Source organism: Streptomyces sp. NBC_00210, assembly GCF_045160975.1.
GTDB lineage: Bacteria > Actinomycetota > Actinomycetes > Streptomycetales > Streptomycetaceae > Streptomyces.
The window spans coordinates 3,399,264-3,854,621 of the sequence record NZ_CP108120.1 but is presented as its reverse complement, the minus strand read 5'-3'; the positions used below and the strand labels follow the sequence as shown (position 1 = coordinate 3,854,621).

The following is a 455,358-nucleotide window of genomic DNA, read 5'->3' as shown; positions in this document are numbered from 1 at the left end:
CGAGCGTCTGCAGGGGAAGGCACTCGACTCGCCGGTGGCCACGGCCGCGAGGGACCTCCTGGACGATGCCGAGAAGCCCGTCGTCGGCGAAGACCGGCGCACCGGAGAGACCGGCGAGCGGCGATGTACCGTCAGCGGGCTCGCTCGCGGGAGGCCGGTCGAACTCGAACACCATGGTGCGCCGGATGAGGCCGGCCATGGGGAGGATCGTCCCGGTGTACTGATCGAGGTCCAGCTTGCGGCCGCCGTCGTACCGCTGGATGTGGGGGAAGCCGATGATCTCGCAATGCGTCAGTGGCCGGTCGGTGGCCAGGGTGCTCATACGGGGCAGCTGCGTGAGTGCTTCCGGCTTTCGCGTGATGTGCAGCAATGCTGCATCGAGGCCCTCGTCGGACCAGACCAGCCGGCAGAGCAGTTCGCCGGAGCTGCCGGGGACAGCCACATGGGCGGTGTCGGCGGCGCCGACGACATGCGCGCACGTGAGCACTGTGCTGCGGCCGATCAGTACGCCGCTGCCCTGGTGGTGGGACAGGACCGCGACGACGCTCCGGAACGGCGCCGGGGATGACGAGCGGGCCATCAGCCAGCGGGTCCGGCGCCGAAGTCTTCGGTGCTGCCGAGGTCTTCGTTGCTCACCTTCCAGGGCTGGCCGGTGGTCGCGTTCCGCGGCTTGAGTGCGAAGGCGATCTTGTGGGTGTGGCCCGTTGTACGGCCGGCGTCCGCGCCCGCCTCCACCACCCACGCCTTGACCTTCGTGCCGCCCTTGATCTCCTTGCGGAGCTCGATCGTGAACTCCATCTGGATGTCGCCCACTTCGAAGACCACGGGCTGACCGGTGGCCCGTGTGGCCGCGTCGAGTAACTGGTCCCGTACCGACTGGATCGCGTCGGCGAGCTCAATGTCCGTCATGGCCCGGACCGTACCTTCCGTACGGTCCGGGCCATGTCGTTTCAGCAGAACTTCGGCTTCTGCCAGGAGCATTCGAGGTCGGACGGAAGCTCATGGGTGCGCGCCGTCTTCGGCGGCACGGCGGCGATCGTGCCCGCCCCCGTGTCCGACTTCGCCAGCGTGACCACGATCGCGTCCTCGATGCTCTTCACCGAGGAGGCGAGGTAGTTGTTGAGGACGACGCTGTAGACGAGCTCACGGCCGGCCGCATCCTTCACGTAACCGGAAAGCGCCGACGCGCCCGTCAAGGAGCCCGTCTTGCCACGGGCGTTGAGCGCGGCAGGCGTCGCGCACATACGGGAGCGGAGCGTGCCGCCGATGGCGCGGTCCGGGTTGCAGGCCACCGGGAGGGATGCGTACCAGTCGGCGTACCAGGGGGCGTCCCGAACCGATAGAAGCAGGGTGGCGAGCTGCTGGGCCGGGAAGAGGTTCATCCGGGTCAGGCCCGAGCCGTCGAGCTGGCGGATCGTGGAGGTCTGCACGCCCTCCTGTTTCAGATAGCCGCCGATCGCCGTCAGGCCCGCGTCCCAGGTGCCGCGGCCGGCCTTCTCGTAACCGATCGTCTTGGTGAGCGCCTCGGCGTGCATGTTGTTGGACAGCTTCATGAACGGGAGCATCAACTCCCGCAGCGGCATGGAGCTGTGCGAGGCGAGGAGCTTCGCGTCCGGCGGGGTGGGGCGGCCGAGGCGGGGGTGGCCGGTGATGCGTATGCCGTGCTGGGCGAGGGCGTCGGAGAAGACCGCGGCGGCGTAGCCGGTGGGCTCCCACACGGTTACCCACTCCTTGGTGGCGCTCGCGCCGACCGGGATGTTTCCGCTGACGGTGATCGTGTTGGTGCCGTGCTGCCGCTCGACGGAGAGGGTGTCGGGCAGGCCCTTGTCGACCGTGGTGCCGCGGTTGTCGATGCGTACGTAGTCGGTGGCCGGGGTGAGCTTCACCTGCGGTTTGTCGCCGGGTGCGGCGCCGGGAAGGGCCTCGACGATGACCGTGCCGGAGTCGTAGTCGGTGTCGGGCGCGACGGTCAGCGGTGAGATCTGCGCGGAGTAGTACGAGGACTCGTCGTCCGCGGCCCAGGAGCGGCCGAGGCGCTGGGTGTCGAAGCGGGTGTCGTCGGCGACGAGGCGGCCGGTGACGCGCTTGACGCCCGAGGCGGCGAGGTCGGCGGCCAGCTGGTCGTAGTCCTTGGCGAGGGTTGTCGGGTCGCCGCTGCCGCGCAGATACAGGTCGCCGCGGAGGGTGGAGCCATGCCGGCGGCCGTCGGTCAGGACGTCGGTGCGGTAGCGGTAGTCGGGCCCGAGTAACGCCATCGCGGCGGTGGAGGTGGCGAGTTTGGTGTTGGAGGCGGGCATCAGCCGGTCGGTGCCGTCGTGCTGGTAGAGCTGCTCCCCGGTGGCGGCGTCGGCGATGACCACGCTCGCCGCTCCGCCGTCCAGCCGGGCATCGGTGAGGATCTTGTCGATGGCGCCCTTGAGGCCGGTGTCGGAGGGTCCGGCCCCGGCGGGCGCGCTCCAGGTGAGTGTGCAGGCGAGCCCGATGGCGACGGGCCAGATCCAGCCGTGGCGCTTCACACGGCGCTTCGAGCGAATCACGGGTCTACTCATGGCACAGGAGCATCCCGGACGAGAGTGCGTGCGGGAAGAACGCGTCGAGGGCTGTGCGGCGCCTCAGCCGTGGCGGGTGGTGGCCTTCCGCCGCCCTCAGGAGGAGGCCGGGAGAAGCGCCGCGGGCAGTTGGCCGCCCCTTGAATCCGTGACAAGGCGCACAGGACAATTCGGACCTACTACCCGGAATAGTCGCAGCGATCAGCCTCGATCCGGCACCTTCGGGTCGCCGGCGGGTGGGATCTTCTGCCCTCTCGTGCCCGATGGCTGGGGATCCATGCCGGATGTCCCATTCGCTCGGTTCGGATGTGGGGCTAAACCTCTTCGCTTCGGTCGATTCTCAACCGTTTTGTCCGATTTCGGGAAGGGTCTGGAGGGGCGTCAAGAGTCGAATTCCTGGCGCGCTGTCTACGGCCTATGGTCGTAGATGGGCGGTTTGAGACAGCGCGGGGACTCGGGTTACCAAGGGATGGCCAGCCCGGCGCAGACGTGCCGGGTCCCTTTATGCCCGGAGGTTTCCCGATGACGCAGCGCGCTACGTCCCACCATCCCCGCCGGTCCGCTCTCCGTACCCGTGCCGCCGTGCTGGCTGCCGGTCTGGGGGCGTCCATGGCGCTCGGAGCCGGGGCCGCGTTCGCCGCTGGGACCACCACGACCACTGCCGTGGTTGCCGCTCCGGTGAACACCTCCAGTGCCGTCGCCGCGCAGGCCGTGGCGCAGGCCAAGGCCGCCGCCGCTGCCCAGCACGCCGCTGCCGTCAAGCACGCTGCCGCCGTCGCGCACGCAGCTGCGGTCAAGCAGGCAGCCGCCAAGCAGGCCGCCGCGAAGAAGGCCGCGGCTGCCGCCGTCAAGAAGGCCGCTGCGAAGAAGGCCGCCGCGAAGAAGGTCGGCTGGTCCCAGCCGGTCGCCAAGTACACGCTGAGCGCCACCTACGGCAAGGCGGGCAACATGTGGTCGCACGCCCACTCCGGCCAGGACTTCGCGGTGCCGATCGGCACCAAGGTCGTGGCCACGCACGGCGGCACCGTCGTGAAGGCCGGCCCGAACGGCGGCGGTGACGGCCCCGCGTACGGCAACGCCATCGTGATCAAGCACGCCAACGGCAAGTACTCGCAGTATGCGCACCTTTCGCGCATCGACGTGCACATAGGCCAGACGGTGAAGACCGGACAGAAGATCGCCCTCTCCGGCAACACCGGCAACTCCAGCGGTCCGCACGTGCACTTCGAGATCCGTACGACCCCGAACTACGGCTCCGCCGTCGACCCCGTCGCCTTCCTGCGCTCCGTGGGCGTCACGGTCTGACGTCCGACGGGTCTGACAGGTCCCACGGGTCGGACGGGTCACACGGGTCCGGCGGGTCTGACATCCGACGCTGAAAGGCGCCCTCAGGGCGTGACGTGGTGGGCCTGGGTGACCAGGCCCATCGCCACTTCCAGGACGGCCTTGCGCTTTTCCTCCGGGTCGGCCGCGACGTCCTTGAGCACGAACATTCCGGCGTGCATCGTGAAGAGCGCGCTGACGCAGCGGACCTGGTCCTCCAGGGCTGCTTCCGGCTCCTTGACGAGGTCGAGCATCACCAGCATCCGGTCCCTGAAGGTCTCGCCGATGCTCAGGTCGCGCACGGTGGCCTGGTTCTCCTGCATGAAGCGGAAGAGCGGGGCCGAGACCGTCAGCGCCTCGCTGTAGCGGCGGAGGATCTCCTGCTTCGTCTCCAGGGTGCGCGGCTGCGTCTGCCCCCACTCGATCAGTTCGTCGATCGGCCTGGTCAGGTCCTGGAAGAGGCTGATCAGGATGTCTTCCTTGGTCTTGAAGTGGTAGTACAGCGCGGCCTTGGTGACGTCCAGCCGTTCGGCGATCTCGCGCAGCGACGTCTTCTCGTAACCCTGCTCGGCGAAGAGTTCCAGGGCGACGTCCTGAATGCGCTGACGGGTGTTGCCTCTGGCCATGGGGCACTCCTGAGAAAAACTTACTTGACGCCCGGCTAGTGGCGGGCTACCTTCCCCAGTGTAGTCAACTAGCCGGGCGGCAAGTAAGTGTCGGGGAGTGGGAAACGATGGCCGGTATAGCGAAAGACCAGAAAGAGGCGACGGCGGGGGACGAGCCGCCGCAGCCTCGCAGTGTGCGGGTCGTGATCCTCGCGCTCATGATCGCCATGCTGCTCGCCATGCTCGACAACATGATCGTCGGCACCGCGATGCCGACCATCGTCGGCGAGCTGGGCGGCCTGGAGCATCTGTCGTGGGTGGTCACCGCGTACACCCTGGCCACCGCCGCCTCCACCCCGATCTGGGGCAAGCTCGGCGACATGTACGGCCGCAAGGGCACCTTCCTCACCTCGATCGTGATCTTCCTGATCGGTTCGGTGCTGAGCGGCATGGCCCAGGACATGGGGCAGCTGATCGGCTTCCGCGCCATCCAGGGACTGGGCGCCGGCGGCCTGATGGTCGGCGTGATGGCGATCATCGGCGATCTGGTCCCGCCCCGGGAGCGCGGCAAGTACCAGGGGATGATGGCCGCGGTCATGGCCGTCGCGATGATCGGCGGGCCGCTGGCCGGCGGCACCATCACCGACCACCTCGGCTGGCGCTGGAGCTTCTACATCAACCTGCCGCTGGGCGCCGTCGCGCTCGCCATGGTCACCGCGGTGCTCCACCTGCCGAAGAAGGAGCGTACGAAGGCGCGCATCGACTATCTGGGTGCGGCGCTGCTGACCGTGGGCATCACGTCGATCGTGCTGGTGACCACCTGGGGCGGTACGGAGTACGCCTGGGACTCCGCTGTGATCATGGAGCTGATCGCGATCGGCGTGGCCGCGCTCACCGGCTTCTTCTTCGTCGAGACCAAGGCCGCCGAGCCGATCATGCCGCTGCACATCTTCCGCAGCCGCAACTTCACGCTGATGTCGGTGATCGGCTTCCTGGCGGGCTTCGTGATGTTCGGCGCGGTGCTCTTCCTGCCGCTGTTCCAGCAGTCCGTCCAGGGCGCTTCGGCGACCAACTCCGGTCTGCTTCTGCTGCCCATGCTGCTGTCGATGCTCGTCGTCTCGATGTTCGCGGGCCGGGTCACCACCAGCACCGGCAAGTACCGGCTCTTCCCGATCATCGGCGCCGCACTGATGACGGCCGGCCTGTTCCTGCTCTCGACGATGGACACCGAGACCTCCCGGCTGACCTCCGGCCTCTATATGGCGGTGCTCGGCGCGGGCATGGGCTTCCTGATGCAGATCACCATGCTGGTCGCGCAGAACAGCGTCGAGCTGAAGGACATGGGCGTCGCCTCCTCAGGGGCCACCCTCTTCCGTACGCTCGGCAGCTCCTTCGGCGTCGCGATCATGGGTGCGCTGTTCACCGGCCGGGTGCAGGACGAGATGGCTGCGAGGGGTGGCGCGGGGATCACCCAGCGCTCTGCGCAGCTGGACGCCGCGAGCCTGGCCAAGCTGCCGGACCCGGTCCGTGAGGCGTACGAGTTCGCGGTGGCGTCCGGGACGCACGCGGCCTTCCTGCTGGGGGCGGCGGTCGCGGTGATCGGCTTCGTGGCGGCGTTCTTCGTCAAGGAGGTGCCGCTGCGGGGAGCGGGCCCGAAGGAGGCGGCGGCCGACGACGAGTCTGCGGGCAAGCCTGTGGACAAGGTGGCCGAGACCGTCTGACCTCGGCAAAGGCCCCGGACAAAGGCCCCGGGACAAAGCCCCGGCTGACGGCCCTCGGTGTGCACCCCGTGTGCACACCGGGGGCCGTTGTCAGTGGTGCGTGCCGGCATCGCGTATGCGTCCACAAGGGCTGCCGCTAGCCGGGAAGCGGCATCATCGGGAAGCTGCCCGTGTTGGTCGGCGCGTGCTCGGGCAGCCACAGCACCCCGATCGCGCCGCCGGACTCGCCCAGCGGCGTCGTGCCCTCCGGCGCCGCGTTGCGAAAGGTGAGCCGGGCACCGAGAACCCGCGCCTGGCCGGCCGCGATCGTCAGGCCCAGGCCGTGGCCTGTGCCCGCGCGGTCGCTCGCGCCCGTACGGAAGCGGCTCGGGCCCTCCCGCAGCAGCGCCTCGGGGAAGCCGGGGCCGTGGTCGCGCACCCGCACCACCCGGCCCTCGACCGTGACCTCGAACGGCGCCTTGCCGTACTTGGCGGCGTTGGTGAGCAGATTGAGCAGGATGCGCTCCAGCCGCCGTGGATCGGTGCTGACCCACGACTCGTGCACGACCCGGATACGGACATCGGGGTTCAGGGCCGAGATGCGGCGGTTGACGAACTCACCGAGCGCGATCTCCTGGAGCTCGGCCCGCTCCGACGCGCTGTCGAGCCTGGCCACCTCCAGCACGTCCTCGACCAGCGTCCGCAGGGCCTGGGCCCGGTCCCGTACCAACTCGCTGGGGCGGCCGGGCGGCAGCAGCTCGGCGGCCGTGAGCAGGCCGGTGACGGGGGTGCGCAGCTCGTGCGCGATGTCGGCGGTGACGCGGCGCTCGGCCTCGATGCGTTCGTTCAACGCGTCGGTGAGCGCGTCGACGGCGCGGGCCAGTTCGTCGGTCTCGTCGCGTACGACACCGCCGATGGCGTCCCTGACCCGTACCTCCGTATTGCCCTGCGCGACATTGCCGGCCGCCGCCGCCGCCTTGCGCAGCCGGCGCGAGAGCTGTCCGCCGATCAGCACACCGAGCGCGCAGCCGCCGAACACCACCGAGACGGAGCCGATGATCAGAGCCCGGTCGAGGTCCTTCATGACGGTGGCGCTGCGCCCGGCGAACTGGGTGTGCAGGGAGAGCACGTCGCCGTTGGAGAGCGGGACGGCGGCCCAGATCTCGGGCGGGCCGTGGTGGCCGTCCTGCACATAGCTGCCGCGCCGCTTCTCGTGCATCAGCTTCTGCAGCGGCCTGGGCAGCGTGCGGTCGTTGAGCTTGGTGTTGAACCGCGGGTCCTTGTTCTTGGACGTCTCGTACCAGCGCTGGGCGAGCAGCACCCGGTCCATCTGGACGTCGCGGGCGTTGTCCAGCATCGAGACGCGGGCGGCGTTGTGTACGACAAGGCTCAGCGCCATCGCGATGAGCGCGCCGACCAGCGCGATCGCGATGCTGATCTTCCAGCGGACTCCGGTACGCAGTACGAAGCGCTTCATGCTTTGAGCTTGTAACCGAAGCCGCGGACCGTTTCGATCCGGTCCTGTCCGATCTTGGTGCGCAGGCGCTGGACATGGACGTCCACGACCCTGGTGTCGCCGCCCCAGCCGTAGTCCCAGACCCGCTCGAGCAGTTTGTCGCGGGAGAGCACCGTGCCGGGCGCGGAGGAGAACTCCAGCAGCAGCCGCATCTCGGTCGGTGTCAGCGCCACCGGCTCGCCCGCCTTGCGCACCTCCATGCCCTCCGTGTCGATCTCCAGATCGCCGAAGGAAAGCAGCGCGCCCTGCGCGTCCTCGCCCGCCGTGTCCTCGCCGCCGGCCGTGCCGCCCGCGTGGCCGAAGCGGCGCAGCACCGCGCGGATACGGGCAACCAGCACCGCGCTGTCGAAGGGCTTGGTGACGTAGTCGTCGGCGCCGGCCTCCAGGCCGAGCACCACGTCGATCGAGTCGGCGCGGGCCGACAGCATGATCACCGGCACGGTCGACTCGTCCCGGATGCGGCGGCACAGGCTCACCCCGTCCAGGCCCGGCACCATCACATCGAGCAGCGCGATGTCCGGCCGGTCCGCGCGGAAGGCCTCCAGGCCCTGCAGCCCGTCGGGCATTGCCGTGACCACGAAGCCGTCGCGCTCCAGCGTCAGCTGGGTGGCCTCGCGGATGACGTCGTCGTCCTCGACGAACAGGACATGAGTGTCGGCCATCCCCCTGCTCTCAGTTCTCGTTCTTCGTGGGCGGTTCCGTGGCGACTACTTCGCCATCCCCGACCGCTCTGTTGAATTCATTGCGCACCCAGTGCAGCTGTACGAACTTCCCGCTCGACCAGTGGTACGTGGTCACTTCCTCGCCGGACGGCCCGGAGGAGTCGCCGTTCGTGTACACCTGCTTGGTCACCACCAGGTCTCCCCGGTCGATCGCGGAGTAGACCGTGGGCTCTTCGGCGGCGTAGACATTCTCGTACTTCGCGCCGTTCTCGCGATACACGTACGTGCCCATGCCAACAGCGTCGCCGCACGTCATCACATTGACGACGACATCGGGCGAGGCCCCGCCGGTGAGGTTGCCGTACGACGTGTCCACCGGGTAGGTGTCCCGGCCGCAGGGCTTGAGGTCGGCCTTGACTCGTTCGCTGACCTTCGGGTCGCTCTTGATCAGCTCCACCGCGTTGACGGACTTGGCGAACTGGGCCCCGCCGTTGGAGGAGGGCACGGCCGAGGGGGTGGCCTTGGCGACGGAGTGCGCCGCGCCCTCGTCCTGCACCCCGGTGCCGCCCGAGGAGCAGGCGACGGTGAACAGGCCGACGGCGGCGAGGCCGGCCACCGCCGCACCGCTCGCCGCCAGACTGCTGTTGCCCGCTCTGCCTTTCAGGCCGCGCACCGCTCCTGCCCCCGTTCTCCCCCGTTGCCCTGCTGGCGCGGGAGGTGCCCGCTGCGTTCACGATCCTGCCGCACCTCCCCGCGCTCCAGGGCGCGGAAGTCCAGGTCCCGGCTCTCCAGCTCCTGGCGGAGCCGGGCCAGCGCCCGGTGCAGCGTGCTCTTCACCGTACCCGCAGACATCCCCAGCGCGGCAGCGGTCTCCTCGGTGCTCATCTGCTCCCAGTGCCGCAGCACCACGACGCTGCGCTGCTTGGGCGCCAGTACCTTCAGTACGTCCATCAGCAGGGCGCGGTCCGCGCGCTGTTCGCTGCCGTCCTCGACGCTCGCGTCGGGCAGCTGCTCGGTCGGCACCTCTTCGAGCTTGCGGGCGCGCCACCACTCCGTACGCGTGTTGATCATCACGCGGCGGAGGTAGGCGTCGGCCAGCGACTTGTCCGCAATGCCGTCCCAGCGGCCGTAGGTGCGGACCAGAGCGGTCTGGAGCAGGTCCTGCGCGTCGATCGGGTCGGGGACGAGGCGGCGGGCGCTGCGCAGCAGTGCCTCCTGCCGGTTGCGTACGTACTCTTCGAACTCGAGCACCTCGCCGTGCGCCATTCCAACCGCCTCCGTCCCCGTTGAATCCCCGTGACAAGCACATGCCGTTTGCCTTACGTCGCAAGAAGCTACGGAGGTGTTGTCACGGGCCTGTGCGGAGCAGCCGTCGGAGGGCGCACGGCCATCCATCGGTTGTGTAACAGCGAATGTTTCAGGTCGGGTTCGGGTGGGAAACGGCACCCGGGCCTCCCCGGGGCCGGGTGCGCAATCAGCGGTGCGGCAGGCGGTAGACGCCGTTCTCCAGTGGCTCCACGAGGCCGTCGGCGACCAGTCCGTCCAGTGCCCGCGCCCGCTGTACGGGCTCGTGCCAGACCGCGTCCAGCGCCGACTGCGGGACCGGCACGACGGCCTCGCGCAGTACGGCGAGGAGCTTGCCGCGCACCTGGCGGTCCGTACCCGCGTAGGTCTGGCCCCGGCGTGCGGGGCCTTCGTACGCGGGCTTGCCCGCCAGCCGCCACGCGCACCGCGACGAGATCGGGCAGCGCGCGCAGTCCTCGTTCTTCGCGGTGCACACCAGCGCGCCAAGCTCCATGGAGGCCGCCGCCCAGCGGGCCGCGGTCGCCTGGTCGTCGGGCAGCAGCGCGCGGGCCAGCTTGCGCTCGGCGGCAGTCGTGGCGGTCGGCGGGTACTGGATGCCGCTCGCGGCGCGGGCGAACACCCGGCGGACATTGGTGTCGAGGACGGCATGTCGCTGTCCGTACGCGAACGAGGCGACCGCGGCCGCCGTGTACTCGCCGATGCCGGGCAGCGCGAGCAACTGCGCGTGCTCGCTGGGCACATCGCCGCCGTGCCGCTCCGTTATCGCCTGCGCGGCCCCGTGCAGCCGCAGCGCACGGCGCGGATAGCCGAGCCGGCCCCAGGAGCGGACGGCCTCGCCGGGCGCGTCCGCCGCCAGATCGGCGGGGCGTGGCCAGCGGGCCAGCCACTGCTCGTAGACCGGGAGCACCCGGCTGACGGGGGTCTGCTGCAGCATGAACTCGCTGACCATCACACCCCAGGCGCCGGCCTCGGGGCGGCGCCAGGGAAGATCGCGGGCGTGCTCGTCGAACCAGGCGATGACAGGGGCGTGGAAGGACGCCGCGTCGGCCTGGGCGGGGACGGTGGCGGTGGCGGGGTCTGCGGAGATGTCAGTCATGGCACTGACGATCCTGGCATGTCCGGGCGGGCGGACGGTGCATACGCTCCGGGGCCGCCGCGCCGTCGATACGGTCGGCAGTATGGTCCCCGGCCGGGCGGGGGCGAGCATGGCCGCGGACCGCCGTCGGGCGACGCGGAAGAGGCGCCCCCGGAGAGCCCCGGGGAGCGTCCCGAGGTGTGCACCGAGGAGCGCGTCGAAGGGCAGGAGCCCGGGCGGGAGTTGTACGCACAAACCCGCCGAAAGCGGGGCCACGGGCCGCGCCCGTGATGATGATCCGCAGAACTCGCGAAGTCGGGCGGCGGGTGGGACAGGAGTTGGCCCCGATCTCTCGTACAGTTTGCGCCGTGGGATCTCTGCGCAATCCGATCGGGCCGCTCCCCTCCTCCATCTACTGGCGACGGAGGGCAGTCGCGCTGTCACTGATCGCGCTGCTCGCGGTGCTGATCGCATGGGCGCTCAGTACCAGTGGCGGCAACGCCGGCAAGGGCGACGACAGCGCCAACGGTGCTACTCCCGCGCCCTCCATCACCCCCGGACCCTCGCAGTCCGGTCCCGCGATCAGTGAACAGCCGGGCGGGCGCGACGAGTCGGGGGACTCCGGCACCGGCGACGGCGGCACGGACGAGGGCGGTACGGGCACAGGATCCGACGGCGGCGCGGGCGGTGAAGCGGGCGCCGGCGGCGGCAACGGAGCGGGCGGCGCGGGCAGTGGCGGCGCGGGCGGGCAGCAGGTCCCGGCCTCCTCGAAACTCCCCGACTGCGCCCCGGGCGCACTGAAGTTGACCCTGCGCAGCGCCAAGGTCGCGTACGCGCCGGGAGAGAAGCCCACGTTCCAGCTGGTCGCCTCCAACTCGTCGGGGACCACCTGCAAGGCGGACTTCGGTCCCCGGGCGGCGGTGCTGACGGTCAAGGACGACAAGGACGACAAGGTGTGGTCGTCGAAGGACTGTCCGCGGGCGGCCGGCAGCCTGCTGTTGAGGGTCCCGGCGGGAGCGACGATCACGCACTCGGTGGAGTGGGACCGCAAGCAGAGCGCACCGCAGTGCGCGACGCCGCCGGCGGGGTTGGCGGGGGCGGGCACGTATCTGGTGGAGGCGGAGTATCCGGGGGTGACGGTGCTTCCGGCGTCGTTCCGCCTGGAGAAGGACTAGCGGTAGCCGGGGCCGGCGGTGGCTGCTCTGTCCTCAATCCCCGGACGGGCTTGATTTCTCGGGCAACCGGAATCACACGTAGCGTTCGAGGATCGAGGACTCAGCGAGACGCGACAGGCCCTCGCGCACGCTGCGCGCCCGCGCCTCGCCCACGCCGTCGACCGTCTGCAGATCGTCCACGCTCGCCGCGAGCAGCTTCTGCAGCCCGCCGAAGTGCTCGACAAGCCGCTCGATGATCGCGCCGGGCAGTCGCGGCACCTTCGCCAGCAGCCGGTAACCCCGCGGCGAGACCGCCGAGTCCAGCGTTTCCGGAGAGCCGCTGTACCCCAATGCCCTTGCCACTATGGGCAGTTCGAGAAGCTCGGCGTGCGTGAGGTCGTTCAGCTCGGTGAGCGCCTCGTCGACCGTGCGGGACCGCTTCGCGGTCGGCTCCGGCACATAGTCGCGTACGACCAGTTCGCGCTCGGGTTCCACGCCCGCGATCAATTCGTCCAGCTGAAGCGCCAGAAGGCGGCCGTCGGTGCCCAACTCCACCACATACTCGGCGATCTCCGTGGCGATCCGGCGCACCATCTCCAGGCGCTGCGCCACGGCCGTGACGTCCCGGACCGTCACCAGATCCTCGATCTCCAGCGCGGACAGCGTGCCCGCGACCTCGTCGAGGCGGAGCTTGTACCGCTCCAGGGTGGCGAGCGCCTGGTTGGCGCGGGAGAGGATCGCGGCCGACTCCTCGAGGACCCGGCGCTCCCCGTCGACGTACAGCGCGATCAGACGCATCGACTGCGACACGGAGACGACCGGGAAGCCGCACTGCCGGGAGACCCGGTCCGCCGTGCGGTGGCGGGTGCCCGTCTCCTCGGTGGGGATGGAGGCGTCCGGAACCAGCTGTACACCGGCCCGGTGGATCTTGCCGATGTCCTTGTCGAGGATGAGTGCGCCGTCGAGTTTGCACAGTTCGCGCAGCCGGGTCGCGGTGAATTCCACATCCAGCACAAAACCGCCGGTACACATGGATTCAACCGTTTTGTCCATACCGAGGACGAGAAGGCCTCCGGTGTTGCCGCGGAGGATCCGCTCCAGGCCGTCGCGCAGGGCGGTGCCGGGAGCGACCGCGCTCAGGGCGGCGCGGATCAGCGCTTCGTTGCCGGAGCCTCCGCCGGACTTTCCGGGTGCTGATGCCCCGTCCTTGGCTGCCACTGCACTCCTCCGGCTCGTACGGATGGGCGAGACCAGGGCAAAGTCTACCGGCGCGTGTCGTCGTCCCGGGTGGCCTCCGCACGCTCTTTGCGCGGGGCCGTTACAGAGGCTCCGTCGGAAGGTCTCTGCCGCCCGCGCGGGAGCACCCTCAGCGCGTCCCCCATGTCGGCTACTTCCGTCACCTTCATGCCGGCTGGGATCTTGCCCGGATCGGACGGCACGAGGGCGTGCGTGAAGCCGAGACGGTGTGCCTCGGCGAGTCTGCGCTGGACGCCCGTGACCCTTCTGACCTCGCCCGCAAGTCCCACCTCGCCGATCGCGACCAGGTTCTTGGGCAGTGGGGTGTCGCTGGCGGCGGAGGCCAGCGCGAGCGCGATCGCCAGGTCCGCGGCGGGCTCGGAGAGCTTCACTCCGCCCACCGTCGCGCTGTAGATGTCGCGCTTTCCGAGCGCGGTGATCCGGCCGCGCTGCTCCAGCACCGCGAGCATCATCGAGACCCGGGAGGTCTCCAGACCCGAGGTTGTGCGCCGGGGCGAGGGGATCTGCGAGTCGACGGTCAGCGCCTGCACCTCGGCGACGAGGGGGCGGCGCCCTTCGAGGGTGACCGTCAGACAGGTGCCCGGAACCGGGGCGTCCCGGCGGGTGAGGAAGAGCCCCGAGGGGTCGGCGAGCCCGGTGATGCCCTCGTCGTGCAGCTCGAAGCAGCCGACCTCGTCCGTCGCGCCGTAGCGGTTCTTGACGCCTCGTACGAGACGCAGGCGCGCATGCCGGTCGCCTTCGAAGGACAGCACCACGTCCACCAGATGCTCAAGGAGTCGCGGTCCGGCGATTGCGCCGTCCTTGGTGACATGGCCGACCAGGAGCGTGGACATCCCGCGCTCCTTGGAGGCGCGGATCAGCGCGCCGGCGACCTCGCGGACCTGCGCCATGCCGCCGGGTGCGCCGTCGATCTCGGGGGATGCGACGGTCTGTACGGAGTCGAGGATCAGCAGGGACGGCTTGACCGCGTCCAAGTGGCCGAGGACCGCGGAGAGATCGGTCTCGGCGGCGAGATAGAGATGGTCGTGCAGGGCGTTGATCCGGTCGGCGCGCAGCCGCACCTGGCTCGCGGACTCCTCGCCGGTCACATACAGCGTGCGGTGCTCGTCGCTTGCGGCCTTCGCCGCGACGTCGAGCAGCAGCGTGGACTTGCCGACGCCCGGCTCGCCCGCGAGCAGCACGACGGCGCCCGGCACCAGACCGCCGCCGAGGACCCGGTCGAGCTCGTCCACGCCGGTGGAGCGTGCGGTGGCCTGCCGTCCGTCGACCTGGCCGATGGGAACGGCGGCGGTGGAGACGCGGCCGGCGGCCGTGGTGCGGACCGCGGGTGCGCCGTACTCCTCGACCGTGCCCCAGGCCTGGCATTCGGGGCAGCGGCCGAGCCACTTGGCGGTCGTCCAGCCGCATTCGGTGCAACGGTAGGACGGCCGGTCCTTCGCGGATTTCGTACGGGCAGCCATGCGCAAACCGTAGCGGGGACCACTGACAACGCGGTCGCCGCGGGCTGCTTCACCACGTCCCCGCGGGCCGATTCCACTTCCCCAGGCCGGGTAACTCATCGGCGCCCGACTGGGCGGTAGGGATGGAATTAACGATTCCTGTCCCCCTTCGAGCGAACTGTTCACCCGTAAGGATTAAAAGTGTTCAAGGGGTACGAAGGGGGTGTGCTTATGAGCCTACGGTCGCCGGGTGACGAGCAGCAGGCTTGAGCCACCCACGCACACCACCGGCGCACACCGCACACACCGGCGCACGCCCCGTCCGTCCGCAGGGCTGTCTCCCGCACGTTACGAGCCGTACCTCGACGGCCTGTTCACCTACTGCCTCGCCGTGCTCTGCGACCACGACGCGGCGACCGCGCTACTCGGTGACGTACTCGCCATCGCCGAGCGCCAGTACGGGCGTTGCCCGTCCGGCGAGGCCGAGCGGAAGGCCTGGCTGTACGCGCTCGCCCGGTGGGCCTGTCTGCGGCGGCTGACCGAACAGCGGCGCAAGTCGCAGGGGGCGCACACCGGGCGCCCCGCGCGGCCCGCCGAATCGGCCGAGGCCCCGCGCGTCCCCGAGGACGTCGTCGAGCGCCGCCGCGGTGAACTGGCGCTGCTGGCCTGGCCGGAGGCGGCGGGCACCACACCCGAACAGCGCGAGGCGCTTGAACTCGCCGTCCGGCACGGGCTGGGGACGGGCGAGGTCGCCTCCGTCCTCGGCCTCGACCCGCTCGCCGCGCGTGAGCTGCTGGCCGCGGCGGCCTGCGAGGTCGAGCGCACCCGGGCCGCGCTCGCCGTCGTCGAGAGCGGCAACTGTCCGGCCGTCGCCCGGCTCACCGGCGACCACCGGGTGCTGCTCTCCGCCGCGTTGCGCCAGGAACTCGTCCGGCATGTCGACGACTGCCCGCGCTGCCGCCGCATCGCCGAGCGCGCGGGGGCGGGCGGCCCGTGGCCGGGGTCGGCCGTCACCCCGGCCGCGCTGCCGCTCGTCGAAGCCCCGCGGGCAGCCGTGTACGGGGCGATGGAGCAGGTTCCCCGGGCGCGGGCGGGCGCGCCGCGCTTCGGCCGCGACGGCTTTCCGCTGGACCCGAAGGACCACGCGGCCCGCCGCGGCCGGCTGAGGGCGCGCGCGCTGACCACCACGGTCGTGGCCACCGTCGTCGCGGCGCCGGTGCTGGCGCTGTGGGCGGCATACCGGGGCGCACCGCTGACGGGGGAGGGGCACGACGGGGCCTCGGTCATCGCCAGCGAGGCGGACGGGCCGCGCGGGATGCACGGCGAGCCGTACGACTACTACGAGAACGCGGGCAATGCGCAGGCGGAACCGGACTCGCGGTTCACGGCCGGCTCGCGCTCGCCGGACGTCTCGGTCGAAGTCATCAGCGTCGGCACGTCCACGCCGTCGTCCCGCGCCGGCCGCGCGAGCGGCCCGGGCCGCCTCACGGTCGAGGCGCAGCCGTCCGGCGACACGACGCGGATCACGCTGACGGCTTCGGGAGGCTCGTCGGTGAGGTGGTCGGCGTGGACCGACGCGGCGTGGCTGTACATGAGCCACACCTCAGGGACGCTGCGGCCCGGCGAATCGGTGACGATCTACGTGACCGTGGACCGTGCGCGGGAGCCGGCCGGGGCCTGGAGCGCGCGGGTGGGGGTGGACCCGTCGGGAGCGGTGGTCGAGATCGACGGCTTCGGCGCGACCCCGTCGGACCCGGCACCCACCCCGTCGGATCCCACGCCGACCCCGACAGAGCCGTCTCCGGAGCCGACGCCGACCCCGTCGGACCCGACTCCGACAGACCCCACGCCGACCCCGTCGGACCCGCCTCCGTCGGACCCGCCCCCGACCTCGTCGGAGGACGGGTCGTCGCCCCCGCCTTCCCAGTCGGGCTGAGCCTCAGTGATTCAGGCTCAGTCCGAGGGGTTCGACGGGTCCGCCGGGTGCGGCGCCACCAGTGGAAGCTGCGACGACAGGCGGGCCTCGCACAGGTCCGCCAGGACGTCGTACGCCTTCTTGCCCATCAGTTCCGTCAGCTCCGGGCGGTACGTCACATACACCGGCTCTCCCGCCCCGTGCGCCGACGTCGCCGATGTGCACCACCAGTGGAGGTCGTGGCCGCCCGGGCCCCAGCCCCGCCGGTCGTACTCGCCGATCGACACCTGGAGCACGCGCGTGTCGTCCGGGCGGTCGATCCAGTCGTAGGTCCGGCGGATCGGCAGCTGCCAGCAGACGTCCGGCTTGGTCTCCAGCGGCTCGCGGCCCTCACGCAGGGCGAGGATGTGCAGCGAGCAGCCCGCGCCCGCCGGGAAGCCCGGGCGGTTCTGGAAGATGCACGAGCCCTCCCACCGCCGCGTCTGGCGTTCGCCGTCGTCGTCGAGCTGGACCCAGCCGCCCTCCGTCCCCTCGTCGTGGAACTGCCACAGCTCCGGAGTGAGCCGCGCAACATGCTCCGCGACCCGCTGCTCGTCGTCCTCGTCGGAGAAGTGCGCACCCAGCGTGCAGCACCCGTCGTCCGCCCGGCCCGCCTGGATGCCCTGGCAGCCGCTGCCGAAGATGCAGCTCCAGCGCGAGGTCAGCCAGGTCAGATCGCAGCGGAAGACCTGTTCGTCGTCGGCGGGGTCCGGGAACTCGACCCACGCACGCGCGAAATCGAGCCCCTTCTCGTCGCGCTCGTCGCGTCTGGGCTCGTCACGCTGCTTCGAGGGCTTGGCTTTGCCCGGCTTCGCCTTTTTCGTCTTTGGCACAGGCCCAGCGTATGCGCGTAACGGCAGTAGCGTTCGCTCCATGAGACTCGGAGTCCTCGACGTCGGTTCGAACACGGTGCACCTGCTGGTGGTGGACGCCCACCCTGGAGCCCGTCCGCTGCCGGCCCATTCGTACAAGGCGGAGCTGCGGCTCGCCGAGCTGCTCGACGACGACGGGGCGATCGGTCCCGCCGGTGTCGAGCGGCTCGTCGAGACGATCGAGGGCGCGGTGCAGGCCGCGGAGGACCAGGGCTGCGAGCAGGTGCTGCCGTTCGCGACCTCGGCCGTCCGCGAGGCCACCAATGCCGACACGGTGCTGGCCAGGATCAAGGCCGAGGCCGGGGTCGATCTGCAGGTCCTGACCGGCGACGAGGAGGCCCGGCTCACGTTCCTCGCGGCCCGCCGCTGGTTCGGCTGGTCGGCCGGCAAGCTGCTGGTCCTGGACATCGGCGGCGGCTCGCTGGAGATCGCGTACGGGATCGACGAGGAGCCGGACAAAGCCGTGTCGCTGCCGCTCGGCGCGGGCCGGCTGACCGCCGCGATGCTGCCGGGTGACCCGCCCGACCCGCAGGACGTGAGGGCGCTGCGCCGCCATGTGCGCGCCGAAATCGCCCGTGTGGTCGGTGAGTTCAACCGGCTCGGACGGCCGGACCACGTCGTGGCGACGTCCAAGACCTTCAGGCAGTTGGCGCGTATTGCGGGGGCGGCCCGCTCCACCGAGGGGCTGTACGTGCAGCGTGAACTGAGTCGTAAATCACTGCAGGAGTGGGTGCCGAAACTCAGCTCCATGACGGTCGAGCAGCGCAAAGAGCTCCCGGGCGTGTCCGAGGGCCGTGCCCGCCAGCTGCTGGCAGGAGCCCTGGTCGCGGAGGGTGCGATGGATCTGTTCGGGGTCCAGGCGGCCGAAATCTGCCCCTGGGCGCTGCGCGAGGGCGTCATTCTGCGGCGCCTGGACCACCTCCCGACCTCCTAGCGCGGGCCCGTACCCTGTCTCCCGTGGCAGAACCGGCAGAACCAGTGGTGCGCATCCCGGATGCGAAGGTTGTCCTGTCGACGGCTTCCGTCTATCCGGAGTCCACGGCGACGGCCTTCGAGATTGCCGCGCGCCTGGGGTACGACGGCGTCGAAGTCATGGTCTGGACCGATCCCGTAAGCCAGGACATCGAGGCCCTGCGCCGTCTCTCGGACTACCACGAGGTACCGATACACGCCGTCCACGCGCCCTGTCTGCTGATCACCCAGCGGGTCTGGTCCACCGACCCCTGGGTCAAGCTCCAGCGCGCGCAGGCGGCGGCGGAGAAGCTGGGGGCGTCGACGGTCGTCGTGCACCCTCCCTTCCGCTGGCAGCGGCAGTACGCCCGGGACTTCGTCACCGGAATCTGGCGGATGGCGCACGAGACGGACGTCCGTTTCGCCGTCGAGAACATGTACCCCTGGCGCTACCGGGACCGCGAGATGCTTGCGTACGCACCCGACTGGGACGTCACCAAAGAGGACTACCGGCACTTCACGATCGACCTCTCGCACACCGCGACCTCCCGGACCGACACCCTGGCGATGGTCGACCGGATGGGAGACCGGCTCGGCCATGTGCATCTCGCCGACGGCAAGGGGTCGGCGAAGGACGAGCACCTGGTTCCGGGCCGCGGCAACCAGCCCTGCGCCGAGCTGCTGGAGCGCCTCGCCCGTAGCGGCTTCGACGGCCATGTCGTGATCGAGGTCAACACCCGGCGCGCGATGTCGGCCGCCGAACGCGAAGCCGACCTCGCCGAGGCCCTCGCCTTCACCCGGCTGCACCTGGCCTCGGCAGCCCGCATCTCATGACGGGCACGTCACCGAAGCGGCGCGGCCGCCCGGCCCGTACGGAGTCGGACAGCGGCCCCGGCGCCCGCGAGCGCATCCTCGCTGCCGCCCGTACGGAGTTCGCCGAGCGCGGCTACGACAAGACGACCGTCCGCGGCATCGCCCGGGCCGCGGGCGTCGACCCGGCCCTCGTGCACCACTACTTCGGTACGAAGGACGAGGTGTTCGCAGCCGCCATCGAGGTCTCCTTCGAGCCGGCCCTGGTCATCCCGGTGATCCTGGGCCAGGGCGCGGAGGGTATCGGCGAGCGGCTCGCCCGCTACTTCATCGGGGTGTGGGAGAACCCGGTCAGCCGGGCGCCCATGCTGGCGATCATCCGTTCGGCGCTCACCCACGACGCGGCGGCGAAGGTGCTGCGGAGCTTTGTGCTGCGGCGTCTTCTCGAGCGGATCGCGGGCGATCTCGATGTGCCGGACCCGAAATTCCGGGCGGAGCTTGCGGCCTCGCACATGATCGGCATTGTGATCCTGCGGTATGTGATTCAGGTGGAGCCGCTGGCCTCGGCGGACCCGGAGACGATCGTGGCGATGGTGGCCCCTACGTTGCAGCGGTATCTGACCGAAGCGTGAGGCCCACGCGTGAGAGCCCAAGCGCGAATGACCGAAGCGTGAGCCGGGCGTCCCGTATAACGGACAGGGTGTCCAGATCTTGGAGCCTCGGCGTACGCTCGAATGAGTCCTATCCGTCTGAAGGAGCGAGCGACGATGCCCGAGCTGAGGTCCCGCACTGTCACCCACGGCCGCAATATGGCGGGCGCCCGCGCCCTTATGCGGGCGTCGGGCGTAGCCAGTGCGGATATCGGCAAGCCGATCATCGCCGTCGCCAACTCCTTCACGGAGTTCGTGCCCGGGCACACCCACCTCGCCCCGGTCGGCCGGATCGTGTCCGACGCGATCCTGGCGGCGGGCGCCGTGCCCCGTGAGTTCAACACGATCGCCGTCGACGACGGCATCGCGATGGGCCACGCCGGCATGCTCTACAGCCTGCCCTCCCGCGACCTGATCGCAGACTCCGTCGAGTACATGGTCGAGGCGCACTGCGCGGACGCGCTGATCTGCATCTCCAACTGCGACAAGATCACTCCGGGCATGCTGATGGCCGCGCTGCGCCTCAACATCCCGGTCGTGTTCGTCTCCGGCGGCCCCATGGAGGCCGGTCAGGCCACGCTCGTCGACGGTACGGTCCGCAAGCTCGACCTGATCAACGCCATCGTGGACGCGGTCAACGAGAACGTCTCGGACGAGGACGTGCTGCGTATCGAGGAGAACGCCTGCCCGACCTGCGGTTCCTGTTCCGGCATGTTCACGGCGAACTCCATGAACTGCCTGACCGAGGCGATCGGCCTCTCGCTGCCGGGCAACGGTTCCGTCCTCGCCACCCACACCGCGCGCAAGGCGCTGTACGAGAACGCCGCCCGCACGGTCGTCGACATCACCCGGCGCTACTACGAGCAGGACGACGATTCCGTCCTGCCGCGCAATATCGCCACCCGCGCGGCCTTCGACAACGCCATGGCCCTCGACATCGCCATGGGCGGCTCGACCAACACGATCCTGCACCTGCTGGCCGCCGCCCAGGAGGCCGGGCTCGACTACGACCTCAAGGACATCGACGCGGTCTCGCGCCGGGTGCCGTGCCTGGCCAAGGTCGCGCCGAACGTCGCCCCGGGCGGCACGTACTACATGGAGGACGTGCACCGGGCGGGCGGCATCCCCGCCATCCTCGGCGAGCTCTACCGCGCCGGACTCCTCAACGAGGACGTCCACACGGTCCACTCGCCGGGCATCAAGGAATGGCTGGAGGCGTGGGACGTGCGCGGCGGCTCGCCCTCGGACGAGGCCGTCGAGCTGTGGCACGCGGCCCCCGGCTGTGTCCGCTCCGCAACCGCCTTCTCGCAGTCCGAGCGCTGGGAGTCGCTGGACACCGACGCCGCTGGCGGCTGCATCCGCGACGCGGCGCACGCGTACTCCAAGGACGGCGGCCTCGCCGTCCTCAAGGGCAATCTCGCCGTGGACGGCTGTGTGGTGAAGACCGCCGGCGTCGACGAGTCGATCTGGACCTTCGAGGGCCCGGCCGTCGTCTGCGAGTCGCAGGACGAGGCCGTCGACAAGATCCTGCGCAAGCAGATCAAGGAGGGCGACGTCGTCGTCATCCGCTACGAGGGCCCCAAGGGCGGCCCCGGCATGCAGGAGATGCTGTACCCGACGTCCTTCCTGAAGGGCCGAGGGCTCGGCAAGGCCTGCGCGCTGGTCACGGACGGCCGCTTCTCCGGCGGCACCTCGGGCCTGTCGATCGGCCACGCCTCGCCGGAGGCGGCCTCGGGCGGCACCATCGCGCTGGTCGAGGACGGCGACCGCATCCATATCGACATCCCGAACCGCACGATCGAACTGCTGGTGTCCGAGGAGGACTTGGCTGCCCGGCGTGAGGCGCTGGGTGGCGTCTACGCGCCGAAGAACCGCGAACGGAAGGTCTCGGCGGCGCTGCGGGCGTACGCCGCGATGGCGACGAGCGCGGACAAGGGCGCGGTGCGGGACGTGTCCCAGCTCGGCTGACCGTTTTCCAGCCCGTCCGGCGATTGAGGACATGCGGCCGAAGGCCGCATACGGGGTCCGGGGCGGAGCCCCGGCCATGGGAAGGGGCGCGGCGGGGAAAAGTCTCCCCGCCGCTCACCACCGCGCCGGATCCTCCGCGTTGAGCGCGAACACCGACCCGTCCGGCGCCGTCCCGTACACCTCGCCCCCCGTCGCGAGAGGCGTGGGCAGCATGGACGCGAACGTGTAACGCCCGTCGTCCATACGCGGTTTCGTCTGGCCGACCAGAACACCGCGCAACGCGTCCACCGCCAGCAGCCGCCCGTCCCCGGCCGTCACGTACACCGCGTGCGCATCGGCGGCCGGGCGCGAGAGGTGGGTCACCGAGGTCTCGAGTCGCCACAGCTGCGCGGGTTTGGACCCGCCGGTGTCGAGGGCGAGCAGCGCGCCGCCCGATCCGCTGAGATAGACGGTGTTCCCGGCCACCGTCGCCTGCGCCTGGTCGAGGGGTGTGGGCAGTGCGACACGGCGGACGGTACGCGCGCGGCCCGTGGTGTCGAGCCGTACGACGGCGTCCGTGAAGCCGTCGCTGTTGGCGGCGAGCAGATACAGCGCACCGCCCACTCGCTGTACCGGACTCAGCGCCCCCTTCACCCGCTTCTGCCACAGCAGCTCGCCGTTCGCCGGATCGACCGCGCTGACCAGCGTCGACGTACCGTCCGGCGAAGGCGTTGCGGCGAGTGCCGGCCCTTCGGCGCCCGGGGACGAGACCCACTGGGCGCCGCGTCCGCCCCGCTGCCGGGTCCAGCGTTCCTTGCCCGTCGCCGCGTCGACGGCCCGTACCCGACCGCTCTCGGTCACCAGCAGCACCATGGAGCCGGCGTGCCGGACCGAGGAGTACGGGGAGATGTCGAGGTCCCAGCGCACCGTGCCCGATTCCGGGTCGAGCGCTTCGAGACGGTGTCCGCCGGGCGCGACCACGTGCAGCAGTCCTCCGGCGAGCACCGGAGTCATGCCTTCGTCGGTCTGCGTCGTGGTGGTGCCCGCCGGCGTGGACCAGAGGGTCTTGCCGTTGTCCGGGTTCAGCCGGGCCGCCTTGATCCCCGGGGCCGCGCAGTAGAGCCCGGAGCCTCCCGCCGCGCAGACCGGTGTCCTGTTCTCCCCGTCCCCGTCGCGCAGGGACACGCTCCAGGGGCTGAAGCCGTGCGCGGCGCGGGGCGCGCCGGGTGCGGAGCCCGTGGTGTCGCCGTCCACCACGGCTCGTACGACGACGATCCCGGCCGTGACCAGCACGACGAGCGCCGCGCCTGCCGCCACCCACCGCAGCTTGCGGCTCAGCCGGAGCCGGGGGCGTGCGGTGAGCCGGCGGAGCGCGTTCTCGCGGGGGTCCGGGGGCCGCTGCGCCGGTATGTATGCCTGGGTGTCGCACGAGGACGAGGGCGAGGAGCTGCGCAGCGCGATCATCAGCTCGTACGGCGTCGGCCTTTCCGCCGGATCCTTCGCCAGGCAGCGCCGGAACAGCGGCACAAGATCCTTCGGTACCCCCGCCAAGTCCGGTTCGTTGTGCACCACTTGGTAGGCCACTATGTACGGGCTGTCCGAGTCGAAGGGGCCGCGCCCGGTCGCCGCGTGCACCAGCACGGCGCCCATGGCGAACACGTCGGCGGCAGGCCCGACTTCGCGCGGGCGCTGGAACTGCTCGGGTGCCATGAACGGCGGCGTACCGATCAGCTTGCCCGTCTCCGTACGCAGATCGCTGTCCGCGGGACGGGAGATGCCGAAGTCGATGACCTTGGGCCCGTCGGGCGCGAGAAGCACATTGCTGGGCTTGAGATCGCGGTGCACCACGCCGGCGCGGTGGATGTCGCGCAGCGCCTCGGCCAGTCCCGCGCCCGCCTTGCGCAGCTCGTCCGCGCTCAACGGCCCATTCCGCTTCACGCGCTCGGCGAGCGTCGGGCCCTCGATGAACAGCGTGGCCATCCAGGGCCGTTCGGCCTCCGGGTCGGCATCGACGACGGGCGCGGTGAAGGCGCCGCTGACCCTGCGGGCGGCCGCGACCTCCTGCCGGAAACGGGCTCTGAACTCGGGATCCGAGGCATGCTCGGCATGGATGACCTTGACCGCGAGGCGCAACTCCGATGCGGAGCTGGCCAGATGGACGACACCCATTCCGCCTGTGCCCAGGCATGACTCAAGGCGGTACTGCCCGGCATATTCCGGATGCTCCGCTTCCGGGAACCGCCCGGTGCTGCGCAGCGGTGGCATCTTCCACCCCCGTGTTGTTCGTGCGCACGCGCGACGCACGGAGCCTAGTCGATGATGCGTGCGATGCAGGTGTGGCTTGCTAGCCTGCGCGGCGTACGGAAGAGACCGTACGGATCAAGACACCGTAACGGAAACAAGTCACAGTGGCGGGGGAGAAGTTCCATGGCTGTTGAAGAAGTGCAGAGCGAGTCCGAGAGCTTTGGCGAGACCTACGAGGAGACCACGGCCAAGCGCTATCCGGTCGCACCGGGTGTGGCGCTGAACGTGCGCAGCGGTCCCGGCACCAACTACCGGCTGATCAAGGTGCTCCCGATCGGCGCCCGGGTGCCGATCAACTGCCAGAAGCCGGGGGAGTGGGTCAGCGGCCCGTACGGCACCTCCAACATCTGGGACAACATCGCCAACGGGCAGTTCGTTGCGGACGCGTATGTGAACACCGGAAGCGATGGCTATGTGACCATCCGCTGCTCCTGAGGGGGCGGCGGTCTCGCCCCGGGGATAATCGACCTTGTGAGCGAGCAGAGTGAGCAGAGCGAGATGCACGCCGGCGGCGGCCCGCAGCCCGAGCCGATCCGTTTCTTCGGCACGACCTGGGTCGGCCGTGACGGGGGCTACGGGCTGCGCCGCGCCGGTGCTGCCGTCGGCTCGCTCGCGGCCGCCGTCGCGGGCTGCCTCGTACTGCGCTTCGCCTACCAGGGCCTGGCGGTGGCGGACGTCGGCGGCTTCGTCAACACGCTGGTCGTGGTCATGTTCGCGATCTGCAGCGCTGTCGCCTTCCGTAAGACCTGGGAGGGCTTCACCCGCCGCGGCACCGGCCCGGTCGGCGATGACTCGCTGCGCAGCCTCAAGTTGATCGGCTTCGTCGGCCTGCTCCTCGCGTACTTCTTCCGCTCGCTGACCGAGGCGCCGGGCGAGAAGCTGCACCGTGCGGAGTACGAGACGGCCCGCGCGCAGTACGAGAAGCGCCGCGGCGCGCGCACCGGCAACCCCGCGGCCCGCAAGGCGAAGAGCGGTGGGCCGAAGAGCGGTGGGCCGAAGGGCGGTGCGTCCAACGGTGGTGGGTCCAACGGTGGTGGGTCGAAGGCCGGTGGGTCGAACGGTGGCCGGGCAAAGAGCGGCAAGTCCCGGCGTAAGTAGCGGCATTCCGGTGAGGATGGTGCGCATGACGGATCATGCACTGCGCGCGCTTTCCTTCGACGCGGTCGCCGCCCAGTACGACGCAGCACGTCCCGGCTACCCGCCCGCCCTCTTCGACGCCGTCGAGGAGCTGACCGGCCGCGCGCTCAGCGGCTCGCGCGTCATAGATGTCGGCGCGGGCACCGGCATAGCGACCCGCCTGCTCCGCGAGCGCGGCGCGCAGGTCACCGCCGTGGAGCCGGGCGTCAAAATGGCTGCCCAACTGCGCAGCACCCTGCCGGACATACCGCTGGTGCGGGGCCTCGGTGACGCACTGCCGCTGGCCGACGGCTGCGCCGACCTCGTCACATACGCCCAGTCCTGGCACTGGACCGACCCGGCGCGCTCCGTCCCGGAGGCACTGCGGGTGCTGCGGCCGGGCGGTGCGCTCGCCCTGTGGTGGAACGTCTCGGACCCCGCTGTGCCATGGATCGCCGCGCAGGACGAACGCCTCCGCCGCGAGCTGACGTACGGGGCGCACGGCGCCGGGGGTCGCGCCCGGCGGCTGCCGGACGGGCTGGAGTCCGTCGAACGCCGGGTGAACTGGACCCGGCGGGTCCCGCTCGACACCCACCTCGCCAACCTCGGCAGCCACTCGATCTTCCTGGTGCTCGGTGAGGAGGCCACGGCCAGCTTCCTGGCTCAGGAGCGGGCCGAACTGCTTGCTCTCTTCCCGGACGGCGTTGTCGAGGAGGCGTACGCCGTGGAGCTGACTGTCACCGTCCGCGCGCCCGGCACCTCCACGTTTTAGGGCACAGGGCGGGAGAGGAGACCGGGCGCCGCCGTCACCCCCGCCCGCGGGAGAACCGTCCCACCAGCCCCACCACGGCAACCACCATCGCGCCCCGCCACAGCCCGTCCCACACGCTGCCGAAGATCCCCTGCGTCGTGAGCGCCTGGCGCACCACCACATCCGCCGCCACCATCAGCGCGCCCGGCACCGCCGCGACCCGCCATGGGTGGGCCGCGGCCCAGCGCCGTATCCGGCGGTCGTCGCCGCTTCCCGCGCCCGGCCTGTCGCCGAGCACCGCGCCCGCCCCGCCGACCATGAAGAACAGCATCAGCGCGACCGACAGCGCCCCCGCGAGCACGCCGAGTCCGATGCCGTCGCCGATCGTCCCCAGTGCGAGCGCGACACCTCCGCCAAGACCACCGACTGCCGCCGCGGCGCGCCAGGGTCCGAGTGTCGCCGACGCGACGGCGAGCCGCCGCCGCTCGGCCTTCGAGATCTCACTGTTGTGACTCATATGTCCACAGTCCGCCGCCCTTCCCCCGGTACGCCATGGGGGATGCCCCTGATCCGCCCCCCATCTCTTGACGCCGCGCCGCCCCCGGTCGCACTATTCATCACATGATGAATTCTTCTGGGATTGCCGTCCTGGCCCGCGGCCTCACCGTCGTACGAGGAGACCGCACCGTCATCCGCGGCATCGACTTCACCGTCCCGCCCGGCCGTATCACCGGCCTCCTCGGCCCCTCCGGCTGCGGCAAGTCCACCCTGATGCGCGCGATCGTCGGCACACAGGCCCAGGTCACCGGAACCCTCGAGATCCTCGGCAAACCGGCGGGCGACCGCGCACTCCGCTCCCGTATCGGCTACGTCACCCAGGCCCCGTCCGTCTACGACGACCTGACGGTCCGCCAGAACCTCGACTACTTCGCCGCCGTCCTGCTGCCCGGCCGCAACCACCGCGAAGCCCGCCGCGAACACGTCACCCGCGCCATCACCGACGTCGACCTCGCCCCGCACGCCGACGACCTCGCCGGCCGCCTCTCCGGAGGGCAGCGCAGCCGCGTCTCTCTCGCCGTCGCCCTGCTCGGCACACCCGAACTGCTCGTACTCGACGAACCGACCGTCGGCCTCGACCCCGTCCTGCGCCGCGACCTGTGGGATCTCTTCCACCGCATCGCCGACGAGCGCGGCACGACGATCCTCGTCTCCTCGCACGTCATGGACGAGGCCGAACGCTGCCACCGCCTGCTGCTGATGCGGGAGGGCGAGATCCTCGCCGAGGACAGCCCGGACGATCTGCGCTTCCGCACCCGCTCGGAAACGGTCGAGGCCGCCTTCCTCCACCTGGTCGACGAGGCCAACGCCCGGCACACGACGGTCGCCGCCGCGCCCAAGCCCCTTCAGGAGAACGCCCGATGAGCACCTCACGCACCCTCGCCACCGCCGCCCGCGTCCTGCGCCAGCTGCGCCACGACCCGCGCTCCATCGCCCTGATGGTCCTCGTGCCGTGCGTGATGCTCTTCCTGCTGCGATACGTGTTCGACGGCAGCCCCCGGACCTTCGACTCCATCGGTGCCTCGCTGCTCGGCATCTTCCCGCTGATCACGATGTTCCTGGTGGCGTCCATCGCCACCCTGCGCGAACGCACCTCAGGCACCCTGGAACGCCTCCTCGCCATGCCCCTCGGCAAGGGCGATCTCATCGCCGGCTACGCCCTGGCCTTCGGACTCGTCGCCGTCGTCCAGTCCCTCCTCGCCACCGGCCTCGCGCTCTGGGCCCTGGGCCTCGACGTCATCGGCTCGCCCTGGCTGCTGCTGCTCGTCGCACTCCTCGACGCCCTGCTCGGCACGGCACTCGGCCTCTTCGTCTCGGCCTTCGCCGCCTCCGAGTTCCAGGCGGTCCAGTTCATGCCGGCCGTGATCTTCCCGCAGCTGCTGCTCTGCGGTCTGTTCACCGCGCGCGAGCAGATGCAGCCCGTCCTGGAGGCGATCTCGAACGTCCTGCCCATGTCGTACGCCGTCGACGCCATGACCCAGGTCCTGCGCCACGCGGACGCCACCGCCGACTTCACCCGCGACGTCCTGATCGTGACGGCCTGCGCGATCCTCGTACTGACCCTCGGAGCGGCAACCCTGCGCCGCCGCACCGCCTGAGTCCAGGCCCTAGTTCGGGACGATCGTGTCTCCGGCCCGGAGCTGGTCGTAGACCCACTTGGCGTCCGCGGAACCCACGGAGATGACGTGCGAGGAGTAGTTCGCGTCCTTGCCCGTCTGGGCGATGTACACGGGGGAGCCGCCCGCCCTGGTCAGCTCCACCACCCACTTCGCCTCGAAGTCGTACTTGCCCCCCGGGAACTCATCGGCGGGGAGCCTGCGGGTGGGGTCCTTCGCCGCGACGGTGAGTCGGATCAGGGACGTGTCCTTCATCCACACGTTGATCGAGCGCGCCCGCCCGCCGCGCCCCCTGACCGTCAACACCATGTTCGCCGTATCGAGGCTGGCAACCGGCAACGCCGACGGCGTCGGCACGGAAGGGCTCGGCGTCGACGCGGCAGGCGGCTGGTCGGCCCCACGCGCTCCCATCACCTGCGGAACCCCGAACGCGACCCCCGCGATCAACGCCACCGCCCCAGCCGTCGCTCCGGCCACCCGTCGTCGTCGCCCCCGCGCCCGGCCGCGGCGCCGGATCTGATCGCCCGACAGGGACGGCGCCACCGCCGCGTCCGCAGCCAGCACCCGCAGCGCCGAGTCGAGTTCGTCCCGTTCCCGACCGGCCTCAGACATGGCTGTCCTCCCTCTCGTCGGCGGACTCCCCGGGGGACAACAACTTCGCGAGCGCGGCCCGCCCACGCGACAGCCGTGCCTTGACCGTACCGGCGGGGGAACCCGTCTCCGCGGCGATCTGCTCAATGCTCAGGTCGCACAGATGGTGCAGCACGACGGCCCTCCGCTGCGCTTCCGGCAGCTGCCGAAGCGCCTCGACGAGCATCGTGTGCTCAGGCCCCGGCCCCGGCGTACGGTCCGCCGGCGGATGGTGCCGTACGAGCTCCAGCCAACGCTTCGCCCGCCGCCAGCGGCTCACCGCGAGCCGCATCGCGACCGTACGGATCCACGCCTCCGGAGCCGCCTCCGCCAGGAAGGAGGCACGGCGGTCCCAGGCCCGTACGAACGCCTCCTGAACCACGTCCTGAGCCTCGCCGTGATCACCCGTCAACGCGTACAACTGCCCCACCAGCCGCGGGAACGAGGTCGCGTAGAAGGCATCGAACTCCTCCTCCGTCACGAGCGGTAGGACAGCGCCCACGCCCCGTCGGTTCCCCGGAATTTCTCTTCGTCACCGCTGCAACCCTCCCCCTCCTCCCATGCGTACAGAAGCCGAACCAGCACAGCTGAACATCAGCTGACCCAGGGGGAGGAATCCATGCGAGGACACATCGGCGCGGCCGCACTCGGCCTGATCTGCGCACTGTCGCTCACCGGCTGCTCGGACGCGGGCCTGACATCCGACGCCGCCGCAGCGCCCAAGCCACCGGGCGCCGGCAGTCCGGCCTCCGCTCCCGCAACACCCCGGCCCACGACCACCCCGCCCTCAGCCGCCACCCTCGGTCACCTGGCCGACGCCTCCATCAACATCACCGACGGCGGGCACGTCGGCGTCGGCATGCCGATCTCCGTGACCTTCAAGCGCCCGATACCCACCTCCGAGCGCGCCGACGTGGAACGCCGGCTGGAAGTCACCGCCGACCCCGGCGTGACCGGCGCCTGGGCCTGGATCAAGGACCGCAACCGCCACGACGGCCAGCGCGTCGACTTCCGCCCCCGCACCTACTGGAAGCCGGGCACCAAGGTCAGCGTGACGGCCGGCCCCTCCATCGCCCGCTCATTCACCGTCGCCCGCTCCCTCGTCGCGACGGTCGACGTGCGCACCCACAAAATGACCGTGGTCAAGGACGGCGCGGCCACGCAGGCCATTCCGATCACCGCGGGCCGCCCCGGCCTCGACACCTGGAACGGCACGATGGTGGTCTCCGACAAGCAGCGCCGCGTCTATATGGACTCCCGCACCGTCAACATCGCCGACGCCTACCAGGGCTGGTACAGCTACGCGGTCCACCTCACCACCTCCGGCACCTACCTCCACGAGAACGACAGGGCCAACACCTACGCCGGCCGCGACAACGTCACCCACGGCTGCATCGGCCTCGCCTCCGACGGCACGGCCCGCCGCTTCTACGAGCAGATCATCCCGGGCGACGTCATCCGCGTGATCAACTCCAAGGACCAGGTCGCCCCCGGCAACGGCTACGGCGACTGGAACCTCTCCTGGTCCGAATGGCGCTCCCGCAGCGCCCTCTAGACCCGCGAGGAGGGCGCGACGGATCGTGGCGGAGCCGGTCACGGCGTCCACGGTGCGGGCGGGCACTCACCCGTACCGCCACGCGGACGCCCCGGCACCGCCACGCCCCCGGTGCGAGGATGACGACACGTATCCCCACCGGCGAGGTGAACAGAGCCATGACCCAGACAGTCGCAGTCCTCGGTACGGGCAAGATCGGCGAGGCCCTTCTCAGCGGCATGATCCGCGCCGGCTGGCGCCCCGCCGACCTGCTGGTCACCACCCGTCGCACCGATCGCGCCGACGAACTCCGCACCCGCTACGGCGTCGAGCCCGTCACCAACGCCGAGGCCGCCAAGCGGGCCGACACCCTCATCCTGGCCGTCAAGCCCCAGGACATGGGCAAGCTCCTCGACGAGCTCGCCCCGCACATCGCCGCTGACCGCCTCGTCATCAGTGCCGCGGCCGGTATCCCCACCTCCTTCATCGAAGAGCGCCTCGCCGCGGGCACCCCCGTCGTCCGTGTCATGCCCAACACCCCCGTACTCGTCGACGAGGGCATGTCCGTGATCTCGGCCGGCAGCCATGCGACCGCCGACCACCTCGCCCACGCCGAAGAGATCTTCGGCGGCGTCGGCAAGACCCTCCGCGTCCCCGAGTCCCAGCAGGACGCGGCCACCGCCCTGTCCGGCTCCGGTCCGGCGTACTTCTACTTCCTCGTCGAGGCCATGACCGACGCGGGCATCCTCCTCGGTCTGCCGCGCGCCCAGGCCCACGACCTCATCGTTCAGGCCGCCATCGGTGCTGCCGTCATGCTCCGCGACAGCGGCGAACACCCCGTAAAGCTCCGTGAGGCCGTCACCTCCCCCGCCGGCACCACCATCAGCGCCATCCGCGAACTCGAGAACCACGGTGTACGCGCCGCCTTGATCGCCGCCCTCGAAGCGGCCCGCGACCGCAGCCGCGAACTCGCCTCCGGCAACAGCTGACACCCGCCGCTCCACCGCCGAGGCGCCACAGCGGTGGGGCGAGCCGTCCTCCGTCGTTACCCGGGCAGCAGCCCGATCGCCCGATAGGCGGCATCCACCGTCGGCCTGGCCATCCCTCTGGCCCGCTCGGCCCCCTTCCTCAGCACCTCATCGACATGGTCCTGATCCGCCGCCAGCTCGGCGTGCCGCTCCCTGACCGGCCGCAGCAGCTCCACCACCGCCTCGGCCGTATCCCTCTTCAAGGCCCCGTACGACTCATATGCACCGGCCAGGTCGATCGGGTTCCCACCCTCGCAAGCCGCCAGCACTTCGAGCAGATTCGCGACCCCGGGCCTGCCTTCCCGGTCGTACTCGACCTCACGCCCGCTGTCCGTGACCGCCCGCATGATCTTCTTGCGCACCACGTCCGCGTCATCGAGCAGATAGACGATCCCGGCCCCGGACTCGTGCGACTTGCCCATCTTCGACGTCGGGTCCTGCAGATCCATGACCCGGGCCGCCACCTGCGGATGCGTCGCCTTCGGCACGGTGAAGACGTGCCCGTACCGCTGGTTGAACCGCACCGCCAGATCCCGGGTCAGCTCCACGTGCTGGGTCTGGTCGTCCCCCACAGGAACCTCATCAGTCCCGTAGGCCAGGATGTCCGCGGCCATCAGCACCGGGTACGTCAGCAGCGACAGCCGCACACTCTGCCCGACCGCCCGCGCCTGCGCGCTCTTCTCCTTGTACTGGATCATGCGGCGCAGCTCGCCGTCCGTCGCCGTGCACTCCAGCAGATACGAAAGCCGCGCGTGCTCGTCCACATGACTCTGTACGAATACGGTGCACAGCTGCGGATCCAGTCCCGCCGCCAGCATCAGCGTGGCGGCCTGCCGACTGAGTCTGCGCACCCGCGCCGGATCGTGCTCCACGGTCAGCGCATGCAGATCGACCACGCTGAACAGCGCATCCGCCTGATGCTGGTCGACCTCGACCCAGCGGCGAAGCGCCCCGAGGTAGTTGCCCAGCGTCAGATGCCCCGTGGGCTTGATCCCGCTGAAGATCCGCGTCATCCCGCTCTCCGTCTCCTGATCGGAGCCGCCGCGTTCAGCGACCGGACTCCCCGAGAGAGAAACGAGAACGGCCGCCGAAGCGGCGGCCGTTGAGTGCATGCGTAGGTGCCGGCCGCCGTCAGGCGGCCCACCACTGAAGGAAGCACGTACGCGTTGTCATGCGTACGAGACTACGTGACCTGGCATCAGGTTGACAGCGGATACCGGCAACCGTAGTGTTCTCCGAGTTGTCCGACGTGAGCACCGACTTCGGCCGGTCCCCGGACAGCCATTCCGCAAGATCCACTACAAGCAAGCGGCACTCTGTCGCTCAGCTTTCTGTGCGCTTTTGTGAAATGAGGAATCCGCGTTCGAAGGAGCGCAACCCCGATTAGCGTCGGGGGCGAGGATTCCGCTAAAGTCTCACTCGTCGGAACGGCCCAACGGCCGGAATGACAACCCGAGTTCGACCGGGAATCAGGCCCGAAAGGATCTGATAGAGTCGGAATCGCCGGAAGGCCGAAAGGCCGGAAAGCAAGCCCCTTCCGACGGGGAATCGGACACGAAAGAGTCTGATAGAGTCGGAAACGCAAGACCGAAGGGAAGCGCCCGGAGGAAAGCCCGCGAGGGTGAGTACAAAGGAAGCGTCCGTTCCTTGAGAACTCAACAGCGTGCCAAAAGTCAACGCCAGATATGTTGATACCCCGGCCTGTTTCGGCAGGTTCGAGGTTCCTTTGAAAGTCCTGCCGGCCCATTGTGGCGGGTAGGCATTGACACAGCGAGGACGCTGTGAACGACCGGTCTTATTCCGACCGGCCGTTCCGCTCTTGTGGTGTTCATCCCGATTACGGGAAAACATTCATGGAGAGTTTGATCCTGGCTCAGGACGAACGCTGGCGGCGTGCTTAACACATGCAAGTCGAACGATGAAGCCCTTCGGGGTGGATTAGTGGCGAACGGGTGAGTAACACGTGGGCAATCTGCCCTTCACTCTGGGACAAGCCCTGGAAACGGGGTCTAATACCGGATACCACCTTCCGAGGCATCTCGGGGGGTTGAAAGCTCCGGCGGTGAAGGATGAGCCCGCGGCCTATCAGCTTGTTGGTGGGGTGATGGCCTACCAAGGCGACGACGGGTAGCCGGCCTGAGAGGGCGACCGGCCACACTGGGACTGAGACACGGCCCAGACTCCTACGGGAGGCAGCAGTGGGGAATATTGCACAATGGGCGAAAGCCTGATGCAGCGACGCCGCGTGAGGGATGACGGCCTTCGGGTTGTAAACCTCTTTCAGCAGGGAAGAAGCGAAAGTGACGGTACCTGCAGAAGAAGCGCCGGCTAACTACGTGCCAGCAGCCGCGGTAATACGTAGGGCGCAAGCGTTGTCCGGAATTATTGGGCGTAAAGAGCTCGTAGGCGGCTTGTCACGTCGGTTGTGAAAGCCCGGGGCTTAACCCCGGGTCTGCAGTCGATACGGGCTAGCTAGAGTGTGGTAGGGGAGATCGGAATTCCTGGTGTAGCGGTGAAATGCGCAGATATCAGGAGGAACACCGGTGGCGAAGGCGGATCTCTGGGCCATTACTGACGCTGAGGAGCGAAAGCGTGGGGAGCGAACAGGATTAGATACCCTGGTAGTCCACGCCGTAAACGTTGGGAACTAGGTGTTGGCGACATTCCACGTCGTCGGTGCCGCAGCTAACGCATTAAGTTCCCCGCCTGGGGAGTACGGCCGCAAGGCTAAAACTCAAAGGAATTGACGGGGGCCCGCACAAGCAGCGGAGCATGTGGCTTAATTCGACGCAACGCGAAGAACCTTACCAAGGCTTGACATATACCGGAAAGCATCAGAGATGGTGCCCCCCTTGTGGTCGGTATACAGGTGGTGCATGGCTGTCGTCAGCTCGTGTCGTGAGATGTTGGGTTAAGTCCCGCAACGAGCGCAACCCTTGTTCTGTGTTGCCAGCATGCCCTTCGGGGTGATGGGGACTCACAGGAGACTGCCGGGGTCAACTCGGAGGAAGGTGGGGACGACGTCAAGTCATCATGCCCCTTATGTCTTGGGCTGCACACGTGCTACAATGGCCGGTACAATGAGCTGCGATGCCGCGAGGCGGAGCGAATCTCAAAAAGCCGGTCTCAGTTCGGATTGGGGTCTGCAACTCGACCCCATGAAGTCGGAGTTGCTAGTAATCGCAGATCAGCATTGCTGCGGTGAATACGTTCCCGGGCCTTGTACACACCGCCCGTCACGTCACGAAAGTCGGTAACACCCGAAGCCGGTGGCCCAACCCGTAAGGGAGGGAGCTGTCGAAGGTGGGACTGGCGATTGGGACGAAGTCGTAACAAGGTAGCCGTACCGGAAGGTGCGGCTGGATCACCTCCTTTCTAAGGAGCACTTCTTACCGGGTCTTCGGGCCTGGTCAGGGGCCAGTACACCGGCGAGTGTCCGGTGCTGGTTGCTCATGGGTGGAACGTTGACTATTCGGCACGGTTGGTTGGGATCACTAGTACTGCTTCGGCGTGGAACGTGAGTCTTCGACTGGTCGTGCCGGGCGCGCTGTTGGGTATCTGAGGGTACGGACTGGAAAGTCTGCACCTTCGTGATGCCGGCCCCAGTGAACTCGCCCTGTAAGGGGTGGGGTGGTGGGTGGCTGGTCGTTGCTTGAGAACTGCACAGTGGACGCGAGCATCTGTGGCCAAGTTTTTAAGGGCGCACGGTGGATGCCTTGGCACCAGGAACCGATGAAGGACGTGGGAGGCCACGATAGTCCCCGGGGAGCCGTCAACCAGGCTTTGATCCGGGGGTTTCCGAATGGGGAAACCCGGCAGTCGTCATGGGCTGTCACCCGCTGCTGAACACATAGGCAGTGTGGAGGGAACGAGGGGAAGTGAAACATCTCAGTACCCTCAGGAAGAGAAAACAACCGTGATTCCGGGAGTAGTGGCGAGCGAAACCGGATGAGGCCAAACCGTATGCGTGTGATACCCGGCAGGGGTTGCGCATGCGGGGTTGTGGGATCTCTCTTTCACAGTCTGCCGGCTGTGAGACGAGTCAGAAACCGTATAGATAGGCGAAGGACATGCGAAAGGTCCGGCGTAGAGGGTAAGACCCCCGTAGCTGAAATCTATGCGGCTCGTTTGAGAGACACCCAAGTAGCACGGGGCCCGAGAAATCCCGTGTGAATCTGGCGGGACCACCCGTTAAGCCTAAATATTCCCTGGTGACCGATAGCGGATAGTACCGTGAGGGAATGGTGAAAAGTACCGCGGGAGCGGAGTGAAATAGTACCTGAAACCGTGTGCCTACAAGCCGTGGGAGCGTCGCTGTTGTTCTTCGGAACAGCAGTCGTGACTGCGTGCCTTTTGAAGAATGAGCCTGCGAGTTTGCGGTGTGTTGCGAGGTTAACCCGTGTGGGGAAGCCGTAGCGAAAGCGAGTCCGAACAGGGCGGTTTAGTAGCGCGCTCAAGACCCGAAGCGGAGTGATCTAGCCATGGGCAGGTTGAAGCGGAGGTAAGACTTCGTGGAGGACCGAACCCACCAGGGTTGAAAACCTGGGGGATGACCTGTGGTTAGGGGTGAAAGGCCAATCAAACTCCGTGATAGCTGGTTCTCCCCGAAATGCATTTAGGTGCAGCGTCGTGTGTTTCTTGCCGGAGGTAGAGCACTGGATAGGCGATGGGCCCTACCGGGTTACTGACCTTAGCCAAACTCCGAATGCCGGTAAGTGAGAGCGCGGCAGTGAGACTGTGGGGGATAAGCTCCATGGTCGAGAGGGAAACAGCCCAGAGCATCGACTAAGGCCCCTAAGCGTACGCTAAGTGGGAAAGGATGTGGAGTCGCAGAGACAACCAGGAGGTTGGCTTAGAAGCAGCCACCCTTGAAAGAGTGCGTAATAGCTCACTGGTCAAGTGATTCCGCGCCGACAATGTAGCGGGGCTCAAGCGTACCGCCGAAGTCGTGTCATTCCAGCATGAGGGCCAACGCCCGCTGGGATGGGTAGGGGAGCGTCGTGTGCCGGGTGAAGCAGCCGCGGAAGCGAGTTGTGGACGGTTCACGAGTGAGAATGCAGGCATGAGTAGCGATACACACGTGAGAAACGTGTGCGCCGATTGACTAAGGGTTCCTGGGTCAAGCTGATCTGCCCAGGGTAAGTCGGGACCTAAGGCGAGGCCGACAGGCGTAGTCGATGGACAACCGGTTGATATTCCGGTACCCGCTTTGAAACGCCCAGTATCGAGCCCATTAATGCTAAGGCCGTGAAGCCGCCCTGGAGCCTTCGGGTGAAGGGGAGTGGTGGAGCCGCCGGCCCAAGGTGGTAGTAGGTAAGCGATGGGGTGACGCAGGAAGGTAGTCCAGCCCGGGCGGTGGTTGTCCCGGGGTAAGGGTGTAGGCCGTGTGATAGGCAAATCCGTCACACATTGAGGCTGAGACCTGATGCCGAGCCGATTGTGGTGAAGTGGATGATCCTATGCTGTCGAGAAAAGCCTCTAGCGAGTTTCATGGCGGCCCGTACCCTAAACCGACTCAGGTGGTCAGGTAGAGAATACCGAGGCGTTCGGGTGAACTATGGTTAAGGAACTCGGCAAAATGCCCCCGTAACTTCGGGAGAAGGGGGGCCATCACTGGTGATCCGATTTACTCGGTGAGCTGGGGGTGGCCGCAGAGACCAGCGAGAAGCGACTGTTTACTAAAAACACAGGTCCGTGCGAAGCCGTAAGGCGATGTATACGGACTGACGCCTGCCCGGTGCTGGAACGTTAAGGGGACCGGTTAGTCACATTTCGGTGTGGCGAAGCTGAGAACTTAAGCGCCAGTAAACGGCGGTGGTAACTATAACCATCCTAAGGTAGCGAAATTCCTTGTCGGGTAAGTTCCGACCTGCACGAATGGCGTAACGACTTCTCGACTGTCTCAACCATAGGCCCGGTGAAATTGCACTACGAGTAAAGATGCTCGTTTCGCGCAGCAGGACGGAAAGACCCCGGGACCTTTACTACAGTTTGATATTGGTGTTCGGTTCGGCTTGTGTAGGATAGGTGGGAGACTGTGAAGCTTGGACGCCAGTTCAGGTGGAGTCGTCGTTGAAATACCACTCTGGTCGTGCTGGATGTCTAACCTGGGTCCGTGATCCGGATCAGGGACAGTGTCTGATGGGTAGTTTAACTGGGGCGGTTGCCTCCCAAAGGGTAACGGAGGCGCCCAAAGGTTCCCTCAGCCTGGTTGGCAATCAGGTGTTGAGTGTAAGTGCACAAGGGAGCTTGACTGTGAGACCGACGGGTCGAGCAGGGACGAAAGTCGGGACTAGTGATCCGGCGGTGGCTTGTGGAAGCGCCGTCGCTCAACGGATAAAAGGTACCCCGGGGATAACAGGCTGATCTTCCCCAAGAGTCCATATCGACGGGATGGTTTGGCACCTCGATGTCGGCTCGTCGCATCCTGGGGCTGGAGTCGGTCCCAAGGGTTGGGCTGTTCGCCCATTAAAGCGGTACGCGAGCTGGGTTTAGAACGTCGTGAGACAGTTCGGTCCCTATCCGCTGTGCGCGTAGGAGTCTTGAGAAGGGCTGTCCCTAGTACGAGAGGACCGGGACGGACGAACCTCTGGTGTGCCAGTTGTCCTGCCAAGGGCATGGCTGGTTGGCTACGTTCGGAAAGGATAACCGCTGAAAGCATCTAAGCGGGAAGCCTGCTTCGAGATGAGGACTCCCACCCCCTTTGAGGGGTTAAGGCTCCCAGTAGACGACTGGGTTGATAGGCCAGATGTGGAAGCCCTGTAAGGGGTGGAGCTGACTGGTACTAATAGGCCGAGGGCTTGTCCTCAGTTGCTCGCGTCCACTGTGTATGTTCTGAAGTAACGAACTCGCCTTTTGGCCGGCTGGAGTTCAATATTTTCATAGAGTTTCGGTGGTCATTGCGTTAGGGAAACGCCCGGTTACATTCCGAACCCGGAAGCTAAGCCTTTCAGCGCCGATGGTACTGCAGGGGGGACCCTGTGGGAGAGTAGGACGCCGCCGAACAATTATTGTGGGAAAGCCCCGCACCTTCTGGTGCGGGGCTTTTCTGCGTTGTGCGTCAGTACAGTGTTGACATGCGCATATCGAGTGAGTGCCTGGGTCAACTGTGGTGCGTGGGGCCCTCTTAGGGTGGGGGCATGCGCTATGACCTCGTCATCTTCGACAACGACGGCGTGCTCGTCGACAGCGAGCCGATCTCCAACACCATCCTCGCCGGGTATCTGACCGAGCTGGGCCACCCCACCTCGTACGAGGACTCCCTGCGGGACTACATGGGGGCGGCTGTGCATCGCATACACGACCTCGTCATGGAGCGGACGGGCAATCGGCTGCCCGACGACTTCGACGAGACCCTGCACGCTCGCGTCTTCGCCGCCTTCGAGCGGGAGTTGGCCGCCGTGGACGGAGTGACGGAGGTGCTCGGGAAGCTGGTGGCGGACTCCGTGCCGTACTGCGTCGCTTCGTCCGGGAGCCACGAGCGGATCCGGGTCGGGCATCGGAAGACCGGGCTCGATCTCTGGTTCCAGGACGGCGTCGTCTTCAGCGCGCAGGATGTGGGGCGGGGAAAGCCGGCGCCGGATCTGTTTCTGCATGCCGCCCAGCGGATGGGGGTCGCGCCCGAGCGGTGCGTCGTTGTGGAGGACAGTCCGCTGGGGGTGCAGGCGGCCCTGGCGGCCGGGATGGAGGTGTACGGGTTCACGGCGATGACGTCGGCCGAGGAACTGGGCGGTGCCAAGGGGTACTTCGGGACCATGGCGGAGTTGCCCGCGCTGCTTGCCTGATCGCTTGATGGCCACCTGTGGGATTCCCTGTGTGATCTATCTACCCATGGGTAAGGCGGCGGCCTACGCTGTCCGGCCATGACAGATGCGCGTTTGCGGCACGGGCGGGCCTCTCTGGCCTTGAGTTTCTTCGCGCAGGGGGTGGCCTTCGCGCTGCTCGTGACGCGTATTCCTGCCATCCAGGACCGGTACGGGATATCCGACGGGCTGCTGCCCGCCTTTCTGGCGGCGGTACCGGTGCTCGCCGGGGTGGGCAGCGTTGTCACCGAGAAGGTGGTCGGGCGGGTCGCGCCGAGTGCCGTACTGAGGTGGGCGCAGCCCGTTGTGATGCTGGCTCTGCTCGGGGTCGCGGCGGGCAGCGAGATGTGGCAGGTGGCGGTCGCCCTGGCCGTGTTCGGGCTGGCCGTGGGGGCGCTGGACGCGTCCATGAACATGCTTGGAGTCAGCCTGCAACGGGCGTACGGGCGCAGCATCATGCTCGGCTTTCATGCGGCGTACAGCCTGGGCGGGATCGCAGGCGCCTCGCTCGCGTGGGCCGGGGCGCACTGGCATCTGTCGCTGCTCGTGTCGTATCTGCCGGTGGTCGGCGTGCTGTTGCCGGCGGTACTGGCCGGGAGCCGGTGGTACGCGGACGGGGAGCGCGGCGAGGGAGCGGCGCAAGCGGGAACGGTGGGGGCGGCGGGGCAAGGGGTCGCCTTCAAGCTTCTGCTGCCGCTCTGCCTCGTGATGGCCTTCGCGTACATCGGGGACTCGACGGTCTCCAATTGGAGCGCGAAGTATCTACAGGACGTGCTGGGGAGCTCGGAGGAGCTCGCGACCGTTCCGTACAACGCCTACATGGTCACGACACTGCTCGGGCGGGCCGTCGGCGATTTCGGCGTGCGGCGCTTCGGTGCGGAGGCGGTCGTGCGGTGCGGGACCGTGCTTGCGGCGGCCGGGTTCGGGGTGGTGGCCGTGGCGCCAGGGGCCTGGGTGGGGATTCTCGGGTTCACGCTGCTGGGGCTCGGGCTGTGTGTGATCGTGCCGCAGACGTTCGCGGCGGCGGGGCGGCGAGCCGTGGAGAACGGTGGTCCCGGGGCGAGTGATGCGGCAGTGGCGCGGCTGAATGTCTTCAATTACGTGGGGTTTCTCATCGGTTCACCGCTCGTGGGGGCGCTCGGGGACGCGTGGAGCTATCGGTGGGCGATGGTCGTTCCCATGGTGTTGGTGCTGGTGACGTTGCGGTATGCCAGGTCGTTCGGGGCGGATCAGGCCGGATACCGTGGCGGGCATGAGCGGCCGCGGGTTGTTGATGTGGGACGAGGCGGTAACGAAGTATGACTTCGGGAACGGCCATCCGATGGATCCGGTGCGGCTTGCGCTGACCATGGGGTTGGTGCGGGCGTACGGGCTTGACCGTGTCCTCGATGTGGTGGCCGCGAAGCCGGCCGGGGATTCGACGCTCCGGCTCGTGCACCGCGAGGACTATGTGGCGGCGGTACGGGCCGCGTCGGCGGATCCGCGGGCGGCGGATCAGACGTACGGGCTGGGGACGCTGGATGATCCCGCCTTTGCCGGGATGCACGAGGCTTCTGCGCTGATCGCCGGGCAGTCGGTCGGGGCGGCGGAGGCGGTGTGGCGCGGCGAGGCGACGCATGCGGTGAACTTCGCGGGTGGGCTGCATCATGCGATGCCGGGTTCGGCCGCGGGATTCTGCATCTACAACGACGCGGCGCTGGCGATTGCGCGGCTGCTGGAGCTGGGGGCGGAGCGGGTCGCGTACGTGGACGTCGACGTGCATCACGGGGACGGGGTGCAGGCGGCGTTCTGGGACGACCCGCGCGTCCTCACTGTGTCGCTGCACGAGCATCCACAGACGCTGTTCCCGGGTACGGGGTGGGCACAGGAGACGGGTGGGCCGACGGCCGAGGGCAGTGCGGTGAATGTGGCGCTGCCGGCGGGGACGGGGGATGCGGGGTGGCTGCGGGCCTTTCACGCGGTGGTGCCGGAGCTGCTGGCGGACTTCCGGCCGCAGGTGCTGGTGACGCAGCACGGCGCAGATACGCACTTCGAGGATCCGCTGGCGCATTTGGCGGTGTCGCTGGATGCGCAGCGGTTGGTGCAGGAGTCCTGCCATGCGCTGGCCCACGAGCATGTCGAGAACGGGCGGTGGGTGGCGCTCGGTGGGGGCGGGTACGCGGTGGTGGATGTGGTGCCGCGGTCGTGGACGCACTTGGTGGGGATCGCGGGGCATGCGCCGGTGGATCCGAAGTCGGTGATTCCGTCGTCGTGGCGGGACGAGGTGTATGCGCGGACGCGGCAGCTGGCGCCGGGGCGTATGACGGACGGGCGCGAGTCGGTGTGGCGGGAGTGGGAGTCGGGGTATGACCCGGCGGACCGGGTGGACCAGGCGGTGCTGGCGACGAGGCGAGCGGTATTTCCGGTGCGGGGGTTGTTGGCGTAGTGCCGCTGCGCGGGGCGTTTCCCCTCCCCGGGGGTTCGTCCCCACCCGCCCGCCCTTGAGATGTGGGGGTACGGGTTACCCCCACGCCCCCGTCGGTCGCGGCGGCTTCGCGCCGCGGTGCCCGGCCCCGTTGGACGTGGCGGCTTCGCACCGCGGTGTGTGCCTGAAGGGCCAGTCAGCGGCGAGTCCGCGGCCGTAAAGCGGGGGGCGCAGTGCCCGGCTCGGCGGCTGCGGCGCTCCGCGCCGCAAGTGGACGCCGCGGTGCCCGGCCCCGGCGGTACGGCAGCTTCGCGCCGTCGCGCGGCGTGCTTGAAGGCCGGCCTTTGCGCTGCCCCCGTTATGGGGCGACGGCAGGCTCGCCCCGCCCCTGCCTCTCTCCATGGCGTGATTACGCCAACTGTGGGTGGTATTCCGCCTTTTGGCCCGGGATTCTTCTCCGTGCGGCAGCATCTCCACCGTGTTGAGTACCGGAGCGCTGCGTGCGCACCTCTTGGCCGCGCGGTTGGCCGGGCCCGTCGCCACCACGCGGGAGGAGAGCCTGCGCAGTTATCGGCTCTTCGCCGCCAGGGATCCCCGCGTCACCCTCGGGCTCGATCCCGAATCGGACTGGAGCGAGCGGGACTTGATCGCGTTGATGGCCGACAGGTGCGGGGTTTCGGCCGACCCCGGGCATGTGTCCGGGCCGGATGTGATTGATCCTGAAAGGACGTTGAGCGGGCTCGGTGCCTTTGCCGAGCGGCTGGGGGAGGTCGCTGCTCGGCGCGGCGTCGTGATGTTCGGGACCGGGCATCCGCACCGGCTTCTCGGGTTCTACGCAGGGCTGGCAGACGCTTTGTCGGCGGTGGGGTGCGAAGTCCTCACCCCTGCGCAGGGGCGATGTGTCGACATAACGACCCGGTTCGGCGTACGCACGTACAACCTTGAGTACGTACGAGGAGTCGCGCTGGTGCGCGAACACGGCGCACGGGGCGCCGGCAGTGTGACCGGCGCACATACCCACTCTCCGCTCCCGGTTCGGGCCGCGCTGGAGGGTGTGGCGGAGGGTGCCGGACCGCTGCCCGAGCTCGTCGTCGGGGACCACGGCTGGGTCTGCGGGGCAGGTCAGCTGGGGATTGAGGCCATCGGCCTGGCGGACACGGACGATCCCGCGCTGTTCGTCGGCGAGGCCGAGGGGCGAGTTTCCGTCGCCGTTCCGCTTGATGACGCTGTGCGGTCCGATTACTACCGACCGCTGACTCGCTATGTACTCAATCGAGCGTGTCTGTCACAGTAAACGGCCGATGGCTGCTCCTCTTCCCCACTCGCATCACCCGCCCCTAGTCTGGGGAGTGAGCGCACAGCGACGAAGAGTCACCGGAGGGGAAGCCGGTGTGCGTCATGTGCGGAAGGTACAGGTGGGTCATGGCTGCTGGCAGCGAGAGGCCTCTCAACGAGGTCAAGTTTCTTACCGTGGCGGAGGTCGCCTCGGTAATGCGAGTGTCGAAGATGACCGTGTACCGCTTGGTGCACAGTGGTCATCTGCCGGCGATCCGGGTGGGGAGGTCCTTCCGGGTTCCGGAGCAAGCGGTTCACGAGTATCTCCGCGAATCATTTGTGGGGGTGGAATCCGCATAGCCGGAGCCCCTCGGCTCCCCTCGGATTACAGGCTCGGAGCTCTGGCGGGTAGGCTAGGCCGACGTAGGTCGTGTGGGCCCAGACGCCCCGCACCAGTGAAGAGAAGTGAGCGAGGGTAGTCGTGGGCTCTGTTATCAAGAAGCGGCGCAAGCGGATGGCGAAGAAGAAGCACCGCAAGCTGCTCAAGCGCACGCGCGTTCAGCGTCGCAACAAGAAGTAGGCGAACGCTTTACGTGTCGCCGCGGCCCTCCCACCAGCACGGTGGGAGGGCCGCGGTGCGTTTTCGGCCCGGTGGCCCAGTCATTCGCTCCGTTGGTGGCTGAACACTGGCAAAAGTGCGCCGCGCGGTCATCACAGCGCAACACCGAACCGCTACGGTGACGCGTGAGGGCGGATCCGGGCGGATCTGCGGACCTCGCGTACCTATGGGAAGGCGCTGATCTTGGGGAAGGTCGTGCTCGTCACCGGAGTGGCCCGGCAGCTCGGAGGTCGTCTCGTACGGCGTATCCAGCGGGATCCCGAGGTGGACCGGGTGATCGGCGTCGATGCGGTGGCGCCCGAGCACCGGCTGGGTGGCGCCGACTTCATCCACGCGGACATCCGCCAGCCCGCTATAGGGCGGGTCCTTGCCGAGCACGCCGTCGACACGGTCGTACACATGGATGTCACCGGTACGCCCCTGGGCACCGGCGGCCGTACGACGGTGAAGGAGACCAACGTCATCGGCACCATGCAGCTGCTCGGCGCGTGCCAGAAGTCGCCGACGGTCAAGCGCCTGGTGATCAAGTCCTCCACGAGCGTGTACGGCTCCGCGCCCCGCGACCCGGCTGTCTTCACCGAGACCACCCCGCCCAAGTCACTGCCGAGCGGCGGCTTCGCGAAGGACGCGGTGGAGGTCGAGGGGTACGTACGCGGATTCGCGCGCCGACGGCCCGATGTCGCGGTGTGCGTACTGCGCTTCGCGAACATCCTCGGGCCGTGCGCGGACTCCCCGCTCGCCGAGTTCTTTTCGCTGCCGGTCATGCCGACGGTCTTCGGCTACGACCCGCGGCTGCAGTTCGTCCACGAGGACGATGTGATCGATGTGCTGCGGATCGCCCTGCACGACCCACGGCGCGGCACGCTCAACAGCGGCACCTTCAACATTGCGGGTGACGGCGTACTGCTGCTGTCGCAGTGCTCGCGGCGGCTGGGACGGCCGACGCTGCCGGTGCTGCTGCCCGCGGTCACCTGGGTCGGCTCCGCGCTGCGCACGGTCGGTATCACGGACTTCTCGCCCGAGCAGATCCGGCTGCTCACGCATGGCCGGGTGGTGAGCACGGCTCAGATGCGCGAGACACTGGGCTTCGACCCGAAGTACACGACCGCGGAGACCTTCGCGGACTTCGCCCGCAGCCGGGCGCCGGGGCTGCTGCCGCCGGACGGCCTGGCCCGGGCGGTGGACCAGGTGGCGGCGGCGGTGCCCTGTGTGGGTGGAGCGCTGACGAAAGCCACGCAGCAGCTGACTCGGACGACTCGGCTGACACAGACGACTCAGAGCGACGCCGAATAAGGAGCGCAGCCAACGATGGCGGACGCCAAGGTCATTCCGTTCGACGACGACCGTTCGCGGGCCGGTGCGCAGCGCTCCGCGCGGCGGCGCCCGGCGCAGGGCCGCCGGAAGACCGAGCCCGCGGTGGTGCGGGAGGTTCCGGTCAGCCCGCTGCCGGGCCAGCAGGGGCCCGTGAGGGCCGCTGGGACGGCCGGGCAGGAGCCCGGTGAGCTCCGGGAGGCCGCAGTCCGGAGCGGCGGCTGGGAGCGGCGTGTCGCGGGCGGTCTCGCGTTCCTGCGCCGGCGGATCACCGGTGACTACGAGGTCGACGAGTTCGGCTACGACAAGGAGCTCACCGACCAGGTCCTGATGTCGATGGTCCGGCCGCTGTACGAGAAGTACTTCCGGGTCGAGGTGAAGGGCATCGAGAACATTCCGTCGGACGGCGGGGCCCTGGTGGTGGCGAACCACTCGGGGACGCTGCCGCTGGACGGGCTGATGATGCAGGTCGCCGTGCACGACAACCATCCGGCCAACCGCCATCTGCGGCTGCTCGCCGCGGACTTGGTCTTCATGCTGCCGGTGGTCAACGAGCTGGCCCGCAAGGCCGGGCACACGCTGGCGTGCGCCGAGGACGCGGAGCGGCTGCTGCAGCGGGGCGAAGTGGTCGGGGTGATGCCGGAGGGCTTCAAGGGCATCGGCAAGCCCTTCAGCGACCGTTACAAGCTGCAGAGGTTCGGTCGCGGCGGCTTTGTGTCGACGGCGCTGCGGGCGGGGGCGCCGATCGTGCCGTGCTCGATCGTCGGGGCGGAGGAGATCTACCCGATGATCGGCAACGCGAAGACGCTGGCACGGCTGCTCGGGTTCCCGTACTTCCCGCTCACGCCCACGTTTCCCTGGCTGGGGCCGCTGGGAGCGGTGCCGCTGCCGACGAAGTGGACGATCCAGTTCGGGGAGCCGATCCCGACGGACGGGTATCCGCCGGAGGCGGCGGAGGATCCGATGCTGATGTTCAACCTGACGGACCAGGTGAGGGAGCAGATCCAGCACACGCTGTACAAGTTGCTGGTGCAGCGGCGGTCGGTGTTCTTCTGACGGTGTTCTGCTGACCGTGTTCTGCTGACGGTCTATTTCTGACTGTGTTTTCTGAGGCGTGCAGCACAAGGGCGGCCGCTCCCAGCGGGAGCGGCCGCCCTCTCGTGTGCGGAGGTACGCGGACGATGAGGACTACTCGTCGTCCTCGCTGTCGAACCCGAGGCCCGGGAGGATGCCCGGGAGCAGGGGCGGGATCGTGACATCCGGCTGGGACGGAGTGAGGCTCTTGCCGGACGCGGACGGCGAGGCACCGTCGGCCGGGGGCTCGAACAGGCCGCCCGTGTTCCCGCCCAGCAGGCCGTCGTCCGACAGGCTGCCCGAGCCGGAGGGACGCGGACTGTTGTCTCCCGGTCGGCTGTCGCCCGCGCTGGGTGACGACTGTGTCGTACTGCCGGGGTCCGAGGTGCGTGCCGAGTCCTGGGTCGACGAGCCGGGCTGCTGCGAGCCGCGGGCGCCCTTCTCGGGAGCCCGGGGCAGCAACGACTCCAGCGGGCCGACCTCTTGGTCTATGGCGTCGAAGACGGAGCTCACTTCGTCGCCGACGTCGGTCAGCTGCATGGGCAGCCGGTCGCGGAGTCCGTTCCACGCGTCGCGGTGGGAGCGGGCGAATGAATTGAGCGTCGCCATCGGCCCGAGCGAGCCGTCCCGTGCGTACGCGGCGTGCAGCAGGCGGTGACCCTCGCTGACGTCGTGCCGCATGCCGTTGAGCGTGCGCCGGACCTCGCCGAGCGACTCGTGGTCCATCGTGCCCGTGCGGCCGCGCTCCATGAGGCGGCGCGCCTCGCTCAGGCGGGTGGAGGCCTGGTCGAGGTAGAGCTCGCCGCGGTCGGAGTCGTCGTCCGCCATGCCGAGCTTGAGATCCTCCATGCCGCGCTTCAGCCCGTACAGCGAGTCACCGGGCAGTGCGTCGGAACTGGCAGCGGCCACTCCGCTGAAGGCCCCCGCGGCGACTCCGACGGTAAGACCGCCGGCCGCAAGGCCCTTCGACCAGCGCGAGCGTGGTCGCAGTTTCCGGAGTGGGGAGGCCCGATGGGCGCCGCGGCCGGACGCCCGTTGCTCGGGCAGCGTAGGGCCCGCGGACGCACCTCCCGAGGCGAACATCTCTTCCATGGCGGCCACGAGCTGTGCTCGCTGCACCACCTTGACCTCGGGGTCCATCTCCGGTTTCGGCAGCTCGCCGAGACCGTTCGCCAGAGCCAACAGCCGTCCGCGCCCGGCCTGTTCGACCGATTCCTCTGGCTGTTCGGCCGCCTGATCTTCCAGGGCCTGGGCGAAGGCGTTCGCCCGCCGGTGCGCCGAAACTTGTCCGATCACTGGCGGCACCTCCTCTCGTCATGACGATCGACTCCCCCGGGGGTCTGGAAGGTTGCACGCCCTGCACACATCCACACGATCGAGTGAGTGGCTATGGGCATGGCGTGACCACAGGGGGCCTGCATCCCGCACAACGAGCGTCGTGGCACTTGGGTTACGCGCGAAAGATGATCGGACCAGTGCGTCATCAAGCCGTCACCGATTGTGAGTTGAGGTCGGGATCGGTCGGTGGGAGGTCGGTGGGAGGTGGTGGGAGGTCGGGGATCGGTCAGCGGGCGTCGTCGGGGAGGAGCCGGGCCAGGGTGCGTACAGCCCGGTACTGGAGGGTCTTGATCGCGCCTTCGTTCTTGCCCATCACCCGGGCCGTTTCGGCGACCGAGAGGCCCTGCAGGAACCGCAGGGTCACGCACTCCTGCTGCTGGGGATTGAGCTTGCGGACGGCTTCCAGCAGTGCGGCGTTGGAGAGGGACTCCAGGACGGAGTCCTCGGGGCTGCGCTCGACCTCGTTGGCGTCGAGCATCTCGCCGGTGGTGACTTCGAGGCGGAAGCGGCTGGACTTGAAGTGGTCCGCCACGAGGTTGCGGGCGATGGTGACGAGCCAGGCGCCGAAATCGCGGCCCTGCCAGGTGAAGGTGGAGATACGGCGCAGGGCGCGCAGGAACGTCTCGCTGGTGAGGTCCTCGGCCGTCGCCTTCCCGCCCACGCGGTAGTAGATGTAGCGGTAGACGGTGTCGCTGTACTGGTCGTAGAGCCGTCCGAAGGCGTCGGCCTCGCCCGCCTGAGCGCGCTCGACCAGCTCCATCATGCGGGCGCTGTCGCTGTCGGCGGTGGGACGACGTGCGGCGGTCGAGGCACCGGAGCTGCCCCGGCTGCCTCGTCTGCCGACTTCCCGCCCGCCGCCCGACCTCCGTCCCTCAACGACGGCGCTGCGCCCCGGCACCTTCTCGATGCCGTCGGTCAGGGCGTAGCAGGGGGCGGCGGGGCCGCTTGCGGCAAGGCGGGGCGTGGCGAAGGCGGGGACGGCGTACGCGGTGGGGACGAAGCCGCGCAAGTGGTCGAGGACCGCTGCGCGCAGCGTAGCCAGGCCCGAGGCGTCAACCCCGACGTGTGAGTACACGGGACTCCCAGAGGCAGAGCTTCCATCACGTGCAGTGCGGGACCATTCACCCGTCGTGGGGACTGGTGGGGTCCGTTATGCGTCTGAGGAGAATAACGCTTCGTACAGGCAGTGCTACACCCAGTTGCTCAAATCGCCGTTTCCGTCGCTTCTCTTACGACTCGACGACGGATCAAGTGGCACATCGTGAGTGTTTATTGATCGAATCGCGTCACGATCTGTCGCAACGGGGGGTGAGTTGTGCGCGAGGTGCGGCAAGAGGACTGGCCAGCGGTGTGGCGGGGCAACACCAGTGATTGCCTTGGGGGCGCGCCGCGGCCACGGGGGTTTCTGCGGCGGCAATGCCTACGGCGCGTGCCGGCCCGCGGGCGCTGCACCGCGGCGCTCATTCAGGCCGCCCCAGCCCGGTCCCGGCCCGCGGCATGGCGTGGCTGAGGCGCGCCCGTCACCCCCGGCTCTGACCGGCGCGCGGGCGTCGCCTGCGGGTCAGCGGCGGCGCCGGTGCAGGGCGACCGCGGCTGCCGTGCCGCCCGCCAGGGCGCCGACGCCAGCTGCCGCCGGGATGCCCACCTTCGCCGCCTTGCGGCCCGTCCGGTAGTCCCGCAGCCGCCACTCGCGCTCGCGCGCGTGCTTGCGCAGCTTCGTGTCCGGGTTGATCGCGTAGGGATGCCCCACCAGCGACAGCATCGGAATGTCGTTGTGCGAGTCGCTGTACGCAGCGCACCGGGTCAGCTCCAGCCCTTCCGCCGACGCCAGCGCCCGCACGGCCTCGGCCTTCGCGGGCCCGTGCAGCGGCTCGCCCACGAGTTTGCCGGTGTACACGCCGTCGACGGACTCGGCGACGGTGCCCAGCGCGCCCGTCAGGCCGAGCCGGCGGGCGATGATCGTCGCCGTCTCCACCGGGGCGGCCGTCACCAGCCAGACCTTCTGACCTGCATCAAGGTGGGCCTGCGCGAGTGCCCGGGTGCCCGGCCAGATGCGGTCGGCCATGTACTCGTCGTAGATCTCCTCGCCGATGGACATCAGCTCGGAGACCCGGTGACCCTTCACGATCGACAACGCGGACTCTCGTACGTCCTGCATATGTTCCGGGTCCTCGACGCCGGCCAGCCGGAACCAGGTCTGCTGCCAGGCGAACCGCGCCAGTTCGCGGCGCTGGAAGAACTTCCGCTTGTACAGGCCGCGGCCGAAGTGGAAGATCGCGGCGCCCTGCATCACGGTGTTGTCGAGGTCGAAGAATGCCGCGGCCCGGACGTCCCCCGCGACGGGGAACTCCGGCACTGCAGCCGGGGCAGTGCGCTCCCGCGTCTCGAGCGCGTCGAGCGCCTCGAACTGCTGTGACGACTTTCGTGCTGCTTCCGCTGCTGCCTCGCCTGCGAGCACGCTCCGCGCGGTGGCGGAGCGTCTACGGGGCGTGAGCCATCCCAGTGCGGCCATGTCGTGAGCATAGCCAGTCCGTTCGGGACTTCCCGACACGCCGGGATGCGGTGGCGTGAACTCTCCGCGACCGCTCTGTTAAGCGGCGATCGTGAGCATGTCCGGGATGGGAGCCGTGTCCCGTACGCATGGGCGGACAGGACGGAGAATGGCTGCATGAGTCCTGTGCTGCGACGTACGAAGAAGAAGGCCGCCGAGCGCGTGGTGACGCTGATCGGGAAGCCGGGGTGTCATCTCTGTGACGACGCGCGGGTCGTGATCGAGGAGGTGTGCACCGAGACGGGCGCGTCCTTCGAGGAGAAGGACATCACGCAGGACGAGGCGCTGCACCGGGCGTACTGGGAGCAGATCCCGGTCGTCCTGGTCGACGGGGATCAGCACACCTTCTGGCGCGTGGATGCCGGGCGGCTGCGGCGAGCGCTGGGGGCGTAACCGGAAAGGCGGCTGCCTTCGCGGATGCTTTGCCAGTACTTCCCCGGCTGGCCGGGCCGACCCGGATCTGCTGACCCGGCTCTATCCGGACGCGATGTGGACAGGGCACAGTAGGCGGTCTCGGGGGCGTATACGTGAGGAGTGTGTACGGCTTTGCCCCCTTCGGCTCTTCAACGGACCGATGCGGTTCGCAGTTCCTGGAACAAGCGACCGGATTGCGTGACCCCGGTCACTTTGCACGGACAAAGCGGACACCATCTTTGTGCACGCGTTCACAAAGACATAGCCTGCATTCGACGGGGCGGTCCTTGGACGTATGGCCGCCTGCAGCCTCGCTCATCCCGCAGGAGCACCGTGGCAACTGGCCGAAATCACCGACCGGCGACCCGAAGCCGAGGAATCCCCGAGGCCACCGTCGCCAGGCTTCCGCTGTACCTGCGCGCCCTGACCGCGCTGTCCGAGCGGTCCGTGCCGACGGTCTCCTCCGAGGAACTCGCCGCCGCCGCCGGGGTCAACTCCGCGAAGCTGCGCAAGGACTTCTCGTACCTGGGCTCGTACGGCACGCGAGGTGTCGGCTACGACGTGGAATATCTCGTCTACCAGATCTCCCGCGAGCTCGGTCTCACCCAGGACTGGCCTGTCGTCATCGTCGGCATCGGTAACCTCGGCGCCGCGCTCGCCAACTACGGCGGCTTCGCCTCCCGTGGTTTCCGGGTCGCCGCGCTGATCGACGCCGACCCGGCCATGGCCGGAAAGCCGGTGGCCGGCATTCCCGTGCAGCACACCGACGAGCTCGAGAAGATCATCAGTGACAACGGAGTGTCGATCGGCGTCATCTCGACGCCCGCCGGCGCCGCGCAGCAGGTGTGCGAGCGGCTGATCGCGGCCGGTGTCACCTCCATCCTCAACTTCGCCCCCACCGTCCTCTCCGTGCCCGACGGCGTCGATGTGCGCAAGGTCGACCTCTCGATCGAGCTGCAGATCCTCGCCTTCCACGAGCAGCGGAAGGCCGGCGAGGAGGCCGAGGCCGCGGCAGGCCGGAAGGGACCGGACGGGGACATGCCCGCCGTGATGCCGGCATGAGCCTTCTGGTCGTCGGACTGAGCCACCGCAGCGCGCCGGTGAGCGTGCTGGAGCGGGCCTCGCTGTCCCCGGACGCGCAGATCAAGCTGTTGCAGGACTCGCTGGCGGCGGAGCCCGCGACCGAGGCGACGGTGCTGGCCACGTGCAACCGCATCGAGCTGTACGCGGACGTGGACAAGTTCCACGCGGGTGTCGCCGAGCTGTCCACCCTGCTCGCGCAGCACAGCGGCGTCGGTCTAGAGGAGCTCACTCCTTATCTGTACGTCCACTACGAGGACCGGGCCGTCCACCACCTCTTCTCGGTGGCCTGCGGTCTCGACTCCATGGTCGTCGGCGAGGGGCAGATCCTCGGGCAGATCAAGGACGCGCTCGCGCTGGGGCAGGAGCTGCACACCGCGGGCCGGCTGATCAACGACCTCTTCCAGCAGGCGCTGCGGGTCGGCAAGCGCGCGCACAGCGAGACCGGGATCGACCGGGCCGGGCAGTCGCTCGTCACCTTCGGTCTGGAGCAGCTCGCGGACGGCGCGGAGGTTGCGGGCTGGGCGGCGGACAAGCGGGTGCTGGTGATCGGCGCGGGTTCGATGTCCTCGCTCGCCGCGACGACGCTGGCGCGGCTGGGTGTACGTGAACTTGTCATCGCCAACCGGACCCTTGAGCGCGCGGAGCGGCTGGCCGCGGTGCTGGACGGGGCGGGCGGGGTGTCCGCGCGCGCGGTGTCGATGGCCGACCTTGCCGACGAACTGACACGTGCCGATGTGGCGGTGTCGTGCACGGGAGCGACGGGTCTTGTCCTGACCGCCGAGTCGGTCGCGACGGCGCTCGCTGAGCACACCGTCCCCGCTCCCGCGCCCCGGGCCGACCTGCGAGCCCCGGACGGCAGCCTGGTGGCCCGCCTGGCGGCGACGGCGGCACGGGACGGACGCGTACACGACCGCTCTGCGTCGGCGGGGCTGACCGACGACGACGCGGGCACTGGTCGGGGCTCCGCCCCGAACCCCGCGCCTCAGACGCCGGCGGGGCCGGCAAGCGAGAGCTGCCCCGTGGGGCTGGACGAGCTGCATGTTGATGAGCTTGCGCAGCACGGGGCGTGGGTGGACAACGCGGAGCGGAGCCTCCGGCCCACTCCCGGAGCGCGGGGGGCGCGCAGTGGAGCGGTGAGGCTGGCTCTGCTCGACCTCGCCATGCCGCGGGACATCGACGGTGCCGTCCACCGGCTCGCCGGAGTGCGGCTCGTCGACATCGAATCGCTCGCCGAGGCATCCGCCGACGCCCCGATGGCCGCCGACGTCGACCAGGTGCGCCGCATCGTCTCCGACGAGGTCGCCGCATTCGGCGCCGCCCAGCGGGCCGCGCACATCACGCCGACCGTCGTCGCGCTGCGCACCATGGCCGCCGATGTCGTCGAGGGCGAGATGGCGCGCCTCGAAGGGCGGCTGACCGGGCTCGACGAGAAGCAGCGCGCCGAGATCAACCAGACCGTGCGCCGCGTCGTCGACAAGCTCCTGCACGCGCCCACCGTGCGAGTCAAGCAGCTGGCCAGCGAGCCCGGCGGTGCCGGGTACGCCGACGCGCTGCGGACACTCTTCGACCTCGACCCGGAGACGGTCGCCTCCGTCAGCCGGGCCGACATGAATGACCCGAATCGAGGGCGAGTATGACCGAGAGGGCACTGAGGCTCGGGACCAGGCGCAGCAAGCTGGCCATGGCCCAGTCCGGGCAAGTGGCTCAGGCGGTGCGCCAGTTGACCGGGCGCCCCGTCGAGCTCGTCGAGATCACCACGTACGGGGACACCTCCCGTGAGCATCTCGCGCAGATAGGCGGCACGGGCGTCTTCGTCACCGCTCTGCGCGACGCGGTGATCGCCGGTGAAGTGGACTTCGCCGTGCACTCACTCAAGGACCTGCCCACCACTCAGCCCGACGACCTCACGCTGGCGGCCGTGCCGCTGCGCGAGGACCCCCGGGACGCGCTGGTGGCGCGCGACGGACTGACGTTCGACCGGCTGCCCGACGGCGCCCGCGTCGGTACCGGTTCGCCGCGCCGCATGGCGCAGCTCAATGCGTACGCCCGCACGCACGGCCTGCGCATAGAGACCGTACCGATCCGCGGCAACGTAGACACCCGGATCGGATATGTACGCAGCGGGGAGCTGGACGCCGTGGTGCTTGCCGCGGCCGGGCTCAGCCGCCTCAACAGGACCGACGAGGTCACCGACTTTCTGTCGGTCGACTTCGTCCTGCCCGCCCCCGGCCAGGGGGCACTGGCGATCGAGTGTGCCGCGGTCAACGCGGACCTCGCCGCCGCGCTCGCCGAGCTCGACGACCCGCACACCCGGGTCGCCGTGACCGCCGAGCGTTCCCTGCTCGCCGCCCTGGAGGCCGGCTGCTCCGCACCTGTGGGTGCGCTGGCCGACCTGCTGGCCGACGGACAGGTTGTCACCGAAATGCGCCTGCGCGGCGTCGTCGGCACGACCGACGGCTCCACGCTGGTGCAGCTGTCCACCACCGGTCCCGTACCCACGTCGCACGGCGACGCCATCGCGCTCGGTCGCGAACTCGCGTCCGAGATGCTCGCCAAGGGTGCGGCCGGTCTTATGGGGGAGCGAGCACTTTGAGCCCCACCAGTCCCACCGTCAACGCATCCTCGACGCTCTCGGCACACGGGCACGTCACCTTCCTCGGCGCCGGTCCCGGCGACCCCGGACTGCTGACACTGCGCGCCGTCGAGGCGCTCGCGGGCGCGGACGTACTGATCGCCGAGCCTGATGTGCTCGACGTCGTACGCGGCCATGCGAGAGCGAGTGTAAGCACGCCTGAACTGACGGTTGTTGACGACGCGTCAACAGCCGCCGGAATCCCCGTCCTCAGGGATGCGGCCAATCTTGTCATGGAGGCTGCGCGCAGTGGCAAGCGGGTCGTCCGTGCGGTGACCGGCGATCCCGGCCTGGACACCAACGCAGGTCAGGAGATGCTCGCGTGCGCCGCGGAGGGAATTCCCTTCGAGGTTGTGCCGGGCGTGGCGACCGCGGTCGGTGTGCCCGCGTACGCCGGTGTGCCGCTGCGTGACGCGCAGGGTGCGGACGTCCGTTTCGTGGACGCCCGCACCGCGAGCGAGCGTTGCTGGACCGAGGTCGGCGCGAGCGACGGCACGGTCGTCGTCTCGACGACGCTGGAGACGGTCGCCGCGGCCGCGGGAGAGCTGGTGGCCGCGGGCCGCAAGCCGGACACCCCGCTGACGGTCACCGTCGCCGGTACGACGACGCGCCAGCGCACCTGGACCGCGACGCTCGGCACGATCGCGCAGACGCTGAAGCAGGCGAAGGTGCTGCCGTCGCCGGACGGCCACCAGCCCGTCATAGCCGTGGTCGGTGAGCGCAGCGCCGCTGCTCAGCGCGACCAGCTCGCGTGGTTCGAGTCCAAGCCGCTGTTCGGCTGGAAGGTGCTCGTGCCGCGGACCAAGGAGCAGGCGGCGTCGCTCTCCGACCAGCTTCGTTCGTACGGCGCGGTGCCGCACGAGGTTCCGACGATCGCCGTCGAGCCGCCGCGGACGCCGCAGCAGATGGAACGCGCGGTCAAGGGCCTTGTGACCGGGCGTTACGAGTGGATCGCCTTCACCTCGGTGAACGCGGTCAAGGCCGTGCGCGAGAAGTTCGAGGAGTACGGGCTCGACGCGCGGGCCTTTGCGGGGATCAAGGTCGCGGCGGTGGGTGAGCAGACCGCGGCCGCGCTGGTGGACTTCGGTGTGAAGCCGGACCTCGTGCCGAGCGGCGAGCAGTCCGCGGCCGGTCTCCTGGAGGACTGGCCGCCGTACGACCCCGTCTTCGACCCGATAGACCGGGTCTTCCTGCCGCGGGCCGACATCGCGACCGAGACGCTGGTCGCGGGCCTCATCGAGCTCGGCTGGGAGGTCGACGACGTCACGGCCTACCGGACCGTGCGGGCGTCGCCGCCGCCGGCGGACACGCGCGAGGCGATCAAGGGCGGTGGGTTCGACGCCGTTCTGTTCACCTCGTCGTCGACGGTCCGGAACCTGGTCGGGATCGCGGGCAAGCCGCACAACGTGACCGTGATCGCGTGCATCGGCCCCGCGACCGCGAAGACGGCGGAGGAGCACGGGCTTCGGGTGGACGTCCTGTCGCCGGAGCCGTCGGTGCACAAGCTCGCGGAGGCGCTCGCGGAATTCGGCGCGCGGCGGAGGGTGGCGGCGCTGGAGGCGGGCGAGCATGTGACCCGGCCGAGCGAGCGCCGTCCCGGGGGGCGGCGGAGGCGGACGACGTAACTGGGGGCTTCGCCCCCAGACCCCCAGTCCTCAATCGCCGGACGGGCTTGATTTTCAAGCCCCTCCGGCGATTGAGGAGCAGGGTCCGGGGCGGAGCCCCGGTTACCGCCGCAGGCGACCCGCCCCCGCCGACGGGCTGTCGGTACGTGCGCTCCCCGGACGGGCGTACCGTTCCCATATGACTGCGTACGGATCCTTTCCCGGCGCGCGGCCGCGGCGGCTGCGCACGACCCCCGCGATGCGGCGCATGGTCGCCGAGACGCGGCTCCACCCCGCCGATCTGATCCTCCCCGCCTTCGTGCGGGAGGGCATCAGCGAGCCCGTGCCCATCTCCGCGATGCCCGGCGTCGTGCAGCACACCCGGGACACCCTGCGGAAGGCCGCCGTTGAGGCGCGTGAGGCCGGTGTCGCCGGGATCATGCTGTTCGGGGTGCCGGAGGACGCGAAGAAGGACGCCGCCGGGACCGCCGGCACGGACCCGGACGGGATTCTGCAGGTCGCCATCCGGGATGTGAAGGCCGAGGTCGGGGACGAGCTCGTCATCATGTCCGACCTGTGCCTGGACGAGTACACGGACCACGGCCACTGCGGCGTGCTGGACGCGGACGGCCGCGTCGACAATGACGCCACGCTGGAGCGGTACGCCGAGATGGCCCAGGTTCAGGCCGACGCCGGCGTCCATGTGGTGGGGCCCAGCGGGATGATGGACGGCCAGGTCGGCGTCATCCGCGATGCGCTGGACCAGACGAGCCACGAGGACGTCTCGATCCTCGCGTACACGGCGAAGTATTCGTCGGCCTTCTACGGGCCGTTCCGTGAGGCCGTCGGCTCCTCCCTCGAGGGCGACCGCAAGACCTACCAGCAGGACCCGGCCAACGTCCGGGAGTCCCTGCGGGAGTTGGCGCTGGACCTCGAAGAGGGCGCCGACATGGTGATGGTCAAGCCCGCCGGTCCCTACCTCGACGTGCTGGCGAAGGTCGCGGACGCGGTCGACGTGCCGGTCGCCGCTTACCAGATCAGCGGTGAGTACGCGATGATCGAAGCCGCGGCAGAGAAGGGCTCGATCGACCGGGACAAGGCGATCCTGGAGACCCTGACCGGGATCCGGCGGGCCGGTGCGCAGATGATCCTCACCTACTGGGCGACCGAGGTCGCGCGCACGCTCTGAGAGACATAAAGCGGCTGCGGACCGGGGAAGGCTCCCGGTCCGCAGCCTGTGTGGGGGGTGTCAGCAGTACAGGTTGGAGCCTGTCGGCACGCCGAGGATCTGCGTGAACCGCGTGTAGCTGTCGACACGGCTCTGCACCTGCGCCGGGTTCTTGCCGTCGCACTCCAGCGAGCCGTTGATGGAGCGGATGGTCTGGCCGAAGCCCGCCTGGTTGACCATGGCGTTGTGCGGCGTCATCGTGCCCGGCCCGTTCTGGGTGTTCCAGTACCAGAGGCCGGTCTTCCAGGCCACCGCCGCGTCGTTCTGCACAAGCCAGGGGTTGTTCAGCAGATCGATGCCGAGCGCGTCGCCCGCGGCCTTGTAGTTGAAGTTCCAGCTGAGCTGGATCGGCCCGCGGCCGTAGTACGCCGCCTGGCCCGCCGGGCAGCCGTAGGACTGGCTCCAGTCGCAGTAGTGCGGGTAGTTGGCCTGGTTCTGCTCGACGACGTAGACCAGACCGCCCGTCTCATGGCTGACGTTCGCGAGGAAGGCCGCGGCCTCCTGCTTCTTCACCGTGTCGCTGCCGGTGTTCGCGAAGCCCGGGTACGCGCTCAGTGCGGCCGTCAGCCCGCTGTACGTGTAGAACGAATTCCGGCTCGGGAACATCTGGTTGAACTGCGCCTCGCTCACGACGAAGCCCGAGGGGGACGGGTCCCCGCCGCCACCGCTACAGGTGTACGGGTCCCAGTACCAGGTGCTGATGGTCGGGTCGTAGCCCGGGTTGTCGTGCTCCGCGATGTAGTACTTGCCGTCCGTGTACTTGACAACGTTGCCAGTGCCGTACCAGGTACCGGCCGACCAGTTCGGCGCGGACGCGCAGGCGTCCGCGGTGGCGGCGGTGGCGGCGGGCATGAAGACCGCCGCCAGTCCGCTTCCTACGAGGATGGCGATCAGCAACGCCATGATGCGGTGTCGTCTCAGCACGCGATCACTCCTTAGCACGCAACGGCCGTGCCGTGGTGGGGGGTTGTGCCGCACACTCAAGCGCGCTTGACGTGATCGAGTCAAGGTATAGACCAATGCGATTCAAGGTCAGCCGAAAACTGTTCCTCCGTCAGTCCCACCAGAAGGTCCAGTGCTGCTTCCCCAGCACACCCTCCGCCGCGTACTCGCGGATCGTGTCGTACCCCTGCCGGACGTTGTCCGGGCAGAAGGCGTGGTGCTCGGCGGCGACGGCGAGCGCATCCGTCATCGTGCTGGGCGGCGCTGCGACGGACACGTCCAGGCGGTCGAAGTGGAGTGCGACGACGCGTAGTCCGAAGCGGTCCTCCCAGGAACGCAGGATGGTGGACAGCGGGCCCGTGTCGTAGTGGTTGCCCGCGGCGGTCCAGCCCAGCGCGCTGGGGATGTCCGCGCTGCGGCGTACGGGAATCAGCCCGGCCCGGGCGCCGGGCAGCCGGCCCGCCTTCATCAGCTCGCCCGCGACCCGGGCGGCCGTGACGTCAGCGTCGGCCAACCGCTCGCCGGCGGGGGCGAGGCCCGGCCACTCGGATGTGAACGGGGCGATGGTGTCCGCGTCGTCCTCGGCCTCGTTCTCTGCCATGTCGTAGTCCCACAGGGACGTCAGGACCTCTTCGACGTCGTAGTCGTCCGGGTGCGACACACGGTCGAGATCGAGGTCCCGGTCCCAGGTGAGAGAGCGGTCCTCGTCGTTGACGAGCAGCACCGGGTGCATGCTGGACGCCTCCCGGGCGGGGAGCAGGCGCGCCCAAGTGTTCAGCTGTGCAGGCTCGTTCGCGTACCAGAGGGACGGCTGGACGCGCATGGCACCGGGCGGCAGGTCCAGGCCGAGCGCGTTCGGGTTGATCACCATGCAGGCGACTTTAGGGGTCGCCACTGACAATCGGGCTCAGACCAGGGTGGCGGTGAAGTCGGCCCAGGTGGCGGGGGTGAGGGTGAGCATGGGGCCGTCGGGGTTCTTGGAGTCCCGGACGTGGACGGCGGCGGGGTGCGCGGCGACCTCGACGCAGGCGCCGCCTTCGCTGCCGCTGTACGTGGACTTGCGCCAGGCGTAGGCGACTTCGAGGCAGGCGCCGCCTTCCTCGCCGCTGTAGCTGGACTTGAACCACTCAAGTGCCGTGCTCATTGGTCTCCTAGAAGCCGGTCCAACAGGCCCTTCGTTTCCTCGGGATTGAGGGCCTGCGTTCGCAGCATCGCATACTTCTGCGCCAGGATGCTGACCTCGTCCGGGTCGGAGATCAGTTGGCTGCCGCGCTGGGTCTCCGTGTAGGCGAGGTGCTGATGGTCTGGCGTTTCCAGCAGGATGAACGGGCCGGTGAGCCCGGCATGGGTCTCGCGGCCGAGCGGCATGATCTGGATCGTGACGCCCGGGAGATCGGCACAGGTGCGGAGATTTCTCAGCATCTCCCTGTACACCGCGTCGCCACCGAGGCGGTCCCGCACGATCGCCTCCGAAAGGATGAAGCTCAAGTTCGGCGGCGTCTTGCGGCGAAGGATCTCCTGGCGTTCCAGCCGGGCCGCCACCTGGGCATCGATCTCGTCCTCGCGGAAGGCCGGGATCCTGGTGCGGAACACCGCACGGGCGTAGCTCTTCGTCTGGAGCAGACCCGGCAACACCTGGTTCTCGAACCACGAGAGCGCGATCGCCTCGGCCTCGATGTCCATGTACTGCTCCGCCCACGCCGGGATCAAATCAATCTCCGGCATGTTGTCCACCGCCGTTTCCAGCGCCCTCTTCGTATCGAGAACCCGGTCCAGCGCCTTCGCCAGGTCCGGTTTCAGAGGGCGGCGGCCCTGCTCCACCGACGCGATCGTCTCCTCGTGCACGCAGACCCGCTCGGCCAGTTCGCGCTGCGTAAGCTCCGCGAACTCCCGGAACATGGCCAACTGCGCGCCCACGAGCTTCATCGCCGACGCGTTCTTCCGCTGCCGCTTTCTGGGGTGCATACACGTCCAACTCCCCACCCGTGTCCGTACGTCACGCCCTGCGGGCCCGTACGGATTTCTTGTACGGGTTCGCGTACTGCACCACCGTAGTCACGGGGAGTGACGCTCGTCTCATGGATGACGTGATTCAACAACCCTGTCTGCGCGAGCAGTTCTACCGCCGTGAGCGGCGCTCTGTCCCCGCTGCCAGGGAGTTCGTACGAACCGTGCTGGCCGACTGGGGTCTCGGCTCACGCATCGACGACGTATTGCTCTGCGTGAGCGAGCTGACCACCAATGCCCTCGTGCACGGCGTCCCGCCGGGGCGCGGCTACCGGCTGCGGCTGTGGCTGTACGGGGACGGCCTGCTGCGCGTCGAGGTGCACGACAGCGGCGGCGGGCGGCCCGGGGTGCGGGAGCCGGACGGAGAGTCGGGGCGGGGGCTCGTGCTCGTCGACGCGCTCGCCGACAAGTGGGGGGTCGGCGGGCGCGACCCCGGAAAGATCGTGTGGTGTGAGTTCGGACAGTGGTGATCTGAGCTCGGACGGAGCACTCTGGAGAGGTACCTCTGGAGGTGATCCGCCATGCAGACGCTCGTCGGATGGCATGTGGAGATGGAATTCAAAGAGGACGGCGACCGGACCAGAGCCGCCGCCATGGTGAGGCTCAGCGACGGCACGGAAATTCGTGGTCACGGCAACGCGCAGCGTCATCACTCAGACCCGGAGCAGTTGCGGGTGGGCGAGGAGATCTCGGGCGCACGGGCGCTCATGGACATTGCGTCGCAGCTGCTGCAGAAGGCACACGTAGAGATCGACGAAGCCTCGGGCAGGACGTCGCACGCGCTGCAGTGAGGTCCAGGAAAGAGCGATCTAGTAGGTCAGCGCATCGTCCATGGTGCTCTGCCAGTAGCTGACGGCGGCCTTGTCGTCGATGTGGGTGCCCGCGGGGAGCTTCAGCTCGTCGGGCGGGGTGTTGGTCGAGCCTGATCCGTTGCGCGGGGCGAAGAAGACGCCGAGGTTCTTCGCCGTGCGGCCGTCCCCGCCGCTGCCGTCGCCGCTGGACAGGAGGATGGAGGCGTACGCGGACTCCCCGGGCGAGAGGGTCACGACCGTCTGCGGCTTGCTGTCGTCCATGATCTGGGTGACAGCCTGGGCGTCGTCGAAGCGCAGGAGCGGGGCGTGGTAGGCGTTGCACGCCTTCGAGCCCGTGTTGGTCATGGTGAGCAGCAGGTGGTTGATGGGGCGGGACACCCTGGTGACGGTGACCTTGGTGTTCGCGCCGATGCAGGCGGCGGTGACGGGGCCGCTGTCCCCTGCCTTGCCCTTCTCGCCTGCCTTGCCGTTGCCGCCTGCGTTGTCCGAGCCCTGGGGAGTGGACTTGGCGCCCGCCGAGGGCTGAGCGGTCTTGCCGCTCTTGTCCGCGGCGGGGGTCTTGGGGATGTCCGCGGGGCTGGACGGGGCGGCCGCGTCCGGCTTGCTGGGGCTGTTGTCGGACGACTGGCAGGCGTTCAGCGAGAGGGCGGCCAGCAGAGTGGTGGCGGCGATGGTGGTCTTGCGCATGGTGTTCGGTTCTCCCCGTATCGATCTGTGGTGGATCAGTAGTGGCAGATGAGGGCTGTGACGGTGGCGGTGGCCGCGATCAGTACGAGCACGGCCACGGCATCGACGAGGCCGTTGCGGATGCGTTTTCGCATTGATCAAAGACTGGGCGGCGGCGGATTCGAGCCGCAACAGCCCCTGAACCATTGGGGATGCTGGAACGCTTCCGCATACTGTGACCTGGGGGGACATCGCGTCCCTGGAACGGCGTTCCGGGACAGTCCACGGGGCTCACGAGGGGGAACACCGCAGTGGCGACGCCAGAGGCCGAGGAGTTCGCGGCCCTGCTCAGGGAACTCAAGGACCGCTCGGGACGCAGCTACGGCGTGCTGGCGGGCAAGCTCCATGTCAGTACGTCCACGCTGCACCGGTACTGCAACGGGGACGCCGTCCCCACTGATTACGCGCCCGTGGAGCGGCTTGCGCGGCTGTGTGCGGCGACGCCGGACGAGCACGTGGAGCTGCACCGGCGCTGGATCGTGGCGGACGGGGCGCGGCGCCGGGCGCGGGCCGAGGGGGCGGCGCCGGAGGCGGCCGAGGTGCCGGCCGAACCTGAGGTTCCGTCGGAGCCTGTGCCGGATGCCGGGGCCGCGCCGCGCACCCGCGACCCCAAGCGGATGCGGATCACCCTCGCCGCGGGCGCTGTTGTCGCCCTTGCCCTCCCGGCTGCGCTCGTCGCGGCCTACACAGGCAGGCCGGACCACGACAGCAAGGGGAAGTCCGGAGCCGTCGCCGGCGCGCCCACGGTCACGGTGCCGTCCCCGTCGGCGAGCACCTCGCCGAGCGGCGGCCCTTCCCCGAGCACGTCGCCGAGCGGGAGCCCGTCGGCTTCACCGTCGCCCAGTCGCGCGACGACGCCGCCGGCGACCGTCGGCGTACCGCTGCGCGTGGGCGTCAGCTCGTACAACTGGGACTCGCCCTGCGGCCAGTACTACCTTCTGGACCAGGCCCCACAAGCGGTCCCGCCGCCGCCCGCGCCGCAGGACCACCGCAGCTGGGCCCGCGCGCTGGGCGGAGTGGACGGCGGCCACATGCTGCTTCAGCTGACCGCGACGGGCAGGACCGCGGACTCGGTGGTGCTGAATGCCGTGCACCTACGGGTCGTTGAGCGCAGCGAACCCCTCGACTGGGATGCGTACTCGATGGGTGACGGCTGCGGCGGCGGCGTCACCCCGCAGACGTTCGACATCGACCTGGACGCCGCGCATCCGCTGGTGAAGCCCGTGGCGGGGCAGGACGGCGACACCGTCGTGCCCGCCAAGGACTTCCCGTACAAGGTCGCGTCCGACGATCCGCAGGTGCTCAACCTCGACCTGCACACCGAGGCACACGACGTCAGCTGGTACCTGGAGCTCGACTGGAGCAGCGGGGACCGGCGGGGGACGGTACGCGTCGACGACGGTGGGAAGCCGTTCCGTACGAGCGCGACCAAGGGACGGACCGAGTACGGGTACTGGCCGGACAGGAGCGAGTGGGTCGCGCAGTCCTCTTCCTGAGCGAGTTCCTGAGCGAGGGCGTCTGAAGGGGGCCTGTGAGGGCCCCCTTCAGACGTCAGAGACGCTCGGGGGTGCGGATGCCGAGGAGCGCCATGCCCTGGTGGAGCGTGCGCGCGGTCAGCTCGCACAGGAAGAGGCGGTTCTCGGCCACCTCCTGCGCGGGTGCCGGCTTGATGACCGGGCACTGGTCGTAGAACGTCGTGTAGAGCGACGCAAGCTGGTACAGGTACGCGGCCAGCTTGTGCGGCTCGTACGACTCGGCGACCTCCGCCAGCATCTCCCCGAACTGGTCCAGGTGCAGGGCCAGCGCCCGCTCCGCCGGGGCCAGTTCGAGCTCCGGGTGGGCCGCGGGCTTCTGGTCGCCGGCCTTGCCGAAGATCGACCGGATACGGGCGTACGCGTACTGGAGATAGACGGACGTGTCGCCGTTCAGCGAAACCATCTGGTCCAGGTCGAACTTGTAGTCGCGCACGGCGGAGGTGGACAGGTCGGCGTACTTCACGGCGCCGATGCCCACGTACCGCCCGTTCTCGATGATCTCCTGCTCGGTCAGGCCCACCTTCTCGGCCTTCTCGCGCACGACGGCCGTCGCGCGGTCGATCGCCTCGTCCAGCAGGTCCACCAGCCGTACCGTCTCGCCCTCACGGGTCTTGAACGGCTTGCCGTCCTTGCCGAGCACCGTGCCGAACGCCAGTTGCGCGGCGTGCACCTTGTCGTTCAGCCAGCCGGCCCTGCGCGCGGTCTCGAAGACCATCTTGAAGTGCAGGGACTGCCGCGCGTCCACGACGTACAGCAGGGTGTCCGCGCCCAGGTTCTGCACGCGGTCGCGGATCGCGGAGAGGTCGGTCGCCGCGTAGCCGTAGCCGCCGTCGGACTTCTTGACGATCAGCGGGGTCGGGTTGCCGTCCGGGCCCTTGACGTCGTCGAAGAAGACGCAGAGCGCGCCGTTGGAGCGGACCGCGACGCCCGACTCCTCAAGGAGGCGGCAGGTCTCGTCCAGCATGTGGTTGTAGCCGGACTCGCCCACGACGTCGGCGTCGTTGATCTCCATGTCGAGCTTCTCGAAGACCGAGTTGAAGTAGATCTTCGACTCGTCGACGAACTTCTGCCACAGGGAGACGGTCTCCGGGTCGCCCGCCTGGAGATCGACCACCCTGCGCCGCGCCCGGGTCTTGAACTCCTCGTCGGAGTCGAAGACGACACGGGCTGCCTTGTAGAGCTGGTTGAGGTTCGACATGGCCTCCTCGCCGGAGACCTCCTCGCCGCTCTTGTGGTCCAGCTCGTGCGGGTGCTCGATCAGATACTGGATGAGCATGCCGAACTGGGTGCCCCAGTCGCCGATGTGGTGCCGCCGGATGACCTGCTCGCCCGTGAACTCCAAGATCTGCACGACCGCGTCACCGATCACGGCGGACCTCAGGTGGCCGACGTGCATCTCCTTGGCGACGTTCGGCTGGGCGTAGTCGATGACCGTCGTGCCGGGGTTCTCGGCGAGCGGGACGCCCAGGCGGTCGTCCGCGGCGCGGGCGGCCAGCGTCTTCACGATCGCCTCGTCGGTGATCGTGATGTTGAGGAAGCCGGGGCCCGAGACCTCGATCTCCTTGATCACGTCATTGGCCGGGAGCGCGTCGGTGACCTTGGTCGCCAGCTCGCGCGGGTTGCCCTTCAGCTTCTTGGCGAGCGCCAGGATGCCGTTGGCCTGGAAGTCGGCCCGGTCGCTACGTCGCAGCAGGGGGTCGACGGAACCGGCCTCCGGCAGGGCTGCCGAGAGGGCGTCCGCGAGGCGCTGCTGCACGGTCGAAGCGAGGGAAGGGACCGAGGCCATGAGCTTCCGTTCCTGTTGGTGAGGGCTATATCGGTTGTCAAGTGTCCCATGGGCGAGCAGCCTCTCTCTCCAGGTTTTCTCCCCGGAAACGGGCAACCTCGGACGGCCTCGTTCCGTCTGGGAGAATGGCTTACGCCAAGCTTCGAGGATTCTCGAGAAAGAAGGACGTGCCGACCGTGGCTCAGAGCAGCACCGAGACCGACTGGGTCTCCCGCTTCGCGGACGATGTCATCGCCGAATCGGAGCGACGTGCGCCTGGGGCGAAACATTCAGTCGCCACCGCTCCGGTGGTTGTCGTCGCGTCCGGACTCTCCCCCTCCGGCCCCATCCACCTGGGCAATCTCCGTGAGGTGATGACCCCGCACCTGGTCGCGGACGAGATCCGGCGGCGTGGGTACAAGGTCCGGCACCTGATCTCCTGGGACGACTACGACCGGTACCGGAAGGTGCCGGCGGGCGTCGCGGGCGTGGACGAGTCGTGGGCCGAGCACATCGGGCGGCCGCTGACCTCGGTGCCGGCGCCCAAGGGGTCCCCGTACGCGAACTGGGCCGAGCACTTCAAGGCCGCGATGATCGAGTCGCTGGCGGAGCTGGGCGTCGAGTACGACGGCATCAGCCAGACCGAGCAGTACACCTCGGGTGTGTACCGCGAGCAGGTGCTGCACGCGATGAAGCACCGCGGGGACATCGACGCGATCCTGGCGCAGTACCGGACGAAGAAGGCTCCGGGCGGGAAGAAGTCGCAGAAGCCGGTCGACGAGGCCGAGCTGGAGGCCGCGGAGGGCTCAGGCGCGGCGGCCGAGGACGACGGCACGAGCTCGGCCGGGTACTTCCCGTACAAGCCCTACTGCGGCAACTGCAACAAGGACCTGACGACGGTCACGGCGTACGAGGACGAGACCACCGAGCTGACGTACAGCTGCACCGAGTGCGGCTTCGCGGAGACGGTCCGGCTGAGCGAGTTCAACCGCGGCAAGCTGGTCTGGAAGGTCGACTGGCCGATGCGCTGGGCGTACGAGGGCGTCATCTTCGAGCCTTCGGGTGTCGACCACTCCTCGCCCGGGTCGTCCTTCCAGGTCGGCGGGCAGATCGTCGGGATCTTCGGCGGCGAGCAGCCGATCGGTCCGATGTACGCGTTCGTCGGGATCTCCGGGATGGCGAAGATGTCGTCGTCGCGGGGTGGCGTGCCGACACCGGCCGATGCGCTGAAGATCATGGAGGCGCCGCTGCTGCGCTGGCTATACGCGCGGCGCCGCCCGAACCAGTCCTTCAAGATCGCCTTCGACCAGGAGATCCAGCGGCTGTACGACGAGTGGGACAAGCTGGAGTCCAAGGTCGCGGACGGGAGCGCGCTGCCGGCGGACGCGGCGGCGTACTCGCGGGCCGTGCGGACCGCGGCGGGTGAGCTGCCGCGTACGCCGCGGCCGCTGCCGTACCGGACGCTCGCGTCGGTCGTCGACATCACGGCCGGGCACGACGAGCAGACGATCCGGATCCTGAGCGACCTGGACCCGGCGAACCCGCTGTCCTCGCTGGACGAGGTGCGGCCGCGGCTGGACCGCGCGGAGAACTGGATCACCACGCAGGTGCCGGCCGAGGCGCGGACGGTCGTGCGCTCGGAGCCCGACACGGAGCTGCTGGGCTCGCTCGACGACGCGGGCCGGGAGTCGCTGCGGCTGCTCCTCGAGGGGCTGGACACGCATTGGTCCCTGGACGGTCTGACGACGCTGGTCTACGGCGTGCCGAAGGTGATGGCTGGCCTGGAGCCGGACGCCAAGCCGACGGCGGAGCTGAAGACGGCGCAGCGGTCGTTCTTCGCGCTGCTGTACCACCTGCTGGTGGGCAAGGACACGGGGCCGCGGCTGCCGACGCTGCTGCTGGCGGTGGGGGCGGACCGGGTCCGGAAGCTGCTGGGCGCGTAGGGCTCACGCCGGTGCCGTGGCTCCGCTTCGGACCCTGGACGCCCTTCGGGAGTGTCCTCAATCGCCGGACGGGCTTGATATGCCCGGGCAAATCAAGCCTCTCCGGCGATTGAGGAGCGGGGGTACGGGGGCGGAGCCCCAGTCCACGAAGGGGCCGCGGCCCGGCTACGCGATGTGTTCCGCCTCAAGATCCGCCTGGTAGCGGTTCTTGAACGCCGGGATCAGCCGCCGCAGCAACGCCGAGCTGCGCGGGTGCTGTACGCCATGCCCGTCGTTCAGGTGGATGTCGAGCTGATCGGCGCTGGGGAAGTCCCCGTGCTGCTCCACGTACGTCCGGAAGACCGGGTAGGCCAGCTCGGCGAATTCCTCGTCCTCCGCCGGGCCCGGCGTGCCGGGGACGTCCACCGGTTCGGGCTGGGGGACCTCGACGCGTGGGCCGGGAACCATTCCGCCGAGGGGGCGGGTGCGGCCGGGGCCCGCGGGTACGCGGACCGGGGTGGGCTCCAGGCCCTCCACGTACGTCGGGTTGAAGGCGCTCTCGTACGCCTCCTGATACGCCTCCTGCGGCACATGCGGCGCGGCGAACCAGGGGCTCTCGTGGTTGGTGACGCCGTTTACGACCTCAGCGGCGAGCCCATCCGCGACCCCGTTCTGGGCGGGCCGGGGCTGCGGCACGGGCTGCTCCGCGTACTGCTCGTACGTCTCCACGGGCCACTCCTGCCCCCGCGGCAGCTCGGGCTGCTGCTGCTGCTGCGGCGCCGGCGGCAGCAGCACCGGCTCGACGCCCGCCGCGGCCAGCCCCGCCGGGGCCGTCTCCGCGAGCGGTACGCCGTACTTCGCAAGCCGCAGCGGCATCAGCGACTCCACCGGAGCCTTGCGCCGCCACGACCGCCCGAAGCGGGCCTGGAGGCGGGCCTGGTAGATCAGCCTGTCCTGCTCGAGCTTGATGACCTGCTCGTAGCTGCGCAGTTCCCACAGCTTCATCCGGCGCCACAGCTTGAACGTGGGTATGGGGGACAGCAGCCAGCGGGTGAGGCGTACGCCCTCCATGTGCTTGTCGGCCGTGATGTCCGCGATCCGGCCGACCGCGTGCCGTGCCGCCTCGACCGAGACGACGAACAGCACCGGGATGACCGCGTGCATGCCGACGCCCAGCGGGTCGGGCCAGGACGCCGCGCCGTTGAAGGCGATCGTGGCGACCGTGAGCAGCCAGGCGGTCTGGCGCAGCAGCGGAAAGGGGATGCGCAGCCAGGTCAGCAGCAGGTCGAGGGCGAGCAGCACACAGATGCCCGCGTCGATGCCGATGGGGAAGACCAGGGAGAAGTCGCCGAAGCCCTTCCGCACGGCGAGCTCGCGTACGGCGGCGTACGACCCTGCGAAGCCGATCGCGGCGATGATCACCGCGCCCGTGACAACGAGCCCGATGAGTATTCGGTGCGTGCGTGAAAGCTGCATCGCGGCCACCCGCGATCCCCTCCCGTTATTGAATCCAGCGGGGCACAGCCTGGCACATGCTTGCGGAGCCCGTCGCTCCGGGAGCGGCGGGCTCCGTCAACAGGCTGTGAACGGAACCTACTTGCGGCCGTCCTGTGACCTGATCGCGGCCAAGGTGCCGTCTGCGCGGTGCCTGCGTGCCAGGTCCTTGCCGCCTACTTGTTGGCGACGCCGACCGAGGCCACAGCCTCCTTCGCCGCTGCCACCGCGCCCTTCATCAGGTCGGCGGAGGACGGAGAATCGGCGCCCGCGTACCCCGTGCCGTTGTAGGTGAGGGTGATCACGATGTTGTCCGTACGCGTGACGATCGTGGCGTAGGTGAAGTCCTCGCCCGTCTTCTTCAGCTCGTAGCCGATCGCTGTAGCCCCATCGCCGACGCCGCCCGCGGGCGACGTACGGACCTTCTTCGCGCCCTCGGTGGCCTGCGCCTTGGCGATCTCCTTGGCGTAGTTGTCCTCGGCGCGCTTCTCGCCGCTGACGCCGAGGGAGGCGTCGGACTCGTACCGGAGGAAGGAGATGTCGAGCCAGCGGTACTGCGAGCCCTTGACGCCGTTGTCGTCCAGGCCGTTCCAGGAGCAGCTGCCGCGGCTGGTGGTGTCGGAGGACCGGCCGGCCGTGCCCGTCTTGGCCTTCGTCTCCGGCACCAGGTTCGTGATCGTCTTCGTGGCGATCGACTTGCAGGGGTCGGGCAGCTTGGCGTACTTCGCGGGCTCGACCTTCGCCGGCTTCTGGCCGTTCTGGGAGGAGGCGGAGGAGGACGAGTCCGTGCTCGAGTTCTTGGCGCTGTCGGAGTCGGACGAGCAGCCGGCGACGACGAGCATCACCGGGACGGCTGCGCAGGCGAGAAGGCGAGTGAGTCGCGGGGCTGAACGGTGCATGGTTCCTTCAGTCGATCAGTCGATTGTCGTACGGTCTCTCCGGTCGGCCAGGCCACGGTACGCGGACTCGGCACGTCCGCGAGTGTGTCTCCGGATACGCACGCAATTGCACGGCCCGTCCGCCGGCCCCCTCAGTCGCTGAACTCCTCGGCGAGCCTGCCGGCCAGACTCTGGGCCTTTTCCTGCAGTTCCTTGCTGTCCGGGACCTCCGTCGTACGGGCGGGCTGCTCGACGTACACGATGGTCACGATCACGTTGGATGTGCGGAAGACCACGCTGACGGTGCGGCGCTGGGCGGTGGATCCGGCCCCGGCGCCGTCGAGGACATCATTGAGGAAGGCGGCGTCGCCGAGGCCGTCGAGGACGCGGGGTTCGAGCCCGGCGAGGGGGTCGGAGCCGGACGGTGTGGCGGACCCGGACGGAGTGCCCGTGGGAGGCGCCGATCCGGTCGGTGGCTTCGACTGCGAGGGCGTGGTGGAGGGCGAGGACCCCTGGCCCTTCTCAGGGCCGGTGTCGGCGGGGGCGGGCAGCGAGGCCGCGGCCTGCTTGGTGGCGAAGACCTCCTGCGCGCGGTCGTCGTCGCTGACCGCCGTGTCGTACGAGACGACGCGCTCGAAGTCCAGGGTGAGGTGATGGGAGGCGTCCGGGGAGTCGACATTCCAGCTGCAGCCGACGCGGCGGTCGGTGTCGTAGGTGACGTCGGCGGTCCCACGGAAGATCTTCTGCTGCTGGTCGTCGGGCAGCTCGGCTGCGCCTGGCAGCAGATCCTTGAGGGTGGAGCGCCCTATGGAGCCGCAGGGCTCGCGGAGTGTGCGGTACTTGCCCGGGGGTGCGGCGGCGGTCTTGGTGCCGCCGGTCTTGGAGTCGATGGCGGAGCCCTCGGTGCCGGTGTCGGCGGTGCAGCCGGCGACGAGAGCGACAAGGAGCGCCGCCAGGCCGGGTACGTACGCCTTTCGCGCCCTTCGCTGCACGGTCCCAGGCTCCCTTCGCGAGCGAAAAACGGTTGCCGCTCGATGGCGGCCGATGGACACAATGTCTATCGCACACGCAGCCGTGGATGCCGGTCCGTTGAGCCTTTTACTGACCTTGGCACCGGCTTTTGCGCTTTGAGGCTTTTGATGGTGTTTCGGGGGAATCGAGGAAGTATGTCGTACGTAGAGGTACCGGGAGCCAAGGTCCCGATCAGGATGTGGACCGACCCTTCGACGGTGGAGGGCGGTGCGATGCAGCAGCTGCAGAACGTCGCCACGCTGCCGTGGATCAAGGGCCTGGCCGTGATGCCGGACGTCCACTACGGCAAGGGCGCAACGGTCGGCTCGGTGATCGCGATGCACGGCGCGGTCTGCCCGGCGGCGGTCGGCGTCGACATCGGCTGCGGCATGTCGGCGGTGAAGACGTCGCTGACGGCGAACGATCTGCCGGGCGACCTTTCCCGCCTCCGCTCGAAGATCGAGCAGGCCATCCCGGTCGGCCGTGGGATGCACGACGATCCGGTCGACCCGGGGCTGCTGCACGGATTTCCGGCGGCGGGATGGGACGACTTCTGGAGCCAGTTCGACGGGGCGGCCGATGCGGTCAAGTTCCGTCAGGAGCGGGCGACGAAGCAGATGGGAACGCTCGGTTCCGGAAATCACTTCATCGAGTTCTGTCTCGACGAGTCGGGTTCGGTCTGGCTGATGCTGCACTCCGGGTCCCGGAACATCGGCAAGGAGCTCGCGGACTTCCACATCGGCGAGGCCCAGAAGCTGCCGCACAACCAGGGTCTGGTCGACAGGGATCTGGCGGTCTTCATCGCGGACACCCCGCAGATGGCGGCGTACCGGAACGATCTGTTCTGGGCGCAGGAGTACGCGAAGTACAACCGCGCGATCATGATGGGGCTCTTCCAGGACGTGGTCCGCAAGGAGTTCAAGAAGGCGAAGGTGACCTTCGAGCCGGTCATCTCCTGCCACCACAACTATGTGGCGGAGGAGCGGTACGAAGGCATGGACCTGCTGGTGACCCGCAAGGGAGCGATCCGGGCGGGCAGCGGGGACTTCGGCATCATCCCGGGCTCGATGGGCACCGGCTCGTACATCGTGAAGGGGCTCGGGAACGAGGCGTCCTTCAACTCGGCTTCGCACGGGGCGGGTCGGAAGATGAGCCGGAACGCGGCGAAGCGGCGTTTCTCGACGAAGGATCTGGAGGAGCAGACGCGGGGTGTGGAGTGCCGTAAGGACTCCGGCGTCGTGGATGAGATCCCGGGTGCGTACAAGCCGATCGAGAAGGTCATCGATCAGCAGAAGGACCTGGTCGAGGTGGTCGCCAAGCTGAAGCAGGTCGTCTGCGTAAAGGGCTGAACTCCAGCTCTTCAGGAACGACGGGCCCCAGACTGACGAGGTCTGGGGCCTGCGGTCTTCGGTTCAGGTCGCCGGGCGCGACCGCTTCGGCCCCTGGGGCGAGCAGCACGAGGCGAAACGTCGGCCAACCGGTTGATCTCCGAGGCGGGTCGAGGTTCCGTCCGCCGGGGGCGCTGGGACGATGCGCCCCATGGCATCCAGGGCGGGCACGGGGAATTCGACAAAGGCAGGGCTCGTCCTGCTGACGCTCGCGGCCGGGCAGTTCCTGATGGCGCTCGACAGCTCCGTCATGAACGTCTCGATCGCGACGGTGGCCGACGACGTCGGCACAACGGTGACCGGGATCCAGGGTGCGATCACCGCCTACACGCTCGTGATGGCGATGTTCATGATCCCTGGCGGCAAGGTCGGCGCGCTCATCGGCCGCAAGCGTGCGTTCATGATCGGCTGCTGCATCTACGGCTGCGGGTCCCTGACGACGGCGCTCGCCCCGAACCTTCCTGTGCTCCTGCTCGGCTGGTCCTTCCTCGAAGGCGTCGGGGCGGCGCTCATTCTGCCCGCGATCGTGGCGCTCGTCGCCGGCAACTTCGCCGTGGAACGCCGCCCCGCCGCCTACGGACTCGTCGCGGCCGCAGGAGCCGTGGCGATCGCGGTCGGGCCGATCATCGGGGGTGTCGCAACGACGTACTTCTCCTGGCGCTGGGTCTTCGCCGGTGAGGTTGTCATCGTGCTCGGCATCCTGGTGCTCGCCCGCCGTATCGCCGACGCACCGACCGGCCAACGCCACCGCCTCGATCTCGTCGGCGCCGTGCTCTCCGCCCTCGGGCTCGGGATCTTCGTCTACGGCGTACTCCGCTCGGACGAATGGGGCTGGTTCCGGCCGAAGCCCGACGCACCCTCCTGGCTGGGGATCTCGCTGGTCGTGTGGTTGATGCTTGCAGGTCTGTTGCTGATCTGGCTCTTCCTGCGCTGGGAGGCCCGTCTGGTGGAGCAGCGCAAGGAGCCCCTCGTGGACCCGGCGCTCCTGCGGAACAAGCAGCTCACCGGCGGCCTGACGATGTTCTTCTTCCAGTACCTCGTGCAGATGGGCGTGTTCTTCGTCGTACCGCTCTACCTGTCGGTCGCACTCGGCCTGTCCGCGCTCAAGACAGGCGCACGCATCCTGCCGCTCTCGCTGACACTGCTGGCCGCCGCGATCCTGATCCCGCGTCTCTTCCCGCACGTCTCGCCGCGGCGCGTGGTGCGGCTCGGGGTCCTCGCGTTGCTCGCGGGTGCGGTGGTCCTGATGGCCGCGCTCGACGCAGACGCGGGTGCGGAAATCGTCACCATCCCCCTCCTGTTGATCGGGCTCGGCATGGGCGCGCTGGCGTCCCAGCTCGGATCGGTCACGGTGTCCGCCGTACCGGACAAGCAGAGCGCGGAGGTCGGCGGCATCCAGAACGCCGTCACCAACCTCGGCGCCTCGATCGGTACGGCACTCGCCGGGTCGATCCTGATCGCCGCGCTGACGACTTCGTTCCTGACCAGCGTCGAGCAGAACGAGGCGATCCCGGCCGACGTCAAGAGCCGGGCGACCGTCGAACTCCAAAGCGGCGTGCCCTTCCTGTCGGACGCCCAGCTCAAGGACGCCCTGGACGAAGCGGGCACGAGCGAGGAGGTCACCCAGGCCGCGCTCGACGCGAACGAGGCAGCGAGGATCGACGGCCTGCGCGCCGCACTCGCCATCCTCGCTCTGACCGCCATCCTCGCGATGTTCTTCACCCAACGGATCCCGACCACCCAGCCCGGCTCGACGGAACCGTAGCGCCGGGCAATCGCCGTCAGGAGCGGCGCACCGTTCTTGTCTTGCGTCTTGCGTCTCGCGTCAGTGGTCTTCGCTTCGCGGGGCCTCCCCTGTGCCTGCCACCGCCTGCGACGGCGCTGTCCGGGTCGGTGCGGTCGGCCACTTGAACTCGATCTCCAGCTCGATCTCCCCGTTACCGACCTCGACCTCTATCTCGCTGCGAAGGTCGTCGGGGATCCGCAGGCTCAGCCTCCCGGGGCCGAGTTCCAGCTCGGCATCACCGCCGTGCCTCAGTGCGGCGCCGAGCGCCGTGAGCTGATCAGCCGCCTCAAGGCGTGACAGCGAGCGCTTCTGCTCAAACTTGAGGTCCTTCATGGATGTCTCCGATCCGGCAGAAACAGCAGATAACGCCAATTCTGACGCCATGCGCCGGATCGGACATCCTCATGGCCGGGCTCACTGACGAGCCCCGGGCCGATGACGGTCCGGGGCTCGCTATGATCCGGCCATTCGATCATTTCGAGAACACATGCTCGAAAATTGCGCACATCCTGGGGGGATTGAGTGCGTTCCTTCTCTTCGCGCGTCGTTCGTGGCGCGCTCACGGCCGTTGCCGCCGCGGGGCTTGTCGCCACCGTCGCGACCGTGCCGGCTCAGGCCTCGAGCGGGTACGACCGCTGTGCCTGGGGCAAGCTCTGCGTGTTCAGCGAGCCGCTGGGCCAGGGCGAGATGCTGGTCGTCAGCGGGGGCACGCTGAAGCTCGGGGCGTGGGACAACCGGATCAGCTCGTTCGTGAACTACACGGACTGGCCGGTGTGTTTCTACCCCGAGCCGGGGCTCGACCCGTGGGGTGCCACGCACTACTACCCGTCGCAGGTGTCCTTCGACGAGAGCGCGCGCCCCGACCTCGACAACGCGGTCAGCTCCATCGACCTGGGTCCCGAAGCGGACGATTTCTGCGGGACCGAGAGCCGGTTCGCGGTCTACCAGTGGGACAACCAGCCCAAGCCCCGGCCCGCCGGGCTGCCGGTCAGTGGCGCCTTCGGTGATGTGAACGGCGATGGGTACGCCGATCTGTTCTCCCGCAACAAGTTCGGGCAGCTGTGGACCTCCCACGTCGACGAGAGCGCGGGGAAGACCCGGCTTCTGGGGGCCGGCTGGAACTCCATGAACAAGCTGACCCGGCACGGCGACTACAGCGGGGACGCCAAGGAGGACCTGTTCGCCCGGGACAGCGCCGGGGTGCTGTGGTTCTACCCCGGCAGGGGTGACGGCGCCTTCGGTACGAGGGTGAGGATCGGCGGCGGCTGGAACACCATGCGCGACCTCGTCGCCGCAGGTGACCTGACCGGTGACGGCAAGGCCGACCTGCTCGCCGCCGACAGCGCGGGCACCTTGTGGACGTACCCGGGCAACGGCAGGGGCTCCTTCGGCGTGCGTCAGAAGGTCGGCGTCGGCTGGAAGGTCATGAATGAGCTCGTCGGCGCGGGTGACATGAACTCCGACAAGCGGGCCGACCTCGTGGCCCGCGACACCGCCGGGAAGCTGTGGTTCTACCCGGGCAACGGCAAGGGCACCTTCGGCGCCCGCAAGCTCATCGGGACCGGCGGCTGGAACGGGCTCACCGAGCTGGCCGGCCTGGGCGATGTCACCGGTGACGGGCGGCCGGACCTGGTTGCGCACGCGCCGGGCCAGAGCTCCGTCCGCGTGTACCCGGGGACAGGCGCGGCGGACGGCGGCCTGAAGGCCCCGAAGACGCTCGCCTCGGTCCAGGCCACCCACTTTGTCTTCTGACCAGTCTTCTGCATCGAAAACGGAGTTCGGTTCATGCTCGGAACCACCCTGGGCCGGCGCGCCCTCGGCACGGCTGTCGCCGTCGCCGCGTCGCTGGCCACGCTCGTCACGGCGGCCCCGAATGCGGCCGCCGTGGACAATTCCGCCCGCTGCCCCGCCGGCAAGTTCTGTGTCTTCTCGGGCGCGGGCTACACGGGCGAGATGAAGTACTTCTCGTCCTCCCAGCCCACGCTCGGCACGTGGAACGACAAGATCTCGTCGGTCGTCAACAACAGCGGACTGTGGGCGACGCTCTACCCACAGTCCAACTACGGCACCGATCCCGACTTCGTCGTCGTCGGTCCGCACAACGGCCCGGTCGACCTCGGCAACGGCTCCTTCGACAACCGCTTCGACAACAAGATCAGCTCGATGCGAGTCACCACGACCGAGTACGAGGCTTTCCAGGGCGTCCCGTGGATGGACTGGTACCAGCAGCCCGAGGCCAAGCGGCCCGCCGGGCTGCCAGCCGTCGCCCAGTTCGGCGACCTGAACAACGACGGCGGCGCCGATGTCCTGGAGCGCGCGGACGACGGCCGGCTGTGGTTCCTGTCGGGCGTCGGCGACGCCAACTGGGTCACGAAGGGGAAGCTCGTCGGCGGCGGCTGGAATGCCATGACCCAGCTGGTCCGCCACGGCGACTACAACGCCAACGGCAGGGAGGACCTCTTCGCCCGCGACAAGTCGGGGGTGCTGTGGTTCTACCCCGGCAGGGGCGACGGCACCTTCGGTACGAGGGTGAAGGTCGGCGCGGGCTGGAACACCATGCGTGAGATCAGCGCGGCCGGAGACCTGACCGGCGACGGGCGCCGGGATCTGCTCGCGCGCGACACCGCGGGGGCGCTGTGGACGTACCCGGGCAACGGCAAGGGTGCCTTCGGCGTCCGCAAGAAGGTCGGCGGCGGCTGGAACGTCATGAACCGGCTTGCCTCGCCCGGCGACCTGACCGGTGACGGCAAGGCCGACCTGCTGGCCCGCGACGGAGCGCGGGCGCTGTGGCTGTACCCCGGCAACGGCCAGGGCGCCTTCGGCACGCGCAAGAAGCTCCCGTACGCCTGGCCTGCCGACGAGCCGGTCATGGCCACCGGTGACGTGAACGGCGACGGGCTGTCCGACGTCATGCGGCCCATCAGCGGCCAGCTGTTCATCTACCACGGCAACGGGGCCGGCGGGATCAGCGGCCCGAACGCAGACATGGGCTGGGACACCGCGCCCAACGTCCGCGTCTTCTGACGCGGGCGCCGGGCGGACCGGGCTGAGCACCCCGGCGCAGCGGCGCACCAACGGCCGGATCGAGGCAGCCCTCACCGAGGTCATTCGGTGGGGGCTGCTTCTTCGTCCGAGTCAGCCCTGTCCGGGGGGCCGGTCTCAGAGCTCGCGGTGCACCTTGGAGTTGGAGGCCTGGGCGCGGGGCCGGACCACCAGGAGGTCGATGTTGACGTGGGAGGGGCGGGTGACCGCCCAGGTGATGGTGTCCGCCACATCGTCCGCGGTGAGCGGCTCTGCCACCCCCGCGTAGACCTTCGCGGCCTTTTCCTCGTCGCCGCGGAAGCGGGTCGTGGCGAACTCCTCGGTCTTGACCATGCCGGGGGCCACCTCGATCACCCGGACCGGGGTGCCGACGATCTCCAGACGGAGGGTCTCGGCGAGGACGCGGGCGCCGTGCTTGGCGGCGACGTAGCCACCGCCGCCCTCGTAGGTGGAGTGGGCCGCGGTGGAGGAGAGGACCACCACCGTGCCGTCGCCGCTCGCCGTGAGGGCCGGGAGCAGGGCCTGGGTGGTGTTGAGGGTGCCGATGACGTTGACCTCGAACATCTGACGCCAGTCGGCGGGGTCGCCGGTGGCGACGGGGTCCGCGCCGAGGGCGCCGCCGGCGTTGTTGACGAGGACGTCGCAGCGTTCCAGGGATGCGGCGAACTCGTCGACGGCCGGGCGGTCGGTGACATCGAGGGCGTACGCGGTGGCCCGGTGCCCCGCGCCGCTCAGTTCGTCGGCGAGCGCCTCGATGCGGTCCTTGCGGCGGGCGGTGAGGACAACGTGGTATCCGGCCGCGGCGAGTTGGCGTGCGGTGGCGGCGCCGATACCGCTGCTGGCTCCGGTGACGACGGCGACAGGGGTCCCAGCGGCGGTCATGTCCTGATCCTCGCGCGTGTGATCGATATACGGCCAGGATAGGCGGGCCGCCCGGCGGACGGCGCCTGGTCTCAGCGGCCCCGGGGGCCGTACATGATCAACGCCATGCCCGCCAGGCAGACCAGTGCACCGATCACGTCCCAGCGGTCCGGGCGATAGCCGTCCGCGACCATGCCCCAGGCGATGGAGCCCGCGACGAAGACTCCGCCGTACGCGGCGAGGATGCGGCCGAACTCGCCCTCCGGCTGAAGCGTTGCCACAAAGCCGTACGCGCCGAGGGCGATGACGCCCGCGCCGATCCAGATCCAGCCCCGGTGTTCCCTGAACCCCTGCCAGACGAGCCAGGCGCCGCCGATCTCGAAGAGAGCCGCGAGCAGGAAGAGGGCGGCGGAACGGACGACGAGCATGGGGCACAGCGTGCCACGCCGGACGCCCGCGACACCTACCAGGTCAGCTCTTGTCGGCCGGGCTTGCTGTTGCGTCGGAATCCGCGTTGACGTCTCGGTTCTGGATCGTTGCGGCTGCACGGTGCAGTTCGGTGAGCACCGTCCGTACGGCTCTTCGCGCGAGGCGTTCAGGACGATGGAGTACATCGATGTGGCGTCGGGCGTGTACGCCGCTGAGAGGCTTGAGGACCAGCGCGGGATGCGGACGCGTGGTCCAGCGGGGCATCAGCGCCAGGCCGCCCCCGGCAGCGACCACTTCGGCAACGACCGCGAATTCGTTGATGCGATGGGCGATTTCGAGCCGCCGGTTCGCCGCAGTCGCGATGGCGTCGATGGTGGCCATCAGGGGGAAGCCGTCGTGAACGGTGATCCAGGGCTGATCCGCGACGTCTCGCGGGGTGAGGCGTCGTTTGGCGGCCAACGGATGATCGGCCGGCATGGCGATGTCGAGCGGTTCACGCAGCAGCGTGGTGACGGTGACAGCGCGCGGCCACGGAGGCGCATGGTCCAGATGGTGAGCGAGTACGAGGTCGTAGTCGCGGGTCAGCCGGGGGAAGTGGTCTTGCGCGACGTCCTCGTCGGCGAGCGAGAGCTGCGGGCGCCCGGGGCCTGCCTGGCCCCGCAGCAGGACCGGGAAGAATGCCGAGGCCGCGCTGTGGAACGCAGCCACCGACACGCCTCCGTCCGGCTGGTCGACGAACTCGTCGATGGTGTGCCGCGCCCGGGCCAGCGCGGTCTCCACCTCGACCGCCGCGTCGGCCAGGGCCTGCCCGGCATCGGTAAGCACCAGCCGTCGTCCGTCACGTTCGGTGAGCGAGACGGGGATCGAGCGTTGCAGCAGCCGTAGCTGTTGTGAGATCGCAGAGGGAGTCATCAACAGCGCCTCGGCGGCCGCAGTGACACTTCCCAGCTCACCGAGCTCCCGCAAGATCTGCAACTGCCGTTCATTCATCTTCCCAATGTAGTGAACCTTAAGGGTTGATGAAGAAGCTCGCTCTTGGCTTCAGGGTTGAGCTGGTCCAGCGTAGGGGCGTGTTCCAAGCCCGCCGCACTGACGCAGTGCTTCTCCTTGTCGCCATCGTCTGGGGTTCCAGCTACCTGGCCGCGAAGACGGCCACGTACGCCCTCCCGGTCCTGGTAGTCCTCTTCGTGCGGTACCTGTTCTCCGCGATCGCCTGCCTCACCCTCACCCTCACCCTCGCCACCGCCCGCCGCCGGCACAGGCGCTGCACACGAGATGAGGTCCGTGTCGGGGCGCTTTTGGGAGTCACACAGGCGGCTGTCCTGGTACTGGAGACGTACGGTGTCGCGCACACCAGCGCAGCCAACGCCGGCCTGATCATCAGCCTCACCATCGTGCTCACCCCGCTGCTGGACCGCACAGCCGGCAACGGCCGGCTTCCGGCGCGCTTCTTCGTCGCCACGGGCGTGTGCCTGCTGGCCGTCGGACTGCTCATGTCCGGCAGCGGCTTCCATGCTCCTGGGATCGGCGACCTACTGATGCTCGCCGCCGCGGTGGTGCGCGCGGCACACGTCGCGCTCGTGGGACGGCTCACGAAGGGCCTCACTGTGCGGCCGCTGCAGCTCACGGCCGTCCAGACGGTTGTCGGCTCGGCGCTGTTCGCGGTGCCCGCCGCGAGCGGCCTGCCGGCGCTGAGCCGGATCGATGCCGCAGTTCTGGCCCAACTCGTCTATCTCGCCCTGTTCTGCAGTGTGTTCGCCTTCCTCGCCCAGACCTGGGCGGTACAGCACAGCTCTGCCAGCCGGGCGAGTCTGCTGCTCGGCACCGAACCGGTCTGGGCCGTCGCGATCGGCATCGGCGTTGGTGGCGAACGGTTCACCCTCCTCGCCGCCCTCGGCACGGCCCTCATGGTCGCCGGAACGTACTGGGGGCAGGCCATCGAACGCGCCCACCGCGCCGTCAGGAACGAGGAGATCCCACGCCGGACAACGGCACCTACCAGCGTCTGACCAGCCTGCTCGACACGGGCCGACTCGCCGGGGCTGACGAGAAGTCAGGAGTAATTAGGCATAAAAGGTATCTTCTGGTCATGTGTGTGACGCGCAAGACCCTGCTGGCGGTGTGCGCCGCAGTGGTGATGGCGGTTGGTCCGGGAGCGAGCGCGAACGCCGGTGACCGGACGATCGCGCCGGAGGCGGACGTGGCGCACCATGGCCATGTCTCGTTGACGAGCGGGCGGCTCGGGGTCTCGCTGGTCACCGAGAGCCATGGTCCGGCGAGCCTCGCGGACGCGACCGTGCGGCTCTCCTTCTCGGTGCCCATGGCCGCTGTCCGGGCGCTGCCCGCCGGGTGTCTGTGGGGCAGCGACCGACTGGTGCTGTGCGCGACGGGCCCGCTGCGAGCCGGTGCCGTCGGCCGCCGGGTCACGCTCGATCTGCGGACCGTCGGTACATGGGACGAGGTCGTCATGACCGTCGGAACCCAGTGGAACGGCGGCGCGACCGACCGGAACCCGGCCAACAACGAGCATCAGGTGCTCACGCCGGCCACCGGGGACCCGTACGTCTTCTGAGTGCGTCAGAGGCTTTGAGGACATCACGGCTCCTGGGTGTGTCAGGGGACGGGTGGGCCTGGGTGCGTGCGAAGGCGTTCGGCCTGGACTCCTGCGGCTGGCTCCCGCGACTGGCTCCATGTCTGGCACCTGCCGCCGGGCCGTTCAGCGTCCGCTCGCCCAGGCGATGTAGCCGTCGGGGCGGATCAGCAGCGCGCTGCTACGGTCCGTCGCCCAGTGCGCCCGTATGACGCTGCCGGGGGCGGCGGCCGGCGCCGTGGGGGCTTCGCCGGGCGGGGCGACCAGCACGAACCTGCCCTCGCGCAGCAGCTCGTAGAGCCGGCCCTCGGCGAGCTCCAGGTCGGGTGCGCGCTTGCCCGTGAGGCGGTGGGATCCGCGCGGCGCGGAGTATGAGATGCCGATCCCGGAGATCATGCCCATCGCCTTGGCGCCCGCGGGGCGGACTGTGTTCAGGAAGCGGGACGCCAGCGAGCGGGCGGCGCGCTGGAGCGGGGAGTGGGCCATGGCGAGGCGGACGATCGCGCCGCTGCTGCGCAGCACCATCGCGCCGACCCGGTGCCGCTCCGACTGGTAGCTGTCGAGCAGGGCCTCGGGGTCGGGGGCCCGGCCCTGAAGGACCGAGGCGAGCTTCCACGAGAGGTTCGCCGCGTCCTGCAGGCCGGTGTTCATGCCCTGGCCGCCCGCGGGGGAGTGGACATGCGCCGCGTCGCCCGCGAGGAAGACCCGGCCCGTCCGGTACTTGGCGACCTGGCGCTCGTCGCTGTGGAAGCGGGAGATCCAGCGCGCGTCGTGCATGCCGTGGTCGGTGCCGAGGGCGAGGCGGGCGATCTCGCGCACCTCGTCGAGGTCGACGGGCTCGCTGTCGGGGACCTGGCGCGTGCGGTTCCAGCCCATGACCCGGTACCAGCCGTCGCCGAAGGGGGCGATGAAGGCGAAGGCGTCGCCCGCGCCGTTGACCGTGAGGAGGTCTTCGGGCTCATCCGTGAGCCGCACGTCCGCGAGGACGATGGAGCGGATCACGGAGACGCCCGGGAACGGCAGGTCGAGGGACTGGCGCACGGCGCTGCGCACTCCGTCGGTGCCGACCAGATAGCGGGCGCGCAGGGTGCTGCGCGTGCCGTCGGCGTCCTGGACCTCGGCGGTGACCTCGTCGGCGGACTGGGCCAGGCCGAGCAGCTCCGTCCCGTACCGGAAGGTCACGCCGGTCGAGAGCGCGCGGCGCTCCAGCAGATGCTCCACCTCGTACTGCGGGGTGATGAGCAGATACGGGAAGCGGGAGGGCAGCCGGGACAGGTCCAGCGAGAGCCGGCCGAAGAGCCGCAGGCCGGTGATGGGCGTGCCCTTCTTGACCAGCTCGTCGGCGAGTCCGCGGGAGTCCAGCAGCTCCAGCGTGCGGGCATGCACGCCGAACGCCCGCGTCATGTTGCTCGTCTCGTGGGGGCGGCGCTCGACGACGGTGACGGACACGCCCGCGGCGGCGAGGTCGCCCGCGAGCAGCATGCCGGTGGGGCCCGCGCCCACGACGAGGACGTCGGTGATGTCGCCGGTGCGGGCGGCCTCCGCGGCGCGCCGGGCCGCGGTCGTGCCGGTCGTTCCTTCGGTGCCGGGCTTGCCGTTCATGGCTGCCTCCTGGGGTGCCAACGCTTGTTGGTCAACGCTTGTTGGCAAATGTAGAGCCGTCAGGCCTGGCATGTCAACACCTGTTGGCCTACAGTTGTTGGCATGATGACGGAAGCCCCGAGCGGTCCTCGCCGCTCCGATGTCACCCGGGCCGCGATCCTCGAAGCGGCGCGCGAGCGCTTCGCCGCGGACGGGTACGAGCGCGCCACCATCCGCGCCATCGCCCGCGACGCCGGCATCGACCCGTCGATGGTCATGCGCTACTACGGCAACAAGGAGGGGCTGTTCGCCGCCGCCTCCGAATTCGATCTGCGCCTGCCCGAGTTGGGCGCCCTGCCGGCCAAGCACATAGGCGCGGTCCTGGTCTCCCACTTCCTCGACCGGTGGGAGCAGGACGAGGTGCTGACCGCGCTGCTGCGGGCGAGCGTCACCAATGCCGCTGCCGCCGAGCGGGCCCAGGAGATCTTCAAGGGTCAGCTCGGGCCCGTCGCCGCCGCCATCTGCCCCGACCCGGCCGAGGCTCCCCGCCGCGCCGCCCTCGCCGCCTCGCAGATTCTCGGGATGGCGCTCGCTCGGTACGTGCTCCGCTTCCCACCCGCCGCCGACATGCCCAGAGAAGAGGTGATCGCCTGGCTGGCGCCCACGATTCAGCGGTATCTGACGGCGGAGGAGCCGTAGAGCATTTGCTCCGTACAATCTCTGCATGACGCAGAAGAACGCGGCCGGGCGCGAAGAACTGCCGGCCGGGCGCGATGCGCTGCCGAGAGGGCGCGGCAGGCTGATGGACGAGCTGTCCACCGCCTCGCGGCGCTACATGGCCTCGTACGCCCTGTTCAACCAGGCCCTCGCCGACCATCTGCGGCTGCACCCCACCGATCTGCAGTGCCTCAATCTGCTGGGGCTCGAACCGGGTCCTGTCACCACCGGGCGGGTCGCCGAGCTGACCGGGCTGACCACCGGGTCCGCGACGCGGCTCGTCGACCGGCTGGAGCGGGCCGGGTACGTCACGCGTGAACGCGACGCCGAGGACCGGCGGCGGGTGCTTGTGACCCTGGTGCCCGAGCGGATGGCGGAGTTCGGCGCGGTGTGGCAGAAGCTGAACGGCTCCTGGTACGCCATGTTCGACGCGTACAGCGACGAGGAGATCGCCCTCCTCACCGCCCATATGCGACGGACCGTGGAGCTCAGTGCCGCGCAGATCGAGCGCCTGCGGGGTGGCGAGCTCTGACCCGGCCGAGGGCGCGGGTCAGGCCCTGTCCGGCACGCAGCGCTGAACTATGCGGCGGCCCCGCCGAATTCCCGCACGGCCTCCTCGACGATGGCCTGCAGACGGGCGTGGTGCGCGCCCCGCCAGTACACCCGGTCGCAGGCCGTGCACTGCGCGAATACGTCGTACGAGCGCTGGGTGCCCTGCTGCAGCTGGTCCTGGACCGAGTCCTTGTCGGCCTTCGCCAGCCGGCCGTTGCATGCCGTGCAGCGGGTCCACGGCGCGAGCGCGGGTGCGAACCGCTCCAGTACGTCACGGAGCTGGTCGTCCGGCCGGTCGCTGTAGATGTACGCCCCTGCCCAGATCTCCCGTCGCCGCAGCAGCCCGCGGTCCCGGGAGAGCAGCACCCGCCGCTCCTTCGCCGAGAGGGTGGCGAGCGCGGGGTCGCCGATGTCCTCGTTCTCGTACGCGGCGTCGACGCCGAGGAGCCGCAGCCGCCGCGCCAGCGTGCCCAGGTGGACGTCGAGCAGGAAGCGGAGCGGGGCGCCGGGGACCTGCTGCGGCCGCTCGACGCCGTACACGTCGACGCTCTCGCCCGCGCTCGGGATGTGGGAGACGGCCACCTCGCGGCCGTCGACGAGCAGCCGGCCCGCCTCCGTGAGCGGGACGCCGAGCGACTCGACGACATGGCCGAGCGTCGACGATCCGTCGGTGACCAGGGCCGTACGCCCCTGCCGGCGCTCCGACGGGATGAAGAGGCGCAGCTCAGGGGCGACGCTGAGGTGGATTTCCGGTCCGTTCACGCCGCCAGCATGTCATCGGGCGGCGCGGAAGGCATCCGCGTTCTCCTCGGCCCAGTGGGCGAAGGTGCGGGCGGGGTGGCCGGTCAGTTCCTCGACGGTCGTGGTGAGGGGGGCGGGCGAACCGTCGGTCGAGGCCCAGTAGTTGAGCAGTCCGTCGGCGAAGGCGCCGGGCATGTACCCGGCAATGGACTCCTTCCAGGCCTCGCGCGTCACGGTGTTGAAGGGGAAGGGGCTGCCGACGGCGCGTTCGAGGATCGTGAGCTGCTCGGTGAACGTGAGCGATTCGGGGCCGGTCAGGTGGTACGTGCCGCCGCGCAGCCGCGGCTGGGTGAGCACCGCGAGCGCGGCTTCCGCGATGTCCCGCTCGTGGATCGGATCGCCGTAACTGCCGGGGTACGGCAGGTCGATCGCGCCCTGGGACTCCAGCGCCCAGCGCCACTGGAGCGCGTTGCCCGCGAAGGCTCCGGGCTGCAGGACGGTGCTCTCGACGGGCGAGGCGGCGAGCGCCTGCTCGACCGCGAGATGGGACGCGGCGATCGGGTTGTCCGCGGCGTCGGGGTCGAGGACGGAGCTCGACGAGAGCAGCACTATGTGCTCGACGCCCGCGGCCACGGCCTCGTCGAGGAAGGCGCCGATGTGCGACGGCTCGGCGTACAGGAACACCGAGGTGACGGAGTCGAGGGCGGCGGGGAAGGTCGCGGGATCGTCGAGCGCGCACTTCACGGCGCTGACGCCCGGGGGCAGGCTGAGCTTCTCGGGGGCGGCGGATGCGGCCCGGACATCGGCTCCGGCCTGCTGCAGGAGCGTGATGAGGGTGGAGCCGACTTTGCCGCGGCTGCCGGTGACGAGCACGGTCATGGTGAGGTTCCTTAAGGGAGTTGTGTGCGGTGCGGCTCGCAGGGCGCGGAGAGGTCGCTCCGAGGGCAGGGGCGCGCAGTCGCAACGCTCAATTAGGCGATGTTGCGCAGAATCTGCGTGACGCAGATAAATATCCGTGAAGAGGACCTGCCCGTCAAGCACATAAAGCGCGCGAGCGAGCCCGGCAAGATCCGGAAGACAGGCCCCGGGGCCCTGTCCGGCCCGATGGACCGGACAGAACCTAGCCTCGCGGGGTTGCCCGCAGGTCCAGCCGCCAGTCGTTCGACGTCGCCACGTTGCCCGGCGGGTACTCGAAGTCGCACTCGCCCATCAGCTCGAAGCCCGCCTTCCTGCACACCGCGTTCGAGGGGCCGTTCTCAGGGGGCGGGAACGCGTGCAGATAGCGGTGCTTGTGCTGCGCCCGCGCCTCCTCGACCACGGCCACCGCGCCCGCTGTCGCTATCCCCCTGCCCTGGAAGGCGGACAGGACGCCCCAGCCCATCTCGTACACCTGCTGTCCGTTCCACGGCTTCTCCCAGAAGCCGACCGTGCCGGCCGCCTCGCCCGTCTCCACCAGGACGATGCGGTACATCCGGCCCCTGCCCGTACGGTCGGAGCTCAGCTCCACATAGCGCTCGTGCCGCGTGATCAGCTGTTCTTCCGTCTCCGGGCCTCCCAGGTGCGTCATCAACTCCGGCGCGTTCGCAGCGCGCAGCAGGTCGAAGTCGTCCTCGGACCATGGCTCGATCCGTACCTCCGGTGCTTTGATCTCCATGTCACGCACTGTAAGACGCAGGTCTGACGACCGGGGGTCACGAGGATGAGCTTCACCGGTGTGTGGGCGATCGGTGCCGTCCCCGACGCCGAAGTCGCCGCCCTGCCCCGGCGCTTCGCCCACCTGGAGGGGGAGTGGACCACGCCTCCCGGCTACGCCGATGACCTGACGTGGTGGCTGAGTGGCGGCGACCGCGAGCCGTACTTCACGCCCGAACCCACGCCCGCCGCCCTCCGTTTCGCCGCCTTCGCGCGCAGTGGCGGCCCGAGCGCACCGGCCGTGACCGCGATGAAGGAGGCGAGCATGGACCTCCTCCGCACGGCCGAAGGCAGCGCTGCGTTTGTCGCCGCCGCCCGGAAGGGGGACCCCGCCACCGCCCTCTGCTACGGCCTCGGGGCGGAGGCTGCCGCCCGGCTCCCCGGCTGGTTCGGCGACTTCCTGCTGACCGCAGCCGAAGTACGGGCCGTCCTCCCGCACGCCGAGTCCGTGCTCGCCGTTCACGGGCCCCGCCGTACGGAGATCCTCACGCGGATCGACGCCTGGATGTCGGCCATGAGCGACGACCCCGGCTTCGATGCGCGCACGCTGCTGGACGGGCCGCTGCGGGTGCTGCGGTACGCCGCAGCGGGTGGAACAGGCGCGGTCGGCGTCACCGAAAGCTACTGAGGGCTACCGAGAGCTGCTGAGGGCTATCCCGGGGCCTGGCGTGCATACGCCGTCGGCGGCACGCCCACCGTCGCGGTGAAGTCCCGCACGAGATGCGCCTGATCGCTGTAGCCGAGCTCGGCGGCCAGCTCCGCCCAGTCCGGCGCACCCTCGACCGCCGGATCCTCGCCCGACTCGGCACGCTCAAGCGCCTCATGGATGCGGTAGCGCAGGATCACCCACTTGGGTCCGACGCCGACGTACGCCGCGAAGAGCCGCTGCAGCGAACGCGCCGACATTCCTTCCGCCGCCGCGAGCTCGGCGACGCGCCGGATCGTACGGTCCGTACGCACCAGGTCGACGAGCGTCATCGCCCGCAGCGCCTGTGGGTCCGCCGCGGGCTCCAGGCCCAGCAGGAAGCCGTCCAGAGCGGCCACCCGCGCGTCCTCCGCCTCCGGCCCGACGATCGCCCCCGCCGTCCGGGCATCCGCGCCCGCCAGCACGTCCCCGACCGGCACCCGCTGCCCCGTCCAGTCGGAAACCGGCCGCCGGGGCGCGAACGGCCGGAAGCCGCCGGGGCGGAACTGCACCCCGCACACCCGCCCCCGGCCCTGAAGCTTCTGTGTGAAGAGCCCCAGGCCGACGCCCGCGACCTCGCCCCACGCCGGCTCGTCGCCGTACCTCTGGAAGACCACGTTCACGGACGGATGCGGCACCACATGGGATGCGTACGGCTCCGCGAGGTCCCAGTCGATGAGCCAGTAGTGCTCGAGATACGGGCGCAGCTCGGGAGCGGGCTCCCGGCGGCGGAAATCGACCCGCGCGAAGAGCTCGCGGGCCTCGACGATTCCCCTGGTGTCGCGTCGCGGACCGACCATGACGCGGATCCTATGTCGCGTTTGTTCAAGACGCAGGATGCCTGTGACGTCCTACCGTCGAGGGATGACGAAAACCATCAGTGAGCTGCTCGACGCGGCGGCGGAGCGTGCTGTTCCGGTTGTGCGGGGCATCGCCGACGACCGGCTGGCCGACCCCACGCCGTGTGTCGAGTACGACGTACGCAGCCTGGCAGACCACCTCATCCAGGTGGTGATCAACTTCCAGAAGCTGGCCGCGAAGCAGGACTCCGACTTCGCCTCCGAGCCGCATTACATGGAGGGCGACTGGCGGGGCCGGTTCGCCGACGAGACCGCCGCACTCGTCGCGGCGTGGGCGGCTCCCGGTGCCGAGGACGGCACCACCGGGAGCATGGGCTTCCCGGCCAGGACCGTCGGCAACATGGCGCTGGGCGATCTGACCGTGCACGCCTGGGACCTGGCGCGCGCCACCGGGCAGGAGTTCACGCCGGATCCTGCCGTGGTCGACGAGATCGGGCCCGCGCTCGCACAGATGGCGCCCATGGCGCGGCAGGGCGGCGTGTTCGGCGAGCCCGTCGAGGTGGGGGACGACGCGTCTCCGTTCGACCGGGTGCTCGCCCTGACCGGCCGTGACCCGCACTGGCAGCCCAAGCGGCCCGAGTAGCCGACGTCGGACCGAGCAACCCGGGCGGCCCCGGCAACCTGAGCAACGCGGCAGCCCGGCAGCCCGAGTAGCCCGCGACGGACCGGGCGGCGGCCTCACCAAGCGGCGCTCGGCTTCACCCGGCGGGGCGCGCCACCGCGCGATCTGCGGCTCGCTCAGGCACCTGCGCCCCGCGGGAGCGCCGGCTCAGGGCCACACCAGGCAGTACGGCTGGTGCCCCGCCTCATGCAGACGATGGCTGAAATCCTGCCATTCGTGCAGCAGTTGGTACACATTGAACGCGTCGCGCGGGCCGCCCCGGTCCGGAACCGTCGACCAGATGAAGGCCGCCGCACCCACGGACTCCTCGCCGATGTCCCGCAGCGGGTCGACCACCGTCATAGGAAGCTTGACCACCGCATAGTCGGGGTGAAGAACCACCAGCTCCAGCGGCGGCACTTTGTTCAGCGGCATGCCCTGGATGCCGGTCAGCACCATGGCGGCTATCGTCTCCGGTTTGATCTTGGCGAACATCCCGCCCATGCCGAGCTCGTCGCCGCCCAATTCCTCCGGGCGCATCGAAATCGGCACCCGTGCGGCCGTGGCTCCGTCAGGCGCACCGAAATACTTGTAGGTCACCCCCACTCGGCCGCTCCTGCTTCCCAAGGGCTCGTGCGCACCCGCGTCGCCTCGCCGGTGCTTTCCACGCCGGGCAGGCTCAGGACCCAGGTCGTCGGTCCCCTCGCCCAGTCCGCCACCGCGATGCATATCTCCACCCGACCACTCGCAGCCCCCGCCGCGCAACCCGATCATCGTGACAGTGACCTCCCCCACGAACGTACTGTGAAACACCAGTCCGCAAGAACGTCGGGGCCTCTGACACCATGGATTCCGTGAGCTTTCCCAATGTCGCCCCAGTTTCGCAGACGCGAGCGGGGTGACGCCCTTTCGTAATACGAGGAGACCGCGCTCCCTGCTCACCGGTGGCCGAGATCCTCTCTCCCGGCCCCACCGAACACCCGAATCGCAGATCAGGACCAAAGTGGCGTATTCATACGAAGCCCCAGTTTCGCAGTCGCTTTTCGACCGCGCGTCCCTCGTGACGCCCGGCGGCGTCAACTCTCCCGTCCGCGCCTTCCGAGCCGTGGGTGGTACGCCCCGGTTCATGGTGTCCGGAAACGGCCCATACCTTACCGATGCGGACGGGCGCGAATATGTCGACCTTGTCTGCTCGTGGGGGCCGATGATCCTCGGGCACTCCCACCCGGCCGTCATCGAGGCGGTGCAGTCGGCGGTCGCCCGCGGCACCTCCTTCGGTACGCCCGGCGAGGGGGAAGTCACACTCGCCGAGGAGATCGTGGACCGGATCGACCCCGTCGAGCAGGTACGGCTGGTTTCCAGCGGTACCGAAGCGACGATGTCCGCGATCCGGCTGGCGCGCGGCTTCACCGGCCGGACCAAGATCGTGAAGTTCGCCGGCTGCTACCACGGCCATGTGGACGCGCTGCTCGCCGCCGCCGGCTCGGGCGTGGCGACCTTTGCGCTGCCGGACACCCCGGGAGTCACGGGCGCGCAGGCCGGGGACACCATCGTGGTGCCGTACAACGATCTGGCAGCGGTGCACGAGGCCTTCCGCGCGCACCCCGGTGAGATCGCCTGTGTGATCACCGAGGCGTCGCCGGGCAACATGGGTGTCGTACCGCCGCTGCCCGGTTTCAACGAAGGCCTCAAGGCGGCCTGTGCGAAGAACGGCGCGCTGTACATCTCCGACGAGGTCATGACCGGATTCCGTACCTCGAAGGCCGGCTGGTACGGCGTCGACGGCGTCGTACCCGATCTGATGACCTTCGGCAAGGTCATGGGCGGTGGCTTCCCCGCGGCGGCCTTCGGCGGCCGCCGGGACGTCATGGCGCACCTCGCCCCGGCCGGTCCCGTCTACCAGGCCGGCACGCTCTCCGGTAACCCGATCGCGACCGCTGCCGGTCTGGCGCAGCTGCGGCTGCTGGACGACGCCGCGTACGAGAAGGTCAACGCCGTCTCGGCCGAGATCCGGGATCTTGTGACGCAGGCGCTCGGCAAGGAGGGTGTGGCCCACCGGCTCCAGACGGCGAGCAACATGTTCTCCGTCTTCTTCACCGGCTCGGAGGTCAGGAACTACGAGGACGCGAAGAAGCAGGAGTCCTTCCGCTTCACCGCCTTCTTCCACTCGATGCTCGCCCAGGGTGTCTATCTGCCGCCCTCGGCCTTCGAGTCCTGGTTCGTCTCCACCGCCCACGACGATCGGGCGATCGAGCGGATCGCCGCCGCGCTGCCCGCCGCCGCCCGCGCGGCCGCCGAAGCGACGGAGGTGTCGGCGTGAGCGAGATCACTGTGGTCCATCTGCTGCGGCACGGCGAGGTCGAGAACCCCGACGGTGTGCTCTACGGCCGCCGGGCCGGCTATCACCTCTCCGAACTCGGTCGGCAGATGGCCGACCGGGTCGCCGAGCATCTCGCCGACCGCGACATCACCCATGTCGTCTCCTCGCCGCTGGAGCGCGCCCAGGAGACGGCGACGCCCATCGCCAAGAGCCACAGCCTCACTCTCGACACCGACGAGCGGCTGATCGAGGCGGCGAATGTCTTCGAGGGCAAGACCTTCGGCGTCGGCGACGGGGCGCTGCGCAGGCCGGCCAACTGGAGGCATCTGACCAACCCGTTCCGCCCGTCGTGGGGGGAGCCGTACGTCGATCAGGTCGTACGGATGACGGGTGCGCTGGAGGCGGCGCGGGACGCGGCCCGCGGCCACGAGGCCGTCTGCGTCAGCCATCAGCTGCCGATCTGGATCGTGCGGAGTTTCGTCGAGCGGCGCCGGCTCTGGCACGACCCGCGACGGCGGCAGTGCACTCTGGCATCGCTGACCACATTCACGTATCACGGCGACCGGATTGTTTCCGTCGGTTACAGCGAGCCCGCGCGTGATCTTGTTCCGGCGCATCTTCTCGCCGGTGCAAAGCCCGTGAAGGGCAAGGCCAAAGCATTCGGCGCATAGCGCGGCGCAGGTACGGCGCACAGTAGGGCGCGTAGTACGGCGCAATGAACGGCGCCTAGTTGGACCCGCAGTTCGGTGATCATCCGCGAGTAGTCCGTGAGCAGTTCCTCACGGACGCCCACGAAAACGAGTGCGAGTCTTTCGGAACCCCCGTCTTCCGTTTGGCATCTAAACCATTGAGGTTTGGACGGGCTCTCCCGACCCGGGAGAGCGGGGGACGGGGGACACAGATATGCGTGACATCAGCCGAAGGGGCTTGCTGGGGGCGGGACTTGGAGCCGCGGCCGCGATCTCGATCGCGGGCTGCGGCTCGTCCGGTCTGGACGTAGGCGGACATACCGGATCGGGCAAGGATGGCGACGGGGGGAAGCCGTCCCCCTCCAAGCCCGAGGGCCGGCCCATCGGTGACGGCTCCACGTCCGACACCGGAAAGCAGCCCAACCAGCCGCCGAAGCCCGTTCCGCTTGAGCCGGGCCAGACGCCCCCGCAATTCGTCGTCTTCTCCTGGGACGGTGCGGGCGAGGTCGGCAACGGTCTCTTCCCGCGCTTCCTCGAACTGGCGAAGAATCACGACGCGGCGATGACCTTCTTCCTCTCCGGGCTCTATCTGCTCCCGGAGTCGAAGAAGACGATCTACCGCCCGCCGAACAATGGCATCGGCGCGTCCGACATCGGTTATCTCACCGACGGTCACATCAAGGAGACGCTGAAGTACGTACGCCAGGCATGGCTCGACGGCCATGAGATAGGCACGCACTTCAACGGGCATTTCTGCGGCGGCTCCGGATCGGTCGGCAACTGGTCGCCCGCGGACTGGCAGAACGAGATAGACCAGGCTGTGAAGTTCGTCACCGAGTGGCGTACGAACACCGGCTGGACGGACATCGATCCGCTGCCCTTCGACTACCGCAAGGAACTCGTCGGCGCCCGCACGCCCTGTCTGCTCGGCCAGGACAAGCTGCTGCCCACGGCGAAGAAGCTCGGCTGGCGCTACGACGCGAGCTCGCCCGGCGGCCGCCAGACGTGGCCCGTCAAGCGTCAGGGCCTGTGGGATCTGCCGCTCCAGCAGATGCCGTTCCCGGGGCACTCCTTCGAGGTGCTCTCGATGGACTACAACATCCTCGCCAATCAGTCGCAGAATTCGACCAAGGGCATGCCCGAGCGCTATCCCGGCTGGAAGAAGCAGGCCGCCGAGGCCTACCTCGCCGGATTCAATCGGGCCTACGAGTCCAATCGCGCGCCCTTCTACATAGGCAACCACTTCGAGCAGTGGAACGGCGGAATCTACATGGACGCCGTCGAGGAGGCTCTCAAGGGCATGGCCGGCAAGAAGGACGTACGGCTGGTCTCGTTCCGGCAGTTCTGCGACTGGCTCGACGTCCAGGACCCGCAGGTGCTCGCCAAGCTTCGTACGCTCGAGGTCGGTCAGTCGCCGGCCGGCGGCTGGAACTCATTCTTTAAGGCAGCTTGACAAGGTGCGTTACGGGCACCCAGGGGGTCGCGGAAAGATCCCCGGAACGGCCATGCGAAACTTTTCACATGAGCCTTGGTCGTGCCCCTCACGCTGCCGTGCTGACCGCCGTGGTCGCCGCCGGCGCGCTCACCCTGTCCGCCTGCAGCGGTGACTCCAACGGCAAGTCCGGCGGTGGCGGCAACACCAACTTCGTCACCAACACCGGCGGCATCTCCACCGTCGCGAAGGGGAAGCGGACGGCTCCCTACAAGATCTCCGGCGAGACCCTCGAAGGCAACCAGCTCGACATCGCCGACCTCAAGGGCAAGGTCGTCGTGATGAACGTCTGGGGCTCCTGGTGCCCGCCCTGCCGGGCCGAGGCGCCGTATTTCTCCAAGGTCTCCAACGAGACCAAGGACAAGGGCGTGGAGTTCGTCGGGATCAATACCCGCGACCACAACAGGAGCCCGGCGCTCGCCTTCGAGAAGGACTACTCGATCACCTACCCCAGCCTGTACGACCCGGTGGGCAAACTGATCGTCAATGGCTTCCCCAGGGGCAGCCTCAATCCGCAGGCCATTCCCTCCACGATCGTGCTGGACCGTGAGGGGAAGATCGCGGCGCGCTCGCTGAAGGCGCTCGACGACAAGGAACTCCACGAGATCATCGATCCGCTGATCGCGGAGAAGTGATCTCGTGCATGTTCTCGCTGCCGCTTCCGGCATGAATGAGACGGTCTTCGGCGGGGCGCTCGTCCTCGCCCTGCCCATCGCCGTACTCGGCGGGCTCGTCTCGTTCTTCTCGCCCTGCGTGCTGCCGCTCGTACCCGGCTATCTCTCGTACGTCACCGGCGTCAGCGGCAGCGATCTGGCCGAGGCCAGACGCGGCCGGATGGTGGCGGGAGCCTCCCTCTTCGTGCTCGGCTTCACCGCCGTCTTCGTCTCCGGCGGGGCCCTCTTCGGCTACTTCGGCTCCACCCTGCAAGGACAGAAGGAGATCCTCTCCCAGATCCTCGGGGTGCTGATGGTCCTGCTGGGCGTCTTCTTCATGGGGCTGATGCCCTGGCTCACCCAGCGGGAATTCCGCATCCACAAGCGGCCGGTGACCGGCCTGGTGGGTGCCCCGCTGCTGGGCGCGCTGTTCGGCGTCGGCTGGACACCGTGCATCGGACCGACGCTCGCGTCCGTGAACGCGCTGGCCGCCGAGCAGGCGAGCGCGGGCCGGGGGGCCATACTGACCGTCGCGTACTGCATCGGTCTCGGGCTGCCCTTCGTGCTCGCGGCGGTGGCCTTCCGCAAGGCGCTCGGCGCCTTCGGCTGGGTCAAGCGCCACTACGCCTGGGTGATGCGGATCGGCGGCGTCATGATGATCGCGACCGGTCTGCTGCTGCTGACCGGCGTCTGGGACGGCCTGGTGCAGGACATGCAGGGCTGGTCCAACGGCTTCACGGTGGGGATCTGAGTTCGATGAGCAAGACAGAAGCGACAGAGCAGGAATTCGGTGCGGCCGGGTCCCAGCTCTCCACCGCTCCCCAGGAAGAGCTCATCGGCGGGCCCACGCTCGGGATCCTCGGCTGGGCCCGCTGGTTCTGGCGGCAGCTGACCTCGATGCGGGTCGCGCTGATCCTGCTCTTCATGCTCTCGCTCGGTGCGATCCCCGGCTCGCTCATCCCGCAGAACAGCGTGGACGAGCTGAAGGTGCGGACCTTCAAGGAAGCGCACCGGACGGTCTCGCCGCTCTACGACAAGCTGCAGTTCTTCGACGTCTACAGCTCGGTCTGGTTCTCGGCGATCTACATCCTGCTCTTCGTCTCCCTCATCGGGTGCATCGTGCCGCGCTCCTGGCAGTTCGTCGGGCAGCTGCGCGGCCGCCCGCCGGGCGCCCCCGGCCGGCTGACCCGGCTGCCCGCGTACACCACGTGGCGTACGGAGGCCGAGCCCGAGCAGGTGCGTGAGGCCGCGCTCGCGATGCTGAAGAAGCGCCGCTTCCGTGCCCACACCGTCGGCGACGCGGTCGCCGCCGAGAAGGGCTATCTGCGCGAGGCCGGAAACCTGCTCTTCCACATCGCGCTGATCGTGATGCTGGTCGCCTTCGCCGCGGGACAGCTCCTCAAGTCCGAGGGCGGCAAGCTGATCGTCGAGGGCGACGGCTTCTCCAACACCCTGATCCAGTACGACGACTTCAGGTCCGGATCGCTGTACAGCACGGACGACCTCGTACCGTTCAGCTTCAGCCTGGACCGGTTCACCGGCACGTACCAGAAGAGCGGGCCACAGCGCGGTACCCCGCGCACCTTCGAGGCCGACGTCACGTACTCGCAGGCAGGCGGCCCGGACAAGAAGTCCGTCATCCAGGTCAACAAGCCCCTGGTCATCGACGGCACCAAGATCTTTCTGCTGTCCCACGGCTATGCGCCCGTCGTCACGGTCCGGGACGGCAAGGGCAAGATCGTCTTCAACGGCCCGGTGCCGCTGCTGCCCATCGACAACAACGTCACCTCGACCGGGGCGATCAAGGTGATGGACGGCTACCGCGACAAGAACGGCAAGAAGGACCAGCTGGGCTTCCAGGCCTTCTTCGTCCCGACCTTCGGCGGCGTGGGCAAGGGCACGATGTTCTCGCAGTTCCCGGGGCTCGAGTTCCCGGTGCTCGCGCTCACCGGCTACCACGGCAGCCTGGGTGTGGACGCGGGTCTGCCGCAGAACGTGTACCAGCTCGACACCAGCAAGATGAAGCAGTTCAAGGACGCGCACGGCCAGATCCTCAAGGCGCGGCTGCTGCCCGGCGAGAAGATGACCCTGCCGGACGGCGCGGGCTCCATCACCTTCGAGAAGGAAGTGAAGGAGTGGGCGAGCTTCCAGATCTCGCAGCAGCCCGGCAACGGCTGGGCGCTGACCGGTGCGATCTGTGCCATCGGGGGTCTGGTCGGCTCGCTGTTCATCCAGCGCCGCCGGGTCTGGGTCAAGGCCGTACGGGGCGATGACGGCGTCACCGTCGTCGAGATGGCGGGGCTGGGGCGCAGCGAGTCCCCGAAGCTCCCCGAAGAGCTGGCCGACCTGGCCATGACTCTGCATGCAGAGGCGCCGACCGCGCCGGAACCCGAACCTGAACCCGAAGACGTACCTGCCGAAGGGGCTGAGAAGTGACTCTCGCCGCCGCTACCAACGAAAATCTGGCGCACATCAGCAATGTGCTGGTCTATTCGTCGATGGCCGTCTACACGCTGGCCTTCTTCGCACACATCGCGGAATGGGTCTTCGGCAGCCGCAGCAAGGTCGGCCGCACGGCCGCCGCGCTGACCGGCACCGCCGCCGCGGCCGCCTCGGTCAAGGTCCAGGTGAAGCAGCAGGGCGGCGGCACCGCCGTACTGGACAAGCCGAAGATCGTCACCCGCTCCGCGGCCGGCACCCGGGACGTCCCGGACGGCCCCGGCGCGGCCGGCGGCACCGAGAAGGGCGACCTGTACGGGCGGATCGCCGTCTCGCTGACCGTCCTCGCCTTCCTCGTCGAGGCGGGTGGCGTCATCGCCCGCGCGCTGTCGGTGCAGCGGGCCCCCTGGGGCAACATGTACGAGTTCTCCATCACCTTCTCCACGGTGGCGGTGGGCGCGTACCTCGGCTTCCTGCTCGCCCGGAAGAACGTCCGCTGGATGGGGCTGCTGCTGGTCACCACAGTCCTGCTGGACCTCGGCATCGCCACCACCTGGCTGTACACGGACAGCGACCAGCTGGTGCCCGCCCTCCACTCGTACTGGCTGTGGATCCACGTCTCCACCGCTATCTTCTGCGGCGCGGTCTTCTACCTGGGCGCGGTCGGCACTCTGCTCTACCTGTTCCGCGACAGCTACGAGAACAAGCTGGCGAACGGCGGCAACCCGAGCTCCTTCGCCCGGTCCGTCCTGGAGCGGCTGCCCGCGGCCGCCTCGCTCGACAAGTTCTCGTACCGCATCAACGCCGCGGTCTTCCCGCTGTGGACCTTCACGATCATCGCGGGCGCGATCTGGGCGGGTGACGCCTGGGGCCGCTACTGGGGCTGGGACCCCAAGGAGGTCTGGTCCTTCATCACCTGGGTCGCGTACGCCTGCTATCTGCACGCCCGTGCCACCGCGGGCTGGAAGGGCCGCAAGGCAGCCACCCTGGCGCTCATCGCCTTCGGCTGCTGGCTCTTCAACTACTACGGCGTGAACATCTTCGTCACCGGCAAGCACTCCTACGCCGGCGTCTGAGGTAGGCGTCTGAGGTAGCGGACGCGCCGCCCGGGAGCGACGCTGGTGCCATGAGCGACGCGATCCCGCACGGCACCAGCGAGACCCGGGACGGCGGCGTACATCTACTCCACTTCGAGCTGCGTCTGCCGCACCCGGTGATCCGGACCTGGGCGGCGGTCGCCACGCCGGAGGGCCTGCCGACCTGGCTGGCCGCCGCCGACGTCCTGGAACCGCGGATCGGCGGGGCGGTCGCGCTGCACTGGCTCAACGCCGACGCGGAGGGCCGCCACACCGTCGCCGAGGGCACCGTCACGGCGTGGGACATGGAGCGGGTCGCCGAGTACACGGTCGGCGTCCACGGCCGGATCCGTTTCCATCTGGAGCGCTGCGGCGCGGACGGCACGGCGGGCACGACGCTCCGCTTCACCAATGAGTTCCGGGGCACGGACGAGCTGCGGCTGGACAACCTGGCGGGCTGGCACCACCACTTCGAGCTGCTGGCCGCGGCGTTGGAGGGGCGGCCGATGACGGGCGCGGACTGGGACGCGTGGACGCCGGACCGGTGGGAGCAGCTGCGGTCTCAGTACGCGGCGGTGGAGTACGGCGGACATTCGGGCCCCGCCGGCGATTGAGGCGCTGGGGGTCCCCCGGAACGGGCCGGGTCAGCCCGTCGTGATCGCGTCGAGCTGGGCTCGCAGATAGGTGTGCGAGTCGATGCCCCGTACCTGCGTGCCCGGGTCGCACTCGTAGAAGTAGACCAGCGAGATCAACTCCTCGGCCGGTACGTCCGCCGGCGGCGGCAGCACCCGGTGCCGGCCCGAGCGCCAGCGGCCGTTCGTCCAGCGGGCCATCAGATCCCCGATGTTGATGGTGAAGGCGTCGGGGTCGTACGGCGCGTCCTCCCAGCCGCCCTCGTCCGTGAAGACCTGGAGTCCGCCCCTGCCCGCCTGCCGGTCCAGGACCGTGACCGTGCCGAAGTCGGTGTGCGGGCCGATGCGGAACTGGCCCGGCTGCGGCTCGCCGAGCCGCTCCCGGCTCGGGTACCAGTTCACATTGAAGCCCCAGGTCGGATGCGTGGTGTGGCGGGTGAAGAAGGTCTCAGGCTCGCCCAGCGCGACACCGAGCAGCTCGAGGAGGCGGTCCGACAGCTCCCGCATCTGCCCGAGATACGTCTCCACCAGGGCCCTGAGCCGCGGCACCTCACCCGGCCAGGTGTTGGGCAGGAACCACTCGGCGTCCACCGCCGCAACGCCGGTCGGGTCCTCGGCCGCGAAGGACAGCGACTCCTTCAGGTCCGGCGGGGTCTCGGTGCCCTCCGCATAGCCGTTGGCCTCCGCGCCCGGGCCCAGCCAGCCCCGTCCGCCGACCCGCACGGCGTACGGCTCCTTCGCCTGCGGCGACAGCCGGAAGAACTCACCGGCCGCCTCCCGGATCTCCATCCGCAGCCCCGGATCGACACTATGCCCCGTGACCAGCAGGAATCCGGCGGTCCGCAGGGCCCGGTCGACGCTTGCGCCGATCCGCGCGCGGGCTGCCGGGTCCCCGGAGAACCAGGGGCGCAGATCGATCGTGGGGATCCTGGGTCCAGCCACCTCAGTCGTCCGAGTCACCGATGTCCTCGTTCCACAGCTCGGGGTTGGCCTCGATGAAGTCACGCATCAGGCTTCTGCATTCGCCGTCGTCCAACAGCACGATCTCCACGCCGCATTCGGCCAGCCAGTCGTGCCCGCCGTGGAAGGTGACCGCCTCGCCGATCACCACCCGGGAGATGCCGAACTGCCTGACCAGACCACTGCAGTACCAGCAGGGGGAGAATGTCGTCACCATTGTCGTACCCCGGTACGTGCGCTGCCGCCCGGCCGCCCGGAAGGCCGCCGTCTCCGCGTGCATCGACGGATCACCGTCCTGCACTCGCCGGTTGTGCCCGCGCCCGAGGACGGTCCCGTCCGCCCCGTACAGCGCGGCCCCGATCGGGATCCCGCCCTCGGCGAGCCCGGCCCGCGCTTCCTCGACGGCTGTCGCCAGCCACGTCTCGTACACACCCCGAAACGTATGCCATCGGCGGTGCCGATCGGGCCATCGGCAGGACGCCCCACTGGCTCGTGGACCGCCCAGGGACCCCGCTCGTAGCGTCATGGCCATGAACACAGAGAGCAAGGGCACCCTCGAACTGACCGCGGCCATGGTCCTGTCCGGCACGCTCGGCATCTTCGTCGTCGAGTCCGGCGCGTCGGCCTTCAACGTCGTGTTCTTCCGCGTCCTCTTCGGCGCCCTGGCCCTGGGCGGCTACGTGCTGGCCCGCGGCTACTTCCGCGGCCACGGCTTCACCCCGAAGAAGCTCTCACTGGCCGCGCTCGGCGGCCTGTTCATCGTCTTCAACTGGGTGTTTCTCTTCGAGTCGTACGAGAACACGTCGATCTCGGTGGCGACGGTCGTCTATCACACGCAGCCGTTCTACGTGGTGCTGCTGGGCGCCCTGTTCTTCCGTGAGCGCCTGACCGCGGCGAAGGCGGGCTGGATCGGGCTCGCGTTCGCCGGACTGATCCTCGTCTCCGGGGTGACACCGGCCGACTTCGCCGGCGGCGGGGGCAGCTATCTGCTCGGCGTCGGCCAGGCACTCGCCGCCGCACTCCTCTACGGACTCTCGACGATCGTCACCAAGCGCATCACGGGTGTACGCCCCCACCTGATCGCCCTCGTCCAGGTACTCGTCGGTATCCCGCTGCTGCTGCCCTTCGCGGACTTCGGCGCCATGAGCGGGACCGGCGCGGACTGGGGGTGGCTGATCGGTCTCGGGCTCATCCACACGGGCCTGATGTACGTCCTGATGTACTCCGCGTACCAGAAGCTGCCCACCACGAAGATCGCCGTGCTCGCCTTCACCTACCCGGCCGTCGCGATGGTCGCCGACTGGGCGGTGTACGGACACCACATCGGCCTCGTGCAGGCACTCGGCGTCCCGCTGATCGTGCTCGCGAGCCTCAAGGTGAGCCTCGCCAAGTCGCCGCGCACGGTGGCTGGTTCGACTCCTGCTCCCGCACCAGTCGCATCGTCTCGTCGATGAACAGCCGCACATGGCGCGGCAGCCGCTTCCCCTCCCGCCACGCCACCTGCGTGGAGAGCTGGAACGACGGCTCCCAGGGCAGCGCGACGAGCGTTCCCGAGGCCAGCTCCTGGCGGACCGTCATCCGCGGCAGGAGCGCCACGCCGAGCCCGCCGGCCACACCCCGCTTGGTCGCCTCGATCGTGCCGAACTCCATGAAGGGCGGCGGAGAGCCGGTGCTCTCGCGCAGCTCCTCCTCGAAGAGATCGCGGTACGGGCAGCCCGGCTCCGTACCCACCAGCTGGACCTCCGCCAGATCGACGGTCGCGAGTTTCGCGGCCCCGGCCCCGGGCGCGCTCCTGCTCGCCGCCACGGCGAGCGCATGACCGGGCGCGCAGACCAGCACCAGCGGCTCGGCGGTCAGCACCACGGTCTCCAGGCCGGCGTGCTCCGTCTCGCGCTCCATCAGGAAGCCGATGTCGTACACGCCCTGGCGCAGCGCCTGCCGGGTCTCGTCGCCGAGCGTGGGCCGCAGCGACAGCTTCACCTGCGGATAGCGGTGGTGGAACAACTCGAGCAGCGCGGGCAGCCGGTAGGAGGTCAGCGACTCCATGGTGCCGATGTTGATCGCCCCGGCGGGCTCATCGGCGCCGGTGACGGCGGCCCGGGCCTCATCGTTCAGCTCGATGATCCGCCGGGCGTACGGCAGCAGCCGCTCGCCCGCCTCGGTGAGCCGGATCCTGCTGCCGAGCCGGTCGAAGAGCTCCGTGCCGAGCGAGGTCTCCAGCGAGCGGATCTGGCTGGTCACGCTCGACTGGGCGTACTTCAGCTCCCCGGCCGCCTGGGTGAAGCTGAGGACGGTGGCGACCTTCTCGAAGGTGACCAGCAGGCGCAGTTCCACGTCAGGACTGCTTGGGGTCGTCGCCGTTCTCGCGGCGCTTGAGCTCCTCCTCGCGGCGGCGCAGATCCGCCTCCCAGTCCTTGAGGAGCGCCTCGTCCTTCTTGTTCTCGTCCTTCAGCGACTTGAGGAAGTCGGGGTTGTCGTCGGGCGCGACCCACTCCGTGCGGTGGTTGCGGTGCCACTCGGACGGCGTGCTGCCGCCGCCGGAAGCCTTGCGCGCCCTGCCCGCCACCAGCCAGGCGATCGGGCCGATCAGCACTTCGCCGAAGAGCAGCACGATGATGACCCAGACCACCTTGGGCAGGTGCCGGACCTCCTGCTCGGGGGTGTTGAGGCAGTCGATGAAGGCGTAGATCCACAGCGCCAGGACCAGAAGGAAGGGCAGATACCGGAGCATGGTGGTGCAATCCCCCCGGGGAGCGATGGTGGGGCGCGGCGGGCCCCGGTGACCGGGCCAGGGTAGCGGGTACCGGATACTGGACAGCATGGCTTACGACGATCTTCGCTCCCTGCTCCGGGCGCTGGAGCGCGAGGGAGACCTCAAGCGCATCAAGGCCGAGGTCGATCCCTGTCTGGAGGTCGGGGAGATCGTCGACCGCGTGAACAAGGTGGGCGGACCCGCCTTGCTCTTCGAGAACGTACGCGGGTCGGCGATGCCGCTCGCGATGAACGTCTTCGGGACCGACCGCCGGCTCCTCAAGGCGCTCGGCCTGACGTCCTACTCGGAGATCAGCGACAAGATCGGCGGGCTGCTCAAGCCGGAGCTGCCGCACGGCTTCGTCGGGGTCCGCGAGGCCTTCGGGAAGCTCGGCACGATGGTTCACGTGCCGCCGAAGAAGGTGAAGAACGCGCCGGTGCAGGAGGTGGTCCTGCGCGGCGACGACGTCGATCTGTTGCAGCTGCCCGCACTGTTCACCTGGCCGGAGGACGGCGGGTCCTTCTTCAACCTGGGCCTCACGCACACCAAGCACCCGGAGACGGGGGTGCGCAATCTCGGTCTGTACCGCCTCCAGCGCCACGACCGGAACACCATCGGCATGCACTGGCAGATCCACAAGGACAGCCGCAACCACTACCAGGTGGCGGCCAAACGCGGTGAACGGCTTCCGGTCGCGATCGCCTTCGGCTGTCCGCCCGCGGTGACGTACGCATCGACCGCGCCGCTGCCCGGCGACATCGACGAATATCTCTTCGCCGGCTTCGTGCAGGGCAAGCGGATCGAGATGGTCGACTGCAAGACGGTGCCGCTCCAGGTCCCGGCGAACGCCGAAGTCGTCCTGGAGGGCTGGCTGGAGCCCGGCGAGATGCTGCCGGAGGGCCCCTTCGGGGACCACACCGGCTTCTACACACCGCAGGAGCCGTTCCCGGCGCTGACCATCGACTGCGTCACGATGCGCACGCGGCCGCTGCTCCAGTCGATCGTGGTCGGCCGGCCGCCGACGGAGGACGGGCCGCTGGGGCGGGCGACGGAGCGGTTCTTCCTGCCCCTGCTCAAGATCATCGTGCCGGACATCGTGGACTACCACCTGCCCGAGTCGGGCGGCTTCCACAACTGCGCGATCGTCTCGATCGACAAGAAGTACCCCAAGCACGCGCAGAAGGTCATGCACGCGATCTGGGGCGCGCACATGATGTCGCTGACGAAGCTGATCGTGGTCGTGGACGCGGACTGCGACGTGCACGATCTGCACGAGGTCTCGTGGCGGGCGCTCGGCAACACCGACTACGCCCGTGACCTGACCGTCGTCGAGGGCCCGGTCGACCATCTCGACCACGCCTCGTACCAGCAGTTCTGGGGCGGCAAGGCGGGCATCGACGCGACGAAGAAGCTCCCCGAGGAGGGGTACGTCCGGGACGGCGGCTGGCCGAACATGGTCGAGTCCGACCCTCAGACGGCGGCGAAGGTCGACCGCCGCTGGAAGGAGTACGGCCTGTGAGCAGCGCTGCCGCAGCGGTACCGGGACCGGGCAGGACCAAGGCGTTCCTGCGGCTCGTCATGATCGAGCACTCCGTCTTCGCGCTGCCCTTCGCGTACATCGCGGCCCTCACCGCGATGTTCCGGCTCGACCAGAACATCCACTGGGGGCGGCTGCTGCTGGTCACGCTCGCCATGGTCGGGTTGCGTACGTTCGCGATGGCCTGCAACCGGATCATCGACCGCGAGATCGACGCCCGTAACCCGCGTACCGCCGGGCGCGAGTTGGTGACCGGTGCGGTCTCGGTCCGGTCCGCGTGGACCGGCGCGCTGATCGCGGTCGTGGTCTTCCTGGGCGCGGCGGCCGCCCTGAACCCGCTCTGTCTCGCGCTCGCCCCCATCGCCGTGATCCCGATGGTGGTCTATCCGTACGGCAAGCGGTTCACGAACTTCCCGCACGCCATCCTCGGCCTCGCCCAGGCCATGGGCCCGGTCGGCGCCTGGATCGCGATCACCGGGCAGTGGTCCTGGGACGCGGTGATCCTCGGTCTCGCGGTCGGTGTCTGGATCGGCGGTTTCGACCTGATCTTCGCCTGCCAGGACGTCCAGGCGGACCGCGCGCACGGCGTGCTGTCGGTCCCGGCCCGCTTCGGCATCCCGGCGGCGCTGTACGGGGCGCGGGCCTCGCACGTCGTGACGACGGTGCTGCTGGTCTGGTACGCCCTGGCGACGGATGCGGGCGGGTTCTTCTGGACGGGCCTGGTGATCGTCTCGGTGGCCTTCTTCTACGAGCACTCCATCGTGACCCCGCACGACCTGTCCCGTCTGAACCGTGCGTTCTTCACGGTGAACGGTCTGATCGGGATCGTCCTTTTCGTGTGCGCGCTGCTCGATCTGCTGGTGCGCGGCCTCACTGTGTGACCGGCGGATAGGCTCAACGGCATGAACGACGCCAAGCGCACCCCGTGGGTGGTGGGGGTATCCGGTGCGTCCGGGACCCCCTATGCCGCCGCCGTGCTGCGTGGGCTGCTGGCCGCGGGCGAGAGCGTGGACCTGGTGATCAGCCGGGCCTCGCGGCTGACTCTGCTCGACGAGACCGGGATCGCCTTCCGCGACGCGCACTGGCGCGACGATCTGCGGGAGTGGCTGGCGCGCGGGGCCGACGGGAAACCGGGCACCTTCCGGGTGGACGTCGACGACGTACGGCACTGGGCCGCGGGGGATCTGGCCGCCGGGCCGTCCTCGGGCTCGTATCCCGTCAAGGGGATGCTGATTGTGCCCGCGTCGACGGCGTGTGTGGCCGGGGTCGCGCTCGGGCTCTCGAAGGATCTGCTGCAGCGTGCCGCGAGCGTGACGCTCAAGGAGCGTCGACGGCTTGTGGTCGCGGTGCGGGAGACCCCGCTGAACGGAGGGACCCTCAGACATCTGGTGGCGCTCGACGAAGCGGGCGCCGTGGTGCTGCCCGCCTCTCCTGCGTTCTATGCGGGGGCGACGCACATCCAGGATCTGGTGGACTTCGTCGCGGGGCGGGTGCTGGACGCGGCCGGGGTGCCGCATCAGCTGTACCGCCGTTGGGAGGGAGAGCTGGGTGGCTCTCGTACGGATTAGTCCCGATTAGCCCGGACTAGCGCTTCTTGGCGCGGCGGGCCGTGCGGTTTGAAGGATCGCCACGGAAAGTGTGAAAGATTCACAGGGTGTTGACCCTGCGCACCTTGGATTCTAAAGTAGACTTGCGAGATTGTTGAATAATGGAAGGGTCCAGACATATGGACGCGGTGGACAGGCAGCTCATCCAGGCCCTCAGGGAGAACGGCAGGGCCTCGTATGCCGAGCTCGGCCGGCTCGTCGGGCTCTCCGGGCCCTCCGTCACCGACCGCATCAACCGCCTTGAGGCGGCAGGCGTCATCACGGGTTACCGCGCCACCGTCGACGCAGCCTCGCTCGGCCTCGGCGTCACCGCCCTGATCGGCATTTCGCTCTCCGACGCCGCCGACCACGAGGATGTGGCGCGCCGGCTGAAGGACCTCGCCGAGATCGAGGACTGCTGGTTCATCGCGGGCGACGACTCGTACATGCTCAAGGTGCGGGCGAGCGACGTGGACGGTCTGGAGAAGACGATCCGCCGGCTCTCCGGCACACGGGGAGTCTCGCGGACGCGCACCACGATCGTGCTCTCCACCAAGTGGGAGAACCGGGTCGGGGATCTGCCCGAACAGGGCTGACGCGGAACGCCAATGGGGGTCCCCCGCCTGAAAAGTGCGGGGGGAAGTACGGTTGACGAAGCGCTCGGAGGTCCGGGGGGTGGCCCCCGGAAGACACAGCACGAGACATACAGGAGGCGGGCCGTACATGGACGCGGGGCTCAAGCGCGAGCTGGAGGAGAAGGTCCGGGCCGGTGAGCGGCTGAGCCGCGAGGACGGCATCGCCCTCTACGAGTCGGACGATCTGGCCTGGCTCGGCGGTCTCGCCCACGAGGTGCGCACGCGCAAGAACGGCGACGTCGTCCACTTCAACGTCAACCGCCACCTCAACATGACGAACGTGTGCACCGCGTCGTGCGCGTACTGCTCGTTCCAGCGCAAGCCGGGCGAGAAGGACGCGTACACCATGCGCATCGAGGAGGCCGTCCGCCTCGCCAAGGCGATGGAGAACGAGAACCTCACCGAGCTGCACATCGTCAACGGGCTCCACCCCAACCTGCCGTGGCGCTACTACCCGCGCTCGCTCTCCGAGCTGAAGAAGGCCCTGCCCAACGTCTCCCTGAAGGCTTTCACCGCCACCGAGATCCACCACTTCGAGACGATCTCGGGGCTCAGCGCGAGCGAGATCCTCGACGAGCTGATCGAGGCCGGTCTGGAGTCGCTGACCGGCGGCGGCGCCGAGATCTTCGACTGGGAGGTCCGGCAGCACATCGTCGACCACCGCACGCACTGGGAGGACTGGTCGCGCATCCACCGGCTCGCGCACGAGAAGGGTCTCAAGACCCCTTCCACGATGCTTTACGGCCACATCGAAGAGCCCAGGCACCGGGTCGACCACGTCCTTCGGCTGCGGGAACTCCAGGACGAGACCGGCGGCTTCCAGGTCTTCATTCCGCTGCGCTACCAGCACGACTTCGTGGACGTGAAGGACGGCAAGGTCCGTAACCGCCTTCAGGCGCGGACGACGATGGCGACCGGCGCCGAGGCGCTGAAGACCTTCGCGGTCTCCCGGCTGCTGTTCGACAACGTCCAGCACGTCAAGGTCTTCTGGGTGATGCACGGCGTGCAGACCGCCCAGCTTGCGCTGCAGCACGGCGCCGACGACATGGACGGCTCGGTCGTCGAGTACAAGATCACGCACGACGCGGACAACTACGGCACGCCGAACAAGCTGACCCGCGACGATCTGCTCGACCTGATCCGCGACGCGGGCTTCCGCCCGGTGGAGCGGAACACGCGCTACGAGATCATCCGCGAGTACCCGGGCCCGGATGCCGGCCGCCGTGAGTCGCCGCAGCCGATGCGAGTCTGACGCGCGGGGCTCCCCGAGCGCCTCGTCGTCACAAGCCCCGGCCCCAGGCCGGGGCTTCTCACGTGACGGACACCCGTTGAGGCGGTGGCGCGGTAATGGCTAGCATCCATTCATGCCCCTTACGTTTCGGCTGGACCCGTCGATCGACCGTGACCTGCGGGACGGGATCGTCGCGCTCTGGGTCGATGTGTCCAATGCCGGCGGTTCCGTCGGCTTTGTGCCGCCCGTCGATGCCGATGCCGTGCGGCCCGAGCTGGTGAAGCATCTGGCCTCGATGGCCGGAGGGCGGACCCGGCTGCTCGTGGGGTACGACGAGGAAGGCGTCGTGGCGGCCACCGCCTTCTTCACGTACAACACCCACCGGCTGATGCGGCATTGGGTCTGGCTGTACACGGTCATGGTCCACCCCCGACACCAGGGCGCGGGGTACGGCCGCGATCTGATGGCCGCGGTGGCCGAGGCCGCCCGCAGCTTCGAGGGCATCGAGGCGATACGGCTCACCTGCCGGGGCGGCACCGGCGTGGACCGCTTCTACGCCGCCTGCGGCTACAAGGAGGTCGGGCGGGTGCCCGGCGCGATCCGGGTGGCCGCGGGCGACGACCGCGACGACATCATGATGCTGCTCCCGCTGAACTGATCGCCCTGGATCGCCTGTCCGCCGCCCGGCCGCAACCCTCATCGAGGCCCTGCAGTCCGCCCCATTTGCCCGGCGTGCTTCACTGGACGGGCACGAGCTGTCGTACGAGAGAGAAGGCCCACCGTGTCCGCTGCCAAGTCGAGCGCCGCGATCCGGTACACCACCCTGCGTCTGGCCATCTTCATCGGCTGCCTCGTCGTCGTCGGCGGCCTGGTCCAGGTCGGCGTACTGCCCAAGGGACTGGGCGACTCGAACTTCGTCTGGGTCGTCCTGCTCGCGCTCGTGCTCTCCGCGCCGCTGAGTTTCGTACTGCTGCGCAAGCAGCGCGACGCGATGTCCGAGCAGCTCGCACCCAGGATCGACGAGGCGAAGGCCCGTTTTGAGGCGAACCGTTCGCAGGAGGACGGCGCCGTCCAGTAGGCGCCGCGTCCAGACGTCGCGTCAGTTGCCGCGCCTCTTTCCCGCGGGAACGGCAGAGCGCTGCGGCCGCGTCCCGACGGGCTGCCGCCGAGCGCGCTGCGCCGGCTCGGGAACCGCAGCGAGGCGCTGAGCGGCGAACTCACGGTTGGCGATGGTCTGCTTGCGAAACGCGTCGGGCACGTCGGGCAGCGCGAGAAGGCTGTCGCACGCCTGCAGCGAGCGGGGGTAGTCGCCCACCCAGTAGGCGGTGATCGAGAACTCGAACAGCAGCCCCCAGCGGTACACCCACGGCTGGATGAACAGCAGGTCGTCCGGCTGCTCCTTGCCGAGTGCGGCGCAGGCGAACGCGTGCGCGGCATGATGGCGGCCAAGTCTGCGCAGCCGCGACGCCAGTTCGTAACAGGCTTCGAGCCGCTGCGGGCGGGACTCCCAGGCGCGTGCGAAGGCGTCCATGGCGGCCGGCCAGTCGTCGGAATCGGCCTTGAGGATGCCGACCTGCAACAGCGAGTAGTACACCTCCTCGAGCCAGCCCCCCATCTGCGCGCGGCGCTCGTACAGGGCGATCGCCTCGTCGGTCCGGTGCATGTCGCGCATGGTCTGTGCCAGATAGAAGACCGTGCGGGAGTCGGCGGGGTTCCGCTCGAGTTCGGCGCTCAGCAGGCGCGCGTCGCGCTCGAACTTGTCGTGCCGTGAGCCTCCGTCGGCGAAGTCCTCGATGACGAGTGCGTCGAGATTCTGCTGGGCGCCCTGGCGGTCGGCGGTGAGGTACTCATGGGTGACGCCCTCGTAGCGCCAGGCGATGGACCCCCGGACCAGGCGCTTGATGCGGTACTCCAACGCGCCTTCGTGCCGCAGCATGTACGAGTCGGCGGTCAGCCGGGGCAGCGGGCCGTCCTGCCGGATCACGTGGTCGGCGTCGAGGAGGAGCAGATAGTCGGCCTTGCCGCGGGCGTGCCTGATGTTCAGGGTCCGGTTGTGGCCGAAATTGACCCAGGGCTCTTCGTGCAGTTCGCCCGGGATGCCGTCCAGTGCCGAACGGATCAGCTGCTGGGTACCGTCGGTCGAGCCGGTGTCGGAGATCACCCAGGTGTCCACCAAGTCCCGTACGGAGGCGAGGCATCGCTCGATGACTTTCGACTCGTTCTTGACGATCATGCACAGGCACACGGACGGCTTCACGGGCATCACCCTTTTCCGGCGGGTCGGTCCGGCGGCGACCCTATGCAGCACGCCTGTTGGCGAGGCGACGGCACGCCGATGTCCGTGCCGCGTTCGCGTCTGCGTACGCCCATTGGTGTGTCTCTCATAGGCCATTGCGTTGATAGCTCCGCGAGCCTCTCAAGACGTTGCGACCGCGAACCGATGATGCCGAGGGAAGCCCGAACTCGCTTCCGGAGCTTCACTCAAACCGGTTCAAGAAGGAGCAGTGTATGAGTCCTGAGAACAGGACCAAGTCCCCTCTGGGCCCGCTTCCGAGGCGGCGTGCCTGGGTGACCGGCGGATCGATCGCGTCGCTCGCTCTCGTGCTTTCGGGGATCGCGAGCCCCGCGATCGCCACGGCGGAGAGCGTCAAGGCGAACGCCGGAACCACCATCGCGGCCCCCGCGGGCCACGAAATGACCGTAGCCGACCGCGGTCCGAGGGGTCCGCGAGGGCCGGAGGGGCCGAAGGGTCACACGGGTCCGACGGGTCCGACCGGTCCCACGGGTCCGACGGGTCCGACGGGTCCGACGGGTCCGACCGGTCCTCCCGGTCTGGACGGCCTGGACGGTGCCACGGGTGCGACGGGCGACACCGGTCCGACGGGTCCGTGCAACGACATCGACACCTTCAACCCCCTCGTGGTTGCACCGGTCGTCACCACCCACCAGTTCAGCGCCGCGCTCATCGACGGGGTCGCGTTCGCAGGCATCCGGACGGTCCCCGGCGGTGTCTACGACTGGGAGAACATCAGCAACACGGGCGACACCTTCCCGACGGACGCCTGCGCCATCTCGGTGTCCAGCAACGGGACGCCGGGCACGGCCTCGGTCCAGGTGTCGACCGAGGGCGGAGAGGTGTGGGAGACCACCTGCGACCTGAACTTCGTGTCGCCCGGGCCTCCGCCGGTGCTGGTGCCGACCTTTGCGTGCACCGAGGTCTGGACGCAGCAGGTCACCCCGGCCCTCCTCCTCCTGTCGTCCGTTGACCAGAGCCAAGTGAAGGGCGTCATCCCGAACGCCAAGGGCAAGAAGTTCTCCTGACTCGGGTAGTGGTTCCGGCCCGGTTGCAGTACTGACCTGGTCGAGCTCGTGACGACGCGTGCTGTGCCCGTTCCGCGGGTGCAGCACGCGTCTTCGTGTGCGGCGAGTTCGGCGCATTGCGGCCGGCCCGTCCCGCGTCCCGGCCGCGTCCCGCCCGATCTGCGGTGGCCGTAGGCTTACCGCGGAGTCGGGGGTGTGGGGCGGGAGGATTTCTGAACATGGGTGCTGTGAAGGGCGCGAGGGCCAAACGGATGCCGCGCGCCGTGCGCGAGCGGCAGATGATGGACGCCGCCGTGCAGACCTTCGGGCAGCGCGGCTACCGGGCGGCCTCGATGGACGAGATAGCGGAGCTCGCAGGGGTCTCCAAGCCTCTGGTCTATCTGTACCTGAACTCCAAGGAAGAGCTCTTCACCGCGTGCATCCGGCGTGAGGCGGAGGCGCTGATCGCCGCCGTCCAGGCCGGGGTCGAGCCGGGGCTGTCGGCGGACCGTCAACTGTGGGCGGGACTTGCGGCGTTCTTCACGCACACCGCCGAGAACCCGGACGGCTGGGCGGTGTTGCACCGTCAGGCGCGTACGCACGGGGAGCCGTTCGCCGCGGAGGCGTCGGCGATGCGGGACGAGATGCTGGCATACGTGACCGTTCTGATCGGCGCCGCGGCGCGCGAGACCCACCGGGACCCCGAGCTTGCCCGCCGCGATGTGGCGGGTCTCGCGCAGGCGCTGGTGGGCGCCGCGGAGTCGCTCGCGGGGTGGGCCAACGAGACCGAGGGCCTGTCGGCGAAGGAAGCCGCGGGGACGCTGATGAACTTTGCCTGGACGGGGCTGGGGGGCCTTATGAAGGGTGAGCGCTGGTCTCCCCGTTGAGACGCTCCGACGGGGGCCGCCGGGAGCCGACGGGGGCGTCTGCCGGGGCGCGTCGGGTGAACTCAGGGTGGTCGCGCGAGTGCGGTTCGCCACAGTCGGGGTTCGGAGCGGGTCGGGCTACCGGTGCGTAGGGCATCGCACATCGCCGCCCCGAGCAGGGGCGATGCCGCTTCGACGGGGTACATGGGGTCGGGCGCCGCCCGTGGCCTGTGCCTTGCACACCAGGCGAGTCGGGTCAACGCTGGATAAACTCCTCGTTTGCCGTGCGCGGAATGGGGATTCGCAGCGCACTCCACACGACGACGGAGAGTGAGAGATGCGTACGAGCCAGCCCGGTGACCACCGGAGCAAACCCGCACCACATGTCCTGTCGGCCGGCGAACGGTGCGCTGTATGACCGTCGCCCCGGAGTCCCCGACTCTTCTCGATCCGCTGCTGGACGAAGCGCCCGCACCGGCCCTGTTCGCCGCCGGTGCCGCCGCTCCTGAGCGAACCCTGCTGGACATCCTCGACGAGACCGCCCGGCGTCACCCGGACGCAGCAGCCGTCGACGACGGCACGGCGCCGCTCAGCTACCGGGCACTGCTCGCTGAGGTCGAGGCGCTGCGACTGCGTCTCGCCGACGCCGGGATAGGCCTCGGCGACCGGGTCGGTGTGCGGGTGCCGTCCGGGACCGCCGATCTCTATGTGTCGATCCTCGCCGTGCTCGCCGCCGGTGCCGCCTACGTCCCCGTCGACGCCGAGGACCCCGACGAGCGCGCCGAGCTGGTCTTCTCCGAGGCCGCGGTCGGCGCCGTCATAGGCGCCGGGCGCCGGATCGAGGCGCTGGGCCCGGCGGGCGGGCGCCACGGCAGCCGGCCCGGACCCGACGACGACGCGTGGATCATCTTCACCTCCGGCTCCACCGGCAAGCCCAAGGGTGTCGCCGTCAGCCACCGCAGCGCCGCCGCCTTCGTCGACGCCGAGGCCCGGCTCTTCCTGGCCGGGGAGCCGCTCGGCCCCGGCGACCGCGTCCTGGCCGGGCTCTCCGTCGCCTTCGACGCCTCCTGCGAGGAGATGTGGCTGGCCTGGCGGCACGGGGCGTGCCTGGTGCCCGCTCCCCGCTCGCTCGTACGGACCGGCCTGGACCTCGGTCCCTGGCTGGTGGAGCAGCGCATCACCGTCGTGTCGACGGTTCCCACGCTCGCCGCGCTCTGGCCCGCCGAGGCGCTGGACGACGTACGCCTGCTGATATTCGGCGGCGAGGCCTGCCCGCCCGAGCTGGCCGAGCGCATGGCCGTCGAGGGGCGCGAGGTCTGGAACACCTACGGCCCCACCGAGGCCACCGTCGTCGCCTGCGCCGCGCCGCTGACCGGCGAGGGGCCGGTACGGATCGGTCTGCCGCTCGACGGCTGGGAGCTCGCCGTCGTGGACGCCCGCGGTGAGGTCGTGCCGATGGGCGAGAGCGGCGAGCTCGTCATCGGTGGCGTCGGCCTCGCCCGCTACCTGGACGCCGGCAAGGACGCCGAGAAGTACGCCCCGCTGCCCGCGCTCGGCTGGGCCCGCGCCTACCGCAGCGGCGACCTGGTCCGGGCCGAGGCGGACGGCCTGCTCTTCGTCGGCCGCGCGGACGAGCAGATCAAGCTCGGCGGCCGGCGCATCGAACTCGGTGAGATCGACGCGGCGCTGCAGGCGCTCCCGGGCGTCGCGGGGGCCGCGGCTGCGGTCCGCACGACGGGCGCGGGGCATCAGCTGCTGGTGGGCTACGTGGTGCCGAGCGGACCCGCGGCGGCTGCGGACGGCGCGGACTGCACGGACTGCATGGACGGCACGGCCTCCGGCTCCGGTGCGGCCGATGCTGTCGAGTCCGCCGCTCCCGGCGGCACGGTCGCGGGCTCGGCCGACCGTGCCCCCGGCGCCGCGGCCTCCGGCCCGGTGGCCGATGCTGTCGAGTCCGCCCCGCGCGCCGAAGACGCCGACGCCTGCGACGTGATCGGCGACGCGTTGCCCTTCGACACCGTGCCCTTCGATCACGCCGACGCCGTCGCGCGGCTCCGCAAGGAGCTGCCCGCCGCTCTCGTGCCGCTGCTCGCAGTCGTGGACACCCTTCCGACCCGTACCTCGGGCAAGGTGGACCGGGCCGCGTTGCCGTGGCCCTTGCCCAGCCTTCAGACACCGGACAAGCAGGTCGCCGAGCTCACGCCCGCCGAGGCCTGGCTCGCCGAGCAGTGGGCCGACCTCCTCGGCGCGCCGGTGAGCGGCCCCGACGCGGACTTCTTCGCGAGCGGCGGCGGCAGCCTGGCCGCAGCGCAGCTGGTGTCCCGGATCCGGGAGCGGTACGCCACCGGGTCGGTCGGCGACATCTACCAGAACCCGACCCTCGGCGCGCTCGCCCGGACACTGGAAGAGACCTCCACCTCAGGCGCGCACACCCGCGAGATACGCCCGGTGCCGCGCCGTACCGGCCTCGCGCAACTGCTGCTCCTGCTGCCGCTGTTCGGCGTGGCCGGGCTGCGCTGGGGCGTGGTCGCGGCCGCCGTCAACAACCTCATCGGCCTGCCCTGGGCGCTCGCCGTGTCCTGGTGGTGGCTCGCCCTCGGCTGGCTGCTGGTCCTCAGCCCGGCCGGCCGGATCGTGATCGCGGCGGGCGGCGCGCGGCTGCTGCTGCGCGGCCTGCGCCCCGGCACATATCCGCGCGGCGGCTCCGTCCATCTGCGGCTGTGGACCGCGGAACGCCTCGCCGACGTGAGCGGCGCGACCAGCCTCGCCGGAGCCTGGCTCACGTACTACGCACGAGCCCTCGGCGTCCGTATCGGCGAGGGCGTCGATCTGCACGCCCTGCCGCCGGTGACGGGCATGCTGCGGCTCGGCAAGGGCTGCGCGGTCGAGCCCGAGGTGGATCTGTCCGGGCACTGGCTCGACGGCGACCGGCTGCACATCGGCGACATCCGGATCGGTGCGGGTGCCACGGTCGGCGCCCGCAGCACGCTCTTCCCCGGCGCGCGGATCGGCAAGCGGGCCGAGATCGCCGCGGGGTCGGGCGTGAGTGGGACGGTCCCGGCGGGCGAGCGCTTCTCGGGTGTGCCCGCCACGCGCAAGGGCAAGGCCAACCGCAATCTCCCCGAAGGCCGCCCGCCCCGCAGACGCCGCTGGATCGGGATCTACTCGCTGACCTCACTGCTTCTGGGACTGCTGCCCGCACTCGCGGCGCTTCCGGGACTGCTGGTGATCGGCCTGTTCCTGCGCGGCCGCACCGGTTTCGGCGAGGCGCTGACGGCCGCCCTGACCGCCGTGCCGATCGCGACGGTTGTCGCCGTGGTGAGCTACGCGCTGATCGTCCTCGCCGGAGTGCGGCTGCTCAGCATCGGCCTGCGCGAGGGCTACCACCCCGTGCACGGCCGGGTGGCCTGGCAGGCATGGGCGACCGAACGGCTGATGGACATGGCCCGGGTGCACCTCTTTCCGCTGTACGCGAGCCTGTTCACGCCCGTGTGGCTGCGGGCGCTCGGTATGAAGGTCGGCCGCCGGGTCGAGGCGTCGACCGTGCTTGCGCTGCCCGCGATGACGACGGTTGGCGACGGCGCGTTCCTCGCCGACGACACGATGGTGGCGAGCTACGAACTCGGCGGCGGCTGGCTCCGTATCGCCGAGGCCCGCATCGGCAAGCGGGCCTTCCTCGGCAACTCCGGGATGACCGCCGCGGGCCGCTCCGTCCCCAAGCGCGGCCTGGTCGGCGTGCTGTCGGCCACCCCGAAGCGGGCGAAGGCGGGCAGCTCCTGGCTCGGCATGCCGCCGATGAAGCTGCCCCGGGCGGCCGAGAAGGGCGACCAGAGCCGTACGTTCGACCCGCCCAAGCGGCTGATGTGGGCGCGCGCGGCGGTCGAGCTCTGCCGGATCGTGCCGCTCATGTGCGGCGCGGCGCTCGCCGTGCTCGCGCTGGTGGCCTTCGGTCTGCTGGCCGGCCGCATCGGCGTCCTGCTCGCGGCGCTGTCCGGCGGCGGGCTCCTGCTCGCTTGCGGCCTTGCGGCCTGCGTCGTCGCGATCGCCGCCAAGTGGCTGCTGGTGGGCCGCTTCCGGGCGGTCGAGCACCCGCTCTGGTCGTCGTTCGTGTGGCGCAACGAGCTCGCGGACACCTTTGTCGAGGTGCTCGCCGTGCCGTGGCTGGTCGGTGCGATCTCCGGCACGCCGCTGATGAATCTGTGGCTGCGCGGCCTCGGCGCCCGCATCGGCCGCGGGGCCTGGTTCGATTCCTACTGGCTGCCGGAGGCCGACCTCGTCACCGTCGGCGGCGGCGCCAGTGTCAATCGGGGGTGTGTTGTGCAGACCCACCTCTTCCATGACCGGATCATGCGTATGGACAATGTCGTACTCGGAGCGGGCGCGACGCTCGGTCCGCACGGCATCGCGCTGCCCGGCGCGGTCATCGGTGACCACGCGGCGGTCGGTCCGGCGTCGCTGGTGATGCGCGGGGAGAGCGTGCCCGCGGGCACCCGCTGGCTGGGCAACCCGATCGCGGCATGGAAGCAGTGACGTACGAGAGCAACAGCGAGCAACAGCACTAAGGACGCACGAGGGTGACGGATTCGTACTTCCCGCAGCACGGCGACAGCGGCTACCGCACCACGGCGTACGACCTGGAGCTGGACTACCGTCCGCACACCGGACGGCTCTCCGGCCGGGCCAGGATCAGCGCCGTCGCCGAACGCCAGCTGTCCGGACTCGCCCTCGATCTCGGCCCGTTCAGGATCAACCGGGTCCTGGTGGACGGCGGCCGCCCGGCCCGGTACACGCACCGGGACGACAAGCTCCGGGTGCGGCCAGCCCGGCCGCTGCGGGCCGGGGCCGCGTTCACCGTCGAGGTGCGCTACACCGGCGTGCCCCGCCCCGTCCGCACCCGCGACTGGGGCGACCTCGGCTGGGAACAGCTGGAGGAGGGGGCGCTGGTGGCCTCGCAGCCGATCGGCGCGCGGTCCTGGTTCCCGTGCAACGACCGCCCCGACGACAAGGCCCGCTACCGGATCGCGGTGACCGCCCCGACCCCGTACACCGTGGTCGCCAACGGCGCCCTCACCTCCCGTACGATCAGCGCCTCCACCACCACCTGGGTGTACGAGCAGCCCGCGCCGATGGCCAGCTATCTGGCGACCGTCCAGATCGGCCCGTACGAACTGGTCGATGTCGCGCACGCGGGCAGGGTGCCGCAGCCGGCTGCCGTGCCCCGGAGCCTGCTCGATCGCTTCGAGCGCGACTTCGCCCGGCAGCCGCAGATGATGACCGCCTTCACGGACCTCTTCGGTCCCTATCCGTTCGACGACTACGCCGTCGTGGTGGTGGACGAGAAACTGGACGTGCCCGTCGAGGCGCAGGGCCTGTCGATCTTCGGCGCCAACCATGTGGACGGGCGGCGCGGCAGCGAGCGCCTGGTCGCGCACGAGCTCGCCCACCAGTGGTTCGGCAACAGCCTGACCGTCGCCGACTGGCGGGACATTTGGCTCAACGAGGGCTTCGCGAAGTACGCCGAGTGGCTCTGGTCCGAAGTCTCCGGAGGACCGTCGGCGGCCGCGATCGCGGCCAAGTCCCGGGCCCGGCTGGCCCTGATGCGCCAGGACATCCGCATCGCCGACCCCGGCCAGCGGCGGCTTTTCGACGACCGGGTCTACGAGCGCGGCGGCCTTACGCTGCACGCGCTGCGCACGGTGATCGGGCACGCGGCGTTCGTATCGCTGCTGCGTGAGTGGACGACGGCGCACCGCCACGGCTTGGTGAGGACCGAGGACTTCATCGCGCTGGCGCAGCGGCACTCGGCGCATCCGCTGGAGGGTCTGTTCAGGATGTGGCTGTACGACGAGAAGCTTCCCGCGCTGCCGCAGCCGCGCCGCTGACCGGCACGACGCGCCGCCCCGGGCGCCCGCCAAGATCGACCGGACGGGGCCTAGTCGGCGCGGGCGGCGCGCCACTCCCGTACGACCGCGTCGATGTCGAAGGGCATGATGCCCAGCGGCGGACCCGGCGGCGGGCGGCGGATCGCCGCCTCGATCTTCTCGTTGACGTCGGTGAGGATGCGGCGCACCTGGGACTCTGTGACGGCCCGGTCGACCGACTCCCGCGCGTCCTCGGCCTCCTTGCGCAGGGCGAGCGCGGGAGGCAGGACCGAGACGCCCTCGCGGTGCATCTTGCCCTTGACCCACCACAATTCGTCGTACGGGGCCGTGTCGTCGGGCAGGGGCTTTCCGAAGCCCGGCAGATCCTTGAAGTCCCCGCGCTCCGAAGCGTCCCGGATCTGCTTGTCGACCCACGATTCGAAGCTGACACCAGGGGGCTTGCGTTCGGTCACGGTCCGCTCCTCCCGTTTCGTCGTTCCATCGTAGGCGGGTACGAGGCCGGCGCAGGGCCCTCGCGGAGCGGTACCGCCGAAAAGGCAGGAGCCCCGTTCCACAGGGGACGGGGCTCCTTGGTACTGCTAAGTCGTGCGCGATCGCCGACCCTGGCTGACTAGGCCGGGGTGACGTTCTCCGCCTGCGGGCCCTTCGGGCCCTGAGTGACGTCGAAGTTCACGACCTGGTTCTCCTCGAGAGAGCGGAAACCAGACGCGTTGATCGCGGAGTAGTGGACGAAGACATCCGGGCCGCCGCCGTCCTGGGCGATGAAGCCGAAGCCCTTTTCAGCGTTGAACCACTTGACGGTTCCGGTAGCCATAAGCCCTCCTTGGGCCAAAGGGTTGCCCTGCTCCAGAACCTGCAAGAAGTCTGAAAACTACAAAAGCCTGCGGGTTACATGCTCCGCAGGCTCTGTACTGCAAGGGAAACCAAACTGCAACTTGCGTTGAGCCTAGCACGCAGCGTGGGCGCAGCGGTAGAGGGAAAGATCACGTCACCCGGACGTTTGAAGCGATCTTGTTTCTGCTGACGAATCGCCGATGAACCGCAGCTCGGAGGGGGTGCACACCGCCCGGCGCCGCCCGCAGTACGCCACAGGTCTAGCCTCACGATGTGCACAGTCTTGGAGAAGGCCCAGCAACCGACCACCCTCGTGTCCGGCCCCGTGTCGGACACATCCAGTTCCTGAACTGCATGCCCCTCTACTGGGGGCTGGCGCGTACCGGAACTCTCCTCGATCTCGAGCTGACCAAGGACACCCCGGAAAAGCTCAGCGAGCGGCTGGTGCGCGGCGAACTCGACATCGCGCCGATCACTCTTGTCGAATTCCTGCGCAATGCCGGCCAGCTCGTCGCCTTCCCCGATCTCGCGGTCGGCTGCGACGGTCCCGTGATGTCCTGCGTGATCGTCTCCCAGGTGCCGCTGGAGCACCTGGACGGGGCGCGGGTCGCGCTCGGCTCCACCTCGCGTACGTCCGTACGGCTGGCCCAGCTGCTGCTGGCCGAGCAGTACAAGGTGACGCCGGACTACTACACGTGCCCGCCCGATCTCGGCCTGATGATGCAGGAGGCGGAGGCGGCCGTGCTGATCGGGGATGCCGCGCTGCGCGCCTCGCTGCACGATGCGCCCCGGCTCGGTCTCACGGTCCACGATCTTGGGCTGATGTGGAAGGAGTGGACCGGGCTGCCCTTCGTCTTCGCGGTGTGGGCTGCGCGCAAGGAGTATCTGGCGCGCGAGCCGGCGGTCGTACGGGAGGTGCACGAGGCATTCCTCGCCTCGCGTGACCTCTCGCTCCAGGAGGTCGTCAAGGTCGCCGAGCAGGCCGCGCGCTGGGAGGCCTTCGACGCGCAGCTCCTGGAGCGCTACTTCCGCACGCTGGATTTCCGCTTCGGCCCCGAGCAGCTCGCCGGCGTACGGGAGTTCGCGCGGCGGACCGGTCCCACGACGGGGTTTCCCGCGGACGTGGCGGTCGAGCTGCTCGGCGGCCGGTAGCGACAGCCGGTAGCGACAGCGGGGGCGCGGCCGCCGGCGACGTGGCGGCCGGTGGCGCCCCGGCCCCTGTGACGGCTAGGACGAAGGTATGGGGGCCTGCATGTGCTCGCTGATCCACTGGATGGATCCGTCCTCCATGCCCTTCACATAGGTCTTGGCGTTGTGCTCGCCGTCCCGGATGAGCTGGAGGCGGGTCTTGACCGGCCCCTTGCCGTAGTCGCGGATGAAGCTCTTGACGCGCTTCACCCCCGACTCCTTGGTGCCGATCTGGAAGGCCAGATAGACGTCGTTGTCCTTGGTGTCGGGCTTGGCGGACAGCGCCTTGGCGAGCTTCTCCGGGTTGTTGGCCTGGCGCTGGGTCTCGTGGCCGGCCCAGAGCGGCGAGTCCGGGACGGTGTCCGGGCCCGAGGCGATCACGGCCTTGAACTTGTCCGGGTGCTGCAGCACGGACTTGAGGCCCACGAACGCACCGGACGAGGAGCCCATGAAGGCCCAGCCGTCGCGGGACTTGAAGGTGCGGAAGTTGGCCCTCACGAAGTCGGGGACGTCCTCGGTCATCCAGGTGCCCATCTTGGGCTGCCCCGGGATGTCGCTGCCGTCGTAGTAGTACTTGGCATCCGGGTTCAGCACCGGCATGACCACGATGAACGGCAGGCTCTTGCCCTCCTTCGACCACTTGCTGATGCTGCTCTGCAGCTTGAGGTCGGTGCCCATCCAGTAGTTCTTGGGGTAGCCGTTGCCGCCGGGGAGGGCGATCAGGACGGGGAAGCCGCTGTTCGCGTACGTGGGATCGAAGTACTCCTTCGGGGCCCAGACCCAGACCTTGCCCCGGAAGCCGGACTTCTTGCCGTCCAGCGTGGTGACGCCGATCTTGGTGCCGTCGTCGAGGCTGTTCTGGGTGGTGAAGGACGCCTTGGGGCCGGTCGGCAACAGGGTCTTGTCCGCGGCCTCCGAGGCCGCGTTGTTGCCCTTGCGGCCCCCGGATCCGCCTTGCTGCCCGGCGGGGGCCTGCGCGGTGGGGCCGTCGAAGGAGACCGGATCGCCCTCGTCCGAGCAACCCGCGACGAGCGCGACAGAGCCGAGGGCGACGGCGGCTATGAGGGCCTTGGGCAGGCGTTTCATGGGGACTCCGAGCGGTGTTTTCGGACGACCGGTGTGATTTACGCCCAGAGAGATGGCGCCGGGCCCGGTTAGGTTGGCTCCGCGGCGCCAGGAATCCTCGTGATGCCGGACACGACGCCCCTAGGCTGAAGCGCCGCAGCAGGTAGGACAATCGCCGTAGCAGGTAAGGCAATCGGGGGAGTGCAGATGCAGCCGCTGGATCCGGGCGAGCCGCAGAGCATCGGTGCGTACCGACTGCTCGGCAGGCTGGGTGCGGGCGGGATGGGCCGCGTCTATCTCGGGCGCAGCGCCGGGGGCCGTACGGTCGCGGTGAAGGTCGTCCATCCGCATTTCGCGCTGGACGAGGAGTTCCGGGCGCGGTTCCGGCGCGAGGTGGCGGCGGCGCGGCGGGTCGGCGGCCAGTGGACGGCGCCGGTGCTCGACGCGGACCCCGAGGCGACGGTGCCGTGGGTGGCCACCGGGTATGTCGCCGGTCCCGCGCTGTCCCAGGCGGTCGCCGGGCACGGTCCGCTGCCCGCGCATTCGGTACGGGTGCTGGGCGCGGGCCTCGCGGAGGCGCTGGCGGCCGTGCACGGCCTCGATCTGGTGCACCGGGATGTCAAGCCGTCCAATGTGATGCTCACGCTGGACGGCCCGCGGCTGATCGACTTCGGGATCGCCCGGGCCACCGACGGCACGGCCTCGCTCACCTCCACCGGGGTCTCGGTCGGCTCGCCCGGCTATATGTCGCCGGAGCAGATCCTCGGCAAGGGCATCACGGGCGCGGCGGACATCTTCTCGATGGGCGCGGTGCTTGCGTACGCGGCGACGGGCGAGGCCCCCTTCCCGGGCGACTCATCGGCGGCGCTGCTCTACAAGGTGGTGCACGAGGAACCCGAACTGGGTTCCCTGGAGGGCGATCTGCGGGAGCTGGTCGCGCACTGCCTGGCGAAGGATCCGGCGGCGCGGCCCGCGCCCGCGCAGATCGCCGAGAGACTGGCTCCCGGCGGCGCGGCCGCGCTGGCCGGCTCCGGCTGGCTGCCGGGCCCGCTGGTCGAAGAGGTCAGCCGGTCGGCGGTCAGGCTGCTGGACCTGGAGCCCTCGGACGCGCCGATCGCGGACGCCGTCTCGGGCCCGGTCGCCTTCAGCAGTCCGGCGATAGGCACCTTCGGCCCGCCCGTCGAACCGGTGGAACCGCCGCGGGACGCGCGGCCGCATACGGACGTGCGGCCGCATACACCGGAGCGGCCCGCGGAACAGCCGCCGGGCCGCGGCCGCCGGAAGGTGAGCTGCACCGTGACCCTGACCATCGCGGCCGCACTTGCCGCGGTCACGATCGGCGCCGGCTTCCTGCTCGACCTGTGGCCGTCGCACGGCTCGGGCGGCGAGGGGGGCGACGTGGCGGCGCGCCCGCCGGCGGCTGAAAGCACGGTGCTCAACGAGGTGCCCAAGGCCTTCGTCGGCACCTGGAAGGGCCCCTTCGACGTCGAGTTCGCCGGCAGCAAGATCGCGGCCGGGACCTTCTCGGTCGTCGTCGGCCCCGGTAAGGCGGGCGCAAAGGTGGGCACCGTCACCCAGTTCGACGCTTTTGGGAACTTCGCCTGCGAGGACAGACTCGTGCTGCGCAGCGCGACCGCGACGCAGCTTGTCGCCGACGGCACGTCCAGCGGCAAGGAGGGCAACCACTGCACGCCGGGCACGCACTCGGTGAAGCTGAAGCTCACCGGGGCCCGGCTCGAGTACACCTCCGAGGAACCGCGGGCAGGCAACCCGCGTGCGCTCCTTGACCGGGCGGACTGATCGGGCCCGCAGGTCGTGACCGGCTCGCAGGCCGTAGCAGCGGCTGGCGTAGGCTGGACCGGCCCGCAGATGCTCTGAAAAACCGCCGAAAGGTGACGCCCGGTGACCGAGAAGGCCGACCTTCAGTCCGTGCTGGACCGTGCTGCCGAGGGTGGGCGGATCACGCCCGAAGAGGCGCTGGATCTGTACCGCGACGCGCCGCTGCACGCGCTCGGCGCGGCGGCGGACGCCGTGCGGCGGCGGCGTTACGCGGGGACCGAACACATCGCGACGTACATCATCGAGCGCAACATCAACTACACCAATGTGTGCGTCACGGCCTGCAAGTTCTGCGCCTTCTACGCCCCGCCGAAGGACACCGCCAAGGGCTGGACCCGCGACCTCGACGACATCCTGCGGCGCTGCGCCGAGACCGTCGAGCTGGGCGGCACCCAGATCATGTTCCAGGGCGGGCACCACCCGGACTACGGCGTCGAGTACTACGAGGAGCACTTCGCCGCGATCAAGAAGGCGTATCCGCAGCTCGTCATCCACTCCCTCGGCGCGTCCGAGGTCGAGCACATGGCCCGGATCTCCAAGGTGTCCGTCGAGGAGGCGATCTCGCGCATTCACGCCGCCGGTCTCGACTCCTTCGCGGGCGCCGGCGCCGAGTTGCTGCCCGAGCGGCCGCGCAAGGCCATCGCCCCGCTCAAGGAATCCGGCGAGCGGTGGCTGGAGATCATGGAGACCGCGCACGGGCTGGGCGTCGAGTCGACGTCCACGATGCTGATGGGCACCGGCGAGACCAATGCCGAGCGGATCGAGCATCTGCGGATGATCCGCGACGTGCAGGACCGGACGGGCGGCTTCCGGGCCTTCATCCCGTACACGTACCAGCCCGAGAACAACCACCTCAAGGGCCAGACGCAGGCCACCCTCTTCGAGTACCTGCGCATGATCGCGATCGCCCGGCTCTTCTTCGACAACATCGCACACATCCAGGGCTCGTGGCTGACCACGGGCAAGGAGATCGGCCAGCTGACGCTGCACTACGGGGCGGACGACCTGGGCTCGATCATGCTGGAGGAGAACGTCGTCTCGTCGGCCGGTGCGAAGCACCGCTCCAACCTGATCGAGATGATCGACATGATCCGCAAGGCGGACCGGGTGCCGGCCCAGCGGACGACGACGTACGAGCACATCGTGGTGCACGAAGACCCGGCGGACGACCCGGTCGACGAGCGCGTGGCCTCGCACATCTCGTCGACGGCGATCGCGGGCGGCACGGCGCATCCCGAGCTGAAGCTGCTCGCCTCCAACTGAGGCCTCGATGCTGACACTTCACCGGGTGCGCGGAGTGCGGCTCGTTGCCGACCATCCGCGCGCCGCGGAGACCGACCTCGGGCATGCCGTTGTCGTCGAGGGCGCGCGGTTCGCCGCGATCGGGCCGTACGAGGAGCTGTTCGCGGCGTACGGAGACCGGGCCAGGGTCCGGGAGTGGGACGGGATCCTCACCCCCGGGCGGTACGAACCGGACGCGGTCGCCCTGTTGGAGTCCATGTACTGGCCCGATCCGCGGGAGGCCCACGAACTGGGCACCGAACCGCTCACCGGGGACGCTCTCGGTGCGCTCGGGATGACCGACACCCGGTGGGGCGCGAGCGCCCGGCGCGGGGTGCAGCGACTGCTGGCGGCCGGGACCACCGTGCTCGCGGGTCCCTTCACCCGCCCTGCGGTCCGCGCGGCCGTCGAGCGCTCCGGCATCCGGTACTACCCGCAAGCTCCCCCGGAGCTCCGGCCCAGGGTCCTGATCCCGTCAGGCGTCGCCGACTTCGCGGTTTTTGCGGATGACGGGCGCTGCCTGGTGACCGCCCTCGACGGACGCCTGGTGTTCCGGCGTCAATAGCGCGGCGGCCGTCCATCACTTCTGGTGACGGTACCGTCGTAACCAGGACCGCGCTCCGTACGTGCGTCCACACTCGCGTCCATGGGAGCAGTCATGGCTACAACCCGACGATTCGAGCGGGCCACCGAGGAGAACTGGATGTACCCGCCCGCCGAGGGCTGGACGTTCGACCAGGTGAAGGATCTTGATCTGCCCTTCGACTGGGTGCTCGTGGACGGAGTGGTCGTGGTTCGGGGACAGACGAAGTACTGGCACAACATTGTGCGCGACGAGGTCGCGGACCATCTGAAGCAGGCACGGACAAAGCCCTACCGGGTGGTCACCGAGCAGTGCGTGATGTACGACGAGTACACGAGGCCGAAGCCGGATGTGATCGTCTTCGACCCCACAGGCCTTGAGCTGTTCGACCTGGAATGCGTGCCGGTTCAGAAGCTCGCCCTGGTGGTCGAGGTGGTCTCACCAGGGTCCAGAACCGATGACCGCTTCACGAAGCCCGCACTTTTCTCCGATGCCCTCGTGCCCACCTACTGGCGCATCGAACGGGAGCGGGACGGTCGTCTCGGGCTGTACGAGTACCGGCTCGACACCGAGACGCGCTCGTATGCCCCGCCCCAGGCACACCGCGACCGGTTCATCACCGAGCTGCCCTTCCCCGTGGAGTTCGACCTTCAGGCCCTGCTCGACCTCTGACTGCTCCCGACGGGCACAATGGAGCCGTGACCCGAGCAACCCTGGACAAGCAGCCGCACGAAGTCGCCTCCATGTTCGACGACGTGGCGGCGAACTACGACCTCACCAATGATGTGCTCTCCCTCGGTCAGGACCGGCGGTGGCGCAAGGAGGTCGCCAAGGCTGTGGACGCGCGCCCGGCTGAGAAGATCCTGGATCTGGCCGCGGGCACCGGCACGTCCTCGCTGCCGTTCACCGCCGCCGGCGCGTACGTCGTGCCCTGCGACTTCTCGCTCGGCATGCTGCGCGAGGGCAAGAAGCGCAACCCGTGGCTGCCGCTCACCGCGGGGGACGCGACACGGCTTCCCTTCCGTGACGGGGTCTTCGACGCCGTGACGATCTCCTTCGGGCTGCGCAATGTGCAGGACACGGGCGCGGCGCTGCGCGAGCTGTACCGGGTGACCAAGCCGGGTGGGCGGGTGGTGATCTGTGAGTTCTCGCAGCCGACCTGGGCGCCGTTCCGCACGGTCTACACCGAGTACCTGATGCGGGCGCTGCCGCCGGTGGCGCGGGCGGTCTCGTCCAACCCCGACGCGTACGTCTATCTCGCCGAGTCCATCCGCGCCTGGCCCGACCAGCCCGGTCTGGCGAAGCGGCTGCAGCAGGCCGGCTGGACCAAGGTCGCCTGGCGGAATCTGTCCGGCGGGATCGTGGCACTGCACCGCGGCACCAAGCCCCAGTAAGGCCATGGAGCAGCTGGACTACCAGGCCGTCCTGGAGCAGGTCGCTCAGGACGTCGCACCGCAGATCGGCAGCGGCACGCCCGCCGCGTACATTCCGGCACTCGCCTCCGTCGACCCGAACCGCTTCGGCATGGCCATAGCTGATGTGGACGGCAAGGTGTACGGAGTCGGGGACTGGCAGCGCCCCTTCTCGATGCAGTCGATCACCAAGGTCTTCACGCTTGCGCTGGCGCTCGCCCAGGGCGGCGACAGTCTCTGGGAGCGTGTCGGCCGGGAGCCCTCCGGCAATCCCTTCAACTCGCTGGTGCAGTTGGAGTACGAGAACGGGATTCCGCGAAATCCCTTCATCAACGCGGGCGCGCTCGTCGTCACCGACTGTCTGCAGACCCTGACCGGCGACGCGAGCAGCGAACTCCTGGAATTCCTGCGGCAGGAGAGCGGCAATCCGGAGCTGGCCTTCGACGCGGAGGTCGCCGAGTCCGAATCCACCTACGGTGACCGAAATGCCGCGCTGGCCCACTTCATGGCCTCGTACGGCAATATCGCCAATCCCGTTCCCACGCTCCTCGACCACTACTTCTGGCAGTGCTCGATCGAGATGAGCTGCGCGGATCTGACCCTGGCGGCCCGCTTTCTGGCCCGCCACGGGCTCCGGGCGGACGGCTCCCGCCTGCTGACCCGCAGCGAGGCCAAGCAGATCAATGCGGTGATGCTCACCTGCGGTACGTACGACGCGGCCGGCGAGTTCGCCTACCGGGTCGGACTGCCGGGCAAGAGCGGCGTGGGCGGCGGGGTCGTGGCGGTCGTGCCGGGGCGCTGCACGCTGTGCGTCTGGAGCCCGGGCCTGGACGAGCGCGGCAACTCGGTGGCGGGCGTCGCGGCGCTGGACCGCTTCACGACGCTGACCGGCCTTTCCGTTTTCTAGGCCTGTCCGGCCGATCAGGCCGGACAGGCCTGCCAAGTCCCGCGCGGGCGTGGGCCCGCTCCCGGGCGGGACCCTGAAGTGGCGCTGCGTAGCTGCGAGTTGACGGGAACCAGCGGACGGGCAAGATGAGTCAGTTGTTTACGACTTTTGTTTACGGCTTGCTTATCCGCCCTGTTCCTGTCCCCGCTCGTCCCCCGGAGTCTCCCCATGGCCTCGTACTGCCCGCACTGCGGCAACCCATCCCCGGATGAGGCGCGCTTCTGCATGAAGTGCGGGCGCGAGCGCTTGCCCGACGCTGCCGCGGGCCCGCCACCACCGGCGCTGCCGGCCGTACCCGCATATGGGCCGGGGCCCGCACAGCCCTCGCCCGTCGGGGCCTTCTTCGGCCGCGTGTTCCGCGGCGACTGGCTGTCCTCGGCGAAGGCGGCCGCCTGGCCGAGCGGACTGCTGCTCGCGCTCGCGGTGGCGCTGGCCATCCCCTCGTACGGCCAGGACGACGACGTCGTCGTCGGCTGGAGCGACCGGCTGCGGATCGCGCTCGCGATGCTGCTGCAGGCGCTCGGCGGCAGCTTCGAGGTGAAGGCGACGGCCGGCTCCTCGCCGTTCGGCTCGGACTCGGGCTCCGGTTCCTCCGGCGGGATCTTCGGCGACGGCGGCTACCCCGGCACCTCGGGCGGCGGGAGCTCGGACGCGATCGCGCAGGGCGGGGCCTCGCTCTCCCTGGTACCACTGACGATGACCCTGCTGTGGATCGGCGCGGTGTGCATCGGCGCGCGGATGCTGCGTACGCGCGGCGCGGGGCTGGAAGCGGCGGTACGGCTCTCGTTGCTGGTCACCGGCGTGGTGCTGGTCCTCGGGCTGTTCGCGCAGCCCGAGATCGCCGGGGTCGAGGTCTCCTCGTCCCCGCTGCTCGCGGCGCTCGGTGCGCTGGGGATCTCGCTCGCGGTGAGCTGCGGGGTGCTCCAGCGCGACGACCTCGCGGCGTGGCTGGCGCAGCGGCCCGCGGCCCGGTCGGCGGTGCGGGCTCTGGGTACGTCGGTACGCGCGCTCGGCGCGGTGGTGGCGCTCTGCTCACTGGTCGGCTTCGTCGTGTACGCGAACGCCGACGACGTGGACGGCACGGCCCTGCTCATCGCGCTGCCGATCCTGCCCAACATCGGGTTCGCGGTGCTCGGGCTGAGCTGGGGCGTGCCGGTCGAGTTCGCCGTCCAGGGGCGGTTCAGCATGGTCGGCTCCAGCACGGAGCACGGCAGTTTCGGGCTCGGCGAGATCAAGGACGTGTGGGGCGGCGGGGCGGTCGCCGGGATGCTGGCGCTCGGCGCGGTCTGCGCGCTGACGCTGGGTGTCTGGGCGGCTCGCCGCTCGGCCGACCGTCGCGAACAGCTGCTGGCCGGGGGCTTCTCGCTGGGGCTCATCCTGCTGTTCATGGGCGTCAGCGGGGTCGGCGGCGACCTCGCGGGCGGGATCGAGGACTGGGGCGGCCGGGGCACGACGGAATTCGCCCCGAGTGTCCCGGACGCGCTGCTGTTCGGCCTGCTGTGGGTGGGCGCGGCGACGTTCCTGGGCCCGTACGTACTGAAACTGACGGGCGGGCAGCCGACGGCTGCTCCCGCGGTACCGCCGTACGCCCCGGGCACGCCGGTCGCGCCGTACGCGACACCTGGCGCCCAGCCCCTGGTGCCCCCGGGATTCCCGGCGGCCCCTACGGCCCCGGCGACGCCCGGCGCTCCGGCGGGCTCGGAAGTGCCGGGCGCTGCGGGGACTCCGGCCATTCCTGCGGCTCCGCCCACGCAGGTGGACCCGGCCGCTTCGGCCGCTCCCGCGACGCCAGTCGCCCCCGCAGCCCCCGCCGCCCCGGTTACCGTGACCGACCCGGCCGCTTCCGCCGGCGGCGTACCGCCGTACGCCGCCCAGACCCACGCGGCCGGTGCGTACGACCCGCACACCGTCCATCTCGCCGCCGCCGCCCCGGTGGCCCCCGCCCCCGCCCCCGCGGCCGAGCGCAAGCGCAAGGTCCTCCTCTGGACCGCCACGCTCACCGTCGCGTTCCTGATCGGAGGGGGAGCGACGGCCGGCGCGCTGATCATGCAGAAGCGCAACGACAAGCCGGGCAACACGCAGAACCAGAACCAGAACAAGCCCGCCGTCGCCTCGCCCTCCGAGTCCCCGAAGACGGACCCGCCGCCGAGCCAGGACCCGAGCTCGCAGCAGTCGGCGACCCCCTCGGCCTCGCCGACGCAGCCGACGGGCACCGGCACCCTCCCCGCGGGCTTCGTGCTGAAGCAGGACCCCGCCGGGTTCAGCGTCGGCGTCATGGACGGCTGGAGCCGCCGCCAGACTGGCAGCCAGATCTTCTACGAGGCCCCGACCGGCGGCGAATACCTCCAGATCGGCATCGTCAAGAACACGCCGACGTCCTCGTACGAGAACTTCCTCGGCCTGGAGCAGAAGCACCTGCAGACCCCGAAGACCAGGTACGAGCGCAGTCAGCTGATCCAGAACACCTATCAGGGCCGGCCGGGCGCGCTCTGGGAGTTCACCCACATCCCCGAGCCGGACGAGGGCACCCTCAAGCGGCATGTCATCGACCAGGCGTTCGTCGCCGCGGACGGCACGGAGTACGCGATCCTCGCCGCCGGCCGCGCCGAACTCTGGGACGCCAGCAAGGACGTGGTGTTCTCGACCGCGCTCAACACGTTCAGAGTGAGCTGAGCTCCAGGCGGAAGCAGTACCCCTTCCGCTGGGACTGAGGCGTTGTGAACGTCTCCGCGAGCTCCATCCCCAGCCGCCGGGTCACCGCGATGGAGCGCTCGTTGAGGGCGTCCACCATCGCCACCACCCGCTCCACCCCTGCCGCCCGCACCCGCTCCAGCGTGGTGCGGGCGGCGGCCGTCGCGTACCCCTTCCCCCACGCGGACCGCGCCAGCCGCCAGCCGATCTCGATCTCGCCGCGCGGGCCGAAGCTCTCGTGCGGCCAGGGCTGCGCCCCGGTGAAGCCGATGACCTCACCGTCCTCGTCCAGCATCGTCCACAGGCAGAAGCCGCGTTCGGCGTCGTGTCTGCGCTGCCGCGCGGTCAGCTCCTCGTAGACCGACAGCTCGGCCGACGTGCCGCCGTGGAACTCCATGACCTCCGGGTCGGCGAAGATCCGGTGCCAGGCCAGGGCGTCCTCGTCGGTGGGCACACGCAGCTGTACGGCGGGGAGCGGCCTGCTCATAGGGGGGAACCCTTCAGTTTGTGGATCAGTTCGCACCCATAGACTGCACATGTCCTGTGCCATTCGGTACGCAATATCGAGTCTTCGGGAGAACCCGCCGTGACCGAGCCCCTCTCCGAAAACACCGCCGATGTGATCGTCGTCGGGGCAGGCCCGGCCGGCTCCACGACTGCGTACTACCTGGCCAAGGCCGGACTTGACGTGCTGCTCCTGGAGAAGACCGCCTTCCCGCGCGAGAAGGTCTGCGGCGACGGCCTCACCCCGCGTGCCACCAAGCAGCTGGTCGCGATGGGCATCGACATCTCCGAAGAGGCCGGCTGGCTGCGGAACAAGGGCCTGCGGATCATCGGCGGCGGTGTGCGGCTCCAGCTGGACTGGCCGGATCTCGCCAGTTACCCGGACTACGGACTCGTCCGCAAGCGCGACGACTTCGACGAGCAGCTGGCCCGGCAGGCGCAGAAGGCGGGCGCGCGGCTGTACGAGCGCTGCAATGTGGGCGCGCCGGTCATCGACGACCGCACCGGCCGTATTACCGGCGTGCACGCCAAGCTGGGCGAGGACAAGCGTGAGGTCACCTTCCGCGCCCCGCTCGTCGTCGCCGCCGACGGCAACTCCTCCCGGATCTCCCTCGCCATGGGCCTGCACCGGCGTGAGGACCGCCCGATGGGCGTGGCGGTACGGACGTACTTCACCTCGCCCCGGCACGACGACGACTATCTGGAGTCCTGGCTGGAGCTGTGGGACCGGCGCGGCCCGGGCGAGGACCGGCTGCTGCCCGGCTACGGCTGGATCTTCGGCATGGGCGACGGCACCTCCAACGTCGGCCTCGGCGTGCTCAACACCTCCGCCTCCTTCAAGGAGCTGGACTGGCGCGAGGTGCTGAAGGCCTGGTGCGCCTCGATGCCGGAGGACTGGGGCTACACCGAGGAGAACATGACGGGCCCGATCCGTGGCGCCGCGCTCCCGATGGCCTTCAACCGCCAGCCCCACTACTCCAAGGGCCTGCTGCTGGTCGGCGATGCGGGCGGTCTGGTCAACCCGTTCAACGGCGAGGGCATCGCGTACGCCATGGAGTCCGGGCAGATCGCCGCCGACGTGATCGTCCAGGCACACGCCCGGCAGACCCCGGCCCAGCGCGAACTGGCCCTCCACCGCTACCCCAAGGTCCTCAAGGACACCTACGGCGGCTACTACACGCTCGGCCGCGCCTTCGTGAAGCTCATCGGCAACCCGAAGGTCATGAAGATCGCGACGCAGCGCGGTCTGACGCATCCCGTACTGATGAAGTTCACGCTGAAGATGCTGGCCAACCTGACCGACCCGACGGGCGGCGACGCGATGGACCGCATCATCAACGGGCTGAGCAAGGTGGCCCCGCGTTCATGACGACGGCCCCGCGTTCATGACGACGCGCCGCCGCTTCGCGCGGCGGCGTACGGTGCGGGCGTGACGGGCCTTGCGGCGATACGAAGGGGCTGACCGGGCCCTGTGAACGGACGAAGGGCCGCGGCTCCACCCCCGAGCGGGGGAGCCGCGGCCCTTCGAAGTCTGGCCTTCAAGCGTGCCCGTCAGGGCGTGGGGCGGTCAGAGGACCCGGACCGCACCGCTCGCCGGGTAGCCCGACAGATCCTGGATGACGACGCCCTTGCCGGGGTTGGCCGCGTCGAGGTACTTGCCGTCGCCGATGTAGACACCGACGTGGTACGCGCTGCCGGCGCCGCCCCAGTAGAGGATGTCGCCGACCTGGAGGTTGCTGGTGCCCACCTGGGTGCCGGCCACCGACTGGTCCTGCGAGACACGCGGCAGGTCGACGCCGACCGTCTTGAACGCGGCCTGGACGAGGCCGGAGCAGTCCCACGAGTTGGGTCCGGTGCCGCCGCTGATGTACGCGTCGCCGAGCTGCGCCTTGAGGAAGGCGACAACGGTCGCTGCGGAGCCCGTGGCGTTCGAGGTGGGGGCGGAGAGCGTGGTGCGCTCGGAGGAGCGGGAGGCGCGCTCCGTGGCCTCGGCCTCGGCGCGCTTCTTCGCCTCGGCCTTCTTCTTGGCCTCTGCCTTGCGGTCCGCCTCGGCCTTGGCCACCTTCGCGGTCTTCGCGGCCTTGGCAGCCGCGGCGTCCTCGCGGGCCTGCAGCTCGAGGTCGAGTGCGACCTGCTGCGTGGCCTCGGCGGACTGCGCGACGGCGGCCGAGAGGTCGGAGGTGAGCGTGGGCATCTCAATGGTCTCGGTCACCGGCTCGGCGTTCGCCGACCCCGTGGCGGCGGCCACCGCGATGGTGCTGAGGACGCCACCGGCAACTCCGGCTCGCAGCGCCAGCTTCGAGCTGCTGCGGCGGGGCTTCCGGTGGCTGGGTATGTGAGCGGTGTGGGACATGAGTACAACCGCTATCAGGGGCACACGGTTCCCTTCAAGAAACGTGTGTTGCGCCACAGTTACTACCGGAACCTCTGAATCCGCTCTGCTCCGGCCCTTATTGACGCCGTAACGGGCAAAACGGGCATGCATGATCACGGCCGTGATCAAGGGCTTTCCGTAAAAGGTCCGAATTGCCTGGCACTTACCATCCCTTCACTCCGTTGGCCAAGCCCGCTTTTATTGCGACTCGGAGCGAGTGGCGCAGGTCACAGAATGGTGAACGTCCGGCCGCTCGAGAGTTCGTGAACGCAGGCACGTGTCCACCTTCATCTGCCCCTGCAACCCGACCGGGTGACGCGGCGTCCACTATCACCCGTTGCGGTCCATCTCCAATTTGCCTGTACGGGCCACTCCTTGATAGAGCGCCGACCCTCCGACCAGCGGTAACGGGTCCAGATGTCACGTCTGGTGATTACTCGGGCGCTTCGCGTATGAAGATCACCGCTCATCCGACTTCATGATCGTTCGCCGGGTGGTGGAGATCACAAAGGCGTTGTCGTACCCCGTGTCGCAGATCACAGACCGGCAGGCATAGGATGCGGAGCAGTCGGGCTTGTGAACTGCCTCACATGTGCACGATCTTCGCGAGGCGGCGAGGCGGAATGCCCGGTGCGGTCCAACGGTCAAGGACGACTGGAAGGAGCGAGGAGGGTGAATGCTTACGCGCCCATCCTTGTGCTCGGCGCCCTCGGGGCAGGGTTTGCGATCTTCTCCGTGGTCATGGCCACGCTTATCGGCCCAAAGCGGTACAACAGGGCGAAACTGGAGGCGTACGAGTGCGGCATTGAGCCGACTCCGACGCCCGCCGGAGGCGGCCGCTTTCCCATCAAGTACTACCTGACGGCGATGCTCTTCATCGTCTTCGACATCGAGATCGTCTTCCTCTACCCCTGGGCGGTCACCTTCGACGCCCTGGGGCTTTTCGGGCTCGTGGAGATGCTGCTCTTCGTGCTCACCGTCTTCGTTGCCTACGCGTATGTATGGCGGCGCGGCGGCCTGGAATGGGACTGAGGGGCTGAGGGGCACCACATGGGAATCGAAGAGAAGCTGCCGAGCGGTTTCCTGCTGACCACCGTCGAACAGGCCGCGGGCTGGGTGCGCAAGTCATCCGTCTTCCCGGCGACCTTCGGTCTGGCCTGCTGCGCCATCGAAATGATGACGACCGGCGCCGGCCGCTACGACCTGGCCCGCTTCGGCATGGAGGTCTTCCGCGGCTCGCCGCGCCAGGCCGACCTGATGATCGTCGCCGGCCGGGTGAGCCAGAAGATGGCGCCCGTCCTGCGGCAGGTCTACGACCAGATGCCCAACCCCAAGTGGGTGATCTCCATGGGTGTTTGTGCCTCATCGGGTGGAATGTTCAACAATTACGCGATTGTGCAGGGCGTTGATCACATTGTGCCCGTCGATATCTATTTGCCAGGCTGCCCGCCGCGTCCGGAGATGCTGATCGACGCGATTCTCAAGCTTCACCAGAAGATCCAGACCTCCAAGCTCGGCGTGAACGCGGAGGAGGCGGCCCGCGAGGCGGAGGAAGCGGCCCTGAAGGCGCTCCCCACGATCGAGATGAAGGGGCTGCTGCGATGACGGACCAGCCGAACCCCGAGAAGGAACTCAGCGAGCAGAATCTGCCGGGGCAGCGCGGTGAGGGCGGCGAGGAGATCCGCGTCCAGCGCGGCATGTTCGGCGCCGCCAACGGAGGGGATACGTCCGGCTACGGAGGGCTTGTGCGCTCCGTACGCCTGCCGGGCCCGGCAACCCGCCCCTACGGCGGATATTTCGACGAGGTGGCCGACGAGCTCGAGGGCGCGCTGGAAGAACAGGGACTCGTCCCCGAGAACGCCATCGCGAAGACGGTCGTCGACCGCGGCGAGCTCACCTTCCACGTCGCCCGCGAGCACCTCCTCCAGGTGGCCCGCACCCTGCGCGACGACCCGGCGCTCCGCTTCGAGCTCTGTACCGGCGTCTGTGGCGTGCACTACCTGGAGGACAAGGGCCGTGAGCTGCACGCCGTCTACCACCTGCGCTCGCTCACTCACCGGCGGCTGATCCGTCTCGAGGTCTCCGCCCCGGACAGCGACCCGCACATCCCGTCCCTGGTCACGGTCTATCCGACCAACGACTGGCACGAACGCGAGACGTACGACTTCTTCGGGCTCGTCTTCGACGGCCACCCCGCCCTCACCCGGATCATGATGCCGGACGACTGGCAGGGCTTCCCGCAGCGCAAGGACTATCCGCTCGGCGGCATCGCCGTCGAGTACAAGGGCGCCCAGATCCCGGCTCCGGACCAGCGGAGGTCGTACTCGTGACCACCCCATCTGCAAGCGCACGCGAGACCACCGAGGGGACCGTATACACGGTCACCGGCGGCGACTGGGACGAGGTCGTCCGGACCGCGGCCAAGGCCGACGACGAGCGGATCGTCGTCAACATGGGCCCGCAGCACCCCTCCACGCACGGCGTGCTCCGGCTGATCCTGGAGATCGACGGTGAGACCGTCACCGAGGCCCGCTGCGGCATCGGCTATCTGCACACCGGCATCGAGAAGAACCTCGAGTACCGGACCTGGACGCAGGGCACCACCTTCGTCACGCGCATGGATTACCTCACCTCGTTCTACAACGAGACGGCGTACTGCCTGGGCGTGGAGAAGCTGCTCGGCATCACCCACCAGATCCCGGACCGGGCGAGCATCGTCCGCGTCATGCTGATGGAGCTCAACCGGCTCTCGTCCCATCTGGTGGCCATCGCCACCGGCGGCATGGAGCTCGGCGCCACCACGATCATGATCTACGGGTTCCGGGACCGCGAAATGATCCTGGACCTCTATGAGCTGATCACCGGCCTGCGGATGAACCACGCCTTCATCCGGCCCGGCGGACTCGCCCAGGATCTGCCCCCGGGCGCGGTCGACGCGGTGCGCGAGTTCGTCAAGAAGATGACCAAGAACCTGCCGGAGTACGACAAGCTCGCCACCGGCAACCCCATCTTCAAGGCCCGTATGCAGGACGTCGGCCATCTCGATCTGGCCGGCTGCATGGCACTGGGTGCGACCGGGCCGATCCTGCGCTCCGCCGGCCTCCCCCACGATCTGCGCAAGACCGACCCCTACTGTGGCTACGAGACGTACGACTTCGACGTCCCGACCGCCGACACCTGCGACGCCTACGGTCGCTTCCTCATCCGCCTGGAAGAGATGCGGCAGTCGCTGCGCATCGTCGAGCAGTGCCTGGACCGCCTTGAGCCGGGACCGGTCATGGTCGCCGACAAGAAGATCGCCTGGCCCGCGCAGCTCGCGCTCGGCCCGGACGGGCTCGGCAACTCGCTCGACCACATCAAGAAGATCATGGGCACCTCCATGGAGGCCCTGATCCACCACTTCAAGCTCGTGACCGAGGGCTTCCGGGTCCCGGCCGGGCAGGCGTACGCGGCGGTCGAGTCGCCCAAGGGCGAGCTGGGTGTCCATGTCGTCAGCGACGGCGGCACCCGCCCCTACCGGGTCCACTTCCGCGATCCGTCGTTCACCAATCTGCAGGCCATGGCGGCGATGTGCGAAGGCGGCCAGGTCGCCGACGTCATCGTCGCCGTCGCGTCCATCGACCCCGTGATGGGAGGCGTCGACCGATGACGGCCCAGTCGCCGAATCAAGAGGTGCAGCTGGGGATGCCCCAGCTCCCCGCCCCCGAATACCCGGCCGATGTGCGCGCCAGGCTGGAAGCGGACGCGAAGGAGATCATCTCCCGCTACCCCGACAGCCGGTCCGCCCTGCTGCCGCTGCTGCACCTGGTGCAGGCGGAGGAGGGGTATGTGACCCGCACCGGGGTCCGGTTCTGCGCCGAGATGCTGGAGTTGACCACCGCCGAGGTCACCGCGGTGTCCACCTTCTACTCGATGTACCGGCGCAAGCCGTCCGGCGACTACCAGGTCGGGGTCTGTACCAACACACTGTGCGCGGTGATGGGCGGCGACGCGATCTTCGAGGAGCTCAAGGAGCACTTGGGCGTCGGCAACAACGAGACGACCGAGGACGGCAAGGTCACCCTCGAACACATCGAGTGCAACGCGGCCTGCGACTTCGCTCCCGTGGTGATGGTCAACTGGGAGTTCTTCGACAACCAGACGCCCGAGTCCGCACGGCAGCTCGTCGACGACCTGCGCGCGGGACGCCAGGTCGAGCCGACCCGCGGCGCCCCGCTGTGCACGTACAAGGAGACCGCGCGGATGCTCGCGGGCTTCCCCGACGAACGCCCGGGCGCGGTCGAGGCGAGCGGCGGCGCGGGCCCCGCCTCGCTGATCGGTCTGCGCCTGGCCAAGGGCGAGACCTCGGCGGCCAGGATCGTCTCCCCGCGCAGCGAGGCCCGGCAGGACGCGCCGCAACCCGGCTCCGAGCACCTCAGTTCCCATGACGCACCGCAGCAGACATCGGACTCCGACCCGGACCACCCGGCCGGACCCGCAGCCGAGGAGGGGGAGTGATGACCTTGTCCACTGAATACGGGGGCACCTCCGGGCCGGACGCCGGGGGAGAGACGAGTCCCGAGAAGCTTCTCGCGCCCGTCCTGTCGGCCTTCTGGGACGAGGAGGAGTCCTGGACGCTGGACACCTACCGGCGGCACCAGGGGTACGAGGGGCTGCGCAAGGCGCTTGCCATGTCGCCGGACGACCTCATCGCCTACGTCAAGGACTCCGGTCTGCGCGGCCGCGGCGGCGCGGGCTTCCCCACCGGAATGAAGTGGCAGTTCATTCCGCAGGGAGATGGAAAGCCGCACTATCTGGTTGTCAACGCCGACGAGTCGGAGCCCGGGACCTGCAAGGACATCCCGCTCCTGTTCGCCAACCCGCATTCCCTCATCGAGGGGATCGTGATCGCCTGCTATGCGATCCGTTCCAATCACGCGTTCATCTATCTGCGCGGTGAAGTCGTGCCCGTACTGCGGCGGCTGCATGAAGCAGTGCGTGAGGCGTACGAAGCGGGCTTCCTCGGCAAGAACATTCTCGGCAGCGGACTCGACCTCGAGCTCACCGTGCACGCGGGCGCGGGCGCGTACATCTGCGGCGAGGAGACCGCGCTGCTGGACTCACTGGAGGGACGTCGCGGTCAGCCCCGGCTGCGTCCCCCCTTCCCCGCGGTCGCCGGTCTCTACGCGTGCCCCACTGTGGTGAACAACGTCGAGTCCATCGCCTCGGTTCCCGCGATCCTCAACCGCGGCAAGGACTGGTTCAAGTCGATGGGCAGCGAGAAGTCCCCGGGCTTCACGCTCTACTCGCTCAGCGGCCATGTCACCAACCCCGGCCAGTACGAGGCCCCGCTCGGCATCACACTGCGCCAGCTGCTCGACATGAGCGGCGGTATGCGCGCCGGGCACCGGCTCAAGTTCTGGACGCCGGGCGGCTCTTCGACCCCGATGTTCACCGACGAGCACCTCGACGTCCCGCTGGACTACGAGGGCGTGGGCGCGGCCGGTTCGATGCTCGGCACCAAGGCGCTGCAGTGCTTCGACGAGACGACCTGTGTGGTGCGGGCCGTCACGCGGTGGACCGAGTTCTACGCCCACGAGTCCTGCGGCAAGTGCACGCCCTGCCGCGAAGGCACGTACTGGCTGGTGCAGTTGCTGCGCGACATCGAGGCCGGCCGGGGCGTCATGTCCGATCTCGACAAGCTGAACGACATCGCCGACAACATCAACGGCAAGTCGTTCTGCGCGCTGGGCGACGGAGCGGCGTCCCCGATCTTCTCCTCGCTCAAGTACTTCCGCGAGGAGTACGAGCAGCACATGACCGGCAACGGCTGCCCCTTCGACCCCGCACGGTCGACCGCCTGGGCCGACAAGCACCTGGAGGTGAACGCATGACGGTGGCGCATGCGCCGAGCCCGGGCCGCGGCTTCGCCGCAGGCCGCTCCGCGGGCCCCGCACCCCACTTCGACACGCATCGCTCGGAGGTGCAGTCATGACCGTCACCACGCCTTCCCCCGCCGGAGGCGCAGGCGCGGCGGTACCGCCGGAGGATCTCGTCTCGCTGACCATCGACGGCATCGAGATCAGCGTGCCCAAGGGCACCCTGGTCATCCGGGCCGCCGAGCTGCTCGGCATCGAGATTCCGCGCTTTTGCGACCACCCTCTCCTCGACCCGGCCGGCGCCTGTCGGCAGTGCATCGTCGAGGTCGAGGGCCAGCGCAAGCCGATGGCCTCCTGCACCATCACCTGCACCGACGGCATGGTCGTCAAGTCGCAGCTCACCTCTCCTGTCGCCGAGAAGGCGCAGAAGGGCGTGATGGAGCTGCTGCTGATCAACCATCCGCTGGACTGTCCGGTCTGCGACAAGGGCGGCGAGTGCCCGCTGCAGAACCAGGCGATGTCCCACGGCGACGTCGACACCCGCTTCGACGGCCAGAAGCGCACCTACGAGAAGCCCGTGCCGATCTCCACACAGGTGCTGCTCGACCGTGAGCGCTGCGTGCTGTGCGCGCGCTGCACCCGCTTCTCCAACCAGATCGCGGGCGACCCGATGATCGAGCTGGTCGAGCGCGGCGCGCTGCAGCAGGTCGGCACTGGCGAGGGCGACCCCTTCGAGTCGTACTTCTCCGGCAACACGATCCAGATCTGCCCGGTGGGGGCGCTGACCTCGGCGGCGTACCGATTCCGCGCCCGCCCCTTCGACCTGGTCTCGTCGCACAGCGTGTGCGAGCACTGCTCCGGCGGCTGCGCGACCCGCACCGACCACCGGCGCGGCAAGGTCATGCGGCGGCTCGCGTCCAATGACCCCGAGGTCAACGAGGAGTGGATCTGCGACAAGGGGCGCTTCGGCTTCCGCTACGCGCAGCAGCCCGACCGGCTGACCACTCCGCTCGTACGCAACTCCGAAGGCGTCCTCGAACCGGCGAGCTGGCCCGAGGCGCTGGAGGCGGCGGCCGACGGGCTGCGCGCGGCCCGCGGCCGGGCCGGAGTCCTGGTGGGCGGCCGGCTCACCGTCGAGGACTCGTACGCGTACGCCAAGTTCGCCCGGGTCGCCCTCGACACCAACGACGTCGACTTCCGCGCGCGGGTGCATTCGTCCGAGGAGGCCGACTTCCTGGCCGCCAGGGTGGCGGGCCGCGGGCGTGACCTCGACGGCGCGGGCGTCACCTACACCTTGCTGGAGAACGCCCCGGCGGTGCTGCTCGCCGGGTTCGAGTCGGAGGAGGAGGCTCCCGGAGTCTTCCTGCGGCTGCGCAAGGCCAACCGCAAGCACGGGCTGCGCACCTTCGCGCTGGCCACGCACGCCACCCGCGGCCTGACGAAGGCGGGCGGCACGCTGCTGCCCGCCGCCCCCGGCACCGAGACCCAGTGGCTGGACGCGCTGGCGGCCGGCACCGGTCTGGAAGACGATGGCGCGAAGGCGGCCGAGGCGCTGCGCGCCGAGGGCGCGGTGATCGTCGTCGGCGAGCGGCTCGCGGGCGTGCCCGGCGGGCTCACCGCCGCCGTGCGGGCCGCGACTGCGACCGGCGCGCAGCTGGTGTGGATCCCGCGCCGGGCGGGCGAACGCGGTGCGATCGAGGCGGGCGCGATCCCCTCGCTGCTGCCCGGCGGCCGCCCCGCCACCGACCCGCGGGCCCGCGAGGAGACGGCGGCGGCCTGGCGCGTACGCGAACTCCCGCACCACTACGGCCGCGACACCGGCCAGATCGTCGAGGCCGCCGCGACCGGCGAGCTGGGCGCGCTGCTGGTGGCGGGCGTCGAGGTCGCGGACCTGCCCGACCCGGCACGCGCGCGTGAAGCACTCGACGCGGTCGGCTTCCTGGTCTCCCTGGAGCTGCGGCCGAGCGAGGTCACCGAGCGGGCGGACGTGGTTTTCCCGGTCGCGGCGGTCGCCGAGAAGCCTGGCACGTTCCTCAACTGGGAGGGCAGGGCGCGGCCGTTCGAGGCCGCGCTGAAGCCCCAGCAGATGACGCGCACCGTGGCGCCGACCGATGCGCGGGTGCTGCACATGCTCGCGGACGCGCTCGACGTCAGCTTCGGGCTGCCGGACCTGACGGCCGTACGCAGGGAGATGGACCGGCTGGGTACCTGGGACGGTCCGCGGGCGAGCGAGCCGCTGGAGTCGGCGCAGCCGCTGCCCCGCCCGGGCGAGGGCGAGGCGGTCCTGGCCGGCCACCGGCTGCTGCTCGACCTGGGCCTGCTCCAGCAGGGCGACGAGGCACTGGCGGGCACCCGCCATGCCACCCTCGCCCGGCTCTCCGCGGCGACGGCGGCGGAGACCGGAGTGAAGGACGGCGACGTCCTGGCCGTCACGGGACCGGCGGGCTCGGTCGAACTCCCGCTCCAGGTCACCGAGATGCCGGACCGGGTGGTGTGGCTGCCGCTGAACTCCGTCGGCGGCGGCGTCACCTCGGACACCGGCGTCGCCCCCGGACAGCTGGTCCGCATCGGCCCGGCCGCATCGCAGGCCGCCACGGACGCGGAGGTTCAGTCGTGACCGCCATCACCGACCGCCGCGCGGCGGTATCCCGGCCGGCCCCGGGCCCGGCCCTCCCCGCAACGGAGGTGCGAGCGTGACCACCCTCGCTCATATCGCCGAAGCCCAGCGGAGCGTCCTCGCCGCCGAGGATCTCTCCATGTTCGGGCGCGACCCCTGGTGGCTCGTCGTCATCAAGGCCGTGTTCTGCTTCGCCTTCCTGATGATCACCGTGCTCTTCTCCATCGTCTGGGAGCGCAAGGTCGTCGCCTGGATGCAGCTGCGCATCGGCCCCAACCGGCACGGCCCCTGGGGCATGCTCCAGTCCCTCGCGGACGGCATCAAGCTGATGCTCAAGGAAGACCTGATCGTCAAGCGCGCGGACAAGGTCGTCTATGTCCTCGCGCCCATCGTCGCCGCCGTCCCCGCCTTCATGGCGATCGCCGTGATCCCGTTCGGGCCGGCCGGCAACGAGGTCTCGATCTTCGGCCACCGCACCAGCATGCAGCTCACCGACCTGCCGATCGCGATGCTCTACATCCTCGCCGTCGCCTCCATCGGCATCTACGGCATCGTGCTCGCCGGCTGGTCGTCCGGATCGACGTACCCCCTGCTCGGCGGACTCCGCTCCTGCGCGCAGATGATCTCCTACGAGATCGCGATGGGCGCCGCCTTCGCCTCCGTCTTCCTCTACTCCGGATCGATGTCGACCTCGGCGATCGTCGAGGCGCAGGCGGACCGCTGGTACATCATCCTGCTGCCGGTCTCCTTCATCATCTACGTCATCACGATGGTGGGCGAGACCAACCGCGCCCCCTTCGACATGCCGGAGTCCGAGGGCGACCTCGTCGGCGGCTTCAACACCGAGTACAGCTCGATCAAGTTCGCGATGTTCATGCTGGCCGAGTACGTCAACATGGTCACCGTCTCCGCGGTCTCGGTCACTCTGTTCCTCGGCGGCTGGCGCGCCCCGTACCCCGTCTCCAGCTTCTGGGAGGGCGCGAACCACGGCTGGTGGCCGATGCTCTGGTTCGTCATCAAGGTCCAGCTGCTGCTGTTCTTCTTCATCTGGCTGCGCGGCACGCTGCCCCGAGTCCGCTACGACCAGCTGATGAAGCTCGGCTGGAAGGTGCTGATCCCGGTATCGGTGGTCTGGCTGATGCTGGTGGCGACCGTACGAGCGCTGCGGAACGAGAACTACGACTTCCAGCAGATCGTGCTCTACGTCGGCGGCGCCGTGATCGCGCTGCTGCTGCTCTCCTTCGTGGCCGACATCTTCCGAGGCAAGAAGGAGAAGGAAGCCGAGGCCGCCGAACCGGAGCCCGCAGCCTTCGACCCGATGGCGGGCGGATTCCCCGTACCGCCGCTGCCCGGACAGACCCTGCCGCCCGTGCCGCGCCGACGACCGCGCCACGAGCGCGCGTTGATTGTCAGTGGTGGCCCGGACACTACGAGTGACGGCCCGAGTAACGGAAAGGAGGCTGACGATGTCTGAGGGATCCGAAAGCAAGTTCCAGAATCCGGTTGCCGGCTTCGGCGTGACCTTCAAGGCCATGTTCAAGAAGCGGCTGACCGAGCAGTACCCGGAGCAGCAGAAGGTCACGGCGCCGCGCTTCCACGGCCGGCACCAGCTCAACCGGCATCCGGACGGGCTCGAGAAGTGCGTCGGGTGCGAGCTGTGCGCTTGGGCCTGTCCGGCGGACGCGATCTATGTGGAGGGCGCGGACAACACCGAGGAGGAGCGGTACTCCCCGGGCGAGCGCTACGGCCGGGTCTACCAGATCAACTACGCCCGCTGCATTCTGTGCGGGCTGTGCATCGAGGCCTGTCCGACGCGGGCGCTGACGATGACGAACGAGTTCGAACTGGCCGACAGCTCCCGCGAGAACCTGATCTATACGAAGGAACAGCTCCTCGCGGGCCTGGAAGAGGGCATGGTCGACTCGCCCCACGCGATCTACCCGGGGATGGACGAGCAGGACTACTACCGGGGCCTGGTCACCGAGGCCGCGCCCGGCACGGTCCAGCAGGTCGCCGCCTCCAAGGGGGAGAAGGGCGAGGAGGTGGACGCATGAACGCCCTCGCGGCCACTGTCACTTCGACCGGCGAAGCCGTTCAGTTCTGGGTGCTCGGCATTGTCGCGGTGCTGGGAGCGCTCGGCACGATCCTGATGAAGCGGGCCGTGCACAGCGCGCTCGCTCTCGCCGGGACCATGATCGTCCTCGCGGTCTTCTACCTCGCCAACGGTGCGTACTTCCTCGGTGTCGTCCAGATCATCGTCTACACCGGCGCCATCATGATGCTGTTCCTCTTCGTCGTCATGCTGGTCGGTGTCACCGCCGCCGACTCGCTCAAGGAGACGCTGAAGGGCCAGCGCTGGCTCGCCGCGGCCTGTGGTCTCGGCTTCGGTGTGCTGCTGATCGCCGGAATCGGCAACGCCTCGCTGAAGCACTTCAACGGCCTCGCCGCGGCCAACAGCGCGCATGGCGGAAACGTCGAGGGCCTGGCCCAACTGATCTTCACCAAGTACGTCTTCGCCTTCGAGATCACCGGCGCGCTGCTGATCACGGCAGCCGTCGGCGCGATGGTGCTCACCCACCGGGAGCGGACCGAACGCGCCAAGACCCAGCGCGAGCTGGCCGAGCTGCGCGTACGGGCGGCAAGCGCCCCCGAGCCCGAGCACCCGTCGCTGGCCGCCTACGGCTGGCGCCTGCCGACTCCGCTTCCCGCGCCCGGCGTCTTTGCCCGGCACAACGCCGTGGACATGGCCGGGCTGCTGCCCGACGGCACGCCGTCCCAGCTCACCGTCAGCAAGACGCTGCGGGATCGCGGACAGGTCCGCGAGGTGCCGAGCGAAGCGCTGAACGACCTCAAGGCGCTGGAGCAGCGCGCGGAGGAGCGGCTGCTCGGACGGGACCCGGACGAAGAGCGGGACCGGGACGAAGAGGAGGCCACACGGTGAATCCGGTCAACTACCTCTATCTCTCAGCCCTGTTGTTCACCATCGGCGCGGCCGGGGTGCTCATCCGGCGCAACGCGATCGTGCTCTTCATGTGCGTCGAACTGATGCTGAACGCCTGCAATCTCGCGTTCGTCGCGTTCTCCCGGATGCACGGCAATCTCGACGGTCAGATCATCGCCTTCTTCACGATGGTCGTCGCCGCCGCCGAGGTCGTGGTCGGGCTCGCGATCATCGTGTCAATTTTCCGCACCCGCCACTCGGCCTCGGTCGACGACGCCAGCCTGATGAAGCTGTAAGGGGTCGCTGAATCGTGGAGAACCTGATTGCGCTGCTTGTCGCGGCGCCTCTGCTCGGAGCGGCGGTCCTGCTGTGCGGCGGGCGGCGGCTCGACCGCACCGGCCACTGGCTCGGCACGCTGCTCGCGGCCGCGTCCTTCGTCATCGGCGCGGTGCTGTTCGTGAACATGCTGGGCAAGGGCACGGAGGATCGCACCCTGCACAGCACGCTGTTCAGCTGGATTTCCGTCGGGAACTTCCAGGCGGACGTCGCCTTCCAGCTGGACCAGCTGTCGATGACCTTCGTGCTGCTGATCACGGGCGTGGGCTCGCTGATCCACCTCTACTCCATCGGGTACATGGAGCACGACGAGCGGCGCCGCCGCTTCTTCGGCTATCTGAACCTCTTCCTCGCGGCGATGCTCCTGCTGGTCCTCGCCGACAACTACCTGCTGCTGTACGTCGGCTGGGAGGGCGTCGGCCTCGCCTCGTACCTGCTGATCGGCTTCTGGCAGCACAAGCCCAGTGCGGCGACGGCGGCGAAGAAGGCCTTCCTGGTCAACCGCGTCGGCGACATGGGTCTGTCGATCGCGATCATGCTGATGTTCACCACCTTCGGGACCTTCGCCTTCGGGCCGGTCCTGGCGTCGACGGGCGAGACGAGCGAGGGCAGGCTGACGGCCATCGGGCTGCTGCTGCTGCTTGCCGCCTGCGGCAAGTCGGCCCAGGTGCCGCTGCAGTCCTGGCTCGGTGACGCGATGGAGGGCCCGACCCCGGTCTCGGCCCTGATCCACGCGGCGACCATGGTGACCGCCGGCGTGTACCTGATCACCCGCTCCGGGGCGATCTTCAACGCGGCCCCGGACGCGCAGTTGGCGGTCACGGTGGTCGGCGCGGTCACGCTGATCTTCGGTGCGATCGTCGGTTGTGCGAAGGACGACATCAAGAAGGCGCTGGCCGGTTCGACGATGTCGCAGATCGGCTACATGGTGCTGGCGGCGGGCCTCGGTCCGATCGGCTATGTCTGGGCGATCATGCACCTGGTGACGCACGGCTTCTTCAAGGCCGGACTGTTCCTCGGTGCCGGTTCGGTCATGCACGGCATGAACGACGAGGTCGACATGCGCAAGTACGGCGGCCTGCGGAAGTACATGCCGATCACCTTCGTCACCTTCGGGCTCGGCTATCTGGCGATCATCGGCTTCCCGGGTCTGTCCGGCTTCTTCTCCAAGGACAAGATCATCGAGGCGGCCTTCGCCAAGGGCGGCACCGAGGGCTGGATCCTCGGCGCCACGGCCCTGCTGGGCGCCGCGATCACCGCGTTCTACATGACGCGCGTGATGCTGCTGACCTTCTTCGGTGACAAGCGCTGGCAGCCCGCCCCCGACCCGGACAAGACGCCCGGCATCGAGCCCGGCATCGAGGTGCACCCCGGTGAGCTGCCGCATCCGCACGAGTCGCCCAGCTCGATGACGATCCCCATGATCGTCCTCGCCTTCGGATCGGTCTTCGCCGGAGCGTTCTTCAGCATCGGCGACCGGTTCCTGAACTGGCTGGAGCCCGTCACCGGGCACGCGCACGGGGACTCCCCGCTCAGCGTGGCGACGATCACCGGAGCCACGATGGTGTGTCTGGTCATCGGCGTCGCGATCGCCTGGGGGATGTACGGACGCCGACCGGTGCCGGTCGTCGCTCCGCGCGGCTCGCTGCTCACCCGGGCCGCCCGCCGCGATCTCCTCCAGGACGACTTCAACCACGTCGTCCTGGTGCGCGGTGGCGAGCACCTCACCCGCTCCCTGGTCTATGTCGACCACACCCTGGTCGACGGCGTGGTCAACGGCACGGCCGCCTCGTTCGGCGGGCTCTCGGGCCGGCTGCGCAAGTTGCAGAACGGCTATGCCCGCACCTATGCGGTCTCGATGTTCGGAGGTACGGCAGTGCTGATCGCCGTGACCCTGCTGATGAGGGCGGTGTAACTGCCATGTCGTTCCCCCTGCTTACGGCGACGGCGGCGCTCCCGGCGATCGGTGCCATTGCCACCGCCGCCGTCCCGGCCGAGCGGCGTACCGCGGCCAAGTGGCTGGCGCTGCTGGTCTCGCTCGGCACGCTGGTGCTGGCCGCGGTCGCGCTCGTACGGTTCGAGCCCGGCGGCCCCCGGTATCAGCTGACCGAGTCGCACGCCTGGATCCCGGACTTCGGTGTCCGGTACGAACTGGGCGTGGACGGCATCGGGGTGACGCTGCTGGCGCTGACCGCCCTGCTGATCCCCTTTGTGATCCTCGCGGGCTGGCACGACGCCGACCCTTCGCCTGCCCCCGGCGGGGAGACCCCGTCGGAGACCAGGAGCTATCGATGGCGGCCGACTCAGGGCTTCTTCGCCCTGATCCTCTCCGTCGAGGCGATGGTGATCCTCTCCTTCGAGGCCACCGACGTCTTCCTCTTCTACATCCTCTTCGAAGCCATGCTCATCCCGATGTACTTCCTCATCGGCGGCTTCGGAGACCGGGCCCACGCGGGCAGCGACGAGAACGCCGCGGCCCAACGCTCGTACGCGGCAGTGAAGTTCCTGCTCTACAACCTGGTCGGCGGTCTGATCATGCTGGCCGCGGTCATCGGGCTCTATGTCGTCGCCGGCAGCTTCTCGCTCACCGAGATCGCCGACGCCCGCGCGTCCGGCTCGCTCGACATGGCGACCAGCACCGAACGGCTGCTGTTCCTCGGCTTCTTCTTCGCCTTCGCGATCAAGGCGCCGCTGTGGCCGCTGCACACCTGGCTGCCCAACGCCATGGGTGAGGCGACCGCCCCGGTCGCCGTGCTGATCACCGCGGTCGTCGACAAGGTTGGCACCTTCGCGATGCTGCGCTTCTGCCTCCAGCTCTTCCCGGATGCCTCGAAGTGGGCGACGCCGGTCATTCTCGTACTGGCACTGATCAGCATCGTCTACGGCGCGCTGCTCGCCGTCGGCCAGCGCGACATCAAGCGGCTGGTCGCCTACGCATCGATCTCGCACTTCGGCTTCATCATCCTGGGCATCTTCGCGATGACCTCCCAGGGGCAGTCGGGCGCGACGCTCTACATGGTCAACCACGGAATCTCGACCGCCGCGTTGATGCTGGTGGCCGGGTTCCTGATCTCCCGGCGCGGCTCGCGGCTCATCGCGGACTACGGCGGGGTGCAGAAGGTGGCGCCGGTGCTCGCAGGCACCTTCCTGGTCGGCGGTCTGGCCACGCTCTCGCTGCCGGGCCTCGCGCCCTTCGTCAGTGAATTCCTGGTCCTGGTCGGCACGTTCACGCGCTATCCGGTGGCCGGGATCGTCGCGACCTTCGGCATCGTGCTCGCCGCGCTCTACACCCTCGTTCTCTACCAGCGGACGATGACGGGCCCGGTGAAGCCCGAGGTGCAGAAGATGCCGGACCTCAGGGCTCGTGAGCTGGTGGTGGTCGCACCGCTGATCGCGCTGCTGCTCTTCCTCGGCGTCTTCCCGAAGCCGCTGACGGACATCGTGAACCCGGCGGTCGAGCACACGCTGTCCGATGTACATCAGAAGGACCCCCAGCCTGAAGTGGAGGCGGCCAAGTGAGCGCAATGGCTGTCCACAGCCTGTGGACAACGGCCGCCGAGCCGATCGACAAGATCCCTGCCCCGACCGTCGAGTACGCCCAGCTGGCACCCGCGCTGATCGTCGTGGGCGCAGCCGTCGTGGGTGTGCTGGTGGAGGCATTCGTCCCGCGCAGGGCCCGTTACTACACGCAGGTGTTCCTGACCGTGGTCGCCCTGACCGCCGCCTTCGCCGCCGTGGTCGCCCTCGCGGCCGGCGGATACGGCAGCACCAAGGCGCGTATCGCGGCGATGGGCGCCATCGCGGTCGACGGCCCGGCGCTCTTCCTGCAGGGCACGATCCTGCTGGCCTCGCTGGTCGCCGTCTTCACCTTCGCCGAGCGCCGCCTCGATCCCGCGGCACACGGCAACCGCATCGACTCGTTCGCCGCTCAGGCCGCGTCGGTGCCGGGCGGCGAAAGCGAAAAGGCCGCGGTCAAGGCCGGGTTCACCACCACCGAGGTCTTCCCGCTGGTGCTCTTCGCGATCACCGGCATGCTGGTCTTCCCGGCCGCCAACGATCTGCTGACGCTGTTCATCGCGCTGGAAGTCTTCTCGCTCCCGCTCTACCTGCTGTGCGCCGTCGCCCGCCGCAAGCGGCTGATGTCGCAGGAGGCCGCGGTGAAGTACTTCCTGCTCGGCGCGTTCTCGTCGGCGTTCCTGCTCTTCGGTATCGCGCTGCTGTACGGGTACGCGGGCTCCGTCTCGTACGCAAGGATCGCGGACGTCGTCGACGGCAGCGTGCGGACCATCGACCCGGCGCTCGCCGACACCATGGGGAACGACGCGCTGCTGCTGATCGGCGGGGCGATGATCCTGGTGGGGCTGCTCTTCAAGGTCGGCGCGGTGCCGTTCCACATGTGGACCCCGGACGTCTACCAGGGCGCGCCGACGCCGGTCACCGGCTTCATGGCGGCGGCCACGAAGGTCGCCGCGTTCGGCGCGCTGCTGCGGCTGCTGTATGTGGTGCTGCCGGGGCTGCGCTGGGACTGGCGGCCGGTGCTGTGGGCTGTCGCGATCGTCACCATGCTGGGCGGTGCGATCGTCGCGATCACGCAGACCGACATCAAGCGGCTGCTTGCGTACTCCTCGATCGCGCACGCGGGCTTCATCCTGGCGGGTGTCATCGCGACGACGCCCGCCGGCGTCTCCTCCGTCCTGTTCTATCTGGCCGCGTACTCCTTCGTGACGATCGGCGCGTTCGCGGTGGTCACGCTGGTACGGGACGCGGGCGGCGAGGCGACGCACCTGTCCAAGTGGGCGGGGCTCGGGCGCCGTTCACCACTGGTGGCGGCGGTCTTCGCGGTCTTCCTGCTGGCCTTCGCCGGTATTCCGCTGACCTCGGGCTTCGCCGGAAAGTTCGCGGTCTTCAAGGCGGCGGCGGAGGGGGGCGCGGGCGCGCTGGTCGTGGTCGGTGTGATCTCGTCGGCGATCGCCGCGTTCTTCTACATCCGGGTCATCGTGCTGATGTTCTTCAGCGAGCCGAAGGAGGGCGGCCCGACGGTCGCCGTGCCGTCGCCGCTGACGATGACGACGATCGGGGTGGGCGTGGCGGTGACGCTGGTGCTGGGTGTGGCGCCGCAGTACTTCCTGAATCTGGCGAGCCAGGCGAGCGTGTTCGTGCGCTGACCGCTCTTGCGCTCGCCGTGGTGTCTTCGACGACGCCACGGCGAGCGCTTTTTCATGCCGCCAGGAGCGCGCCGGTTGTCGCGCAGCCACGTCAAGCCGCCGAGGACCGGCCGTCCGGCGATGCATCATCAGGCCGGTGGCTGTCGTGCGCCCTGAAGGCAAAGGCCGAGGTGTCGCCGTCCAGGTCGATCGTCAACGACGCGTCCAGGGCTTTGGCCAGACGAGTCAGCAGAGGCAGGGTCGGTACGGAGTCGCCGCCCTCGATGTTGGAGATCTGCGGCTGCGTCATCTCGGCCCGCCGAGCCAGTTCAGTCTGTGACAGCCCGAGTTCGGTTCTGCGGTCGTAGACGGCTTGGCCGAGTGCGAACGCATACCCTGCCTCGATGTAAGCCGGGGACTCCTCGACCGTCTCGTCCAGGAGCTTCCTGGTCCGGCGGGTCTTCCACTGGGAGTGGTTCACGGGCTCTCCTCCTTGATCCGGTCGTAGCTGTGCTCGGCGGGACCGTGGTCCGCTTGGCACACCTTCTGGGCCTGCTGGGCACGCTCCACCTCAGCGGCCTCGCGCTGTCTGGTCTTGCGGAACACTGTCAGCAGCACGATTCGCTGGTCGGGGGCGAGCCAGTACGTGATGCGCACGGCGTTGCCGTCCATCGTGAAGCGGAGCTCGCGTACTTTGCCACCGAGATGGCGGGAGTACGGCTCACCCAGAGTGGTTGGCCCTGCCGCGAGCATGTCAGCCGCACGTTCGGCCTTGTCGTAGTGGGTGTCCGACAGCAGTTCAAGCCACTGCCGGACCTCCGGCTCGACCTCAATCTGCCAGGGTTTGCTCACAGGTAGGAGTATACAGAAATCGATATAGCGCACCTGGTCGTCCCGTCTCTCTGGCGTTGGGCATCGCCCACCGCGACCCAGTGGGGGCCCGGTCAGGGCGTGAGATCAAACTCGGCCCACACGGTTTTGCACGGCAAGGGGCCAGGGGTGACGCCCCAGCGGTCGGCGAAGGCGTCGACGAGGATGAGGCCACGTCCGGACTCGCTGTCTCCGGGCTGCCGGCTGACGGGGAGACGGTCACCACGGGTGTCGGTCACCTCGATACGGAGAATGCCCTCGGCGGCGGTGAGGGTGAGGCGGAAGTCCCGTCCGGGTACGTGGCCGTGCAGCGCGGCGTTGGCGGCGAGTTCGGCGACGACATGGGCCGCTGACTCGAACGGCAGCCCCCAGGAGCGGAGTTGCTCCGTCGCCAGCAGGCGAGCAAGACGCGCACCTCTGCGGGTGGCGGAGAGCTGCGCGCTGAACTGGCGGACGCTGGTGTCGGCTTGGGTGATTTCTGGGTTCACGTAACTCAGCGTGGCCGTGCGTGAGTAGCCTGAACAGTGATGATGCCGATGCGTACGGTGACTGTCTGACGGCTGTCCAGGGTTGTACAGGCTGTCCACCATGACTTTTTCGGAGGTGGGCTCGGATGAGCGTGGGCGGGGAACGTGCGGAGCACGCGGCGGAAGGGGCGGACGAGCCCGGCTGGGACGTCGATCCGTGGAACGACTCGGCGGCGGTGGTCGCGGCACTCGGCCACCAGCTCAAACTCTGGCGTGAGGCGGCGGGACTACGGCCGGCCGAGTTCGGGGCGGCCATCGGGTACGGCGAGAACCTCATCTACAAGGTGGAGAGCGGCAAGCGCATCCCGAGGCCGGAGTTCCTGGACAAGGCTGACGACGCACTCGGAGCGGGCGGAAAGATCGCCGCGATGAAGAAGGACATCGCGGAGGAGCGGTACCCGAAGAAGGTCCGTGACCTGGCGAAGCTGGAGGCGCAGGCAGTCGAGGTCGGGGCGTACGGCAACCATAACCTCCACGGCCTCCTCCAGACCGAGGCGTACGCGCGGGCACTCATCGAGACGTGGCGACCCGCGTATTCGGAGGACGAGGTGGAGCGCATGGTCGCCGCGCGTATGGCCCGGCGGTCGATCTTCGACCGGTCCCCAGCCCCCGCGCTCACATTCGTCCAAGAAGAGGTGACCCTCCGCCGTCCCATCGGAGGCAGAATGGTCCTGAGCAAGCAGCTCGAACGCCTGTTGGAGGTAGGACAGTTGCGGAACGTCGAGATCCAGGTGATGCCGACCGACCGTGACGACCACGCCGGAATGGGCGGTCGGATCCAGGTGCTGAAGTTCAAGGACGGTTCGGCGGTGGGCCACGACGAAGGCCAGCTCACCAGCCGTCCGGTCACCGATCCGAGGGAGCTCCGGATCCTTGAGCTGCGCTATGGGATCATCCGGGCCCAGGCTCTCACCCCGAGGGAGTCGCTGGCCTTCATCGAGAAAGCGCTGGGAGACACATGACCGACAAGCCCTTCGCTGTTGACGGCACCGGGCTGGACTGGTTCAAGAGCAGCTACAGCGACAGCAGTAACGGCAACGACTGCGTCGAGGTAGCCGCCACCCCTGGCACGGTCCACATCCGCGACTCCAAGAACACCCAGGGCCCCCAACTCGCGTTTGCCGAAGCCCAGTGGGCGACCTTCGTGACGTACACGTCCAAGCCCTGACCCCTCACCGCCTCTGAGCTTCCAGCCCACTCATGGAATTCCTCAGGTGCCTTGGGCTGCCTGGACCTTGGCGACCTGGCGGGCGATGAGTTCGGGATCGACCTTCGGCATGGTTCGCTTCCCCTTCGGAAAGCCGGACGGATAGGTGTTGCCGAGGTCGAAAGACAGGGTCACGGAGCCGCTACGGACGAGGGTGGTCGTCGCGAGGTCCTCGGTTAGTCCGTCCTCGTTCGGCATTTTCCATTTGGAGGACGTGGTGAACGTGATGGACTCGTCGCCTACGGTGTCTGACGGCCCCATTGTGATCATTGTGGTGATGGTGTCTCCGTACCGGCCTGTATGCGTGAACTGATCGCACTGCTCCAGTGAGGACCTCACCGCGTCGAAGAACTTCTCGGCTCCGGCCGCCGAGTCGCTGGACAGGCTGATATAGCCGGCAACCAATGCTGAATCCTTCTCCGAGTAGCTCACGTCCGCATACGCCGTTGAGCCGTCCGGATAACCGCGATAGATCGCGTCGGCGACCGGTTGGCAGGGCGCTGGGGTCGCGGAGACCCTCTTGATGTCCGCGAAGGCTTCCAGGGTGTTGTCCGTCCACATACTCACGTACTTGAGTGTGGCCGTCTCCTGCTCCGTGAGCCGGCTTGCGGCTAGCTCTGCCTGCGCGAGCGGGCGTGGTCCGGTCTCGGCAGTTTCCTTTGATGCGGCGGCCGCGTCGGCCGGGCGGTTCGCGGGCTGTTTCGAGCACCCAGCAACGGTGAGTGTGAGCGTGATCGCCATGAAGCCGACTGCCAGCAGCTTCCGCATGTGCCTGTACAAGACGCCCCCCAAGGGCAAAACGATGTGTGCCGCTGAACCGTACGGGGGCTTAGGGGCTGCCACCAGGGACGACCAGAGATCGTGATCTATTCGCGCCGGGGTGTGCATCGGATGACGCACAGCCCGGGGCCTCGGTGAGGTGCCGGGCCTTCGCGTGCGCGACCGACCAGCTACTCTACGGCGGCCCTGTTTCGGCGGGGCTTGATCTGGGCGAGGTCGAGGTCGACGGGGAATGGGACTGAGACTTTCATCCGGTCGTGGAAGATGCCGGTGCTTGTGTACGCGCCCGTGGTCGGCTCCAGCTCGAAGACATGGACCACAGCCCGGCCGTCCACGTGCTCCACCCGCCAGTAGTGCGGGATCTTGGCCCGTGCGTACTTGACCGGCTTGGTCTCTCGGTCACGGGTCAGGGAGTCGGTGGAGACGACTTCGATGGCCAGCACCACGGACTCGGCCGGGAATCGGGTTTGCTCCGGGTTCTGAACGACATACCCGCGCACGACGATCACATCGGGCTCGGGCCGGTTCCAGCGATCGATGTCGATGGTGAATCGCCCGACAACCTCGAGGTCCTTGGGCGCGACAGAATGCAGCTTCCGCTCGAAGAAGCCGATCGCGCGCTCATGAAAGATGGTCTGGGGAGTCGCGAAGACGAGGCTCGCGTCGATCAGTTCCGTATGCGGAGGCAGATTTGGAAGCCGGTCCAGGTCGTCGGCGGTCCAGCCGCCCAGGGGCGGGGCGGGCCAGCTGGGCTCTGGGGCTTCAGGGCTGCCGCTCATTGGTGTTCCCATAGGACGGGAGTCTCGCGTGCCTGTTCCGCGCCACCTGGGGGAGTCGAGCAGGCTCCCGCGCATGGGTGAAGGCGTCGCCCTACGTTGACGGGTCCTGTGTGTCGGCTAGCGTCGGTGACCATGGACGACATCTGGCAGTTGCTGGAATGCGTACACGCGCCCGTCTACTTCGCGCCCGAGACTGGCCCCGTCTACGCCGCCGCAGGGTCCGGGCTCAAGGGGTACTGGATGGGGTACTTTGCCTCCCGCGCCGCCGCGCTCGGTGCGGTGCCGCCGGAGGTGGTGACCGCTGCTTTCTACAATTTCGCGCCCGCTCGGGTTGCCCGGGCGATTCCGGATGCCTGGGCGCGTTGTCCGCCCGAGCAGGTGCTTGCCGCCCGGCTCGACGTGGCTGACCGGGCTCTGCGGCGGCTGCTAGGGGAGTTCGTCGACGGTCCGGAGGTTGTCGAGGCCGCCGAGCTCGGACGGCGGGCGGTCGAGGCCCTGCCGGTGGCCGGGCGGGTGCTGTTTGCCGCGCATGCCGCGTTGCCCGTGCCCGAGCAGCCCCAGCTGGGGCTGTGGTGGGCGGCCACCGCGCTGCGGGAATTCCGTGGGGACGGTCATGTTGCCGCCCTGGTGACCGCCGGGGTGGACGGCTGCGAGGCCAATGTGATCACCGTGGCGCTGGGGCTCGCCCCGCCAGAGCAGCGCCTCAACCGCGGCTGGAGCGAGGCCGAGTGGCAGGCCGCGCACGCCCGTCTCCGCGACCGTGGAGTGCTCTCGCAGGACGGCACCCTGACCGACGCGGGCAGCCTTGAGCGGGATGCCATCGAGGCCACCACCGATCGGCTTGCCCGGCCCCTCCTCGCCGGCGCGAGGCTCGCCGAGTGTCTGCGTCCGCTCGCGCGGCGGATCGTGGGGGCGGGCGGGGTGCCGTTCCCCAATGCGATGGGGCTGCCGCCGCTCAGGACGGAGTAGCCGCCCGGGCCGCGTAGGCGCGTACGTCCGCGTCGGGGTCCTGGACCGCCGTGGACAGGGCCGCGCGGGCCTCCGGGGTGGTGGAGTGGCGGAGCAGGGACAGGACCGCCGCCTTGCGGACATCGGCGTTGGCGTCGCCGAGTGCCTTGGCCAGGGCGGGTACGGCGAGGTCCGCGGCGGCCGCGCCCAGGGCCGTCGCCGCGCCCGCGCGGACCTGCCAGGACGGGGTGGCCAGCGCGGTGATCGCCGTGGTGTCGTACGGAGACGGGCAGCCCGCGACGGACAGTGCGGCGAGTGCGGCCGCGCGGACCAGGATGTCCGGGTCCTGGAGGAGGGGGGCGAGGGCTCCCGGGTCGGTCAGGCTGCGTGCCACCGCGACGCGGACCTCGCGGGCCGGGTCGGCGGTCGCCCGGGCGACGGCATCGAGGGCGTCGACCGAGACCAGGGCGCGTACGGCTGCGATACGGACCTCGATGGCCGGGTCCGAGAGCGCACCCCCGAAGCGGTCGGCGTCACCCAGCCGGAGCGCCCGCAGGACGTCCAGCGCGGTGGAGCGGACCCGGGGATCGTCGTTGTCGAGCGCCGCCAGCAGGGGAGTGCTCAACTCGGCGGTCGGCGGCAGGACTTCGACCAGCTCCTGGAGGGAGGCCGCGGCTGCGGCACGTACCGCCCCGTCCTCGTCCACCAGGGCCGTGGCGAGCGCCGGGCCCGTGCCGTCGGGGGCGGTCTCGGTGAGCGTGGCGACGGCGGCGGCCCGGACCGCCGGGTCGGCGTCGGCAAGGTAGGGGCTCAACTCCGTGAGCGACGGCTCCTCCTCGGCGAGCGCGAGGAGTTCGAGGATGCGCGGGGAGTGGGCCGCGACACGTGTGTCGACGCGTACGGGCGCGGCGATGCGGGAGCCCGTCGGCGCGATCTCGCGCGGGCCCGCTGTGGAGACCTGTTCAAGAGCGACCTCACCGAGGTGGCGGGACGGGCCGCCGGTGGGGCTGAACTCGTCGACAGGCACCAGGTAGGGCGCGACCGGGCGGGCCGTGAACTCCATTGTCCCGGCCGGCGACTTGCGCAGGTCCAGATGGTGCAGCCAGTCCTCGTCGTCGCGCTGCGGATGGTCCGTACGCTCGTGGTAGAGGCCCCAGCGGGACTCCGTACGCGCGAGTGAGGAGCGGGCGGCCATCTCGGCGCAGTCGCGGATGAAGTCGACCTCGGCGCAGCGCATCAGTTCGTGCGGGGTCTTGGCGCCCATCTCGGCGATCTCGCCGCGCATCCGCTCGAAGTGCTCGACGGCGAGGGAGAGCCGGGCGCCGGACTTGGGCGGGGCGACGTAGTCGTTGACGAAGCGGCGGAGTTTGTACTCGACCTGGGGCTGGGGCGGTCCGTCCGGGTTGCGCAGCGGCCGGTAGATCAGCTCATGGGCGGCGCGCAGCTGGTCGGCGGGCAACTCGCCCTCGTACGCCCGGTACTGGGACGCGTCCGCGCCCGCCAGATCGCCGAAGACGAAGGCGCCGATCATGTAGTTGTGCGGGACGCAGGCCAGATCACCGGCGGCGTAGAGGCCGGGCACGGTGGTGCGGGCGTGGTCGTCGACGCGGACGCCCGAGGCCGAGTGGCCGCCGCAGAGGCCGATCTCGGAGATGTGCATCTCGACGTCGTGGGTGCGGTAGTCGTGGCCCCGGTTCGCGTGGAAGGTGCCCCGGGTGGGGCGCTCGGTGGAGTGCAGGATGCCTTCCAGCGCGCCGATGGACTCCTCGGGGAGATGGCTGAGTTTGAGGAAGACGGGGCCGCGGTCGGAGGCGAGTTCGTTGGCGAACTCGGCCATCATCTGGCCCGACCAGTAGTCGGAGTCGACGAAGCGCTCGCCGTGCCGATTGACCTGGTAGCCGCCGAAGGGGTTGGCGACATAGGCGCAGGCGGGGCCGTTGTAGTCCTTGATCAGCGGGTTGATCTGGAAGCACTCGATGCCGGTGAGCTCGGCGCCGGCGTGGTAGGCCATGGCGTAGCCGTCACCGGCGTTGGTGGGGTTCTCGTAGGTGCCGTAGAGATAGCCGGAGGCGGGGAGACCGAGGCGGCCCGCGGCGCCGGTGGCGAGGATGACGGCGCCTGCGCGTACCGAAACGAACTGTCCCGTACGGGTGTTGAAGCCCGCGGCCCCGACGGCCCGGCCGTCCGCCGTGAGGACGCGGACCGGCATCACGCGGTTCTCGATCCGGATGCGCTCGCGCATCTCGCGCCGCCGCAGCCGGCGGTAGAGGACCTTCTTGACGTCCTTGCCCTCGGGCATCGGCAGGACGTACGAGCCGGAGCGGTGCACCTGGCGTACCGCGTACTCGCCGTGTTCGTCCTTCTCGAACTTCACGCCGTACGACTCGAGTCGCTGCACCATCGCGAAGCCGCGGGTCGCGGTCTGGCGGACGGTGGACTGGTCGACGATGCCGTCGTTGGCGCGGGTGATCTCGGCGACGTAGTCGTCGGGTTCGGCGCGGCCGGGGATGACGGCGTTGTTGACGCCGTCCATGCCCATGGCGAGGGCGCCGGAGTGCCGTACGTGCGCCTTTTCGAGGAGCAGGACGTTCGCGCCGTGCTCGGCCGCGGTGAGCGCGGCCATGGTGCCGGCCGTGCCGCCACCGATGACGAGGACGTCGCAGGAGAGCTCCTCGGCGTCCGCGAGTGCGGGGATGTCCATGGGGAGGGCCTCTCAGGTGCCGAGGGATTCGAGTACTTCGCGGCGCAGCGCGAGCGTCGCGGGTTCGCCGTGGGCCGCACGGTCGCGGGGGCCGGGGACGTCGAGGACGCGCCCGGTGCCGAGGAGGGCGATGCGATCGCCGAGGAAGAGCGCCTCGTCGACGTCGTGCGTGACGAAGACGACGGTCGCGCCGGTGCCGCGCAGCACGTCGACGAGCAGCTGCTGCATCCCGGCGCGGGTCTGCGCGTCGAGCGCGCCGAAGGGTTCGTCCATGAGGACGGCCCGCGGCTCTGCGGCGAGTGCCCGCGCGAGCTGGACGCGCTGGCGTTGCCCACCGGAGACGCGGTGCGGGAGGTGGGCGGCCCGGTCGGCGAGCCCGACCCGGTCCAGCCATGCCTGGGCCTTCCGGCGGCGCTCGGCGCGGCCGACTCCCCTGATGGCCAGGGGGAGTTCGACGTTGCCGCGCAGGGTGCGCCAGGGAAGGAGGGCGTCCTCCTGGAAGATCAGTGCCCGCTCGGCGCGGGGCCCGGTGATGGGCTCGCCGTCCTGAGCGACCGCGCCGTCGAGCGGGGGGAGCAGCCCGGCGAGGGTGCGCAGGAGGGTGGACTTGCCGCAGCCGGAGGGCCCGACGACGGTAAGGATCTCGCCGGGCACGACGTCCAGGTCGATCCCGTCGAGCACGGGCGCTCCGGGCCGCCCCAGCGACGCGCCGCGCAGGGTGAGCCGGGTCCCACGGAGCGGTGCGGGGGCGGGGGCGAGGGTGGTTTCGGGGGGTGTGGTCATGGGGTTACGCCTCCTCGTGGGTGCGGATGGGGGTGTGGGTGGGGGGCGCCTGCGGCGGGCTTTCCCCTACCCGCCCCTTCCCGCACTGGGGCTCCGCCCCAGACCCTGCGCCTCAATCGCCGGCGGGGCTTGATGTGCGGGCGGGGCGGGGGAAACCCTCGGGCGGCGGACCGGTGGTCCCGACTCCACCCGCGGGAGCCACCTCGTCACCCGGCGCCCCGCCAGCTCCACCGTCGTCGACGTCAGCCAGCCCAGGACGCCGATCGTCGCCATGCCCACGAACACGCCGGGGTAGTCCACCACCGTGTAGTCCTGCCAGGTGCGGTAACCCACCCCGTACTCACCGGAGATCATCTCCGCCGAGATCACGCAGATCCACGAGACGCCGATCCCCACCGAGAGACCGCCGAGGATCCCCGGCAGCGCCCCCGGCAGGACCACCGACGCCAGAATCCGCCACCGGCCGCCGCCCATCGTGAGGACGGCCTCTTCCCAGACCGGGGTCAGGGCGCGCACGGCATGCCGTGTGGAGACCATGATCGGGAAGAACGCCGCGGTGAAGGTGATGAAGACGATGCCCTGCTCGTTGCTGGGGAAGAGCAGGATCGCCACCGGTACCAGCGCGATCGCCGGGATCGGGCGGAGGACTTCGAGCACCGGCCCGAGCAGGTCCGCCGCCAGGTGGGAGCGGGCGATCGCGGTGCCGACCGCCACGCCCGCGAGCGCCGCCAGCGTGAAGCCGGTGACGATGCGGGTGAGGCTGTCGGTCAGGTCCTGCCAGTACGGGCCGCTCCCGACTCGCTCCCCGAACTCCCGCGCGACGTCGACGACCGTCGGGAACTGCTCGAACCGCAGCCACAGATTGATGTCGTAGGCGGTCAGCAGCTGCCACACCCCGAGCGCGCCCACCAGGGACAGCGCGCGCACGACGTGCCGGCCGGTCATGACACCTGCTTCAAGGCCTCGGCGTACGACACGGTCCGGGCGCCCGCGTGTCCCGTCACGTAGGCCGCAGCCGCGGACCGGGTGACGAAGGGCAGCAGCTTCGTGCCGTCGGCCACCCACACCGCCTTGTTCGCGAACCAGCGCGTGCCGGTGGTCGCGTCGGGGACGTACGCCGCGCGCACCTGGCCAGGATCCGCGGCCACCTGCCGCAGCAACTGGAGCGGGGTCGCGAAGGACTGGGTCGTGTTCTTGCCCTTCAGCCACAGCTCGCTGAGTGCGGGGGCGGGCGCGGCCGTGAGCGCCTTGGCATAGCCGTTCCCGAACGCCCGCTTCACATACTGGTCGTCGACGAAGGCGTCCACATTCACGTCGCCCACCAGCTTCGCCGACTTCAGCACCGGCACGTCCTTCTTCAACGCGTCGACCAGCTCGGGCTTGAGGGCCGGGCCGAAGGTCGCGATGCCGTGCGCGCCGTTGTAGAGGTAGACGACCTCGGCCGGGAGTCCGGTCGCCTTGGCCACCGACTCCGCGGCCGCGACGGGCTGCTTGTGCAGATACTCGGTCGCATCGGCCTGCGCGCGCAGGAAGTCTTCGAGCACCGCGGGCCGCTTCTTCGCGAAGTCCTCGCGTGCGGTGACCCCGTGGAAGGTCGGCAGGTTCAGCTCCGCCCCGTCGTACAGCGCCTGTGCCTTGCCCTGGAAGGCGAGCAGCCCGGGCCAGGCCACGAACTGCGAGAGCGCGTCCGTGCTGCCCGCCTGGAGCGCCGACGCACCCACGGCAGGCTGCTGGTTGAGCTTGCGGATGTCCTTCTCCGGGTCGATGTCCGCCCGTTGCAGCGCCCGTACGAGCGTGCCGTCCGCGGCCGATCCGACACTCGTGGAGACTTTCTTGCCGCGCAGGTCCCCCAGCGAGGACAGCTTCGAACCGGGCGCCGTGACAATGGTGTTGAGGCCGCCGCGCAGGTTGTAGCCGGTGACGGAGACGAGCCGCGTCGGCCGGTGCAGCTGCTTGCCGCGCGTGGCGTTGATCAGCAGCGGGAAGTCGCCCATCGAACCGATGTCGATCTTCCCGGCGGTCATCTGCGCGGTGATCGGCGCGCCCGTGGCGTAGTCCTGCCACTTCACCTTGTAGGTGACGCCCTCACGTTTTCCGCGGGCCGCGAGCTCCCGCTCGAAGTAGCCGAGCGACCGCAGCAGCGTGCCCGCCGTAACGGTGTTGATGGTCTTGGACTGGTAGCCGACGGTGACGGTGACGGTCGAGCCGTCGCCCGCCTCCGCGTCGCCGCCGCAGCCGGTGAGCGGTAGCAGCAGGGTGGCGGCGATGAGCACAACTGGCTTGCGTGACATGGGAGTTCGGACCTCTCGGGCTTTACCGCAGCAGATAGGGCATGTTGACCGTGACCGCGTCCGTGGGACACCGGGCCGCGCACGGGCCGCAGTACCAGCACTCGTCCACGTGCATATAGGCCTTGCCGCTGTCCGGGTTGATCGCGAGGGAGTCGAGCGGGCACATGTCGACGCAGAGGGTGCAGCCGTCGATGCACTTCGACTCGTCGATGGTCACGGGCACGTCGGCACGCTGGGGCGCAAGAGGCATGGCTGTCTCCGGGAAAGGGGTACGGGAGGTACGGGGACGGGTCAGAGGGAGCGGTGGAGCAGCCCGCTCATGGTGATGCGGTCGCCGCGGAAGCGGATGAACTCCAGATCCACGGGGCGTCCGTCGGACAGTTGCGTGAGCCGTTCGAGCATCAGCACGGCGGCGCCGCGCGGGGCTTCGAGTACGGCGGCGGAGTGCGCGTCGGCGTTGACGGCCTCGAGGGTGATCTCGGCGGTGCCCAGCGGCTGTCCGGTGAGGTTTTCGAGCAGCCGGAACACATCGGTGTGCTCCAGGTCGCAGCCGAGCAGACCGGTGCCGATGTCCATCGGGATGTAGGTGAGGTCGAGTGAGAGGGGCAGGCCGTTCAGCCGCCGCAGCCGCTCGATGTAGAGCACGTCGGTGTGCTCGGGCAGCCCCAGCCGCCGGGCCACGGGTGCAGGCGCGGTGACGGGGCCGACGGTGCGGACTTCGTTGGTGACGTCGCCGTGTTCGTGCAGGGTCTCGGCGAGGCCCTGCAGCCGGTCGAGGCCGTGCGGGTACTTCTCGGACACCACGACCGTGCCGACGCCCGGCTGGCGTTCGACGAGCCCTTCCGCACGGAGCAGATCCAGTGCCTGGCGGACGGTGTTGCGGGAGACGCGGTAGTCGTCGCCGATCGTGCCCTCCAGCGGCAGCACGCCGCCGGGGAAGCCGTCGGTGCGCACCTGGTGGCGCAGCAGGTCGGCGAGCTGCCGCGCCTGATCCGCGCGCAGCCGCCGCCGACGCGCGGCGGCGAGGGGCACGGTGTGCTCACGGGTACGTTCGGCTGGCATGCCCCGGACCATACCGACGCTGCGTCGGCGGTGGTGTTGCCAGAGTGTTGCGCCATGAAGCGGGCACCGGGACACCTCGCTGACCTGCGGTGATACGGATCAGTCGGGAAGATCTGCCACCCCTGGGGCGTCAGTCGCCACCGCCCCCGTCGCCTCCGCCCCCGTCCCCGTCGCCTCCGCCCCCTCCGTCGCCCCCGAAGCTGACACTGCTGCTGCTCGACTTCTTGTCCTGCTGTATGGCGCGGTGCACGGCGTACGGGGCCCACTGCTCCCGTACGAGAACGCGCAGTGCGCCCCGCCCCCGCCACGACTCGAATCGCGGATGGAGCACTTTGGCGATGCCGATCGCCGCGGTGAAGGCGGCCAGCAGCCGGCTGCGGCGGTCCGGGAAGCCGGCCCACACCGACTGGGCGTAGCGCCCGCGGGCCGGGGTCGAGAAGTCCTCGGCCGCCGCGGGGTACCGGCGGTACGGGAAGATGCCCAGGAAGCGATGGGTCTCCACCCGCAGCGCACCGCGTCCCACCAGGTGGTGCAGGCACAACTCCTCGACGTGCCGCCCGGCGCGCCTGACCCAGGGCCGGGCGCGTACGCCGTCGCCGAACCGGCTGGTGCCCGGGGCCGGGAGACTCGCCAGTATCTGCGCCGACAGCGGGTTCTGCGGCGGCAGTGGATTGACCACCGTCACCTTGCCACGCGACTCGGCGACCCTGCCCTGGAGCTCCAGCTCGGCGAGGGCGGCGCCGGCCAGTCCGTACTGGAGGTAACTCCTGGAGCAGTGCCGGCGGCCCGTCACGGGGTCGAGAGCGAGCAGCAGGAGCTCCTCGGGCAGGGTGAGTCCGGTCATTCCGCGGCGCTCGACGCGATCCGGCCGGTGACCTCGCCGAGGCCGACCCGTACGCCGTCCGGGCCCGGTGCCCAGGCCGTCATCGTCACCACGTCGCCGTCCTCCAGGAAGGTCCGCTTGCCCTCGGGAAGTTCGAGAGCGTCCCGTCCGTTCCAGGTGAGCTCCAGCAGCGAGCCGCGCTGGTGGACCTCGGGACCGCTGACCGTGCCGGAGCCGAAGAGGTCGCCGGTACGGAGTGAGGCGCCGTTGACCGTCATATGGGCCAGCTGCTGGGCGGCCGTCCAGTACATCGTGGCGAACGGCGGCTCGGAGACCACATGGCCGTTGATCGCCACCGTGATGCGCAGGTCGAAGCCGCCGGGCTCCTCGTCGCCGGAGTCGTCCAGGTAGGGCAGCAGCTCGAAGTCCCGCGCGGGCGGCTCGGTACGGGCCGCGTCGAGGGCCTCCAGCGGGGTCACCCACGCGGAGACGGACGTGGCGAAGGACTTGCCGAGGAACGGGCCGAGCGGCACGTACTCCCAGGCCTGGATGTCCCGGGCCGACCAGTCGTTGAGGAGCGTCACACCGAAGACATGCTCCCGGAAGTCCCCGAGGGCCACCGGGCGGCCGAGCTCGGAGGGAGTGCCGACGAGGAAGCCGACCTCGGCCTCGATGTCGAGCTTCACGGACGGGCCGAACAGGGGCGCGGGGTCGGCCGGGGTCTTGCGCTGGCCGCTGGGGCGCACCACATCGGTGCCGGAGACGACAACCGTCCCGGCCCGGCCGTGGTAACCGATGGGCAGATGCTTCCAGTTGGGGGTCAGGGCGTCCCCGTCCGGCCGGAACATCTTGCCGACGTTCGTGGCGTGGTGCTCGCTCGCGTAGAAGTCGACATAGTCGGCGACCTCGTACGGAAGGTGCAGCGTGACCGAGTCGAGCGGGTGCAGCAGCGGCTCGATGTCCGGCCGGTGGGCGGGCACGGTGACCCATGCGGTGATCGCCCGGCGCACGTCCCGCCAGGCGGTGCGGCCCGCCGCGAGGAGCGGGTTGAGGTTCGGCTGCGCCAGCAGTGCCGCGTAGGGGGAGCCGAGAGTGTGGGCGGCCGCTCCGGCGTCGAGCACATGGCTGCCGATGCGGACGCCGAGCCGCCGGCGCCCGGGCTCGTCGGCCGTGCTGAAGACGCCGTACGGGAGGTTGTGCGGGCCGAAGGGATCGCCCTCGGCCAGATCGAGCGGGCTCTGCTCGGGCATCGGTGCTTGCCTCGCTTTCCACGTGTGTGAGGCACACGTTACGTGGGTGTTGCCCCGCCTCGGCAGGTCACCCGCCCGGCCCGCTCACCCCGCCATTCTCGGGAAGCGCCGTTCCCACGTGCGGTGGAAGACGATCTCGCGGCCGTCCCTGCACACCACCTCGTCCGACGCGATGAAGTCGGCCGCGTCGCAGGTGAGTTCGGAACGCGTCTCGATCCGCACGTCCCACGCCAGCTCCGGCCGGTGCAGCCGGACGGCCCAGTCGGAGCGGGCCTGCGCGGAGTGCGGGTCGCGTTCGCGGATCGTGTACGTCTCAAGGGCCTCCTCCGTGTACTCCAGGCCGTCGGGATACACCCGCATGCCGCCGGGTCGCGGGTCGACCTCCAGGCGCCACTCGCCCTTGGCGACGTCGCGGATCACCAGACGCTCGGGCCGCTGCTCGTCGAGGGTGACGGGGGAGCTGACCCCGAGCGGCTCGGACTGCTCCGGTTCCTCGAAAAGGATCTTGTCCTCGGTCGTGCCCTGGGAACGTACGGGAAGTTCCAGGCGGGAGCCCGCCGGGTCGAGGGTGAAGCCCGCCGAGCCCGGCTGCGGCCAGATCCACGGCCAGTACGCGGAGGAGACGGCGAGCCGGATGCGGTGGCCGGGCGGGAAGGTGTGGCCGACGGCGTTCAGCTCGAAGGTCACGTCCTCACTCGCGCCGAGCGGCCAGGCGCCCGCGCGTTCGCGGCCGTGGCGGGCGGAGAGATTGAGGACACCCCGGGTGACGAGGGTGGACGATCCGTCGGGGGCGACGTCGCAGAGGCGGGCGATCGTCTGGCCGTGGGGCACGTCCAGGCGAAGCCGCAGCGTGAGGCCGGGGCGGCCCAGGAGCTCGACCGGCGCGTCGGTGACCGGGAACTCGAAGCAGGCGGAGCGGGCGTCCTCGTCGCGCTGGTCCGGCGGCAGATCGGCGTCGTTCCCGCAGGGGAGGAAGCGGCCCGCGTCCAGGCCGGTGTGCTGGGGCGAGTCGACGATCACCGGCTCGCCCGTCAGGGGGTACGACACGGTGGTGACGTGCGGCGACGGCCAGGCGGGGTCACCGACCCAGCGGCCGGGCAGCTCCTCGTACACGGTGGCGGGCGGATGCGACTCGCTGATCCAGGAGCGCAGCAACGGCTCGGACATCACGTCATTGGCGGTGTTCTTCAGGTGGTGGTCCCACCATCTGAGCGTCTCCTGGAGAAAGCCGATGGCCGGGCCCGGCCGTCGGCCCCGGTCCGGGTACTGGTGCGGCCACGGGCCGATCAGTCCCCGTACCCGATCGGGCGGCAGCTGCTCGACCAGGCGCAGCACCGTGTCCCGGTACGGGTCGTGCAGGCCGCCCACCGCGAGGACCGCCGCGTCGATCGCCGCGTAGTCCTCGCGGACGCTGCCGTGCTTCCAGTAGTCGTCGCGGATCTGGTGGGCGAGCCAGGTGTGGAGGAAGGGGGAGACCGCTTCGAGGCGCCCGAGCCACATCTGCCGCCACTGATCGCCGACGAAGAGGGGGTCCGGCGGGCGGGAGACCAAGGCGAGCAGGGTGGCGGCCCAGGCGTGCATGCCGCAGGCGAGCACGGAACCGCCCATGTAGTGCGCGTCGTTGTCGTAGCGGTCGTCCGTCGAGCAGACCGTGACGATCGCCTTCAGCGGCTCCGGGGCCAGCGCGGCGATCTGCAGTGAGTTGGTGCCGCCCCAGGAGATGCCGAACATGCCGACCCGGCCGGTGCACCAGGGCTGCGCGGCCAGCCAGTTGATCACCTCGACCCCGTCGGCGGTCTCGGTCGCGCTGTACTCGTCGCCGGGAAGGCCCTCGCTGTTGCCGTGTCCCCGCACATCGACCCGTACGGAGGCGTAGCCGTGGCCCGCGTACCAGGGGTGGCGCTGCCAGTCGCGCGGCGCGGTGCCGTCACTCAGCCGGAACGGCAGATATTCGAGCAGGGCGGGTACGGGCTCGTCGGTGAGCGGACGCCACACGCGCGCGTAGAGCCTTGCGCCATCCGGCATCGGGATCCGGATGTCCTCGTGGGAGGTCTCGTACGGGAAGTCGGTGCGGATGCGCATGGCAGGACCTCAGTTCCGACAAAGCAGCCGTTTCATGTCGTATTGGCTGATCACGAACATACCGGGGGCAGCGGGAAGGCGCCCACGGTGATCGAAAGGCGACCGGATACGCTGACTTGAGTGAATCCAGCGACACATCGACAATCCGTGTGACCGTCAGCAGACAGGAGATCCCCTCGTGACCGTCGTCGGGCCGTTCGGGCTGAGCGTGCGGGACCAGGCTCTTGAGGCCGATGTCCAGACCGGATTGGCGGCTGTCGAGGCGGGACTGCTCGAAGCCACCAAGAGCGAGGTGCCCTTCATCACGGAGGCCGCACAGCACCTGGTACGAGCCGGGGGCAAGCGCTTCCGGCCGCTGCTGGTGATGCTCGCGGCCCAGTTCGGTGATCCGTACGCGCCGGGTGTGGCGCCTTCGGCCGTGGTCGTCGAGCTCACCCATCTCGCGACGCTGTACCACGACGATGTGATGGACGAGGCCGAGGTGCGGCGCGGCGTGGACAGCGCCAACGCCCGCTGGGGCAACTCGGTGGCGGTCCTGACCGGCGACTTCCTGTTCGCGCGGGCCTCCCACATACTGGCCGACCTGGGTCCCGAGGCCGTACGCATCCAGGCGGAGGCGTTCGAGCGCCTTGTCACCGGCCAGATCCTGGAGACGGCGGGCCCACGGGACGGCCGCGACCCGGTGGAGCACTACCTCGACGTCATCGGGGGCAAGACCGGCTCGCTGATCGCGGTCTCGGGCCGGTTCGGCGCGATGATGTCGGGCGCGGACGAGGGTGTCGTGGACATCCTCACCCAGTACGGGGAGCGGCTCGGCGTCGCCTTCCAGCTCGCGGACGACGTACTCGACATCGCCTCCGACTCGCACGAGTCCGGCAAGACGCCCGGCACGGATCTGCGTGAGGGCATCCCGACGCTGCCGGTGCTGCATCTGCGCGCGCGGGCGGAGGCGCACGAGCGGCCCGAGGATCTTGAGCTCGTCGCGCTGCTCGAAGGGGATCTGACGGACGACGCCCGGCATGCCGAGGCGCTGCGGCTGCTGCGCATTCATCCCGCGCTGGAGCAGGCCAGGCGGGACACCGTGCGGTACGCGGAGGAGGCGCGGGCGATGCTGGCGCCGCTGCCCGAGTGCTATGCGAAGGCGGCGCTGGAGGAACTCTGCGACGCGGTGGTCCACCGCGCGGGTTGATGTGCGGGCTGATTCCTGAGGGCCGGGGCTGACGCGCGGGGCTGACTGGCGAGCGCCCGGGGCTGGTTGGCGGACGCCCTGCTCATGGTGGTGCGGGGCGCCACCTGGCGTGCCCGCAGGACGACCCCCCGTACGCCCCTCGTTCATCTCCCGTACACCCTTCGGGTGGACCGCCGCCCGGCGCTCTCTCGATCTGTGTCGCAGGTCACATCATTGGATTGAGTCTAACCTTCGATCCACTCCGTACCCATGCCCAGAAGCTGACGCACGGGGCGTTGGCCTCAGTACGGGGAGATAACAGAATGAAGCGGAACAAGGCCCTCCTTGTCGGTACCACCGCCGTCGCCGCAGCTGCCGGAGTGGCGCTCGCCGTCCTGCCGGCCTCGGCCGACAGCAAGAGCTCCGCCGCCGACCACGCGGGGCACGGGAACAGCGCCGGCATCGCCGTCCAGAGCGGTTCGGACCGCACCGGCTCGGACCGCGGTGCCTCCCTCTTCGTAGCGAGCCTGAACGGCGCCAACGAGGTGCCGGTGCAGGGTGGACCCGCCGTCGGTGACCGCGACGGCGCGGCGCTCGAGTTTGTGAAGGTCAAGGGAGACAAGGTGTCCGTCGCCGTGAAGTTCCGCGGCACCGACAAGCCGACCGCCCTCCACATCCACCGGGGCGCGAAGGGCACCAACGGCGGCATCAAGGTCGACTTCACCGGGCTGCTCAGCAAGGGCAAGACCAAGTCCAAGGGCTGGACCGGCGCGGTCACCGGCACCGTCAAGGTCACCGACAAGGCCGTCCTCGACGCCCTCAAGGCCGACCCGACCAGCTTCTACGCCAATCTGCACACTGCTGCCTTCCCGGGCGGCGCGGTCCGCGGCCAGTTCCACAAGGTCACCGGCTCCTTCGGCTTCGGCAAGGCCCTCGACAACTTCCAGGCCTCGGTGGTCAAGGGCAAGCAGATCTACGAGTGCAAGAAGGGTGACGACGGCACGTACTCCTTCCAGCAGCGCGACGTGCGTGCCGTCCTCGGCGGACACATCGCGCACTCCTTCGTCGCCCCCAACTCCGGTACGCCGCAGTGGATTGCGCCCGACCACAGCGCGGTCACCGGCAAGCTGATCAGCAAGACGCCCAACGGCGCCAAGAACATCGCCGAGCTGGACCTCAAGGCCACCCGGTCCGGCAAGAAGCGCGGACTGCTCGCGAACACCCAGGAGATCTTCCGGCTGAACACCGTGGGCGGTGTCGCCCCGGCCGGCAGCTGCCAGCAGGGAGCGATCGTCGGCGTCCCCTACGGGGCGGACTACGTCTTCATCCAGAAGTAACCCTTACGGCAACCGGGTTCGCGGCGCTTCCCCTACTGGTTGGGGGAGGCGCCGCGTCCTTCTGTCATCCCAGAGCAGTACGCCAAGTTGCTCCCGCGGTCTGACGCTTCTTCATGCCCGATTTGGTCAGATGGATGCAGTTGAACAGCGCCACCCTGACCAACCACGGAGGTAGGGCACACCATGGCACCGAACGACAGCGCACAGTCCACCGAAGAGGCCGAGGACCTCCCAGCGGGCCGCCGCAAGGCAGCGCGCTACATCGTCCCGGTCGCGGTGGCCGGGGTGGCGGCGGCGACCATCGGGCTCGTCCCGGCGCTCGCTGCCTCCGGTGACCCCGATCTGCCGAAGATCAGCGCGCAGGAACTCATCGCGAAGATGGCCGCGTCGGACACCCAGCAGCTCTCCGGCACGGTGAAGGTCAACACGGACCTCGGCCTGCCCTCGCTCGCCGGTCTCGGCTCTCTGGGCGGCGGCTCCTTCGCGCCCAAGGGCCAGGACGGCGAAGGCGGCTCGTCCGCGTCCCCCGACGGCAAGCTGATGGAGCTTGCCACGGGCTCGCACACGCTGCGGATCGCGGCCGACGGCCCGGACAAGCAGAAGGTGTCGATCCTTGAGGACACCGCCGAGTACAGCCTGATCCACAACGGCGACGAGGTCTGGGCGTACGACAGTGCCTCGAACGAGGCCTTCCACTCGAAGGACGGCGCACCGCGCGACGGCAAGGACCGGAAGGCCACGCCGCCGAAGGACCTGCCGAACACGCCCAAGGCGCTTGCCGACGAGGCGCTGAAGGCCGCGGACGACACCACGTCGGTGACCGTCGGCGGCACGGCCCAGGTGGCCGGCCGGGACGCCTATCAGCTGGTCATCAAGCCCAAGCAGAGCGGTTCGACGATCGGCTCCATCAAGGTGGCGGTGGACGCGAAGAACGGCGTGCCGCTGAAGTTCACGCTCACCCCGAGCAGCGGTGGCAAGGCCGCGATCGACGTCGGCTTCACCAAGGTCGACTTCTCCAGGCCGGAGGCGTCCACCTTCGACTTCACCCCGCCCAAGGGCGCGAAGGTGACCGAGGCGGATGAGCTGGAGAAGGGGCACGCCGCCAAGGGGCACGAGGGGTTCAAGAACCACAAGGGCCTTGAGGGCTTCAAGAACCACAAGGGCCTGGGGAGCGGAGAGGACGTCCAGGGCCCCCAGGACTTCCAGGGTCTGAACGTCATCGGCAAGGGCTGGACCTCCATCGCCAAGATCGAGACACCGGGCGGCAAGGGTGCCACCGCGCCCAAGGACGGCGACGTCCCGCCGGAGGCCAAGAAGTTCCTGGACGCGCTCGGCGACCAGGTCGAGGGGAAGTTCGGCTCGGGCACGGTCTTCACGACCCGCCTGGTCAACGCCCTGATGACGGACGACGGCACGGTCTACGTCGGCGCCGTGACCAAGGACGCGCTCGTGCAGGCCGCGAACGCGGCGAAGTAACGCAAGGCGCGTCTTCACTCCGCCCCACCGTACGCTCCGTACGGTGGGGCGGACCGTTGACCGACAGAAACGGGGACCGCAATGACAGCCGTCATCGAGACGCGCGGGCTCACCAAGCGTTACCGGGGCGGGCAGTTGGCCGTCGAACGGCTCGATCTGACTGTGCCGGCCGGCAGCGTCTTCGGTTTCCTCGGCCCCAATGGCTCCGGCAAGACCACCACCATCAGAATGCTGATGGGGCTCATCGAGCCGACTGCGGGCAGCGCCACGGTCCTCGGCAGTCAGATGCCCCGCGCCGTGCGGACCGTACTGCCGCAGGTGGGCGCGTTGATCGAAGGGCCCGCGCTGTACGGGTTCCTGAGCGGCCGGGACAATCTGCTGCGCTACGACAGTGCCGACCCGAGCGCCGACCCCCGCACCCGGCGCGCCCGGGTCGCCGCCGCGCTGGACCGGGTCGGGCTGACCTCGGCCGCGGGGAAGAAGGCCAAGGCGTACTCGCTCGGGATGAAGCAGCGGCTCGGTCTTGCCGCCGCGCTGCTGCAGCCGCGGAGACTGCTGGTGCTCGACGAGCCGACGAACGGCCTCGATCCGCAGGGCATGCGGGAAATCCGTTCCCTGGTACGGGAGCTGGCGGCGGACGGCACCACGGTCTTTCTCTCCTCGCACCTCCTCGACGAGATCGAGCAGGTCTGCACGCATGCGGCCGTGATGGCGCAGGGGCGGCTGCTCATCCAGGGGCCGGTCGCCGATCTCGCGGCAGGCGCGCGGGGCCGGCTGGTCGTCACCACTCCCGACGCGGGTGATGCCGCGCGCATTCTCAAGGAGCAGGGCGTGAGTGACCTGACCGTCACAGAGGACAGGGTCACCGGCGAACCACCTCCGAAGGACCTCGGGAAGGACCTCGCGGACCTCAACGCGGCACTGGTGCGGGCAGGCGTACGGGTACGCGGCTTCGGCCTTGAACGCGCCTCCCTGGAGGATGCCTTCGTGGCCCTGACCGGAGAGGGCTTCGATGTTGCAGGCTGAAGCGACGGCGCTTCCCGTACGGCGTCATTGGACGCTCGGTCTCATGCGCTCCGAGCTGACCACCACGTTCCGGCGCTGGCGCACGCTCGCCCTGCTGGGGGTGCTGGCGGCCGTCCCCGTACTGATCGGCATCGCCGTGAAGATCGAGACGAGCGACGGCGGTCCGGTCGGCAACGGTGGCGGCGGGGGCCCGGCGTTCATCACGCAGATCACCAACAACGGGCTCTTCCTGGTCTTCGCGGCACTCGCCGCGACCTTGCCCGTCTTCCTCCCGATGGCGATCGGCGTCGTCGCGGGAGACGCGATCGCGGGCGAGTCGAACTCCGGCACCCTGCGCTATCTGCTGGTCGCGCCGGCCGGACGCACCCGGCTGCTGCTCGCCAAGTACGCCGCGGCGTGTGCCTTCTGCCTGGTCGCGGCCCTGGTCGTGGCGGCCTCCGCGCTCGCGGTCGGGTCGCTGCTCTTCCCGCTCGGCGATGTCACGACGATCTCCGGCACCCGGATCTCCTTCGGGGACGGGCTGCTGCGCGCCGGTCTCGTCGCGGTGGTCGTGGCGGCGTCGCTGACCGGGATCGCGGCGCTCGGAGTATTCGTCTCGACCCTGACGGGCAGTGGCATCGCCGCGATGGCGACGACGGTCGGGCTGCTGATCACGGTGCAGATCCTGGACAGCATTCCGCAGCTGCACGGGATCCATCCGTATCTCTTCCCGCACTACTGGCTGTCCTTCTCGGACCTGCTGCGGGAGCCCGTCTACTGGGACGAGGTGCTGAAGAACCTCGGTCTGCAAGGGGTGTACGCGGCGGTGTTCGGGTCGGCGGCGTGGGCGCGTTTCACGGCGAAGGACATCACGGCCTGACCGGCTGGAAGAAGGACTTGGCGGCCGGCGTCGCCTCCGCGTCACCTGCGACATCGCCCGGCCGGGTGCCGTTGCCCAGCAGCACGCCGCCGAAGCGCATACCCATGAACTCGGCGGTGTTGCGCAGAGTGCCGATCAGCGGCTCGGCCTTGTCGGCGGTGCTCGCGAAGGAGGTGACACCCCACAGCGTGCGTCCCGCCATGCGTGCCCTGAAGTCCACGCCGGGCACCCGCAGCCAGCCCGACCAGTGGTCGAGATAGCGCTTGGTGCCGGCGGAGAGGGAGTACCAGTACAGCGGCGAGGCGATGACGAGATCGGTCGCCTCCAGGGTGGCGTCCAGCAGGGTCGCCGCGTTGCCGGTGGGTGCGGGGTAGATGCCGTCGCCCTCGTGGCGCAGGTCGTCGAACTCGGGCAGCGGCAGGTCGGCCAGGTGCAGCCAGCGCTGCTCGGCTCCGTCGGGGAGCTGCTCGGCGGCCAGCCGGGCGAGCGCCTCGGTGTTGCCGCCGGTGCGGCTGCTGCCCAGCAGGAACAGGAACTTGCGGGTCATGGCGCTCCCCCTCGTACGCGACTGCATGCGTGTGCAGTATATGCACACGCATGCAGTCTGTGGGGGGTGGCAGTCGTGCGTCTCAGAAGGTGAGCTTGAAGCTGTCGATGTAGCCGGTGTCCTGCGCTGCCTTGTCCTGGACCCGCAGCTTCCAGGCGCCGTTGGCGACCTCGGAGGAGGCGTTGACCGTGTAGGTCGCCTGGACGTTGTCCGCCGAGTCGGAGGAGCTGAACGGCTTCAGGTTGTACACAGTGCCGTCCGGGGCGACCAGGTCCACGACCAGATCGCCGCGCCAGGTGTGCTTGATGTCCACGCCGGCCTTGAGGGTGGCCGGGGCGTTGCCGGTGCGGCCGGAGACGGTGACGGTCGAGGTGACGGCCGCGCCGTTGTCCGGGATGGGGACGTCCGCCGTGGTCTCGTACACATCACCCGGCGGGGTGGTCGTCCCGGTCGAGAGCGTCCAGATCGCGTGCGCGATCGCATCGCTGTTGCGGTCGAGCGCGGTGTCGTTGATGTTCGACGTGTTGTCGCACGAGGAGTGGTAGCAGCGGTCGAATGCCTGGCCCGCCGTGCCGCCCCACTTCTGTGCCTGGGCCGCGGTCTTGGTGTAGTCGGCGCCGCTGAACAGGCCGCCGACCGGGACGCCCGCGTTCTTGAACGGCGCGTGGTCGGAGCGGCCGTCGCCCTCGGTCTCGATCTCGGTGGGGATGCTCAGGCCCGCGAAGTAGTCCTTGAACGTCTTCTCGATCGTCGGGTCGTCGTCGTACACGAAGTAACCGGGGTTCGGGGAGCCGATCATGTCGAAGTTGAGATACCCGGAGATCTTCGAACGCTCGGTGGCGGGAAGGTTGTTGACGTAGTACTTCGACCCGACCAGACCCAGCTCCTCGGCACCCCACCAGCCGAAGCGTAAGTGCTTGTCCGGCTTGAACTGGGCGCGGGAGACGGCGAGTGCGGTCTCCAGGACGGCCGCCGAGCCGGAGCCGTTGTCGTTGATCCCGGCGCCCGCGCCGACCGAGTCGAGGTGCGAGCCGGCCATCAGAATCTGGTTGGCGTCACCGCCCGGCCAGTCGGCTATCAGGTTGTAGCCGGTGGCGCCCGATGAGGTGAACTGCTGGATGGACGTGGTGAATCCGGCCGCGTCCAGCTTGGACTTCACATAGTCGAGGGAAGCCTTGTATCCGGCTCTGCCGTGTGCGCGGTTGCCGCCGTTGGCGGAGGCGATCGACTGCAGCTGGGTCAGATGGGCCTTGACGTTGGCGAGAGGTATGTCGGGGGCGGCGAGGGCGGGCGCGGGGGCCGCGCTCGCGGCGGGCGCGGCGGATGCGAGCAGCCCGGCCAGGGCTATCGCGGCAGCCGCGACGGTACGTCTGGGAACGGAGAGGTTCATGTGGGGGCTCCGGATTCCGTACGGGGACAGGACGGAACGTGCGAGACGCCCCGGGATGGCGGGTCCTGGGGCGCTGGAGCTGGTGGTGCGCGTGCGTTGGTGCGCTGGAACTTGTGGGGCGCGTGCGTGATGCGCTGTGCGTGCTGAATGTTCAGTGAGAGCTTGACTCACCGTCAAGGGCGGAAACCGGTCACGGATGTTCGCATGTCGAACGAATGCGCTGCTCGCTGGTACGTCGCGGGGCGGTGGGGTTCACGAGAACCGGGCATTCAGGGTCATACCGAAGACCCGCGGTCCGGCCGGCCGTCACTCCACGCAGAACTCGTTGCCCTCGGGGTCCGCCATCGTCGTCCAGACGCCCTCCGGCTCGTTCGCGTCGTACAGGACCCTTGCCCCCAGTGCCTCCAGTCGGGCCACCTCCGCTTCCCGCTGGTCCGCGCCGACATGCAGGTCGATGTGGAGGCGGTTCTTCGTCGTCTTGTGCTCCGGGACCTGCTGGAACAGAATCCGGCGGCCGCGACCCATGCCGCTGTCCTTGTCGTACGGGTCGTCCGGATGACGGACGGCGACGAAATCGCGCCAGGCCTCGCGGCCGTGTGATTGGACCGTCGAGTCGTCCGGCAGCTGGCCGTACCCACGCAGGCGGGCGATCAGTGCGCTGTGGTCCTCGAGCTCGTAGCCCAGGGCCGCGGCCCAGAAATCGGCCTGGGCGTGCGGGTCGGACGTATCGATGACGAGTTTCCAGTGCAGTGCCATAGTAACCAGTTATAGTAGTTACGTGAGTGAGGTCGCAAGAGGTCTGACCCTTCGCACCCCGGAGGGGCATACCTATCCATTCGACGCCGGGGCACTCTGCCTTGAGCTGCTGCCCACCGGAGGCCCTGGAGCTTTCGCGCACTACGAGGTGCTGCACGGGCCCGGTGATCTGGTGCGCTGGGCGGCGGAGAGCCGGCTGCCCGGCGGGCTCGAGCCCCAGGTCACCGGCAAGGACGTGGCTGCGGCCCGTGAGCTGCGGGATGCTCTGTGGCGGCTCACCGCCGACCGGGCGCATGGGCGTCCACTCGGCCCCGACGACCTGGCCGTGGTCAACCAAGCGGCCGCGCAGGCTCCGCCCGCGCCGCGAATCACCCCGGACGGCGGCCGCGGCTGGGTCCGGCCGGCCACCGGGACTCAACTGCTGTCCGCCGTGGCGCGCGACGCCGTCGACCTCTTCACCGGTCCGCATGCGGACCGCATCCGCGAATGCGCCTCGCACGACTGCTTCCTGCTCTTCGTCGACACCTCGCGGCCCGGGCGCCGCCGCTGGTGCGCGATGGAGCGGTGCGGCAACCGCAACAAGGTCCGGGCGCACCGCGCCCGGCACGCAGAAGGGCACTGATGATGCCTACTGAGGGTCTTCGGGCCCGGAGTCTTTTTGCCAGAGCTGTTACGGCCGTTGCCGCACGGCTCACATCGGGTCGATGAAGTCCGGCCCCTCGCCCGGTCCCGTCGGGCCGGCGGGAGGCTTGCGACGTGGCGTCGTCGGCGGGCCCGATTCCGGCTCCTCGCGGACCCGTGCCGCCTCCTGCTCCGCGATCGAGAGCCACCGCTCCCAGCGCCTGCGCATCGGCTGGATGAGGCCGCCGCCCACGCCCACGATCAGGATGCCCGCGATCGTGGCCAGCGCCGCGGTGAGCACCGGTCCGGTCACCGAGGTCGCGATCTCGGCCTGGCCGAGCGCCGCGATCACGCCGAGCGCGACGATGCAGGCCCAGGCGACCGTGGACAGGCCCCTGCCGTACGAGCTCTCGCCCAGTGCTCCCCGGACGATGTCGCGGACCGCGCGTGCGAGGGCCATGGCCACCACGACGATCACGCAGGCGACGAGCGCCTTCGGCAGCCAGGCGACCACGCTGTTGATCATGCCGCTGACCGGGTTGGGGCCGAAGACCCCGAAGCCCAGCTGAAGGGTGACCAGCAGGATCCCGTAGTAGAGGATCCTGACGAGGATCCCGGTCGCGTCGTACTGCGACCCCCTGAGCGCGTGCGCGACGCCGCTGCGCTCGGCCAGCCGCTCGAAGCCGACCCTGCGCAGCAGCCGGTCGACGACCCTGGCCGTCGGCTTCGCAAGAAGCCGGCCGATGAGCAGGATGACCAGGAAGGCGATGAACTTCGGGACGAAGGTGGCGACCGCGGTCCATGCGTCGGTGAACCCCTGACCGAAGTCGACCGAAAGGGCGAGGGGGTGCGGCATGACGCGCTCTCTCCGCTCCACGGGCCCGGCCCTAATGGCGAAAGGCCTCGACCTCCGGCGTATCACCGCCTCAGCGGTGGGGCCCTGCGCCCAGCGTCGGCGGTAGGCCGATCGAGTGGCAGAACGAGGGACGCAAACGGGGGATGGATTCGCGGTCGGGTGTCGGGCCGTCGGTTCGGCGTGCGGTGCGGGCTCCGTACGCCAGGCGTCAGGCCGTCGGTTCCGCCTGCGGTGCGGGCTCCGCGGGGACCCGGGACAGCGGCGCCGCCTTCGCCAGCCGCAGCGCCTCCGCCTTCGTACGCCGTGCCGTCCTCAGCGCGTCCCACGTCAGACACGTCAGCGCCAGCCACACCAGCGCAAAGCCCGCCCACCGCTCCGCCGGCATCGCCTCGTGGAAGTACAGGACGCCCAGCAGGAACTGGAAGACCGGCGCCAGATACTGCAGCAGCCCCAGCGTGGAGAGCGGCACCCTGATCGCCGCCGCGCCGAAGCAGACCAGCGGCACCGCCGTCACCACGCCCGTCGCGGCGAGCAGGGCAGCGTGGCCGACCCCGTGCGCGCCGAAGGTGAGCGAGCCGTCGGCGCCCAGCCAGAGCAGAAAGCCGAGCGCCGGCAGGAACTGGATCGCGGTCTCGGCGGCCAGTGACTCAAGACCGCCGATATTGACCTTCTTCTTGACCAGGCCGTACGTCGCGAAGGAGAAGGCGAGCGTCAGCGAGATCCAGGGCGGCTGCCCGTAGCCGATCGCCAGGACCAGCACCGCCGCGAGGCCGGTGCCGACCGCGACCCACTGCGCCGGGCGCAGCCGCTCCTTCAGCAGCAGTACGCCCATCGCGATGGTGACCAGGGGGTTGATGAAGTAGCCGAGCGACGCCTCGACGACATGGCCGGAGTTCACGGCCCAGATGTAGATGCCCCAGTTGACGGTGATCACGGCCGCGGCGACCGTGATCAGACCCAGCTTCCGGGGGCTGCGTATCAGCTCCCGGACCCAGCCCCACCGCCCCAGTGCAAGCAGCGCGATGCCGACGAGGGCCAGCGACCAGACCATCCGGTGGGCGAGGATCTCCGCCGCTCCGGACGGCTTCAGGAGCGGCCAGAACAGCGGGACGAGGCCCCACATTCCGTAGGCCCCGATCCCGTACAGCAACCCTGCCCGCTGTTCGCCCTCAGGCTTCATCTGCCCCTCCTGCCCTGCGCGCATCACCACGACGAAGGTACGCGGCAGGGGGCCTGGCTGTCATGCCCGTATCGCCATACGGTCATGACCCAGCTTCGGTCACACTGCGGCGAGCGCTGCCGCGACCGAGTCGGCCAGCGGAGTCGTCGGGCGGCCGGTCAGCCGCGCCAGGTCGCCCGTCGTCCGGGCCAGCAGCCCGCGGCCGACCGCCGCGTCGACGTCGACGAGGATCCCGGCGAACGGAGCGGGCACACCCGCACCCGCCGGGATCGCCGTGTGCGCCTCGGCCGGGACGTTGTTGTACGCGATCGTCCGGCCGGTCCGCCGGGACAGCTCGGCCGCGTATTCCGCGAAGGGCCAGGCGACGTCGCCGCTCAGCTCGTACGCCGCACCCAGGTGGCCGTCGCCGGTCAGTACCGCGGCCGCCGCGGCGGCATAGTCGGCGCGGGCGGCCAGCCCGGACCTCCTGACAGGAGATCCGGGCCCCGGGGCACCTCAGCGATGCATCAGCCGACGACGGTCCATGTGTCGCTGCCCGCGAGCAGCGCGGCCAGGTCGCCCTTGCCGTTCTGCTCGATGGCGGTGTCCAGCTGGTCGGCCATCATCGTGTCGTAGACCGGCCGCTCCACACTGCGCAGCACCCCGATGGGGGTGTGGTGCAGGGTGTCCGGGTCGGCCAGCCGGGAGAGCGCGAAGGCCGTGGTCGGGCTGGCGCTGTGGGCGTCGTGGACGACGATCTGCGACTCGTTCTCCGGCGTGACCGTCACGACCAAAAGATCCCCGGTCGCCGGGTCCCGTACGACACCCTTGTTGCCGTCGGCGCCGAAGCGGATCGGCTGCCCGTGCTCCAGGCGGATGACCGCCTCTTCCGCCTGCTGCTTGTCCTTCAGCACGTCGAAGGCGCCGTCGTTGAAGATATTGCAGTTCTGGTAGATCTCCACCAGCGCCGTGCCCTGGTGGGCGGAGGCCTGGCGCAGCACCTCGGTGAGGTGCTTGCGGTCGGAGTCGACGGTGCGGGCCACGAAGGAGGCCTCGGCGCCGATCGCCAGCGACACCGGGTTGAAGGGCGCGTCCAGCGAGCCCATCGGGGTCGACTTGGTGATCTTGCCGACCTCGGAGGTCGGGCTGTACTGGCCCTTGGTGAGTCCGTAGATCCTGTTGTTGAAGAGCAGGATCTTCAGGTTCACATTGCGGCGCAGCGCATGGATCAGGTGGTTTCCGCCGATGGAGAGGGCGTCGCCGTCACCGGTGACGACCCAGACCGACAGATCGCGGCGGGAGGAGGCGAGCCCGGTCGCGATGGCCGGCGCGCGGCCGTGGATGGAGTGCATCCCGTACGTGTTCATGTAGTACGGGAAGCGGGAGGAGCAGCCGATTCCGGAGACGAAGACGATGTTCTCCTTCGCCAGGCCGAGCTCGGGCATGAAGCCCTGCACGGCGGCGAGGATCGCGTAGTCACCGCAGCCCGGGCACCAGCGCACTTCCTGGTCGGACTTGAAGTCCTTCATGGACTGCTTGGCCTCGGCCTTGGGCACCAGTGAGAGCGCCTCAGTCATTGATGGCCTCCTTGAGAGCCGTGGCGAGCTGCTCCGCCTTGAACGGCATGCCGTTCACCTGGTTGTAGCTCTGCGCGTCGACCAGATATCTCGCCCGGATCAGGGTGGCGAGCTGGCCGAGGTTCATCTCGGGTACCACTACCTTCTCGTAACGCCCCAGAACCTCCCCGAGATTCCTCGGGAACGGGTTGAGGTGGCGCAGATGGGCCTGCGCGATGGGGATTCCCGCGGTGCGCAGCCTGCGTACGGCGGCGGTGATCGGCCCGTACGTAGAGCCCCAGCCGAGAACCAGCGTGGTCGCGCCGTGCGGATCGTCGACCTCGAGATCCGGGACCTCGATGCCGTCGATCTTGGCCTGGCGGATGCGGACCATGAGGTCGTGGTTGGCAGGGTCGTAGGAGATGTTGCCGCTGCCGTCCTGCTTCTCGATACCGCCGATGCGGTGCTCGAGACCGGGCGTGCCGGGCACCGCCCAGGGGCGGGCCAGCGTCTGCGGATCGCGCTTGTACGGCCAGAACACCTCGGTGCCGTCGGCCAGTTCGTGGTTGGGTCCGGTGGCGAACTGCACTCGCAGATCGGGCAGCTCGTCGATGTCCGGGATCCGCCACGGCTCGGAGCCGTTGGCCAGATAGCCGTCGCTCAGCAGCATCACCGGCGTGCGGTAGGCCAGGGCGATCCGGGCCGCCTCGATGGCGGCGTTGAAACAGTCCGCGGGCGTACGCGGCGCGACAATCGGGACCGGGGCCTCGCCGTTGCGTCCGAACATCGCCTGCAGCAGATCGGCCTGCTCGGTCTTGGTGGGCAGACCGGTCGACGGGCCACCGCGCTGGATGTCCACGATCAGCAGCGGCAGCTCCAGGGAGACCGCCAGCCCGATGGTCTCGGACTTGAGCGCCACGCCCGGGCCCGAGGTGGTGGTGACGCCGAGCGCGCCGCCGAAGGCCGCGCCGAGCGCCGCGCCGATGCCCGCGATCTCGTCCTCGGCCTGGAAGGTCCGTACACCGAAGTTCTTGTGCTTGGAGAGCTCGTGCAGGATGTCGGAGGCCGGGGTGATGGGGTAGGAGCCCAGGTAGAGGGGCAGGTCGGCCTGCTTGCTCGCGGCGATCAGCCCGTAGGAGAGGGCCAGGTTCCCGGAGATGTTGCGGTACGTGCCGGTGGGGAACGCCGCGCTCGCGGGCGCGACCTCGTAGGAGACGGCGAAGTCCTCGGTCGTCTCGCCGAAGTTCCACCCGGCCCGGAAGGCGGTGATGTTCGCCTCGGCGATCTGCGGCTTCTTGGCGAACTTGGTCCGCAGGAAGGTCTCGGTGCCCTCGGTCGGCCGGTGGTACATCCAGCTCAGGAGCCCCAGCGCGAACATGTTCTTGGAACGCTCGGCCTCCTTGCGGGAGAGTCCGAAGTCCTTGAGCGCCTCGATCGTCAGCGTCGTCAGCGGCACCGGGTGCACGTGGTAGGCGGCCAGCGAGCCGTCTTCCAGGGGAGAGGTGTCGTAGCCGACCTTGGCCATGGCGCGTTTGGCGAATTCGTCGGTGTTGACGATGATCTCGCTGCCGCGCGGCACATCGGCGATGTTCGCCTTGAGCGCGGCCGGGTTCATCGCCACCAGCACGTTCGGCGCGTCACCCGGAGTGAGGATGTCGTGGTCGGCGAAGTGCAGCTGGAAGCTGGAGACGCCGGGCAGCGTCCCGGCGGGTGCCCGGATCTCGGCGGGGAAGTTCGGCAGCGTGGAGAGGTCGTTTCCGAACGACGCGGTCTCCGAGGTGAAGCGGTCACCCGTCAGCTGCATACCGTCACCGGAGTCACCCGCGAAGCGGATGATCACCCGGTCGAGGCGGCGGATCTCCTTCTCGCCGGCGTGCGTGCGCTGCCCGCCGACGAGAGCCTCATTGGCCTCGTCGTCACTGGACTCGTCGGCCTGCTCGGCTGGGCTACTGACCTGGCTGGTCACTGAACTGGACCTCCCTCGAGGCGGCTCCTCGGGTCCGGCCGGCCTGCCGGCCGTCCCACTAGCCACCCTACGTCGCTAAGGGTGACCTTCCTTGGACCGCTCATATGCCGGACATCCGTGTACGACGCCCTGACGCCCTGATGTGCCATGTTCTCTTTTCGCCCCCGGTCCTTCTGGTAAGACGCTCTCCACTCATTCTTCGGTTCTGGGACTGCCGTCCGGCTCAACACTGAATCAATATCTGACAGAGTGTCAGTCAACTACGAGTTGAGGTAGGTCAGCACCGCCAGTACACGCCGGTGGTCCCCGTCGCTGGGGGACAGCCCGAGCTTCAGAAAGATGTTGCTGACATGCTTCTCGACCGCGCCGTCGCTCACCACTAGCTGTTTGGCGATCGCTGAATTCGTACGCCCCTCGGCCATCAGGCCGAGGACCTCCCGCTCACGCGGAGTGAGACCGGCGAGCACGTCCTGCTTGCGGCTGCGGCCGAGGAGCTGGGCCACGACCTCGGGGTCCAGGGCCGTGCCGCCCCGGGCGACCCGGACCACGGCGTCCACGAACTCGCGCACCTCGGCCACCCGGTCCTTGAGCAGATAGCCCACTCCGCGGCTGCTGCCCGCGAGCAGCTCGGTGGCGTACTGCTCCTCGACGTACTGGGAAAGCACCAGCACGCCGATCCCGGGATGGTCCCGGCGCAGCCGCACCGCCGCCCGTACGCCCTCATCCGTATGCGTGGGCGGCATCCGCACATCGGCGACGACCACGTCCGGCAGCGCCTCCTCCGCGGCCAGCTCGCCGACCGTCTTGATCAGCGCCTCCGCGTCGCCCACACCGGCCACGACATCGTGTCCGCGGTCGGTCAGCAGCCGGGTCAGGCCCTCCCGAAGCAGCACTGAATCCTCGGCGATGACCACCCGCACCCTGTCCTCCACGACCCTGACGCCCCCCTGTCGATCTCTTCCACCCCTGCACCCTCCAGCATCCCAGTATTCGGACCGGACCGCGCCCAGGCTCGGGTAATCGACGGATCTAGGGGCTTGTAGGGGTCTACGGGCCTGTGAGGATGTGTGGCGGGGGTCAGCCACGCCAGGGCAGCTCGGCGGTGACCGTGGTCGGACCGCCGGCCGGCGAGTCCAGGGCGAGGATCCCGTCCACCGCGTCCAGCCGCTCCGCGAGGCCCGCGAGACCGCTGCCGGCCGAGCCCGCGGCGGAGCTGACGTCGGGAAGCGTGGCGCCGCCCCGGCCGTCATCGGTGACCTGCAGCATCAGCCGGTCCTGGGAGCGCCAGACGTCCACCGTGGCGCGGCGTGCCTGCGCGTGCTTGCTGATGTTCTGCAGCAGCTCGGAGACGGTGAAATAGGCGATCCCCTCGATGGCGGGGGCGGGCCTGGACGGCAGATCCACCTCGACGGTCACCGGGACGGTGCAGCGCGATGCGATGGCGGAGAGTGCCGCGTCCAGTCCGCGGTCGGTCAGTACGGCGGGGTGGATGCCGCGCGCCAGATCGCGCAGCTCCTGCAGCGCCACCTTCACCTCGCCGTGCGCCTCGTCCACCATGCGGGCGGCTGCCTGCGGGTCCTCCAGCAGCTTCTCCTTGGCGAGACCGAGGTCCATGGCGAGCGCGACGAGGCGGGCCTGCGCGCCGTCGTGCAGATCGCGCTCGATACGGCGCAGGTCGGCGGCGGCCGTGTCGACGACCACGCCACGGTCCGACTCCAGCTCGACGACGCGGGTGTCGAGCGTGGACGGCCCGAGGAGCCCCGCGACCATCAGCCGGTCGACCCAGGTCAGACCGCGGATGAGCCAGGCGGTCGCGAGTACGAGCACAAAGCCCACGGCGGCGGTGGCACCGATCTCGAAGGTGGTGTCGAGATAGAACCTGGCGCCGTCGCTGTCGCCGTAGAGGGAGATGCCCGGCTCGTCGAGATAGCGGGGGAAGGTCCACCGCCACAGGGGGTAGGTGAGCAGTCCCCAGCCGGTGAACCAGAAGGTGACGGAGACGGAGAAGGCGAAGACCGCCCACGGGAAGTGCAGCATCGCGTAGAGGAAGTGCCGCCAGGAGGCGCCGCTCTTGAGCACGGCGCCGACCCAGGGCATCAGTCCGCTCTTTTGGGCACGCACCGGAGACGGATCCCCGACATCCAGCCGCAGCAGCCCCCGCGCCCGGGCCCGCTCCAGGGCACCGAGCCCGCGGCAGCCCGCGAGCCCGGCGGCGAGGACGGGGATGCCGAGGAAGGTGACGAGCAGCCCCGCGCCGGTCGAGACGGTCGCTATGGCGAAGGTGAAGAAGACGATGCTGATCGGCAGGCTCAGCAGCAGATAACCGAACTCACGCCAGGTACGGCCCTCGAACGGTGCGCGCAGTGCCGGGGGAAGGAAGTGGTCCCGGGGCTCCGGTCGGTATTCCGTGGCGGCCATCGAAGTCGTCCGTTCTGCGTATGGGGCTGTCATGACTGCAAGCCTCCCGGCGCGGAGGGCCCGCACCATGAGGGGGGTTCCCGGGTTGGGGCGGGGGTTTTCCCCACCATGGGGGCTCGCGCGGGGTGTGCGGGGTGCGGGCGCGGGGGTGCGGGCGTCCGTGGTGCGGGTCGCGGGGTGGCCCGGTGGCGCGGGGTGCGGGTTCCGGGTCGCTTCCGGGCTCGACTCCTCGGGGTCGGCGGCGCACGGGGGCGCGTATTGATCACTCGGTGATTGCCGCCGATCCCCTGCGGGGACGACCCTGCACCGCCCTCTCCACGAGACGGGCCACAAGGGGTGCGCCGCGAAGGTAAGGGACGGCCGGGGCGCGGGTTGCATGCGGCGCCGGCCCCCGCGAGCTCCCGGGGTCCGGGGCGGAGCCCCGGTCAGCCGGCGACACGCCCCCGCCACGGCAGCTCCGCCCTGACCGTCGTCGGTCCCCCCACCGGCGAGTCCAGCACGAACCCCCCGTCCACCGCCCCCAGCCGTTCCGCCAGACCCGCCATCCCCGTGCCGCCGTCCAGCCGTGCGCCGCCCCGCCCGTCGTCCGTGACCATGATCAGCAGCCGCTCGTTCGCCCGCCACACATCCACCGAGACGCTCTTCGCCTGCGCGTGCTTGCTCACGTTCTGCAGCAGCTCGGAGACGGTGAAGTACGCGATGCCTTCGATCGCCTCGGCCGGCCGTTCGACCAGATCCACGGTCACCTTCACCGGAGCCGTACAGCGGGACGCGACGGCGGAGAGTGCCGCGTCCAGTCCGCGGTCGGTCAGTACGGCGGGGTGGATGCCGCGCGCCAGATCGCGCAGCTCCTGCAGCGCCACCTTCACCTCGCCGTGCGCCTCGTCCACCATGCGGGCGGCTGCCTGCGGGTCCTCGGTGAGCTTCTCCTTCGCGAGGCCGAGCCCCATCGCGAGCGCCACCAGCCGCGCCTGCGCGCCGTCGTGCAGATCGCGCTCGATACGCCGCAGATCCGCGGCGGCCCGGTCGACGACCACACCCCGGTCCGACTCCAACTCCGCGATCCGCCGCTCCAGCTCGTCGGAGGGTGAGAGCAGGCCGCGGGCCATCGCCCGATCCGCGTTGGTCAGCCCGCGCGCCACGAAGGGCAGTACGGGCCAGAGCACGAACAGCCCCACCAACGTCACACTGAAGGTCAGCACACCCCACGGCAGCCGGATGAAGGAGTACAGCACCGACCGCCATGCGACCGGGTCCTTCAGGCTCGTCCACAGCCAGGGCAGGACTCCGTCCTGCCGGTGCGGCCGGTACAACGGGCTCGGCTCCTCGATCCGTACTCCCAGCAGCGCCCGTGCCCTCGCCCGCTCCGCCCTGCCCAGCAGACGCGCACCGGCCAGCCCGATGGCGAGCAGGGGCAGACCGATCACGGTCACCGACAGGCCCACGCCGGTGAAGATCATGAACGCCACGTAGACGAATCCGATCAGCGCCATCGGCAGATTGGCCAGGAGATGGGCGATCTCCTTCCAGGTGTGGCGGCCGAAGGCGAAGCGCGCGGGTGGCGGCCGGTCGTGGTCGGCGGCGGTGATACTCACGGTCATGCGGCCCAGCCTGCCGGGCCGGGGCGGCCGCACGCCATGGGGTACATGGGTGGGATGAAGTAGGGATAACCCCACCCGCCGCCCATGGATGCGTGACCGACTGCTTACCGTCCCTTTAGCAGGGCCTAGACTCCCGTGCGTACAGATCGTCGAACAGATCGCCAACGAAGTCAGGGAGCGAGGGGCGGACGTGCCGGAACCGACCGTGGCCGTGCTCGCGGCGGACTATTTCGAGAGCTATTCGGTCGTCGGGCTGATGGGGCTGATCGGCGTGCTGTTCGTCGCCGTCGCCTTCGGGGCGGGCCGGCTGCTGCGGCCCGTGGTGCCCACGCCGGAGAAGCTCCTGACGTACGAGTGCGGAGTGGACCCCGTCGGCGAGGGCTGGGCACACACCCAGGTCCGCTATTACGTCTACGCTTTTCTGTACGTGATTTTCGCCGTCGACTCGATCTTCCTCTTCCCATGGGCGACGGTTTTCGCGGCCGCGGGATACGGCGCGACGACGCTCGTGGAGATGTTCATCTTCCTCGGCTTCCTGGCCGTGGGACTGCTCTACGCATGGAAGAAGGGCGTCCTGACATGGACGTGACCCGTGAGCCGGTTCCCGAGCCGGTTACTGAGCTGCTTCCCGAACTGCTTCCCGAGCCGAAACGGCTCGGAGCTCTCGCCCGCCTCGCCCCCGAGCCGATGAAGGTGGTCCTCAACTGGGGCCGCCGCTACAGCCTGTGGGTCTTCAACTTCGGGCTCGCCTGCTGCGCGATCGAGTTCATCGCGGCCTCGATGGCGCGCCACGACTTCATCCGGCTCGGCGTGATCCCCTTCGCGCCCGGCCCGCGCCAGGCGGACCTGATGGTCGTCTCGGGCACGGTGACGGACAAGATGGCACCGGCGGTGAAGCGGCTGTACGAGCAGATGCCCGAGCCCAAGTACGTCATCTCCTTCGGCGCCTGCTCCAACTGCGGCGGCCCGTACTGGGATTCGTACTCCGTGACCAAGGGCGTCGACCAGATCATCCCCGTCGATGTGTATGTGCCGGGGTGCCCGCCGCGCCCCGAGGCGCTGCTCCAGGGCATTCTCAAGCTCCAGGAGAAGATCGCCCGGGAGTCGCTCGGCGAGCGCTACGCGTCCCCGCGGCCCTCCGCCGCCGCCCTCCAGAGTGGCCTGGTGCCGCCCCCGACCCCGGGGGAGGGACGCGCATGAGCTCGTACGACCGCCTTCCGGACGCCGTCACCGAGATCTTCGGCGAGGAGGCCACGGCCGAGCGCGCGTACGAGCTGCTCACGGTCGATGTCCCCGTCGGCTCGTGGATCGCCGCGCTGGAGATCGCCCGGGACAAGCTGGGCTGCACCTATTTCGACTGGCTGAGCGCTGTCGACGAACCGGGCACCGGCTTCCGAATCTGCGCCCATGTCGTCGCGGTGGGCGGCGGTACGGTGCGCCGGCTGCTGCTCCGTACGACCGTTCCGCACACCGCCCCGTCGCTTCCTTCCGCCGTCGAGATCTACGCGGGCGCGGCCTGGCACGAGCGGGAGACCCACGAGATGTTCGGCGTCGAGTTCCCGGGTCACCCGCACCTCGTCCCGCTGCTCCTGCCGGAGGGCTTCGAGGGCCACCCGCTGCGCAAGGACTTCGTCCTGGCGGCCCGGGTCGCGAAGGCCTGGCCGGGCGCGAAGGAGCCGGGGGAGTCGGAACACGGCGGCCCGAAGCGCCGCCAGATGCTGCCGCCGGGTGTCCCGGACCCGAACGAATGGGGCCCTCTCAAGGGCCAGCTCCCTCCGGCTCCGGCCCGTCCTGCCCGCACGCCCCGCGCGGCGGGCGCGACCGCCGACCGCCCCCCGCGCCGCACGCGCACCGCGGGGGAGGGCTCGGCCGGCCAGGCGGCGGAGCCCGCCGAGACCGCGGAAACCGGAGGAACCGGGGCACCCGCCGCGGGCCCGCGCCGCACCCGCACCGCGAGTGAGGGCTCGGCCGGCCAGGCCGCAGCCCCGGGCACGACCCCGCCGCGCCGCGCACGCAGCGCGAGCGAAGGCTCGGCAACGCAGCGCGAGGAGCCCACCCCTGCGCCGGACGCGGCGCAGACACAGCCTGCGGGGCCCGCTGCGCCGGAGCCGACGGCCGGGCCCGCGGCGCCGAAGCCCGAGGCTCAGCCACCCGCGCAGCCGCCGGCAGTTGAGGCGTCCAAGAAGGCGGCAACGGCCGCGGAGTCCGAGGCTGAGGGGCCGACGGACGCCCCGGAGACGTCGGCCCCGCCGCCCCGCACCCGTAGCGCCGACGCGCCGTGGCACCACGCGCGCCCCGCGTTCGACGACTCGGCCACCGGTGCCGAGACCGGTGCCGAGACCGGGACTGAGACCGGCGCCGAGAGCGGGACTGAGAGCGGGACTGAGACCGGGACCGAGACCGGCGCCGAGACCGGGACCGAGACCGGGACTGAGACCGGGACCGAGACCGGCGCCGAGACCGGCACCGACGAGGACGCAGGCGGCGACGCCCGCAGCGAAGCAGACAGCGACACCCCACCGACCACCCCCCGGCCGAAGTCCGGGTCCGCCGATGGACCCGACGACGAGCCGACCGACACCGCAGGAGGCGACCCCGCGTGAACGACGCCCTCGACATCGCCCTCCGGCTGGTCGTCGTCTTCGCCGTGTTCCTTGTCCTTCCCCTCGTCATCGGGCAGACCGAGCACAAGGTGATGGCCCATATGCAGGGCCGCCTCGGCCCCATGTACGCCGGCGGCTTCCACGGCTGGGCCCAGCTCGTCGCGGACGGCGTGAAGTTCGCACAGAAGGAGGACGTGGTCCCGGCCGGCGCCGACCGCCGCATCTTCCAGCTCGCCCCCGCCGTCGCCCTCCTCCCGTATCTGCTCGTACTGATCGCCATCCCGATCGGCCCGAGCCAGGGCGCGGTCGGCCAGGTCGTCGACGCGGGCATCTTCTTCGTGCTCGCCGTCATGGGCGTCGGCGTGCTCGGCTCGCTCATGGCGGGCTGGGCCTCCGCCAATAAGTTCTCCCTTCTCGGCGGTCTGCGTACCGCCGCACAGCTGCTCGCGTACGAACTGCCGATGCTGCTGGCCGCCGCCTCCGTCGCCATGGCGGCCGGCACGGTCTCGCTGCCCGGCATCCTGAACGCCTTCGAGTGGTGGTGGCTGCCCTGGCAGATCGTGGGCGCCCTGGTCTTCTTCGTCGCGGGCCTCGCCGAACTCCAGCGCCCGCCCTTCGACATGCCGGTCGCCGACTCCGAGATCATCTTCGGCGCGTACACCGAGTACACCGGGCTGCGTTTCGCGCTGTTCCTGCTCGCCGAGTACGCGGGCATCGTCGTCCTGTGCGGACTGACCACCGTCCTCTTCCTGGGCGGCTGGCACGGCCCGTTCGGGGCGGAGGGTCTCGGCTGGGTGTGGACCCTGCTCAAGACGGCCGTGCTCGCCTTTGTCGTCATCTGGCTGCGGGTGACCTATCCCCGGTTGCGCGAGGACCAGCTGCAGAAGCTCGCCTGGACCACGCTCATCCCGCTCGCCCTCGCCCAGATCGCCCTCACCGGCGTCGTGAAGGTGGTGATTCAGTAATGCCTCCGATCCCCGGATCCGGCCTCGCGAAGGGCCTCGCCGTCACCCTGCGCACGATGACGAAGCGCTCGCACACCGCGCAGTACCCCGACGCCCAGCCCGAACTCCCGCCGCGCAGCCGCGGCGTGATCGGCCTGTTCGAGGAGAACTGCACGGTCTGCATGCTCTGTGCCCGTGAGTGCCCCGACTGGTGCATCTACATCGACTCCCACAAGGAGACGGTCCCGCCCGCCGCCCCCGGCGGCCGCGAGCGCAGCCGCAACGTCCTCGACAGGTTCGCCATCGACTTCGCGCTCTGCATGTACTGCGGTATCTGCATCGAGGTCTGTCCTTTCGACGCGCTGTTCTGGTCCCCGGAGTTCGAGTACGCGGAGACGGACATCCGCGAGCTCACCCATGAGCGGGACAAACTCCGTGAGTGGATGTGGACGGTGCCCGCACCGCCCGCGCTCGACCCGGGCGCCGAGGAGCCGAAGGAGCTCGCCGCTGCCCGCAAGGCGGCCGAGAAGCTCGCGGCGGCACAGTCGGAACCGGCCTCGCCCCCGTCGGCTCCCTCCACCCCGGCAGCCTCGGACGGTCCGGCTGGTCCGGCCGACTCCGCTGGTTCGGCCGGCCCGGCACCTGCGGGCGGCCCGGCTGACCAGCCAGGCCCGGCAGGCCCCGCAGCCTCGGACGGTCCGGACGGTCCGGCTGGTTCGACCGGGCCCGGCGACGCCGCCGGCCCGCCCTCGGGCGAGGGAGGTCCCGCATGATGCTCGCCGCAGCACAGACCCACGGCTTCCTCTCCCCGACCGGTGTCGAGATCGCCTTCCTCCTCGTCGGCATCGCCACCCTCGGCGCGGCCGCCATCACTGTCACGACCAGGCAGCTCGTGCACGCCGCCCTCTGGCTGGTCGTGACCCTCGGCGGTCTCGCCGTCGAGTACCTGCTCCTGACGGCGGAGTTCATCGCCTGGGTGCAGGTCCTGATCTACGTCGGTTCCGTGGTCGTCCTCCTTCTCTTCGGGCTGATGCTCACCAAGGCCCCCATCGGCCGCTCCCCGGACGCGAACTCCGGCAACCGCTGGGTCGCCCTGGCCGTGGCAGTCGCCGCAGCGACCGCCCTGGTCTGGGTGGTCGTGGACGCGTTCCGCGCCACCTGGATCGACCTGGACGGACCCGCCCAGGGCTCCACCCAGGTGTCCGGCCAGATCCTCTTCCGGCACTGGGTGCTGCCCTTCGAGGCGCTCTCCGTACTGCTGCTCGCCGCCCTCGTCGGCGCGATCGTCCTGTCCCGCAAGGACGCCAAGGACGCCAAGGATCCCGATCCCGAGGGGAAGCGCTGATGCACCTCGCTTATCCCGCCGTGCTGGCCGTCCTCCTCTTCAGCGTCGGGCTGTACGGAGTACTCGCACGCCGCAACGCGATCCTGGTCCTGATGTCCGTCGAGCTGATGCTCAACGCGGTCAACCTCAACCTCGTCGCCTTCGACGTCTGGCTGCGCGACGCCCTGCACGCCGGCCAGGCGCTCACCCTCTTCACCATCGCCATCGCAGCCGCGGAGATCGGCATCGGCCTGGCGATCGTCCTGATGGTCTACCGCAACCGCGGGACCTCGGACGTCGACCGGCTCCGCGACACCGCCGAGGGCCCCGACGGCATCCCCGACGCCCCTGACGCGACCGCCTCGGCGCAGAAGGCTGAGGCCACCGCGTGACCACCACGACCCTCGCCGTCCTCGTACCCCTCCTTCCGTTCCTGGGCGCCGCGGCCGGACTGCTGCTCGGCCGCATCGCCCCCGGCATGGTCCGGCCGCTGGCCGTACTGCCGACCCTCGCCGCGGCCGCCATCGCCGTCCTGGTCGCCGTACGCCAGGGCGGCGGGAAGGCGATCGACGCCTCGACCCAACTCACCCCCACCGGGTCGATCCCCATCGACCTCGCCCTGTACTTGGACGGCTTCGCGGTCCTCGTCGCCGTCCTGGTCGGGGTCGTCGCGTCCTGCGTGCAGATCTACTCGACGGGCTATCTGCGCGACGACCCGCGCTATCCCTCCTACGCGGCCCTCGTCTCCCTCTTCACCTCCGCGATGCTGCTCGTCGTCTACTCCGGCGACCTGATGGTGCTCCTGGTCGGCTGGGAGATCATGGGCATCTGCTCGTACTTCCTCGTCGGCCACTACTGGGAGACGCCCGAGGCGCGCGCCGCCTCCCTCAAGGCATTCCTGGTCACCAAGCTCGGCGATGTCCCTTTCCTGATCGGTCTGTTCGCGCTCGCCACCGACGCGGGCACGTTCCAGATCACTGGCATCCTCGGCTCCGTCGCCGCCGGTGGGATCGAACACCCCACGCTTGTCGCGCTGCTGCTGCTCGCAGGTGTGGCGGGCAAGTCCGCCCAGTTCCCGCTGCACACCTGGCTGCCCGACGCGATGGCGGGCCCCACCCCCGTCTCCGCGCTGATCCACGCGGCGACGATGGTCGCCGCCGGTATCTATTTCGTGGCCCGCCTCCTTCCCGTCTTCACCGCCTCCGCGGCAGCGCTGATCGTCCTCGCCGTGATGGCCGCAGTCACGATGGTCGGCTCGGGTCTTGCCGCCCTCGCCCAGGACGACATCAAGCGTGTCCTCGCCTACTCGACCATCGGCCAGCTCGGCTATATGTCGGGCGCTCTGGCCGTCGGTAACCGAGGCGCCGCCGTCTTCCACCTCCTTGCCCACGGTGCGTTCAAGGCGCTCCTCTTCCTCGCCGCCGGCGTGATCATCCACGCCGCGGGCACCAACTCGCTGGCCGCCATGTCCCGCATGAGCGGCCTCACCAAGCGCATCCCCGACGCGTTCTGGACGATGACCGTCGCCCTACTCGCGCTCGCCGCAATCCCTCCCTTCGCCGGCTTCTTCTCCAAGGAAGCCGTTCTGGTGGCCGCCGAGCACGCCGCGCTCGGCGAGTCCGAGGTCGCACCCGGCGCCGCCGGGTGGACCGTCCTGGTCTCCGGTCTCATCACCGCCCTGCTCACCGCCGCGTACGCCACCCGCCTGTGGCTGCTCGCCTTCCGCGGCCGCGGAGCCGAAGCCCCCGACCACGGCCGCCAGCCGATCGTCATGAACGCCGTACTGTGGGTGCTCGTCATCCCTTCTATGGGCTTCGGTCTGACCCTCGGTTACCTCGACGACTGGTTCGACGGCCAAAGCCTCGCCCCGACGGTCACCACCGGTGTCCTCGGCACCGGTGTCGCACTCGTCGGCGGACTGATCACCTACGGCGCCTGGCGCGCCATCCAGTACCGCGCGGGCGCCGCCCGCATCCCCCTGGGCGCCGTCGCCGCCCATCCGGAGGCCCCGCCGTCGGTCGTCGAGGCAGAGGCGATCGCCGCACACACCCCCGCCTACGGCGACATCGCGGCAGCACCTGACCCTGCGGACCCCGGCCGCCTGCTGCTCGGCCCGCTCCACCGCCACGCCGCAGTCGGATTCCACCTCGACGCCGTCTACTCCGCCCTGTTCGTACGCCCGGTCCGGGCCGCCGCCCAGCTGGTCAGCTTCCTCGACCGGGAGGTTGTGGAGACCTACGTGCGCGGATCGGGCACCGGCGCCCGTTGGCTGGGCGCGGCTGTCCGCCGCGCGCAGACCGGCAATCTGCAGACCTACCTCAGCGCGCTGTTTGCCGGTTCGGTCGTCCTGGCGATCGCCGCCGTCGTCCTTTCCAACGTCAACGCGGGATCGTGAGCCGTGATCGATATCAGCGAGTCCGTGATGCAGTTCCTTCTCGCGTTCATCGTCGTCGGCCCGCTCGTCGGGGCCGCCGCTGCGCTGCTGCCCGCACCGCCCGGGCTGCGCGGCAAGGGCCCGGACCAGGCGGTCCTGCGCCACGGCGTGACTGTCACCGGCGTCATCCTCGCCGCGGCGATCGTGCTGGCTCTCGGCTTCGACCACGACCAGCCGTCGAAGATGCAGGCCACGACGGACATCAGCTGGATCCCCGCACTTGATGTGCGGATCCACTTCGGAATCGACGGCATTTCGCTCCCCCTCCTGGTCCTGACGGCGCTGCTGACCTTCCTGTGCGCGCTGTACAGCTACTTCAAGATGCCTGCGGGCCCGTCCCCGAAGGCATTCGTCGCGCTTCTGCTCGTCCTGGAATCCGGGACGCTCGCGACCTTCGCTGTTCTCGACCTGCTGCTCTTCTTCCTGGCCTTCGAGATGGTGCTCATCCCGATGTACTTCCTCATCGCCCGCTGGGGCGGTGCGGATCGGCAGGCCGCGGCCTGGAGGTTCATCCTCTACACGCTGCTCGGCTCTGTCGTCATGCTGCTCGGCCTTCTGCTGGTCGGGCTGAAGACCGGCACATTCGACATGGTGGCACTCGCCACTGACAACGGCCGTGGGCTGACCGCATCCACGCAGGTCATCGCCGTTTTGGCGATCGGGCTCGGCCTCGCGGTGAAGACTCCGATGTGGCCGCTGCACAGCTGGCTCCCCGATGCGCACACCGCCGCACCGACCGTCGGCTCCGTCCTCCTCGCCGGCGTACTGCTGAAGATGGGTACGTACGGATTCGTCCGCATCGTGCTGCCCATCGCGCCCGACGGAATGCAGACCTTCGCGCCGTACCTCGCCGCCTTCGCGGTGGTCGGCATCATCTACGGGTCCCTGGCCTGTCTCGCCCTCGCCAAGCAGGGCGCGGGCGGCGACCTCAAGCGTCTGATCGCGTACTCCTCCGTCGGCCACATGGGCTTCGTGCTCCTCGGCATCTCGACGATGACCCCCACCGGCGTCAACGGCGCCCTCTTCGCGAACATCGCCCACGGCCTCATCACCGGCCTGCTCTTCTTCCTGGTCGGAGCGCTCAAGGACCGCTACGGCACCGCCGACCTCGACACCCTCGCGGGCGCCACCGGCGCGGCCCTCTACGGTCGTGCCCCCCGCCTCGGCGGCCTCCTCGCCTTTGCCGCCGTCGCCTCCCTCGGCCTCCCCGGCCTCGCCGGATTCTGGGGCGAGATGCTCGCGCTGTTCGGCGCGTTCGACCCCGCCGACGGCCTGAGCCGCCCCGCCTTCCTCACCTTCATGGCGATCGGCGCCTTCGGCACCCTGCTCACCGCCGCCTATCTCCTCGTCGTCGTGCGCCGCGTGTGCATGGGCGCGCTGGGGCATGACGAGCAGGAGCAGCCCCAGGCCAAGCCGCTCGCCGACGTCCAGACGTACGAATTCGCCGCCTGGACCCCGCTCGTCGCCCTCACCGTGCTGGCCGGACTGTGGCCCGCGGTCCTCCTCGGCCTCACCGACCCGGCCGTGCAGAAGCTCCTCGCAGGAGGCAAGTCGTGACCGTGGCAGCCGACAGCGTCACCAGCCTCGTCCAGTCCGTCGACTGGCTCACGATCGCGCCGCCGACCATCACCGCGACGGTCGCCCTGATCGTCCTGGTCGCCGACCTGTTCGTGCCCGAGAGCCGCAAGCGGCTGCTGGGCGGCGTAGCGATCGCCGGTCTGGTCGCCGCTCTCATCACGCTGGTTCCGCTGCGCAAGGGCAACCGCGCGACGTTCTGCCTCACGACCGATGCCCACGCCTGCAGCTACACCGCCGATCACTTCACCCTGGTCATCCAGCTCCTGGTGCTCGGCGGCGCCCTGCTCACCGCCCTGCTCTCGATCCACGACACACGCAAGCAGCTCCCCGCAGGGGAGTTCTGGTTCCTGCTGCTGTCCTCCGCCGCCGGCGCGGCCCTGCTGCCCGCCTCGCGCGACCTTGCCACCCTCGTCGTCGCTCTCGAGGTCGCATCACTGCCCGCCTTCGCGCTCGTCGGCCTCAGGCGCGGCGACCGGGTCTCCAGCGAAGCGGCCCTGAAGTTCTTCCTCTCCTCGGTCACCGCGACCGCAGTGACGCTGCTCGGTGTCAGCTTCGTGTACGCCACGACGGGCTCCCTGCACCTCACGCAGATCGCCGCCGACCTCGACAAGGTCCCCGGCCAGCTGGACACCCTCGCCAAGGCGGGCGTTGCGCTGACCCTCGTCGGCTTCGCCTTCAAGACGGCCGCGGTCCCCTTCCACTTCTGGGTTCCCGACACCTATGTGGGCGCCCCGCTGCCCATCGCCGCGTATCTCTCCGTCGTCGGAAAGGCGGTCGGTTTCTCGGGCCTCGTCCTGGTGACCGTCATCGCCTTCCCCGGATACGCGAATGTCTGGGGCCCGGCCATCGCCGTCCTCGCCGGTCTCACCATGACCGCGGGCAATGTCGCGGCGTTGCGCCAGTCGGCCACGCGCGCGTGGAGCGCGGTACGCCTGCTCGCCTGGTCCTCCGTGGCGCAGGCCGGCTACATCCTGGTGCCGATCGCGGCCGCCGCGTACTCCAGTGACGACCAGATCGGTGCCACCGTCGCGTACGCCCTCATGTACGCCGTCGTGAACCTCGGGGCCTTCGCGGTGGTGGCGCTCGTCGCCCGTACGGCGCCGCTCAACCGGATCGCCGACTACCGCGGCCTGTACGCCACCCGCCCGTTCACCGCGCTCGCGATGGGCTTCTTCCTTCTCTGCCTGGCCGGCCTGCCCCCCGGCATCATCGGCCTCTTCGCCAAGGTGACCGTCTTCTCCTCGGCCGTCGACGCCGGACTGGGCTGGCTGGCCGTCATCATGGCCGTCAACGTCGTGATCGCCCTGTACTACTACCTGCAGTGGACGACGATCCTCTTCCGGGCCCCCGAGGGAGCTCCTGAAGGCGCCGCGGCAGGAGCCGAGGAGAGCACCGGCGAGCCCGTCAGGAAGCGTGCCCCCGCCCCGGTGACCGTCGCCATCGTGATCACCGCCGTCGTGGGCGTCATCCTCTCGGGCTATCCACAGCTGGTTCTGCGCGTCGCGGCGAGCAGTTTGTTCTGAGCGCCACCCGAACGGCCCAGCCCACGGCCGAGCGCACAAGGGAACCAGCCACCTTCGCCTGGCGTTGACCAGTACAGAAGGGTCCACTGGAGAGTGGAGCACACCACGTAAAGGGTTCCCCTGCCGCACGATTTGGAGGGCGTACCGTGCACCGCCGGCACAACGGGCTGAAGACCGCCGTACTCCTCGGGGGGCTGTCGGCACTCATTTTGGTCATCGGTAGCTTCTTCGGCCGTACGGGGCTGCTCGTCGCGCTCGTCGTGGCACTCGGCACCAATGCGTACGCCTATTGGAACAGCGACAAGCTGGCGCTTCGAGCCATGCGCGCCCGTCCCGTGAGCGAATTCGAGGCGCCCACGCTGTACCGCATCGTCCGCGAGCTCTCCACCGCCGCCCGCCAGCCCATGCCGCGCCTGTACATCTCGCCCACCCAGGCCCCCAACGCCTTCGCCACCGGCCGCAACCCGCGCAACGCCGCGGTCTGCTGCACGGAGGGCATCCTGCAGATCCTCAGCGAGCGCGAGCTGCGCGGAGTCATCGGCCACGAGTTGAGCCATGTCTACAACCGCGACATCCTTATCTCGTCGGTCGCGGGCGCTCTCGCCTCCGTGGTGATGTTCCTGGTGAACTTCGCCTGGCTGATCCCCATTGGCCGGTCCGACGACGACGAGGGCCCCGGTCTGATCGGCATGCTGCTGGTGTTGATCCTGGGCCCGCTGGCCGCGTCCGTGATCCAGCTCGCCGTCAGCCGTTCACGGGAGTACGAGGCGGACGCCTCGGGCTCCCAGCTCACGGGCGACCCGCTTGCCCTGGCGAGCGCACTTCGCAAACTCGACGCCGGCACGAAGCAGTTGCCGTTGCCGCCCGAACCAAGGTTGGAGACCGCGAGCCACATGATGATCGCGAACCCGTTCCGCCCGGGACCCGGCCTTTCCAGGATGTTCTCAACACACCCGCCGATGGCGGAACGTATTGCCCGACTCGAACAGATGGCAGGTCGCCGCCCGTGAAGACAATCCTGAACGTCATATGGCTCATCCTGTGCGGCTTCTGGATGTTCCTCGGTTACATGTTCGCGGGACTGCTGCTGTGCATCACGATCATCGGCATCCCGTTCGCTCTCGCCGCGTTCCGCATCGGCGTCTACGCACTCTGGCCGTTCGGCTACACCGTGGTCGACCGCCACGACGCGGGAGCTCCCTCCTGTGTCGGCAATGTGCTGTGGCTGATCCTCGCCGGCTGGTGGCTGGCCCTCGGCCACATCGTCACTGGCATCGCCCTGTGCATCACGATCATCGGCATCCCGCTGGGCATCGCCAACTTCAAGCTGATTCCGGTGTCACTGATGCCCTTCGGCAAGGAGATCGTCCCCGTGGACCAGCCGTTCGCCGTTCGGTGACGCCGACGCCGGACCCCGCTTTCGCGTGGCGCCCGGTCGACGACGAGGACGACTCCGTCCTCGCCTGATTGTCAGTGCCGTGGTCCACCATGAACACATGACCGAGATCGAGCAGTTGCTGGACCGCGTTGCTGCCGAGGCGCGCACCAGCCGTCCCTGGGGCTGGGATTCACTTCCGGAGCCGGTAAGCCCCGACACCCTCGCCCGCGCCGAGGCCGCGCTCGGCTTCGGCCTGCCGCCACTGCTCGCCGCCCTCTACTCGCGCATAGGCGACGGCGGATTCGGTCCCGAGTACGGCCTGCTTCCGCTCCTCGAAGGGCCGCCCCGGGGCGAGCGGCCGGTTGTTGCGCAGTACCTGGACAACCGCAAGGGCGGCGAAAAGGACCCCGACTGGCCCTGGCCCGCAGGAGTGCTGCCGATATCCCACTGGGGCTGCGGGATGTACGCGTGCGTCGACAGCCGCAGTGCGCAGGGCACGGTCCTGCTGTTCGAGCCGAACGCCGACGAGGCCGACCGCGCGTGGTACGTGGACGCGCCGAGCCTCGCCGACTGGCTGCGGGGCTGGCTCGACGGGACCGGCTGGTACGAGGAGGCGGGCGAAGGCATGGACCTCGAGCCCTGGTCGGAGCTCAGGGCGCGGACCGCGACCGGCTGACCTTCCGTACGCCGTACAGGGCCGCGCCCAGCGCCAGTACGGCCGCCCCTGCCAGCACCGACGACACGGGCAGGGCGAAGGCCAGCACCAGGCATCCCAGCAGTCCGCAGCCCGCCGTCACCCGGACCGTCATCGCTCGGGCCGCCGCCACCCGTTCGGGTGTATCACGATTCGGGCCGGAACTCAGTGTCCACGCCGAGGCGTTGGCAATTGCGTAGTACACCAGCACCCCGAACGACGAGAAGCCGATCGCCCCGCGTAGATCCGCCGTCGCCGCCACCACGGCGACGACCGCACCAACCGCCAGCTCCGCATGGTGCGGCACCTGGAAGCGAGGGTGGACGGCAGCCAGCGTCCCCGGCAGATGACCGTCCCTCGCCATCGCCAGCGTCGTCCGTGAGACTCCGAGGATCAGCGCCAGCAAAGACCCGAGCGCCGCCACCGCGGCGCCCACCCGCACCACGGGAGCCAGCCAGGACGCGCCCGCCGCGCGTACGGCATCGGTGAGCGGGGCCGTCGCCCGGCCCAACTCCCCGGCTCCCAGCACAGAAAGGACCGAGACCGCGATGCCCACATAGACCACCAGCGCGATGCCCAGCGCCAGCGGGATCGCGCGCGGGATCGTACGAGCCGGATCACGCACCTCCTCGCCCAGCGTGGCAATCCGGGCGTACCCCGCGAACGCGAAGAAGAGCAGCCCCGCCGCCTGGAGCACCCCGCCGGCCGAGGCGTCCGCGCCCACATCCAGCCGCCCGAAGTCCGCCGCGCCCGAACTGAGGGAGACCACCACGACCGCAGCAAGGACCGCCAGCACCACCGCGACGATCGCCCGCGTCAGCCACGCCGACTTCTGAACGCCCCCATAGTTCACGGCAGTCAGCACCACGACCGCGGCCACCGCCACCGCGTGCGCCTGCCCCGGCCATACGTACGCACCGACCGTCAGTGCCATCGCCGCGCACGACGCGGTCTTTCCCACGACGAACGCCCAGCCGGCCAGATACCCCCAGAACACGCCGAGCCGTTCCCGCCCGTACACATAGGTCCCGCCGGACGCCGGATAGCGTGCGGCGAGCCGCGCCGACGACATTGCGTTGCAGTACGCGACGACGGCGGCGAGTGCCAGTCCCAGCAACAGCCCCGAACCGGCCGCCCGGGTCGCCGGGCCCAGCGCGGCGAAAATGCCCGCCCCGACCATCGACCCCAGCCCGATCACGACCGCGTCGAAGACTCCCAAGGATCGTCGCAGCTCCTGTGCCATGCGCCGCACCCTACTGATCTCCGCAACCGCGGCCCCACCCCCCGGCGTCCTCCAGTGCAACACCGTACGAAAGGCAGGTTCACGGCATGGGCATCATCAGCTGGATCATCCTCGGGCTGCTCGCCGGAGCCATAGCCAAGATCCTGCTGCCGGGGCGAGACCCGGGCGGCCTGATCGGCACCACGCTCATAGGCGTGGCGGGCGCGTTCATCGGCGGTTGGATATCCGCCCGCTTCCTGGACCGGCCGATCACCAAGGAGTTCTACGACGGGGCCACGTGGACCGCGGCCATCGGCGGCTCGCTCGTGCTGCTGGTCATCTACCGGCTCCTGTTCGGTCACTCGCGCTCGCGCTAGCACCCTTCTCGGGGCGCGGGAGTTCCGGCAGTCCGGTCAGCCGGGGAGTCCGGTCTCCCGCAAGGTGATGTTCAGCCGCCCGCTGCTCATCCCCGTAGCCGGGTCGGCCGTGCCCGGGTACACCTTCGGCACTCCGTGATACGCGAAGCGCGCGGGTCCGCCGAAGACGAACAGGTCCCCGGACGCCAACTCCACATCCGTGTACGGGCGGCCCCGCGTCTCGGTGTTCCCGAACCGGAAGACGCAGCTGTCGCCGATGTTCAGCGACACCACAGGCGCACCGGAGCGCTCCTCCTTGTCCTGGTGCATCCCCATCCGAGCGCCGCCGTTGTAGAAGTTGATCAGCGCGGTGTCGGGGGTGTACGCCCGGTCGATCCCGCCGTTCCAGCTGCCCCCGCCGTCCGTGCGGTCCACCCCACTACCGCCGCTCCCGCCTTGTCCGTATGCCTCGACCACGGCCGCGCGCCCCAACTCCACAAGCCAGTCAGGGAATTCGGCGACCTGGGCGCCGTTCACATCGTCCGCGGTGCGGCTGTACCGGTACGGCTGCCAGTGCCAGCCCACGCACACGGTCTGTACGGACATCACGCCACCGCCCGGCAGCACGGTGTGCCGGATCGGCACAGGGCCGCGTGCCCAGGCGCGGCAGGCCTTGACCAGCTCCCGCTGCCGCTCCACCGGCAGCCAGCCCGGCACATGCACCGCTCCCGGGGCGACCGTCGCCCGCTCCCTGGGGAACAGTGCCTGGCCGTTCACGATGCCCGCGCGCCCTCGATACCGAGGAGCCGCTCCTTGCGCTCCAGCCCGCCGGCGTACCCCCGAAGGGCGCCGTCCGCTCCGATCACCCGGTGGCACGGGCGCACAACGAGCAGTGGATTGCGTCCGATCGCGGTGCCGACGGCCCGTACGCCCACCGCCGAGGTTCCGATCCGCTCGGCGATCTCGCCGTAGGTGGTGGTGGCGCCGTGCGGAATCTCCTCAAGCGCCTCCCACACCCGCCGCTGGAAGTCCGTACCGCCGTCGACGTACTCGATCTCGAAGTGAGTCAGCAGGCCCTCGAAGTACGAGCTCAGCTGCCTGCCGATCTCCTCGAAGGCCGCGGGGTCGCGCCGCCAGTTGTCCTGGACGACGGCCGCGCCCTTCTGGCCGGGCAGCGAGAGCGAGGCGAGCGCGGTGCCCCCTTTCGCGGTGGCGGACTCCTCGCCGACCAGCAGCAGTTCGCCCAGTGGGCTGTCGATGGTCGCGTAGACCGTCATGGCTTGTTCCTCTCCTCGCGGCGTGGCGCTGCGTCCCGCGCTGCATTCCTACGCCTACGAGTCTGTCCGCCTGCCCGCGCCGAAGCTGGCGGGAATCGGACATCGCGCCCGGCGTCCGCCCCCGCACGCCCATCCGGCGCCCGCACCCGGCGTCCGCCCCTGTACCTGCCTCCGCTGCCCGGTGCCAGCGCAGCGCGCCCGTCCGGGCGGGGGCGGGGCGGTCGAGCCACTCCGCCCCCGGTCCGCCCGCCGCGCGCCCGGAATCAGCGGTAGTTCACGAACTGCAGCGCGAAGTCGAAGTCCTGCCCCTTCAGCAGCGCCTGCACGGCCTGCAGATCGTCCCGGCTCTTCGAGCTGACGCGCAGCTCGTCGCCCTGGACCTGCGCCTTGACGCCCTTAGGGCCCTCGTCACGGATGATCTTCGCAACCTTCTTGGCGTTCTCCTGGGAGATGCCCTCCTCGATCGAGGCGAAGATCTTGTACTCCTTGCCGGACAGCTGCGGCTCGCCCGCGTCCAGTGCCTTCAGCGAGATCCCGCGCTTGACCAGCTTGGTCTGGAAGACGTCGAGGATGGCGGCGACCCGCTCCTCGGAGTTGGCCTGCATAAGGATCTTCTCGCCGGACCAGGCGATCGAAGCCCCGACGTTCTTGAAGTCGTAGCGCTGGGAGATCTCCTTCGCCGCCTGGTTGAGGGCGTTGTCGACCTCCTGCCGCTCGACCTTCGAGACGATGTCGAAACTGGAGTCGGCCATGTCCTGTGGCTCCTTGTATCGGGTGCGTGGAGGCGCGGCCGGAGTGCCCGGTGCGCACCCGCAAGCCTAGCCACCCGCAACCGCCCCGAGGGCTGATCAATCCGGTGGCGGAGCACCCCCGGGCATCAGGTATCGTTTACGTCGTTGCCACGGAGCACCGCCCCAGAGCGGGTGACTTTCACGGCGACATCCCATGGCGGTGTGCCCGAGTGGCCAATGGGAACGGACTGTAAATCCGTCGGCTCTGCCTACCCAGGTTCGAATCCTGGCGCCGCCACGCGATAAAGATGGCCCCTGATCTGCGGAAACGCCGATCAGGGGCCATCGTCGTTCCTGCCGTCGGCCGAGCGCGCAATCTGCCTCTGCCTCTGCCTCTGCCTCTGCCTCTGCCTCTGCCTCTGCCTCTGCCTCTGCCTCTGCCGTGTGCCGTGTGCCGGCAAGCGGTCCGGGACTCTCAGGCCCCGGTCAGGTCCAGCTCGCCCACGGTCTGATCGCCGCTCTTCTCTCCGGTCGGTCGAAAACCGAGCCGCAGGTAGAACCGCTCGGGACCGTGCTCTCCCGGCGCCCATGTCGTGGTCGCGCGTGTGTGCCCGCGCCTGCGGACCTCCTCGCACACGGACTCCACGGCGAAGCGGCCGTACCCGCGTCCCTGTTGACCGGCGGCGATGTTCAGCCGCCAGATTCCGGAGCGGAAATCGTCGTCCGAGCCGTCCGATGCGAAATTGGCCGCGAAGAAACCCATGACGAAGCCCACGAGCTGCTCACCGTCGAAGATCAGTCGAGGCCAGGCCAGCTCAGGGTGCACATATGCCTCGGCCAGTGACCGGGCGACCGGAGCCACGAGGCGCTCCTGGTAGGGCTGCACCTTCAACCGGCACGCGGCCAGAACGTTGTCCGGTGTGACCTTCTCCAGGCGCGGCGACGAAGTCATTTCGGCAGCCTATAGGCCGTCCCCGCAGGCTCGGCGGGGAAATACTGCCTGCTGGGCCACCCGGAACAGCGTGGCCTCAGTCGGCCAGCCGGAACGCCAGCTCGACCTCCCACTTGGACATGTCCGGCTCCTCCCTCGGATCGGTCAGATACGACTCCAGGCGGCAAGCCCAGCGCTCAACACCTTCGACCACCCTCATGTCCCACTCCAGACTCTGCCGCTGCGCCCACTCCCGTACGGCGGTGATGACCCCGGGCAGCTGGTCGGGATGGCCGACATGAGTGACCGTCACATACCGGCCCGCCGGCAGCACAGCGACGCCGATGTCACCCTCGGGTTCCGGCGTGGACACGACGGGCATGCCCGCCTCGACCTCCGACTCCCCTTCCATGTCAATGCTGTTGAAGCGGAAGAAGGGAGCACCGGCGAACTCCGCCCCGCGGTCGGCCAGCCAGCGGATCAACTCCGGCAGCCGGTCCGCGATCGAGGCGAAGGCGTCCATCCTTACGGACCCGCGGATGAAGGCGTAGGGCTGCTCTCCGCGTTCGACGACCGCGGGCTGGATCTCAGGCATCTGTTCCCTCATGACATCAAGGACCGTACGGAGACCGGCAATTCATCGCAGAGAGGAAATCGCAGAGAGGAAATCGCAGAGAGGAAGGAAAGGAAGAGGGAGCCACGGCTAGTTCCCTGCCACGGCCTTCACGGCAACCGTCACCGGCACCGACCCGCTGATCAGCTCCAGCGTCAGCCCCGCCGTGCCCGACGACTCCGCGATCTCCGCCAGTACCGCCGCCACATCGTCACGCGGCACCGAGCCGCGCCCGGTCGATGCCTTCAGCTCTACGAGACCGGTTCCCGCGTCGTTCGTCAGCATGCCCGGCCGCAGAATCGTCCAGTCGAGGCTCGGCCTGGACCGTACGTAGTCGTCGGCAGCGCCCTTCGCGCGCAGATAGACGTCGAACACGTCGTCGCCCGGATGCTGGGAGTCGGCGCCCATCGAGGAAACGACGATGTGCCGCCGTACGCCCGCCCGTTCCGACGCGTCGGCGAAGAGCACCGCGGCGCCGTGGTCCACCGTTTCCTTGCGAGCGGCACCGCTGTTCGGGCCTGCGCCCGCCGCGAAGACCGCGGCGCCCGCGCCCTGCAGCACCGCGGCGACCTGCTCCACCGAGGCCGACTCCAGGTCGAGCAGAACCGGTTCGGCTCCCGCTTCGCGCAGGTCGTCACCCTGTTCCGGTCTGCGGATGATGCCTGCGACCTCGTGTCCACCCGCCGAGAGCAGCCGCTCCAGGCGAAGTGCGATCTGTCCGTGTCCTCCGGCGATGACAATGCGCATGACTACGACGGTACGTCCGAAGCGCGGCCGACGCTCAGGGGCCGGGATCCGGCCGCCCCTGCCGCGGCAGCTCAAGCGCGACCGCCGCCGCAGAGTCGCAGTACTCCCGCACCGCGCTCGTCCGCGCCACCACCCGCCCCCGGTGGATCACGATCCGGCTGTACGCGAGTGACAGCACCCCTGAGATCCGCTCGCCGCGGACCGCCAGCAGTTCCGCCGGAAAACCCGCCTCCACCCGCACCTCGGGCAGCCCCATCGCCTCCCGCGCCGCCCCCGCCACCGCCCCGTACGCGTCCCGCGCCCGCATCCCGCCCTGCGAAGCCAGCAGAAACGCGGCCTCCAGCGGATCACCGCGGCCCACCGGGTTGGAGACGTCGCGCAGCGCCCCGCTGCCCGCCGCGACCCGTACGCCGGCTGCGCGCAGCAGCCGCACCGGCGCGTTGCCCCGGTGTTCGACGGGCCCGCAGCCGCCCTGCGGCACGCAGACCACCGTGACACCCGCCGCCGCAAGCTGGTCGGCCGCCCTGGAGGCGGCCTCGTGCGGCAGCCGGGCGAGCCCCGCGCACGGCCCGATCACCACCCCCGGCCGCAGCCCGCCCGCCATCGCCGCAAGGCGCCCGAGCCGGGCCGGATCGTCCCCGTGGGTGTGCAGATCGACGGGGCAGCCGTGCTCGGCCGCGACCTCCAGCACGGCTTCCGCATACCCGGTGGGATCGGGGTCGGCGTCCGGGCAGCCGCCCACAATCCCTGCGCCCATCTTCACCGCGTCCCGCAGCATCGCCAGACCGTCCGCCCCCGCCACGCCCGTGAGCAGCCGAGGCACCGCGACCGCCGTCAGATCCGCGAGCCCGCGCAGCGAGCGCCGCGCCTGCAGCACCGCCTCCAACGGGCCAAGACCCTGCACATCGCCGATCCGTACGTGCGAGCGCAGCGCCGTCGCCCCGTGTCCCAACTGCAGCAGTGCGGCCTCGGTGGCACGCCGCTGGACCTCTTCGATGTCGTACGAGACAGGCCCGGGGGAGTCGGCGGTGAGGGCGGTGTCGCCGTGGGTGTGCGGCTCGGCCGGCGCGGGCAGCAGCAGGTAGCCGCTCAGGTCGACGCGCGTGTAGTAGGGGGTGAGGCTGCCCGCGGTGCCGACCGCCTCGATGCGGCCGCCGCTGAGTCGTACGTCGACGGTGCGGCCGTCAGTGAGCCGAGCGCCGCAGAGCAGCAGCGCGGTGGTGTCCGCGGTGGCGCCGTCGGGCGGCTGCGGCTGGCTGTCGGGCATTGCGCTCCTGCGTCGGGCGGTGGGGCTCGGGCGGCGTGACGAAGGGCAAGATCACGCAGCGTGAGTCGAGCCTAGGGGCGCGTCGAGCGTGCTTCGAGGAGGAGCGCAATAGTCGTACCGGTGTGGCCACGAGTGGCGTACGGGACAGGCGGGGCGCAGACCGGTCGGGGGGCGGAGAAACGGATTTGGGCGATCGGCGACCGACCGTGTAATGTCTTCATCGCTCGCCCCAATAGCTCAGTCGGTAGAGCGTCTCCATGGTAAGGAGAAGGTCTACGGTTCGATTCCGTATTGGGGCTCTGATGTCGGTGATCCTCACCTTCGGGTGAGGGGATCCGGTATCGCAGCGGTGTAGCTCAGTCGGTAGAGCAAGCGGCTCATAATCGCTGTGTCACCGGTTCAAGTCCGGTCACCGCTACACACAGTAGCCGATTGCGGGGTCGGTCCTCCGATCGGCTACTCTTTTATGCGTTCATCCGTTCATCCGTCCGTCCAAGGAGCACTCACGTGGCTGCCACCGACGTCCGCCCGAAGATCACGCTGGCCTGCGTGGAGTGCAAGGAGCGGAACTACATCACCAAGAAGAACCGGCGCAACAACCCGGACCGTCTTGAGATGAAGAAGCACTGCCCGCGCTGCAACTCGCACACGGCGCACCGCGAAACGCGCTGAATCAGGCTCGTATACGAGGCCGTCCCCACTGGGGGCGGCCTCGTGTCGTTTGTTGTGGCCAATCCGTCAGGTCAAGCCATCAGTTCAATCGATCAGGCCAAGCCGTCAGGTCAATCCAGCAGGAGGGAGCCAGTCCATGGCGCTCGACCAGTCCTTCGTGGGGCGGACCTATCCGCCCACCTCGCCCTATGAGGTCGGCCGGGAAAAGATCCGCGAGTTCGCCGAGGCGGTGGGTGACGCCAATCCCGCGTACACCGACCAGGAGGCCGCCAAGGCGCTCGGCCACTCCGATGTGATCGCTCCGCCGACTTTCGCCTTCGCGATCACTTTCAAGGCGGCGGAACAGGTCATTCAGGACCCGCAGTTGGGGCTGGACTACGACCGGGTGGTGCACGGCGACCAGAGGTTCGCGTACACCCGGCCGGTGCGGGCGGGGGACCGGCTGACGGTCACGTCGACCATCGAGAGCATCAAGTCCCTTGCGGGCAACGACATCGTGGACATCCGCGGTGAGGTGCACGACGAGGCGGGCGAGCATGTCGTGACCGCCTGGACGAAGCTGGTGGCGCGCGCCGCCGAGGAGGTGTGAGACGTCATGACGGCGAAGATCTCTTACGCGGACGTCGAGGTCGGCACCGAGCTGCCGGCGCAGAGCTTCCCGGTGACCCGCGCCTCGCTGGTGCAGTACGCGGGTGCCTCGGGCGACTTCAATCCGATCCACTGGAACGAGAAGTTCGCCACCGAGGTCGGGCTGCCGGACGTGATCGCGCACGGCATGTTCACCATGGCCGAGGCGGTCCGCGTGGTGACGGACTGGGTGGGTGACCCGGGCGCTGTCGTCGAGTACGGCGTGCGCTTCACCAAGCCCGTCGTCGTGCCGAACGACGACAAGGGCGCGCTGATCGAGGTCAGCGGCAAGGTTGCGGTGAAGCTGGACGGCAACCGGGTGCGGGTGGACCTGACGGCGATGAGCGCCGGGCAGAAGGTGCTCGGGATGTCCCGTGCCGTGGTGCAGCTCGCTTGAGCAGGACAAGTCCTGAGCGGTACGAGTCCTGAGCGGTACGAGTCCCGAGCGCAGCGCATACGAGTAAGGGGCACCCGTCAGTAGCGGGTGCCCCTTACTTCGTGTACTTCGTGCGAAACGTTCCCGCCAGCTCTTGACTTAATTAGTGATTGGCCACTAACTTACTTCACATGGTCAGGATGAGCGCAGACGAGCGACGTGAGAGCGTCATCCGCGCCGCGATCACCGAGTTCGCGCGCGGCGGCTACAACGGCACCTCCACCGAGGCGATCGCCAAGCGGGTCGGAGTGTCGCAGCCGTATCTCTTCCGTCTCTTCAAGAACAAGCGGAAGTTGTTCCTGGCGGCGGCCCTTCGCTGCCTCGAGGAGACCCCCAAAGCCTTCGCCGACGCGCTCGAGCAGCGTCCCGACAGCTCACCGCTCGAGGCGATGGCGGCCGCGTACATGCGGATGATCAACGACAGCGACAAGCTGCTGATGCAGATGCAGACGTATGTCGCGGTGGCCTCCGCCGAGGCGGCCGGCGATCACGAGTTCGGCGAAGAGATCAGGGCTGCCTGGGCCGAGATCTGGGACTTGGCGCAGGTCGCCTTCGCCGGGGACGCGAGCGAGACGACCGACTTCCTCGGCTGCGGCATGCTGATCAACGTTCTGGTGGCGCTGGGCTTCCCCGAGGACCACCGGGTCTGGTCCGGACTCGACATGTCCGATCTCAAGGCTCCGCGCTAGGAGCACCGTCCCGTCCCCTCGGGGGTGGGTGAGTTCTGCCCGTAAAAGTTAGTCATCAATAACTAATCCTCTGGGGGAGCAATGAACCAGCAAACAGCCCGCCGCGGCAGCGCTGCCTGGGCTCTTGTCATCACCAGCGTCGCCGGCTTCATGGCGGCCCTCGACAACCTCGTCGTCACCACCGCCCTCCCCTCCATCCGCGAGGACCTGGGCGGCGCGCTGGAGGACCTCGAATGGACGGTGAGCGCATACACGCTCACCTTCGCCGTCCTGCTGATGCTCGGTGCCGCGCTGGGCGACCGCTTCGGCCGCCGCAGGCTCTTCATAGCGGGCCTGACCGTCTTCACCGGCGCGTCTGCCGCGGCTGCCCTCGCGCCCGGTATCGACGCGCTGATCGCCGCCCGCGCCGTCCAGGGCGTCGGCGCCGCGATCATGATGCCGCTGACGCTGACGTTGCTCACCGCGGCCGTCCCGGCGGCCCGCCGCGGCGCGGCCCTCGGCATCTTCAGTGCTGTCACCGGCCTGGCCGTCGCCAGCGGTCCGCTCATCGGCGGCAGCCTCACCGAGCACATCTCCTGGGGGTGGATCTTCTGGCTGAACGTACCGATCGGCCTGGCTCTGCTGCCCCTGGCGCGGCTGCGTCTGGACGAGTCGTACGCCCCCAACGCCCGGCTCGACGTACCCGGCACCCTGCTCGTCAGCGGCGGGCTCTTCGGGATCGTCTACGCCCTGGTCAACGGCCAGGCCGACGGCTGGACCAGCACCCCCATCCTGACCGGTCTGATCGTCGGAACCCTGCTCCTCGTCGCCTTCGTCCGGCACGGGCTCGTCAGCAAGAACCCCATGCTTCCCATGCGGCTCTTCCGTGACCGCGCCTTCTTCGGGATCAATATCGCGAGCCTGCTGATGTTCCTGGGCATGTTCGGCTCGATCTTCCTGCTCAGCCAGTTCCTGCAGGGCGTCGCCGGTTACTCGCCCACCGAGGCCGGCCTGCGGATGCTCCCCTGGACCGGTATGCCGCTGATCGTCGCTCCGATCGCCGGAATACTCTCCGACAAGATCGGCGGCCGCCCGGTCGTCGCCACCGGCCTCGCCCTCCAGGCCGTCGGCCTCGGGCTCTTCGCCCTGGTCCTCGAGCCGGGTGTGTCGTACGCGGTCCAGCTCCCCGGTCTGATCCTCAGCGGCGTCGGCATGGCCCTGTACTTCGCCCCGGCGGCCAGCGTGGTCATGTCCAGCGTCCGCCCCGCTGAACAGGGCATCGCCTCCGGCGCCAACAACGCTCTGCGCGAGGTCGGCGGTGCCCTGGGCGTCGCGGTCCTGGGTGCTGTCTTCGCAGCTCAGGGTGGATACCAGACCCCCGACGCCTTCACCGACGGCACCGTCCCGGCGCTCTGGATCGGCGCGGGTGCCGTGGCGCTGGCGGCGCTGATCGCCCTGCTGATCCCCGGCCGCCGCCGCATGGAGCAGGCCGCGCAGGCCGCGCAGAGCGTGTCAAAGGCGCCTGCCCAGGCCACCGAGGAGCCCCAGTCCGTCGCCGTGTGACAAGGCGCTTGGCCCGGCGCCGGACCAGGGCCAGTTGCAGGCTCAGTTCCAGGCGCATGACAAGGCGTACGAAAGTCGCCGCATGAGCCGTATGAGAAGAGGTACACGTCCACGGTCCGTGCTCCCGTCCGAGCGGCGGGCCACGGACCGTACCCTTGTCCCCGTGCAGGAACTCCACGACGTCCCCCTCGCCCCCCTGACCACCTTCCGGCTCGGCGGCCCCGCGACCCGACTCGTCACGGCGACCACCGACGACGAGGTGGTCGCCGTCGTACGCGCGGCGGACGCCGCCGGCACCCCGCTGCTGATCATCGGCGGCGGCAGCAATCTGGTCATCGGCGACAAGGGCTTCGAAGGCACCGCCCTCCGCATCGCGACGAAGGGCTTCGAACTCCACGGCACGCGGCTGGAGCTGGCGGCCGGCGAGGTCTGGACGGACGCCGTCGCCCGCACCGTGGAGGCGGGCCTCGCGGGCATCGAGTGCCTGGCCGGCATCCCCGGCTCGGCCGGTGCCACGCCGATCCAGAACGTCGGCGCGTACGGCCAGGAAGTCTCCAGCACCATCACCGAGGTCGTCGCCTACGACCGCCGCACCGGCGAGACGGTCACCGTCCCCAACGCCGAGTGCGCCTTCTCGTACCGCCACAGCCGCTTCAAGCAGGACCCCGAGCGCTATGTCGTCCTGCGCGTCCGCTTCGAACTGGAGGACGCGGACGGCCTCTCGGCTCCCCTCAAGTACGCCGAGACCGCCCGGGCCCTCGGCGTCGAGGCGGGCGACCGCGTCCCGGCCGCAGCGGCCCGCGAGAGCGTCCTGAAGCTGCGCGCCGGCAAGGGCATGGTGCTGGACCCCGAGGACCACGACACCTGGTCGGCGGGCTCGTTCTTCACTAATCCGATCCTCGACCAGGCCGCGTACGAGGTCTTCCTCGCCCGGGTCCGGGACCGCCTCGGCCCGGACGTCGTGCCGCCCGCCTTCCCGGCGGGGGACGGCCACACCAAGACCTCGGCGGCCTGGCTGATCGACAAGGCCGGCTTCACCAAGGGGTACGGCTCCGGCCCGGCCCGTATCTCCACCAAACACACCCTCGCCCTCACCAACCGCGGCGAAGCCACCACCGAGGATCTGCTGGCACTGGCCCGCGAGGTCCTCGCGGGCGTGCGCGAGGCCTTCGGGGTCACATTGGTCAATGAGCCGGTGACGGTCGGCGTCAGCCTGTAAGGACCGCCTGCAAAAACCGATGGAACCCCCCGAGCCCGCCACGTTGTCGAGTGGGTGACAGGGTCCTTCAGGACCACACTCCTCGGGGGGAGCGCCTGTGGGCGACGGCGGTTCGGCACGCGACCTGGAGTTCGCGGATTTCGTGACGGCGGCGCATACGTCGCTGCTGCGGACCGCCCGTCTGCTGACCGGCGATCCGCACACCGCAGAGGACCTGGTGCAGGCCGCGCTGGTGCGCGTCTATCTGCGCTGGGGCCGCTCGGCGGGCTGGGACTCGCCCCAGGCGTACGCGCGCAAGGTGGTCGTCAATCTCTACGCGACCTGGCGCAGGCGCCGCTGGCACACGGAAGTCGTCCGCCCGGAGAAGGACAGTGCTCCGGACGGTCACGACATGGCGGGCAGCGCGGAGGCACGGCTCGAACTGGGCCGTGCACTCGCCGCCCTGCCCCGTGCCCAGCGCGCCGTGGTGGTGCTCCGCTTCTACGAGGACCTGTCGGTGGAACAGACGGCCGAGCTGCTCGGCTGTTCGCCCGGGACGGTCAAGAGCCGTACCAACAGGGCCTTGGAGCGGCTGCGCGCGACGGGGGCGCTGGCCGGTTACGCGGGAAGGGGCACGCGATGAGCGACACGACTCACTCGGACGAGGACCTGCTGAGGCGGGGCCTGCACGAGCTGGCCGACGCGGACGGCTCCGCGGGGGCCCAGGCCGTGGACACGGTACTGGCGAAGGGCCGCCGCGCCCGCCGCGTGCGTCGCGCGGCCGTGATGTGCAGCGTGGCGGTGCTGGTGGCGGGCGGCACGGGGTTGGGGCTGCATCTGACGGACACTTCGCCGTCCCGCGCCCCGGACTCCTCGGTCGCGAGCACTGCCGGGGACCCACCGCTCGAACCGGGCACCGCCATGCCGGAAATCGGGGTCACCTACCGGTACGCCCTGCCCCTCCGGTGCGATCTGGACCACATCGTGCTCGGGGGGAAGGCCTGGACCACCAAGGACAGCGGCCTCGCGCATGTGATCAGCTGGGCTGTCCCGTTCCACAAGGTGTATCTGACGCGTACAGACGCCGACACCGTACGGATCACACCGGTCGCGGGCGGTCCGTCGTGGACGTACCACCCACACGCGGGGACGAAGAAGGGCGCTCCGTCCTGGCCGACCTGTCTGAACGATTCTCCCGGGACTCCGGGAGCGCCGGGCACGTCGGCCGAGTCGGAGCGCCCGGAGACCGGGGTCCATTACGTCCACGGGCTTGTGGAGTGCGGCCCCCGGTACCACACCTTCTTCGGCGGGAGGGAGTGGATCTCGGACAAGGAGACCTCGCTCATCGAGCACAGGCCGTTGCCGGACGGCCGGGAGACCGCCCCCTTCACCGTGCCAGGAGAGATGACCCTGACGTCGCCGGACAAGGCGCGCTTCGAGCTCCCCGGCCACGCCCCGATCACCTTCCGTCCCTACGATGGCGAACGCCCCATCTGTGCCTGACTCATTGGGGTCAGTACGCCACCCCGACCCCCTGCTTGACCGTCGCCGGGTCGTCCACCATCGCCAGCATCGCGTGCGCCACATCCGCGCGCCCGATCGTCCGCCCGCTGCGCGGATTGCCCCCGACGACCGTCCGGTACGAGCCCGTCACCGGCTTGTTCAGCAGCCGCGGCGGACGCACCGACGTCCAGTCCGTCGCACTGCGGGCCAGCTCCTCCTCCATGGCCCGCAGATCGTCGTACACGTCCCTCAGCAGCGTGTTGATCACCGCCAGCATCGTGCGGTCGAGCAGCGGCGTACCCTCCGGGGCCGGACCGAGCGGGCCCGCGCTGACCACCAGCAGCCGGCGCGTCTCCTCCGCCTCCATCGCCCACAGCACCGAGCGCGTCAGTTTCGCCGCGATCCCGGCGTCGGCGCGGCGCCGTGCCCCCAGACCCGAGAGCACCGCGTCGCGCCCGACCACGGCCGCCCGCAACGACTCGCCCTCCTTCAGGTCCGCCTTGAACACCTGCAGGTCAGGGCCTGTGATCGGGAACCGTGACGGATCGCGCACCACCGCCGTCACCTCGTGTCCCGACGCCAGCGCCTGCCGCACTATCTCCTGTCCGATGCCGCCGGTCGCACCGAAAACCGTGAGCCTCATTGCCCGCACCTCCAAGGTGGGTAAGTGTTCACTCACCCCTAGAGTGGGTAAACACTCACCCACCCGTCAAGTGCAGGTCCGGGTCCAGGTCTCCCGGTCGGAGGATCCATGCAGAAACCGGCTCGCGTCCGCATCCTCGACGCCGCCCATGAGCTCATGCTCACCATCGGTCTCGCCCGCGTCACCACCAAGGAGATCGCCAAGGCGGCCGGCTGCTCCGAGGCAGCGCTCTACAAGTACTTCGCGAGCAAGGAAGACCTGTTCGTGACCGTGCTGAAGGAGCGGCTGCCCAGGCTCAACCCGCTGCTGAGCCGGCTGGCCGAGGACCCGGGGGAGCGGAGTGTCGGGGAGAACCTCACCGAGATCGCCCGCGAAGCCGCCCTCTTCTACGCCCAGAGCTTCCCGATCGCCGCTTCGCTCTACGCCGAGCCCAAGCTGAAGCAGCGCCACGACGCGGCCATGCGTGAGATGGGCAGAGGCCCGCACATGCCCATCCGGGGCCTCGACGCCTACCTCCGCGCCGAGCAGGCCGCCGGCCGTATCAGCCCCGAAGCCGACACCTACGCCGCGGCGTCCCTGCTCCTCGGCGCCTGTGCCCAGCGCGCCTTCGCGTACGACATGACCGAGGACGGAAAACCCCCGCAGTCCGTCGAAGAGTTCGCCGCCTGCCTCGCACGCACCCTCCTGCGCGGAATCGGCTAGCCGGTCAGCCAGTCGTCGATACCGGCCTCCAGCTTGGCCTTCACCTCGTCCGGCGCCGCCGATCCCCGCACCGACTGCCTGGCCAGCTCCGCCAGTTCCTCGTCCGTGAAGCCGTGATGCCTGCGCGCCAGTTCGTACTGAGCGGCCAGCCGTGAGCCGAAGAGCAGCGGGTCGTCAGCCCCCAGTGCCATCGGCACCCCCGCGTCGTACAGCGTCCGCAGAGGCACGTCCTCGGGCTTCTCGTACACACCCAGCGCCACATTCGAGGCGGGGCACACCTCGCAGGTCACTCCGCGCTCGGCGAGCTTCCGCAGCAGCCGGGGGTCCTCCGCGGCCCGCACCCCGTGGCCGATGCGCGAGGCATGCAGATCGTCCAGGCAGTCCCGCACCGACGCGGGGCCCGTCAGCTCGCCGCCGTGCGGCGCCGCGAGCAGCCCGCCGTCCCGGGCGATCGCGAAGGCGCGGTCGAAGTCCCGTGCCATGCCCCGGCGTTCGTCGTTGGAGAGGCCGAAGCCGACGACGCCGCGCTCCGCGTACCGCACCGCGAGCCGCGCCAGCGTGCGGGCGTCCAGGGGGTGCTTCATGCGGTTCGCGGCGACCAGCACCCGCATCCCCAGACCGGTGTCCCGCGCCGCGGTCTCCACCGCGTCCAGAATGATCTCCAGGGCCGGGATCAGCCCGCCGAGCCGTGGTGCGTACGAGGTCGGGTCGACCTGGATCTCCAGCCAGCCCGAGCCGTCCTTGATGTCCTCCTCGGCGGCCTCGCGCACCAGCCGCTGGATGTCCTCGGGCCGGCGCAGGCAGGAACGCGCCATGTCGTACAGCCGCTGGAAGCGGAACCAGCCGCGCTCGTCGGTGGCCCGCAGCTTGGGGGGCTCCCCGCTGGTCAGCGCATCGGGCAGATGGACGCCGTACTTGTCGGCGAGCTCCAGCAACGTGGTGGGCCGCATCGAGCCGGTGAAGTGCAGATGCAGGTGGGCCTTCGGCAGCAGGCTGAGATCTCGTACGCGCTCCATTGCAGGATCTTGCCGCACCCGCCCGCCGCGCGGCAGCCCCTTTCCCCGATCGGGTTCTTGCCCGAACGAAGAAACGAAAGACCACCGACTCGTGTGAGCCGGTGGTCTTTCGTTGTCGACGAACCCTCGACGAACCCTCGACGGACCCTCGCCGGGCCGTCGTTGGACTGCCGTGACTGCGGCGGACTGCCCCAGGACGTCAGTCGCGCGCTTCGGCCAGCAGCTTCTGAAGCCGCGACACACCCTCGACCAGATCCTCGTCGCCCAGGGCGTACGACAGCCGCAGATAGCCCGGCGTACCGAAGGCCTCGCCCGGTACGACCGCCACCTCGGCCTCGTCCAGGATCAGCGCCGCCAGCTCCACCGAGGTCTGCGGGCGCTTGCCGCGGATCTCCTTGCCGAGCAGAGCCTTCACCGAGGGGTACGCGTAGAAGGCGCCCTCCGGCTCCGGGCAGAGCACGCCGTCGATCTCGTTGAGCATCCGCACGATCGTCTGGCGACGGCGGTCGAAGGCGGTCCGCATCTCGGCGACCGCGTCCAGCGAACCGGAGACGGCGGCCAGTGCCGCGACCTGTGCCACGTTGGAGACGTTCGACGTGGCGTGCGACTGCAGGTTGGTCGCGGCCTTCACCACGTCCTTCGGGCCCACGATCCACCCCACGCGCCAGCCGGTCATCGCATAGGTCTTGGCCACACCGTTGACCACGATGCACTTGTCGCGCAGCTCGGGCACGAGCGCCGGCAGCGAGGTGAACGTGGCGTCGCCGTACACCAGGTGCTCGTAGATCTCGTCCGTCAGCACCCACAGGCCGTGCTCGTGGGCCCAGCGGCCGATCGCCTCGGCGTCGGCCCGGCTGTAGACCGCGCCCGTCGGGTTGGACGGCGAGACGAACAGCACAACCTTCGTACGCTCCGTGCGCGCCGCCTCCAGCTGCTCGACGGAGACCCGGTAGCCGGTGGTCTCGTCGGCGACGACGTCGACCGGGACACCGCCCGCGAGCCGGATCGACTCGGGGTAGGTGGTCCAGTACGGCGCCGGCACGATGACTTCGTCGCCCGGGTCGAGGATGGCAGCGAAGGCCTCGTAGATCGCCTGCTTGCCACCGTTGGTGACCAGGATCTGCGAGGCCTCGACCTCATAGCCGGAGTCGCGGAGCGTCTTCGCGGCGATGGCGGCCTTGAGCTCGGGGAGCCCGCCGGCCGGGGTGTACCGGTGGTACTTGGGGATCTTGCAGGCCTCGATGGCCGCTTCGACGATGTAGTCGGGCGTCGGGAAGTCGGGCTCACCGGCGCCGAAGCCGATCACCGGGCGCCCGGCGGCCTTGAGGGCCTTGGCCTTGGCGTCGACGGCGAGGGTCGCGGACTCGGAGATCGCGCCGATGCGGGCGGAGACCCGGCGCTCGGTCGGAGGGGTTGCAGCGCTCATGCGGCCCATGGTCCCAGACGGCAATCGCGCCCGGCACACGTGTTTCGAGGAGCGGACCGAAAGCTTTCGAGTAGCGGACCGGAAGCGCTCGGGAGCTATCTGTTCGACGCCGGGCCCATGACCACGTACACTCACTCGTCGTTGGCCCTCACCAACCACATCGTGGGATGGGGTAGGTTGGGGAAACCACAAAGGGTCGTAGCTCAATTGGTAGAGCACTGGTCTCCAAAACCAGCGGTTGGGGGTTCAAGTCCCTCCGGCCCTGCTACACACACCTCCGCCAGGTTGTGTGCGCATGTACGTACATTCAATGAACCGCCGTGCGGCTCCACCGGGTGCGGCACGGCCACGACCCGGAACCAGGTGAAAGATCGTGACGGACGCCGTGGGCTCCATCGACATGCCTGATGCCGAGGACGAGGCGCCGGAGTCGAAGAAGAAGTCCCGCAAGGGCGGCAAGCGCGGAAAGAAGGGCCCCCTGGGCCGTCTCGCGCTCTTCTACCGCCAGATCGTCGCCGAGCTGCGCAAGGTCGTCTGGCCCACTCGCAGTCAGCTGACGACGTACACCACAGTGGTGATTGTCTTCGTAGTCGTCATGATTGGTCTGGTGACCGTGATTGACTATGGGTTCCAGGAAGCCGTCAAGTACGTCTTCGGCTGATCCCGCGGAGGGCGCCGGCAGCGGCGCCCCTTTCGCATGTTCCACCCCATCTGTATCCAGGAAGAAGCAGCCACCGTGTCTGACCCGAACCTGAACGACGCCGGCGAGTCGGTCGAGTCCGTAGAGGACGAGCTCGACATCGTTGTGGCGGCGGACGCTGTGGAGCCTGACGAGGCCGAGGCTGCCGATGCCGGCGCGGGCGAGCCGGCCGAGGTGGCCGCGATGACCGTCGAGGGCGAGGCGGCCGAGGTCGATGAGGACGAGCTCGCCGTGGAGGAGGCCGACCCGGCCGCCGCCGCAGAGCTCGAAGAGGGCGAGCCGGCCGAGCCCGAGGCCCCGGTCGACCCGGTCACCGCCCTGCGCGAGGAGCTCCGCGGTCTGCCCGGCGAGTGGTACGTCATCCACACGTACGCCGGGTACGAGAAGCGCGTGAAGGCCAACCTTGAGCAGCGCGCCGTCTCGCTGAACGTCGAGGACTTCATCTACCAGGCCGAAGTGCCCGAGGAAGAGATCGTCCAGATCAAGAACGGCGAGCGCAAGAACGTCCGCCAGAACAAGCTCCCCGGCTATGTGCTCGTCCGTATGGACCTGACGAACGAGTCCTGGGGCGTCGTCCGCAACACCCCCGGCGTCACCGGCTTCGTGGGCAACGCCTACGACCCGTACCCGCTGACCCTGGACGAGATCGTCAAGATGCTCGCCCCGGAGGCCGAGGAGAAGGCCGCCCGCGAGGCTGCCGAGGCCGAGGGCAAGCCGGCTCCGGCCCGCAAGGTCGAGGTCCAGGTGCTGGACTTCGAGGTCGGCGACTCGGTCACCGTCACCGACGGCCCGTTCGCGACGCTGCAGGCCACGATCAACGAGATCAACGCCGACTCGAAGAAGGTCAAGGGCCTCGTCGAGATCTTCGGCCGCGAGACCCCGGTCGAGCTGAGCTTCGACCAGATCCAGAAGAACTGACACACTCTCTGGAACATATGCCTCCGACCAGGTCAGAACGGCTCTCGCAGCCGCTCTGACCTGCTCGGTTTTTGGCCGCACGGCTATACCCGTTATCGTTGTGCGGTATGCCTCCATCCGGATGATCGGCTGGAGCGCTGGAAACTCTCACTAGGACCCGGAGAGAGCAATGCCTCCCAAGAAGAAGAAGGTCACGGGGCTTATCAAGCTCCAGATCCAGGCCGGCGCGGCCAACCCGGCACCGCCGGTCGGCCCCGCGCTGGGTCAGCACGGCGTCAACATCATGGAGTTCTGCAAGGCCTACAACGCCGCGACCGAGTCGCAGCGTGGCATGGTCGTGCCGGTGGAGATCACGGTCTACGAGGACCGTTCCTTCACCTTCATCACCAAGACTCCGCCGGCCGCCAAGCTGATCCTCAAGGCCGCGGGTGTGGACAAGGGCTCCGGCGAGCCGCACAAGACCAAGGTCGCCAAGCTCACCGGCGCCCAGGTCCGTGAGATCGCCACGGTCAAGATGCCCGACCTGAACGCCAACGACCTGGACGCCGCGTCGAAGATCATCGCCGGCACCGCCCGTTCCATGGGCATCACGGTCGAGGGCTGAATCAGCCCCCACTCGGCGCCGGCAGCACATGTGGCGCCGTAGACCTCAGTGGCAGGACCACGCGCTGGTCCGCACCACGACTCCATACCTGAACCACCAGGAGAAGAAGTGAAGCGCAGCAAGGCTCTCCGCAACGCGGACGCCAAGATCGACCGGGAGCGCAACTACGCCCCGCTCGAGGCCGTCCGTCTTGCGAAGGACACCGCCAGCACCAAGTTCGACGGCACCGTCGAGGTCGCCTTCCGTCTGGGCGTTGACCCGCGCAAGGCCGACCAGATGGTCCGTGGCACCGTGAACCTCCCGCACGGCACCGGTAAGACCGCCCGGGTCCTGGTCTTCGCGACCGGTGACCGCGCCGAGGCCGCGCGTGCCGCGGGCGCCGACATCGTCGGCGCCGACGAGCTCATCGACGAAGTGGCGAAGGGCCGTCTGGACTTCGACGCCGTCGTCGCCACCCCGGACCTCATGGGCAAGGTCGGCCGCCTCGGCCGCGTGCTCGGTCCGCGTGGTCTGATGCCGAACCCGAAGACCGGCACCGTCACCCCCGATGTCACCAAGGCTGTGAACGACATCAAGGGCGGCAAGATCGAGTTCCGTGTCGACAAGCACTCGAACCTGCACTTCATCATCGGCAAGGTCTCCTTCGACGAGACGAAGCTGGTCGAGAACTACGCCACGGCGCTGGAGGAGATCCTCCGTCTGAAGCCGTCCGCCGCGAAGGGCCGCTACATCAAGAAGGCGACCCTGACCACGACGATGGGCCCCGGCATCCCGCTGGACTCCAACCGCACCCGCAACCTCCTCGTCGAGGAGGACCCGGCCGCCGTCTGAGTCTGACGGCAGTCGCGGGTCTCGCGTACTGAAGCCGGCCCCCGCACCTCGTACGAGGCGCGGGGGCCGGTTCTTTTGCCGGGCAGGAGGCGGGCCCGGGGCGTCGGTGTGACGGCTGTGAGCCCGCTGGCGGCCCTGGGGACTGCATCACCGGCCCGGGGGAAGCCGGAGTGCGTCGGCGGCCCTCTGGCGGGCGCCGTGAAGCAGGCCGGCGGGGCCGGAAGCGGACTGCGTAAGGCCCGATTTGCCTGACCGGGATCCGGTCCCGTACTCTTCCACAGAAGCCAAAGACCGCTGGTCGTTGCTGTGCGCTCGCAAGAGGGTGCAGCGGCCGAAGGATCCGCTAGCTGCGGACGTCCTGCGCAGGTGACTGTGGAAAGTTCCCGGACTCGCTCCGGTTGAGCTACGCCCCGTGCGCCTGCGCCGGGGCGTTTCGTTTTGTCCAGCCCCTTCTGAGCGGTCCTCATCACCCGGAAGGAGGCCGACGCTCTATGGCAAGGCCCGACAAGGCTGCCGCGGTAGCCGAGCTCGCGGACCAGTTCCGCAGCTCGAACGCCGCCGTGCTGACCGAGTACCGGGGTCTCACCGTGGCGCAGCTCAAGACACTGCGTCGTTCGCTCGGTGAGAACGCCCAGTACGCCGTGGTGAAGAACACGCTGACCAAGATTGCGGCCAACGAGGCCGGGATCAACACGCTGGACGACCTCTTCGCGGGTCCGACGGCGGTTGCCTTCATCACCGGTGACCCGGTGGAGTCGGCGAAGGGTCTTCGTGACTTCGCCAAGGACAACCCCAACCTCATCATCAAGGGCGGTGTCCTTGACGGTAAGGCGCTGTCCGCCGATGAGATCAAGAAGCTTGCGGACCTCGAGTCCCGCGAGGTTCTGCTCGCCAAGCTGGCGGGCGCCATGAAGGGCAAGCAGTCCCAGGCTGCCGCGCTCTTCCAGGCGCTTCCCTCGAAGTTCGTCCGCACCGCGGAGGCGCTTCGTGCCAAGAAGGCCGAGCAGGGCGGTGCCGAGTAATTCGGCTCGCGCATTGATCAGCGCCGCCTGAAGGCGCTGGTTGCAGCGGGCCGCACGCCCGCCGACACATACACCCGGCACCAGCCGAATTAGTGGAAGGACCGCCATCATGGCGAAGCTCAGCCAGGACGACCTGCTTGCGCAGTTCGAGGAGATGACCCTCATCGAGCTCTCCGAGTTCGTGAAGGCCTTCGAGGAGAAGTTCGACGTCACCGCCGCCGCCCCGGTCGCCGCTGCCGGCGTTGCCGCCACGGGTGCCCCGGTCGAGGCCGAGGCCGAGCAGGACGAGTTCGACGTCATCCTCACCGGCGCCGGCGAGAAGAAGATCCAGGTCATCAAGGTCGTGCGTGAGCTGACCTCGCTGGGTCTGAAGGAGGCCAAGGACCTCGTCGACGGCACCCCGAAGCCGGTCCTCGAGAAGGTCGCCAAGGAGGCCGCTGAGAAGGCTGCCGAGTCCCTCAAGGCCGCCGGCGCCTCCGTCGAGGTCAAGTGACCCCACTGAGTCTCTGACTCGTGGCTCCGCAAGGGGCCGCAAGGGACACAGCGAAGGGCGATCACCCATCCGGGTGGTCGCCCTTCGGCGTTGTGACGGCCTGCCTTGCTCTTCCGGAAGCGGCGAGTATGGTGATCTTCGCCGTGCGCTCCAGACCCTGGTCAGTCCTGGTCAGTGACGATCTCAGCAGCCAGTTTGGGTTGGGGGGCCTTGACGAACCGCACGCAGCGCGCAATTCTCAGGACGCGTCGTCACAACGATCCGTATCCGAGGCATGGATCGACGACCGAACGGGCAGTATCGATGTGCGCCACACGGCGCGAGGGTTCCGCGGAGTTGAGGACAACGAGGGTCTCGAAAACCCGCACTGGACATCAGTGTGCCAAGTGGCTACACTGACCCTTTGCGCTGCCTGTTAACTGCCCCCTGCCCGTCACCAGGGGCATCCCCACGTATGAGCATCGTTGATGGAAGCATCCCTGACCTGGTCATTTGACCAATCAGGAGCGTCTGTCTCCGTGCCCATCGTGGGACCGGTACGCGCGTAGTGAGTCCGAGCCCTCGGAAGGACCCCCTCTTGGCCGCCTCGCGCAACGCCTCGACCGCGAATACGAACAACGGCGCCAGCACCGCCCCGCTGCGCATTTCCTTTGCAAAGATCAAGGAGCCCCTCGAGGTTCCGAACCTCCTCGCGCTGCAGACCGAGAGCTTTGACTGGCTGCTCGGCAATGCCGCATGGAAGGCTCGTGTCGAGGCGGCTCTCGAAAGCGGACAGGACGTCCCCACCAAGTCCGGTCTGGAGGAGATCTTCGAGGAGATCTCTCCGATCGAGGACTTCTCCGGGTCGATGTCGCTGACCTTCCGCGACCACCGCTTCGAGCCTCCGAAGAACTCCATCGACGAGTGCAAGGAGCGCGACTTCACGTACGCTGCCCCGCTCTTCGTCACGGCCGAGTTCACCAACAACGAGACCGGCGAGATCAAGTCCCAGACGGTCTTCATGGGCGACTTCCCGCTCATGACCAACAAGGGCACCTTCGTCATCAACGGCACCGAGCGTGTCGTGGTGTCGCAGCTGGTCCGCTCGCCGGGTGTCTACTTCGACTCCAACATCGACAAGACGTCCGACAAGGACATCTTCACGGCCAAGATCATCCCGTCCCGGGGTGCCTGGCTGGAGATGGAGATCGACAAGCGCGACATGGTCGGTGTCCGCATCGACCGCAAGCGCAAGCAGTCCGTCACCGTCCTGCTCAAGGCTCTCGGTTGGACCACCGAGCAGATCCTCGAGGAGTTCGGCGAGTACGAGTCCATGCGCGCCACCCTGGAGAAGGACCACACCCAGGGCCAGGACGACGCGCTGCTCGACATCTACCGCAAGCTCCGTCCGGGCGAGCCGCCGACGCGTGAGGCCGCTCAGACGCTGCTCGAGAACCTCTACTTCAACCCGAAGCGCTACGACCTCGCCAAGGTCGGCCGCTACAAGGTGAACAAGAAGCTCGGCGCGGATGAGCCGCTGGACGCCGGCGTGCTCACCACCGACGACGTCATCGCGACCATCAAGTACCTGGTCAAGCTGCACGCCGGTGAGACCGAGACCGTGGGCGAGAGCGGCACCCAGATCGTCGTCGAGACCGACGACATCGACCACTTCGGCAACCGCCGTCTGCGCAACGTCGGCGAGCTCATCCAGAACCAGGTCCGCACGGGTCTGGCTCGTATGGAGCGCGTCGTGCGTGAGCGCATGACGACCCAGGACGTCGAGGCGATCACGCCGCAGACCCTGATCAACATCCGGCCGGTCGTCGCCTCCATCAAGGAGTTCTTCGGCACCAGCCAGCTGTCGCAGTTCATGGACCAGAACAACCCGCTGTCGGGTCTCACCCACAAGCGCCGTCTGTCGGCTCTTGGCCCGGGTGGTCTGTCCCGTGAGCGGGCCGGCTTCGAGGTCCGTGACGTGCACCCGTCGCACTACGGCCGCATGTGCCCGATCGAGACCCCTGAAGGCCCGAACATCGGTCTGATCGGCTCGCTCGCCTCGTACGGCCGGGTCAACGCGTTCGGCTTCGTCGAGACGCCGTACCGCAAGGTCGTCGACGACCAGGTGACCGACGAGGTCGACTACCTGACCGCCGACGAGGAAGACCGGTTCGTCATCGCGCAGGCCAACGCCGCGCTGACCGACGACATGCGCTTCGCAGAGGCTCGTGTCCTGGTCCGCCGCCGTGGCGGCGAGGTCGACTACGTCCCGGGCTCCGACGTGGACTACATGGACGTCTCGCCGCGCCAGATGGTGTCGGTCGCGACCGCCATGATCCCGTTCCTCGAGCACGACGACGCCAACCGTGCCCTCATGGGCGCGAACATGATGCGCCAGGCCGTTCCGCTGATCACGGCCGAGGCGCCGCTGGTCGGCACCGGCATGGAGTACCGCTGCGCGGTCGACGCCGGTGACGTCATCAAGGCGGAGAAGGAAGGTGTTGTCCAGGAGGTCTCCGCGGACTACATCACCGTCGCCAACGACGACGGCACGTACACCACGTACCGCATCGCCAAGTTCTCCCGGTCGAACCAGGGCACCTCGGTCAACCAGAAGGTTGTCGTGGACGAGGGCGCCCGGGTCGTCGAGGGCCAGGTCCTCGCCGACGGTCCGGCCACCGAGCAGGGCGAGATGGCGCTCGGCAAGAACCTGCTGGTCGCGTTCATGCCGTGGGAGGGTCACAACTACGAGGACGCGATCATCCTGTCGCAGCGCCTCGTGCAGGACGACGTCCTCTCCTCGATCCACATCGAGGAGCACGAGGTCGACGCCCGTGACACCAAGCTCGGCCCCGAGGAGATCACCCGGGACATCCCGAACGTCTCCGAGGAGGTCCTCGCCGACCTCGACGAGCGCGGCATCATCCGTATCGGTGCCGAGGTCGTCGCCGGAGACATCCTGGTCGGCAAGGTCACGCCCAAGGGCGAGACCGAGCTGACCCCGGAGGAGCGTCTGCTCCGCGCGATCTTCGGCGAGAAGGCGCGTGAGGTCCGTGACACCTCGCTGAAGGTGCCGCACGGCGAGACCGGCAAGGTCATCGGCGTACGCGTCTTCGACCGCGAGGAGGGCGACGAGCTGCCGCCGGGCGTGAACCAGCTGGTTCGCGTGTACGTCGCGCAGAAGCGCAAGATCACCGACGGTGACAAGCTCGCCGGCCGTCACGGCAACAAGGGCGTCATCTCGAAGATCCTGCCGATCGAGGACATGCCGTTCCTGGAGGACGGCACCCCGGTCGACATCATCCTCAACCCCCTCGGTGTCCCGTCCCGAATGAACCCGGGACAGGTCCTCGAGATCCACCTCGGCTGGCTCGCCAGCCGCGGCTGGGACGTCTCGGGTCTCGCCGACGACTGGGCCCAGCGCCTGCAGGCCATCGGCGCCGACCAGGTCGCCCCCGGCACCAACGTCGCGACACCGGTCTTCGACGGTGCGCGCGAGGACGAGATCGCGGGTCTCTTCGAGGCCACGATCCCGAACCGCGACGGTGACCGCCTGGTCCAGCCGTCCGGCAAGGCCAACCTGTTCGACGGCCGCTCCGGCGAGCCGTTCCCGGACCCGATCTCGATCGGGTACATGTACATCCTCAAGCTCCACCACCTGGTCGACGACAAGCTGCACGCCCGCTCGACCGGCCCGTACTCGATGATCACCCAGCAGCCGCTGGGTGGTAAGGCTCAGTTCGGTGGCCAGCGATTCGGTGAGATGGAGGTGTGGGCGCTGGAGGCATACGGCGCCGCGTACGCCCTCCAGGAACTGCTGACCATCAAGTCCGACGACGTCACCGGCCGCGTGAAGGTCTACGAGGCCATCGTCAAGGGCGAGAACATCCCCGAGCCCGGCATTCCCGAGTCCTTCAAGGTGCTCATCAAGGAAATGCAGTCGCTCTGCCTCAACGTGGAAGTGCTCTCCTCGGACGGTATGTCCATCGAGATGCGCGACACGGACGAGGACGTCTTCCGCGCTGCGGAGGAGCTCGGTATCGACCTGTCCCGGCGCGAGCCGAGCAGCGTCGAAGAGGTCTGACGGGTCTGGCCGGGACCTCCTCGTGAGGCCCCGGCCCTGCCCCGGACCCGTACAGACCATGATTGAGACACGACCCCGAAAGAGGGATTGACGACAAGTGCTCGACGTCAACTTCTTCGACGAGCTGCGGATCGGCCTGGCCACCGCGGACGACATCCGACAGTGGTCGCACGGCGAGGTCAAGAAGCCGGAGACCATCAACTACCGCACGCTCAAGCCCGAGAAGGACGGACTCTTCTGCGAGAAGATCTTCGGTCCGACCCGGGACTGGGAGTGCTACTGCGGTAAGTACAAGCGTGTCCGCTTCAAGGGCATCATCTGTGAGCGCTGTGGCGTCGAAGTCACCCGCGCCAAGGTGCGCCGTGAGCGGATGGGCCACATTGAGCTGGCCGCGCCCGTCACCCACATCTGGTACTTCAAGGGCGTCCCGTCGCGCCTGGGCTACCTGCTCGACCTCGCGCCGAAGGACCTCGAGAAGGTCATCTACTTCGCCGCGTACATGATCACGTTCGTGGACGAGGAGCGCCGTACGCGCGACCTGCCCTCGCTGGAGGCGCATGTCTCCGTCGAGCGCCAGCAGGTCGAGAACCGCCGCGACGCCGACCTCGAGGCCCGCGCCAAGAAGCTCGAGACCGACCTGGCCGAGCTCGAGGCCGAGGGTGCCAAGGCCGATGTGCGCCGCAAGGTGCGCGAGGGCGCCGAGCGTGAGATGAAGCAGCTGCGCGACCGTGCGCAGCGCGAGATCGACCGTCTCGACGAGGTGTGGAACCGCTTCAAGAACCTCAAGGTCCAGGACCTGGAGGGCGACGAGCTGCTCTACCGCGAGCTGCGTGACCGCTTCGGCACGTACTTCGACGGCTCGATGGGTGCTGCGGCGCTGCAGAAGCGTCTGGAGTCCTTCGACCTCGAGGAGGAGGCCGAGCGTCTCCGCGAGATCATCCGTACCGGCAAGGGCCAGAAGAAGACCCGTGCGCTCAAGCGCCTCAAGGTCGTCTCCGCGTTCCTGCAGACCAGCAACAGCCCCAAGGGCATGGTGCTGGACTGCGTGCCGGTCATCCCGCCGGACCTGCGTCCGATGGTGCAGCTGGACGGTGGCCGCTTCGCGACCTCCGACCTGAACGACCTGTACCGCCGTGTGATCAACCGCAACAACCGCCTCAAGCGTCTCCTTGACCTCGGTGCGCCCGAGATCATCGTGAACAACGAGAAGCGGATGCTGCAGGAGGCCGTCGACGCGCTGTTCGACAACGGCCGCCGTGGTCGCCCGGTGACCGGTCCCGGTAACCGCCCGCTGAAGTCCCTGAGCGACATGCTCAAGGGCAAGCAGGGTCGTTTCCGTCAGAATCTGCTCGGCAAGCGAGTCGACTACTCGGCGCGTTCCGTCATCGTCGTCGGCCCGCAGCTGAAGCTGCACCAGTGCGGTCTGCCCAAGGCCATGGCGCTGGAGCTCTTCAAGCCGTTCGTGATGAAGCGTCTGGTCGACCTGAACCACGCGCAGAACATCAAGAGCGCCAAGCGCATGGTCGAGCGCGGCCGCACCGTCGTGTACGACGTCCTCGAAGAGGTCATCGCCGAGCACCCGGTGCTGCTGAACCGTGCGCCCACGCTGCACCGCCTCGGCATCCAGGCCTTCGAGCCGCAGCTGGTCGAGGGCAAGGCCATCCAGATCCACCCGCTCGTCTGCACCGCGTTCAACGCGGACTTCGACGGTGACCAGATGGCCGTGCACCTGCCGCTGTCCGCGGAGGCGCAGGCCGAGGCCCGCATCCTGATGCTGTCCTCGAACAACATCCTCAAGCCGGCCGACGGCCGTCCGGTCACCATGCCCACCCAGGACATGGTGCTCGGCCTCTTCTTCCTCACCACGGACGAGGAGGAGCGCGAGGTGCGCGGCGAGGGCCGTGCGTTCAACTCCACCGCCGAGGCGATCATGGCCTTCGACGCCCGGGAGCTCTCGCTCCAGGCGAAGGTCGACATCCGCTTCCCGGTCGGCACGATCCCGCCGCGTGGCTGGACCCCGCCGGTCGCGGAGGAGGGCTCGGACATCGCCGCGGGCGAGTGGCAGCAGGGTGACAGCTTCCGGCTGCGTACGACTCTGGGCCGCGCGCTCTTCAACGAGCTGCTGCCCGAGGACTACCCGTTCGTCGACTACACGGTGGGCAAGAAGCAGCTCTCCGAGATCGTCAACGACCTGGCCGAGCGCTACCCCAAGGTCATCGTGGCGGCGACGCTCGACAACCTGAAGGCGGCGGGCTTCTTCTGGGCGACCCGCTCCGGTGTCACCGTGGCCATCTCCGACATCGTGGTCCCCGACGCCAAGAAGGCGATCGTCAAGGGCTACGAGGCGCAGGACGAGAAGGTCCAGAAGCAGTACGAGCGCGGTCTGATCACCAAGCAGGAGCGCACGCAGGAACTCATCACCATCTGGACCAAGGCGACCAACGAGGTTGCCGAGGCGATGAACGCGAACTTCCCGAAGACCAACCCGGTCTCCATGATGGTCAATTCGGGTGCTCGCGGAAACATGATGCAGATGCGTCAGATCGCCGGTATGCGTGGTCTGGTGTCCAACGCCAAGAACGAGACCATCCCGCGGCCCATCAAGGCGTCGTTCCGTGAGGGTCTGTCCGTGCTGGAGTACTTCATCTCCACGCACGGTGCCCGTAAGGGTCTGGCGGACACCGCTCTGCGTACCGCCGACTCGGGTTACCTGACCCGTCGTCTGGTGGACGTCTCGCAGGACGTCATCATCCGCGAGGAGGACTGTGGCACCGACCGCGGTCTGAAGCTCAAGATCGCGGAGCGCGGCGCCGACGGTGCGCTGCGCAAGACCGAGGACGTCGAGACCTCCGTGTACGCGCGGATGCTCGCCGAGGACGTCGTCGTCGACGGCAAGGTCATCGCGCCGGCCAATGTCGACCTGGGCGACGTGCTCATCGACGCCCTCGTGGGCGCCGGTGTCGAGGAGGTCAAGACCCGCTCGGTCCTGACCTGTGAGTCGGCGGTCGGCACCTGTGCCTTCTGCTACGGCCGTTCGCTGGCCACCGGCAAGCTGGTCGACATCGGTGAGGCGGTCGGCATCATCGCCGCCCAGTCCATCGGTGAGCCCGGTACCCAGCTGACGATGCGTACCTTCCACACCGGTGGTGTGGCCGGTGACGACATCACCCAGGGTCTGCCCCGTGTCGTCGAGCTCTTCGAGGCTCGTACGCCCAAGGGTGTCGCCCCGATCTCGGAGGCGGCCGGCCGCATCCGTATCGAGGAGACCGAGAAGACCAAGAAGATCGTCGTCACCCCCGACGACGGCAGCGACGAGACGGCGTTCCCGATCTCGAAGCGTGCCCGTCTGCTGGTGGGCGAGGGCGACCACGTCGAGGTGGGCCAGAAGCTCACCGTGGGTGCCACCAACCCGCACGACGTGCTGCGGATCCTCGGTCAGCGCGCGGTCCAGGTCCACCTGGTCGGCGAGGTCCAGAAGGTCTACAACTCGCAGGGTGTGTCGATCCACGACAAGCACATCGAGATCATCATCCGGCAGATGCTGCGCCGTGTGACGATCATCGAGTCCGGCGACGCCGAACTGCTGCCGGGCGAGCTCGTCGAGCGCTCGAAGTTCGAGACCGAGAACCGTCGTGTGGTCACCGAGGGCGGTCACCCCGCCTCCGGCCGTCCGCAGCTGATGGGTATCACCAAGGCCTCGCTGGCCACCGAGTCGTGGCTGTCGGCGGCGTCCTTCCAGGAGACGACCAGGGTCCTGACCGACGCGGCGATCAACGCCAAGTCGGACTCCCTGATCGGCCTCAAGGAGAACGTCATCATCGGTAAGCTCATCCCGGCCGGTACGGGCCTGTCCCGCTACCGCAACATCCGGGTGGAGCCCACCGAGGAGGCCAAGGCCGCGATGTACTCGGCCGTCGGCTACGACGACATCGACTACTCGCCGTTCGGCACCGGCTCCGGCCAGGCCGTTCCGCTGGAGGACTACGACTACGGTCCGTACAACCAGTAAGGCGTAGGTCTGACGAAGGGCGGCCACCCCGTTTCGCACGGGGTGGCCGCCCTTCGGCGTTCTCGGGGCCCGGCGTTTGTGGGCCTCAGCGGCCGGGCTGTCGGTAAGGCTCCAGGGCGCGCAGCCGCGTGACGTGGTCGGGGTGGGTGTCGAGCAGCTTGGCCAGCGTGCCCGGCTCGTTGAGCTTCTGGCCGGCCGCGGCGGCGCGGGCCCTGTCCGCGTCCTCCTCGGCCTGGAGCCGGTGCAGCACCTCGGCCATCTCGGGCGCGAAACCGAGGGCCGCGGCCTGCTGGTCGGCGCGGAGTTCGGCCTGCCGGCCCACGTAGGCGAGCAGATACGGGGCGATGACCAGGGGGATGGTGACGAACCAGGCGCCGAGCAGACCCGCTATCACGAACATCCCGAAGAAGAGAACGAGGATGCCGTACGCGGCAAAGGAAAGCCGCCTGGCGATGAAGAGCGCGATCCGGGCGAATCCCCGGGCCAGGGACCAGGCCATGCGCCCGGGCAGCGAGTACCAGTAACCGAGCAGGCCCGCCCAGGCGTGGCCGCCCGTGTGGTGGCCGAGTTCATGGGCGAGCACGGCGGCCAGGTTGCCGCTGGACAGGTGGTTGAGCGAGTACGTCGTGACCCCGACGACGTGCCCGGCGGCGGCCATGGCATTGAGCTCGGTGCTGTTCTCCACCATCAGTTCGTACGTGTGCCTCTCGACGCCCGCGCGGGCGGTGACCTCGCGCCAGACCGGCTCCAGCCTGGCCCGCTCCTGGGCCAGCGGGGTCCGCAGCTTGAGCACGCTGCGGGCGTAGGCCAGTTCGGTGGGGCGGTGGAAGACCAGGGCGCCGGATGCCAGCCAGGCGAGCACGACGAGCCAGCCGCCGACCGTGCCGAACATCCCCTGCGAGATCGCGGCGACCACGGCGAGGCTCACCAGGAACCCCGGTACGTGGATCGCCAGTCGCCCTATGGCGGTGGCGTCGGCACCGCGCTGGTGGGCCGCCACATGGACGCGGGAGCCGCGATGGCGGTAATCGAGGTCGTCGGCGGGGGGTTGGTGGGGGACGGGGGCGGGCTGCTGCGGGGGCGGGGCCGCGGCCGCCGCCGGGTGCGGGTACGGGGCTGCTCCCTGCGGGTACTGCGGGGCCGACGGCGCGGCGGTCGGGTACTGGGGCGGCTGGGCTGCTCCCTGCGGGTACTGCGGGTACTGCGGGTACTGCGGGTACTGCGGGGCCGGCGGCGTGGGCGCGGGGTATTGCGGGGGCTCGGTGGCCTGTGGGTACTGCGGGGCAGCGGACGGCGCGGCTTCCGGGTACTGAGGCGCCGGGGACGGCGCGGCGCTCGGGTACTGCGGAGGCGCGGTGTCGGCCCCCGGGTACTGGGGCTCCGGGTAGGTGGGGCCCGGTGGCTGGGACATGGGACTTCCTTCGGATCGTTGGGGACGTCAGCCGATCAGCAGGGATGCGGGCAGCAGCACCGTGCCGACGCAGAACGCGATCAGCCCCGTGCGGATCCACTGGTGCTTGCGGGCCGCGATGCGGCTGGTTTCGGTGAGGGCCGCCGTCAGGCCGGCGGCGGGGTCGCGTTCGGTCTCGGCGAGCGCGGCCGCCAACTGGCCCTGCCGTGCTGCTTGCTGAATGTCGCCGAAGTAGGAGAGCGGCTGTCCGGGGGCCCAGGTGCCGCTGCGGTAGCGGGGCAGTACGGCCAGCAGTAGCGCGAAGAGGGCGAGAGCGAGCGTCGACGTCCCCAGCCACCAGGCGGCCGTGCCCCACATGGAGAGCGTGCCGGGCGCCCAGTGGCGCCCGGCGAGCAGTGCGCTGAACACACCAGCGGTCATGCCCAGCGCCGCCACCAGCACGGAGGCCTTGCTGTCGGCCCGTGCGATCTCGGCCCGCAGCTCGGTGAGCAGCCGCTCGGCGGTTTTGGTGCCGTCAGCGGTGTCCGGTGCCGTCATGAGGAGCCTGAACCCGGGGCGTTCTGCTCAGGCGCCGCGGGAGCCGGTGGTTCGGCCCCCGGCGGAGGCGGGGTGTACGACGGGGGAGCGTAGAACTGTGGGGCGCCGTACGGCTGCGGGGGTGTGGCATCAGGCGCCTGCCCCGCGTACGGCGGCGGCGGTGCCGGTGCCGCGCCGGCCGGCTGACCCGCGTAGGGCTGCTGCGGCGCCTGCCCTGCGTAGGGCGGCTGGGATACGGCTCCTGGGGCCTGCCCGGTGTACGGCTGCTGCGGCGCCTGATCGCCGTACGGCTGCTGCTGTGGAACCGATCCGGCAGGCAGCGCGCCCTGCTCTTCGGCCGGCGGCGGTGGCATCGGCGAGGTGAGCCCGTGCTGACGGATGAGGTCATTGACTGCGCGCAGGGCGTGCTTCGCCGACTCGGCCTTCTGGTAGTCCTCGAGAGCGTCCCCGCCGATCAGCTCCAACTGGCTTTTGATCAGCGCCAGTTGGTCCTGCCTGATGCTGTTCATGACCAGCTGGGTGTCCTCGGGGTGCTGAGCCAGATGCAGCGCCCACACTCCGACCCCGCCGTTTTGCAGGTGGTACTGGTAGAACGCGATCTTCTGCGACACCAGCTCGTGCGACTGCTGCTGGCGCAGCACCTCCAGCTCGTGCTGCTGGTGCGCCATCCGCAGCCGGAACTGGTGCTCGGGCTCGAGCATCTCGTTCTCGTACCGCAGGCTCCGCTGCCGCCGCCGGTGCGCGATCGCCTCGTCGTCGAGCCGGAGCCGTACCACGCAGGTGACGGCGAGTCCGATGCCCGCCGCGAAGCCCCCGCTCTCGACCGCCTGCTGCACCGCGGCCTCGGCCGCCGGGCTGTCCTCGATCGAGAAGCGGCGGCTGACCGGCCGTGCCAACTGGTTCAGCTCGCGGGTCAGTCGCGTGGGAATGTCGCGTTCGCCCCCCGCCACATAGGCGATCGGGTCCGAGACGCGCCAGGTCAGATCGGCAGTGACCCCGAAGGAGAACGCGTCGTCGTCACTGGGCAGTTGCAGCTCCAGCTGCACGGGGTGGGTGCCCATGTCCACCTCGTACACGGAGGCGTAGCGCCGGGCCGCGGCGTCCGCGCGGCTCGGCCGGTGCGGCGGGATGAAGACGTCGTACGTCCCCTTGGCGGTGGCGAAGACCAGTGCGTGGTCGATCGCGCCGACGGGCCTGCGGGCCGTGTAGTCGAACCGCGAGATCGGCCGCACGGTGAGCACCGGGTCGATCAACGTACTGTGCCGGTCGGCCTGTTGTTGCCACTCCGGCTGACGGCGGAAGTCCGCCATGGGTCAACTCCTCGACGGTTCAGGGACGGGTAGGTCGGAAATCGGGCAGGTGTATGGAAGATCAGTGGGACGGGGCCGGGGGGCGCGCGGACTGGAGCACCTTCAGCAGTCGGTCGGCGATCGCGGGCCGCGGTCCGCCGTCCTCGGCGCGCAGGGTGTCCAGCAGATGGCTCAGCCGGTCGCGGTCGGCGGCCGTGCTGACCAGCGCGGGCAGCAGCAGCTCCAGGGCCTGCGCCGTGTCGGCCCGCCGCTCGGCGACGTACAGCCAGGTCCGCAGCGCTTCCATCGCCTGCTTGGTGTGGGTGCGGTCGCCCAGAGCGGTGCGCCAGAGCGTGGCGAGATCGCGGGCGGATTCCGCGTCGTCCATGCCGTACTCCGTGTACCACTCGACGAGTCCGTGCTCCTCGGCGTTGTCGCAGGCGCGTACGAACGCGGCGAGGGCGAGCGCGCGGACCGCCGGCGTGTCCAGGTAGAGCAGCCGCACCAGCTCGGAAAGCATCTCCCTGCGGCTGCCCGCGGACAGGAGCAGAGCCGTGGACTCGACGAGGTTGTGGCGCTCCGCCTCGCTGCTGTCGTCGGCCCGGGCCCGGGCCGCGAGCGCGTCCAGGGCGGGTCCGGCCAGATCGGGCCGCAGCGGCGCAAGCAGCGCGAAGGCGCGGATCGCGGTCCAGCGGCGGGCCCAGTGCGGGTCGGTGCACCACTGTGAGAGCAGCCGCAGGATCACGGGGGCGTCGAGGAGCTGGGCGAGCGTGAGGGTGTTCGCGGCAGTCACCCGGGGCCCGAAGGAACGTGAGAGTGCCCAGCCGTCGAGCAGCAGCGCCATCGTGGAGGGCAGATCGGCGGCGGCCAGCAGCGCGGTGGCGGCGGCGGCCCGGGTCCGTACGAGCGGGCGGCCGTCGCGGGCCAGCTGCTTGAGCCAGTCGACCAGCGCGGGCCGGGCCGAGGGATGGCCCGTCCACACCTCGGTGAGCAGGGCGCGCGGGGTGCGCTCCTCGCTGAACTGCGCCATGTACTGGGGGACGGGACCCCATTCGGTCGTCTCGTGCCGCAGCTCGCCGCCGGCCCGCGCGAGGCCCAGCCGGTCGGTGACCGCGGGGCCGAATACGGGGATCTCCGGCGGCTGTTCGGGGTGCTGGAGCCGCTGGAAGTGGACGAAGAGCTTGTCGGCGAGCTCGGCGGCCAGCACATAGGGCGCCTGGTCGAACACCGCGAGCGAGATCAGAAAGGCCTTGTCCCGCAGCCCGAGCGCAGGGTCGCTCAGCCATGTGCGGCACTGCTTCTCGACCGCGGCGAGACCGAACCCCGCGAGCCGCCCGAGCGCCTCCTCACTTCCGTCGTACGCGGCGAGCCCTTCGGCGAAGTCGGCGGCCTCGGCGGGTCGGTGGTGGCCGTGCGCCAGGAAGTCCCGTACGGGGGCGAGCGCGAGCAGCGACTCGATGTCGTCCTCCTCGCGCAGGGCCACCACATGCGCCCGCAGAACGGCCTCGGCCTCCGGCGGCTCCCACGGCGAAGGCGTGACCCCCAACAGATACGGCGAATTCTCGACGGTGATGACCAGATAGCCGTCGGACGCCTTGAGCTGGTCGCGGGCGGAGTACAGGTGGGTGTCGCGAAGCGGCTTGTTGCGGCTCAGGGGCATGTCGTGCAGGACGTGGCCGCCCGGCTGCGCGAGCTGCGCGGCCAGCGCCGCCGGGCTGGTCTCGGGCTGGAGAGCGCGTACGGCGGGGACACCGAGGCGGTGCAGCAGCATCAGCGCGGCCGCGCTGCGCCCGGTCGCGTGGGCGCCCGACAGCACCAGGACCCGCTCGTCGCGCAGCCGTTGGAGGGCAGCCGCGAAGGCCGGGGTCTCCACGAAGACGCCGGCGAGTTGGTCGAGCCGTGCGGGCGGGATCTCCCCGGAGGCGTAGGCGGACCCGGCCGCCGGACCGTGATGGTGGATCTCGGTCTTGCCGCCCATGAAGACGTCACCGGCGACCTGCCCGCCGGACACCCCGTGCTGGGCACCGCCTACCAGCGAGCCGCCGAAGGCCGCGGCCGAACCGAGGATGAATCCCGGTGCGTGCGCGAAGAGTTCACGCTGCGCGGCCCGTGCCTCCTGGGACTGCTCCTCGGGCTCGGCCGCTTCCGTCGCCGGCCGGCCGGGGTCCGGGGACGGCGACTGCTGCTGAGCAGGTGGTACGGCGCCGGGGGCGCGGTCGGCCTGCGGGGGTACGTTCATGCGGGCTCACCCTGCTCCGGACCGCGAGAGCCGGAGACCGGGCCCGACCCCGTCGCGGAGTCGGCGCCTGCCCCCGAGCCTGACCTCGGGCCCGAGCTGCCGAGGTGCACATCGCCCGTGACCTGCCCGCCGGACACCCCGTGCTGGTCGCCGCCGACCAGCGAGCCGCCGAAGCTGGGGGCGCCGCCGTTGAAGTTGAAGACCGCGGACCCGGGAGCCGCAGACGTGGGAGCCGCAGCCTGCGACGATCCCGGGCCCGCGCCCTGCTTCGGCCCGGTGCCGGAGACCCCCTCCTGCTCCGGCACCGGGCCGCCCCCCGTCCCCGCATCCCCCTGGTCCTTTTCCGGGCTCCCGCCCTCCTTCGGCACCGGCCCGTGCAGCCACGCCTTGAGCGGGCCGTTCTTGCTGCTGACGGTGATGGCGTGGAAGTCCTCGGCCGGGATGCCCGGATGGCTGTGCCGCACGATCCCGTCGTGCACGCTCTGCGAGACGCACAGAGCGAAGTCGTCGGTGCGCTCACGCAGGGCCGCGCGCAGCAGTTCCGCGTCGAGGAGCCTGCAGGCGTGGTTGAGGTCGGAGCCGACCCATCCGTCGTGCCCGTCGACCGCGACATATCCCGTAGCCACCACCCCGCGCAGCCGGATCTGCGCGGAGCTGGACGCCATCCGGTTCACCGCGCGCAACTGGGCCGGTACCTCGGACAGGAGCGCGCGCAGCAGCGCGGTCACCGAGGCGTTGGCGTCGATCAGCTCCATCACACTGTCGCCGCGGTCGGCGCGCAGCCGAAGGGTCTCGTCGACGCCTGCCGCCTCCAGGGCGCTGTCGGTGATGCCGTAGAGCATGCGCCGCAGGTAGGCCTGCTCGACATCGTCCCGGTCGCTGTACTTCTCGATGTCGAGCAGGAGGATCGTCCGGCTCACGGGATCGGTCATGGTCACCTTTCGATGGGGTGCCGCACGGGGTGGCGATAAGAGTGCTGGCCCGCGGCCGTCGGCGGTGAGGAACGATGACGCACTCGGAGTGTGACCGTGTGCACAGAGTCGCTCCTGGGAAGCATGCGGACACCGTGAGTGAGGGGCCGGGCAGCGGAACAAGCGCAAGCAAGGAGGACGGCGGACGGCCGCCACGGTCAGGGATCGGCTTGTTCCGCGCGGGCTATCCGGCGCAGCACGTCCGGGCGCGTGATCAGCAGCGCCCGCCGCCCGGTGGTCACCGCCTCGCGCGTCCGCAGCTCCTTGAGCAGCCGCTGCACCATCTCGCGGGAGGCTCCCACCGATCCGGCGAGCTCCTGTTTGCTCAGCGGTACGGCCAGTTCGATCCCCGCGTTGGTACGTCGGCCATGCGTACGGGCCAGATCCAGCAACAGCGCGGCGAAGCGCTCGCGCACGCTCATCGAGGCGAACTGCAGACGGCGCCGGTCGGCGGCGCGGGTCCGGTCGGAGGTGAGCCCGAGGAGGGCGAAGGAGACATCGGGGGAGCGGCCGAGGAACTCCTTGAACCGCTCGTGCTCCACCGCCACCGCCCGTACGGGTTCCAGCGCGGTCACCGTCGCCGAGCGCGGCCGGCCCGTCAGCGCGGCGGACTCCCCGATGATGTCGCCGGGGCCGCGCAGTGCGAGCAGCGCCTCGTAGCCGTTGGCGGCCGCAGCGGTCACCTTGGTCCAGCCCTGGGTGAGAAACAGGACGTGGGAGGAGGGTTCGTGCTGATGCAGCAGGAGGACACGGGGCGCGAAGCCCAGCTCACGGCCGAGCGCAAGCAGCGCCTGCCGGTCCTCGGTCTCGAGGCGTGCCAGGAAGGGCACGCGGTCGTCCAGACCCCCGTCGTCGGGTAAGTTCACCGCCGTCATGGCTCCCCCGGTAGTCACAGCAGACCGGTCAAGGTACTGAAGGCGCGGGGTCCCGTGGGCGCGAATGCGCCAATGGATTGACCGCGCCGTGGCGGTGCGGTATCCGGGGCGGGCGCTCGGCGTGTCGCGGCGCCCTTCCATTTGTTTTGACCGAAGTCCGTGAGGTAGGTACGCTCAGACCTTGTGCCTGGGGTGTGCCTGGGCTCGTGTGCGTGTCCTCAACCGCATGGCGAGCCTGAAAAATCGGCCACCGTAATCTGCGCTCTCTTTGCCTCGCGGCAGGAGCCTGCAGTATTCGACACACCCGACCGCGTGGGTCGGCGACGTTCCAGGTTAGCTTCACGAACGGCACACAGAAACCGGAGAAGTAGTGCCTACGATCCAGCAGCTGGTCCGGAAGGGCCGGCAGGACAAGGTCGAGAAGAACAAGACGCCCGCACTCGAGGGTTCTCCTCAGCGTCGCGGCGTCTGCACGCGTGTGTTCACGACCACCCCGAAGAAGCCGAACTCGGCGCTGCGTAAGGTCGCGCGTGTGCGTCTGACCTCTGGCATCGAGGTCACGGCTTACATCCCGGGTGAGGGACACAACCTGCAGGAGCACTCCATCGTGCTCGTGCGTGGTGGCCGTGTGAAGGACCTGCCGGGTGTTCGTTACAAGATCATCCGCGGTTCCCTTGACACCCAGGGCGTCAAGAACCGCAAGCAGGCCCGCAGCCGCTACGGCGCCAAGAAGGAGAAGTAAGAATGCCTCGTAAGGGCCCCGCCCCGAAGCGCCCGGTCATCATCGACCCGGTCTACGGTTCTCCTCTTGTCACGTCGCTGATCAACAAGATCCTGCTCAACGGCAAGCGTTCCACTGCCGAGCGGATCGTCTACGGCGCCATGGAAGGCCTCCGCGAGAAGACCGGCGCTGACCCGGTCATCACGCTGAAGCGCGCTCTCGAGAACGTCAAGCCGTCTCTCGAGGTCAAGTCCCGCCGTGTCGGTGGCGCCACCTACCAGGTGCCGATCGAGGTCAAGCCCGGTCGCGCCGCCACCCTCGCGCTGCGCTGGGTCGTGGGTTACTCCCGCGCCCGCCGCGAGAAGACCATGACCGAGCGCCTCATGAACGAACTGCTCGACGCCTCCAACGGCCTCGGCGCTTCGGTCAAGAAGCGTGAGGACACGCACAAGATGGCCGAGTCCAACAAGGCCTTCGCGCACTACCGCTGGTAGTCGCTACCCACATCGAGACCGAGAGAAGATTGAGCCTTATGGCCACCACTTCGCTTGACCTGGCCAAGGTCCGCAATATCGGGATCATGGCCCACATCGACGCGGGCAAGACGACGACCACCGAGCGCATCCTGTTTTACACCGGTGTGAGCTACAAGATCGGTGAGGTCCACGACGGCGCTGCCACGATGGACTGGATGGAGCAGGAGCAGGAGCGCGGCATCACGATCACGTCCGCCGCGACGACCTGTCACTGGCCGCTCGAGGACGTCGATCACACCATCAACATCATCGACACCCCGGGTCACGTCGACTTCACGGTCGAGGTGGAGCGTTCGCTCCGCGTCCTCGACGGTGCCGTCACGGTGTTCGACGGTGTGGCCGGTGTTGAGCCGCAGTCCGAGACGGTGTGGCGTCAGGCCGACCGTTACGGCGTGCCCCGCATCTGCTTCGTCAACAAGCTCGACCGCACCGGCGCGGAGTTCCACCGCTGCGTCGACATGATCGTGGACCGCCTTGGTGCGACCCCGATCGTGATGCAGCTGCCGATCGGCGCCGAGGCGGACTTCAAGGGCGTCGTCGACCTCGTCCGTATGAAGGCTCTTGTCTGGTCCGCCGAGGCCACCAAGGGCGAGATGTACGACGTCGTCGACATCCCGGCCACGCACACCGAGGCTGCCGAGGAGTGGCGCGGCAAGCTGATCGAGACCGTGGCGGAGAACGACGAAGAGGTCATGGAGCTGTACCTGGAGGGCGTCGAGCCCACCGAGGAGCAGCTGTACGCCGCGATCCGTCGTATCACCATCGCGTCCGGCAAGGGCGGCGGCACCACGGTCACCCCGGTGTTCTGTGGCACCGCCTTCAAGAACAAGGGTGTTCAGCCGCTGCTCGACGCGGTCGTGCGCTACCTGCCTTCTCCCCTGGACGTCGAGGCCATCGAGGGCCACGACGTGAAGGACCCGGAGACGGTCGTCAAGCGCAAGCCGTCCGACGACGAGCCGCTGTCCGCCCTGGCCTTCAAGATCGCGAGCGACCCGCACCTGGGCAAGCTCACCTTCATCCGGGTCTACTCGGGTCGCCTGGAGTCCGGCACTGCTGTGCTGAACCCCACCAAGGGCAAGAAGGAGCGCATCGGCAAGATCTACCGTATGCACGCGAACAAGCGTGAGGAGATCGAGTCGGTGGGCGCCGGCGACATCGTCGCCGTCATGGGCCTGAAGCAGACCACCACCGGTGAGACGCTGTGCGACGACAAGAACCCGGTGATCCTGGAGTCCATGGACTTCCCGGCGCCGGTCATCCAGGTCGCGATCGAGCCCAAGTCCAAGGGTGACCAGGAGAAGCTGGGTGTCGCCATCCAGCGTCTCGCGGAGGAGGACCCCTCCTTCCAGGTCCACTCCGACGAGGAGACCGGCCAGACCATCATCGGTGGTATGGGCGAGCTTCACCTCGAGGTGCTCGTCGACCGCATGCGGCGCGAGTTCCGCGTCGAGGCGAACGTCGGCAAGCCGCAGGTCGCGTACCGCGAGACGATCCGCAAGGCCGTCGAGCGTATCGACTACACGCACAAGAAGCAGACCGGTGGTACCGGTCAGTTCGCGAAGGTGCAGATCGCGCTGGAGCCCATCGAGGGCGGCGACGCGTCGTACGAGTTCGTGAACAAGGTCACCGGTGGCCGCATCCCCCGTGAGTACATCCCCTCGGTGGACGCGGGTGCGCAGGAAGCCATGCAGTTCGGCATCCTGGCCGGGTACGAGATGGTGGGCGTCCGCGTCACCCTTCTCGACGGTGGTTACCACGAGGTCGACTCCTCCGAACTCGCGTTCAAGATCGCCGGTTCGCAGGCGTTCAAGGAGGGTGCCCGCAAGGCGTCCCCCGTGCTTCTCGAGCCGATGATGGCCGTCGAGGTCACCACGCCCGAGGACTACATGGGCGATGTCATCGGCGACCTCAACTCCCGCCGTGGCCAGATCCAGGCCATGGACGAGCGCAGCGGTGCCCGGGTCGTCAAGGGCCTCGTGCCGCTCTCGGAGATGTTCGGCTACGTCGGAGACCTCCGCAGCAAGACCTCGGGTCGCGCAAGCTACTCGATGCAGTTCGACTCCTACGCCGAGGTTCCGCGGAACGTCGCCGAGGAGATCATCGCGAAGGCCAAGGGCGAGTAACTCTCCCGAGTACACGCTTTAGGCTTGTCACCGGAGCCTACGGGGGCATTCCAGCCGCTACGCAAGTAATGCGGCCGGAATGCCCCGGGCCCCGGCATCCCAGCAAAGATCACCTGGCGCCGATGAAGCAAGGCGTACAGAACCACTCCACAGGAGGACCCAGTGGCGAAGGCGAAGTTCGAGCGGACTAAGCCGCACGTCAACATCGGCACCATCGGTCACATCGACCACGGTAAGACGACCCTCACGGCCGCCATTACCAAGGTGCTGCACGACGCGTTCCCGGACCTGAACGAGGCCTCGGCCTTCGACCAGATCGACAAGGCTCCTGAGGAGCGCCAGCGCGGTATCACGATCTCGATCGCGCACGTCGAGTACCAGACCGAGTCGCGTCACTACGCGCACGTCGACTGCCCCGGTCACGCGGACTACATCAAGAACATGATCACGGGTGCCGCGCAGATGGACGGCGCGATCCTCGTGGTTGCCGCGACCGACGGCCCGATGCCGCAGACCAAGGAGCACGTGCTCCTGGCCCGCCAGGTCGGCGTTCCGTACATCGTTGTCGCCCTGAACAAGGCCGACATGGTGGACGACGAGGAGATCCTGGAGCTCGTCGAGCTCGAGGTCCGTGAGCTCCTCTCCGAGTACGAGTTCCCGGGCGACGACCTGCCGGTCGTCAAGGTCTCGGCGCTCAAGGCGCTCGAGGGCGACGCCGAGTGGGGCCAGACCGTTCTCGACCTGATGAAGGCCGTCGACGAGTCGATCCCGCAGCCCGAGCGTGACGTCGACAAGCCGTTCCTGATGCCGATCGAGGACGTCTTCACGATCACCGGCCGTGGCACCGTTGTCACCGGTCGTATCGAGCGTGGTGTCCTCAAGGTCAACGAGACCGTCGACATCGTCGGTATCAAGCAGGAGAAGACCACCACCACGGTCACCGGCATCGAGATGTTCCGCAAGCTGCTCGACGAGGGCCAGGCCGGTGAGAACGTCGGTCTGCTCCTCCGTGGCATCAAGCGCGAGGACGTCGAGCGCGGCCAGGTCATCATCAAGCCCGGTTCGGTCACGCCGCACACCGAGTTCGAGGCCCAGGCCTACATCCTGTCGAAGGACGAGGGTGGTCGTCACACCCCCTTCTTCAACAACTACCGCCCGCAGTTCTACTTCCGTACCACGGACGTGACCGGCGTTGTGACCCTCCCCGAGGGCACCGAGATGGTCATGCCGGGCGACAACACCACCATGACGGTCTCGCTGATTCAGCCGGTCGCCATGGAGGAGGGCCTCAAGTTCGCCATCCGTGAGGGTGGCCGGACCGTCGGCGCCGGCCAGGTCACCAAGATCAACAAGTAATTGCTGATCTGACCTGGTTGCTCCTGCAGCAACAGCAAGGGCCCCGCACTTCGGTGCGGGGCCCTTCGCGTTGGGCGGGATGCGGCCTTGTCAGCCGGTGCTGCCGGTGCTGCCGGTGCTGCCGGTGCTGTCAGCCGGCGGTGCCGGACTGCGGGGACCAGATCCAGGGGTGTGCGTCCGCGCCCATGCCCACCGCCGTGGCGGTGCCGCGCGGGCCGCGCAGGTGGAGGGCGGGGGAGTCCAGTGCAGCAGTGCCCTGAATACGTGTCAGAAGCTGCTTGCCGGTGCGGAGTTGGACCCGGCCGCGGGTGTCCTTGCCGAGCAGCACCGGGCCGCCGGGAGCCGCGGCCGCGCTGAGCAGACCGTAGCCTTCGAAGCCCTCCTTGCGGGGGCGCGAGGGGGCGCCACCGGGTCGCACGGCCAGCACCAGCGAGGAAGCGGGCCTGCGGTAGAAGAGCTCGATACCGCCGTCACGCGTCGGGACGGGGGCAAGCGGGTCCCCGGGCACGGGCAGCTCGCCGTCCGAGCGGAACGTGAGCGGCAGCCCCATCGTCTCCTGCGTCCAGTGGTGCACGTTCTCCCGCCCGGCGCCGAAGACATGGACGCGTCCCGCGCCGTCCACGACGGTCGACAGACCGTCCTGTATCTCCGCGCCGCCGAGGTCGCGCCAGTGGTCCCAGCTGCCGTCGGTGTCGCGTATCCGGGTGCTGATGCCCTTGTCCGCGTTGCGCACGAAGAGATGCACCCGGCCGTCGGGGGCCGCGACCGCGACCGGCACGCCTATGCGCCGCCCCCGGTCGTCGTCCCGCTCCGGGTTGCCGAGACCGTCCCAGGCGAGGAACTCGCCGCCGGGGGAGCGCTGCTCGAGCAGCACTATCTCGCGGCGGTTGGTGCTGCCGTGGCCGCCGATCGAGGCGAAGCGCAGCGCGAACAGCAGCTGACGGCCGTCCTCCAGGGTCGCCGCGCCGAGCGTGGGCGCGAGCGGGCCGCCGCCGAGGTCGTCCGGGGCTCCCCACCGGCCGCTGCCCGGCCGCGTCTCGCGCCAGCGGACCGTGCGCAGCCCGAGCACGCCATAGGCGACCAGCCGGCCGGACGGCTCGGCGGCGACGACGGGCCGGGCGCCGGGGTAGCGGTAGTGGGTGGAGCGCACCCAGCCCTTCGTGTTCCTGAGCGGGCGGATGCCACCGACGTTGTAGTCGCCGCAGCCGGCCGGGTTGCCGCACTCCCAGTCCGGGTCGCCGCCGTACGGGACGAGACCCGCGGCCTTCGCCCTGAGGACCGGGACCGGGAGGTTCTTCGGCCAGTGGCGGTTGTAGTAGCCGCGGAACGAGGTGGCGACAAAGCCGGGCACCTCACCGTCGTCCTTGGTGGCATGGGCGACCCAGCGGACCATCGCGGCCCAGCTGAACGAGGCGACGGCGGTGTGGTCGGCGTGATCCGAGTAGCCGCGCTGCTCGCTGTCCTTCTTGCGGGTCGCCTCGTCGCTGTGCTGGATGTCCGGGTCGGGGTCCAGGGTCTGGATCACGGTCGGCCGGTACTGCTCCATCAGCCCGACGAGTACGTCGATGAGCGCGTCGTAGTCGTACGCGACGGTCCTGCGCAGCCGGGAGTCCGCGGCGACGACGGTGTTCAGACCCAGTGCCCGGTCCTGCCACAGGCTGGGGAGGGCCATATAGCGGCGGGCGGTGTGCATGGGGAGGTTGAGGAAGATCAGCTCGACCCTGCGGCTGCCGTTGGTGAGGGTGTTGATCTCGGCCTGGCGGTCGCCGTTCAGCGAGACGACGCCCTTGGTCCAGTCGGCGAACTTGTCGAGCCCTATCAGCGCGGCGTACGCCTGGCGCAGGCCCTGGTGGCGTGCGGAGGAGTAGTCGGCCTTGTCCGCGGGGACGTTCCCGACCCCGGGGATGTGGTTCCTGCCGTCGTGCTCGCCGGCGGTGACATAGACGCTGACGAGCGGGACCCCGGCGTCCAGCATCCGCTGGGTGTCCGGGTTCATGAAGTACAGATCGTCGTCCGGGTGGGCCAGTATCTGCATCAGCTGTGCGCGTCGGGAGCTGGCTATCGGCATGCCGGGGGCGGGGTCGGCGGTGGCCGTGGCCCGCCGCGGGGCGGGTACGGAGCATGAGGTGACCGCGCCCGCCGCCACCAGGGCGGTCAACGCGGCGACGACACTGCGCCTGCGTGGCCGGCTTCGCCCGCCGGCGGTGGCGGTGTCACCGTGCTCCCCGGCCGCGGGTATGTCCTCGCCCCTTGCGCGCACGGCCGTGGGCAGCGCGCGGACAGCTCCGTCGTTCACTTGTGCTCCGTCCGCTTCCCCCCGCAGCGGTCGGGCCGGGCCCCCGTCTGCGTACTGTGATCTCCCCAGCTGCCGGAGAGGCTGGTCGGAGCCGCTCCCCGCGCTCAGCTAGACGGAAAGCGGGCACGCCAGGTTGCCTGAGCGTTCGTGTGTTGTTCCCGTCCACAGGATCCGCAGGAAGGACAGGAAGGGACAGAAAGGGATCAGCCCAGCGTCGGGACCTCGCCGCCGGGCGCCAGGGCGAGCGTCACGCCCGGCAGGCCCCGCAGCCAGCGGTCGGCGATCTCGTCGAGGAGAGCCCCATCGGGCGGGGTGGGGCCCAGGCCGATGGCATACCGGGTGGTGGCCGGGTCCGTCCCGAACGGGTGGGGCCAGGCGTGGACGTCCGGTACGCCCGCCTCCTCCAGTGCCGTGAGCAGCGCCCTCATGCGGCCGCGGACCCTGCCCTCGTCCGGGCCGCGGGGGACGGTCACGACGGCCCATGCCGCGTGGCGGCGGTGCAGGGGCGGTGGTGCCAGCAGTTCCGGCCACGGGTCCGGGTCCGTCTCCAGGAGCTCCCAGGCGCGGAACAGTTCCTGGGCCAGCAGGTCACGGCCGGCGGCGGTCACCTGGGCGGTGCAGGGACGGACCGGCGCCGACGGGGTCATGATCGCGACGGGGACGGCAGGCCATGGGGAGCCCACGAGCGGAACGGCGGGCCCCGGCGGGCCCACCGGCTCGCGCCAGTCCCAGGCCGCCCACGTCGCGAAGAAGTGGCGCATCAGGTCGGCGGGCGGCAGGTCACCGGCCTCACGGACGGTATGGGCCGCCAGTACGCACCAGGCCAGGCCAGGCAGGCCACCGAAGGGGGCCGAGTCGAGGCCGCGGGCTTTCGCCCACGCCTTGACCTGCGTGGCCAGTCGGGCGAACGCCGCGCTGTGGGCGCCGACCGATGCGAGGAGGTCGTTCGCGTCGCTCACCGCGCTGAGCGCGATAGCCGCCGCCTCGCCCAACTCGGCCCGGCGGCCGACCGCTTGAGCGGGATCCACCGCTTCGGTGGCGACGACGACCAGGTCCACGCCCATACCGTCGACGTTCAGTCGCAGCCCCGGCACGCGTGCCCCGATCACCTCCCGCACCTCGGTCGCATCGGGCAGCGCGGCCGCCAACCGCGCCCGCACGTCGGCCGGTTCGGCCGCGCCCGGCAGCGCGGCCACCAGGTCCAGGTCCGCGCCGGGCAGGGCGCACCCCATGCGCCGGGAGCCGACGAGATGGACGGCTCCGTCGCCGAGCGCCTGCGAGACACGCCAAGCGATCCGGCCGGCAAGCTCGGACCCGTCGGCGGCCGGAGCAAGCTCGGGCCCGTCGGCGGCCGAAGCACCCACGGCGCCGTCCTCGGGCACCCATCGCACCTCGCCCGTCCCCAGCGTCACCGTCGCCCGCACCCGCATGGGCTCCTCGCCCCGTCGGGAGAGCAGGACCAGCTCCCCGACCCGCGCCGTCATGCCGTCGAGCAGGGCAGCGCAGCGGGCGGCGAGCTCGTGCGGATCCCTGGTCCGGCCCAGCGAAAGGTGCGGGGTGAAGCCCTTCGCGCGGCCCCCGCAGCGCGGGAACCGCTGCTCCAGCGCGTGGCGCAGCCGACCCCACGGCTCCTCGCCGTCCGCGGCCGGGTCGAGCCACACGGTGGAGTCCTCCCGGTGCCCGAACCAGTGCACGCCCTCCAGCCGGGCGGTGAACGCCGGTGCCTCGGCGGCCGCCGCGGCGAGCAGCGGGGCCGCCCGCTCGAACTCGGACTCCGGCACGAAACCGAAGAGCACATTGACGTGCGGCGGCCAGCGGTGGATCTGGCGGTCGTGTTCCCGGCGGACGTGCTGGATCGGCGGCCACAGCTTCTGCGGGGGAATCCACGCCACCGCCGTACGGGCCGTCGGTCGTACGGCGAGGACTTCGCCAGGCTCGTACCCGCCGAGACCGAGCTCCGCCTCGACGCCGTAGTGGTCGGAGACATACAGCCCGTCCGGGCCGGGCGCTCTGCCCCGCAGGACCGCTCCGTCCGCCCGCAGGCCCTCCGCGCGCAGCAGTACCCGGTCCAGCCGGGAGGCCCGCCCCGACAGTGAGGAGACCGCGGCCAGCGGATTGGCGGCCGGGTCGAAGGTCGGTGTCCGGTCGTGCGCCCCGTGCACCTCGCTCCACGCGTCCCGCATCCCGAGAGTCGTCTGCGGGGCGTCCCCGCCGTCGTTGAAGTCGCCGAGCAGGACCAGGTCGCCCTCGACGCCCGCCAGGCCTTCGGCCAGCCGGACCAGTTCGGCCTCCCGCCTGTCCTGGCCGTTCTCGGAGTGGTCGCTGGTCAGATGGGTCGCGGCGATGGCGAGTGGGCCGGACGACGTGTCCACGACGACGGCGGTGACGGCCTTGTGCGGGCCGAGGACGTGCTGGCCCGCCTCCCGCACGGGCAGTCGGCTGAGCAGCAGCAGCCCGCAGTCCTCGACGTCCTCTGCGGCCGGGTCGGTGCCCAGCGTGTAGCCGTCGCGCACCCATCCGGTCCGCAGCAGCATGCCGAGCAGCTCCGCCTCGACCTCCTGCAGCGCGATGACGTCCGCGTCTGCGTCACGGAGGGCGTCCAGCAGCAGTGGGCGGCGCCGGGCGGTGTCGATGCGGTCGCTGTCGTAGCGGTCCCACAGGGTGTTCCAGGTCAGTACGCGCAGACTCTCCGACACGGCTGCTCCCCGGGGCGTCCGCGCGGGCACCCAGGCGTCCTGCTCCCGGTCCCAGGCGTACGGAGTCCTCGCCGCGAAGAACGGCGCGCGCAGTCGCCGTGGGTCCCGTACCCGTCCGGCGTCCGTCGCGTCGATCCGGTCGACCCCCGAGGAGCGGTCCCACACGACCTCGCCGTCCGCCTCGAAGAACAGCACCCGGTGCCACGGGATCTCGCCGCCGGGGTCGAATGCGTCCAGTGGAATCCGCTTGGGCGGCGCGGACCGCTGGTTGATCCCCATCACGAACCGGGCCGGGTCGAAGCGCGAGTCCCAGCGGACCCGGTGGTAGATCTCCTCGCTGGTGCGCACCTACACCTCCTCCTCGACGGTCCCGCGCGCTCCGATGTACCAGGTGCGGTGCGCCTGGCCGGGGTACGGCGGTACGAAGCGGTGCAGCTGCGCGCCGAGCACCTGTGGCGGCACCGGGTTCGCCCGGTCGGTATTGCGCCGGGCCAGTTCGGCCGCGTCGACGAGCACCACCGCGTGCGTGGTCAGGGCGTCGCGGCGGTGGGCGACCGCGTGCACCAGGGAACGCTGGTGCGGGTTCAGGGCTGTGGCGTCCCACACCACGGTCCCACCTTCGGCCAGTGCGGTGTCGAGCCGCTCCAGGCCGGTGCGCAGGACGTCCTTGTTGGCTCGCTGGTCGGCGCGTGAACCGCGGGCCTCCCGCAGATCGTCGAGGGACACGTGGACATCGGCGTCCAGGCCGCGCGCGAAGGTGCTCTTCCCGCTGCCCGAAGGACCGACCATGTGGATCAGCTTCGGAAACTCCCCGGACCGCCAGCGCCAGCTCACGGCGACGGCCTCCTCGGCGGTCGTGATGCGCCCCTGGGCGTACGCCTCGCGGGCCTCGGCCCAGCAGCGGTCGGCCGCGTCGGTGTCCAGGTCGGCGAACGCCTCCCGCAGGCCCGTCGGCCCATCGACGCCTTCCGCGTGCAGCTGGGACCAGTCCACCTGCTCGCGCGCATCGGCGTCCGGCGCGAGGGCCCCGGCGACGGCGTGCAGCACACCCAGGTCCACTGCGTACGACATCCGTACGAGCCCGGTCCGGCGCTGCTCGTCGGGGTAGGGCCGGTGCAGCCCGGTGTGCAGCCCGACCAGGTCCGCGACGCGGCGGGCCGTCGGCATGCCCAGCGGTGCGGCCAGCCGCCCCGCGAGCCAGGAGCGCGGGCGCTCGTGCAGCAGCGCGGCGAGGACTCCGGCCAGCCGGGCGTCGCCGGTCCGCCCGAGCGCATCGAGCCGCGCGGACACATCACAGGCCGCGGTCCGATCCCCCTCGGGCACCCCCACCGCAGCGAGCAGCGCCTCGGCGTCCGGCGCGGCGCCGGACCGGACCGCCCACAGCGCGGCGGCCGGACCAAGTCCGTTCGCCACGACGGTGGCGTGCATCCAGTGCGTGTCGGTCGCTACGTGCCAGGGCCGCACCCACTTGGCCACCCGCCGGCCGAACTCCTGCGGACCGAAGCCGTCGACCGTCCGTACGACGTAACCCTCCTGCCGTTCGGTGTCGAACTTCAGCGCCCGCAGCGCACGTTCCGCCCGCCGGTCGAACACCCCCCGCCACAGCACCGCCGGCACCGGAACGCCCAGGTCTCGCAGAAACCGCGCGGTCCGGTCCCAGTCCAGACACCGGCCGTCGCCGTCCCAGACCGAGAATCCGTAGAACCAGCTGTCGAGGTCCCGATAGGCGATCGAGTGCCGCGCATACATGTTCTCGCCGCACACCCGCCACCCGTCCGGGATGCCGTGCCCGATCCGCCCCTGCAGGGCCTTGACCCAGGCCCGCGACGGATGATGCGCCGAGTCGAGGGAGCGGGCGTGCAGCCCGTCGGCGTACAGCGTCGTGTTCTCGCCGTCGAGTTTCTCGGTGACCACGACCTCGCGGCCGAGCAGCGCGGACAGATCGGCGATCCGTACATCGTCCGAGGCCGCACCCGGCGACCACGGCAGATGCGGTGTCCGCGGATAGTGCGTACGCATGACGGATCGGCCCCCCGGTGACGATGTGCCCGTCACTGTAGGAGTCCCATCGAGCGGCGATCCAGCCAATAACCACCGGCCGGGGGCGCCCGGCCCTCCGCGTGCCGGGGTTTGACACGCAACCCCGCCGGGGTAACCTCTTCGGCTCGATTGGCCAGGGCACCGGCCCGTATGGCAGACTATCCGGGTTGCTCGGTTGAGTGCCAATGCTGCGCGCCTCCCGCCGGGAGGACCGGAAGCGAGTCCCACAGTACTCGTCGCCCCATCTGTCGTAAGGCAGCGCTGGAGCGGACGTACGGGAATCTTCCGGGAAGTGTCAGCGGGGTACCAGCCAGGCACTCGGTGGGTGTTCTTCCCCCGACGCGTGGTCTTCGGCCCGCACCCCCTTGGTTGGGAAATCCTTCGGGAGATCTTCGTAGAGGGAGTGCGACACGCCCGACCGCGGGGGTCGGAGAAGATCGCAGGACCGACCGAGTTCCAGAGCGTTTCACTAGACAAAGGACTACTGAGTAGCCATGGCGGGACAGAAGATCCGCATCCGGCTCAAGGCCTACGACCACGAGGTCATCGACTCCTCGGCGAAGAAGATCGTCGAGACGGTGACCCGCACTGGTGCGTCGGTCGCGGGCCCGGTGCCGCTGCCCACTGAGAAGAACGTGTACTGCGTCATCAAGTCGCCGCACAAGTACAAGGACTCTCGCGAGCACTTCGAGATGCGCACCCACAAGCGCTTGATCGACATCCTCGACCCGACGCCCAAGACCGTTGACTCGCTGATGCGCCTGGACCTTCCGGCCGGCGTTGACATCGAGATCAAGCTCTGAGAGGCGCGGAAGAGATGGCAAAGCAGATCAAGGGCGTCCTGGGCGAGAAGCTCGGCATGACCCAGGTCTGGGACGAGAACAACCGTGTCGTCCCGGTGACCGTCGTCAAGGCCGGGCCCTGTGTCGTTACCCAGGTCCGTACGAATGACTCCGACGGCTACGAGTCGGTCCAGATCGCCTTCGGCGAGATCGACCCGCGCAAGGTGAACAAGCCCCTCAAGGGCCACTTCGCCAAGGCCGACGTGACCCCCCGCCGCCACCTGGTGGAGCTCCGCACCCCTGACGCCAGCGAGTACACGCTGGGCCAGGAGATCACTGCCGAGGTGTTCGAGTCCGGCGTCAAGGTTGACGTCACGGGCAAGAGCAAGGGCAAGGGCTTCGCCGGTGTCATGAAGCGTCACAACTTCAAGGGCCTGGGCGCCGGTCACGGTACCCAGCGCAAGCACCGCTCGCCCGGTTCCATCGGTGGCTGCGCCACCCCTGGGCGTGTCTTCAAGGGCATGCGCATGGCGGGCCGCATGGGCAACGAGCGGGTCACCACCCAGAACCTGACCATCCACGCGGTTGACGCGGAGAAGGGCCTGCTGCTCATCAAGGGCGCGGTTCCTGGTCCGAACGGCGGCCTCGTCCTCGTCCGCACTGCGGCCAAGGGGGTCTGAGGACTATGAGCACCATTGACATTCTGTCGCCCTCCGGCGACAAGTCCGGGACCGTCGAGCTCCCGGCCGAGATCTTCGACGCCAAGGTCAGCATCCCGCTGCTCCACCAGGTCGTCGTTGCGCAGCTGGCGGCCGCCCGTCAGGGCACGCACAAGGTCAAGCGCCGTGGCGAGGTCCGTGGTGGCGGTAGGAAGCCTTACCGTCAGAAGGGCACCGGCCGCGCCCGCCAGGGTTCGACCCGTGCGCCGCAGTTCGCCGGCGGTGGCGTTGTCCACGGCCCGCAGCCGCGTGACTACTCGCAGCGGACCCCGAAGAAGATGAAGGCCGCCGCCCTGCGCGGTGCCCTCACCGACCGGGCCCGCAACTCCCGTATCCACGTCGTCACCGGCGTGATCGAGGGCGAGGTCTCCACCAAGGCCGCGAAGACCCTGCTGGGCAAGATCAGTGAGCGCAAGCACGTGCTCCTGGTCGTCGAGCGGGCCGACGAGGCCGCGTGGCTCTCCGCCCGCAACCTGCCCCAGGTGCACCTCCTGGAGCCGGGCCAGCTGAACACGTACGACGTGCTCGTCTCCGACGACGTGGTCTTCACCAAGGCCGCCTTCGAGTCCTTCGTGTCTGGCCCCAAGGCCGATGAGACCGAAGGGAGCGACGCCTGATGTCCGAGGCGACCGTAACCAGCAAGACCTACTCGGACCCGCGTGACGTTCTCGTCAAGCCGGTTGTCTCCGAGAAGAGCTACGCCCTGCTCGACGAGAACAAGTACACGTTCATCGTCGCGCCCGGCTCCAACAAGACCCAGATCAAGCAGGCCGTCGAGGCGGTCTTCTCGGTCAAGGTCACCGGGGTCAACACGATCAACCGCCAGGGCAAGCGCAAGCGCACCCGCACCGGTTTCGGCAAGCGCGCCAACACCAAGCGCGCCATCGTGACCCTTGCCGAGGGCGACCGTATCGACATCTTCGGCGGTCCGACCGCCTAACGGCGGTCTGGATCGTCCGGAATCGGACGAGGACTGAGAAATGGGAATCCGCAAGTACAAGCCGACGACGCCGGGCCGCCGTGGCTCCTCCGTCGCCGACTTCGTCGAGATCACGCGGTCCACGCCGGAGAAGTCGCTGGTCCGCCCCCTGCACAGCAAGGGCGGCCGTAACAACACCGGTCGTGTGACCGTCCGTCACCAGGGCGGTGGCCACAAGCGTGCCTACCGCGTGATCGACTTCCGTCGTCACGACAAGGACGGCGTGCCGGCCAAGGTCGCTCACATCGAGTACGACCCGAACCGCACCGCGCGCATCGCGCTGCTGCACTACGCAGACGGCGAGAAGCGCTACATCATCGCGCCGCGTGGCCTGTCGCAGGGCGACCGTGTCGAGAACGGCCCGGCCGCCGACATCAAGCCCGGCAACAACCTGGCGCTGCGCAACATCCCGGTCGGTACGACCATCCACGCCATCGAGCTGCGGCCCGGCGGCGGCGCGAAGTTCGCCCGCTCCGCGGGTGCCTCCGTGCAGCTGCTGGCGAAGGAGGGCTCCATGGCCCACCTTCGTATGCCGTCGGGTGAGATCCGCCTGGTCGACGTCCGCTGCCGCGCCACCATCGGCGAGGTCGGCAACGCCGAGCAGTCGAACATCAACTGGGGCAAGGCCGGCCGTCTGCGCTGGAAGGGCGTCCGCCCGACCGTCCGCGGTGTCGCCATGAACCCGGTCGACCACCCGCACGGTGGTGGTGAGGGCAAGACCTCCGGTGGTCGCCACCCGGTCAGCCCGTGGGGTCAGAAGGAGGGTCGTACTCGCTCGCCGAAGAAGGCATCGAGCAAGTACATCGTCCGCCGCCGCAAGACGAACAAGAAGCGCTAGGAGCGGGTTTAGATGCCGCGCAGTCTCAAGAAGGGGCCTTTCGTCGACGACCACCTGATCAAGAAGGTGGACGTACAGAACGAAGCAGGCACCAAGAACGTCATCAAGACCTGGTCCCGTCGCTCGATGATCATCCCGGCCATGCTCGGCCACACGATCGCGGTGCACAACGGCAAGATCCACGTCCCGGTGTTCGTCACCGAGTCGATGGTCGGCCACAAGCTCGGCGAGTTCTCGCCGACTCGCACCTTCCGCGGCCACGTCAAGGACGACCGGAAGTCGAAGCGCCGCTAACGCGGGGTGGAAACGACTATGACTTACACCGAAGGGACAACCATGGAAGCCAGGGCCCAGGCGCGGTACATCCGCGTCACGCCCATGAAGGCCCGCCGAGTGGTGGACCTCATCCGTGGCATGGATGCCACGGAGGCTCAGGCGGTCCTGCGTTTCGCCCCGCAGGCCGCGAGCGTGCCGGTTGGCAAGGTGCTTGACAGCGCCATTGCCAACGCTGCACACAACTACGACCACACCGACGCCTCTTCGCTGGTCATCAGCGAGGCGTACGTGGACGAGGGCCCGACCCTGAAGCGGTTCCGTCCGCGTGCTCAGGGCCGTGCCTACCGGATCCGTAAGCGGACCAGCCACATCACCGTGGTCGTCAGCAGCAAGGAAGGAACCCGGTAATGGGCCAGAAGGTTAACCCGCATGGGTTCCGGCTCGGCATCACCACGGACTTCAAGTCCCGCTGGTACGCCGACAAGCTGTACAAGGACTACGTCAAGGAAGACGTCGCCATTCGTCGCATGATGACGAAGGGCATGGAGCGAGCCGGTATCTCGAAGGTTGAGATCGAGCGCACCCGCGACCGCGTCCGCGTTGACATCCACACCGCCCGCCCGGGCATCGTCATCGGTCGTCGTGGCGCCGAGGCCGACCGCATCCGTGGCGAGCTGGAGAAGCTGACCGGCAAGCAGGTCCAGCTGAACATCCTCGAGGTCAAGAACCCCGAGGTGGACGCTCAGCTGGTGGCCCAGGCCGTCGCCGAGCAGCTCTCCTCCCGCGTCTCCTTCCGTCGCGCCATGCGTAAGAGCATGCAGGGCACGATGAAGGCCGGCGCCAAGGGCATCAAGATCCAGTGCGGTGGCCGTCTCGGCGGCGCCGAGATGTCCCGCTCGGAGTTCTACCGCGAGGGCCGCGTGCCCCTGCACACGCTCCGCGCGAACGTCGACTACGGCTTCTTCGAGGCCAAGACGACCTTCGGCCGTATCGGTGTGAAGGTCTGGATCTACAAGGGCGACGTCAAGAACATCGCCGAGGTCCGCGCCGAGAACGCTGCGGCCCGTGCGGGTAACCGCCCGGCCCGTGGTGGCGCCGGCGACCGTCCGGCCGGTGGCCGTGGCGGTCGTGGTGGCGAGCGGGGTGGCCGCGGTGGCCGCAAGCCGCAGCAGTCTGCGCCGGCAGCCGAGGCCCCCAAGGCCGAGGCTCCCGCCGCTGCCGCTGCTCCGGCTGCTGAGAGCACCGGAACGGAGGCCTGACCGAAATGCTGATCCCCCGTAGGGTCAAGCACCGCAAGCAGCACCACCCGAAGCGCAGCGGTATGGCAAAGGGTGGTACGCAGGTTGCGTTCGGCGAGTACGGCATTCAGGCCCTCACCCCGGCGTACGTGACCAACCGCCAGATCGAGGCGGCTCGTATTGCGATGACCCGCCACATCAAGCGTGGCGGCAAGGTCTGGATCAACATCTACCCGGACCGCCCGCTGACCAAGAAGCCCGCCGAGACCCGCATGGGTTCCGGTAAGGGTTCCCCTGAGTGGTGGGTCGCGAACGTCAAGCCCGGTCGGGTGATGTTCGAGCTGTCCTACCCGAACGAGAAGACTGCTCGTGAGGCGCTCACCCGCGCTGCTCACAAGCTTCCGATGAAGTGCCGCATCGTTCGGCGCGAGGCAGGTGAGGCGTGATGTCGGCCGGAACCAAGGCGTCCGAGCTGCGCGAGCTGGGCAACGAGGAGCTTCTCAACAAGCTCCGCGAGGCCAAGGAAGAGCTGTTCAATCTCCGCTTCCAGGCGGCGACCGGTCAGCTCGAGAACCACGGCCGGCTCAAGGCCGTCCGCAAGGACATCGCGCGGATCTACACCCTCATGCGTGAGCGCGAGCTGGGCATCGAGACGGTGGAGAACGCCTCATGAGCGAGAGCAATGTGACTGAAGAGAACACCGCCCGCGGTTTCCGCAAGACCCGTGAGGGTCTGGTCGTCAGCGACAAGATGGACAAGACCGTCGTCGTCGCCGTCGAGGACCGCGTGAAGCATGCGCTGTACGGCAAGGTCATCCGCCGTACGAACAAGCTCAAGGCGCACGACGAGCAGAACGCTGCCGGCGTCGGCGACCGCGTCATCATCATGGAGACGCGTCCGCTGTCGGCGACCAAGCGCTGGCGCATCGTCGAGATCCTCGAGAAGGCCAAGTAATTTTGCGGGGTTCTCCCTGACCGGAGAGTCCCCGCATGCCCCCCCCGCTGGGCTCGCCCCAGCACTAGTTCCGCCAGGCTCGGCGGGCTGGGCCAGTGATCTGGCACAGCCCGCCGGGAACCGGCAGACGATCAGGAGATAGACGTGATCCAGCAGGAGTCGCGGCTGCGTATCGCCGACAACACTGGTGCCAAGGAGATCCTTTGCATCCGTGTTCTCGGTGGTTCCGGTCGCCGCTACGCGGGCATCGGTGACGTCATCGTCGCCACCGTCAAGGACGCGATCCCCGGTGGCAACGTGAAGAAGGGTGACGTCGTCAAGGCGGTCATCGTTCGCACCGTCAAGGAGCGCCGCCGTCCGGACGGCTCGTACATCCGCTTCGACGAGAACGCCGCCGTCATTCTGAAGAACGACGGCGACCCTCGCGGCACCCGTATCTTCGGCCCGGTGGGCCGTGAGCTGCGCGAGAAGAAGTTCATGAAGATCATCTCGCTCGCGCCGGAGGTGCTGTAAGCATGAAGATCAAGAAGGGCGACCTGGTTCAGGTCATCACCGGCAAGGACAAGGGCAAGCAGGGCAAGGTCATCGCGGCCTTCCCCCGCGAGGACCGCGTCCTGGTCGAGGGTGTCAACCGGGTCAAGAAGCACACCAAGGCCGGTCAGACCGCTCGCGGTTCGCAGACCGGTGGCATCGTCACGACCGAGGCCCCTGTTCACGTGAGCAACGTTCAGCTCGTCGTGGAGAAGGACGGCAACAAGGTCGTCACGCGCGTCGGTTACCGCTTCGACGACGAGGGCAACAAGATCCGCGTTGCCAAGCGGACGGGTGAGGACATCTGATGGCTACCACCACCACTCCGCGTCTGAAGACGAAGTACCGCGAGGAGATCGCGGGCAAGCTGCGCGAGGAGTTCTCGTTCGAGAACGTCATGCAGGTGCCCGGCCTCGTCAAGATCGTGGTCAACATGGGTGTGGGCGACGCCGCCCGCGACTCCAAGCTGATCGATGGTGCCATCAAGGACCTCACCACGATCACCGGCCAGAAGCCGGCCGTCACCAAGGCCCGTAAGTCCATCGCGCAGTTCAAGCTGCGTGAGGGCCAGCCGATCGGTGCCCACGTCACGCTTCGTGGCGACCGCATGTGGGAGTTCCTGGACCGCACCCTGTCGCTCGCGCTGCCGCGCATCCGCGACTTCCGTGGTCTGTCCCCCAAGCAGTTCGACGGCCGTGGCAACTACACCTTCGGTCTCACGGAGCAGGTCATGTTCCACGAGATCGACCAGGACAAGATCGACCGCGTCCGGGGTATGGACATCACCGTGGTCACCACGGCGACCAACGACGCTGAGGGCCGCGCGCTCCTTCGTCACCTCGGCTTCCCGTTCAAGGAGGCGTAAGCGAGATGGCGAAGAAGGCTCTTGTTGCCAAGGCTGCTCGTAAGCCCAAGTTCGGTGTGCGCGCCTACACCCGCTGCCAGCGCTGTGGCCGTCCGCACTCCGTCTACCGCAAGTTCGGCCTGTGCCGCGTGTGCCTTCGTGAGATGGCTCACCGTGGCGAGCTGCCGGGCGTGACCAAGAGCTCCTGGTAATTCCCTACTTGGGAATCACCGGAAGCTCTCGGTAAGTATCTGGTCGGCGGGAGCCCGCCCTCACATGCCGTAGGCTTGTGGGGTTGGGCGCCCGTCGCCCTGACCGACTTACTACGCCGTAGGTCCCCGCACCGCACCCGTCCCGCCACTGAGTGGGGAGAGGGATGGCGCATACAGGAAACCCCGGCGAGAGAGGCCGAAGGCCAATTCATGACCATGACTGATCCCATCGCAGACATGCTCACGCGTCTGCGTAACGCAAACTCGGCGTACCACGACTCCGTCGTGATGCCGCACAGCAAGATCAAGTCGCACATCGCGGAGATCCTCCAGCAGGAGGGCTTCATCACCGGCTGGAAGGTCGAGGACGCCGAGGTCGGCAAGAACCTCGTCCTGGAGCTGAAGTTCGGCCCGAACCGCGAGCGTTCGATCGCCGGCATCAAGCGCATCTCCAAGCCGGGTCTGCGCGTGTACGCGAAGTCCACCAACCTGCCGAAGGTTCTCGGCGGCCTGGGCGTGGCGATCATCTCCACGTCCCACGGTCTCCTGACCGGCCAGCAGGCGCAGAAGAAGGGCGTGGGTGGGGAAGTCCTCGCCTACGTCTGGTAGTCGGGAACGGAGGAATAGCCAATGTCGCGAATCGGCAAGCTCCCCATCCAGGTTCCCGCCGGTGTGGACGTCACCATCGATGGCCGCACGGTCGCTGTGAAGGGCCCCAAGGGTTCCCTCTCGCACACCGTCGCCGCGCCGATCGAGGTCACCAAGGGCGAGGACGGCACCCTGAAGGTGCTGCGCCCGAACGACGAGCGTCAGAACAAGGCCCTGCACGGCCTGTCCCGCACGCTGGTGGCGAACATGATCACCGGCGTGACCACGGGGTACGTCAAGGCGCTCGAGATCAGCGGTGTCGGTTACCGCGTTGCCGCGAAGGGCTCCAACCTGGAGTTCCAGCTCGGCTACAGCCACTCGATCCTGGTGGAGGCGCCCGAGGGCATCTCCTTCAAGGTCGAGTCGCCGACCAAGTTCTCGGTCGAGGGCATCGACAAGCAGAAGGTCGGCGAGGTCGCCGCGAACATCCGCAAGCTGCGTAAGCCCGACCCGTACAAGGCCAAGGGCGTCAAGTACGCGGGCGAGGTCATCCGCCGCAAGGTCGGAAAGGCGGGTAAGTAAGCCATGGCATACGGTGTAAAGATCGCCAAGGGTGACGCGTACAAGCGCGCCGCCATCAAGCGCCGCCACATCCGCGTCCGCAAGCACATCTCCGGTACGCCGGAGCGTCCGCGCCTGGTCGTGACGCGCTCCAACCGCAACATCGTTGCGCAGGTCATCGACGACATCGCGGGCCACACGCTCGCGTCGGCGTCGACCCTGGACACCTCGATCCGTGGTGGCGAGGGCGACAAGAGCGCCCAGGCCAAGCAGGTTGGCGCGCTTGTCGCCGAGCGTGCGAAGGCTGCCGGCATCGAGACCGTCGTGTTCGACCGTGGTGGCAACAGGTACGCCGGGCGCATTGCCGCTCTGGCTGACGCCGCCCGCGAAGCCGGGCTGAAGTTCTGAGCCCCGGTTCCGGGACTAACGGACGTAACAGAGAGAGGTAAATCCAATGGCTGGACCCCAGCGCCGCGGAAGCGGTGCCGGTGGCGGCGAGCGGCGGGACCGGAAGGGTCGCGACGGTGGCGCTGCCGCCGAGAAGACCGCTTATGTTGAGCGCGTTGTCGCGATCAACCGCGTTGCCAAGGTTGTCAAGGGTGGTCGCCGCTTCAGCTTCACCGCGCTGGTCGTGGTGGGCGACGGTGACGGCACCGTAGGTGTCGGATACGGCAAGGCCAAGGAAGTTCCCGCGGCCATCGCCAAGGGCGTTGAAGAGGCCAAGAAGAACTTCTTCAAGGTTCCGCGTATCCAGGGCACCATCCCGCACCCGATCACGGGCGAGAAGGCCGCGGGCGTCGTCCTGCTCAAGCCTGCTGCCCCCGGTACCGGCGTTATCGCCGGTGGCCCGGTGCGTGCGGTGCTCGAGTGCGCCGGCGTTCACGACATCCTGTCGAAGTCGCTCGGCTCGTCCAACGCGATCAACATCGTGCACGCGACCGTGGCGGCCCTCAAGGGCCTGCAGCGTCCCGAGGAGATCGCGGCCCGCCGTGGTCTGCCCCTCGAGGACGTCGCCCCCGCGGCTCTGCTTCGTGCACGTGCGGGAGCGGGTGCGTAATGGCCCGTCTCAAGATCACGCAGACGAAGTCGTACATCGGCAGCAAGCAGAACCACCGCGACACCCTGCGTTCGCTCGGGCTCAAGCGCCTGAACGACGTGGTTGTCAAGGAGGACCGTCCCGAGTTCCGCGGCATGGTGCACACCGTCCGCCACCTCGTCACGGTTGAGGAGGTCGACTGACATGGCGGAGAACAACCCGCTGAAGGTCCACAACCTCCGGCCCGCCCCGGGTGCCAAGACCGCGAAGACCCGTGTGGGTCGTGGTGAGGCGTCCAAGGGTAAGACCGCAGGTCGTGGTACCAAGGGCACCAAGGCCCGTTACCAGGTTCCGGAGCGCTTCGAGGGTGGGCAGATGCCCCTCCACATGCGTCTCCCGAAGCTCAAGGGCTTCAAGAACCCGTTCCGCACCGAGTACCAGGTTGTGAACCTGGACAAGCTCGGCGCTCTCTACCCCGAGGGTGGAGAGGTCACGGTGGCCGACCTGGTCGCCAAGGGCGCGGTGCGCAAGAACAGCCTCGTCAAGGTCCTGGGCCAGGGCGAGATCTCCGTGGCGCTGCAGGTGACGGTTGACGCCGTCTCCGGCTCCGCCAAGGAGAAGATTGCCGCTGCCGGCGGCACCGTCACCGAGCTCGTCTGAGACGAGTTCAGTGGCTGAAAGCTGAAAACCGACCGGGGATGCCTCCCAAAAGGGGCATCCCCGGTTGGTCGTTCCTAGGGGAGCACATCCGCCGGTAAGGTGGCGTGCACTGTTGCTGTAAATACCTATTCGTTGATCCTCAATTACCGTCACCTCTGACGCAGAAGCGCGGGGGTCGCAGGAGGCACCGTGCTCACCGCGTTCGCCCGGGCGTTCAAGACGCCCGACCTGCGCAAGAAGCTGCTCTTCACGCTCGGCATCATCGTTCTGTACCGGCTCGGGTCACATATTCCGGTCCCGGGTGTCAGTTATCAGAACGTACAGATCTGCGTGGACGCGGCCCAGAAGGGCAACAACAGCCTGTTCGGCCTGGTGAACATGTTCAGCGGCGGAGCGCTGCTGCAGATCACCATCTTCGCGCTGGGCATCATGCCGTACATCACGGCGAGCATCATCCTGCAGCTGCTGACCGTGGTCATCCCGCGCCTGGAAGCCCTCAAGAAGGAGGGCTCGTCCGGCACGGCGAAGATCACGCAGTACACCCGGTATCTGACCGTGGCACTCGCCGTGCTGCAGGGCACCGGGCTGGTGGCCACGGCCCGCAGCGGCGCGCTCTTCAGCGGCTGCCAGGTGGCCGACCAGATCGTTCCGAACCGCTCGATCTTCACCACCATCGTCATGGTCACTTGCATGACGGCGGGCACCGCGGCCGTCATGTGGCTCGGTGAGCTCATCACCGACCGCGGCATCGGCAACGGCATGTCGATCCTGATGTTCATCTCGATCGCCGCCGGCTTCCCGGGCGCCCTGTGGGCCATCAAGCAGACCGGCAAGCTCGCCAAGGGCTGGATCGAGTTCGGCACGGTCATCCTGATCGGCTTCGTGATGGTCGCCCTGGTCGTCTTCGTCGAGCAGGCCCAGCGCCGTATCCCGGTTCAGTACGCGAAGCGCATGATCGGGCGCCGTTCCTACGGCGGCACGTCCACGTACATCCCGCTCAAGGTGAACCAGGCGGGTGTGATTCCCGTCATCTTCGCCTCGTCGCTGCTCTACATCCCGGCGTTGGTCGCACAGTTCTCCAACTCCCAGGCGGGCTGGAAGTCTTGGATCCAACAGCACTTCGTCAAGGGTGACCACCCGTACTACATCGCCACGTACTTCCTCCTGATCGTGTTCTTCGCCTTCTTCTATGTGGCGATTTCGTTCAACCCCGAGGAAGTCGCGGACAACATGAAGAAGTATGGTGGCTTCATCCCGGGTATCCGGGCTGGTCGACCTACTGCCGAGTACCTGAGCTACGTGCTCAACAGGATCACTTGGCCGGGCTCGCTGTACCTGGGTCTGATTGCTCTCGTCCCAACAATGGCGTTGGCGGGCTTCGGCGGCGCGAACCAGAACTTCCCGTTCGGCGGGACGAGCATCCTCATCATCGTGGGTGTGGGTCTGGAGACCGTGAAGCAGATCGAGAGCCAGCTCCAGCAGCGCAATTACGAAGGGTTCCTCCGCTGATGCGAATCGTCCTCGTCGGACCGCCCGGTGCCGGCAAGGGAACGCAGGCTGCGTACCTTGCCAGGAACCTGTCGATCCCGCACATCTCCACGGGCGACCTCTTCCGCGCCAACATCAGCCAGGGCACAGAGCTCGGCCGGCAGGCCAAGGCCTACATGGACGCGGGAGAGCTGGTCCCGGACGAGGTCACCATCGGCATGGCCAAGGACCGGATGGAACAGCCCGACGCCGCGAACGGCTTTCTGCTGGACGGCTTCCCGCGCAATGTCTCGCAGGCCGAGGCGCTCGACGCGATGCTGAAGTCCGAGGGCATGACGCTGGACGCGGTGCTCGACCTGGAGGTCCCCGAGGACGAGGTCGTGAAGCGGATCGCGGGCCGTCGCATCTGCCGCAACGACTCCAGCCATGTCTTCCACGTGACGTACTCCCCGCCGAAGCAGGAAGGTGTCTGCGACACCTGCGGCGGCGATCTGTACCAGCGTGACGACGACACCGAGGAGACGGTGCGCAAGCGGCTCGAGGTCTACCACACGCAGACCGAGCCGATCATCGACTACTACCGGGGCCAGGGCCTGGTGGTCACCATCTCCGCGCTGGGCAAGGTCACCGACGTGACCGAGCGCGCGATGGAGGCGCTGAAGAAGGTCACGCAGCACGCCAAGGACTGAGCAGTACCCCGCAGTACCAGTGGTTCGGCCGCGGTGTCCGATGGGCGCCGCGGCCGTACTGTTGAGCACAGACACGACAGAGGTGGAAGGCAAAGCACATGGTGCAGATCAAGACCCCGGAGCAGATCGCGAAGATGCGCGAGGCGGGGCTGGTCGTCGCCGCGATCCATGCGGCGACGCGTGAAGCGGCCGTGCCCGGTGCCACCACCAAGGATCTGGACGAGGTCGCCCGCAAGGTGATCGCCGACCACGGTGCGAAGTCGAACTTCCTGGGGTACGGCGGCTTCCCCGCGACGATCTGCACCTCTGTGAACGAGGTCGTCGTGCACGGTATCCCGGACGAGAAGACCGTCCTCAAGGACGGCGACATCATCTCCGTCGACGCGGGCGCGATCGTCGACGGCTGGCACGGTGACGCGGCCTACACCGTCTTCGTCGGCAGCGGTCACGCTCCGGAGCTGATCGAGCTCTCGCGGGTGACCGAGGAGTCGATGTGGGCGGGCATCGCGGCGATGAAGAACGGCAACCGGCTGGTGGACGTCTCGCGCGCGATCGAGACGTACATCCGCCGCCAGCCGAAGCCGGGCGGCGGCCGGTACGGGATCATCGAGGAGTACGGCGGCCACGGCATCGGCACCGAGATGCACATGGACCCGCACCTGCTGAACTATGTCTCGCGCAAGCGTGGCAAGGGCCCGAAGCTGGTCCCCGGCTTCTGCCTGGCGATCGAGCCGATGGTCTCGCTGGGCACCCCGCACACCGAGGTGCTGCAGGACGACTGGACGGTCATCACGACGGACGGCACGTGGTCCTCGCACTGGGAGCACTCCGTCGCCCTGACCGAGCAGGGCCCGCTGGTCCTCACCGCACCGGACTGCGGCAGGGCGAAGCTGGCGGAGTACGGGATCACGGCGGCCCCCGACCCGCTGGGCTGAGCGGCCACGTCCGGACGGAGTCCGGCGCAGCCGGTCGAAGCTTGCGAGGCGCCCCGGCGCCGAGCCCGCGAGGGCGGCGTCAGGGATTGGGCCCCGCTGGGCTGAGCGTCACGTCCGGACGGAGTCCGGCGCAGCCGGTCGGAGGACGCCGACGGGCGTGCGGCCGCTTAAGGATCTCTCCGGATGGGCAAACTTGCCGGATTCGTCTTTTCGAGTGGCCTGACGTAGACTGATGCGTCGGCTCTCGTCTACCCGTGTGTCTGCATGCGGTCGTGTGAGCCGATCAAGGTAGCCGATTCGAAGGGCGAAGCGTGGCCAAGAAGCAAGGTGCCATCGAAATTGAGGGCACCGTGATCGAGTCCCTCCCGAACGCCATGTTCAAGGTGGAGCTCCAGAACGGTCACAAAGTCCTCGCGCACATCTCCGGCAAGATGCGGATGCACTACATCCGTATCCTCCCGGACGACCGGGTTGTCGTGGAGCTCTCTCCGTACGACCTGACGCGCGGACGGATCGTCTACCGGTACAAGTAGATCTTGTCGTCACCCCATCGCGTGGGGTGCCGGCACTGACCCGGAGAACCTCACATCCCATGAAGGTCAAGCCGAGCGTCAAGAAGATCTGCGACAAGTGCAAGGTGATCCGCCGTCACGGCCGGGTCATGGTCATCTGCGACAACCTGCGCCACAAGCAGCGCCAGGGCTGACGCACGACCTGCATTCGCAGATCTTCGCGCGACGTATCCAAGCAAGTACATACGCAGAATCCGCCCAGCCCGTAGAGGGTCGGCGGCACCTCCGGCGGGGGCCGGGGACCCGGACGTACCACTGCTTCACTCGAGGCGGTCGGCGGTCGGGAGTGGTTCTGCGGAAGACCCCCGAAACACACAGGAGCCATTGAATGGCACGCGTTTCCGGTGTTGACATCCCGCGCGAAAAGCGTGTGGAGATCGCACTCACCTACGTCTTCGGTATCGGGCGCACCCGGTCGAAGGAGATCCTCTCCGAGACGGGCGTGAACCCGAACACCCGCGTTCGTGACCTCCCCGAAGAGGACCTGGTCAAGATCCGCGAGTACGTGGACGCCAACCTTCGCACCGAGGGTGACCTTCGCCGTGAGGTCCAGGCCGACATTCGCCGCAAGATCGAGATCGGCTGCTACCAGGGTCTGCGGCACCGCCGTGGCCTGCCGGTCCACGGTCAGCGCACCAGCACGAACGCTCGTACCCGCAAGGGCCCGCGTCGCGCGATCGCCGGTAAGAAGAAGCCGGGCAAGAAGTAGTCCTCAGCCGGACGCTCATCAGCGGTCTTCGCTGTAGGACCGACCACCTCCCGTAGGAGTAATAGATGCCCCCCAAGGGTCGTCAGGGCGCTGCCAAGAAGGTGCGCCGCAAGGAAAAGAAGAACGTCGCTCACGGGCACGCCCACATCAAGAGCACGTTCAACAACACGATCGTCTCGATCACGGACCCCTCGGGCAACGTGATCTCCTGGGCCTCCGCCGGCCACGTCGGCTTCAAGGGCTCGCGCAAGTCCACCCCCTTCGCCGCGCAGATGGCCGCCGAGTCGGCCGCCCGCCGCGCGCAGGAGCACGGCATGCGCAAGGTCGACGTCTTCGTCAAGGGTCCCGGCTCCGGCCGTGAGACCGCGATCCGCTCCCTCCAGGCCACGGGCCTCGAGGTCGGTTCGATCCAGGACGTCACCCCCACCCCGCACAACGGCTGCCGCCCCCCGAAGCGTCGCCGCGTCTGACCCCTCGCGGGTAGGACTTTGCGGGCGGTATGGCGCTTCGGTGCCGTACCGCCCGTACCCTTGTTCCGTTGGCATCAAATAGTGGGTGCCAAGACTGGAGGCATTTCTCATGCTTATCGCTCAGCGTCCTTCGCTGACCGAAGAGGTCGTCGACGAGTACCGCTCACGGTTCGTGATCGAGCCGCTGGAGCCGGGCTTCGGCTACACCCTCGGTAACTCGCTCCGCCGTACGCTCCTCTCCTCGATCCCCGGCGCTGCTGTCACCAGCATCCGGATCGACGGTGTCCTGCACGAGTTCACCACCGTGCCGGGCGTCAAGGAGGACGTCACCGACCTCATCCTCAACATCAAGCAGCTGGTCGTCTCCTCGGAGCACGACGAGCCGGTCGTGATGTACCTGCGCAAGCAGGGTCCCGGCCTGGTCACCGCTGCTGACATCGCCCCGCCGGCCGGTGTCGAGGTCCACAACCCGGACCTCGTTCTGGCGACGCTGAACGGCAAGGGCAAGCTGGAGATGGAGCTGACCGTCGAGCGCGGTCGCGGCTATGTCTCCGCCGTGCAGAACAAGCAGGTGGGCCAGGAGATCGGCCGTATCCCGGTCGACTCCATCTACTCGCCGGTGCTCAAGGTCACGTACAAGGTCGAGGCGACCCGTGTCGAGCAGCGCACCGACTTCGACAAGCTGATCGTCGATGTCGAGACCAAGCAGGCCATGCGTCCGCGTGACGCCATGGCGTCGGCCGGTAAGACCCTGGTCGAGCTGTTCGGTCTGGCGCGCGAGCTCAACATCGACGCCGAGGGCATCGACATGGGTCCGTCCCCGACGGACGCCGCGCTCGCTGCCGACCTGGCGCTGCCGATCGAGGAGCTCGAGCTCACCGTTCGTTCGTACAACTGCCTCAAGCGCGAGGGCATCCACTCCGTGGGTGAGCTCGTCGCCCGCTCCGAGGCCGACCTGCTCGACATCCGCAACTTCGGTGCGAAGTCGATCGACGAGGTCAAGGCGAAGCTGGCCGGCATGGGCCTGGCCCTGAAGGACAGCCCCCCCGGATTCGACCCGACCGCCGCCGCCGACGCCTTTGGCGCCGACGACGACGCGGACGCCGGTTTCGTCGAGACCGAGCAGTACTGATCCAGACCCGTCCGGCGGTTGAGAACTCAACCGCCGGACGGGCTTGATCACACACTTCCGGTGGGCGGCCGCCCGCCGGTAACTGACATCGGTACCTGATACGGCCGGTGCAGATCACAAGGAGAAACACCATGCCGCGTCCCACCAAGGGAGCTCGTTTCGGCGGCAGCGCCGCGCACGAGCGTCTGCTTCTCGCGAACCTTGCGAAGTCGCTGTTCGAGCACGGCCGCATCACCACGACCGAGGCCAAGGCCCGCCGCCTGCGTCCGGTCGCCGAGCGCCTGATCACCAAGGCGAAGAAGGGCGACATCCACAACCGTCGCCTGGTGCTGCAGACGATCACGGACAAGGGCGTCGTGCACACCCTCTTTACCGAGATCGCCCCGCGCTACGCCGAGCGCCCGGGTGGCTACACCCGCATCACCAAGATCGGCAACCGTCGTGGCGACAACGCCCCGATGGCTGTGATCGAGCTGGTCGAGGGTGAGATCGCCAAGAAGGCGACCGTCGCCGAGGCCGAGGCCGCGACCAAGCGCGCGGTCAAGGAGTCCGAGACCAAGGCCGCCGAGGCCGAGGTTGTCGAGGACGCCGCGCCGGCCGACGAGGCCGCCGAGTCCAAGGACGCCTGAGCGTTCTGACGGCTGATGGACGGGTCCGCTCCCTCACGGGAGCGGGCCCTTCCGCATTGAGAGGATCTGTCGCGTGAGCGATGAGGTGGAGCACGACCGGGGGTCCGGGGGTTGCCCCCCGGAGGAGCACAGCGTGCGGGTGCGGCTGGACCTGTCCTACGACGGGGCGGACTTCTCCGGCTGGGCCAAGCAGGCCCGCGGGCAGCGGACGGTCCAGGGGGAGATCGAGGACGCACTGCGTACGGTCACGCGCTCCTCGCAGACGTACGAGCTGACCGTCGCCGGGCGGACCGATGCCGGGGTGCACGCCCGCGGGCAGGTCGCGCACGTCGATCTGCCCCGGAGCCTCTGGGCCGAGCACCAGGAGAAGCTGCTGAAGCGGCTGGCCGGGCGGCTCTCGCGCGATGTCCGGATCTGGCGGGTCGCCGAGGCTCCGGCCGGGTTCAACGCGCGCTTCTCGGCGATCTGGCGGCGGTACGCGTACCGGGTGACCGACCACCCCGCGGGCGTCGATCCGCTGCTGCGCGGCCATGTGCTCTGGCACGACTGGCCGTTGGACGTCGAGGCCATGAATGCCGCCGCCGAGAGGCTGGTCGGGGAGCACGACTTCGCGGCGTACTGCAAGAAGCGCGAGGGCGCCACCACGATTCGTACGCTGCAGCAGCTTCAGTGGGAGCGGGACGCGGCCGGGATCATCACCGCGACCGTGAAGGCCGATGCCTTCTGCCACAACATGGTGCGCTCGCTGGTCGGCGCGCTGCTGTTCGTGGGGGACGGGCACCGTCCGGTGGACTGGCCGGGCAAGGTGCTGGCCGCCGGGGTGCGGGACTCTGCAGTCCATGTGGTGCGCCCGCACGGCCTGACGCTGGAGGAAGTCGGTTATCCCGCCGACGAGTTGCTGGCCGCCCGGAATCGGGAGGCCCGCAACAGGCGTTCGCTGCCGGGGTCAGCCGGCGGGGTTGGCGGCTGCTGCTGAGGCCTGGGCCTCGCCGCGGCGCACGATCTGACGGAAGGTGAACTCCGCGAGGTCGTCGCCCGTCTGGAAGGCCTTGGAGTCGCCCGAGGTGACGGACTTGGCCTTGGTGTAGCCGGTGGCGGTGAAGTAGGCGTAGCGGCCGTAGGAGTTGGCGGTGAACCGGCAGACCGGGCCGCCCTTGCAGAAGCTGGGGACGCCTGCGCCGGGGAGCGGGGCGACATTGCCCTTCGCCTGCTGGGCCGCCTTCTTGGCCTCCGCCTCCGTGCCGAAGACGGCGACGCCGATGGTGACCGCGATGCCGTCCTTGCTGTAGGTGGCGCGGAAGACCTGGTCGCAGCCGTTGCTCTCGAGGACCGAGCCGAGAGCGCCCTGGGTGGCTGAGGGGCAGGTGCCGGTGCGGGCGGTGGCGCCCTTGGCGTACACCCGGTCGCCCATCGTCAGCTTCTTGCCCGGGAAGAGGGACTCCGCACTGAGCGGCGCCGTGTCCTTCTTCTCGTCGGAGATGAAGTCCTTCGGGTTCGGCGGGGGCAGCGGGGCGACCGAGGAGAAGGACGGCTCGGGCTGGGTCGTGTCGCTGGGCAGGTCGGGCGCCGCGGGGAGCTCGCTGGCGTTCTTGCCCGAAGAGCGGTTGTCCTCGTCACTGTTGGAGGAGACGATCCCGGTCGCCACGACGCCGGCGATCGTGGCGGTCGCGAGTGCGCCGCCGCCTATCAGCAGCCACCGCCTGCGGCGGGCACGCGTCGCCGAGGCGTCGGCGAGCGCGGCCCAGTCCGGTGTGTTGTCGGCCGCCGCCGAGGCGCGCAGGCCGAACGGATCCGGGTCGTTCTGCCCGAAGTTGTACCGGTCCGCTCGCCCGTACGGGTCTTGACCTCCGTACGGGTCCTGGTTCTGTCCACCGGACCCCCACTGAGGTCCCCCCTGCCCAAAGCTCATGCCGCGCATCCTAAACCTGTTGGGGCGAGGGGATGACGACAGCGAGAATCGGAGCATGGGACATCTCGAGGCAGCGCATCTGGAGTACTACCTACCGGACGGGCGGGTGCTCCTCGGTGACGCCTCCTTCCGGGTGGGGGAGGGCGCGGTGGTCGCCCTGGTCGGCGCGAACGGCGCCGGCAAGACGACGCTGCTGCGGCTGATGGCGGGGGAGCTGCAGCCGCACGGCGGTGCGGTGTCGGCGAGCGGCGGGCTCGGTGTGATGCCGCAGTTCGTCGGGTCGGTGCGGGACGAGCGGACCGTACGGGATCTGCTGGTGTCGGTGGCGCAGCCGCGGATCCGCGAGGCCGCCGCGGAGGTGGACGCCGCGGAGCACCTGATCATGACGGTCGACGACGAGGCCGCGCAGATGAAGTACGCGCAGGCGCTGAGCGACTGGGCGGAGGCGCGGGGGTACGAGGCCGAGACCGTCTGGGACATGTGCACGATGGCCGCGCTGGGCGTTCCGTACGAGAGCGCGCAGTGGCGGCTGGTGCGCACCCTCAGCGGGGGCGAGCAGAAACGGCTGGTGCTGGAGGCGCTGCTGCGGGGTCCCGACGAGGTGCTGCTCCTCGACGAGCCGGACAACTATCTGGACGTGCCGGGCAAGCGGTGGCTGGAGGAGCGGCTGAAGGAGACCCGTAAGACGGTGCTCTTCGTCTCTCACGACCGGGAGCTGCTGGCGCGGGCCGCGGAGCGGATCGTGAGTGTGGAGCCGAGCCCGGCGGGGTCGGACGTGTGGGTCCACGGCGGCGGCTTCGGTACGTATCACGAGGCGCGCAAGGAGCGGTTCGCCCGCTTCGAGGAGCTGAAGCGGCGCTGGGACGAGGAGCATGCGCGGCTGAAGGCACTGGTGCTGCGGCTGCGGCAGCAGGCGGCGATCAGCCCGGACATGGCGTCGCGGTACCGGGCGATGCAGACCCGCTTCAAGAAGTTCGAGGAGGCGGGGCCGCCGCCGGAGCCGCCGCGGGAGCAGGAGATCCGGATGCGGCTGCGCGGCGGGCGGACCGGAGTGCGCGCGCTGACCTGCGCGGGGCTCGAGCTGACCGGCCTGATGAAGCCGTTCTCGCTGGAGATCTTCTACGGGGAGCGGGTCGCCGTCCTGGGCTCGAACGGGTCCGGGAAGTCGCACTTCCTGCGGCTGCTGGCGGGGGAGCCGGTGGCGCACAAGGGGGAGTGGAAGCTGGGGGCGCGGGTGGTGCCCGGGCACTTCGCGCAGACGCATGCGCATCCGGAGCTGCTGGGGCGGACGCTGGTCGACATTCTGTGGACGGAGCACGCCAAGGACCGGGGCGGGGCGATGTCGGTGCTGCGGCGGTACGAGCTGGAGCGGCAGGGGGACCAGCGCTTCGAGAAGCTCTCGGGCGGCCAGCAGGCGCGGTTCCAGATCCTGCTGCTCGAACTGGCGGGGACGACCGCGCTGCTCCTCGACGAGCCGACGGACAACCTGGATCTGGAGTCGGCGGAGGCGCTGCAGGAGGGCTTGGAGACGTACGAGGGGACGGTGCTGGCGGTCACGCACGACAGGTGGTTCGCGAAGTCCTTCGACCGGTACCTGGTCTTCGGCTCGGACGGGGTCGTACGGGAGACGTCGGAGCCGGTGTGGGACGAGCGACGGGTGGAGCGGGCGCGCTGACCTGGGCGCGTGACCTCGGGCGCTCGGCGGGCCGTGGTGCGGCCGCTGCGCGCCGCGTGAGGCTTCGGCTGCTATGGAGCGCAGGGTCCAACCGCCGTTAGAGTGGCGGCCGTTGTCGGGTGGGGCCGATCCGGGGGGCGGGCATGCAGGATGACGGGGTGGCGGATGCGCTCCCGGTGGGGCACAGCAGTTTCGGGCCGTTCACGGTGTTGGCCGAACTGGCCAGCGGCGGCATGGGGCGGATCTATCTCGCCCGCTCGCCCGGCGGTCGCACGGTCGCCGTCAAGACACTGCTCACCGACAGCGCGGACGACCGGCGGCGGTTCGCGCGCGAGGTGGTCCTGGCGCAGCGCGTCCGGGGCGTGTACACCGCGAGCGTCGTCGAGGCCGACGCGCACGCCGCGGTGCCGTGGATGGCGACCGAGTACATCCCCGCGCCCTCGCTGAGGGACCTGGTCGAAGGCTGCGGGCCCCTCGGCCCCAGCGCCTTGCAATGGGTGGCCGCCGGTATGGCCGAGGCTCTGGTGTCCATCCACGCGGCCGGTCTGGTGCACCGGGACGTGAAGCCGTCGAACGTACTGCTCCCGGTCGAAGGCCCGCGGGTGATCGACTTCGGCATTTCGCAGGCCGGTGATGTGACCCGTACGCAGGCGGCGCTCGGCACGGTCGCGTACGCCGCGCCCGAGCAGGCGCGGGGCGAACCCACCACCGCGGCCTCGGACGTCTTCTCGCTGGGGGCGACACTCTTCTTTCTCGCGGTGGGCCGGGCGCCGTACCGCGAGGGGGGCGCGGGCTCCGCGATGGAACAGCTGGTGCGTGCCGCGACGGGCGAGCTCGATGTCTCCGGGCTGCCGCCCGAGCTGGACGCGCTGGTCCTGCCCTGTCTGGCGCTGGACCCGGCGGAGCGGCCTGCTCCTGCCGACATCCTGGCGCTGTGCGCGTCCCGGCTCGGGGAGCGGCCGGACGCCCGCGGTGGCGAGGACTGGCTGAATCCGGCGTGGATCGAGGCCATCGAAGGACACCGGGAGCGGCGGACCCGCGCGGTGGAGGACGCCCGGCGGCGGGTGCAGCCGGACGCGGTGACGGATGCGGTGCCTCTGCCCCGGCCGACCTCACGGCTGGCGGCGCCGCCTCCCGTACGGCGTACAAGGCTGTGGTGGGCGGGCGGCGGGACGGTGCTCGCCGTGGCGGGACTCGCGGTGCTCCTGGTGGTACGGCCATGGGAGGGCGAGCGGGCCGCGGGTGTGCCGGACAAGCCCGTGCGCATCCTGGAGGTGGAGAACGAGTTCCGGGGCTCGTGCGCGACCGGATCGGACACGGGGCTGCTCCCGACGCAGACGCCAGTGCCTGACGGACGTGGCTTCATGTCGTACGACACGCAGACCTGTGTCGTCGTATCGACGGCTCCCGGGATGACCGTCAACAAATTCAAGAAGGTGACCGCCTTCGAGGACACGGGGCCGGGGGCGAAGGGCTGGGCCGTCATGGTCACCTTCGAGGATGCCGACAAGACGAAGTTCGCCGAGCTGACCGGGAACGTCGCGGGCCGTGCCGAGCCGCACAATCACCTGGCGTTCGTCCAGGGTGACGACCGGCTGCTGGCCAGCCCGGCGATAATAGAGCGGCTGCCGGGCGGGAGCGCGCCGATCGCCGTCGGCCTGAAGCGCAACGAGGCCCAGTTTCTGGCCAAGGTACTGGGTGCCCCGTGACGCCGGCGTTTTGACCCGACCGGGGGAGCGCGGGTATTCTTCTGGTTCGTTATGCGTATTGGCTTGCTCTATCTCACGTGAGGGGCCCTTACGCCGGTCCACCGGGCCGATGACCAGCGGCAGGCACTCGGGTTGCGTCCCCGTAGCGCCGCCAAGGCTGTCGTGATCGTCCGGGTGGACCTGTCAGGACCCTTCCCCTAAGCCTTGGGGCTTGGGGAGGCCCCATCACTGAAGAAGCGAAGGCTACGACCGTGCGTACGTACAGCCCCAAGCCCGGCGATGTCACGCGCCAGTGGCACATCATCGACGCGCAGGACATTGTCCTGGGCCGTCTGGCGACTACGGCAGCGAACCTCCTCCGGGGCAAGCACAAGCCGACTTACGCCCCCCACATGGACATGGGCGACTTCGTCATCATCATCAACGCCGAGAAGGTTCACCTCTCCGGCAACAAGAAGACCCAGAAGATGGCGTACCGCCACTCCGGGTACCCGGGTGGTCTGCGCTCCGTCCGCTACGACGAGCTGCTTGCCAAGAGCCCGGAGAAGGCTGTGGAGAAGGCCATCAAAGGCATGATCCCCAAGAACACCCTGGGTCGTCAGATGCTCTCGAAGCTGAAGATCTACGCGGGCGACCAGCACCCGCACGCTGCTCAGCAGCCGGTCCCGTTCGAGATCACCCAGGTCGCGCAGTAGTTCCGGCCACCCCCTAAGACGTACAGAAAGATCTGAGGAGAATCGTGGCCGAGACCACTGCAGAGACCCCCGTCGAGGGCACCGAGGCTGAAGAGACCTTCGCCGAGGTGACCACCTTCGAGTCGGAGGTTCCCGTCGAGGGCGAGTACACCAGCGAGTCGCTGGCGTCCCGCTTCGGCGACCCCCAGCCGGCTGCCGGCCTGGGCCGTCGCAAGAACGCCATTGCCCGCGTCCGGATCGTTCCGGGCACCGGCAAGTGGAAGATCAACGGTCGCACCCTTGAGGACTACTTCCCCAACAAGGTGCACCAGCAGGAAGTCAACGAGCCCTTCAAGGTGCTCGAGCTCGACAACCGCTACGACGTCATCGCCCGCATCTCGGGTGGCGGCGTCTCCGGTCAGGCCGGCGCCCTGCGCCTCGGCGTGGCCCGCGCCCTGAACGAGGCGGACGTGGACAACAACCGCGCCCCGCTGAAGAAGGCCGGCTTCCTGAGCCGCGACGACCGTGCGGTCGAGCGCAAGAAGGCCGGTCTGAAGAAGGCCCGTAAGGCCCCGCAGTACAGCAAGCGCTAATCGCTCGCTGGCCTGTACGGCTTTCGTTCGCCCCGGCGGCACTCCGTGCTGCCGGGGCGTTCGTATATGGACCACCCCGGGCGTATAACGGGCTAGCGCTCGGGGGCTTGCATTTTCGGAGCATTTTCGGAGGACAGCTGTGGGACGACTCTTCGGCACGGACGGCGTGCGCGGTGTCGCCAATGCGGATCTGACGGCGGAGCTCGCGCTCGGCCTTTCGGTCGCTGCGGCGCATGTGCTCGCCGAGGCGGGGACCTTTGAGGGGCATCGGCCGACCGCCGTGGTCGGACGTGATCCGCGTGCGTCGGGAGAGTTTCTGGAGGCCGCCGTCGTGGCGGGTCTCGCAAGTGCGGGCGTGGACGTGCTGCGCGTCGGCGTACTGCCGACACCCGCGGTGGCGTATCTCACCGGCGACCTCGGCGCCGACCTCGGCGTGATGCTCTCCGCGAGCCACAACGCCATGCCCGACAACGGCATCAAGTTCTTCGCGCGCGGCGGTCACAAGCTCGCCGACGAGCTCGAGGACAGGATCGAGGCCGTGTACGAGGAGCACCGCACCGGCGCTCCCTGGGACCGGCCGACCGGTGCGGGCGTGGGCCGGGTGTCCGACTACGACGAGGGCTTCGACAAGTACGTGGCCCATCTGCTGGCCGTGCTGCCGAACCGGATCGACGGGCTCAAGGTCGTCCTGGACGAGGCGCACGGTGCGGCATCCCGCGTCTCGCCGGAGGCCTTCGCGCGGGCGGGCGCCGAGGTGATCACCATCGGCGCGGACCCGGACGGCCTCAACATCAACGACGGCTGCGGCTCCACGCACCTCGGTCTGCTGAAGGCCGCGGTCGGCGAGCACGGCGCGGACCTCGGCATCGCCCACGACGGCGACGCCGACCGCTGCCTCGCCGTGGACGGCGCGGGCAACGAGGTCGACGGCGACCAGATCCTCGCCGTGCTGGCGCTCGCCATGCGCGAGGCCGGGACCCTGCGCGGGGACACCGTTGTCGCCACCGTGATGTCCAACCTCGGCTTCAAGCTGGCGATGGAGCGCGAGGGCGTACAGCTGGTGCAGACCGCGGTCGGCGACCGGTACGTCCTGGAGTCGATGAAGGCCGAGGGGTACGCGCTGGGCGGCGAGCAGTCCGGGCACGTCATCGTGCTCGACCACGCCACGACCGGCGACGGCACGCTCACCGGCCTGATGCTGGCGGCCCGGGTCGCCGCGACGGGCCGCTCGCTGGCCGATCTTGCCGGGGTCATGGACCGGCTGCCGCAGGTGCTCATCAATGTGCCGGACGTGGACAAGGCGCGGGTGAACACCTCTACGGAGCTGGCCGGCGCGGTTGCCGAGGCGGAGCGCGAGCTGGGTGCGACCGGTCGTGTACTGCTGCGTCCGTCGGGTACCGAGCCGCTGGTACGCGTCATGGTCGAGGCAGCGGACATCGAGCAGGCCCGCTCGGTGGCCGGCCGGCTGGCGGACGCGGTGAAGTCCGCGCTCGGCTGATACGGATCGGCGGGGGCGCGTCCTGGTGGACCGGGGCCGCCCTCGCTGCGTTTCGGGTGCGCCCGGCCTGGACCGTGACGGTTCGGGCCGGGCGCTTTTGCCTGCCCCCGCCCGGCGTCAGAGCAGCGTCGTTCTTGCCGCCGTACGCGCCCGCTGCCTCGCCCACAGGTACTTCTGCGCCAGCAGCGTCAGTGTGCCTGCCAGCACGATGCCCAGCAGATTCAGCAGCAGCTGCTCCGTCGAGCCCCACGCCTGCTTGTACTCCTGGTAGCTGAACGCCACCGCCGCGTTCGCCGCCGCCGGGACCGTCGTCACCGAGATCGCCACGCCCACCAGCGCGCCCGATTTCGCCGAGGTCAGCGAGAGCGTCCCCGCCGCGCCGGCCAGCGCGGCGACGACGAAGGAGAACCAGTCCGGGCGGTAGATGAAGTTGGTGTTCGGGCGCTCGGCCGCCAGCTGCGACGACTCGAAGAGGCCCACCCCGTCCATGAAGAAGCTGAAAGCCACCGTGGCCAGCATGGCCGCGGCGAAGCCGACGATCAGCGCCTGGAACGAGCGCCACGCCAGCCGCGGGGCGCGCTGCACCAGCGCTGTGCAGATACCCGCCAGCGGGCCGAACTCCGGGCCCACCGCCATCGCGCCCACGATCAGGATCGCGTTGTCGAGCACCACGCCGCACGCCGCGATCATCGTCGCCAGGGTCAGAAACGCGATGTACGTGACGGACAGCGTCGACTCCTCGTGGGTCGCGTCCGTCAGGTGCTCCCACAGCACCGCGTCCGCGCCCTCGCCCGGTGCCTCCTCCTCAGCCTTGTCGGCGCGCCTCGAGAGCGACAGGTCGATGTTCTCGACGGCGATCGAGCCCGACTCGTCGATGCCGAGCGCCCGCAGCTCGCCGATCAGTTCGTCGCCCGCCTCCCGGGCCACGTCGCACATCACCAGGTCGCCCGCGGGATTGAGGGCGGCGCCGGGGACGAGGGCGAGATGCGTCGTGCCGACGGTCCGCTCGATCAGCCGCACCACCTCGGCGGTGCGGTCGGCCGGGGTGATCAGGCGCAGATGCAGCACGCGGGCGGCTCCTCAGAGTTTGCGCAGGGACAGGCGCTGCACCTTGTGGTCGGGGCCCTTGCGGAGCACCAGCGTGGCACGGCCGCGGGTCGGGGCCACGTTCTCCAGCAGATTGGGCTTGTTGATGGTGCGCCACATCGTACGGGCGTAGTCCAGGGCCTCCTCCTCGGAGACCTGGGTGTACTTCCTGAAGTACGAGAAGGGGTTCTGGAAGGCCGTCTCGCGCAGCTTGCGGAAGCGGTTGAGGTACCAGCGCTCGATGTCCTCGGGGCGGGCGTCGACGTACACGCTGAAGTCGAAGTAGTCCGCCAGACCCACCCGGGTGCGGCCGTCCTTGCCCGGCAGCGCGGGCTGCAGGACGTTGAGCCCCTCGACGATCAGGATGTCGGGGCGGGCGACGGTCAGGCGCTCGCCGGGCACGATGTCGTAGATCAGGTGGGAGTAGACGGGGGCGGTGACCTCGTCCTTGCCGGCCTTGATGTCGGCGACGAAGCGGGTCAGGGCGCGCCGGTCGTACGACTCGGGGAAGCCCTTCCTGGACATCAGACCGCGGTCCTTGAGCTCCTTCATGGGGAGCAGGAATCCGTCGGTGGTGACCAGCTCGACGCGCGGGTGCTCGGGCCAGCGGGCGAGCAGGGCCTGCAGCAGTCGGGCGACGGTGGACTTGCCGACCGCGACGGAGCCCGCGACGCCTATGACGAAGGGGGTGCCGCGCTGCTCGCCGTGGCCGTTCCCGGCGTCGCCCAGGAAGGTGTTCAGCGCGCCTCGTAGACCGGCCGTGGCCTGTACGTACAGATTGAGCAGCCGGGAGAGCGGGAGGTAGACGTCCCGTACCTCGTCCAGGTCGATGACATCGCCGAGACCGCGCAGCTGCTCGACCTCTTCGGCCGTGAGGGGGAGCGGGGTCTTTTCACGCAGGGCGCTCCACTCCGCGCGGGTGAGGTCGACGTAAGGCGTCGACGCAGGCTCGGCCCGGCGGTGGGCGCTCCGTGGCGGCGAAGAGATCACCTACACATTGTCGGGGCTGGGCGGCGGTTCTGGAGGGTGTGCTCGGTCACGCGGCGATGGGCCCTCCTCCATGGACGGTCCGAGGTGACGGGCCAGCCACGGCTCCTGCGCAAGGACCGCGCCGACCGTGATGGCGACGGCGATCGCGGCGCAGACCACGATCAGCCACGAGAGCATGGTGAACACCGACCCCAGCGATCCGTACTCCGCCATGCTGCGGTTGAGCGCCCGCGGCATGTAGATCCGGGCGCTGACCGACAGGGCCGTCAACGCCGCCGCCGTGAGAAACGCGCCGGGCAGCAGCGGCAGCCAGCGGACCCGACCGCCCAGCAGCAGGTGCTGAGTCCACCACCACAGGAGGGTCAGACTGATTGCGGTCACCGGGATGCCCAGCCAGAGCCCGGCGCCGAAGCCGTTGCGCAGGGGCCCTTGCACCAGAAGGGCGAGCATCCAGACGGCGATCCAGACCAGCCACCGCCAGGGGGCGACCTTGGAGGCCGCCTTGGGCACGGCGAACGCACGTCGGCAGAGCCGCTGCAGCGCCCGGCTGACGGCTGTCGCCGAGATGAGCACCATGAGAGCGCCCACCACGCCGATGGTGTCGCGCACGCCACCCGTGTGCGACTGGAGAAGCTGATCGAGCTGTGCGTTCACGGCTCCGGTGAGGCCGAAGACCGTACGTAGGGAGCTGACGAGCTGATTGCGCACCGAGCTCGGGGCGAAGGAGGCGATCAGGAAGAACAGAGGGATCGCGGTCAGGAACGACTGCGCTGCCAGCCGGGTCGCGGCATCCAGGATGTTGACGGCGTGCATCCGCGAAATGAGGCGAGCGATGACGGGGAAGCGCGTATGCGCCTCGGCGAGCCTCAGTCGCAGACGGGCGTCCAGGGCGTGGGACCACGCGCGCCACCGCGCCATCCTCGCCTCCTCTGCGCTCGGTGTCCGCCGGCCCGCCCGGGTGCGCGGGGGCCGTCAGACAAGTTGGGAGATGCTCCGGCCGGCCAGCCAGAAGCCCAGCGCCAGGGACAGCGTGACGACGGCCTGGTCCTGGTGGTCCGTCATCCAGGTACGCAGTGCCTGGAGTCTCGGCGTGGCCGCGCTGGGCCGGAATGTCGCGTAGAACTCCATTGTCAGCAGGCTGGAGGTGGCCAGCAGGCAGTACAGCATCAGCGTCAGCCAGGTGGCGGCGTGCGAGAGATCCGCGTTCATGACGGTCGCGGCGCCTGCGGCGACGAGCCCCCAGGGCTGGAGGAGGACCGCGAGGCCGGCCGCCGTCCACGACGAGCCCTTGTGCAGCTTCGCCTGCCCTGCGGGGTCCCGTCGGGGGCGGCCGGTGCTGCGGCGCTTGTGCACGCCGTAGCCGATCAGCCCGACGCCGACGGCCAGTTTGACGGCGAGTGCCCCGGTGGAGGGGGCGGAGTTCAACTTGGGCGGCGTCCCGTCGGTGAAGAGCAGCACACAGGCGATCACCAGAACCAGGCATGCGAGCCAGGCGAGGATGAAGACAAGGCCCTTGCGTACGCCCTTTTCCGCGGACAGCACCAGGATGAATGACATGACCGGAAACGGTTCGAGGGTGATCGCCAGGCCGATGAGGATGAGGTCGAGAGTCATCTCGGCGTCCTCACTCCTCCAGGGGCCGGTTCTTCGGCGGACGCGGTCCCTTCGTCCGCCGAATCCAGCGAGACACGAAGCCGGTGGAAATGCGAAAGGTGGGCGCCCATTGGGATGACCTCTGCGGCCGTTCTGCCCCGGGCCGGGAGGCCCGACCCGAGGTGCATGGAGTTCCGTGCGGTGATGCAATGGGTTCGGTGGTGTGAAATCCGCCCGGCAGACCGGAAGGGTTCGTCCGCGGATGAACGCCGTCGAGCCGAACCGTGCGAGGAGCCCGTATGAGCGCCGACGAACTTTACGAAATGGGTCCTGTCGACTATCTGGTCATCGAGTTTCCGGGCAACCGAATGACCGGTGAGGGCCTGCCGCTGCTCGTCGACCTGGTCGAGCGCGGAATTATCCGGATCCTCGACCTCAGCTTTGTCAGAAAGGAAACCGACGGCTCGGTCACCGGGCTGGAAATCGCGGACATCGACCGCGACGGCACACTCGACCTGACCGTCTTCGAGGGCGCCTCCTCGGGCCTGCTCGGTGACGACGACTTTCAGGACGCGTCCGCCGTGCTCGAGCCCGGAAGCTCCGCGGGGATCATTGTGTACGAGAACCTGTGGGCCGCGCCCCTCGCGTCGGCCCTGCGGCGCAGCGGCGCCCAGTTGGTGGCCGGCGGACGGATTCCGGTTCAGGCCCTCGTGGCCTCACTCGAAGCCGCCGAGGCCCAGTCCGATTCCTGAGGCAGCCGTCAGCGGCTGCTCACGAGACAGGGACACAGCACATGCCTGGTCTACTTCGCGGGGTCGCCCGCACCGCCGTCGTCGCCGGCACGGCGACCGCGGTTTCCAACCGTGTGTCGCGCCGACAGGCCGGCCGATGGGCCGAACAGGACAGCCAGCAGGCTCCCGCACAGCAGCCGGCCGCTGCCGAGCCGCCGCCCCCGGCCGCACCGTCGATGGAAAGCAAAATTGGCCAATTGAAGGAACTCGGAGATCTCAAGGCGCAGGGTGTCCTCACTGAAAGCGAGTTCGAGGCTCAGAAGAGCCAGATCCTCAGCTCCTGAGCGAAATCCCGTTTTGGGGTCCCGATCGGAGTGCCCATGGACCGATATCCGCCCATCGCCGACCATGGTCTGATCGGTGACCTGCAGACCGCCGCTCTGGTCTCCTCCCGCGGCGTCATCAACTGGTTTCCGGCTCCCCGGTTCGATTCACCGAGTGTTTTCGCCGCTCTGCTCGACCATGACCGCGGCGGATATTTCCTCTTCGCTCCGGACGACGCCGACGCGGTCTGCAGACAGCTCTATTTCCCCGACACGGCAGTCCTGGTGACCCGGTTCATGTCGCCCGACGGCGTCGGCGAGGTAATCGACTGCATGCTGCCGAACCAGGCGCTCACGCCGACGGACCGGCACACGCTGGTGCGCGTCGTACGGTGCGTACGCGGCACAGTGCGGTTCTCTTTGGAGTGCAGACCGCGGTTCGACTACGGGCGGGCCACTCATGACCTCGAACTGCGCCCGGAGGGAGCGGCGTTCCGGGCGCCGAAGCAGACCGGCTACCTCTGGGCCACCTTCCCTCTGGAACGTGACGGGCTGGACGTCAGGGGCGAGGTCACACTCGACGCGGGCGAGTCGGCCGCCGCCGAGTTCACGGTCTGTGACCCGGACGGTGAGCGGCCCGCTCCCCCCACGGTGGAGGGGCTCACCGAACAGCTCTTCGCCGTGGGCTACTTCTGGCAGGACTGGCTGCGCACTTCCCGGTACCGCGGCCGGTGGCTGGACATGGTCAACCGCTCCGCGATCACCCTGAAGCTCCTCACCTACGCTCCCACGGGTGCTCCCGTCGCCGCGGCGACCATGGGTCTACCCGAACAGATCGGGGGCGAGCGCAACTGGGACTACCGCTACACCTGGGTGCGGGACGGTGCGTTGTCGGTGCGGGCGTTGCTGGACCTCGGATTCGTCGACGAGGTGTCCCGGTTCACCCGCTGGCTCGGCGACCGGATGCGCGACCGCGCGGACTCTCCGGGCGAACGTCTGCAGATCATGTACCGGGTCGACGGGGATCCGGACATCCCGGAGGAGATCCTCGATCACTTCGAGGGGTACCGCGGCTCGTCCCCGGTACGGGCCGGGAACGCCGCTATGGATCAACTCCAGCTCGACATCTACGGCGAGGCGCTCTACGCCATGGCCGAAGGCCACGAGGTGGGAATCCAGACCGGATACCACGGCTGGAAGGGGCTCGCCTCGACGCTCGACTGGCTCGCCGAATCCTGGGACCGCCCGGACGAGGGCATCTGGGAAACCCGCGGCGGCCGCAAGGACTTCACCTACAGCCGGGTGATGTGCTGGGTCGCCTTCGACCGCGGACTGCGTCTGGCACAGGAGTTCAGCCGGCCCGCGAACACCGCTCTGTGGACCGACGCAAGAGACACCATTCTCGATCAGGTGATGGAACGGGCCTGGAGCGACAAGGAGCAGGCCCTCGTCCAGTACTACGACGGCGACGTCATGGACGCCTCCCTGCTGCTCATTCCACGGGTCCGGTTCCTGGCCGCCAAGAGCCCCGGCTGGCTGTCCACGCTCGACGCCGTCGACCGCAAGCTCGTCTCGGACAGCCTTGTCTACCGCTACGATCCAACGGCTTCCCCGGACGGTCTGCGCGGCTCGGAGGGCACGTTCAGCCTCTGCACGTTTCTCTACGTCGACGCACTGGCCAGGGCCGGGCGGCTCCCTCAGGCGCGCTACGCGTTCGAGAAGATGCACACATATGCCAACCATGTGGGCCTGTTCGCCGAGGAGATCGGCCCCAGCGGTGAGCAACTCGGAAACTTCCCACAGGCGTTCACCCATCTCTCTCTCATCATGGCCGCCAGCACTCTCGACGAAGCCCTCGACCGGCAACAGAGCCGCTGAGGTCAGACTTTGGCGGCCGCGCCTTCGCCCCCTTCGCGGCGACGGGGCGCCCGCGGCGGGATCGACGGCCCCGGGGGCAGCAGCTCGGCCGTCACGAAGGCGACCACGGCCGCGATGATCACCACGGGAATGGTCGCGGAGTTTCCGAGGATCAGGACCACCAGAACCACGCTGCTGACCGGTAGCCGCAAGGCGCTGGCCGCGGCTGCCGCCATACCCGCGGCCACTCCGGGTACCACTCCCAGGCCCGGCAGGGGCGCCAGCAACAGCCCTGCCGCCCCGCCCAGGAACAGAGCGGGAAAGATGGGACCGCCTCGCAGGCTGCCCAGACAGAGCGAGTAGGCGGCGGCTTTGAAGACCAGCACGGCAATCAGGGCACCGACTCCCCAGGCCTGGGGATCGGCAGCCATGGTGGTCAGCGTGTCCTGCCCGGACGACGCGACATCGACCGGCGAGCGGTCGGTGATGAGCGCATACAGGGCGCCGCAGGCCCCGGCAGCCGCCGCGCAGACAACCGTCCTGCGTACGGTGTGCGCTGCTACGAAAGCCGCGGTCAGCCGTCCTCCGGCGAACACCAGGTGCATCAGCACGCCGATGGCCACTGCCATCAGGATCGACCACGCCACGTCTCCGGTGTCCAGCCGCGACGGCGGCTCCGGGAACTTCACAGTGAGGCTGCCCGTATCCAGACCGGTCCAGCGCCCGAAACCGGTGAACACCAGGTCTCCCACGCCGCTCGCCAGCAGCGCCGGGAGCAGGACGGCGAACAGCTGCGGGCCTCCCACTCCCGCCACCTCGATGAGGAGCACCCCGGCGATGAGCGGATTGCCGAAGATCGCCGCGATGGCAGCCGCGGCGCCGGCCGCACCCAGCAGGGCGTTGCTCTGGGGAGTGGCCGGGGCGCGGACGAGATCCCTGAAGAGCAGTGCCAACCCACCGCCCAGGGCGATCAGCGGCGCCTCCGGGCCAAGCGTCGCGCCCAGCGGGAGGCTTGCCACCGCCGCGATGATCACTCCGGGCAGCGCAAGCGACGTGGCTCCCCCGGCGTGCAGACCGGACGCGGGGATGTGGCCTCCCGCGCCGGGCAGATGGGTGACGACCAGCCCCACGATGACCCCGGCCACCGGGAGAAGCGGCAGCGGCCACCACCACGGCGGGGTGTCCCAGCCAAGGGCCTGCGGCAGATCTGCCCACACCGCGTTCTCGAGTTCATGCAGGGCGACGAGGAACCAGAAGGCCGCGAGGGAGACCGGAACACCGATCAGAGCGCTGAAGACCAGCACCTTGAGGTAGCCGGGGGTGCGCAGCATGTCCCGCAGCCGGTCGGCCGCCGGTGGCTGCGTCGCGCCGTTGGACGCGGCCGGTCGAGCGCTCGGCTCCGTCATGGAACACGTCCTTTCCGACGTTCCAGCCCAAGCTGAACCGCTCCGAAGATGAGCTTGGCGATCAGTCCCACCAGGATCAGGTCGGCGACCATCTGCACGGTGGTCAGCACCCGGGTCGTTTGCGTCGTGGCCACGATGTCGCCGAAGCCGACGGTGGCGAAGACCGTGACCGTGAAGTAGAGCGCGTCGGTGCGGCTCAAGGTTTCGGAGAAGGACGACGGCCGCTCCCTGGCGATGATGTAGTACGTCGCGGAGAACAGCAGCAGGAACAAGGGCACAGCCGTGGCCAGTGCCTCCATGGCGCGCAGCCGCGGATGTTCGGCACGGATGATGGCCACCGTCTGCCAGGCGACCAGAGCCCCGAACGCCACCAGACCCACGATCAGCGCCGTCAGTGAGCCGAGGCCCGCCTTTTGGTCCAGCGGAGCCAGGTAATACAGCGCGGTGAGCACAGCAACGGAGGCGATCGAGCGCAGCAGCCCAACGAGCAGGCTGCGGCGCTGCTGCTGTTGGCTGAGCGCGCCGCCCTCATCCGGTGTCAAGACGGTCTCGGCGGCGCGTCGGGCCCGGTCCGCTCGGCTCCGTCCTGTGGGCCGGCGTCGTCCAGGAACTCACGGATTGCGAAGGCGGCCAGCACGACGAGCCCAATCCACAGCACTACCTGCGTGGTCGGGTAGGACCAGGTGACCAGGACAAGCACCGCGCCCAGCAGGATGACTCCGCCGATCCAGCGCTTGTAGCGGTGGACGAAGCGCCCCACCGGGCCGAGCCGCAGTCCGGCCGATTCGGTGGCACCTCGTACGGAGCCGATCCCGTCGGCTCCGGCACGTCGCACCGTGACCGCGGCCCGGGAGGGCCCGATGAGGAAGGCGCCGATGGCGGTCACCAACGCCACCGCCGCCACGGCACGTACCGAAGAGCGCAGGAATCTGACCAGATCGTCGAAGACGGCGGACGCCGCGGGCTGGTACACGCTCGGCGGCAGCCGGTCGAGATAGATGTTCTTGAAGACGGCGAGGGTGGTGCCGAGCAGCAGCATGGCGAACGCGATCGAGAGCACCGTCGCGATGAGGATGCGGCGACGGTGGGCCGACAGGAACACCGCGGCGGCGGCGATGATCACCGTCACCACCGGCAGCCAGGTACCGAGGATCTGCAGGATCCGCATATATGTCTTGATCTTGCCGAGGTCGTCCGAGGAGTAGACGACAAAGGTCGTATGCACCTCGGGGATCGCCGCGGCAGGCGCGAAACCGGCTTTGACCAGCTCGTCCTTGGCCTTGGCCACAATGGGGCCCAAATCGATGGAGACCTGGTTGTTCTTCAGGGAGACCGCGCCGCCGCCCTTACCGGTCAGCGCCTTGTCCAGGGCGGTGTGAGCGACCCGGTTCGCGTCGACCCACAGGGTCTCGAACGCGCTACTGGAGACGACCTTGCGGACCGTGCTGCTGATCAGTTCCTTCAAGCCGCTCTCGATCGGTCCGTCCAGATTGTTGATCAGTTCGGCAGCCTTGGGTGGTACGCCCTTCTGGGCTGCTGCATCGGACAATTGGGCGACCAGGGCCTTCACGTCGATCTGGGCCAGGATCGCGGCTGTGGCCCGGTTGGTGACGGCCGTCTGCACCGCCGGATCGTCCGCCAGTGGGGCGACGGTGGCGACGTAGCGGTCGGTGTCTCCCACGATGCTGTTCACCCATACGGCGACGACCGAGAGGATGGACAGGAGCGCGGCCAGGATGACCAGTACGGCAGAGAGCACCGACCGGACACGGTGTCGCCGCTGCTTTCCGCCCTCCAGCTCCGCAACACGGCGCCGCAGTTCGTCCAGCGTTGCTTGATCACTGGAGGGCGGCTGGTCACCGGCCTTCGCACGGGACGGTCCTTCGGGGGCTGCGTCACCCGGCCGCCCGCTCGGTGAACCGGGGACCTCCGGTCCCTGACCGGTACCCGATGGATCCGGCTCGGATGCGTGGGGTGCCATGAAGCGCTCCTGCGTCTGGTCCCGTGGGGCGTGAGCGGCGGAGCTGTCCGCCGCTCATCCAGGAGAAACGCTCCATGTGAATCGTGCGACCGGAGAACCACCGAATCGCTGTCCGCTGCCGGGTGCAGGCGAGGTCTTCGGCCGGTGAGGGTCCGCAGGCTGTCAGGTATTCCCGGGCCGTGGGGCGACGCAGAGCGCCCAGATGATGAAGAGGTCGACGGCGATGAGCGTCAGAGCCCAGAAGGGGTAGTGGGGCAGCCACATGAAGTTCGCGATCATGGCCAGGCCGGCCACTGCGACACCGAGGACCCGCGCCCAGACGGCTCCACTGAACAGTGCGAATCCTGCGGCCACGAGGATGATGCCCAGGATCAGGTGGATCCAGCCCCAGCCCGTCAGGTTCCACTGGAACATGTAGTTACGGGTGGCGACGAACACGTCGTCCTTGGCGATGGCGGCGATGCCCTCGAAGATCGCCATGAACCCGCCGAAGATCATCAGGACCGCGGCGAACACCATCCATCCTGTGGCGAAGCCTCTGTGGGGGCTGTGCCCCCCGCTGTCCTGTCGGACGCCTGCATGAGTGGTCATGGTGCGTTCCTTCGACTAGTACTGCCGTACGAGCCGGGGCGGCCCGTACGGCCGATCGCGTCGATTCCAGCCTCCCCCTCTCAGGCGTGGCCCGCACCCGGGCAGCTCGGCTGCGCCTGCGAGCCGACGGCCGGTCGCATCGTGGACCGGGTCGACCGACCGCCGGGCGGGGGGCCGACCGGGCGAAGAAGGTCCGCCCAGCGGCCCAATGGGAGCCGGGAGAGTGTGCTGCCTTTGCCGACCGGTGGTTCTGTGACGAGCCGGCTCGACGGGTGCTGCGGTCTGCGGGACCGGGGCCACGCACCGAGGAGGCACACCATCGTGAATTCCACCGCCGGCGCAGCACAGGGCGTGGTTCCCGTGCACCTGCTGAAAGGCCAGAAGGCGCTCGTCACCGGCGCCAATTCCGGTATCGGCAGGGCGACCGCCATCGGCCTCGGCCGCGCCGGCGCCGATGTGGGCGTGAACTATGTGGCCGACCGCGATGCCGCCGAGCAGGTCGTCGAGGAGATCAAGAGCTTCGGGGTGCGCGCTGCTGCGTACGAGGCCGACGTCTCCCAGGAGGAGCAAGTCGTCGCCATGGTCGACGGGATGGTCCAGGAGTTCGGCACGATCGACATCCTGGTGGCCAACGCGGGCCTGCAGCGGGACGCCCGGTTCGTCGACATGACACTCGCCCAGTGGCAGAAGGTGCTGGACGTCAATCTCACCGGACAGTTCCTGTGCGCACGGGAGGTGACGAAGGAGTTTGTGCGCCGTGGTGTCGTCCCGGAAGTGTCACGCGCGGCCGGAAAGATCATCTGCATGAGCTCGGTCCATCAGCTCATCCCCTGGGCGGGGCACGTGAATTACGCCTCCCAAGGGCGGCGTACTGATGATGATGCAGACACTGGCGCAGGAACTCGCTCCCCAGAAGATCAGAGTGAACGCGGTCGCCCCGGGAGCGATCAGGACGCCGATCAACCAGAGCGCCTGGGAGACACCCGAGGCCCGGGAGGAGCTGCTGAAGCTGATTCCCTACGACCGCATCGGAGACCCCGAGGACATCGCCCATGCCGTCGTCGCCCTCGCCTCCGACCTCATGGACTACGTCGTGGGGACCACCCTCTACGTGGACGGCGGGATGACCCTCTTCCCCGGCTTCGCCACCGGCGGCTGACCCTCTCCCTTCAAGCCCCGAACACGCTGGGACTCACCGGATGCGGCGCGCGGGAGTCGTAGGCTGCGGCCATGTGCGGAATCGTGGGATACGTCGGCGGACAGTCGGCGCTTGATGTGGTCATCGCGGGCCTCAAACGGCTCGAATACCGGGGCTACGACTCGGCCGGAGTCGCGGTGCTCGCCGACGGCGGGCTGGCCGCGGCGAAGAAGGCGGGCAAGCTCGTCAATCTGGAGAAGGAACTGGTGATCCGGCCGCTGCCGAGCGGATCCACCGGCATCGGGCACACCAGGTGGGCCACGCACGGCGGGCCGACCGACGCCAATGCCCATCCCCATCTGGACAACGCGGGACGCGTCGCCGTCGTACACAACGGGATCATCGAGAACTTCGCGACCCTGCGCGACGAACTGGCCTCGCGCGGGCACGAGCTGGCGTCCGAGACCGACACCGAGGTCGTGGCGCATCTGCTGGCGGAGTCGTTCTCGTCGTGCGGGGATCTGGCGGAGTCCATGCGTCAGGTGTGCCGGCAGTTGCAGGGCGCTTTCACGCTGGTCGCCGTGCACGCGGACGAGCCGGATGTGGTGGTCGGCGCGCGGCGCAACTCCCCGCTGGTGGTGGGAGTCGGCGAGGGTGAGGCCTTCCTCGCCTCGGACGTGGCCGCGTTCATCGCCCATACGCGCTCCGCCATCGAGCTGGGCCAGGACCAGGTGGTGGAGCTGCGCCGGGACAGCGTGACCGTCACCGACTTCGACGGGTTGCCGGCCGAGGTGCGCTCGTACCACGTGGACTGGGACGCGTCCGCCGCCGAGAAGGGCGGCTACGACTACTTCATGCTCAAGGAGATCGCGGAGCAGCCGAAGGCGGTCGCCGACACCCTGCTGGGGCGGATCGACGCGGAGGGCTCCCTCAGCCTCGACGAGGTGCGCATCCCCACATCGGTGCTGCGGGAGGCCGACAAGATCGTCATTGTGGCCTGCGGCACCGCTTTCCATGCCGGTCTGATCGCCAAGTACGCCATCGAGCACTGGACCCGGATTCCGTGCGAGGTGGAGCTGGCGAGCGAGTTCCGCTACCGGGACCCGATCCTGGACCGGCGGACGCTGGTGATCGCGATCTCCCAGTCGGGCGAGACGATGGACACCCTGATGGCGCTGCGGCATGCGCGCGCGCAGGGCGCGAAGGTACTGGCCATCTGCAATACGAACGGCTCGACGATCCCGCGCGAGTCGGACGCGGTGCTGTACACGCACGCCGGGCCCGAAGTGGCCGTCGCTTCGACGAAGGCGTTCCTGACGCAGCTGGTGGCCTGCTATCTGGTTGCGCTGTATCTGGGGCAGGTGCGCGGCACCAAGTGGGGCGACGAAATCCAGGCCGTCATCCGGGACTTGGCCCAGATCTCGGGCGAGGTCGAGAAGGTCCTGGAGACGATGGAGCCGGTACGCGAGCTGGCGCGCTCGCTCGCCGAGAAGAACACGGTGCTGTTCCTGGGACGGCACGTGGGCTATCCGGTGGCGCTGGAGGGCGCGTTGAAGCTCAAGGAGCTGGCGTACATGCACGCGGAGGGCTTCGCGGCGGGCGAGCTCAAGCACGGACCGATCGCGCTGATCGAGGAAGATCTGCCGGTGGTGGTCGTGGTGCCGTCGCCGCGCGGGCGTTCCGTACTGCACGACAAGATCGTCTCCAATATTCAGGAGATCAGGGCGCGAGGTGCGCGGACGATCGTGATCGCGGAGGAGGGGGACGAGACGGTCGTGCCGTATGCGGACCATCTCATCCGCATCCCGGCGACGCCCACGCTGCTCCAGCCGCTGGTCGCGACCGTGCCGTTGCAGGTCTTCGCCTGCGAGCTGGCGACGGCGCGCGGCAACGAGGTCGACCAGCCCCGCAACCTCGCGAAGTCTGTCACCGTCGAATGATCATCGGGGTGGGGATCGACGTCGCAGAGATCGACCGCTTCGCCGCATCGATGCGGCGCACCCCGGGAATGGCCGAACGGGTCTTCCTGGAGCGGGAGTTGCTGCTGCCCAGCGGGGAGCAGCGCGGTTATGCCTCCCTCGCGGCGCGGTTCGCCGCGAAGGAGGCAGTCGCCAAGGCGCTCGGCGCGCCGGCCGGGCTGCACTGGACGGACGCGGAGGTGTACGTGGAGGACAGCGGGCAGCCGCGGCTTCGGGTGCGCGGGACGGTCGCCGCGCGGGCGGCCGCACTCGGCGTGCGGTCGTGGCATGTGTCGCTCAGCCATGATGCGGGGGTGGCGTCGGCCGTGGTGATCGCGGAGGGTTGACCGTATGCGTACCGCTTACAGCGTGGAGACCGTACGGGCCGCCGAGGCCGAGTTGATGGCACGGCTGCCTCAGGGCGCACTCATGCAGCGGGCGGCCGCCGGACTTGCCGCCACCTGCGCGGCTCTGCTGGGGCGGGTGTACGGCGCGAGAGTCGTGCTGCTGGTCGGCGGCGGGGACAACGGTGGCGACGCACTGTACGCGGGGGCGCGGCTGGCCCGGCGCGGGGCAGGCGTCTCGGCGGTGCTGCTCGGGTCGCGCACGCACGAGGGCGGTCTTGCGGCCCTGCTCGGCGCGGGCGGGCGGGTCGCGGACGACCCGTTCGAGGTGCTTGCCGTCGCCGACCTGGTGATGGACGGCATCACGGGGATCGGCGGCCGGGGCGGGCTGCGGCCGGACGCGGTACCGGTGGCGCGGGCGGCGCGCGGGTCCAATGCGGTGATCGTCGCAGTCGACCTGCCGAGCGGGGTCGAGGCGGACACCGGGGAAGTGCGGGGCGAGGCGCTGCACGCGGACGCGACGGTGACCTTCGGGACGTACAAGCCGGGGCTGCTGATCGATCCGGCGCGCGAGTACGCGGGGACGGTGCGGCTCGTCGGCATCGGCCTGGAGGAACACCTGCCGTCGGTGCCCGACCTGGAGGCGCTCCAACACGAGGACGTGGCACGGCTGTTGCCGCTGCCGGCCGCGGAGAGCGACAAGTACCGGCGGGGCGTCGTCGGAGTGGCCGCCGGGTCCGCGCGCTACCCGGGCGCGGCCGTGCTCGCCGTGGCGGGCGCGCTGCGCGGCGGCGCGGGTGCGGTGCGGTACGTGGGGCCCGGCGCCGACGCCGTGATCGCCCGGTTCCCCGAGGCCCTGGTGCACGCGGGACCGCCGTCGAAGGCAGGACGGGTCCAGGCGTGGGTCGTCGGCCCGGGGCTCGGCGACGGGCTCGATCCCGTACGCGATGTGCTGGCCTCCGACGTCCCCGTGCTGGTCGACGCGGACGGGCTGCGGCTGCTCGACGCCGAGACGGTACGGGCCCGGAGCGCGCCCACACTGCTGACCCCGCACGCCGGGGAGGCGGCCGCGCTCCTGGGTGTGTCGCGCGAGGAGGTGGAGTCCGCACGGCTCGCCTCCGTACGCGAACTGGCCGCGCGCTACGGGGCGACGGTGCTGCTCAAGGGCTCGACGACACTGGTCGCCGCGCCGGACGACGGCCGGTCCCCGGTCCGGGTGAATCCGATGGGCACGTCGTGGCTGGCGACGGCCGGCAGCGGCGACGTCCTGTCGGGCCTCGCGGGCTCACTGCTCGCCGCGGGCCTGGAGGCACGGGACGCGGGCTCGGCGGCGGCCTACCTGCACGGCCTGGCGGCGCGCCGCGCGGCGTCGGAGGGAGTGCCGATCACGGCGTACGAGGTGGCCCAGACGCTGCGTTTCGCGTGGCGCGACGTGCAGTCCTGAGCCGCCAGGCCGTAGGGGGAGGGAGGGGTGGGGGAACGGCGTTCGTGAGCAACCGCACAGCCCCTCAGTCGTTCAAACCGCGACCTGTTGTACGAACACTCTCGTACCCCTCTGAGACACTGGGCCCGATGAGCCAGCCACCGCCCCTCCGAGCCCGTGCCGAGATCGACCTCGCGGCCCTGCGCGCCAATGTGCGCGCGCTGCGCGCCCGCGCGCCCCAGGCTGCCCTGATGGCCGTGGTGAAGTCGGACGCGTACGGACACGGCATGCTGCCCTGTGCCAAGGCCGCGCTCCAGGCCGGTGCGACCTGGCTCGGCACCGCCACGCCCCACGAGGCCCTCGCTCTGCGCGCTGCGGGCATCCAGGAGCGCGTGATGTGCTGGCTGTGGACCCCCGGCGGGCCCTGGCGCGAGGGCATCGAGGCCGATCTCGACATGTCGGTGAGCGGCCTGTGGGCGCTCACCGAGGTCACCGCCGCGGCGCGCCAGGCCGGGCGCGCGGCCAGGATCCAGCTCAAGGCCGACACCGGCCTCGGGCGCAACGGCTGCCAGCCCGCCGACTGGCCCGAGCTGGTGACCGCCGCGCTCGCCGCCGAGGCCGACGGCACGGTCGAGGTCACCGGTCTCTGGTCGCACTTCGCCTGCGCGGACGAGCCCGGCCACCCCTCGATCGCCGCCCAGCTGGACCAGTTCCGCGAGATGGTGGCGTACGCCGAGAAGGCGGGCATCGAGCCCGAGGTCCGGCACATCGCCAACTCCCCGGCGACGCTGACGCTCCCCGAGGCGCACTTCGATCTCGTCCGGACCGGCATCGCGATGTACGGCATCTCGCCCAGCCCGGAGCTCGGCACGCCCGAGGACTTCGGGCTGCGGCCGGTGATGACGCTCGCCGCCTCCGTCGCCCTGGTCAAGCAGGTCCCCGCGGGCCACGGCGTCAGCTACGGACATCAGTACGTCACACAGGCCGAGACGACGCTCGGCCTCATCCCCATCGGCTACGCGGACGGCATCCCGCGCCATGCCTCAGGACGCGGCCCCGTCCTGGTCGGCGGCGAGTGGCGGCGCATCGCCGGCCGGGTCGCGATGGACCAGTTCGTGGTGGATCTTGGCGGGCAGAAGATCCAGGAAGGCAGCGAGGCGCTGCTGTTCGGGCCGGGCCTGCGGGGTGAGCCGACCGCCGAGGACTGGGCCGAGGCAGCGGGCACCATTGCGTACGAAATCGTCACCCGCATCGGAACGAGGGTTCCGCGCGTCTATCTGAACGAGGACAGCGACGAGTAGGAGCGGCACGGTGAGCGAGACCAGCACGGGGGACGTCGTGGCGGCCGCGGCGACGGCCGCCACGACGGGGAACTGGCGCCGCGCGGGCATCGCCGGGGCCGCGATAGGCGTCATCGCAGCCGGTGCGGCCGCGGGCGTCGCGATCGAGCGGCTCACGGTCGGCCGCGGCATGCGCCAGAAGGCGCGGCTCGCGCTGGACGCGTCGGGGCCGTACGGCTCGTTGCGCGGCCTGCCGGGCACGGCCATCGCCGACGACGGCACCGAGCTCTACTACGAGACCGACGAGGTGGACCCGGAAGCGGGCGGCCCGCGCCGCCGCAGGCTCTTCGGCCGCAAGGCCCCGGCTCCGGTCACCGTCGTCTTCAGCCACGGCTACTGTCTGAGCCAGGACTCCTGGCACTTCCAGCGCGCCGCCCTGCGCGGCCTGGTGCGCACCGTGCACTGGGACCAGCGCAGCCACGGCCGTTCGGCCAGGGGCGCGTCGCAGTCGGGACCGGACGGCGTGCCGGTCTCCATCGACCAGCTGGGCCGCGACCTCAAGGCGGTCATCGACGCGGCCGCTCCCGAGGGACCGCTGGTGCTGGTCGGCCACTCCATGGGCGGCATGACGATGATGGCGCTCGCCGGCCACTTCCCCGAGCTGATGAGGGAACGGGTCGTCGGGGTCGCCTTCGTCGGCACCTCCTGCGGAAAGCTCGGCGAGGTCAGTTACGGCCTGCCGGTCGCGGGCGTGAACGCCGTGCGCCGGGTGCTGCCCGGGGTGCTCAAGGCGCTCGGCTCGCAGGCCGAGCTGGTCGAGCGGGGCCGCCGCGCGACCGCCGATCTCTTCGCGGGCCTGATCAAGCGCTACTCGTTCTCGTCCAAGGACGTGGACCCGGCGGTGGCGCGGTTCGCGGAACGGCTCATCGAGTCCACCCCGATCGACGTGGTCGCGGAGTTCTACCCGGCCTTCGTCGAGCACGACAAGGCCGAGGCCCTTCCCGCCTTCCGCGAGGTGCCGGTGCTCGTGCTGGCCGGTGACAAGGATCTGGTGACGCCGAGCTCGCACAGCGAGGCGATCGCGGACCTGCTGCCGGACTCGGAGCTGGTGATCGTGCCGGACGCCGGACATCTGGTGATGCTGGAGCACCCGGAGGTCGTCACGGACCGTCTTGCGGACCTGCTGGCCCGGGTCGGCGCGGTGCCGGCACCGGCTAACGTTGGCCCGTATGGAAGCACCGCACAGCCAGGCGGCTGAGTCTGCCGCCCGCCTCCCCGTCGATTCACCCGAGCAGATGCAGGACTTGGGGCGCAGACTCGCGAAACTGCTGCGCCCGGGCGATCTGGTGATGCTCACCGGCGAGCTCGGGGCGGGCAAGACGACGCTGACCCGGGGCCTTGGCGAGGGCCTGGGCGTGCGCGGCGCCGTCACCTCACCGACGTTCGTGATCGCCCGTGTCCATCCCTCGCTGACCGGTGGCCCCGCCCTGGTCCATGTGGACGCGTACCGGCTGGGCGGCGGGCTCGACGAGATGGAGGACCTCGATCTCGATGTCTCGCTGCCGGAGTCGGTGGTGGTCGTGGAGTGGGGCGTCGGCAAGGTCGAGGATCTCTCGGACGACCGGCTGCATGTGCTGATCCACCGGGTGGTGGGTGACACCGAGGACGAGCGGCGTGAGGTGACGCTGACGGGGTTCGGCGCGCGCTGGGCAGCGGTCGATCTCGCCCTGCTGGCCGGTTGACGGCCCCGTTTGTGTCCGTTCCGACAAGACGTCGGCAAAATGTTGCGCGGGCAGCACCGGGCGTGGTCACATGGTAGTGAGACCTGGTTAGGTCTGCCTAACCACGCCTGCCCCCGGAGCTTTTGGAGGCGACCATGTCGGCATCCGAGCGCGAATCCCAGCCGCGGCAGCAGCCGGCCGAGCCGGTGACGGCGTCGCCGTCGGCCGTGTCGATGCGTGATCTGCTGGCGTCGTGCGCGGCGGCCAGCGCGGTCTCCACCCCGCCGCGCGAGGAACGGCTCCCCGGGGAGCGTGAATCGCGGCGCGACGCCGCGTAGCCCGTTCGGGGGTTATCGGACGACGACGACCTTCGTGCCGATGGCCGCGAACTTCCAGATCGCGTCGCCGTCCGCCCGCTTCATCCGTACGCCGCCGGTCTTCCTGGCCGGGTCGGGGCTCGCCATCGCCCCGTTCACCGCGGCGCTGAAGCCGATCGACACATCGTCGATGCTCGCGAACCGCACCACATGCTCGACGGGCACCCCGTCGGAGCCGGGAACGGTGCCGGACCGCGAGGTCACCGCGTACGTACCGGGCGCCGGGCTGACCGTCGACGGCATGACCTCGATGGCTCGCTCCGCCCTCCCGTTCGCACCCACCAGCCAGACCCGCCGCTCGCCGAGCGAGTACACGACGCGCACGCCCTTGCCCGACTTCGCGGGCAGCGCCAGCGGGTTCTTGGACTTCGGCTGGGGGCTGCCGGGGGCCTGCGTGGACGGCGCCGCACCGGAGGTCGCGGGCTTGCCGAGCTGATCGGGGGCGCTCGCCGACGCCTGGTAGGCGAGGAAACCGACGACGGCCAGAGCTGCCGCCGTGAGCCCGGCCACGAGTCCCGAGCTGCTCCGTGCCACCACGCCCACCTTTCCCTTGTACGTATCCGTTGGTGACGGTAGCAGCACCGTTAGCTCCGACGGGGCACCGTGCCCCCGTCGCCGGAGCCGTAGGCTGTTTGCGTGCTCCTGCTCGCCGTTGATACCGCCACGCCCGCCGTCACCGCCGCCCTCCACGACGGCAGCTCCGTCGTCGCCGAGTCGTCCCGCATCGACGCGCGACGGCACGGGGAACTGCTGCTGCCCGCCGTCGACCGCGTCCTCGCCGGGGCCGGGGTGAAACTGGACGCCGTCACCGCCGTGGTGGCCGGCGTCGGCCCCGGTCCGTACACCGGACTGCGGGTCGGCCTGGTGACGGCCGCGACCTTCGGCTCCGTGCTGGGGGTGCCGGTGTACGGGCTGTGCACGCTGGACGGGCTCGCGTACGCCTCCGGCCTCGACGAACCGTTCGTGGTGGCGACGGACGCGCGCCGCAAAGAGGTGTACTGGGCGCGGTACGAATCGGCCCGGGCGCGGGTCGGTGAACCCGCCGTGGACCGGCCGGCCGAGATCGCCGAGGAGGTCGCGGGTCTGCCCGCCGTCGGCGCCGGTGCGCTGCTCTATCCCGAGACCTTCCCGGACGCCCGCGCGCCCGAGCACGTCTCGGCCGGTGCGCTGGCCTCGCTGGCCGCCGAGAAGCTGGCCGCGGGGGACGGCTTCCTGCCGCCACTGCCGCTGTATCTGCGCCGGCCCGACGCCCAGGTCCCGAAGAACTACAAGGTGGTCACGCCCAAGTGACCGAAGTACCGACCGCCGTGCTGCGTGAGATGCGCTGGTGGGACCTGGAGCCGGTGCTTGCGCTCGAGCATGCGCTCTTTCCCGAGGACGCCTGGTCGGCCGGGATGTTCTGGTCCGAACTGGCTCATGCGCGCGGCCCGCAGGCCACCCGCCGCTATGTGGTGGCCGAGGCGGACGGCAAGGTCGTCGGATACGCGGGCCTCGCGGCCGCCGGCGGCCTCGGAGACGTACAGACCATCGCCGTCGCCCGCGAACAGTGGGGCACGGGACTCGGGTCCCGGCTCCTGGCCGATCTGCTGCAGCACGCCACCGCCTTCGAGTGCGACGAGGTGCTCCTCGAAGTGCGCGTGGACAACACCAGGGCCCAGAGGCTGTACCAGCGCTTCGGCTTCGAGCCCATCGGATTCCGCCGCGGCTACTACCAGCCGGGCAATGTCGACGCCCTCGTCATGCGGCTCCACGTACAAGGAACAGAGACTTAACTGATGGCTGACGAACCGCTCGTACTCGGCATCGAGACCTCCTGCGACGAGACCGGCGTCGGCATCGTCCGCGGCACCACCCTGCTCGCCGACGCCGTCGCCTCCAGCGTGGACACGCACGCCCGCTTCGGCGGCGTGGTGCCCGAGATCGCCTCGCGCGCGCATCTGGAGGCGATGGTTCCGACCATCGAGCGCGCCCTGAAGCAGGCGGGCGTCTCGGCGCGCGACCTCGACGGCATCGCGGTGACGGCCGGGCCCGGTCTCGCGGGCGCGCTGCTGGTCGGCGTCTCGGCGGCGAAGGCGTACGCGTACGCGCTGGGCAAGCCGCTGTACGGCGTGAACCACCTGGCCTCGCACATCTGCGTCGACCAGCTGGAGCACGGCAGGCTGCCGGAGCCGACGATGGCGCTGCTGGTGAGCGGCGGCCACTCGTCCCTGCTGCTCGCGCCCGACATCACGTCGGACGTACGGCCGCTGGGCGCGACAATCGACGACGCGGCGGGCGAGGCCTTCGACAAGATCGCGCGGGTGCTCGACCTGGGCTTCCCGGGCGGTCCCGTGATCGACCGGCTGGCGAAGGAGGGCGACCCGGCGGCGATCGCCTTTCCGCGCGGTCTCACCGGCCCGCGCGATGCGGCGTACGACTTCTCCTTCTCGGGGCTCAAGACCTCGGTGGCCCGCTGGATCGAGGCGAAGCGCGCATCGGGCGAGGAGGTGCCCGTACGGGATGTGGCGGCGTCGTTCCAGGAGGCGGTCGTCGACGTACTGACCCGCAAGGCGGTGCGCGCCTGCCAGGACGAGGGCGTGGACCATTTGATGATCGGCGGCGGAGTGGCCGCGAACTCGCGGCTGCGGGCGCTGGCCGAGGAGCGGTGCGAGCGGGCGGGCATCCGGCTGCGGGTGCCGCGGCCGGGACTGTGCACGGACAACGGCGCGATGGTGGCGGCGCTGGGCGCGGAGATGGTGGCGCGGGGCAGGCCGGTGTCCGACCTGGAGCTGTCGGCGGACTCCTCGCTGCCGGTGACGGACACGCATGTGCCGGGTGCCGCGCATAGGCACGACCATGTGCACGAGATCAGCAAGGACAACCTCTACTCATGACGATTGCGTTGATGTGGGAGGCCCGGGCGGCCCAGGGCCGGGGTGGTGAGCTGCTGGAGTGGGCGCGGGCCCAGGAGCTGGCGCGGGAGCCACTGCGCCGGGAGACCTTCCGTGCGCCGCAGGACCGGGTGCTGGTGATCACCTGGTGGGAGGGGTCCGACGTGGGCGCGGAGCTGCCGGAACTGCCGGAGCCGACGGCGGACTTGATCACGCGGCCGGCGCACCGCTGGCGCTTCGAGTCGGTTGACGTCGACTGAACGGGGCCGTGCAAGTGGCGGCTTCGGGCCGTACCGGTGACCGCTGATCCGGCCCTACCGGTGGCCGCTCCGGAAAAACCTCAGAAGAATCTGCCGGAGGATGTCGATCCGGCCGTCTCCCGTTCGACGCATGGGTGAGAGGCGGGGAACGGCCCTGCTCACCCGACCCGAGGAGCCACCATGCCGCGCTACCTGACCATGGTCCGCGTCAACGAGAACGAGATGCCCGCCGAGGGCCCCAGCCCCGAGCTCATGGAGCGGATGGGCAAGCTGATCGAGGAGATGACCAAGGCGGGGGTCCTGCTCGACACCAACGGGCTGACCCCGACCTCGCAGGGCACCCGCGTCACCTGGTCCGGCGGGAAGCTGACCGTCACCGACGGGCCCTTCACCGAGAGCAAGGAAGTGGTCGGCGGATACGCCATCCTGCAGGCCAAGGACAAGGCCGAGGTCCTTGAGTGGACCAAGCGGTTCCTGCAGGTCCACGAGGACCACTGGAACGTCACCTCCGAGATCCGCGAGATCGCCGAGGGCTGAGCGGCCCTCCGCTTGCTCGCCCTCCCTGCGGCTGCTCTGATGGGTGGCCGTGACGGCAGCAAGCGCGGTTGAAGCGGTATTCCGGATCGAGTCCGCCCGGATCATCGCCGGTGTCGCCCGCATCGTGCGGGACGTGGGCATCGCCGAGGAGATCGCGCAGGACGCTCTGGTCGCCGCGCTGGAGCAGTGGCCTCAGTCAGGTGTTCCGGACCGGCCGGGCGCCTGGCTCATGGCCACTGCCAAGCACCGCGCGATCGATCTCGTACGGCGCAAGGAGACCTATGCCCGCAAGCTCGCGGAGGTCGGGCGTGCCCTGGAGGACGTGCCGCCGCCCGAGCCGGCCGACGCCGAGGACATCGACGACGACCTGCTGCGGCTGATCTTCACCGCCTGCCATCAGGTGCTGTCGACGGACGCACGGATCGCCCTCACACTGAGGCTCCTCGGCGGCCTGACCACCGAGGAGATCGCGCGCGCCTTCCTGGCCACGGAGCCGACCGTCGCCCAGCGCATCGTCCGCGCCAAACGCGCCCTCGCCAAGGCGGGCGTCCCCTTCGAGGTCCCGTACGGCTCCGAGCGCGCCGAACGCCTTTCGTCGGTCCTGGAAGTCATCTACCTCGTCTTCAACGAGGGCTACTCGGCGACGGCGGGCGACGACTGGCAGCGCCCGGCGCTCTGCGAGGACGCGCTGCGGCTCGGCCGGGTGCTGGCCGGCCTCATGCCCCAGGAGCCCGAAGTCCACGGCCTGGTCGCACTGCTGGAGATCCAGGCCTCCCGCACGGCGGCGCGCACCGGCCCGGACGGCGAACCGGTGCTGCTCGCCGACCAGAACCGCTCCCGCTGGAACCAAATGCTGATCCGGCGCGGCTTCGCGGCGCTGGCACGGGCGAACGCGGCTGCGGGTGGTCCCCCCGGCCCGTACGCCCTCCAGGCAGCGATCGCCGCCTGCCACGCCCAGGCGGTGCGATACGAGGAGACGGACTGGCCGACGATCGCCGTGCTGTACGGCCGGCTCGCGGCGCTCACCCCGTCCCCCGTCGTGGAGTTGAACCGCGCGGTCGCGGTCTCGATGGCGGAAGGACCTAAGGCGGGGCTCGCGATGGTGGACGAGCTGGCCGCCGAACCGGCCCTGAAGGACTACCACTTGCTGCCGAGCGTGCGCGGGGACCTGCTGGCACGGCTCGGGCGTACGGCGGAGGCGCGGGCGGAGTTCGAGCGTGCGGCATCGCTGACGCGCAACGAGCGGGAGAGGGAGCTGTTGTTGGCCCGCGCCTCCGAGTGCGCACCGGGCGGTCGATAGGGTCGGACACATGTCCAGCCGCACTCTGCCCCCGCCCCCGCCGCCTGCGGAAGTACGCTGCTGGCCCGACCGCGAGGCGCTGCTCGCCGACCGGGCGAAGGCGATGGAGGAACTGCACCGGCTGAGCATCGGGGTGTCGCGGCTGTTGCTGCTGTGGCTGACGGCGTTCGGCCTGGCGGTGGGGTGGGGCCTGGCCGGCGCGGCACTGAAGACCTTCGAGGCGAGCCTCGACGTGTTGAGCGCACTGTTCGGGGTGATCTGCGCGTGCCTGGCCGCCGGGTTCCTGATCCCGACCGGGATCGTGATCGGTCTTGGTGTCCGCCGGGACAGGACCGTCCGTGAACGGCTCACCCAATGGTCGTCCCTGGACCGCGACCCGACGAGCGACGCCCGCTTCCGCTCGCCCGGAGTGAGCCTGTGCTGGTTCGTGCCGTCGTTCCTGCTGTGCGCGCTGGGACTCTGGCTCTCTTTCGCCACCCCGGCAACGGCGGAGCGCGGCCAGGAGACGTACGCCGACGTCACGATGCTGATGGGCCTTGGGCTCATCCTCTGGCTGACGGGTCTGCTCGGCATCGCGAAGGCGGTGAGCCACTTCCGGTGGGCGGTGCGGCTGCTGACGGCCGTACCGGCGGCGGCGAGCGGCGGGGGCGCGCACCGCTGACGTCGGCTCAGGGGCGATGGCGCGTGCGCATGTGGGGGCAGCGGTCCAGGCCTCCTGCGGATTTGCTGCCCGAGTACTTGTGGCTCCCCCTACGGCATGGTCGGCGGGCAGCCAAACAACCGGGCCTGACAGCAGAGCAGTTGCAGACGAAAAGGAGGATGTGACGGCGCTTACGCAGGCCGACCGACCAGCATTGTCGGCGCACCCGCCACCCGGGTCAGAAAGACCGTCGCCGTATTCGGCCCCCGCAGCTTCACCTTGCGGCGCAGTTCCTCCGGCTCCACCGCCGAGCCGCGCTTCTTCACCGTCAGTACGCCGACATCTCGCTCCCGCAGCAGCGCCTTCAACTTCTTGAGATTGAAGGGGAGTTCATCGGTGATTTCGTACGCAGTGGCATACGGCGTCGGGCGCAGTTCGTCCGAGGTGATGTACGCGATCGTCTCGTCGATCAGTCCGCCGTCCAGTTCCTGCGCAACCTCGGCGACCAGATGCGCGCGGATGACGGCGCCGTCCGGCTCGTACAGGAAACGGCCGACCTTGCGGACCTCGGGGTCCGGCAGCCCGCGGCCGGTCAGCGAGCGCGGGCCGGGGAGCAGGGTGGCCCGTACCGTGCGGGGGGCGGTGCCGAACCAGAGCACGGCCTCCTTCACATCGCCGTGGTCGGAGATCCACTCCGCCTCGGCGTCCTCGGGGACGGCCTCGTGCGGGACCCCGGGGGCGATCTTGAGGGCGGCGTGCGGGCGGGTGCGGGCCGCGTCGATCGCCCAGGACAGGGGCGGGGAGTACGCCTCCGGGTCGAAGATCCGGCCGCGTCCTCCCCTGCGGGCCGGGTCGACGAAGACCGCGTCGTACGAGGATGTGTCGATCTCGGTGACATCCGCGCACCGGACCTCGATCAGCTCCGCGAGACCCAGCACCTCGGCGTTCGCGCGCACGGTCTGGGCCGTCAGCGGGTCCCGGTCCACCGCCAGGACCGAGATGCCCGCCCGGGCCAGCGCGATCGCGTCGCCGCCGATGCCACTGCACAGGTCCGCCACGCTCCGTACGCCGAGGGCGGCGAAGCGCTCGGCGCGGTACGTGGCGACGGAGCAGCGGGTCGCCTGCTCGACGCCGTTCGGCGTGAAGTACATCCGGCCCGCGTCCTCGGGCCCGAACTTGGCGGCCGCCCGCTGCCGCAGCCGCGCCTGCCCGAGCGCCGCCGAGACCAGTTCCGCCGGGTGCTCGCGGCGCAGCCGGGTGGCGACGGCCAGTTCCTCGGACGGGTTGTAGTCGGCCAGCCAGTCCAGCAGCGCCCGCCCCTCCGCGGTGAGCAGAGCGGCGAAGGAGGCAAGGGGATCGAGGTCGTTCACCCGGCCCATTGTGGGCCAGCCGGGGGATGGTGCGCCCGCGGGCGGCGGTGTCGGCCGGGCCGTACGGACCCGTGCTGACAGGATGCGGCGCCATGCAGCTAGTACGACAAAAGTCAAAAAGGCCGCCAAATGGGGCGCGAGTCGGCGGGGCCCGTGCCGTCCTGGCCGTGCTCCTGGTCGCCGCCCTCGGCTCCGCCTGCACCGTCGGGTCCCCTGACCTCGGCAGTGGCGCGGAACCTGCCCCCGGTCAGCAGCCGAAGCAGCCGCCGGGACCGGCCGGCGCGCTCTCCGCATACGTTGCGAAGGTGAAGCGTGCCCAGGCGGCACGGGCGTTCGCCGCCAAGAAGTGGGGCCTGGCGAAGACCCCGCTGGCCGCGCCCCAGCCGCCCGCCGAGAAGCCGCGGATCACCACCCGCAAGGGCTTCGAGGTGGAGGGTGGCGAGTCGCTGCCACCGGTCTTCACCACGGTGCCGGTCAAGGAGAAGATTGTTTTCCTGACGATCGACGACGGTGCGGAGAAGGACCCCGCCCTGCTCCGGATGATGAGCGATCTCCAGATCCCGTACAGCGCCTTTCTCAGCGACTACTTGATCCACGACAACTACGACTACTTCAAGCAGATGCAGGACCACGGCGTCGCCCTGCAGAACCACACCCTCAACCACCGATACCTGCCCGGCCTTTCGTACACCCAGCAGAAGCAGGAGATCTGCGGTCAGCAGGTCAAACTCGAGAAGAGGTACGGAAAGAGGCCCCCGCTCTTCCGCCCGCCGTACGGCAACTACAACCAGGACACGCTGCGCGTCGCTCGGTCGTGTGGTGTGAAGGCCGTGCCCCTGTGGGCCGCCGAGGCTTTTCCCGATCACATGGAGTGGCGGGAGTGGGACCGGGACCTGCACCCCGGCGACATCATCCTCACGCACTTCCGTGGCCGCCATGACTGGAAGGGCACCATGCCCGACATGATCCGGCGGGTGATGAAGACGGTCACCGACAAGGGCTACGCCGTGGCGAGGCTGGAGGACTACGTATGACACGGGCGCACCGGCTGCTCGCCGGGCTGCTGGCGGCCGGCGCGCTGCTCATCGCGGGGTGCGCACAGTCGGTGGACCCGATCGAGCGCCTTGGGCGCAAGGCCGCGCAGAAGGTCACCCCCGGCGCCGGCGCGCCCGGCTCCGCGGTGCACAAGAGATGGGGGCTGGCCGGGCCGCTCGCCGCCGCGCCGAAGCCGCCTGCCCACCGGCTTTCGACGGCGTATGTGGTGGACCGCGTGCACACCCCCGACAAGGTCGTCTTCCTCACCTTCGACGAGGACGCTGCGCACGACCCGCAGTTCGTCCGGATGACCACCGAGCTGAAGCTGCCGGTCAGCATCTTCCGTCCGAGCGCCCGTTCCGACCTGCGCACCCTCTCGTACGAGAGGCAGCGCGCCGAGATCTGCGGGCAGCGGGGGCGCCATCTGTTCCGCCCGCCGCACGCGACGTACAACGAGGACACACTGCGGGCGGCGGCGGACTGCGGGATCCGTGCGGTGGTGCTGGCCAGGGAGTACGCGGAGGGCGAGCGGCTCCACCCCGGCGACATCGTGCGGGCGGAGGCGAGGACGACGGCGTGGCTGCTGCGCCGCATCCAGGAGCAGGGGTACGCGGTGGCGCGCCTGGAGGACTACGTCTGAGTTGGGCGCCGAGAGCGGGGGCGATGGCGCTGAGCGGGTGCCGAGAAAGCCAAGCCGGACCGGGACTCGCCGGGCCGGACTGCGCGGGACGGGGACTACGTCACTTGGGACTGCGCCGGGCGGGAGTTACGCCGGACGGGGGCTACGCCGGGCGGGGCAGCGTCCGTCTCGCGCTGCGCCCGAAGGGCTGCTTAACCCCGCCGCGCGGCAGATCAATTGGCACTCCGCTTGACCGAGTGCTAATCCCGGTCATAGTCTCGGTTCTGGCACTCCCCACCGGAGAGTGCCAACACAGCGACGGGCAGGTCCGGCACCCGCGACGACGGATCCACCTGGTCGCCACCTCAGACAGTTAACCCCGTGAGATCTCCGAAGGGGGAGGTCGGATCGTGACGACCGCCAGCTCCAAGGTTGCCATCAAGCCGCTCGAGGACCGCATTGTGGTCCAGCCGCTCGACGCCGAGCAGACCACGGCCTCGGGCCTGGTCATTCCGGACACGGCCAAGGAGAAGCCCCAGGAGGGCGTCGTCCTGGCCGTGGGCCCGGGCCGCTTCGAGAACGGCGAGCGTCTTCCGCTCGACGTCAAGACCGGCGACATCGTGCTGTACAGCAAGTACGGCGGCACCGAGGTGAAGTACAACGGCGAGGAGTACCTCGTCCTCTCGGCTCGCGACGTGCTCGCGATCATCGAGAAGTAATTCACCAGAATTTGCTGTGAACTGCGCCCCTGGCCCCCGCTGCTGTGTTCATTCACGTGTGCCGGGTGGCCAGGGGCGCAGTTCATTTTGAGAGGACTGATTCAGCTCCATGGCGAAGATCCTGAAGTTCGACGAGGACGCCCGTCGCGCCCTCGAGCGTGGCGTCAACAAGCTTGCCGACACCGTCAAGGTGACGATCGGCCCCCGCGGCCGCAATGTCGTCATCGACAAGAAGTTCGGCGCACCCACCATCACCAACGACGGCGTGACCATCGCCCGTGAGGTCGAGGTCGAGGACCCGTACGAGAACCTCGGCGCCCAGCTGGTGAAGGAGGTGGCGACCAAGACCAACGACATCGCGGGTGACGGCACCACCACCGCCACCGTGCTGGCCCAGGCGCTCGTCCGCGAGGGCCTGCGCAACGTCGCCGCCGGCGCGTCCCCGGCCGCCCTGAAGAAGGGCATCGACGCCGCGGTCGCGGCCGTCTCCGAGGAACTTCTCGCGACCGCCCGTCCGATCGACGACAAGGCCGACATCGCTGCCGTCGCTGCGCTCTCCGCGCAGGACCAGCAGGTCGGCGAGCTGATCGCCGAGGCCATGGACAAGGTCGGCAAGGACGGTGTCATCACCGTCGAGGAGTCCAACACCTTCGGTCTGGAGCTCGACTTCACCGAGGGCATGGCCTTCGACAAGGGCTACCTGTCGCCGTACATGGTGACCGACCAGGAGCGTATGGAGGCCGTCCTCGACGAGCCGTACATCCTGATCCACCAGGGCAAGATCTCCTCGATCCAGGACCTGCTTCCGCTGCTCGAGAAGGTCATCCAGGCGGGCAGCTCCAAGCCGCTGCTGATCATTGCCGAGGACGTCGAGGGCGAGGCCCTCTCCACCCTCGTCGTCAACAAGATCCGCGGCACCTTCAACGCGGTCGCGGTCAAGGCCCCGGGCTTCGGCGACCGCCGCAAGGCGATGCTGCAGGACGTTGCCACCCTCACCGGCGCCACCGTGGTGGCCGAGGAGGTCGGCCTCAAGCTCGACCAGGCCGGCCTGGACGTGCTGGGCACCGCCCGCCGCGTCACGGTCTCCAAGGACGACACCACCATCGTCGACGGTGGCGGCAGCCACGAGGACGTCGTCGGCCGTGTCAACCAGATCAAGGCCGAGATCGAGTCCACGGACTCCGACTGGGACCGCGAGAAGCTCCAGGAGCGCCTCGCGAAGCTGGCCGGCGGCGTGTGCGTGATCAAGGTCGGCGCCGCCACCGAGGTGGAGCTGAAGGAGAAGAAGCACCGTCTGGAGGACGCCATCTCCGCGACCCGCGCCGCGGTCGAGGAGGGCATCGTCTCCGGTGGTGGCTCCGCTCTGGTCCACGCCGCCAAGGTGCTCGAGGGCAACCTCGGCAAGGAGGGCGACGAGGCCACCGGTGTCGCGGTCGTCCGCCGCGCCGTCGTCGAGCCGCTGCGCTGGATCGCCGAGAACGCCGGTCTCGAGGGCTACGTCATCACCGCCAAGGTGGCGGAGCTGGACAAGGGCCAGGGCTTCAACGCCGCGACCGGCGAGTACGGCGACCTGGTGAAGGCCGGCGTCATCGACCCGGTCAAGGTCACGCGCTCCGCCCTGGAGAACGCCGCGTCCATCGCCTCGCTGCTGCTCACGACCGAGACCCTGGTCGTCGAGAAGCCGGCCGAGGAAGAGGCCGACGCGGGCCACGGCCACGGTCACAGCCACTGACACGGTCACGGACGCCGTCACTGACGACGTCGTAGGACGTGTGAAGGCCCTCGTTCCCGCCGCGCTGCGGGAACGAGGGCCTTCGGCGTTCGGCGCTGGTCCGTCGTGCTAGCCCATCGCGCCGAGCTGCTTCATCAGGCCCATGGCGTCGAAGTGCCACCAGCCTTCCTGGATCTTCCCGTCCTCGAAGTGGAAGACGGTGGTGCCGGTCATGGTGCACTGCTTGCCGGTGGGGGCGACGCCCATGAACTCGCCCTTGTGCCGACCCGTCCAGGTCCACAACGTCACGACGTCGTCACCCTCGGACACCTGCCTGTCGAGATCGAAGGTGAAGTCGAAGCCCTTGCGCCACATGGTGACGTCGCCGCGAATAACGTCGATCCCTACGACGGTGTCCTCCTCCTTCATGATGTCGTGGTCGCGGTAGTTGGCCGCGAACACCTCTTCGAGTGCGTCGAAATTGCCTCCGGCAGCTATCTCGTGGAAGAAGCGGCGGGCGGTCGCCGTGTTCAGCTGTTCCTCGCGAACCACGTCGAGGTCGGTGAACGAGGGCATCCCGTCGCAGAGCGCCACCATGTCCTGGAAGATCCGGTCGGTCTCCGGAAGGTGGGAGTTCTTCATCGCCTCTTCGTACGACGGGAATTCGACGATCTCGACATAGTGGGAGCCGTCGGAGCGGTCCTTGCCGGTGACGGTGTGTGTGGCGGTCCGCTTGCCCTTGGTCTGCTCGACCCACTTGTCCATGAGCTTGTCCACGCTGTCGTACTGCGCGGTCTTGTAGTCGACTATCTGTACGAATTTCATGGCGCCTCCCGGAGGGGTGGGGGATACGTCCATTTTAGTGTTAAATGCCGTTTTTACTCGGTCTGAGTGTGTGCGGTATCCGCTCCACCTCGCGGCGGGCGGCGGTCGGAGCTGAGCCCGGTCCGGACAGGTCGGGAGCTCGGCGGGCGGCGCGCCGTCGTCCTAGGCGGACTGGTGCCGCGTCGCAGCCAGGACCGGGTCCATGAAGGGCAGCCCCTTCGCGTACCGCTCCAGTTCGTCGAGGGCCCGGTCCGTCATCCGGTGCAGTTCATTGCCGAGCGAGCCCGCGATGTGCGGGGTCAGCAGGACATTGGGGAGCGCGTACAAAGGCGAGTCGGCGGGCGGGACTTCAGGGTCGGTGACGTCGAGCACGGCGTACAGCCGGCCGGATATCAGCTCCGGCAGCAGCGCTTCCTCGTCGATCAGCGAGCCGCGCGAGGTGTTGATCAGGGTCCCCCCGTCCGGCATCAGCGCCAGCCGGCGGGCGTCGATCATATGGCGCGTCGTCGCCAGCTGCGGAGCGTGGACCGTGAGGATGTGGCTGCGGCTGCAGAGCTCGTCAAGACCGGTGAGGGCGACGCCGAGTCCGGCCGCCTCGGCGGGGGTGACGTACGGGTCGTACAGCCGCACCTCGACATCGAACGGCCGTAACAGCTCGATGACGCGGCGGCCGATCCGCGACGCGCCGACGATTCCCACGGTGCGGCGGTAGTTGCCGACGGAGGCGAGCTCCCGGCTCCAGTCGTGGCCGGTGCGCAGCTGCCCGTAGCGCTGTGCCGAGCGCAGCACCTGCTTGCCCGCGAAGAGGATCGCGGCGAGCGTGTACTCGGCCACGGGCAGGGCGTTGGCGGCGGCGGCCGAGGTCACGGCTATGCCGCGCTCCCAGCACGCCTCGGTGATGTGATGCCTGACGGACCCTGCGGCGTGCACGACCGCCCGCAATCCGGGAGCGGCATCAAGGACTTCGGCGGTGAGCGGGGGAGCGCCCCAGCAGGTCAGCAGTACGTCGGCGGAGGCGAGCGCGGCGGCGACTTCGGGCGTCGGGGCCGCCAGGTCGTGGGCGATCAGCTGCGGGTCGGTGCGGGCGAGCGCGCAGAGCCGGGTGCGGTGGTGGTCGGCGAACAGACGCTCGGAGATGCCCGGGCCCATGGCGAGCAGGACCCTGGGGCGATTGTCACTGGCGGGGTGCATGCGGGAACTCGTGCTCCTCATACGTCGCTTGGGGTCAGTCGGCGCCGGGGTAGTCCGATGGAGCAGAAGGTGAGTCGCCGCAGCGCCCGAAGGTCTCGTCTACTGAGGTCCGTACTTGCGGCCGGCCTTCGAGCTGACGCCGCCCAGCAGCCCCCGCGGCGCCAGTTTCACCACGCCCATCAGCACCTTGTACCGCGGGTCCGGGATCGACAGAGTCTTTCCGCGCGCCAGGTCGGACAACGCTGTCGAAACCAGCTTGTCCGCGTCCAGCCACATCCACCCCGGGATGTTGTCCGTGCCCATCCCGGCCCGCTGATGGAACTCGGTGCGTACAAAGCCGGGGCAGAGCGCCATCAGCCGTACCCCCGACCCCGCCAGATCCCGCGCGGCTCCCTGCGTGAACTGCACGACCCACGCCTTCGATGCGCCGTACGTCCCGCGCGGCACGAACGCGGCCACCGACGCCACATTCACCACACCGCCCCGGCCGCGCTCGCGCATCACCCCGGCCGCCGCCGATGTGAGCCGCAGCACCGCTTCGCAGTGCACCTTCAGCATCGTCAGTTCGTCGGCCATGGACACTTCCAGGAAGCGCCCCTTGTTCCCGAACCCGGCGTTGTTGACCAGCAGATCCACCGCGTTCTTCCGGTCGGCGAGCCGTCGCTCGACCGCCTCGATCCCGTCGTCCTGGGCGAGGTCGGCGGTCAGCACCTCCGCCTCGATGCCGTGCCGGTCGTGCAGCTCGGTGGCCTGCTCCTGCAGCCGCTTGGTGTCGCGGGCCACCAGCACCAGGTTGTGTCCCTCTGCCGCGAGCCGCCGCGCGAACGCGGCACCGATCCCCGCGGTCGCTCCCGTAATCAGTGCAGTCGTCATAGGCGGCACGTTAGTGCCCCGAGTGTGAGTGCGGTGTACGCACCTTGCCTGCCTTCCGGCCCTTCTCGACCACCACGAACTGACCCATCATCCCCAGGTCCTCGTGGTACAGCAGATGACAGTGGTACATATACGGAGTCTCCGGATCCGCCGGCCCCTCGAAGCGCATCGCGAGCTTGACCGTCTTGAACGGGGGCACGAAGACCGTGTCCTTCGCCCCGCGCAGCTCGGGCGGCGGCTCCTTGCCGTCCACCTCCAGGACCCGGAACTGCACATCGTGGACGTGGAAGTTGTGCGGGGTGCCGTGTTCGTTGCGTACGGTCCAGGTCTCGGTGGTGCCCCGGACGACGGTCTCGTCGATCCGGTCCATCTTCATCTTCTTGCCGTTGATGCCGGTCGTCACCAGGCCGAAGAACCGTCCGCGCACCGAGTGCGATCCGTCGGGCACCTCCAGCGTGCCCAGTTCGCCGGGGAGTGGGGGCGAGGGCCGCAGCGTGGTCGCGGCCCGCAGCTGGAGCACATCGAAGCTGTCGTCCCCGCCGCCGAACCGCGCCTGCCAGCCGGCCCCGTAACTGGTGTGCGGGAAGCTGCGCAGCACGGTCCGCTCGCCGGGCTTCATCCGCACGACGATCTCGGCCCGTTCACCGGGGGAGAGCTGTATCCGGTCCGTCCCGGCCGGCTTCTCGAGCAGCCCGCCGTCCGTCCCGATCAGTGCGAACTGCCGGTCGTCGGAGAACCCGAAGTCGTATATGCGGGCGGTCGAAGCGTTGAGCAGCCGCAGCCGCACAAGTTCGTCGCCGACCACCTTGTACGGATCGAGCGTGCCGTTGACCATCGTCCGGTCGCCCAGAAAGCCGGTGTCCCGCAGGATCTGGTGCGCGTGGTCGAACTTCGCCCCGTTGAAACGGACGTCCTGGACGATGACCGGCAGATCGTCGACTCCGTACTTCCCGGGCAGCGTGAGCCGCGCTGCCTTCTCTTCGTCGAGGAGGAACATCCCGGCGAGACCCCGCTGTACATGCTGCTCCGTCTTGCCATGCGGATGCGGGTGGTACCAGAGCGTCGCCGCAGGCTGGTTCACGGTCCAGTGCGGGCTGAAGGTCGCGCCCGGAGCGACCATCTGATGCGGACCGCCGTCCATCTTCGCGGGCAGATGCATGCCGTGCCAGTGCACCGTGGATGCCTCGCCCAGCGTGTTCTTGATCTTCACCTCGACCTTCTCGCCGCGCTTCGCACGCAGCGTCGGCCCGAGGAAGTCGCCGTTGAAGCCCCAGGTGGGTGTCTGCTTCCCGGCTCTGAACTCCTTCTGGCCCGCCTGCATGGTCAGTTCGAAGAGCCGGGTTCCGTCGCGCTTCACCGTCGACTTCGCCAGTGGCGGCACGGCCAGCTCGGTGCGGAACTCGGTACCGACCGTGGAGACCTCGGCGTCGGAGTAGAGATACAGAACGCCGCCGCCGAGTGCGAGGCCGATGACGACCACGACCGTCGTGAGAATGATGAGGACGCGCTTCAAGCGAGACATACAACGAGCGTCCCGGCGGGCGCTCGTGGCTACATCGGGGACGGCCCCCAGGCCGTCCCCGAATCAAATCCCTTACCAACTAAGGGATTTCCCCTATGAGGTCTGCTTCGCGACGTAGTCGCGTGCGGCCTTGAGCAGCTCGGGGTGGAGCGCCTCGCCCGCCGCCAGCACCTGGGGCAGCAGCGTCCGCTCCGTGGTCTCGGACCGGAACGCCATGTGGACCGTCACCTCGTGATCCGGCCGGTGCACGATCTCGATCGCGTCACCCGCGCGGATCTCGCCCGGCTCGATCACCCGCAGATACGCGCCGGGCGCGCCCTGCTGCGTGAAGCGCTTGACCCAGCCCTTCTCGTCCAGCCAGCCGGCGAACGTACGACACGGAATGCGGCCGCTCGTCACCTCCAGCACCAGCGTGTCGCCTATCCGCCAGCGCTCGCCGATCCTCGCGCCGCTCACATCGAGCCCGCTCGTCGTGAGGTTCTCACCGAAAGCGCCATTGGTGATCGGCCGCCCCAACTCCCGCTCCCAGAAGTCGAGATCCTCGCGGGCGAACGCGTACACCGCCTGGTCGGTGCCGCCGTGGTGCCGCAGATCGCAGACCGTGTCGCCCGCCACCCCGCCGCCCGCCTCGCCCTTGGGGCCCGGGTCCGTCACCCGTACGGCCCCGTCGGCCGGCTGTTTGTCGATACCGGTCGTACCGCCCGGCGTGTCGGTGTACTCGACGACCTTGGGCCGGCCCACATTCACGGTCAGAAGCTTCATGGACTCACGCTAACCGGCCCGCCCTCAAACGATCTACCCAATAGTTAGCTTCACCTCCAAGGGTCCCTTATATTCGACGCGTGATCGAAGCCCGCCATCTCCGAGTCTTGCGCGCGGTCGCCGCCACCGGCTCCTTCTCCGCAGCGGCGCGCAGCCTCGGCTGTACGCAACCCGCCGTCAGCCAGCAGATGAAGGCGCTCGAGGCGTCCGCGGGCACCCCGCTGCTGATCCGTACGGGCCGTGAGATGCGACTGACCCAGGCGGGGGAAGCCCTCGTACGCCACGCCGCCGGCATCCTCGCCGGGCTGACCGCCGCCGAGGAGGAGATCGCGGCCATCGCCGGTCTGCGGGCCGGCCGGGTGCGCCTTGTGTCCTTCCCCAGCGGCAGCTCCACGCTCGTACCGACCGCGCTCGCCGCCCTGCGCGCGGCCCACCCGGGCACCCGGGTCTCGCTCGTGGAGGCCGAGCCGCCGCGCTCGGTCGAGATGCTGCGGGAGGGCGACTGCGATGTGGCGCTGGCCTTCCGCTACGGCAAGACGGCCGCGGAGTGGGACGACCTGATCGTCCGCCCCCTGCTCACCGACCGCCTTGTCGGACTGGTCCCGGACGGGCACCGGCTCGCCGGTTCACAGGCCGTCGCCATCGGCGATCTCGCCGACGAGTCCTGGATCGCGGGCTGCCCACGCTGCCGCCGCCACCTCGTGGAGGTCTGCGAGGAGGCCGGCTTCACGCCCAGGATCGACTTTGCCACCGACGACTATCCGGCGGTGATCGGCCTGGTGGGCGCGGGTCTCGGCGTCGCTGTGCTGCCCGAGCTCGCGATGGAGTCCGTACGGCTGGGGGGTGCACGCACCGTGACCGTCGAGCCGTCCGTCGAGCGCGAGATCGTGGCGCTCACGCTGCCGGACCTGGCTCAGGTCCCGGCGGTCGCGGCCATGCTCCACCAGTTGAGCCTGGCCGCACCCCGCTGACCCGGCCGCGACCGGCTGGGCCCGGTTGCGCCCGAGGCTCAGGCCGGGCTGGGCCTGGCTGCGCCCGCCGATCCGGCGGGGCTGGGCCTGGCTGCGCCCACTGAATCCGGCCGGGCTGGGCCCGTTCGTGCCCGAGGATCCGGCCACCCCCGTCCGAAGCCCGGGCGGGGGTGGTGCAGGAACGTTTCTTCGAATGTCCTTCGAGCCGCGGCGTCAGTTCCGCGTCACGCCTCCCACGCTGGTGGCCGGGATCAGGCGATGCCGTGCACGCCCCATCAGCTCCTCGCGCTCGTCCTCCGTCAGTCCGCCCCACACGCCGTACGGCTCCCGCACCGCCAGCGCGTGCGCCGCGCACTCCGCGCGGACCGGGCACCTCATGCAGACCTCTTTTGCCGAGTTCTCGCGCGCACTCCGTGCGGCACCCCGCTCGCCCTCGGGGTGGAAGAAGAGAGAGCTGTCCACCCCACGGCAAGCTGCGAGGAGCTGCCAGTCCCACAAATCGGCGTTGGGTCCGGGAAGGCGGGAGAAATCTGCCATAGCGCATGTCCCCTTGAAACCGTGCTGAGTGGATACAGGTCAGGTCGCACACGAGCGGGCTATGAGCCGGGTCCGGCACCCGCACGTGCCTCACGACCGTACATCTACTATGTAAGTAGATGTAAATATGACTCATTGCGAATCTAGCTACAGACACTACAAAAAGGGAAGAAAAGGCGCTAAATGGGGCAGACCTTCCGGGTGAAGGGCCCATGGCCTGCGGTGCTCTCCTCTGCGCACGCCCCCTCACATAGAGTGCTGAAGGCGGAAGTCCGACCCGTAACTCTTTCGAGTGACCGTCGTTGAGAGTGCGGAGGCGGTTGAAAGAACAAGCGCTAGGGCACATGTCCGAGAGCGTTCAACCGCACAGGTGACGAAACGTACCCAGCCTGGAGGCTCAAGGTGACGCGCATCAGCTGCGGAGGGCGGCCATGACATCCGTCCTCGTCTGCGACGACTCCCCGCTTGCCCGAGAGGCGCTCCGCCGCGCGGTTGCCACCGTGCCCGGCGTCGAGCGCGTGACGACCGCGGCCAACGGCGAGGAAGTCCTCCGCCGCTGGGGCGCGGACCGCTCGGACCTGATTCTGATGGACGTACGCATGCCCGGTCTCGGCGGTGTCGAGACCGTCCGGCGGCTGCTGTCCGCCGACCCGGGCGCCCGGATCATCATGCTCACCGTCGCAGAGGACCTGGACGGCGTCGCGCTCGCGGTCGCCGCCGGTGCCCGCGGCTATCTGCACAAGGACGCCTCGCGCGCCGAGCTGCGCGCGACGGTCACTCAGGCCCTCGCCGACCCGACGTGGCGGCTTGCCCCGCGGCGGCTGCGCTCGGCCGAGATGGGCGCCGCGCCCACCCTCACCGCTCGTGAGATCCAGGTGCTCGAGGGCATGAGCCACGGCCGGTCCAACGCCGAGATCGGGCGCGAGCTCTTCCTCTCCGAGGACACCGTGAAGACGCACGCCAGGCGGCTCTTCAAGAAACTGGGAGCCTCGGACCGGGCGCACGCGGTGGCGCTCGGATTCCGCTGGGGCCTGGTCCGCTAGGCCATACGAGTGGTTCGCCGCGGGGGAGTGTCGAACCCCGCCCGCCGTCGGGTGGGCGGGGCGACGGATGGCCGAAGGCATCCGTTTCCCCCGCGATGCCGCATCCTTGAGGAGTGGAGTTCCTCGGGGACAAGTCGGTCGAGCGGAAGAGGAGGGCGCAGGAGATGAGTTCCGGCGCACCTGCTCATAACGCTTCGGTGCACAACATTGGACGCGGTGCCACGGATTCTCAGCCGCCAAGGCACCATGGACCGATGCGCAACGACGAGCCCACGGTGATCGGTGCACTCGTTCACCGTGCCGTCGATGGCGACGAGCAGGCAACGCATGATCTCCTCGCGCACGTCCATCCGCTCGCGCTGCGCTACTGCCGCACCCGGCTCAGCCGGCTGCCGGGCGACGCGCGCCATTTCGTGGAGGACCTCGCACAGGAGGTCTGTGTCGCGGTGCTGATGGCTTTGCCGCGGTACCGGGACACGGGACGGCCCTTCGAGGCCTTCGTGTTCGCCATCGCGTCGCACAAGGTCGCCGATCTTCAGCGGGCCGCCATGCGGCATCCGGGATCGACGGCCGTGCCGTCGGACGAGATGCCCGAGCGGCCCGACGACTCCCTCGGTCCCGAGGAGCGCGCGCTGCTCAGCGATGACGCCGAGTGGGCCAAGAAGCTCCTCGCCAACCTCCCGGAGAATCAGCGCGAGCTGCTGGTGCTGCGGGTCGCGGTGGGGCTGACGGCCGAGGAGACGGGGCAGATGCTGGGCATGTCTCCCGGGGCGGTGCGGGTGGCACAGCACCGGGCGCTCAGCCGGCTGCGCGCACTGGCCGAGCAGTGACCCGTACTGGCCCGGCAGTGAGCCGTACGGCAGTCAGCTGTACGGCAGTGAGCTGTACGGCAGACCTTCGTACGGCACTGAGTCGTGCAGCAGTGAGTCGTACGGCACTTCGCGCACGTATGAACACACAAAGCTGCTCGCTGATCTTGATCGTGGAATGAGACGGCTTCCGAGCCCGTTAGCATGGACATCCGCACCGATCAAGGCCATTTGGGGAAGGTGTCATGACCAACGTCGACGGAGTGCCCGATAAATTCGCGACACTCGGGCTGACCTACGACGATGTGCTGCTGCTGCCAGGTGCCTCGGACATGGCGCCCGACCAGATCGACACCTCCTCGTACATCTCGAAGAACGTACGGGTGAACATCCCGCTGCTGTCCGCCGCCATGGACAAGGTCACCGAGGCCCGGATGGCCATCGCGATGGCCCGGCAGGGCGGCGCCGGTGTGCTGCACCGCAATCTCTCCATCGCCGACCAGGCCAACCAGGTCGACCTGGTCAAGCGCTCCGAGTCTGGCATGGTCACCGACCCGATCACGGTGAACCCCGACGCGACGCTCGCCGACGCCGACCAGCTCTGCGCGAAGTTCCGTATCAGCGGCGTCCCGGTCACCGACCGCGGCGGCAAACTGCTCGGCATCGTCACCAACCGCGACATGGCCTTCGAGTCGGACCGCTCGCGCCAGGTGCGCGAGGTCATGACGCCGATGCCGCTGGTCACCGGCAAGGTCGGGATCTCCGGTGTGGACGCCATGGAGCTGCTGCGCCGGCACAAGATCGAGAAGCTTCCGCTGGTCGACGAGGCCGGTGTGCTCAAGGGCCTGATCACGGTCAAGGACTTCGTCAAGGCCGAGAAGTACCCGATGGCCGCCAAGGACAAGGACGGGCGGCTGCTGGTCGGCGCGGCCGTCGGCGTCGCGGGCGACGCCTTCGAGCGGGCCCAGGCGCTGATCGAGGCGGGCGTCGACTTCATCGTCGTCGACACCGCCCACGGCCACTCCAAGCTGGTCGGCGACATGGTCGCCAAGATCAAGTCGAACTCCTCCGGCGTGGACGTCATCGGCGGCAACATCGCCACCCGCGACGGCGCGCAGGCGCTGATCGACGCCGGTGTGGACGGCATCAAGGTCGGCGTGGGCCCGGGCTCCATCTGTACGACCCGCGTGGTCGCCGGCATCGGCGTACCGCAGGTGACGGCGATCTACGAAGCCTCGCTCGCCGCGAAGGCGGCCGGCGTCCCGGTGATCGGCGACGGCGGTCTGCAGTACTCCGGCGACATCGCGAAGGCGCTGGTCGCGGGCGCGGACACGGTGATGCTCGGCTCGCTGCTCGCCGGCTGCGAGGAGTCGCCGGGCGAGCTGCTCTTCATCAACGGCAAGCAGTTCAAGTCGTACCGTGGCATGGGTTCGCTGGGCGCGATGCAGACCCGTGGCGAGCAGCGTTCCTTCTCGAAGGACCGTTACTTCCAGGAGGGTGTGGCCTCCGACGAGAAGCTGGTGCCCGAAGGCATCGAGGGCCAGGTGCCCTACCGGGGTCCGCTCTCCGCGGTCGTGCACCAGCTGACCGGCGGTCTGCGGCAGTCGATGTTCTACGTCGGCGGCCGGACGGTGCCGGAGCTGCAGGACCGCGGCCGGTTTGTGCGGATCACCTCGGCGGGGCTCAAGGAGAGCCACCCGCACGACATCCAGATGACGGTCGAGGCGCCGAACTACAGCAGGAAGTAACGCGTTCCCCGGTGAGGGGCGGTTCCGGAATTCCCGGGGCCGCCCCTCCCGCATGTGTCGGGGATACTGGAGCGGCAGACGTAGAGGGAAAGGCCACACATCGTGACTGAGATCGAGATCGGGCGCGGCAAGCGCGGCCGCCGGGCGTACGCGTTCGATGACATCGCCGTCGTACCGAGCCGGCGCACCCGGGACCCGAAGGAGGTCTCGATCGCCTGGCAGATCGACGCCTACCGCTTCGAGCTGCCCTTCCTGGCCGCTCCGATGGACTCGGTGGTCTCCCCGCAGACCGCGATCCGCATCGGTGAGCTGGGCGGTCTCGGCGTGCTGAACCTCGAGGGTCTGTGGACCCGGTACGAGGACCCGCAGCCGCTGCTCGACGAGATCGCCGACGAGATGGACGAGACCGCGGCGACCCGCCGTCTGCAGGAGATCTACGCCGCTCCGATCAAGGAGGAGCTGATCGGGCAGCGGATCAAGGAGGTGCGCGACTCGGGTGTGGTGACGGCCGCCGCGCTCTCGCCGCAGCGCACCGCGCAGTTCTCCAAGGCCGTTGTGGACGCCGGTGTGGACATCTTCGTCATCCGCGGTACGACGGTCTCGGCCGAGCATGTCTCGGGCGCGGCCGAGCCGCTGAACCTGAAGCAGTTCATCTACGAGCTCGATGTGCCGGTGATCGTGGGCGGCTGCGCCACCTACACGGCCGCGCTGCACCTGATGCGTACGGGAGCCGCGGGCGTGCTGGTCGGCTTCGGCGGCGGGGCCGCGCACACCACGCGCAACGTCCTGGGCATCCAGGTCCCGATGGCGACGGCGGTGGCCGATGTGGCCGCGGCCCGCCGGGACTACATGGACGAGTCGGGCGGCCGGTATGTGCACGTCATCGCGGACGGTGGCGTGGGCTGGTCGGGCGATCTGCCCAAGGCGATCGCATGCGGCGCGGACGCGGTGATGATCGGCTCCCCGCTGGCCCGGGCGACGGATGCGCCGGGCCGCGGCCACCACTGGGGCATGGAGGCGGTCCACGAGGACGTGCCGCGCGGCAAGCTGGTGGACCTGGGCATCGTGGGCACGACCGAGGAGGTCCTCGCCGGTCCCTCGCACAGCCCCGACGGGTCGATGAACTTCTTCGGCGCGCTGCGGCGGGCGATGGCGACGACGGGTTACAGCGAGCTCAAGGAGTTCCAGCGCGTCGAGGTGACGGTGGCGGACTCGCAGCACCGCCGCTGACGCCGCTGGTCCGTACGGTTCGTGCGCAGAAGGGCCCCGCACCTGGTGGTGCGGGGCCCCTTCGCTTGCGTGGATCAGTCGTTGGCCTTCTTGGCGCCGGCGAACGCGGCGACCGCGCCGATGGCGAGGAAGACGTAGGACATGAAGTCCGCCGCTTCCTTCCACACCTTGGTCAGGTCGCTGAAGTGGTTGAAGAAGTACTCCGTGAAGGAGAGGTCGCCCAACTTCGTGAAGATGACCGCGATGGCGACCAGCTGGCCCAGATACACGGCGCCGAGCGCGAGCACCGCGCTGATGACCGGCAGGGCCGGGTTGCGGCCGCCGACCTTGGCGGCGGCGAAGCCGACGAGGAAGCCGACGCCGATGGCCGCGTAGCCGATCTCGCGCTCGATGGCACCGCCGATGGCGCCGTACGCGCCCGCGGCGACCAGCGCGGCGACGATCGCGGCCACCAGGCCGAGGCCGATGTTGTCGCGGACCGGGGCCGACGGCGGAGTCGGGGCGTACGGGGCGTCGCCACCGGGCGCGTCGGCGAACGGGTTGCCGGACGGCGGTGGAACGGGCTGGCTCATGTGGAAATCCCCCCAGGGACGGATGCGTCGCACGAGAGTGCGAGCGGAGGTCCCGGAGACTAGCAGTCCGGTCCGACAGCGCGGCACTCAGTTATGAAGCTGTTGGGGAGACTCAGAGGCGGTGTGCCGCGCCGGCCGGGGTGGCACCCCTTGTGTCGAGGAGGAGTTGGGCCTTGACCGCCAGACCTTGGAGGTCGTACGTGCGGTGATGCTGGAGCAGCACCGTCAGATCCGCGTTGGCCGCGGCCTCGTACAGGGAGTCCGCTCGGGGGACGGGAACGTCACGCACGCGCCAGTCGGGGACGTACGGGTCGTGGTAGCTGACGGCCGCGCCCAGATCCATCAGACGGCGGGCGATCTCGGTCGCGGGGGAGCGCTCCGGGTCGGGGAGGTCCGGCTTGTAGGTGATGCCCAGGAGCAGCACGCGCGCTCCGCGGACCGATTTGCCGTGCTCGTTGAGGAGGGTGGCGCAGCGCTGGATGACGTACCGCGGCATCCGGGAGTTGATCTCCTGCGCGAGGCCGACCATCCGCAGCGGGTGACCGGGGACGCGGCCGGTGTGCGGGGCGACGCCTGGGACGTCCGGGCCGCCTGGGGCGCCCGAGTCCCTGGGGTCCCTGGAGTCCCTGGAGTCCCTCGGGTCCCTCGGGTGTCCCAGGTCGCTCAGGTCGCTCAGGTCGCCCGGGTTCCTCGGGTTCCTCGGGTCGCTCGGGTCCAGGGGGACGCCGTGGCCGCCGACGCCGGGCCCGGGGCGGAAGGCCTGGAAGCCGAAGGGCTTGGTCTCGGCGCAGCGGATGACGTCCCAGAGGTCGACCCCGAGGTCGTGGCAGAGCACCGCCATCTCGTTGACCAGGGCGATGTTGACGTGCCGGAAGTTCGTTTCGAGGACTTTGACGGTCTCGGCCTCGCGGGGTCCGCGCGCGCGGACCACCTTGTCGGTGAGGCGGCCGTAGAAGGCGGCGGCCGATTCGGTGCAGGCGGGGGTGAGGCCGCCGATGACCTTGGGAGTGTTGGCGTAGCCGTGGGTGCGGCTGCCCGGGTCGACGCGGCTGGGCGAGTACGCGAGATGGAAGTCCCGCCCGGCACGCAGCCCCGACCCTTGTTCAAGGATCGGGCGGAGGAAGTTCTCGGTGGTGCCGGGCTGTACGGCCGATTCGAGCAGCACCGTGGTGTGCGGGCGCAGCCGCGCGGCGAGTGCCCGGGCGGCCTCGCCGAGTGCCGAGAGGTCCAGGGCGCCGTCGCCGCGGAGGGGGGTGGGGGCGCAGATGGCGGCGGTGCGGACCCGGCCGAGCTCGGCCGCGTCGGTGACGGTCCGAAAGCCGGAGGAGAGCATGCGGCGGACGTCGGCCGGGGTGCGGCCCGCTGCCGGTTCGGCGAGCTGGCGCGGGTCGGTGTCGTAGCCGATGGTCTCGATGCCGGCGGCAACGGCGGCCTGGGCGAGGGGCAGGCCGAGATGTCCGAGTCCGATGACGGCGAGATCTGCGGGCATGGTTTTGGCCGTCCTTCCCTTAACCCGAGGAGGCAGAAAGCGCAAGCCCTGTGGGCAGAACGGGCATGCGCAATGTCAGACTAGGCGTAAATATGACCGATATGCCGCATTGCGAGCTTGTGGCTGTCCGAGTGTTATCCACAGGCGGTGGCTGAAGTCGTCGACTGCGGACAGAATCGACGTTGTGAGCCCGACTGCAGGGGCCGTACGGGGGCGACGGGAGGCAGCAGTGAGGACAGCGACACTGGGACCCGAGGAGCGTGCAGAAGCGCTCGCCGGGATGGCCGAGCGTGAACTGGACGTGCTGGTGGTGGGCGCGGGCGTGGTCGGAGCAGGGACCGCGCTGGACGCCGCGACACGAGGGCTCTCCACCGGACTTGTCGAGGCGCGTGACTGGGCCTCGGGCACATCGAGCAGGTCGAGCAAGCTGATCCACGGCGGGCTGCGCTATCTGGAGATGCTTGACTTCGCGCTCGTGAGGGAAGCGCTGAAGGAGCGCGGGCTGCTGCTGGAACGGCTGGCGCCTCACCTGGTGAAACCGGTGCCGTTCCTCTATCCGCTGCAGCACAAGGGCTGGGAACGGCTGTACGCCGGATCGGGCGTCGCACTGTACGACGCAATGTCGGTGTCCTCGGGGCACGGGCGCGGGCTGCCCGTCCACCGGCATCTGTCGCGGCGGCAGGCGCTGCGGGTCGCGCCCGCTCTGAAGAAGGACGCCCTGGTCGGGGCCCTGCAGTACTACGACGCCCAGATGGACGACGCGCGCTATGTGGCGACGCTGGTGCGGACGGCCGCGAGCTATGGGGCCCAAGTGGCCAGCCGGGCCCGTGTGATCGGCTTTCTGCGGGAGGGGGAACGGGTCGTAGGGGCGCGAGTGCAGGACGTGGAGGCCGGCGGGGAGTACGAGATCCGGGCCAAACAGGTCGTCAATGCGACCGGGGTGTGGACGGACGACACCCAGGCGCTGATCGGGGAGCGCGGGCAGTTCCATGTGCGCGCGTCCAAGGGCATCCATCTGGTGGTGCCCAAGGACCGGATCCACTCGACGACCGGGCTGATCCTGCGGACCGAGAAGTCGGTGCTGTTCGTCATCCCCTGGGGCAGGCACTGGATCGTGGGGACGACGGACACCGACTGGGACCTCGACAAGGCGCATCCGGCCGCCTCCAGCGCAGACATCGACTATCTGCTGGAACACGTGAACTCGGTGCTGGCCGTACCGCTGACCCGGGACGACGTCGAGGGGGTGTATGCGGGGCTGAGGCCGCTGCTCGCCGGGGAGTCGGACGCGACCAGCAAGCTGTCGCGCGAGCACACGGTGGCGCATCCGGTACCGGGCCTGGTGGTCGTGGCGGGCGGCAAGTACACGACGTACCGAGTGATGGCGAAGGACGCGGTGGACGAGGCGGTGCACGGCCTCGACCAGCGGGTGGCCGCGTGCGTCACGGAGAACGTGCCACTGGTCGGCGCCGAGGGGTACGCGGCGCTGTGGAACGCGCGGGCGAGGATCGCGGCGCGGACGGGGCTTCATGTGGTGCGCGTGGAGCACCTGTTGAACCGGTACGGCTCGCTGGCGGAGGAGCTGCTGGCGCTGATCGCCGACGACCCGACGCTCGGGGAGCCGCTGGCCAATGCGGACGACTATCTGCGTGCGGAGATCGCCTATGCCGCATCGCATGAAGGGGCGCGGCACTTGGACGACGTACTGACCCGGCGGACCCGGATCTCGATCGAGACCTTCGACCGCGGGACGCGCAGTGCGCTCGAGTGCGCGGAGCTGATGGCGCCGGTGCTGGGGTGGGACAAGGGGCAGATCGAGAAGGAGGTCGAGCACTACGAGAAGCGTGTGGAGGCGGAGCGCGAGTCGCAGCGGCAGCCGGACGATCTGACGGCGGACGCGGCACGGCTGGGGGCGCCGGACATCGTGCCGATCTGATCCCGACGGCGCGCGTACAGGGCCCCGACCAGCGAGGCGGTGAGCTTTACCCAGAGTAGTGGCATGGTGGGTGGTCCCAACCTCCCGGCCCGTCCCGAGGGACGGCGGACCCGGGAGCAGCGCCGGTCCCGGAGTGAGAGACAATGGAGGCTCTGCCAGGGCGGGTTACCGCATCGCGCGGGAAGCGGCAGGCGCGGGGCGAAGATCAGGGATCGCAGAGGGGACGCATGTCGGAGGCTGAGCAGTCGCGGGAGCCCCAGCGGGACACGGCCGAAGAGCCGCGGGAGCGGCAGGAGTTGGCGTCGGAAGCGGCCGGGGGCGCGCCGGATCCGGAATCCGAGCCGACGTCGGGCGGGGGTGCCGAGTCGGCCAAGGCGGCAGGGCCGGATTCGGTCAAGGCGGCGGGTGCCGAGTCGGCCAAGGCGGCAGCGCCGGATTCGGTCAAGAGGGTGGGGTCCGAGTCGGTCAAGGCAGCGGGGTCCGAGAGTGGGGCCGAACGGGGCTCCGGGCAGCGTGAGTCGGCCGGGGCGAAGAAGCCGGCCGCCGACGCGTCGGGTCAGGCGGCTGCGAAGGACTCCGGTACGGGTGCGGCACAGGGTGACGCGGCCGAGGCCGGCCGTGACGGCAAGGCGGGCGTGGCCACGGCGGGTGCGGCCAAAGCGGGGGCGACCAAAGCGGGCGCAGGCAAGGCGGGCGCAGGCAAGGCGGAAGCCGAGGGCCGGTTGCTCGCCGGGCGGTATCGGCTCGGCGGGGTGCTCGGGCGCGGCGGCATGGGCACCGTCTGGCGGGCCGTCGACGAGACCCTCGGCCGTACCGTCGCCGTGAAGGAGCTGCGCTTCCCCAACAGCATCGACGAGGACGAGAAGCGCCGGCTCATCACGCGTACGCTGCGCGAGGCCAAGGCGATCGCCCGGATCCGCAACAACAGCGCGGTGACGGTCTACGACGTCGTTGACGAAGATGACCGCCCGTGGATCGTCATGGAGCTCGTCGAGGGCAAGTCGCTCGCCGAAGCCGTGCGCGAGGACGGCACGCTGACGCCGCGGCGGGCCGCCGAGGTCGGGCTCGCGATCCTCGACGTACTGCGTTCCGCGCATCGCGAGGGCATCCTGCACCGCGATGTGAAGCCGTCCAATGTGCTGATCGCCGAGGACGGACGCGTCGTGCTCACCGACTTCGGCATCGCTCAGGTCGAGGGTGACCCGTCGATCACCTCGACCGGCATGCTCGTCGGCGCCCCCTCGTACATCTCGCCCGAGCGGGCCCGTGGCCACAAGCCCGGACCGGCCGCCGACCTCTGGTCGCTCGGCGGGCTGCTGTACGCGAGCGTCGAGGGCTGCCCTCCGTACGACAAGGGCTCGGCGATTGCGACGCTGACCGCCGTGATGACCGAGCCGCTCGACCCGCCGAAGAACGCGGGCCCGCTGGAGGAGGTCATCTACGGCCTCCTTGTCAAGGATCCCGCGCAGCGGCTCGACGACGCGGGCGCGCGGGCGTTGCTCACCGATGTGCTGCACGCACCCGAGACGCCCGAGCAACCCGTGGAGCCCGAGCCGCCGGCGGATGCCACCCGGGTCATCGGGCTGCCGCCGCTGCCCCCCGCGCCGCCGGAGGCGAGGGCGAAGGACCCCGGCGCCGACCGGGTGCGCGGGGCGCTGCGCTCCGTACGCAACGCTGCCGCTGCTGCGGCCGCCAAGCCCGAGTCGACGAAGCCGCAGCCCACGCCCGCGGCCACGCAGTCCGCCGCGCCTGCGCCGGTGCGCGCGCCGCTCACCGATGTGGTGCCCCGGCGCACCCTGGTGATCATCGCGATCGTCGCCGCGCTCGCCGTACTGATCACCGTGCTCGTCCTGACGCTGGGTGACGACAAGGGAAGCCAGAACAAGACCAAGGGCGACAAGAGGACTTCGGCCGGAGCCACGAGCGGCAACAACGGCAAGACCAAGGACAAGGGCAAGGCCGACGACAAGGGCACCGGCACCGGTACCGGCCAGGGCGGCGGCGCGAGCACCGGCGGCAAGGGCGGGCAGCCGTCGGGGAAGCCCAAGACCGACGACGCCGCGGGCGGGATCACTGTGCCCCCGGGGTATGCGATGGTCTCCAACGACCAGTTCCGTTTCTCCATGGCCATGCCCAATGGCTTCCATCTCACCGGGACGGCCGGTGAGAACTCCGGCGGGATATTCAGCCTCAACGGCGGCTTCCCGCGCATCCAGGTCGACTTCGGCGACAGCCCCAAGGACGACGCGGTCGCCGCCTGGAGCGCTGCGGTCGCCGGGGCACGCGCCAGCAGCGACGGCTTCAAGCAACTGGGCATCGCAAGAGTCAGGTACAACGGCTATCCGACCGTTGCCGACTGGAAGTTCGAGCGCAATCAGGGCGGCGAGCGGGTACGGGTGCTCAACAGGGGCTTCAAGGTGGACGACGAGCGCGGTTACGCGATCATGATCACCTGCAAGGCGAGCGAATGGCAGAGCACGGAGTGCGAGACCTTGCGCAAGACGGCGTTCGCCACATTCAAGCCCAAGGACTGAGCAAGGCCACGTATCGTGAGAGCCCGCGGACGGTACGCAGCCGCAAGAGGTCGTAAGAGGCCGTCAAACGACCGGAATTGACGGTTTGTTACGGGTCCCGGGACCGTCCGGGGGACAGCGCGCTTGTGGGGAGGCGACGTGGACGACTATGCGGGAAGGGTGCTCGCCGACCGCTACCGCCTGCCGCTGCCGCCCTCGGACGAGTTCGAACTGGTCGAGACCCGGGCGTTCGATACATACAGCGGGCAGGAAGTCCTGGTGCGGCAGGTGCCGTTGCCGGAGGTGCTGGAGGCGGAGGTCGTCGACGCGGACGGCCTGGCGGGTGCGGCGGTGCCGCGCCGGACCCAGGGGCGTACGACGCGGCGGCCCACGGACCCGGCGGTGCGGCGCGCCATCGAGGCGGCGCAGGCGGCCGCGCAGATTCCCGACCACCCGCGTCTGGACCAGGTCTTCGACGTCTTCGCGGAGGGCGGTTCGCTCTGGATAGTGAGCGAACGCGTCGCCGCGCGGCCGCTTGCCGCGCTGCTTGCGGAGAGGCCGCTCAGCCCGTACCGGGCGGCCGAGGTCGCCTCCGACGTCCTCACCGCGCTGCGGGTGCTGCATGGGCACGGCTGGACCCACCGGAACATCACCACCCGTACGGTGCTCGTCTGCGACGACGGGCGGGTGGTCCTGACCGGACTGGCGTCGGGTGCGGCGGAGGAGGCGCTGTGCGGCTACGCGCCGGTGCCGGGTCCTCCGGACGAGTCGGCGGGGGTGCCGGGGCCGTCCGAAGAGCCGTTGCCGGAAGAGCCGTCGGCTGAAGAGCCTTCGCCGGTGGAGGCGGAGGTGTACGCGGATCCGGACGACGACGGTCCGTACGAGGCTTCGCCCGACGCCCGGGCCGCGCTGCCGGGCCCCGCGACCAGTGCGCCGGACGTCCGGGCCGCCCGGGCGGGCGCGATCGCGGCGTACCGCGCGGGCGCGCGGGCCGCGGCGCGGATCAGCGAGGACCAGCGCGAGGGCGACCGTCCGGTTCAGGCCGGCTCCGACCCGGACTGGTGGGCAAGGCGCCCCGGCGAGCCGGGCCCGGACCTCAACATCGATGACGAGATCGATGACGAGATCGACGAGGACGAGGACGAGGGCGAGGGCGAGGGCGAGGGCGGCGGCTGGCCCGGCCCCGGCCGCGCCAGGCTGGCCGGGACATGGCACGACCGCCCCTTCCCGTCCCAGGACGGCCCGGGCCCCATCCCGGCGGGCAGCGGCAGCGGCACGGGCCCGACCGGCACTGGTGCCACGCCCGGCACCGGCGCCACGCCCGCGGGCGGCAGCGGCTCCGCAGGCGGCCCGCCCGCCGCCGAACTGCCGTACGGCGCCCGCCCCGCGCTCCCGGGTCCTGCGCGCGTCGTCCGGGCGGACAACGATCCGTACGGCGCCCGCCCCGCGCTCCCCGGCCCCGCACGCGCCGCTGACAATCACCCGTACGGCGCCCGCCCGGCCCTGCCCGGTCCTGCGCGCGCCGCCCAGGCGAGCAGCAGCGACCCCTACGGCGCCCGCCCCGCCCTCCCCGCTGCGCGCACCAGTCCCGCGACCGGCAGTGTGCCGCCCGTCGGCGGTCACGGTGGGACCGCCCGGGAAGCCCTGCGGGCCGATTCCCAGCGGCAGCCCGTCGTGGCCGGTGCCCAGGCGCCCAGCGGGCGGTGGGACGAGATCGTCGCGGGCAGCACCGCGCCCGCGTACCGCGGCCCCGCCACGCCCCTCGCCGCCGAGCGGGCCCGGCAGGCGCGCATCGCCGTCGTCGGGGCCGTCACCGAGCGATGGGCCCCCGAGCAGGCCGGACCCGTCCACGAGAACTGGCAGTTGGCCGCCCCCGTCGGCCCCGCCACCGACCTCTGGGCGCTGGGCGCGCTGCTGTTCCGGGCCGTGCAGGGCCATGCCCCGTACCCTGAGGAGAGCGCCGTCGAGCTGGTCCAGCTCGTCTGCGCCGAGCCGCCCGCCTTCGCCGAGGAGTGCGGGCCGCTGCGCCCCGTCGTCGAGTCGCTGCTGCGCCAGGACCCCACGGAGCGCCCGGACTTCGAGGAGCTGCGCGGCTGGCTGCGTTCGCTCGTGCGGTCCGCTCCCGAGCCCGAGGCCGGGATGGATGTCGTGCCTGTCCCCTCGGGTGCGGTCGACGGCTCCCGGCTGCCTGTCGTACGCCGCCGGGGCGAGCTCGTGCGCAAGCGCCGCGGCTCGGCCGAGGTCGTGCACGGCCGCCACCGCCACAAGAAGGCCAGGCCCGAGCGGCGCGGGCCGCGCTCGCTGGGCCGCGTCCTGCTGCTGCTGATACTTCTGCTCCTGGTCGCAGCCGTGGCGTATGCCGTGCTCTTCATGCCGAAGTCCCAGCCGCAGCAGCGCGAGGAGTCCCAGGGCAAGAACGGCGGGCGTCCGCCGGCCTCCAGTCCGAGCCCGTCCCGTACCGTCCAGGACAACAACAAGCCGACCACCCCGGCCACCAGTTCCGGCGCCCAGCAGCCCCAGACCTCTGCCCCTGCCGGAAACCTCCCCCATGGCTACACATTGCGGAAGGACCCGGAAGGTTTCGAGACGGCTGTGGACAAGACGTGGCAGCGCCGCCCCATCAACGACATAGGCCAAGTCCGTTACACCGACGGAGATTTCACACTGATCGTCGTCCCCGGTCGGGACACTGTGAAAGCGAACGGCAACGACCCGCTGACGTACCAGCGCGACAAGGAGCGCGAGCTGCAGCCGTGGCGGAACTCCTCCTGGGCCGGGGCGTCCGGGCTGCGGCGCATCGATGTCGGGCAGCAGGCCATGGCCGAGGGCCAGTTCACCTGGCGGGACAGCAGCGGCCGCGAGGTGTTCGTACGCAATCTCGTCCTGATCGTCGGCGGCAACTACCACGTCATCCAGGTGATCGGCCCGGAGGATCAGCGCGACAAGGTGACGGAGGTCTACCGGGAAGCCACCACCGCCTACCGCACCACCCGCTGACCGTCCACCACGCCAGGCGCTAGCATCACGGCGAGGTCACTTGAGGCATCCGGGGTTCCGCGCCCGTACATCCCCTCCGTAACCTGTCATCCCAAGGAACTGGGCGGGGGACGTGGAACATTCTCAGAGTCAGAGCACCGGAGCAGGTCTTCTGCTCGCCGGGCGGTACCGGCTGAGCGAGACCATCGGCAGCGGTGGCATGGGCAAGGTCTGGCGCGCACACGACGAGGTGCTGCACCGGATCGTCGCGGTCAAGGAGCTGACCGCCGGGCGTTATGTCTCCGAGGCCGACCGGATCGTCCTGCACGCCCGCACCCAGAAGGAAGCCCGGGCCGCGGCCCGGATCAGCCACCCCGGCGTCGTCACCGTCCATGACGTGCTCGAGCACGACGACCGGCCCTGGATCGTCATGCAGTACGTCGACGGGCCCTCGCTCGCCGATGCGGCCAAGGAGTCCGGGCGCATACCGGCCACCGAAGCCGCCCGTATCGGACTGCATGTGCTGCGCGCGCTGGGCGCCGCGCACGCCGCAGGGGTGCTCCACCGGGACGTCAAGCCCGCGAACGTCCTGCTCAACCGGGACGGCCGGGCGCTCATCACCGACTTCGGGATCGCCGCGATAGAGGGCGACGCGACCATCACCAGGACCGGCGAAATCGTCGGGTCCATCGACTACTTGGCCCCCGAGCGGGTGCGCGGCGGCGATCCCGGGCCCGCCTCCGACCTCTGGTCGCTGGGCGCGACGCTGTACACGGCGGTGGAGGGTGAGTCGCCGTTCCGGCGCTCGTCGCCGCTGTCCAGCATGCAGGCCGTCGTGGGCGAGGAGCCCCGCCACCCCGACAACGCCGGCCCGCTGGCGCCCGTCATCATGGCGCTGCTGCGCAAGGACCCCGCTGCCCGCCCGTCGGCGGCCGAGGCCGAGCAGATGCTGGCGGAAGCGATGGGAGAGCGCCGGGCAGCGCCGCGGAATGCGCCGGTGCCGCCCCAGCGGACCACGGAGCCGCACACCCGGCCCCAGACCACTCAGCTGCCGACGCCGACGCCGACGCCGACGCCGCACGCTCCGGTACCCGCCGTCGGTCCCGACCCGGCCCCTGCCCCCAAGCCCCGGCGCAGTGGCCGGCTGCGCAGGGCGGCGCTCGTCGTCGTCCTCGCGGCGGTCGTCGGCGTCGGCGCGGGCTTCGCGGCCATGAAGTACGCGCGCGGCGACAACGATGGCGCAGCGTCCACCGGCAGCCAGTCGACGAAGCAGCCGAAGCAGCCGGGGCAGTCCTCGGGCCTGCCGGCCGGCTGGCGTCGCGTGGAGGACCCGGCGGGCTTCACCCTCTGGGTACCGGACGGCTGGACGCGCCAGACGGACGGCGACCAGATCGACTACACGCCCGACAACGGCCGCCACCGCATCCGGATCAGCAGCAACACGTCGCCGGACTTCGAGAATCCGTACATGCACATGCTGGACATGGAGAAGAGCCTCGAGAAGCGGCTTCCCCAGTACAAGAGGCTGAAGCTGGGCCCCAACACCTACCGCGACCAGACGAACTCCGCGCTCTGGGAGTTCACCTGGACCGAGAAGAAGACCTTCCCCGGTCCGCGGCGGGCCATTGACCAGATGTACGACGAGGACGACGGCACGGAGTACGCCCTCTACATGTCGGGTCCGGCCGAGGACTGGGCGACGACCCGCGCGCAGTTCGACACCATGCTCCGTGGCTGGCGGCCTCCGGGCATGATGGACGAAGGCTGATCGAGAGGGAGTTGCGTGTCCGAGGAAACGCGGCTGATCGCGGGCCGCTACCGGCTCCTTGACCGGCTGGGGCGCGGGGGCATGGGCACCGTCTGGCGCGCGGACGACGAGTTGCTGGGTCGTCGCGTGGCCGTCAAGGAGCTCCATCCGGAGGATGCACGGGGCGGGCGCAACGCGTCCCCGTACACCTCGACGGCTGCGCCGCTGCGCGAGGCCCGAGCCGTCGCCCGGGTCAAGCATCCGCATGTGATCGTCGTCCATGACGTGGTCGTCGACGACGGGCTTCCGTACATCGTCATGGAGCTGGTCGACGGCGGCTCGCTGGCCGAGCAGATCGCGCGCCGCGGTCCCGTCGATGTGGCGGAGGCGGCGCGTATCGGGCTTGCGCTGCTCGGCGCGCTGCGGGCCGCGCACGAGCTCGGAGTGCTGCACCGTGATCTGAAGCCCGCCAACGTACTGATCGAGGAGTCCACTGGGCGGGTCGTGCTGACCGACTTCGGCATCGCGCAGCTCGCCGGGTCCACGACGATCACCGATTCGGGGTCGTTCGTGGGATCGCCCGAGTACACCGCGCCGGAGCGGATGCAGGGCGTCACGGCGGGGCCCGAGTCGGATCTGTGGTCGCTGGGGGTGCTGCTGTGCGCGGCGGTGAGCGGTGAATCGCCGTTCCGCCGGGACTCGTTGGGCGGCATTCTGCACGCGGTCGTCGAGGACGAGATCCGTCCGCCCGCGCAGGCCGCGCCGCTGCTGCCGGTCGTGCTGGGTCTCCTCGAGCGGGCTCCGGAGAGCCGACTGAGCGCGACGCAGGCGGAGGAACTGCTGCGTACCTACGTCACAACGGGCGCGGTGCCGGTGCGGCACACCCCCACGAGGCAGGACGCGCCGAGTGTGACCGCGCCACCGCCCCCTCCCACGCCCGCCCGTAACAGGCGTACGCCGTTGCTGGTCGCGGCCGCCCTGGTGGCCGCCCTCGCCGGGGCGGGAGGGGCGGCTGTGGTTCTGCTCGGCGATGACGGAGGGAACACGGCGGCATCGGGGCATCCGACCGTGAGCAGCACGCCGTCGATCCGTACGGCACAGTCACCGGCTGCTGACGCGAAGCCCACCCCCACCGTGACCGTCACCGCCCCAACGGCCGCCAGGCCCAAGGCGCCCGAGGGCTATCTCACGGTCGCGGACCCGGACGGTTTCGTACTTACCATCCCCGAGGGCTTCCTCCGTTCCGAGGACGACAAGCGGGTCTACTACATGGCGCCGGACAAGGGCATCAGGATCGGTGTACGCGTGCAGCCGGCCACCGCCGAGGGGCCGCTCGGCACGATGCGCCGCTCGGACGCCGAGGGATCCAGCACCAACCCCGGCTACCGCGCCGGCAAGGTCACCCCCACCACGCACAACGGACTGTCGGCCGCGCTCTGGGAGTTCACCTGGGACGGTTTCTCCACGGCGGAGGGGCCCCGGCACACGTTCGACATCTGCTGGGACGAGGGCGGGAAGATGTACGACGTCTGGGTGTCCGCCCCGGTCGGCAAGGCCGACGAGGCGCGGCGGCACTTCGACACCATGCTGGATTCCTTCACCCTTCAGAGGTGAAGCGGGGGCAGGATCTCTTCCGCGGTGTGCGCGACCGTCTGAAGCTCCGAAAACTGTCTGAACCTCGGAGAAGCGGAGACGAGCCCCTGATCAGGGCTTATCTGCCAGCGATCGCTGGCACGGTGGTGAGGGCCGTGTGAAAAGCCGTTACCGGCGGGTACCCAAAGTTCCGGATGGCGCATACTCTCGCCCCCATGACGGACTCGCAGGCCCCCGCCGCCGCCCTCGGCACCAATCCGACAGCCGCCGCCCCGGCCGGTGCGCGCACCGCCGCCGACGTGGTCACCCCCGAGGTGGTCGCCCAGCTCACGCGCGGTGTGATCGGCTCCGGCCGTACCGCCAACCACACCCCGTTCACCGGGGAGAAGCTGGCGGACCTGCCCGAGTCCACACCCGAGGACGTGGCGGAGGCCTTCGCGCGCGCCCGCGCCGCCCAGCCCGCCTGGGCCGCGACCCCGGCCCGCGCCCGCGCCGCCGTCCTGCTCCGTTTCCACGACCTCGTCCTTGAGCGCCAGGCCGAGGTGCTCGACCTGATCCAGCTGGAGACGGGCAAGGCCCGGCTGCACGCGCACGAAGAGGTCCTGGCCGTCGCGGTCGCCGCCCGACACTACGGCCGCAAGGCCCCTGCGTATCTCAGGCCCAAGCGGCACACCGGCGTCGTACCCGTGCTCACCAGGACCACCGAACTGCGCCAGCCGCGTGGTGTCGTCGGCCAGATCGCGCCATGGAACTACCCGTTCGAGCTCTCCGTCGGCGATGCGCTGCCCGCCTTCGTGTCCGGCAACGCCGTCGTGATGAAGCCCGACACCGAGACCGCGCTGACCGCCCTGTGGGCCCGCGATCTGCTGATCGAGGCGGGCCTGCCCGCCGAGGTCTTCCAAGTGGTCCTGGGCGAGGGCCCCGTCGTCGGCCCCGAGGTCGTCAAGCACGCGGACTACGTCTCCTTCACCGGCTCCACGCGCACCGGCCGCGAGGTCGCCCAGGGCGCGGCGGCCCGCCTCATCGGCGTCTCCCTCGAGCTCGGTGGCAAGAACGCCATGCTGGTGCTGCACGACGCGGACATAGACAAGGCAGCGGCCGGAGCGGTCCGCGCCTGCTTCTCCTCGGCCGGGCAGCTGTGCATCTCCATCGAGCGGCTGTACGTCCACGAGTCGATCGCGGACGAGTTCGTCGAGCGCTTCGCCGCCCGTACGAAGGCGATGCGCCTCGGCAACTCCCTTGCGTACGGGGCCGACATGGGCTGTCTCGTCGGCGAGCGTCAGCTGGAGACCGTCAGCCGCCATGTCGAGGAGGCCGTCGCCAAGGGCGCGACACTCGTCGCGGGCGGCGTCGCCCGCCCCGACATCGGCCCGCTGTTCTACGAGCCCACCATCCTCGACGGCGTCGAGGCCCCGATGGCCGTCTGCACCGAGGAGACCTTCGGTCCTGTCGTCTCCATCTACCGCTTCAAGGACGAGGACGAGGTCGTCGAGCAGGCCAACGCGACTCCGTACGGCCTGAATTCGAGCGTCTGGACGCGCGACGGCCGCCGCGGCCACGCCGTTGCCGCGAAGCTGCGCACCGGCACGGTCAACATCAACGAGGGGTATGCACCGGCGTACGGCAGCGTGCAGTCCCCGATGGGCGGGATGAAGGACTCCGGCCTCGGCCGGCGGCACGGCTCGGAGGGCATTCTCAAGTACACCGAGGCCCAGACCATCGCCCAGCAGCGACTGCTCCCGCTGGCCCCGTCGCTGGGCATGGACGACGAGAAGTACGCGGCGTTCATGAGCCGGTCCCTGAAGGCGATGAAGGCCCTGCGCCTGCGCTGATACAGCCCCTTACGCACCGAGGAGAGCCATGCCCGAGGTATCCCCTGCCCAGAATCAGGACGACCCGCTCCACGACGAGTACGACTACGACGTCATCGTCGTCGGCTCGGGCTTCGGCGGCTCGGTCTCCGCGCTGCGGCTGACCGAGAAGGGCTACCGGGTCGGGGTCCTGGAGGCGGGCCGCCGCTTCACCCGCGAGACGCTGCCCAAGAACTCCTGGGATCTGCGCAACTTCCTGTGGGCCCCGGCCCTCGGCCTCTTCGGCATCCAGCGCATCCATCTGCTCGGCAATGTGATGGTGCTGGCGGGCGCGGGGGTGGGCGGCGGTTCGCTGAACTACGCCAACACCCTCTACGTACCGCCGAAGCCCTTCTTCGACGACCCGCAGTGGAAGGACATCACCGACTGGCAGGAGGAGCTGACGCCGTACTACGACCAGGCCCGGCGGATGCTCGGCGTGCGGCTCAATCCGACGATGACGCCCTCGGACGTCCATCTCAAGGCGACCGCACAGGCCATGGGGATCGGCGACACGTTCCACCTGGCGCCGGTCGGAGTCTTCTTCGGGGACGGCGACGACGCCGACGGCAGGGCGAAGGCCGCGCCGGGGACGGAGGTCGCCGACCCATACTTCGGCGGCGTCGGGCCGTCCCGCAAGGCGTGTACCGAGTGCGGCGAGTGCATGACGGGCTGCCGCCACGGCGCGAAGAACACCCTCAACGAGAACTACCTCTATCTGGCGGAGAAGGCGGGCGCGGTCATCCATCCGATGATGTCGGTCGTCACCGTCACGGAGGACTCGCGGGGCGGCTTCGCCGTGCAGACCCTTCCGAGCGACAACAAGCGCAAGGGGAAGGGCCGTACGTTCACCGCTCAGCGCGTCATCATCGCTGCGGGCACCTACGGCACCCAGACCCTCCTGCACCGGATGAAGGACGGCGGCCTGCTGCCGCGCATCTCGGCGCGGCTCGGCGAGCTGACCCGTACGAACTCCGAGGCGGTGGTGGGCGCGCAGACCGACAACCGGCGCTACCGCAAGCGGCACGGCGCGGAGAAGGTCGACTTCACGCGCGGAGTCGCGATCACGTCCTCGATCCACCCCGACGAGAACACCCATATCGAGCCGGTCCGCTACGGCAAGGGCTCGAACGCGATGGGCGGCATGACGGTTCTCCAGGTCCCCTACAGTTCGCGGCGTGTCCTGTCCTGGCTGGGCAACTGCGCGCGCCACCCGCTGCTTTCGGTCCGTTCGCTCTCGAACCGCCGCTGGTCGGAGCGGACCATCATCGGTCTTGTCATGCAGTCGCTGGACAACTCGCTGACCACGTACCGCAAGCCGAAGGGCATCGGCAAGGGCCTGCTCACCGCCCGCCAGGGCCACGGCGCGCCCAATCCGAACCAGATCCAGGAGGCGACCCGCGCGGCCTCCCTGCTCGCCGAGGAGATCAACGGCTTCGCCGGCTCGAACATCGGCGAACTGATGGGCACCCCGCTGACCGCGCACTTCCTGGGCGGCTGCCCGATCGGTTCCTCCGCGGACGCGGGCGTCCTCGACCCGTACCACCGGCTGTACGGCCACCCGGGCATCTCGGTCGTGGACGGCGCGGCGGTCTCGGCGAACCTGGGCGTGAACCCTTCGCTGACGATCACGGCACAGGCGGAACGGGCGATGTCGTTCTGGCCCAACAAGGGCGAGGAGGACGCGCGCCCGGCGCAGGGAGCGGCGTACGAACGGCTCTCGGCGATCGCACCGAAGTCCCCGGCCGTCCCGGAATCGGCCTTCGGTGCGCTGAAGCTGCCGTTCCTGGGGATGCCGGCGGTCCCGCCGAAGAAGTAGGCCTGCGCCTTCTGGCCATGCGAACGTGAGAAGGCCGCTGCACCCCCCTCCGAGTGCAGCGGCCTTCTGGCTTTGCGGGCCTGGTGTTACGCGGTGGCGTCACCGCTGCGGCGGCGCTTCATCGCGAAGACGACACCGGCACCGGCGACGATGGCGATGCCACCGGCGATGCCGATGGTCGGCAGCATGGAACTGGAACCGGTGGTCGCGAGGTTGCCCTCGACCTTGGCACCGGTGTCCGTGCCGCTGCTCGGCTTCTCGGTCGGGACCGGGGCCTTGCCACCCTCCTGCGGCTTGGTGCCGCCGGTGTCGGTGCCGGCCTTCACGATCTGGAACTTGTAGGAGACGTCCCCGAAGCCCTCGCACTCGGCTTCGGCGTCGGTGTAGATGCTCGCGCCGAGCGAGAAGCCCGCGCCGACCGGGGCGCTGGACTTGACGTTGATCCGCAGCGGGAGGTCGACCTCGAACTCCGGCTCCAGCGAGTCGGAGTAGCCGACGAAGCCAACCGCCTCGCCGAGCGGGCCCGACAGGTCTTCCCAGGTCTTGGAATCCGGGTCGTAGGCCTGCAGCTGGACCTGCTTGCTCTTGAAGAGCTTCTCGCCGTTCTTGTCGGCTGAGGCGCCGGCGAAGTACACCAGGTCGGTGAGCGTGGCGTCCGACGAGTTGTAGACGTTCAGCGTGAACTTGTGCCAACCACTGCCGGCGGCGATCTTGCCGGGAAGACCCTTGATCGAAACGTCGATCGTGTCGTCCTCGCAGAGCGCGGGCTCTTCCTCGTCCTCGTCCGGCTCTTCGGCCGTCGCGCTCGGGGAGGTGGCCGGGGTGCTCGGCGTCGTCGCGGGGGAGCTCGGCGCGGCCGGCGAGCTCGACGTGGTCGCCGGAGCGGTCTCCGCGGTGGCCGGGGTCGACTCACCGGCGGCCGGGGTGGAGGGCGTCGCGCTCGGCGCCTCGGCCGACGGCGACGTCTCGGCCGTCGGGGTTTCCGTCGCGAACGCGGCCGGAGCCGACAGGAGCGCGACGGGGGCTATGACAGCGGTCGCTGCAGCGACGGCCATAGCGCGGCGAAGCTTCATTAAGACCTCAGTGAAGTCCGGCGTACCACTTGACGCGGTACGGAATCTGGAGGCCGTCCGAGGTGGGGGTGCACGGGTGGGGCCGTTGGTACGCATAGGTGACCTGTGAATGGCCGGAATGGTTGCCCCCGTTTTCACAGAAAACTTATGTGTCCCGCGTCACATGCCGTCCCGGCCTTGAGCCGGCGGCGGCGAGGCGACGCGAGCGGGAGGTCGGCTGCCGTTCGGTCTCGCGCACCGACCGTGCAGGTGGGAGTCCCAGAGCAAGGGCCCCGCGGACGCATGATCCGCAGGGCCCTTGGCCGTCAGCACCGACGTCGGGGCGGCGCCGGTGCCGAGGTGCGGCGCCGGGGGTAGCGCCGCTTTGGGAGGGTCGCCGACCCGGCGCACTCGCGGCGCACGGGTGGTATCGACCTTTGGCAATGTGGTGGGGCAGAGGGACGCGCCTGTCTTGGCATCGTGCTGGACCGGCTGCGAAGTGCGCAACCGTTTCGACCGGATGCGGTCGGCCCCGGGCGTCCCCGGAGCCGACCGCCCTTGGGGTGACCGGGCTGCTGTCCCCTGCCGACCGGTCACGCACGCTGGGGCGAGGTCCCACGACGTACCTGCAGTACGTCACACGCTCCAGCGGAGCCACGCGTGGTTTCCTTCGAGGTCCGCGCCTGGCTGGCACGGTCACCGGTACCAACGAAGCCCCGCCGGGCGCGGTCACGTGCCGTACGGGTGAGGATGCGCCCGAACTCAGATACGGCCTCAGACCCGGCCCCGGCAGAGCTCGAGCAGCGTCATCGCGAGCGCCGTCCCCGGCTTTCCGAGCGCGTCGCGGAAATGGCCGAGAACCTCCATCTCGCGCGACAGATTGACCCGGCGGCCGCCGGAGGAGATGCGCGCCTCCTGGATGACGGCCGAGACCGCCATCCGTTCCTGTACGAGACCGATGATCCGGTCGTCGAGTGCGTCGATCCGCTCGCGCGCGCCGGTGATCAGATCCGCGGCCTCTTCGGTGCGGGCGCCGGTCTTCTCGGTGACGGTCTTCTCCGTGACGGCCATGGTTGGGGCTCCTTGTGTTCGGGGCGGCGGCCCCGGAGCGACAGTGCCCGGAGATGACAGAACGCCCCGGGCCTTGTCGGCCCGGGGCGCCTGGGAAGTTGCTTGTCAGTGGCTCAAGCAGCACGACCATGGCAGCCGGACGGGCCGGTGCCATAGGTAAAGACGAAGGTCAGCTGCTTGTGCATGGGAGCAGTATGGACCGCCCGCCGACCCGGGCCAAAGCCGGGTTCGGATGGTGAGACGAAAAGCGGTTCCGCCACGCCGGTAGAATCGACAAAACCGACCCCCTCCCACCGCCGGAAGGCCGCCAGTGTCATCAGCGTCCCCCGCTGCCGCGCCAGACCACTCCAACCCGGACGTAGTCCTCGTTGTCGACTTCGGCGCGCAGTACGCCCAGCTCATCGCCCGCCGTGTCCGTGAGGCCCGGGTCTACAGCGAGATCGTCCCGTCCACGATGCCGGTGGCCGAGATGCTGGCCAAGAAGCCGAAGGCGATCATCCTCTCCGGCGGCCCCTCCTCCGTGTATGCGGAAGGCGCCCCGCGCCTGGACCGCGAGCTCTTCGAGGCCGGGGTTCCGGTCTTCGGCATGTGCTACGGCTTCCAGCTGATGGCGACGACGCTCGGCGGCACCGTCGACAACACGGGCGCCCGTGAGTACGGCCGTACGCCGCTGCATGTCTCCAAGACCGGCTCCACGCTCTTCGAGGGCACCCCGGCCGAGCAGTCGGTGTGGATGTCCCACGGCGACGCCTGCTCCGCGGCTCCCGAAGGCTTCACCGTCACCGCGTCCACGGACGTCGTGCCGGTCGCGGCCTTCGAGAACGACGAGAAGAAGTTGTACGGCGTGCAGCACCACCCCGAGGTGATGCACTCCACCTACGGCCAGCAGGTCCTGGAGCACTTCCTCTACCGGGGCGCCGGCATCGAGCCGACCTGGACCACCGGCAATGTCATCGAGGAACAGGTCGCGGTGATCCGCGAGCAGGTCGGCAGCAAGCGCGCGATCTGCGGGCTGTCCGGCGGCGTGGACTCCGCCGTCGCGGCCGCGCTGGTGCAGAAGGCCATCGGCTCGCAGCTGACCTGTGTGTACGTCGACCACGGCCTGATGCGCAAGGGCGAGACCGAGCAGGTCGAGAAGGACTTCGTCGCGGCGACCGGCGTGCAGCTGAAGGTCGTCGACGCGCAGGAGCGGTTCCTGAACGCGCTGGCCGGGGTCTCCGACCCCGAGGAGAAGCGCAAGATCATCGGACGCGAGTTCATCCGGGTCTTCGAGCAGGCGCAGGCCGAGATCATCGCCGAGGCCGCGCACGGTGAGGACGTCGCCTTCCTGGTGCAGGGCACGCTCTACCCGGACGTGGTCGAGTCCGGCGGCGGCAGCGGTACCGCGAACATCAAGTCCCACCACAACGTCGGCGGCCTGCCCGAGGACCTCGAGTTCGAGCTCGTCGAGCCGCTGCGCAAGCTGTTCAAGGACGAGGTCCGGATGGTCGGCCAGGAGCTCGGCCTGCCGGAGGAGATCGTCCAGCGCCAGCCCTTCCCGGGCCCGGGCCTCGGCATCCGTATCGTCGGCGAGGTCACCAGGGACCGGCTCGACCTGCTGCGCGAGGCGGACGCCATCGCCCGCGAGGAGCTGACGGCGGCCGGTCTGGACCGTGACATCTGGCAGTGCCCGGTGGTGCTGCTCGCCGATGTGCGGTCGGTGGGCGTGCAGGGCGACGGGCGTACGTACGGGCACCCGATCGTGCTCCGGCCCGTCTCGTCCGAGGACGCGATGACGGCGGACTGGACGCGGATGCCGTACGACGTGCTGGCGAAGATCTCGACGCGGATCACCAACGAGGTGGCGGACGTCAACCGCGTGGTGCTGGACGTGACCTCCAAGCCGCCGGGCACCATCGAGTGGGAGTGACCTTTCTGCGAGGTCAACGCCGACGCCGTCGCTCATTCGTTTGAGTGGCGGCGTTGTCGTATGGGCTGGGTACGCTGAGCGTACGGCCCAGAATCCCGTCCATGGGAGGAACCATGACCGCTGAGATCGCGCACCCCTGGCCGGTGCCGCCGCAGGACGGTTACACCGTGGACGACCTGCTGACGCTGCCCGACCTCCCGCCGCACACGGAGTTGATCGACGGGAGCCTGGTTTTCGTGAGTCCGCAGCGGTATTTCCACAGCATCGTGATCGATCTGCTGGTGAACAGCCTGCGTCGGACTGTGCCACCCGAGTTGAGGGTCGCTCGGGAAATGACTGTGGTGATCGACAAGCGCAACGGTCCGGAGCCGGACGTCTCTGTCGTACGCGCCGCAGCGGTGCGGAACCGGGGCCAGACGCACTTCCAGGTCAGGGACGTGCTGCTCGCGGTCGAGGTTGTCTCTCCGGACTCCGAGTCCAGGGACCACGACACCAAGCCGCACAAGTATGCCGCCGCCGGAATCCCGTACTTCTGGCGAGTCGAGATGGCCGGGGTGGACGACCATCCGGTTGTCCATGTCTTCGAGCTCGACAAGGAGACGCGCGCGTACACGCCGACCGGAACGTACCGGGACACGCTCAAGCTCTCCGTCCCGTTCGACATCGACATCGACCTCGCGGACATCAACAACCTCTAGCGCTTCTCCAGTTCGAAGTCGTCGTAGTGGAATCCCGGCGCGACGATGCAGCTCACCAGGACCGGCTCCGTGCCCGCCGGGTCCGCCGACTGCCAGACGCCCGCGGGGACCAGGAGCTGCGGCCGTTCGCCCGCCTCGACCGAGGGACCCAGCGTCAGGGTCGTGGCTTCGCCCGGCTCGTTGCCCGAGCCGCCGAGGTGGAGCTGGAGCGGGCCGCCGCGGTGCCAGAGCCAGAGTTCGTCGGAGCGTACGCGGTGCCAGCGCGACCTCTCGCCGGGATGCAGCAGGAAGTAGATGCCGGTGGCGTACGCGCGGGGGCCCGGGTAGCCGGGCGGGGTGGTCGAGCCCGCGGTCTTCCAGGTCTCCCGGAACCAGCCGCCCTCCACGTGCCGTTCGAGGCCGAGGAGCTGGACCAGCTCAGATGTCGTGTCGGTCATGAGCGCATTCTCGTACAAGGTGCGTGATGTCTCTGGTCACTTGCGGTACCCGGAGGTAGCTTCCCGGCCATGACTGATTCGGCCATGAGTGTGTCGCCCGCCCCCATTCCCGTCGAGCAGTTGCGATTCGCCATGCCGCCCGTGCACGAGTTGCCGGTGGACGAGCGGGCGTACCGGAAGCAGCGGCTCGCCGGGGCGCTGCGGCTCTTCGGGCGGTTCGGTTACGAGGAGGGGGTTTCCGGCCATATCACCGCGCGGGACCCGGAGTTCACCGACTGCTTCTGGGTGAATCCCTTCGGCGTGCCGTTCGCGCATGTCACGGCCGGTGACCTGGTCCTGGTCAACGAGGCCGGGCAGGTCGTCGTGGGCCGCCACCACGTCAACCAGGCGGCGTTCGCCGTACACGCGCAGGTGCACCGCGCCCGGCCCGAGGTCGTCGCCGTCGCACACACCCACTCGGTGCACGGGCGGGCGCTGGCCGCGCTCGGTGAGCTGATCGAGCCGATCACCCAGGAGGCCTGCGCCTTCTACGAGGATCACGCGCTGGTCGACGCGTACACCGGGGTCGTGGTCGACGAGGCGGAGGGGCGGCGGATCGCGGACGCCCTCGGTACATACAAGGGCGTCATCCTGCGCAACCACGGGCTGCTGACGGTCGGCGACTCGGTCGACGCGGCGGCCTGGTGGTTCATCTCCATGGAGCGCTGCGCCCAGGTGCAGCTCGCGGCGCGGGCCGCCGGCAAGCCGGTGATGATCGAGCAGCGGGACGCGGTGGCCACGCGCGAGCAGCTCGGCAGCGATCTGGTCGCGTGGATCAACTACCAGCCGTTGTGGCGGCAGATCAGCCGCGGGGAGCCCGAGCTGCTTCAATAGCCGGGCAGTCAATCGAGTGGCGGCACGTTCACCCTCTGTGGCCTCCTGCGCCGGAGTGTGCGCCCCTCTCGTACGGCACAATTCCCATGAATTACTGGGAAGTTCACTCGGTACGGGGCGGGGAAGGCGGCAGTCGGTCGTGGCGGTGCAAGAAGCAGGACAGTGTGACGAATGCACGCACGGCGGGCGGGAAGGGCATCGGCGGGCCGTGGCCGCCTTCCTCGCCAAGCGGGACGAGCTGGCCGCCGGGCAGGGGCTGCCCGCCGCCGTCGCCCACTCGCCCGGCGCCTCGCGCCAGTGGGTGTCCGACGAGCTGACCCAGTCGGCCCGCGCCGTCGCCGACCGCAGCCGCCAGGCGGGTGAGGCCTGGCTCCAGCTGGTGTGGCGGCGCTCGCTGTTCGCCGTGTGGGCGGGTGTCGCCGCGCTGGCGCTCGGACAGGCCGTGACCGCGATCGGCGCGGGCTGGACCGGAAGCCGTACGGCCGGGCTGATCGCCGCGGTGGCCATCGGCGCTCTGCTGACCGCGGCCGCCCGGCTGCACCGGGAGCGCGGCGGGGTGCTCGCCCCGCTGATCGGCGAGGACAACCGCCTGTCCACCTCACGCGCCGTCGCCGCCGCCTGGGTCCTGCTGATCGTCTTCGCGGTGCTGGTGCTCGCCCTTCAGCTCGCCTGGGCCTCCGCCTCCGCCGACCGGGACGCACTGATCGAAGGGCTCGACCTGGCCCGGGGCGCGGGCATGGTCTGCGTCCTCGCGCTCGTGTGCGCGATCGCCGTCGTCGTACGCCGCGTGGTGGCCGTACGCGTCGTCGGCCAGCGGTTGCAGAAGGTGCGCGCCGACCGCCCCCGCCTCGGCGATCTGCTCTGCGACGACGGCGGCCGCGGCAGCTTCGCGGATGCCCAGTACGCGCTGGTGAACGCCGTCGCGGTGGTCTTCGCGCTGGTACGCCTGGCCCGCCGGCCCGAGCAGCTGCCCGATCTGCCGTGGGGGCTCGCGCTGCTGGTCGCGGTCTCGGCGGCGACGTACTTCGCCGGGAAGTACGCGGAGGGCGGCAGACCCGTCGTGCTCTCGGTCGTCCGGGCCCGTGAGGTGGGTGATCTGGATGCCCCCATCCGCACCGGTGACGACATCGAGATCCGCGGCTCGGGCTTTGTGCCGCCGGGCGCGGGCGCTCCCGACCGGCTCGCCCGTCTGGTCGTACGGATCGGCACGGTGCATGTCCATGTCCCGCTGATCCCGGTGCCCGGCGGCTTCGCCAACCCGTCGGACGCGGTGCTCACCGTGCCGGTCCCGGCGGAGGTCGAGCCGGGGCAGGTGGACATCCAGGTGGTGACCGCGGCCGGCCTGGAGAGCAACAGCTGCCGCATCGAGGTGACGGACTGACCGCCTGCCGTGCTGATCGTGTGCCGGACCGATCGTGTGCCGGACTGACCGCTGCCCGGGCGGTTGTCACAGAGTGAGCCGCATGCCTGGTGAGCCGGGCGGCTTCGTCGTACGTATGGTCAGTTGACGGGTCTACCCGAAGGCGGGACCAGTAATGACACACACATATCGGACGACGGCCACGTACGGCACGGTCGACGGCGGGCGCGGCGGCCTCAGGGAGCGGGCAGGTCGTTACGCTCTGCTGCCGCTGCGCATCTTCCTCGGCGTGACCTTCATCTATGCGGGCATCGACAAGCTCACGGACAGCCAGTTCCTGGCCGCGAGCGGAAACGGCTCCATCGGGGATCTGATGCGCAGCGTGCGCGACACCTCCGCCGTGCCCGCCCTTGTCGACCTTGCGCTCAAGAGCCCCGAGGGCTTCGGCTACGCGATCGCCTTCGGTGAGCTCGCCGTGGGCATCGGCACCCTCGTCGGGCTGCTGGCCCGGCTCGCCGCGCTCGGCGGCGCGCTCATTTCGCTGAGCCTGTGGCTGACGGTGAGCTGGCAGACCGAGCCGTACTACTACGGCAATGACCTCGCCTATCTGATGGCCTGGCTGCCGTTGGTGCTCGCCGGTGCCTCGGTGTTCTCGCTCGACGCCCTGCTGGCCGACCGACGGCGCCGAATGCCGTAGTGCACCCAGGTCACCGCCCCGGCCAGGAACAGACCGCCGAAGACGACCGGGAAGACCACGAACCAGGGTGTCTGCCAGGAGCCGGCCGCGTCGCCCGCGTACAGCAGCGCCGCGGCCAGCACCGCCACGCCCGCGACCAGCTTGCCCGGCCTGAAGCCATGCCGGAATTCACGACGCGGCACGGGTCACCTCCACCTGTCCGATGCCGACTTCGAGACGGAGCTCCACAGTGCCCGACGGCTTCGCGCCGGCGGGCGCGGGCAGTGTCAGCTGCCGCTCCTGTCCGGGGGCGACGTCGATGTCGTTCGCCGCGTCGTCGGGGAGGCGGATGTCGCCGAAGCCCGCCTCGGCCCGCAGCTTCACCGGTGCGTCCTTCGGCACCACCACCTTCAGCCGGCCGGCCCCGACCTCGGCCCTCGTCGACACCGTCTGCCCCTTGGGCACGGCGAGGGAGGACAGGTCCAGCGTGGCGACGCCGGAGCCGAGTTCGTAGCGCTTCTGGACGGCGGTGACGGAGGCAGGCTTCCAGTCCGTACGCACCCAGTGGGTGCTGATGTCCTTGGGCAGGGCCGCGGCGCCCGCCAGCAGCACCGCCGTGACCGCCGTCATCAGGATCGTGCCGAAGCCGGTACGGCCGAGCAGCGAGCTGACCAGCAGGCCCAGGCCGAACACCGCCAGTGCGCAGACCAGACCGATCTGCAGACTTGTGCCCAGCGGATGGCCGTCCCAGCTGAGCCCGGTACCCAGGCCGCCCGCCACCAGCGCGTTGAGAAAGACCATGCCGCCGATTCCGCGCGGGCCGCGCGTCTGCGGGGGCGCAGCCGGCGTACGCCGCCGGGGCGGCGCAGCGGCCTCGGCCGTCGCCTCCTCCGGTCCCCACAGATAGCCGGTCGGCACCGGGCCCGTCGTGCCGTCCTTCACGATCGGGTCCCGCCACCACGAGGGGCTGCCGGGCGTGGGCGGAGCCTTCGTCTCGGGCGGCGCCTCGGCCACCGCGTGCGCCGTCGCCGGATCCATCGCCGCGCCGTCGGGCGCGGCGATCCGGCGCCGCTGCGACCACACGGCCGCGCCGACGACCGCGATCGAGAGCATGGCGGCGAAGGCGAGCATCCCGCCGTTGCTCAGCATCGTGAGAAACACTCCGCAGCCGATCAGGGCGAGAAACACGGCGGTCAGCGACGCGCCCTCCACGCGGCCCGAGAGCAGCCTGCGCGCCTCGTTCTCGTCCTCACCCTCATACGGGATCAGCAGCCAGGCGAAGCCGTAGAAGATCAGGCCGATGCCACCGGTCACGGAGAGCACGCCGATCACGATCCGGAAGATCACCGGGTCGATGTCGCAGTACCGGCCGAGACCGCCGCAGACACCCGCCACCACCTTCTGGTTCGGGGCGCGGCGCAGGTACACCTCGGGCGGCGCGTCCGGCTGCACCTGAGGCGGAGTGGTCGGCTGAGTCATACGTCCATGGTGACGGGCCCCGGGCTGCCGTGGCACCCGGGCCGACCCTGGCCCTTCCCTGATATCGGTCCCTGCTCTCAGGGTCGGTTTGGGGGACGACCCTGATACCGCGGCCTGCCCGTGCATGTGACGATCGGGGCATGCCAGTAGTCACGCCCCGACCCGCCGGTTCCCCCCGCGCCCCCGTGCCGGAGGAGCAGCCGCTGCGCAAGCTGTACCGCAGCGCCGACGGACGGATGCTCGGCGGGGTGGCGCGCGGACTCGCCGGACATCTGGGCCTGCCCGTCATCTGGGTACGTCTCGTCTTCCTCGGCCTGTTCATGGCCGACGGCCTCGGTGTGCTGCTGTACGCGGTGTTCTGGATCGTCGTGCCGCTCGGGGTGGGGGGCCGGACCGCCGAGCCGCGTTCCGTCTTCGAGGCCACCGCCGACGGCAGGCGCCGGCTGCGCAAGCCCGACAAGGGGCAGCTGTTCGCCATGGTCGCGCTGATGATCGGCGCGGCGATCTTCGTCGGCAATGTGAACATGGGCGGCAGCGCCAACCGCTATATCTGGCCGATCCTGCTGATCGGCGCCGGTGTGGTGCTGGTGTGGCGGCAGGCGGACAACGCCCGGCGTGCCCGCTGGACCGAAGTGGGCCGCCGCCGCAGACTGCTGCAGCTCGGCCGCGCGCTCGCGGGTGTGGCGCTGGTCGGCATGGGACTGACCGTCTTCATAGTGGTGCGCGGCTCCGCCGCCCAGCTCGGCAACGTACTGACCGCGGCGATAGCCGTCATCGCAGGAATGGCCCTGCTTGCCGGACCCTGGCTGGTGCGGATGACCCAGGATCTCTCGGAGGAGCGGACGATGCGCATCCGGGCCCAGGAACGTGCCGAGGTCGCGGCCCACGTCCATGACTCGGTACTGCACACCCTGACCCTGATCCAGCGGAACGCCGACGAGGCCTCGGAGGTGCGCCGCCTCGCCCGCGCCCAGGAGCGCGAGCTGCGAAACTGGCTCTACAAGCCGGAGGGCACCGGCAAGGACGAGGACGAGGAACCGGACACGCTCGCCGAGGCGGTGAAGAAGGCCGCAGCCGAGGTCGAGGACAAGCACGGTGTCCCGCTGGAGGTCGTGGTCGTCGGCGACTGCCCGCTGGACGAGAAACTGGCCGCGCAGATGCAAGCCGCACGCGAGGCGATGGTCAATGCGGCCAAGTACGGTGGCGAGGGCGGGGCGGTACAGGTCTACGCAGAAGTCGAGGGTCGTACGGTCTTCGTCTCCGTACGCGACAGAGGACCCGGATTCGACCCGGATTCGGTGCCCGAGGACCGTATGGGCGTAAGAGAATCGATCATCGGCCGGATGCAGCGCAACGGCGGGACGGCACGGCTTCGCTCGGTGCCCGGCGGGGGCACCGAGGTCGAGCTGGAGATGGAGAGGGCGGGCGAATGACCGAGAACGAGGCTGCGGGAGAGACTGCCGGGCGGCACGTACGGGTTGTGCTCGTCGACGACCACCGGATGTTCCGCACCGGAGTACAGGCCGAAATCGGCCAGACCGACCGCACCGGCGTCGAGGTGGTCGGCGAGGCCGCCGACGTCGACCAGGCGGTCACCGTGATCACGGCGACGCGGCCCGAAGTCGTCCTGCTGGACGTGCATCTGCCGGGCGGCGGCGGGGTGGAGGTGCTGCGCCGCTGCGCCTCGCTGATGGCGGCGGCGGAGGATCCCGTGCGGTTCCTGGCGCTGTCCGTCTCGGACGCCGCCGAGGACGTCATCGGGGTGATCCGGGGCGGCGCCCGCGGTTATGTCACCAAGACGATCACCGGTACCGACCTGGTCGACTCGATCTTCCGGGTGCAGGACGGCGACGCGGTCTTCTCGCCGCGCCTGGCGGGCTTCGTACTGGACGCCTTCGCCTCGACGGACGCGCCGCCGGTGGACGAGGACCTGGATCGGCTCACTCAGCGCGAGCGCGAAGTGCTGCGGCTGATCGCGCGCGGATACGCGTACAAGGAAATCGCCAAGCAGCTGTTCATCTCGGTGAAGACGGTCGAGTCGCATGTGTCCGCCGTACTGCGGAAACTGCAGCTCTCGAACCGGCACGAATTGACGCGATGGGCGACGGCTCGACGGCTGGTTTAGGCACCGTTGTGAGGTAACCGGAACATAGCCGGGCAACCGTCTACGCCGAGTTCACCTCTTGCTGTGCGTGATGAACTTGACGGGGAACACCTTCTTCGTGATCACGATCGTCCTGGTCGTGATCGCCGTACTCCTGCCGCTGCTGCTGTGGGGCCGGCTGCGCGGACCCGCCCTGGTGCGGGGTGCGATCCGGCTTGTCATGGTGCTCTTCGCGCAGGCGACGGCGATCACGGTGGTGTTCGTGGCCGTCAACAACGCCAATGGCCTCTACGACAGCTGGGACGATCTGCTCGGCACGTCCGGTCATGTCGAGGCCGCGAACGACCTCGGACCGAACGGCATGGGCGGCAAGCAGATCTCCGCCCTGCCGAAGGTGCTCCAGAAGTTCGAGAAGGTCGACGATCCCAAACTCGGCAGCGGGCTGGTGCGCACCGAGCTCAAGGGCTCCATTTCTGGGGTGCAGGGCGAGGTGTATGTCTGGCTGCCGCCGCAGTACCACGACCCCGCCTACCGCAATAGGAAGTTCCCCGTCGTCGAGGTCATGTCCGGCTTCCCCGGCTCCTCGAAGAACTGGTTCCGGACGCTGAAGTTCCAGGACCGCGTCCAGCCGCTCATCGAGTCGGGCCGGGTCGCGCCCTTCATCCTGGTCTCGCCGCGCACCATGCTGGGCGACAAGGACACCGGGTACGCGAACATACCGGGCAAGGTGAATGCGGACAGCTGGCTCACCGTCGACGTACGCAAGATGGTCGCCGACAACTTCCGGGTGTCGCTCGGCCCCGAGAACTGGGCCATCGCCGGCTATTCGGCCGGCGCCCACGGAGCGGCCAAACTGGCCCTCGCCCACCCCGACCGCTACAGCGCGGCGGTCAGCTTCTCCGGGTACAACGACCCTGCCGCCGAGCATGGATCGCTGACCGCGTCGGACCCGGATCTGCGGCGCGAGAACAACGTGCTGCGCATCCTGAAGTCGGCGAAGACCCCGCCGCGTGTCTCGCTGCTGGTGACGGGGGAGGGCGCGGACGGTTACCTGCCGGGGCTCTCGCTCCAGCGGGTGGCCAAGCCGCCGACGAGGATCGATCTGCGGGCGACGACGGGCGGGCATGTCACCCCCGTGTGGAGCAGGCAACTGCCGTACGCGTTCCAGTGGCTGACGCAGCGGATGAACCTGCAGGGCTGGGGTCAGGGGCAGCAGGGCCTGGGCCAGGGGCAGAGCCAGGGCGACGCCCCTGAGGACCAGGTGCTCACCCCCAGCGGCCTACTGGAGTGACATGTCGGCCTTCTCGCCGACCCGCCGGTAGCCGATCCCCGCGTAGATCCGCTCGATGTCCACATCGCCGGGCTCCAGCCAGACCACCCGGCAGCCACGGTCGAACGCGGCGGTGGTGAGGTAGGCGGAGAGCGCCGCGCCGATGCCCCGGCGGCGGTGTGAGGAGGCGACCGCGAGGCCGCAGAGCTCGGTCAGCCCGTCGACCGGGACCGAGCAGCCGCCCGCGGCGACCGGGGTGCCGTCCTTGTCGTCGACGGCGAGAGCCGCGACCCCGCCGCCCTCCTGGGCCGTGCGCAGCCATGTGATCTCGCCCTCGGTGGGCCCGCCCGTCTGCCCGTACGCGAGATGCTGCACTCCGGCCGCAGCGTGGTACTCGGCGTCGTCGGACGGTTCGACGATCGTGATCCCGTCCACCGGCTTCGGCTCGAGCAGACCGCCGGGCACGACCGCGAGGAGCGGCGCCCGGTTCTCCACGGTGAACCCGGCCGCCAGCAGGGCGGGTTCGACCTCGGGGGCGCAGGCCGGCAGAAACTCGAGGCGCGGTACGCGATCGAGCTCGCGGAACGTCTCGACGAGCGCGTCGATGTCCTCGCGTGTCGGGGTCGCGCCTTCGTCCGGTATCGCGTAATTTGCGGGCGGAATGGGCCAGTCCGGGTGGTAGCGGACGACGAAGGGGCCCACACGCCGGTGGTCGGGGGAGCGCAGCGTCAGCGCCCGGACGGAACTCTGCAGGTCGTTGTGTACGTCGAGGTCCATTCGGCGGATGCTATGCCACCCGCGTCGCGCCGGCGAAGGGCATTTGGTCGATCGGCGCGACACGGACGGGAGCGCCGGGGTGGGGCGCGTGGATCATCTGGCCGCCGCCGATGTAGAGGCCGACATGGCTGATGCCGGAGTAGAAGAACACCAGGTCACCGGGCGCGAGTTGGGAGCGGGACACCGGCTGTCCCGCGTTGATCTGGGTGTATGTGGTGCGCGGCAGCGAGACTCCGGCGGAGCGCCACGCGGCCTGGACGAGTCCGGAACAGTCGTAGGAGGTGGGGCCGGTCGCGCCCCAGACGTAGGGCTTGCCGAGCGCTCCGTAGGCGTAGGCGACGGCTTGGGCGGCCCGGGAGTTGGGGGCCCTGAGGGAGCCGCGGGACACGAGGGAGCGGTCGGCGCGCGTGGCCTCCGGGGAGCCGCTTTGGGAGAAGGCGCGCTGCTCGGCGGGGAGCCGGGCCAGCAGGCTTTGGGCGGCCGAGAGCTTCTCCTGGACGGTCGCCTTGTGCCTGGCCAGCTCTCGCTGGCGGTCCTTGAGCGCATCGAGCCGCTTGCCGGCCTCGGCCCGCAACCGGGCGATGTCCACGAGCTGTTGGTGCACCCCCGCGATGGCGCTCGCCTGCCGCTCGCCGACGCGCTCGGCGAGCGCTGCCCGCTCCAGATACTCGTCGGGGTCGGAGCTCAGCGCGAGCTGCAGCCCGGGGTCGATGCCGCCGGCCCGGTACTGGGCGGTGGCGACCGAACCCAGGGCGTTGCGCGAGGTGTTGAGCCGCTCGGTCCTGCGGACGGCCTCGTCGCGCAGCGCGTCCACCGACGTACGAGCGCTCGCGGTCCGCTCCTTGGCCCCGTTGTACCGCTCGGTGGCGGCCTCCGCCTCCTGGTAGAGCCTGTCGACCTTGGCCTTGATCTGCGCGGGGGTGAGCGCGGGCTCGGCGTGTCCGGTGCCGTCGAACGCGGTGGCGGTCGCAGCCCCGGCAAGCGCAAGCGTTGCGGCGGTACGGGCGGCGGGCCCGCTGAGCGGATGCTGCTTGGCTTTCCGGTGCGCTGCCACGAGGGCGTCCACGTCCTTCCGTCGTTCCTGCGGTCCGACTCCGGGTCCGACTCCGGGCGGGGGCCGGACCGGGGCCGGCGGCGGTCCGCACAGGGGGAGCGTCCCGCCGCCGGTATTTCTCGGCGGTGATGTCCGACGGCCGCCCGGGGGGCGCGGCGGCGATGGAGAGTCGGTCACCTGGGGAAGGACGCTAAACCTGAGAGTCACGGGAACGCGGCGCAAGGACCGAAGTTGCCCAAAGCTGGACAGGCGGGAGCGCTTTGTGCGAGCCGGTCTGATGCCATCGGCGCACATCCCCGTGCCGCCGTGACCGATGCGGCGAATGAGGCGCACCTGCCCTGAGAGGGGTGGTATGGCGACGGTTAGGCTCCGCCTCATGGACGTACTCATCAATGTCTTCGTCGCCCTGCACATCATCGGCATCGCGTCGCTGCTCGGCGGCTTCCTCACCCAGATGAAGGCGATGGGCGAGGGCACCGCCCGCTTCAGCCCGGCGATGCTGCACGGTGCGCTGACGATGCTGATAACGGGCGTGGCACTGGTGGGCCTGAACCAGGCGGACGATCAGCCGGTGAACAACATCAAGATCGGCGTCAAGCTGGCGGTCCTGGTGGTGATCCTGGGACTGGTCTACGTCAAGCGGGACGAGGAGAAGGTGGAGAAGGCGCTCTTCGGCGCGGTGGGCGGGCTGACCGTCACGAACATCTTCATCGCGACGCTGTGGACCTGATGCGCTGAGCCTGTCGGCGGACGGGACGCTTCGGACCTGATGTTGCGGGCATGACTGCGGACCTGATGTTGCGGGCGTGATGCTGCGGACGTGAGAACGCCCGGACCCGACGGGTCCGGGCGTTCGGCTGCGTCCGGGCTCAGGCCGGGCGCACGCTGCCGTAGATCGGCATGTAGTAGATCGACTCCTCGCGGACGTTCGCACCGGGCTTGGGCGCGTGGATCATCATGCCGTCGCCGATGTAAATGCCCACGTGGCTGATGTCGTCGTAGAAGAAGACCAGGTCGCCGGGGAGCAGGTCCTTCGTGGCCACGCGCGTACCGACCTTCACCTGGTCCCAGGTGGTGCGCGGCAGGTCCACGCCCGCCGCCTTCCAGGCGGCCTGGGTCAGCCCCGAGCAGTCGTACGAGCTCGGGCCCGTCGCGCCCCAGACGTACGGCTTGCCCAGCTGGGCGCGGGCGAAGGACAGGACCTTGTCGGCCTTGGCCGTGTAACTGCCGTCGGCGGTGCCGGTACCAGTGCCAGTACCGGTTCCCGTGCCCGTGCCGCTGTCCTGGTTCTGCTCCTGCTCCTTGCGCGCGGCCTCCGCCCTGGCGCGGGCCTCCGCCTCCGCCTTGGCCTTTGCCTCGGCCTGGCGGCGGGCCTCCTCCTCTTTCCTGCGCTCGATCTCGGCGAGCCGCGCCTTCTCCTCGGCGGTCAGCTTCGACAGCAGTGCGCGCGCCTCGGCGAGCTTCGCCTGGACCTCCTGCTTGCTCGTGCGCAGGGCCTTCTGGGAGGTCGTGAGCGACTCGAGGCTCTTCGTCGCCTCCGCCCGCTGCTTGGCGGCCGCGGCCCGCTGGGTCTCGTAGTCAGTGATGGCGCTGCGCTGACGGTCGGTCATCCGGTCCATCAGCTGGGTCTGGTCGAAGTACGACTCGGGGCTGTCCGCGAACAGCAGCGCGGCGGTCGGGGTGACCGCGCCGGTGCGGTACTGCGCGGCCGCGTAGTTGCCGAGCGCCCTTCTGGACTCGTTCAGCTTCTCCGTGCGCTTGGCGGCGTCGTCGAGCAGCTCGTCGACCTCGCGCCGCTTCTCGTCGGTGGATTCCTTGGCCTTGTTGTACTTCTCGGTCGCGGTGCCGGCCTGCCGGTACAGGTCGTCGACCTTCTTCTGCACCTCTTCGACGGAGGGCTTCGGTTCGGCGGGCGCCGCGTTGGCGCTCTGAGTCGACAGCAGGGTAACGCCGGCGATGGCTGCCGTCGTGAGCCCGACGGCGGGCGAGGTCTTCGCGGTACGGCTGCGTTGTTTGCGATGCGACGCCAAGGCCGGCATCTCCTTCTTCCGTGGACCGCCTACCGGGTTAGCTGTCGGGTTCGGGCAGAACGGAAGACGCCCTACGGACCGAATGAGACAGGTCCGATTCACCCCGGTTGTGCATGGTGGGTCCCCGGTTCCGAACTTCCTTGAAGGAAGCCCGAATTCGGCGCAGGCCGCCCGATTGGCGTGGATCGCCATGGGGGTACGAGCCGCCTGGACGAGCACGCTAGCCAACTCGTGTGGCCGCTGTGAAGCTTGATGGTCGATATGCCCGATACATTTTCGTGACCTTTTTTCAGCGCGGCGGGGATCGGGTTTCCGGTGTGCCTGTGCCATGACATGGCGAAGTGGCTCGATCGCGCAGGGTTGCCGGGCCGGATTCCCGTGCGGCATGCCAATGCGGCCGCGAGCTGTCAGCGCGGCGGCCTAGACTCGTAGAGCGATGAGCAGCCTCTTTGACGACAGCTTCCTGGCGGACCTCCAGCCCAGCTCGGAGCACGCCCCGCCACCGCCCGAGGACTCGGCCCCGGAGGAGATTCCGGACGATCTCTTCCAGGGCGCGTTCGACGTGCCCCCTGCGCGGGATCCGTACCACCGTGACGGCGCCCCGCGCACGGTCGTGGACCCCGCCGCCCTGCTGGAAGGGCTGAACGAACAGCAGCGCGCCGCCGTCGTTCACACGGGCTCGCCGCTCCTCATCGTCGCCGGGGCCGGGTCCGGCAAGACCCGGGTGCTGACCCACCGGATCGCGTATCTGCTGGGGACCCGCAGCGTCCACCCCGGGCAGATACTGGCGATCACCTTCACCAACAAGGCCGCCGGCGAGATGAAGGAGCGTGTCGAGCAGCTCGTCGGCCCGCGCGCCAACGCCATGTGGGTCATGACCTTCCACAGTGCCTGCGTGCGCATCCTGCGCCGCGAGTCCAAGAGGCTCGGCTTCACCTCGTCGTTCTCGATCTACGACGCCGCGGACTCGAAGCGGCTGATGGCCCTGGTCTGCCGCGATCTGGATCTTGACCCCAAGAAGTTCCCGCCGAAGTCCTTCAGCGCCAAGATCTCGAACCTGAAGAACGAGCTGATCGACGAGGAGACCTTCGCCGACCAGGCAGTTGGGGGTACCTCCCAGGCCGAAGGCTCTGGGGGAGGCTTCGAGAAGACGCTCGCCGAGGCCTACCGGATGTACCAGGCACGGCTGCGCGAGGCCAATGCCCTGGACTTCGACGACATCATCATGACGACGGTGCATCTGCTGCAGGCGTTCCCGGACGTCGCCGAGCACTACCAGCGGCGCTTCCGCCATGTCCTGGTGGACGAGTACCAGGACACCAACCACGCTCAGTACACACTCGTACGCGAGCTGGTAGGGACGGGCCAGGAGGATCTGCCGCCGGCCGAGCTCTGCGTCGTCGGCGACGCCGACCAGTCGATCTACGCCTTCCGTGGCGCGACCATCCGCAACATCCTCCAGTTCGAGGAGGACTACGCGGACGCGACGACGATCCTGCTGGAGCAGAACTACCGCTCCACGCAGACGATCCTCTCCGCAGCCAACGCGGTCATCGAGCGCAACGAAAGCCGCCGCCCCAAGAACCTGTGGACGAATGCGGGCGCGGGTGCGCAGATCACCGGCTATGTCGCCGACACCGAGCACGACGAGGCGCAGTTCGTCGCCGACGAGATCGACCGGCTGACGGACGCGGGCGAGGCGAAGGCCGGCGACGTCGCCGTCTTCTACCGTACGAACGCCCAGTCCCGTGTCTTCGAAGAGATCTTCATCCGGGTCGGCCTGCCGTACAAGGTCGTCGGCGGGGTGCGCTTCTACGAGCGCAAGGAGGTCCGGGACGTCCTCGCGTATCTGCGGGTCCTGGCCAACCCCGAGGACAACGTCCCGCTGCGCCGCATCCTCAATGTCCCCAAGCGCGGCATCGGCGACCGCGCCGAGGCGATGATCGACGCGCTCGCGCTGCGCGAGAAGATCACCTTCCCGCAGGCACTGCGGCGCGTGGACGAGGCGTACGGCATGGCGGCCCGCTCCGCCAACGCCGTCAAGCGTTTCAACGTGCTGATGGAGGAACTGCGCACGGTCGTCGACTCGGGCGCGGGCCCTGCTGTGGTGCTGGAAGCCGTCCTGGAGCGGACCGGCTACCTGGCCGAGCTGCAGGCTTCCACCGACCCGCAGGACGAGACGCGCATCGAGAACCTTCAGGAACTGGCCGCGGTCGCGCTGGAGTTTGAGCAGGACCGTGCCGAGGAGGAGGGCGCGGGCACGCTCGCCGAATTCCTGGAGAAGGTCGCGCTCGTCGCCGACTCCGACCAGATTCCGGACGAGGACGAGGACGGCTCCGGCGTCATCACCCTGATGACGCTGCACACCGCGAAGGGCCTTGAGTTCCCGGTGGTGTTCCTGACGGGCATGGAGGACGGCGTCTTCCCGCACATGCGCGCCCTCGGTCAGGCGAAGGAGCTGGAGGAGGAGCGGCGCCTTGCGTATGTCGGCATCACGCGCGCCCGCGAGCGGCTCTATCTGACGCGCTCGTCGATGCGGAGCGCCTGGGGCCAGCCCTCGTACAACCCGCCCTCGCGCTTCCTCGAGGAGATCCCGGGCCAGCACCTGGAGTGGAAGCGGACGGGGCCGATGGCCGCGCCCGCGGGTCCGACCTCCGGCATCGCCGCCTCGCTGTCGTCGTCGCGGTCGCGCTCGGGCGGCGGCGCTTCGGGCTTTGCCACGCGGCGTACGACCGACAAGCCGGTGATCTCGCTGGCGGTCGGCGACCGGGTCACGCACGACCAGTTCGGTCTGGGGACCGTGGTGGGAGTGACGGGGTCGGGTGCGGACGCGCAGGCGACGATCGACTTCGGGGACACGAAGCCGAAGAGGCTGCTGCTGAGGTACGCGCCCGTCGAGAAGCTGTAGCTCTCACGGCCAGGTCGGATCAAGGCCGTGAGCTGCGGTCCGACCGGGTCGAGGCTGTGGTCGTGGCTACGGTCGGGTCGAGGCTGTGGTCGTGGCTACTGTCAGGTCGGGTCGAGGCCGTGGCTGCGGAGCCACGGCAGCGGGTCGATCGCCGAGCCGCCGCCGGGCCGGACCTCGAAGTGGAGATGCGGTCCGGTGGAGTTCCCTGAGTTGCCGGAGAACGCGATGACGTCACCGGCCTTGACCGAACCGGAGCGGATCTTGGTGCTGCTGAGGTGGCAGTACCAGGTCTCGGTGCCGTCGGCCGCCGTCACGATCGCCATGTTGCCGTAGGCGCTGTTCCACTGGGTGCGGACGGTGCCGTCGGTCGCGGACATCACCTTGGTGCCGTACGACACCGGGAAGTCGATGCCGGTGTGCACGGACATCCAGTTGACGCCGGCCTGACCGTAGTACGCGCTCAGACCCTGCTGTGTCACCGGCAGCACGAACTTGGGGCGCAGCGCCTCGCGGCGCCTCGCCTCTTCCTCGCGCTTCTTCTTGTCCGCCTCCTGGCGCGCCTTGAGGTCGAGGCGTTCCTGGGTGCGGGAGGCACGGTCGCCGAAGTCACGGGCGTCGGCGCTGAGAGCGGCGAGCTGCGTGTCCATCTTGTTGTTCGCGGCGATCGGCTTGACGGATGACGGGTCCGCGGCGGCCTGGTTGGTGCCTTCGCCCTTGCTGTCGCCACCGAGGTCGCCGACGGATGCGGCGGCGATGCCGGCGACGCCCATCACGCATGCGGAGGGTACGGCGACGGTCAGGAGGGCGGAGCGTTTGGCGGGGGTGCGGCGACGGCCGCGCGAGCCGCCGGAACGGCGGACGGGGCGGGGGTTTACGGCGACGCCGACGGGCTCGGATTCGTGCGCGAGCTCCGACTCGGACTCCGACTCGGAATCGAAGTCGGTGTCGGACTCGGTGTCGGCGTCGAATCCGGCTTCGAGATCTTGCTCGGCCCCGAGTTCAGGCTCGGCCTCGTACGTGTACCCGGCGTCGTACTCGGCCGCGTACTCCTGCGGGAAGTCCGACTGGTACTCCGGCTGGAACTGGGTGGTGAGGTCGGGCGCGCTCTCGTACTCGTACTCGGGGGCGGCGGGGCTGGTCTCGTACTCGAACTCGGGCGCCGCCGGGGCGGTCTCGTGGAGGAACTCATGCTCCGGCGTGAACTGTTGCGGTACGTGTGCCTCCGCGCCCGTGTTCCAGGCGGTGGCGTCGTACGTCCCGGTCTCGACGGTGGGGGCGGCCCACTGCCCTGTCGCGTCATACGCAAAGGTGGCGGCAGCCGTTTCGAACTGGCCCGTCTGCGTGGTCTGATTCCAGGCGCCTGCGTCCCACTGGCCGGTCGTGTCGTACTGGACCGCGCCGGCGTCCCACTGGCCAGTGGCGTCGTACTGGCCCGTCGTGTCGTACTGCGGGAATTGCTGCGTCTGCTGCGGCTGTTGTATCTGCTGCTGCGCGGCGTAGACGTCGTAACCGTCATAGCCGGTGGTCTGGTGCGACCCGGTGTCCCACTGGGTGGAGTCGTACTGGCCGCTGTGGCCCGCTTCATAACTGCCGGGAAGATCTCCGAAGAGCGGGTCGGCGTCGAAGCTGCCAGTGGAGAAGCTGCCAGTGGTGGAGTACTCGTCGTATCCGACGTACCCGGCGTGGGCGTGCTGGTCGTTCACCAACTTCTCTCTCGCCTCGGCAGCAGGACCTGGGTTCTGGGGCCACGGGGGAGTGAGGCACCCAGAGGGGAAAGCAGTGGCGCGACTGTACCCGGCGGTACGCGACGGCGACAATCTTCCGCAGGTTTTAGGGAATCAGGAAACGGGCATTCGGCCGTGTTTCGGGGGACTGCGGGCACAGCCTTGGCCCTACGTTCGAAAAGCGTTCGACTTTCTGGTGTCTGTCTGGACGCCGTTGAACGTGGATCGGGCGACTGCGGGATCATGCGACGGAGACGGCCCCCGAGGTGCCTGCAGTCGACTCGCTCGACTCGAGCGCCTGCCGGATGCCGGCCGCGACCGCGGGGTGGACCGGGAGGGCGAGATGGCCGACTCCGCTGACGCGCACGTTCTGCGCGATGAGGTCCGGGTGATCGATGCAGGCCGTCTCGACCGGGACCATGATCTGGTCCAAATCGCTCCAGAAGCTGATGAAATGGGTGCGGCAGCCGGGCGCGGGCCGGCGCAGCTCCGCGATCAGGGCGGAGCCGGGCCGCATCTGGCGCACGATGGGGTGAGCACTCGCGAGCGGGGCGACCGCGGTGCCGGAGTGGGGAGTGCCGAGTGTGACGAGTGTGCGTACGCGCTGGTCACCGCCGAGGCGCTGCACGTAGTAGCGGGCGATCAGGCCGCCGAGGCTGTGCCCGACGATGTCGACCTCGCTCCGTCCCGTGCGGGCGCAGATCTCCTCGATGTGCCGGCCGAGCAGCTCGGCGGCGGTGCGGATGTCGCAGGTCAACGGGGAGTAGTTGAGGCACTCGAGATGCCGCCAGCCATGCCGGGCGAGGGAACGGCGAAGCAGTACGAACACGGAGCGGTTGTCCACGAAGCCGTGCAGCAGCACGACGGGCGGGTGGTCCGGGCCGCCGCCGGTCGGCAGGGTCGCGGTGTCGGCCGGGTGCGGGTCTTCGGACGGGTTCGGGCCTGGGGTGGGTGCTGGGCGCTCGGTGATCAGGCCGGTGGGGTAGAGGAGGAGGTGCCCGGCGAGTATCGCCAGCTCGAGAGCGGTGGCGCGGAGCAGTGCCGCGGATATTCGCAGCTGTCGCACGTGTCGCACGGGGCGCAGACACAGCGGAAAGAAGGGCAGGACCTTCATACCGACCTCCCGTACGGCACAGCGGGAGGACAGCTCCGTCCCCCGTTAATGCCCTCATGGGCGCCGTTCAGGCCCTGTGCGGTTCGGTGCCCGTGCCGGGCCGATACCAAAGGTGTGTCGTATCTCCGCGCCGCGCGGCTGACGGCGCGGACATACGACGATCCGAAGCGGCTCCCTTGCGACGGTCCCCTGTGGCGGCGCGGCTCGCGAGCCGCTTGTGTGTCGCCTGATGCGGGTACGACGCGTAGCGAACATGTCCCACGTGTGATTTCCCCCTCGCTATCCACCGTGAAACGGGCGGTTGCGGGATGCTGGAGATAACGTTCGTTCACTTCCCTGGGCCTTTGCCGGTGCGGGACCCGCGCGGGACCCGTGCCCAGGGCGGCGCAGTCGTATGTGGAGGCAGTGATGGGTGTGACTGGTCCGATCCGCGTGGTGGTGGCCAAGCCGGGTCTCGACGGCCACGATCGGGGCGCCAAGGTGATCGCGCGGGCGCTGCGTGACGCGGGCATGGAGGTCATCTACACCGGGCTCCACCAGACCCCGGAGCAGATCGTGGACACGGCGATCCAGGAGGACGCGGACGCGATCGGCCTCTCGATCCTGTCCGGCGCGCACAACACGCTCTTCGCGAAGGTGATCGAGCTCCTGAAGGAGCGCGAGGCGGAGGACATCAAGGTCTTCGGCGGCGGCATCATCCCGGAGGCGGACATCGCCCCGCTGAAGCAGAAGGGCGTGGCGGAGATCTTCACCCCGGGCGCGACGACGGCGTCGATCGTCGACTGGGTCAACGCGAACGTCCGCCAGCCTGCGGACGCGTAGTCGGTAGCGACGCGATCCGCTGGGCGCGGGGCCTGCCCGTGTGGGGTGTGCCGGGTCCGCTGGGCGTGGCCTGCCGCGGGGCGGGCTGACGAGCGCTGGGCCGCCGCGGCCCGAGGACGGTGCGCGGGCGGCGCGCCCCTGAGCCGTCCCGGCGGCGTGGTCTGGTCCGGGGGTTCGTCTTTGCGGCGAGAGGCTGCCACGGGCCGGGGCGTGGGGGCAGCAGCCCCCACACACAACCTCCCCACCCCGGGGGACCGGGGCGCGGTGGCCCCCGGGGGCCTGGGGGCGTCAGCCCACAGCTTCGGGAAGGGGCGGGGTGGGGGGAACACCCCCCAGCTCCACCCGCATCATCGCCCGCAACCTCAACGTCGACACCAGCCTCTGAAACGCCTCCGACCAATACCCCCCCGCCCCCGGCGACCCCCCTTCCACCTCGTCCGGCGTCGCCGTCAGCAGCTCCAGCCGGCTCGCCTCCGCCGGGTCCAGGCAGCGTTCCGCCAGGCCCATCACCCCGCTGAAGCTCCAGGGGTAACTCCCCGCGTCCCGCGCGATGTCCAGCGCGTCCACCACCGCGCGGCCCAGCGGCTCCGCCCACGGCACCGCGCAGACGCCGAGCAGCTGGAACGCCTCCGACAGACCGTGCGCCGCAATGAACTGCGCAACCCACACCGCCCGTTCCGGCGCGGGCAGCGTCCCGAGCAGCTTGGCCCGCTCCGCGAGGGACGACGTGCCGGGCCCGGTCTCCGGCGGCGAGGACGGCGCGCCGAGCAGGGCGCGGGACCACTCCGCGTCCCGCTGCCGCACCGCGGCCCGGCACCACGCCGCGTGCAGCTCCTGCCCCCACTCGTCCGCGACGGGCAGCGCGACTATCTCCTGCGCCGTACGCCCCCCGAGCCGTCCCGCCCAGGTGGACAGCGGGGCCGCCTCCACCAACTGGCCCAGCCACCATGATCGTTCGCCCCGGCCCGACGGCGGGTTCGGCACGACCCCGTCGCGTTGCATGCCCGTATCGCATTCGTGCGGCGCCTCCACAGCTATCGCCGCAGCGCTCCCGTCCCCGCTGCGGTCCAGGCTGACGCACGACACCGCGCGCGTCGCCATCCGCCCGGCGAGCGCCGAGTGCGGCAGCGCGGAGAGCAGCTCGGCCGCCGTCGCGCGGACATTGCGACTGCGGTCGGACAGGGCCTGCTCCAGAAACGGCTCGTCCGCGTCGGACAGCCCCGTACGCAGGGAGTCGAGGAACATCAGCCGGTCCTCGGCCCGCTCCGTCGCCCAGGTCGCCGTGAGCAGCGCCAGCGCCGCCCCCGCGTCGTGCGTCCGTACCGAAGCGAGCAGGGCGACCCGCTCGGCGAACAGCCCCTCCTCCCACAGACGTTGAACCGCCTCGGCGTCAGCCGGGTCCGGCAGCACCAGGCCCCCGGACCCGCCGCGCAGCGCGAACTTCCACTCCGGGTTGAGCCGGGCCAGCCACAGCCCGCGCGGACCGGCGAAGGCGAGGGCCCCCGGCCGTAGATCCGTACGCGCGCGGGCCGCGTCCAGTAGCGCGGGCAGTACGGACGGCGGCGCCTGGTACCCGTGCTCATTGGCCGTGGCGAGCCACTGCGGCAGCAGCTCGGTCAGATCCGGTGCCGTACCGCGCCGCCCGCCCGCATGCGACGGGGCCGACCGGTCGGCCAGCAGCAGGCCGAGCCTGCGCCGCGCGGGCGCGGGCAACTGCGGGCGGGTGTCGTTCGGCGCGGGCTCAGGACGGACGGCCGCGGGCGCGGGCATCAGTCCCGCCCTGCGCCGGACGGTGTGGAGCGCTGCGGCGTCCAGCAGCGCGGCCGGCGCGTCCTTGCCCGACGTCATGACGGCGCCCGGCGGCGTGCGCCGGTCGGTGCCGAGAAGGGCCGAGGTGACGAGCTCTTCCCACAGTGCGGCGCCGCTGGTGCTGGTGGTGCTGGTCATGGCGTCCTCTCTACGTTCAGATGAGCGGGACCGTCTCGGACCCGTCCTCGGACCAGGCGGCGAGCGGTGAGAAGCCCTGATGGCCGCATTCGCCGAAGACGATGACCGGGCCGCCGCCGGAGAGCGCGACGAGCTTCAGCAGCCCGGAGCGGCCGAGCGCGGCGGGCGCGATGGGCAGGGCGGTCTCGCTGTCGGCGTCGGCCAGTTGCCACCCCGGGCTCGTCGGGACGGGTATGACGCGGCTGAGCGTCACCGGCCAGAACTCCAGCCAGGGGTCGTCGCGCAGCGCCCGCCCGTACGCATCGAGAGCCGCCGCGGTCGGCCCGCCCCGAGGGGGCGACGTGATCGGGGCGGGCGCGCCGAACTGCTCGCCAAGCTCGGCCCGCAGCTGCCCGGCGCCCGCGTACGGAGTGAGCTCGGCGTCGATCATCAGGCCCACCGGCAGCGCCTGTTGCGGGGAGCGGCCCGCCGCTCCGAAGGAGAGCAGCAGTGCCGTACGCCCGGACTCGCGTCCGTACAGCCATATACGGCGTGTGGTGATCTTGCCGTCCGAGGAGTCGTACTGAGCCAGGATCATCCAGTCGTCCCGGACCGGCGGGCCGTCGGCCGGCGAGGTGAGGCCGACCCGAGTACGAACCGTCGCGGCCAGCGGCTCCGGCAGCCGCTCGACCCCCAGCCAGGCCGCATCCAGCAGATGGATCAGCGCGCACTCCTCCAGCAGCCGCACCGGCCAGCCCGGCCCCGAGCCCGGGATCGCCCCCAATTCCCGTACCCGGGCGGCCAGTCCGGGCGCCTGCGCGTCGACCATGCGGGCCGCGGTCTCCTCCCACAGTCCGTAACCCGACTGCTCGGCCGCAGCAAGGCCGCCGCGCAGCAGATCCGCGAGCCGCTGCTCCAACTCCGTGGCCCCGGCGGTGATCCGCCCCGCCCGGCGCTCGGCGCGGCGCCTGGCCGCCTCGGGGTCGGCGGTCTTCGCGGACTGCCCCGCGCCCGCATCGCTCTGTTCCTTGTCGGTGGCGCGCTTTCTGCGCCCCTCCAGCCACTCCTCCGCCCAGTCCGGCGTGGTGGAGACCTGTACGGCGTCCTCGTCCGCCGCCCAGAGCAGCAGCAGCCCCAGCGCGTGCTTGCACGGGAACTTCCGGCTCGGACAACTGCACTTGTACGCCGGGCCCGTGGTGTCGACGATGGTCTGGTACGGCTTGCTGCCGCTGCCCTTGCACAGGCCCCACACTGCCCCCGATCCGTCAATGCCCGCCCCGGACCACGGCCCGGCCGCGCCGAGCCTGTTACCCGCCTTGCGTGATGCGTCGTCAGGAGCCAGTGCCAGCACCTGTTCCGACGTCCAGCGCACCCCCTGCTGATTCATGCCGACGACGTTACGGGCCGGGTCTGACAATGGCCTCTGACCTGCGTAGACGGTCGATTGTCAGTGGCGTGGTGCACGGTTGGAATCACATCGGGCCGAACCATCTGGCCGACGACCCGGAGGGGGATCCATGACCGTGTCCGAAACCGGCGCAGCCACCGGCGCCGAGGCGCTGCGGCCGCATGCCGAGGACGCTTTCGCCCACGAGCTGAAGGCGCTCGCCGCGGCCGACGACCGGCCGCGCCCGGTCAACTGGCAGATGTCGCCGTGGGCCGTCGCCACCTATCTGCTCGGCGGCGAACTCACCGACGGCACGGTGATCACGCCCAAGTACGTGGGGCCGCGCCGGATCGTCGAGGTCGCTGTCACCACACTCGCCACCGACCGGGCCCTGCTGCTCCTCGGCGTGCCCGGCACCGCCAAGACCTGGGTCTCCGAGCATCTGGCCGCGGCTGTCAGCGGCGACTCGACCCTGCTGGTACAGGGCACGGCGGGCACACCCGAGGAAGCCATCCGGTACGGCTGGAACTACGCCCAGCTGCTCGCCCACGGCCCCAGCCGGGACGCTCTCGTGCCCAGCCCCGTCATGCGCGCGATGTCCGAGGGCATGACGGCGCGTGTCGAGGAGCTCACCCGTATCCCCGCCGACGTACAGGACACGCTGATCACGATCCTGTCCGAGAAGACCCTGCCGATCCCGGAGCTGGGGCAGGAGGTGCAGGCGGTCCGCGGGTTCAGCCTCATCGCCACCGCCAATGACCGCGACCGCGGGGTCAACGACCTCTCCAGCGCGCTGCGCCGCCGGTTCAACACGGTCGTACTGCCGCTGCCCGCGACGCCCGAGGCGGAGGTCGACATCGTGTCCCGGCGCGTCGACCAGATAGGGCGCTCGCTCGATCTGCCCGCCGTGCCCGAGGGGTTGGAGGAGATCCGCCGGGTCGTCACCGTTTTCCGGGAGCTGCGCGACGGCGTCTCGGCGGACGGCCGCACCAAGCTCAAGTCGCCGTCGGGCACGCTCTCCACGGCCGAGGCGATCTCCGTCGTCACCGGCGGTCTCGCGCTCGCCGCGCATTTCGGCGACGGCGTGCTGCGACCCGGTGACGTGGCGGCCGGCATCCTCGGCGCGGTGGTACGCGACCCCGCGGCGGACCGGGTCATCTGGCAGGAGTACCTGGAGACGGTGGTCCGCGAGCGGGACGGCTGGAAGGACTTCTACCGCGCCTGCCGTGAGGTGAGCGTATGACCGGCCCGCTGCTGCTCGGGGTGCGCCACCACGGGCCTGGCTCGGCGCGGGCGGTGCGGGCCGCGCTGGATGCGGCGTCGCCGCCGGTGGTGCTGATCGAGGGTCCGCCCGAGGGCGATGCACTGCTTGCGCTCGCGGCGGACGAGCAGATGCGCCCGCCGGTCGCGCTGCTCGCCCATGCCGTGGAGGATCCGGGGCGGGCGGCGTTCTGGCCCCTCGCCGAGTTCTCGCCGGAGTGGGTGGCGATCCGCTGGGCGCTCGGGCGGGGGGTGCCGGTGCGGTTCATCGACCTCCCGGCGGTGCACTCGCTGGCGCTGGCCGAAGCGGAGACGGCCGCGGACCCGGGCCCGGGCTCACCCCCGGACCCGGACCCGAACCCGAACCCGGCCTCGACCTCCGACCTGGCCTCGACCTCCGACCTGGACTCGGACTCGGACTCGGGGAGCGAACCCGGCGGCGTACGGATCGATCCCATCGCCGTCCTCGCCGAAACCGCCGGGTACGACGACCCCGAGCGGTGGTGGGAGGACGTCGTCGAGCACCGCGGCTCGGGGCCAGGCTCCGGGACCGGCTCCGCGGTCGACGCCGCGGACCCCCGGGCGCCCTTCGCCGCGCTCGGCGAGGCCATGACCGCGCTGCGCGAGATGTACGGCCACGGCGGGCACGACCGGGATCTCGTCCGCGAGGCGCACATGCGGATCCAACTACGCGCCGCGCGCAAGGAGTTCGGGGACGACGTCGCCGTCGTCTGCGGCGCCTGGCATGTGCCTGCGCTCGCCGAGAAGACCACGCTCGCCGCAGACAAGGCCCTCCTCAAGGGGCTGCCCAAGGTCAAGGCCGAGATGACCTGGGTGCCCTGGACGCACCGCAGGCTCGCCCGCCACAGCGGCTACGGCGCGGGCATCGACTCGCCCGGCTGGTACGGGCATCTCTTCGGCGCGCCGGACCGGCCGGTGGAGCGCTGGATGACCAAGGTCGCCCGGCTGCTGCGGGACGAGGACCGGATGGTGTCGTCCGCCCATGTGATTGAGGCGGTGCGGCTTGCCGACACCCTTGCCGCCATGCGCGGCCGGCCGCTCGCCGGGCTGACCGAGACGACAGACGCCATACGGGCCGTGATGTGCGACGGCTCCGACGTTCCGCTCGACCTGATCCGGGACCGGCTGATCGTCGGTGACGTCCTCGGTGAGGTCCCGGACGCCGCGCCCGCCGTGCCGCTGCAGCGCGACCTGAGCCGGCTGCAGCGCAGCCTGCGGCTCAAACCGGAGGCGCTGGAGCGCGAGTTGGAGCTCGATCTGCGCAAGGAGACCGATGCGGCGAAGAGCCGGCTGCTGCACCGGCTGCGGCTGCTGGCCATCGGCTGGGGCGAGCCGGTCACGGGGCGGGGGAGCACCGGCACGTTCCGGGAGAGCTGGCGGCTGCGCTGGGAGCCGGAGCTCTTCGTGCGGGTCGCCGAGGCCGGGGTGTGGGGCACCACGGTGCTCTCCGCGGCCACGGCCAAGGCCGAGAACAAGGCCGTGTCGGCGACCGCCCTCGCCGATGTCACCGTGCTCGCCGAGCACTGCCTGCTGGCCGAACTGACCGACGCGCTCCCCGTGGTGATGCGGGCGCTCGCCGACCGGGCCGCGCTCGACGCGGATGTAGGCCACCTCGCCCAGGCGCTGCCCGCCCTGGCCCGCGCCCTGCGGTACGGGGACGTACGGTCCACGGACACGGCCGCCCTCGGCGAGGTCGCGGCCGGGCTCGCCGAGCGCATCTGCGTCGGGCTGCCACCCGCGTGCACCGGGCTCGACGCGGACGGCGCCGCCGAGATGCGGAGCCATCTGGACGCCGTGAACTCCGCGATCGGACTGCTGCCCAAGGCCCAGGAGCTCGGCGAGCGTTGGGGCTCGGTACTGCACCGGCTGGCGGACCGTGACACGGTGCCGGGGGTGATACGCGGCCGGGCCGCCCGGCTGCTGCTGGACGACGGGCGGCTCGAGGAGCACCAGGCCGCGCGGCTGATGGCCCTTGCGCTCTCGCCCGGCACGCCGCCCGCCGAAGCGGCCGCCTGGATCGAGGGCTTCGTCGGCGGCGCGTCCGGAGGCGGGATGCTCCTGGTCCACGACGAGCGCCTGCTCGGGCTCGTCGACGCCTGGCTGACCGGGGTGCCCGCGGACGCCTTCACCGACGTACTGCCGTTGCTGCGCCGCACCTTCTCGGCGTACGAACCGGGCGTGCGCCGCACGCTCGGTGAGCTGGTCGGGCGCGGCCCGGCAGCGGGCGGCCACGCACACCAGGAGTCGGGCGTGCCCGGATTCGGCGCGGGCCTCGACGAGGAGCGGGCAAACGCGGTGCTGCCCGTGCTCCAGCTGCTTCTCGGTATCGACGACAACGACCTTGCGGGGGTGGCCCGATGACGGAGATCGCGCACGACGAGCGGCTGCGGCGCTGGCGGCTGGTGCTCGGCGGCGACTCTGCCGAGGGCACCGGCTGCACGCTCGCCGGGACGGACGCGGCGATGGACGGCGCCCTGTCCGCCCTCTACGGCGACGGAAACGGCGGCACGAGTGCCGACAGCCGCAGCGGGGGCCGCTCGGCCGGGCTCGGGGCGTCCGCCCCCTCCGTCGCCCGCTGGCTCGGCGACATCCGTACGTACTTCCCCAGCTCCGTCGTCCAGGTCATGCAGCGCGACGCGATCGACCGGCTCGGTCTGTCCACGCTGTTGCTGGAGCCGGAGATGCTGGAGGCCGTCGAGGCGGACGTCCATCTCGTCGGCACCCTGCTCTCCCTCAACAAGGCGATGCCCGAGACGACCAAGGAGACGGCCAGGGCGGTCGTCCGGAAGGTTGTCGACGATCTGGAGAAGCGGCTCGCCAGCCGCACCCGCTCCACTCTGACCGGTGCGCTCGACCGCTCGGCGAAGATCAACCGCCCGCGTCACCGGGACATCGACTGGGACCGCACCATCCGGGCCAACCTCAAGAACTATCTGCCGGAGTTCAAGACCGTCGTCCCCGAGCGGCTGATCGGATACGGACGGGCGTCCCAGTCGGTGAAGAAGGACGTCGTCCTCTGCATCGACCAGTCGGGCTCGATGGCAGCCTCCGTTGTCTACGCATCCGTCTTCGGCGCGGTCCTGGCGTCCATGCGCTCCATCGCCACCCGCCTCGTCGTCTTCGACACCGCCGTCGTCGAGCTCACCGACCAGCTCGACGACCCGGTGGACGTCCTCTTCGGCACCCAGCTCGGCGGCGGCACCGACATCAACAGGGCGCTCGCGTACTGCCAGTCCCAGATCACCCGCCCCGCCGACACCGTCGTCGTACTGATCAGCGACCTCTACGAGGGCGGCATACGGGACGAGATGCTGAAGCGGGTCGCGGCCATGAAGGCGTCCGGCGTGCAGTTCGTGGCGCTGCTCGCGCTGTCCGACGAAGGGACGCCCGCGTACGACCGCGAGCACGCGGCGGCGCTCGCGGCGCTGGGCGCACCGGCCTTCGCGTGTACGCCCGACCTCTTCCCGGAGGTGATGGCGGCCGCGATCGAGAAGCGGCCCCTGCCCATACCGGACATGGTGACCCATCAGTAACGTGGGACTTGCGCCAACCCGGGAGGTTCGTGCGAGCATCGTCCGGATCCCCGCGGAAGGTCCGCTTCCGCCGACCGGGAAGGCCCCTCACCGTGACTGCCGCAGCCGCTCGTTCCGCTGCTGCCCTGTGCGTGCTGCGCAGGGCGGTTGCCGGCCGGCGTGTGCTGCAGGTGATGCTGTTCCTCGGAGGCCTGCTGACGGTCGGTTTCCTCTACGGCGGACAGGCGCACGCGACCGGGCTGCCGGACCCGGCGTCGGCCGATGCCGGGACGAGCGCCGCGCAGCCGGACCTGTCGGCCCCGGCACGGGAGTTGCGGCGCGTGGCACAGGACTCCGTCGACTCGACGAAGTTCACTAAAGCCGCCGACGGCACCCCGTCCGTCCTGCCCGTGCCGTCCGGGCGCGAAGTGGCCGAGCCGGTGACGGACTCCGGCCGCGGCGTCGTACGGACGGTGGTGCGGTCGCTGACCGAACCGGTCACCGGCGCACTGACCGGCACGCCGGGCGGGCACCTTCCCGTACCGCTGCCGACTCCCGGCGGCGGCGTGGGCCCGGGACTCACGCCGCAACTCCCCCTCGAGCGGCCCGTGGACGAGTCCCCGGACGGATTCACCGCGAAGAACCCGGCAGGCAAGTCCGACTCGGCCCGGCCGTCCTGCGCTCTTGCCGTCATGGTCGGCCCGGTCGGCGGATACGACAGTGGGCTCGGACGGGGCCGGGCCGAAGCCGCGGGCAAGCAGCCCGCGTCGGCACCCGCACCTGCTCAAGTCCCCGGCAGCCCCTGCAACTCCACGCCCGGCGCGCTGCAGCAGTCCACCGAGACACACACCCCGCGTACGGGAGATCAGCACGCGGCGGTGAGTGCGTACGGCAGGCCCATCGCACTCGGCTCCGGCGCGGTCCGGGCGGCGGCGGATGCGCCGACTCGCGAACGACCGCGCGACATCCTCGAATTCCCCGGCTAGGGCAGCCCTTTCCCCGCTCAAGACCTGCCGCGCGGGGGCGGGACAGGTCTGCCCGCCAACCGGACAGTTCCGGACAGCCGAACTCATTCGAAGGATTCGACTCAAGCATGCACAAGAACATTCGACGCTCTATAGCCGTCGCGGCCACGGCCGGCGGCATGTGGGCCATCGGCACTGCCGTGGCCAGCGCCGACGAGGCGCACGTCTCCGTACCGCTCTCCACGCCCGACCAGGCGGCCGACGCCGTCCAGGACGCCAAGGGCGCCGTCTCCGACGCGCGCTCCACAGCCACCACCGCGGCCACGGGTGCCACCCAGGTCAAGGGCAAGGCGACGGGCACGGCCGCGCAGGCTCAGCGCACCGCTGCCGGCACGGCTGCCCAGGTCAGGGGCAAGGCGACGGGCACGGCCGCGCAGGCTCAGCGCACCGCTGCCGGCACGGCTACCCAGGTCAAGGGCAAGGCGACGGGCACGGCCGCGCAGGCTCAGCGCACCGCTGCCGGCACGGCTGCCCAGGTCAGGGGCAAGGCGACGGGCACGGCCGCGCAGGCTCAGCGCACCGCTGCCGGCACCGCCGCGCAGGCCCAGGGCAGCGCCCAGTCCGCGGCCCGCACCGATGCTCAGGACGAGATCGACTACCTCTTCGGCCCGCTCTCCGCCTTCGCGCACGAGCTGGAGCAGGCCCCGGCCCAGGCCCAGTACCGGGCCGAGGGCGCCGTTGTCGCCGCCACCCCGCTCGCCGACGCCGCCGCGCAGGACACCCTGCCGCCCATCGCCGCCCGTGCCGTGAGCGGCGTGCTCCCGGTTGCCGGGCAGGCGGTCGGCGACGCCGGCGGTCTCGCTCAGGGTGTGGTGGGCGATGTGACGCCGTTCGCGGGCGGTGTCCTCTCCGACGTGCAGCCGTTCGCCGGCGGTGTCGTCTCCGAGGTCCAGCCCTTCGCGGGCGGTGTCGTCGGTGCGGTCCAGCCGCTCGTCGAAACCATCGTCGACCACGTCCAGCCGGTCACGTACGGCGTCGGCAGCAGCGCGGGCACCCTCGCGCAGGGTGTGGCCGGCGATGTCACGCCCTTCGCGGACGGTGTTGCCCACCAGGCCCAGCCGTTCGCGCAGGACGTGTACGGCACGGCGGGCGCGACGCCGCTCGCCGGCAACGCCGTCCACGGTGCCCAGGGCGCGGTTTCCACGATCACCCCGGGTTACGTCTCCCATCTGACCCAGGGCATCTGACGCAGGAAACCCGACGTGTTACGGAGTGCATCTGACAGGCGGGTCCGATGCTCACGGGCGGTCTCCATTGGGGTGGGGGCCGCCCGGTTCCGTACAGCGCCGCGACCTGTGCGGTCTGTGACCGTTATCACCGCCCAGGTGTGATCTGCGATTTAGGGACCCACGGCCCACGGGGATAACCTGCAGGACGGACATGCCGCGTGCTCGGACAACCGTGTACGCCTCCCTTGTGACAGCGCAGTCACGTTGCCCTTCGCGGCACGCCCACGCAGACAACGAACCGCGATCATCAGAAAAGGGACGGACGCGCGTGGACCTGTTCGAGTACCAGGCGAGGGACCTCTTCGCCAAGCACGGTGTACCGGTGCTGGCCGGTGAAGTCATCGACACGCCTGAGGCGGCGCGCGAGGTGACCGAGCGTCTGGGCGGCCGGTCGGTCGTCAAGGCGCAGGTGAAGGTCGGCGGCCGCGGCAAGGCCGGCGGCGTGAAGCTGGCCTCCGACCCGGCTGACGCGGTCGAGAAGGCCGGCCAGATTCTTGGCATGGACATCAAGGGCCACACGGTCCACAAGGTGATGCTGGCCGAGACGGCACCGGAGATCGCCGAGGAGTACTACGTTTCGTACCTCCTCGACCGCACCAACCGCACTTTCCTGGCCATGGCCTCCGTCCAGGGCGGCGTCGAGATCGAGGTCGTCGCGGAGGAGAACCCCGAGGCCCTCGCGAAGATCCCGGTCAACGCCAATGAGGGTGTCGACCTGGCGAAGGCCCGCGAGATCGTCGCGGCCGCGAAGTTCCCGGCCGATGTCGCCGACCAGGTCGCCGACATCCTGGTGACCCTGTGGAAGACCTTCATCGAAGAGGACGCGCTCCTCGTCGAGGTCAACCCGCTGGCCAAGGTCGCCGACGGCCGCGTCATCGCCCTCGACGGCAAGGTCTCGCTCGACGAGAACGCCGACTTCCGGCAGCCCGAGCACGCAGCGCTCGAGGACAAGGACGCAGCCAACCCGCTCGAGGCTGCTGCCAAGGCCAAGAACCTCAACTACGTCAAGCTCGACGGCGAGGTCGGCATCATCGGCAACGGCGCGGGTCTGGTCATGTCGACCCTCGACGTCGTCGCGTACGCCGGTGAGAACCACGGCGGCGTGAAGCCCGCCAACTTCCTCGACATCGGTGGCGGCGCCTCCGCCGAGGTCATGGCGAACGGTCTCGAGATCATCCTCGGCGACCCGGACGTCAAGTCCGTCTTCGTCAACGTCTTCGGTGGCATCACCGCCTGTGACGAGGTCGCCAACGGCATCGTCCAGGCGCTCGCGCTGCTCGCCTCCAAGGGCGAGGAAGTCAGCAAGCCGCTGGTCGTGCGCCTCGACGGCAACAACGCGGAGCTGGGTCGCAGGATCCTGTCGGACGCCAACCACCCGCTGGTTCAGCGCGTGGACACCATGGACGGCGCGGCCGACAAGGCCGCCGAGCTCGCGGCTGCGAAGTAAGGGACGAGGTTCAGCACAGCCATGGCTATCTTCCTCACCAAAGACAGCAAGGTCATTGTCCAGGGCATGACCGGCGCCACGGGCATGAAGCACACCAAGCTCATGCTCGGTGACGGCACCAACATCGTCGGTGGCGTCAACCCGCGCAAGGCGGGCACCAGCGTCGACTTCGACGGCACCGAGGTGCCGGTCTTCGGCACGGTCGCCGAGGCGATCGAGAAGACCGGGGCCGACGTCTCCGTCCTCTTCGTGCCGCCGGCCTTCGCCAAGGCCGCCGTCGTCGAGGCCATCGACGCCGAGATCCCGCTGGCCGTCGTCATCACCGAGGGCATCGCGGTGCACGACTCCGCCGCCTTCTGGGCGTACGCGGTCAGCAAGGGCAACAAGACCCGGATCATCGGCCCGAACTGCCCCGGCCTGATCACCCCCGGCCAGTCCAACGCCGGCATCATCCCGGGCGACATCACCAAGCCCGGTCGCATCGGTCTCGTGTCCAAGTCCGGCACGCTGACCTACCAGATGATGTACGAGCTCCGTGACATCGGCTTCTCCTCGGCCGTCGGCATCGGTGGCGACCCGGTCATCGGTACGACGCACATCGACGCCCTCGCGGCGTTCGAGGCCGACCCGGAGACCGAGCTGATCGTGATGATCGGCGAGATCGGCGGCGACGCCGAGGAGCGTGCGGCGGACTTCATCGCGAAGAACGTCACCAAGCCGGTCGTCGGTTACGTCGCGGGCTTCACCGCGCCCGAGGGCAAGACCATGGGCCACGCCGGCGCCATCGTCTCCGGCTCCTCCGGCACGGCCCAGGCGAAGAAGGAGGCCCTGGAGGCCGCGGGCGTCAAGGTCGGCAAGACGCCGACCGAGACGGCCAAGCTGGCGCGCGCCATTCTCGGCCTGTAAACACAGCCTCGGCGCCTGACCTTCGCGGTTCAGCAGTACGGCAGTACAGCAGTACGTACGGGTGTGGGCCCGCGTCTCTTCGTGAGATGCGGGCCCACACGCTTGTTCAGCTGTCCGGCTGTCCGGCTGTCCGGCTGTCCGGCTGTTCAGCGGCTCTGCGGTACCAGCCGCTCGGGACCGGCCGCCGGCTCGGAGAGCAGCTTTGCGCGCAGCTGCCTGTCCCGGGCGGTCAGCCGCTGCGGACCGTTGTGCGCCGGTACGCCGCCGACCTCCTGGCCCGGGGCGAGCGGCGGTTCGTACCGAGTCGGGGCGTTGGCCAGGGTGAGCATCGTGGCGCCGATGATCAGCGTGGTGACGGCGATGGCGGCTCGCGTCCAGAACCGGGCCCGGCGCTCGCTGCCTGTGCGTACGGCCTGGGCGGCCAGCAGTTGCGGCATCGGGCCGGCGAGCGCGAGGGCCGTCAGCTCCTCGTGCAGCGTCTCGGGCACGCCCAGCTCGGGACAGCGTTCGGCGAGCGCCTCGCGCGCGTGCAGCACGCGGTTCGCGGTGGCGGGGGTGCTCGCCTCGGTCTCGGCGGCCGTCTCCGGCAGATCGAGGCCGACGCCGTCGTAGAGGAGCAGCGTGCGACGGTACGACGGGGGCAGCTCCAGCAGTGCGTCGAGGAGCTTGCTCGGGTCCCCGTCGACGGGAGTGCTGTCGAGGGCGCGGTGGGTGCGCCGCAGCCGTTGCCAGGGGGACATGGCGTAGTCGTACGCGGCGGCCCGCACCCAGCCCGCGGGGTCCCGGTCGACGGCGACCTCGGGCCAGCGCTGCCAGGCGAGGTGGAAGGCGCGCTCGACGGACTCCTGCGCGAGCCGGCAGCGGCCGGTGAGCAGGTAGGTCTGGCGTACGAGGGCGGGGGCGGCGTATGCGTACAGCGCGTCGAATGCCTCGTCGGCGGTGAGCGCGGGGAGCCTTGGCGGCTCGGGGGCAGGGGCCGGTGTTCTGGGCTGGGCGGTGTGCGGCGGTGCCGGGTCGGCCGGGACCGTGGGTGGCCTGGCCGCGCGCTTGGCGGCGGGCCTGGGCCGGGTGGTGGCGTGCGACTGCTTGGGCCGGCGGGAGTGAGCCGGGGGCTGCGTGTCGCCTGTGGCCGTGGGGGCGGGCGACTTCGAGGACTGCTCCGCGGGCGTGTCCGGCTCGTTGGCCCACGCGGCGAGCAGTTTCGCGTACGCCTCGCGCTTGCGCCCCCGGGGGTTGGTGCGGCCCGTCTCCCAGGATCTGACGGTCGCCGGGGTGACGCCGATCGCCGTCGCGACCTCCTGCTCGCTCACGGCGGACGCCTCGCGCAGTCGGCGCCGTTCCTCGGGGGAAGGCAGGGGGGAGGTGGCGGAGCGTGCGGTGCTCTGAGTCATGAGGGGCTCCCCGCGGCACTGCACTCGGCATAAAAGTACATAAACGTATCTTGAGCGACACAACGGGCAATCAGCTGTTACGTGGGCAAAGCGCGTGTCGTTGGCAGCATGGCCGGGTGACCCAAGTGACTGAGCACAGCCCGTCGATGTCGCCGCCGCAGGCCTCGGCCGTCGTACAGGGGGGTCGTGCGCCCGCGCTGGCCGCGGCCGTTGTGCGCGGGGCGACCGCGGCGGGGCTCGGTCTCGGCACGCTCGCCGTCCTGGTGACGGTGCTGTGGATCAGCTCGCCGTATCCGGACAGCGGTCCAAGCGAGGCACTGCATGCCGCCGCCGGACTGTGGCTGCTCGCCCACGGCGTGGAGCTCGTACGGGCCGGAACGCTCTCCGGGCACCCGGCGCCGGTCGGTGTCGTGCCGCTGCTCGTCGCAGTGCTGCCCGCCTGGCTGGCGCACCGGGCGACGCGCGACGCGCTGGAGCCGGACGAGGGGCGGCCGCGGCCGTCGGCGCGGGGCGCGCTGTGCGCGGTGAGTGCGGGATATCTGCTGGTCGGCGGGGCGGTGGCGGGCTATGCGGCGAGCGGTCCACTGGCGGTGAATCCGCTGAGCGCGGTACTGCATCTGCCACTGGTGACGGTGTGCGCGGCAGGGGTCGGGGTCTGGCGGGCGTGGAGGTCCACCGACGCCCGCCAGGGCGAAGGGGGAGGCCGACCGCTCGGGCCGCTGCCGGGGTGGCTGCCCGAGTGGCTGCGGGGGGAGGCTGCCCGCACCCGGGTGGCCGTCGCGCTGCGGTCCGCGGCGGCGGGCGCGCTGACGCTGGTCGGGGGCGGGGCACTGCTGGTGGCGGCGTCGCTGGTGTGGCACGCGGACGCCACTCAGGACTCGTTCCTGCACCTGGCGGAGGACTGGTCGGGGCGGTTCGGGGTGCTGCTGCTGGGTCTTGCGCTGGTCCCGAACGCGGCGGTGTGGGGGGCGGCGTACGGGCTCGGCCCCGGCTTCGCGCTCGGTACGGGCGCGACGGCGACACCACTGGCGCTAGTTGGGGACCCGGCGTTGCCACCCTTCCCGCTGCTCGCTGCGGTCCCGGTGGAGGGGCGGGGGACCGCGCTGAACTGGGCGGCGGTGGCGGTGCCGGTGGTGGCGGGGGTGGTGGTCGCGTGGCTCACGGTACGGACGGCCGAGCAGCGGGGCGTCCGCGAGACCGCGCTGAGGGCGCTGCTGGGTGCGGTGGGTTGCGGGGTGCTGATGGCGCTGCTGGCGGCGGCAGCGGGCGGCCCGCTGGGCACGGGCCGGCTGGCGGCGTTCGGCCCGACATGGTGGCTGACGGGCGGGGCGGCGATGGTGTGGTCGGCGGTGATCGGGGTGCCGGGGGCGTTGGGGGTGCGGGCTTGGCGGGTGAGGGGGCGGGAGGTGCCGGTGCCGGTGGAGGCGGTGGGGGAGGGGCCGCCCGAACCGTCTGGTCTGCATGGCTCGTCGGATCTGAACGATCTGAACGATCTGAACGATCTGAACGATCTGAACGATCTGGACGAGGAGGCGGAGGAGTCGTACGACTTCGTGCCGATCGGGGCTTGGGGGGAGAACCCGCCGGTGGCGGTGCCGGTGCCGTTGCCGGAAGAACCGTCCGAGCCGGAGCGGTTGCCGGTGGAAGTGGCCGAGCCGGAGCCGCTGCCCGAGGAAGGGGCCGAGCCGTCGGCCGAGCCGGAGCCGCCGGGGGAGTCGTCGGCACCGTAGGAGCTACCCCCATCCCGTAACTGGGGGCAGGGCCCCCAGACCCCCGATGGTGCGGCAGCTTCGCGCCGCGGGCGCGCCCCAGCCCGGGGCCGTGCGGCGGTTTCGCACCGCGAGGGTTTCCCCCGAGACCCCACCCGTGCGGCGGCTTCGTGCCGCAACCGGTTCGCCGCCCCGAACCCCAGCCCCCCGCCTCGCTACTCCTTGATGCCGATCAGGCCGCGCAGCGGGTCCGGGAGCAAGTCGTTGCAGGCCAGTTGGCCCGACTTCGTCAGGGCGTCGTTCACGCACGTGTAGTAGTCGCGGTAGACCAGCTGCGCCGTGAACGACGCCGTCACGATCATCAGCGCGATGCTCGCCATGACCAGGCCGCTCACCGCCGCCGTCAGCTGGGGCCTGTTCGGGGACGAAGGTGCCCCCGGAGGCGGTGGCGTGGACGAGGTCCGGGCGTCCGCGGTGCGGCGCGTGGGCTTGGCGCGGAGGGAGCTGATGCTCCAGTACAGCGCCAGCGCGCCCAGCAGCAGCCCGATCTCCGGCAGGTCGAACAGCGCGAAGAAGAACGCCCACATGCCCGACAACAGCGCATAGCGTGCCCGTCTCTGCGCCGGGTCCGTCGGGTCCCACTTCAGGCCGGCGGGGGGAGAGCCGTCCGGGCCCTGCTGGCCGCCGCCGTTCTGGCCGGGCTGGCCGCCGGGGCGGCCGCCGAAGCCGCCGCCCGAGGAGCGGCCCGGCTGGCGGCTGCTCCACTGGCTGCCCCTGGACGAAGAGTCACGATCTCCGGAGTCCGAGTCCGAGTCCGAGTTCGAGTCCGAGTCCGAGTCGAGGTCGGGGCCGGAGGACGACGACGAGTTGTTCGTGGGGCGCCGCGGCTGCCAGGGCTGGTCCGGCCTGCCCTCCGGCGGCGGCGCGAAGGGGTTGGTCTCGTCCGTGGACTGGCGCTCCCGCGGCAACAGGAGGTCCGTACGGTGGCGTCGGTCCGGCATCTGGTGAACGTCTTCCCCTCAGACCCTGCGCACTTGGGGTCTTGTGTCGTCGTGCCCGCCAGAGGACGGGTCCTGTCCCCAGACGCTACCTCCCGGCCACGCCCCCGTCCCGTGGGGGCCGTTCTGTGTGCCGGTATCGTTGCTGACGGTCGGCGCCTTCGTAGAGTTCCCCGTATCGAGGGGTGCGATCCGTTCGTACGACCACACAAATGACGCACCACAAGCCGTACAGCACCGCGAGAAAGAGACCCGCCGTGGCCTCCCCGCCCCCCTCCGCCCGACCGGCCCGCCTCGTGGTCCTGGTCTCCGGATCCGGTACGAACCTTCAGGCCCTGCTCGACGCCATCGACGAGGACCCGGAGGGCTTCGGCGCCCGTATCGTCTCCGTCGGGGCCGACCGGGACCGGATCGCCGGGCTCGAGCGTGCCGAGCGCGCCGGGCTTCCCACGTTCGTGTGCAAGGTGAAGGACTACGAGACCCGCGAGGCGTGGGACCACGCACTCGCCGAGGCCACCGCGGAGTACGAGCCGGACCTCGTCGTCTCGGCCGGCTTCATGAAGATCGTGGGCAAGGAATTCCTCGCCCGCTTCGGCGGCCGGTTCATGAATACGCACCCTGCCCTGCTGCCCAGCTTCCCCGGGGCCCACGGCGTGCGCGACGCGCTCGCGTACGGCGCCAAGGTCACCGGGTGCACCGTCCACTTCGTCGACGACGGCGTCGACACCGGCCCGATCATCGCGCAGGGCGTGGTCGAGGTCCGGGACGAGGACGACGAAGTCGCTCTTCATGAGCGCATCAAGGAAGTCGAGCGAGCGCTGCTCGTCGAGGTCGTGGGGCGTCTGGCCCGTAACGGCTACCGCATTGAGGGACGAAAGGTAGTTTTCCCGTGACTGTTGAGGCCGAGAAGCGGGCCATCCGGCGAGCGCTGGTCAGCGTGTACGACAAGACGGGTCTCGAGGAGCTCGCCCGCGGGCTGCACGAGGCGGGCGTGGAGCTGGTCTCCACCGGCTCGACCGCCGCGAAGATCGCCGCGGCCGGGGTGCCGGTCACCAAGGTCGAGGAGCTCACCGGCTTCCCCGAGTGTCTGGACGGCCGGGTCAAGACGCTGCACCCGCGCGTGCACGCCGGGATCCTCGCGGATCTGAGGCTCGAGTCGCACCGTGAGCAGCTCGCCGAGCTGGGTGTCGAGCCCTTCGACCTGGTGGTCGTCAACCTCTACCCCTTCCGCGAGACCGTCGAGTCCGGCGCCACCCCGGACGAGTGCGTGGAGCAGATCGACATCGGCGGCCCGTCGATGGTCCGCGCCGCGGCCAAGAACCACCCGTCCGTCGCGGTCGTCACGAGCCCGGCGCGGTACGCGGACGTCCTCGCCGCGGTGCGGGAGGGCGGCTTCGACCTGGCCGAGCGCAAGCGGCTCGCCGCCGAGGCCTTCCAGCACACCGCCGCGTACGACGTGGCCGTCGCGTCCTGGTTCGCCTCTTCCTATGCGCCCGCCGACGACTCGGTCCTCCCCGACTTCCTGGGTGCGACCTTCGAGCGTACGAACGTTCTCAGGTACGGCGAGAACCCGCACCAGGCGGCCGCTCTCTACTCCAACGGCAACGGTGGCCTCGCCGATGCCGAGCAGTTGCACGGCAAGGAGATGTCGTACAACAACTACGTCGACACAGAGGCGGCCCGGCGGGCGGCGTACGACCACGACGGGCCCGCCGTCGCGATCATCAAGCACGCCAACCCGTGCGGCATCGCGGTCGGCGCGGACGTCGCCGAGGCGCACCGCAAGGCGCACGCCTGCGACCCGCTCTCGGCGTTCGGCGGGGTCATCGCCGTCAACCGGCCGGTGACGGTCGCGCTCGCCGAGCAGGTCGCCGAGATCTTCACCGAGGTCATCGTGGCTCCGGCGTACGAGGACGGCGCGGTCGAGGTGCTGGCACGCAAGAAGAACATCCGCGTGCTGCGGTGCGAGGGTGCCCCGGCGGCGCCCGTCGAGCTGCGCCCGATCGAGGGCGGCGCGCTCCTCCAGATCAAGGACCGCCTCCAGGCGGATGGCGACGACCCGGCGAACTGGACGCTGGCGACGGGCGATGCGCTGTCGGCGGCCGAGCTGGCCGAGCTGGCCTTCGCCTGGAGGGCCTGCCGCGCGGTGAAGTCCAACGCGATCCTGCTCGCCAAGGACGGCGCGTCGGTCGGCGTCGGCATGGGCCAGGTCAACCGCGTCGACTCCGCGAAGCTCGCCGTGGAGCGGGCGGGTGCGGAGCGTGCGGAGGGCTCGTACGCCGCGTCCGACGCGTTCTTCCCGTTCCCGGACGGTCTGGAGATCCTGACGGCCGCGGGCATCAAGGCGGTGGTCCAGCCGGGCGGTTCGGTCCGTGACGAGCTGGTCGTCGAGGCCGCGAAGAAGGCGGGCGTGACGATGTACTTCACGGGGACGCGGCACTTCTTCCACTGAGCAGTCGCTGAGCAGTCGCTGATCGGTCGGCCGAGGAGTCGACTGAGCGGCAGGCGCGAAAAGGCCGCGTCCCGAATTCGGGACGCGGCCTTTGCCGTACAGCTCGTCAGCGGTTGGTTCAGACGCGCTGACGGTTGAACCAGGCGCCGCCGTCCGACTTGCCGACGAACACGGCCACGAGGATCGCGAGCACCGTGTGGGCCAGGCCGACGATGACGAACGGGTAGATGCCCAGGATCGCCGTGATGATGCCGAACACCATCGCGGTGACGCGGATGCCGTTGCCGCCGCTGCTGAACTTGGCGCCCAGGAAGATGGCGAGCACGCCCCAGAGCAGAACCGCGACCCCGAGGGCGTAGACCCCGCCCGTCGGGAAGTCGGCGAGGTCCTTGAACTGGATGTCGTCCTTGAGGGCCGGGTTGTCCTGGGCCTTGCTGATGGCCGCGCCGGTGAGGAAGAACAGCACCGCGCCGATCACCTGGAAGCCGGCGATGACGAACAGCATCACGCGGGCCGCCTTCACACCGCCCGGCATCTCGGTCGGGCCGCCGGCGAAGCCACCGGCGTACGGCTGGACCGGCGGGGCCTGGGGGTAGCCGTAACCGGGCTGGCCCTGGGGCTGCTGGCCCTGGGGGTAGCCGTAGCCCGGCTGGCCGCCCTGCTGCTGGCCGTAGGGGTTGTTCGGGTCGCCGAAGCTCATTGCGGGATTCCTCCGTTGGAAAATGCGGGGACGGCGCGGTCCGAGCGGAGGAACGTCGTGAAATATGCGGTTTGCCCCCCAACACTGCCGCGGTAGTGCGCGGTCATCGTCGTCTTTTGGTCGACTTTTTGTCCAGTCGGTATTCGTGTGTGTTGTGCAAGTGCAACCTCCTATTCGCGTCGGCGGGGGCGGGGCGGCGGCGTGATGCGAGCCGCAACGGCGGCGTCATGAGGGCCGGAGCCGCGGAGCGATCAGGACCGAATTGGAACAGGGACGGGTCTATCCGCGAGGATGGGTCCATGACTGCCCAGATTCTCGATGGCAAGGCCACCGCAGCCGCGATCAAGTCCGATCTGACCGCCCGCGTGGCGGCGCTCAAGGCGCGGGGTGTCACTCCCGGTCTTGGGACTCTGCTGGTCGGGGACGACCCGGGTAGCCGCTGGTACGTGAACGGCAAGCACAAGGACTGCGCGCAGGTCGGCATCGCGTCGATCCAGCGCGAGCTGCCCGACACCGCCACGCAGGAAGAGATCGAGGCGGTCGTCCGCGAGCTCAACGACAATCCCGACTGCACGGGCTACATCGTCCAACTCCCCCTTCCCAAGGGCATCGACGCCAACCGTGTGCTGGAGCTGATGGACCCGTCGAAGGATGCGGACGGACTGCACCCGATGAGCCTGGGCAGGCTGGTGCTGGGGATCAAGGGTCCGCTGCCGTGCACTCCGTACGGGATCGTGCAGCTGCTGAGGCACCACGACGTGGAGATCAACGGCGCGAATGTGGTGGTCGTCGGGCGCGGGATCACCATCGGGCGGCCGATGCCGCTGGTGCTGACGCGCAAGTCCGAGAACGCGACGGTGACGCAGTGCCACACGGGTACGCGTGATCTGTCCGCGCATCTGCGGCAGGCGGACATCATCGTGGCGGCGGCGGGTGTGCCGCACCTGGTGAAGCCGGAGGACGTCAAGCCGGGCGCGGCGGTCCTGGATGTCGGTGTGAGCCGCGACGAGAACGGCAAGATTGTCGGGGACGTCCACCCGGGCGTCGCGGAGGTGGCCGGCTGGGTCGCCCCGAACCCGGGCGGGGTGGGCCCGATGACACGGGCGCAGCTGCTGGTCAACGTCGTCGAAGCGGCGGAGCGCGCGGTCGGCGCCGCGAGCTGACGGGGAAGGCGCGAGCGCATGGGCGTGAGCAGGAACGACGAAGGGGCGGCCCGGCCGGCCCCGACCGCTGGTGCCGCCGGGACGACGTCCGGCGCGGACGGCGGCATGACGACACCTGGTGACCCGGTCGGCGGTGCCGCTCCCGCGGGTGGCGGCCTGAAGCCTGCTGCTCCCGTGGGTGGCGCCGTCCCCGCGCCGGAGGCGGCCGAGCGCGCCGCGGACCCGGCCGGCCCGGATGCCGCCCTGGTCGGCGGGTCCGGCCCCCTGCCGGACGCGGCCGACCCGGAGGTGGGCGACGCCGTCGAGGCGGCGCTCGCCGAGGCGGTCCACCCGCGGTCACCCACCGTCGGCACAGACGTGCCCACCGCTGTCGTCGGCCGGTCGGCCAAGGTCGACATGGGCGACCAGGCTTCCTTCGATTCGGAGGCCGGCAGTCCCAACGGGAGTGCCCCTCGCGTCGATGTCGGCCTGAGCAAGGCGCCTTCCCGGCGGCCGCCTGCCCTCACCCGGGACACCGCCCGGCCCGAAGGCGGAGGGCGGGCCGCGCCCGGGGATGCCTCCGCGCCCGCGCGGCAGTGGCCCCTGCTCACCGTGCTCGGGCTCGCCGGGCTCGGGCTCGTCATCGTCGCCAGTGACGGCTTCGCCGACGCCTTCCGCATCGGCACCATCCTCATCGGCGTGGCCCTGATCACCGGCGCCGTCATGCGCCGCGTACTGCCCTCCGTCGGCATGCTCGCCGTGCGCTCGCGCTTCACCGACATGGTCACGTACGGGCTGCTCGGCACCCTGATCGTCCTGCTCGCGCTGGTGACGCAGCCGAAGCCGTGGCTGGACGTCCCGTTCCTGGAAGACGCGGTCCACTTCACCGTCAGATAGCGCACCGTCAGATAGCGCCGCGTTACCGTCAGACAGCTCCGCGTTGAGTATCTTGATCACGGGATGTCGGGATATATCGACGCGTGAGAGGGACGTTCCACCTCATGGCCAAGATCAAGGTAGTCAACCCCGTCGTCGAGCTCGACGGCGACGAGATGACCCGCATCATCTGGTCCTTCATCAAGGACAGGTTGATCCTCCCGTACCTCGATGTCGAGCTGAAATACTTCGATCTGGGCATCGAGCACCGCGACGCCACCAACGACCAGGTGACCGTCGACGCCGCCAACGCCATCAAGACGTACGGCGTCGGCGTGAAGTGCGCCACGATCACGCCGGACGAGGCGCGGGTCGAGGAGTTCAACCTCAAGGCGATGTACCGCTCGCCGAACGGCACCATCCGAAACATCCTCGGTGGCGTGATCTTCCGTGAGCCGATCATCATGGAGAACGTGCCGCGGCTCGTCCCGGGCTGGACCAAGCCCATCGTCGTCGGCCGTCACGCCTTCGGCGACCAGTACCGCGCCACCGATCTGAAGGTCCCGGGACCGGGCACCCTCACCATGACCTTCACCCCGAAGGACGGCACCGACCCGATCGAGCTCGAAGTGCACGAGTTCCCGGGCTCCGGCGTCGCGCTCGGCATGTACAACCACGACGCGTCGATCCGCGACTTCGCGCGCGCCTCGTTCCGGTACGGCCTCGCCCGTAACTACCCGGTCTACATGTCCACGAAGAACACGATCCTCAAGAAGTACGACGGCCGCTTCAAGGACATCTTCCAGGAGATCTTCGACGCCGAGTTCCAGACGGACTTCGACAAGGCGGGCCTGACCTACGAGCACCGTCTGATCGACGACATGGTCGCCGCGGCGCTCAAGTGGGAGGGCGGCTACGTCTGGGCGTGCAAGAACTACGACGGCGACGTCCAGTCCGACATCGTCGCGCAGGGCTTCGGTTCGCTGGGGCTGATGACCTCCGTGCTGATGTCGGCCGACGGCAAGACCGTCGAGGCCGAGGCCGCCCACGGCACGGTCACCCGCCACTACCGCCAGCACCAGCAGGGCAAGCCCACCTCGACCAACCCGATCGCCTCGATCTTCGCCTGGACCCGGGGTCTCGCCCACCGCGGCAAGCTGGACGGCACCCCCGAGGTCACCAGGTTCGCGGAGACTCTGGAGCAGGTGTGCATCGAGACCGTCGAGGGCGGCCAGATGACGAAGGACCTGGCGCTGCTGATCTCCAAGGACACTCCATGGCAGACGACGGAGCAGTTCCTGGAGGCGCTCGAGGCCAACCTGCAGAAGAAGATGGCGGTTGCCTGAGCGGCCGCAGCGGCTGCATGAGGGTGGCCCGCCTCTCCCCCGGGGAGGCGGGTCACCCTCGGCACCGCCCAGGACCTGGTCCAAGGGTGAGGACCTGGTCCAAGGGTCAGGGCCTGGCCCAAGAGGTCAGGACGTGGTTCCAGAAGTCAGGACGTGGTCCCAGAAGTCAGGGCCTGGCCCCAGAAGTTACGGGCAGTCCGCATCCGGCGTCGTCCTGCCCCGGGTTGAACTCCGCGCCCACCCCACGCGGTAGCCGCCCGGTTCCTGCAACTACCGCGGTACTGCGCAAGGTTGACGTACGGCCGTCCGCACGGCGGCTACGCTGCGGCGATGCGCATCCGCCCCCTCGCCGTCGACGCGCTCATCGCCGTCGCGATGACCAGCGTGGCCGTGCTCCTCGGGCAGGAGGCCACCAGCCAGGGCTGGCCCCGGCTGGACGCCCCGGCCTATGTCCTCGTGGGGCTCGCCAATCTGCCCCTCGCACTGCGCAGCAAGGCCCCGGTGGCCATCTGCCTCTTCGTCCATCTCGTGATGATCGGCTACATCAGCGCCGGCCACTGGCCGGTGGTGACCACCTTCGGCCCGATGGTCGCGGTCTACACGGTCGCCTCCGTGCGCTCCGTGCGCATCTCCCTCGCCTCCGCCGCGCTCATGGCCGCGGTGTGGATCTACGCGGGGCTGGTGACCGAACGCTCCTCCATGCCCTCCGTCGTCGGCCAGGCGCTGCTCTTCCCCGCGGTTCTGTGGCGCTTCGGCCTCATCGCCCGCCGGTCCACCGAACTCGCCCGCCAACTGCGCAGGGAGCAGGCCGAGCGGGCCAAGCGCGAAGTGGCTCAGGAGCGCGGGCGGATCGCACGCGAGCTGCACGACGTGGTCGCCCACCACATGTCGGTGATATCCGTGCAGGCGGGCCTCGCGCGCTTTGTCCTCGACTCCGACCCGGGCACCACACGCAGTGCGCTGTCGACCATCGCCGACACCAGCCAGGAAGGGCTCGAAGAGCTCAGACGCATGCTGCACCTGCTGCGGGCGGAGGAGACCGACAGCGCACCGGTCGCGCCCATGCCCGGTCTGGCCCGGCTCGGGGAGCTGGTCGAGCGGGTACGGGCCGGCGGTGTCCCGGTCCAGCTGCGGACCGAGGGCACTGAGCGCCCCCTCGCGCCCGGCGTGGAGCTGTGCGCGTACCGCGTTGTCCAGGAGGCCCTGACCAACGTACTGAAGCACGCCCCGCACGCGAGCACGACCGTTGAACTGCACTATCTCCAGCACCATGTGAGGATTTCGGTCACCGACGACGGTGAGGGGGTGATTCCGGACAGAGTCCGGACCGGCGCAGGACATGGCTTGATCGGGATGCGGGAGCGGGCCAAGCTCTACGGCGGGACGATCAGCATCGGCCCGCGCAGCGGCGGTGGCTTCTCGGTGCAACTGACACTGCCCACCTCCGCGCAGGCACTGGGCCAGGGGGATGACGCAGGGGGTTGACGCCACGGGATGACCAGAGTCCTCGTCGTCGACGACCAGTTCCTCATCCGCGCGGGTCTGGTGGCGCTGCTGCGCGCGGCGCCCGGCATCGAGGTGGTCGGTGAGGCGGGCGACGGCGCCGAGGCGGTCGCACAGGCCGCGGCCACCCGGCCCGATGTGATCCTGATGGACATCCGGATGCCCGGCATGAGCGGGATCGCCGCCACCGAGCGCATTCTGGCCGAAGCGCTCGATCCGGCGCCCCGGATCCTCATCCTGACCACCTTCGACCTGGACGAGTATGTGTACGGGGCGCTTCGCGCCGGTGCCTCGGGCTTCCTGCTCAAGGACTCGGGACCGGAGCGGCTGCTCACAGCCGTGGCCGTGGTCGGCGGCGGTGACGCGCTCTTCGCGCCCAGCGTCACCCGGCGGCTGGTCGAGACATTCGCACGGCACGCCGGCCCGACGTCCGAACCGCCCCCGGATCTCCGGGCGTTGACCGGGCGCGAGCTCGAGGTGCTGAAGCTGACCGCGCGTGGCCTGACCAATCTGGAGATCGCGGATCAGCTCTTCATCAGCGAGGCGACCGTCAAGACGCATCTGAACCGTGCGATGACCAAGCTGGATCTGGACAGCCGGGCGCAGGCGGTGGTGGTGGCGTACGAGACGGGACTGGTGACGCCGGGCGGCGGTGCGCCCTGAGCGGTACGGGAGTGCTTCGGCCGAGCCCGCGGCCGCGTGTGCGAGTGTTTTCGGCCGAGCCCGCGGCCCCCGAATCCGTACGAACGCCACAGTGCCCGTTTCGTACGAACGCAACAGCGCCCGTCCCCTCCCCCGAGGGAGGACGGGCGCCGTTGTGTTTCCAGGGTCATGGACGCGCCAAGTCCATACAAGGGACGGTTGGGGCCTGTGGCACGGAAGTGACCATTCCGCCACGGTGTGATCGTTGGGCTACGTTTGCGACACTGAGGCGGCAGCCGGGGCGGGGCGCACATCGGGGCGCACCAACCGTCCCCAATGCTCCCGTGCACGCCGATATCAGGAACTGACATCCTGGCCCTGCGCATCCCACTGGGTAGTCCGGTACTCGGACCCCCGGCGGGTACCGCACGGGGGTCCGACAGCACGGGGCACATCAGGCCCGTTCGGGGAGACAAGGGGGGAAGTACATGCCTCGTTGGAAGGCACTGCCGGAAGAGCTCGACCCGCAGGTCAAGGAGTTCGCCAGCCAGCTGCGGCGGCTTGTCGACCGCAGCGGGCTGAGCATCGCAGCCGTGGCGGACAGCACCGGCTACAGCAAGACGTCCTGGGAGCGGTATCTGAACGGCCGGCTGCTCGCGCCCAAGGGCGCGATAGTCGCGCTGGCAGAAGTGACCGGCACGAACGCGCTCCATCTCACCACCATGTGGGAGCTCGCGGAGCGTGCGTGGAGCCGTGCCGAGATGCGTCACGACATGACGATGGAAGCGATACGGATCTCTCAGGCGCGAGCGGCGCTCGGGGAATTCGGCCCGGCTCCGGCGGGCACGGCGAACAGCGGGGCGGGCGGCCGGACCAGCGCGCCCGAGGACCCGGGCGGCCGTGATCCCGAGCGGCAGGACCAGTCGTATCTGCCGACCCGGAGCGAGCCCGGCCACCAGGGGCCGACGGCCACGCCTCCGTCTCCCGGACAGGGCGCATCCGGCCAGTCAGGTCCCGGCCAGTCAGGTCCCGCCCGGTCAGGTCCCGGCCGGGGACGTGCGGGGCGCGGCGGTTCCGGGCGGGGCGGCGGCAAGCACAAGGTCACCATGTTCCTGGTCGGCCTCGTCGGCGCGCTGCTGGTGATCGCCGCGGCCGTGCTGCTGACCGACCTCGGCGGCGACGGCGGCGACGCCAAGGCGGCGTCCCAGACCCCGTCGGCAACACCGACCACCAGCAGCCCGCAGTTGCCCGCCGGGGTGAAGTGCAGCGGCAAGGACTGCACCGGCCAGGACCCGGAGACGATGGGCTGCGGCGGCCAGTTCGCCAAGACCGTCTCGTCCGCGACCGTGGGCAAGACCCTTGTCGAGGTCCGCTACAGCAAGACCTGCCAGGCGGCCTGGGCCCGTATCACTCGGGCGGCTCCCGGCGACACGGTGCAGATCAGCGTCGGCGGCGACGGCGCGCAGAATGGTCTGGTGAACGCCGACAACGACGCGTACACACCGATGACCGCGGTGACCGGACCGGCCGATGCCAAGGCCTGCGCGACCCTCAAGACCGGTGTGAAGGGCTGCACCACGCCGCAGTGAGCCGCGCCACAAGGGGGCGTGGGTCGGCCGGGTCCCGGGTCGGATAGCCTGATCGCTGGATATCTCTTCACGTCAAGATTCAGTCCGAGTTTCGGGACGGAATGACCAGACGTGGCGGGGGTGTCCAGCATCAGGGGCAGGGAAACCCCACCGCCAGCTGTCTTACGGAGATCGCCATGACCCGCACTCCCGTCAACGTCACCGTGACCGGCGCGGCCGGCCAGATCGGCTACGCGCTGCTCTTCCGCATCGCCTCCGGCCACCTGCTCGGCGCGGATGTGCCGGTCAAGCTGCGCCTTCTCGAAATCCCGCAGGGCCTCAAGGCCGCCGAGGGCACCGCGATGGAGCTCGATGACTGCGCCTTCCCGCTGCTGCGCGGCATCGAGATCACGGACGACCCGAACGTCGCCTTCGACGGCGCGAACGTAGCCCTCCTCGTGGGCGCCCGCCCGCGCACCAAGGGCATGGAGCGCGGCGACCTCCTCTCCGCCAACGGCGGCATCTTCAAGCCGCAGGGCAAGGCGATCAACGACAACGCCGCGGACGACATCAAGGTCCTCGTCGTCGGCAACCCGGCCAACACCAACGCGCTGATCGCGCAGGCCGCCGCCCCGGACGTACCGGCCGAGCGCTTCACCGCGATGACCCGCCTCGACCACAACCGCGCGATCTCGCAGCTGGCGAAGAAGACCGGCGCGCAGGTCACCGACATCAAGCGCCTCACCATCTGGGGCAACCACTCGGCGACCCAGTACCCGGACATCTTCCACGCGGAGGTCGCTGGCAAGAACGCCGCCGAGACCGTGAACGACGAGAAGTGGCTGGCCGACACCTTCATCCCGACCGTCGCCAAGCGCGGCGCCGCGATCATCGAGGCCCGCGGCGCGTCCTCGGCCGCGTCCGCCGCGAACGCCGCGCTCGACCACGTGTACACCTGGGTCAACGGCACCGCCGAGGGCGACTGGACCTCGATGGGCATCCCGTCGGACGGCTCGTACGGCGTGCCGGAGGGCCTGATCTCGTCCTTCCCGGTCACCACGAAGGACGGCAAGTACGAGATCGTCCAGGGCCTGGAGATCAACGACTTCTCGCGTGCGCGGATCGACGCGTCGGTGCAGGAGCTGGCGGAGGAGCGCGCGGCGGTCCGTGAGCTCGGCCTCATCTGAGGCATCTGACCCCACACCGCCCCCGGCAGCCGACTGGCAGCCGGGGGCGGTTTCGTTCGGGGGCAGTCAGCCGAGCCGACCTCCCCTCGGCGCGCCGCGCCTGCCGAGCGCAAGCATGCCCGCAGTGCGCATGCGTACGGCCCGCCGGTAGGGAACCGGCGCGCCGTACGCCGGGCGCCCCGTCAGGTGAGCCGGCTACCGATGTCCCCCGCTGCCTGGTCACCGCGGCGTAGGCAGCGAATAAGTGACACACGACACGTTGCGCATGCTTTCCACCCCCAGGGGCAGGCGACCCGTCCGCCGGTCCTTGCCGGCGAGGTACAAATCGGGAACGGAAGGCTAAACACGACGTGTCGGCACAACAGACCATCCACGTGGGCGGAGAGTGGCGAGCAGCCGCCTCCGGCGCCGCGCGCGAGATCATCGACCCCGCTGACGCGACCGTATTTGCCGTCGTCGCGGAGGGTGGAGCCGAGGACGTCGATGCCGCCGTCGCCGCCGCGCGTACCGCGTTCGACCAGGGCGAATGGCCCCGCACGCCCGTCGCCGAGCGGGCCGCGCTGCTGCGGCGGGTCGCGGACCTGCTGCAGCGGAACCGCGAAGCCCTCGGCGTGCTGGAGAGCCGGGACGCGGGCAAGACCGTCGAGGAAGGCCGCATCGACGTCGACTGTGTGAGTGACGCCTTCCGCTACTTCGCCGACCTCGTCATGAACGAGAGCGGCGGGCGGGTGGTCGATGCCGGTTCGCCGGACATACACAGCGTGGTGGTGCATGAGCCCGTCGGCGTCTGTGCGCTGATCACGCCGTGGAACTATCCACTCCTGCAGGCCAGTTGGAAGATCGCCCCGGCGCTGGCCGCGGGCAACACTTTTGTGATCAAGCCGAGTGAGATCACTCCGCTGACGACCGTCGAGCTGATCCAGCTGCTGGAGGAGGCGGGGCTGCCCGCCGGCGTGGCGAACATCGTGACCGGCGCGGGCGACCCCGTAGGGGCCCGGCTCGCCGAGCATCCCGATGTGGATCTCGTGTCCTTCACCGGCGGGCTCACCAGCGGTACGAAGGTGATGCGCGCCGCCGCCGACAGCGTCAAGAAGGTCGCACTCGAACTCGGCGGCAAGAATCCCAATGTCGTCTTCGCCGATGCGTGCGAAAGCGACGCGGGCTTCGACACGGCTGTGGACCAGGCGCTCAACGCCGCCTTCATCCACAGCGGTCAGGTCTGCTCCGCCGGGTCCCGGCTCATCATCGAGGAGTCCCTGCGCGAGCGATTCGTCGCCGAACTCGCCCGCCGGGCCGAGCAGATCCGCCTCGGCCGCGGCACCGACGACGGTGTGGAGTGCGGCCCACTCGTATCCGCCCAGCAGCTTGCCAGGACGGAGTCCTTCGTTGCTTCCGCGCTGGCCGAAGGGGCGGTGCTGCGGGCCGGGGGCCGGGGGCCGGAGGGCGACGGTTACTTCTACCGGCCCACCGTCCTCGATCAGTGCCACCGCTCCATGCGCGTCGTACGCGAAGAGGTCTTCGGACCCGTACTGACCGTCGAGACCTTCCGTACGGAGGACGAGGCCGTCGCGCTCGCCAACGACACCGAGTACGGCCTCGCCGGCGCCGTCTGGACCGCCGACCCGGGCCGCGCGCGGCGTGTGGCCGGGCGGCTGCGGCACGGAACCGTCTGGATCAACGACTTCCATCCGTATCTCCCGCAGGCCGAGTGGGGCGGATTCGGGAAGTCCGGCATCGGGCGCGAGCTGGGGCCGGCCGGTCTCGCCGAGTACCGCGAGGCCAAGCACATCTACCAGAACCTCGACCCGCGCCCCGTGCGCTGGTTCGCGGGCTGAGCAGGAGAACCAGAACATGACCACGTACGACTATGTCGTCGTCGGGGGTGGCACCGCCGGATCCGTCATCGCTTCCCGGCTCACCGAGAACCCGGACGTCACCGTCGCCGTCATCGAAGGTGGACCGAGCGACGTCGGCCGGGACGACGTGCTCACCCTGCGGCGCTGGATGGGGCTGCTCGGCGGCGAGCTCGACTACGACTACCCCACCACCGAGCAGCCGCGCGGCAACTCCCACATCCGGCACAGCCGCGCCCGCGTGCTCGGCGGCTGTTCTTCCCACAACACCCTCATCGCCTTCCGGCCGCTGCCGTCCGACTGGGACGAGTGGGCGGCGGCCGGTGCCGAGGGCTGGGATGCCGAAGCCATGGACCCGTACTTCGACCGGCTGCTCAACAACATCGTGCCGGTCGACGAGGCGGACCGTAACGCCATCGCCCGGGACTTCGTCGACGCGGCCCAGGCCGCGCTCGCCGTCCCGCGCGTCGAGGGCTTCAACCAGAAGCCCTTCCACGAGGGCGTCGGCTTCTTCGACCTCGCGTACCACCCGGAGAACAACAAGCGTTCCTCCGCCTCGGTCGCGTATCTCCACCCGTTCCTGGACCGGCCGAACCTCCATATCGCGCTGGAGACCTGGGCGTACCGGCTGGAGCTCGACGGCACCCGGGCCAGGGGCGTGCATGTCCGTACGAAGGACGGCGAGGAGCGGTTCGTCCGGGCCCGTCGCGAAGTCCTCGTCTGCGCGGGCGCGGTGGACACACCGCGGCTGCTGCTGCACTCCGGCATCGGGCCGCGCGCCGACCTGGAGGCGCTCGGGATCCCCGTCGTACACGATCTGCCGGGCGTCGGCGAGAACCTGCTCGACCACCCGGAGTCGGTGATCGTCTGGGAGACGCACGGGCCGATCCCCGAGAACTCGGCGATGGACAGCGACGCCGGTCTGTTCGTACGGCGCGACCCGGACGCCCAGGGGCCGGACCTGATGTTCCACTTCTACCAGGTTCCGTTCACCGACAACCCCGAGCGACTGGGGTACGAGCGGCCCGCGCACGGCGTGTCGATGACGCCGAACATCCCCAAGCCGCGCAGCCGCGGCCGGCTGTATCTGACCAGCGCGGATCCACAGGTCAAGCCTGCTCTGGACTTCCGGTACTTCACGGACGAGGACGACTACGACGGCCGCACGCTCGTCGACGGGATCAAGCTCGCCCGCGAGATCGCGAAGGCCGAGCCGCTGGCGGGCCGGCTGAAGCGGGAGGTCTGCCCGGGGCCCGAGATCACCTCGGACGAGGCGATCAGCGAGTACGCGCGGAGCGTCGCGCACACCGTGTACCACCCCGCCGGTACCTGCCGGATGGGGTCATCGACGGATGAACTTTCCGTCGTTTCACCGGACTTGAGGATCCACGGGCTCGACGGCATCCGCATCGCCGACGCGTCCGTCTTCCCGACCATGCCTGCCGTGAACCCGATGATCGGGGTCCTGATGGTGGGAGAAAAGTGCGCGGAGCTGCTTGCAGCGGCGCCCGAGGAAAGGGGCAGCGCCCTATGACCGACATCAGCACCGGACCCGAGACCGGTACCGCCTTGAAGAAGGACGGGGATCAGCCGCCCGTCTTCTCCGTGCGCGAGCTGTGGAAGGTCTTCGGCCCGAAGTCCGACCGCATCCCCGGCAACGCCGAACTCGGCGCGCTCGCCCCGGCCGAGCTGCGCGAGCGCACCGGCTGCACCGCCGCCGTACGCGATGTGTCCTTCGACGTCCGCAAGGGCGAGGTCTTCGTCGTCATGGGCCTGTCCGGCTCCGGCAAGTCGACGCTCGTACGCTGTCTGACCCGGCTCATCGAGCCGACGTCCGGGGCGATCGTCATCGACGGCGAGGACGTGCTCTCCATGGACGCGGCACGGCTGCGCGAACTGCGCCGCCACCGCGCGTCGATGGTCTTCCAGCACTTCGGCCTGCTGCCGCACCGCTCGGTGCTCGACAACGTCGCGTACGGACTCGAGATCCAGGGCATGGGCAAGACCGCGCGCCGGTCCCGGGCGGCGGAGGTCGTCGCCAAGGTCGGCCTGGAGGGTCTTGAGCACCGGCGGCCCGGCCAGCTGTCCGGCGGTCAGCAGCAGCGTGTCGGGCTGGCCCGCGCGCTAGCCGTCGACCCCGAAGTGCTGCTCTTCGACGAGCCGTTCAGCGCGCTCGACCCGCTGATCCGCCGCGATATGCAGGAGGAGGTCATCCGGCTGCACCGCGAGGAGGGCCGCACGATGATCTTCATCACCCACGACCTGAGCGAGGCGCTGAAGCTGGGTGACCGCATCGCGCTGATGCGGGACGGCCGGATTGTGCAGCTGGGCACGCCGGAGGAGATCGTGGGCTCGCCCGCGGACGACTACGTACGGGACTTCGTGCGCGATGTGCCGCGCGAGCAGGTGATGACGGTGCGTACGGCGATGCGCCCGGCGGCCGCGGACGAGGCGGAGTCGGGGCCGGCGCTCGCCCCCGACGCGACGGTCTTCGAGGCGATCGAGTCGGTCGCCCGCAGCGGCCGGACGGCACGCGTGGTGGAGAACGGCAACTGCCTGGGAGTGGTGGACCACGCGGGTCTGCTGGACGTGGTGGCGGGCCTCGACCGCGGCGCCCATACGGACAAGGCGGTCGTCGCATGACGGCCGTCGTCACCGCCCCCGCCAAGGAAACGCCCGCACTGCGCAACGTCCTGAAGAACCGGGTGCAGCGCAAGCTGCTCGTGCTCGCAGTCGGGGCGCTGGTCCTGCTGCCTCTCGGCATCGCCCTGTGGGGCAGCGGCAGTTGGCCCTCCGGGCTGACCCTCGACATCTCCCGCCCCCTCGACGACGCCAACCAGTGGGTCATCGACAACCGTGACACCCACCCCCTCTTCCTCTACTTCCTGCTGCACTTCTCCAACACCGCCACCGACGCGGTCGACGTCGTCTACCGGTTCCTGGACGCCATGGGCTGGCCGGGCGTCTTCGCCGCGGGTGTGCTGTTCGCCTGGCGTGGCGCCGGGCTCGGACGGCGTGGGATCAAGGTCGCGGCCACCGCGTTCGGGACGTTCGGCGCCTGCGGGCTGCTCGGGATGTGGGACGCCACGCTGCTGACCATCGCGCTGATGGTCGTGTCGGTCGCCGTCGCCGCGCTGCTCGGCGTGCTGATCGGGCTCGCCGCCGGTCTTTCCGATCGCGTCGACCGGGCACTGCGGCCGGTCCTCGACACCATGCAGGTGCTGCCCGCCTTCGCGTATCTGCTGCCGTTCGTGCTGGTCTTCGGCACCGGCACGCCCGCCGCGCTGTTCTGCACGGTCATCTACGCCGCCCCGCCCATGGCCCGCCTCACCGCGCTGGGGCTGCGCGGCGCCGACCCCGCCGTGCTGGAGGCCTCCGCCTCGCTCGGCGCGAGTGCATGGCAGCGGCTGCGGACCGCGCGGCTGCCGCTGGCGCGCAAGCAGATGCTCCTCGGCCTCAATCAGACGATCATGATGGCGCTCTCGATGGTCGTCATCGCGGCCCTCGTCGGAGCCGGCGGCCTCGGCGAAGAGGTCTACTCGGCGCTCTCCACGGTCGACGTCGGCAAGGCGCTCGCGGCGGGCATCCCGATCGTGCTGATCGCGGTCTGGCTGGACCGTACGACGGCTGCGGCCGGCGACCGTATCGGTGAGAGCGCACCGGGCGGCGGGCTGCTGCACGGCCGCCCGGCCTGGGCGCTCGCCGTCGGGGGTGTGGTGGCCGCATCGCTGGCGGGCCTGGTCGTCGGCAAGGCGTGGCCCGAGGCGTGGACGTACGACATCTCCACGCCCGTCAACAAGGCCCAGAACTGGATCACCGAGAACCTCGCGTCCGGCGTGCCGGTATTCGGCGGCACCGAAGTGTGGTCCGAGCACTTCACGCTCTGGATCCTCAACCCCCTGCGCGATGGCCTGATCTGGCTGCCGTGGTGGTCGGTCCTGCTGCTCGTCGCGGCCCTGGCCTGGCTGGTCGGCACCTGGGCGACCGCGCTGACCGCGACGCTCTCGATGGGCGCGATCGGCGTGCTCGGGGTGTGGGGCAAGTCCCTCGACACGCTGTCACAGGTGCTCGCGGCGCTGGTCCTCACGCTCGTGCTCGGCGTGCTCGCAGGCGTCTTCTGCGCACGTGCGGGGCGGATCGAACGCTGGCTGCGGCCGGTGCTGGACGCCATGCAGACGATGCCGCAGTTCGTCTATCTCATCCCGGTGGTCGCGCTGTTCGGCGTCACCCGGGCCTCGGCGATCATCGCGGCCGTCGTCTACGCGCTGCCCGCGGTCGTACGCATCACCACCCAGGGCCTGCGCGAGGTCGACCCGGCCGCGCTGGAGGCCTCCCGCTCGCTGGGTGCGTCGACCCGCCAGCAACTCCTCCAGGTCCAGCTCCCCCTGGCCCGCCCGGCGCTGCAACTCGCCGTCAACCAGGGCGTGGTCCTGGTGCTGGCCGTGGTCGTCGTCGGCGGCCTGGTCGGCGGCGGGGCGCTGGGCTACGACGTCGTGAAGGGCCTGTCCCGGGGCGAGATGGGCATCGGGATGACGGCCGGAGTGGCGATTGTCTGCCTCGGTCTCGTACTGGACCGGATCACCCAGCCCGGCTCCCGCAAGCAGTCCCACTGACCCCTTTTAACCCAATTATCAGGAGCACCATGCGCACCCTCCGTATCTCCACTGCTGTCATCAGCGCCCTCGGCGTCCTCACCCTCAGCGCGTGCGGCGCTGCCGAGACCGGCAAGAAGGACGAGGCCGGCGGCAAGAAGTCCGTGACGTTGACCGTGCCTTCGTGGGTCGGCGCGCAGGCCAACACGGCCGTCGCCGGCTACATCCTGAAGAAGGAGCTCGGCTACCACGTCAAGACCCAGCAGATGGGCGAGGTCCTTGCCTGGGACGCGCTCTCCAAGGGCGACATCGACGCGGTCATGGAGGACTGGGGCCACCCCAAGGAGGAGAAGCAGTACGTCACGACGAAGAAGACCGTCGTCAAGGGCGGCGACCTCGGGGTGAACGGACACATCGGCTGGTACGTGCCGAAGTACTGGGCGGACAAGAACCCCGAGGTCACGGACTACAAGAACCTCAACAAGTACGTGAAGGACCTGAAGACCGCGGAGAGCGGTGACAAGGGCCAGATCCTGGAGGGCTCCCCGGACTACGTCACCAACGACGACGCGCTCATCACGAACCTCAAGCTGGATCTGAAGACCAACTACTCGGGCTCCGAGGCCGCGCAGATCACGGCGATCAAGAAGTACGCGAAGGAGAAGAAGCCGTTCCTGACGTACTGGTGGACCCCTCAGTGGCTGAACGAGCAGGTCGAGATGGTCGAGGTCAAGCTGCCGGCGTACAAGGCGGGTTGTGACGCGGACCCGAAGAAGATCGCCTGCGCGTACCCGAACACGCCGCTGCAGAAGTACTTCAACGCGGACTTCGCGAAGAACGGCGGCGAGGCGGCCCAGTTCCTGAAGAACTTCAAGTGGACGACCGAGCAGCAGAACGAGGTCGCGCTGATGATCGCGGGCGAGAAGATGTCGCCGGAGGCGGCGGCGGAGAAGTGGGTCAAGGCGAACGAGGCGACGTGGAAGGCGTGGCTCCCGAAGAAGTAGCCGAGCCCCCCTCTAGCTCTGAAGTAGCTCAAGCGGCTTGAGCTGCCGCGCAGTTGCGATCAAGATCAGTACATGTTCGGACTCAGCAGGCAGGAACTCTCGGTACTCGTGCTGCGGGACGCGGACGGCATCGCCGATGCCGTCCGCGCCGCGCTGTCCACCGCCACCCCGGAAGAGCGCCCAGGCCTGGAGCGCGCCGCCGCCCTCGTCGCCCAGGCCGCGGACACCCCCGCCGCCGAGCTGCGCGGGCGCTGGGTGCGCCAGCAGCTGGACGCGGCCGGCTTCGAAGGCCCGGCCTACTCGATCCACGCCCTCAAGGCCCTGCGCAAGGCCGAGCCGGGACTGAGCCTCGCGACGGCGGTGAGCCTGGCGAAGGACGCGGACGCAACCCGGCCCTGGGCCGGGAAGGCCGACGCCTGACCAGGCGCCCCGGCACGGCGGTCAGCCGCGCAGCTCCTGCGCGATCTTCCGTACCGCCTCCAGCGCCTGGTGCTGCAGGCCCGGCCCGAAGGTGATCCGCGTCGCGCCGAGCCGCCCCAGTTCGGCGACGGACGGGCTGTCCGGGAACGGCGCGACGTTGATCGGGCCCTCGATCTCCGCGCGCAGCAGCGGCAGTTGCTCCGGCGGTACGGCGTAGGGGTAGACGCAGTCCGCCCCCGCCGCCACGTACAGCCGCGCCCTGGAGACCGCCTCCGCCGGGTCGGCCACTTGGCGCAGGAACGAGTCGACCCGGGCGTTGATGAACAGCCCGTCGCCCGCCTCCGCGCGGACCTCGGCGAGCCAGTCGGCGTGCCGCTGCGGATCCTTGAGGGACTTGGTCCCGGCGTCGGAGTCCTCCAGGTTGCAGCCGACCGCACCCGTGTCGAGAAGCCGCGCGACCAGCTCCTTGGGCGGCAGGCCGTAGCCGCCCTCGATGTCCGCCGAGACCGGGACGTCCACGACCCGGGTGATACGGGCGACCGCCGCGAACATCTCGTCCGCGGGCGTCTGCCCGTCCTCGTACCCGAGCGATGCAGCGATCCCCGCGCTCGGCGTCGCAAGGGCCGCGAAGCCCGCGTCCGCGAAGACGCGGGCGCTGGCGGCGTCCCAGGGGCCGGGCAGGACCAGGGGATCGCCGGGTACGCGGTCGTGGTGGAGGGAACGGAAGGTCTCAACGCTCATGACGCGCTCCCGATCTGGTCAGTGCTTGTACTGGCCGGGCGTGTAGTGACCGGGAACCATGCGCGTGCTCACCGCGAAGCGGTTCCAGGCGTTGATGACCGTGATCGTCGAGATCAGCTGGGCGAGCTCCGCCTCGTCGAAGTGCTTGGCCGCCTCCTCGTACGCCTCGTCCGGCACAAAGCCGTCGGTCAGTTCGGTGACCGCCTCCGTCAGCCCGAGCGCCGCGATCTCCTTCGCCGTATAGAAGTGCTGAGACTCCTCCCAGGCGCTGAGCTGGATGATCCGCTCGACCGACTCGCCGGCCGCGAGGGCGTCCTTGGTGTGCATGTCGAGGCAGAACGCGCAGTGGTTGATCTGCGAGGCGCGGATCTTGACCAGTTCGACGAGGACCGGGTCGAGGCCCTGCCGGGCGGCCACGTCCAGTCTGACCATGGCCTTGTAGACCTCGGGCGCAAGCGTGGCCCAGGGCAGCCGGGGGGTGTGCTCGGGCACGTAGGAAGGCTTCTTGTCGGTCGTCTCGCCGGTCATGTCGTCGGTCGTCATGCCTGCGAATCTATTGCCGGTGTGGCGCACGAGTATGGTCCACCTGCATGACCGATTCCTGGGCCACTTTCGGTGCCGACCTGCATCTGGAACTGCGCGGTTCCGGGCTGCGCACGGGGCTGATGGACGCCCTGCGGGAGGCCGTTCGCACCGGACGGCTCGCCCCCGGCACACGGCTGCCGTCCTCCCGCTCGCTCGCCGCCGACATCGGGATCGCCCGCAATACGGTCGCTGACGCGTACGCCGAGCTGGTCGCCGAGGGGTGGCTGACGGCGCAGCAGGGCTCGGGGACGCGGGTCGCCCGCCGCGCCACGGCGCGCAGGCCCGCGGCGGGGGCGGCCAGGGCGCGGCCGGCTCGCCGGGGTCCGCAGTACAACCTGCGGGCCGGACACCCCGACCTCGCCGCCTTCCCGCGGGCCGAGTGGCTGAAAGCGGCCCGCCGGGCGCTGACCGCGGCGCCCCACGAGGCATTTGGATACGGCGATCCGCGCGGGCGCGTCGAGCTGCGCACCGTGCTCGCCGACTATCTGGCGCGGGCGCGCGGCGTGTACGCGGACCCCGAGCGGATCGTGATCTGCTCCGGCTTCGTACACGGGCTGATGCTGATGGGAAAGGTGCTGCGGCGGCGACGGGTGCGGGAGGTGGCCGTCGAGTCGTACGGGCTCGATGAGCACTGGAATCTGCTGGCCGAGGCGGGGTTGCGGACGCCAGCGCTGCCGTTTGACGAACTGGGCTCCCAGACAGGCGAGTTGGGTGCTCTGCGCGGGGTCGGGGCGGTGCTGCTGACGCCCGCGCACCAGTTCCCGGTGGGCGTCGCCCTGCACCCCGACAGGCGGGCGGCCGCCGTCGACTGGGCGCGGGGGAGCGGCGGGGTGATCCTGGAGGACGACTACGACGGGGAGTTCCGCTACGACCGCCAGCCGGTGGGCGCGCTCCAGGGGCTCGACCCCGACCGGGTGGTGTATCTGGGCACGGCGAGCAAGTCGCTGGCGCCGGGGCTGCGGCTCGCCTGGATGGTCCTGCCGGAGGAGCTGGTGGAGCCCGTGCTCGCGGCGAAGGGGCCGGTGGACTGGGTGTCGAGCGCGCTGGACCAGCTGACGCTCGCGGAGTTCATCTCGTCGGGCGCGTACGACCGTCATGTACGGGGAATGCGGCTGCGCTACCGCAGAAGGCGCGACCAACTGGTGGCGGCGCTGGCGGAGCGCGCACCGGACATCCGGGTCAGCGGGATCGCGGCGGGACTGCACGCGGTCCTCGAACTCCCGTCGGGCACCGAGCAGGCCGTGGTCCAGGCGGCTGCATGGCATGGCCTCTCCGTGGAGGGCGTCTCCCGCTACCGGCACAAGGACGCGCCGCGGGGGCGGGACGCTCTGGTGGTGGGGTACGGGACGCCGCCGGACAGTGCTTGGTCGGGGGCGCTGGACGCACTGTGCCGGGCATTGCCGTAACTGGGGGCTTGCCCCCAGCCAGGCGAAGCTCTGGGGGAGGGCGGGTAGGGGAACCGCCCCGCTCAGGCCGCCGCCGCACCCTCCTGCACCTCCGAAGCCGCAGGCGGCTCGCCGAACCGCGCCAGCGTCAGCGCCCCCGCCACCGCCACCACGAAGCCCGCCACGGCCAGCCATGCCAAGCCCTCCCGGGTACGGTCGCCCAGCCACACCACGCCCACCAGCGCCGGGCCGATCGTCTCGCCGATCACCATGCCCGCCGTGGCCGTCGTCACCGAGCCGCGCTGCAGGGCGGAGGTGAGCAGCAGGAACGCCGCGGCCCCGCCGAGCAGCAGCGCATACAGTGCCGGATTGCCCAGGACACCCGGCAGAGCCACCGAGTCGATCAGTCGGACCGAGACCTCGACGACGCCGAAGCCGAAGCCCGCGCCCAGGCCGAGCACCAGGGCGCGCGGCTTGTCGGGGAGGCGGCCCGCGGCCGCGCCGACGAGGAGTACGGCGAACGCGATCCCGAGCATGGACCAGCGCAGCGCGGACGATCCGGCCTTGTCGCCCTCCTCACCGGAGGCGAGACCCAGCATCGCCAGGCCCGCGCAGACCACCGCGACGGCGCCCCACTCGATACCGCTCAGCCGGACATGGAGCAGGCGGGAGGCGACCACGGCGGTGACCGCGAGGCTGGCGGCGAGCGCCGCGCCGACCGCGTAGATGGGGATGGAGCGCAGGGCGACGATCTGGAGGACGAAACCGAGGCCGTCGAGGGCGAGTCCGGCGATATATCGCCACTGGCGCAGCGCGCGCAGCAGCAGCGCCGCGTCCACGCCGGAACCGGTGCCCGGCTGCGTGGCGCGAGCGGCGACGGCTTGGAGAACGGAGGCCGTGCCGTAGCAGACCGCTGAACCGAGCGCGCAGATCATCCCAATGAGCACAAAGCGACTCTAGATGAGGACGGTTGGCGGACCGGGCTGTCAGCCGTGCGGGGCGGCCCTCTAGTCTGTCCGGCGATCTACTGGCTTGAATCGAACGGGGGCGACCGGCTGATGGCACGACGCAGGCTGAGGTCGAGCACGGTGGTGCTCGGCGGCATGGGGGTGCTCGCGGCGACGCTGACGGCGTGCAGCTCGGAGCCCGACGAGCGGTGTGTCGATCCGGTGACCTACGAAGTGCTGCCCGACTACAAGTGCGACGGCGACGGCGACGCCGACAGCGACGGATACAACAGCTCCGGCCGGTACTACTACGGTGGCAGGGTGAGCGGTGGCCGGGCCGAGGGCGGCAGCTTCGACAGGACCGCCGTCGACAGCGGCGGTTTCGGCCACTCCAGCTCCGGCGGCGGCTGAGTACGGGGCACCCAGAGCATGAAGCGTCACACCATCGAGCCCCGCCCCGGCTGGCAGCAGATCGTCGAGGAGCAGGGCCTCATCTACCCGCTCACCCGCTACCCGGACGGCACCCTGCGCCCGTACTGGGACGAGAGCGCGTACTACGAGTTCTCGCTGCCCGAGGTCGAGGCGCTGGAAGAGGTCGTCGAGGAACTGCACGCCATGTGCCTGGCCGCGGCCGCCCACATTGTCGAGCAGGATCGTTTCGCCGATCTCGGCATCACCGACCCGAGGCTCGCCTCACTGATCGCCGAGTCCTGGCGGCGCCGGGCCGAACTCCCCTCCGTCTACGGGAGGTTCGACCTCCGCTACGACGGGACCGGCCCGGCCAAGATGCTGGAGTACAACGCCGACACCCCCACCTCCCTGGTGGAGGCCGCCAGCCCGCAGTGGTTCTGGATGGAGGACCGCTTCCCCGGCGCCGACCAGTGGAACTCCCTCCACGAACGCCTCGTCGACGCCTGGAAGCGGCAGGCCCCACTGCTGCCGCCCGGGCCGCTGCACTTCGTCCACTCCGACGGGGACGAGCTGGGCGAGGACCTGATGACCGTCGCGTATCTGCGCGAGACGGCCGAGCAGGCGGGGCTTGCCACCGAGGCACTCTCCGTCGAAAGGATCGGCTGGGACCGGCTGTCCGGGCGCTTCGTCGACGACCGGCTGCGCTTCATCCGCAGCTGCTTCAAGCTCTATCCGTGGGAGTGGCTGGTCACCGACCGCTTCGGGCCGCACGTCCTCGACACCCTGGACAACGGTGGCGGCACGGGCACCACCTGCTGGATCGAGCCCGCCTGGAAGATGCTGCTCTCCAACAAGGCGCTGCTGGCGATCCTCTGGGAGCTGAACCCGGGACACCCCAATCTGCTCCCCGCCTACCTCGACGGCCCGCGCGAACTCGCCGCCGAGCGGGGCTATGTCGCCAAGCCGCTGCTCGGCCGCGAGGGCGCGGGCGTCACGATCCATGAGGCGGGCGATGCCCCCGTGGTCCGCGAAGAGTCCTGCTGCTACCAGGAGCTGGCCCCGCTGCCGGACTTCGAAGGCAACCGCGTGGTGCTCGGCGCTTGGGTCGTCGAGGACGAGGCGGCGGGTCTCGGCATCCGGGAATCGGCGGGGCTGGTGACGGACGAGTACGCCCGCTTCCTGCCCCACGTCATCCTCTGACCCGGACCCGGACCCGGACCCGGACCCGGACCCGGACCCGGACCCGGACCCGGACCCGGACCCGGACTGGGGCCCGGACCGGGGCCGGGGCGCTACGCGTCCAGGACCGCCCTGAGCTGGTCCAGGCCCCAGTCCAGGTCCTCCTTGCTGATCACCAGCGGCGGGGCGATCCGGATCGTGGAACCGTGGGTGTCCTTCACCAGGACCCTGCGGTCCATCAGCTTCTCGGAGATCTCCCGGCCGGTGCCGTGGCTCGGCACGATGTCGACGCCCGCCCACAGCCCGCGGCCGCGCACCGCCTCCACCGCGCCGCCGCCCGTCAACAGGCCGAGCTCGTGGTGGAGATGCTCGCCCAGCTCGGTGGCGCGCTGCTGGAACTCGCCGGTGCGCAGCATCGCGATCACCTCCAGGGCCACCGCGCAGGCGAGCGGATTGCCGCCGAAGGTCGAGCCGTGCTCACCGGGGCGGTAGACGCCGAGCACCTCATTGGAGGAGACGACCGCCGACACCGGCACCACACCGCCGCCGAGCGCCTTGCCCAGCACATACATGTCCGGCACGACACCCTCGTGCTCGCAGGCGAAGGTACGGCCGGTCCGCCCGAGGCCGGACTGGATCTCGTCCGCGATGAAGAGCACGTTCCGCTCGCGGGTCAGCTGCCTCACCCGCGGCAGATATCCGGCCGGCGGCACCAGCACCCCGGCCTCACCCTGGATCGGCTCCAGCAGCACCGCCACGGTGTTCGCGCTCATCGCAGCCTCGAGAGCGGTCAGGTCCCCGTACGGAACGATCTCGAAGCCCGGGGTGTACGGACCGAAGTCCGCGCGCGCCTCATGGTCCGTCGAGAAGCTGATGATGGTGGTCGTGCGGCCGTGGAAGTTGTTGGCGGCGACGATGATCTTCGCTTGGTTGGGCGGGACGCCCTTGACCTTGTAGCCCCATTTCCGGGCGGTCTTCACGGCGGTCTCCACCGCCTCCGCCCCGGTGTTCATCGGCAGCACCATCTCCATGTCGCACAACTCGGCGAGCTGTGTACAGAAGTCGGCGAACCGGTCGTGGTGGAACGCGCGGGAGGTGAGCGTGACTCTCTCCAGCTGTGCCTTGGCGGCGTCGATCAGCCGGCGGTTTCCGTGGCCGAAGTTGAGCGCCGAGTACCCGGCGAGCATGTCGAGGTAGCGGCGCCCCTCGACATCGGTCATCCACGCGCCGTCCGCCGAGGCGACGACAACGGGAAGCGGGTGGTAGTTGTGCGCACTGTGCGCCTCCGCAGAGGCAATGGCACTCTCCGATGCAGACACGGGATCTCCGTTCACGTAGAGACAAGGCATCCGGCGTGGGGCGGGGTGTGCCCCTGTTTCTATCGTCGCTCGCATGGTGGACGAAGAAACCTTGCTTCAGGGCGTGACCGCTAGGCTGGACAGTACGCACGGCGACTGGCGTACGGGGAAGTAACCCCGAGGGAACCGCGCGCGGAAGATCACACGAGGTGCCGCCCGCCTGGGCACCCCGGGACTCGTCCCGTGGTGCTGCCCGTCCCCTGCCCGGCCTGCCCGGCAAGGGGTCCCGAGCCGCACCCCGGGACCACGACCGAGCAGACGGATCGCCCCCGGAGGACACCATGACTCTTCCCCTGCCCCACCCGGCACTCTCCGCCGCCGACCCCGAACTGGCGGCCCTGATCGGCGACGAGGAGCGGCTTCAGGCCGACACCCTGCGCCTGATCCCCAGCGAGAACTATGTCTCCAGGGCCGTCCTGGAAGCCTCCGGCACCGTCCTGCAGAACAAGTACAGCGAGGGGTACCCCGGCCGCCGCTACTACGAGGGCCAGCAGAACATCGACAAGGTCGAGCTGCTCGCCATCGCCCGCGCCAAGCAGCTCTTCGGCGTCGAGCACGCCAATGTCCAGCCCTACTCCGGCTCCCCGGCCAACCTCGCCGTCTATCTCGCCTTCGCCGAGCCCGGCGACACCGTGATGGGCATGGCCCTGCCGATGGGCGGCCACCTCACCCACGGCTGGGGCGTATCGGCCACCGGCAAGTGGTTCCGCGGCGTCCAGTACGGCGTACGCCAGGACACCGGCCTGATCGACTTCGACGAGGTGCGCGAGCTCGCGCTCAAGGAACGCCCGAAGCTCATCTTCTGCGGCGGCACCGCGCTGCCCCGCACCATCGACTTCGCGGCCTTCGGGGAGATCGCCCAGGAGTCCGGCGCCATCCTGGTCGCCGATGTCGCGCACATCGCCGGCCTGATCGCCGGCGGTGCCCACCCCTCGCCGGTCCCGTACGCGGACGTGATCTCCACGACCACCCACAAGACCCTGCGCGGGCCGCGCGGCGCGATGCTGATGTCCCGCGAGGAGCACGCCAAGGCCATCGACAAGGCGGTCTTCCCCGGCCTCCAGGGCGGCCCGCACAACCAGACCACGGCCGCGATCGCGGTCGCCCTCAACGAGGCGGCTCAGCCCTCCTTCCGCACGTACGCCGAGTCGGTCGTCGCCAACGCCAAGGCACTCGCCGACGAACTGCTCGCCCGCGGCTTCGAACTGGTCTCCGGCGGCACCGACAACCACCTGATCCTGATGGACCTCACCCCCAAGAACGTCCCCGGCAAGGTGGCGGCGAAGGCGCTCGACCGGGCCGGAATCGTCGTCAACTACAACACCGTGCCGTACGACCCGAGGAAGCCCTTCGACCCCTCCGGTGTCCGCATCGGTACCCCCTCCCTCACCTCCCGCGGTCTCGGAACCCAGCACATGGCCGCCGTCGCCGAGTGGATCGACCGCGGTGTGACCGCGGCCGGCTCGGGTGACGAGGACGCGCTGGGAGAGATCCGCTCCGAGGTCGCGGAGCTGATGTCTGCGTACCCCGCGCCGGGCCTGAGCGCGTAGGGCAGTGACCGACTGAGCCCTCCGGGCGGGACGGGCTCCTCCGTGGTCCGTCCCGCCCGGGACCCGGCCTGACCGTCCAGCCGTCCAGCAGGCGCGGGCCAGGCTCCCGTGTGCTGCCGCCCCGCCCGAACGGCGGGCGCGGCAGCGGACTGTGTTCCTCGTCTCATTGACCACGATCCGCAGCAGCCATGGACGGAACGCGGCACCGTTCCGCAACCGCCCCGGCGACTGATACGCCTGCGCGATCACCGCAGCCTCTTCCTCGACGATGCGGCCCTACTCCGGACCGGCCTCCAGGGTCCCCTCCCGCGTCCTCACACCTTTCATACACCGGCGGCCGGAGATCGGTTCCGCACCTGAGAGAATGTTGTGCATGGCCTCAGACCGACCCCGCGCGCTCTCCGGTATCCAGCCCACCGCAGGCTCGTTCCACCTCGGGAACTACCTCGGAGCGATCCGCCAGTACGTGGCGCTGCAAGAGACCCACGACGCGTTCTACATGGTCGTGGACCTGCACGCGATCACCGTGCCGCAGGACCCGGCCGAGCTGCGCGCCAACACCCGGCTCGCGGCCGCCCAGCTGCTCGCCGCCGGTCTCGACCCCGAGCGCTGCACGCTCTTCATCCAGAGCCATGTCCCCGAGCACGCCCAGCTCGGCTGGATCATGAACTGCCTCACCGGCTTCGGCGAGGCCTCCCGGATGACGCAGTTCAAGGACAAGTCCGCCAAGCAGGGCGCCGACCGGGCCACGGTCGGCCTGTTCACCTACCCGATCCTGCAGGTCGCGGACATCCTGCTGTACCAGGCCAACGCCGTCCCGGTGGGCGAGGACCAGCGTCAGCACATCGAGCTCACCCGTGACCTCGCCGAGCGCTTCAACGCCCGTTTCGGCGACACCTTCACCGTCCCGGCGCCGCACATCGTCAAGGAGGTCGCGAAGATCTACGACCTTCAGGACCCGTCGATCAAGATGAGCAAGTCGGCGTCCACCCCCAAGGGTCTGATCAACCTGCTCGACGAGCCCAAGGCGACGGCCAAGAAGGTCAAGAGCGCGGTCACCGACACCGACACCGTCATCCGGTTCGACCCGGTGAACAAGCCGGGCGTCTCCAACCTCCTGACCATCCACTCCACCCTCACCGGCAAGACCGTCGCCGAGCTGGAGGCGGAGTATGAGGGCAAGATGTACGGAGCGCTCAAGACAGACCTCGCCGACATCATGGTGGAATTCGTCACTCCGTTCCGCACCCGTACCCAGGAATATCTGGACGACCCCGAGACGCTGGACTCGATCCTGGCCAAGGGTGCGGAGAAGGCCCGCGCGGTCGCGGCCGAGACCCTGGCCGCCGCTTACGACAAGGTGGGGTTCCTTCCCGCGAAGCACTGAGTGCGTTCTGATTCCGTACTGAGTCATCACCGAATCGGCACTGTGTCCAAGGCCTCTGGCCACATACGCCGTGCAGCCGCCACACTGGCGGCTGCACACCTACCCGCAGACGACTGAGGAGAACGACGTGGGGACCGTAACGCTCGGCGTTTCGATCGCGGTCCCGGAGCCCTATGGCAGCCTGCTCCAGGAGCGGCGCGCGGGCTTCGGGGATCCCGCCGCGCACGGCATTCCGACCCACGTCACGCTCCTGCCGCCGACCGAGGTCGACGCAGAGGCCCTGCCCGCGATCGAGGCGCATCTCGCCAGGGTCGCGGCGACCGGCCGGCCGTTCCCGATGCGGCTCAGCGGCACCGGAACATTCCGCCCCCTCTCACCCGTCGTGTTCGTCCAGGTCGTCGAGGGCGCGGCCGCCTGCACCTGGCTGCAGAAGCGGGTGCGGGACGCGTCCGGGCCGCTGGTGCGTGAGCTGCAGTTCTCGTACCACCCGCATGTGACGGTGGCGCACGGCATCGCCGAGGAGGCGATGGACCGCGCGTACGAGGCGCTGTCCGAGTACGAGGCGTCCTGGACCTGCGCCTCCTTCGCGCTGTACGAGCAGGGAGCGGACGGGGTGTGGCGCAAGCTCCACGAGTACGCCTTCGGGGGCGGCATCGTGGCCGTGCCCGCCCAGGGCTCCCCGGTGGACGAGCCCGCCGCCACCCCCTGACCCCGGGATCCGCAGCCACCCCCTGACCGCGCTCCGCAGCCCAGGGCGGCCCTCACAGCGGCAGTCTGCGGAACAGCGGGCGCGGCACATGCCGCAGCGCCGACATCACCACACGCAGCGCCCCCGGCACCCACACCGTCTCCGATCTGCGTCGCAGCCCGAGCTCGACAGCCGTGGCGACGGCCCCGGGGGTGGTGGCCAGCGGCGCCTGAGGCAGCCCCGCCGTCATCTTCGTACGGACGAATCCGGGGCGTACGACCATGACGTGCACGCCCGTCCCGTGCATCGCGTCCCCCAGCCCCTGTGCGAAGGCGTCCAGGCCCGCCTTGCTGGAGCCGTAGATGAAGTTCGCGCGGCGGGCGCGCTCGCCCGCCACCGAGGAGAGCACCACCAGCGAGCCGTGCCCCTGGTTCTGCAGGGCCGCCGCGCACACCAGTGAGGCCGAGACCGCCCCGGTGTAGTTGATCTGCGCGACCCGGACGGCGGCCGGCGGGTCGGCCTCGTCGTTCGCCTGGTCGCCGAGGACGCCGAAGGCCAGCAGCACCATGTCGATGTCGCCCTCGGCGAAGATCTTCCCCAGCACCTCTTCGTGCGCGGCACAGTCCAGCGCGTCGAAGGCGACCGTGCGGACGTCGGCCCCGAGGCTGCGGAGCCCGCTCGCCGCGTCTTCGAGGGAGGGGGCGTGGTGGCCGGCCAGCCAGACCGTGCGGGTGCGCCGGGCGATCAGCCGCCGGGCGACGGCCAGGCCGATCTCCGACGTACCGCCGAGGACGAGGAGGGACTGCGGGGAGCCAAAGGCGTTCTTCACGGGTGGTGCTCCTTAGAGGGAGAGACGGCGGGAGAGGTCGGAGGTGAAGACTCCGCGGGGGTCGAGAGCGGCCCGCAGGGCACGGAATTCGGGCAGTCGTGGATACATCCACGCGAGCAGTTCCGGACGCAGCCTGGAGTCCTTCGCCAGGTAGACCCGGCCGCCCGCCGCCGCGACCTCCTCGTCCAGCTCGTCCAGGAACGCGCCGAGTCCGGGCAGCCGGGCCGGGATGTCCAGCGCGAGCGTCCAGCCGGGCAGCGGGAACGACAGCCAGCCGGGATCGCCTGCGCCGAAGCGCTTGAGGACCGCCAGGAACGAAGGGCACCGGCGCCGCGAGATCCGGCGCACGATCCGGCGCAGGGCGTCCTCCTGTCCGTACCCGACGACGAACTGGTACTGGACGAAGCCGCCGCGGCCGTAGATCCGGTTCCAGTGCGGGAGGCCGTCCAGCGGGTGGAAGAAGGCCGCCAACGTCTGCAGCTCGCCGGTGCGCGAGCGGGGCGCCCTGCGGTACCAGAGCTCGTTGAAGAGCCCTACGGTGGTGCGTCCGAGCAGCCCTTCCGGTACGAGTGAGGGGGCGGCCGGCAGCGTCCGGGGGCGGAAGGCGAGCGGCGTGCTCCGGGCGCGCGGAGGCAGGGCTTCCAGCGGGGCGTGCTCGCCGCGGCTGAGGACCGAGCGCCCCAGCGCACGCCCACGCGCGAGGAGATCGATCCACGCGACCGAGTACCGGTAGCGGTGGTCGCTCGCGGTGAGCCTGGCCATCAAGTCGTCCAGGTCGGCGGTCCGTTCGGTGTCCACGGACATCAGGGACGTCTCTACGGGGTGCAGCTGGACGGTCGCCGAGAGGATCAGGCCGGTCAGGCCCATGCCACCCGTCGTCGCGTCGAAGAGGTCCGTGCCGGGCAGCACCGTCCGTACGAAGCCGTCCGCCGTCAGCAGTTCCAGCGAGCGCACATGGCGCGAGAAGGAGCCGCACACATGGTGGTTCTTGCCGTGGATGTCGGCGCCGACGGCCCCGCCGACCGTGACATGGCGGGTCCCGGGTGTCACCGGCACGAACCAGCCGAGCGGCAGCAGCACCTCCATCAGCCGTTGCAGGCTCACGCCGGCGTCGCACACGACGACGCCCGCTTCGGCGTCGATGGTGCGGATGCGGTCGAGGGCGGTCATGTCGAGGACGGCTCCGCCCGCGTTCTGCGCCGCGTCTCCGTACGCCCGTCCGAGGCCGCGCGCGATGCCGCCGCGCGCCCCCCAGTCCCGCACCGCCGCGACGGCCTCCTCAGGTGTACGGGGACGCAGCAGCCGGGCCGTCGTCGGGGCCGTCCGGCCCCAGCCGGTGAGGGACACCAACTCGGTGCGCGCAGCGGCACTTGTGTCGGTGGTGCGGGTCTCGGCAACCATGTCCGAGACGTTATAGCCGCCTATGCCCGCATTTGGCGGTACCTCGCAGGACTCGCCGAAATGGGTGATTAAACGAGTGTCATCAAAGATGGACGTGAAAGTCCGCCGATCGCCGAGAAGAGTCGCCCCTGGCTCATGAGAGCTCATGAGAAGGGGTGGCAGATGAGATACGTGGACTGCGCGGCCGCGGAGCGGCGGCTGCTGGCGGCGCTGCGCGACTGCGGGCGGCAGCCTCGGATCGCCGCTGCCGCCCGCGCGCTCTCCGTCACCGGCGAGCACGGCGCGCTCTGGCTCGCCGCCGGACTCGTGGGCGCGGCGGCCGACCGCGAGCGGCGCGGGGCCTGGCTGCGGGCCACCGCCCTGGTCGGCGCGGCGCATCTGGCCAGCATCGGCGTCAAGGCTGCCGTACGCCGCCCCCGCCCCCAACTCCCCGTCGGCGAGCCTCTCGTCCGTACCGTGGGCCGCCACTCCTTCCCCAGCTCACACGCCACGTCCGCGGCCGCTGCCGCCGTGGCCTTCGGTGTGCTGCGCCCGGCCGGACGCCGGCTGGCGCCGCCGCTGGCCGCCGCGATGTGCGTGTCCCGGCTTGTCGTCGGCGTCCACTATCCGACGGACATCGCGGCGGGTGCCATGCTCGGCGGGCTCGCGGTCCGTCTCGGCGCCCGCTGGATGACAGGTCCCCGCTGGGGCGCGCCGGAAGGCGGGCCTCAGGCGCCGCCGAGGCCGGCTTTCCGGGGGCGGCATGGCTGAGCGCGGCAGCGCGCTGCTGAAGCGGTCCGAACGGCCCCGGCGGCCCCCACGGCCCGCGCCGCGCCGGGCCGTCGGCCTGCCCCTCGGCCTGCTCAGAACCGCGCGCCCGCGCCAGTGGATCAAGAACGCCCTCGTCGTGGCCGCCCCCGCCGCAGCCGGAGACCTGGGCTCCAGGCGTACCGCCGGTCAACTGGCCCTCGTCTTCGTCCTGTTCACCGCGGCAGCCGCGGCGGTCTACCTCGTCAACGACGCCCGCGACCGCGAAGCCGACCGCGCCCACCCCGTCAAGCGCAGACGTCCCGTCGCCGCCGGGGACGTGCCCGTGGCCGTCGCGTACACGATGGGCGCCCTGCTCGCAGCCGTCGCGATCACCGGAGCGGCAGTCCTGTGCAACGCCATGACGGGCGCCCTGCTCACCGCCTATCTGTCGATGCAACTCGCGTACTGCCTCTGGCTCAAGCATGTGCTCGTCGTCGATCTGGCGGTCGTGACCACCGGATTCCTGATGCGTGCGATGACCGGCGGGGTTGCGCTCGCCATCCCGCTGTCCCGCTGGTTCCTGATCACCACCGGCTTCGGCGCGCTGTTCATCGTGGCGGCCAAGCGGTACTCGGAAGCCGTGCAGATGGAGGGCAGCAAGGGCGCGACCCGGGCGCTGCTCAATGAGTACACGACCGGCTATCTGCGCTTCGTCTGGCAGCTCGCGGCCGGTGTCGCCGTGCTCGCCTACTGCCTGTGGGCCCTGGAGAGCGGCGGAGTGGCCGCCCAGGCGCTGCTGCCCTGGCGGCAGCTGTCGATGATCCCGTTCATCCTGGCGGTGCTGCGCTACGCGGTCTTCGCGGACCGCGGCACGGCCGGCGCGCCCGAGGACGTGGTGCTGCACGACCGGGCGCTCGCCGTCGTCGGACTCGTCTGGGCCGCGATGTACGGACTGGCGGTCGCCGACCTGTGAAGCCCGTCGGGTGGTCCGAGCTGGGCTCTTTCGCACTGGTCGGAGGCTGCGCGTACGCCGCCGATCTGGCCGTTTTCGTATGGCTGCGCGGCCCGCTCGGCTGGGAGCCGCTGACCGCGAAGGCCCTCTCCTTCCTCGCCGGGTGCACCGTCGCCTACCTCGGCAACGCCTTGGGGACCTACCGGCGCAGAAGGATGGACCTCCGGGAGTGCGCCGTCTTCTTCGGCGTCAATCTCGCGGGCGCGCTCGTCCAACTGCTCTGTCTCGTCGTCTCGCACCACGGCCTCGGACTCACCTCGGGGCGCGCGGACACCGTGTCCGGGCTCGGCGTCGGCATGCTCCTCGCCACCTGCCTGCGATTCTGGGGAACCCGGACACTTGTATTCCGCGCAGAGGGTACGCGTACGACATGGACTGGCTGACCAAACTCCCCGTCGTCGGACCGCTGGTCGCACGACTGATGAAGACCCATGCCTGGCGCTCGTACGAGACACTCGACCGGGTGCACTGGACGCGGCTCGCCGCCGCGATCACCTTCATCAGCTTTCTCGCGCTCTTCCCGCTGATCACGGTGGCCGCGGCGATCGGCGCCGCGCTGCTCGACCAGGAGCAGCTGACCAAGCTCGAGGACAGGATCAGCGAGCAGGTGCCGGGCATCTCCGACCAGCTCGACATCAACTCCCTGGTCGCCAACGCCGGCACGATCGGAGTCGTCGCGGGCGCCCTGCTGCTCGTGACCGGCATCGGCTGGGTCGGTTCGCTGCGGGACTGCCTGCGGGCGGTCTGGGAGCTGGACGACGAGGACGAGGGCAATCCCGTCCTGCGCAAGCTCAAGGACGGGGGCGTACTGCTCGGGCTCGGCGCGACCGCAGTCACCTCGATCGCGGCGTCGACGCTCGCCTCCACCGCCGTCGGCTGGAGTGCCGACCGGCTCGGCATCGACAAGGGCGGAGCCAGCGGCGTATTGCTGCAGGCCGTGGCCATCGCGATCGCCGTCGTCGCCGACTTCCTGGTGCTGCTCTATCTGCTGACGCTGCTGCCGGGCGTGCAGCCGCCGCGCCGCCGCCTGATGGTGGCCGCGCTGATGGGAGCGGTCGGCTTCGAACTGCTCAAACTGCTGCTCAGCGGCTATATCCAGGGTGTCGCCGGGAAGAGCATGTACGGGGCGTTCGGCGTCCCGGTCGCCCTGCTGCTGTGGATCAACTTCAGCGCGAAGCTGCTGCTGTTCTGCGCCGCGTGGACGGCGACGCAGAGCAAGCAGACGGCGGACGGGACTCCCCCGGAACGGCCAGGACCTAGCGGCGGCGCAGCGGCCAGCGCCGGTTGACCAGGAAGACCCCGGCCGCCAGCACCACCAGCACCCCACCGATGATGCCGAGCGCGGTACCGATGCCGCCGGAGCTGTGCTTGGCGGCGGCTGTCTTGGCCGGAGCGCCCTTGCCCGCGGGCTGTGCGCCCCCCGAGTCGGGCAGGGTCGCGGACTTCGGCGGGACCAGTTCACCGACCGGCTTGACCTTGCCGGCCGCCGCGAAGCCCCAGTCGAGCAGCCGGGCAGCCTCCTGGTAGACGGCCTGGCTCTCGCCGGAGTCCGGGTTCATGACGGTGACGAGCAGCACCTTGCCGTTCCGCTCGGCGACGCCGGTGAAGGTCGCGCCCGCGTGTGTCGTGTTGCCGTTCTTGACGCCGGCGATGCCCTTGTACGGAGTGACGCCGTCGTCGCCGGTCAGCAGCCGGTTGGTGTTCTGGATCTCGAAGTAGTCGCGCTTGCTGCCCGGCACCTTCTCGCCGGGGAACATGGCGCGGGGCGTCGAGCAGTACTCCCGGAAGTCCTTCTTCTGCATACCGCTGCGGGCGATGAGGGTGAGGTCGTACGCGGAGGAGACCTGGCCGTCTGCGTCATAGCCGTCGGGCGAGACGACATGGGTGTCGAGGGCCTGCAGCTCGTCGGCGTGGGCCTGCATGTCCTGGACGGTCTTGGGGACGCCGCCGTTCATCGAGGCCAGCACATGCACGGCGTCGTTGCCGGAACGGAGGAAAACGCCGAGCCACAGATCGTGGACGGAGTAGGTGTGGTCCTCCTTGACCCCCACCAGGCTGCTGCCCTCGCCGACGTCCGCGAGCTCGGCGTCGGTGACCTTGTGGATCTCGGTCTTGGGCAGCCGGGGCAGCACGGTGTCCGCGAACAGCATCTTGAGCGTGGAGGCCGGGGGCAGCCGCCAGTGGGCGTTGTTCGAGGCGAGCACGTCGCCGCTCTCCGCGTCCGCGACGATCCAGGACCGGCCGCTCAGCTCGGCGGGCAGTACGGGCGCACCGGGGCCGAGGCTGACCTGGACGCCGGCCATGCCGAGCTGGGTGCCGCCGACGGTGGACATGGAGGCCGGCGGGTTGGGCTGCTGCTTTCTTCCTGGTTTGTCGTCATGGGTGTCCGCGGTCGCGGGTGCGACGGTGAGTGCGGGCAGCAACACAGCGGCGGCGACCGTCAGCGCGGTCTTCTTCGAGGCAGACACGGACGAGAACGTACATCGCCAAGCAGAAAATATGCTTATCGGCTCGATGACCCGCCGGAAGTAACGCCGGGACAGCCCACCCCGGAGGACCCGGTCGGAGGACGGACGCGATACTGAGTCCATGAAGCTCAGCCGCTCTGCCTCCTGGTTCCTGCTCGCGTTCGGGGTGTGGAGCTGGTTCATCTGGATCACTTTCGTCAAGAACCTCTGGAAGGACGGCAGCGGGCTCGCCTTCGACGACTCGGGGAACCCGACCGGGTATTTCTGGGTCCACCTGCTGCTCGCCATTACGTCCTTTGTCTTGGGGACGGTCGTCGGCGTCATCGGGTTGCGCGGCGTACGCGCAATGGGCGCAACGCGCGCCAAGGAATAGGGGAGCGGTTCGTGCTGGTGGTCGTCCTGCTCGTGGTGGTAGCGGTTGTCGCCCTGCTGGCGGGGGTGCACTGGTACGTCTGGCGACGCCTGGTCCGCGACACGACCGCACCGGGCGGGGTGGCCCGGCGGGTGGGCACGACGGCGGTGTGGGTGCTGCCGCTGCTGTCGGTGGGGGCGCTGGTGTCGGGGCGGGCGGGGGCGCCGTTCTGGGTCCAGCGGGTGGTGGCGTGGCCGGGGTATCTGTGGCTGGCCGTGCTGCTGTATCTGGTGCTGGCGTTGGTGGTGGGCGAGGCTGTACGGCCGGTGCTGCGGGGGGTGCTGGGGCGTCGGGCCGGGGTGAGCGGCTCCGGGACGCCCGCCGCGGGCTTCGGCGCGGCGCCTGAGACCGACCGGCCTGAGACCGACCGGCCTGAGACCGACCGGCCTGTGGCCGTCGGCGCAGCCGCGCAGGCCACGGACGACAAGGCCACCGCTCTGGCGACGGCGCAGGAGATCGCCCCGGCTCTGGATGCCGGAGCGGTCCGTACCGACATGGGAAGCGAAGCCGTCCGTACCGCGGACGTCGCGGGTGCGCGGCCCGGGGTCTCGCGGCGGATGTTTGTGAGCCGGATCGTCGGGGGCGGTGCCGCCGCCGTCGCCCTCGGCACGGTTGGGTACGGAACGTACGGCGTCCTCCGTGGACCTCGTGTCAAGCGGGTCACCGTTCCTCTCGCCAGGCTTCCCCGTGCCGCCCACGGGTTCCGGATCGCCGTCGTCAGTGACATCCACCTCGGGCCCGTCCTCGGCCGCGCCCACACCCAGCGGATCGTCGACACCATCAACGCCACATCGCCCGATCTGGTCGCCGTCGTCGGTGATCTCGTCGACGGGAGCGTTGCCGATCTCGGGCCCGCCGCCGAACCCCTCGCCCAGTTGGGGGCACGGCACGGGGCATTCTTCGTGACGGGGAATCACGAGTACTTCTCGGGGGCCGAGGCGTGGGTCGAGCACGTCCGCGAGCTCGGGCTGCACCCCCTGCGGAACGAGCGCGTCGAGATCGGCGGATTCGACCTCGCCGGGGTCAACGACGTCGCCGGCGAGAGCGAGGGCGACGGGCCCGACTTCGCCAAGGCGCTCGGCGACCGGGACCGCCGCCGCGCGTCCGTGCTGCTCGCGCATCAGCCCGTCGTCATCCATGACGCCGTCGAGCACGGCGTCGACCTTCAGCTGTCCGGCCACACCCACGGCGGTCAGCTCTGGCCGGGCAACCACCTCGCCGCCCTCGCCAATCCGACCGTCGCCGGCCTTGAACGCTACGGCGACACCCAGCTGTATGTGACCCGGGGCGCCGGTGCCTGGGGCCCGCCCGTGCGCGTGGGGGCGCCCTCGGACATCACCGTCGTACAGCTCGCGTCCCGCACGGCGTAAAGAGCCAGCGTGTAAATACCCGGCGCGTAAAGACCCTGGGGGTAAAGCCTCGAAGGCGGCAAGGCATAGCCGAGGTCAAAGTTGGCTGTGAGCACTTCTGCTTTCCTCCTTCCGGCGACGGCCCTGTGATTGGCTGAACGCGCCAAATCACGAACCGGGGTGGGCGTGAAGGGAAGCTCGGGCGATGCAATCGATCCGTCTTCGTTTATTGGTCATGTGCGTGGTGCTTGTGACCGCGGCTGTGGGGGGCTGGCAGTTACTGCCGTCCGGTGCGGACAAGAAGGCCGCGGTGACCGTGGGCACAACCGACGTCGTCACCTCCCTCGACCCCGCCGGGGCCTACGACGCGGGCTCCTGGGCCATGTACAGCAACGTCTTTCAGACGCTCCTCACTTTCAGACCCAGCGGCGTGACCCCTGTCCCCGACGCCGCCAGCAGCTGTAAGTTCACCGGGATCAAGCTCCAGACCTACCAGTGCGAACTGCGCGACGACCTCACCTTTGCGAATGGCCGGAAGATCACTGCCGAGGACGTGAAGTACTCCTTCGAGCGGATGCTGCGCATCAAGTCGGACGTCGGCCCGCAGCCCCTCTTCGCGACCCTCAAGAACGTCGTCGCCAAGGGCCGGACGGTGACCTTCAACCTCACCACCCGTGACTCCACCTTTCCGCAGAAGCTCGCCACCGGTGCGGGGGCGATCGTGGACCGCACCCGGTACCCGGAGAAGAGCCTGCGCCAGGGCTCAGCGGTGGACGGTTCGGGACCGTACGTGCTGAAGGAGTACGAGCCCGGCGTCAGGGCCCGTCTCGTACCCAACCCCAGATACAAGGGCGCGCTGACGAAGACCGGCGGGCCCGTGGTGATCCGCTACTTCAAGGGTGCCGACGAGCTCGCGGCGGCCTGGCAGGCTCAGCAGCTCGACGTCACCCACCGCCAGCTGCCCGCCACGTACCTCGCCGGGCTCGACCCGAGCGACTCGGCCGTGCGCGTCAGCGAGTCGGAGAGCGCGGAGATCCGCAATCTCGTCTTCAACTTACGGCCGGGGTCGCCGATGGCGAACAAGGCGGTACGGCAGGCCGTCGCCGCGGTCATCGACCGCCCCAAAGTGGTCACTTCCGTCTATCACTCCACCGTGCAGCCGCTCTACTCCCTGATCCCGCAGGGGACCCTCGGGCACACCAACTCCTTCTTCGACGCCTATCCGAAACCCAGTACCGAGCGCGCCAGGCAACTGCTCAACGCGGCGGGCATCACTGCCCCACTGAGTTTCACGCTGGTGCACCGGGCGGACAGCGGCCCGGCGCAGGAGGCGGCCGAACTGCGCCGGCAGTTGGAGGCGACCAAGCTGTTCAAGGTGAAGGTCGTCGCCCAGGACTGGACGGTCTTCCAGAAGGGGTACGCGGACGGCAAGTACGACGCGTACACCGTCGGCTGGATCCCGGACTTCCCGGACCCCGACAACTTCAGCCAGCCCCTCGTCGGCACGGACTCGACCCTCCACAACGGTTATCGGAGCAAGGCCGTCGACAGGCTGATCGCCTCCACTCAGCAGTACAGCGAACGCGCCCGCGCCACCGAGGACTTCAAGTCGCTGCAGCGGGAGATCGCCAAGGATGTGCCGCTGCTGCCGCTGTGGCAGCAGAAGGACTACGTACTGAGCAGCGAGAACGTCAGTGGCGCGCAGTATCTGTCGGACGGCACCGGCGTCTGGCGGCTGTGGGAGCTCGGCTGGATCTGACGGCGCAACCCCCCACTGAGCACCCTCACTGTCCACCCCCGCTGAGCACCCCACCGAGCACCCGCTACGCCGTCGGCGCGGGGGCGGCCGCCGGGAGCACGACCGTCACCGCCAGGCCCTCGCCCGGCGCTGTCCGAACCGTGACCTCGCCGCCGTGCGAGGCGACCACCGCCGCCACGATCGCCATGCCGAGTCCGCTGCCCGCAGGCCCGCTCCCTTCCCCGCCCGCCCGGAAGAACCGGTCGAAGATGCGGTCGGCATCCTCGCAGGCCATGCCCGGACCCTCGTCCGCCACGCGCAGCCGCACCGCACCCGGCCCCCGCCCGTCGCCGTCCTCACACGCCAGCTCCACCCGCACCGGTGCGTCCGCCGGGGTGTGCGCGCGGACGTTGGCCAGCAGATTGCCGACGACCTGCCGCAGCCCCGACTCGTCGCCCTGCACGAGCAACGCTCCGTCCGCCCGGACCGTGAGCGGCCGTTGCGGCTGCTGGGCTCGCAGATCGTCCGCCGCGTCCCGCACCAGATGGCTCAAGTCGATCGCGCAAAGCCGTAGTTGAGGCTGCTGGTCGAGGCGGGCCAGGGTCAGCAGCTCCTCGACGAGCCGGCCCATCCGGTCGGCCTCGGCGCTCATCCGGGCCAGCGCCCTGGTCCGTTCCACCGGCTCGCGCAGCATCCCCTTGTCGTACAGCTGCAGATAGCCGCGGATCGCGGACAGCGGCGTACGCAGCTCGTGCGAGGCGTCCGCGACGAACCGCCGCAGCTGGGCGGCGCTGCGCTCGCGTGTCTCGAAGGCCGACTCGACCTGGTGGAGCATGGAGTTGAGGGCGACCCGCAGCTGCTCGATCTCGGTGACCGGATCACGTCCGGCGGGCACCCGCCGGGTCAGATCGCCCTCCGCTATGGCGGACGCCGTCTCCACCATGTCCTCCAGCGGCCGCAGCCGGTGCTTGGTACCGAGCATGGTGAGCAGGGCGAGCAGCGCGAGCAGCACGGTCCCGAAGGCGAGATCGAGCTTCAGGGCCTTCGCCATTCCGTTGTGCACGGCTCCGGTCTCGGTGGCCAGCAGCACGAACGTGCCGTCGCCGAGACGGGTCCCGACCACGCGGTACGGCTCGCCGTCGACGTTCACGTCCCGCGCCTCGGCGGAGTCGGCGAGCGCGCCGGGATCGTCGACCGCGGCCGCGAGGTCCCGCTGCCGGTCGGTGGGCACGATTCTGGCGAAGGCGATCGGCCGGTGCCCGGCGTCGAGGGCGACGAGGATCGTCGGCGAGCGTGTCAGTCGGCTCGCCTCCTTGTCGTCCGGCGCGAACTGGTCACGCAGCGCCCCGATCGCGCTCAGCGAGTCGATCTCCTTCTGCGTGAATCCCGTGCGCGCCAAGGCATTTGCGCTTCCCATCAGCTCGCTGTCCACCCGGTCGAGCAGATAGTGCCGCATGCCCATCAGACTGACGGCGGTGGCGGCGACGATGCCGAGGGCCAGCAGCGCCACATTGACCACGGTGAGCTTGGCGCGCAGGGAGTGGATTGAGCGGTGGTGCTGCTGGTGCCAGGCGCGGGCCCCGGCCGCCGCCCGTATCCAGCGCCTCATGCGAGCCCGTATCCGACGCCTCTGCGGGTGGTTATCAGCGGTGGTCCCAGGGGATCGAGCTTGCGACGCAGATAGCTGATGTACGTCTCGACGACGGTCGACTCCGCCTGGTGCTCGTACTGCCAGACATGGCGCAGCAACTGCTCCTTGGTGACGATGCGCCCGGCGTTGCGTACGAGGAAACGCAGCAGCGCGTACTCGGTGGGGGTGAGCTGTACCGAGCCGCCCTCGCGCCGGGCCGCATACGTCGCGTCGTCCAGCTCCAGGTCGCCGTACCGCAGCGGAGGCCGCACCGGCAGCACATCCGCCGGCCTGGTGCGCCGCAGCACCGCCCTGATGCGGGCCACGACCTCGTCGACGTTGAAGGGCTTGGTGATGTAGTCGTCGCCGAAGCCGAGTGCGCCCACGATCTCGGCGGGGGCGTCGCGGGCGGTGAGGAACACGACGGCCGTCTCGGGGCGGGCGGCGCGCAGTTCACGTCCGAGCGCGCGCCCGTCGCCGTCCGGAAGCATCACATCGAGGAGCGCCACATCGGGGCGCGTCTGCCCGGCCACCTGCCGGGCCTGCCGCACGCTTCCCGCCGTGATCACCTCGAAACGGTGATAGCGCAGTGCGATGGCGAGGACGTCGGCGATGCTCGGCTCGTCCTCGACGACCAGCACGGTCGCTCCCTCATGGTCCATGTCCTCAGTATCGGCATGTTCCCCGCGCCGGGGACCGGTCACTGTCTTGGAGTTCCTTGAGAGTCATGGCCGTGCCATGCCACGGACGCCGCCTGCGGCCGATTCTGGAGACCGGCCCGGGGGAGACGGATCTACGAAGGGGCAGGAATCGTGGCGGCATTGGCACGGTGGTGCTATCGGCATCGGCTGGTGGTCCTGGTGCTGTGGGTGGGGGCGCTGTTCGGCCTGGGGGCCGCGGGCAGTTCGGCAGGCACCAACTACTCCAACAGCTTCAGTCTTCCGGACACCGACTCCACGCATGCGTACGACTTGATGGTGAGGGCCTTTCCGCAGAGGTCGGGCGACACCGACACCGTGGTGTGGCGGGTCCGGGAGGGCTCGGCGCGCGATGCCTCCGTACGCGCGCGGATCGAGCCCGCGCTGGGGGAGATCGCGGGCATGAAGGGGGTCGGGGAGGTCGCGAGCCCGTACACCCCCGCGGGCGCGGCGCAGATCAGCAAGGACGGGCGGATCGCCTACGCCCAGATCACCTTCGCCGAACAGGCCAACGGTGTACCCAAGGGCCTGATCGAGGACGTCGTCGACACCGCGCAGGACGCCGAACGCGCAGGACTGCAGGTCGAGCTCGGCGGGCAGGCGATCGCCCGCATTCAGGAGCCGCCGACCGGCACGGCCGAAATGGTCGGCCTCGCGGCCGCCGCGGTCGTCCTCTTCCTGGCCTTCGGCTCGCTCTTCGCGATGGTGCTGCCGCTGGTCGTGGCCATCTTCGGCGTCGGCACCGGCATGCTGTCGACGACGCTGCTCAGCCACGCCACGGACGTGCCCGAAGTGGCGCCGCTGCTCGGCTCGTTGATCGGACTCGGCGTCGGTATCGACTATGCGCTGTTCATCGTCACGCGCCACCGCAAGGGCATTCTGCGGGGCATGGCCCCGGAGGACTCGGCGGTCACCGCGCTGAACACCTCCGGGCGTGCGGTGCTGTTCGCGGGCGGCACGGTGTGCATCGCGCTCGCCGGCATGCTGGTGATGAACATGCGCTTCCTCAACGGAGTCGTGATCGCCACCTCGCTCACCGTCGTACTGAGCGTGCTCGCCGCGATCACCCTGCTGCCCGCGCTTCTCGGCGTCCTGGGCCCGCGGGTGCTGAGCCGGCGGCAGCGGCGCAGGCTCGCAGCAGTCGGCCCGGAGCCCGAGGAGTCCAGTGGCGTCGCCGCCCGGTGGTCCGCGACCGTGCAGAAGCGGCCCAAGTCGATCGCGCTGCTCGCCGTCGTGGTGATGGCGGCGCTCGCGATCCCCGTACTGTCCCTGCGGCTCGGCGCCACCGACCAGGGCAACCACAAGAAGGACACCACAACCCGGCAGGCGTACGACCTGCTCGCCGAGGGCTTCGGGCCCGGCTTCAACGGGCCGCTGCAGCTGGTCGCGAAGGACGCCGAACCGGCCGCCGTCCGGACGCTGGTGGGCACGGTACGCAGCATGGAGGGTGTCGCCCAGGCCGTCGCGCTGCCCTCGCCGCCCGGCTCCGGCGTCACGGTGATCCAGGTCGTGCCGACGACCTCACCGCAGTCCGAGGAGACCGACCAGCTGATCGACACCCTGCGCGACAAGGTCATCCCGCAGTCGGGCGAGGAGATCCATGTCGGCGGAGTCACCGCGATCTTCAAGGACTTCGCGGCGGTGACCGGCGACCGGCTGCCGTACTTCATCGGCACGATCATCGCGCTGGGCTTCCTGCTGCTGCTGATCGCGTTCCGCTCGCTGGTCGTACCGCTGACCGCCGCGCTGATGAACCTGATCGCGGCCGCGTCCTCCTTCGGCGTACTGGTCGCGATCTTCCAGTGGGGCTGGGGAGCGGAGGCGCTGGGCCTCGGCAAGGAGGGGCCGATCACCGCGTTCCTGCCGGTCATCATGCTGTCCCTGCTCTTCGGCCTCTCGATGGACTACCAGGTGTTCCTGGTGAGCCGGATGCACGAGGAATGGGTGCATACCCAGGACAACGCGCGCGCCGTGCGGGTCGGCCTCGCCGAGACCAGCCGGGTCATCAACTGCGCCGCCCTGATCATGATCTGCGTGTTCAGCGCCTTTGTGCTGAGCGGGGACATGGAGGGCGCGATGGCGGGCATCGGGCTTGCGGCCGCGGTGGCGCTGGACGCGTTCATCCTGCGTACGGCGCTGGTGCCGGCGGCGATGCATCTGCTGGGGCGGTCCAACTGGTGGCTGCCGGCCGGTCTGGAGAAGCGGCTGCCGCATCTGGCGGTGGAGCCGCGGGAGGACGCACCGGCGCTCGCGGGCGCCGTGCCGGGGCCGGGTGCGGAGCCCGAGGCCGGGGACGGCACCGGCGGCGATCCGCGGATCGACGATGTGGTGCTGTCGCAGGAGGGTGTGCATCAGCCGTAGCGAGGCGCGGCCCACGGCTGCTGACCGGTCCCGCTCGGCGGGGCCGGTCAGGGCCTTTTGCCGAGCCTCAGGCCCTGGTACGGGAGTCCGGGGCCGGTGACGCCTTCTTGCGGGAGGCGGCCGTCTCCGCCATCCCGGGCAGGAAGTCCGTGAACAACTCGTGCACTTCGCGTACGAGTGGCCGCAGCACCCGGAACCGGGAGAGCGCGACACCGCGCGTGGTGAGGCGGGCGCCGCGTTCGGCCAGCCGTCTGCTGCGCTCGCGGCCCTTTGAGCGGTCGAAGACCCAGTAGAGGACGAGTCCCATCTGGGAGAGCCACATCAACTCGGGCAGGACGTCCCCGAGTTCGTCGGCGACCTTGGCTTTGGAGCCGGCCAGTACCTCCCGGTGGACGGAGAGGGCCGCCTCGCGGGCGTGTTCCGACTCGGGGGAGAACGGGCTGAGCGGGCTCTGCGGGTCGGCCGCGTTCTTGAAGAACTGGGCCGCGAACTCGTGGTACGGCTCGGCGATGTCCAGCCAGGAGGTCAGCACCCCGGCGAGCCGGGTCTCCAGATCGGTCTCCCGGTCGAGGATGGGCCGGACAACCGCCTGGTGCTCGGCGCCGATCCGGTCGTAGAAGCCCTGGACGAGGTGTTCCTTGGACTCGAAGTAGTAGTACGCGTTGCCCACGGAGACCCCGGCCTCCTTGGCGATGGCCCGCATGGTCGTCTTGTCGTAGCCGCGCTCCTGAAAGAGCCGGAGCGCGGTCTCGAGGATGAGCGTGCGGGTCTGCTCGCTCTTGGGAGCCTTCGCGTCTTTCGGGGCCTTCGCGTCTGTCACGGTGTCCGAGCCTAACCGGGAAGGGAACACCGGTCGTCGCAGGGCGGCGAGGTGACCTCCCGGTACTTGGCCGCGGCCAGCACGGTCACCCGGGCGAAGGGCTCGCCGGCCGGGGTGGCCAGCCAGTGGGCCTTCGGCCGGTGTTCGGCCAGCGCCCACAGGCAGACGATCCAGGCGGAGGTTCCGCGGTAGATCTGGCCCGCATCGCCGATCACCGTGATCTCGGTGAGCGTCCCTGCGTGGTCGAGGCCGGGGAAGCGGCGCCGGGCCTCGTCCGACGCCGCCGGGACCAGGTCGAGCGGCACGAGTTGGCGCTGCCGCAGGAGCCAGTGCCGCAGATGGACACAGAGCGGGCACTGTGCGTCGTACAGCACGGTCAGCCGTTTCACCGGGGTGCGCATGGTCGTGATGCCCACGGCCGGGTCAGGCCCCGGTTGCGGGCGCCGCCCACGGGCCCTGACCTGCCTGGCCCGTCCAGCCCTGCGGCGGCACGGGCGGCACCTGCTCGCGCTCCATCACTCCACGACGGCGGATCTTGTTGAGGACGTACACATTGGCGAGGTGCATCACGCCGAGTACGAGCAGTACGACGCCGACCTTCACCGAGAGGGCCTCGAAGAGCCCGCGGGCGTCGGCGACGGCGTCGGCCGACTTCAGGTAGAGGGCGACGAAGCCCAGGTTCACCAGGTAGAAGCCGACCACCAGAAGGTGGTTCACGGCGTCGGCGAGCTTCTCGTTGCCCTGCAGTACGTCGGCGAGGAAGATCCGCCCGTTGCGGCTGAGCGTACGGGCCACCCAAATGGTGAGCGCGACGCTGATCAGCAGGTAGACGACGTAGGCGACAACAGTGAGGTCCATGCCCCACCCTCCCTTGAACGCGTTCAAAAGCTGTTGTCATGGACTGTAGACCTACTTTTGAACATGTTCAAGCGAGTGGAGGATCGGGGGCAAGAGGGCCGGACGAGGGACGGCGGCAGCAGTTCTCCGGCGCGCGCAGGAGAACGGCTGCCGCCGTCGGTTCACGGAGCGACGAGTGTCTGCTCGGTCCCTACCCGGTCGACGCGTGAGTCCACGTACATCGTGGTCTCGCCGTCCGACCACCGCACGAGGAGGTCGTCCGCCAGGCCGTTGGGGGTGTAGTTGCCGGCCGACATGACGTCGGCGTGATCCCCCCAGAGGTCGTTCTCGTTCAGAACGCGCTTCTCGCTGCCCAGGGCGGTGGTCGTGGTGCCGACGTAGTTGTCGACCTCACCGTCGGACCAGCGGATCATGAGGTCCCACTTGTGGTTCCCGGAGAACTGCCCGCTGGTGAGCAGCGTGGCGTGCTCCCAGAGCGGGTCGGCCGCCCGCAGCTTGTGCTCCTGCCCGAAGGTCCCGGAGCTCACATTGGTGTAGAGGCTGAGCTCGCCGTCCTTCCAGCGCACCATCAGATCCGTGACGTACGTTGCGGCGTTGAAGCGGCCCGCCGATATCTGGGTGGCGAATTTCCAGACGGAGTCCTTCTTGGCCATCTGGGTCCCGGCCACGTTCAGACCGTTGGAGCTCACGTCCGGATAGAGGGTGACTTCTCCGTCGTTCCAGCGCACCAGCAGGTCGAAGTGGTTCGAGCCGGTGAAGTCGCCGCCGGTGATGGACCCGGCGCTCTTCCAGAGGTCGTTCTTCGGCAGCAGCTGCCGCTCGGGCTTGAAGCCGCCCTTGCCGTCGCCGGGGTAGAGGGTGGTCTCGCCGTCCGTCCACACCACGATCAGATCGCTGTGGCCGGTGTTCGAGAAGTCGCCGGAGGCCAGGAGCCTGGCGTGCTTCCAGAGGTCGCCGCCGCCCGGCAGGTAGGGATCACCCGTTGCGGGCTGGTACGGCGGGCGGGCGCCCGGCTGCCGGCCGGCGACGGCGTCGTTGTAGAGGTCCTGGGCATCCTTGCCGTAGATCGGCGCGTAGGTGATCCAGTCGACGTTCTGGTCGTTGCCGCCGCCGTAGTAGCCGCCCGTGTTGCCGATGACCTTCCCGGTACGGGTGCCGGCGTTGTAGTCCGTGATCCAGGGACCGCCGGACACTCCGCCGTGGAAGCCGCCGCAGGTCATCCGCATCTGCCGGAAGCCGGGCAGCTGCTTGGTCGGGACCTCGCAACGGAGCGCCTTGTGCTCCTTGTTGTTGGCCTCGCTGGACGGGTAGCCGATGACGGTGACGTTGTGCGCGTACGTGGTGGTGGGGGTGAAGGTCAGCGCCCCGGTGACATCCTCGGCCTTGCCCTTGCTGTTGGGGCCGACCCGCGTGAACGCCAGGTCGAGGTCGGAGACCGGGAGCTTGGTGTCGCCCTTCGGGGTGTCCTCCTCCGCCTTCTTGTACCGCGGGTCCATGAAGACGGCGTTGACCGGGAAGACGCCGTGGGGCTGATTGGCGGCGGAGGTGCCGTGACGGTACTGCGGTACGAAGATCCGGTGTGTGGCGCCGTTCAGGCCCATGGCGCAGTGTCCGGCGGTCAGTACCAGGTCACGGGTACTGCTGTGGACGACGCTGCCCGTGCAGTACGTCTTCGTACCGCCCAGTTCCTTGCCGTCGAAGAAGAAGGTGCCCACCATCGGCAGTCCGCCGAAGTACTCACCCTGCTTGGTGCCGGCAGGTGCGGCCCGCAGTCCGGACCGGGCGGCGGGCCCCGGGACCGCGTCACCCCGTTCGGCATCGACCGGCACGGCGTCGGCCATGCGCTCGGCCGTCCAGTACTTCTCCTCCTCGCTCAGGGACGCCGTGGGTGCGGGCGTGGGCTCGGGAAGAGAAGGAGACGGTGTGGCTAAGGCGGGGGGAGTGGCCGCGCTTGTCGAAGGGAGCGGCGAGGGTGCACCGGTCGCTGCGGCGGCAGGACCGGTGCCGAATGCGCCCGCGCACAAGATGAACGCGAGGGCAGGCAACCAACGTGAACGCAATGCACTCTCTCTCTGTGGGAGGGACTGTGTGTCCCCAACAACTAAACAATCGCACGTCAGTTCGCCCCAAAGGGCGCAACGCAACGAACAAGCCTGCATTTGTGCGCACCGGAAGGAACACGAGCCCCGCCATGAACCGCTCCCGCGCAGCACTCGCCGCAGCGCTCTTACTGGGGTGTGCGGTGGCCACGGCCCCACCGGCGGCCGCAGACGAGCCGCTGCCCTACGCCCCGGGGAAGGTCCACCTGGTGCGCCCCGGCGACGTTCTCGCCGTGACGGTGGGCGAGGGAAAGCTGGAAAACGGTGATGTGGTGACCTCGAAGGCATTCCTCGCCGACGGCGTCCTGCGGATGCACGCCCCGCGCCTCACGGCGACCGTCGCCATCAAGTGCGATGCGACGCCCGGCATCCACCCGGTGGAGATCCAGCCCCCGGCCTGGGCGCGGACGAGTGAACACGGCACCCCCTTCACGACGGTGCGCGTGGAGAAGGCCGACGACGCCGCCGTGCGGGAGTGCCGTACGAAGCTCAAGAACCTTGCGCCCGACTCGAAGGAAGAGCAGTGGCCCAAGGGCACCAAGTGGCCTCGGACCGAATGGGATGTACGGTCCTTCCCGGCCGGAAGCCGGGTCGTGGCCACCAGCATCGGCCATGACTTCGACGGATCCGTCAGCCTTGTCTCCCCGGCCTTCGCCGACAAGCCCGTCCTGAGCGGCGGCAAGGCCGAGCAGAGCGCGACCGCGACCATCAGGTGCGACGCCAAGCCCGGCCTCTACCTCGTCTATCAGTACGACAAGGACGCCTCCTCGAAGGCCCGGCCGGCGGTCTGGGCTCGCTATCGGGTCGTCCCTGCGGACGAGGCGACCGGCCGGGCGTGCCGGACCGAAAAGCAGGCGCTCGCCGGCGACGACTCCCGTACGCCTGCTGTGGCGTGGGCCGTCGGCGGAGCGGCCCTGGTCGGCGTTGCGGGCGCGCTGTTCCTCATCCGGCGGGCCAGGTCCCGCGGCGGATCCGGGGAGCCCCCGTCACCGACATCACCAGGGAGTACAGCGACGTCGACGCCGTGATGAACGCGCGGTTGTTCTTGGGGCCGCCGAAGGCGATGTTGGAGACCGGCTCGGGGATCAGGAGACGGCCGAGCAGGGTCCCGTCCGGGTCGTAGCAGTGGACGCCGCCCTCGATGGCCGCCGCCCACAGGCGCCCTTCGTCGTCGAAGCGGAGGTTGTCGAAACGGCTGATGCCGTCCGTGGCCTCGGCGAAGACCTTGCCGTCCGAGAGCGTGCCGTCATCGCGTACGTCGAAGACGCGTATGCAGCCGCCGCAGGTGTCCGAGACGTACAACTGCCGTTCGTCGAGGGAGAACACGAGGCCGTTCGGGGTGGCGAGGCAGTCGGCGACGAGCCGGACCTCGGCCGTGGCCGGGTCGACGCGGTAGACATTGCACGCGCCGATCTCGCTCTGCGCGCGGTGGCCCTCGTAGTCGATCGTGAGCTCGTCGCCCTGCTCCAGCAGGACGCCACCCAGGCCTACGCCGCGCTGGGCAAGGCAGTCGGCCTCTCGGCCGGCGCCGCGCACGAGCGGGTACGGAAACTGCGCGAGCGCGGCATCATCCGCCGTACGACGGTGGAGGTGGACCCGGCCGCGCTGGGGCAGGGCGTGCTCGCCTTCGTCATGGTCGAGTCGTCGGCGTGGATGGGGGAATCGGGCGCCGCGTTCGCCGCGATCCCCGAGATCCAGGAGGCGCACATCATCGCGGGCAGCGCGTCCGTGCTGGTCAAGGTGCGCACCGCCACCACGGAACAACTGCAGGACGTACTGCGCCGGTTGTACGCCATCGAGGGCGTCAGCGGCACCCAGGCCACGGTCTCACTGGAGACCTTCTTCGAGCGGCCCGTGTCACCCCGTCAACCTCCCGGTCATCCTCTGCGGCACGGCTGATTGTCAGTGGCGCGTCCTACTGTTCTCGGCATGGGAAGTCGCACGGAGCAGGCGCGCCTGGAGCGCATCGAGGAGCTCGCCACGGCGTACTCCTTCCACGCCCACCACGAGCTGATCACCCTGGCCGAGGGCGAGCTGGACGCCGGGCGCAGTCTGCCCGGGGCCTTTGTCGCCGTGCTGCGCCGTTCCAGGCTGAACAGTTACGAGGCCGAGCCCGAGCTCTCCCGCGTACTGGACCGGGTCGAGGACCCCGTCCTCAACCCCGGGGAGGCGTGGGCGGACCGGGCCCTCGCGGACGCCGCCCGGTTCGGGGACGCCGGGCGACGGCTGCTGAAGCATCTGCGGAAGGCCACCTCCGCCAAGCCGACCGGCACCTGGGAGAAAGCCGCCCGCGCCCTGGTCGACGAGATCGGGACCACGGCCGTACGGGTCGCCGTGCTGGACTGGCTCCAACTCGTGGGGCAGGCACGGACGATACAGCTGCACATCAATCCGGGCTGGGTCGACTACAACAGCATGGACGACCCGTTCAACGCCGACGCCCTGCGTGGAGTCGCCTGGCTGACGGCCCTGCTGCCGGCCGGGCAGGACACCGCCCGCGCCCTCGGGGCGCTGGTCGAGAGCTCCCTGAGCAAGGTCGGTGGCAGTGGCCCGCGCAATCCGAAGGTCGCCAACGCGGGCGTGACCGGGCTCGCCCGCGCGGAAGGTGAAGCGGCCCTCGCCGAGCTGGCGCGGCTGTCCACCCGCGTCACCTACAAGGGCACCCTCAAGCAGGTGGTCGCGGCACTCGACGCCCGTGCACAGGCGCGAGGGCTGAGCCGTGAGGAGGTCGAGGAGCTCGGCATCCCGGCGTACGGGCTGAGCGGGGTCGGGCACGGCGAGCACCGACTGGGCGACGTCACCGCCCTGTTGGAGGTGCGGGGCAGCAAGGCCGTGCTGTCCTGGCGCAATGCGGCGGGCAAGACGGTCAAGACGGTACCCGCGGCGGTGAAGCGCGACTTCCCCGACGAGCTGAGGGAACTCAAGGCCGCGGCCAAGGACATCGACAAGATGCTCAGCGCCCAGTCCGAGCGGCTGGACCGGCAGTTCCTGGGCCGCCGCAGCTGGGCGTACCTGGACTGGCGCGCACGCTTTCTCGACCATCCGCTGGTCGGCACCCTCGCCCGCCGGCTGATCTGGACGGTCGCGGGCACATCAGTCGCCTTCGACGGCACCGAGATGCGCACACTCGACGGCGATCCGGTGGACCCCACGCCCACCGCCGTCGTCGAGCTCTGGCATCCCGTCCTGCGGCCCGCCGGCGAAGTCACCGCCTGGCAGCAGTGGTTGGAGACCAGGCAGATCGCCCAGCCGTTCAAGCAGGGCCATCGCGAGGTCTATCCGCTCACCGACGCCGAGCGGAGCACCCGTACCCACTCCAACCGTTTCGCCGGGCATGTCCTGCGTCAGCACCAGTTCAACTCCCTTGCGGCGATACGCGGCTGGACCGCCCGGCTCCGGCTCGGCGTCGACGCCTCGTACCCGCCCGCCGTGCGGGAGCTGCCGCATTGGGGGCTGCGCGCGGAGTTCTGGATCGAGGGCATCGGCGGCAGTGAGGACGACGACCTCACCGACGCCGGTGCGTACACCAGGATTTCGACCGACCAGGTGCGCTTCTATCCGATCGACGCCCCTGGCAACCTGGCGCACGCGGGCGGCGGCGCGTACCGCCAGGGCGCCCGATGGCGGCGCGGGACGCGAGTCGCCCCACTGCCGCTGTCCGGGATACCCGAGCTGGTGCTCTCCGAAGTCCTGCGCGACGTCGACCTGTTCGTGGGCGTGGCCTCCGTCGGCAACGGAACATCCTGATCGACCCCGGTGACTACATGCTGCTCAGCGAGCGGGCGTAGTTGATCTGACCCATCACCATCTGGAACGTCTCCGGACGCTGGGCCGGGATCATCGTCGAGTGGTGCTTCCCGCCGCTCGTCACCGTGACCTGGATGAAGCCGGTCGTCGTCTTCTCCTTCATCAGCAGGAAGAGCAGACCCAGCAGACAGGCGAAGAAGAAGATGATCGCGAGCACGACGGCCACCACCGGGATCTTCTCCTCGGTGCGCGACATGTCGGTGGCGTTCCAGACCGAGCCCCGCAGCGGCAGCGTGCCCGCGGGCGTCACGATCGAGTCGCCCATGACCGTGATGTCGCCGATGGAGACGAGCGGCTGGCCGCCCATCGGAGCCGGCGCGCCGTCCATGGGGACGGGCACACCTGCGGGCTGCGTCTGTTCGTACGACGGGGGCTGGTTGGGATAGCCGTACCCAGGGGTGGGGTTGGGGTATCCGTAGGCCGGTGTACCGGGAGGCTGCGTCGGCCCCCACTTGTACTCGGGCTGCTCTCCGTCCGCCGCGTACGGATTCGGCTCGGTCATGTGTCCCTGTCCCCCATCAAGTTGAAAGCCCGCTTCGGTACGGGTCAGCGTACCGAAGCGGGCTTTCGCGGAGCCGGGAGGTTCCTCAGAAGCGACGCGTGATCAGCGCGCGCTTCACTTCCTGGATCGCCTTGGTGACCTCGATGCCACGCGGGCAGGCGTCCGTGCAGTTGAACGTGGTGCGGCAACGCCACACGCCGTCCTTGTCGTTGAGGATCTCCAGGCGCTGCTCCCCGGCCTCGTCACGCGAGTCGAAGATGAAGCGGTGCGCGTTGACGATCGCCGCCGGGCCGAAGTACTGGCCGTCGTTCCAGAACACCGGGCACGAGGACGTGCACGCGGCGCACAGGATGCACTTGGTGGTGTCGTCGAAGCGCTCGCGGTCCTCGGCGGACTGCAGCCGCTCACGCGTCGGCTCGTTGCCGGACGTGATCAGGAAGGGCATCACGTCCCGGTACGCCTGGAAGAACGGCTCCATGTCCACGACCAGGTCCTTGAGGACCGTCAGGCCCTTGATGGCCTCGACCGTGATCGGCTTCTCCGGGTTGATGTCCTTGATCAGCGTCTTGCAGGCGAGCCTGTTCTTGCCGTTGATCCGCATCGCGTCGGAGCCGCAGATGCCGTGCGCGCAGGAGCGCCGGAAGGTGAGCGAGCCGTCGACGTCCCACTTGATCTTGTGGAGACCGTCGAGCACACGCTCCTTCGGGTCGATCTCGATCTGGAAGTCCTGCCACTGGGCCTCGTCGGAGACCTCGGGGTTGAAGCGGCGGATCCGGAAGGTGACCGTGATGTACGGCGAGGCGGCGGCTTCCGCCTCCACCTTGTCCAGGGTCGGGGTAGCCATCAGTACTTACGCTCCATCGGCTGGTAGCGGGTCTGGACGACCGGCTTGTAGTCGAGACGAATGGACTCGACGCCGTCGTCGCCCACCTCGCGGTACGCCATGGTGTGGCGCATGAAGTTGACGTCGTCGCGGTTCGGGAAGTCCTCGCGGTAGTGACCGCCGCGGGACTCCTTGCGGGCCAGCGCCGAGACGGCCATGACCTCGGCCAGGTCGAGCAGGTTGCCCAGCTCGATGGCTTCGAGCAGGTCCGTGTTGAAACGCTTGCCCTTGTCCTGGATGGACACGTTCTTGTAGCGGTCGCGCAGCTCGCCGATCTTCTCGACCGCGGTCTTGATCGTCTGCTCGGTGCGGAACACCATGACGTTCGCGTCCATGGTCTCCTGCAGCTCGCGGCGGATGTCCGCCACCCGCTCCTTGCCCGTGGAGCTGCGCAGTCGCTCGACCTGCGCCTCGACCAGCGAGGCCGGGTTCTCGGGAAGCTCGACGTAGTCGGACTTCGCGGAGTACTCGGCGGCGGCGATACCCGCCCGCTTGCCGAAGACATTGATGTCCAGCAGCGAGTTGGTGCCCAGGCGGTTGGCGCCGTGCACCGAGACGCAGGCGACCTCACCGGCGGCGTACAGGCCCGGGACGACGGTGGTGTTGTCGCTGAGGACCTCACCCTGGACGTTCGTGGGGATGCCGCCCATGGCGTAGTGCGCGGTCGGCTGGATCGGGATCGGGTCCGTGTAGGGCTCGATGCCGAGGTACGTACGGGCGAACTCGGTGATGTCCGGGAGCTTGGCGTCCAGCTGCTCCGGCGGCAGGTGGGTCAGGTCCAGGTAGACGTGGTCGCCCTCGGGACCGCAGCCGCGGCCCTCGCGGATCTCCGTGTAGATGGAGCGTGAGACGACGTCACGCGAGGCGAGGTCCTTCATGACGGGCGCGTACTTCTCCATGAAGCGCTCACCGTCCTTGTTGCGAAGGATGCCGCCCTCGCCGCGGGCGCCCTCGGTGAGGAGGATGCCCATGCGCCAGATGCCCGTCGGGTGGAACTGGAAGAACTCCATGTCCTCCAGCGGCAGACCGCGCCGGTAGCAGGCGGCCTGGCCGTCACCGGTGAGCGTGTGCGCGTTGGAGGTCACCTTGAAGAACTTGCCGGTGCCGCCGGAGGCGTAGATGACGGCCTTCGCCTGGAAGATGTGGATCTCGCCGGTGGCCAGCTCGAACGCGACCACGCCCGCCGACTTCTTGACGCCGTCGACCTCGGTGATCAGCTGGTCCAGGACGTAGAACTCGTTGAAGAACTCCACGCCCTCCTTGACGCAGTTCTGGTACAGCGTCTGGAGGATCATGTGGCCGGTGCGGTCCGCGGCGTAGCAGGACCGGCGGACCGGGGCCTCGCCGTGGTTGCGCGAGTGGCCGCCGAAGCGGCGCTGGTCGATGGTGCCGTTCGGGGTGCGGTTGAACGGCAGGCCCATCTTCTCGAGGTCCAGGACCGCGTCGATGGCCTCCTTCGCCAGGATCTCGGCGGCGTCCTGGTCGACCAGGTAGTCACCGCCCTTGACCGTGTCGAAGGTGTGCCACTCCCAGTTGTCCTCCTCGACATTGGCGAGCGCGGCGGCCATACCGCCCTGCGCGGCGCCCGTGTGGGAGCGGGTCGGGTAGAGCTTCGTCAGCACGGCGGTACGGCTGCGCTTGGTCGACTCGATGGCCGCGCGCATACCGGCGCCGCCGGCGCCGACGATGACGGTGTCGTACTTGTGGATCTTCATTGGTCGTCAGCCCCGGCTTTAGCGGATGTTCGGGTCGAAGGTGAAGATCACCAGCGTGCCCAGAAGGATGGTGAACACCGTGGCGGTGTACAGCAGGCCCTTGAGCCACAGGCGCGTGTTGGCACGCTCCGCGTAGTCATTGATGACGGTACGCAGGCCATTGGCGCCGTGCAGCATGGCAAGCCACAGCATCAGCAGATCCCAGACCTGCCAGAACGGGGAGGCCCAGCGGCCGGCCACAAAGGCAAAGCCGATCTTGGAGACACCGCCGTCGAGCACCAGCTGGATCAGCAGGTGGCCGATGACGAGGACGACCAGGACGATGCCGGACAGGCGCATGAAGAGCCATGCGGCCATCTCGAAGTTGCCGCGGGTCGCCTTCGGGGTCTTCCCGGTGCGCTTGCGCGGGGCCTCGATGTACGGGGCCGGGTTGTCGGCGTCATACAGGCTTGCGCCCTCGACGGGGCCGACGGCGGAGGTCTCGGCGACTGTGTTGTTCGAAGACATGGTCTGGCTCAGCTCCCGAACAGTTCACGTACGGCGTGGCCGAGCACCGGGTACAGGGCGCCCACCATCAGCACGAACCAGATGGCCATCACGGTCCAGAACATCTGCTTCTGGTAGCGCGGGCCCTTGGACCAGAAGTCCACGGCGATGACACGCAGGCCGTTGAGCGCGTGGAAGAGAATCGCGGCCACCAGGCCGTATTCGAGCAGCGCGACGATCGGCGTCTTGTACGTGGCAACGACATCGTCATACGCCTCGGGCGAGACGCGGACGAGAGCGGTGTCCAGCACGTGTACGAACAGGAAGAAGAAGATGAGGACGCCGGTGACTCGATGAGCCACCCAGGACCACATTCCTTCCCGGCCGCGGTACAGCGTTCCAGCCGGCACGGAAGAACCCTCCGGGAGCGGGGATTGGGGCCTGCCGGCTTAGGGGTGTCGGTCTGGCCCGGCCGGGTACGGTCCACCGGCCCTGGCCATCGTAGCGACGACTTGTCGGTTCGCTCGCCCGGGGTCCTTAGGTGTGATCAAACAGGCAATCAAACAGCCTCGTACGGGCTATCGGGAGGCTCCGGCAACGTCTGATTCCGGATGGTTGGCCACTACATGTGCCAGTCGGGTGCGGGCGAGGCCGCGCAGCTCCTCGGCGGAGACGGCCCGCTCCTCGTCCCTTTCGTGGCCGAGCCTGGCGCGGATACCGGCCAGTACCTGATCGAGATACTCCTCCGGGCGGAACCCGTCGAGGCTGATCACGAAGGCGTGGCCGAAGCGGCTCTCGTACGCGGCGTGGGCGGCGGCCAGTGCGGTGTGCGCGGCCGGGGGAGCGCCCGGGTGCGGGCCGGCGGAGGACTCGTCGGAGAGAGCCTCGGCGAGGTCGGTGGGGGAGAGGTCGTAGCTGGCCTCGTCGGCTGCGGCGAGGAGTGCGTCGAGATCGGGGTAGGGGCGGTGGGCGACCAGGCGCTGGGCCCAGCGGCGGCTGCCGCAGCAGGCGAGGAGTGCGGCTTCGGCGGCCGAGGCGGCGGCGGTGTTGAAGCGGTCGAGACCGGGAGTGCCGTGGCGCTGGGCGGGCAGCGGGGACGGTGGGGAGGGCAGGGCTGAAGGGGCGAGGGCGTGTGAAGTGTGCTGGAGTGTCGGCGGTCGCATCGGGAGGCCGGCGTGGGATTCGCTGGACAGCGTGGGCTCCTCGAAAAGGACAGCGGGACGGCTGTACCGCAAGGGACGGGGCACTGCGGTCGTCGTGAACCTGGGCAAGGGGCGTGGGTGGCCCATGTGCGTGCTGGGTCTGCCGGGGCGCTGAGGCGCAACGCTATCCATGCGCGCGAGGAGCTGTCCGATGGATGCGCGATTTTCACCCGGACGGGAGAGTTTCGACTCATGTGATGGACGATGTACGGGGGTGGTTTGCCGTAGTTCCGACGCATTTGGGAGGTATCCGAGTGATACGGCACTCAGGGCGTGCCCGGTTCGCCGGAGCAGTCCTGGCCGCGACCGCGGCCTTCTCAATGACCCTGACCAGCTGCTCGAGCGGCGAACCCGCGAAGGCCAGGGGCGCCGAGGCGAAGACCCCCGCCGCGGTGAGCCCGTCTCCCCAACCGTCCAGGACGTACCCCCTCTCGGTGGCGCCCGCCACCATCCCCTCCGTGCGTACGCACGAACCCGCCCGCGGTCCGGGCTGGCGTCCCGGCCCCGGCGGCGGGGTCGTCGTCGCCCGGGGCAGCGAGGCGCTCGCCGACGAGGGGCGGCTGCTCGCCGGCGAGCTGAAGCTCGGCTACCGGGGCGCCGTGCCCGCCCGGGCGGGCGATGTCGAGCTGGCGCTGGATGCCGCGGGGAAGGGCGGGGCCGAGTCGTACACCGTGAGCGCGAGCGGCGGCCGGGTGCGGATCACCGGTCCCGCCGAGGCCGGGGTCTTCTACGGGACCCGGACGCTCAAGCAGGCGGTGAAGTCGGGTGGGGCGATGCCGGAGGGTGTCGTACGAGACCGTCCCGACCGGCCGCAGCGCGGGCTGATGGTCGACATCGCGCGCAAGCACTTCACCGCGGCCTGGATCGAGGCGCGGCTGCGCGAGATGGCCGACCTCAAGCTCAACCAGCTGGGCCTGCACTTCTCCGACGACCAGGGCTTCCGCATCGCGTCCGACTCGCATCCCGAGGTGGTCTCGCGCGAGCACCTGACCAAGGACGAGGTGCGCAGAATCCTTTCGCTCGCCGCGCGCCTGCACATCACGGTCATCCCCGAGATCGACTCCCCGGGCCATCTGGGCGCGGTGCTCGCCGCGCATCCGCAACTGCGGCTGAGGGACGCGACGGGCAGGACGGTGCCCGGGGCGATCGACATCGGGCAGGAGGCGTCCGCGCGGATCGTGGACGAGCTGCTGCGGGAGTACGCGGAGCTGTTCGGCGGCGCGTACTGGCATCTGGGCGGCGACGAGTACCAGGCGCTGGTCCGGAAGAACCCGGAGGCGTCCTTCCCGCAGCTGGCGGCCCTGGCCCGGCAGAAGTACGGACCGCAGGGGCGGGTCCAGGACCTGGCGACGGCCTGGGTGAACGACCGCGCGGCGGTGCTGCGCCCCCTGGGACGCAAGCTCAAGGCATGGAACGACGGGTTCTTCCGGGGCGGTGTGGTCAGGGCGGCCAAGGACCTCGAGGTCGAGTACTGGACCGGCAAAGAGATCGGCGCGCGAGTGCCGCAGGAGTATCTGCGCGAGGGCCGGCGGCTGGTCAACGTCAATGACGAGTATCTGTACTACGTGCTCGGACAGCCGCAGACCTTCGTATATCCGACGGGCCGCCGGATATACGAGCAGTGGACGCCCTTCGTGATCCGTGGCACCCAGCCGGTGTCGCGCACGTACTCGGACCAGATACTGGGCGGCCGGTTCGCGGTCTGGTGCGACCTCGCCGATTCCCAGACCCAGGAGCAGGTGGCGCGCGGCATCGCCATGCCACTGGCTGCGACGGCGCAGAAACTGTGGGACCCGCGGACTCCGGAGCGCAGCTGGCAGTCCTTCGAGGCGCTGGCCCGCCAGCTGGGCCTCGCGGGCTGAGCGGCTGGGCGGCTGAGCGGCGCAGTGAGCGGTCGCTGAAAGGCTCGCGGAAGGGATCGCGGTGTGGGCCCGCTCGGGGGTGTACGGGCCCACACCGCGGGAATTCAGGCCGCGGCGCTCCCAACAGGGCGCTCTGCAGGCCGAGTTCCGTGGCGCAGAATGTAACAGGGCTGTGCCGTATATGTGTACGAGTTGCGTATGGTGAATGCTCGGCGTCGGCTTGGCAGGACTGTGGCGGCCGGGGCGCCGAAGGGGGTATTTTGCGCCATGCGGTCCGCGGCTTGTGCCGAGGAATTCTGCTTCCGATTGCTGGAAGGAACTGGGGATTCCCGACCTGGAGGAGTGACGCAATCGAGCCACGGGGCGCAGTAAGAGGAAGTACTGCGTCCGTGATGGGAGTCGTCCGGTGGCGTCGAAGAGCCTGAGGGAACTGATCGCACAGGCGGATGAGCGAGGCCTGGCCGCGAGCGGGCTCGCCTGCCTGGATCGTTGTCTGCCGCTGCTCGCGTCCGAGGCCGACGCGCTGCGTCCGCTGTGGTCGGGCCTGGTGGAGGGCGAGGAGGACTGGTCGGGACGGCTCGCCGAGGCCAGAGCGACCATGGAGAGCGAGGCCGTCGACGACGAAGCCGCCACGCTCGTACGCCAGATGCTCGGCGCCGCGCCCTCCGAGTGGGCGGCGGACCCGCTGCGGGAGTGGGCGGACGACTGCTCCGTCGCCGCGCTCGAACTCCACCACCGCTTCGACGCGGGCCCGGGGGCCGACGAGCCGGCCGCGGCCGATGTCGTCCAGGTGCTCGCGCGCTGCCGCGAGGGCGAGCCGGACGGCGCGGGGCCGCTCGTCGCCGGTGAACTGCGCCGCCAGATCCAGATTCTGGAGATCCTCGCGGACGCGGAGGGCGGCGTCGGGCTGCGTCAGGCGCTGGATGTCTCGATCGAGGGCCAGCGCGTGCTGCGCGCGGTCGTCTCGCGCCGGGCTCGCGTCAAGCGCTGAGGCGCGCGGTCTGGGGGCCACCGCGGACGCCTGGGCCTCCGGGGGCCGCGGGGCGCCGCCCGGCTCCGGTTCCGTACGCCCTGTCCGTGCCCGTCGGGGGCACCGCACAGAGTGAGACGAGCGGGCGTCAGTGCTCGCCGTGCTCGCCGGCCGGCAGCTCGCCGGTGCACGTCGCTCGCCCGAAGTTGCCGGACGCGGTGGCACGCTGCACGTGCTTGCCGCGGATGGCGAGCGTGCAACTGGCCTGGCCGCCCTTCCCGTCGAGGACGAGTGCGACGGTCGGTGCCTTGCCGAGCGGTACCTGGACGGTCTTCTTCCAGGGCAGCGTGACGCCCTTCTCCACGGTTGCCTCGCCGGACTCGCTGCGCGCGAGGTACGAGAGCTCGGCTGTGCCGCTTCCGGTCACCTCATAGGTCACCTCGGCGGTCGGGACGGCGCGGGGCTTCGGCTTCTCGGGAGTGTTGAGGAAGCCGTAGCCGACGAGTCCGCCGCAGGCGAGCAGCACGACTGCCGCGATGACCAGGCCACGCCGGTCCGGGCGGGCGTCGGCACCGCCCTTCTCGGCGTTCTCCGGCTCCGCGACGTCGATCAGATCCGAGGCTTCGGTCGTTTCAGCGGACTCTATGGACTCTATGGACTCCACGGACTCAAGGGACTCAGTGGACTCGGCGGATTCCGTGGATGGCATAAGGGACCGACTTTCGGCGAATTGACTCTGTGCGGAACCGGGCGTTTATACACGACGCGACCCGCCGGGCGCGAGCGAGCGGAAGAAACGGGCGAATCAGCGCTCTTTTCGGGGGTCAACTGTCCCTAATGTCCTCGGGGTTGACGGGGCATCACTCAAGTGATTAGAAATCACGCCGCCACAGCCGTGAACTGCCAGTTCGCGGTCGTGGAGCAATGAGTCACGCCGGCCGGAAACCTCCGGGTCGGCTCATTCGGCGTGCCCATTTCGCATGCGGCGAATTGGCCGCCGATGCGAAAGGGCATAGAGGTGAAAGTTCCGTACAGGAGATATATCTCCTGTCTGGTGGTCTCTGCGGTAGCGGGAACGCTGCTGCCGCAGGTCGCCTATGCGGCCCCGGCATCGTCGTCGAATGACGACGGCAAGGGGATCGTCGACACCGTCAAGGGCTGGTTCTCGGACGACGACGAGGAGGCTGACAAGCCGCCGGTCGGCGGGAAGCTGGAGATACCCAGCCGCGAGAAGCTGCCGAAGGGCAAGAAGCTTCCGAAGGCGAAGCGGGTCAAGGAGCTGACGAACCGCCGTACCCCGCAGGCGCGGTTCTGGCAGCTGTCGGACGGCCGGGTCGAGGCGGAGCTGGCGGCCGTGCCGGTCTCCTACAAGTCCGGGAAGTCCTGGAAGCCGATCGACACGGCGCTGAGGCCGACGACGGCGAAGGGCTTCGACTTCGCCAACACGGCGAACACCGGCCAGAGCTGGTTCGGCTCCGACGCCGGGAAGCTGCTGCGTTTCGGGGCGCCGAACGGCCGCTCGGTCACGATGGGCCTGAAGGGTGCCGGCAAGTCGCTGAAGCCGCAGGCCAAGGGCGAGACCGTCACGTACAAGGACGCTGTTTCCGGCGCGGACCTGCAGTACGTGGTGGGCCGGGGGCAGGTCAAGGAGAACATCGTCCTGGACGCGGCTCCGGCCGGCCCGGTGTCGTACACCTTCACACTGAACACCGACGGCCTGACGCCGAAGGCCCGCAAGGACGGTTCGGTCGCGCTGTTCGGTGAGCTCCCGAACACTCCGGTGATGGTCATTCCGGCGCCGTACATGACGGACGCCAAGAAGGACGCGCTGTCGCCGACCGGTGGTACGTACTCCACCAAGGTCAGCCAGAAGCTCGCCCGCGACGGCAAGAACTGGAAGCTGACACTCACGCCGGACGCCAAGTGGCTGGCGGCGAAGGAGCGTCAGTACCCGGTGGTGATCGACCCGACGATCACCATCGCGCCGTCGCCGACGGACTCGCAGGACACGATGGTCCTGTCCGACCAGCCGTCGGTGAACTTCAACACCACGTGGAAGCTCTCAGCAGGCAAGACGGACACGGGCATCGCCCGCTCGCTGATTCAGTTCCCGCTGACGGAGATCCCGGCGGGTGTGAAGGTCGATGCGGCGCGGCTGTCGATGTACTACGACCAGTCGCACACCACCAACGCCAACGCGGTGACCATCGAGGCGCACCGGGCGACGGGTTCGTGGACCGAGGCGGGTGCGAACTGGTCCAACACCAGTGCGCTGGTGGGTGAGCTGTCCGGCACCACCGTCCAGCAGGACGACGGGGACACCGGTACGGCGGCGGTCGGCGAGTGGCCGGGAGGCACCACCACCGGTGGGGCCGCGACCAATGACGACTTCGCCTACAACAAGAACGCGCTGACGGGTGAGAAGTACACCTGGCAGCCGCAGGTCCCGGAGACCGACTCCTACCGGGTGGATGTGCACTACCCGGCGGCCTCCGACGCGGCCACGGCCGCCCCGTACACCGTCACGTACAACGGCGGCACGAAGAACTACACGGTCAACCAGACCGGGACGGGCGGGGTCTGGAAGACCCTGGACGCCGCCGAGTACAGCTTCGCCAAGGGCAACGCGGGCAAGATCGTGCTGGGTGACACCGGCAGTTCGACCACGCGCACCCTGGCGGACTCGGTCCGGCTGGTGAACCCGGCCCAGATCGTGAAGCCGGTCGGCAAGTACAACGTGTGGCACGACTTCCCGGTCGCCGACACCGTCCAGAAGTGGGTGTCCGGTACCGCCCCGAACTACGGGTTCGTACTGAAGGCCACCGACGAGTCGGGCACCGCGCCGACCGGCGGCCCGCGCTACGAGGCGGGCGACGGCAACACCTACGGCGGCGAGACCTCGACCATTCCGCGGCTGACCGTCACCTACGGGAAGGTCGGCACGGCGCTGAACTCCCCGACCGTGGTGCACGGCACGGGCCCGGAGCTGTCCTGGCCGGCGTACGTCAACACAGGCGGCGCGGCGAACGACGACATCGTCGAGTACCAGCTGCACCGTTCCACGCAGCAGGTCTTCACGCCGTCCGCGGCAACGCTGGTCGCGCCGATCCCCTCGACCACGACCGCGTACACGGACACCACCGCGGTGCCGACCCCGGACTCCAGCTCCAGTGAGATCGGGAAGTCGTACTTCTACCAGCTGGCGGTCAAGACCAAGGGCGGTGAGCTGCTCGGGTCGCCGACCCGGGTGGTGGGCATCCCGAAGGCCGGCCGGACGATGAAGATCATCCAGTCCGGTCAGACGGACACGACCCTGTCCTCGCAGCAGCCGACCACCAACCAGAACGCGATCCAGTCCTTCGGCGTGGGCCAGACCTGGCTGAGCGTCGGCAACAACTCCACCACATACGGCAAGACGCGCGCCGTGCTGAAGTTCCCCACCACCGGCATCCCCGCCACCGCGACGGTGCTGGAGAACAAGCTGTACATGTGGGGCGCGGAGACCACCAGCACCACCAACGGTGCGATCTACGAACTCCACGCGCTGACCCGGGACTTCACCGACACGACGGCGACCTGGAACAACGCGACGGCGACGACCGCGTGGACCACGCCGGGCGGCGACATGTCCGCCACCGTCTCGGACACCGTCCCGCAGATCACGGACGAGGTCGGGCGGCACTGGTGGGACGCCACCGGCCTGATGCAGTCCTGGGTCAAGACGCCCACGGGCAACAAGGGCGTGGCCGTCAAGCTGAAGGACGAGACGACCACCGGCCCGCAGGAACGCACGCTGTTCCTGTCGTCGGAGGCCTCGGACCCGCAGCTGCGGCCGTACATGCAGGTCATCTACGTGGACTCGACGACCGAGGACACGTACTACGCGCCGCAGACGCCGGCGCGGATGACGCCGAACTCCACGTACACGGTGGACTTCACGGTCACCAACACCACCGCGACCGCGTGGGCGGCCGGTGAGCGGCAGCTGTCGTACACCTGGAAGCTGCCCGACGGCACGGACATGACCAACGGCGGCAACCAGCTGTCGACGGCGATCCCGGCACTGCTGCCGGGCAAGTCGGCCACGATCCAGGCGCAGGTCAAGACGCCCATCAACTCGGACAACGGCTCCAAGCGCACCGAGTACGTACTGGGCTGGGACGTCCGCAAGATCTCCGACGGCAGCTGGCTGTCGGCCGGGACGGGCGCTATTCCGTCGCTGAAGCAGAACGTGGCGGTGGAGGACCCGACCTCCAACAGCCTGGGCCTGGAGAAGTTCTACTCCTACACGGGGAAGAACACCGGCGCCGGCTCTACGGTCATGAACAACCTGGCGGCCGGTAACAGCGTCTGGTCCTACAACGCGTTCACGAACCCGGGCAGGGGTCTGAACACGTTCGCGCGGTTCGCGTACAACTCGCTGGACACATCGGACACGGTGGCCGGCCACGGCTGGTCGTTCCAGGCCGCCGGGCCGATCCGGCTCGGTGCGCCGCTGGACTTCCACCCCAACCCGAACCCGACGGAGATCCGTCTCCCGGACGGTGACGGCACCACGCACATCTTCAGCAAGCAGCCCGACGGCTCGTGGAAGGCCCCGGCGGGTGTCCACTACAAGGTCACGATGAAGTCGGGCCTGGACTGCAAGCCCTCCAAGGATCCGGTTCCGGACGCCTGGACGCTGACCCGTCCGGACGGCACGCGGTTCCTGTTCGGCTGCGACGGCTACATGACGTCCGCGATTGACAAGAACGGCAACACGCAGACGTTCACGTACGAGGAGCGCAAGTCCAACAACAAGCCGACCAAGTTCCTGACCTACATCACGGACCCGGCCGGCCGTCAGACGCTCACCGTCGACTACTACAAGAAGGGTGACGCGTCCTACGAGTACATCAACGACTCGGGCGCGAAGGTCACCGGCTCGAACCTGACCAACTCCAAGATCTACGACCACGTGAAGTCCATGACGGACATCTCGGGCCGCAAGGTCTCCTTCTACTACACCGACAAGGGCCTGCTCGGCCAGTTCACCGACGGTGCCGGCTCAAGCCAGCCCAAGGACTTCAAGTTCACCTACGACGCCACGCAGGGGAACAAGAACGTCAAGCTGGTCAAGATCACGGACCCGCGCGGCAACGCGACGAACATGGCGTACTACGCGCCCCAGGCCGGTGACGACCCGAAGTACCACTGGTGGACGAAGACGATCACCGACCGTCTGCAGGGCACCACGGACTTCGGCTATGCCGTGAACGCGGGCAACACGAAGTTCACCGACACGAGGGTCACCGACGCCGAGCAGCACGCAGCGGCATTCGTCACGGACGACTTCGGCCGCCCGGTCCAGACGACCAACGCCAAGTCGCAGACCACCAAAATGTCGTGGGACGCGGACAACAACGTCACCTATCTCGAGGAGCCCAACGGCGCCAAGACCGCGTACTGCTACGACCAGAAGACGGGCTACCCGCTCTGGCAGCGCGACGCGGAGAACAACAAGTCCGGCGTTCCTCCGTCCTCGGACTGTGCCCCCGGCACCTACCCGGCCAACGCGCAGAAGTATGAGTACCAGACCCGGCTCGACGGCTTCAGCGCCGACCTGTTCACCAAGACTTCTCCCGAGGGTCGCAAGTGGCAATTCGGCTATGACTCCTTCGGCAATCTGAAGACGGTCACCGACCCGAAGGGTGTCGCCACGGCGACGGCCGGGGACTACACGACGTCCTACGAGTACGACGGTTACGGTCAGCTGACCAAGGCGACCGACGCCAACGGCAACCCGACGACCAACAGCAACTTCGGCCCGACGGGCTACCCGGCGACCATCACCGACGCGCTGAACAAGTCCACGCAGTTCGTGTACGACGCGCGCGGCCAGGTCACCGAGGTCACCGACGCGCTGGGCAAGAAGACCACGCAGGCGTACGACACGTTCGGACGTCCACTGGTGAACACGGTGCCAAAGGACCAGGCCGCGGGCGTTCTGATCACCACTCCCGCTCCGGTCTACGACGCCAACGACAACGTCACCACGTCGACGTCACCCAACGGCGCGGTCTCCACGGCTGCCTACGATGCCGCGGACCAGATCTCCTGGGCGACCGCCCCGAAGGACACCACCACATCGGGCGAACGCAAGTCGGCCTACACGTTCGACAAGGTCGGCAACCTCAAGACGACCACGCGGCCCAAGGGCACGGCGACCACGACGGACCCGTCCGACTACATCACCACCAACCACTACAACGAGCTCTACCAGCTCACCTCGGTCGTCAACGCGGCCGGTGACAAGATCAGCTACGAGTACGACAACGCCGGCAACGTCATCACGGTCGTCGATCCCAAGAAGAACGCGACCGCCGACGCCACCGACTACACCAGCAAGACCGCATACGACCTGAACCACCGGGTCACCACGGCCACGGACGCAGCCGGGAAGACCACCCAGCGGGCCTATGACAAGGACTCGCTGGTCATCTCGACGACGGACGCGGAGAGCAACACCACGACCGTCACGTACGACGAGCGGGGCAAGCAGACCGAGGTCAAGGCTCCGCACGACGGCACCACCTCGATCACGTACCGCACGACGAAGTACGAGTACGACCAGGTCGGCAACACCACCAAGGTGATCACGCCGCGGGGCACGGCAACGGCGACAGCGGACGACTTCACCACCCGTACCGAGTACGACGTGCTGAACCGCCCGGTCAAGAAGTTCCAGCCGTACGACCCGGCAGATGCCCGCTACAACGACCCGAACGTCTACACCCAGACGTTCTACGACGCGGTGGGTCGGGTCTCCAAGACATCGATGCCGCCGTCGGAGGGCCAGACGGTCCGCAACGACACCACCAACAGCTACTTCGACAACGGCTGGGTGAAGTCCTCGACGGACCCGTGGGACATCGCAACCACATACGACTACAACGAGCTGGGCAAGCAGACCTCGCGCACGATCACGTCGGCCGGGGGTTCCTCGAACCGCACCATGACGTGGTCGTACTTCCCGGACGGCAAGCTCAAGTCCAAGTCGGACGACGGGGTGCCGGTGGGCAGCGCGGTGGCGCTGGTGGACAACTCCGACACGCAGCACACGTCCGCGACCGGCACCTGGTCGAAGGGCGACATCACCGGCCAGCAGGGCTATGACCACCAGGTCCACACCGCGGGAACCGGGACGGACGCGTTCACCTGGACGCTGAACATCCCCAAGGACGGGACCTACACGGCCTACGTCAAGTTCCCGAGGGTCACCGGGGCGGCGACGACCGCGAAGTACACGGTGACCAAGTCCGACGGCACCACGGCGGACGTGACGAAGGATCAGAACGTCGCCACCGGGACCTGGATATCGCTCGGCTCGTATGCCTTCACCCAGGGCAACGCGGCCAAGCTCCAGCTGTTCCAGAACAGCGGGGGCGCGGTCGTCGCCGACGGAGTAAAGCTCGTCCGGGACAACTCCGGCGACACCGACACCGAGAAGCACACCTTCGCCTACGCCTACGACGTCAACGGCAACATGACGTCGGTCGACGACACCTCTTCCGGTGCAAAGGTCGACGCGTACACCGTCATGTACACAGGCCTCGACCAGGTCCAGAAGGTCACCGAGACGCTGGCCGGCCAGGAGAAGAAGTCCACCTCCTACACCTACGACGCCAACGGCAAGCCGGATACGACAACCCACCCCGACCAGTTCTCCAAGTACACCTACGACCTGCGTGACCTGGTCAAGACGGTCTCCGTCGGCAAGACGGCTGCCGATACCTCGCCGAAGGTCTCGTCGTACACCTACACCGACCGCGGTCAGAAGCTGAAGGAGACCAAGGCCAACAACAACACCGTCGACTACGGCTACTACCTCGACGGTGCGCTGAAGTCCTCGACGGAGAAGAAGCCGAACGGGACCCTCGTCTCCTCGCACACCTACGCCTACGACGCCAACGGCAACAAGGCGCAGGACGTGGCGAAGAAGATGAACGCCGACAACCACGCGGCGTACCTCGACTCCACCGCCGACTACACCTACGACCCGGTCGACCGGCTCGCCAAGTCGGTCAAGACGGGCAACGGCGCGGGCACCGAGACGTACACCCACGACAACAACGCCAACGTCATCACCCAGTCGGTCAAGGGGACGAGCACCAGTTACACCTACGACCGCAACCGACTGCTGACGGCCACCACGTCGGGGGTCTCCGCCTCCTACAACTACGACCCGTTCGGTCGGCAGGAGTCCGTCACCAGCGGCGGCACAGTCGTCGAGCGGAGCGTGTACGACGGCTTCGACCACGTCATCGAGTCCAGTAAGACGGACGACGGTGGTGTGCTGAAGACCACGAAGTACACCTTCGACCCGCTGGACCGCACGGCGTCGAAGACGGCGGACGGAAAGACCACCGACTTCACGTACCTCGGCCTGTCGAGCGAGGTTCTGAACGAGGAGGTCGCCGGTGCGCTGACCAAGTCGTACCAGTACAGCCCGTGGGGCGAGCGCCTGTCCCAGGTCAAGCACAACACCGACGGGACGGCGGAGGACGGCTACTACGGTTACAACAGCCACACCGACGTCGAGACGCTGACCGACGGCAACGGCGACACCAAGTCGACCTACGGTTACACGGCCTATGGCTCGGACGACAAGTCCGAGTTCACCGGTATCGACAAGCCCGACGCCGGCGACCCGACCAAGGAGGCGTACAACCCCTACCGCTTCAACGCCAAGCGGTGGGACGCCCAGTCCGGCACGTACGACATGGGCTTCCGCGACTACAACCCGGGGCTCAACCGCTTCACCACTCGGGACATGTACAACGGCGCCCTCGCCGACATGAACCTCGGCAACGACCCGTACACGAGCAACCGCTACGCCTTCACCGGGGGCAACCCCATCAGCGGCGTCGAGCTCGATGGGCACGACTGGTGGGACACGTTCAAGTCCGCTGTCGGATTGGGCACGAAGACGGTGGCGCGAGCCCCCAGCGGTGTGCTCACCGCGTTCGAGGTATTCCTCAACGGGATCGGGTGGAACGACACACAGACCCCGGACAAGGTTCCCTACGACCGGGAGAAGCCCGACTACGACGTGGGCCTGCTGGTCGAGCCGGAGGCCGCGAACGAGTACTACTGGGGACATGACTTCCCGGTAAATCAGGACAACTGTGGTGAGGGCAAGAGTGCCGTCTACTACAGTCCGCTGGACGAAAAGGGGCGTGCGACGGGCGTCCGCGCCTGCCTCAGCGCCGGTGGATTCGGCTGGGTGGACGGAGACACGGGCGAGATGAAAGGCAATGCTGATTCGGCCATTCTCGGTACCCCCGTCCCGCGTCCCCCGGACGGAAATCCGCTTTGGACACCGCCGGGAATGGGGCCTGGATATCACCGGGGGCATCTGCTCGCCAACGCGCTTGGCGGCTCGGGCGAGGACAGGCGAAACCTGGTGCCGCTGTACGGGAAGCCGAACATGTCACAGATGAGGCGGGTAGAGAACCAGATCGCGAAGCGTATCGCGGCGGGTGAAACCATGTACTACCAGGTGATGCCGCGATACACCGGTGACAATGGTGCGCCTGACACTCTGGACATCAGCTGGAAGAGCATTACCACGGGTCAATCCGGGTCGGCCACGATCTGGAATACACCCGATGGACTTCCCCCCGCTCCATAGGTGCAATAGTTCCATGAAATAGCCCATGGTGGCTTGAGTGACGGGCGGGCACCCTGTTAGGATGCCCGCCCGTGCCTTCTTAATTTTCTGCTTCTTGTTGGAGGTTACTGTGTGGATGAAGCGACTTCTGGATGCGACAGCGTGGGAACCTCGAAATGTTCCGATTGAGTGGGGGTCCGTGGAGCGCGAATTGGGGGTGCAACTCCCGGGCGACTATAAGCAGATGTGTGAAGTCTTCGGGTGCGGAGAGTTCTCGGACTTCCTTCACGTGCTGGCCGTCGACGACAGTAAGGTATTCGACCTGCTCATCCGATGGCGGGGATTCTTGAATGACGCTCTCGAGTTCGGCGTCGGTGAGGACGATGTCGACCCGATCTTCGATCCCTACCGAATCTACGAGCCGGGGAAGGTCGGGCTCATTCCCTGGGGTTCGAGTCGGTCGGCCGACGAATTCTACTGGCTGGTGGAACCCGGGACCACGGGCGATTGGCCGATTCTGGCCCGAGTCGCAGATTCCACAAATTGGCGCCGCTTCGACATCTCGGTTCCGGAGTTCGTTTTTCGAGTCCTGACGGATCCCGACTTTCGGCCCTTCGGTGTGTCGCGCACAATTCCGCAGCCTTTCTTTACTCCAGCTGCTGGATGACACGCGTCGTCAGTCCCCGGGGTACTTGAGGTCCTACTCCATGCGATTCGGGATGTCCCTGGTCTGAATCCCAGATCGGAATGCGAAAACTGTGTGAGTCGAGCGAATTGCTGCGGTCACGGGCTGGGAACCCCTGAATTTGGATCTCCCCTGGGATGGGATTGAAGAAGCGCCTGGTGCGTCACTCCCCGAGGATTACAAGCGGAAGCCGAGTTCTCCGCATTCAGTGTCGCGGCGACGATCGAGACGCCCTATTACCGGACCTTCTGAGCCGCCGGGCATTGACTGAACCGGACTTCGATGCGACGGCCCGCCAGGTCCAATTGGCGGGCCGTCCATTTTCGGTTCGGGGCAGGTCCTACGATGCCTGCGCGGCCGGGGCGTCCTTGAGGGATGTGACGAAGGATGTCCAGGCAGGGGCGGTGAGGGTGAGGACCGGGCCGTGGGGGAGCTTGGAGTCGCGGATGGGGACGATGCCGGTGTGGGCGTCGCAGACCTCGACGCAGTCCCCGCCGGTGCCATTGCTGTAGCTGCTCTTGCGCCAGGCGGCCGCGCCGGGGAAGGCCTCGGCGACCTCGACGCAGTCGCCGCCGTCGCCGTTGCTGTAGGTGCTCTTGCGCCAGACGGCGGTGCTCAAGTCAATCCCGTTGCTTGCCATTTCGGTCATCCTCAGCCGCTTGCTCGATCAGGGCGAGGGACGCCTCCGGCGGCAGTGCGGCGGCCCTGAGCCGATCGTATGCCTTGCGGTACTGCTTCACGAGGGCCGGATCGTCGATGGTGTCACCGCTGTACTGCGCCTCCGTGTAGACCAGGGGCGGGGCATCCGGGAAGGTCATGATCTTGGCCGTGCCGAGCATGAGGGGATGAGGTCCGCGGTTCCACGGAAGGATCTGTGGAAGGATCCGGCGCCTCCGCGCCAGCGCCGCGATGCGCTCCAGCTGTTCGGCCGTCTCCGCCTGCGGAAGGATCGGCTGACGCAGCAGCGACTCGGGCAGGATCGCCCAGTACTCCGGGGTTTTGTGGTCGTCCTCGAAGAGGCGGGCCCGCGCCATTCGGGCGCCGACCTTCTCCTCGACTTCGTCGTCCGGTGCCAGCGGGTGCGCCGACCGTACGACCGCCCGCGCGTACGCGTCCGTCTGCAACAGGCCCGGAATCAGGGTCGGACACCACTCCTCGATGGTCTCCGCGTGCCTCTCCGCCTCCAGCACGCGCTCGAAGTAGCTGGCGTGGCCTCGTCTCTTCGCCTTCCGTACGTCCTCGCAGCGGCGCTTGAAGAAGCCGTCCGTCCCCAGCGCCTTGTCCACATGCTCGGCCAGTTCCGCCGGCATCCGGCGCTCGCCGCGTTCGATCTCGCTGAGGTGGCTGGGGCCGTAGAAACTGCCCTCGACCAGCTGCTGGAGGGTGAGCCCGGCCTCCTCCCGTTTCCAGCGCAACTCCTTGCCGTAGAAGGTGGGGACGCTCGCCGAGCCGTCGATGTCCTTGCGCTGCCCCATCGCTCACCGCCCTTGGTGCCGCTACCGCCCGTTTCCCGGTGTGTCCGCCCGAGTCCCGGCGATTCCCGTGCCCGTACCAAATCCACGTCGTATACGTGCAGTTCAGGGCCGGGAGGCCGAACCTCTTTCACGGTACGTCGCGCCGCGTCAGGGTGTGAGCAGTTCGTCACAGAGCGCACTGGAAGGTGTAACCCCCATGCACGACCACCCGGACGTCCAGGACTGCGCCGAGGAGCTGCGGGCCGCCCTCGCCGCCCACGGCATCACGCTGCCGTCCCTCGGCGTCGACCTGCCGACCTTCGCCGCCCGCAATCCGACCCAGCCCCTCATCGCGCTGGGCAACTGCAACCTGCCCACCGCACGCGCCCTGGCCGCCGCCCTGCGCAAGGGAGTTGCGTGATGCGGCCACCGCTCACCCTGGAACTGCTCGCCACCCCGAAGGACGTGCCCGAGGTCCGCCGCGCCCTGCGTGCGTACATGGGCGTGCCCTGCGCCGACCTCCAGCTGTGCGCCAGCGAGCTGATCACGAACGGCGTACGCCATATCGGGGAGGGCGTTCCCCTGACCGTTCGTGTGGTCTGCGGGCAGGGCCGTACGCGACTGGAGGTCACCGACCCCGATCCCCGGACCCTGCCCGTTCTGTGCAAGGCCGCAGACGATGACGAGACCGGCCGCGGCCTCGCCCTGCTCGACGCCGTGACCCTGCGGTGGGGCGTGGAACAGGGGCCCGGCAGCAAGACCGTGTGGTGCGAACTGCCGGGCATTCATGCCGGTTCGCGAGGAATGGTCGTCGGCGTGATCGGAGGCTGATCGCTGCTGTACAGTCCGCGCGCCCCGCCGTGACGTAAGGAAGAGATCCATGCGAAGTCGTTTCAGGTGCGCTGCACTGGTTCTGCCGCTCGCCTTCTCGTTGGCCGCCTGCGGCGCGGCGGAGGAGGACGGGCCGGTGGAGTCGGCCGGGGCCGAGAGCCCTGAGGCGACGCAGTCCTCCGAGCAGGCCGAGGCGACGCCCGCGGCACCCGAGTCCCCGGAGGACTTCCTCGACCTCGCCGAGAAGGCGATGGCGGAGGAAGGCGCCTGGACCTTCTCCGTGCAGGGACAGGAAGGGCTGACGCTCCAGGGCCACAAGAGCGCCGCGACCTACCGGGCCACGGTCCGGCGCGGCATGGAGCCGGAGGCGCTGCACTCGCAGGGCGTCAGTACCAGCAGCAAGGGGACCACGAAGCACGAGGAGATCTACGTCGTCGACGGCACGGCACATCTCAAGGAGGGCAGTGCGCCGTGGAAGGCCGCGCCCACCTCCGACCCCGAGATGCAGAACAAGGTCGAGGACGCTGTCGCGGCCATCGAGGAGTTCCGGGAGTACGCGCAGGCCGCCGGTGACGAGATGACGCTGACCAAGAGGGACGGCACGATCGAGCTCCGTGTCGGCAGCGACAAGCAGAAGCTGACCGCCGTCCGGGACCGGGCCTGGGTGAAAAAGGCGCAGCGGGAGTTCGACCCCACCGCCGAGCAGCTCCGGGACGCCGGAATCCCGGTGAACGACGCTCAGTTGACGCTGTCCGGGCTGAAGGAGGTGCTGGTTCTGGACAGCAAGACGTACCGGATCAAGAGCCACCGGTTCGAGTTCGGCTTCCTCGTCCCGTACGCCGGTGGCCGGGACATCGCGTACGAGCAGGACGTACGGCAGGAGAACCAGGGCACGTTCGACGGGAAGATCGAGCTCCCCGCGGGCGTGCGGTGACCTCCGCCGCGCAGGAGGTACCGGGCCCGTGAGCTTCCACATGCACCTACGTGCCATTCGGGAAACCGAAATTCAGGACGACTACTCCTGGCTGGAGGAGTTCATGGAGGCGGCCTGGTCCGACCGGTGGGAGGCTGAGCTGGACGCAGGCATCGCCCACGCCATCGAAAAGGACTTCGGCCCTGTCCACGAGCTCCACACCGCAGCCGCGACACTCGTGGACGACGACCCTGGATCGCGGAAGTGTGAATTGCCGGTCTACGGGGGCCGCCCCGTCTATCACCCCTCCCACGATCAACCACCCTTTGTCCTACTGACTGCGGCAGAGGTCCGGGAGGCCGCGGACTTCCTGACGACCGCATCGTTCGATGCGCTGTGGGCGGCCGCGGGTGCCAAGATCGCGGCGCCGTACCGCGGTTGGGACGCAACAGAGGTGAAAGACCTCTTCCTCGGACATCACGAAAGCCTGAACTCCTTCTACAGGCGGGCTGCTTCAACCGGCCATGCCGTCATCAAAGCCTTCTGGTACTGAGGCATCCATTGGAACCTATGTGAGGCCGGCCAGCGGAGGGGTACGGAGCCATGCTGCTCATACACTTCAACCATGACTCCATGCGGGAGCCTTCGGAGCGGCAGGTCGCGGACCTGGGTTCCGTCATTGAGTGGAAGCTGCGCTACATTTATTTCGAGGCGGATGTGACCATCGCCGCGGGCGGTTTCATCGTGGAGAAATTTCAGGTCCCGGTTCTCGATTTCATGTACTGCCTCCTGCTGTCGGCGCGCGCAATTCGCGAAGGCGAAAACGGGTGCGTCAGCTTTACGGAGTCCGACGTGGTGATCGACTTCGTCCGCGACGGATCGGACCTGAAGATCCTGCGCTCCTGGGACCCGGCACCGGGGCACTGTGGAACTGATGAATTCATTGCGACTGTTAGCCAGTTCACCGCGGACGGCCTGGAATTCATCACCGGTAAATACCCGGCCTTCCGCAAGAACCCGACCTTCCAGAAGCTGACTCTCTTCAGGTCCGAGTTGGCCTGAGCGACCACGACCGGCCTCGGTCGTTCGTGATTACTGAGGTTGAACTCGTGCTGTCGGCGGCCGTCCGCCCCGGCACTGAGGTTCGGTAGGATCCGCGGGTCTTCGTACGGGGAGGGATCATGGCCGAGGGCCGCAGCGCGGAAGGCGCCAACAACAGCGCGGAAACCTCTGACCTTGTCGTGGACGAGCAGACCGCGGTCCAGCTGGTGTACCGGCCCCAGTCTGCCGACACACTGGTCGGCCTGCGGGTCCGCGAGCGGATCAAGCGGACCGGGCTACTGCTGCGGGGCGTGTTCCTCGCACTGTGGGTAGGGCACTGGCTGGTCTCCGCCGTGGGCCGCGGGAGTACCGACGTGGTCTCGACCGTTCTGTTCTTGTTCGTCGTCCTGGTGGTGTGGGGTTACCCGCGGCTACAGGCCGCCCACGTGCAGCGGATCATCGGATGGCAGGGCGAGTACCGCGCCACCGTGTCTGCGGCCGGGATCACCTGCCGCAGCGACCACAGCACGTTGGTCCAGAAGTGGTCCGTCTTCCAGGGCTACCGGGAGACGGCCGGCCACTTCGTCCTGCTCAGCCGGGACCCCAACATCATGTACCTCGATGTCCTGCCCAAGCGGGGTGTGCATGAGGCCGGGGGCCTCGACCGGCTGAGGGCCATCCTGGACCAGCACACCGCTCGCGTGTGACACCCTCAGCCCAGGTCCGACGCCACCCCTGCACGGATCGGACACTGACTCGCAAGTCTTTGGCGATCACCGCGTTCGACTCACCCCGGCCGAACCGCTCGGCCGCCTCCAGCCGTAACCGCTCCCGGAACTCCTGACGTTCGGCGGTCAGCCCGCCGCCTTGTAGATACCGCACACCGCGGTGATATCGCACGGATCGAGGACGTCAGCCCATACGACACCCCGAGTTCAACCTCAGTAGCCGTCAGCTTTGGTGTGCCTCACCCTCACTGCTTGGGGATTCGTCCGAAAGGTCCGTCGACTCGCGTTTCGGCGTCGTCTTGGTATAAAACGAGCCAACTTCACCGTGTCGACCTCGACCGGTCGCGTTTCCCCATCAACCGAAGGGTTACTTCGTGCTGCCCTCGTCCCGTAACTTCTCCGCCGCACTGGCTGCCACCGGCGCGATACTCCTGGCGTCGGCGTGCGGGCACCAGGGCCAGGAAGCCCCGGCCGCGGACGCCGCCGCCGCCACAGCCGAGAGCATGACGTCGGACGCGCCCAACTCGTCCGCCTCTCCGAGCAGTTCCGCCTCCGCCTCGACATCTGCTTCCCCCTCCGCCTCCGCCTCCACTTCCGCGAAGCCGTCCGACAGTGCGAAGCCGTCCCCCAGCGGCTCCGGCACCGCTGCGACCGGCGGTACGGGCAAGACCCAGGCAACCCCGCAGCCCGCGGTGCCGAACTTCCCCGTGCCGGTCTCCGTGGGCAACGCCACCCAGGTCATCACCGTGAAGGCGAGCGGCTCGTACGCCAAGGTGACGGCCTGGTCCAAGGGGGCGTCCGGCTGGAAGTCCGTCTTCTCCGACAGCGGCAGGGTCGGGTCGAACGGCATCGTCGACGGGTCCACCCGCCGACAGGGCACCTACACCACGCCGGCGGGCACCTACACCATCACCGAGGGCTTCGGCGTCGAGTCCAGCGGCACGAGCATGCCGTACACGCGGGTCAACTCCAGCCACTGGTGGGTGGAGGACCCCGAGTCGAAGTTCTACAACCAGATGCACACCGCGGCCGGGGCCGACTTCCCGCTCACCGAGTCCGGCGACCGGGGCAGTGAGCACCTCATCAACTACCCGACCCAGTACGCCAAGGCTCTGGTCATCAACTTCAACCGCTGGCCGGCCACACCGGGTCGCGGAGCCGGGATCTTCCTGCACGTCAACGGCAAGGGGGCGACCGCGGGTTGCGTGTCGGTGCCGCGCGCCACGATGGACCGGATCATGGGCTGGATCAAGCCCGGCGCGCACCCGCGCATCGCCATCGGCTGACCCGTCGGCCGAAAGAGCCTGAATTTGTCGCGCTGTTCATCCCGCTCCTTTTCGCTGATCGGTTGCTCTGCGGAAGGGAGCCGGGGTGAGGCGTTCCGTCGTGGCTACTCAACCGGCTACTCAACGTCGTCCAACGGCTCGAAGCCGATGTGTTCCAGCGGGTCCTTCACCCGGCCCAGACTCGGCAGGCCCTCCGTGCCGAAACGACCGCGCAGCCACTCCAGCAGAGTGTCGGTGAGCGTGCCGGTCAGCGGCGGGCCCTGTTCGGCATGGCGCGGGTAGACGATCAGCGGCCAGTCGTCCGGCGTGGACCCCTTGGTGAGCCAGCCCAGTTGGTCGCCGTCGATCGAGGAGGCGAAGGGCAGCAGTCCGCCCGGCTCGGGCCAGACCGCCAGCGGCCGGAACTGCGGGTGACTCGCCCGCAGGCTGCGGTAGCCGTCGCAGACCCTCGTGGCCTCCTCTACGAGTCCGGACCTGCCGGTTTCCAGCGGGGCATCGAAGTTGAGCCACTGCGTCCAGCAGCCGCCTCCGTACGTCTCCATCAGGGTCACGTACTCCGTCGGCAGACGGGTCCCGAGGCGCTCGTACAGCCACTCCCACGTGCCGTCTCCCAGATACGGCTGCCGCGGCGGCGGTACGAGTGCGGTCAGTGCCGCCAGGCCGGTGCCCTCGGTGAGCGCGGCGCGCTGCTGCGGGCTCGGTGCCGGGCGCGGGACCGGCGGGGTCCATGGGCCGGGGTCGACCTCGGTCAGGAACGCGGTGCGGCTCGCTGTCGGCCGGAGGCCCTCGCCGAGGAGCGTGGTCAGGGTGGGCAGCAGTGGAGTGCTGTAGCGGTGCCAGGGGTCCGCGCCGGCGCGAGCCCCGTCCTTGTGGAAGGTGACGACCGGCCACTCGTCGGGATCGTCGGACGCCGTGGTGTCCCAGTAGAGAAGGTCGCACATCCGGGTCTCGCCCCACGGGAGCAGCCCGTCGGGCGCCTCCCGCCGTGCGCCCTCCAGCCAGCTGCCGTACTCGAACCAGCCCTGCCTGGCGCACGGTATGTGGAGCCAGACGAACTCCCCGATGTCCAGCGGCCCGTACGCGGATGCGATCGCTTTGTAGTCGGCGGGCAGCCGGAGTCCGAGCCAGGACTCGACCGTGTCCCAGTCGACGGGGACGGGAGCGGGGGCAGCGTCTACCGGGGGCGGGCCGAACAGTTCCGCGAAGGCGGTGACGTAGGAGGCTGGTGTCACGGGGGCGCATTCTGGCACGTCGCCTGAAGCGAGTGGTGGTCCAAGACGCCTGAGCCGCGCCGGTGGTTGTACGAATGGCTCGAACTCATGTGTGAGAACGAACACTTCCGTACTCCGTGATGATCTCCGCGCATCTTTCGCTTGGTCATACATGGATACGGACTTTGGAGTTCTGCCCAGCGCTGCCGACATGCGCGCGTACGTCGCCGGGGTCGTCGACCGGCTGACGGAGCGCAACCGGCTGCCGTTCGACTACTCCGTCGCCAGCCTGCGCCTCGTCGACTTCATGGTGGACGGGGTACGGCGCGGCCGTCCGGAGGTCGCGCAGGTCGCTGGGCTGCTCCAGGGGCTCGGGGCGTACACGGGAGAGGTGATAGTCCGGCGGGCCGGGGCTCAGTGGGCGGACTTCGGTCCGCAGCAGCGGGAGCTGTTCGGCCAGCCGGTGGGCGTCCGGATGCCCGATGGACGCGTGTGGAATCCGCTCGGCAAGGTCCTCAACCGCTTCGAGCTGGGCGGCCCGGAAGAGTCGGTGCAGCGCCTCTATCTGCTGCTGCACGGGCGGGCGCGCAGGACCGCCGACCCGAGGGCCGCCTGCGGGCGGTGACGTTTCTCCGCCTCCGTACGCAGAGATGAAGGGGCATGTGCCAAAGGGCACTGGCACGGAGAGGGAAGTGTGGGGGCGTACGACGCGGACCTGGGGGCTGCCGTCGAGCGGGCGCAGCAGGGTGACGAGGGAGCGTTCGCGACCGCGTACCGGCTGGTGCAGCCGGGGCTGATCGGTTACGTCCGAGGGCTCGTCGGCGACGATGCCGAAGACGTGGCGGCCGAGGCGTGGCTGGAGATCGCCCGCGATCTGGGCCGGTTCCGTGGCGACGGGGCCGGGTTCCGGGGCTGGACGGCGACGATTGCCCGGCACCGCGCTCTGGATCATCTCCGTAAGCAGAAGCGGCGTCCGCGTACCTCGTTACTGGAACAGGACGTGCTCGAACTTCCGGGCGGGCAGGACACGGCCGCCGCGGCGATCGAGGCGCTTTCCACCGGGCGGGCTCTCGCGCTCATCGGCAGTCTGCCGCGCGAGCAGGCGGAAGCCGTACTGCTGCGTACGGTCGTCGGACTCGACGGGCCGACAGCCGCACGGGTACTGGGCAAGCGCCCCGGAGCCGTACGCACGGCGGCGCACCGGGGACTGAAAGGACTGGCGGAGCGACTGGCCAGGTCCGGGGCCGGCAGTGGCCAGTCCGTGGTGCAGCGCACGCTGAAGGATGGGACATGAAACCGGAACGGGAAGCCCCCCGTACGCCCGAGCTGGAGGCGCTGCTGGACGCGGCGCGGCGCCCCGGCGTGCTCGATCCGGCTGCCGAGGAGCGGGCGCTGCTGGCCTTCCGCGCGGTGCGCGACAAGGGCGTGCGCCCGTCGCCGGTGCGGTGGCGGCGCGGCAGGGACGACTGGCGGCCGGCCGGTGAGCGGCACCGGGGGCGGGCGCTGAAGGCGCTGGTGGCGGGTGTTGCCGCGGCGGCGCTGGGCGGGGTGGCGGTCGCGGCCGGGAAGGGTGCGATCCCGTTGCCGTTCGGGGGCGGCGCGGAGCCGAAGCCGGGACGGAGCGCGCCCACGGAACCGGGCGTCGAAGAGAGCGTCGAAGAGGACAGTGCCGGTGGCCGGGAAGGAGCACCGGCGGGCCCGGTGTGGCCCACCCCGTCCGCGCCCGACGCTCCACCCGGGCGTCCGGCCAGTGCGCGGGACACAGTCGCGCACTGTCGCGTGTACCTGGCGGCGGTGGAGCGGCGGGGTACGCCGCCCCGGGGCGCGGCCATGAACGAACTGGAGACGGCCGCCGGCGGCCCGGAGGCCGTACGGGCCTACTGCGAGCCACTGTTGGCGGATGAGATGCACGACACCCGCCCGAATCCGGCGGACGCAGGCCCTGCGGAGGTCAAGCCCGGGGAGAAGCCGGGGAAGCAGGATAACGATTCGGCAGCCGACCTCGATGGCGGAGCCGGGGAAACACCGGCGGCCCAGCCCCGCTGAGCGGCGGTCCTGGACATGGAAGGACGACCGGGGCCGCCACCCCCCACAGGAGAGGCCCCGGTCGTCGTTCGCCGGGGCCGCAGAGCGGCCCCGTACTTCTCTCAGCGCCTGGGGTGCCTTTTCTGTCACACCGCGCTGCGTCAGTGTGTTGTTGCCGGTTGTACAAAATGTGGACGCGGCCCCGCTGAAGCACGTAGCGTGCTGATTCGCGCAGGGTGGCGCAGTGGTGACCAGCTGCTATTTGGGACAGGTTGAGGGAGTGCTGGGGGACGACGCGGAGCTGACCGCCGCGGTGCTCGCGGCACAGGACGGGGACGAGAGTGCCTTCCGTACTGTGTACCGCGCCGTGCACCCGCGGCTGCTCGGCTATGTACGCACTCTGGTGGGCGAGCCGGACGCCGAGGATGTCGCGTCCGAGGCCTGGCTGCAGATAGCCCGTGACCTCGACCGGTTCAGTGGCGACGCGGACCGCTTCCGCGGCTGGGCCGCACGGATCGCCCGCAATCGCGCCCTCGACCACATCCGCATGCGGGGCCGCCGCCCCGCCGTCGGCGGCGACGAGACCGAGCTCACCGGCAAGCCCGGCGAGTCGGACACCGCGGTCGAGGCCATGGAGGCCCTCGCCACCGGCAACACCATGGCGCTCATCGCCCAGCTGCCGCAGGACCAGGCCGAGGCCGTCGTGCTGCGCGTCGTGGTCGGCCTCGACGCGAAGAGCGCGGCCAAGACTCTGGGCAAGCGGCCCGGCGCGGTACGGACGGCCGCGCACCGCGGACTGAAGCGGCTGGCCGAGCTGCTGGGCGCGGACGGCGCGGACGGCGCGTTTGGAGCAGACGGTGCGGATGGTGCCGATGGGGCGTACGGCTCCGACCCGGACAACACAGGCGCGGGTCCTGCCGAGCGCGGCGTGGATCTGAATGGCGTACCGCCGCAGCGTGGCCCCCGGCCTGGCGCGACGGCTCCCGCTGGTGTGACGCATTCACGCCTGCGGACGCAGAAGGACATGTGATGGCCGACGAGCGGTACGAGTGGCTTGACAAGGAAGCGGCGGAGCGGCTGCTGCGCGGTGAACCGGTCGAGGCCGCCGACGAGCACGCCCGCGCCCAGGCCGCACGACTTTCCCGTGCCCTGTACGACACCAGCAGGGGTGGCACTCAGGCATACGCCGACGAGGGCGAAATGCCCGGTGAGGCGGCCGCGTTGGCCGCTTTCCGCAAGGCCAGGGCGGATGCCGCGGCACCCGCCGGTGACACCCTTGGCACGGTACGGCTGGCTCGTCCCACGCGTCCTGCGTTCGGTATGCGCCTGGGCCGTCCGGTGCGCTTCGGGCTGGTCGCGGCGGTGGCAGGATGCGCGCTCGGCGGTGTCGCCGTGGCGGCGGGCACGGGCCTGCTCCCCAGTCCTTTCGACGGTCCTCTACCCGCGTCGACCGTCTCTGCCGCCGCGACCCCGCAGCCGCTGGCGTCCGACTCGTCCACCGGCGGAGCCCTCGTGCCGCCGCAGACTCCGGGTTCGCCCAGCACGTCTCAGTCGCCGTCGGCGAGCACCGGCGGCAGCCGGAGCCCGGACCCGACGAGCGGTCCCGAGGGCGGCGACTTCGGCAAGCAGGGCGACACGGACAAGAAGTCACGCGAACGGAAGGCCGAGCTGCGCCGCAAGACGATGGAGGCCTGCCGCGACTACCGCAGCGGCCGCATCAGCCCGGAGCGCAAGCGGAAGCTGGAGGCGCTGGCCAAGGGGCCCGGCCGGGTCGAGCAGTTCTGTGACCGGCTGCTCGGCGGCGAGTCCGAGGGCGGCAAGGACGGCAACGACAGCGGCGGCAGCGGCAGTGGTGACGGCGGCGACGGCGACAGCGGTGACGGGGACGGTGGTGCCGGGAGGCTCCCCGGCAGCGTCGGCACCGCGGGCGGCGCTTCCCTGCCGCCCGTCTCCTGGTCGCAGCTGCCCGCGGAGCCCGCGCCGCTGCCGTCCGAAAGTACTCCCCGGCCCTCGCCGAGCCCTTCGCTGGCCGCGCTCTGACCTGTGGTTTCCCGACCGTGACGAATTCCGGTCGGCCAGGTGTGACGTTTTTTGGCCCTCCGGCGCAGTAAAGAGTGAGCCGACTGGTCATCGGCTGCGCCCGTAGCCGGGGTTCCCCCCGTACCTACGGCCTGGGCGCAAATGGCGCGGGCGGGACACGTTCCCCCGGTCCCGCCCGCGCCGCTCTCTCCCACTCACCGTGTGTCCGGGTCACTCACCAGTAGATGACGACCTTGTCGCCGGTGCGGACCTGCCCGAAGAGCGAGGCGATCTTCCCCTTGTCCCGGACGTTGACACAGCCGTGGGACGCGCCGTTGTAGCCGCGGGCCGCGAAGTCCGAGGAGTAGTGCACCGCCTGGCCGCCGCTGAAGAACATCGCGTACGGCATGGACGTGTGGTAGATCGTCGAGACATGGTCCTTGGACTTGCTGAACACGCTGAAGGTGCCCTCACGGGTGGGCGTGTACTGCGAGCCGAAGCGCACGTCCATCGTCGACTGCACATGGCCGTCGATCACCCAGGAGAGCGTGCGGGTGGTCTTGCTGATGCACAGCACCCGGCCGGTCTTGCAGCGCGGGTCCAGCTTCGCCGACGGCTTGTTGACGGTCTTGCCGTCCAGCTCGTCGCGCGTCGGCTTTTTCGTCATCGCGAGCAGCTTCTGCCAGGTAACCGTGTCCGTGTCGCCTGTAGTGGGCAGACCGCGCTTGCCCTGGAAGCCCTTGACCGAGGCGACCGTCACCGGTCCGTAGGTGCCCGTCGGCCTGTCGTCGAACCAGCCGATCTGGGCCAGCCTGGCCTGAAGTTCGCGCACCTTCTCGCCCTTTGAGCCGCCGGCCAACAGCACCTCGGGCTTCGCGGTCTCGCTCGCCTGCTCGCTCGGCCTGCCCGTCGGGGAGGCGTCGTCGGACGCCGACGGCGTCTGTGTGGTGTCCGGCGCGGCCGCCGAGCTGCCGGGCTTGGCGTCGGCCGCCGGGCGGCCGGTCGCGGCCTGGGCCGTACAGCCGGTGGCCACGGCCACCATGGCGGCCGCGGCCATTGCTCTACGTATGACGTTTTTCCGAAGCATTTCGCCCCCCTGTATCCCTTGTGCCTCAAGAGACAGATTCCCGCTCTGCCCGGTTGCACAATCCCGCGCATGATGGGGAACACACCCGCGCATGATGGGGAAGGAGGCTGTGAGGAACGTCCCAGCGCGTGGCCCTCCATCCGCCGCAGAGCCGCCGCTACAGTCCGTCGCGAGGGTCAGTTACCAACGAGTAGCTTCACGAGTGGTTCAGCGGAGGCACAGACATGGCGCGCGAGTCCGAGTCGGGACTGCCCATCGAACCGGTCTACGGACCCGACGCACTGGATGGGTGGGACCCGGCCGAGAAGCTGGGCGAGCCCGGCACGTACCCCTTCACCCGCGGCGTCTACCCGAGCATGTACACGGGCCGTCCCTGGACCATGCGCCAGTACGCGGGCTTCGGCACCGCCGTCGAGTCCAACGCCCGCTACAAGGACCTCATTGCGCACGGCACCATGGGCCTGTCCGTCGCCTTCGACCTGCCGACCCAGATGGGCCACGATTCGGACGCGCCCATCGCGCACGGCGAGGTCGGCAAGGTCGGCGTCGCCATCGACTCGCTCGACGACATGCGGGTGCTGTTCGACGGGATCCCGCTGGACAAGGTCTCCACGTCGATGACCATCAACGCCCCGGCCGCGCTGCTGCTGCTGCTCTACCAGCTCGTCGGCGAGGAGCAGGGCGTCCCGGCCGACAGGCTCACCGGCACCATCCAGAACGATGTGCTCAAGGAGTACATCGCCCGCGGCACCTACATCTTCCCGCCCAAGCCCTCGCTGCGGCTGATCGCCGACATCTTCAAGTACTGCAGGGCAGAGATCCCGAAGTGGAACACCATCTCGATCTCCGGCTACCACATGGCGGAGGCGGGGGCATCGCCCGCGCAGGAGATCGCCTTCACACTCGCGGACGGGATCGAGTACGTCCGCACCGCCGTTGCCGCCGGCATGGACGTCGACGACTTCGCGCCGCGGCTCTCCTTCTTCTTCGTCGCCCGTACGACGATCCTGGAGGAGGTCGCCAAGTTCCGCGCCGCGCGCCGGATCTGGGCGCGGGTGATGAAGGAGGAGTTCGGCGCCAGGAACCCCAAGTCGCTCATGCTGCGCTTCCACACCCAGACCGCGGGTGTGCAACTGACCGCGCAGCAGCCCGAGGTGAATCTGGTGCGCGTCGCGGTGCAGGGCCTCGCGGCGGTCCTCGGCGGCACCCAGTCGCTGCACACCAACTCCTTCGACGAGGCGATCGCGCTCCCGACGGACAAGTCGGCCCGGCTCGCCCTGCGGACCCAGCAGGTCCTCGCGTACGAGACCGATGTCACCGCCACCGTCGACCCCTTCGCGGGCAGTTACGTCGTGGAGAAGATGACGGACGACGTGGAGGCGGCGGCGCTGGCGCTGATGCAGCGGGTCGAGGACCAGGGCGGCGCGGTCAGCGCGATCGAGCACGGCTTCCAGAAGAACGAGATCGAGCGCAGCGCGTACCGGATCGCGCAGCAGACGGACGCGGGCGAGCGGGTCGTCGTCGGCGTCAACCGCTTCACGCTGGAGGCGGAGGAGCCGTACGAGCCGCTGCGGGTCGACCCGGCGATCGAGGCGCAGCAGGCGGAGCGGCTGGCGAAGCTGCGGGCCGAGCGCGACCAGGGAGCCGTTGACGCGGCGCTGGCGGCGCTGCAGAAGGCCGCGGAGGGCACGGACAACGTCCTCTATCCGATGAAGGACGCACTGAGGGCGCGGGCCACCGTGGGCGAGGTGTGCAATGCGCTGCGCGCGGTGTGGGGCACATACGTCCCGACCGACGCCTTCTGAGGTGCATACCGCGAACGAGTGATCCCGGGCGGAGTGCCTGCCCCGCGGGATACGCTCGTGGACAGTGGGCTCCGAAATGGAGGGTGCCGTGGCCGTGATGATGCACGAGACATCGCTTGCTGATGCTGCCGACCGTCTCTGGGACGAGCTGCCCGGGCACCGGGTGGAGATCCTCAACGGAAGCATTGTTGTGACACCGCCGCCTGACGGGCCGCACCAGGAGACGCTGTCGTGGCTCATCGTGAAGTGCCACGAGGCAGGGGCCCAGGAGGCAGGGCTCAAGGATCTGCAAGGTATCGGCCTGTGGCTGCCGACAGGGCCAGACGACTACGCGGTGCCGGACCTGTCGCTTGTCGACGCCGATTTCAAAGACGCTCTCGTCGAGAAGAACTGCTACGCACCGCACGTCTTTCGCCTGGTCCTTGAGGTCACGTCGACCAACTGGTCGAACGACATGGTCATCAAGGTCGAAACCTACGCCAGAGCCGGCATCCCCGTGTACGTCGTCGTGGACCGTAAGCACGGCAGCGTCCTGGTGCACGCCGACCCCGAGGGCGACGAGTACCGGACGTGCTCGAAGTACAAGCGCGGCATGTCCGTCACCGTCCCGCCCTCAGTGGGCATCGCCCTGGAGCTGTCCGCAGACCGGCTGCTCGACGGCGACGATTAGCTCGTGACTCTCGCGAGGTAGTCGCTCAGGCCCGTCGCGTCCTCGCCCGCCCAGCCGACATACCCGTCGGGCTTGACGAGGAAGAGCCCCTTGCCGTACGGCTCGTACGCGTCGATGCGGTGTACGTGCACCAACTCGCCCTCCAGCAGGGGCAGTTCGGCGTCCGTACCCACCGCGAGCAGGGTGAAGTGCGGGCCGCGGAAGAGGTCGAAGAGCCGGCGAGTGCCGGGCAGTGGGCCGTCGGGGGCGCGGTCGCCCGCCTGCAGGGCACCCGCGGAGCCGAAGGAGAGCGGACCGCCGCGGTAGCCGAGGCCCAGTTGCATGGTGGCCGCGCCGCGCTGCTCCTGGCCGCGGTGGATACGGGTCGACAGGCCGAGCATCTGAGCGGCGACGGGCAGCCGCTCTTCCTCGTACGTGTCGAGCAGCGAGGCGGGCGCGCCGTGGCGCAGCACCTGGCCGAGCTTCCAGCCGAGGTTGTAGGCGTCCTGGACGCTGGTGTTGAGGCCCTGCCCGCCCGCGGGGGAGTGGACATGGGCCGCGTCGCCCGCGAGGAAGACGCGTCCTTCGCGGAAGCGGTCGGCCAAGGCGGCGCGGGGCCTGAAGTCGGAGGCCCACAGCACCTCGGTGACGTCGTTGGCGGCGAGGTGGGTGCGGGCGGCGATCAGCTCCCGTACGCCCTCGGGTGAGATGTCGGGCTCGCCCTGGCCGAACTGGCCGACGACCTGGAAGTCGTCGGTGCCGGGCAGCGGGCAGACGGCGAGATAGCCGGTGCTGCCGCCGCCGGGGAAGATGTGCCAGTTGAGCCGGTCGAGCGCGGGGATTCGGACATCGGCCACCAGCATCAGGGCCGGGTCGACGCTGTCTCCGGTCATCGCGATGCCGAGGGCCGGGCGGACGCTGCTGCGGCCGCCGTCGGCCGCGACCGCGTACGCGGCGCGGACCGTACCGTTCGACAGCTCGGCGGTCACCGCGTCGGCGTCCTGGGTGATCCCGGTCAGGGCCGTGCCGAAGGCGACGCTCCCGCCGAGCTCCGTCAGGCGCTGGTGCAGGATCTGCTGGGTGCGCCACTGGGGGAGCAGCCAGGGCTCTGAGTAGGGCTCGGTTTCCGTCGGTCCTGGGCGTTCGAACATGTCGTGCTCGCCCTGCCGGACGCCGTTCTCCCAGACCATGCCGACCGGGGCCGTGCCGCCGGCGGCGAGCACCGCGTCCAGCACGCCGAGGTCGTTGAGGACCTCCATGGTGCGCGGCTGGATGCCCTTGCCGCGGGAGCCGGGGAAGAGGGTGTCCGACTGCTCGACGACGAGGGTGCGCACGGCGCGGCGGGCGAGATCGCAGGCGAGGGTGAGACCGGTGGGTCCGGCGCCGACGACCAGAACCTCGGTTTCCTTAACGTTGTTAAGTTCCATGCCTCAGAGGGTGCGCTTAACGCTGTTAAGTTGTCAAGGAGGTACGGGTAGGTTGGCCCCGTGGCTACGGAACGACTCGACCGGACCCGGGTGGCGCGCACCGCCCTGCGCCTGCTCAACGAGGTGGGCCTCGAAGGGCTGACGTTGCGCGCCATCGCCAAGGAACTCGACGTCAAGGCGCCGGCGCTGTACTGGCACTTCAAGGACAAGCAGGCGCTGCTCGACGAGATGGCCACGGAGATGGTGCGGCGGATGACGGCGGACATGACGCCGTCGGGGCCGCCGGCGGACTGGGCCGAGGTGCTGACAGTGGCGATGCGCGGGCTGCGGGGGCATCTGCTGCGCTACCGGGACGGCGCGAAGGTCTACAGCGGCACGCACTACACCGACACGAGCTACGCCGCCGCGATGGAGGCGCATCTGCGGCTGCTCACCGAGGCGGGCTTCACGGCGGCCGGGGCGGCGCGCGCGTGGTTCACGGCGTACAACTACACGATCGGCTACGTGATCGAGGAGCAGGCGATGGGGCCGGACCCGGCGACGGGTGAGGGGTTCGACCTGGCGGCCCGCGCGGCGCGACTGGCGGCGTATCCGCTGGTCGCGGCGGCAGGGGCGGAGCTCTTTGCGCGGCAGGAGGAGGGGTTCGAGGCGGGGTTGGCGGCGGTGGTGGCGGGGGTGGGTGTGGTGCTGCGGGGCGCGTGAGTTTTCCCGGGGCCCCGCCCCCCGGACCCGCGCCCTACGCCCCGCGGGCGTGGGGGACCCCCAGAACGCGACCGTCGGCCGGGCAAATCAAGCCCCGTGGGGTCCCCCCGGACGCAGTCTGGGGGAGATTGAGGCGCGGGGGTACGGGGGCGGAACCCCCGAAAACCCCTTCAGCCCCGGACCAGCCGCGCAACGCGGCGCGCCTGGCGGACCACGCGTCGCGCCGTCGCGTTCCGCGGGACCGGGATGCCGCCCGGCAGCCCCAGCACCGTCAGGCGGCGGCGCTTGAAGTAGCGCCAGGTGCGGGCGTTCAGATGGGTGCCGAGGTAGCTCTCCGCCGCCGGTCGCAGATCCGGCCTGATCTGGGGCTGCATCGCGAAGCCGACCGCGCTGACCAGGCCCCTCAGCGTCTCGTCCGCCTCGCCGGGCGCCCCCGACTCCCCCTCCGCCAGGTCCGGCAGCAGCGCGTCGACGATCGTCAGCGGGATCCGGTTGCTGTTCTGGTACGGCGTCAGCCGGTCGAGCAGCGGCTCGGTGCCGATCCGGGCGACCGGGATGCCGTAGAACGTGCTCGCCGTGCACAGCGCGGTCGAGAAACAGCCCGCCACCAGGGCGGGCCGCAGCCGGCGGTAGACCACTTCGGCGATCAATGGGCGGTCCAGGACCGTCAGTTCCGCCTCGAGCGCCGCCGCCTCGCGCTCCAGGGTGCGCGTCCAGGACGCCGGAGCCGTCGGGTGCGGTTTGAATACAATCCGGCGGTGGCCGAGCGCGACCGCGCCGCGCACCATCCGGACGTGCAGGGCCTCTTCCTCCTCGGGCGTGATGATGCCCAGCGCCGCGAGGTACTGGCCGAGCAGCAGGGCCGTGCCCTCCGCCGCGCCCCCTTCCGCGCCGCCCTCTTCCCCGGCCTCCACCTCGGGCGCAGGATCCGTCACCGCGTCGGAGAGTTCGGCGATGACCTTGACGAACGCCTCCGTCGGTACGACCCGCGGCTCCGCCCCGAACTCCGCGAGCAGCAGCGGCTTCAGCCCCGGCACCAGATCCAGGTGGAAGAGCCTGCGCACCCGCTCGCCGACCAGCGGGTCGATCTTGTTGCGGGTGGGGCCGTAGCTCATGAGACCGTCCGCGTACACATCCAGTGCCGCGTCCGGGAAGAGCTGCGCGATCGAGAGCGCCGGAGTGACCTGGATGGACTCGACGGCCAGCTCGATCCGGTCGTCGCCCAGGTCCCACAGCATCCGCAGATACCGCTCCCAGAGCGGGATGTCGTCCGGGCGCGGGGACCAGCCGCCCGGATGGAAGGGTGCGATGGTCTCGTTCCAGGAGAGCACCCCGTCGAAGCGGCCGCGCAGCCGCTCGAAGCCCGGCATACGGTCCAGCGAGGGTGAAGTCTCGGGCGTGGTGGAGTTGTTGGCGACCAGGAGCAGCCGTCGGTCGGCGGTGGCGAACGCGCCGCTGTCGATCGCCGCGGCCAGGGTGGCGGCCCCGTACAGCGAGGACGCGTAGAAGATCTGGGTCGTGCGCATCAGGCCGCGGCCTCCGCGGAGAGTGGGGCGGGCCGGCGGCGCAGCCTGCGCAGTTTCGACGCGCGTTCGATGTCCATCGAGTCGAGCGCGTCCTTGAGAATGTCCTGCGGCATCCGCTTCAGCGCCGCCGCGCTCATCGCACGCAATTTCCGGGCCACTGCGGGTTCGAACCTCTCTACTGATCCCAAGTGGTGGGAAATAACAGCACAGTACGTCCGTACGGCTTTTGGCAGCAGCCGATCGGAATCCGGATCCTTTGCCGTTTCTTCGAGCACCTGGTCGAATGCGCGGATGAAATCCAGCTGCCGAATGTCACCGATTTGTGTCAGGGATGATGCGATCCCGCGTCGGTAGAAGATCCCCAACTGGCTGATGGCGGCGAAAGACTCCGCCTCGCGGTGCAGCCGCCAGATCCACGGCCGGTCCTCGGCGGTGCGCAGCCCGTCCGTGAAGTGCAGCAGCCCGCGCT

Annotated in this window: 423 protein-coding genes, 4 tRNA genes, 3 rRNA genes, 7 pseudogenes and 2 riboswitches (2 of these 439 running past the window's edge); of the genes and pseudogenes, 278 read left to right on the top strand and 159 right to left on the bottom strand. The window is 69.5% G+C overall.

What is annotated here, in order from left to right; translation table 11 throughout:
• The 3 genes in view from OG729_RS17475 to dacB are tightly spaced (at most 41 nt apart) and all read right to left on the bottom strand, a layout consistent with a single transcriptional unit that may run on beyond the window.
• Positions 1-580, bottom strand: the 5' portion of a protein-coding gene (locus OG729_RS17475) for an NACHT domain-containing protein (RefSeq protein WP_360871380.1). The gene continues 2,378 nt to the left of window position 1, outside the view; only the first 580 of its 2,958 coding nucleotides appear in the window; it begins with the start codon at positions 578-580; the stop codon falls past the left edge of the window.
• The gene (locus tag OG729_RS17470) at positions 580-909 is read right to left on the bottom strand and encodes a trypco2 family protein (protein ID WP_405806966.1); all 330 of its coding nucleotides are present in this window, start codon (positions 907-909) and stop codon (positions 580-582) included. The genes OG729_RS17475 and OG729_RS17470 overlap by 1 nt, the downstream gene beginning before the upstream one ends.
• Before the next feature lie 41 nt (positions 910-950).
• Positions 951-2,549: a D-alanyl-D-alanine carboxypeptidase/D-alanyl-D-alanine-endopeptidase gene (gene dacB, locus OG729_RS17465; RefSeq protein WP_405806965.1), complete on the bottom strand. Its 1,599-nt coding sequence runs from the start codon at positions 2,547-2,549 to the stop codon at positions 951-953.
• Positions 2,550-3,071: 522 nt separating this feature from the next.
• Here dacB and OG729_RS17460 point away from each other — a divergent pair.
• Positions 3,072-3,854: a M23 family metallopeptidase gene (locus tag OG729_RS17460; protein WP_405806964.1), complete on the top strand. Its 783-nt coding sequence runs from the start codon at positions 3,072-3,074 to the stop codon at positions 3,852-3,854.
• Between the two features lie 83 nt (positions 3,855-3,937).
• Here the strand turns inward: OG729_RS17460 and OG729_RS17455 are convergent, their stop codons facing one another.
• Complete coding sequence (locus OG729_RS17455) at positions 3,938-4,498, bottom strand: helix-turn-helix domain-containing protein (RefSeq protein WP_360871392.1); 561 nt, start codon at positions 4,496-4,498, stop codon at positions 3,938-3,940.
• A gap of 107 nt (positions 4,499-4,605) precedes the next feature.
• Here OG729_RS17455 and OG729_RS17450 point away from each other — a divergent pair, with 107 nt between their 5' ends.
• The gene (locus OG729_RS17450; RefSeq protein ID WP_405806963.1) at positions 4,606-6,198 is read left to right on the top strand and encodes an MDR family MFS transporter; all 1,593 of its coding nucleotides are present in this window, start codon (positions 4,606-4,608) and stop codon (positions 6,196-6,198) included.
• Positions 6,199-6,334: 136 nt separating this feature from the next.
• On the opposite strand, the gene cseC is transcribed toward OG729_RS17450, so the two are convergent.
• From cseC to OG729_RS17425, 5 genes are all read right to left on the bottom strand, one after another.
• Positions 6,335-7,654 carry a two-component system sensor histidine kinase CseC gene (gene cseC / locus OG729_RS17445; RefSeq protein ID WP_360871398.1) on the bottom strand — a complete coding sequence of 440 codons (1,320 nt, stop codon included), beginning with the start codon at positions 7,652-7,654 and terminating at the stop codon, positions 6,335-6,337.
• Positions 7,651-8,355, bottom strand: coding sequence for a two-component system response regulator CseB (gene cseB / locus OG729_RS17440; protein ID WP_405806960.1), 705 nt, complete (start codon positions 8,353-8,355; stop codon positions 7,651-7,653). The genes cseC and cseB overlap by 4 nt, the downstream gene beginning before the upstream one ends.
• A gap of 10 nt (positions 8,356-8,365) precedes the next feature.
• The gene (locus OG729_RS17435; protein WP_405806959.1) at positions 8,366-9,028 is read right to left on the bottom strand and encodes a hypothetical protein; all 663 of its coding nucleotides are present in this window, start codon (positions 9,026-9,028) and stop codon (positions 8,366-8,368) included.
• The gene (locus OG729_RS17430) at positions 9,016-9,621 is read right to left on the bottom strand and encodes a SigE family RNA polymerase sigma factor (RefSeq protein ID WP_360871407.1); all 606 of its coding nucleotides are present in this window, start codon (positions 9,619-9,621) and stop codon (positions 9,016-9,018) included. Before OG729_RS17430 ends, OG729_RS17435 begins: the two co-directional genes overlap by 13 nt.
• A 208-nt stretch (positions 9,622-9,829) precedes the next feature.
• The gene (locus OG729_RS17425; RefSeq protein ID WP_405806957.1) at positions 9,830-10,756 is read right to left on the bottom strand and encodes an A/G-specific adenine glycosylase; all 927 of its coding nucleotides are present in this window, start codon (positions 10,754-10,756) and stop codon (positions 9,830-9,832) included.
• 347 nt (positions 10,757-11,103) lie between these two features.
• On the opposite strand from OG729_RS17425, the gene OG729_RS17420 reads away from it, so the two are divergent.
• Entirely contained in the window at positions 11,104-11,910 is an 807-nt protein-coding gene (locus OG729_RS17420) for a hypothetical protein (RefSeq protein WP_405806955.1), read from the top strand.
• A 72-nt stretch (positions 11,911-11,982) separates the two neighbouring features.
• Here OG729_RS17420 and disA read toward each other — a convergent pair whose 3' ends face one another.
• Complete coding sequence (gene disA / locus OG729_RS17415) at positions 11,983-13,107, bottom strand: DNA integrity scanning diadenylate cyclase DisA (protein WP_360871416.1); 1,125 nt, start codon at positions 13,105-13,107, stop codon at positions 11,983-11,985.
• A gap of 44 nt (positions 13,108-13,151) precedes the next feature.
• Positions 13,152-14,606, bottom strand: coding sequence for a DNA repair protein RadA (gene radA / locus OG729_RS17410; RefSeq protein ID WP_405806953.1), 1,455 nt, complete (start codon positions 14,604-14,606; stop codon positions 13,152-13,154).
• 229 nt (positions 14,607-14,835) lie between these two features.
• Here radA and OG729_RS17405 point away from each other — a divergent pair, with 229 nt between their 5' ends.
• A complete protein-coding gene (locus tag OG729_RS17405) occupies positions 14,836-16,521 on the top strand; it encodes a BACON domain-containing protein (protein ID WP_405806952.1) in 1,686 nt (561 codons plus the stop codon).
• A gap of 17 nt (positions 16,522-16,538) precedes the next feature.
• On the opposite strand, the gene OG729_RS17400 is transcribed toward OG729_RS17405, so the two are convergent.
• A complete protein-coding gene (locus OG729_RS17400; protein ID WP_405806951.1) occupies positions 16,539-17,372 on the bottom strand; it encodes a hypothetical protein in 834 nt (277 codons plus the stop codon).
• Between the two features lie 40 nt (positions 17,373-17,412).
• On the opposite strand from OG729_RS17400, the gene OG729_RS17395 reads away from it, so the two are divergent.
• The 4 genes from OG729_RS17395 (at position 17,413) to ilvD (ending at position 21,790) form a co-directional block, all read left to right on the top strand.
• On the top strand, positions 17,413-18,345 hold the full coding sequence (locus OG729_RS17395) for a Ppx/GppA phosphatase family protein (RefSeq protein ID WP_360871426.1): 933 nt from the start codon (positions 17,413-17,415) through the stop codon (positions 18,343-18,345).
• 23 nt (positions 18,346-18,368) lie between these two features.
• The gene (locus OG729_RS17390; protein WP_360871429.1) at positions 18,369-19,196 is read left to right on the top strand and encodes a sugar phosphate isomerase/epimerase; all 828 of its coding nucleotides are present in this window, start codon (positions 18,369-18,371) and stop codon (positions 19,194-19,196) included.
• On the top strand, positions 19,193-19,804 hold the full coding sequence (locus tag OG729_RS17385) for a TetR family transcriptional regulator (protein WP_360871432.1): 612 nt from the start codon (positions 19,193-19,195) through the stop codon (positions 19,802-19,804). Before OG729_RS17390 ends, OG729_RS17385 begins: the two co-directional genes overlap by 4 nt.
• A 135-nt stretch (positions 19,805-19,939) precedes the next feature.
• Positions 19,940-21,790, top strand: coding sequence for a dihydroxy-acid dehydratase (ilvD, locus tag OG729_RS17380; protein ID WP_405806950.1), 1,851 nt, complete (start codon positions 19,940-19,942; stop codon positions 21,788-21,790).
• Between the two features lie 114 nt (positions 21,791-21,904).
• On the opposite strand, the gene OG729_RS17375 is transcribed toward ilvD, so the two are convergent.
• Positions 21,905-24,034 (bottom strand): protein kinase domain-containing protein, encoded by a 2,130-nt coding sequence (locus OG729_RS17375; protein WP_405806949.1) that lies wholly within the window; start codon positions 24,032-24,034, stop codon positions 21,905-21,907.
• Between the two features lie 162 nt (positions 24,035-24,196).
• Here OG729_RS17375 and OG729_RS17370 point away from each other — a divergent pair, with 162 nt between their 5' ends.
• The 3 genes and pseudogenes from OG729_RS17370 to OG729_RS17360 all read left to right on the top strand — a co-directional run bounded on the left by OG729_RS17370 (position 24,197) and on the right by OG729_RS17360 (position 25,961).
• Positions 24,197-24,508, top strand: a complete 312-nt coding sequence (locus tag OG729_RS17370; RefSeq protein WP_360871440.1) for a peptidase — start codon at positions 24,197-24,199, stop codon at positions 24,506-24,508.
• A 63-nt stretch (positions 24,509-24,571) separates the two neighbouring features.
• Positions 24,572-25,042: pseudogene (locus OG729_RS17365) on the top strand (hypothetical protein); the annotation flags it as partial.
• A 154-nt stretch (positions 25,043-25,196) separates the two neighbouring features.
• The gene (locus OG729_RS17360) at positions 25,197-25,961 is read left to right on the top strand and encodes a class I SAM-dependent methyltransferase (RefSeq protein ID WP_405806947.1); all 765 of its coding nucleotides are present in this window, start codon (positions 25,197-25,199) and stop codon (positions 25,959-25,961) included.
• A 34-nt stretch (positions 25,962-25,995) separates the two neighbouring features.
• Here the strand turns inward: OG729_RS17360 and OG729_RS17355 are convergent, their stop codons facing one another.
• Positions 25,996-26,457, bottom strand: a complete 462-nt coding sequence (locus tag OG729_RS17355) for a hypothetical protein (protein WP_360871446.1) — start codon at positions 26,455-26,457, stop codon at positions 25,996-25,998.
• 104 nt (positions 26,458-26,561) lie between these two features.
• Between OG729_RS17355 and OG729_RS17350 the strand changes: the two genes are divergently transcribed.
• Both OG729_RS17350 and OG729_RS17345 read left to right on the top strand, forming a co-directional pair.
• On the top strand, positions 26,562-27,362 hold the full coding sequence (locus OG729_RS17350) for an ABC transporter ATP-binding protein (protein WP_405806945.1): 801 nt from the start codon (positions 26,562-26,564) through the stop codon (positions 27,360-27,362).
• Positions 27,359-28,096: an ABC transporter permease gene (locus tag OG729_RS17345; protein WP_360871452.1), complete on the top strand. Its 738-nt coding sequence runs from the start codon at positions 27,359-27,361 to the stop codon at positions 28,094-28,096. Before OG729_RS17350 ends, OG729_RS17345 begins: the two co-directional genes overlap by 4 nt.
• 9 nt (positions 28,097-28,105) lie before the next feature.
• Here the strand turns inward: OG729_RS17345 and OG729_RS17340 are convergent, their stop codons facing one another.
• Together OG729_RS17340 and OG729_RS17335 are read right to left on the bottom strand one after the other, a co-directional pair.
• Positions 28,106-28,726 carry a hypothetical protein gene (locus OG729_RS17340; protein ID WP_360871455.1) on the bottom strand — a complete coding sequence of 207 codons (621 nt, stop codon included), beginning with the start codon at positions 28,724-28,726 and terminating at the stop codon, positions 28,106-28,108.
• Positions 28,719-29,225 (bottom strand): SigE family RNA polymerase sigma factor, encoded by a 507-nt coding sequence (locus OG729_RS17335; protein ID WP_360871458.1) that lies wholly within the window; start codon positions 29,223-29,225, stop codon positions 28,719-28,721. The genes OG729_RS17340 and OG729_RS17335 overlap by 8 nt, the downstream gene beginning before the upstream one ends.
• Positions 29,226-29,363: 138 nt before the next feature.
• Between OG729_RS17335 and OG729_RS17330 the strand changes: the two genes are divergently transcribed.
• Together OG729_RS17330 and proC are read left to right on the top strand one after the other, a co-directional pair.
• Positions 29,364-30,299, top strand: a complete 936-nt coding sequence (locus OG729_RS17330) for a L,D-transpeptidase (protein ID WP_405806943.1) — start codon at positions 29,364-29,366, stop codon at positions 30,297-30,299.
• 158 nt (positions 30,300-30,457) lie between these two features.
• Positions 30,458-31,267: a pyrroline-5-carboxylate reductase gene (gene proC / locus OG729_RS17325; RefSeq protein WP_360871464.1), complete on the top strand. Its 810-nt coding sequence runs from the start codon at positions 30,458-30,460 to the stop codon at positions 31,265-31,267.
• 56 nt (positions 31,268-31,323) lie between these two features.
• Here proC and trpS (OG729_RS17320) read toward each other — a convergent pair whose 3' ends face one another.
• Positions 31,324-32,319, bottom strand: coding sequence for a tryptophan--tRNA ligase (gene trpS, locus OG729_RS17320; RefSeq protein ID WP_405806942.1), 996 nt, complete (start codon positions 32,317-32,319; stop codon positions 31,324-31,326).
• A gap of 837 nt (positions 32,320-33,156) precedes the next feature.
• On the opposite strand from trpS (OG729_RS17320), the gene OG729_RS17315 reads away from it, so the two are divergent.
• The 11 genes from OG729_RS17315 to OG729_RS17265 all read left to right on the top strand — a co-directional run bounded on the left by OG729_RS17315 (position 33,157) and on the right by OG729_RS17265 (position 45,773).
• A 16S ribosomal RNA gene (locus OG729_RS17315) occupies positions 33,157-34,681 on the top strand.
• A 309-nt stretch (positions 34,682-34,990) separates the two neighbouring features.
• Positions 34,991-38,114 (top strand): 23S ribosomal RNA (locus OG729_RS17310).
• An 80-nt stretch (positions 38,115-38,194) separates the two neighbouring features.
• Positions 38,195-38,311, top strand: a 5S ribosomal RNA gene (gene rrf / locus OG729_RS17305).
• Together the 16S, 23S and 5S rRNA genes form the textbook arrangement of a ribosomal RNA operon.
• 134 nt (positions 38,312-38,445) lie before the next feature.
• Complete coding sequence (locus tag OG729_RS17300; protein WP_405806941.1) at positions 38,446-39,090, top strand: HAD family hydrolase; 645 nt, start codon at positions 38,446-38,448, stop codon at positions 39,088-39,090.
• Between the two features lie 78 nt (positions 39,091-39,168).
• Positions 39,169-40,410, top strand: a complete 1,242-nt coding sequence (locus OG729_RS17295; RefSeq protein WP_405806940.1) for an MFS transporter — start codon at positions 39,169-39,171, stop codon at positions 40,408-40,410.
• Positions 40,361-41,533: an acetoin utilization protein AcuC gene (locus OG729_RS17290; RefSeq protein ID WP_405806938.1), complete on the top strand. Its 1,173-nt coding sequence runs from the start codon at positions 40,361-40,363 to the stop codon at positions 41,531-41,533. The genes OG729_RS17295 and OG729_RS17290 overlap by 50 nt, the downstream gene beginning before the upstream one ends.
• Positions 41,534-41,990: 457 nt before the next feature.
• On the top strand, positions 41,991-42,806 hold the full coding sequence (locus OG729_RS17285) for a phosphatase (protein ID WP_405806936.1): 816 nt from the start codon (positions 41,991-41,993) through the stop codon (positions 42,804-42,806).
• 128 nt (positions 42,807-42,934) lie between these two features.
• Complete coding sequence (locus OG729_RS17280; protein WP_014046653.1) at positions 42,935-43,147, top strand: helix-turn-helix domain-containing protein; 213 nt, start codon at positions 42,935-42,937, stop codon at positions 43,145-43,147.
• A 121-nt stretch (positions 43,148-43,268) separates the two neighbouring features.
• Positions 43,269-43,367, top strand: coding sequence for a 30S ribosomal protein bS22 (locus tag OG729_RS17275; RefSeq protein WP_003948845.1), 99 nt, complete (start codon positions 43,269-43,271; stop codon positions 43,365-43,367).
• A 222-nt stretch (positions 43,368-43,589) separates the two neighbouring features.
• Positions 43,590-44,699, top strand: coding sequence for an NAD-dependent epimerase/dehydratase family protein (locus OG729_RS17270; protein WP_405806935.1), 1,110 nt, complete (start codon positions 43,590-43,592; stop codon positions 44,697-44,699).
• A gap of 15 nt (positions 44,700-44,714) precedes the next feature.
• Positions 44,715-45,773: a lysophospholipid acyltransferase family protein gene (locus OG729_RS17265; protein ID WP_405806933.1), complete on the top strand. Its 1,059-nt coding sequence runs from the start codon at positions 44,715-44,717 to the stop codon at positions 45,771-45,773.
• 132 nt (positions 45,774-45,905) lie between these two features.
• Here OG729_RS17265 and OG729_RS17260 read toward each other — a convergent pair whose 3' ends face one another.
• The 3 genes from OG729_RS17260 to OG729_RS17250 form a co-directional block, all read right to left on the bottom strand.
• Positions 45,906-47,087, bottom strand: a complete 1,182-nt coding sequence (locus OG729_RS17260) for a DUF5667 domain-containing protein (protein WP_405806932.1) — start codon at positions 47,085-47,087, stop codon at positions 45,906-45,908.
• A 268-nt stretch (positions 47,088-47,355) separates the two neighbouring features.
• Positions 47,356-48,204, bottom strand: a complete 849-nt coding sequence (locus OG729_RS17255; RefSeq protein WP_360874472.1) for an ECF subfamily RNA polymerase sigma factor, BldN family — start codon at positions 48,202-48,204, stop codon at positions 47,356-47,358.
• A 486-nt stretch (positions 48,205-48,690) separates the two neighbouring features.
• A complete protein-coding gene (locus tag OG729_RS17250; protein WP_360874470.1) occupies positions 48,691-49,641 on the bottom strand; it encodes an HAD-IB family hydrolase in 951 nt (316 codons plus the stop codon).
• Positions 49,642-49,797: 156 nt separating this feature from the next.
• Here OG729_RS17250 and OG729_RS17245 point away from each other — a divergent pair, with 156 nt between their 5' ends.
• The 6 genes from OG729_RS17245 (at position 49,798) to hemB (ending at position 56,602) form a co-directional block, all read left to right on the top strand.
• On the top strand, positions 49,798-50,073 hold the full coding sequence (locus OG729_RS17245; RefSeq protein WP_360874467.1) for a glutaredoxin family protein: 276 nt from the start codon (positions 49,798-49,800) through the stop codon (positions 50,071-50,073).
• A gap of 354 nt (positions 50,074-50,427) precedes the next feature.
• Complete coding sequence (locus tag OG729_RS17240; RefSeq protein WP_355838669.1) at positions 50,428-51,156, top strand: redox-sensing transcriptional repressor Rex; 729 nt, start codon at positions 50,428-50,430, stop codon at positions 51,154-51,156.
• Positions 51,153-52,814, top strand: coding sequence for a glutamyl-tRNA reductase (locus OG729_RS17235; protein WP_405806929.1), 1,662 nt, complete (start codon positions 51,153-51,155; stop codon positions 52,812-52,814). The genes OG729_RS17240 and OG729_RS17235 overlap by 4 nt, the downstream gene beginning before the upstream one ends.
• Positions 52,811-53,770, top strand: coding sequence for a hydroxymethylbilane synthase (gene hemC, locus OG729_RS17230; RefSeq protein WP_405806927.1), 960 nt, complete (start codon positions 52,811-52,813; stop codon positions 53,768-53,770). Before OG729_RS17235 ends, hemC begins: the two co-directional genes overlap by 4 nt.
• Positions 53,767-55,434, top strand: coding sequence for a uroporphyrinogen-III synthase (locus tag OG729_RS17225; protein WP_405806926.1), 1,668 nt, complete (start codon positions 53,767-53,769; stop codon positions 55,432-55,434). The genes hemC and OG729_RS17225 overlap by 4 nt, the downstream gene beginning before the upstream one ends.
• A 178-nt stretch (positions 55,435-55,612) precedes the next feature.
• Positions 55,613-56,602: a porphobilinogen synthase gene (hemB, locus tag OG729_RS17220; RefSeq protein WP_405806924.1), complete on the top strand. Its 990-nt coding sequence runs from the start codon at positions 55,613-55,615 to the stop codon at positions 56,600-56,602.
• A gap of 60 nt (positions 56,603-56,662) precedes the next feature.
• Here the strand turns inward: hemB and OG729_RS17215 are convergent, their stop codons facing one another.
• From OG729_RS17215 to OG729_RS17200, 4 genes are all read right to left on the bottom strand, one after another.
• Positions 56,663-57,562, bottom strand: coding sequence for a chitinase (locus OG729_RS17215; RefSeq protein WP_405811158.1), 900 nt, complete (start codon positions 57,560-57,562; stop codon positions 56,663-56,665).
• Positions 57,563-57,695: 133 nt separating this feature from the next.
• On the bottom strand, positions 57,696-58,454 hold the full coding sequence (locus OG729_RS17210; protein WP_360874449.1) for a DUF4253 domain-containing protein: 759 nt from the start codon (positions 58,452-58,454) through the stop codon (positions 57,696-57,698).
• A 36-nt stretch (positions 58,455-58,490) separates the two neighbouring features.
• On the bottom strand, positions 58,491-58,727 hold the full coding sequence (locus tag OG729_RS17205; protein ID WP_405806922.1) for a DUF397 domain-containing protein: 237 nt from the start codon (positions 58,725-58,727) through the stop codon (positions 58,491-58,493).
• The gene (locus OG729_RS17200; protein WP_405806920.1) at positions 58,724-59,509 is read right to left on the bottom strand and encodes a Scr1 family TA system antitoxin-like transcriptional regulator; all 786 of its coding nucleotides are present in this window, start codon (positions 59,507-59,509) and stop codon (positions 58,724-58,726) included. Before OG729_RS17200 ends, OG729_RS17205 begins: the two co-directional genes overlap by 4 nt.
• 152 nt (positions 59,510-59,661) lie before the next feature.
• On the opposite strand from OG729_RS17200, the gene OG729_RS17195 reads away from it, so the two are divergent.
• Positions 59,662-60,060 carry an ATP-binding protein gene (locus tag OG729_RS17195; RefSeq protein WP_405806919.1) on the top strand — a complete coding sequence of 133 codons (399 nt, stop codon included), beginning with the start codon at positions 59,662-59,664 and terminating at the stop codon, positions 60,058-60,060.
• Between the two features lie 51 nt (positions 60,061-60,111).
• Entirely contained in the window at positions 60,112-60,381 is a 270-nt protein-coding gene (locus OG729_RS17190) for a DUF1876 domain-containing protein (protein WP_360874440.1), read from the top strand.
• 18 nt (positions 60,382-60,399) lie between these two features.
• Here the strand turns inward: OG729_RS17190 and OG729_RS17185 are convergent, their stop codons facing one another.
• The gene (locus OG729_RS17185; protein WP_405806918.1) at positions 60,400-61,089 is read right to left on the bottom strand and encodes a DUF4232 domain-containing protein; all 690 of its coding nucleotides are present in this window, start codon (positions 61,087-61,089) and stop codon (positions 60,400-60,402) included.
• A gap of 290 nt (positions 61,090-61,379) precedes the next feature.
• Between OG729_RS17185 and OG729_RS17180 the strand changes: the two genes are divergently transcribed.
• Entirely contained in the window at positions 61,380-62,624 is a 1,245-nt protein-coding gene (locus OG729_RS17180; protein ID WP_405806917.1) for a helix-turn-helix domain-containing protein, read from the top strand.
• Between the two features lie 55 nt (positions 62,625-62,679).
• On the opposite strand, the gene argS is transcribed toward OG729_RS17180, so the two are convergent.
• Positions 62,680-64,449, bottom strand: a complete 1,770-nt coding sequence (argS, locus tag OG729_RS17175) for an arginine--tRNA ligase (RefSeq protein ID WP_360874431.1) — start codon at positions 64,447-64,449, stop codon at positions 62,680-62,682.
• Positions 64,450-64,616: 167 nt separating this feature from the next.
• Here argS and lysS point away from each other — a divergent pair, with 167 nt between their 5' ends.
• A complete protein-coding gene (gene lysS, locus OG729_RS17170; RefSeq protein WP_360874428.1) occupies positions 64,617-66,371 on the top strand; it encodes a lysine--tRNA ligase in 1,755 nt (584 codons plus the stop codon).
• Positions 66,372-66,536: 165 nt separating this feature from the next.
• On the opposite strand, the gene OG729_RS17165 is transcribed toward lysS, so the two are convergent.
• The 3 genes from OG729_RS17165 to OG729_RS17155 form a co-directional block, all read right to left on the bottom strand.
• Positions 66,537-67,835 carry a DUF2637 domain-containing protein gene (locus OG729_RS17165; RefSeq protein WP_405806916.1) on the bottom strand — a complete coding sequence of 433 codons (1,299 nt, stop codon included), beginning with the start codon at positions 67,833-67,835 and terminating at the stop codon, positions 66,537-66,539.
• Positions 67,836-68,020: 185 nt separating this feature from the next.
• A complete protein-coding gene (locus OG729_RS17160) occupies positions 68,021-68,743 on the bottom strand; it encodes a DUF3558 family protein (RefSeq protein WP_405806914.1) in 723 nt (240 codons plus the stop codon).
• 131 nt (positions 68,744-68,874) lie between these two features.
• On the bottom strand, positions 68,875-69,714 hold the full coding sequence (locus OG729_RS17155) for a DUF3558 domain-containing protein (RefSeq protein ID WP_405806913.1): 840 nt from the start codon (positions 69,712-69,714) through the stop codon (positions 68,875-68,877).
• Between the two features lie 174 nt (positions 69,715-69,888).
• On the opposite strand from OG729_RS17155, the gene OG729_RS17150 reads away from it, so the two are divergent.
• Both OG729_RS17150 and OG729_RS17145 read left to right on the top strand, forming a co-directional pair.
• On the top strand, positions 69,889-71,082 hold the full coding sequence (locus OG729_RS17150; protein WP_405806911.1) for an RtcB family protein: 1,194 nt from the start codon (positions 69,889-69,891) through the stop codon (positions 71,080-71,082).
• Positions 71,083-71,272: 190 nt separating this feature from the next.
• On the top strand, positions 71,273-72,886 hold the full coding sequence (locus tag OG729_RS17145) for an MFS transporter (protein ID WP_360874414.1): 1,614 nt from the start codon (positions 71,273-71,275) through the stop codon (positions 72,884-72,886).
• 60 nt (positions 72,887-72,946) lie between these two features.
• Here the strand turns inward: OG729_RS17145 and OG729_RS17140 are convergent, their stop codons facing one another.
• The gene (locus OG729_RS17140) at positions 72,947-73,240 is read right to left on the bottom strand and encodes an amphi-Trp domain-containing protein (protein ID WP_405806910.1); all 294 of its coding nucleotides are present in this window, start codon (positions 73,238-73,240) and stop codon (positions 72,947-72,949) included.
• Positions 73,241-73,510: 270 nt separating this feature from the next.
• Here OG729_RS17140 and OG729_RS17135 point away from each other — a divergent pair, with 270 nt between their 5' ends.
• Positions 73,511-74,659 carry an FG-GAP-like repeat-containing protein gene (locus OG729_RS17135; RefSeq protein ID WP_405806908.1) on the top strand — a complete coding sequence of 383 codons (1,149 nt, stop codon included), beginning with the start codon at positions 73,511-73,513 and terminating at the stop codon, positions 74,657-74,659.
• Positions 74,660-74,692: 33 nt separating this feature from the next.
• On the top strand, positions 74,693-75,931 hold the full coding sequence (locus tag OG729_RS17130) for an FG-GAP-like repeat-containing protein (RefSeq protein WP_405806907.1): 1,239 nt from the start codon (positions 74,693-74,695) through the stop codon (positions 75,929-75,931).
• Positions 75,932-76,066: 135 nt separating this feature from the next.
• Here the strand turns inward: OG729_RS17130 and OG729_RS17125 are convergent, their stop codons facing one another.
• The 3 genes from OG729_RS17125 to OG729_RS17115 form a co-directional block, all read right to left on the bottom strand.
• Entirely contained in the window at positions 76,067-76,831 is a 765-nt protein-coding gene (locus tag OG729_RS17125; protein WP_360874403.1) for an SDR family NAD(P)-dependent oxidoreductase, read from the bottom strand.
• Positions 76,832-76,902: 71 nt separating this feature from the next.
• Complete coding sequence (locus tag OG729_RS17120) at positions 76,903-77,238, bottom strand: YnfA family protein (RefSeq protein ID WP_405806905.1); 336 nt, start codon at positions 77,236-77,238, stop codon at positions 76,903-76,905.
• Positions 77,239-77,281: 43 nt separating this feature from the next.
• A complete protein-coding gene (locus tag OG729_RS17115; protein WP_405806903.1) occupies positions 77,282-78,229 on the bottom strand; it encodes a LysR family transcriptional regulator in 948 nt (315 codons plus the stop codon).
• An 80-nt stretch (positions 78,230-78,309) separates the two neighbouring features.
• Here OG729_RS17115 and OG729_RS17110 point away from each other — a divergent pair, with 80 nt between their 5' ends.
• Positions 78,310-79,248 carry a DMT family transporter gene (locus OG729_RS17110; RefSeq protein ID WP_405806902.1) on the top strand — a complete coding sequence of 313 codons (939 nt, stop codon included), beginning with the start codon at positions 78,310-78,312 and terminating at the stop codon, positions 79,246-79,248.
• 80 nt (positions 79,249-79,328) lie between these two features.
• A complete protein-coding gene (locus tag OG729_RS17105; protein ID WP_360874395.1) occupies positions 79,329-79,811 on the top strand; it encodes a hypothetical protein in 483 nt (160 codons plus the stop codon).
• A 144-nt stretch (positions 79,812-79,955) separates the two neighbouring features.
• Here the strand turns inward: OG729_RS17105 and OG729_RS17100 are convergent, their stop codons facing one another.
• Complete coding sequence (locus OG729_RS17100; RefSeq protein ID WP_405806901.1) at positions 79,956-81,431, bottom strand: FAD-dependent monooxygenase; 1,476 nt, start codon at positions 81,429-81,431, stop codon at positions 79,956-79,958.
• 105 nt (positions 81,432-81,536) lie between these two features.
• Here OG729_RS17100 and OG729_RS17095 point away from each other — a divergent pair, with 105 nt between their 5' ends.
• Both OG729_RS17095 and OG729_RS17090 read left to right on the top strand, forming a co-directional pair.
• Entirely contained in the window at positions 81,537-82,109 is a 573-nt protein-coding gene (locus OG729_RS17095; protein ID WP_360874500.1) for a TetR family transcriptional regulator, read from the top strand.
• Between the two features lie 103 nt (positions 82,110-82,212).
• Positions 82,213-82,659 carry a MarR family winged helix-turn-helix transcriptional regulator gene (locus OG729_RS17090; RefSeq protein WP_360874498.1) on the top strand — a complete coding sequence of 149 codons (447 nt, stop codon included), beginning with the start codon at positions 82,213-82,215 and terminating at the stop codon, positions 82,657-82,659.
• Between the two features lie 47 nt (positions 82,660-82,706).
• On the opposite strand, the gene OG729_RS17085 is transcribed toward OG729_RS17090, so the two are convergent.
• From OG729_RS17085 to OG729_RS17075, 3 genes are all read right to left on the bottom strand, one after another.
• Entirely contained in the window at positions 82,707-83,441 is a 735-nt protein-coding gene (locus OG729_RS17085; protein ID WP_405806900.1) for a Mut7-C RNAse domain-containing protein, read from the bottom strand.
• A 12-nt stretch (positions 83,442-83,453) separates the two neighbouring features.
• Positions 83,454-84,299, bottom strand: coding sequence for an SDR family oxidoreductase (locus tag OG729_RS17080; RefSeq protein WP_405806898.1), 846 nt, complete (start codon positions 84,297-84,299; stop codon positions 83,454-83,456).
• 241 nt (positions 84,300-84,540) lie between these two features.
• Positions 84,541-85,074 (bottom strand): GNAT family N-acetyltransferase, encoded by a 534-nt coding sequence (locus tag OG729_RS17075; protein ID WP_360874383.1) that lies wholly within the window; start codon positions 85,072-85,074, stop codon positions 84,541-84,543.
• Positions 85,075-85,119: 45 nt separating this feature from the next.
• Here OG729_RS17075 and OG729_RS17070 point away from each other — a divergent pair, with 45 nt between their 5' ends.
• Entirely contained in the window at positions 85,120-85,740 is a 621-nt protein-coding gene (locus tag OG729_RS17070; protein WP_360874380.1) for a hypothetical protein, read from the top strand.
• Positions 85,741-85,763: 23 nt separating this feature from the next.
• Here the strand turns inward: OG729_RS17070 and OG729_RS17065 are convergent, their stop codons facing one another.
• Positions 85,764-86,597, bottom strand: coding sequence for a DUF6597 domain-containing transcriptional factor (locus tag OG729_RS17065; RefSeq protein WP_405806896.1), 834 nt, complete (start codon positions 86,595-86,597; stop codon positions 85,764-85,766).
• A 64-nt stretch (positions 86,598-86,661) separates the two neighbouring features.
• Here OG729_RS17065 and OG729_RS17060 point away from each other — a divergent pair, with 64 nt between their 5' ends.
• The gene (locus OG729_RS17060; RefSeq protein ID WP_405806894.1) at positions 86,662-87,240 is read left to right on the top strand and encodes a TIGR03086 family metal-binding protein; all 579 of its coding nucleotides are present in this window, start codon (positions 86,662-86,664) and stop codon (positions 87,238-87,240) included.
• A 186-nt stretch (positions 87,241-87,426) separates the two neighbouring features.
• Here the strand turns inward: OG729_RS17060 and OG729_RS17055 are convergent, their stop codons facing one another.
• Positions 87,427-87,987, bottom strand: a complete 561-nt coding sequence (locus tag OG729_RS17055) for a hypothetical protein (protein ID WP_360874495.1) — start codon at positions 87,985-87,987, stop codon at positions 87,427-87,429.
• 274 nt (positions 87,988-88,261) lie between these two features.
• Here OG729_RS17055 and hemL point away from each other — a divergent pair, with 274 nt between their 5' ends.
• The 8 genes from hemL (at position 88,262) to OG729_RS17015 (ending at position 96,541) form a co-directional block, all read left to right on the top strand.
• Positions 88,262-89,578: a glutamate-1-semialdehyde 2,1-aminomutase gene (gene hemL / locus OG729_RS17050; RefSeq protein WP_405806892.1), complete on the top strand. Its 1,317-nt coding sequence runs from the start codon at positions 88,262-88,264 to the stop codon at positions 89,576-89,578.
• Positions 89,575-90,249, top strand: a complete 675-nt coding sequence (locus tag OG729_RS17045) for a histidine phosphatase family protein (RefSeq protein ID WP_360874370.1) — start codon at positions 89,575-89,577, stop codon at positions 90,247-90,249. Before hemL ends, OG729_RS17045 begins: the two co-directional genes overlap by 4 nt.
• Before the next feature lie 232 nt (positions 90,250-90,481).
• Positions 90,482-91,720 (top strand): hypothetical protein, encoded by a 1,239-nt coding sequence (locus tag OG729_RS17040; protein ID WP_405806891.1) that lies wholly within the window; start codon positions 90,482-90,484, stop codon positions 91,718-91,720.
• A gap of 68 nt (positions 91,721-91,788) precedes the next feature.
• Positions 91,789-92,394 (top strand): TlpA family protein disulfide reductase, encoded by a 606-nt coding sequence (locus OG729_RS17035; protein WP_405806890.1) that lies wholly within the window; start codon positions 91,789-91,791, stop codon positions 92,392-92,394.
• Between the two features lie 31 nt (positions 92,395-92,425).
• Positions 92,426-93,163 carry a cytochrome c biogenesis protein CcdA gene (locus tag OG729_RS17030; RefSeq protein WP_360874361.1) on the top strand — a complete coding sequence of 246 codons (738 nt, stop codon included), beginning with the start codon at positions 92,426-92,428 and terminating at the stop codon, positions 93,161-93,163.
• 5 nt (positions 93,164-93,168) lie between these two features.
• Entirely contained in the window at positions 93,169-94,848 is a 1,680-nt protein-coding gene (locus OG729_RS17025; RefSeq protein WP_360874358.1) for a cytochrome c biogenesis protein ResB, read from the top strand.
• Positions 94,845-95,927 carry a c-type cytochrome biogenesis protein CcsB gene (gene ccsB, locus OG729_RS17020; RefSeq protein ID WP_405806888.1) on the top strand — a complete coding sequence of 361 codons (1,083 nt, stop codon included), beginning with the start codon at positions 94,845-94,847 and terminating at the stop codon, positions 95,925-95,927. Before OG729_RS17025 ends, ccsB begins: the two co-directional genes overlap by 4 nt.
• A 50-nt stretch (positions 95,928-95,977) precedes the next feature.
• On the top strand, positions 95,978-96,541 hold the full coding sequence (locus OG729_RS17015; RefSeq protein ID WP_405806887.1) for an SRPBCC domain-containing protein: 564 nt from the start codon (positions 95,978-95,980) through the stop codon (positions 96,539-96,541).
• Between the two features lie 30 nt (positions 96,542-96,571).
• On the opposite strand, the gene OG729_RS17010 is transcribed toward OG729_RS17015, so the two are convergent.
• On the bottom strand, positions 96,572-97,501 hold the full coding sequence (locus OG729_RS17010) for an isopenicillin N synthase family dioxygenase (protein ID WP_405806885.1): 930 nt from the start codon (positions 97,499-97,501) through the stop codon (positions 96,572-96,574).
• Between the two features lies 1 nt (position 97,502).
• The gene (locus OG729_RS17005) at positions 97,503-97,949 is read right to left on the bottom strand and encodes a nucleoside deaminase (RefSeq protein WP_405806883.1); all 447 of its coding nucleotides are present in this window, start codon (positions 97,947-97,949) and stop codon (positions 97,503-97,505) included.
• 100 nt (positions 97,950-98,049) lie between these two features.
• Here OG729_RS17005 and OG729_RS17000 point away from each other — a divergent pair, with 100 nt between their 5' ends.
• On the top strand, positions 98,050-98,973 hold the full coding sequence (locus OG729_RS17000) for a DMT family transporter (RefSeq protein ID WP_405806882.1): 924 nt from the start codon (positions 98,050-98,052) through the stop codon (positions 98,971-98,973).
• Here OG729_RS17000 and OG729_RS16995 read toward each other — a convergent pair.
• Complete coding sequence (locus OG729_RS16995; protein WP_405806881.1) at positions 98,891-99,853, bottom strand: LysR family transcriptional regulator; 963 nt, start codon at positions 99,851-99,853, stop codon at positions 98,891-98,893. The two genes, OG729_RS17000 and OG729_RS16995, sit on opposite strands and share 83 nt — an antisense overlap.
• A 1-nt stretch (position 99,854) precedes the next feature.
• The gene (locus tag OG729_RS16990; RefSeq protein ID WP_360874338.1) at positions 99,855-100,250 is read right to left on the bottom strand and encodes a PLD nuclease N-terminal domain-containing protein; all 396 of its coding nucleotides are present in this window, start codon (positions 100,248-100,250) and stop codon (positions 99,855-99,857) included.
• An 88-nt stretch (positions 100,251-100,338) separates the two neighbouring features.
• On the opposite strand from OG729_RS16990, the gene OG729_RS16985 reads away from it, so the two are divergent.
• The 7 genes from OG729_RS16985 (at position 100,339) to OG729_RS16955 (ending at position 106,338) form a co-directional block, all read left to right on the top strand.
• Positions 100,339-101,790: a menaquinone biosynthesis decarboxylase gene (locus OG729_RS16985; protein WP_405806879.1), complete on the top strand. Its 1,452-nt coding sequence runs from the start codon at positions 100,339-100,341 to the stop codon at positions 101,788-101,790.
• Complete coding sequence (gene mqnP, locus OG729_RS16980) at positions 101,787-102,689, top strand: menaquinone biosynthesis prenyltransferase MqnP (protein ID WP_405806877.1); 903 nt, start codon at positions 101,787-101,789, stop codon at positions 102,687-102,689. The genes OG729_RS16985 and mqnP overlap by 4 nt, the downstream gene beginning before the upstream one ends.
• Before the next feature lie 21 nt (positions 102,690-102,710).
• On the top strand, positions 102,711-103,376 hold the full coding sequence (locus OG729_RS16975; RefSeq protein WP_405806875.1) for a UbiX family flavin prenyltransferase: 666 nt from the start codon (positions 102,711-102,713) through the stop codon (positions 103,374-103,376).
• Between the two features lie 158 nt (positions 103,377-103,534).
• The gene (locus OG729_RS16970) at positions 103,535-103,990 is read left to right on the top strand and encodes an Lrp/AsnC family transcriptional regulator (RefSeq protein ID WP_360874493.1); all 456 of its coding nucleotides are present in this window, start codon (positions 103,535-103,537) and stop codon (positions 103,988-103,990) included.
• A gap of 127 nt (positions 103,991-104,117) precedes the next feature.
• On the top strand, positions 104,118-105,281 hold the full coding sequence (mqnE, locus tag OG729_RS16965; protein WP_360874326.1) for an aminofutalosine synthase MqnE: 1,164 nt from the start codon (positions 104,118-104,120) through the stop codon (positions 105,279-105,281).
• A 112-nt stretch (positions 105,282-105,393) separates the two neighbouring features.
• On the top strand, positions 105,394-105,918 hold the full coding sequence (locus OG729_RS16960; RefSeq protein WP_405806874.1) for a GNAT family N-acetyltransferase: 525 nt from the start codon (positions 105,394-105,396) through the stop codon (positions 105,916-105,918).
• 123 nt (positions 105,919-106,041) lie between these two features.
• Positions 106,042-106,338, top strand: coding sequence for a DUF4229 domain-containing protein (locus OG729_RS16955; protein ID WP_360874320.1), 297 nt, complete (start codon positions 106,042-106,044; stop codon positions 106,336-106,338).
• A gap of 21 nt (positions 106,339-106,359) precedes the next feature.
• Here the strand turns inward: OG729_RS16955 and OG729_RS16950 are convergent, their stop codons facing one another.
• Entirely contained in the window at positions 106,360-107,523 is a 1,164-nt protein-coding gene (locus OG729_RS16950; protein ID WP_405806871.1) for a glycosyltransferase, read from the bottom strand.
• Positions 107,524-107,768: 245 nt separating this feature from the next.
• Between OG729_RS16950 and OG729_RS16945 the strand changes: the two genes are divergently transcribed.
• From OG729_RS16945 to OG729_RS16930, 4 genes are all read left to right on the top strand, one after another.
• Positions 107,769-108,581 (top strand): hypothetical protein, encoded by an 813-nt coding sequence (locus OG729_RS16945; RefSeq protein ID WP_405806870.1) that lies wholly within the window; start codon positions 107,769-107,771, stop codon positions 108,579-108,581.
• A 218-nt stretch (positions 108,582-108,799) separates the two neighbouring features.
• Positions 108,800-109,447 (top strand): TetR/AcrR family transcriptional regulator, encoded by a 648-nt coding sequence (locus OG729_RS16940; RefSeq protein WP_405806868.1) that lies wholly within the window; start codon positions 108,800-108,802, stop codon positions 109,445-109,447.
• A 393-nt stretch (positions 109,448-109,840) separates the two neighbouring features.
• On the top strand, positions 109,841-113,956 hold the full coding sequence (locus tag OG729_RS16935; RefSeq protein WP_405806867.1) for a Pls/PosA family non-ribosomal peptide synthetase: 4,116 nt from the start codon (positions 109,841-109,843) through the stop codon (positions 113,954-113,956).
• A 44-nt stretch (positions 113,957-114,000) separates the two neighbouring features.
• Positions 114,001-115,308: a M1 family metallopeptidase gene (locus OG729_RS16930; protein ID WP_405806865.1), complete on the top strand. Its 1,308-nt coding sequence runs from the start codon at positions 114,001-114,003 to the stop codon at positions 115,306-115,308.
• Between the two features lie 50 nt (positions 115,309-115,358).
• On the opposite strand, the gene OG729_RS16925 is transcribed toward OG729_RS16930, so the two are convergent.
• Positions 115,359-115,760, bottom strand: a complete 402-nt coding sequence (locus OG729_RS16925; RefSeq protein WP_360874304.1) for a DUF1992 domain-containing protein — start codon at positions 115,758-115,760, stop codon at positions 115,359-115,361.
• A gap of 158 nt (positions 115,761-115,918) precedes the next feature.
• A complete protein-coding gene (locus OG729_RS16920) occupies positions 115,919-116,122 on the bottom strand; it encodes a cold-shock protein (protein ID WP_003967102.1) in 204 nt (67 codons plus the stop codon).
• A gap of 293 nt (positions 116,123-116,415) precedes the next feature.
• Between OG729_RS16920 and OG729_RS16915 the strand changes: the two genes are divergently transcribed.
• Positions 116,416-117,294 carry a menaquinone biosynthetic enzyme MqnA/MqnD family protein gene (locus OG729_RS16915; RefSeq protein ID WP_405806863.1) on the top strand — a complete coding sequence of 293 codons (879 nt, stop codon included), beginning with the start codon at positions 116,416-116,418 and terminating at the stop codon, positions 117,292-117,294.
• A 75-nt stretch (positions 117,295-117,369) separates the two neighbouring features.
• Here the strand turns inward: OG729_RS16915 and OG729_RS16910 are convergent, their stop codons facing one another.
• Complete coding sequence (locus tag OG729_RS16910; protein ID WP_405806861.1) at positions 117,370-118,416, bottom strand: alpha/beta hydrolase; 1,047 nt, start codon at positions 118,414-118,416, stop codon at positions 117,370-117,372.
• A 186-nt stretch (positions 118,417-118,602) separates the two neighbouring features.
• Between OG729_RS16910 and OG729_RS16905 the strand changes: the two genes are divergently transcribed.
• From OG729_RS16905 to OG729_RS16870, 8 genes and pseudogenes are all read left to right on the top strand, one after another.
• On the top strand, positions 118,603-120,195 hold the full coding sequence (locus tag OG729_RS16905) for a serine/threonine-protein kinase (RefSeq protein ID WP_405806860.1): 1,593 nt from the start codon (positions 118,603-118,605) through the stop codon (positions 120,193-120,195).
• 102 nt (positions 120,196-120,297) lie between these two features.
• Positions 120,298-121,497, top strand: a complete 1,200-nt coding sequence (mqnC, locus tag OG729_RS16900; RefSeq protein ID WP_360874293.1) for a cyclic dehypoxanthinyl futalosine synthase — start codon at positions 120,298-120,300, stop codon at positions 121,495-121,497.
• 7 nt (positions 121,498-121,504) lie between these two features.
• Entirely contained in the window at positions 121,505-122,080 is a 576-nt protein-coding gene (locus OG729_RS16895; protein WP_405806858.1) for a hypothetical protein, read from the top strand.
• 93 nt (positions 122,081-122,173) lie between these two features.
• Positions 122,174-122,770, top strand: coding sequence for a Uma2 family endonuclease (locus OG729_RS16890; protein ID WP_405806856.1), 597 nt, complete (start codon positions 122,174-122,176; stop codon positions 122,768-122,770).
• 26 nt (positions 122,771-122,796) lie between these two features.
• Positions 122,797-123,492: a demethylmenaquinone methyltransferase gene (locus OG729_RS16885; RefSeq protein WP_405806855.1), complete on the top strand. Its 696-nt coding sequence runs from the start codon at positions 122,797-122,799 to the stop codon at positions 123,490-123,492.
• 13 nt (positions 123,493-123,505) lie between these two features.
• Positions 123,506-124,417: a glutaminase gene (locus OG729_RS16880; RefSeq protein WP_405811155.1), complete on the top strand. Its 912-nt coding sequence runs from the start codon at positions 123,506-123,508 to the stop codon at positions 124,415-124,417.
• A 207-nt stretch (positions 124,418-124,624) separates the two neighbouring features.
• A pseudogene (locus OG729_RS16875) lies at positions 124,625-124,693 on the top strand (zinc-ribbon domain-containing protein); the annotation flags it as partial.
• 9 nt (positions 124,694-124,702) lie between these two features.
• Positions 124,703-127,129 carry a hypothetical protein gene (locus OG729_RS16870; protein WP_405811469.1) on the top strand — a complete coding sequence of 809 codons (2,427 nt, stop codon included), beginning with the start codon at positions 124,703-124,705 and terminating at the stop codon, positions 127,127-127,129.
• Here the strand turns inward: OG729_RS16870 and OG729_RS16865 are convergent.
• Complete coding sequence (locus OG729_RS16865) at positions 127,116-127,634, bottom strand: GNAT family N-acetyltransferase (RefSeq protein ID WP_360874279.1); 519 nt, start codon at positions 127,632-127,634, stop codon at positions 127,116-127,118. The two genes, OG729_RS16870 and OG729_RS16865, sit on opposite strands and share 14 nt — an antisense overlap.
• Before the next feature lie 99 nt (positions 127,635-127,733).
• On the opposite strand from OG729_RS16865, the gene OG729_RS16860 reads away from it, so the two are divergent.
• Positions 127,734-129,020 carry a geranylgeranyl reductase family protein gene (locus OG729_RS16860; protein WP_405806854.1) on the top strand — a complete coding sequence of 429 codons (1,287 nt, stop codon included), beginning with the start codon at positions 127,734-127,736 and terminating at the stop codon, positions 129,018-129,020.
• Positions 129,021-129,218: 198 nt separating this feature from the next.
• Here the strand turns inward: OG729_RS16860 and OG729_RS16855 are convergent, their stop codons facing one another.
• A complete protein-coding gene (locus tag OG729_RS16855; protein ID WP_360874273.1) occupies positions 129,219-130,004 on the bottom strand; it encodes a C40 family peptidase in 786 nt (261 codons plus the stop codon).
• 693 nt (positions 130,005-130,697) lie between these two features.
• On the opposite strand from OG729_RS16855, the gene OG729_RS16850 reads away from it, so the two are divergent.
• From OG729_RS16850 to nuoN, 14 genes are all read left to right on the top strand, one after another.
• Positions 130,698-131,057 carry an NADH-quinone oxidoreductase subunit A gene (locus OG729_RS16850; RefSeq protein ID WP_030494815.1) on the top strand — a complete coding sequence of 120 codons (360 nt, stop codon included), beginning with the start codon at positions 130,698-130,700 and terminating at the stop codon, positions 131,055-131,057.
• Positions 131,058-131,075: 18 nt separating this feature from the next.
• Entirely contained in the window at positions 131,076-131,630 is a 555-nt protein-coding gene (locus OG729_RS16845) for an NADH-quinone oxidoreductase subunit B family protein (RefSeq protein WP_360874270.1), read from the top strand.
• Positions 131,627-132,355, top strand: a complete 729-nt coding sequence (locus OG729_RS16840) for an NADH-quinone oxidoreductase subunit C (protein WP_405806852.1) — start codon at positions 131,627-131,629, stop codon at positions 132,353-132,355. The genes OG729_RS16845 and OG729_RS16840 overlap by 4 nt, the downstream gene beginning before the upstream one ends.
• Positions 132,352-133,674: an NADH-quinone oxidoreductase subunit D gene (locus OG729_RS16835; protein ID WP_405806850.1), complete on the top strand. Its 1,323-nt coding sequence runs from the start codon at positions 132,352-132,354 to the stop codon at positions 133,672-133,674. Before OG729_RS16840 ends, OG729_RS16835 begins: the two co-directional genes overlap by 4 nt.
• Before the next feature lie 35 nt (positions 133,675-133,709).
• Positions 133,710-134,522 carry an NADH-quinone oxidoreductase subunit NuoE gene (gene nuoE / locus OG729_RS16830; protein ID WP_360874260.1) on the top strand — a complete coding sequence of 271 codons (813 nt, stop codon included), beginning with the start codon at positions 133,710-133,712 and terminating at the stop codon, positions 134,520-134,522.
• Positions 134,522-135,898 (top strand): NADH-quinone oxidoreductase subunit NuoF, encoded by a 1,377-nt coding sequence (gene nuoF / locus OG729_RS16825; protein ID WP_360874258.1) that lies wholly within the window; start codon positions 134,522-134,524, stop codon positions 135,896-135,898. Before nuoE ends, nuoF begins: the two co-directional genes overlap by 1 nt.
• 97 nt (positions 135,899-135,995) lie before the next feature.
• Positions 135,996-138,500 carry an NADH-quinone oxidoreductase subunit G gene (locus OG729_RS16820; RefSeq protein WP_405806848.1) on the top strand — a complete coding sequence of 835 codons (2,505 nt, stop codon included), beginning with the start codon at positions 135,996-135,998 and terminating at the stop codon, positions 138,498-138,500.
• Between the two features lie 139 nt (positions 138,501-138,639).
• Positions 138,640-139,974: an NADH-quinone oxidoreductase subunit NuoH gene (nuoH, locus tag OG729_RS16815; protein WP_360874490.1), complete on the top strand. Its 1,335-nt coding sequence runs from the start codon at positions 138,640-138,642 to the stop codon at positions 139,972-139,974.
• Positions 139,967-140,554, top strand: coding sequence for an NADH-quinone oxidoreductase subunit NuoI (gene nuoI, locus OG729_RS16810; RefSeq protein WP_360874252.1), 588 nt, complete (start codon positions 139,967-139,969; stop codon positions 140,552-140,554). The genes nuoH and nuoI overlap by 8 nt, the downstream gene beginning before the upstream one ends.
• Positions 140,551-141,441, top strand: a complete 891-nt coding sequence (locus OG729_RS16805) for an NADH-quinone oxidoreductase subunit J (protein ID WP_405806846.1) — start codon at positions 140,551-140,553, stop codon at positions 141,439-141,441. The genes nuoI and OG729_RS16805 overlap by 4 nt, the downstream gene beginning before the upstream one ends.
• Complete coding sequence (gene nuoK / locus OG729_RS16800) at positions 141,438-141,737, top strand: NADH-quinone oxidoreductase subunit NuoK (RefSeq protein ID WP_405806844.1); 300 nt, start codon at positions 141,438-141,440, stop codon at positions 141,735-141,737. Before OG729_RS16805 ends, nuoK (OG729_RS16800) begins: the two co-directional genes overlap by 4 nt.
• Positions 141,738-141,751: 14 nt before the next feature.
• Positions 141,752-143,692 (top strand): NADH-quinone oxidoreductase subunit L, encoded by a 1,941-nt coding sequence (gene nuoL, locus OG729_RS16795; protein WP_405806843.1) that lies wholly within the window; start codon positions 141,752-141,754, stop codon positions 143,690-143,692.
• Between the two features lie 5 nt (positions 143,693-143,697).
• Entirely contained in the window at positions 143,698-145,296 is a 1,599-nt protein-coding gene (locus OG729_RS16790; protein WP_405806842.1) for an NADH-quinone oxidoreductase subunit M, read from the top strand.
• Positions 145,293-146,942 (top strand): NADH-quinone oxidoreductase subunit NuoN, encoded by a 1,650-nt coding sequence (nuoN, locus tag OG729_RS16785; protein ID WP_360874237.1) that lies wholly within the window; start codon positions 145,293-145,295, stop codon positions 146,940-146,942. The genes OG729_RS16790 and nuoN overlap by 4 nt, the downstream gene beginning before the upstream one ends.
• Before the next feature lie 91 nt (positions 146,943-147,033).
• On the opposite strand, the gene OG729_RS16780 is transcribed toward nuoN, so the two are convergent.
• The 3 genes from OG729_RS16780 to OG729_RS16770 form a co-directional block, all read right to left on the bottom strand.
• Entirely contained in the window at positions 147,034-147,402 is a 369-nt protein-coding gene (locus OG729_RS16780; protein ID WP_405806841.1) for a helix-turn-helix domain-containing protein, read from the bottom strand.
• Complete coding sequence (locus tag OG729_RS16775) at positions 147,399-147,773, bottom strand: type II toxin-antitoxin system RelE/ParE family toxin (protein WP_405806840.1); 375 nt, start codon at positions 147,771-147,773, stop codon at positions 147,399-147,401. The genes OG729_RS16780 and OG729_RS16775 overlap by 4 nt, the downstream gene beginning before the upstream one ends.
• A gap of 92 nt (positions 147,774-147,865) precedes the next feature.
• Positions 147,866-148,279, bottom strand: a complete 414-nt coding sequence (locus tag OG729_RS16770; RefSeq protein WP_405806838.1) for an ATP-binding protein — start codon at positions 148,277-148,279, stop codon at positions 147,866-147,868.
• A 125-nt stretch (positions 148,280-148,404) separates the two neighbouring features.
• Here OG729_RS16770 and OG729_RS16765 point away from each other — a divergent pair, with 125 nt between their 5' ends.
• Positions 148,405-149,280, top strand: a complete 876-nt coding sequence (locus OG729_RS16765; RefSeq protein WP_405806837.1) for a helix-turn-helix domain-containing protein — start codon at positions 148,405-148,407, stop codon at positions 149,278-149,280.
• A complete protein-coding gene (locus OG729_RS16760) occupies positions 149,277-149,486 on the top strand; it encodes a DUF397 domain-containing protein (protein ID WP_405806835.1) in 210 nt (69 codons plus the stop codon). The genes OG729_RS16765 and OG729_RS16760 overlap by 4 nt, the downstream gene beginning before the upstream one ends.
• A 42-nt stretch (positions 149,487-149,528) precedes the next feature.
• Here OG729_RS16760 and OG729_RS16755 read toward each other — a convergent pair whose 3' ends face one another.
• Together OG729_RS16755 and OG729_RS16750 are read right to left on the bottom strand one after the other, a co-directional pair.
• Positions 149,529-150,293, bottom strand: a complete 765-nt coding sequence (locus tag OG729_RS16755) for a hypothetical protein (protein WP_405806833.1) — start codon at positions 150,291-150,293, stop codon at positions 149,529-149,531.
• 182 nt (positions 150,294-150,475) lie between these two features.
• Positions 150,476-151,084: a Uma2 family endonuclease gene (locus OG729_RS16750; RefSeq protein WP_405806831.1), complete on the bottom strand. Its 609-nt coding sequence runs from the start codon at positions 151,082-151,084 to the stop codon at positions 150,476-150,478.
• Positions 151,085-151,216: 132 nt separating this feature from the next.
• Here OG729_RS16750 and OG729_RS16745 point away from each other — a divergent pair, with 132 nt between their 5' ends.
• Positions 151,217-152,053 (top strand): SCO6745 family protein, encoded by an 837-nt coding sequence (locus OG729_RS16745; protein WP_405806829.1) that lies wholly within the window; start codon positions 151,217-151,219, stop codon positions 152,051-152,053.
• On the opposite strand, the gene OG729_RS16740 is transcribed toward OG729_RS16745, so the two are convergent.
• From OG729_RS16740 to OG729_RS16700, 9 genes are all read right to left on the bottom strand, one after another.
• A complete protein-coding gene (locus OG729_RS16740; RefSeq protein ID WP_405806828.1) occupies positions 152,040-154,733 on the bottom strand; it encodes a fumarate reductase/succinate dehydrogenase flavoprotein subunit in 2,694 nt (897 codons plus the stop codon). The genes OG729_RS16745 and OG729_RS16740 overlap by 14 nt on opposite strands.
• Positions 154,734-154,745: 12 nt before the next feature.
• A complete protein-coding gene (locus OG729_RS16735) occupies positions 154,746-155,516 on the bottom strand; it encodes an ABC transporter ATP-binding protein (protein WP_405806826.1) in 771 nt (256 codons plus the stop codon).
• 66 nt (positions 155,517-155,582) lie between these two features.
• On the bottom strand, positions 155,583-156,461 hold the full coding sequence (locus OG729_RS16730; protein ID WP_405806824.1) for an ABC transporter permease: 879 nt from the start codon (positions 156,459-156,461) through the stop codon (positions 155,583-155,585).
• Positions 156,458-157,807, bottom strand: a complete 1,350-nt coding sequence (locus OG729_RS16725) for an ABC transporter substrate-binding protein (RefSeq protein WP_405806822.1) — start codon at positions 157,805-157,807, stop codon at positions 156,458-156,460. Before OG729_RS16725 ends, OG729_RS16730 begins: the two co-directional genes overlap by 4 nt.
• Before the next feature lie 22 nt (positions 157,808-157,829).
• Positions 157,830-158,057 carry a ferredoxin family protein gene (locus OG729_RS16720; protein ID WP_266479325.1) on the bottom strand — a complete coding sequence of 76 codons (228 nt, stop codon included), beginning with the start codon at positions 158,055-158,057 and terminating at the stop codon, positions 157,830-157,832.
• 41 nt (positions 158,058-158,098) lie between these two features.
• Positions 158,099-158,869, bottom strand: coding sequence for a GntR family transcriptional regulator (locus tag OG729_RS16715; protein ID WP_405806821.1), 771 nt, complete (start codon positions 158,867-158,869; stop codon positions 158,099-158,101).
• A 130-nt stretch (positions 158,870-158,999) separates the two neighbouring features.
• Positions 159,000-159,713, bottom strand: coding sequence for a GPP34 family phosphoprotein (locus OG729_RS16710; protein ID WP_405806820.1), 714 nt, complete (start codon positions 159,711-159,713; stop codon positions 159,000-159,002).
• Entirely contained in the window at positions 159,710-160,942 is a 1,233-nt protein-coding gene (gene fahA / locus OG729_RS16705; protein ID WP_360874213.1) for a fumarylacetoacetase, read from the bottom strand. Before fahA ends, OG729_RS16710 begins: the two co-directional genes overlap by 4 nt.
• A gap of 84 nt (positions 160,943-161,026) precedes the next feature.
• On the bottom strand, positions 161,027-163,024 hold the full coding sequence (locus OG729_RS16700; RefSeq protein ID WP_405806818.1) for a CocE/NonD family hydrolase: 1,998 nt from the start codon (positions 163,022-163,024) through the stop codon (positions 161,027-161,029).
• Between the two features lie 178 nt (positions 163,025-163,202).
• Here OG729_RS16700 and OG729_RS16695 point away from each other — a divergent pair, with 178 nt between their 5' ends.
• From OG729_RS16695 to OG729_RS16675, 5 genes are all read left to right on the top strand, one after another.
• Positions 163,203-164,213: a polyprenyl synthetase family protein gene (locus OG729_RS16695; protein WP_360874208.1), complete on the top strand. Its 1,011-nt coding sequence runs from the start codon at positions 163,203-163,205 to the stop codon at positions 164,211-164,213.
• Between the two features lie 302 nt (positions 164,214-164,515).
• Complete coding sequence (locus tag OG729_RS16690; RefSeq protein WP_405806817.1) at positions 164,516-165,529, top strand: CHRD domain-containing protein; 1,014 nt, start codon at positions 164,516-164,518, stop codon at positions 165,527-165,529.
• A gap of 183 nt (positions 165,530-165,712) precedes the next feature.
• Complete coding sequence (locus tag OG729_RS16685; RefSeq protein WP_405806816.1) at positions 165,713-167,005, top strand: LolA family protein; 1,293 nt, start codon at positions 165,713-165,715, stop codon at positions 167,003-167,005.
• 81 nt (positions 167,006-167,086) lie between these two features.
• Positions 167,087-168,031: an ABC transporter ATP-binding protein gene (locus OG729_RS16680; RefSeq protein ID WP_360874199.1), complete on the top strand. Its 945-nt coding sequence runs from the start codon at positions 167,087-167,089 to the stop codon at positions 168,029-168,031.
• On the top strand, positions 168,018-168,890 hold the full coding sequence (locus OG729_RS16675; protein ID WP_360874197.1) for an ABC transporter permease: 873 nt from the start codon (positions 168,018-168,020) through the stop codon (positions 168,888-168,890). The genes OG729_RS16680 and OG729_RS16675 overlap by 14 nt, the downstream gene beginning before the upstream one ends.
• Here OG729_RS16675 and OG729_RS16670 read toward each other — a convergent pair.
• The 3 genes from OG729_RS16670 to OG729_RS16660 all read right to left on the bottom strand — a co-directional run bounded on the left by OG729_RS16670 (position 168,880) and on the right by OG729_RS16660 (position 171,583).
• On the bottom strand, positions 168,880-169,437 hold the full coding sequence (locus tag OG729_RS16670) for a flavodoxin family protein (protein WP_405806814.1): 558 nt from the start codon (positions 169,435-169,437) through the stop codon (positions 168,880-168,882). The genes OG729_RS16675 and OG729_RS16670 overlap by 11 nt on opposite strands.
• 82 nt (positions 169,438-169,519) lie before the next feature.
• Positions 169,520-170,827: a M28 family metallopeptidase gene (locus tag OG729_RS16665; protein ID WP_405806812.1), complete on the bottom strand. Its 1,308-nt coding sequence runs from the start codon at positions 170,825-170,827 to the stop codon at positions 169,520-169,522.
• A gap of 306 nt (positions 170,828-171,133) precedes the next feature.
• On the bottom strand, positions 171,134-171,583 hold the full coding sequence (locus tag OG729_RS16660; protein WP_405806810.1) for a VOC family protein: 450 nt from the start codon (positions 171,581-171,583) through the stop codon (positions 171,134-171,136).
• A gap of 22 nt (positions 171,584-171,605) precedes the next feature.
• On the opposite strand from OG729_RS16660, the gene OG729_RS16655 reads away from it, so the two are divergent.
• Positions 171,606-172,205: a CGNR zinc finger domain-containing protein gene (locus OG729_RS16655; RefSeq protein WP_405806808.1), complete on the top strand. Its 600-nt coding sequence runs from the start codon at positions 171,606-171,608 to the stop codon at positions 172,203-172,205.
• 69 nt (positions 172,206-172,274) lie between these two features.
• Here the strand turns inward: OG729_RS16655 and OG729_RS16650 are convergent, their stop codons facing one another.
• The 8 genes and pseudogenes from OG729_RS16650 to OG729_RS16615 form a co-directional block, all read right to left on the bottom strand.
• On the bottom strand, positions 172,275-173,060 hold the full coding sequence (locus tag OG729_RS16650) for a mechanosensitive ion channel family protein (protein WP_405806806.1): 786 nt from the start codon (positions 173,058-173,060) through the stop codon (positions 172,275-172,277).
• A 208-nt stretch (positions 173,061-173,268) separates the two neighbouring features.
• Positions 173,269-174,240, bottom strand: coding sequence for an EamA family transporter RarD (gene rarD, locus OG729_RS16645; protein WP_405806804.1), 972 nt, complete (start codon positions 174,238-174,240; stop codon positions 173,269-173,271).
• A 99-nt stretch (positions 174,241-174,339) separates the two neighbouring features.
• Positions 174,340-174,705 (bottom strand): annotated as a pseudogene (locus OG729_RS16640) (KR domain-containing protein); the annotation flags it as partial.
• Positions 174,706-174,746: 41 nt separating this feature from the next.
• The gene (locus OG729_RS16635; RefSeq protein ID WP_405806803.1) at positions 174,747-175,796 is read right to left on the bottom strand and encodes a 2-oxoacid:ferredoxin oxidoreductase subunit beta; all 1,050 of its coding nucleotides are present in this window, start codon (positions 175,794-175,796) and stop codon (positions 174,747-174,749) included.
• Positions 175,789-177,741, bottom strand: coding sequence for a 2-oxoacid:acceptor oxidoreductase subunit alpha (locus tag OG729_RS16630; protein ID WP_405806802.1), 1,953 nt, complete (start codon positions 177,739-177,741; stop codon positions 175,789-175,791). Before OG729_RS16630 ends, OG729_RS16635 begins: the two co-directional genes overlap by 8 nt.
• A gap of 260 nt (positions 177,742-178,001) precedes the next feature.
• Positions 178,002-178,661, bottom strand: a complete 660-nt coding sequence (locus OG729_RS16625) for a response regulator transcription factor (protein WP_360874487.1) — start codon at positions 178,659-178,661, stop codon at positions 178,002-178,004.
• Positions 178,662-178,818: 157 nt separating this feature from the next.
• Positions 178,819-180,159, bottom strand: coding sequence for a sensor histidine kinase (locus tag OG729_RS16620; protein ID WP_405806800.1), 1,341 nt, complete (start codon positions 180,157-180,159; stop codon positions 178,819-178,821).
• A 425-nt stretch (positions 180,160-180,584) separates the two neighbouring features.
• Complete coding sequence (locus tag OG729_RS16615; RefSeq protein WP_405806798.1) at positions 180,585-181,760, bottom strand: sensor histidine kinase; 1,176 nt, start codon at positions 181,758-181,760, stop codon at positions 180,585-180,587.
• 190 nt (positions 181,761-181,950) lie between these two features.
• Between OG729_RS16615 and OG729_RS16610 the strand changes: the two genes are divergently transcribed.
• The 13 genes from OG729_RS16610 to OG729_RS16550 all read left to right on the top strand — a co-directional run bounded on the left by OG729_RS16610 (position 181,951) and on the right by OG729_RS16550 (position 194,220).
• Complete coding sequence (locus OG729_RS16610; protein WP_405806796.1) at positions 181,951-182,349, top strand: NADH-quinone oxidoreductase subunit A; 399 nt, start codon at positions 181,951-181,953, stop codon at positions 182,347-182,349.
• Entirely contained in the window at positions 182,340-182,960 is a 621-nt protein-coding gene (locus OG729_RS16605) for an NADH-quinone oxidoreductase subunit B family protein (RefSeq protein ID WP_360874162.1), read from the top strand. The genes OG729_RS16610 and OG729_RS16605 overlap by 10 nt, the downstream gene beginning before the upstream one ends.
• Positions 182,957-184,363, top strand: coding sequence for an NADH-quinone oxidoreductase subunit C (locus OG729_RS16600; RefSeq protein WP_405806794.1), 1,407 nt, complete (start codon positions 182,957-182,959; stop codon positions 184,361-184,363). The genes OG729_RS16605 and OG729_RS16600 overlap by 4 nt, the downstream gene beginning before the upstream one ends.
• Positions 184,360-185,328, top strand: a complete 969-nt coding sequence (locus OG729_RS16595) for a complex I subunit 1 family protein (protein ID WP_360874157.1) — start codon at positions 184,360-184,362, stop codon at positions 185,326-185,328. Before OG729_RS16600 ends, OG729_RS16595 begins: the two co-directional genes overlap by 4 nt.
• Positions 185,328-186,080, top strand: coding sequence for a 4Fe-4S binding protein (locus OG729_RS16590; RefSeq protein ID WP_405806792.1), 753 nt, complete (start codon positions 185,328-185,330; stop codon positions 186,078-186,080). Before OG729_RS16595 ends, OG729_RS16590 begins: the two co-directional genes overlap by 1 nt.
• Complete coding sequence (locus OG729_RS16585) at positions 186,077-186,652, top strand: NADH-quinone oxidoreductase subunit J (protein ID WP_405806790.1); 576 nt, start codon at positions 186,077-186,079, stop codon at positions 186,650-186,652. Before OG729_RS16590 ends, OG729_RS16585 begins: the two co-directional genes overlap by 4 nt.
• On the top strand, positions 186,652-187,023 hold the full coding sequence (nuoK, locus tag OG729_RS16580; RefSeq protein WP_405806788.1) for an NADH-quinone oxidoreductase subunit NuoK: 372 nt from the start codon (positions 186,652-186,654) through the stop codon (positions 187,021-187,023). The genes OG729_RS16585 and nuoK (OG729_RS16580) overlap by 1 nt, the downstream gene beginning before the upstream one ends.
• On the top strand, positions 187,020-189,026 hold the full coding sequence (locus OG729_RS16575) for an NADH-quinone oxidoreductase subunit L (RefSeq protein WP_405806787.1): 2,007 nt from the start codon (positions 187,020-187,022) through the stop codon (positions 189,024-189,026). The genes nuoK (OG729_RS16580) and OG729_RS16575 overlap by 4 nt, the downstream gene beginning before the upstream one ends.
• 3 nt (positions 189,027-189,029) lie before the next feature.
• Positions 189,030-190,622 carry a NuoM family protein gene (locus OG729_RS16570; RefSeq protein WP_405806785.1) on the top strand — a complete coding sequence of 531 codons (1,593 nt, stop codon included), beginning with the start codon at positions 189,030-189,032 and terminating at the stop codon, positions 190,620-190,622.
• Complete coding sequence (locus OG729_RS16565) at positions 190,619-192,166, top strand: NADH-quinone oxidoreductase subunit N (protein WP_405806783.1); 1,548 nt, start codon at positions 190,619-190,621, stop codon at positions 192,164-192,166. The genes OG729_RS16570 and OG729_RS16565 overlap by 4 nt, the downstream gene beginning before the upstream one ends.
• A gap of 146 nt (positions 192,167-192,312) precedes the next feature.
• Entirely contained in the window at positions 192,313-193,176 is an 864-nt protein-coding gene (gene htpX / locus OG729_RS16560; protein ID WP_360874137.1) for a zinc metalloprotease HtpX, read from the top strand.
• Positions 193,173-193,565, top strand: a complete 393-nt coding sequence (locus OG729_RS16555; RefSeq protein ID WP_360874134.1) for a YccF domain-containing protein — start codon at positions 193,173-193,175, stop codon at positions 193,563-193,565. The genes htpX and OG729_RS16555 overlap by 4 nt, the downstream gene beginning before the upstream one ends.
• Before the next feature lie 97 nt (positions 193,566-193,662).
• Positions 193,663-194,220 carry an SMI1/KNR4 family protein gene (locus OG729_RS16550; RefSeq protein ID WP_405806782.1) on the top strand — a complete coding sequence of 186 codons (558 nt, stop codon included), beginning with the start codon at positions 193,663-193,665 and terminating at the stop codon, positions 194,218-194,220.
• Here OG729_RS16550 and OG729_RS16545 read toward each other — a convergent pair.
• Positions 194,195-195,481 (bottom strand): APC family permease, encoded by a 1,287-nt coding sequence (locus OG729_RS16545; protein WP_405806781.1) that lies wholly within the window; start codon positions 195,479-195,481, stop codon positions 194,195-194,197. The two genes, OG729_RS16550 and OG729_RS16545, sit on opposite strands and share 26 nt — an antisense overlap.
• Before the next feature lie 86 nt (positions 195,482-195,567).
• Between OG729_RS16545 and OG729_RS16540 the strand changes: the two genes are divergently transcribed.
• Complete coding sequence (locus OG729_RS16540; protein ID WP_360874126.1) at positions 195,568-195,837, top strand: GlsB/YeaQ/YmgE family stress response membrane protein; 270 nt, start codon at positions 195,568-195,570, stop codon at positions 195,835-195,837.
• A gap of 36 nt (positions 195,838-195,873) precedes the next feature.
• Here the strand turns inward: OG729_RS16540 and OG729_RS16535 are convergent, their stop codons facing one another.
• The 3 genes from OG729_RS16535 to OG729_RS16525 form a co-directional block, all read right to left on the bottom strand.
• Complete coding sequence (locus OG729_RS16535; RefSeq protein ID WP_405806780.1) at positions 195,874-196,593, bottom strand: alpha-ketoglutarate-dependent dioxygenase AlkB family protein; 720 nt, start codon at positions 196,591-196,593, stop codon at positions 195,874-195,876.
• A complete protein-coding gene (locus OG729_RS16530) occupies positions 196,590-197,093 on the bottom strand; it encodes a methylated-DNA--[protein]-cysteine S-methyltransferase (protein ID WP_405806779.1) in 504 nt (167 codons plus the stop codon). The genes OG729_RS16535 and OG729_RS16530 overlap by 4 nt, the downstream gene beginning before the upstream one ends.
• A 263-nt stretch (positions 197,094-197,356) precedes the next feature.
• Positions 197,357-197,845 carry a YajQ family cyclic di-GMP-binding protein gene (locus OG729_RS16525; RefSeq protein WP_324985431.1) on the bottom strand — a complete coding sequence of 163 codons (489 nt, stop codon included), beginning with the start codon at positions 197,843-197,845 and terminating at the stop codon, positions 197,357-197,359.
• 195 nt (positions 197,846-198,040) lie between these two features.
• On the opposite strand from OG729_RS16525, the gene OG729_RS16520 reads away from it, so the two are divergent.
• A tRNA-Tyr gene (locus OG729_RS16520) sits at positions 198,041-198,122 on the top strand.
• Positions 198,123-198,299: 177 nt separating this feature from the next.
• Here the strand turns inward: OG729_RS16520 and OG729_RS16515 are convergent.
• The 4 genes from OG729_RS16515 to OG729_RS16500 form a co-directional block, all read right to left on the bottom strand.
• Positions 198,300-198,776: a GNAT family N-acetyltransferase gene (locus OG729_RS16515; protein WP_405806777.1), complete on the bottom strand. Its 477-nt coding sequence runs from the start codon at positions 198,774-198,776 to the stop codon at positions 198,300-198,302.
• A 76-nt stretch (positions 198,777-198,852) separates the two neighbouring features.
• Entirely contained in the window at positions 198,853-199,350 is a 498-nt protein-coding gene (locus OG729_RS16510; protein ID WP_405806775.1) for a GyrI-like domain-containing protein, read from the bottom strand.
• A gap of 108 nt (positions 199,351-199,458) precedes the next feature.
• The gene (locus OG729_RS16505; RefSeq protein WP_405806773.1) at positions 199,459-200,115 is read right to left on the bottom strand and encodes an SDR family oxidoreductase; all 657 of its coding nucleotides are present in this window, start codon (positions 200,113-200,115) and stop codon (positions 199,459-199,461) included.
• A 34-nt stretch (positions 200,116-200,149) separates the two neighbouring features.
• The gene (locus tag OG729_RS16500; protein WP_405806772.1) at positions 200,150-201,382 is read right to left on the bottom strand and encodes an amidohydrolase family protein; all 1,233 of its coding nucleotides are present in this window, start codon (positions 201,380-201,382) and stop codon (positions 200,150-200,152) included.
• Positions 201,383-201,608: 226 nt separating this feature from the next.
• On the opposite strand from OG729_RS16500, the gene OG729_RS16495 reads away from it, so the two are divergent.
• The 10 genes from OG729_RS16495 (at position 201,609) to OG729_RS16450 (ending at position 208,049) form a co-directional block, all read left to right on the top strand.
• A tRNA-Thr gene (locus tag OG729_RS16495) sits at positions 201,609-201,681 on the top strand.
• Between the two features lie 46 nt (positions 201,682-201,727).
• Positions 201,728-201,800 (top strand) — tRNA-Met (locus OG729_RS16490).
• 89 nt (positions 201,801-201,889) lie between these two features.
• A complete protein-coding gene (gene rpmG, locus OG729_RS16485) occupies positions 201,890-202,054 on the top strand; it encodes a 50S ribosomal protein L33 (protein ID WP_003956487.1) in 165 nt (54 codons plus the stop codon).
• 136 nt (positions 202,055-202,190) lie between these two features.
• Positions 202,191-202,643 (top strand): MaoC family dehydratase N-terminal domain-containing protein, encoded by a 453-nt coding sequence (locus OG729_RS16480; RefSeq protein ID WP_360878727.1) that lies wholly within the window; start codon positions 202,191-202,193, stop codon positions 202,641-202,643.
• Between the two features lie 6 nt (positions 202,644-202,649).
• Complete coding sequence (locus OG729_RS16475; protein ID WP_360878730.1) at positions 202,650-203,078, top strand: MaoC family dehydratase; 429 nt, start codon at positions 202,650-202,652, stop codon at positions 203,076-203,078.
• A 170-nt stretch (positions 203,079-203,248) separates the two neighbouring features.
• Positions 203,249-203,806, top strand: coding sequence for a TetR/AcrR family transcriptional regulator (locus OG729_RS16470; protein WP_405806771.1), 558 nt, complete (start codon positions 203,249-203,251; stop codon positions 203,804-203,806).
• 81 nt (positions 203,807-203,887) lie between these two features.
• On the top strand, positions 203,888-205,348 hold the full coding sequence (locus tag OG729_RS16465) for a DHA2 family efflux MFS transporter permease subunit (protein WP_405806769.1): 1,461 nt from the start codon (positions 203,888-203,890) through the stop codon (positions 205,346-205,348).
• Between the two features lie 163 nt (positions 205,349-205,511).
• The gene (locus OG729_RS16460) at positions 205,512-206,567 is read left to right on the top strand and encodes a UDP-N-acetylmuramate dehydrogenase (RefSeq protein ID WP_405806768.1); all 1,056 of its coding nucleotides are present in this window, start codon (positions 205,512-205,514) and stop codon (positions 206,565-206,567) included.
• A gap of 97 nt (positions 206,568-206,664) precedes the next feature.
• A complete protein-coding gene (locus tag OG729_RS16455) occupies positions 206,665-207,189 on the top strand; it encodes a SigE family RNA polymerase sigma factor (protein WP_360878742.1) in 525 nt (174 codons plus the stop codon).
• On the top strand, positions 207,186-208,049 hold the full coding sequence (locus OG729_RS16450) for a hypothetical protein (protein WP_405806767.1): 864 nt from the start codon (positions 207,186-207,188) through the stop codon (positions 208,047-208,049). Before OG729_RS16455 ends, OG729_RS16450 begins: the two co-directional genes overlap by 4 nt.
• Positions 208,050-208,059: 10 nt before the next feature.
• On the opposite strand, the gene OG729_RS16445 is transcribed toward OG729_RS16450, so the two are convergent.
• Positions 208,060-208,692, bottom strand: a complete 633-nt coding sequence (locus OG729_RS16445; protein ID WP_405806765.1) for an NAD(P)-dependent oxidoreductase — start codon at positions 208,690-208,692, stop codon at positions 208,060-208,062.
• A gap of 108 nt (positions 208,693-208,800) precedes the next feature.
• Between OG729_RS16445 and OG729_RS16440 the strand changes: the two genes are divergently transcribed.
• Positions 208,801-209,394, top strand: coding sequence for a TetR/AcrR family transcriptional regulator (locus OG729_RS16440; protein ID WP_405806763.1), 594 nt, complete (start codon positions 208,801-208,803; stop codon positions 209,392-209,394).
• Here the strand turns inward: OG729_RS16440 and OG729_RS16435 are convergent.
• On the bottom strand, positions 209,391-210,410 hold the full coding sequence (locus OG729_RS16435) for an adenosine deaminase (RefSeq protein ID WP_405806761.1): 1,020 nt from the start codon (positions 210,408-210,410) through the stop codon (positions 209,391-209,393). The genes OG729_RS16440 and OG729_RS16435 overlap by 4 nt on opposite strands.
• Before the next feature lie 199 nt (positions 210,411-210,609).
• On the bottom strand, positions 210,610-211,836 hold the full coding sequence (locus OG729_RS16430; RefSeq protein ID WP_360878757.1) for a pyridoxal phosphate-dependent aminotransferase: 1,227 nt from the start codon (positions 211,834-211,836) through the stop codon (positions 210,610-210,612).
• Between the two features lie 192 nt (positions 211,837-212,028).
• Here OG729_RS16430 and OG729_RS16425 point away from each other — a divergent pair.
• The 9 genes from OG729_RS16425 to OG729_RS16385 all read left to right on the top strand — a co-directional run bounded on the left by OG729_RS16425 (position 212,029) and on the right by OG729_RS16385 (position 224,476).
• Positions 212,029-212,101: transfer RNA gene (locus OG729_RS16425), tRNA-Trp, on the top strand.
• Positions 212,102-212,209: 108 nt separating this feature from the next.
• Positions 212,210-212,497 (top strand): preprotein translocase subunit SecE, encoded by a 288-nt coding sequence (gene secE, locus OG729_RS16420; RefSeq protein ID WP_360878760.1) that lies wholly within the window; start codon positions 212,210-212,212, stop codon positions 212,495-212,497.
• 75 nt (positions 212,498-212,572) lie between these two features.
• The gene (gene nusG / locus OG729_RS16415) at positions 212,573-213,454 is read left to right on the top strand and encodes a transcription termination/antitermination protein NusG (RefSeq protein ID WP_405806759.1); all 882 of its coding nucleotides are present in this window, start codon (positions 212,573-212,575) and stop codon (positions 213,452-213,454) included.
• A 169-nt stretch (positions 213,455-213,623) separates the two neighbouring features.
• The gene (gene rplK / locus OG729_RS16410) at positions 213,624-214,058 is read left to right on the top strand and encodes a 50S ribosomal protein L11 (RefSeq protein WP_307661693.1); all 435 of its coding nucleotides are present in this window, start codon (positions 213,624-213,626) and stop codon (positions 214,056-214,058) included.
• A 108-nt stretch (positions 214,059-214,166) separates the two neighbouring features.
• Entirely contained in the window at positions 214,167-214,889 is a 723-nt protein-coding gene (gene rplA / locus OG729_RS16405) for a 50S ribosomal protein L1 (RefSeq protein ID WP_360878769.1), read from the top strand.
• Positions 214,890-215,380: 491 nt separating this feature from the next.
• On the top strand, positions 215,381-215,911 hold the full coding sequence (rplJ, locus tag OG729_RS16400; RefSeq protein WP_360878772.1) for a 50S ribosomal protein L10: 531 nt from the start codon (positions 215,381-215,383) through the stop codon (positions 215,909-215,911).
• A 109-nt stretch (positions 215,912-216,020) separates the two neighbouring features.
• Positions 216,021-216,404 carry a 50S ribosomal protein L7/L12 gene (gene rplL, locus OG729_RS16395; protein ID WP_360878775.1) on the top strand — a complete coding sequence of 128 codons (384 nt, stop codon included), beginning with the start codon at positions 216,021-216,023 and terminating at the stop codon, positions 216,402-216,404.
• 577 nt (positions 216,405-216,981) lie between these two features.
• A complete protein-coding gene (gene rpoB, locus OG729_RS16390) occupies positions 216,982-220,467 on the top strand; it encodes a DNA-directed RNA polymerase subunit beta (protein ID WP_360878778.1) in 3,486 nt (1,161 codons plus the stop codon).
• A 97-nt stretch (positions 220,468-220,564) separates the two neighbouring features.
• The gene (locus OG729_RS16385) at positions 220,565-224,476 is read left to right on the top strand and encodes a DNA-directed RNA polymerase subunit beta' (RefSeq protein ID WP_360878781.1); all 3,912 of its coding nucleotides are present in this window, start codon (positions 220,565-220,567) and stop codon (positions 224,474-224,476) included.
• Between the two features lie 85 nt (positions 224,477-224,561).
• Here the strand turns inward: OG729_RS16385 and OG729_RS16380 are convergent, their stop codons facing one another.
• The 6 genes from OG729_RS16380 to OG729_RS16355 form a co-directional block, all read right to left on the bottom strand.
• Complete coding sequence (locus tag OG729_RS16380; RefSeq protein ID WP_405806756.1) at positions 224,562-225,887, bottom strand: M48 family metalloprotease; 1,326 nt, start codon at positions 225,885-225,887, stop codon at positions 224,562-224,564.
• Positions 225,888-225,914: 27 nt separating this feature from the next.
• The gene (locus tag OG729_RS16375) at positions 225,915-226,424 is read right to left on the bottom strand and encodes a Pycsar system effector family protein (RefSeq protein ID WP_360878788.1); all 510 of its coding nucleotides are present in this window, start codon (positions 226,422-226,424) and stop codon (positions 225,915-225,917) included.
• A complete protein-coding gene (locus OG729_RS16370; RefSeq protein ID WP_405806755.1) occupies positions 226,421-227,734 on the bottom strand; it encodes a PE-PGRS family protein in 1,314 nt (437 codons plus the stop codon). Before OG729_RS16370 ends, OG729_RS16375 begins: the two co-directional genes overlap by 4 nt.
• Before the next feature lie 61 nt (positions 227,735-227,795).
• Positions 227,796-229,952 (bottom strand): hypothetical protein, encoded by a 2,157-nt coding sequence (locus OG729_RS16365; protein ID WP_405806753.1) that lies wholly within the window; start codon positions 229,950-229,952, stop codon positions 227,796-227,798.
• The gene (locus OG729_RS16360; RefSeq protein WP_405806751.1) at positions 229,949-230,884 is read right to left on the bottom strand and encodes a hypothetical protein; all 936 of its coding nucleotides are present in this window, start codon (positions 230,882-230,884) and stop codon (positions 229,949-229,951) included. Before OG729_RS16360 ends, OG729_RS16365 begins: the two co-directional genes overlap by 4 nt.
• A gap of 197 nt (positions 230,885-231,081) precedes the next feature.
• Positions 231,082-231,798: a Crp/Fnr family transcriptional regulator gene (locus tag OG729_RS16355; RefSeq protein WP_360878800.1), complete on the bottom strand. Its 717-nt coding sequence runs from the start codon at positions 231,796-231,798 to the stop codon at positions 231,082-231,084.
• Between the two features lie 370 nt (positions 231,799-232,168).
• On the opposite strand from OG729_RS16355, the gene rpsL reads away from it, so the two are divergent.
• The 4 genes from rpsL to tuf all read left to right on the top strand — a co-directional run bounded on the left by rpsL (position 232,169) and on the right by tuf (position 236,534).
• Positions 232,169-232,540, top strand: coding sequence for a 30S ribosomal protein S12 (gene rpsL / locus OG729_RS16350; RefSeq protein WP_003948652.1), 372 nt, complete (start codon positions 232,169-232,171; stop codon positions 232,538-232,540).
• 2 nt (positions 232,541-232,542) lie between these two features.
• Positions 232,543-233,013, top strand: a complete 471-nt coding sequence (gene rpsG, locus OG729_RS16345) for a 30S ribosomal protein S7 (protein ID WP_147987673.1) — start codon at positions 232,543-232,545, stop codon at positions 233,011-233,013.
• A 38-nt stretch (positions 233,014-233,051) separates the two neighbouring features.
• Entirely contained in the window at positions 233,052-235,178 is a 2,127-nt protein-coding gene (gene fusA / locus OG729_RS16340) for an elongation factor G (protein WP_405806750.1), read from the top strand.
• A gap of 162 nt (positions 235,179-235,340) precedes the next feature.
• The gene (gene tuf / locus OG729_RS16335; RefSeq protein WP_360878807.1) at positions 235,341-236,534 is read left to right on the top strand and encodes an elongation factor Tu; all 1,194 of its coding nucleotides are present in this window, start codon (positions 235,341-235,343) and stop codon (positions 236,532-236,534) included.
• Positions 236,535-236,664: 130 nt separating this feature from the next.
• On the opposite strand, the gene OG729_RS16330 is transcribed toward tuf, so the two are convergent.
• The 3 genes from OG729_RS16330 to OG729_RS16320 form a co-directional block, all read right to left on the bottom strand.
• Positions 236,665-238,692, bottom strand: a complete 2,028-nt coding sequence (locus OG729_RS16330; RefSeq protein WP_405811152.1) for a PIG-L family deacetylase — start codon at positions 238,690-238,692, stop codon at positions 236,665-236,667.
• 341 nt (positions 238,693-239,033) lie between these two features.
• Entirely contained in the window at positions 239,034-241,874 is a 2,841-nt protein-coding gene (locus tag OG729_RS16325) for a poly(A) polymerase (protein WP_405806748.1), read from the bottom strand.
• Positions 241,875-243,545, bottom strand: coding sequence for an RNA ligase family protein (locus tag OG729_RS16320; RefSeq protein WP_405806747.1), 1,671 nt, complete (start codon positions 243,543-243,545; stop codon positions 241,875-241,877). It lies immediately after the preceding gene.
• A 515-nt stretch (positions 243,546-244,060) separates the two neighbouring features.
• Between OG729_RS16320 and rpsJ the strand changes: the two genes are divergently transcribed.
• The 31 genes from rpsJ (at position 244,061) to truA (ending at position 261,384) form a co-directional block, all read left to right on the top strand.
• Positions 244,061-244,369: a 30S ribosomal protein S10 gene (rpsJ, locus tag OG729_RS16315; protein ID WP_003948644.1), complete on the top strand. Its 309-nt coding sequence runs from the start codon at positions 244,061-244,063 to the stop codon at positions 244,367-244,369.
• A 14-nt stretch (positions 244,370-244,383) separates the two neighbouring features.
• Positions 244,384-245,028, top strand: coding sequence for a 50S ribosomal protein L3 (gene rplC / locus OG729_RS16310; protein ID WP_405806746.1), 645 nt, complete (start codon positions 244,384-244,386; stop codon positions 245,026-245,028).
• A gap of 5 nt (positions 245,029-245,033) precedes the next feature.
• The gene (rplD, locus tag OG729_RS16305; RefSeq protein ID WP_405806744.1) at positions 245,034-245,684 is read left to right on the top strand and encodes a 50S ribosomal protein L4; all 651 of its coding nucleotides are present in this window, start codon (positions 245,034-245,036) and stop codon (positions 245,682-245,684) included.
• On the top strand, positions 245,684-246,007 hold the full coding sequence (rplW, locus tag OG729_RS16300) for a 50S ribosomal protein L23 (RefSeq protein ID WP_360878823.1): 324 nt from the start codon (positions 245,684-245,686) through the stop codon (positions 246,005-246,007). Before rplD ends, rplW begins: the two co-directional genes overlap by 1 nt.
• A 40-nt stretch (positions 246,008-246,047) precedes the next feature.
• A complete protein-coding gene (rplB, locus tag OG729_RS16295) occupies positions 246,048-246,884 on the top strand; it encodes a 50S ribosomal protein L2 (RefSeq protein ID WP_351498702.1) in 837 nt (278 codons plus the stop codon).
• 12 nt (positions 246,885-246,896) lie between these two features.
• On the top strand, positions 246,897-247,178 hold the full coding sequence (gene rpsS / locus OG729_RS16290; protein ID WP_127356386.1) for a 30S ribosomal protein S19: 282 nt from the start codon (positions 246,897-246,899) through the stop codon (positions 247,176-247,178).
• A gap of 42 nt (positions 247,179-247,220) precedes the next feature.
• A complete protein-coding gene (gene rplV / locus OG729_RS16285) occupies positions 247,221-247,568 on the top strand; it encodes a 50S ribosomal protein L22 (RefSeq protein ID WP_004571827.1) in 348 nt (115 codons plus the stop codon).
• Positions 247,568-248,419: a 30S ribosomal protein S3 gene (gene rpsC / locus OG729_RS16280; RefSeq protein WP_307661679.1), complete on the top strand. Its 852-nt coding sequence runs from the start codon at positions 247,568-247,570 to the stop codon at positions 248,417-248,419. The genes rplV and rpsC overlap by 1 nt, the downstream gene beginning before the upstream one ends.
• A gap of 5 nt (positions 248,420-248,424) precedes the next feature.
• Positions 248,425-248,844: a 50S ribosomal protein L16 gene (gene rplP / locus OG729_RS16275; RefSeq protein WP_360878828.1), complete on the top strand. Its 420-nt coding sequence runs from the start codon at positions 248,425-248,427 to the stop codon at positions 248,842-248,844.
• The gene (gene rpmC, locus OG729_RS16270; RefSeq protein ID WP_405806741.1) at positions 248,844-249,071 is read left to right on the top strand and encodes a 50S ribosomal protein L29; all 228 of its coding nucleotides are present in this window, start codon (positions 248,844-248,846) and stop codon (positions 249,069-249,071) included. The genes rplP and rpmC overlap by 1 nt, the downstream gene beginning before the upstream one ends.
• Positions 249,068-249,352, top strand: a complete 285-nt coding sequence (gene rpsQ / locus OG729_RS16265) for a 30S ribosomal protein S17 (protein ID WP_405806739.1) — start codon at positions 249,068-249,070, stop codon at positions 249,350-249,352. The genes rpmC and rpsQ overlap by 4 nt, the downstream gene beginning before the upstream one ends.
• Before the next feature lie 144 nt (positions 249,353-249,496).
• Positions 249,497-249,865, top strand: a complete 369-nt coding sequence (gene rplN, locus OG729_RS16260; protein ID WP_359396279.1) for a 50S ribosomal protein L14 — start codon at positions 249,497-249,499, stop codon at positions 249,863-249,865.
• 2 nt (positions 249,866-249,867) lie between these two features.
• Positions 249,868-250,191: a 50S ribosomal protein L24 gene (gene rplX / locus OG729_RS16255; RefSeq protein ID WP_142214201.1), complete on the top strand. Its 324-nt coding sequence runs from the start codon at positions 249,868-249,870 to the stop codon at positions 250,189-250,191.
• A complete protein-coding gene (gene rplE, locus OG729_RS16250) occupies positions 250,191-250,748 on the top strand; it encodes a 50S ribosomal protein L5 (protein WP_360878836.1) in 558 nt (185 codons plus the stop codon). Before rplX ends, rplE begins: the two co-directional genes overlap by 1 nt.
• Positions 250,749-250,753: 5 nt before the next feature.
• A complete protein-coding gene (locus OG729_RS16245; protein WP_099500629.1) occupies positions 250,754-250,939 on the top strand; it encodes a type Z 30S ribosomal protein S14 in 186 nt (61 codons plus the stop codon).
• Positions 250,940-251,149: 210 nt separating this feature from the next.
• Positions 251,150-251,548, top strand: coding sequence for a 30S ribosomal protein S8 (gene rpsH / locus OG729_RS16240; RefSeq protein ID WP_005313538.1), 399 nt, complete (start codon positions 251,150-251,152; stop codon positions 251,546-251,548).
• 21 nt (positions 251,549-251,569) lie between these two features.
• Entirely contained in the window at positions 251,570-252,109 is a 540-nt protein-coding gene (rplF, locus tag OG729_RS16235; protein WP_405806737.1) for a 50S ribosomal protein L6, read from the top strand.
• 3 nt (positions 252,110-252,112) lie between these two features.
• Positions 252,113-252,496, top strand: coding sequence for a 50S ribosomal protein L18 (gene rplR, locus OG729_RS16230; RefSeq protein ID WP_405806735.1), 384 nt, complete (start codon positions 252,113-252,115; stop codon positions 252,494-252,496).
• 46 nt (positions 252,497-252,542) lie between these two features.
• Positions 252,543-253,145 (top strand): 30S ribosomal protein S5, encoded by a 603-nt coding sequence (gene rpsE / locus OG729_RS16225; protein ID WP_405806733.1) that lies wholly within the window; start codon positions 252,543-252,545, stop codon positions 253,143-253,145.
• On the top strand, positions 253,145-253,327 hold the full coding sequence (rpmD, locus tag OG729_RS16220; protein ID WP_005313525.1) for a 50S ribosomal protein L30: 183 nt from the start codon (positions 253,145-253,147) through the stop codon (positions 253,325-253,327). Before rpsE ends, rpmD begins: the two co-directional genes overlap by 1 nt.
• A 1-nt stretch (position 253,328) precedes the next feature.
• Positions 253,329-253,784 carry a 50S ribosomal protein L15 gene (rplO, locus tag OG729_RS16215; protein ID WP_142214197.1) on the top strand — a complete coding sequence of 152 codons (456 nt, stop codon included), beginning with the start codon at positions 253,329-253,331 and terminating at the stop codon, positions 253,782-253,784.
• A gap of 189 nt (positions 253,785-253,973) precedes the next feature.
• Positions 253,974-255,293 carry a preprotein translocase subunit SecY gene (secY, locus tag OG729_RS16210; protein ID WP_360878847.1) on the top strand — a complete coding sequence of 440 codons (1,320 nt, stop codon included), beginning with the start codon at positions 253,974-253,976 and terminating at the stop codon, positions 255,291-255,293.
• Entirely contained in the window at positions 255,293-255,961 is a 669-nt protein-coding gene (locus tag OG729_RS16205; protein WP_360878849.1) for an adenylate kinase, read from the top strand. Before secY ends, OG729_RS16205 begins: the two co-directional genes overlap by 1 nt.
• 98 nt (positions 255,962-256,059) lie before the next feature.
• Complete coding sequence (gene map / locus OG729_RS16200) at positions 256,060-256,896, top strand: type I methionyl aminopeptidase (protein ID WP_405806731.1); 837 nt, start codon at positions 256,060-256,062, stop codon at positions 256,894-256,896.
• Between the two features lie 311 nt (positions 256,897-257,207).
• Complete coding sequence (gene infA, locus OG729_RS16195) at positions 257,208-257,429, top strand: translation initiation factor IF-1 (RefSeq protein ID WP_003956442.1); 222 nt, start codon at positions 257,208-257,210, stop codon at positions 257,427-257,429.
• Between the two features lie 59 nt (positions 257,430-257,488).
• Positions 257,489-257,602, top strand: a complete 114-nt coding sequence (rpmJ, locus tag OG729_RS16190; RefSeq protein ID WP_003956441.1) for a 50S ribosomal protein L36 — start codon at positions 257,489-257,491, stop codon at positions 257,600-257,602.
• A 194-nt stretch (positions 257,603-257,796) separates the two neighbouring features.
• Positions 257,797-258,177, top strand: a complete 381-nt coding sequence (rpsM, locus tag OG729_RS16185) for a 30S ribosomal protein S13 (protein ID WP_360878855.1) — start codon at positions 257,797-257,799, stop codon at positions 258,175-258,177.
• A 65-nt stretch (positions 258,178-258,242) separates the two neighbouring features.
• Positions 258,243-258,647 (top strand): 30S ribosomal protein S11, encoded by a 405-nt coding sequence (gene rpsK, locus OG729_RS16180; RefSeq protein ID WP_003956432.1) that lies wholly within the window; start codon positions 258,243-258,245, stop codon positions 258,645-258,647.
• A gap of 109 nt (positions 258,648-258,756) precedes the next feature.
• Complete coding sequence (locus OG729_RS16175) at positions 258,757-259,779, top strand: DNA-directed RNA polymerase subunit alpha (protein ID WP_003956430.1); 1,023 nt, start codon at positions 258,757-258,759, stop codon at positions 259,777-259,779.
• A 131-nt stretch (positions 259,780-259,910) separates the two neighbouring features.
• Positions 259,911-260,408 (top strand): 50S ribosomal protein L17, encoded by a 498-nt coding sequence (gene rplQ / locus OG729_RS16170; RefSeq protein ID WP_360878860.1) that lies wholly within the window; start codon positions 259,911-259,913, stop codon positions 260,406-260,408.
• A gap of 73 nt (positions 260,409-260,481) precedes the next feature.
• Positions 260,482-261,384: a tRNA pseudouridine(38-40) synthase TruA gene (gene truA, locus OG729_RS16165; protein WP_360878863.1), complete on the top strand. Its 903-nt coding sequence runs from the start codon at positions 260,482-260,484 to the stop codon at positions 261,382-261,384.
• Here the strand turns inward: truA and OG729_RS16160 are convergent.
• On the bottom strand, positions 261,355-262,317 hold the full coding sequence (locus tag OG729_RS16160; RefSeq protein ID WP_405806727.1) for a hypothetical protein: 963 nt from the start codon (positions 262,315-262,317) through the stop codon (positions 261,355-261,357). The genes truA and OG729_RS16160 overlap by 30 nt on opposite strands.
• Before the next feature lie 55 nt (positions 262,318-262,372).
• On the opposite strand from OG729_RS16160, the gene OG729_RS16155 reads away from it, so the two are divergent.
• The 5 genes from OG729_RS16155 (at position 262,373) to glmM (ending at position 268,466) form a co-directional block, all read left to right on the top strand.
• Complete coding sequence (locus tag OG729_RS16155) at positions 262,373-263,992, top strand: ABC-F family ATP-binding cassette domain-containing protein (RefSeq protein ID WP_405806725.1); 1,620 nt, start codon at positions 262,373-262,375, stop codon at positions 263,990-263,992.
• A 143-nt stretch (positions 263,993-264,135) separates the two neighbouring features.
• Entirely contained in the window at positions 264,136-265,701 is a 1,566-nt protein-coding gene (locus tag OG729_RS16150; protein ID WP_405806723.1) for a protein kinase domain-containing protein, read from the top strand.
• A gap of 251 nt (positions 265,702-265,952) precedes the next feature.
• A complete protein-coding gene (gene rplM / locus OG729_RS16145) occupies positions 265,953-266,396 on the top strand; it encodes a 50S ribosomal protein L13 (protein WP_005313471.1) in 444 nt (147 codons plus the stop codon).
• A gap of 44 nt (positions 266,397-266,440) precedes the next feature.
• Positions 266,441-266,968 (top strand): 30S ribosomal protein S9, encoded by a 528-nt coding sequence (gene rpsI, locus OG729_RS16140; protein ID WP_327325497.1) that lies wholly within the window; start codon positions 266,441-266,443, stop codon positions 266,966-266,968.
• Positions 266,969-267,107: 139 nt separating this feature from the next.
• Positions 267,108-268,466 (top strand): phosphoglucosamine mutase, encoded by a 1,359-nt coding sequence (gene glmM, locus OG729_RS16135; protein WP_360878877.1) that lies wholly within the window; start codon positions 267,108-267,110, stop codon positions 268,464-268,466.
• A gap of 117 nt (positions 268,467-268,583) precedes the next feature.
• Here the strand turns inward: glmM and OG729_RS16130 are convergent, their stop codons facing one another.
• The 4 genes from OG729_RS16130 to OG729_RS16115 are packed head-to-tail and all read right to left on the bottom strand — an operon-like array spanning position 268,584 to position 272,156.
• Positions 268,584-269,534: a DUF389 domain-containing protein gene (locus OG729_RS16130; protein ID WP_405806721.1), complete on the bottom strand. Its 951-nt coding sequence runs from the start codon at positions 269,532-269,534 to the stop codon at positions 268,584-268,586.
• 12 nt (positions 269,535-269,546) lie between these two features.
• Positions 269,547-270,542 carry a type I pantothenate kinase gene (gene coaA, locus OG729_RS16125; RefSeq protein ID WP_405806719.1) on the bottom strand — a complete coding sequence of 332 codons (996 nt, stop codon included), beginning with the start codon at positions 270,540-270,542 and terminating at the stop codon, positions 269,547-269,549.
• On the bottom strand, positions 270,543-271,460 hold the full coding sequence (locus OG729_RS16120) for a YhjD/YihY/BrkB family envelope integrity protein (RefSeq protein ID WP_405806717.1): 918 nt from the start codon (positions 271,458-271,460) through the stop codon (positions 270,543-270,545).
• 54 nt (positions 271,461-271,514) lie between these two features.
• Positions 271,515-272,156, bottom strand: coding sequence for a GAP family protein (locus tag OG729_RS16115; protein ID WP_405806716.1), 642 nt, complete (start codon positions 272,154-272,156; stop codon positions 271,515-271,517).
• Between the two features lie 278 nt (positions 272,157-272,434).
• On the opposite strand from OG729_RS16115, the gene OG729_RS16110 reads away from it, so the two are divergent.
• From OG729_RS16110 to OG729_RS16100, 3 genes are read left to right on the top strand one after another with little or no spacing between them, the layout of a single operon-like run.
• Positions 272,435-272,887, top strand: a complete 453-nt coding sequence (locus OG729_RS16110; protein ID WP_360878893.1) for a DUF6325 family protein — start codon at positions 272,435-272,437, stop codon at positions 272,885-272,887.
• A gap of 41 nt (positions 272,888-272,928) precedes the next feature.
• Positions 272,929-273,210, top strand: a complete 282-nt coding sequence (locus OG729_RS16105; protein ID WP_360878897.1) for an SHOCT domain-containing protein — start codon at positions 272,929-272,931, stop codon at positions 273,208-273,210.
• A gap of 36 nt (positions 273,211-273,246) precedes the next feature.
• Entirely contained in the window at positions 273,247-275,067 is a 1,821-nt protein-coding gene (locus tag OG729_RS16100) for a glycoside hydrolase family 15 protein (RefSeq protein WP_405806714.1), read from the top strand.
• Between the two features lie 2 nt (positions 275,068-275,069).
• Here OG729_RS16100 and OG729_RS16095 read toward each other — a convergent pair whose 3' ends face one another.
• The 4 genes from OG729_RS16095 to OG729_RS16080 form a co-directional block, all read right to left on the bottom strand.
• Entirely contained in the window at positions 275,070-276,452 is a 1,383-nt protein-coding gene (locus OG729_RS16095) for a chloride channel protein (protein ID WP_405806713.1), read from the bottom strand.
• On the bottom strand, positions 276,449-276,994 hold the full coding sequence (locus OG729_RS16090) for a potassium channel family protein (RefSeq protein WP_405806711.1): 546 nt from the start codon (positions 276,992-276,994) through the stop codon (positions 276,449-276,451). The genes OG729_RS16095 and OG729_RS16090 overlap by 4 nt, the downstream gene beginning before the upstream one ends.
• Positions 276,991-278,433 (bottom strand): hypothetical protein, encoded by a 1,443-nt coding sequence (locus OG729_RS16085; RefSeq protein WP_405806709.1) that lies wholly within the window; start codon positions 278,431-278,433, stop codon positions 276,991-276,993. The genes OG729_RS16090 and OG729_RS16085 overlap by 4 nt, the downstream gene beginning before the upstream one ends.
• 162 nt (positions 278,434-278,595) lie before the next feature.
• The gene (locus tag OG729_RS16080; protein WP_405806708.1) at positions 278,596-279,024 is read right to left on the bottom strand and encodes a hypothetical protein; all 429 of its coding nucleotides are present in this window, start codon (positions 279,022-279,024) and stop codon (positions 278,596-278,598) included.
• A 366-nt stretch (positions 279,025-279,390) separates the two neighbouring features.
• On the opposite strand from OG729_RS16080, the pseudogene OG729_RS16075 reads away from it, so the two are divergent.
• The 8 genes and pseudogenes from OG729_RS16075 to OG729_RS16040 all read left to right on the top strand — a co-directional run bounded on the left by OG729_RS16075 (position 279,391) and on the right by OG729_RS16040 (position 287,226).
• Positions 279,391-280,183 (top strand): annotated as a pseudogene (locus OG729_RS16075) (SDR family oxidoreductase).
• A gap of 71 nt (positions 280,184-280,254) precedes the next feature.
• A complete protein-coding gene (gene glmS, locus OG729_RS16070) occupies positions 280,255-282,102 on the top strand; it encodes a glutamine--fructose-6-phosphate transaminase (isomerizing) (protein WP_405806706.1) in 1,848 nt (615 codons plus the stop codon).
• The gene (locus OG729_RS16065) at positions 282,099-282,467 is read left to right on the top strand and encodes a holo-ACP synthase (RefSeq protein WP_360878918.1); all 369 of its coding nucleotides are present in this window, start codon (positions 282,099-282,101) and stop codon (positions 282,465-282,467) included. Before glmS ends, OG729_RS16065 begins: the two co-directional genes overlap by 4 nt.
• A gap of 4 nt (positions 282,468-282,471) precedes the next feature.
• Positions 282,472-283,908 (top strand): NAD(P)H-hydrate dehydratase, encoded by a 1,437-nt coding sequence (locus tag OG729_RS16060; RefSeq protein ID WP_405806704.1) that lies wholly within the window; start codon positions 282,472-282,474, stop codon positions 283,906-283,908.
• Positions 283,909-284,036: 128 nt separating this feature from the next.
• Complete coding sequence (gene alr / locus OG729_RS16055; protein WP_405806702.1) at positions 284,037-285,188, top strand: alanine racemase; 1,152 nt, start codon at positions 284,037-284,039, stop codon at positions 285,186-285,188.
• Between the two features lie 10 nt (positions 285,189-285,198).
• Positions 285,199-286,425 (top strand): alpha/beta fold hydrolase, encoded by a 1,227-nt coding sequence (locus OG729_RS16050; protein WP_405806700.1) that lies wholly within the window; start codon positions 285,199-285,201, stop codon positions 286,423-286,425.
• Entirely contained in the window at positions 286,397-286,909 is a 513-nt protein-coding gene (gene tsaE / locus OG729_RS16045) for a tRNA (adenosine(37)-N6)-threonylcarbamoyltransferase complex ATPase subunit type 1 TsaE (RefSeq protein ID WP_360884062.1), read from the top strand. Before OG729_RS16050 ends, tsaE begins: the two co-directional genes overlap by 29 nt.
• A gap of 134 nt (positions 286,910-287,043) precedes the next feature.
• Complete coding sequence (locus OG729_RS16040) at positions 287,044-287,226, top strand: hypothetical protein (RefSeq protein WP_360884065.1); 183 nt, start codon at positions 287,044-287,046, stop codon at positions 287,224-287,226.
• A 12-nt stretch (positions 287,227-287,238) separates the two neighbouring features.
• Here OG729_RS16040 and OG729_RS16035 read toward each other — a convergent pair whose 3' ends face one another.
• On the bottom strand, positions 287,239-287,799 hold the full coding sequence (locus OG729_RS16035) for a L,D-transpeptidase (protein ID WP_405806698.1): 561 nt from the start codon (positions 287,797-287,799) through the stop codon (positions 287,239-287,241).
• Between the two features lie 102 nt (positions 287,800-287,901).
• Here OG729_RS16035 and tsaB point away from each other — a divergent pair, with 102 nt between their 5' ends.
• The 7 genes from tsaB to OG729_RS16000 all read left to right on the top strand — a co-directional run bounded on the left by tsaB (position 287,902) and on the right by OG729_RS16000 (position 292,893).
• Positions 287,902-288,555 (top strand): tRNA (adenosine(37)-N6)-threonylcarbamoyltransferase complex dimerization subunit type 1 TsaB, encoded by a 654-nt coding sequence (gene tsaB, locus OG729_RS16030; protein WP_405806696.1) that lies wholly within the window; start codon positions 287,902-287,904, stop codon positions 288,553-288,555.
• Positions 288,556-288,584: 29 nt separating this feature from the next.
• Entirely contained in the window at positions 288,585-289,037 is a 453-nt protein-coding gene (gene rimI / locus OG729_RS16025; RefSeq protein WP_360884141.1) for a ribosomal protein S18-alanine N-acetyltransferase, read from the top strand.
• Between the two features lie 3 nt (positions 289,038-289,040).
• Positions 289,041-290,138: a tRNA (adenosine(37)-N6)-threonylcarbamoyltransferase complex transferase subunit TsaD gene (gene tsaD, locus OG729_RS16020; protein ID WP_405806695.1), complete on the top strand. Its 1,098-nt coding sequence runs from the start codon at positions 289,041-289,043 to the stop codon at positions 290,136-290,138.
• Positions 290,135-290,395 (top strand): hypothetical protein, encoded by a 261-nt coding sequence (locus OG729_RS16015; RefSeq protein WP_360884077.1) that lies wholly within the window; start codon positions 290,135-290,137, stop codon positions 290,393-290,395. The genes tsaD and OG729_RS16015 overlap by 4 nt, the downstream gene beginning before the upstream one ends.
• 180 nt (positions 290,396-290,575) lie before the next feature.
• The gene (locus OG729_RS16010) at positions 290,576-290,932 is read left to right on the top strand and encodes a YciI family protein (protein WP_360884080.1); all 357 of its coding nucleotides are present in this window, start codon (positions 290,576-290,578) and stop codon (positions 290,930-290,932) included.
• Between the two features lie 49 nt (positions 290,933-290,981).
• On the top strand, positions 290,982-292,232 hold the full coding sequence (locus OG729_RS16005) for an RNA polymerase sigma factor (protein ID WP_405806693.1): 1,251 nt from the start codon (positions 290,982-290,984) through the stop codon (positions 292,230-292,232).
• A 10-nt stretch (positions 292,233-292,242) separates the two neighbouring features.
• Positions 292,243-292,893, top strand: a complete 651-nt coding sequence (locus OG729_RS16000; RefSeq protein ID WP_405806692.1) for a hypothetical protein — start codon at positions 292,243-292,245, stop codon at positions 292,891-292,893.
• Positions 292,894-293,063: 170 nt separating this feature from the next.
• Here the strand turns inward: OG729_RS16000 and OG729_RS15995 are convergent, their stop codons facing one another.
• Positions 293,064-294,251: a THUMP-like domain-containing protein gene (locus OG729_RS15995; protein WP_405806690.1), complete on the bottom strand. Its 1,188-nt coding sequence runs from the start codon at positions 294,249-294,251 to the stop codon at positions 293,064-293,066.
• Positions 294,252-294,334: 83 nt separating this feature from the next.
• On the opposite strand from OG729_RS15995, the gene OG729_RS15990 reads away from it, so the two are divergent.
• From OG729_RS15990 to groL, 4 genes are all read left to right on the top strand, one after another.
• Positions 294,335-295,276: a polysaccharide deacetylase family protein gene (locus OG729_RS15990; RefSeq protein WP_405806689.1), complete on the top strand. Its 942-nt coding sequence runs from the start codon at positions 294,335-294,337 to the stop codon at positions 295,274-295,276.
• Complete coding sequence (locus OG729_RS15985) at positions 295,273-295,917, top strand: hypothetical protein (RefSeq protein WP_360884092.1); 645 nt, start codon at positions 295,273-295,275, stop codon at positions 295,915-295,917. The genes OG729_RS15990 and OG729_RS15985 overlap by 4 nt, the downstream gene beginning before the upstream one ends.
• A gap of 389 nt (positions 295,918-296,306) precedes the next feature.
• On the top strand, positions 296,307-296,615 hold the full coding sequence (gene groES, locus OG729_RS15980) for a co-chaperone GroES (protein ID WP_055493212.1): 309 nt from the start codon (positions 296,307-296,309) through the stop codon (positions 296,613-296,615).
• Between the two features lie 109 nt (positions 296,616-296,724).
• Entirely contained in the window at positions 296,725-298,347 is a 1,623-nt protein-coding gene (groL, locus tag OG729_RS15975; RefSeq protein ID WP_360884096.1) for a chaperonin GroEL, read from the top strand.
• A gap of 108 nt (positions 298,348-298,455) precedes the next feature.
• Here the strand turns inward: groL and OG729_RS15970 are convergent, their stop codons facing one another.
• The 5 genes from OG729_RS15970 to OG729_RS15950 all read right to left on the bottom strand — a co-directional run bounded on the left by OG729_RS15970 (position 298,456) and on the right by OG729_RS15950 (position 303,499).
• On the bottom strand, positions 298,456-299,151 hold the full coding sequence (locus OG729_RS15970; protein WP_405806688.1) for an ester cyclase: 696 nt from the start codon (positions 299,149-299,151) through the stop codon (positions 298,456-298,458).
• A 162-nt stretch (positions 299,152-299,313) separates the two neighbouring features.
• Complete coding sequence (locus tag OG729_RS15965) at positions 299,314-300,342, bottom strand: hydroxyacid dehydrogenase (RefSeq protein ID WP_405806687.1); 1,029 nt, start codon at positions 300,340-300,342, stop codon at positions 299,314-299,316.
• A 99-nt stretch (positions 300,343-300,441) separates the two neighbouring features.
• Positions 300,442-301,215, bottom strand: coding sequence for an SDR family NAD(P)-dependent oxidoreductase (locus OG729_RS15960; RefSeq protein ID WP_405806685.1), 774 nt, complete (start codon positions 301,213-301,215; stop codon positions 300,442-300,444).
• A gap of 10 nt (positions 301,216-301,225) precedes the next feature.
• The gene (locus tag OG729_RS15955; protein ID WP_405806684.1) at positions 301,226-302,737 is read right to left on the bottom strand and encodes a multicopper oxidase family protein; all 1,512 of its coding nucleotides are present in this window, start codon (positions 302,735-302,737) and stop codon (positions 301,226-301,228) included.
• 93 nt (positions 302,738-302,830) lie between these two features.
• Positions 302,831-303,499 (bottom strand): MOSC domain-containing protein, encoded by a 669-nt coding sequence (locus OG729_RS15950; protein ID WP_405806683.1) that lies wholly within the window; start codon positions 303,497-303,499, stop codon positions 302,831-302,833.
• Positions 303,500-303,579: 80 nt separating this feature from the next.
• Between OG729_RS15950 and OG729_RS15945 the strand changes: the two genes are divergently transcribed.
• A complete protein-coding gene (locus OG729_RS15945) occupies positions 303,580-304,470 on the top strand; it encodes a LysR family transcriptional regulator (protein ID WP_405806681.1) in 891 nt (296 codons plus the stop codon).
• A gap of 213 nt (positions 304,471-304,683) precedes the next feature.
• Here OG729_RS15945 and OG729_RS15940 read toward each other — a convergent pair whose 3' ends face one another.
• Positions 304,684-305,007 (bottom strand): WhiB family transcriptional regulator, encoded by a 324-nt coding sequence (locus OG729_RS15940; protein WP_360884116.1) that lies wholly within the window; start codon positions 305,005-305,007, stop codon positions 304,684-304,686.
• Between the two features lie 431 nt (positions 305,008-305,438).
• On the opposite strand from OG729_RS15940, the gene OG729_RS15935 reads away from it, so the two are divergent.
• The 4 genes from OG729_RS15935 (at position 305,439) to OG729_RS15920 (ending at position 309,837) form a co-directional block, all read left to right on the top strand.
• Entirely contained in the window at positions 305,439-306,050 is a 612-nt protein-coding gene (locus tag OG729_RS15935; RefSeq protein WP_003948568.1) for a response regulator transcription factor, read from the top strand.
• Positions 306,051-306,304: 254 nt separating this feature from the next.
• On the top strand, positions 306,305-306,880 hold the full coding sequence (locus tag OG729_RS15930) for a sigma-70 family RNA polymerase sigma factor (protein ID WP_360884119.1): 576 nt from the start codon (positions 306,305-306,307) through the stop codon (positions 306,878-306,880).
• 224 nt (positions 306,881-307,104) lie between these two features.
• Positions 307,105-308,607: an IMP dehydrogenase gene (guaB, locus tag OG729_RS15925; protein ID WP_360884122.1), complete on the top strand. Its 1,503-nt coding sequence runs from the start codon at positions 307,105-307,107 to the stop codon at positions 308,605-308,607.
• Between the two features lie 102 nt (positions 308,608-308,709).
• Entirely contained in the window at positions 308,710-309,837 is a 1,128-nt protein-coding gene (locus OG729_RS15920) for a GuaB3 family IMP dehydrogenase-related protein (protein ID WP_360884125.1), read from the top strand.
• Positions 309,838-309,911: 74 nt separating this feature from the next.
• Here OG729_RS15920 and OG729_RS15915 read toward each other — a convergent pair whose 3' ends face one another.
• The 3 genes and pseudogenes from OG729_RS15915 to OG729_RS15905 all read right to left on the bottom strand — a co-directional run.
• Positions 309,912-310,409, bottom strand: a complete 498-nt coding sequence (locus OG729_RS15915) for a hypothetical protein (RefSeq protein WP_360884128.1) — start codon at positions 310,407-310,409, stop codon at positions 309,912-309,914.
• Positions 310,410-310,521: 112 nt separating this feature from the next.
• A pseudogene (locus OG729_RS15910) lies at positions 310,522-310,965 on the bottom strand (UDP binding domain-containing protein); the annotation flags it as partial.
• Positions 310,966-311,121: 156 nt separating this feature from the next.
• Positions 311,122-311,898: pseudogene (locus OG729_RS15905) on the bottom strand (nucleotide sugar dehydrogenase); the annotation flags it as partial.
• Positions 311,899-312,127: 229 nt separating this feature from the next.
• On the opposite strand from OG729_RS15905, the gene OG729_RS15900 reads away from it, so the two are divergent.
• The 7 genes from OG729_RS15900 (at position 312,128) to OG729_RS15870 (ending at position 326,332) form a co-directional block, all read left to right on the top strand.
• Positions 312,128-313,834, top strand: a complete 1,707-nt coding sequence (locus OG729_RS15900; RefSeq protein WP_360884131.1) for a glycerol-3-phosphate dehydrogenase/oxidase — start codon at positions 312,128-312,130, stop codon at positions 313,832-313,834.
• 227 nt (positions 313,835-314,061) lie between these two features.
• Entirely contained in the window at positions 314,062-316,368 is a 2,307-nt protein-coding gene (locus OG729_RS15895; protein ID WP_405806680.1) for a serine/threonine-protein kinase, read from the top strand.
• 138 nt (positions 316,369-316,506) lie between these two features.
• The gene (locus OG729_RS15890) at positions 316,507-319,344 is read left to right on the top strand and encodes a protein kinase (protein WP_405806678.1); all 2,838 of its coding nucleotides are present in this window, start codon (positions 316,507-316,509) and stop codon (positions 319,342-319,344) included.
• A gap of 112 nt (positions 319,345-319,456) precedes the next feature.
• Positions 319,457-321,091, top strand: coding sequence for a serine/threonine-protein kinase (locus OG729_RS15885; RefSeq protein ID WP_405806677.1), 1,635 nt, complete (start codon positions 319,457-319,459; stop codon positions 321,089-321,091).
• A gap of 15 nt (positions 321,092-321,106) precedes the next feature.
• Positions 321,107-322,684, top strand: a complete 1,578-nt coding sequence (locus OG729_RS15880) for a serine/threonine-protein kinase (RefSeq protein WP_405806675.1) — start codon at positions 321,107-321,109, stop codon at positions 322,682-322,684.
• 194 nt (positions 322,685-322,878) lie between these two features.
• Positions 322,879-324,495: a succinic semialdehyde dehydrogenase gene (locus OG729_RS15875; RefSeq protein ID WP_405806674.1), complete on the top strand. Its 1,617-nt coding sequence runs from the start codon at positions 322,879-322,881 to the stop codon at positions 324,493-324,495.
• Positions 324,496-324,523: 28 nt separating this feature from the next.
• A complete protein-coding gene (locus OG729_RS15870; protein ID WP_405806672.1) occupies positions 324,524-326,332 on the top strand; it encodes a GMC oxidoreductase in 1,809 nt (602 codons plus the stop codon).
• An 86-nt stretch (positions 326,333-326,418) separates the two neighbouring features.
• Here the strand turns inward: OG729_RS15870 and OG729_RS15865 are convergent, their stop codons facing one another.
• On the bottom strand, positions 326,419-327,387 hold the full coding sequence (locus OG729_RS15865) for an LPXTG cell wall anchor domain-containing protein (protein ID WP_405806670.1): 969 nt from the start codon (positions 327,385-327,387) through the stop codon (positions 326,419-326,421).
• Between the two features lie 771 nt (positions 327,388-328,158).
• On the bottom strand, positions 328,159-328,455 hold the full coding sequence (locus tag OG729_RS15860; protein WP_360871875.1) for a chorismate mutase: 297 nt from the start codon (positions 328,453-328,455) through the stop codon (positions 328,159-328,161).
• A 310-nt stretch (positions 328,456-328,765) separates the two neighbouring features.
• On the opposite strand from OG729_RS15860, the gene guaA reads away from it, so the two are divergent.
• Both guaA and OG729_RS15850 read left to right on the top strand, forming a co-directional pair.
• Positions 328,766-330,364 (top strand): glutamine-hydrolyzing GMP synthase, encoded by a 1,599-nt coding sequence (guaA, locus tag OG729_RS15855; RefSeq protein WP_405806669.1) that lies wholly within the window; start codon positions 328,766-328,768, stop codon positions 330,362-330,364.
• A 113-nt stretch (positions 330,365-330,477) separates the two neighbouring features.
• A complete protein-coding gene (locus tag OG729_RS15850; protein WP_405806667.1) occupies positions 330,478-331,062 on the top strand; it encodes a Uma2 family endonuclease in 585 nt (194 codons plus the stop codon).
• Here OG729_RS15850 and OG729_RS15845 read toward each other — a convergent pair.
• Positions 331,059-331,499 (bottom strand): cupin domain-containing protein, encoded by a 441-nt coding sequence (locus OG729_RS15845; RefSeq protein ID WP_405806666.1) that lies wholly within the window; start codon positions 331,497-331,499, stop codon positions 331,059-331,061. The genes OG729_RS15850 and OG729_RS15845 overlap by 4 nt on opposite strands.
• An 84-nt stretch (positions 331,500-331,583) precedes the next feature.
• Between OG729_RS15845 and OG729_RS15840 the strand changes: the two genes are divergently transcribed.
• The 3 genes from OG729_RS15840 to OG729_RS15830 all read left to right on the top strand — a co-directional run bounded on the left by OG729_RS15840 (position 331,584) and on the right by OG729_RS15830 (position 334,429).
• On the top strand, positions 331,584-332,372 hold the full coding sequence (locus tag OG729_RS15840) for a class II aldolase/adducin family protein (RefSeq protein WP_360871935.1): 789 nt from the start codon (positions 331,584-331,586) through the stop codon (positions 332,370-332,372).
• Positions 332,373-332,511: 139 nt separating this feature from the next.
• On the top strand, positions 332,512-333,753 hold the full coding sequence (locus OG729_RS15835; RefSeq protein WP_405806664.1) for a hypothetical protein: 1,242 nt from the start codon (positions 332,512-332,514) through the stop codon (positions 333,751-333,753).
• A gap of 154 nt (positions 333,754-333,907) precedes the next feature.
• Positions 333,908-334,429, top strand: coding sequence for a DoxX family protein (locus OG729_RS15830; protein WP_360871860.1), 522 nt, complete (start codon positions 333,908-333,910; stop codon positions 334,427-334,429).
• Here OG729_RS15830 and OG729_RS15825 read toward each other — a convergent pair.
• Together OG729_RS15825 and OG729_RS15820 are read right to left on the bottom strand one after the other, a co-directional pair.
• Positions 334,336-334,611 carry a hypothetical protein gene (locus tag OG729_RS15825; protein ID WP_360871857.1) on the bottom strand — a complete coding sequence of 92 codons (276 nt, stop codon included), beginning with the start codon at positions 334,609-334,611 and terminating at the stop codon, positions 334,336-334,338. The genes OG729_RS15830 and OG729_RS15825 overlap by 94 nt on opposite strands.
• Positions 334,598-335,887 (bottom strand): PspC domain-containing protein, encoded by a 1,290-nt coding sequence (locus OG729_RS15820; protein ID WP_405806662.1) that lies wholly within the window; start codon positions 335,885-335,887, stop codon positions 334,598-334,600. The genes OG729_RS15825 and OG729_RS15820 overlap by 14 nt, the downstream gene beginning before the upstream one ends.
• A gap of 140 nt (positions 335,888-336,027) precedes the next feature.
• On the opposite strand from OG729_RS15820, the gene OG729_RS15815 reads away from it, so the two are divergent.
• From OG729_RS15815 to OG729_RS15805, 3 genes are all read left to right on the top strand, one after another.
• The gene (locus OG729_RS15815) at positions 336,028-337,320 is read left to right on the top strand and encodes a PspC domain-containing protein (protein WP_360871851.1); all 1,293 of its coding nucleotides are present in this window, start codon (positions 336,028-336,030) and stop codon (positions 337,318-337,320) included.
• Positions 337,317-338,012 carry a response regulator transcription factor gene (locus OG729_RS15810; RefSeq protein ID WP_360871848.1) on the top strand — a complete coding sequence of 232 codons (696 nt, stop codon included), beginning with the start codon at positions 337,317-337,319 and terminating at the stop codon, positions 338,010-338,012. The genes OG729_RS15815 and OG729_RS15810 overlap by 4 nt, the downstream gene beginning before the upstream one ends.
• A 70-nt stretch (positions 338,013-338,082) precedes the next feature.
• Positions 338,083-339,282, top strand: a complete 1,200-nt coding sequence (locus OG729_RS15805; RefSeq protein ID WP_405806660.1) for an alpha/beta hydrolase — start codon at positions 338,083-338,085, stop codon at positions 339,280-339,282.
• On the opposite strand, the gene OG729_RS15800 is transcribed toward OG729_RS15805, so the two are convergent.
• Positions 339,271-340,038, bottom strand: coding sequence for a GNAT family N-acetyltransferase (locus tag OG729_RS15800; RefSeq protein WP_405806658.1), 768 nt, complete (start codon positions 340,036-340,038; stop codon positions 339,271-339,273). The two genes, OG729_RS15805 and OG729_RS15800, sit on opposite strands and share 12 nt — an antisense overlap.
• Positions 340,039-340,048: 10 nt before the next feature.
• Entirely contained in the window at positions 340,049-341,092 is a 1,044-nt protein-coding gene (locus OG729_RS15795) for an NlpC/P60 family protein (RefSeq protein ID WP_405806657.1), read from the bottom strand.
• A gap of 376 nt (positions 341,093-341,468) precedes the next feature.
• Here OG729_RS15795 and OG729_RS15790 point away from each other — a divergent pair, with 376 nt between their 5' ends.
• The gene (locus OG729_RS15790; RefSeq protein WP_360871840.1) at positions 341,469-341,822 is read left to right on the top strand and encodes a hypothetical protein; all 354 of its coding nucleotides are present in this window, start codon (positions 341,469-341,471) and stop codon (positions 341,820-341,822) included.
• Between the two features lie 139 nt (positions 341,823-341,961).
• Here OG729_RS15790 and OG729_RS15785 read toward each other — a convergent pair whose 3' ends face one another.
• Entirely contained in the window at positions 341,962-343,131 is a 1,170-nt protein-coding gene (locus OG729_RS15785; RefSeq protein ID WP_405806655.1) for an NlpC/P60 family protein, read from the bottom strand.
• 2 nt (positions 343,132-343,133) lie between these two features.
• Positions 343,134-343,295: riboswitch (cyclic di-AMP (ydaO/yuaA leader) on the bottom strand.
• A gap of 263 nt (positions 343,296-343,558) precedes the next feature.
• Between OG729_RS15785 and pcrA the strand changes: the two genes are divergently transcribed.
• Positions 343,559-346,030, top strand: coding sequence for a DNA helicase PcrA (pcrA, locus tag OG729_RS15780; protein ID WP_360871834.1), 2,472 nt, complete (start codon positions 343,559-343,561; stop codon positions 346,028-346,030).
• A gap of 101 nt (positions 346,031-346,131) precedes the next feature.
• Here the strand turns inward: pcrA and OG729_RS15775 are convergent, their stop codons facing one another.
• Both OG729_RS15775 and OG729_RS15770 read right to left on the bottom strand, forming a co-directional pair.
• Positions 346,132-347,733, bottom strand: a complete 1,602-nt coding sequence (locus OG729_RS15775; protein ID WP_405806654.1) for a peptidoglycan DD-metalloendopeptidase family protein — start codon at positions 347,731-347,733, stop codon at positions 346,132-346,134.
• 262 nt (positions 347,734-347,995) lie between these two features.
• On the bottom strand, positions 347,996-348,868 hold the full coding sequence (locus tag OG729_RS15770; protein ID WP_360871828.1) for an alpha/beta fold hydrolase: 873 nt from the start codon (positions 348,866-348,868) through the stop codon (positions 347,996-347,998).
• Between the two features lie 408 nt (positions 348,869-349,276).
• Here OG729_RS15770 and OG729_RS15765 point away from each other — a divergent pair, with 408 nt between their 5' ends.
• Positions 349,277-349,690 (top strand): cobalamin B12-binding domain-containing protein, encoded by a 414-nt coding sequence (locus OG729_RS15765; RefSeq protein WP_360871825.1) that lies wholly within the window; start codon positions 349,277-349,279, stop codon positions 349,688-349,690.
• A gap of 288 nt (positions 349,691-349,978) precedes the next feature.
• Here the strand turns inward: OG729_RS15765 and OG729_RS15760 are convergent, their stop codons facing one another.
• Together OG729_RS15760 and OG729_RS15755 are read right to left on the bottom strand one after the other, a co-directional pair.
• Positions 349,979-351,637, bottom strand: coding sequence for a DUF5691 domain-containing protein (locus tag OG729_RS15760; protein WP_405806651.1), 1,659 nt, complete (start codon positions 351,635-351,637; stop codon positions 349,979-349,981).
• A gap of 16 nt (positions 351,638-351,653) precedes the next feature.
• Positions 351,654-353,003, bottom strand: coding sequence for an SWIM zinc finger family protein (locus OG729_RS15755; RefSeq protein WP_405806649.1), 1,350 nt, complete (start codon positions 353,001-353,003; stop codon positions 351,654-351,656).
• A 130-nt stretch (positions 353,004-353,133) separates the two neighbouring features.
• Between OG729_RS15755 and OG729_RS15750 the strand changes: the two genes are divergently transcribed.
• The 7 genes from OG729_RS15750 (at position 353,134) to sucD (ending at position 362,403) form a co-directional block, all read left to right on the top strand.
• The gene (locus OG729_RS15750; RefSeq protein WP_360871816.1) at positions 353,134-354,246 is read left to right on the top strand and encodes an AAA family ATPase; all 1,113 of its coding nucleotides are present in this window, start codon (positions 353,134-353,136) and stop codon (positions 354,244-354,246) included.
• Positions 354,243-356,645, top strand: coding sequence for a DUF5682 family protein (locus OG729_RS15745; protein WP_405806647.1), 2,403 nt, complete (start codon positions 354,243-354,245; stop codon positions 356,643-356,645). The genes OG729_RS15750 and OG729_RS15745 overlap by 4 nt, the downstream gene beginning before the upstream one ends.
• Positions 356,642-357,817: a VWA domain-containing protein gene (locus tag OG729_RS15740; RefSeq protein WP_405806646.1), complete on the top strand. Its 1,176-nt coding sequence runs from the start codon at positions 356,642-356,644 to the stop codon at positions 357,815-357,817. Before OG729_RS15745 ends, OG729_RS15740 begins: the two co-directional genes overlap by 4 nt.
• Before the next feature lie 92 nt (positions 357,818-357,909).
• Complete coding sequence (locus OG729_RS15735) at positions 357,910-358,782, top strand: hypothetical protein (protein WP_405806644.1); 873 nt, start codon at positions 357,910-357,912, stop codon at positions 358,780-358,782.
• Positions 358,783-358,889: 107 nt separating this feature from the next.
• Positions 358,890-360,008, top strand: coding sequence for a hypothetical protein (locus OG729_RS15730; RefSeq protein ID WP_405806642.1), 1,119 nt, complete (start codon positions 358,890-358,892; stop codon positions 360,006-360,008).
• 310 nt (positions 360,009-360,318) lie between these two features.
• Positions 360,319-361,497, top strand: coding sequence for an ADP-forming succinate--CoA ligase subunit beta (gene sucC, locus OG729_RS15725; protein WP_360871801.1), 1,179 nt, complete (start codon positions 360,319-360,321; stop codon positions 361,495-361,497).
• A gap of 21 nt (positions 361,498-361,518) precedes the next feature.
• The gene (gene sucD / locus OG729_RS15720) at positions 361,519-362,403 is read left to right on the top strand and encodes a succinate--CoA ligase subunit alpha (RefSeq protein WP_360871799.1); all 885 of its coding nucleotides are present in this window, start codon (positions 361,519-361,521) and stop codon (positions 362,401-362,403) included.
• A 146-nt stretch (positions 362,404-362,549) separates the two neighbouring features.
• Here the strand turns inward: sucD and OG729_RS15715 are convergent, their stop codons facing one another.
• Positions 362,550-363,794, bottom strand: a complete 1,245-nt coding sequence (locus tag OG729_RS15715; RefSeq protein ID WP_405806640.1) for a helix-turn-helix domain-containing protein — start codon at positions 363,792-363,794, stop codon at positions 362,550-362,552.
• A gap of 116 nt (positions 363,795-363,910) precedes the next feature.
• On the opposite strand from OG729_RS15715, the gene OG729_RS15710 reads away from it, so the two are divergent.
• Positions 363,911-365,524, top strand: a complete 1,614-nt coding sequence (locus tag OG729_RS15710) for a DUF6350 family protein (RefSeq protein ID WP_405806638.1) — start codon at positions 363,911-363,913, stop codon at positions 365,522-365,524.
• A 194-nt stretch (positions 365,525-365,718) separates the two neighbouring features.
• Here OG729_RS15710 and OG729_RS15705 read toward each other — a convergent pair whose 3' ends face one another.
• Entirely contained in the window at positions 365,719-366,504 is a 786-nt protein-coding gene (locus OG729_RS15705; protein WP_405806636.1) for a hypothetical protein, read from the bottom strand.
• 209 nt (positions 366,505-366,713) lie between these two features.
• On the opposite strand from OG729_RS15705, the gene purN reads away from it, so the two are divergent.
• Together purN and purH are read left to right on the top strand one after the other, a co-directional pair.
• Positions 366,714-367,394, top strand: a complete 681-nt coding sequence (purN, locus tag OG729_RS15700; RefSeq protein ID WP_405806635.1) for a phosphoribosylglycinamide formyltransferase — start codon at positions 366,714-366,716, stop codon at positions 367,392-367,394.
• Entirely contained in the window at positions 367,391-368,953 is a 1,563-nt protein-coding gene (gene purH / locus OG729_RS15695; protein WP_405806633.1) for a bifunctional phosphoribosylaminoimidazolecarboxamide formyltransferase/IMP cyclohydrolase, read from the top strand. Before purN ends, purH begins: the two co-directional genes overlap by 4 nt.
• Before the next feature lie 118 nt (positions 368,954-369,071).
• Here purH and OG729_RS15690 read toward each other — a convergent pair whose 3' ends face one another.
• Positions 369,072-369,653: a hypothetical protein gene (locus tag OG729_RS15690; RefSeq protein WP_404725667.1), complete on the bottom strand. Its 582-nt coding sequence runs from the start codon at positions 369,651-369,653 to the stop codon at positions 369,072-369,074.
• A gap of 299 nt (positions 369,654-369,952) precedes the next feature.
• On the opposite strand from OG729_RS15690, the gene OG729_RS15685 reads away from it, so the two are divergent.
• From OG729_RS15685 to OG729_RS15625, 13 genes are all read left to right on the top strand, one after another.
• Positions 369,953-370,816, top strand: coding sequence for a bifunctional methylenetetrahydrofolate dehydrogenase/methenyltetrahydrofolate cyclohydrolase (locus OG729_RS15685; protein ID WP_360871783.1), 864 nt, complete (start codon positions 369,953-369,955; stop codon positions 370,814-370,816).
• A gap of 18 nt (positions 370,817-370,834) precedes the next feature.
• A complete protein-coding gene (locus OG729_RS15680) occupies positions 370,835-371,692 on the top strand; it encodes a DUF3017 domain-containing protein (protein WP_405806632.1) in 858 nt (285 codons plus the stop codon).
• 104 nt (positions 371,693-371,796) lie between these two features.
• Positions 371,797-373,017, top strand: a complete 1,221-nt coding sequence (locus tag OG729_RS15675) for an NADP-dependent isocitrate dehydrogenase (RefSeq protein ID WP_405806630.1) — start codon at positions 371,797-371,799, stop codon at positions 373,015-373,017.
• A gap of 330 nt (positions 373,018-373,347) precedes the next feature.
• Positions 373,348-374,502: a sensor histidine kinase gene (locus tag OG729_RS15670; protein WP_405806628.1), complete on the top strand. Its 1,155-nt coding sequence runs from the start codon at positions 373,348-373,350 to the stop codon at positions 374,500-374,502.
• Between the two features lie 9 nt (positions 374,503-374,511).
• Entirely contained in the window at positions 374,512-375,183 is a 672-nt protein-coding gene (locus OG729_RS15665) for a response regulator (protein ID WP_405806627.1), read from the top strand.
• Positions 375,184-375,650: 467 nt separating this feature from the next.
• Positions 375,651-376,751 carry an XRE family transcriptional regulator gene (locus tag OG729_RS15660; protein ID WP_405806626.1) on the top strand — a complete coding sequence of 367 codons (1,101 nt, stop codon included), beginning with the start codon at positions 375,651-375,653 and terminating at the stop codon, positions 376,749-376,751.
• A gap of 176 nt (positions 376,752-376,927) precedes the next feature.
• Complete coding sequence (locus OG729_RS15655; protein WP_360871765.1) at positions 376,928-377,917, top strand: malate dehydrogenase; 990 nt, start codon at positions 376,928-376,930, stop codon at positions 377,915-377,917.
• Between the two features lie 350 nt (positions 377,918-378,267).
• Complete coding sequence (locus tag OG729_RS15650; RefSeq protein ID WP_360871763.1) at positions 378,268-379,752, top strand: aldehyde dehydrogenase family protein; 1,485 nt, start codon at positions 378,268-378,270, stop codon at positions 379,750-379,752.
• Positions 379,753-379,768: 16 nt separating this feature from the next.
• Positions 379,769-381,304 carry a GMC family oxidoreductase gene (locus OG729_RS15645; protein WP_405806625.1) on the top strand — a complete coding sequence of 512 codons (1,536 nt, stop codon included), beginning with the start codon at positions 379,769-379,771 and terminating at the stop codon, positions 381,302-381,304.
• Positions 381,301-382,413, top strand: coding sequence for a glycine betaine/L-proline ABC transporter ATP-binding protein (locus tag OG729_RS15640; RefSeq protein ID WP_405806623.1), 1,113 nt, complete (start codon positions 381,301-381,303; stop codon positions 382,411-382,413). The genes OG729_RS15645 and OG729_RS15640 overlap by 4 nt, the downstream gene beginning before the upstream one ends.
• A complete protein-coding gene (locus OG729_RS15635; RefSeq protein WP_405806621.1) occupies positions 382,410-384,383 on the top strand; it encodes an ABC transporter permease subunit in 1,974 nt (657 codons plus the stop codon). Before OG729_RS15640 ends, OG729_RS15635 begins: the two co-directional genes overlap by 4 nt.
• Positions 384,384-384,412: 29 nt before the next feature.
• Positions 384,413-385,366, top strand: a complete 954-nt coding sequence (locus OG729_RS15630) for an ABC transporter substrate-binding protein (RefSeq protein WP_360871753.1) — start codon at positions 384,413-384,415, stop codon at positions 385,364-385,366.
• Positions 385,367-385,438: 72 nt separating this feature from the next.
• Positions 385,439-385,786 carry a hypothetical protein gene (locus tag OG729_RS15625; protein WP_360871750.1) on the top strand — a complete coding sequence of 116 codons (348 nt, stop codon included), beginning with the start codon at positions 385,439-385,441 and terminating at the stop codon, positions 385,784-385,786.
• 21 nt (positions 385,787-385,807) lie between these two features.
• Here the strand turns inward: OG729_RS15625 and OG729_RS15620 are convergent, their stop codons facing one another.
• Both OG729_RS15620 and OG729_RS15615 read right to left on the bottom strand, forming a co-directional pair.
• The gene (locus tag OG729_RS15620) at positions 385,808-386,527 is read right to left on the bottom strand and encodes an isocitrate lyase/phosphoenolpyruvate mutase family protein (RefSeq protein ID WP_405806619.1); all 720 of its coding nucleotides are present in this window, start codon (positions 386,525-386,527) and stop codon (positions 385,808-385,810) included.
• An 18-nt stretch (positions 386,528-386,545) separates the two neighbouring features.
• Positions 386,546-387,070 (bottom strand): carboxymuconolactone decarboxylase family protein, encoded by a 525-nt coding sequence (locus OG729_RS15615; protein ID WP_405806618.1) that lies wholly within the window; start codon positions 387,068-387,070, stop codon positions 386,546-386,548.
• Between the two features lie 47 nt (positions 387,071-387,117).
• Between OG729_RS15615 and OG729_RS15610 the strand changes: the two genes are divergently transcribed.
• Positions 387,118-388,518 carry a PLP-dependent aminotransferase family protein gene (locus OG729_RS15610; RefSeq protein WP_405806616.1) on the top strand — a complete coding sequence of 467 codons (1,401 nt, stop codon included), beginning with the start codon at positions 387,118-387,120 and terminating at the stop codon, positions 388,516-388,518.
• A 62-nt stretch (positions 388,519-388,580) separates the two neighbouring features.
• On the opposite strand, the gene OG729_RS15605 is transcribed toward OG729_RS15610, so the two are convergent.
• Positions 388,581-389,432, bottom strand: a complete 852-nt coding sequence (locus OG729_RS15605) for a hypothetical protein (RefSeq protein WP_360871926.1) — start codon at positions 389,430-389,432, stop codon at positions 388,581-388,583.
• Positions 389,433-389,555: 123 nt separating this feature from the next.
• Here OG729_RS15605 and OG729_RS15600 point away from each other — a divergent pair, with 123 nt between their 5' ends.
• Complete coding sequence (locus tag OG729_RS15600; RefSeq protein WP_360871742.1) at positions 389,556-389,855, top strand: hypothetical protein; 300 nt, start codon at positions 389,556-389,558, stop codon at positions 389,853-389,855.
• Positions 389,856-389,873: 18 nt separating this feature from the next.
• Positions 389,874-391,055 carry a glutathionylspermidine synthase family protein gene (locus OG729_RS15595; RefSeq protein WP_360871740.1) on the top strand — a complete coding sequence of 394 codons (1,182 nt, stop codon included), beginning with the start codon at positions 389,874-389,876 and terminating at the stop codon, positions 391,053-391,055.
• Between the two features lie 92 nt (positions 391,056-391,147).
• On the opposite strand, the gene rocD is transcribed toward OG729_RS15595, so the two are convergent.
• Positions 391,148-392,353: an ornithine--oxo-acid transaminase gene (rocD, locus tag OG729_RS15590; protein WP_360871738.1), complete on the bottom strand. Its 1,206-nt coding sequence runs from the start codon at positions 392,351-392,353 to the stop codon at positions 391,148-391,150.
• A 121-nt stretch (positions 392,354-392,474) separates the two neighbouring features.
• Positions 392,475-392,565: riboswitch (ZMP/ZTP riboswitch) on the top strand.
• 108 nt (positions 392,566-392,673) lie between these two features.
• Between rocD and glyA the strand changes: the two genes are divergently transcribed.
• From glyA to OG729_RS15575, 3 genes are all read left to right on the top strand, one after another.
• A complete protein-coding gene (glyA, locus tag OG729_RS15585; RefSeq protein ID WP_360871735.1) occupies positions 392,674-393,942 on the top strand; it encodes a serine hydroxymethyltransferase in 1,269 nt (422 codons plus the stop codon).
• Positions 393,943-394,315: 373 nt separating this feature from the next.
• A complete protein-coding gene (gene trpS / locus OG729_RS15580; protein ID WP_360871732.1) occupies positions 394,316-395,329 on the top strand; it encodes a tryptophan--tRNA ligase in 1,014 nt (337 codons plus the stop codon).
• A 127-nt stretch (positions 395,330-395,456) separates the two neighbouring features.
• Positions 395,457-396,038 carry a 2'-5' RNA ligase family protein gene (locus tag OG729_RS15575; protein ID WP_360871729.1) on the top strand — a complete coding sequence of 194 codons (582 nt, stop codon included), beginning with the start codon at positions 395,457-395,459 and terminating at the stop codon, positions 396,036-396,038.
• Positions 396,039-396,090: 52 nt separating this feature from the next.
• On the opposite strand, the gene OG729_RS15570 is transcribed toward OG729_RS15575, so the two are convergent.
• Complete coding sequence (locus tag OG729_RS15570) at positions 396,091-396,846, bottom strand: decaprenylphospho-beta-D-erythro-pentofuranosid-2-ulose 2-reductase (RefSeq protein ID WP_360871727.1); 756 nt, start codon at positions 396,844-396,846, stop codon at positions 396,091-396,093.
• Between the two features lie 12 nt (positions 396,847-396,858).
• Positions 396,859-398,247 (bottom strand): FAD-binding protein, encoded by a 1,389-nt coding sequence (locus tag OG729_RS15565; protein ID WP_405806614.1) that lies wholly within the window; start codon positions 398,245-398,247, stop codon positions 396,859-396,861.
• Between the two features lie 162 nt (positions 398,248-398,409).
• Between OG729_RS15565 and OG729_RS15560 the strand changes: the two genes are divergently transcribed.
• From OG729_RS15560 to OG729_RS15545, 4 genes are read left to right on the top strand one after another with little or no spacing between them, the layout of a single operon-like run.
• Positions 398,410-398,997 carry a phosphatase PAP2 family protein gene (locus OG729_RS15560; RefSeq protein ID WP_405806612.1) on the top strand — a complete coding sequence of 196 codons (588 nt, stop codon included), beginning with the start codon at positions 398,410-398,412 and terminating at the stop codon, positions 398,995-398,997.
• Positions 398,990-399,949 carry a decaprenyl-phosphate phosphoribosyltransferase gene (locus OG729_RS15555; RefSeq protein WP_405806610.1) on the top strand — a complete coding sequence of 320 codons (960 nt, stop codon included), beginning with the start codon at positions 398,990-398,992 and terminating at the stop codon, positions 399,947-399,949. The genes OG729_RS15560 and OG729_RS15555 overlap by 8 nt, the downstream gene beginning before the upstream one ends.
• Complete coding sequence (locus OG729_RS15550) at positions 399,946-400,371, top strand: GtrA family protein (protein ID WP_405806609.1); 426 nt, start codon at positions 399,946-399,948, stop codon at positions 400,369-400,371. Before OG729_RS15555 ends, OG729_RS15550 begins: the two co-directional genes overlap by 4 nt.
• Positions 400,359-401,276 carry a YihY/virulence factor BrkB family protein gene (locus OG729_RS15545; protein ID WP_405806608.1) on the top strand — a complete coding sequence of 306 codons (918 nt, stop codon included), beginning with the start codon at positions 400,359-400,361 and terminating at the stop codon, positions 401,274-401,276. Before OG729_RS15550 ends, OG729_RS15545 begins: the two co-directional genes overlap by 13 nt.
• Here OG729_RS15545 and OG729_RS15540 read toward each other — a convergent pair.
• The gene (locus tag OG729_RS15540; RefSeq protein ID WP_360871711.1) at positions 401,245-402,456 is read right to left on the bottom strand and encodes a D-alanyl-D-alanine carboxypeptidase; all 1,212 of its coding nucleotides are present in this window, start codon (positions 402,454-402,456) and stop codon (positions 401,245-401,247) included. The genes OG729_RS15545 and OG729_RS15540 overlap by 32 nt on opposite strands.
• A gap of 121 nt (positions 402,457-402,577) precedes the next feature.
• Here OG729_RS15540 and OG729_RS15535 point away from each other — a divergent pair, with 121 nt between their 5' ends.
• The 3 genes from OG729_RS15535 (at position 402,578) to OG729_RS15525 (ending at position 405,976) form a co-directional block, all read left to right on the top strand.
• Positions 402,578-402,829: an SCO4848 family membrane protein gene (locus OG729_RS15535; protein ID WP_360871708.1), complete on the top strand. Its 252-nt coding sequence runs from the start codon at positions 402,578-402,580 to the stop codon at positions 402,827-402,829.
• An 11-nt stretch (positions 402,830-402,840) separates the two neighbouring features.
• Entirely contained in the window at positions 402,841-404,238 is a 1,398-nt protein-coding gene (locus OG729_RS15530; protein WP_405806606.1) for a metallophosphoesterase, read from the top strand.
• Between the two features lie 184 nt (positions 404,239-404,422).
• Complete coding sequence (locus OG729_RS15525) at positions 404,423-405,976, top strand: ABC transporter substrate-binding protein (protein WP_405806604.1); 1,554 nt, start codon at positions 404,423-404,425, stop codon at positions 405,974-405,976.
• 64 nt (positions 405,977-406,040) lie between these two features.
• Here OG729_RS15525 and OG729_RS15520 read toward each other — a convergent pair whose 3' ends face one another.
• Entirely contained in the window at positions 406,041-407,564 is a 1,524-nt protein-coding gene (locus tag OG729_RS15520; protein WP_405806602.1) for an ATP-binding protein, read from the bottom strand.
• Positions 407,561-408,247, bottom strand: a complete 687-nt coding sequence (locus OG729_RS15515; protein WP_405806601.1) for a response regulator transcription factor — start codon at positions 408,245-408,247, stop codon at positions 407,561-407,563. The genes OG729_RS15520 and OG729_RS15515 overlap by 4 nt, the downstream gene beginning before the upstream one ends.
• 159 nt (positions 408,248-408,406) lie before the next feature.
• Between OG729_RS15515 and OG729_RS15510 the strand changes: the two genes are divergently transcribed.
• A complete protein-coding gene (locus OG729_RS15510) occupies positions 408,407-410,644 on the top strand; it encodes an MMPL family transporter (protein WP_405811149.1) in 2,238 nt (745 codons plus the stop codon).
• Between the two features lie 67 nt (positions 410,645-410,711).
• Here the strand turns inward: OG729_RS15510 and OG729_RS15505 are convergent, their stop codons facing one another.
• The 4 genes from OG729_RS15505 to OG729_RS15490 form a co-directional block, all read right to left on the bottom strand.
• Positions 410,712-411,464 (bottom strand): TetR/AcrR family transcriptional regulator, encoded by a 753-nt coding sequence (locus OG729_RS15505; protein WP_405806599.1) that lies wholly within the window; start codon positions 411,462-411,464, stop codon positions 410,712-410,714.
• Between the two features lie 11 nt (positions 411,465-411,475).
• Positions 411,476-411,865: a thiol-disulfide oxidoreductase DCC family protein gene (locus tag OG729_RS15500; RefSeq protein WP_405806597.1), complete on the bottom strand. Its 390-nt coding sequence runs from the start codon at positions 411,863-411,865 to the stop codon at positions 411,476-411,478.
• Positions 411,866-411,887: 22 nt separating this feature from the next.
• Complete coding sequence (locus OG729_RS15495) at positions 411,888-412,322, bottom strand: hypothetical protein (protein WP_405806595.1); 435 nt, start codon at positions 412,320-412,322, stop codon at positions 411,888-411,890.
• A gap of 161 nt (positions 412,323-412,483) precedes the next feature.
• Positions 412,484-414,163: a trypsin-like peptidase domain-containing protein gene (locus OG729_RS15490; RefSeq protein WP_405806593.1), complete on the bottom strand. Its 1,680-nt coding sequence runs from the start codon at positions 414,161-414,163 to the stop codon at positions 412,484-412,486.
• 350 nt (positions 414,164-414,513) lie between these two features.
• Between OG729_RS15490 and OG729_RS15485 the strand changes: the two genes are divergently transcribed.
• Positions 414,514-415,449, top strand: coding sequence for a hypothetical protein (locus tag OG729_RS15485; protein ID WP_405806591.1), 936 nt, complete (start codon positions 414,514-414,516; stop codon positions 415,447-415,449).
• Here OG729_RS15485 and OG729_RS15480 read toward each other — a convergent pair.
• Positions 415,364-415,873, bottom strand: a pseudogene (locus OG729_RS15480) (SMP-30/gluconolactonase/LRE family protein); the annotation flags it as partial. The gene OG729_RS15485 and the pseudogene OG729_RS15480 sit on opposite strands and share 86 nt — an antisense overlap.
• Between OG729_RS15480 and OG729_RS15475 the strand changes: the two are divergent.
• Both OG729_RS15475 and OG729_RS15470 read left to right on the top strand, forming a co-directional pair.
• The gene (locus OG729_RS15475; protein WP_405806589.1) at positions 415,850-416,320 is read left to right on the top strand and encodes an Lrp/AsnC family transcriptional regulator; all 471 of its coding nucleotides are present in this window, start codon (positions 415,850-415,852) and stop codon (positions 416,318-416,320) included. The pseudogene OG729_RS15480 and the gene OG729_RS15475 overlap by 24 nt on opposite strands.
• Positions 416,321-416,350: 30 nt before the next feature.
• Positions 416,351-418,168, top strand: a complete 1,818-nt coding sequence (locus OG729_RS15470) for a DUF4132 domain-containing protein (RefSeq protein ID WP_405806588.1) — start codon at positions 416,351-416,353, stop codon at positions 418,166-418,168.
• A 13-nt stretch (positions 418,169-418,181) separates the two neighbouring features.
• Here the strand turns inward: OG729_RS15470 and OG729_RS15465 are convergent, their stop codons facing one another.
• From OG729_RS15465 to OG729_RS15440, 6 genes are all read right to left on the bottom strand, one after another.
• Entirely contained in the window at positions 418,182-418,730 is a 549-nt protein-coding gene (locus OG729_RS15465) for a hypothetical protein (RefSeq protein ID WP_405806587.1), read from the bottom strand.
• An 85-nt stretch (positions 418,731-418,815) separates the two neighbouring features.
• Positions 418,816-419,574 carry a succinate dehydrogenase iron-sulfur subunit gene (locus tag OG729_RS15460; RefSeq protein ID WP_307661555.1) on the bottom strand — a complete coding sequence of 253 codons (759 nt, stop codon included), beginning with the start codon at positions 419,572-419,574 and terminating at the stop codon, positions 418,816-418,818.
• Positions 419,574-421,328 carry a succinate dehydrogenase flavoprotein subunit gene (gene sdhA / locus OG729_RS15455; protein WP_405806585.1) on the bottom strand — a complete coding sequence of 585 codons (1,755 nt, stop codon included), beginning with the start codon at positions 421,326-421,328 and terminating at the stop codon, positions 419,574-419,576. The genes OG729_RS15460 and sdhA overlap by 1 nt, the downstream gene beginning before the upstream one ends.
• An 18-nt stretch (positions 421,329-421,346) precedes the next feature.
• Positions 421,347-421,835, bottom strand: a complete 489-nt coding sequence (locus OG729_RS15450) for a succinate dehydrogenase hydrophobic membrane anchor subunit (RefSeq protein WP_360871674.1) — start codon at positions 421,833-421,835, stop codon at positions 421,347-421,349.
• An 8-nt stretch (positions 421,836-421,843) separates the two neighbouring features.
• The gene (gene sdhC, locus OG729_RS15445; protein ID WP_360871672.1) at positions 421,844-422,224 is read right to left on the bottom strand and encodes a succinate dehydrogenase, cytochrome b556 subunit; all 381 of its coding nucleotides are present in this window, start codon (positions 422,222-422,224) and stop codon (positions 421,844-421,846) included.
• 168 nt (positions 422,225-422,392) lie between these two features.
• Entirely contained in the window at positions 422,393-422,977 is a 585-nt protein-coding gene (locus OG729_RS15440; protein WP_405806582.1) for a 2-oxo-4-hydroxy-4-carboxy-5-ureidoimidazoline decarboxylase, read from the bottom strand.
• Positions 422,978-423,336: 359 nt separating this feature from the next.
• Between OG729_RS15440 and OG729_RS15435 the strand changes: the two genes are divergently transcribed.
• Positions 423,337-424,878: a beta-N-acetylhexosaminidase gene (locus OG729_RS15435; protein WP_405811148.1), complete on the top strand. Its 1,542-nt coding sequence runs from the start codon at positions 423,337-423,339 to the stop codon at positions 424,876-424,878.
• Positions 424,879-425,284: 406 nt separating this feature from the next.
• Positions 425,285-425,869 (top strand): hypothetical protein, encoded by a 585-nt coding sequence (locus OG729_RS15430; RefSeq protein WP_360871667.1) that lies wholly within the window; start codon positions 425,285-425,287, stop codon positions 425,867-425,869.
• Positions 425,870-425,996: 127 nt separating this feature from the next.
• On the opposite strand, the gene OG729_RS15425 is transcribed toward OG729_RS15430, so the two are convergent.
• Positions 425,997-426,512, bottom strand: a complete 516-nt coding sequence (locus OG729_RS15425) for a hypothetical protein (RefSeq protein WP_405806580.1) — start codon at positions 426,510-426,512, stop codon at positions 425,997-425,999.
• A 336-nt stretch (positions 426,513-426,848) separates the two neighbouring features.
• Here OG729_RS15425 and OG729_RS15420 point away from each other — a divergent pair, with 336 nt between their 5' ends.
• Entirely contained in the window at positions 426,849-435,521 is an 8,673-nt protein-coding gene (locus tag OG729_RS15420) for a DNRLRE domain-containing protein (RefSeq protein WP_405806579.1), read from the top strand.
• Between the two features lie 178 nt (positions 435,522-435,699).
• On the top strand, positions 435,700-436,167 hold the full coding sequence (locus OG729_RS15415) for a hypothetical protein (RefSeq protein ID WP_405806577.1): 468 nt from the start codon (positions 435,700-435,702) through the stop codon (positions 436,165-436,167).
• Positions 436,168-436,525: 358 nt separating this feature from the next.
• Here OG729_RS15415 and OG729_RS15410 read toward each other — a convergent pair whose 3' ends face one another.
• Complete coding sequence (locus tag OG729_RS15410; RefSeq protein WP_405806576.1) at positions 436,526-436,825, bottom strand: DUF397 domain-containing protein; 300 nt, start codon at positions 436,823-436,825, stop codon at positions 436,526-436,528.
• Positions 436,806-437,660 carry a helix-turn-helix domain-containing protein gene (locus OG729_RS15405; RefSeq protein ID WP_405806575.1) on the bottom strand — a complete coding sequence of 285 codons (855 nt, stop codon included), beginning with the start codon at positions 437,658-437,660 and terminating at the stop codon, positions 436,806-436,808. The genes OG729_RS15410 and OG729_RS15405 overlap by 20 nt, the downstream gene beginning before the upstream one ends.
• 196 nt (positions 437,661-437,856) lie before the next feature.
• Between OG729_RS15405 and OG729_RS15400 the strand changes: the two genes are divergently transcribed.
• The 6 genes from OG729_RS15400 to OG729_RS15375 all read left to right on the top strand — a co-directional run bounded on the left by OG729_RS15400 (position 437,857) and on the right by OG729_RS15375 (position 441,131).
• Entirely contained in the window at positions 437,857-438,060 is a 204-nt protein-coding gene (locus tag OG729_RS15400) for a hypothetical protein (RefSeq protein WP_405806574.1), read from the top strand.
• Positions 438,060-438,470 carry an ATP-binding protein gene (locus tag OG729_RS15395; protein ID WP_405806572.1) on the top strand — a complete coding sequence of 137 codons (411 nt, stop codon included), beginning with the start codon at positions 438,060-438,062 and terminating at the stop codon, positions 438,468-438,470. The genes OG729_RS15400 and OG729_RS15395 overlap by 1 nt, the downstream gene beginning before the upstream one ends.
• Before the next feature lie 49 nt (positions 438,471-438,519).
• Complete coding sequence (locus OG729_RS15390) at positions 438,520-439,404, top strand: hypothetical protein (protein ID WP_405806570.1); 885 nt, start codon at positions 438,520-438,522, stop codon at positions 439,402-439,404.
• 28 nt (positions 439,405-439,432) lie between these two features.
• Positions 439,433-439,936, top strand: coding sequence for a DUF1877 family protein (locus OG729_RS15385; protein WP_405806568.1), 504 nt, complete (start codon positions 439,433-439,435; stop codon positions 439,934-439,936).
• Between the two features lie 50 nt (positions 439,937-439,986).
• A complete protein-coding gene (locus tag OG729_RS15380; RefSeq protein ID WP_405806566.1) occupies positions 439,987-440,445 on the top strand; it encodes a hypothetical protein in 459 nt (152 codons plus the stop codon).
• Positions 440,446-440,564: 119 nt separating this feature from the next.
• A complete protein-coding gene (locus OG729_RS15375; RefSeq protein WP_405806565.1) occupies positions 440,565-441,131 on the top strand; it encodes a YcxB family protein in 567 nt (188 codons plus the stop codon).
• Here OG729_RS15375 and OG729_RS15370 read toward each other — a convergent pair.
• Positions 441,034-441,306 (bottom strand): helix-turn-helix domain-containing protein, encoded by a 273-nt coding sequence (locus OG729_RS15370; RefSeq protein ID WP_405806563.1) that lies wholly within the window; start codon positions 441,304-441,306, stop codon positions 441,034-441,036. The genes OG729_RS15375 and OG729_RS15370 overlap by 98 nt on opposite strands.
• A gap of 213 nt (positions 441,307-441,519) precedes the next feature.
• The gene (locus OG729_RS15365) at positions 441,520-441,885 is read right to left on the bottom strand and encodes a hypothetical protein (RefSeq protein ID WP_405806562.1); all 366 of its coding nucleotides are present in this window, start codon (positions 441,883-441,885) and stop codon (positions 441,520-441,522) included.
• On the opposite strand from OG729_RS15365, the gene OG729_RS15360 reads away from it, so the two are divergent.
• Entirely contained in the window at positions 441,860-442,438 is a 579-nt protein-coding gene (locus OG729_RS15360; protein WP_360871625.1) for a L,D-transpeptidase family protein, read from the top strand. The genes OG729_RS15365 and OG729_RS15360 overlap by 26 nt on opposite strands.
• A 116-nt stretch (positions 442,439-442,554) precedes the next feature.
• Here OG729_RS15360 and OG729_RS15355 read toward each other — a convergent pair whose 3' ends face one another.
• On the bottom strand, positions 442,555-443,670 hold the full coding sequence (locus OG729_RS15355; RefSeq protein ID WP_405806561.1) for a hypothetical protein: 1,116 nt from the start codon (positions 443,668-443,670) through the stop codon (positions 442,555-442,557).
• A gap of 151 nt (positions 443,671-443,821) precedes the next feature.
• Between OG729_RS15355 and OG729_RS15350 the strand changes: the two genes are divergently transcribed.
• The 5 genes from OG729_RS15350 (at position 443,822) to OG729_RS15330 (ending at position 447,714) form a co-directional block, all read left to right on the top strand.
• Positions 443,822-444,274, top strand: a complete 453-nt coding sequence (locus OG729_RS15350) for a hypothetical protein (protein ID WP_405806559.1) — start codon at positions 443,822-443,824, stop codon at positions 444,272-444,274.
• A 69-nt stretch (positions 444,275-444,343) separates the two neighbouring features.
• The gene (locus tag OG729_RS15345) at positions 444,344-444,943 is read left to right on the top strand and encodes an RNA polymerase sigma factor (RefSeq protein ID WP_405806557.1); all 600 of its coding nucleotides are present in this window, start codon (positions 444,344-444,346) and stop codon (positions 444,941-444,943) included.
• Positions 444,940-445,695, top strand: a complete 756-nt coding sequence (locus OG729_RS15340; RefSeq protein ID WP_405806555.1) for a hypothetical protein — start codon at positions 444,940-444,942, stop codon at positions 445,693-445,695. Before OG729_RS15345 ends, OG729_RS15340 begins: the two co-directional genes overlap by 4 nt.
• Positions 445,696-445,954: 259 nt before the next feature.
• Positions 445,955-446,704, top strand: coding sequence for an RNA polymerase sigma factor (locus OG729_RS15335; protein ID WP_405811147.1), 750 nt, complete (start codon positions 445,955-445,957; stop codon positions 446,702-446,704).
• A complete protein-coding gene (locus OG729_RS15330; protein WP_405806553.1) occupies positions 446,704-447,714 on the top strand; it encodes a hypothetical protein in 1,011 nt (336 codons plus the stop codon). Before OG729_RS15335 ends, OG729_RS15330 begins: the two co-directional genes overlap by 1 nt.
• Before the next feature lie 214 nt (positions 447,715-447,928).
• On the opposite strand, the gene OG729_RS15325 is transcribed toward OG729_RS15330, so the two are convergent.
• The gene (locus tag OG729_RS15325) at positions 447,929-448,750 is read right to left on the bottom strand and encodes a peptidoglycan-binding protein (RefSeq protein WP_405806551.1); all 822 of its coding nucleotides are present in this window, start codon (positions 448,748-448,750) and stop codon (positions 447,929-447,931) included.
• 254 nt (positions 448,751-449,004) lie between these two features.
• Between OG729_RS15325 and OG729_RS15320 the strand changes: the two genes are divergently transcribed.
• Both OG729_RS15320 and OG729_RS15315 read left to right on the top strand, forming a co-directional pair.
• Complete coding sequence (locus OG729_RS15320) at positions 449,005-450,585, top strand: methylmalonyl-CoA mutase family protein (protein WP_360871605.1); 1,581 nt, start codon at positions 449,005-449,007, stop codon at positions 450,583-450,585.
• Between the two features lie 97 nt (positions 450,586-450,682).
• A complete protein-coding gene (locus OG729_RS15315; RefSeq protein WP_405811145.1) occupies positions 450,683-451,255 on the top strand; it encodes a Uma2 family endonuclease in 573 nt (190 codons plus the stop codon).
• Here OG729_RS15315 and OG729_RS15310 read toward each other — a convergent pair.
• Positions 451,252-452,661, bottom strand: a complete 1,410-nt coding sequence (locus tag OG729_RS15310; RefSeq protein ID WP_405806549.1) for an FAD-dependent monooxygenase — start codon at positions 452,659-452,661, stop codon at positions 451,252-451,254. The genes OG729_RS15315 and OG729_RS15310 overlap by 4 nt on opposite strands.
• A 60-nt stretch (positions 452,662-452,721) precedes the next feature.
• Here OG729_RS15310 and OG729_RS15305 point away from each other — a divergent pair, with 60 nt between their 5' ends.
• Positions 452,722-453,363, top strand: a complete 642-nt coding sequence (locus tag OG729_RS15305; protein WP_360871599.1) for a TetR/AcrR family transcriptional regulator C-terminal domain-containing protein — start codon at positions 452,722-452,724, stop codon at positions 453,361-453,363.
• 170 nt (positions 453,364-453,533) lie between these two features.
• Here OG729_RS15305 and OG729_RS15300 read toward each other — a convergent pair whose 3' ends face one another.
• Both OG729_RS15300 and OG729_RS15295 read right to left on the bottom strand, forming a co-directional pair.
• Positions 453,534-454,889, bottom strand: a complete 1,356-nt coding sequence (locus OG729_RS15300; protein WP_405806547.1) for a polysialyltransferase family glycosyltransferase — start codon at positions 454,887-454,889, stop codon at positions 453,534-453,536.
• On the bottom strand, positions 454,889-455,358 hold the 3' portion of the coding sequence (locus OG729_RS15295; protein WP_405806546.1) for a glycosyltransferase family 2 protein. 514 nt of this gene lie beyond the right edge of the window; 470 of the gene's 984 nt are visible here — the last part of the coding sequence; the start codon falls outside the window, past its right edge; its stop codon occupies positions 454,889-454,891. The genes OG729_RS15300 and OG729_RS15295 overlap by 1 nt, the downstream gene beginning before the upstream one ends.

Coding starts and splice junctions, on each gene's coding strand:
- OG729_RS17470 (WP_405806966.1), bottom strand. CDS start 909: ATGACGGACATTGAGCTCGCCGACGCGATCCAGTCGGTACGGGACCAG.
- dacB (WP_405806965.1), bottom strand. CDS start 2,549: ATGAGTAGACCCGTGATTCGCTCGAAGCGCCGTGTGAAGCGCCACGGC.
- OG729_RS17460 (WP_405806964.1), top strand. CDS start 3,072: ATGACGCAGCGCGCTACGTCCCACCATCCCCGCCGGTCCGCTCTCCGT.
- OG729_RS17455 (WP_360871392.1), bottom strand. CDS start 4,498: ATGGCCAGAGGCAACACCCGTCAGCGCATTCAGGACGTCGCCCTGGAA.
- OG729_RS17450 (WP_405806963.1), top strand. CDS start 4,606: ATGGCCGGTATAGCGAAAGACCAGAAAGAGGCGACGGCGGGGGACGAG.
- cseC (WP_360871398.1), bottom strand. CDS start 7,654: ATGAAGCGCTTCGTACTGCGTACCGGAGTCCGCTGGAAGATCAGCATC.
- cseB (WP_405806960.1), bottom strand. CDS start 8,355: ATGGCCGACACTCATGTCCTGTTCGTCGAGGACGACGACGTCATCCGC.
- OG729_RS17430 (WP_360871407.1), bottom strand. CDS start 9,621: ATGGCGCACGGCGAGGTGCTCGAGTTCGAAGAGTACGTACGCAACCGG.
- OG729_RS17425 (WP_405806957.1), bottom strand. CDS start 10,756: ATGACTGACATCTCCGCAGACCCCGCCACCGCCACCGTCCCCGCCCAG.
- radA (WP_405806953.1), bottom strand. CDS start 14,606: ATGGCTGCCCGTACGAAATCCGCGAAGGACCGGCCGTCCTACCGTTGC.
- OG729_RS17395 (WP_360871426.1), top strand. CDS start 17,413: ATGAGACTCGGAGTCCTCGACGTCGGTTCGAACACGGTGCACCTGCTG.
- OG729_RS17385 (WP_360871432.1), top strand. CDS start 19,193: ATGACGGGCACGTCACCGAAGCGGCGCGGCCGCCCGGCCCGTACGGAG.
- ilvD (WP_405806950.1), top strand. CDS start 19,940: ATGCCCGAGCTGAGGTCCCGCACTGTCACCCACGGCCGCAATATGGCG.
- OG729_RS17375 (WP_405806949.1), bottom strand. CDS start 24,034: ATGCCACCGCTGCGCAGCACCGGGCGGTTCCCGGAAGCGGAGCATCCG.
- OG729_RS17370 (WP_360871440.1), top strand. CDS start 24,197: ATGGCTGTTGAAGAAGTGCAGAGCGAGTCCGAGAGCTTTGGCGAGACC.
- OG729_RS17360 (WP_405806947.1), top strand. CDS start 25,197: ATGACGGATCATGCACTGCGCGCGCTTTCCTTCGACGCGGTCGCCGCC.
- OG729_RS17355 (WP_360871446.1), bottom strand. CDS start 26,457: ATGAGTCACAACAGTGAGATCTCGAAGGCCGAGCGGCGGCGGCTCGCC.
- OG729_RS17350 (WP_405806945.1), top strand. CDS start 26,562: ATGATGAATTCTTCTGGGATTGCCGTCCTGGCCCGCGGCCTCACCGTC.
- OG729_RS17345 (WP_360871452.1), top strand. CDS start 27,359: ATGAGCACCTCACGCACCCTCGCCACCGCCGCCCGCGTCCTGCGCCAG.
- OG729_RS17340 (WP_360871455.1), bottom strand. CDS start 28,726: ATGTCTGAGGCCGGTCGGGAACGGGACGAACTCGACTCGGCGCTGCGG.
- OG729_RS17330 (WP_405806943.1), top strand. CDS start 29,364: ATGCGAGGACACATCGGCGCGGCCGCACTCGGCCTGATCTGCGCACTG.
- proC (WP_360871464.1), top strand. CDS start 30,458: ATGACCCAGACAGTCGCAGTCCTCGGTACGGGCAAGATCGGCGAGGCC.
- trpS (WP_405806942.1), bottom strand. CDS start 32,319: ATGACGCGGATCTTCAGCGGGATCAAGCCCACGGGGCATCTGACGCTG.
- OG729_RS17300 (WP_405806941.1), top strand. CDS start 38,446: ATGCGCTATGACCTCGTCATCTTCGACAACGACGGCGTGCTCGTCGAC.
- OG729_RS17295 (WP_405806940.1), top strand. CDS start 39,169: ATGACAGATGCGCGTTTGCGGCACGGGCGGGCCTCTCTGGCCTTGAGT.
- OG729_RS17290 (WP_405806938.1), top strand. CDS start 40,361: ATGAGCGGCCGCGGGTTGTTGATGTGGGACGAGGCGGTAACGAAGTAT.
- OG729_RS17280 (WP_014046653.1), top strand. CDS start 42,935: ATGGCTGCTGGCAGCGAGAGGCCTCTCAACGAGGTCAAGTTTCTTACC.
- OG729_RS17265 (WP_405806933.1), top strand. CDS start 44,715: ATGGCGGACGCCAAGGTCATTCCGTTCGACGACGACCGTTCGCGGGCC.
- OG729_RS17250 (WP_360874470.1), bottom strand. CDS start 49,641: ATGGCCGCACTGGGATGGCTCACGCCCCGTAGACGCTCCGCCACCGCG.
- OG729_RS17245 (WP_360874467.1), top strand. CDS start 49,798: ATGAGTCCTGTGCTGCGACGTACGAAGAAGAAGGCCGCCGAGCGCGTG.
- OG729_RS17235 (WP_405806929.1), top strand. CDS start 51,153: ATGAGCCTTCTGGTCGTCGGACTGAGCCACCGCAGCGCGCCGGTGAGC.
- hemC (WP_405806927.1), top strand. CDS start 52,811: ATGACCGAGAGGGCACTGAGGCTCGGGACCAGGCGCAGCAAGCTGGCC.
- hemB (WP_405806924.1), top strand. CDS start 55,613: ATGACTGCGTACGGATCCTTTCCCGGCGCGCGGCCGCGGCGGCTGCGC.
- OG729_RS17210 (WP_360874449.1), bottom strand. CDS start 58,454: ATGGTGATCAACCCGAACGCGCTCGGCCTGGACCTGCCGCCCGGTGCC.
- OG729_RS17205 (WP_405806922.1), bottom strand. CDS start 58,727: ATGAGCACGGCACTTGAGTGGTTCAAGTCCAGCTACAGCGGCGAGGAA.
- OG729_RS17200 (WP_405806920.1), bottom strand. CDS start 59,509: ATGAAGCTCGTGGGCGCGCAGTTGGCCATGTTCCGGGAGTTCGCGGAG.
- OG729_RS17195 (WP_405806919.1), top strand. CDS start 59,662: ATGGATGACGTGATTCAACAACCCTGTCTGCGCGAGCAGTTCTACCGC.
- OG729_RS17190 (WP_360874440.1), top strand. CDS start 60,112: ATGCAGACGCTCGTCGGATGGCATGTGGAGATGGAATTCAAAGAGGAC.
- OG729_RS17185 (WP_405806918.1), bottom strand. CDS start 61,089: ATGCGCAAGACCACCATCGCCGCCACCACTCTGCTGGCCGCCCTCTCG.
- argS (WP_360874431.1), bottom strand. CDS start 64,449: ATGGCCTCGGTCCCTTCCCTCGCTTCGACCGTGCAGCAGCGCCTCGCG.
- OG729_RS17160 (WP_405806914.1), bottom strand. CDS start 68,743: ATGCACCGTTCAGCCCCGCGACTCACTCGCCTTCTCGCCTGCGCAGCC.
- OG729_RS17150 (WP_405806911.1), top strand. CDS start 69,889: ATGTCGTACGTAGAGGTACCGGGAGCCAAGGTCCCGATCAGGATGTGG.
- OG729_RS17145 (WP_360874414.1), top strand. CDS start 71,273: ATGGCATCCAGGGCGGGCACGGGGAATTCGACAAAGGCAGGGCTCGTC.
- OG729_RS17140 (WP_405806910.1), bottom strand. CDS start 73,240: ATGAAGGACCTCAAGTTTGAGCAGAAGCGCTCGCTGTCACGCCTTGAG.
- OG729_RS17130 (WP_405806907.1), top strand. CDS start 74,693: ATGCTCGGAACCACCCTGGGCCGGCGCGCCCTCGGCACGGCTGTCGCC.
- OG729_RS17125 (WP_360874403.1), bottom strand. CDS start 76,831: ATGACCGCCGCTGGGACCCCTGTCGCCGTCGTCACCGGAGCCAGCAGC.
- OG729_RS17120 (WP_405806905.1), bottom strand. CDS start 77,238: ATGCTCGTCGTCCGTTCCGCCGCCCTCTTCCTGCTCGCGGCTCTCTTC.
- OG729_RS17115 (WP_405806903.1), bottom strand. CDS start 78,229: ATGAATGAACGGCAGTTGCAGATCTTGCGGGAGCTCGGTGAGCTGGGA.
- OG729_RS17105 (WP_360874395.1), top strand. CDS start 79,329: ATGTGTGTGACGCGCAAGACCCTGCTGGCGGTGTGCGCCGCAGTGGTG.
- OG729_RS17100 (WP_405806901.1), bottom strand. CDS start 81,431: ATGAACGGCAAGCCCGGCACCGAAGGAACGACCGGCACGACCGCGGCC.
- OG729_RS17095 (WP_360874500.1), top strand. CDS start 81,537: ATGACGGAAGCCCCGAGCGGTCCTCGCCGCTCCGATGTCACCCGGGCC.
- OG729_RS17090 (WP_360874498.1), top strand. CDS start 82,213: ATGGACGAGCTGTCCACCGCCTCGCGGCGCTACATGGCCTCGTACGCC.
- OG729_RS17080 (WP_405806898.1), bottom strand. CDS start 84,299: ATGACCGTGCTCGTCACCGGCAGCCGCGGCAAAGTCGGCTCCACCCTC.
- OG729_RS17075 (WP_360874383.1), bottom strand. CDS start 85,074: ATGGAGATCAAAGCACCGGAGGTACGGATCGAGCCATGGTCCGAGGAC.
- OG729_RS17070 (WP_360874380.1), top strand. CDS start 85,120: ATGAGCTTCACCGGTGTGTGGGCGATCGGTGCCGTCCCCGACGCCGAA.
- OG729_RS17065 (WP_405806896.1), bottom strand. CDS start 86,597: ATGGTCGGTCCGCGACGCGACACCAGGGGAATCGTCGAGGCCCGCGAG.
- OG729_RS17060 (WP_405806894.1), top strand. CDS start 86,662: ATGACGAAAACCATCAGTGAGCTGCTCGACGCGGCGGCGGAGCGTGCT.
- OG729_RS17055 (WP_360874495.1), bottom strand. CDS start 87,987: ATGCATCGCGGTGGCGGACTGGGCGAGGGGACCGACGACCTGGGTCCT.
- OG729_RS17040 (WP_405806891.1), top strand. CDS start 90,482: ATGCGTGACATCAGCCGAAGGGGCTTGCTGGGGGCGGGACTTGGAGCC.
- OG729_RS17035 (WP_405806890.1), top strand. CDS start 91,789: ATGAGCCTTGGTCGTGCCCCTCACGCTGCCGTGCTGACCGCCGTGGTC.
- OG729_RS17030 (WP_360874361.1), top strand. CDS start 92,426: ATGAATGAGACGGTCTTCGGCGGGGCGCTCGTCCTCGCCCTGCCCATC.
- OG729_RS17025 (WP_360874358.1), top strand. CDS start 93,169: ATGAGCAAGACAGAAGCGACAGAGCAGGAATTCGGTGCGGCCGGGTCC.
- OG729_RS17015 (WP_405806887.1), top strand. CDS start 95,978: ATGAGCGACGCGATCCCGCACGGCACCAGCGAGACCCGGGACGGCGGC.
- OG729_RS17000 (WP_405806882.1), top strand. CDS start 98,050: ATGAACACAGAGAGCAAGGGCACCCTCGAACTGACCGCGGCCATGGTC.
- OG729_RS16990 (WP_360874338.1), bottom strand. CDS start 100,250: ATGCTCCGGTATCTGCCCTTCCTTCTGGTCCTGGCGCTGTGGATCTAC.
- OG729_RS16985 (WP_405806879.1), top strand. CDS start 100,339: ATGGCTTACGACGATCTTCGCTCCCTGCTCCGGGCGCTGGAGCGCGAG.
- OG729_RS16975 (WP_405806875.1), top strand. CDS start 102,711: ATGAACGACGCCAAGCGCACCCCGTGGGTGGTGGGGGTATCCGGTGCG.
- OG729_RS16970 (WP_360874493.1), top strand. CDS start 103,535: ATGGACGCGGTGGACAGGCAGCTCATCCAGGCCCTCAGGGAGAACGGC.
- mqnE (WP_360874326.1), top strand. CDS start 104,118: ATGGACGCGGGGCTCAAGCGCGAGCTGGAGGAGAAGGTCCGGGCCGGT.
- OG729_RS16960 (WP_405806874.1), top strand. CDS start 105,394: ATGCCCCTTACGTTTCGGCTGGACCCGTCGATCGACCGTGACCTGCGG.
- OG729_RS16950 (WP_405806871.1), bottom strand. CDS start 107,523: ATGCCCGTGAAGCCGTCCGTGTGCCTGTGCATGATCGTCAAGAACGAG.
- OG729_RS16945 (WP_405806870.1), top strand. CDS start 107,769: ATGAGTCCTGAGAACAGGACCAAGTCCCCTCTGGGCCCGCTTCCGAGG.
- OG729_RS16940 (WP_405806868.1), top strand. CDS start 108,800: ATGGGTGCTGTGAAGGGCGCGAGGGCCAAACGGATGCCGCGCGCCGTG.
- OG729_RS16935 (WP_405806867.1), top strand. CDS start 109,841: ATGACCGTCGCCCCGGAGTCCCCGACTCTTCTCGATCCGCTGCTGGAC.
- OG729_RS16920 (WP_003967102.1), bottom strand. CDS start 116,122: ATGGCTACCGGAACCGTCAAGTGGTTCAACGCTGAAAAGGGCTTCGGC.
- OG729_RS16910 (WP_405806861.1), bottom strand. CDS start 118,416: ATGAAACGCCTGCCCAAGGCCCTCATAGCCGCCGTCGCCCTCGGCTCT.
- OG729_RS16905 (WP_405806860.1), top strand. CDS start 118,603: ATGCAGCCGCTGGATCCGGGCGAGCCGCAGAGCATCGGTGCGTACCGA.
- OG729_RS16895 (WP_405806858.1), top strand. CDS start 121,505: ATGCTGACACTTCACCGGGTGCGCGGAGTGCGGCTCGTTGCCGACCAT.
- OG729_RS16890 (WP_405806856.1), top strand. CDS start 122,174: ATGGCTACAACCCGACGATTCGAGCGGGCCACCGAGGAGAACTGGATG.
- OG729_RS16865 (WP_360874279.1), bottom strand. CDS start 127,634: ATGAGCAGGCCGCTCCCCGCCGTACAGCTGCGTGTGCCCACCGACGAG.
- OG729_RS16855 (WP_360874273.1), bottom strand. CDS start 130,004: ATGTCCCACACCGCTCACATACCCAGCCACCGGAAGCCCCGCCGCAGC.
- OG729_RS16845 (WP_360874270.1), top strand. CDS start 131,076: ATGGGAATCGAAGAGAAGCTGCCGAGCGGTTTCCTGCTGACCACCGTC.
- OG729_RS16840 (WP_405806852.1), top strand. CDS start 131,627: ATGACGGACCAGCCGAACCCCGAGAAGGAACTCAGCGAGCAGAATCTG.
- nuoE (WP_360874260.1), top strand. CDS start 133,710: ATGCCCCAGCTCCCCGCCCCCGAATACCCGGCCGATGTGCGCGCCAGG.
- nuoF (WP_360874258.1), top strand. CDS start 134,522: ATGACCTTGTCCACTGAATACGGGGGCACCTCCGGGCCGGACGCCGGG.
- OG729_RS16820 (WP_405806848.1), top strand. CDS start 135,996: ATGACCGTCACCACGCCTTCCCCCGCCGGAGGCGCAGGCGCGGCGGTA.
- nuoH (WP_360874490.1), top strand. CDS start 138,640: ATGTTCGGGCGCGACCCCTGGTGGCTCGTCGTCATCAAGGCCGTGTTC.
- nuoI (WP_360874252.1), top strand. CDS start 139,967: ATGTCTGAGGGATCCGAAAGCAAGTTCCAGAATCCGGTTGCCGGCTTC.
- OG729_RS16805 (WP_405806846.1), top strand. CDS start 140,551: ATGAACGCCCTCGCGGCCACTGTCACTTCGACCGGCGAAGCCGTTCAG.
- OG729_RS16790 (WP_405806842.1), top strand. CDS start 143,698: ATGTCGTTCCCCCTGCTTACGGCGACGGCGGCGCTCCCGGCGATCGGT.
- OG729_RS16765 (WP_405806837.1), top strand. CDS start 148,405: ATGAGCGTGGGCGGGGAACGTGCGGAGCACGCGGCGGAAGGGGCGGAC.
- OG729_RS16760 (WP_405806835.1), top strand. CDS start 149,277: ATGACCGACAAGCCCTTCGCTGTTGACGGCACCGGGCTGGACTGGTTC.
- OG729_RS16755 (WP_405806833.1), bottom strand. CDS start 150,293: ATGCGGAAGCTGCTGGCAGTCGGCTTCATGGCGATCACGCTCACACTC.
- OG729_RS16750 (WP_405806831.1), bottom strand. CDS start 151,084: ATGAGCGGCAGCCCTGAAGCCCCAGAGCCCAGCTGGCCCGCCCCGCCC.
- OG729_RS16745 (WP_405806829.1), top strand. CDS start 151,217: ATGGACGACATCTGGCAGTTGCTGGAATGCGTACACGCGCCCGTCTAC.
- OG729_RS16740 (WP_405806828.1), bottom strand. CDS start 154,733: ATGGACATCCCCGCACTCGCGGACGCCGAGGAGCTCTCCTGCGACGTC.
- OG729_RS16735 (WP_405806826.1), bottom strand. CDS start 155,516: ATGACCACACCCCCCGAAACCACCCTCGCCCCCGCCCCCGCACCGCTC.
- OG729_RS16730 (WP_405806824.1), bottom strand. CDS start 156,461: ATGACCGGCCGGCACGTCGTGCGCGCGCTGTCCCTGGTGGGCGCGCTC.
- OG729_RS16725 (WP_405806822.1), bottom strand. CDS start 157,807: ATGTCACGCAAGCCAGTTGTGCTCATCGCCGCCACCCTGCTGCTACCG.
- OG729_RS16720 (WP_266479325.1), bottom strand. CDS start 158,057: ATGCCTCTTGCGCCCCAGCGTGCCGACGTGCCCGTGACCATCGACGAG.
- OG729_RS16715 (WP_405806821.1), bottom strand. CDS start 158,869: ATGCCAGCCGAACGTACCCGTGAGCACACCGTGCCCCTCGCCGCCGCG.
- OG729_RS16710 (WP_405806820.1), bottom strand. CDS start 159,713: ATGACCGGACTCACCCTGCCCGAGGAGCTCCTGCTGCTCGCTCTCGAC.
- fahA (WP_360874213.1), bottom strand. CDS start 160,942: ATGCCCGAGCAGAGCCCGCTCGATCTGGCCGAGGGCGATCCCTTCGGC.
- OG729_RS16700 (WP_405806818.1), bottom strand. CDS start 163,024: ATGCGCATCCGCACCGACTTCCCGTACGAGACCTCCCACGAGGACATC.
- OG729_RS16690 (WP_405806817.1), top strand. CDS start 164,516: ATGAAGCGGAACAAGGCCCTCCTTGTCGGTACCACCGCCGTCGCCGCA.
- OG729_RS16685 (WP_405806816.1), top strand. CDS start 165,713: ATGGCACCGAACGACAGCGCACAGTCCACCGAAGAGGCCGAGGACCTC.
- OG729_RS16680 (WP_360874199.1), top strand. CDS start 167,087: ATGACAGCCGTCATCGAGACGCGCGGGCTCACCAAGCGTTACCGGGGC.
- OG729_RS16675 (WP_360874197.1), top strand. CDS start 168,018: ATGTTGCAGGCTGAAGCGACGGCGCTTCCCGTACGGCGTCATTGGACG.
- OG729_RS16670 (WP_405806814.1), bottom strand. CDS start 169,437: ATGACCCGCAAGTTCCTGTTCCTGCTGGGCAGCAGCCGCACCGGCGGC.
- OG729_RS16665 (WP_405806812.1), bottom strand. CDS start 170,827: ATGAACCTCTCCGTTCCCAGACGTACCGTCGCGGCTGCCGCGATAGCC.
- OG729_RS16660 (WP_405806810.1), bottom strand. CDS start 171,583: ATGGCACTGCACTGGAAACTCGTCATCGATACGTCCGACCCGCACGCC.
- OG729_RS16650 (WP_405806806.1), bottom strand. CDS start 173,060: ATGCCGCACCCCCTCGCCCTTTCGGTCGACTTCGGTCAGGGGTTCACC.
- rarD (WP_405806804.1), bottom strand. CDS start 174,240: ATGAAGCCTGAGGGCGAACAGCGGGCAGGGTTGCTGTACGGGATCGGG.
- OG729_RS16635 (WP_405806803.1), bottom strand. CDS start 175,796: ATGACTGAGGCGCTCTCACTGGTGCCCAAGGCCGAGGCCAAGCAGTCC.
- OG729_RS16620 (WP_405806800.1), bottom strand. CDS start 180,159: ATGGCCGCCACGGAATACCGACCGGAGCCCCGGGACCACTTCCTTCCC.
- OG729_RS16615 (WP_405806798.1), bottom strand. CDS start 181,760: ATGACCGTGAGTATCACCGCCGCCGACCACGACCGGCCGCCACCCGCG.
- OG729_RS16605 (WP_360874162.1), top strand. CDS start 182,340: ATGGACGTGACCCGTGAGCCGGTTCCCGAGCCGGTTACTGAGCTGCTT.
- OG729_RS16600 (WP_405806794.1), top strand. CDS start 182,957: ATGAGCTCGTACGACCGCCTTCCGGACGCCGTCACCGAGATCTTCGGC.
- OG729_RS16590 (WP_405806792.1), top strand. CDS start 185,328: ATGCCTCCGATCCCCGGATCCGGCCTCGCGAAGGGCCTCGCCGTCACC.
- OG729_RS16585 (WP_405806790.1), top strand. CDS start 186,077: ATGATGCTCGCCGCAGCACAGACCCACGGCTTCCTCTCCCCGACCGGT.
- nuoK (WP_405806788.1), top strand. CDS start 186,652: ATGCACCTCGCTTATCCCGCCGTGCTGGCCGTCCTCCTCTTCAGCGTC.
- OG729_RS16550 (WP_405806782.1), top strand. CDS start 193,663: ATGACCGAGATCGAGCAGTTGCTGGACCGCGTTGCTGCCGAGGCGCGC.
- OG729_RS16545 (WP_405806781.1), bottom strand. CDS start 195,481: ATGGCACAGGAGCTGCGACGATCCTTGGGAGTCTTCGACGCGGTCGTG.
- OG729_RS16540 (WP_360874126.1), top strand. CDS start 195,568: ATGGGCATCATCAGCTGGATCATCCTCGGGCTGCTCGCCGGAGCCATA.
- OG729_RS16530 (WP_405806779.1), bottom strand. CDS start 197,093: ATGACGGTCTACGCGACCATCGACAGCCCACTGGGCGAACTGCTGCTG.
- OG729_RS16525 (WP_324985431.1), bottom strand. CDS start 197,845: ATGGCCGACTCCAGTTTCGACATCGTCTCGAAGGTCGAGCGGCAGGAG.
- OG729_RS16515 (WP_405806777.1), bottom strand. CDS start 198,776: ATGACTTCGTCGCCGCGCCTGGAGAAGGTCACACCGGACAACGTTCTG.
- OG729_RS16510 (WP_405806775.1), bottom strand. CDS start 199,350: ATGCCTGAGATCCAGCCCGCGGTCGTCGAACGCGGAGAGCAGCCCTAC.
- OG729_RS16505 (WP_405806773.1), bottom strand. CDS start 200,115: ATGCGCATTGTCATCGCCGGAGGACACGGACAGATCGCACTTCGCCTG.
- OG729_RS16500 (WP_405806772.1), bottom strand. CDS start 201,382: ATGCCCGACAGCCAGCCGCAGCCGCCCGACGGCGCCACCGCGGACACC.
- OG729_RS16480 (WP_360878727.1), top strand. CDS start 202,191: ATGGCGCTCGACCAGTCCTTCGTGGGGCGGACCTATCCGCCCACCTCG.
- OG729_RS16475 (WP_360878730.1), top strand. CDS start 202,650: ATGACGGCGAAGATCTCTTACGCGGACGTCGAGGTCGGCACCGAGCTG.
- OG729_RS16470 (WP_405806771.1), top strand. CDS start 203,249: ATGGTCAGGATGAGCGCAGACGAGCGACGTGAGAGCGTCATCCGCGCC.
- OG729_RS16465 (WP_405806769.1), top strand. CDS start 203,888: ATGAACCAGCAAACAGCCCGCCGCGGCAGCGCTGCCTGGGCTCTTGTC.
- OG729_RS16450 (WP_405806767.1), top strand. CDS start 207,186: ATGAGCGACACGACTCACTCGGACGAGGACCTGCTGAGGCGGGGCCTG.
- OG729_RS16445 (WP_405806765.1), bottom strand. CDS start 208,692: ATGAGGCTCACGGTTTTCGGTGCGACCGGCGGCATCGGACAGGAGATA.
- OG729_RS16440 (WP_405806763.1), top strand. CDS start 208,801: ATGCAGAAACCGGCTCGCGTCCGCATCCTCGACGCCGCCCATGAGCTC.
- OG729_RS16435 (WP_405806761.1), bottom strand. CDS start 210,410: ATGGAGCGCGTACGAGATCTCAGCCTGCTGCCGAAGGCCCACCTGCAT.
- OG729_RS16430 (WP_360878757.1), bottom strand. CDS start 211,836: ATGAGCGCTGCAACCCCTCCGACCGAGCGCCGGGTCTCCGCCCGCATC.
- rplK (WP_307661693.1), top strand. CDS start 213,624: ATGCCTCCCAAGAAGAAGAAGGTCACGGGGCTTATCAAGCTCCAGATC.
- rplJ (WP_360878772.1), top strand. CDS start 215,381: ATGGCAAGGCCCGACAAGGCTGCCGCGGTAGCCGAGCTCGCGGACCAG.
- rplL (WP_360878775.1), top strand. CDS start 216,021: ATGGCGAAGCTCAGCCAGGACGACCTGCTTGCGCAGTTCGAGGAGATG.
- OG729_RS16380 (WP_405806756.1), bottom strand. CDS start 225,887: ATGTCCCAGCCACCGGGCCCCACCTACCCGGAGCCCCAGTACCCGGGG.
- OG729_RS16375 (WP_360878788.1), bottom strand. CDS start 226,424: ATGACGGCACCGGACACCGCTGACGGCACCAAAACCGCCGAGCGGCTG.
- OG729_RS16370 (WP_405806755.1), bottom strand. CDS start 227,734: ATGGCGGACTTCCGCCGTCAGCCGGAGTGGCAACAACAGGCCGACCGG.
- OG729_RS16365 (WP_405806753.1), bottom strand. CDS start 229,952: ATGAACGTACCCCCGCAGGCCGACCGCGCCCCCGGCGCCGTACCACCT.
- OG729_RS16360 (WP_405806751.1), bottom strand. CDS start 230,884: ATGACCGATCCCGTGAGCCGGACGATCCTCCTGCTCGACATCGAGAAG.
- OG729_RS16355 (WP_360878800.1), bottom strand. CDS start 231,798: ATGACGGCGGTGAACTTACCCGACGACGGGGGTCTGGACGACCGCGTG.
- rpsG (WP_147987673.1), top strand. CDS start 232,543: ATGCCTCGTAAGGGCCCCGCCCCGAAGCGCCCGGTCATCATCGACCCG.
- fusA (WP_405806750.1), top strand. CDS start 233,052: ATGGCCACCACTTCGCTTGACCTGGCCAAGGTCCGCAATATCGGGATC.
- OG729_RS16320 (WP_405806747.1), bottom strand. CDS start 243,545: ATGCGTACGCACTATCCGCGGACACCGCATCTGCCGTGGTCGCCGGGT.
- rpsJ (WP_003948644.1), top strand. CDS start 244,061: ATGGCGGGACAGAAGATCCGCATCCGGCTCAAGGCCTACGACCACGAG.
- rplC (WP_405806746.1), top strand. CDS start 244,384: ATGGCAAAGCAGATCAAGGGCGTCCTGGGCGAGAAGCTCGGCATGACC.
- rplD (WP_405806744.1), top strand. CDS start 245,034: ATGAGCACCATTGACATTCTGTCGCCCTCCGGCGACAAGTCCGGGACC.
- rplW (WP_360878823.1), top strand. CDS start 245,684: ATGTCCGAGGCGACCGTAACCAGCAAGACCTACTCGGACCCGCGTGAC.
- rplB (WP_351498702.1), top strand. CDS start 246,048: ATGGGAATCCGCAAGTACAAGCCGACGACGCCGGGCCGCCGTGGCTCC.
- rpsS (WP_127356386.1), top strand. CDS start 246,897: ATGCCGCGCAGTCTCAAGAAGGGGCCTTTCGTCGACGACCACCTGATC.
- rplV (WP_004571827.1), top strand. CDS start 247,221: ATGGAAGCCAGGGCCCAGGCGCGGTACATCCGCGTCACGCCCATGAAG.
- rpsC (WP_307661679.1), top strand. CDS start 247,568: ATGGGCCAGAAGGTTAACCCGCATGGGTTCCGGCTCGGCATCACCACG.
- rplP (WP_360878828.1), top strand. CDS start 248,425: ATGCTGATCCCCCGTAGGGTCAAGCACCGCAAGCAGCACCACCCGAAG.
- rpmC (WP_405806741.1), top strand. CDS start 248,844: ATGTCGGCCGGAACCAAGGCGTCCGAGCTGCGCGAGCTGGGCAACGAG.
- rpsQ (WP_405806739.1), top strand. CDS start 249,068: ATGAGCGAGAGCAATGTGACTGAAGAGAACACCGCCCGCGGTTTCCGC.
- rplX (WP_142214201.1), top strand. CDS start 249,868: ATGAAGATCAAGAAGGGCGACCTGGTTCAGGTCATCACCGGCAAGGAC.
- rplE (WP_360878836.1), top strand. CDS start 250,191: ATGGCTACCACCACCACTCCGCGTCTGAAGACGAAGTACCGCGAGGAG.
- OG729_RS16245 (WP_099500629.1), top strand. CDS start 250,754: ATGGCGAAGAAGGCTCTTGTTGCCAAGGCTGCTCGTAAGCCCAAGTTC.
- rpsH (WP_005313538.1), top strand. CDS start 251,150: ATGACCATGACTGATCCCATCGCAGACATGCTCACGCGTCTGCGTAAC.
- rplF (WP_405806737.1), top strand. CDS start 251,570: ATGTCGCGAATCGGCAAGCTCCCCATCCAGGTTCCCGCCGGTGTGGAC.
- rplR (WP_405806735.1), top strand. CDS start 252,113: ATGGCATACGGTGTAAAGATCGCCAAGGGTGACGCGTACAAGCGCGCC.
- rpsE (WP_405806733.1), top strand. CDS start 252,543: ATGGCTGGACCCCAGCGCCGCGGAAGCGGTGCCGGTGGCGGCGAGCGG.
- rpmD (WP_005313525.1), top strand. CDS start 253,145: ATGGCCCGTCTCAAGATCACGCAGACGAAGTCGTACATCGGCAGCAAG.
- rplO (WP_142214197.1), top strand. CDS start 253,329: ATGGCGGAGAACAACCCGCTGAAGGTCCACAACCTCCGGCCCGCCCCG.
- OG729_RS16205 (WP_360878849.1), top strand. CDS start 255,293: ATGCGAATCGTCCTCGTCGGACCGCCCGGTGCCGGCAAGGGAACGCAG.
- map (WP_405806731.1), top strand. CDS start 256,060: ATGGTGCAGATCAAGACCCCGGAGCAGATCGCGAAGATGCGCGAGGCG.
- rpmJ (WP_003956441.1), top strand. CDS start 257,489: ATGAAGGTCAAGCCGAGCGTCAAGAAGATCTGCGACAAGTGCAAGGTG.
- rpsM (WP_360878855.1), top strand. CDS start 257,797: ATGGCACGCGTTTCCGGTGTTGACATCCCGCGCGAAAAGCGTGTGGAG.
- rpsK (WP_003956432.1), top strand. CDS start 258,243: ATGCCCCCCAAGGGTCGTCAGGGCGCTGCCAAGAAGGTGCGCCGCAAG.
- OG729_RS16175 (WP_003956430.1), top strand. CDS start 258,757: ATGCTTATCGCTCAGCGTCCTTCGCTGACCGAAGAGGTCGTCGACGAG.
- rplQ (WP_360878860.1), top strand. CDS start 259,911: ATGCCGCGTCCCACCAAGGGAGCTCGTTTCGGCGGCAGCGCCGCGCAC.
- OG729_RS16160 (WP_405806727.1), bottom strand. CDS start 262,317: ATGAGCTTTGGGCAGGGGGGACCTCAGTGGGGGTCCGGTGGACAGAAC.
- OG729_RS16155 (WP_405806725.1), top strand. CDS start 262,373: ATGGGACATCTCGAGGCAGCGCATCTGGAGTACTACCTACCGGACGGG.
- OG729_RS16150 (WP_405806723.1), top strand. CDS start 264,136: ATGCAGGATGACGGGGTGGCGGATGCGCTCCCGGTGGGGCACAGCAGT.
- OG729_RS16120 (WP_405806717.1), bottom strand. CDS start 271,460: ATGGCGCGGTGGCGCGCGTGGTCCCACGCCCTGGACGCCCGTCTGCGA.
- OG729_RS16115 (WP_405806716.1), bottom strand. CDS start 272,156: ATGACTCTCGACCTCATCCTCATCGGCCTGGCGATCACCCTCGAACCG.
- OG729_RS16110 (WP_360878893.1), top strand. CDS start 272,435: ATGAGCGCCGACGAACTTTACGAAATGGGTCCTGTCGACTATCTGGTC.
- OG729_RS16105 (WP_360878897.1), top strand. CDS start 272,929: ATGCCTGGTCTACTTCGCGGGGTCGCCCGCACCGCCGTCGTCGCCGGC.
- OG729_RS16100 (WP_405806714.1), top strand. CDS start 273,247: ATGGACCGATATCCGCCCATCGCCGACCATGGTCTGATCGGTGACCTG.
- OG729_RS16095 (WP_405806713.1), bottom strand. CDS start 276,452: ATGACGGAGCCGAGCGCTCGACCGGCCGCGTCCAACGGCGCGACGCAG.
- OG729_RS16085 (WP_405806709.1), bottom strand. CDS start 278,433: ATGGCACCCCACGCATCCGAGCCGGATCCATCGGGTACCGGTCAGGGA.
- OG729_RS16080 (WP_405806708.1), bottom strand. CDS start 279,024: ATGACCACTCATGCAGGCGTCCGACAGGACAGCGGGGGGCACAGCCCC.
- glmS (WP_405806706.1), top strand. CDS start 280,255: ATGTGCGGAATCGTGGGATACGTCGGCGGACAGTCGGCGCTTGATGTG.
- OG729_RS16065 (WP_360878918.1), top strand. CDS start 282,099: ATGATCATCGGGGTGGGGATCGACGTCGCAGAGATCGACCGCTTCGCC.
- OG729_RS16060 (WP_405806704.1), top strand. CDS start 282,472: ATGCGTACCGCTTACAGCGTGGAGACCGTACGGGCCGCCGAGGCCGAG.
- alr (WP_405806702.1), top strand. CDS start 284,037: ATGAGCCAGCCACCGCCCCTCCGAGCCCGTGCCGAGATCGACCTCGCG.
- tsaE (WP_360884062.1), top strand. CDS start 286,397: ATGGAAGCACCGCACAGCCAGGCGGCTGAGTCTGCCGCCCGCCTCCCC.
- OG729_RS16040 (WP_360884065.1), top strand. CDS start 287,044: ATGTCGGCATCCGAGCGCGAATCCCAGCCGCGGCAGCAGCCGGCCGAG.
- rimI (WP_360884141.1), top strand. CDS start 288,585: ATGCGCTGGTGGGACCTGGAGCCGGTGCTTGCGCTCGAGCATGCGCTC.
- tsaD (WP_405806695.1), top strand. CDS start 289,041: ATGGCTGACGAACCGCTCGTACTCGGCATCGAGACCTCCTGCGACGAG.
- OG729_RS16015 (WP_360884077.1), top strand. CDS start 290,135: ATGACGATTGCGTTGATGTGGGAGGCCCGGGCGGCCCAGGGCCGGGGT.
- OG729_RS16010 (WP_360884080.1), top strand. CDS start 290,576: ATGCCGCGCTACCTGACCATGGTCCGCGTCAACGAGAACGAGATGCCC.
- OG729_RS16000 (WP_405806692.1), top strand. CDS start 292,243: ATGTCCAGCCGCACTCTGCCCCCGCCCCCGCCGCCTGCGGAAGTACGC.
- OG729_RS15995 (WP_405806690.1), bottom strand. CDS start 294,251: ATGGGCCGGGTGAACGACCTCGATCCCCTTGCCTCCTTCGCCGCTCTG.
- OG729_RS15990 (WP_405806689.1), top strand. CDS start 294,335: ATGCAGCTAGTACGACAAAAGTCAAAAAGGCCGCCAAATGGGGCGCGA.
- OG729_RS15985 (WP_360884092.1), top strand. CDS start 295,273: ATGACACGGGCGCACCGGCTGCTCGCCGGGCTGCTGGCGGCCGGCGCG.
- groL (WP_360884096.1), top strand. CDS start 296,725: ATGGCGAAGATCCTGAAGTTCGACGAGGACGCCCGTCGCGCCCTCGAG.
- OG729_RS15970 (WP_405806688.1), bottom strand. CDS start 299,151: ATGAAATTCGTACAGATAGTCGACTACAAGACCGCGCAGTACGACAGC.
- OG729_RS15965 (WP_405806687.1), bottom strand. CDS start 300,342: ATGCACCCCGCCAGTGACAATCGCCCCAGGGTCCTGCTCGCCATGGGC.
- OG729_RS15960 (WP_405806685.1), bottom strand. CDS start 301,215: ATGACGACTGCACTGATTACGGGAGCGACCGCGGGGATCGGTGCCGCG.
- OG729_RS15955 (WP_405806684.1), bottom strand. CDS start 302,737: ATGTCTCGCTTGAAGCGCGTCCTCATCATTCTCACGACGGTCGTGGTC.
- OG729_RS15950 (WP_405806683.1), bottom strand. CDS start 303,499: ATGAAGCTTCTGACCGTGAATGTGGGCCGGCCCAAGGTCGTCGAGTAC.
- OG729_RS15940 (WP_360884116.1), bottom strand. CDS start 305,007: ATGGCAGATTTCTCCCGCCTTCCCGGACCCAACGCCGATTTGTGGGAC.
- OG729_RS15935 (WP_003948568.1), top strand. CDS start 305,439: ATGACATCCGTCCTCGTCTGCGACGACTCCCCGCTTGCCCGAGAGGCG.
- OG729_RS15930 (WP_360884119.1), top strand. CDS start 306,305: ATGCGCAACGACGAGCCCACGGTGATCGGTGCACTCGTTCACCGTGCC.
- guaB (WP_360884122.1), top strand. CDS start 307,105: ATGACCAACGTCGACGGAGTGCCCGATAAATTCGCGACACTCGGGCTG.
- OG729_RS15915 (WP_360884128.1), bottom strand. CDS start 310,409: ATGAGCCAGCCCGTTCCACCGCCGTCCGGCAACCCGTTCGCCGACGCG.
- OG729_RS15895 (WP_405806680.1), top strand. CDS start 314,062: ATGTCGGAGGCTGAGCAGTCGCGGGAGCCCCAGCGGGACACGGCCGAA.
- OG729_RS15875 (WP_405806674.1), top strand. CDS start 322,879: ATGACGGACTCGCAGGCCCCCGCCGCCGCCCTCGGCACCAATCCGACA.
- OG729_RS15870 (WP_405806672.1), top strand. CDS start 324,524: ATGCCCGAGGTATCCCCTGCCCAGAATCAGGACGACCCGCTCCACGAC.
- OG729_RS15865 (WP_405806670.1), bottom strand. CDS start 327,387: ATGGCCGTCGCTGCAGCGACCGCTGTCATAGCCCCCGTCGCGCTCCTG.
- OG729_RS15860 (WP_360871875.1), bottom strand. CDS start 328,455: ATGGCCGTCACGGAGAAGACCGTCACCGAGAAGACCGGCGCCCGCACC.
- OG729_RS15850 (WP_405806667.1), top strand. CDS start 330,478: ATGACCGCTGAGATCGCGCACCCCTGGCCGGTGCCGCCGCAGGACGGT.
- OG729_RS15845 (WP_405806666.1), bottom strand. CDS start 331,499: ATGACCGACACGACATCTGAGCTGGTCCAGCTCCTCGGCCTCGAACGG.
- OG729_RS15840 (WP_360871935.1), top strand. CDS start 331,584: ATGAGTGTGTCGCCCGCCCCCATTCCCGTCGAGCAGTTGCGATTCGCC.
- OG729_RS15830 (WP_360871860.1), top strand. CDS start 333,908: ATGACACACACATATCGGACGACGGCCACGTACGGCACGGTCGACGGC.
- OG729_RS15820 (WP_405806662.1), bottom strand. CDS start 335,887: ATGACTCAGCCGACCACTCCGCCTCAGGTGCAGCCGGACGCGCCGCCC.
- OG729_RS15815 (WP_360871851.1), top strand. CDS start 336,028: ATGCCAGTAGTCACGCCCCGACCCGCCGGTTCCCCCCGCGCCCCCGTG.
- OG729_RS15810 (WP_360871848.1), top strand. CDS start 337,317: ATGACCGAGAACGAGGCTGCGGGAGAGACTGCCGGGCGGCACGTACGG.
- OG729_RS15805 (WP_405806660.1), top strand. CDS start 338,083: ATGAACTTGACGGGGAACACCTTCTTCGTGATCACGATCGTCCTGGTC.
- OG729_RS15800 (WP_405806658.1), bottom strand. CDS start 340,038: ATGGACCTCGACGTACACAACGACCTGCAGAGTTCCGTCCGGGCGCTG.
- OG729_RS15790 (WP_360871840.1), top strand. CDS start 341,469: ATGGACGTACTCATCAATGTCTTCGTCGCCCTGCACATCATCGGCATC.
- OG729_RS15785 (WP_405806655.1), bottom strand. CDS start 343,131: ATGCCGGCCTTGGCGTCGCATCGCAAACAACGCAGCCGTACCGCGAAG.
- pcrA (WP_360871834.1), top strand. CDS start 343,559: ATGAGCAGCCTCTTTGACGACAGCTTCCTGGCGGACCTCCAGCCCAGC.
- OG729_RS15770 (WP_360871828.1), bottom strand. CDS start 348,868: ATGAAGGTCCTGCCCTTCTTTCCGCTGTGTCTGCGCCCCGTGCGACAC.
- OG729_RS15765 (WP_360871825.1), top strand. CDS start 349,277: ATGGGTGTGACTGGTCCGATCCGCGTGGTGGTGGCCAAGCCGGGTCTC.
- OG729_RS15760 (WP_405806651.1), bottom strand. CDS start 351,637: ATGACCAGCACCACCAGCACCAGCGGCGCCGCACTGTGGGAAGAGCTC.
- OG729_RS15755 (WP_405806649.1), bottom strand. CDS start 353,003: ATGAATCAGCAGGGGGTGCGCTGGACGTCGGAACAGGTGCTGGCACTG.
- OG729_RS15750 (WP_360871816.1), top strand. CDS start 353,134: ATGACCGTGTCCGAAACCGGCGCAGCCACCGGCGCCGAGGCGCTGCGG.
- OG729_RS15745 (WP_405806647.1), top strand. CDS start 354,243: ATGACCGGCCCGCTGCTGCTCGGGGTGCGCCACCACGGGCCTGGCTCG.
- OG729_RS15740 (WP_405806646.1), top strand. CDS start 356,642: ATGACGGAGATCGCGCACGACGAGCGGCTGCGGCGCTGGCGGCTGGTG.
- OG729_RS15730 (WP_405806642.1), top strand. CDS start 358,890: ATGCACAAGAACATTCGACGCTCTATAGCCGTCGCGGCCACGGCCGGC.
- sucD (WP_360871799.1), top strand. CDS start 361,519: ATGGCTATCTTCCTCACCAAAGACAGCAAGGTCATTGTCCAGGGCATG.
- OG729_RS15715 (WP_405806640.1), bottom strand. CDS start 363,794: ATGACTCAGAGCACCGCACGCTCCGCCACCTCCCCCCTGCCTTCCCCC.
- OG729_RS15705 (WP_405806636.1), bottom strand. CDS start 366,504: ATGCCGGACCGACGCCACCGTACGGACCTCCTGTTGCCGCGGGAGCGC.
- purN (WP_405806635.1), top strand. CDS start 366,714: ATGACGCACCACAAGCCGTACAGCACCGCGAGAAAGAGACCCGCCGTG.
- OG729_RS15690 (WP_404725667.1), bottom strand. CDS start 369,653: ATGAGCTTCGGCGACCCGAACAACCCCTACGGCCAGCAGCAGGGCGGC.
- OG729_RS15685 (WP_360871783.1), top strand. CDS start 369,953: ATGACTGCCCAGATTCTCGATGGCAAGGCCACCGCAGCCGCGATCAAG.
- OG729_RS15680 (WP_405806632.1), top strand. CDS start 370,835: ATGGGCGTGAGCAGGAACGACGAAGGGGCGGCCCGGCCGGCCCCGACC.
- OG729_RS15675 (WP_405806630.1), top strand. CDS start 371,797: ATGGCCAAGATCAAGGTAGTCAACCCCGTCGTCGAGCTCGACGGCGAC.
- OG729_RS15670 (WP_405806628.1), top strand. CDS start 373,348: ATGCGCATCCGCCCCCTCGCCGTCGACGCGCTCATCGCCGTCGCGATG.
- OG729_RS15665 (WP_405806627.1), top strand. CDS start 374,512: ATGACCAGAGTCCTCGTCGTCGACGACCAGTTCCTCATCCGCGCGGGT.
- OG729_RS15660 (WP_405806626.1), top strand. CDS start 375,651: ATGCCTCGTTGGAAGGCACTGCCGGAAGAGCTCGACCCGCAGGTCAAG.
- OG729_RS15655 (WP_360871765.1), top strand. CDS start 376,928: ATGACCCGCACTCCCGTCAACGTCACCGTGACCGGCGCGGCCGGCCAG.
- OG729_RS15645 (WP_405806625.1), top strand. CDS start 379,769: ATGACCACGTACGACTATGTCGTCGTCGGGGGTGGCACCGCCGGATCC.
- OG729_RS15640 (WP_405806623.1), top strand. CDS start 381,301: ATGACCGACATCAGCACCGGACCCGAGACCGGTACCGCCTTGAAGAAG.
- OG729_RS15635 (WP_405806621.1), top strand. CDS start 382,410: ATGACGGCCGTCGTCACCGCCCCCGCCAAGGAAACGCCCGCACTGCGC.
- OG729_RS15630 (WP_360871753.1), top strand. CDS start 384,413: ATGCGCACCCTCCGTATCTCCACTGCTGTCATCAGCGCCCTCGGCGTC.
- OG729_RS15625 (WP_360871750.1), top strand. CDS start 385,439: ATGTTCGGACTCAGCAGGCAGGAACTCTCGGTACTCGTGCTGCGGGAC.
- OG729_RS15620 (WP_405806619.1), bottom strand. CDS start 386,527: ATGAGCGTTGAGACCTTCCGTTCCCTCCACCACGACCGCGTACCCGGC.
- OG729_RS15615 (WP_405806618.1), bottom strand. CDS start 387,070: ATGACGACCGACGACATGACCGGCGAGACGACCGACAAGAAGCCTTCC.
- OG729_RS15610 (WP_405806616.1), top strand. CDS start 387,118: ATGACCGATTCCTGGGCCACTTTCGGTGCCGACCTGCATCTGGAACTG.
- OG729_RS15605 (WP_360871926.1), bottom strand. CDS start 389,432: ATGATCTGCGCGCTCGGTTCAGCGGTCTGCTACGGCACGGCCTCCGTT.
- OG729_RS15600 (WP_360871742.1), top strand. CDS start 389,556: ATGGCACGACGCAGGCTGAGGTCGAGCACGGTGGTGCTCGGCGGCATG.
- OG729_RS15595 (WP_360871740.1), top strand. CDS start 389,874: ATGAAGCGTCACACCATCGAGCCCCGCCCCGGCTGGCAGCAGATCGTC.
- glyA (WP_360871735.1), top strand. CDS start 392,674: ATGACTCTTCCCCTGCCCCACCCGGCACTCTCCGCCGCCGACCCCGAA.
- trpS (WP_360871732.1), top strand. CDS start 394,316: ATGGCCTCAGACCGACCCCGCGCGCTCTCCGGTATCCAGCCCACCGCA.
- OG729_RS15565 (WP_405806614.1), bottom strand. CDS start 398,247: ATGGTTGCCGAGACCCGCACCACCGACACAAGTGCCGCTGCGCGCACC.
- OG729_RS15560 (WP_405806612.1), top strand. CDS start 398,410: ATGAGATACGTGGACTGCGCGGCCGCGGAGCGGCGGCTGCTGGCGGCG.
- OG729_RS15555 (WP_405806610.1), top strand. CDS start 398,990: ATGGCTGAGCGCGGCAGCGCGCTGCTGAAGCGGTCCGAACGGCCCCGG.
- OG729_RS15545 (WP_405806608.1), top strand. CDS start 400,359: ATGGACTGGCTGACCAAACTCCCCGTCGTCGGACCGCTGGTCGCACGA.
- OG729_RS15535 (WP_360871708.1), top strand. CDS start 402,578: ATGAAGCTCAGCCGCTCTGCCTCCTGGTTCCTGCTCGCGTTCGGGGTG.
- OG729_RS15525 (WP_405806604.1), top strand. CDS start 404,423: ATGCAATCGATCCGTCTTCGTTTATTGGTCATGTGCGTGGTGCTTGTG.
- OG729_RS15520 (WP_405806602.1), bottom strand. CDS start 407,564: ATGAGGCGCTGGATACGGGCGGCGGCCGGGGCCCGCGCCTGGCACCAG.
- OG729_RS15515 (WP_405806601.1), bottom strand. CDS start 408,247: ATGGACCATGAGGGAGCGACCGTGCTGGTCGTCGAGGACGAGCCGAGC.
- OG729_RS15500 (WP_405806597.1), bottom strand. CDS start 411,865: ATGCGCACCCCGGTGAAACGGCTGACCGTGCTGTACGACGCACAGTGC.
- OG729_RS15495 (WP_405806595.1), bottom strand. CDS start 412,322: ATGGACCTCACTGTTGTCGCCTACGTCGTCTACCTGCTGATCAGCGTC.
- OG729_RS15490 (WP_405806593.1), bottom strand. CDS start 414,163: ATGGCCGACGCCGTGCCGGTCGATGCCGAACGGGGTGACGCGGTCCCG.
- OG729_RS15485 (WP_405806591.1), top strand. CDS start 414,514: ATGAACCGCTCCCGCGCAGCACTCGCCGCAGCGCTCTTACTGGGGTGT.
- OG729_RS15470 (WP_405806588.1), top strand. CDS start 416,351: ATGGGAAGTCGCACGGAGCAGGCGCGCCTGGAGCGCATCGAGGAGCTC.
- OG729_RS15465 (WP_405806587.1), bottom strand. CDS start 418,730: ATGACCGAGCCGAATCCGTACGCGGCGGACGGAGAGCAGCCCGAGTAC.
- OG729_RS15460 (WP_307661555.1), bottom strand. CDS start 419,574: ATGGCTACCCCGACCCTGGACAAGGTGGAGGCGGAAGCCGCCGCCTCG.
- sdhA (WP_405806585.1), bottom strand. CDS start 421,328: ATGAAGATCCACAAGTACGACACCGTCATCGTCGGCGCCGGCGGCGCC.
- OG729_RS15450 (WP_360871674.1), bottom strand. CDS start 421,835: ATGTCTTCGAACAACACAGTCGCCGAGACCTCCGCCGTCGGCCCCGTC.
- OG729_RS15440 (WP_405806582.1), bottom strand. CDS start 422,977: ATGCGACCGCCGACACTCCAGCACACTTCACACGCCCTCGCCCCTTCA.
- OG729_RS15435 (WP_405811148.1), top strand. CDS start 423,337: ATGACCCTGACCAGCTGCTCGAGCGGCGAACCCGCGAAGGCCAGGGGC.
- OG729_RS15420 (WP_405806579.1), top strand. CDS start 426,849: ATGCGAAAGGGCATAGAGGTGAAAGTTCCGTACAGGAGATATATCTCC.
- OG729_RS15410 (WP_405806576.1), bottom strand. CDS start 436,825: ATGGCAAGCAACGGGATTGACTTGAGCACCGCCGTCTGGCGCAAGAGC.
- OG729_RS15405 (WP_405806575.1), bottom strand. CDS start 437,660: ATGGGGCAGCGCAAGGACATCGACGGCTCGGCGAGCGTCCCCACCTTC.
- OG729_RS15400 (WP_405806574.1), top strand. CDS start 437,857: ATGCACGACCACCCGGACGTCCAGGACTGCGCCGAGGAGCTGCGGGCC.
- OG729_RS15395 (WP_405806572.1), top strand. CDS start 438,060: ATGCGGCCACCGCTCACCCTGGAACTGCTCGCCACCCCGAAGGACGTG.
- OG729_RS15390 (WP_405806570.1), top strand. CDS start 438,520: ATGCGAAGTCGTTTCAGGTGCGCTGCACTGGTTCTGCCGCTCGCCTTC.
- OG729_RS15380 (WP_405806566.1), top strand. CDS start 439,987: ATGCTGCTCATACACTTCAACCATGACTCCATGCGGGAGCCTTCGGAG.
- OG729_RS15375 (WP_405806565.1), top strand. CDS start 440,565: ATGGCCGAGGGCCGCAGCGCGGAAGGCGCCAACAACAGCGCGGAAACC.
- OG729_RS15350 (WP_405806559.1), top strand. CDS start 443,822: ATGGATACGGACTTTGGAGTTCTGCCCAGCGCTGCCGACATGCGCGCG.
- OG729_RS15340 (WP_405806555.1), top strand. CDS start 444,940: ATGAAACCGGAACGGGAAGCCCCCCGTACGCCCGAGCTGGAGGCGCTG.
- OG729_RS15330 (WP_405806553.1), top strand. CDS start 446,704: ATGGCCGACGAGCGGTACGAGTGGCTTGACAAGGAAGCGGCGGAGCGG.
- OG729_RS15325 (WP_405806551.1), bottom strand. CDS start 448,750: ATGGCCGCGGCCGCCATGGTGGCCGTGGCCACCGGCTGTACGGCCCAG.
- OG729_RS15320 (WP_360871605.1), top strand. CDS start 449,005: ATGGCGCGCGAGTCCGAGTCGGGACTGCCCATCGAACCGGTCTACGGA.
- OG729_RS15315 (WP_405811145.1), top strand. CDS start 450,683: ATGATGCACGAGACATCGCTTGCTGATGCTGCCGACCGTCTCTGGGAC.
- OG729_RS15310 (WP_405806549.1), bottom strand. CDS start 452,661: ATGGAACTTAACAACGTTAAGGAAACCGAGGTTCTGGTCGTCGGCGCC.
- OG729_RS15300 (WP_405806547.1), bottom strand. CDS start 454,889: ATGCGCACGACCCAGATCTTCTACGCGTCCTCGCTGTACGGGGCCGCC.